472 protein-coding genes, 6 tRNA genes, 11 pseudogenes and 1 riboswitch (2 of these 490 running past the window's edge) are annotated in these 440,460 nt (G+C 69.7%); of the genes and pseudogenes, 287 read left to right on the top strand and 202 right to left on the bottom strand.

Annotation, left to right across the window (positions count from 1 at the left end):
• A protein-coding gene (locus tag ABIE44_RS06580; RefSeq protein WP_209720462.1) for a Na+/H+ antiporter crosses the window boundary here: on the top strand, positions 1–1,549 show its 3' portion. The gene continues 326 nt to the left of window position 1, outside the view; only the last 1,549 of its 1,875 coding nucleotides appear in the window; its start codon lies beyond the left edge, outside the window; its stop codon occupies positions 1,547–1,549.
• A 394-nt stretch (positions 1,550–1,943) separates the two neighbouring features.
• Here ABIE44_RS06580 and ABIE44_RS06575 read toward each other — a convergent pair whose 3' ends face one another.
• From ABIE44_RS06575 to ABIE44_RS06565, 3 genes and pseudogenes are all read right to left on the bottom strand, one after another.
• Entirely contained in the window at positions 1,944–2,555 is a 612-nt protein-coding gene (locus ABIE44_RS06575) for a LysE family transporter (protein ID WP_209720465.1), read from the bottom strand.
• A gap of 43 nt (positions 2,556–2,598) precedes the next feature.
• Positions 2,599–3,708, bottom strand: coding sequence for a flavin-containing monooxygenase (locus tag ABIE44_RS06570; protein WP_354437893.1), 1,110 nt, complete (start codon positions 3,706–3,708; stop codon positions 2,599–2,601).
• A 229-nt stretch (positions 3,709–3,937) separates the two neighbouring features.
• A pseudogene (locus ABIE44_RS06565) lies at positions 3,938–4,057 on the bottom strand (NAD(P)-binding protein); the annotation flags it as partial.
• A gap of 113 nt (positions 4,058–4,170) precedes the next feature.
• Between ABIE44_RS06565 and ABIE44_RS06560 the strand changes: the two are divergent.
• Positions 4,171–4,806: an MBL fold metallo-hydrolase gene (locus ABIE44_RS06560; RefSeq protein WP_209720478.1), complete on the top strand. Its 636-nt coding sequence runs from the start codon at positions 4,171–4,173 to the stop codon at positions 4,804–4,806.
• On the opposite strand, the gene ABIE44_RS06555 is transcribed toward ABIE44_RS06560, so the two are convergent.
• From ABIE44_RS06555 to ABIE44_RS06540, 4 genes are all read right to left on the bottom strand, one after another.
• Positions 4,803–5,633, bottom strand: a complete 831-nt coding sequence (locus ABIE44_RS06555; RefSeq protein WP_209720481.1) for an SDR family oxidoreductase — start codon at positions 5,631–5,633, stop codon at positions 4,803–4,805. The genes ABIE44_RS06560 and ABIE44_RS06555 overlap by 4 nt on opposite strands.
• Before the next feature lie 37 nt (positions 5,634–5,670).
• Positions 5,671–6,498 carry a class I SAM-dependent methyltransferase gene (locus ABIE44_RS06550; RefSeq protein ID WP_209720484.1) on the bottom strand — a complete coding sequence of 276 codons (828 nt, stop codon included), beginning with the start codon at positions 6,496–6,498 and terminating at the stop codon, positions 5,671–5,673.
• 55 nt (positions 6,499–6,553) lie between these two features.
• The gene (locus ABIE44_RS06545) at positions 6,554–7,786 is read right to left on the bottom strand and encodes an isochorismate synthase (RefSeq protein ID WP_209720487.1); all 1,233 of its coding nucleotides are present in this window, start codon (positions 7,784–7,786) and stop codon (positions 6,554–6,556) included.
• A gap of 63 nt (positions 7,787–7,849) precedes the next feature.
• Entirely contained in the window at positions 7,850–8,749 is a 900-nt protein-coding gene (locus ABIE44_RS06540; RefSeq protein WP_354437892.1) for a L,D-transpeptidase family protein, read from the bottom strand.
• 106 nt (positions 8,750–8,855) lie between these two features.
• Between ABIE44_RS06540 and ABIE44_RS06535 the strand changes: the two genes are divergently transcribed.
• The 16 genes and pseudogenes from ABIE44_RS06535 (at position 8,856) to ABIE44_RS06455 (ending at position 26,361) form a co-directional block, all read left to right on the top strand.
• Entirely contained in the window at positions 8,856–9,548 is a 693-nt protein-coding gene (locus ABIE44_RS06535) for a demethylmenaquinone methyltransferase (protein ID WP_209720489.1), read from the top strand.
• Positions 9,549–9,801: 253 nt separating this feature from the next.
• Positions 9,802–10,161: an NADH-quinone oxidoreductase subunit A gene (locus tag ABIE44_RS06530; protein WP_209720492.1), complete on the top strand. Its 360-nt coding sequence runs from the start codon at positions 9,802–9,804 to the stop codon at positions 10,159–10,161.
• 20 nt (positions 10,162–10,181) lie between these two features.
• A complete protein-coding gene (locus ABIE44_RS06525; RefSeq protein WP_209720495.1) occupies positions 10,182–10,736 on the top strand; it encodes a NuoB/complex I 20 kDa subunit family protein in 555 nt (184 codons plus the stop codon).
• Positions 10,733–11,455 (top strand): NADH-quinone oxidoreductase subunit C, encoded by a 723-nt coding sequence (locus ABIE44_RS06520; RefSeq protein ID WP_209720497.1) that lies wholly within the window; start codon positions 10,733–10,735, stop codon positions 11,453–11,455. The genes ABIE44_RS06525 and ABIE44_RS06520 overlap by 4 nt, the downstream gene beginning before the upstream one ends.
• On the top strand, positions 11,455–12,792 hold the full coding sequence (locus ABIE44_RS06515; protein ID WP_209720500.1) for an NADH-quinone oxidoreductase subunit D: 1,338 nt from the start codon (positions 11,455–11,457) through the stop codon (positions 12,790–12,792). Before ABIE44_RS06520 ends, ABIE44_RS06515 begins: the two co-directional genes overlap by 1 nt.
• A complete protein-coding gene (gene nuoE, locus ABIE44_RS06510; RefSeq protein WP_209720503.1) occupies positions 12,789–13,550 on the top strand; it encodes an NADH-quinone oxidoreductase subunit NuoE in 762 nt (253 codons plus the stop codon). Before ABIE44_RS06515 ends, nuoE begins: the two co-directional genes overlap by 4 nt.
• On the top strand, positions 13,543–14,868 hold the full coding sequence (gene nuoF / locus ABIE44_RS06505; RefSeq protein WP_209720506.1) for an NADH-quinone oxidoreductase subunit NuoF: 1,326 nt from the start codon (positions 13,543–13,545) through the stop codon (positions 14,866–14,868). Before nuoE ends, nuoF begins: the two co-directional genes overlap by 8 nt.
• Positions 14,865–17,331: pseudogene (locus tag ABIE44_RS19620) on the top strand (NADH-quinone oxidoreductase subunit G). Before nuoF ends, ABIE44_RS19620 begins: the two are co-directional and overlap by 4 nt.
• The gene (gene nuoH / locus ABIE44_RS06490; protein ID WP_209720511.1) at positions 17,328–18,620 is read left to right on the top strand and encodes an NADH-quinone oxidoreductase subunit NuoH; all 1,293 of its coding nucleotides are present in this window, start codon (positions 17,328–17,330) and stop codon (positions 18,618–18,620) included. Before ABIE44_RS19620 ends, nuoH begins: the two are co-directional and overlap by 4 nt.
• Positions 18,620–19,162 (top strand): NADH-quinone oxidoreductase subunit NuoI, encoded by a 543-nt coding sequence (nuoI, locus tag ABIE44_RS06485; protein ID WP_209720514.1) that lies wholly within the window; start codon positions 18,620–18,622, stop codon positions 19,160–19,162. The genes nuoH and nuoI overlap by 1 nt, the downstream gene beginning before the upstream one ends.
• Before the next feature lie 2 nt (positions 19,163–19,164).
• Positions 19,165–19,914, top strand: a complete 750-nt coding sequence (locus tag ABIE44_RS06480) for an NADH-quinone oxidoreductase subunit J (RefSeq protein ID WP_209720517.1) — start codon at positions 19,165–19,167, stop codon at positions 19,912–19,914.
• Entirely contained in the window at positions 19,911–20,210 is a 300-nt protein-coding gene (nuoK, locus tag ABIE44_RS06475; protein WP_209720520.1) for an NADH-quinone oxidoreductase subunit NuoK, read from the top strand. The genes ABIE44_RS06480 and nuoK overlap by 4 nt, the downstream gene beginning before the upstream one ends.
• A gap of 16 nt (positions 20,211–20,226) precedes the next feature.
• Positions 20,227–22,158 carry an NADH-quinone oxidoreductase subunit L gene (gene nuoL, locus ABIE44_RS06470; protein WP_209720523.1) on the top strand — a complete coding sequence of 644 codons (1,932 nt, stop codon included), beginning with the start codon at positions 20,227–20,229 and terminating at the stop codon, positions 22,156–22,158.
• 52 nt (positions 22,159–22,210) lie between these two features.
• Positions 22,211–23,771, top strand: a pseudogene (locus ABIE44_RS06465) (NADH-quinone oxidoreductase subunit M).
• On the top strand, positions 23,768–25,357 hold the full coding sequence (nuoN, locus tag ABIE44_RS06460) for an NADH-quinone oxidoreductase subunit NuoN (RefSeq protein WP_209720529.1): 1,590 nt from the start codon (positions 23,768–23,770) through the stop codon (positions 25,355–25,357). Before ABIE44_RS06465 ends, nuoN begins: the two are co-directional and overlap by 4 nt.
• Positions 25,358–25,416: 59 nt before the next feature.
• Entirely contained in the window at positions 25,417–26,361 is a 945-nt protein-coding gene (locus ABIE44_RS06455; RefSeq protein WP_209723579.1) for a polyprenyl synthetase family protein, read from the top strand.
• Here ABIE44_RS06455 and ABIE44_RS06450 read toward each other — a convergent pair whose 3' ends face one another.
• From ABIE44_RS06450 to ABIE44_RS06430, 5 genes are all read right to left on the bottom strand, one after another.
• Entirely contained in the window at positions 26,362–26,760 is a 399-nt protein-coding gene (locus tag ABIE44_RS06450) for a helix-turn-helix domain-containing protein (RefSeq protein WP_209720532.1), read from the bottom strand.
• Positions 26,761–26,884: 124 nt separating this feature from the next.
• A complete protein-coding gene (locus ABIE44_RS06445; protein ID WP_209720535.1) occupies positions 26,885–28,420 on the bottom strand; it encodes a sigma-70 family RNA polymerase sigma factor in 1,536 nt (511 codons plus the stop codon).
• A gap of 59 nt (positions 28,421–28,479) precedes the next feature.
• The gene (rarD, locus tag ABIE44_RS06440) at positions 28,480–29,388 is read right to left on the bottom strand and encodes an EamA family transporter RarD (protein WP_209720538.1); all 909 of its coding nucleotides are present in this window, start codon (positions 29,386–29,388) and stop codon (positions 28,480–28,482) included.
• A 51-nt stretch (positions 29,389–29,439) separates the two neighbouring features.
• On the bottom strand, positions 29,440–30,513 hold the full coding sequence (locus ABIE44_RS06435; RefSeq protein WP_209720541.1) for a 2-oxoacid:ferredoxin oxidoreductase subunit beta: 1,074 nt from the start codon (positions 30,511–30,513) through the stop codon (positions 29,440–29,442).
• Positions 30,510–32,456: a 2-oxoacid:acceptor oxidoreductase subunit alpha gene (locus ABIE44_RS06430; protein ID WP_209720544.1), complete on the bottom strand. Its 1,947-nt coding sequence runs from the start codon at positions 32,454–32,456 to the stop codon at positions 30,510–30,512. Before ABIE44_RS06430 ends, ABIE44_RS06435 begins: the two co-directional genes overlap by 4 nt.
• Positions 32,457–32,710: 254 nt before the next feature.
• Between ABIE44_RS06430 and ABIE44_RS06425 the strand changes: the two genes are divergently transcribed.
• The 4 genes from ABIE44_RS06425 to ABIE44_RS06410 are packed head-to-tail and all read left to right on the top strand — an operon-like array spanning position 32,711 to position 36,514.
• On the top strand, positions 32,711–33,820 hold the full coding sequence (locus tag ABIE44_RS06425) for a sulfate ABC transporter substrate-binding protein (RefSeq protein ID WP_209720547.1): 1,110 nt from the start codon (positions 32,711–32,713) through the stop codon (positions 33,818–33,820).
• 30 nt (positions 33,821–33,850) lie between these two features.
• A complete protein-coding gene (cysT, locus tag ABIE44_RS06420) occupies positions 33,851–34,708 on the top strand; it encodes a sulfate ABC transporter permease subunit CysT (protein ID WP_209720550.1) in 858 nt (285 codons plus the stop codon).
• The gene (locus ABIE44_RS06415; protein ID WP_209720552.1) at positions 34,701–35,543 is read left to right on the top strand and encodes a sulfate ABC transporter permease; all 843 of its coding nucleotides are present in this window, start codon (positions 34,701–34,703) and stop codon (positions 35,541–35,543) included. Before cysT ends, ABIE44_RS06415 begins: the two co-directional genes overlap by 8 nt.
• Entirely contained in the window at positions 35,540–36,514 is a 975-nt protein-coding gene (locus tag ABIE44_RS06410; RefSeq protein WP_209720554.1) for a sulfate/molybdate ABC transporter ATP-binding protein, read from the top strand. Before ABIE44_RS06415 ends, ABIE44_RS06410 begins: the two co-directional genes overlap by 4 nt.
• Here the strand turns inward: ABIE44_RS06410 and ABIE44_RS06405 are convergent.
• Positions 36,505–36,969 carry an SRPBCC domain-containing protein gene (locus ABIE44_RS06405; RefSeq protein ID WP_209720556.1) on the bottom strand — a complete coding sequence of 155 codons (465 nt, stop codon included), beginning with the start codon at positions 36,967–36,969 and terminating at the stop codon, positions 36,505–36,507. The two genes, ABIE44_RS06410 and ABIE44_RS06405, sit on opposite strands and share 10 nt — an antisense overlap.
• 44 nt (positions 36,970–37,013) lie before the next feature.
• Here ABIE44_RS06405 and ABIE44_RS06400 point away from each other — a divergent pair, with 44 nt between their 5' ends.
• Positions 37,014–38,042, top strand: coding sequence for an LLM class flavin-dependent oxidoreductase (locus ABIE44_RS06400; RefSeq protein ID WP_354437889.1), 1,029 nt, complete (start codon positions 37,014–37,016; stop codon positions 38,040–38,042).
• Between the two features lie 57 nt (positions 38,043–38,099).
• Here ABIE44_RS06400 and ABIE44_RS06395 read toward each other — a convergent pair whose 3' ends face one another.
• A complete protein-coding gene (locus ABIE44_RS06395; protein WP_209720559.1) occupies positions 38,100–39,590 on the bottom strand; it encodes an MFS transporter in 1,491 nt (496 codons plus the stop codon).
• 139 nt (positions 39,591–39,729) lie between these two features.
• Here ABIE44_RS06395 and ABIE44_RS06390 point away from each other — a divergent pair, with 139 nt between their 5' ends.
• A complete protein-coding gene (locus ABIE44_RS06390) occupies positions 39,730–40,215 on the top strand; it encodes a MarR family winged helix-turn-helix transcriptional regulator (RefSeq protein ID WP_209720562.1) in 486 nt (161 codons plus the stop codon).
• A 10-nt stretch (positions 40,216–40,225) separates the two neighbouring features.
• Here ABIE44_RS06390 and ABIE44_RS06385 read toward each other — a convergent pair whose 3' ends face one another.
• Positions 40,226–40,714 (bottom strand): YajQ family cyclic di-GMP-binding protein, encoded by a 489-nt coding sequence (locus ABIE44_RS06385; RefSeq protein ID WP_209720565.1) that lies wholly within the window; start codon positions 40,712–40,714, stop codon positions 40,226–40,228.
• A gap of 90 nt (positions 40,715–40,804) precedes the next feature.
• Here ABIE44_RS06385 and ABIE44_RS06380 point away from each other — a divergent pair.
• Positions 40,805–40,887 (top strand) — tRNA-Tyr (locus tag ABIE44_RS06380).
• A gap of 46 nt (positions 40,888–40,933) precedes the next feature.
• Here the strand turns inward: ABIE44_RS06380 and ABIE44_RS06375 are convergent.
• The gene (locus tag ABIE44_RS06375) at positions 40,934–42,274 is read right to left on the bottom strand and encodes an NAD-dependent malic enzyme (RefSeq protein WP_209723585.1); all 1,341 of its coding nucleotides are present in this window, start codon (positions 42,272–42,274) and stop codon (positions 40,934–40,936) included.
• Between the two features lie 89 nt (positions 42,275–42,363).
• The gene (locus tag ABIE44_RS06370) at positions 42,364–43,248 is read right to left on the bottom strand and encodes an LLM class flavin-dependent oxidoreductase (RefSeq protein ID WP_209720568.1); all 885 of its coding nucleotides are present in this window, start codon (positions 43,246–43,248) and stop codon (positions 42,364–42,366) included.
• Positions 43,249–43,374: 126 nt separating this feature from the next.
• Here ABIE44_RS06370 and ABIE44_RS06365 point away from each other — a divergent pair, with 126 nt between their 5' ends.
• Positions 43,375–44,094: a class I SAM-dependent methyltransferase gene (locus ABIE44_RS06365; protein WP_209720571.1), complete on the top strand. Its 720-nt coding sequence runs from the start codon at positions 43,375–43,377 to the stop codon at positions 44,092–44,094.
• On the opposite strand, the gene ABIE44_RS06360 is transcribed toward ABIE44_RS06365, so the two are convergent.
• Together ABIE44_RS06360 and ABIE44_RS06355 are read right to left on the bottom strand one after the other, a co-directional pair.
• The gene (locus ABIE44_RS06360) at positions 44,079–44,336 is read right to left on the bottom strand and encodes a hypothetical protein (protein ID WP_209720574.1); all 258 of its coding nucleotides are present in this window, start codon (positions 44,334–44,336) and stop codon (positions 44,079–44,081) included. The two genes, ABIE44_RS06365 and ABIE44_RS06360, sit on opposite strands and share 16 nt — an antisense overlap.
• 23 nt (positions 44,337–44,359) lie before the next feature.
• On the bottom strand, positions 44,360–45,436 hold the full coding sequence (locus ABIE44_RS06355; RefSeq protein WP_209720577.1) for an NAD(P)H-dependent amine dehydrogenase family protein: 1,077 nt from the start codon (positions 45,434–45,436) through the stop codon (positions 44,360–44,362).
• A gap of 89 nt (positions 45,437–45,525) precedes the next feature.
• Here ABIE44_RS06355 and ABIE44_RS06350 point away from each other — a divergent pair, with 89 nt between their 5' ends.
• From ABIE44_RS06350 to ABIE44_RS06330, 5 genes are all read left to right on the top strand, one after another.
• Positions 45,526–46,428, top strand: a complete 903-nt coding sequence (locus tag ABIE44_RS06350; protein ID WP_209720580.1) for an SDR family NAD(P)-dependent oxidoreductase — start codon at positions 45,526–45,528, stop codon at positions 46,426–46,428.
• Between the two features lie 37 nt (positions 46,429–46,465).
• Positions 46,466–48,097 carry an AMP-binding protein gene (locus ABIE44_RS06345; RefSeq protein ID WP_209720583.1) on the top strand — a complete coding sequence of 544 codons (1,632 nt, stop codon included), beginning with the start codon at positions 46,466–46,468 and terminating at the stop codon, positions 48,095–48,097.
• Between the two features lie 166 nt (positions 48,098–48,263).
• The gene (locus tag ABIE44_RS06340) at positions 48,264–49,391 is read left to right on the top strand and encodes a lipid-transfer protein (protein ID WP_354437888.1); all 1,128 of its coding nucleotides are present in this window, start codon (positions 48,264–48,266) and stop codon (positions 49,389–49,391) included.
• A 110-nt stretch (positions 49,392–49,501) separates the two neighbouring features.
• Positions 49,502–50,374 carry an alpha/beta fold hydrolase gene (locus ABIE44_RS06335; RefSeq protein WP_209720589.1) on the top strand — a complete coding sequence of 291 codons (873 nt, stop codon included), beginning with the start codon at positions 49,502–49,504 and terminating at the stop codon, positions 50,372–50,374.
• Positions 50,375–50,400: 26 nt separating this feature from the next.
• Positions 50,401–51,963, top strand: a complete 1,563-nt coding sequence (locus ABIE44_RS06330) for an adenylate/guanylate cyclase domain-containing protein (RefSeq protein WP_209723588.1) — start codon at positions 50,401–50,403, stop codon at positions 51,961–51,963.
• Here ABIE44_RS06330 and ABIE44_RS06325 read toward each other — a convergent pair.
• Both ABIE44_RS06325 and ABIE44_RS06320 read right to left on the bottom strand, forming a co-directional pair.
• Positions 51,960–52,364: a hypothetical protein gene (locus ABIE44_RS06325; RefSeq protein WP_209720592.1), complete on the bottom strand. Its 405-nt coding sequence runs from the start codon at positions 52,362–52,364 to the stop codon at positions 51,960–51,962. The genes ABIE44_RS06330 and ABIE44_RS06325 overlap by 4 nt on opposite strands.
• Positions 52,361–53,104: an SDR family oxidoreductase gene (locus ABIE44_RS06320; protein WP_209720596.1), complete on the bottom strand. Its 744-nt coding sequence runs from the start codon at positions 53,102–53,104 to the stop codon at positions 52,361–52,363. The genes ABIE44_RS06325 and ABIE44_RS06320 overlap by 4 nt, the downstream gene beginning before the upstream one ends.
• Positions 53,105–53,194: 90 nt before the next feature.
• Here ABIE44_RS06320 and imuA' point away from each other — a divergent pair, with 90 nt between their 5' ends.
• From imuA' to ABIE44_RS06300, 4 genes are all read left to right on the top strand, one after another.
• Positions 53,195–53,896, top strand: a complete 702-nt coding sequence (gene imuA' / locus ABIE44_RS06315) for a DnaE2-dependent mutagenesis accessory factor ImuA' (protein ID WP_209720599.1) — start codon at positions 53,195–53,197, stop codon at positions 53,894–53,896.
• Complete coding sequence (locus tag ABIE44_RS06310) at positions 53,893–55,461, top strand: DNA polymerase Y family protein (RefSeq protein ID WP_209720602.1); 1,569 nt, start codon at positions 53,893–53,895, stop codon at positions 55,459–55,461. The genes imuA' and ABIE44_RS06310 overlap by 4 nt, the downstream gene beginning before the upstream one ends.
• Before the next feature lie 79 nt (positions 55,462–55,540).
• Complete coding sequence (locus tag ABIE44_RS06305) at positions 55,541–58,984, top strand: error-prone DNA polymerase (RefSeq protein ID WP_209720605.1); 3,444 nt, start codon at positions 55,541–55,543, stop codon at positions 58,982–58,984.
• A 45-nt stretch (positions 58,985–59,029) separates the two neighbouring features.
• Positions 59,030–59,443 (top strand): hypothetical protein, encoded by a 414-nt coding sequence (locus ABIE44_RS06300; protein WP_209720608.1) that lies wholly within the window; start codon positions 59,030–59,032, stop codon positions 59,441–59,443.
• A gap of 119 nt (positions 59,444–59,562) precedes the next feature.
• Here the strand turns inward: ABIE44_RS06300 and ABIE44_RS06295 are convergent, their stop codons facing one another.
• A complete protein-coding gene (locus ABIE44_RS06295) occupies positions 59,563–60,069 on the bottom strand; it encodes a winged helix-turn-helix transcriptional regulator (protein ID WP_209720611.1) in 507 nt (168 codons plus the stop codon).
• A gap of 60 nt (positions 60,070–60,129) precedes the next feature.
• On the opposite strand from ABIE44_RS06295, the gene ABIE44_RS06290 reads away from it, so the two are divergent.
• Positions 60,130–62,259, top strand: a complete 2,130-nt coding sequence (locus tag ABIE44_RS06290) for an MMPL family transporter (RefSeq protein WP_209720614.1) — start codon at positions 60,130–60,132, stop codon at positions 62,257–62,259.
• On the opposite strand, the gene ABIE44_RS06285 is transcribed toward ABIE44_RS06290, so the two are convergent.
• The 6 genes from ABIE44_RS06285 to ABIE44_RS06260 form a co-directional block, all read right to left on the bottom strand.
• The gene (locus ABIE44_RS06285; protein ID WP_354437887.1) at positions 62,221–63,204 is read right to left on the bottom strand and encodes a zinc-binding metallopeptidase family protein; all 984 of its coding nucleotides are present in this window, start codon (positions 63,202–63,204) and stop codon (positions 62,221–62,223) included. The two genes, ABIE44_RS06290 and ABIE44_RS06285, sit on opposite strands and share 39 nt — an antisense overlap.
• A gap of 38 nt (positions 63,205–63,242) precedes the next feature.
• Positions 63,243–64,121: a transglutaminase family protein gene (locus ABIE44_RS06280; protein ID WP_209720620.1), complete on the bottom strand. Its 879-nt coding sequence runs from the start codon at positions 64,119–64,121 to the stop codon at positions 63,243–63,245.
• A complete protein-coding gene (locus ABIE44_RS06275; protein ID WP_209720623.1) occupies positions 64,118–66,589 on the bottom strand; it encodes a circularly permuted type 2 ATP-grasp protein in 2,472 nt (823 codons plus the stop codon). Before ABIE44_RS06275 ends, ABIE44_RS06280 begins: the two co-directional genes overlap by 4 nt.
• Positions 66,586–69,885: a transglutaminase family protein gene (locus ABIE44_RS06270; RefSeq protein ID WP_209720626.1), complete on the bottom strand. Its 3,300-nt coding sequence runs from the start codon at positions 69,883–69,885 to the stop codon at positions 66,586–66,588. Before ABIE44_RS06270 ends, ABIE44_RS06275 begins: the two co-directional genes overlap by 4 nt.
• A 69-nt stretch (positions 69,886–69,954) precedes the next feature.
• A complete protein-coding gene (locus ABIE44_RS06265) occupies positions 69,955–70,503 on the bottom strand; it encodes a TetR/AcrR family transcriptional regulator (protein ID WP_209720629.1) in 549 nt (182 codons plus the stop codon).
• Positions 70,500–71,822, bottom strand: a complete 1,323-nt coding sequence (locus ABIE44_RS06260; protein ID WP_209720632.1) for a cytochrome P450 — start codon at positions 71,820–71,822, stop codon at positions 70,500–70,502. The genes ABIE44_RS06265 and ABIE44_RS06260 overlap by 4 nt, the downstream gene beginning before the upstream one ends.
• A 73-nt stretch (positions 71,823–71,895) precedes the next feature.
• On the opposite strand from ABIE44_RS06260, the gene ABIE44_RS06255 reads away from it, so the two are divergent.
• Genes ABIE44_RS06255 through ABIE44_RS06245 form a run of 3 tightly spaced genes read left to right on the top strand, consistent with a single transcriptional unit; the run spans position 71,896 to position 75,256 of the window.
• Positions 71,896–72,789, top strand: a complete 894-nt coding sequence (locus tag ABIE44_RS06255; protein ID WP_209720634.1) for an oxygenase MpaB family protein — start codon at positions 71,896–71,898, stop codon at positions 72,787–72,789.
• Positions 72,786–74,435, top strand: coding sequence for a succinic semialdehyde dehydrogenase (locus ABIE44_RS06250; protein ID WP_209720637.1), 1,650 nt, complete (start codon positions 72,786–72,788; stop codon positions 74,433–74,435). The genes ABIE44_RS06255 and ABIE44_RS06250 overlap by 4 nt, the downstream gene beginning before the upstream one ends.
• Positions 74,435–75,256 (top strand): SDR family NAD(P)-dependent oxidoreductase, encoded by an 822-nt coding sequence (locus ABIE44_RS06245; protein WP_209720640.1) that lies wholly within the window; start codon positions 74,435–74,437, stop codon positions 75,254–75,256. The genes ABIE44_RS06250 and ABIE44_RS06245 overlap by 1 nt, the downstream gene beginning before the upstream one ends.
• Positions 75,257–75,526: 270 nt before the next feature.
• Here ABIE44_RS06245 and ABIE44_RS06240 read toward each other — a convergent pair whose 3' ends face one another.
• The gene (locus tag ABIE44_RS06240; RefSeq protein WP_354437886.1) at positions 75,527–76,312 is read right to left on the bottom strand and encodes a putative protein N(5)-glutamine methyltransferase; all 786 of its coding nucleotides are present in this window, start codon (positions 76,310–76,312) and stop codon (positions 75,527–75,529) included.
• 253 nt (positions 76,313–76,565) lie between these two features.
• Here ABIE44_RS06240 and ABIE44_RS06235 point away from each other — a divergent pair, with 253 nt between their 5' ends.
• The 12 genes from ABIE44_RS06235 (at position 76,566) to ABIE44_RS06180 (ending at position 84,786) form a co-directional block, all read left to right on the top strand.
• Positions 76,566–77,999, top strand: coding sequence for a DEAD/DEAH box helicase (locus ABIE44_RS06235; protein ID WP_354437885.1), 1,434 nt, complete (start codon positions 76,566–76,568; stop codon positions 77,997–77,999).
• A 96-nt stretch (positions 78,000–78,095) separates the two neighbouring features.
• Positions 78,096–78,998: a pirin family protein gene (locus ABIE44_RS06230; protein WP_354437884.1), complete on the top strand. Its 903-nt coding sequence runs from the start codon at positions 78,096–78,098 to the stop codon at positions 78,996–78,998.
• Positions 78,995–79,588 (top strand): DNA-3-methyladenine glycosylase I, encoded by a 594-nt coding sequence (locus ABIE44_RS06225; protein WP_209720653.1) that lies wholly within the window; start codon positions 78,995–78,997, stop codon positions 79,586–79,588. The genes ABIE44_RS06230 and ABIE44_RS06225 overlap by 4 nt, the downstream gene beginning before the upstream one ends.
• A 13-nt stretch (positions 79,589–79,601) precedes the next feature.
• On the top strand, positions 79,602–79,973 hold the full coding sequence (locus ABIE44_RS06220) for a CidA/LrgA family protein (protein WP_209720656.1): 372 nt from the start codon (positions 79,602–79,604) through the stop codon (positions 79,971–79,973).
• Positions 79,970–80,683 carry an LrgB family protein gene (locus ABIE44_RS06215; RefSeq protein ID WP_209720659.1) on the top strand — a complete coding sequence of 238 codons (714 nt, stop codon included), beginning with the start codon at positions 79,970–79,972 and terminating at the stop codon, positions 80,681–80,683. Before ABIE44_RS06220 ends, ABIE44_RS06215 begins: the two co-directional genes overlap by 4 nt.
• 66 nt (positions 80,684–80,749) lie before the next feature.
• Complete coding sequence (locus tag ABIE44_RS06210; protein ID WP_209720662.1) at positions 80,750–82,189, top strand: amidase; 1,440 nt, start codon at positions 80,750–80,752, stop codon at positions 82,187–82,189.
• 94 nt (positions 82,190–82,283) lie between these two features.
• A tRNA-Thr gene (locus ABIE44_RS06205) sits at positions 82,284–82,356 on the top strand.
• A 32-nt stretch (positions 82,357–82,388) separates the two neighbouring features.
• A tRNA-Met gene (locus tag ABIE44_RS06200) sits at positions 82,389–82,462 on the top strand.
• A 55-nt stretch (positions 82,463–82,517) separates the two neighbouring features.
• The gene (gene rpmG / locus ABIE44_RS06195; protein WP_183407901.1) at positions 82,518–82,688 is read left to right on the top strand and encodes a 50S ribosomal protein L33; all 171 of its coding nucleotides are present in this window, start codon (positions 82,518–82,520) and stop codon (positions 82,686–82,688) included.
• Between the two features lie 283 nt (positions 82,689–82,971).
• Complete coding sequence (locus ABIE44_RS06190) at positions 82,972–83,385, top strand: FAS1-like dehydratase domain-containing protein (protein WP_209720665.1); 414 nt, start codon at positions 82,972–82,974, stop codon at positions 83,383–83,385.
• Positions 83,385–83,771: a MaoC/PaaZ C-terminal domain-containing protein gene (locus ABIE44_RS06185; protein WP_209720668.1), complete on the top strand. Its 387-nt coding sequence runs from the start codon at positions 83,385–83,387 to the stop codon at positions 83,769–83,771. Before ABIE44_RS06190 ends, ABIE44_RS06185 begins: the two co-directional genes overlap by 1 nt.
• Positions 83,764–84,786, top strand: coding sequence for a UDP-N-acetylmuramate dehydrogenase (locus ABIE44_RS06180; protein ID WP_209720671.1), 1,023 nt, complete (start codon positions 83,764–83,766; stop codon positions 84,784–84,786). The genes ABIE44_RS06185 and ABIE44_RS06180 overlap by 8 nt, the downstream gene beginning before the upstream one ends.
• Positions 84,787–84,789: 3 nt before the next feature.
• Here ABIE44_RS06180 and ABIE44_RS06175 read toward each other — a convergent pair whose 3' ends face one another.
• The 3 genes from ABIE44_RS06175 to ABIE44_RS06165 are packed head-to-tail and all read right to left on the bottom strand — an operon-like array spanning position 84,790 to position 87,630.
• The gene (locus ABIE44_RS06175) at positions 84,790–85,329 is read right to left on the bottom strand and encodes a DUF4190 domain-containing protein (RefSeq protein WP_209720674.1); all 540 of its coding nucleotides are present in this window, start codon (positions 85,327–85,329) and stop codon (positions 84,790–84,792) included.
• On the bottom strand, positions 85,322–86,344 hold the full coding sequence (locus ABIE44_RS06170) for an adenosine deaminase (RefSeq protein WP_209720677.1): 1,023 nt from the start codon (positions 86,342–86,344) through the stop codon (positions 85,322–85,324). Before ABIE44_RS06170 ends, ABIE44_RS06175 begins: the two co-directional genes overlap by 8 nt.
• A gap of 5 nt (positions 86,345–86,349) precedes the next feature.
• A complete protein-coding gene (locus tag ABIE44_RS06165) occupies positions 86,350–87,630 on the bottom strand; it encodes an aspartate aminotransferase type Ic (protein WP_354437883.1) in 1,281 nt (426 codons plus the stop codon).
• A 140-nt stretch (positions 87,631–87,770) separates the two neighbouring features.
• Here ABIE44_RS06165 and ABIE44_RS06160 point away from each other — a divergent pair.
• From ABIE44_RS06160 to ABIE44_RS06060, 22 genes and pseudogenes are all read left to right on the top strand, one after another.
• Positions 87,771–87,843 (top strand) — tRNA-Trp (locus ABIE44_RS06160).
• A gap of 38 nt (positions 87,844–87,881) precedes the next feature.
• Positions 87,882–88,121 (top strand): preprotein translocase subunit SecE, encoded by a 240-nt coding sequence (gene secE / locus ABIE44_RS06155; RefSeq protein WP_209720683.1) that lies wholly within the window; start codon positions 87,882–87,884, stop codon positions 88,119–88,121.
• 366 nt (positions 88,122–88,487) lie between these two features.
• Positions 88,488–88,664: pseudogene (locus tag ABIE44_RS19615) on the top strand (transcription termination/antitermination NusG family protein); the annotation flags it as partial.
• 70 nt (positions 88,665–88,734) lie between these two features.
• Positions 88,735–89,040 carry a transcription termination/antitermination protein NusG gene (gene nusG / locus ABIE44_RS19610; protein ID WP_502912767.1) on the top strand — a complete coding sequence of 102 codons (306 nt, stop codon included), beginning with the start codon at positions 88,735–88,737 and terminating at the stop codon, positions 89,038–89,040.
• A gap of 71 nt (positions 89,041–89,111) precedes the next feature.
• Positions 89,112–89,540: a 50S ribosomal protein L11 gene (gene rplK, locus ABIE44_RS06145; protein WP_209720689.1), complete on the top strand. Its 429-nt coding sequence runs from the start codon at positions 89,112–89,114 to the stop codon at positions 89,538–89,540.
• A gap of 83 nt (positions 89,541–89,623) precedes the next feature.
• The gene (gene rplA, locus ABIE44_RS06140) at positions 89,624–90,337 is read left to right on the top strand and encodes a 50S ribosomal protein L1 (RefSeq protein WP_209720692.1); all 714 of its coding nucleotides are present in this window, start codon (positions 89,624–89,626) and stop codon (positions 90,335–90,337) included.
• Positions 90,338–90,622: 285 nt separating this feature from the next.
• Positions 90,623–91,318: a 50S ribosomal protein L10 gene (rplJ, locus tag ABIE44_RS06135; protein ID WP_209720695.1), complete on the top strand. Its 696-nt coding sequence runs from the start codon at positions 90,623–90,625 to the stop codon at positions 91,316–91,318.
• A 78-nt stretch (positions 91,319–91,396) separates the two neighbouring features.
• Positions 91,397–91,789, top strand: a complete 393-nt coding sequence (gene rplL / locus ABIE44_RS06130) for a 50S ribosomal protein L7/L12 (protein ID WP_209720698.1) — start codon at positions 91,397–91,399, stop codon at positions 91,787–91,789.
• Positions 91,790–92,037: 248 nt separating this feature from the next.
• Positions 92,038–92,992, top strand: a pseudogene (locus tag ABIE44_RS06125) (ABC transporter ATP-binding protein).
• Positions 92,993–92,998: 6 nt separating this feature from the next.
• Positions 92,999–93,784, top strand: a complete 786-nt coding sequence (locus ABIE44_RS06120) for an MlaE family ABC transporter permease (protein WP_209720704.1) — start codon at positions 92,999–93,001, stop codon at positions 93,782–93,784.
• A 4-nt stretch (positions 93,785–93,788) separates the two neighbouring features.
• The gene (locus ABIE44_RS06115; protein ID WP_209720707.1) at positions 93,789–94,616 is read left to right on the top strand and encodes an MlaE family ABC transporter permease; all 828 of its coding nucleotides are present in this window, start codon (positions 93,789–93,791) and stop codon (positions 94,614–94,616) included.
• The gene (locus ABIE44_RS06110) at positions 94,616–95,866 is read left to right on the top strand and encodes an MCE family protein (protein ID WP_209720710.1); all 1,251 of its coding nucleotides are present in this window, start codon (positions 94,616–94,618) and stop codon (positions 95,864–95,866) included. Before ABIE44_RS06115 ends, ABIE44_RS06110 begins: the two co-directional genes overlap by 1 nt.
• Positions 95,863–96,906, top strand: coding sequence for an MCE family protein (locus ABIE44_RS06105; protein ID WP_209720714.1), 1,044 nt, complete (start codon positions 95,863–95,865; stop codon positions 96,904–96,906). The genes ABIE44_RS06110 and ABIE44_RS06105 overlap by 4 nt, the downstream gene beginning before the upstream one ends.
• Positions 96,903–97,877 (top strand): MCE family protein, encoded by a 975-nt coding sequence (locus ABIE44_RS06100; protein ID WP_209720715.1) that lies wholly within the window; start codon positions 96,903–96,905, stop codon positions 97,875–97,877. The genes ABIE44_RS06105 and ABIE44_RS06100 overlap by 4 nt, the downstream gene beginning before the upstream one ends.
• A complete protein-coding gene (locus ABIE44_RS06095; RefSeq protein WP_209720718.1) occupies positions 97,877–99,040 on the top strand; it encodes an MCE family protein in 1,164 nt (387 codons plus the stop codon). The genes ABIE44_RS06100 and ABIE44_RS06095 overlap by 1 nt, the downstream gene beginning before the upstream one ends.
• Complete coding sequence (locus ABIE44_RS06090) at positions 99,037–100,368, top strand: MCE family protein (protein WP_354437882.1); 1,332 nt, start codon at positions 99,037–99,039, stop codon at positions 100,366–100,368. Before ABIE44_RS06095 ends, ABIE44_RS06090 begins: the two co-directional genes overlap by 4 nt.
• A gap of 84 nt (positions 100,369–100,452) precedes the next feature.
• On the top strand, positions 100,453–101,706 hold the full coding sequence (locus ABIE44_RS06085) for an MCE family protein (protein ID WP_209720725.1): 1,254 nt from the start codon (positions 100,453–100,455) through the stop codon (positions 101,704–101,706).
• A 4-nt stretch (positions 101,707–101,710) separates the two neighbouring features.
• On the top strand, positions 101,711–102,232 hold the full coding sequence (locus ABIE44_RS06080; RefSeq protein WP_209720728.1) for a hypothetical protein: 522 nt from the start codon (positions 101,711–101,713) through the stop codon (positions 102,230–102,232).
• Complete coding sequence (locus ABIE44_RS06075) at positions 102,232–103,125, top strand: J domain-containing protein (RefSeq protein WP_209720731.1); 894 nt, start codon at positions 102,232–102,234, stop codon at positions 103,123–103,125. The genes ABIE44_RS06080 and ABIE44_RS06075 overlap by 1 nt, the downstream gene beginning before the upstream one ends.
• 216 nt (positions 103,126–103,341) lie before the next feature.
• Positions 103,342–106,869, top strand: a complete 3,528-nt coding sequence (gene rpoB / locus ABIE44_RS06070) for a DNA-directed RNA polymerase subunit beta (protein ID WP_209720734.1) — start codon at positions 103,342–103,344, stop codon at positions 106,867–106,869.
• 84 nt (positions 106,870–106,953) lie between these two features.
• Positions 106,954–110,839, top strand: a pseudogene (locus ABIE44_RS06065) (DNA-directed RNA polymerase subunit beta').
• Positions 110,840–110,936: 97 nt separating this feature from the next.
• Positions 110,937–111,770, top strand: a complete 834-nt coding sequence (locus tag ABIE44_RS06060; protein ID WP_209720740.1) for a DUF429 domain-containing protein — start codon at positions 110,937–110,939, stop codon at positions 111,768–111,770.
• Here the strand turns inward: ABIE44_RS06060 and ABIE44_RS06055 are convergent.
• Positions 111,767–112,288, bottom strand: a complete 522-nt coding sequence (locus ABIE44_RS06055; protein ID WP_209720744.1) for a hypothetical protein — start codon at positions 112,286–112,288, stop codon at positions 111,767–111,769. The two genes, ABIE44_RS06060 and ABIE44_RS06055, sit on opposite strands and share 4 nt — an antisense overlap.
• Positions 112,289–112,341: 53 nt before the next feature.
• Between ABIE44_RS06055 and ABIE44_RS06050 the strand changes: the two genes are divergently transcribed.
• A complete protein-coding gene (locus ABIE44_RS06050; protein ID WP_209720747.1) occupies positions 112,342–113,613 on the top strand; it encodes a geranylgeranyl reductase family protein in 1,272 nt (423 codons plus the stop codon).
• A 93-nt stretch (positions 113,614–113,706) separates the two neighbouring features.
• Positions 113,707–114,564, top strand: coding sequence for a lysophospholipid acyltransferase family protein (locus ABIE44_RS06045; protein WP_209720750.1), 858 nt, complete (start codon positions 113,707–113,709; stop codon positions 114,562–114,564).
• On the opposite strand, the gene ABIE44_RS06040 is transcribed toward ABIE44_RS06045, so the two are convergent.
• Positions 114,458–115,579, bottom strand: coding sequence for an acyltransferase family protein (locus ABIE44_RS06040; RefSeq protein WP_209720753.1), 1,122 nt, complete (start codon positions 115,577–115,579; stop codon positions 114,458–114,460). The two genes, ABIE44_RS06045 and ABIE44_RS06040, sit on opposite strands and share 107 nt — an antisense overlap.
• Between ABIE44_RS06040 and ABIE44_RS06035 the strand changes: the two genes are divergently transcribed.
• The 3 genes from ABIE44_RS06035 to ABIE44_RS06025 are packed head-to-tail and all read left to right on the top strand — an operon-like array spanning position 115,580 to position 120,614.
• Positions 115,580–116,509, top strand: a complete 930-nt coding sequence (locus ABIE44_RS06035; RefSeq protein ID WP_354437881.1) for an NUDIX domain-containing protein — start codon at positions 115,580–115,582, stop codon at positions 116,507–116,509.
• A complete protein-coding gene (locus tag ABIE44_RS06030; protein ID WP_209720758.1) occupies positions 116,506–117,789 on the top strand; it encodes a hydroxyacid-oxoacid transhydrogenase in 1,284 nt (427 codons plus the stop codon). Before ABIE44_RS06035 ends, ABIE44_RS06030 begins: the two co-directional genes overlap by 4 nt.
• Positions 117,786–120,614 (top strand): FAD-binding and (Fe-S)-binding domain-containing protein, encoded by a 2,829-nt coding sequence (locus ABIE44_RS06025; protein WP_354437880.1) that lies wholly within the window; start codon positions 117,786–117,788, stop codon positions 120,612–120,614. Before ABIE44_RS06030 ends, ABIE44_RS06025 begins: the two co-directional genes overlap by 4 nt.
• Here the strand turns inward: ABIE44_RS06025 and ABIE44_RS06020 are convergent.
• Entirely contained in the window at positions 120,576–121,370 is a 795-nt protein-coding gene (locus ABIE44_RS06020) for an SGNH/GDSL hydrolase family protein (protein ID WP_209720761.1), read from the bottom strand. The genes ABIE44_RS06025 and ABIE44_RS06020 overlap by 39 nt on opposite strands.
• 268 nt (positions 121,371–121,638) lie before the next feature.
• Here ABIE44_RS06020 and rpsL point away from each other — a divergent pair, with 268 nt between their 5' ends.
• The 4 genes from rpsL to tuf all read left to right on the top strand — a co-directional run bounded on the left by rpsL (position 121,639) and on the right by tuf (position 125,941).
• Entirely contained in the window at positions 121,639–122,013 is a 375-nt protein-coding gene (gene rpsL / locus ABIE44_RS06015) for a 30S ribosomal protein S12 (RefSeq protein WP_028636428.1), read from the top strand.
• A complete protein-coding gene (gene rpsG, locus ABIE44_RS06010; protein ID WP_209720764.1) occupies positions 122,013–122,483 on the top strand; it encodes a 30S ribosomal protein S7 in 471 nt (156 codons plus the stop codon). Before rpsL ends, rpsG begins: the two co-directional genes overlap by 1 nt.
• Before the next feature lie 131 nt (positions 122,484–122,614).
• Entirely contained in the window at positions 122,615–124,675 is a 2,061-nt protein-coding gene (gene fusA / locus ABIE44_RS06005; RefSeq protein ID WP_502912753.1) for an elongation factor G, read from the top strand.
• A 72-nt stretch (positions 124,676–124,747) separates the two neighbouring features.
• Positions 124,748–125,941 carry an elongation factor Tu gene (gene tuf / locus ABIE44_RS06000; RefSeq protein ID WP_209720770.1) on the top strand — a complete coding sequence of 398 codons (1,194 nt, stop codon included), beginning with the start codon at positions 124,748–124,750 and terminating at the stop codon, positions 125,939–125,941.
• Positions 125,942–126,283: 342 nt separating this feature from the next.
• Here the strand turns inward: tuf and ABIE44_RS05995 are convergent, their stop codons facing one another.
• Together ABIE44_RS05995 and ABIE44_RS05990 are read right to left on the bottom strand one after the other, a co-directional pair.
• Complete coding sequence (locus ABIE44_RS05995; RefSeq protein WP_209720773.1) at positions 126,284–126,892, bottom strand: hypothetical protein; 609 nt, start codon at positions 126,890–126,892, stop codon at positions 126,284–126,286.
• Between the two features lie 47 nt (positions 126,893–126,939).
• Positions 126,940–127,602, bottom strand: coding sequence for an SGNH/GDSL hydrolase family protein (locus ABIE44_RS05990; RefSeq protein WP_209720776.1), 663 nt, complete (start codon positions 127,600–127,602; stop codon positions 126,940–126,942).
• A gap of 128 nt (positions 127,603–127,730) precedes the next feature.
• Between ABIE44_RS05990 and trmB the strand changes: the two genes are divergently transcribed.
• The gene (gene trmB, locus ABIE44_RS05985) at positions 127,731–128,453 is read left to right on the top strand and encodes a tRNA (guanosine(46)-N7)-methyltransferase TrmB (RefSeq protein ID WP_354437879.1); all 723 of its coding nucleotides are present in this window, start codon (positions 127,731–127,733) and stop codon (positions 128,451–128,453) included.
• A 2-nt stretch (positions 128,454–128,455) separates the two neighbouring features.
• Here the strand turns inward: trmB and ABIE44_RS05980 are convergent, their stop codons facing one another.
• Together ABIE44_RS05980 and ABIE44_RS05975 are read right to left on the bottom strand one after the other, a co-directional pair.
• Complete coding sequence (locus tag ABIE44_RS05980; RefSeq protein WP_209720779.1) at positions 128,456–130,126, bottom strand: TIGR03767 family metallophosphoesterase; 1,671 nt, start codon at positions 130,124–130,126, stop codon at positions 128,456–128,458.
• 99 nt (positions 130,127–130,225) lie between these two features.
• Positions 130,226–131,038 carry an RDD family protein gene (locus ABIE44_RS05975; RefSeq protein ID WP_209720782.1) on the bottom strand — a complete coding sequence of 271 codons (813 nt, stop codon included), beginning with the start codon at positions 131,036–131,038 and terminating at the stop codon, positions 130,226–130,228.
• A 53-nt stretch (positions 131,039–131,091) separates the two neighbouring features.
• Here ABIE44_RS05975 and ABIE44_RS05970 point away from each other — a divergent pair, with 53 nt between their 5' ends.
• Positions 131,092–132,087 (top strand): stage II sporulation protein M, encoded by a 996-nt coding sequence (locus tag ABIE44_RS05970; RefSeq protein WP_209720785.1) that lies wholly within the window; start codon positions 131,092–131,094, stop codon positions 132,085–132,087.
• A 27-nt stretch (positions 132,088–132,114) separates the two neighbouring features.
• Here ABIE44_RS05970 and ABIE44_RS05965 read toward each other — a convergent pair whose 3' ends face one another.
• Genes ABIE44_RS05965 through ABIE44_RS05945 form a run of 5 tightly spaced genes read right to left on the bottom strand, consistent with a single transcriptional unit; the run spans position 132,115 to position 137,361 of the window.
• A complete protein-coding gene (locus ABIE44_RS05965) occupies positions 132,115–133,404 on the bottom strand; it encodes a DUF58 domain-containing protein (RefSeq protein ID WP_209720787.1) in 1,290 nt (429 codons plus the stop codon).
• Between the two features lie 27 nt (positions 133,405–133,431).
• Positions 133,432–134,412, bottom strand: coding sequence for an AAA family ATPase (locus tag ABIE44_RS05960; protein WP_209720790.1), 981 nt, complete (start codon positions 134,410–134,412; stop codon positions 133,432–133,434).
• On the bottom strand, positions 134,409–135,578 hold the full coding sequence (locus ABIE44_RS05955; protein ID WP_209720793.1) for a DUF4350 domain-containing protein: 1,170 nt from the start codon (positions 135,576–135,578) through the stop codon (positions 134,409–134,411). The genes ABIE44_RS05960 and ABIE44_RS05955 overlap by 4 nt, the downstream gene beginning before the upstream one ends.
• Positions 135,575–136,216: a DUF4129 domain-containing protein gene (locus ABIE44_RS05950; protein WP_209720796.1), complete on the bottom strand. Its 642-nt coding sequence runs from the start codon at positions 136,214–136,216 to the stop codon at positions 135,575–135,577. The genes ABIE44_RS05955 and ABIE44_RS05950 overlap by 4 nt, the downstream gene beginning before the upstream one ends.
• Positions 136,213–137,361, bottom strand: a complete 1,149-nt coding sequence (locus ABIE44_RS05945; protein ID WP_209720799.1) for a hypothetical protein — start codon at positions 137,359–137,361, stop codon at positions 136,213–136,215. Before ABIE44_RS05945 ends, ABIE44_RS05950 begins: the two co-directional genes overlap by 4 nt.
• A gap of 393 nt (positions 137,362–137,754) precedes the next feature.
• On the opposite strand from ABIE44_RS05945, the gene rpsJ reads away from it, so the two are divergent.
• The 24 genes and pseudogenes from rpsJ (at position 137,755) to map (ending at position 150,362) form a co-directional block, all read left to right on the top strand.
• Complete coding sequence (gene rpsJ, locus ABIE44_RS05940) at positions 137,755–138,063, top strand: 30S ribosomal protein S10 (protein ID WP_007078637.1); 309 nt, start codon at positions 137,755–137,757, stop codon at positions 138,061–138,063.
• A 10-nt stretch (positions 138,064–138,073) separates the two neighbouring features.
• Positions 138,074–138,733: a 50S ribosomal protein L3 gene (rplC, locus tag ABIE44_RS05935; protein ID WP_209720802.1), complete on the top strand. Its 660-nt coding sequence runs from the start codon at positions 138,074–138,076 to the stop codon at positions 138,731–138,733.
• Between the two features lie 2 nt (positions 138,734–138,735).
• Positions 138,736–139,497: pseudogene (gene rplD / locus ABIE44_RS05930) on the top strand (50S ribosomal protein L4); the annotation flags it as partial.
• Positions 139,498–139,520: 23 nt separating this feature from the next.
• Positions 139,521–139,826: a 50S ribosomal protein L23 gene (gene rplW / locus ABIE44_RS05925; protein WP_209720808.1), complete on the top strand. Its 306-nt coding sequence runs from the start codon at positions 139,521–139,523 to the stop codon at positions 139,824–139,826.
• Positions 139,827–139,858: 32 nt separating this feature from the next.
• Positions 139,859–140,695, top strand: a complete 837-nt coding sequence (gene rplB, locus ABIE44_RS05920) for a 50S ribosomal protein L2 (protein WP_209720811.1) — start codon at positions 139,859–139,861, stop codon at positions 140,693–140,695.
• A gap of 12 nt (positions 140,696–140,707) precedes the next feature.
• Entirely contained in the window at positions 140,708–140,989 is a 282-nt protein-coding gene (gene rpsS / locus ABIE44_RS05915) for a 30S ribosomal protein S19 (RefSeq protein ID WP_209720814.1), read from the top strand.
• A 25-nt stretch (positions 140,990–141,014) separates the two neighbouring features.
• Complete coding sequence (rplV, locus tag ABIE44_RS05910) at positions 141,015–141,419, top strand: 50S ribosomal protein L22 (RefSeq protein ID WP_209720817.1); 405 nt, start codon at positions 141,015–141,017, stop codon at positions 141,417–141,419.
• Entirely contained in the window at positions 141,419–142,267 is an 849-nt protein-coding gene (rpsC, locus tag ABIE44_RS05905; protein ID WP_209720819.1) for a 30S ribosomal protein S3, read from the top strand. Before rplV ends, rpsC begins: the two co-directional genes overlap by 1 nt.
• A gap of 2 nt (positions 142,268–142,269) precedes the next feature.
• Entirely contained in the window at positions 142,270–142,686 is a 417-nt protein-coding gene (gene rplP, locus ABIE44_RS05900) for a 50S ribosomal protein L16 (protein WP_209720822.1), read from the top strand.
• Positions 142,686–142,928 (top strand): 50S ribosomal protein L29, encoded by a 243-nt coding sequence (gene rpmC, locus ABIE44_RS05895; RefSeq protein WP_209720825.1) that lies wholly within the window; start codon positions 142,686–142,688, stop codon positions 142,926–142,928. Before rplP ends, rpmC begins: the two co-directional genes overlap by 1 nt.
• A complete protein-coding gene (gene rpsQ, locus ABIE44_RS05890) occupies positions 142,925–143,197 on the top strand; it encodes a 30S ribosomal protein S17 (RefSeq protein WP_209720828.1) in 273 nt (90 codons plus the stop codon). Before rpmC ends, rpsQ begins: the two co-directional genes overlap by 4 nt.
• A 92-nt stretch (positions 143,198–143,289) precedes the next feature.
• Entirely contained in the window at positions 143,290–143,658 is a 369-nt protein-coding gene (gene rplN, locus ABIE44_RS05885; protein WP_091109706.1) for a 50S ribosomal protein L14, read from the top strand.
• Entirely contained in the window at positions 143,658–144,014 is a 357-nt protein-coding gene (rplX, locus tag ABIE44_RS05880) for a 50S ribosomal protein L24 (protein WP_209720831.1), read from the top strand. Before rplN ends, rplX begins: the two co-directional genes overlap by 1 nt.
• Entirely contained in the window at positions 144,014–144,574 is a 561-nt protein-coding gene (gene rplE / locus ABIE44_RS05875; RefSeq protein ID WP_209720834.1) for a 50S ribosomal protein L5, read from the top strand. The genes rplX and rplE overlap by 1 nt, the downstream gene beginning before the upstream one ends.
• A 1-nt stretch (position 144,575) precedes the next feature.
• Positions 144,576–144,761, top strand: a complete 186-nt coding sequence (locus tag ABIE44_RS05870; protein ID WP_123228881.1) for a type Z 30S ribosomal protein S14 — start codon at positions 144,576–144,578, stop codon at positions 144,759–144,761.
• Positions 144,762–144,838: 77 nt separating this feature from the next.
• On the top strand, positions 144,839–145,258 hold the full coding sequence (gene rpsH, locus ABIE44_RS05865) for a 30S ribosomal protein S8 (protein WP_209720838.1): 420 nt from the start codon (positions 144,839–144,841) through the stop codon (positions 145,256–145,258).
• A 26-nt stretch (positions 145,259–145,284) separates the two neighbouring features.
• Positions 145,285–145,827 carry a 50S ribosomal protein L6 gene (gene rplF, locus ABIE44_RS05860; protein ID WP_209720841.1) on the top strand — a complete coding sequence of 181 codons (543 nt, stop codon included), beginning with the start codon at positions 145,285–145,287 and terminating at the stop codon, positions 145,825–145,827.
• 1 nt (position 145,828) lies between these two features.
• Complete coding sequence (gene rplR / locus ABIE44_RS05855; RefSeq protein WP_209720844.1) at positions 145,829–146,212, top strand: 50S ribosomal protein L18; 384 nt, start codon at positions 145,829–145,831, stop codon at positions 146,210–146,212.
• A gap of 31 nt (positions 146,213–146,243) precedes the next feature.
• Complete coding sequence (gene rpsE / locus ABIE44_RS05850) at positions 146,244–146,876, top strand: 30S ribosomal protein S5 (RefSeq protein WP_209720848.1); 633 nt, start codon at positions 146,244–146,246, stop codon at positions 146,874–146,876.
• Complete coding sequence (rpmD, locus tag ABIE44_RS05845) at positions 146,876–147,058, top strand: 50S ribosomal protein L30 (protein ID WP_209720851.1); 183 nt, start codon at positions 146,876–146,878, stop codon at positions 147,056–147,058. The genes rpsE and rpmD overlap by 1 nt, the downstream gene beginning before the upstream one ends.
• Before the next feature lies 1 nt (position 147,059).
• Complete coding sequence (rplO, locus tag ABIE44_RS05840) at positions 147,060–147,500, top strand: 50S ribosomal protein L15 (RefSeq protein WP_209720854.1); 441 nt, start codon at positions 147,060–147,062, stop codon at positions 147,498–147,500.
• A 166-nt stretch (positions 147,501–147,666) separates the two neighbouring features.
• The gene (gene secY / locus ABIE44_RS05835; RefSeq protein ID WP_209720856.1) at positions 147,667–148,959 is read left to right on the top strand and encodes a preprotein translocase subunit SecY; all 1,293 of its coding nucleotides are present in this window, start codon (positions 147,667–147,669) and stop codon (positions 148,957–148,959) included.
• Positions 148,956–149,531: an adenylate kinase gene (locus ABIE44_RS05830; RefSeq protein ID WP_209720858.1), complete on the top strand. Its 576-nt coding sequence runs from the start codon at positions 148,956–148,958 to the stop codon at positions 149,529–149,531. Before secY ends, ABIE44_RS05830 begins: the two co-directional genes overlap by 4 nt.
• Before the next feature lie 6 nt (positions 149,532–149,537).
• Positions 149,538–150,362 carry a type I methionyl aminopeptidase gene (gene map, locus ABIE44_RS05825; protein WP_209720860.1) on the top strand — a complete coding sequence of 275 codons (825 nt, stop codon included), beginning with the start codon at positions 149,538–149,540 and terminating at the stop codon, positions 150,360–150,362.
• A gap of 21 nt (positions 150,363–150,383) precedes the next feature.
• Here the strand turns inward: map and ABIE44_RS05820 are convergent, their stop codons facing one another.
• The 3 genes from ABIE44_RS05820 to ABIE44_RS05810 form a co-directional block, all read right to left on the bottom strand.
• Positions 150,384–151,628, bottom strand: coding sequence for an FHA domain-containing protein (locus tag ABIE44_RS05820; protein ID WP_209720863.1), 1,245 nt, complete (start codon positions 151,626–151,628; stop codon positions 150,384–150,386).
• Between the two features lie 207 nt (positions 151,629–151,835).
• Entirely contained in the window at positions 151,836–153,680 is a 1,845-nt protein-coding gene (locus ABIE44_RS05815; RefSeq protein ID WP_209720866.1) for a serine/threonine-protein kinase, read from the bottom strand.
• 122 nt (positions 153,681–153,802) lie between these two features.
• On the bottom strand, positions 153,803–154,960 hold the full coding sequence (locus ABIE44_RS05810; RefSeq protein ID WP_209720869.1) for an alkaline phosphatase family protein: 1,158 nt from the start codon (positions 154,958–154,960) through the stop codon (positions 153,803–153,805).
• A gap of 282 nt (positions 154,961–155,242) precedes the next feature.
• Here ABIE44_RS05810 and infA point away from each other — a divergent pair, with 282 nt between their 5' ends.
• The 7 genes from infA (at position 155,243) to rplQ (ending at position 159,055) form a co-directional block, all read left to right on the top strand.
• Entirely contained in the window at positions 155,243–155,464 is a 222-nt protein-coding gene (gene infA / locus ABIE44_RS05805; protein WP_209720872.1) for a translation initiation factor IF-1, read from the top strand.
• Between the two features lie 33 nt (positions 155,465–155,497).
• Positions 155,498–155,611 (top strand): 50S ribosomal protein L36, encoded by a 114-nt coding sequence (rpmJ, locus tag ABIE44_RS05800; RefSeq protein WP_004008316.1) that lies wholly within the window; start codon positions 155,498–155,500, stop codon positions 155,609–155,611.
• A gap of 166 nt (positions 155,612–155,777) precedes the next feature.
• Positions 155,778–156,152 carry a 30S ribosomal protein S13 gene (rpsM, locus tag ABIE44_RS05795; RefSeq protein WP_056599771.1) on the top strand — a complete coding sequence of 125 codons (375 nt, stop codon included), beginning with the start codon at positions 155,778–155,780 and terminating at the stop codon, positions 156,150–156,152.
• 73 nt (positions 156,153–156,225) lie between these two features.
• The gene (rpsK, locus tag ABIE44_RS05790; protein ID WP_209720875.1) at positions 156,226–156,633 is read left to right on the top strand and encodes a 30S ribosomal protein S11; all 408 of its coding nucleotides are present in this window, start codon (positions 156,226–156,228) and stop codon (positions 156,631–156,633) included.
• Between the two features lie 29 nt (positions 156,634–156,662).
• On the top strand, positions 156,663–157,271 hold the full coding sequence (gene rpsD, locus ABIE44_RS05785; protein ID WP_209720878.1) for a 30S ribosomal protein S4: 609 nt from the start codon (positions 156,663–156,665) through the stop codon (positions 157,269–157,271).
• 82 nt (positions 157,272–157,353) lie between these two features.
• Positions 157,354–158,367, top strand: a complete 1,014-nt coding sequence (locus ABIE44_RS05780) for a DNA-directed RNA polymerase subunit alpha (RefSeq protein ID WP_209720881.1) — start codon at positions 157,354–157,356, stop codon at positions 158,365–158,367.
• A gap of 106 nt (positions 158,368–158,473) precedes the next feature.
• A complete protein-coding gene (rplQ, locus tag ABIE44_RS05775; RefSeq protein WP_209720884.1) occupies positions 158,474–159,055 on the top strand; it encodes a 50S ribosomal protein L17 in 582 nt (193 codons plus the stop codon).
• A gap of 58 nt (positions 159,056–159,113) precedes the next feature.
• Here the strand turns inward: rplQ and ABIE44_RS05770 are convergent, their stop codons facing one another.
• Positions 159,114–159,710, bottom strand: coding sequence for a DUF6198 family protein (locus ABIE44_RS05770; protein WP_209720887.1), 597 nt, complete (start codon positions 159,708–159,710; stop codon positions 159,114–159,116).
• Between the two features lie 19 nt (positions 159,711–159,729).
• Entirely contained in the window at positions 159,730–160,572 is an 843-nt protein-coding gene (locus ABIE44_RS05765) for an FkbM family methyltransferase (RefSeq protein WP_209720890.1), read from the bottom strand.
• A 112-nt stretch (positions 160,573–160,684) separates the two neighbouring features.
• Between ABIE44_RS05765 and truA the strand changes: the two genes are divergently transcribed.
• A complete protein-coding gene (gene truA / locus ABIE44_RS05760; RefSeq protein ID WP_209720893.1) occupies positions 160,685–161,515 on the top strand; it encodes a tRNA pseudouridine(38-40) synthase TruA in 831 nt (276 codons plus the stop codon).
• On the opposite strand, the gene ABIE44_RS05755 is transcribed toward truA, so the two are convergent.
• The gene (locus tag ABIE44_RS05755) at positions 161,512–163,167 is read right to left on the bottom strand and encodes an NAD(P)/FAD-dependent oxidoreductase (protein WP_354437878.1); all 1,656 of its coding nucleotides are present in this window, start codon (positions 163,165–163,167) and stop codon (positions 161,512–161,514) included. The genes truA and ABIE44_RS05755 overlap by 4 nt on opposite strands.
• Before the next feature lie 26 nt (positions 163,168–163,193).
• Between ABIE44_RS05755 and ABIE44_RS05750 the strand changes: the two genes are divergently transcribed.
• Complete coding sequence (locus tag ABIE44_RS05750) at positions 163,194–163,799, top strand: class I SAM-dependent methyltransferase (RefSeq protein WP_209720896.1); 606 nt, start codon at positions 163,194–163,196, stop codon at positions 163,797–163,799.
• On the opposite strand, the gene ABIE44_RS05745 is transcribed toward ABIE44_RS05750, so the two are convergent.
• Genes ABIE44_RS05745 through ABIE44_RS05735 form a run of 3 tightly spaced genes read right to left on the bottom strand, consistent with a single transcriptional unit; the run spans position 163,707 to position 165,516 of the window.
• The gene (locus ABIE44_RS05745; RefSeq protein WP_209720899.1) at positions 163,707–164,351 is read right to left on the bottom strand and encodes a ferric reductase-like transmembrane domain-containing protein; all 645 of its coding nucleotides are present in this window, start codon (positions 164,349–164,351) and stop codon (positions 163,707–163,709) included. The two genes, ABIE44_RS05750 and ABIE44_RS05745, sit on opposite strands and share 93 nt — an antisense overlap.
• Positions 164,348–165,259 (bottom strand): FAD:protein FMN transferase, encoded by a 912-nt coding sequence (locus ABIE44_RS05740; RefSeq protein WP_209720902.1) that lies wholly within the window; start codon positions 165,257–165,259, stop codon positions 164,348–164,350. The genes ABIE44_RS05745 and ABIE44_RS05740 overlap by 4 nt, the downstream gene beginning before the upstream one ends.
• Positions 165,256–165,516, bottom strand: coding sequence for a hypothetical protein (locus tag ABIE44_RS05735; protein WP_209720905.1), 261 nt, complete (start codon positions 165,514–165,516; stop codon positions 165,256–165,258). The genes ABIE44_RS05740 and ABIE44_RS05735 overlap by 4 nt, the downstream gene beginning before the upstream one ends.
• 80 nt (positions 165,517–165,596) lie before the next feature.
• Between ABIE44_RS05735 and ABIE44_RS05730 the strand changes: the two genes are divergently transcribed.
• Positions 165,597–166,520, top strand: a complete 924-nt coding sequence (locus tag ABIE44_RS05730; RefSeq protein ID WP_209720908.1) for an SMP-30/gluconolactonase/LRE family protein — start codon at positions 165,597–165,599, stop codon at positions 166,518–166,520.
• Here the strand turns inward: ABIE44_RS05730 and ABIE44_RS05725 are convergent.
• On the bottom strand, positions 166,507–167,070 hold the full coding sequence (locus tag ABIE44_RS05725) for a TetR family transcriptional regulator (RefSeq protein ID WP_209720911.1): 564 nt from the start codon (positions 167,068–167,070) through the stop codon (positions 166,507–166,509). The two genes, ABIE44_RS05730 and ABIE44_RS05725, sit on opposite strands and share 14 nt — an antisense overlap.
• 107 nt (positions 167,071–167,177) lie before the next feature.
• Between ABIE44_RS05725 and ABIE44_RS05720 the strand changes: the two genes are divergently transcribed.
• The 4 genes from ABIE44_RS05720 to ABIE44_RS05705 are packed head-to-tail and all read left to right on the top strand — an operon-like array spanning position 167,178 to position 171,507.
• The gene (locus ABIE44_RS05720) at positions 167,178–167,507 is read left to right on the top strand and encodes a DMT family transporter (RefSeq protein ID WP_354437877.1); all 330 of its coding nucleotides are present in this window, start codon (positions 167,178–167,180) and stop codon (positions 167,505–167,507) included.
• A 20-nt stretch (positions 167,508–167,527) separates the two neighbouring features.
• Entirely contained in the window at positions 167,528–169,225 is a 1,698-nt protein-coding gene (locus ABIE44_RS05715) for an ABC-F family ATP-binding cassette domain-containing protein (RefSeq protein ID WP_209720914.1), read from the top strand.
• A complete protein-coding gene (locus ABIE44_RS05710) occupies positions 169,222–170,457 on the top strand; it encodes an MFS transporter (RefSeq protein ID WP_209720917.1) in 1,236 nt (411 codons plus the stop codon). The genes ABIE44_RS05715 and ABIE44_RS05710 overlap by 4 nt, the downstream gene beginning before the upstream one ends.
• A 60-nt stretch (positions 170,458–170,517) precedes the next feature.
• Entirely contained in the window at positions 170,518–171,507 is a 990-nt protein-coding gene (locus ABIE44_RS05705) for an NAD-dependent epimerase/dehydratase family protein (protein ID WP_209720921.1), read from the top strand.
• Here the strand turns inward: ABIE44_RS05705 and ABIE44_RS05700 are convergent.
• Positions 171,501–171,755: a hypothetical protein gene (locus ABIE44_RS05700; RefSeq protein WP_209720924.1), complete on the bottom strand. Its 255-nt coding sequence runs from the start codon at positions 171,753–171,755 to the stop codon at positions 171,501–171,503. The two genes, ABIE44_RS05705 and ABIE44_RS05700, sit on opposite strands and share 7 nt — an antisense overlap.
• A gap of 54 nt (positions 171,756–171,809) precedes the next feature.
• On the opposite strand from ABIE44_RS05700, the gene ABIE44_RS05695 reads away from it, so the two are divergent.
• Complete coding sequence (locus ABIE44_RS05695) at positions 171,810–172,031, top strand: hypothetical protein (RefSeq protein ID WP_209720926.1); 222 nt, start codon at positions 171,810–171,812, stop codon at positions 172,029–172,031.
• Positions 172,031–173,125 carry a glycosyltransferase gene (locus tag ABIE44_RS05690; protein WP_209720929.1) on the top strand — a complete coding sequence of 365 codons (1,095 nt, stop codon included), beginning with the start codon at positions 172,031–172,033 and terminating at the stop codon, positions 173,123–173,125. Before ABIE44_RS05695 ends, ABIE44_RS05690 begins: the two co-directional genes overlap by 1 nt.
• Here ABIE44_RS05690 and ABIE44_RS05685 read toward each other — a convergent pair.
• A complete protein-coding gene (locus ABIE44_RS05685) occupies positions 173,115–174,566 on the bottom strand; it encodes a glycosyltransferase family protein (protein ID WP_209720931.1) in 1,452 nt (483 codons plus the stop codon). The genes ABIE44_RS05690 and ABIE44_RS05685 overlap by 11 nt on opposite strands.
• Positions 174,563–175,861, bottom strand: a complete 1,299-nt coding sequence (locus tag ABIE44_RS05680; RefSeq protein ID WP_209720934.1) for a citrate synthase — start codon at positions 175,859–175,861, stop codon at positions 174,563–174,565. Before ABIE44_RS05680 ends, ABIE44_RS05685 begins: the two co-directional genes overlap by 4 nt.
• A 289-nt stretch (positions 175,862–176,150) precedes the next feature.
• Here ABIE44_RS05680 and rplM point away from each other — a divergent pair, with 289 nt between their 5' ends.
• From rplM to ABIE44_RS05660, 4 genes are read left to right on the top strand one after another with little or no spacing between them, the layout of a single operon-like run.
• Positions 176,151–176,594: a 50S ribosomal protein L13 gene (gene rplM, locus ABIE44_RS05675; RefSeq protein WP_209720937.1), complete on the top strand. Its 444-nt coding sequence runs from the start codon at positions 176,151–176,153 to the stop codon at positions 176,592–176,594.
• A 39-nt stretch (positions 176,595–176,633) separates the two neighbouring features.
• On the top strand, positions 176,634–177,146 hold the full coding sequence (gene rpsI / locus ABIE44_RS05670) for a 30S ribosomal protein S9 (RefSeq protein WP_209723605.1): 513 nt from the start codon (positions 176,634–176,636) through the stop codon (positions 177,144–177,146).
• 17 nt (positions 177,147–177,163) lie between these two features.
• Positions 177,164–178,513 carry a phosphoglucosamine mutase gene (glmM, locus tag ABIE44_RS05665; RefSeq protein WP_209720940.1) on the top strand — a complete coding sequence of 450 codons (1,350 nt, stop codon included), beginning with the start codon at positions 177,164–177,166 and terminating at the stop codon, positions 178,511–178,513.
• Between the two features lie 52 nt (positions 178,514–178,565).
• Positions 178,566–179,195: a class I SAM-dependent methyltransferase gene (locus tag ABIE44_RS05660; RefSeq protein ID WP_209720943.1), complete on the top strand. Its 630-nt coding sequence runs from the start codon at positions 178,566–178,568 to the stop codon at positions 179,193–179,195.
• Here the strand turns inward: ABIE44_RS05660 and ABIE44_RS05655 are convergent, their stop codons facing one another.
• From ABIE44_RS05655 to ABIE44_RS05635, 5 genes are all read right to left on the bottom strand, one after another.
• Positions 179,196–181,502, bottom strand: a complete 2,307-nt coding sequence (locus ABIE44_RS05655; protein ID WP_209720946.1) for an MMPL family transporter — start codon at positions 181,500–181,502, stop codon at positions 179,196–179,198.
• Between the two features lie 40 nt (positions 181,503–181,542).
• On the bottom strand, positions 181,543–182,127 hold the full coding sequence (locus ABIE44_RS05650) for a TetR/AcrR family transcriptional regulator (protein ID WP_209720949.1): 585 nt from the start codon (positions 182,125–182,127) through the stop codon (positions 181,543–181,545).
• 75 nt (positions 182,128–182,202) lie between these two features.
• Positions 182,203–184,356, bottom strand: coding sequence for an MMPL family transporter (locus ABIE44_RS05645; RefSeq protein WP_209720952.1), 2,154 nt, complete (start codon positions 184,354–184,356; stop codon positions 182,203–182,205).
• A gap of 66 nt (positions 184,357–184,422) precedes the next feature.
• Positions 184,423–184,785, bottom strand: a complete 363-nt coding sequence (locus ABIE44_RS05640; protein WP_209720954.1) for a DUF4345 family protein — start codon at positions 184,783–184,785, stop codon at positions 184,423–184,425.
• A complete protein-coding gene (locus ABIE44_RS05635) occupies positions 184,782–185,642 on the bottom strand; it encodes an alpha/beta fold hydrolase (protein WP_209720957.1) in 861 nt (286 codons plus the stop codon). Before ABIE44_RS05635 ends, ABIE44_RS05640 begins: the two co-directional genes overlap by 4 nt.
• Positions 185,643–185,688: 46 nt before the next feature.
• Between ABIE44_RS05635 and ABIE44_RS05630 the strand changes: the two genes are divergently transcribed.
• Positions 185,689–186,288, top strand: a complete 600-nt coding sequence (locus tag ABIE44_RS05630) for a TetR/AcrR family transcriptional regulator (protein ID WP_354437875.1) — start codon at positions 185,689–185,691, stop codon at positions 186,286–186,288.
• Between the two features lie 86 nt (positions 186,289–186,374).
• Entirely contained in the window at positions 186,375–187,178 is an 804-nt protein-coding gene (locus tag ABIE44_RS05625) for an enoyl-CoA hydratase (protein WP_209720959.1), read from the top strand.
• A 25-nt stretch (positions 187,179–187,203) separates the two neighbouring features.
• On the opposite strand, the gene ABIE44_RS05620 is transcribed toward ABIE44_RS05625, so the two are convergent.
• From ABIE44_RS05620 to coaA, 4 genes are all read right to left on the bottom strand, one after another.
• Entirely contained in the window at positions 187,204–187,491 is a 288-nt protein-coding gene (locus tag ABIE44_RS05620) for a DUF1330 domain-containing protein (protein ID WP_209720961.1), read from the bottom strand.
• Positions 187,492–187,498: 7 nt separating this feature from the next.
• Positions 187,499–188,149 (bottom strand): HAD family hydrolase, encoded by a 651-nt coding sequence (locus ABIE44_RS05615; RefSeq protein WP_209720963.1) that lies wholly within the window; start codon positions 188,147–188,149, stop codon positions 187,499–187,501.
• On the bottom strand, positions 188,149–188,679 hold the full coding sequence (locus tag ABIE44_RS05610; protein WP_354437874.1) for a class I SAM-dependent methyltransferase: 531 nt from the start codon (positions 188,677–188,679) through the stop codon (positions 188,149–188,151). Before ABIE44_RS05610 ends, ABIE44_RS05615 begins: the two co-directional genes overlap by 1 nt.
• A 79-nt stretch (positions 188,680–188,758) precedes the next feature.
• Positions 188,759–189,715, bottom strand: coding sequence for a type I pantothenate kinase (gene coaA, locus ABIE44_RS05605; RefSeq protein WP_209720967.1), 957 nt, complete (start codon positions 189,713–189,715; stop codon positions 188,759–188,761).
• Positions 189,716–189,784: 69 nt separating this feature from the next.
• On the opposite strand from coaA, the gene glmS reads away from it, so the two are divergent.
• Positions 189,785–191,629, top strand: a complete 1,845-nt coding sequence (glmS, locus tag ABIE44_RS05600) for a glutamine--fructose-6-phosphate transaminase (isomerizing) (RefSeq protein ID WP_209720969.1) — start codon at positions 189,785–189,787, stop codon at positions 191,627–191,629.
• A 15-nt stretch (positions 191,630–191,644) separates the two neighbouring features.
• Positions 191,645–191,995, top strand: a complete 351-nt coding sequence (locus ABIE44_RS05595) for a holo-ACP synthase (RefSeq protein WP_209720971.1) — start codon at positions 191,645–191,647, stop codon at positions 191,993–191,995.
• Here the strand turns inward: ABIE44_RS05595 and ABIE44_RS05590 are convergent.
• Entirely contained in the window at positions 191,992–192,930 is a 939-nt protein-coding gene (locus ABIE44_RS05590) for a putative endonuclease domain-containing protein (protein WP_209720973.1), read from the bottom strand. The two genes, ABIE44_RS05595 and ABIE44_RS05590, sit on opposite strands and share 4 nt — an antisense overlap.
• Before the next feature lie 118 nt (positions 192,931–193,048).
• On the opposite strand from ABIE44_RS05590, the gene ABIE44_RS05585 reads away from it, so the two are divergent.
• From ABIE44_RS05585 to tsaD, 6 genes are read left to right on the top strand one after another with little or no spacing between them, the layout of a single operon-like run.
• The gene (locus ABIE44_RS05585; protein ID WP_209720975.1) at positions 193,049–194,425 is read left to right on the top strand and encodes a bifunctional ADP-dependent NAD(P)H-hydrate dehydratase/NAD(P)H-hydrate epimerase; all 1,377 of its coding nucleotides are present in this window, start codon (positions 193,049–193,051) and stop codon (positions 194,423–194,425) included.
• Between the two features lie 31 nt (positions 194,426–194,456).
• Complete coding sequence (alr, locus tag ABIE44_RS05580; protein WP_209720977.1) at positions 194,457–195,632, top strand: alanine racemase; 1,176 nt, start codon at positions 194,457–194,459, stop codon at positions 195,630–195,632.
• A 5-nt stretch (positions 195,633–195,637) separates the two neighbouring features.
• Entirely contained in the window at positions 195,638–196,552 is a 915-nt protein-coding gene (tsaE, locus tag ABIE44_RS05575; RefSeq protein WP_354437873.1) for a tRNA (adenosine(37)-N6)-threonylcarbamoyltransferase complex ATPase subunit type 1 TsaE, read from the top strand.
• A 9-nt stretch (positions 196,553–196,561) separates the two neighbouring features.
• Positions 196,562–197,194 (top strand): tRNA (adenosine(37)-N6)-threonylcarbamoyltransferase complex dimerization subunit type 1 TsaB, encoded by a 633-nt coding sequence (tsaB, locus tag ABIE44_RS05570; protein WP_209720979.1) that lies wholly within the window; start codon positions 196,562–196,564, stop codon positions 197,192–197,194.
• A complete protein-coding gene (locus ABIE44_RS05565; RefSeq protein WP_209720981.1) occupies positions 197,191–197,652 on the top strand; it encodes a GNAT family N-acetyltransferase in 462 nt (153 codons plus the stop codon). Before tsaB ends, ABIE44_RS05565 begins: the two co-directional genes overlap by 4 nt.
• Entirely contained in the window at positions 197,649–198,698 is a 1,050-nt protein-coding gene (tsaD, locus tag ABIE44_RS05560; RefSeq protein ID WP_209720983.1) for a tRNA (adenosine(37)-N6)-threonylcarbamoyltransferase complex transferase subunit TsaD, read from the top strand. The genes ABIE44_RS05565 and tsaD overlap by 4 nt, the downstream gene beginning before the upstream one ends.
• Before the next feature lie 44 nt (positions 198,699–198,742).
• Here the strand turns inward: tsaD and ABIE44_RS05555 are convergent, their stop codons facing one another.
• The gene (locus ABIE44_RS05555; protein ID WP_209720985.1) at positions 198,743–200,011 is read right to left on the bottom strand and encodes a hypothetical protein; all 1,269 of its coding nucleotides are present in this window, start codon (positions 200,009–200,011) and stop codon (positions 198,743–198,745) included.
• The gene (locus ABIE44_RS05550; RefSeq protein ID WP_354437872.1) at positions 200,008–200,565 is read right to left on the bottom strand and encodes a SigE family RNA polymerase sigma factor; all 558 of its coding nucleotides are present in this window, start codon (positions 200,563–200,565) and stop codon (positions 200,008–200,010) included. The genes ABIE44_RS05555 and ABIE44_RS05550 overlap by 4 nt, the downstream gene beginning before the upstream one ends.
• 121 nt (positions 200,566–200,686) lie before the next feature.
• Between ABIE44_RS05550 and ABIE44_RS05545 the strand changes: the two genes are divergently transcribed.
• From ABIE44_RS05545 to ABIE44_RS05520, 6 genes are all read left to right on the top strand, one after another.
• Positions 200,687–201,787 carry an S-(hydroxymethyl)mycothiol dehydrogenase gene (locus tag ABIE44_RS05545; RefSeq protein WP_209720987.1) on the top strand — a complete coding sequence of 367 codons (1,101 nt, stop codon included), beginning with the start codon at positions 200,687–200,689 and terminating at the stop codon, positions 201,785–201,787.
• Positions 201,787–202,407: an MBL fold metallo-hydrolase gene (locus ABIE44_RS05540; protein WP_209720990.1), complete on the top strand. Its 621-nt coding sequence runs from the start codon at positions 201,787–201,789 to the stop codon at positions 202,405–202,407. The genes ABIE44_RS05545 and ABIE44_RS05540 overlap by 1 nt, the downstream gene beginning before the upstream one ends.
• The gene (locus ABIE44_RS05535; protein ID WP_209720993.1) at positions 202,407–203,615 is read left to right on the top strand and encodes a macrolide family glycosyltransferase; all 1,209 of its coding nucleotides are present in this window, start codon (positions 202,407–202,409) and stop codon (positions 203,613–203,615) included. The genes ABIE44_RS05540 and ABIE44_RS05535 overlap by 1 nt, the downstream gene beginning before the upstream one ends.
• Before the next feature lie 59 nt (positions 203,616–203,674).
• On the top strand, positions 203,675–204,034 hold the full coding sequence (locus ABIE44_RS05530) for an ArsR/SmtB family transcription factor (RefSeq protein WP_209720996.1): 360 nt from the start codon (positions 203,675–203,677) through the stop codon (positions 204,032–204,034).
• On the top strand, positions 204,031–204,525 hold the full coding sequence (locus tag ABIE44_RS05525; RefSeq protein WP_209720999.1) for an SRPBCC family protein: 495 nt from the start codon (positions 204,031–204,033) through the stop codon (positions 204,523–204,525). The genes ABIE44_RS05530 and ABIE44_RS05525 overlap by 4 nt, the downstream gene beginning before the upstream one ends.
• A 248-nt stretch (positions 204,526–204,773) precedes the next feature.
• Positions 204,774–205,907, top strand: a complete 1,134-nt coding sequence (locus ABIE44_RS05520) for a glycoside hydrolase family 16 protein (protein WP_209721002.1) — start codon at positions 204,774–204,776, stop codon at positions 205,905–205,907.
• Positions 205,908–205,917: 10 nt separating this feature from the next.
• Here ABIE44_RS05520 and ABIE44_RS05515 read toward each other — a convergent pair whose 3' ends face one another.
• On the bottom strand, positions 205,918–207,075 hold the full coding sequence (locus ABIE44_RS05515) for a class I SAM-dependent methyltransferase (protein WP_209721005.1): 1,158 nt from the start codon (positions 207,073–207,075) through the stop codon (positions 205,918–205,920).
• Positions 207,076–207,312: 237 nt separating this feature from the next.
• Between ABIE44_RS05515 and groES the strand changes: the two genes are divergently transcribed.
• The 3 genes from groES to ABIE44_RS05500 all read left to right on the top strand — a co-directional run bounded on the left by groES (position 207,313) and on the right by ABIE44_RS05500 (position 210,722).
• Positions 207,313–207,606, top strand: coding sequence for a co-chaperone GroES (groES, locus tag ABIE44_RS05510; RefSeq protein ID WP_209723619.1), 294 nt, complete (start codon positions 207,313–207,315; stop codon positions 207,604–207,606).
• Between the two features lie 71 nt (positions 207,607–207,677).
• Positions 207,678–209,294 carry a chaperonin GroEL gene (gene groL, locus ABIE44_RS05505; protein WP_209721007.1) on the top strand — a complete coding sequence of 539 codons (1,617 nt, stop codon included), beginning with the start codon at positions 207,678–207,680 and terminating at the stop codon, positions 209,292–209,294.
• Positions 209,295–209,435: 141 nt separating this feature from the next.
• Positions 209,436–210,722, top strand: coding sequence for a lipopolysaccharide biosynthesis protein (locus tag ABIE44_RS05500; RefSeq protein ID WP_209721010.1), 1,287 nt, complete (start codon positions 209,436–209,438; stop codon positions 210,720–210,722).
• Here ABIE44_RS05500 and ABIE44_RS05495 read toward each other — a convergent pair.
• Positions 210,690–211,361 (bottom strand): TetR/AcrR family transcriptional regulator, encoded by a 672-nt coding sequence (locus ABIE44_RS05495; protein ID WP_354437871.1) that lies wholly within the window; start codon positions 211,359–211,361, stop codon positions 210,690–210,692. The genes ABIE44_RS05500 and ABIE44_RS05495 overlap by 33 nt on opposite strands.
• 72 nt (positions 211,362–211,433) lie before the next feature.
• Between ABIE44_RS05495 and ABIE44_RS05490 the strand changes: the two genes are divergently transcribed.
• Positions 211,434–212,360, top strand: a complete 927-nt coding sequence (locus ABIE44_RS05490; protein ID WP_209721016.1) for a sterol desaturase family protein — start codon at positions 211,434–211,436, stop codon at positions 212,358–212,360.
• A 24-nt stretch (positions 212,361–212,384) separates the two neighbouring features.
• Here ABIE44_RS05490 and ABIE44_RS05485 read toward each other — a convergent pair whose 3' ends face one another.
• The gene (locus ABIE44_RS05485) at positions 212,385–212,684 is read right to left on the bottom strand and encodes a YciI family protein (RefSeq protein WP_209721018.1); all 300 of its coding nucleotides are present in this window, start codon (positions 212,682–212,684) and stop codon (positions 212,385–212,387) included.
• Between the two features lie 108 nt (positions 212,685–212,792).
• Here ABIE44_RS05485 and ABIE44_RS05480 point away from each other — a divergent pair, with 108 nt between their 5' ends.
• The 13 genes from ABIE44_RS05480 (at position 212,793) to ABIE44_RS05420 (ending at position 229,523) form a co-directional block, all read left to right on the top strand.
• Entirely contained in the window at positions 212,793–213,593 is an 801-nt protein-coding gene (locus tag ABIE44_RS05480) for a GNAT family N-acetyltransferase (protein WP_209721021.1), read from the top strand.
• Positions 213,594–213,601: 8 nt separating this feature from the next.
• The gene (gene guaB / locus ABIE44_RS05475) at positions 213,602–215,122 is read left to right on the top strand and encodes an IMP dehydrogenase (RefSeq protein ID WP_209721024.1); all 1,521 of its coding nucleotides are present in this window, start codon (positions 213,602–213,604) and stop codon (positions 215,120–215,122) included.
• Positions 215,123–215,169: 47 nt separating this feature from the next.
• Entirely contained in the window at positions 215,170–216,276 is a 1,107-nt protein-coding gene (locus ABIE44_RS05470; RefSeq protein ID WP_209721027.1) for a GuaB3 family IMP dehydrogenase-related protein, read from the top strand.
• A 35-nt stretch (positions 216,277–216,311) separates the two neighbouring features.
• Positions 216,312–218,021: a glycerol-3-phosphate dehydrogenase/oxidase gene (locus tag ABIE44_RS05465; RefSeq protein WP_209721030.1), complete on the top strand. Its 1,710-nt coding sequence runs from the start codon at positions 216,312–216,314 to the stop codon at positions 218,019–218,021.
• A gap of 8 nt (positions 218,022–218,029) precedes the next feature.
• The gene (locus ABIE44_RS05460) at positions 218,030–218,437 is read left to right on the top strand and encodes a VOC family protein (protein WP_209721034.1); all 408 of its coding nucleotides are present in this window, start codon (positions 218,030–218,032) and stop codon (positions 218,435–218,437) included.
• A 116-nt stretch (positions 218,438–218,553) separates the two neighbouring features.
• Entirely contained in the window at positions 218,554–219,564 is a 1,011-nt protein-coding gene (gene pstC / locus ABIE44_RS05455) for a phosphate ABC transporter permease subunit PstC (RefSeq protein WP_354437870.1), read from the top strand.
• Complete coding sequence (gene pstA, locus ABIE44_RS05450) at positions 219,564–220,724, top strand: phosphate ABC transporter permease PstA (RefSeq protein WP_209721037.1); 1,161 nt, start codon at positions 219,564–219,566, stop codon at positions 220,722–220,724. Before pstC ends, pstA begins: the two co-directional genes overlap by 1 nt.
• Complete coding sequence (locus tag ABIE44_RS05445; protein WP_354437869.1) at positions 220,721–222,346, top strand: phosphate ABC transporter substrate-binding protein PstS; 1,626 nt, start codon at positions 220,721–220,723, stop codon at positions 222,344–222,346. Before pstA ends, ABIE44_RS05445 begins: the two co-directional genes overlap by 4 nt.
• On the top strand, positions 222,346–224,916 hold the full coding sequence (locus ABIE44_RS05440) for a hypothetical protein (protein ID WP_209721039.1): 2,571 nt from the start codon (positions 222,346–222,348) through the stop codon (positions 224,914–224,916). Before ABIE44_RS05445 ends, ABIE44_RS05440 begins: the two co-directional genes overlap by 1 nt.
• An 8-nt stretch (positions 224,917–224,924) precedes the next feature.
• Entirely contained in the window at positions 224,925–225,851 is a 927-nt protein-coding gene (locus ABIE44_RS05435; RefSeq protein WP_209721042.1) for a class E sortase, read from the top strand.
• Between the two features lie 44 nt (positions 225,852–225,895).
• On the top strand, positions 225,896–227,749 hold the full coding sequence (locus ABIE44_RS05430) for an Ig-like domain repeat protein (RefSeq protein WP_209721045.1): 1,854 nt from the start codon (positions 225,896–225,898) through the stop codon (positions 227,747–227,749).
• A 98-nt stretch (positions 227,750–227,847) separates the two neighbouring features.
• The gene (locus ABIE44_RS05425) at positions 227,848–228,756 is read left to right on the top strand and encodes a phosphate ABC transporter ATP-binding protein (protein ID WP_209721048.1); all 909 of its coding nucleotides are present in this window, start codon (positions 227,848–227,850) and stop codon (positions 228,754–228,756) included.
• Positions 228,753–229,523: a lytic transglycosylase domain-containing protein gene (locus tag ABIE44_RS05420; RefSeq protein WP_354437868.1), complete on the top strand. Its 771-nt coding sequence runs from the start codon at positions 228,753–228,755 to the stop codon at positions 229,521–229,523. Before ABIE44_RS05425 ends, ABIE44_RS05420 begins: the two co-directional genes overlap by 4 nt.
• Here the strand turns inward: ABIE44_RS05420 and ABIE44_RS05415 are convergent.
• A complete protein-coding gene (locus ABIE44_RS05415; protein WP_209721052.1) occupies positions 229,513–230,079 on the bottom strand; it encodes a hypothetical protein in 567 nt (188 codons plus the stop codon). The two genes, ABIE44_RS05420 and ABIE44_RS05415, sit on opposite strands and share 11 nt — an antisense overlap.
• Positions 230,080–230,093: 14 nt before the next feature.
• Positions 230,094–230,819 (bottom strand): hypothetical protein, encoded by a 726-nt coding sequence (locus ABIE44_RS05410; protein ID WP_209721055.1) that lies wholly within the window; start codon positions 230,817–230,819, stop codon positions 230,094–230,096.
• Between the two features lie 229 nt (positions 230,820–231,048).
• Between ABIE44_RS05410 and mfd the strand changes: the two genes are divergently transcribed.
• From mfd to ABIE44_RS05365, 9 genes are read left to right on the top strand one after another with little or no spacing between them, the layout of a single operon-like run.
• The gene (mfd, locus tag ABIE44_RS05405; protein WP_209723631.1) at positions 231,049–234,525 is read left to right on the top strand and encodes a transcription-repair coupling factor; all 3,477 of its coding nucleotides are present in this window, start codon (positions 231,049–231,051) and stop codon (positions 234,523–234,525) included.
• A gap of 12 nt (positions 234,526–234,537) precedes the next feature.
• Entirely contained in the window at positions 234,538–235,245 is a 708-nt protein-coding gene (locus ABIE44_RS05400) for a hypothetical protein (RefSeq protein WP_209721058.1), read from the top strand.
• An 8-nt stretch (positions 235,246–235,253) separates the two neighbouring features.
• Entirely contained in the window at positions 235,254–235,871 is a 618-nt protein-coding gene (locus ABIE44_RS05395; RefSeq protein WP_354437867.1) for a nucleoside triphosphate pyrophosphohydrolase, read from the top strand.
• Between the two features lie 48 nt (positions 235,872–235,919).
• The gene (gene eno / locus ABIE44_RS05390) at positions 235,920–237,197 is read left to right on the top strand and encodes a phosphopyruvate hydratase (RefSeq protein ID WP_209721061.1); all 1,278 of its coding nucleotides are present in this window, start codon (positions 235,920–235,922) and stop codon (positions 237,195–237,197) included.
• A 12-nt stretch (positions 237,198–237,209) separates the two neighbouring features.
• Positions 237,210–237,791 carry an FtsB family cell division protein gene (locus ABIE44_RS05385; protein ID WP_209721063.1) on the top strand — a complete coding sequence of 194 codons (582 nt, stop codon included), beginning with the start codon at positions 237,210–237,212 and terminating at the stop codon, positions 237,789–237,791.
• 13 nt (positions 237,792–237,804) lie between these two features.
• Positions 237,805–238,302, top strand: coding sequence for a DUF501 domain-containing protein (locus ABIE44_RS05380; protein ID WP_209721067.1), 498 nt, complete (start codon positions 237,805–237,807; stop codon positions 238,300–238,302).
• A complete protein-coding gene (locus ABIE44_RS05375) occupies positions 238,299–239,228 on the top strand; it encodes a Ppx/GppA phosphatase family protein (protein ID WP_354437866.1) in 930 nt (309 codons plus the stop codon). The genes ABIE44_RS05380 and ABIE44_RS05375 overlap by 4 nt, the downstream gene beginning before the upstream one ends.
• Positions 239,225–240,178: a YihY/virulence factor BrkB family protein gene (locus ABIE44_RS05370; protein WP_209721073.1), complete on the top strand. Its 954-nt coding sequence runs from the start codon at positions 239,225–239,227 to the stop codon at positions 240,176–240,178. Before ABIE44_RS05375 ends, ABIE44_RS05370 begins: the two co-directional genes overlap by 4 nt.
• Positions 240,179–240,182: 4 nt before the next feature.
• Complete coding sequence (locus tag ABIE44_RS05365; RefSeq protein WP_209721076.1) at positions 240,183–241,019, top strand: uracil-DNA glycosylase; 837 nt, start codon at positions 240,183–240,185, stop codon at positions 241,017–241,019.
• On the opposite strand, the gene ABIE44_RS05360 is transcribed toward ABIE44_RS05365, so the two are convergent.
• Complete coding sequence (locus ABIE44_RS05360) at positions 241,016–242,263, bottom strand: HNH endonuclease signature motif containing protein (protein ID WP_209721079.1); 1,248 nt, start codon at positions 242,261–242,263, stop codon at positions 241,016–241,018. The two genes, ABIE44_RS05365 and ABIE44_RS05360, sit on opposite strands and share 4 nt — an antisense overlap.
• A gap of 109 nt (positions 242,264–242,372) precedes the next feature.
• Between ABIE44_RS05360 and ABIE44_RS05355 the strand changes: the two genes are divergently transcribed.
• From ABIE44_RS05355 to ABIE44_RS05340, 4 genes are all read left to right on the top strand, one after another.
• The gene (locus tag ABIE44_RS05355; RefSeq protein ID WP_209721082.1) at positions 242,373–242,888 is read left to right on the top strand and encodes a glycine cleavage system transcriptional repressor; all 516 of its coding nucleotides are present in this window, start codon (positions 242,373–242,375) and stop codon (positions 242,886–242,888) included.
• Positions 242,888–243,397: a peptide deformylase gene (def, locus tag ABIE44_RS05350; protein WP_209721084.1), complete on the top strand. Its 510-nt coding sequence runs from the start codon at positions 242,888–242,890 to the stop codon at positions 243,395–243,397. Before ABIE44_RS05355 ends, def begins: the two co-directional genes overlap by 1 nt.
• A gap of 13 nt (positions 243,398–243,410) precedes the next feature.
• Positions 243,411–243,484, top strand: a tRNA-Leu gene (locus tag ABIE44_RS05345).
• A 159-nt stretch (positions 243,485–243,643) separates the two neighbouring features.
• A riboswitch (cyclic di-AMP (ydaO/yuaA leader) is annotated at positions 243,644–243,818 on the top strand.
• A 3-nt stretch (positions 243,819–243,821) separates the two neighbouring features.
• Positions 243,822–244,397 carry a C40 family peptidase gene (locus ABIE44_RS05340; protein WP_209721086.1) on the top strand — a complete coding sequence of 192 codons (576 nt, stop codon included), beginning with the start codon at positions 243,822–243,824 and terminating at the stop codon, positions 244,395–244,397.
• Here the strand turns inward: ABIE44_RS05340 and ABIE44_RS05335 are convergent.
• The 6 genes from ABIE44_RS05335 to ABIE44_RS05310 form a co-directional block, all read right to left on the bottom strand.
• The gene (locus ABIE44_RS05335) at positions 244,379–245,338 is read right to left on the bottom strand and encodes an SDR family oxidoreductase (protein ID WP_209721088.1); all 960 of its coding nucleotides are present in this window, start codon (positions 245,336–245,338) and stop codon (positions 244,379–244,381) included. The genes ABIE44_RS05340 and ABIE44_RS05335 overlap by 19 nt on opposite strands.
• Positions 245,335–246,276: a bile acid:sodium symporter family protein gene (locus ABIE44_RS05330; RefSeq protein WP_209721090.1), complete on the bottom strand. Its 942-nt coding sequence runs from the start codon at positions 246,274–246,276 to the stop codon at positions 245,335–245,337. Before ABIE44_RS05330 ends, ABIE44_RS05335 begins: the two co-directional genes overlap by 4 nt.
• The gene (locus tag ABIE44_RS05325) at positions 246,273–247,586 is read right to left on the bottom strand and encodes a flavin-containing monooxygenase (RefSeq protein ID WP_209721091.1); all 1,314 of its coding nucleotides are present in this window, start codon (positions 247,584–247,586) and stop codon (positions 246,273–246,275) included. The genes ABIE44_RS05330 and ABIE44_RS05325 overlap by 4 nt, the downstream gene beginning before the upstream one ends.
• Positions 247,583–248,665, bottom strand: a complete 1,083-nt coding sequence (locus ABIE44_RS05320) for a DNA adenine methylase (protein WP_209721093.1) — start codon at positions 248,663–248,665, stop codon at positions 247,583–247,585. The genes ABIE44_RS05325 and ABIE44_RS05320 overlap by 4 nt, the downstream gene beginning before the upstream one ends.
• Positions 248,666–248,685: 20 nt before the next feature.
• Entirely contained in the window at positions 248,686–249,912 is a 1,227-nt protein-coding gene (locus ABIE44_RS05315) for a family 16 glycosylhydrolase (protein WP_209721095.1), read from the bottom strand.
• Between the two features lie 194 nt (positions 249,913–250,106).
• On the bottom strand, positions 250,107–251,369 hold the full coding sequence (locus tag ABIE44_RS05310; RefSeq protein WP_209721098.1) for a glycoside hydrolase family 16 protein: 1,263 nt from the start codon (positions 251,367–251,369) through the stop codon (positions 250,107–250,109).
• A gap of 146 nt (positions 251,370–251,515) precedes the next feature.
• On the opposite strand from ABIE44_RS05310, the gene ABIE44_RS05305 reads away from it, so the two are divergent.
• The 3 genes from ABIE44_RS05305 (at position 251,516) to ABIE44_RS05295 (ending at position 253,151) form a co-directional block, all read left to right on the top strand.
• Positions 251,516–252,361, top strand: coding sequence for a hypothetical protein (locus ABIE44_RS05305; protein ID WP_209721100.1), 846 nt, complete (start codon positions 251,516–251,518; stop codon positions 252,359–252,361).
• A gap of 22 nt (positions 252,362–252,383) precedes the next feature.
• Complete coding sequence (locus tag ABIE44_RS05300; RefSeq protein ID WP_209721103.1) at positions 252,384–252,644, top strand: hypothetical protein; 261 nt, start codon at positions 252,384–252,386, stop codon at positions 252,642–252,644.
• 66 nt (positions 252,645–252,710) lie between these two features.
• The gene (locus ABIE44_RS05295; RefSeq protein WP_209721106.1) at positions 252,711–253,151 is read left to right on the top strand and encodes a hypothetical protein; all 441 of its coding nucleotides are present in this window, start codon (positions 252,711–252,713) and stop codon (positions 253,149–253,151) included.
• On the opposite strand, the gene ABIE44_RS05290 is transcribed toward ABIE44_RS05295, so the two are convergent.
• Entirely contained in the window at positions 253,148–253,759 is a 612-nt protein-coding gene (locus ABIE44_RS05290) for a hypothetical protein (RefSeq protein WP_209721109.1), read from the bottom strand. The genes ABIE44_RS05295 and ABIE44_RS05290 overlap by 4 nt on opposite strands.
• Positions 253,760–253,856: 97 nt before the next feature.
• Between ABIE44_RS05290 and ABIE44_RS05285 the strand changes: the two genes are divergently transcribed.
• Positions 253,857–255,332 carry a cellulase family glycosylhydrolase gene (locus ABIE44_RS05285; protein ID WP_209721112.1) on the top strand — a complete coding sequence of 492 codons (1,476 nt, stop codon included), beginning with the start codon at positions 253,857–253,859 and terminating at the stop codon, positions 255,330–255,332.
• A gap of 130 nt (positions 255,333–255,462) precedes the next feature.
• Positions 255,463–256,311, top strand: a complete 849-nt coding sequence (locus tag ABIE44_RS05280) for a Bax inhibitor-1/YccA family protein (protein ID WP_209721114.1) — start codon at positions 255,463–255,465, stop codon at positions 256,309–256,311.
• 124 nt (positions 256,312–256,435) lie between these two features.
• On the opposite strand, the gene ABIE44_RS05275 is transcribed toward ABIE44_RS05280, so the two are convergent.
• Positions 256,436–257,461 carry an SGNH/GDSL hydrolase family protein gene (locus tag ABIE44_RS05275; RefSeq protein ID WP_209721117.1) on the bottom strand — a complete coding sequence of 342 codons (1,026 nt, stop codon included), beginning with the start codon at positions 257,459–257,461 and terminating at the stop codon, positions 256,436–256,438.
• A 72-nt stretch (positions 257,462–257,533) separates the two neighbouring features.
• Positions 257,534–258,838: a peptidoglycan DD-metalloendopeptidase family protein gene (locus ABIE44_RS05270; protein ID WP_209721120.1), complete on the bottom strand. Its 1,305-nt coding sequence runs from the start codon at positions 258,836–258,838 to the stop codon at positions 257,534–257,536.
• A 277-nt stretch (positions 258,839–259,115) separates the two neighbouring features.
• Here ABIE44_RS05270 and ABIE44_RS05265 point away from each other — a divergent pair, with 277 nt between their 5' ends.
• Both ABIE44_RS05265 and ABIE44_RS05260 read left to right on the top strand, forming a co-directional pair.
• On the top strand, positions 259,116–260,507 hold the full coding sequence (locus ABIE44_RS05265) for a cystathionine beta-synthase (RefSeq protein WP_209721124.1): 1,392 nt from the start codon (positions 259,116–259,118) through the stop codon (positions 260,505–260,507).
• Positions 260,508–260,716: 209 nt separating this feature from the next.
• Complete coding sequence (locus tag ABIE44_RS05260) at positions 260,717–261,346, top strand: IMPACT family protein (RefSeq protein ID WP_209721127.1); 630 nt, start codon at positions 260,717–260,719, stop codon at positions 261,344–261,346.
• On the opposite strand, the gene ABIE44_RS05255 is transcribed toward ABIE44_RS05260, so the two are convergent.
• Genes ABIE44_RS05255 through ABIE44_RS05245 form a run of 3 tightly spaced genes read right to left on the bottom strand, consistent with a single transcriptional unit; the run spans position 261,339 to position 264,624 of the window.
• Complete coding sequence (locus tag ABIE44_RS05255; RefSeq protein ID WP_209721130.1) at positions 261,339–263,108, bottom strand: glycoside hydrolase family 2 protein; 1,770 nt, start codon at positions 263,106–263,108, stop codon at positions 261,339–261,341. The two genes, ABIE44_RS05260 and ABIE44_RS05255, sit on opposite strands and share 8 nt — an antisense overlap.
• A 38-nt stretch (positions 263,109–263,146) precedes the next feature.
• Positions 263,147–264,034: an RNA polymerase sigma-70 factor gene (locus tag ABIE44_RS05250; RefSeq protein WP_209721133.1), complete on the bottom strand. Its 888-nt coding sequence runs from the start codon at positions 264,032–264,034 to the stop codon at positions 263,147–263,149.
• Positions 264,031–264,624, bottom strand: coding sequence for a carboxymuconolactone decarboxylase family protein (locus ABIE44_RS05245; RefSeq protein ID WP_209721136.1), 594 nt, complete (start codon positions 264,622–264,624; stop codon positions 264,031–264,033). Before ABIE44_RS05245 ends, ABIE44_RS05250 begins: the two co-directional genes overlap by 4 nt.
• Positions 264,625–264,745: 121 nt before the next feature.
• Here ABIE44_RS05245 and ABIE44_RS05240 point away from each other — a divergent pair, with 121 nt between their 5' ends.
• From ABIE44_RS05240 to ABIE44_RS05225, 4 genes are all read left to right on the top strand, one after another.
• Entirely contained in the window at positions 264,746–265,357 is a 612-nt protein-coding gene (locus ABIE44_RS05240) for a LysE family translocator (RefSeq protein ID WP_209721138.1), read from the top strand.
• A gap of 47 nt (positions 265,358–265,404) precedes the next feature.
• A complete protein-coding gene (locus ABIE44_RS05235; protein WP_209721141.1) occupies positions 265,405–265,962 on the top strand; it encodes a hypothetical protein in 558 nt (185 codons plus the stop codon).
• An 80-nt stretch (positions 265,963–266,042) separates the two neighbouring features.
• Positions 266,043–266,750, top strand: coding sequence for a YcnI family copper-binding membrane protein (locus tag ABIE44_RS05230; RefSeq protein WP_209721144.1), 708 nt, complete (start codon positions 266,043–266,045; stop codon positions 266,748–266,750).
• Positions 266,751–266,804: 54 nt separating this feature from the next.
• Entirely contained in the window at positions 266,805–268,448 is a 1,644-nt protein-coding gene (locus ABIE44_RS05225; protein WP_209721147.1) for a copper resistance CopC/CopD family protein, read from the top strand.
• Here ABIE44_RS05225 and ABIE44_RS05220 read toward each other — a convergent pair.
• Genes ABIE44_RS05220 through ABIE44_RS05210 form a run of 3 tightly spaced genes read right to left on the bottom strand, consistent with a single transcriptional unit; the run spans position 268,438 to position 270,552 of the window.
• Positions 268,438–269,289 (bottom strand): DUF8832 domain-containing protein, encoded by an 852-nt coding sequence (locus ABIE44_RS05220; RefSeq protein WP_209721150.1) that lies wholly within the window; start codon positions 269,287–269,289, stop codon positions 268,438–268,440. The two genes, ABIE44_RS05225 and ABIE44_RS05220, sit on opposite strands and share 11 nt — an antisense overlap.
• A gap of 34 nt (positions 269,290–269,323) precedes the next feature.
• The gene (locus tag ABIE44_RS05215; RefSeq protein WP_209721153.1) at positions 269,324–269,815 is read right to left on the bottom strand and encodes a pyridoxamine 5'-phosphate oxidase family protein; all 492 of its coding nucleotides are present in this window, start codon (positions 269,813–269,815) and stop codon (positions 269,324–269,326) included.
• Positions 269,816–269,823: 8 nt separating this feature from the next.
• Positions 269,824–270,552 (bottom strand): LolA-like protein, encoded by a 729-nt coding sequence (locus ABIE44_RS05210; RefSeq protein ID WP_209721156.1) that lies wholly within the window; start codon positions 270,550–270,552, stop codon positions 269,824–269,826.
• Positions 270,553–270,670: 118 nt separating this feature from the next.
• Here ABIE44_RS05210 and ABIE44_RS05205 point away from each other — a divergent pair, with 118 nt between their 5' ends.
• Complete coding sequence (locus ABIE44_RS05205) at positions 270,671–271,144, top strand: hypothetical protein (protein ID WP_209721159.1); 474 nt, start codon at positions 270,671–270,673, stop codon at positions 271,142–271,144.
• On the opposite strand, the gene ABIE44_RS05200 is transcribed toward ABIE44_RS05205, so the two are convergent.
• Positions 271,141–271,479, bottom strand: coding sequence for a DUF1801 domain-containing protein (locus tag ABIE44_RS05200; protein ID WP_209721162.1), 339 nt, complete (start codon positions 271,477–271,479; stop codon positions 271,141–271,143). The genes ABIE44_RS05205 and ABIE44_RS05200 overlap by 4 nt on opposite strands.
• 30 nt (positions 271,480–271,509) lie before the next feature.
• Entirely contained in the window at positions 271,510–271,911 is a 402-nt protein-coding gene (locus tag ABIE44_RS05195; RefSeq protein WP_209721165.1) for a hypothetical protein, read from the bottom strand.
• Positions 271,912–272,011: 100 nt separating this feature from the next.
• On the opposite strand from ABIE44_RS05195, the gene ABIE44_RS05190 reads away from it, so the two are divergent.
• Positions 272,012–272,503 carry a hypothetical protein gene (locus ABIE44_RS05190; RefSeq protein ID WP_209721168.1) on the top strand — a complete coding sequence of 164 codons (492 nt, stop codon included), beginning with the start codon at positions 272,012–272,014 and terminating at the stop codon, positions 272,501–272,503.
• Here ABIE44_RS05190 and ABIE44_RS05185 read toward each other — a convergent pair.
• Complete coding sequence (locus tag ABIE44_RS05185; RefSeq protein WP_209721171.1) at positions 272,500–272,856, bottom strand: YciI family protein; 357 nt, start codon at positions 272,854–272,856, stop codon at positions 272,500–272,502. The two genes, ABIE44_RS05190 and ABIE44_RS05185, sit on opposite strands and share 4 nt — an antisense overlap.
• 101 nt (positions 272,857–272,957) lie before the next feature.
• A complete protein-coding gene (locus tag ABIE44_RS05180) occupies positions 272,958–273,230 on the bottom strand; it encodes a hypothetical protein (protein ID WP_209721174.1) in 273 nt (90 codons plus the stop codon).
• A 97-nt stretch (positions 273,231–273,327) separates the two neighbouring features.
• Between ABIE44_RS05180 and ABIE44_RS05175 the strand changes: the two genes are divergently transcribed.
• Both ABIE44_RS05175 and ABIE44_RS05170 read left to right on the top strand, forming a co-directional pair.
• On the top strand, positions 273,328–274,128 hold the full coding sequence (locus tag ABIE44_RS05175; RefSeq protein WP_209721177.1) for a TSUP family transporter: 801 nt from the start codon (positions 273,328–273,330) through the stop codon (positions 274,126–274,128).
• 159 nt (positions 274,129–274,287) lie between these two features.
• Complete coding sequence (locus ABIE44_RS05170) at positions 274,288–274,473, top strand: hypothetical protein (RefSeq protein ID WP_209721180.1); 186 nt, start codon at positions 274,288–274,290, stop codon at positions 274,471–274,473.
• Positions 274,474–274,583: 110 nt separating this feature from the next.
• Here the strand turns inward: ABIE44_RS05170 and ABIE44_RS05165 are convergent, their stop codons facing one another.
• The 6 genes from ABIE44_RS05165 to msrA all read right to left on the bottom strand — a co-directional run bounded on the left by ABIE44_RS05165 (position 274,584) and on the right by msrA (position 277,218).
• Complete coding sequence (locus ABIE44_RS05165; RefSeq protein WP_209721185.1) at positions 274,584–274,907, bottom strand: DUF2019 domain-containing protein; 324 nt, start codon at positions 274,905–274,907, stop codon at positions 274,584–274,586.
• Positions 274,908–274,980: 73 nt separating this feature from the next.
• Entirely contained in the window at positions 274,981–275,328 is a 348-nt protein-coding gene (locus ABIE44_RS05160; RefSeq protein WP_209721188.1) for a DUF2019 domain-containing protein, read from the bottom strand.
• A complete protein-coding gene (locus ABIE44_RS05155; protein ID WP_209721191.1) occupies positions 275,325–275,618 on the bottom strand; it encodes a hypothetical protein in 294 nt (97 codons plus the stop codon). Before ABIE44_RS05155 ends, ABIE44_RS05160 begins: the two co-directional genes overlap by 4 nt.
• Before the next feature lie 10 nt (positions 275,619–275,628).
• Positions 275,629–275,976 (bottom strand): hypothetical protein, encoded by a 348-nt coding sequence (locus ABIE44_RS05150; protein ID WP_209721194.1) that lies wholly within the window; start codon positions 275,974–275,976, stop codon positions 275,629–275,631.
• A gap of 83 nt (positions 275,977–276,059) precedes the next feature.
• A complete protein-coding gene (locus ABIE44_RS05145; protein ID WP_209721197.1) occupies positions 276,060–276,398 on the bottom strand; it encodes a hypothetical protein in 339 nt (112 codons plus the stop codon).
• Between the two features lie 169 nt (positions 276,399–276,567).
• Complete coding sequence (gene msrA / locus ABIE44_RS05140) at positions 276,568–277,218, bottom strand: peptide-methionine (S)-S-oxide reductase MsrA (RefSeq protein WP_209721200.1); 651 nt, start codon at positions 277,216–277,218, stop codon at positions 276,568–276,570.
• A gap of 73 nt (positions 277,219–277,291) precedes the next feature.
• Between msrA and ABIE44_RS05135 the strand changes: the two genes are divergently transcribed.
• From ABIE44_RS05135 to ilvA, 5 genes are read left to right on the top strand one after another with little or no spacing between them, the layout of a single operon-like run.
• On the top strand, positions 277,292–277,693 hold the full coding sequence (locus ABIE44_RS05135) for a DUF3224 domain-containing protein (protein WP_209721204.1): 402 nt from the start codon (positions 277,292–277,294) through the stop codon (positions 277,691–277,693).
• Between the two features lie 16 nt (positions 277,694–277,709).
• The gene (locus tag ABIE44_RS05130; RefSeq protein WP_209721207.1) at positions 277,710–278,882 is read left to right on the top strand and encodes a cystathionine gamma-synthase; all 1,173 of its coding nucleotides are present in this window, start codon (positions 277,710–277,712) and stop codon (positions 278,880–278,882) included.
• Positions 278,875–279,201 (top strand): YidH family protein, encoded by a 327-nt coding sequence (locus ABIE44_RS05125; RefSeq protein ID WP_209721210.1) that lies wholly within the window; start codon positions 278,875–278,877, stop codon positions 279,199–279,201. Before ABIE44_RS05130 ends, ABIE44_RS05125 begins: the two co-directional genes overlap by 8 nt.
• A 1-nt stretch (position 279,202) precedes the next feature.
• Positions 279,203–280,495: an AI-2E family transporter gene (locus ABIE44_RS05120; protein WP_209721213.1), complete on the top strand. Its 1,293-nt coding sequence runs from the start codon at positions 279,203–279,205 to the stop codon at positions 280,493–280,495.
• Entirely contained in the window at positions 280,492–281,706 is a 1,215-nt protein-coding gene (ilvA, locus tag ABIE44_RS05115; protein WP_209721216.1) for a threonine ammonia-lyase, read from the top strand. Before ABIE44_RS05120 ends, ilvA begins: the two co-directional genes overlap by 4 nt.
• Before the next feature lie 78 nt (positions 281,707–281,784).
• Here ilvA and greA read toward each other — a convergent pair whose 3' ends face one another.
• Together greA and ABIE44_RS05105 are read right to left on the bottom strand one after the other, a co-directional pair.
• On the bottom strand, positions 281,785–282,282 hold the full coding sequence (gene greA, locus ABIE44_RS05110; protein ID WP_209721219.1) for a transcription elongation factor GreA: 498 nt from the start codon (positions 282,280–282,282) through the stop codon (positions 281,785–281,787).
• Between the two features lie 85 nt (positions 282,283–282,367).
• Positions 282,368–282,751 (bottom strand): DUF4307 domain-containing protein, encoded by a 384-nt coding sequence (locus ABIE44_RS05105; protein ID WP_209721222.1) that lies wholly within the window; start codon positions 282,749–282,751, stop codon positions 282,368–282,370.
• 23 nt (positions 282,752–282,774) lie between these two features.
• Here ABIE44_RS05105 and mca point away from each other — a divergent pair, with 23 nt between their 5' ends.
• From mca to ABIE44_RS05085, 4 genes are all read left to right on the top strand, one after another.
• Complete coding sequence (gene mca / locus ABIE44_RS05100) at positions 282,775–283,668, top strand: mycothiol conjugate amidase Mca (protein ID WP_209721225.1); 894 nt, start codon at positions 282,775–282,777, stop codon at positions 283,666–283,668.
• Positions 283,665–283,907 carry a hypothetical protein gene (locus ABIE44_RS05095; protein WP_209721228.1) on the top strand — a complete coding sequence of 81 codons (243 nt, stop codon included), beginning with the start codon at positions 283,665–283,667 and terminating at the stop codon, positions 283,905–283,907. Before mca ends, ABIE44_RS05095 begins: the two co-directional genes overlap by 4 nt.
• A gap of 137 nt (positions 283,908–284,044) precedes the next feature.
• Positions 284,045–284,785 carry a hypothetical protein gene (locus ABIE44_RS05090; RefSeq protein WP_209721231.1) on the top strand — a complete coding sequence of 247 codons (741 nt, stop codon included), beginning with the start codon at positions 284,045–284,047 and terminating at the stop codon, positions 284,783–284,785.
• An 8-nt stretch (positions 284,786–284,793) separates the two neighbouring features.
• On the top strand, positions 284,794–285,537 hold the full coding sequence (locus tag ABIE44_RS05085; RefSeq protein ID WP_209721234.1) for a hypothetical protein: 744 nt from the start codon (positions 284,794–284,796) through the stop codon (positions 285,535–285,537).
• A gap of 25 nt (positions 285,538–285,562) precedes the next feature.
• On the opposite strand, the gene ABIE44_RS05080 is transcribed toward ABIE44_RS05085, so the two are convergent.
• Positions 285,563–286,420: an SgcJ/EcaC family oxidoreductase gene (locus ABIE44_RS05080; RefSeq protein ID WP_209721237.1), complete on the bottom strand. Its 858-nt coding sequence runs from the start codon at positions 286,418–286,420 to the stop codon at positions 285,563–285,565.
• A 47-nt stretch (positions 286,421–286,467) separates the two neighbouring features.
• Between ABIE44_RS05080 and soxR the strand changes: the two genes are divergently transcribed.
• Complete coding sequence (gene soxR / locus ABIE44_RS05075; RefSeq protein WP_209721240.1) at positions 286,468–286,923, top strand: redox-sensitive transcriptional activator SoxR; 456 nt, start codon at positions 286,468–286,470, stop codon at positions 286,921–286,923.
• Here the strand turns inward: soxR and ABIE44_RS05070 are convergent.
• Complete coding sequence (locus ABIE44_RS05070; RefSeq protein WP_209721243.1) at positions 286,905–287,414, bottom strand: nuclear transport factor 2 family protein; 510 nt, start codon at positions 287,412–287,414, stop codon at positions 286,905–286,907. The genes soxR and ABIE44_RS05070 overlap by 19 nt on opposite strands.
• Before the next feature lie 94 nt (positions 287,415–287,508).
• On the opposite strand from ABIE44_RS05070, the gene ABIE44_RS05065 reads away from it, so the two are divergent.
• The 12 genes and pseudogenes from ABIE44_RS05065 to ABIE44_RS05010 all read left to right on the top strand — a co-directional run bounded on the left by ABIE44_RS05065 (position 287,509) and on the right by ABIE44_RS05010 (position 293,408).
• Positions 287,509–287,763, top strand: coding sequence for a type B 50S ribosomal protein L31 (locus tag ABIE44_RS05065; RefSeq protein WP_209721246.1), 255 nt, complete (start codon positions 287,509–287,511; stop codon positions 287,761–287,763).
• A complete protein-coding gene (locus tag ABIE44_RS05060) occupies positions 287,760–288,836 on the top strand; it encodes a GTP-binding protein (RefSeq protein WP_209721249.1) in 1,077 nt (358 codons plus the stop codon). Before ABIE44_RS05065 ends, ABIE44_RS05060 begins: the two co-directional genes overlap by 4 nt.
• 26 nt (positions 288,837–288,862) lie before the next feature.
• Positions 288,863–289,045, top strand: coding sequence for a 50S ribosomal protein L32 (gene rpmF / locus ABIE44_RS05055; RefSeq protein ID WP_209721252.1), 183 nt, complete (start codon positions 288,863–288,865; stop codon positions 289,043–289,045).
• A complete protein-coding gene (gene rpsR, locus ABIE44_RS05050; protein WP_209721254.1) occupies positions 289,042–289,242 on the top strand; it encodes a 30S ribosomal protein S18 in 201 nt (66 codons plus the stop codon). The genes rpmF and rpsR overlap by 4 nt, the downstream gene beginning before the upstream one ends.
• Positions 289,239–289,361: a type B 50S ribosomal protein L36 gene (gene ykgO, locus ABIE44_RS05045; RefSeq protein WP_209721257.1), complete on the top strand. Its 123-nt coding sequence runs from the start codon at positions 289,239–289,241 to the stop codon at positions 289,359–289,361. The genes rpsR and ykgO overlap by 4 nt, the downstream gene beginning before the upstream one ends.
• 27 nt (positions 289,362–289,388) lie before the next feature.
• Positions 289,389–289,625, top strand: a complete 237-nt coding sequence (gene rpmB / locus ABIE44_RS05040) for a 50S ribosomal protein L28 (protein WP_209721260.1) — start codon at positions 289,389–289,391, stop codon at positions 289,623–289,625.
• Positions 289,625–289,795, top strand: a complete 171-nt coding sequence (gene rpmG / locus ABIE44_RS05035; RefSeq protein WP_209721263.1) for a 50S ribosomal protein L33 — start codon at positions 289,625–289,627, stop codon at positions 289,793–289,795. Before rpmB ends, rpmG (ABIE44_RS05035) begins: the two co-directional genes overlap by 1 nt.
• Positions 289,795–290,100 carry a 30S ribosomal protein S14 gene (gene rpsN / locus ABIE44_RS05030; RefSeq protein ID WP_209721266.1) on the top strand — a complete coding sequence of 102 codons (306 nt, stop codon included), beginning with the start codon at positions 289,795–289,797 and terminating at the stop codon, positions 290,098–290,100. Before rpmG (ABIE44_RS05035) ends, rpsN begins: the two co-directional genes overlap by 1 nt.
• A gap of 23 nt (positions 290,101–290,123) precedes the next feature.
• Positions 290,124–290,492: a Fur family transcriptional regulator gene (locus tag ABIE44_RS05025; protein WP_209721269.1), complete on the top strand. Its 369-nt coding sequence runs from the start codon at positions 290,124–290,126 to the stop codon at positions 290,490–290,492.
• A 28-nt stretch (positions 290,493–290,520) separates the two neighbouring features.
• Positions 290,521–292,500 carry a thioredoxin domain-containing protein gene (locus ABIE44_RS05020; RefSeq protein ID WP_209721272.1) on the top strand — a complete coding sequence of 660 codons (1,980 nt, stop codon included), beginning with the start codon at positions 290,521–290,523 and terminating at the stop codon, positions 292,498–292,500.
• Positions 292,501–292,522: 22 nt separating this feature from the next.
• Positions 292,523–293,068 (top strand): annotated as a pseudogene (locus ABIE44_RS05015) (alpha/beta hydrolase); the annotation flags it as partial.
• A 208-nt stretch (positions 293,069–293,276) separates the two neighbouring features.
• Positions 293,277–293,408 (top strand): hypothetical protein, encoded by a 132-nt coding sequence (locus ABIE44_RS05010; RefSeq protein ID WP_354437865.1) that lies wholly within the window; start codon positions 293,277–293,279, stop codon positions 293,406–293,408.
• A gap of 2 nt (positions 293,409–293,410) precedes the next feature.
• Here ABIE44_RS05010 and trhA read toward each other — a convergent pair whose 3' ends face one another.
• Positions 293,411–294,145 (bottom strand): PAQR family membrane homeostasis protein TrhA, encoded by a 735-nt coding sequence (gene trhA, locus ABIE44_RS05005; protein WP_209721277.1) that lies wholly within the window; start codon positions 294,143–294,145, stop codon positions 293,411–293,413.
• Between the two features lie 70 nt (positions 294,146–294,215).
• Here trhA and ABIE44_RS05000 point away from each other — a divergent pair, with 70 nt between their 5' ends.
• From ABIE44_RS05000 to ABIE44_RS04990, 3 genes are all read left to right on the top strand, one after another.
• A complete protein-coding gene (locus tag ABIE44_RS05000) occupies positions 294,216–294,992 on the top strand; it encodes an isoprenyl transferase (RefSeq protein WP_209721279.1) in 777 nt (258 codons plus the stop codon).
• Positions 294,993–295,251: 259 nt separating this feature from the next.
• Entirely contained in the window at positions 295,252–296,610 is a 1,359-nt protein-coding gene (gene phoH2, locus ABIE44_RS04995) for an RNA 5'-3' helicase PhoH2 (protein WP_209721283.1), read from the top strand.
• A gap of 213 nt (positions 296,611–296,823) precedes the next feature.
• Entirely contained in the window at positions 296,824–297,462 is a 639-nt protein-coding gene (locus tag ABIE44_RS04990) for an aggregation-promoting factor C-terminal-like domain-containing protein (RefSeq protein ID WP_209721286.1), read from the top strand.
• On the opposite strand, the gene ABIE44_RS04985 is transcribed toward ABIE44_RS04990, so the two are convergent.
• Together ABIE44_RS04985 and ABIE44_RS04980 are read right to left on the bottom strand one after the other, a co-directional pair.
• A complete protein-coding gene (locus ABIE44_RS04985) occupies positions 297,459–298,292 on the bottom strand; it encodes an SDR family NAD(P)-dependent oxidoreductase (protein ID WP_209721289.1) in 834 nt (277 codons plus the stop codon). The two genes, ABIE44_RS04990 and ABIE44_RS04985, sit on opposite strands and share 4 nt — an antisense overlap.
• A 31-nt stretch (positions 298,293–298,323) precedes the next feature.
• Positions 298,324–299,715, bottom strand: coding sequence for a class II fumarate hydratase (locus ABIE44_RS04980; protein ID WP_209721292.1), 1,392 nt, complete (start codon positions 299,713–299,715; stop codon positions 298,324–298,326).
• 41 nt (positions 299,716–299,756) lie between these two features.
• Here ABIE44_RS04980 and ABIE44_RS04975 point away from each other — a divergent pair, with 41 nt between their 5' ends.
• A complete protein-coding gene (locus tag ABIE44_RS04975) occupies positions 299,757–300,467 on the top strand; it encodes a hypothetical protein (protein ID WP_209721295.1) in 711 nt (236 codons plus the stop codon).
• A gap of 16 nt (positions 300,468–300,483) precedes the next feature.
• On the opposite strand, the gene ABIE44_RS04970 is transcribed toward ABIE44_RS04975, so the two are convergent.
• The 9 genes from ABIE44_RS04970 to ABIE44_RS04930 all read right to left on the bottom strand — a co-directional run bounded on the left by ABIE44_RS04970 (position 300,484) and on the right by ABIE44_RS04930 (position 308,902).
• On the bottom strand, positions 300,484–300,972 hold the full coding sequence (locus ABIE44_RS04970; RefSeq protein WP_209721299.1) for a DUF427 domain-containing protein: 489 nt from the start codon (positions 300,970–300,972) through the stop codon (positions 300,484–300,486).
• 2 nt (positions 300,973–300,974) lie between these two features.
• Positions 300,975–301,235: a TFIIB-type zinc ribbon-containing protein gene (locus tag ABIE44_RS04965; protein WP_209721302.1), complete on the bottom strand. Its 261-nt coding sequence runs from the start codon at positions 301,233–301,235 to the stop codon at positions 300,975–300,977.
• Positions 301,236–301,315: 80 nt separating this feature from the next.
• A complete protein-coding gene (locus ABIE44_RS04960) occupies positions 301,316–301,786 on the bottom strand; it encodes a hypothetical protein (protein ID WP_209721305.1) in 471 nt (156 codons plus the stop codon).
• Positions 301,787–301,797: 11 nt separating this feature from the next.
• Positions 301,798–303,510, bottom strand: coding sequence for a fumarate hydratase (locus ABIE44_RS04955; RefSeq protein WP_209721308.1), 1,713 nt, complete (start codon positions 303,508–303,510; stop codon positions 301,798–301,800).
• A gap of 68 nt (positions 303,511–303,578) precedes the next feature.
• Positions 303,579–304,748: an ABC transporter ATP-binding protein gene (locus tag ABIE44_RS04950; RefSeq protein WP_209721311.1), complete on the bottom strand. Its 1,170-nt coding sequence runs from the start codon at positions 304,746–304,748 to the stop codon at positions 303,579–303,581.
• Positions 304,749–304,751: 3 nt separating this feature from the next.
• Entirely contained in the window at positions 304,752–305,579 is an 828-nt protein-coding gene (locus ABIE44_RS04945) for a carbohydrate ABC transporter permease (protein ID WP_209721314.1), read from the bottom strand.
• Positions 305,579–306,541, bottom strand: coding sequence for a carbohydrate ABC transporter permease (locus tag ABIE44_RS04940; RefSeq protein ID WP_209721316.1), 963 nt, complete (start codon positions 306,539–306,541; stop codon positions 305,579–305,581). Before ABIE44_RS04940 ends, ABIE44_RS04945 begins: the two co-directional genes overlap by 1 nt.
• The gene (locus ABIE44_RS04935; protein WP_209721320.1) at positions 306,538–307,881 is read right to left on the bottom strand and encodes an extracellular solute-binding protein; all 1,344 of its coding nucleotides are present in this window, start codon (positions 307,879–307,881) and stop codon (positions 306,538–306,540) included. Before ABIE44_RS04935 ends, ABIE44_RS04940 begins: the two co-directional genes overlap by 4 nt.
• 70 nt (positions 307,882–307,951) lie before the next feature.
• Positions 307,952–308,902 carry an alpha/beta fold hydrolase gene (locus tag ABIE44_RS04930; protein ID WP_209721323.1) on the bottom strand — a complete coding sequence of 317 codons (951 nt, stop codon included), beginning with the start codon at positions 308,900–308,902 and terminating at the stop codon, positions 307,952–307,954.
• Positions 308,903–309,017: 115 nt separating this feature from the next.
• Between ABIE44_RS04930 and ABIE44_RS04925 the strand changes: the two genes are divergently transcribed.
• A complete protein-coding gene (locus ABIE44_RS04925) occupies positions 309,018–309,896 on the top strand; it encodes an esterase/lipase family protein (RefSeq protein ID WP_209721326.1) in 879 nt (292 codons plus the stop codon).
• Here ABIE44_RS04925 and ABIE44_RS04920 read toward each other — a convergent pair.
• From ABIE44_RS04920 to ABIE44_RS04905, 4 genes are all read right to left on the bottom strand, one after another.
• Positions 309,817–310,755: a PfkB family carbohydrate kinase gene (locus ABIE44_RS04920; protein ID WP_209721329.1), complete on the bottom strand. Its 939-nt coding sequence runs from the start codon at positions 310,753–310,755 to the stop codon at positions 309,817–309,819. The two genes, ABIE44_RS04925 and ABIE44_RS04920, sit on opposite strands and share 80 nt — an antisense overlap.
• Before the next feature lie 43 nt (positions 310,756–310,798).
• Positions 310,799–311,824: a class II fructose-bisphosphatase gene (glpX, locus tag ABIE44_RS04915; protein ID WP_209721332.1), complete on the bottom strand. Its 1,026-nt coding sequence runs from the start codon at positions 311,822–311,824 to the stop codon at positions 310,799–310,801.
• 71 nt (positions 311,825–311,895) lie between these two features.
• On the bottom strand, positions 311,896–312,297 hold the full coding sequence (locus tag ABIE44_RS04910) for a TOBE domain-containing protein (protein WP_209721333.1): 402 nt from the start codon (positions 312,295–312,297) through the stop codon (positions 311,896–311,898).
• A gap of 32 nt (positions 312,298–312,329) precedes the next feature.
• Positions 312,330–313,556: an SLC13 family permease gene (locus tag ABIE44_RS04905; RefSeq protein WP_209721336.1), complete on the bottom strand. Its 1,227-nt coding sequence runs from the start codon at positions 313,554–313,556 to the stop codon at positions 312,330–312,332.
• Positions 313,557–313,619: 63 nt separating this feature from the next.
• Here ABIE44_RS04905 and ABIE44_RS04900 point away from each other — a divergent pair, with 63 nt between their 5' ends.
• Positions 313,620–314,186 carry a DUF4245 family protein gene (locus ABIE44_RS04900; RefSeq protein WP_209721340.1) on the top strand — a complete coding sequence of 189 codons (567 nt, stop codon included), beginning with the start codon at positions 313,620–313,622 and terminating at the stop codon, positions 314,184–314,186.
• Between the two features lie 6 nt (positions 314,187–314,192).
• Here the strand turns inward: ABIE44_RS04900 and ABIE44_RS04895 are convergent, their stop codons facing one another.
• Both ABIE44_RS04895 and xseA read right to left on the bottom strand, forming a co-directional pair.
• Positions 314,193–314,402: an exodeoxyribonuclease VII small subunit gene (locus ABIE44_RS04895; RefSeq protein ID WP_209721342.1), complete on the bottom strand. Its 210-nt coding sequence runs from the start codon at positions 314,400–314,402 to the stop codon at positions 314,193–314,195.
• Positions 314,395–315,657, bottom strand: coding sequence for an exodeoxyribonuclease VII large subunit (gene xseA / locus ABIE44_RS04890; RefSeq protein WP_209721345.1), 1,263 nt, complete (start codon positions 315,655–315,657; stop codon positions 314,395–314,397). Before xseA ends, ABIE44_RS04895 begins: the two co-directional genes overlap by 8 nt.
• 37 nt (positions 315,658–315,694) lie before the next feature.
• On the opposite strand from xseA, the gene ABIE44_RS04885 reads away from it, so the two are divergent.
• Together ABIE44_RS04885 and ABIE44_RS04880 are read left to right on the top strand one after the other, a co-directional pair.
• Positions 315,695–316,711: a 4-hydroxy-3-methylbut-2-enyl diphosphate reductase gene (locus ABIE44_RS04885; protein WP_209721347.1), complete on the top strand. Its 1,017-nt coding sequence runs from the start codon at positions 315,695–315,697 to the stop codon at positions 316,709–316,711.
• A 2-nt stretch (positions 316,712–316,713) separates the two neighbouring features.
• Entirely contained in the window at positions 316,714–317,334 is a 621-nt protein-coding gene (locus ABIE44_RS04880) for an L-threonylcarbamoyladenylate synthase (protein WP_209721350.1), read from the top strand.
• A 23-nt stretch (positions 317,335–317,357) separates the two neighbouring features.
• Here the strand turns inward: ABIE44_RS04880 and ABIE44_RS04875 are convergent.
• Both ABIE44_RS04875 and ABIE44_RS04870 read right to left on the bottom strand, forming a co-directional pair.
• Positions 317,358–317,663, bottom strand: a pseudogene (locus ABIE44_RS04875) (DUF6542 domain-containing protein); the annotation flags it as partial.
• Positions 317,664–317,742: 79 nt separating this feature from the next.
• Positions 317,743–318,915 (bottom strand): DNA recombination protein RmuC, encoded by a 1,173-nt coding sequence (locus ABIE44_RS04870; RefSeq protein WP_209721353.1) that lies wholly within the window; start codon positions 318,913–318,915, stop codon positions 317,743–317,745.
• Between the two features lie 79 nt (positions 318,916–318,994).
• Between ABIE44_RS04870 and ABIE44_RS04865 the strand changes: the two genes are divergently transcribed.
• Entirely contained in the window at positions 318,995–319,969 is a 975-nt protein-coding gene (locus tag ABIE44_RS04865) for a hypothetical protein (protein ID WP_354437864.1), read from the top strand.
• Here the strand turns inward: ABIE44_RS04865 and ABIE44_RS04860 are convergent.
• Together ABIE44_RS04860 and ABIE44_RS04855 are read right to left on the bottom strand one after the other, a co-directional pair.
• Complete coding sequence (locus ABIE44_RS04860; protein WP_209721359.1) at positions 319,966–320,232, bottom strand: hypothetical protein; 267 nt, start codon at positions 320,230–320,232, stop codon at positions 319,966–319,968. The genes ABIE44_RS04865 and ABIE44_RS04860 overlap by 4 nt on opposite strands.
• Complete coding sequence (locus ABIE44_RS04855; RefSeq protein ID WP_209721362.1) at positions 320,232–320,501, bottom strand: hypothetical protein; 270 nt, start codon at positions 320,499–320,501, stop codon at positions 320,232–320,234. The genes ABIE44_RS04860 and ABIE44_RS04855 overlap by 1 nt, the downstream gene beginning before the upstream one ends.
• Before the next feature lie 252 nt (positions 320,502–320,753).
• On the opposite strand from ABIE44_RS04855, the gene ABIE44_RS04850 reads away from it, so the two are divergent.
• The 3 genes from ABIE44_RS04850 to ABIE44_RS04840 are packed head-to-tail and all read left to right on the top strand — an operon-like array spanning position 320,754 to position 326,031.
• The gene (locus ABIE44_RS04850) at positions 320,754–321,479 is read left to right on the top strand and encodes an ABC transporter ATP-binding protein (protein WP_209721365.1); all 726 of its coding nucleotides are present in this window, start codon (positions 320,754–320,756) and stop codon (positions 321,477–321,479) included.
• Complete coding sequence (locus tag ABIE44_RS04845; protein WP_209721368.1) at positions 321,479–324,034, top strand: FtsX-like permease family protein; 2,556 nt, start codon at positions 321,479–321,481, stop codon at positions 324,032–324,034. Before ABIE44_RS04850 ends, ABIE44_RS04845 begins: the two co-directional genes overlap by 1 nt.
• Positions 324,034–326,031: a DUF6801 domain-containing protein gene (locus ABIE44_RS04840; RefSeq protein ID WP_209721372.1), complete on the top strand. Its 1,998-nt coding sequence runs from the start codon at positions 324,034–324,036 to the stop codon at positions 326,029–326,031. Before ABIE44_RS04845 ends, ABIE44_RS04840 begins: the two co-directional genes overlap by 1 nt.
• Here ABIE44_RS04840 and ABIE44_RS04835 read toward each other — a convergent pair.
• From ABIE44_RS04835 to ABIE44_RS04825, 3 genes are read right to left on the bottom strand one after another with little or no spacing between them, the layout of a single operon-like run.
• Positions 326,028–326,831, bottom strand: coding sequence for an exodeoxyribonuclease III (locus ABIE44_RS04835; protein WP_209721376.1), 804 nt, complete (start codon positions 326,829–326,831; stop codon positions 326,028–326,030). The genes ABIE44_RS04840 and ABIE44_RS04835 overlap by 4 nt on opposite strands.
• A gap of 35 nt (positions 326,832–326,866) precedes the next feature.
• The gene (locus ABIE44_RS04830) at positions 326,867–327,019 is read right to left on the bottom strand and encodes a hypothetical protein (protein WP_209721378.1); all 153 of its coding nucleotides are present in this window, start codon (positions 327,017–327,019) and stop codon (positions 326,867–326,869) included.
• Positions 327,020–327,028: 9 nt separating this feature from the next.
• Complete coding sequence (locus tag ABIE44_RS04825) at positions 327,029–327,628, bottom strand: TetR/AcrR family transcriptional regulator (protein ID WP_209721381.1); 600 nt, start codon at positions 327,626–327,628, stop codon at positions 327,029–327,031.
• Between the two features lie 48 nt (positions 327,629–327,676).
• Here ABIE44_RS04825 and ABIE44_RS04820 point away from each other — a divergent pair, with 48 nt between their 5' ends.
• Both ABIE44_RS04820 and ABIE44_RS04815 read left to right on the top strand, forming a co-directional pair.
• A complete protein-coding gene (locus tag ABIE44_RS04820; RefSeq protein WP_209721385.1) occupies positions 327,677–328,534 on the top strand; it encodes an oxygenase MpaB family protein in 858 nt (285 codons plus the stop codon).
• A 30-nt stretch (positions 328,535–328,564) separates the two neighbouring features.
• Complete coding sequence (locus ABIE44_RS04815; protein ID WP_209721388.1) at positions 328,565–328,993, top strand: hypothetical protein; 429 nt, start codon at positions 328,565–328,567, stop codon at positions 328,991–328,993.
• Here the strand turns inward: ABIE44_RS04815 and ABIE44_RS04810 are convergent.
• Positions 328,990–330,270 carry an HNH endonuclease signature motif containing protein gene (locus ABIE44_RS04810; RefSeq protein WP_209721391.1) on the bottom strand — a complete coding sequence of 427 codons (1,281 nt, stop codon included), beginning with the start codon at positions 330,268–330,270 and terminating at the stop codon, positions 328,990–328,992. The genes ABIE44_RS04815 and ABIE44_RS04810 overlap by 4 nt on opposite strands.
• A 75-nt stretch (positions 330,271–330,345) precedes the next feature.
• Positions 330,346–330,714 carry a hypothetical protein gene (locus ABIE44_RS04805; protein WP_209721393.1) on the bottom strand — a complete coding sequence of 123 codons (369 nt, stop codon included), beginning with the start codon at positions 330,712–330,714 and terminating at the stop codon, positions 330,346–330,348.
• A 147-nt stretch (positions 330,715–330,861) separates the two neighbouring features.
• Here ABIE44_RS04805 and ychF point away from each other — a divergent pair.
• The 3 genes and pseudogenes from ychF (at position 330,862) to ABIE44_RS04790 (ending at position 334,214) form a co-directional block, all read left to right on the top strand.
• A pseudogene (gene ychF, locus ABIE44_RS04800) lies at positions 330,862–331,939 on the top strand (redox-regulated ATPase YchF).
• A 24-nt stretch (positions 331,940–331,963) separates the two neighbouring features.
• Entirely contained in the window at positions 331,964–332,686 is a 723-nt protein-coding gene (locus ABIE44_RS04795; RefSeq protein WP_209721399.1) for a hypothetical protein, read from the top strand.
• A gap of 94 nt (positions 332,687–332,780) precedes the next feature.
• On the top strand, positions 332,781–334,214 hold the full coding sequence (locus tag ABIE44_RS04790) for a PepSY-associated TM helix domain-containing protein (protein ID WP_354437863.1): 1,434 nt from the start codon (positions 332,781–332,783) through the stop codon (positions 334,212–334,214).
• A gap of 59 nt (positions 334,215–334,273) precedes the next feature.
• Here the strand turns inward: ABIE44_RS04790 and ABIE44_RS04785 are convergent, their stop codons facing one another.
• Genes ABIE44_RS04785 through ABIE44_RS04775 form a run of 3 tightly spaced genes read right to left on the bottom strand, consistent with a single transcriptional unit; the run spans position 334,274 to position 336,557 of the window.
• Positions 334,274–335,533, bottom strand: coding sequence for a cation:proton antiporter domain-containing protein (locus tag ABIE44_RS04785; protein WP_209721405.1), 1,260 nt, complete (start codon positions 335,531–335,533; stop codon positions 334,274–334,276).
• Between the two features lie 31 nt (positions 335,534–335,564).
• Positions 335,565–335,690 carry a hypothetical protein gene (locus ABIE44_RS04780; RefSeq protein ID WP_354437862.1) on the bottom strand — a complete coding sequence of 42 codons (126 nt, stop codon included), beginning with the start codon at positions 335,688–335,690 and terminating at the stop codon, positions 335,565–335,567.
• A 21-nt stretch (positions 335,691–335,711) separates the two neighbouring features.
• Positions 335,712–336,557 carry a DUF72 domain-containing protein gene (locus ABIE44_RS04775; RefSeq protein ID WP_209721408.1) on the bottom strand — a complete coding sequence of 282 codons (846 nt, stop codon included), beginning with the start codon at positions 336,555–336,557 and terminating at the stop codon, positions 335,712–335,714.
• 41 nt (positions 336,558–336,598) lie between these two features.
• Between ABIE44_RS04775 and ABIE44_RS04770 the strand changes: the two genes are divergently transcribed.
• Positions 336,599–337,300, top strand: coding sequence for an alpha/beta hydrolase (locus tag ABIE44_RS04770; RefSeq protein WP_209721411.1), 702 nt, complete (start codon positions 336,599–336,601; stop codon positions 337,298–337,300).
• 6 nt (positions 337,301–337,306) lie between these two features.
• Here ABIE44_RS04770 and ABIE44_RS04765 read toward each other — a convergent pair whose 3' ends face one another.
• The 3 genes from ABIE44_RS04765 to ABIE44_RS04755 are packed head-to-tail and all read right to left on the bottom strand — an operon-like array spanning position 337,307 to position 339,666.
• Complete coding sequence (locus ABIE44_RS04765; protein ID WP_209721415.1) at positions 337,307–337,747, bottom strand: GAF domain-containing protein; 441 nt, start codon at positions 337,745–337,747, stop codon at positions 337,307–337,309.
• Entirely contained in the window at positions 337,744–339,243 is a 1,500-nt protein-coding gene (locus ABIE44_RS04760; RefSeq protein ID WP_209721417.1) for an FAD-dependent oxidoreductase, read from the bottom strand. Before ABIE44_RS04760 ends, ABIE44_RS04765 begins: the two co-directional genes overlap by 4 nt.
• Before the next feature lie 21 nt (positions 339,244–339,264).
• Positions 339,265–339,666 carry an STAS domain-containing protein gene (locus ABIE44_RS04755; protein WP_209721420.1) on the bottom strand — a complete coding sequence of 134 codons (402 nt, stop codon included), beginning with the start codon at positions 339,664–339,666 and terminating at the stop codon, positions 339,265–339,267.
• A gap of 334 nt (positions 339,667–340,000) precedes the next feature.
• Between ABIE44_RS04755 and ABIE44_RS04750 the strand changes: the two genes are divergently transcribed.
• From ABIE44_RS04750 to ABIE44_RS04720, 7 genes are all read left to right on the top strand, one after another.
• The gene (locus ABIE44_RS04750) at positions 340,001–340,699 is read left to right on the top strand and encodes an ANTAR domain-containing protein (protein WP_209721423.1); all 699 of its coding nucleotides are present in this window, start codon (positions 340,001–340,003) and stop codon (positions 340,697–340,699) included.
• Positions 340,700–340,779: 80 nt separating this feature from the next.
• The gene (locus ABIE44_RS04745; RefSeq protein ID WP_209721426.1) at positions 340,780–341,001 is read left to right on the top strand and encodes a DUF7218 family protein; all 222 of its coding nucleotides are present in this window, start codon (positions 340,780–340,782) and stop codon (positions 340,999–341,001) included.
• A gap of 4 nt (positions 341,002–341,005) precedes the next feature.
• Entirely contained in the window at positions 341,006–341,491 is a 486-nt protein-coding gene (locus ABIE44_RS04740) for a CinA family protein (RefSeq protein WP_209721428.1), read from the top strand.
• A 38-nt stretch (positions 341,492–341,529) separates the two neighbouring features.
• Complete coding sequence (locus ABIE44_RS04735; protein ID WP_209721431.1) at positions 341,530–342,711, top strand: zinc-dependent alcohol dehydrogenase; 1,182 nt, start codon at positions 341,530–341,532, stop codon at positions 342,709–342,711.
• A 76-nt stretch (positions 342,712–342,787) separates the two neighbouring features.
• The gene (locus ABIE44_RS04730) at positions 342,788–342,982 is read left to right on the top strand and encodes a hypothetical protein (protein ID WP_209721434.1); all 195 of its coding nucleotides are present in this window, start codon (positions 342,788–342,790) and stop codon (positions 342,980–342,982) included.
• Positions 342,979–343,596 (top strand): VOC family protein, encoded by a 618-nt coding sequence (locus ABIE44_RS04725; protein ID WP_209721438.1) that lies wholly within the window; start codon positions 342,979–342,981, stop codon positions 343,594–343,596. The genes ABIE44_RS04730 and ABIE44_RS04725 overlap by 4 nt, the downstream gene beginning before the upstream one ends.
• On the top strand, positions 343,593–343,967 hold the full coding sequence (locus tag ABIE44_RS04720) for a hypothetical protein (RefSeq protein WP_209721441.1): 375 nt from the start codon (positions 343,593–343,595) through the stop codon (positions 343,965–343,967). Before ABIE44_RS04725 ends, ABIE44_RS04720 begins: the two co-directional genes overlap by 4 nt.
• 79 nt (positions 343,968–344,046) lie before the next feature.
• On the opposite strand, the gene ABIE44_RS04715 is transcribed toward ABIE44_RS04720, so the two are convergent.
• Together ABIE44_RS04715 and ABIE44_RS04710 are read right to left on the bottom strand one after the other, a co-directional pair.
• Complete coding sequence (locus ABIE44_RS04715; protein WP_209721444.1) at positions 344,047–344,319, bottom strand: DUF4242 domain-containing protein; 273 nt, start codon at positions 344,317–344,319, stop codon at positions 344,047–344,049.
• 103 nt (positions 344,320–344,422) lie between these two features.
• The gene (locus ABIE44_RS04710; protein ID WP_209721448.1) at positions 344,423–346,027 is read right to left on the bottom strand and encodes a LuxR C-terminal-related transcriptional regulator; all 1,605 of its coding nucleotides are present in this window, start codon (positions 346,025–346,027) and stop codon (positions 344,423–344,425) included.
• Positions 346,028–346,087: 60 nt separating this feature from the next.
• On the opposite strand from ABIE44_RS04710, the gene rnhA reads away from it, so the two are divergent.
• The 5 genes from rnhA to ABIE44_RS04685 are packed head-to-tail and all read left to right on the top strand — an operon-like array spanning position 346,088 to position 348,641.
• Positions 346,088–346,555: a ribonuclease HI gene (rnhA, locus tag ABIE44_RS04705; protein WP_354437861.1), complete on the top strand. Its 468-nt coding sequence runs from the start codon at positions 346,088–346,090 to the stop codon at positions 346,553–346,555.
• A complete protein-coding gene (locus ABIE44_RS04700; protein WP_209721452.1) occupies positions 346,552–346,959 on the top strand; it encodes a hypothetical protein in 408 nt (135 codons plus the stop codon). Before rnhA ends, ABIE44_RS04700 begins: the two co-directional genes overlap by 4 nt.
• 30 nt (positions 346,960–346,989) lie before the next feature.
• The gene (locus ABIE44_RS04695; RefSeq protein ID WP_209721455.1) at positions 346,990–347,277 is read left to right on the top strand and encodes a DUF1905 domain-containing protein; all 288 of its coding nucleotides are present in this window, start codon (positions 346,990–346,992) and stop codon (positions 347,275–347,277) included.
• Between the two features lie 9 nt (positions 347,278–347,286).
• Positions 347,287–347,619: a TfoX/Sxy family protein gene (locus ABIE44_RS04690; RefSeq protein WP_354437860.1), complete on the top strand. Its 333-nt coding sequence runs from the start codon at positions 347,287–347,289 to the stop codon at positions 347,617–347,619.
• Entirely contained in the window at positions 347,616–348,641 is a 1,026-nt protein-coding gene (locus ABIE44_RS04685) for an NAD(P)H-dependent flavin oxidoreductase (protein ID WP_354437859.1), read from the top strand. The genes ABIE44_RS04690 and ABIE44_RS04685 overlap by 4 nt, the downstream gene beginning before the upstream one ends.
• 1 nt (position 348,642) lies before the next feature.
• Here the strand turns inward: ABIE44_RS04685 and merB are convergent, their stop codons facing one another.
• Positions 348,643–349,299, bottom strand: coding sequence for an organomercurial lyase (gene merB, locus ABIE44_RS04680; protein ID WP_209721457.1), 657 nt, complete (start codon positions 349,297–349,299; stop codon positions 348,643–348,645).
• Positions 349,300–349,315: 16 nt separating this feature from the next.
• Positions 349,316–349,600: a hypothetical protein gene (locus ABIE44_RS04675; RefSeq protein ID WP_209721458.1), complete on the bottom strand. Its 285-nt coding sequence runs from the start codon at positions 349,598–349,600 to the stop codon at positions 349,316–349,318.
• A gap of 33 nt (positions 349,601–349,633) precedes the next feature.
• Between ABIE44_RS04675 and ABIE44_RS04670 the strand changes: the two genes are divergently transcribed.
• Positions 349,634–350,089 carry a VOC family protein gene (locus ABIE44_RS04670; protein WP_209721460.1) on the top strand — a complete coding sequence of 152 codons (456 nt, stop codon included), beginning with the start codon at positions 349,634–349,636 and terminating at the stop codon, positions 350,087–350,089.
• Between the two features lie 6 nt (positions 350,090–350,095).
• Here the strand turns inward: ABIE44_RS04670 and ABIE44_RS04665 are convergent, their stop codons facing one another.
• Positions 350,096–351,130, bottom strand: coding sequence for a threonine aldolase family protein (locus tag ABIE44_RS04665; RefSeq protein ID WP_354437858.1), 1,035 nt, complete (start codon positions 351,128–351,130; stop codon positions 350,096–350,098).
• On the bottom strand, positions 351,127–353,238 hold the full coding sequence (locus ABIE44_RS04660; RefSeq protein WP_209721463.1) for a DUF6421 family protein: 2,112 nt from the start codon (positions 353,236–353,238) through the stop codon (positions 351,127–351,129). The genes ABIE44_RS04665 and ABIE44_RS04660 overlap by 4 nt, the downstream gene beginning before the upstream one ends.
• Positions 353,239–353,311: 73 nt before the next feature.
• Between ABIE44_RS04660 and ABIE44_RS04655 the strand changes: the two genes are divergently transcribed.
• Positions 353,312–353,755 carry an Lrp/AsnC family transcriptional regulator gene (locus ABIE44_RS04655; RefSeq protein WP_354437857.1) on the top strand — a complete coding sequence of 148 codons (444 nt, stop codon included), beginning with the start codon at positions 353,312–353,314 and terminating at the stop codon, positions 353,753–353,755.
• 4 nt (positions 353,756–353,759) lie between these two features.
• On the opposite strand, the gene ABIE44_RS04650 is transcribed toward ABIE44_RS04655, so the two are convergent.
• Positions 353,760–355,721, bottom strand: coding sequence for a GMC family oxidoreductase N-terminal domain-containing protein (locus ABIE44_RS04650; RefSeq protein WP_209721466.1), 1,962 nt, complete (start codon positions 355,719–355,721; stop codon positions 353,760–353,762).
• Between the two features lie 69 nt (positions 355,722–355,790).
• Here ABIE44_RS04650 and ABIE44_RS04645 point away from each other — a divergent pair, with 69 nt between their 5' ends.
• Complete coding sequence (locus tag ABIE44_RS04645; protein WP_209721469.1) at positions 355,791–356,450, top strand: helix-turn-helix domain-containing protein; 660 nt, start codon at positions 355,791–355,793, stop codon at positions 356,448–356,450.
• Between the two features lie 12 nt (positions 356,451–356,462).
• On the opposite strand, the gene ABIE44_RS04640 is transcribed toward ABIE44_RS04645, so the two are convergent.
• Positions 356,463–356,816 carry a hypothetical protein gene (locus ABIE44_RS04640; protein WP_209721472.1) on the bottom strand — a complete coding sequence of 118 codons (354 nt, stop codon included), beginning with the start codon at positions 356,814–356,816 and terminating at the stop codon, positions 356,463–356,465.
• Between the two features lie 128 nt (positions 356,817–356,944).
• On the opposite strand from ABIE44_RS04640, the gene ABIE44_RS04635 reads away from it, so the two are divergent.
• Positions 356,945–357,295, top strand: a complete 351-nt coding sequence (locus ABIE44_RS04635; RefSeq protein ID WP_354437856.1) for a GntR family transcriptional regulator — start codon at positions 356,945–356,947, stop codon at positions 357,293–357,295.
• Positions 357,296–357,394: 99 nt separating this feature from the next.
• Here the strand turns inward: ABIE44_RS04635 and ABIE44_RS04630 are convergent, their stop codons facing one another.
• Complete coding sequence (locus ABIE44_RS04630; RefSeq protein WP_354437855.1) at positions 357,395–358,174, bottom strand: cytochrome P450; 780 nt, start codon at positions 358,172–358,174, stop codon at positions 357,395–357,397.
• A 68-nt stretch (positions 358,175–358,242) separates the two neighbouring features.
• Between ABIE44_RS04630 and ABIE44_RS04625 the strand changes: the two genes are divergently transcribed.
• Together ABIE44_RS04625 and ABIE44_RS04620 are read left to right on the top strand one after the other, a co-directional pair.
• Entirely contained in the window at positions 358,243–358,479 is a 237-nt protein-coding gene (locus ABIE44_RS04625; protein WP_354437854.1) for a hypothetical protein, read from the top strand.
• Between the two features lie 335 nt (positions 358,480–358,814).
• On the top strand, positions 358,815–359,438 hold the full coding sequence (locus ABIE44_RS04620; RefSeq protein WP_354437853.1) for a TetR/AcrR family transcriptional regulator: 624 nt from the start codon (positions 358,815–358,817) through the stop codon (positions 359,436–359,438).
• A gap of 71 nt (positions 359,439–359,509) precedes the next feature.
• Here ABIE44_RS04620 and ABIE44_RS04615 read toward each other — a convergent pair whose 3' ends face one another.
• Positions 359,510–360,376 (bottom strand): TIGR03619 family F420-dependent LLM class oxidoreductase, encoded by an 867-nt coding sequence (locus tag ABIE44_RS04615; RefSeq protein ID WP_209721478.1) that lies wholly within the window; start codon positions 360,374–360,376, stop codon positions 359,510–359,512.
• 164 nt (positions 360,377–360,540) lie between these two features.
• On the opposite strand from ABIE44_RS04615, the gene ABIE44_RS04610 reads away from it, so the two are divergent.
• The gene (locus ABIE44_RS04610) at positions 360,541–362,604 is read left to right on the top strand and encodes an oxidoreductase (RefSeq protein ID WP_209721481.1); all 2,064 of its coding nucleotides are present in this window, start codon (positions 360,541–360,543) and stop codon (positions 362,602–362,604) included.
• A 132-nt stretch (positions 362,605–362,736) separates the two neighbouring features.
• On the opposite strand, the gene ABIE44_RS04605 is transcribed toward ABIE44_RS04610, so the two are convergent.
• Positions 362,737–363,351: a hypothetical protein gene (locus tag ABIE44_RS04605; protein WP_209721484.1), complete on the bottom strand. Its 615-nt coding sequence runs from the start codon at positions 363,349–363,351 to the stop codon at positions 362,737–362,739.
• A gap of 102 nt (positions 363,352–363,453) precedes the next feature.
• Positions 363,454–363,861, bottom strand: a complete 408-nt coding sequence (locus tag ABIE44_RS04600) for a hypothetical protein (protein WP_209721487.1) — start codon at positions 363,859–363,861, stop codon at positions 363,454–363,456.
• A 29-nt stretch (positions 363,862–363,890) separates the two neighbouring features.
• Between ABIE44_RS04600 and ABIE44_RS04595 the strand changes: the two genes are divergently transcribed.
• Positions 363,891–364,448, top strand: a complete 558-nt coding sequence (locus ABIE44_RS04595) for an NADPH-dependent FMN reductase (protein ID WP_209721490.1) — start codon at positions 363,891–363,893, stop codon at positions 364,446–364,448.
• A 9-nt stretch (positions 364,449–364,457) separates the two neighbouring features.
• Here ABIE44_RS04595 and ABIE44_RS04590 read toward each other — a convergent pair whose 3' ends face one another.
• From ABIE44_RS04590 to modA, 3 genes are read right to left on the bottom strand one after another with little or no spacing between them, the layout of a single operon-like run.
• Positions 364,458–365,504, bottom strand: coding sequence for a sulfate/molybdate ABC transporter ATP-binding protein (locus ABIE44_RS04590; protein WP_209721493.1), 1,047 nt, complete (start codon positions 365,502–365,504; stop codon positions 364,458–364,460).
• Positions 365,501–366,289 carry an ABC transporter permease gene (locus ABIE44_RS04585; protein ID WP_209721496.1) on the bottom strand — a complete coding sequence of 263 codons (789 nt, stop codon included), beginning with the start codon at positions 366,287–366,289 and terminating at the stop codon, positions 365,501–365,503. The genes ABIE44_RS04590 and ABIE44_RS04585 overlap by 4 nt, the downstream gene beginning before the upstream one ends.
• 13 nt (positions 366,290–366,302) lie before the next feature.
• The gene (gene modA, locus ABIE44_RS04580; RefSeq protein ID WP_209721501.1) at positions 366,303–367,094 is read right to left on the bottom strand and encodes a molybdate ABC transporter substrate-binding protein; all 792 of its coding nucleotides are present in this window, start codon (positions 367,092–367,094) and stop codon (positions 366,303–366,305) included.
• A 168-nt stretch (positions 367,095–367,262) separates the two neighbouring features.
• Between modA and ABIE44_RS04575 the strand changes: the two genes are divergently transcribed.
• Positions 367,263–367,928: a PaaI family thioesterase gene (locus tag ABIE44_RS04575; protein ID WP_354437851.1), complete on the top strand. Its 666-nt coding sequence runs from the start codon at positions 367,263–367,265 to the stop codon at positions 367,926–367,928.
• A 257-nt stretch (positions 367,929–368,185) separates the two neighbouring features.
• On the opposite strand, the gene ABIE44_RS04570 is transcribed toward ABIE44_RS04575, so the two are convergent.
• Complete coding sequence (locus tag ABIE44_RS04570) at positions 368,186–368,782, bottom strand: TetR/AcrR family transcriptional regulator (protein ID WP_209721504.1); 597 nt, start codon at positions 368,780–368,782, stop codon at positions 368,186–368,188.
• A gap of 62 nt (positions 368,783–368,844) precedes the next feature.
• Between ABIE44_RS04570 and ABIE44_RS04565 the strand changes: the two are divergent.
• From ABIE44_RS04565 to mshB, 5 genes and pseudogenes are all read left to right on the top strand, one after another.
• Positions 368,845–369,117, top strand: a pseudogene (locus ABIE44_RS04565) (oxidoreductase); the annotation flags it as partial.
• A 115-nt stretch (positions 369,118–369,232) separates the two neighbouring features.
• Entirely contained in the window at positions 369,233–370,069 is an 837-nt protein-coding gene (locus ABIE44_RS04560) for an oxidoreductase (protein WP_354437850.1), read from the top strand.
• The gene (locus ABIE44_RS04555) at positions 370,066–370,923 is read left to right on the top strand and encodes a thioesterase family protein (RefSeq protein ID WP_354438364.1); all 858 of its coding nucleotides are present in this window, start codon (positions 370,066–370,068) and stop codon (positions 370,921–370,923) included. The genes ABIE44_RS04560 and ABIE44_RS04555 overlap by 4 nt, the downstream gene beginning before the upstream one ends.
• Positions 370,920–371,354: an NUDIX domain-containing protein gene (locus ABIE44_RS04550; RefSeq protein WP_209721510.1), complete on the top strand. Its 435-nt coding sequence runs from the start codon at positions 370,920–370,922 to the stop codon at positions 371,352–371,354. Before ABIE44_RS04555 ends, ABIE44_RS04550 begins: the two co-directional genes overlap by 4 nt.
• Before the next feature lie 10 nt (positions 371,355–371,364).
• Entirely contained in the window at positions 371,365–372,285 is a 921-nt protein-coding gene (mshB, locus tag ABIE44_RS04545) for an N-acetyl-1-D-myo-inositol-2-amino-2-deoxy-alpha-D-glucopyranoside deacetylase (RefSeq protein WP_209721513.1), read from the top strand.
• 4 nt (positions 372,286–372,289) lie between these two features.
• Here the strand turns inward: mshB and ABIE44_RS04540 are convergent, their stop codons facing one another.
• A complete protein-coding gene (locus ABIE44_RS04540; RefSeq protein WP_209721516.1) occupies positions 372,290–373,279 on the bottom strand; it encodes a GNAT family N-acetyltransferase in 990 nt (329 codons plus the stop codon).
• Between the two features lie 116 nt (positions 373,280–373,395).
• Here ABIE44_RS04540 and fdxA point away from each other — a divergent pair, with 116 nt between their 5' ends.
• Together fdxA and dapC are read left to right on the top strand one after the other, a co-directional pair.
• Entirely contained in the window at positions 373,396–373,722 is a 327-nt protein-coding gene (gene fdxA, locus ABIE44_RS04535) for a ferredoxin (protein ID WP_209721520.1), read from the top strand.
• Positions 373,719–374,843 carry a succinyldiaminopimelate transaminase gene (gene dapC / locus ABIE44_RS04530; RefSeq protein WP_209723663.1) on the top strand — a complete coding sequence of 375 codons (1,125 nt, stop codon included), beginning with the start codon at positions 373,719–373,721 and terminating at the stop codon, positions 374,841–374,843. The genes fdxA and dapC overlap by 4 nt, the downstream gene beginning before the upstream one ends.
• Here dapC and ABIE44_RS04525 read toward each other — a convergent pair.
• Positions 374,840–375,445: a TetR/AcrR family transcriptional regulator gene (locus ABIE44_RS04525; protein ID WP_209721523.1), complete on the bottom strand. Its 606-nt coding sequence runs from the start codon at positions 375,443–375,445 to the stop codon at positions 374,840–374,842. The two genes, dapC and ABIE44_RS04525, sit on opposite strands and share 4 nt — an antisense overlap.
• 119 nt (positions 375,446–375,564) lie before the next feature.
• Between ABIE44_RS04525 and ABIE44_RS04520 the strand changes: the two genes are divergently transcribed.
• Entirely contained in the window at positions 375,565–376,161 is a 597-nt protein-coding gene (locus ABIE44_RS04520; RefSeq protein ID WP_209721526.1) for a hypothetical protein, read from the top strand.
• A gap of 86 nt (positions 376,162–376,247) precedes the next feature.
• Positions 376,248–377,030: a hypothetical protein gene (locus ABIE44_RS04515; RefSeq protein ID WP_209721529.1), complete on the top strand. Its 783-nt coding sequence runs from the start codon at positions 376,248–376,250 to the stop codon at positions 377,028–377,030.
• A gap of 3 nt (positions 377,031–377,033) precedes the next feature.
• On the opposite strand, the gene ABIE44_RS04510 is transcribed toward ABIE44_RS04515, so the two are convergent.
• Complete coding sequence (locus tag ABIE44_RS04510; protein ID WP_209721532.1) at positions 377,034–377,894, bottom strand: VldE C-terminal domain-containing protein; 861 nt, start codon at positions 377,892–377,894, stop codon at positions 377,034–377,036.
• A 10-nt stretch (positions 377,895–377,904) separates the two neighbouring features.
• The gene (dapD, locus tag ABIE44_RS04505) at positions 377,905–378,888 is read right to left on the bottom strand and encodes a 2,3,4,5-tetrahydropyridine-2,6-dicarboxylate N-succinyltransferase (protein ID WP_209721535.1); all 984 of its coding nucleotides are present in this window, start codon (positions 378,886–378,888) and stop codon (positions 377,905–377,907) included.
• Between the two features lie 50 nt (positions 378,889–378,938).
• On the opposite strand from dapD, the gene ABIE44_RS04500 reads away from it, so the two are divergent.
• The 5 genes from ABIE44_RS04500 to ABIE44_RS04480 are packed head-to-tail and all read left to right on the top strand — an operon-like array spanning position 378,939 to position 382,558.
• Positions 378,939–379,712: a VOC family protein gene (locus tag ABIE44_RS04500; RefSeq protein WP_209721539.1), complete on the top strand. Its 774-nt coding sequence runs from the start codon at positions 378,939–378,941 to the stop codon at positions 379,710–379,712.
• 4 nt (positions 379,713–379,716) lie between these two features.
• Entirely contained in the window at positions 379,717–380,775 is a 1,059-nt protein-coding gene (dapE, locus tag ABIE44_RS04495; protein ID WP_209721542.1) for a succinyl-diaminopimelate desuccinylase, read from the top strand.
• Complete coding sequence (locus tag ABIE44_RS04490; RefSeq protein ID WP_209721545.1) at positions 380,775–381,500, top strand: LOG family protein; 726 nt, start codon at positions 380,775–380,777, stop codon at positions 381,498–381,500. The genes dapE and ABIE44_RS04490 overlap by 1 nt, the downstream gene beginning before the upstream one ends.
• Positions 381,497–381,784: a DivIVA domain-containing protein gene (locus ABIE44_RS04485; protein WP_354437849.1), complete on the top strand. Its 288-nt coding sequence runs from the start codon at positions 381,497–381,499 to the stop codon at positions 381,782–381,784. Before ABIE44_RS04490 ends, ABIE44_RS04485 begins: the two co-directional genes overlap by 4 nt.
• Complete coding sequence (locus ABIE44_RS04480) at positions 381,785–382,558, top strand: M14 family zinc carboxypeptidase (protein ID WP_209721550.1); 774 nt, start codon at positions 381,785–381,787, stop codon at positions 382,556–382,558. It begins immediately after the preceding gene.
• 16 nt (positions 382,559–382,574) lie between these two features.
• Here the strand turns inward: ABIE44_RS04480 and ABIE44_RS04475 are convergent, their stop codons facing one another.
• A complete protein-coding gene (locus ABIE44_RS04475; protein ID WP_209721553.1) occupies positions 382,575–383,372 on the bottom strand; it encodes an enoyl-CoA hydratase-related protein in 798 nt (265 codons plus the stop codon).
• 125 nt (positions 383,373–383,497) lie between these two features.
• Between ABIE44_RS04475 and ABIE44_RS04470 the strand changes: the two genes are divergently transcribed.
• From ABIE44_RS04470 to ABIE44_RS04460, 3 genes are all read left to right on the top strand, one after another.
• Positions 383,498–383,665: a DUF3117 domain-containing protein gene (locus tag ABIE44_RS04470; RefSeq protein ID WP_136594384.1), complete on the top strand. Its 168-nt coding sequence runs from the start codon at positions 383,498–383,500 to the stop codon at positions 383,663–383,665.
• A gap of 111 nt (positions 383,666–383,776) precedes the next feature.
• Complete coding sequence (locus ABIE44_RS04465; RefSeq protein WP_354437848.1) at positions 383,777–385,270, top strand: leucyl aminopeptidase family protein; 1,494 nt, start codon at positions 383,777–383,779, stop codon at positions 385,268–385,270.
• Positions 385,267–385,623 carry a hypothetical protein gene (locus ABIE44_RS04460; RefSeq protein WP_209721560.1) on the top strand — a complete coding sequence of 119 codons (357 nt, stop codon included), beginning with the start codon at positions 385,267–385,269 and terminating at the stop codon, positions 385,621–385,623. Before ABIE44_RS04465 ends, ABIE44_RS04460 begins: the two co-directional genes overlap by 4 nt.
• Before the next feature lie 97 nt (positions 385,624–385,720).
• On the opposite strand, the gene ABIE44_RS04455 is transcribed toward ABIE44_RS04460, so the two are convergent.
• From ABIE44_RS04455 to ABIE44_RS04380, 16 genes are all read right to left on the bottom strand, one after another.
• On the bottom strand, positions 385,721–386,164 hold the full coding sequence (locus ABIE44_RS04455; protein WP_209721563.1) for a DUF6941 family protein: 444 nt from the start codon (positions 386,162–386,164) through the stop codon (positions 385,721–385,723).
• A 32-nt stretch (positions 386,165–386,196) separates the two neighbouring features.
• On the bottom strand, positions 386,197–386,460 hold the full coding sequence (locus ABIE44_RS04450) for a hypothetical protein (protein ID WP_209721566.1): 264 nt from the start codon (positions 386,458–386,460) through the stop codon (positions 386,197–386,199).
• Positions 386,461–386,464: 4 nt separating this feature from the next.
• Entirely contained in the window at positions 386,465–388,546 is a 2,082-nt protein-coding gene (flhA, locus tag ABIE44_RS04445; protein WP_209721569.1) for a flagellar biosynthesis protein FlhA, read from the bottom strand.
• Positions 388,547–388,620: 74 nt separating this feature from the next.
• Complete coding sequence (locus ABIE44_RS04440) at positions 388,621–389,805, bottom strand: EscU/YscU/HrcU family type III secretion system export apparatus switch protein (protein ID WP_209721572.1); 1,185 nt, start codon at positions 389,803–389,805, stop codon at positions 388,621–388,623.
• Between the two features lie 4 nt (positions 389,806–389,809).
• On the bottom strand, positions 389,810–390,574 hold the full coding sequence (locus ABIE44_RS04435) for a flagellar biosynthetic protein FliR (RefSeq protein WP_209721575.1): 765 nt from the start codon (positions 390,572–390,574) through the stop codon (positions 389,810–389,812).
• A gap of 6 nt (positions 390,575–390,580) precedes the next feature.
• Positions 390,581–390,850 (bottom strand): flagellar biosynthesis protein FliQ, encoded by a 270-nt coding sequence (gene fliQ, locus ABIE44_RS04430; protein WP_209721578.1) that lies wholly within the window; start codon positions 390,848–390,850, stop codon positions 390,581–390,583.
• Positions 390,847–391,716, bottom strand: coding sequence for a flagellar type III secretion system pore protein FliP (gene fliP, locus ABIE44_RS04425; protein WP_354437847.1), 870 nt, complete (start codon positions 391,714–391,716; stop codon positions 390,847–390,849). The genes fliQ and fliP overlap by 4 nt, the downstream gene beginning before the upstream one ends.
• Positions 391,713–392,204 carry a FliO/MopB family protein gene (locus ABIE44_RS04420; protein WP_209721581.1) on the bottom strand — a complete coding sequence of 164 codons (492 nt, stop codon included), beginning with the start codon at positions 392,202–392,204 and terminating at the stop codon, positions 391,713–391,715. The genes fliP and ABIE44_RS04420 overlap by 4 nt, the downstream gene beginning before the upstream one ends.
• A 7-nt stretch (positions 392,205–392,211) precedes the next feature.
• Positions 392,212–393,066, bottom strand: a complete 855-nt coding sequence (gene fliN, locus ABIE44_RS04415) for a flagellar motor switch protein FliN (protein ID WP_209721583.1) — start codon at positions 393,064–393,066, stop codon at positions 392,212–392,214.
• The gene (locus ABIE44_RS04410; RefSeq protein WP_354437846.1) at positions 393,063–394,031 is read right to left on the bottom strand and encodes a flagellar motor switch protein FliM; all 969 of its coding nucleotides are present in this window, start codon (positions 394,029–394,031) and stop codon (positions 393,063–393,065) included. Before ABIE44_RS04410 ends, fliN begins: the two co-directional genes overlap by 4 nt.
• Before the next feature lie 103 nt (positions 394,032–394,134).
• Positions 394,135–394,578: a flagellar basal body-associated FliL family protein gene (locus ABIE44_RS04405; RefSeq protein WP_209721586.1), complete on the bottom strand. Its 444-nt coding sequence runs from the start codon at positions 394,576–394,578 to the stop codon at positions 394,135–394,137.
• Positions 394,575–395,483: a flagellar motor protein MotB gene (locus tag ABIE44_RS04400; RefSeq protein WP_209721589.1), complete on the bottom strand. Its 909-nt coding sequence runs from the start codon at positions 395,481–395,483 to the stop codon at positions 394,575–394,577. The genes ABIE44_RS04405 and ABIE44_RS04400 overlap by 4 nt, the downstream gene beginning before the upstream one ends.
• Positions 395,484–395,489: 6 nt before the next feature.
• The gene (locus tag ABIE44_RS04395; RefSeq protein WP_209721592.1) at positions 395,490–396,260 is read right to left on the bottom strand and encodes a motility protein A; all 771 of its coding nucleotides are present in this window, start codon (positions 396,258–396,260) and stop codon (positions 395,490–395,492) included.
• A complete protein-coding gene (locus ABIE44_RS04390; protein WP_209721595.1) occupies positions 396,260–396,574 on the bottom strand; it encodes a flagellar FlbD family protein in 315 nt (104 codons plus the stop codon). Before ABIE44_RS04390 ends, ABIE44_RS04395 begins: the two co-directional genes overlap by 1 nt.
• A 133-nt stretch (positions 396,575–396,707) precedes the next feature.
• Positions 396,708–397,247 (bottom strand): GNAT family N-acetyltransferase, encoded by a 540-nt coding sequence (locus ABIE44_RS04385; RefSeq protein ID WP_209721599.1) that lies wholly within the window; start codon positions 397,245–397,247, stop codon positions 396,708–396,710.
• A gap of 83 nt (positions 397,248–397,330) precedes the next feature.
• Complete coding sequence (locus tag ABIE44_RS04380) at positions 397,331–398,623, bottom strand: cytochrome P450 (protein WP_354437845.1); 1,293 nt, start codon at positions 398,621–398,623, stop codon at positions 397,331–397,333.
• A gap of 61 nt (positions 398,624–398,684) precedes the next feature.
• On the opposite strand from ABIE44_RS04380, the gene smpB reads away from it, so the two are divergent.
• Positions 398,685–399,161: an SsrA-binding protein SmpB gene (gene smpB, locus ABIE44_RS04375; RefSeq protein WP_209721605.1), complete on the top strand. Its 477-nt coding sequence runs from the start codon at positions 398,685–398,687 to the stop codon at positions 399,159–399,161.
• A 5-nt stretch (positions 399,162–399,166) separates the two neighbouring features.
• Here smpB and ABIE44_RS04370 read toward each other — a convergent pair whose 3' ends face one another.
• From ABIE44_RS04370 to ABIE44_RS04305, 14 genes are all read right to left on the bottom strand, one after another.
• Entirely contained in the window at positions 399,167–399,301 is a 135-nt protein-coding gene (locus tag ABIE44_RS04370; protein WP_354437844.1) for a hypothetical protein, read from the bottom strand.
• A gap of 95 nt (positions 399,302–399,396) precedes the next feature.
• Positions 399,397–400,251 (bottom strand): flagellar hook-basal body complex protein, encoded by an 855-nt coding sequence (locus ABIE44_RS04365; protein ID WP_209721608.1) that lies wholly within the window; start codon positions 400,249–400,251, stop codon positions 399,397–399,399.
• A 45-nt stretch (positions 400,252–400,296) separates the two neighbouring features.
• On the bottom strand, positions 400,297–400,731 hold the full coding sequence (locus tag ABIE44_RS04360; RefSeq protein ID WP_209721611.1) for a flagellar hook capping FlgD N-terminal domain-containing protein: 435 nt from the start codon (positions 400,729–400,731) through the stop codon (positions 400,297–400,299).
• Between the two features lie 9 nt (positions 400,732–400,740).
• Entirely contained in the window at positions 400,741–402,099 is a 1,359-nt protein-coding gene (locus tag ABIE44_RS04355; RefSeq protein ID WP_209721614.1) for a flagellar hook-length control protein FliK, read from the bottom strand.
• Positions 402,096–403,061: a transglycosylase SLT domain-containing protein gene (locus ABIE44_RS04350; RefSeq protein ID WP_354437843.1), complete on the bottom strand. Its 966-nt coding sequence runs from the start codon at positions 403,059–403,061 to the stop codon at positions 402,096–402,098. The genes ABIE44_RS04355 and ABIE44_RS04350 overlap by 4 nt, the downstream gene beginning before the upstream one ends.
• A complete protein-coding gene (locus tag ABIE44_RS04345; RefSeq protein ID WP_209721617.1) occupies positions 403,058–403,510 on the bottom strand; it encodes a flagellar FliJ family protein in 453 nt (150 codons plus the stop codon). Before ABIE44_RS04345 ends, ABIE44_RS04350 begins: the two co-directional genes overlap by 4 nt.
• Positions 403,510–404,244 carry a hypothetical protein gene (locus ABIE44_RS04340; RefSeq protein ID WP_354437842.1) on the bottom strand — a complete coding sequence of 245 codons (735 nt, stop codon included), beginning with the start codon at positions 404,242–404,244 and terminating at the stop codon, positions 403,510–403,512. The genes ABIE44_RS04345 and ABIE44_RS04340 overlap by 1 nt, the downstream gene beginning before the upstream one ends.
• Entirely contained in the window at positions 404,225–404,824 is a 600-nt protein-coding gene (locus tag ABIE44_RS04335) for a hypothetical protein (protein WP_354437841.1), read from the bottom strand. The genes ABIE44_RS04340 and ABIE44_RS04335 overlap by 20 nt, the downstream gene beginning before the upstream one ends.
• Positions 404,821–405,480 (bottom strand): FliH/SctL family protein, encoded by a 660-nt coding sequence (locus tag ABIE44_RS04330; RefSeq protein WP_209721623.1) that lies wholly within the window; start codon positions 405,478–405,480, stop codon positions 404,821–404,823. The genes ABIE44_RS04335 and ABIE44_RS04330 overlap by 4 nt, the downstream gene beginning before the upstream one ends.
• Positions 405,464–406,480: a flagellar motor switch protein FliG gene (gene fliG, locus ABIE44_RS04325; RefSeq protein ID WP_209721626.1), complete on the bottom strand. Its 1,017-nt coding sequence runs from the start codon at positions 406,478–406,480 to the stop codon at positions 405,464–405,466. The genes ABIE44_RS04330 and fliG overlap by 17 nt, the downstream gene beginning before the upstream one ends.
• A 76-nt stretch (positions 406,481–406,556) precedes the next feature.
• The gene (gene fliF, locus ABIE44_RS04320; RefSeq protein ID WP_209721628.1) at positions 406,557–408,152 is read right to left on the bottom strand and encodes a flagellar basal-body MS-ring/collar protein FliF; all 1,596 of its coding nucleotides are present in this window, start codon (positions 408,150–408,152) and stop codon (positions 406,557–406,559) included.
• Positions 408,152–408,463, bottom strand: coding sequence for a flagellar hook-basal body complex protein FliE (gene fliE, locus ABIE44_RS04315; RefSeq protein WP_209721631.1), 312 nt, complete (start codon positions 408,461–408,463; stop codon positions 408,152–408,154). The genes fliF and fliE overlap by 1 nt, the downstream gene beginning before the upstream one ends.
• Before the next feature lie 81 nt (positions 408,464–408,544).
• Complete coding sequence (locus ABIE44_RS04310) at positions 408,545–408,919, bottom strand: flagellar basal body rod protein FlgC (RefSeq protein ID WP_354437840.1); 375 nt, start codon at positions 408,917–408,919, stop codon at positions 408,545–408,547.
• A gap of 16 nt (positions 408,920–408,935) precedes the next feature.
• Complete coding sequence (locus tag ABIE44_RS04305) at positions 408,936–409,304, bottom strand: flagellar basal body rod protein FlgB (protein ID WP_209721637.1); 369 nt, start codon at positions 409,302–409,304, stop codon at positions 408,936–408,938.
• Positions 409,305–409,582: 278 nt separating this feature from the next.
• On the opposite strand from ABIE44_RS04305, the gene ABIE44_RS04300 reads away from it, so the two are divergent.
• Positions 409,583–409,921, top strand: coding sequence for a GIY-YIG nuclease family protein (locus ABIE44_RS04300; protein ID WP_209721640.1), 339 nt, complete (start codon positions 409,583–409,585; stop codon positions 409,919–409,921).
• Between the two features lie 221 nt (positions 409,922–410,142).
• Here ABIE44_RS04300 and ABIE44_RS04295 read toward each other — a convergent pair whose 3' ends face one another.
• Genes ABIE44_RS04295 through ABIE44_RS04275 form a run of 5 tightly spaced genes read right to left on the bottom strand, consistent with a single transcriptional unit; the run spans position 410,143 to position 412,744 of the window.
• Complete coding sequence (locus tag ABIE44_RS04295) at positions 410,143–410,634, bottom strand: hypothetical protein (RefSeq protein ID WP_209721642.1); 492 nt, start codon at positions 410,632–410,634, stop codon at positions 410,143–410,145.
• Between the two features lie 5 nt (positions 410,635–410,639).
• Complete coding sequence (locus ABIE44_RS04290; RefSeq protein ID WP_209721645.1) at positions 410,640–411,005, bottom strand: response regulator; 366 nt, start codon at positions 411,003–411,005, stop codon at positions 410,640–410,642.
• 39 nt (positions 411,006–411,044) lie between these two features.
• Complete coding sequence (locus ABIE44_RS04285; RefSeq protein WP_209721648.1) at positions 411,045–411,497, bottom strand: chemotaxis protein CheX; 453 nt, start codon at positions 411,495–411,497, stop codon at positions 411,045–411,047.
• The gene (locus ABIE44_RS04280; RefSeq protein WP_209721651.1) at positions 411,494–411,877 is read right to left on the bottom strand and encodes a response regulator; all 384 of its coding nucleotides are present in this window, start codon (positions 411,875–411,877) and stop codon (positions 411,494–411,496) included. The genes ABIE44_RS04285 and ABIE44_RS04280 overlap by 4 nt, the downstream gene beginning before the upstream one ends.
• Positions 411,878–411,880: 3 nt before the next feature.
• The gene (locus ABIE44_RS04275; RefSeq protein ID WP_209721654.1) at positions 411,881–412,744 is read right to left on the bottom strand and encodes a CheR family methyltransferase; all 864 of its coding nucleotides are present in this window, start codon (positions 412,742–412,744) and stop codon (positions 411,881–411,883) included.
• A 116-nt stretch (positions 412,745–412,860) separates the two neighbouring features.
• Here ABIE44_RS04275 and ABIE44_RS04270 point away from each other — a divergent pair, with 116 nt between their 5' ends.
• The 7 genes from ABIE44_RS04270 to ABIE44_RS04240 all read left to right on the top strand — a co-directional run bounded on the left by ABIE44_RS04270 (position 412,861) and on the right by ABIE44_RS04240 (position 419,597).
• Complete coding sequence (locus ABIE44_RS04270) at positions 412,861–413,916, top strand: protein-glutamate methylesterase/protein-glutamine glutaminase (protein ID WP_354437839.1); 1,056 nt, start codon at positions 412,861–412,863, stop codon at positions 413,914–413,916.
• A gap of 48 nt (positions 413,917–413,964) precedes the next feature.
• Positions 413,965–414,156 (top strand): hypothetical protein, encoded by a 192-nt coding sequence (locus ABIE44_RS04265; protein WP_209721657.1) that lies wholly within the window; start codon positions 413,965–413,967, stop codon positions 414,154–414,156.
• 42 nt (positions 414,157–414,198) lie between these two features.
• Positions 414,199–415,317 (top strand): YlbL family protein, encoded by a 1,119-nt coding sequence (locus ABIE44_RS04260; protein WP_209721660.1) that lies wholly within the window; start codon positions 414,199–414,201, stop codon positions 415,315–415,317.
• A complete protein-coding gene (locus ABIE44_RS04255; protein ID WP_209721663.1) occupies positions 415,317–415,898 on the top strand; it encodes a PPA1309 family protein in 582 nt (193 codons plus the stop codon). The genes ABIE44_RS04260 and ABIE44_RS04255 overlap by 1 nt, the downstream gene beginning before the upstream one ends.
• Entirely contained in the window at positions 415,891–418,854 is a 2,964-nt protein-coding gene (locus tag ABIE44_RS04250) for a UPF0182 family membrane protein (protein WP_209721666.1), read from the top strand. The genes ABIE44_RS04255 and ABIE44_RS04250 overlap by 8 nt, the downstream gene beginning before the upstream one ends.
• A 2-nt stretch (positions 418,855–418,856) precedes the next feature.
• A complete protein-coding gene (locus ABIE44_RS04245; protein WP_209721669.1) occupies positions 418,857–419,459 on the top strand; it encodes a TetR/AcrR family transcriptional regulator in 603 nt (200 codons plus the stop codon).
• A gap of 64 nt (positions 419,460–419,523) precedes the next feature.
• Positions 419,524–419,597, top strand: a tRNA-Met gene (locus tag ABIE44_RS04240).
• Positions 419,598–419,670: 73 nt separating this feature from the next.
• Here ABIE44_RS04240 and ABIE44_RS04235 read toward each other — a convergent pair.
• Positions 419,671–420,243, bottom strand: coding sequence for an ArsR/SmtB family transcription factor (locus ABIE44_RS04235; protein WP_354437837.1), 573 nt, complete (start codon positions 420,241–420,243; stop codon positions 419,671–419,673).
• A 64-nt stretch (positions 420,244–420,307) separates the two neighbouring features.
• Here ABIE44_RS04235 and ABIE44_RS04230 point away from each other — a divergent pair, with 64 nt between their 5' ends.
• Complete coding sequence (locus ABIE44_RS04230; RefSeq protein ID WP_209721672.1) at positions 420,308–420,877, top strand: dienelactone hydrolase family protein; 570 nt, start codon at positions 420,308–420,310, stop codon at positions 420,875–420,877.
• Positions 420,878–420,898: 21 nt separating this feature from the next.
• On the opposite strand, the gene ABIE44_RS04225 is transcribed toward ABIE44_RS04230, so the two are convergent.
• Positions 420,899–421,657 (bottom strand): DUF1206 domain-containing protein, encoded by a 759-nt coding sequence (locus ABIE44_RS04225; RefSeq protein WP_209721675.1) that lies wholly within the window; start codon positions 421,655–421,657, stop codon positions 420,899–420,901.
• Between the two features lie 240 nt (positions 421,658–421,897).
• Between ABIE44_RS04225 and ABIE44_RS04220 the strand changes: the two genes are divergently transcribed.
• Both ABIE44_RS04220 and ABIE44_RS04215 read left to right on the top strand, forming a co-directional pair.
• On the top strand, positions 421,898–422,248 hold the full coding sequence (locus ABIE44_RS04220; RefSeq protein ID WP_209721678.1) for a hypothetical protein: 351 nt from the start codon (positions 421,898–421,900) through the stop codon (positions 422,246–422,248).
• A complete protein-coding gene (locus ABIE44_RS04215; protein ID WP_354438362.1) occupies positions 422,146–422,772 on the top strand; it encodes a glycoside hydrolase family 16 protein in 627 nt (208 codons plus the stop codon). The genes ABIE44_RS04220 and ABIE44_RS04215 overlap by 103 nt, the downstream gene beginning before the upstream one ends.
• On the opposite strand, the gene ABIE44_RS04210 is transcribed toward ABIE44_RS04215, so the two are convergent.
• The 3 genes from ABIE44_RS04210 to ABIE44_RS04200 all read right to left on the bottom strand — a co-directional run bounded on the left by ABIE44_RS04210 (position 422,756) and on the right by ABIE44_RS04200 (position 426,483).
• Complete coding sequence (locus ABIE44_RS04210; protein ID WP_209721684.1) at positions 422,756–425,092, bottom strand: SpoIIE family protein phosphatase; 2,337 nt, start codon at positions 425,090–425,092, stop codon at positions 422,756–422,758. The two genes, ABIE44_RS04215 and ABIE44_RS04210, sit on opposite strands and share 17 nt — an antisense overlap.
• Positions 425,085–425,462, bottom strand: a complete 378-nt coding sequence (locus ABIE44_RS04205; RefSeq protein WP_209721687.1) for an STAS domain-containing protein — start codon at positions 425,460–425,462, stop codon at positions 425,085–425,087. The genes ABIE44_RS04210 and ABIE44_RS04205 overlap by 8 nt, the downstream gene beginning before the upstream one ends.
• A gap of 133 nt (positions 425,463–425,595) precedes the next feature.
• Positions 425,596–426,483 carry a hypothetical protein gene (locus ABIE44_RS04200; RefSeq protein ID WP_209721690.1) on the bottom strand — a complete coding sequence of 296 codons (888 nt, stop codon included), beginning with the start codon at positions 426,481–426,483 and terminating at the stop codon, positions 425,596–425,598.
• Between the two features lie 75 nt (positions 426,484–426,558).
• Here ABIE44_RS04200 and ABIE44_RS04195 point away from each other — a divergent pair, with 75 nt between their 5' ends.
• Both ABIE44_RS04195 and ABIE44_RS04190 read left to right on the top strand, forming a co-directional pair.
• Positions 426,559–426,915, top strand: a complete 357-nt coding sequence (locus tag ABIE44_RS04195) for a TraR/DksA family transcriptional regulator (RefSeq protein WP_354437836.1) — start codon at positions 426,559–426,561, stop codon at positions 426,913–426,915.
• Between the two features lie 67 nt (positions 426,916–426,982).
• Positions 426,983–428,293: a cytochrome P450 gene (locus tag ABIE44_RS04190; protein ID WP_354437835.1), complete on the top strand. Its 1,311-nt coding sequence runs from the start codon at positions 426,983–426,985 to the stop codon at positions 428,291–428,293.
• Here ABIE44_RS04190 and ABIE44_RS04185 read toward each other — a convergent pair.
• The 4 genes from ABIE44_RS04185 to ABIE44_RS04170 are packed head-to-tail and all read right to left on the bottom strand — an operon-like array spanning position 428,290 to position 432,393.
• Positions 428,290–430,071, bottom strand: coding sequence for a ribonuclease H-like domain-containing protein (locus ABIE44_RS04185; protein WP_209721696.1), 1,782 nt, complete (start codon positions 430,069–430,071; stop codon positions 428,290–428,292). The two genes, ABIE44_RS04190 and ABIE44_RS04185, sit on opposite strands and share 4 nt — an antisense overlap.
• A 37-nt stretch (positions 430,072–430,108) precedes the next feature.
• Entirely contained in the window at positions 430,109–431,005 is an 897-nt protein-coding gene (locus ABIE44_RS04180) for an NYN domain-containing protein (protein ID WP_209721699.1), read from the bottom strand.
• Positions 431,006–431,014: 9 nt separating this feature from the next.
• The gene (locus tag ABIE44_RS04175; RefSeq protein ID WP_209721702.1) at positions 431,015–432,001 is read right to left on the bottom strand and encodes a hypothetical protein; all 987 of its coding nucleotides are present in this window, start codon (positions 431,999–432,001) and stop codon (positions 431,015–431,017) included.
• Positions 431,998–432,393, bottom strand: a complete 396-nt coding sequence (locus ABIE44_RS04170; RefSeq protein WP_209721705.1) for a nuclear transport factor 2 family protein — start codon at positions 432,391–432,393, stop codon at positions 431,998–432,000. Before ABIE44_RS04170 ends, ABIE44_RS04175 begins: the two co-directional genes overlap by 4 nt.
• Positions 432,394–432,490: 97 nt before the next feature.
• Between ABIE44_RS04170 and ABIE44_RS04165 the strand changes: the two genes are divergently transcribed.
• From ABIE44_RS04165 to ABIE44_RS04140, 6 genes are all read left to right on the top strand, one after another.
• Positions 432,491–434,164: an Ig-like domain repeat protein gene (locus tag ABIE44_RS04165; protein WP_209721708.1), complete on the top strand. Its 1,674-nt coding sequence runs from the start codon at positions 432,491–432,493 to the stop codon at positions 434,162–434,164.
• Positions 434,165–434,264: 100 nt separating this feature from the next.
• Entirely contained in the window at positions 434,265–435,683 is a 1,419-nt protein-coding gene (locus ABIE44_RS04160) for an MFS transporter (protein ID WP_209721711.1), read from the top strand.
• A 67-nt stretch (positions 435,684–435,750) separates the two neighbouring features.
• Positions 435,751–436,086, top strand: coding sequence for a hypothetical protein (locus ABIE44_RS04155; RefSeq protein ID WP_209721714.1), 336 nt, complete (start codon positions 435,751–435,753; stop codon positions 436,084–436,086).
• 74 nt (positions 436,087–436,160) lie between these two features.
• Positions 436,161–437,909, top strand: coding sequence for a hypothetical protein (locus ABIE44_RS04150; protein WP_209721716.1), 1,749 nt, complete (start codon positions 436,161–436,163; stop codon positions 437,907–437,909).
• 32 nt (positions 437,910–437,941) lie between these two features.
• On the top strand, positions 437,942–438,436 hold the full coding sequence (locus tag ABIE44_RS04145; RefSeq protein ID WP_209721718.1) for an SRPBCC family protein: 495 nt from the start codon (positions 437,942–437,944) through the stop codon (positions 438,434–438,436).
• A gap of 183 nt (positions 438,437–438,619) precedes the next feature.
• Positions 438,620–440,460, top strand: the 5' portion of a protein-coding gene (locus ABIE44_RS04140; protein ID WP_209721721.1) for a DEAD/DEAH box helicase. Its footprint extends 322 nt past the window's final position; 1,841 of the gene's 2,163 nt are visible here — the first part of the coding sequence; the start codon lies at positions 438,620–438,622; its stop codon lies off the right edge, out of view.

Here is a 440,460-nt window from a genome sequence, read left to right as displayed (position 1 = left end):
CGGGTGGGCCGCGGCCTTCGCGATCGGTGCCGTCGTCTCGCCGCCGGACGCGATCGCGGCGACGGCGATCGGTCGTCGGATCGGCCTGCCGCGGCGGGTCGTCACGATTCTCGAGGGTGAGTCGCTGTTCAACGACGCCACCGCCCTGGTGGCGTTGAACACCGCGATCGCGGCCCTGACCAGCACCGTCGCCTGGTACATCGTGACGCGCGACTTCGCGCTCGCGGCGGGTGGTGGCGTCCTGATCGGTCTGGCGTTCTTCGTCGTGATCGGCTTCATCCGCAAGCACGTCACCGACCCGGTCTTCGACTCCGGCCTGTCGATCATCACTCCGTTCGCCGCCTACATCGCCGCCGAGGAGATCCACGCCTCCGGCGTGATCAGCGTCGTCGTCGCCGGCCTGCTGCTCGGGCACAAGGCGCCGATCCTCCAGACGGCCCAGTCGAGGATCGCCGAGCGGATGAACTGGCGCAGCATCTCCTTCCTGCTGGAGGGTTCGGTCTTCCTGCTGATCGGTCTGCAGGCGCGCACGATCATCGACGACGCCGGCGAGGACAGCCTGGGTGGCGGGAAGATCGCGCTGGTCTGCGCGCTGACGCTCCTCGCGGTCATCGTGCTGCGGATCGTCTGGGTGTTCCTCGCGCGCTACCTGATCGTGCGGCCGGGCCCCGACGGCGACACCGGTCAGAAGCCCCCGTGGACGTACACGTTCCTGCTCGGCTGGGCCGGCATGCGTGGCGTGGTGACGCTTGCCGCGGCGTTCATCATCCCGGTCGACACCGATCACCGTGAGGTGCTGCTCCTCATCGCCTTCACGGTCACGGCCGGAACACTCTTCCTGCAGGGCATGTCGCTGCCGTGGATCGCTCGCCGACTGAGGGTCCCGTCGCCGGACCCGACAGCAGACGCACTGTCGCGCGCCAACCTGCTGCACCAGGCGTCGCAGGCCGGGCTGGCGAAGCTCGACGTCATGCTCGAGCAGCACGAGGAGGACCCGCACGACATCGCGGGCACGCTGCGCGACCGGGTGCGCCGCCGCGACTACGCCGCCTGGGAGCGCATCGGCGCGACCACGGAGACCATGACGCCGAGCGAGCTGTACTCGAAGAAGCGACGCAAGATGATCGAGGCGGAGCGGACCAGAGTCCTGGAGATCCGGTCGACCGGCCGGGTCGCGCACGAGATCGTGGAAGAGGTGCTGGCGATGCTGGACGTGGAGGAGTCGATGTTGGAGTACAGCGACAACGAGACCGAGCGCGTGCGCGCCGCGCAGAGCCCGCTGGTGTTCGAGGGCGGCTGCGAGGACCTGCAGCAGCCACGGGGACCCGTCGAGCCGGACGCGGTCGCGGAGTGCAGCGACTGCATCCGGGAGGGATCCGCCTGGGTGCACCTGCGCATGTGCCTGGACTGCGGCCACGTCGCCTGCTGCGACTCCTCCCCGAAGATGCACGCGACCGCTCACTTCCACGAGACCGGGCACCCGGTGATGCGCTCGGCCGAACCGGGTGAGACCTGGCGCTGGTGCTTCGTGCACGAGCTCACCGGCTAGAGCGGGAGTACGCGGAGGCGCTGTCCGTCGCGCTCGGCGTTGCGAAGCCAGAGAGTCAGGCAGTGGCCGCAGGCGAGCGAGACCCCGGCCGCGCAGTCGCAGTCCTCGGCTCCGCACACCGAGATCACGCGAGCAGTCGCATCACCGGTACAGCGGCCATCGGGTTCGTAGGAGTGCCGGCACTCGCAGCGCGGCAGTGCGCTTGCCAAGGACGTGAGGGACGAGCGGGCTGAACGGCTGGAGCGGGGTTTGCGGGTGTTCGACATGACAAGCCTTTCGGGATCGGTTGTTCGATCCCGCCACGGTTCGACCGACCACCGACAACCTCGCCGGGGAGAGCTCGCGCCCTGTGGACTCAGAGCCATCCCACCTCGTTGTGGACGCTCGTCGCGCCTCAGAACAGCGGCTTGAGCGCGAGCGCCGCGATCACGAGCGCCGCAACAACCCCGGTCGCCCGGCGACCGCGCGGGCCCGAGATCCAGCGTCCCAGCCCCGTCCCCAGCGATGCCACGAATACCTGCCAGCTCGCGCTCGCCACGAAAGCCGCTGCGATGAAGAGCATTCCTTCTGCGGGCCCATCGATGTCGACGGTCCCACCGAGCACGATCGCCGCGAAGTAGACGACGGTCGCCGGGTTCACCGCGGTGATGCCCATGAAGGTCAGCCACGCGCGCAGCGGCGTCCAGGTGGTGCCCCGGCCGTCGTCGGCGGCCGACGCCGGGCGCAGCGCGTGCGCCAGCGTGAGCACCGCGATGAGCAGCAGCGCGCCGATCGAGACCGCCTGCAGCACGTCGTCGACCGGTTCGAGCGCCGAGGCGACCGCGTGGCCGGCGACGACCGCCACCGCGGCGTACAGACCGTCGACGGTCGCGACCCCGAGGCCTGCAGCAGCTCCGACGGTCCAGGAGGTGCGGGCGCTGAGCGCGATGATCAGCGCGGCCACCGCCCCCACCGGGACGGCGATCGCGTAACCGGTCACCAGGCCGGAGAAGAGGACGTCGAGCACGGACCGGATCCTCCCGGCTCCGGCCCCGGACGAGCAACGAGGTTTAGCCGAAGGTGTAGTCCGCCAGCGGGAACGTCTCGACCGCCTTGCGCGCGCTCCCCGAGGACGTCGGTCGCAGCAGCACCGCGTCGCCCTCGTTCGTGTAGTAGTAGCTGCGCGCCGTGCCGCACGATCCTTGGTTGAAGACGGTGTCGTCCATCCGGTCGAGCATCTGGTCCAGGAACGCCCGGTCGGCCGCAGCGCTGACCTCGAACGTCGCGGCGTCCCGCTCCCCGAGCGCGGCGAAGAGGCGCTCGATGTGCCGCATCTGCACCTCGATGGTCATGAAGTAGCTCAGCCCCGAGTAGGAGTACGGCGAGTTCAGGCTGATGAAGTTCGGGAAGCCCGGGACCGTGACGCCCTCGAACGCGTGGTACCCGTGCTGGCGCCAGGACTTGCCGAGGTCGACGCCTTGCTTGCCGATGATCTCGAACGCCGGGAAGTTCGTGTCCCAGAGGTTGAAGCCGGTGGCGAGGACCAGGACGTCGACGGACGTCTCGCTGCCGTCCGTCGTCACGATCCCCGTGGGTGTGATCCGCGCGATCGGGGTCGTCTCGAGGGTCACGTGCTCGGCGTTGAACGTCGGGTAGTAGTCGTTGGAGAACGTCGGACGCTTGCACCCGAAGCTGTAGTCGGGCGTCAGCTTGGCCCGCGTGGCCGGGTCCTTCACCTGGCGTCGCAGGTGTCCCTTGGCGAGTGCGGCCGCGCCGGCGTTGAGGAACTTGGCCTGCTTGTAGTGCAGCACCGCGGTGACCATCATCCCCTCGAGCCATGCGCTGTTGGCGGCCCGGGCCGCCCGCTGGGTCCACGGCTGGGCGGCGAACAGGGTCTGCAACGGCTTGGGGATCTTGAAGTCGTTCTTCGGCGTCACCCAGATGGGCGTGCGCTGGTAGACCGTGAGTGAGCCGGCCTTCTTGGCGATCTGCGGTATCAGCTGCACGGCGGTCGCCCCGGTGCCGATGACCCCGATCCGCTTGCCCTCGAGGTCGACGGAGTCGTCCCACTTCGCGGTGTGGATCACCGTGCCGGCGAAGTCGTGGACGCCTTCGATGTCGGGGAGCTTCGGCTGCGACAGGAACCCGGTCGCGGTCATCAGGAACCGGGCCGTGCGCACGGTCTGCTTGCCCCGGCCGGGGGCCGCTGACCGGGGTGCTGGTGACGACCCAGTGCTGGGCGTCGTCGTCCCAGCGCGCACCCTCGGCGCTGATCCCGAACTCCATGTGCCGCCGGAGGTCGTACTTGTCGGCGACGTGCTCGGCGTACGCCTTGAGCTCGGGGCCGCGGGCGAACCAGTTCTTCCAGTACGGGTTGGGCTCGAACGAGTACGAGTAGGTGACGCTGGCGATGTCGACGGCGAGCCCGGGGTAGTGGTTCACGTGCCAGGTGCCGCCGAGGTCGTCCTCGCGCTCGATGATGAGCAGGTCGTCGAGGCCCTGCTTCTTGAGCGTGATGGCCGCGCCCATCCCGCCGAAGCCCGCGCCGACGATGATCACGTCGTGGTCGGTCATGACCTGCCTCCTTCTCGAGCCGAGCCCTCTTGAACTCAGTTCAATAGTGAGGACCCTAGTCTGGGGGCATGCGAATCTTCAAGCACGGACATGCCTGCGTGAGACTCGAGAGCGACGGTCAGGTGGTCGTCGTCGACCCCGGGATGTTCACCGCTGCCGATGCCCTCGACGGGGCGACCGCGATCCTGATCACCCACGAGCACCCGGATCACTGGACCCCGGAGCTGCTCGGCGCGAGCGACGCGCCGATCTTCACCATCGAGGCCGTGGCTGCGCAGATCTGGGAGACCGCCCCGGCTGTCGCCGAGCGGGTCACCGTCGTGGCGCCGGGTGAGCAGTTCGATGCAGGGGTTCCCGTCACCGCCGTCGGCGAGAAGCACGCGATCATCCACCCCGAGCTGCCGCACTTCGACAACTCCGGCTACCTGATCGAGATCGAGGGCGCCTCGGTCTTCCACCCGGGCGACGCGCTCACCACGCTCCCGGCCGCGCCGGACCTGCTGCTGCTCCCGGTCAGCGCGCCGTGGCTGAAGGTCTCGGAGTGCATCGACTACGCCCGTGCGGTCGGCGCACCGCGGTCGCTCGCGATCCACGACGCGATCTACAGCGAGGCCGGGCTGAACATCGTCGGTGGTCAGCTCGAGCGGTTGCTCGCACCGACGGACCAGACCTACGTGCGGCTGACGGCGGGTCAGGAGCTCTAGGGGCGCAGTGCGCGCTCGAGTGACCGCGGCCGCCGCCCGGTGACCTTCCGTACGTCGTCGGTCAGCCGGGCGCACTCGCCGTCTCGGATCGCCGTGTAGGTGCTCACCCAGGCGTCGAGCTGCCACTGCTCGGCGCCGTACGCCGCGAGCCGGGAGGCGTAGGCGTCCTCGACGCTCTCGTCCTCGAAGGTCAGCGTGCGCCCCAGGATCGCGCCCGCCCGGGTGGCGATCTCGGCGAGCGTCAGCGACTCCGGGCCGGTCAGCTCGTACGTCGTGCCGGCGTGGTCCTCGGGCGACCGGAGCACCTCGGCAGCGACCTCGGCGACGTCGGCGCGTGCCACGGCCGCGACGCGTCCGTCGCCGGCCGGTCCGCGGATGACGCCGTCCTCGCCCGCGAAGAACGGCAGCAGGTCGAGGTAGAAGTTGTCGCGCAGGATCGTGTGCGCGATGCCCGAGGCGACGATCGCCTGCTCGGCGTCGTGGTGGTCGCGGCCAAGGGTGAAGGTCGCGTCCTCGGCGGCGCCGGAGAACGACGTGTAGACGAGGTGGCTCACGCCGGCCTCGGCAGCGGCGTCGATGAAGGTCCGGTGCTCCTCGCGGCGGGTACGGCTCTCCGACGCCGAGACCATGAAGAGCACGTCGACGCCCAGCAGCGCCTCGATGCTCGCTGCCCGGTCACCGTAGGAGGCCTGCGCGACGGTGGCACCGGGGATGGACGGAGCGCGCGCGGTGTCCCGGACGATGAGGCGCGGGGACAGGTCGGCCAGCGCGTGCGCGACCAGGCCGCCGAGGTGCCCGGTCGAGCCGGTGATCGCGAGAGTGCTCATGGCGTTCGAACTCCCTGGGGGCCCGTGATGTTCCCGCTCAGTCCGAGCCCGATTCGGCGATCACCTCGAACCAGCGGATCGAGCCGTCGATCGGGCCGTCGCCGAAGTGTTCGCGCAGCGCGGCCTCGGCGATCTGTGTCGCCGCGGGCACGGTCAACGTCGGGTGAGCCTCGATCGCGACGCGCAGCGGGGTGCCCTGGCAGAACGCGACGGCGGCCTCGCTGGCCGTGGTCCGCCCGATCCCGTCGACCGCGGAGATCTGGGGTTCGTCGAAACCGGCAGCGTGCAGGTCCGCGACGACCTGGTCGGGCGAGAAGTACCCGTGCGGGGTACGGCTCATGAAACGGATCGGGCTGTCCGGGACGGCGGCTGCGAGCGCCTCCTCGATCACGTGCGTCACGACGTTGTTCTCGATCCGGTCCCAGGTGTTGAACGCGAACACCCCTCCGGGCCGCAGCACCCGGAGGGCCTCGGCGTAACCGGCGACGCGGTCGGGGAAGAACATCACGCCGAACTGGCACGCGACGATGTCGAAGGACGCGTCCGCGAACCCGAGGTCGAGGGCGTCGGCCTGCTGCCAGGTCACCGCCGCTGGATCGGTCCGGGCCGCGCCGGCGCTCAGCATCGGCGGGTTCAGGTCCGTCGCGGTGATCTGCGCACCCGGGCACTCCCGGAGGAGCTCTCGGGTCAGTGCTCCGGTTCCCGCCGCCGTCTCGAGCACGTCGGCGGGAGCTCGCGCTCCGACGAGCCGCGCGAGACCGACGGCTGGCGCGCGGAAGATCATCGGGACCAGGAGGCGCTCGTAGATGTCCGGGATCGCTCCGACGAACTTCGCGTCGTCGATTCCCTCGGTTCCGCTGCCCATCGTCCGAACCTAGGCCGCGTCCGCCCGGCGCACCATGGCCCGTCCGGGTGTATCGCTACTGGGCTCCGAGCGCGTCGCGCACCGGAACGAACTTGGCGCCGGCCTCGGCGAGCTCGGACTCCGGGTCGGACTCGGCGACGATGCCGCAGCCGGCGAAGAGCCGGACCTGGTTGCCGTCGTACTCGGCCGAGCGCAGCGCGATGCCGAACTCGCCGTCGCCCGAGGCGTCCATCCAGCCGACGGGACCGGCGTACCGGCCGCGGTCCATGCCCTCGATCTCGCTGATCAAGGTGACGGCCACGGCGGTCGGGGTGCCCCCGACGGCGGCCGAGGGGTGCAGCGCCGCGGCGAGCTCGAGGACCGTCGAGGAGTCGGTGTCCGGGACCACGCCGGCGACGTCGGTCGCGAGGTGCATGACATTGGGAAGGTGCAGCACGAACGGCGACTCCGGCACGTTCATCGAGGTGCAGTGCGGTGCGAGCGCGTCGGCGACCGAGCGGACGGCGTACTCGTGCTCCTCGAGGTCCTTGGAGGAACGCGCCAGGGTCGCGGCCAGCGCGAGGTCGCGCTCGTCGTCGCCGGTACGCCGGATGGTGCCGGCGAGCACGCGCGAGGTGACCAGGCCGCGCTCGCGACGCACCAGCAGCTCGGGGGTGGCGCCGAACAGGCCGTCGACGTGGAAGGTCCAGCACATCTCGTAGTCGCGCCCGAGCTGCCGCAGCGGCCAGCGGACATCGAGGGTCTCGTCGGTGGTGGCGATCAGGTCGCGCGCGAGGACGACCTTCTCGAGCTCGCCGGCGTTGATCCGCGCGACGGCGCCCGCCACGACCGACTCCCAGGCGGTGCCCGAGAGGTTGCCGTCGGCGAAGGTGACGCCGGTCGGTGCGCGCGGAGCGTCCTGCCGGACCAGGGTCGGGACCGGGGCGGCCTCACCGTCGCCGATGACGGTGAGCCAGGTGCGATCACCGCGTCGGCCGACCACGACCTGCGGCACGACCAGCACGGAGTCGCCGGGCTCGTCCGCGAACGCGAAGCTGCCCAGGCAGACCAGCCCGCTCCCGGGTACGCCGAGATCGTCGCGGACCTCGGCATCGGCGGCGATCTGGTGCCACCAGTCGACGGCGTCCTTGAAGCGACCGGCTCCGTGGGTGCGCAGCCGGGCGGCGACGCCCCAGCCGACGATGCCCTCGCCGCGACGCAGCCACGCGGTCGGGGCGTCAGCGGGAAGCAGCTCGAGCAGGTTCCCCGGATCCGGGACCTCCACGGTGCGTACGACGAGCCTGGTCACGACTCGGAGCCTACGCCGTCACCCCGCGCCGTTCCGCGACGCCCGCCACACTCCGGGTGTGACCTAGGCCCAGTAGACGACGACCTTGTCGCCGACCTGCACCTCGTCGAAGAGCGCCTTGATGCCCTCGTAGTCCTTGACGTTCACGCAGCCGTGGCTGGCGCCGTTGTAGCCGCGGGCGGCGAAGTCAGGGGAGTAGTGCACCGCCTGGCCGCGGCTGAAGAACATCGCGAACGGCATCGGGGTGTCGTAGAGGCTGGAGACGTGGTTCCGCGACTTGGAGTTCACGTGGAACAGGCCCTCCCGCGTCGGGGTGTACGACGACCCGAAGCGGACCGCCATCGTGCGCTGCACCTCGCCGTCGACGACCCAGCGGATCGTCCGGCTGGTCTTGTCGACGCACATCGCCCGGCCGGTCCGGCAGCGCGGGTCCAGCGGGCTGTCGGTCCAGGTGCCGTCGCTGATCTTGTTCGCGAGCTCGTCCTTGGTGGGGAGCCGGGTCATCTCCTTGAGACGGGTCAGGGTGGCCTCGTCGACGTACCCGAGCTCGGGGAGGCCGCGCTTGGCCTGGAAGCCCCTCACGGCCTCGGTCGTTTTGGCGTCGTAGTCGTCGGTGACCTTGCCGGCGTACCAGGCGATCTGGCGCAGCCGCGACTGCAGGCTGCGCACCCGGGGGCCGTTGTCGCCCGGCTCCAGCAGAGCGGGGACGGGCTCCAGCGGCTCGGCCTCGGGAAGCACCTGCTGCGGCGGAGCCTTGGGGCCGGACTGGGAGCTGGGCTGCGCCGTGGGAGCGTTGCTGCTGGGCGCGCTGCTCGGCGCCGGCAGGGCGGCGGGCTCGTTGGCCTGGAGCTGCGCGGTCGCCTCGGCGACGCCGTACCCGAGCGCGCCCACCGCGACCAGCAGGACGACGAACATCGTCATCCCGTTGCGTCTGCTCTTCTGGGGCTTGCTCTTCTCGGCCACCGACCCATGATCCATTCCTGAACTGCTCATACCCGTTCAGACGCACCGAGCGACCGAAAAGTTGTCTGCCGCCGGGCCGGATCTTGCCCGTGCGTACCCTTTCCCCGTGACCCGCGCCGACCTGGACAAGAAGCCCGCAGAAGTACAAGCGATGTTCGACGACGTCGCCGAGCGCTACGACATCACCAACGACGTGCTGTCGATGGGCCAGGACCGGCGCTGGCGCAAGATCGTCCTGGACGCCGTGGACCCGAAACCCGGCGAGGTCGTGCTCGACCTCGCGGCCGGCACCGGTACGTCGAGCCAGCCGTTCCTGGACCGCGGCGCGACCGTGGTGCCGTGCGACTTCTCGGTCGGCATGCTGCAGGTCGGCAAGAAGGCCAAGCCGCACCTGCCGTTCGTCGCCGGCGACGGCACCAAGCTCCCGTTCGCGGACGCCACCTTCGACGCGGTGACCATCTCGTTCGGCCTGCGCAACATCGTCGATCCCGACGCCGGCCTGACCGAGCTGCTCCGGGTCACCAAGCCCGGCGGCCGGATCGTCGTGTGCGAGTTCTCCTCGCCGACGTGGGCCCCGTTCCGCACGGTCTACATCGAGTACCTGATGAAGGCGCTGCCCGCCGTGGCCCGCGCGGTCTCGAGCTCGCCGGACGCCTACGTCTACCTCGCCGAGTCGATCCGGGCCTGGCCCGACCAGGCAGGTCTGGCCGCGCGCCTGCAGGGCGCCGGCTGGAGCAAGGTGAAGTGGCGCAACCTCTCGGGCGGCATCGTCGCCCTGCACCACGGCACCAAGGCCTGACGCCTCGCCTTCGCGCAGGGCTGGGCTGTCCTGATCGGCGTCTGACCTGCGGTGATGCGAGACCCGCGATTCCACGTGATTTAGGGCACGTCGCCATGCGCTAAATCGGCCCCTGACCTGCAGGAATCGTTAAGGGGGAGGGGGGTTCGCGCGATGTGACGTTCGCCTCTATGCTGCCCTTGTCGCGAGTTCGTGAAGATGTTCACAAGCGCACAATCTGACGCTTGGTCGAGGACTTGCTGGAAGGTGAGGGATGGATCTCTACACGCCCGTGCTGGCGCTCCTGGTCCTGGCGAGCGGCTTCGCCATCTTCTCGGTGATCATGAGCGCGGCCACCGGCCCGAAGCGCAACAACCGGGCCAAGCTCGACTCCTACGAGTGCGGCATCGAGCCGACCCCCCAGCCTGTGGGCGGCGGTCGTTTCCCGGTCCGGTACTACATCACCGCGATGCTCTTCATCGTCTTCGACATCGAGATCGTCTTCCTCTACCCGATCGCCGTGGCCTTCGACTCGATGGGCACCTTCGCGCTGATCGAAATGATCCTCTTCATCGTTCCCGTCTTCGTCGCCTACACGTACGTGTGGCGTCGCGGCGGCCTCGACTGGGACTGACAAGGAGCCACTGACAACCCATGGGTCTTGAAGAAAAGCTTCCGTCCGGCGTCCTGCTGACCACCGTCGAGGGCGTCGCCGGCTACATGCGCAAGGCGTCGTTCTGGCCGGCGACCTTCGGTCTGGCCTGCTGCGCGATCGAGATGATGACCAGCGGTGGCCCGAAGTACGACCTCGCCCGCTTCGGCATGGAGGTCTTCCGTGCCAGCCCGCGCCAGGCGGACCTGATGATCGTCGCCGGCCGGGTCAGCCAGAAGATGGCTCCCGTCCTGCGCCAGATCTACGACCAGATGCCCGAGCCCAAGTGGGTGCTCGCGATGGGTGTTTGCGCCAGTTCCGGCGGCATGTTCAACAACTACGCGATCGTCCAGGGTGTCGACCACGTGGTTCCCGTCGACATCTACCTGCCCGGCTGCCCGCCGCGACCCGAGATGCTCATCGACGCGATCCTCAAGCTGCACGACCAGGTCCAGAACACCAAGCTCGGCGTGAACCGCCTGGATGAGATCGAGGCCAACGAGGCGTCCGCTCTGAAGGCGCTGCCGACCAGCCAGATGAAGGGGCTGCTCCGGTGAGTGAGACGCAGGACCCCAGCAAGGACGTCGTCGAGGCCTCGGCAGGCTCGACCACCGATGCCCCCGGCGAGGTCATCTCCCGCCACGAGGGCATGTTCGGTGTCTCCGGAACCGGCGACACCTCTGGCTTCGGCGGCCTGACCCGCAACGTCGAGCTCCCCGGGGCGACCTCAGGTCCCTACGGCGGCTGGATGGACGACGTCGCGACGGCGCTCGCCGAGGGTGCCAAGGCGGCTGGCGTCGAGCAGGCCGTGGAGAAGGTCGTCGTGCACCGCAACGAGATCACCTTCTTCATCCGCCGCGAGGACCTGCTCCCGGTCGTCCAGCTGCTGCGCGACGACGAGAAGCTGCGCTTCGAGTTCTGCGCCGGGGTCAACGGCGTGCACTACCCGGAGGACGCCGGGCGCGAGCTGCACGCGGTCTACCACCTGCTCTCGATGACCCACAACCGCCGGATCCGCCTCGAGGTCACCGCGCCCGACGCCGACCCGCACATCCCCAGCGTGTGCGCGACGTACCCGACGGCGGACTGGCACGAGCGCGAGACGTTCGACTTCTTCGGCCTGATCTTCGACGGCCACCCGGCCCTGACCCGGATCCAGATGCCCGACGACTGGCCCGGTCACCCGCAGCGCAAGGACTACCCGCTCGGCGGCATCCCGGTCGAGTACAAGGGCGGGACCGTGCCCCCGCCGGATCAGCGAAGGAGCTACAACTGATGACCGCAGATCCGTACGCAGCAACCGAGTCCGACACCACCCAGGGCCGCGTGTTCACCGTCACCGGCCAGGACTGGGACTCCATCGTCTCCGGCATCGCCGAGGAGCACGACGACAAGGTCGTCGTGAACATGGGTCCGCAGCACCCCTCGACCCACGGCGTGCTCCGCCTCATCCTCGAGCTCGAGGGCGAGACGGTCACCCAAGCCCGGTGCGGCATCGGCTACCTGCACACCGGCATCGAGAAGAACATGGAGTACCGGACCTGGGTCCAGGGCGTCACGTTCTGCACCCGGATGGACTACCTCTCGCCGTTCTTCAACGAGGCGACGTACGTGCTCGGCGTCGAGCGGCTGCTCGACATCGAGGACGACATCCCCGAGAAGGCCCAGGTCATGCGGGTCCTGCTCATGGAGCTCAACCGTATCTCCAGCCACCTGGTCTGCATCGCCACCGGCGGCATGGAGATCGGCGCGCTGACCGTCATGACGATCGGCTTCCGCGAGCGTGAGCTGGTCCTCGACCTGTTCGAGCTGATCACCGGCCTGCGGATGAACCACGCGTTCATCCGTCCCGGCGGCGTCGCGCAGGACATGCCGGCCGGAGCGCTGGACGAGATCCGCGACTTCATCAAGCTGATGAAGAAGCGTCTCCCCGAGTACGCCGACCTCTGCAACGCCAACCCGATCTTCAAGGCACGTCTGGTCGACGTCGGTCACCTCGACCTCGCCGGCTGCCTGGCGCTCGGCCTGTCCGGCCCGCCGCTGCGTGCGACCGGGTACCCCTGGGACCTGCGCAAGAGCCAGCCCTACAGCGGCTACGAGGACTACGACTTCGAGGTCCAGACCTGGGACACGGCGGACGCCTACGGTCGTTTCCGCGTGCGCCTCAACGAGATGTGGGAATCGCTCAAGATCGTCGAGCAGGCTGTCGAGCGCCTCGCCGGACTCGAGGGTGCCCCGGTCATGGTCGCCGACAAGAAGATCGCCTGGCCGAGCCAGCTCGCGATCGGCAGCGACGGCATGGGCAACAGCCTCGACCACATCAAGCACATCATGGGCGAGTCCATGGAGGGCCTGATCCACCACTTCAAGCTGGTCACCGAGGGCTTCCGGGTGCCGGCCGGTCAGGCGTACGTGCCGATCGAGTCGCCGCGCGGCGAGCTCGGCGCGCACGTGGTCTCCGACGGCGGCACGCGCCCCTTCCGGGCGCACTTCCGGGACCCGTCGTTCACCAACCTGCAGGCGACGTCGGTGATGAGCGAGGGCGGCCAGGTCGCCGACGTCATCGTCGCGATCGCGTCGATCGACCCCGTCATGGGAGGCGTGGACCGGTGACCATCGATCAGAAGACGTACGGCGAGCTCCAGGAGATCGCCGGGCGCTACCCCGAAGCGCGCTCCGGCCTGTTGCCGATGCTGCACCTCGTGCAGAGCGCGTCCGGCCAGGTCACCGCGGAGGGCATCCGTGCCTGCGCCGAGATCCTGGACATCTCCGAGGCCGAGGTCAGCGGCGTCGCGACCTTCTACACGATGTACAAGCGCCGCCCGGTCGGTGACTACCACGTCGGTGTCTGCACCAACACGCTCTGCGCCGTGATGGGTGGGGACCTGATCTTCGAGCGGCTCAAAAGCCACCTCGACGTCGGCAACGACGAGACCACCGAGGACGGGAAGATCACCCTCGAGCACATCGAGTGCAACGCGGCCTGCGACTACGCGCCGGTGATGATGGTCAACTGGGAGTTCATGGACAACCAGACGCCGGAGTCCGCGGTGAGCACCGTCGACGACCTGCGTGCCGGCAAGGAGGTCCACTCCACCCGCGGTCCGAAGCTGGTCACCTGGCGGGAGGCCGAGCGGGTGCTCGCCGGCTTCAACGACGGCCTCGCCGACGAGGGACCTGCTGCGGGTCCGGCGTCGCTGGTCGGCCTGAAGATCGCGCGCGAGAAGAGCTGGACGGCTCCGGTCTCGACAAGCTCGACCACCGGAAGCGAGGGCAGCACCAACGCCGTCGCCGACACCAAGGTCGAGGCCGTCGAGCAGGCAGACACCGCGCGTGCCGAGTCCGAGACGGTGGAGGAGACCAATGACTGACACCCTGACTCCCGTCCTGACCGACGACTGGGACGCGGCACAGAGCTGGAAGCTCTCGACGTACGAGTCCCGCGGCGGGTACGGCGCGCTGAAGAAGGCGCTGGGCATGGCCCAGGACGACATCATCACCGCGGTGAAGGACTCCGGTCTCCGCGGACGTGGCGGCGCAGGCTTCCCGACCGGCATGAAGTGGTCCTTCATCCCGCAGGACAACCCCAAGCCGAAGTACCTCGTGGTCAACGCCGACGAGTCCGAGCCGGGCACCTGCAAGGACATCCCGCTGATGATGGCGACGCCGCACACCCTGGTCGAGGGCGTCGCGATCTCCTCCTACGCGATCCGCGCGAACAAGGCGTTCATCTACATCCGCGGTGAGGTCCTGCACGTCATCCGCCGGGTCCAGGCCGCTGTCGCGGAGGCCTACGAGGCGGGTCACCTGGGCAAGAACATCCACGGTTCCGGCTACGACCTCGACGTCGTCGTGCACGCCGGTGCCGGCGCGTACATCTGCGGCGAGGAGACGGCCCTGCTCGAGGGTCTGGAGGGTCGTCGCGGCCAACCGCGCCTGCGCCCGCCGTTCCCGGCCGTCGCCGGTCTCTACGCCAGCCCGACGGTCATCAACAACGTCGAGTCGATCGCGTCGGTGCCGAGCATCATCGCGAACGGCGCGGACTGGTTCGGATCGATGGGCACGGAGAAGTCGAAGGGCTTCGGCATCTTCTCGCTCTCGGGTCACGTCAAGAACCCCGGGCAGTACGAGGCTCCGCTGGGCATCACCCTGCGCAAGCTGATCGAGCTCGCCGGCGGCATGCGCGGGGCCCCGAACGGCCAGCAGCGGGAGCTGAAGTTCTGGACGCCCGGCGGATCGAGCACCCCGCTGCTCACCGCTGACCACCTCGACGTCCCGCTCGACTTCGAGGGTGTCGGCGAGGCCGGATCCATGCTCGGCACCCGTGCGCTGCAGATCTTCGACGAGACCACCTGCGTGGTGCGCGCCGTGCTGCGCTGGACCGAGTTCTACAAGCACGAGTCGTGCGGCAAGTGCACCCCGTGCCGCGAGGGCACCTGGTGGCTGACCCAGACGCTCGCGCGGCTGGAGAAGGGTCAGGGCACCCCGGAGGACCTGGACCTGCTGCTCGACCAGTGCGAGAACATCCTGGGCCGTTCCTTCTGCGCCCTCGGCGACGGTGCGACCAGCCCGATCAGCTCCTCGATCCAGTACTTCCGCGAGGAGTACCTGGCGCACCTCGAGCACGGCGGATGCCCGTTCGACCCGATCGCCTCCACCGCCTTCGAGGTTGAAGGAGCCCACGCATGACCGCCGAGCTCACCCGCACCGACGAGGTCACCGTCACCATCGACGGCGTCCAGGTCAGCGTCCCGAAGGACACCCTGGTGATCCGCGCCGCGGAGCAGATCGGCGTCCAGATCCCGCGGTTCTGCGACCACCCGCTGCTCGCTCCGGCCGGCGCCTGCCGCCAGTGCCTGGTCGACATCCCGGACGCCGGCAACGGCCGCGGCTTCCCCAAGCCGCAGGCCTCGTGCACGCTGCCGGTCGCCGAGGGCATGGTCGTGAACACCCAGGCCACCAGCCCGGTCGCCGACAAGGCGCAGCAGGGCGTGATGGAGTTCCTGCTCATCAACCACCCGCTCGACTGCCCCGTCTGCGACAAGGGCGGGGAGTGCCCGCTGCAGAACCAGGCGATGAGCAACGGTCGTGGCGAGTCCCGGTTCGCCGAGTCCGGTGGCGTGAAGCGCGTCTTCCCCAAGCCGATCAACCTCGCCCCGCAGGTGCTCCTGGACCGTGAGCGCTGCATCGTGTGCCAGCGTTGCACCCGGTTCGCCGACGAGATCGCGGGTGACCCGTTCATCGCTCTGATCGAGCGTGGCGCGCAGCAGCAGATCGGCATCGCCGAGGGGGCCGACTTCCTCTCCTACTTCTCCGGCAACACCATCCAGATCTGCCCGGTCGGCGCGCTCACCTCAGCGGCGTACCGGTTCCGCTCACGGCCCTTCGACCTGGTCTCCACCCCGTCGATCGCCGAGCACGACGCCTGCGGCTCGGCGATCCGCGTCGACCACCGACGCGGCAAGGTCGTGCGTCGGATGGCCGGCGACGACCCTGCCGTCAACGAGGAGTGGATCACCGACAAGGACCGGTTCGCGTTCCTCTCCGCACGCCAGGACGACCGGCTCGTGCACCCGCAGGTGCGCGACTCCGACACCGGTGAGCTGCGGGTTGCCTCCTGGCCGGAGGCGTTCGCGGTCGCGGCACGCGGTCTGGCCGAGGCGAAGAAGAAGGTCGGCCTGCTGCCCGGCGGCCGGCTGACCGTCGAGGACGCCTACGCGTGGAGCAAGTTCGCGCGGGTGACCGTCCGCACCAACAACATCGACTTCCGCGCCCGCGAGACCGGTGCCGACCACGGGGCGGAGGAGGCAGCGTTCCTGGCCTCGTCCGTCGTCCTCGGTGGCCCCGGCGCCGGTGCGGTGACGTACGCCGACCTGGAGACGGCGCCCACCGTCCTGCTCGCGGGCCTCGAGCCCGAGGACGAGGCCGGCGCGATCTTCCTGCGCCTGCGCAAGTCGTTCCTGGCCGGTGGCACCCGGGTCTTCTCGGTGTCCGCCGTCGGGACCCGCGGTCTGAAGAAGGTCGGCGGCACGTTGCTCCCGACCGTCCCCCGGCGCCGAGGCTTCCGCGCTCGCCGCGGTCGCGGGCAACAGCGACGTCGCCCTCGACGGCAGCGCCCTGATCCTGGTCGGCGAGCGCCTCGCCACCGTGCCCGGAGCGCTCAGCGCCGCGGCCAAGCTTGCTGCCGACACCGGTGCCCGGCTCGCCTGGGTCCCGCGGCGCGCAGGTGACCGCGGTGCGGTCGAGGCCGGCTGCCTGCCCACCCTGCTGCCCGGCGGACGGCCGGTGGCCGACCCGTCCGCGCGCGTGGACCTCGCCGCTGCCTGGGGTGTCGACGCCGTCACCGGCAAGGACGGTCTCAGCGCCGCCGAGATCCTCGAGGAGCTCCGCGAGGGCGACCTCAAGGCGCTGGTCGTCGGTGGTGTCGATCCGGCCGACGCTCTGCCGTCCGGGGGGCTCGACAAGAAGCTGCGCAAGGCGCTGAAGAAGGCGTTCGTGGTCTCCCTCGAGGTTCGTGCGTCGGCGTTCACCGAGCTGGCCGACGTGGTCTTCCCGGTGGCCCCCGCCAGCGACAAGGCCGGCTCGTTCGTGAACTGGGAGGGCCGGGTCCGCTCGTTCGGCAAGGTCCTCGACAACCCGTCGTCGCTGCCGGACGTCCGCGTCCTGGCCGGCATCGCCGAGGAGCGCGGTCGCAGCATCGGCATCCGTACGCCGGAGCAGGCTGCCGCCGAGATGGCGCAAGTCGGTCCGTGGGAGGGAGCCCGTGCCGAACGTCCTGACGTCTCGGCAAGCTCGACGACCGGAGGCAGCTCGACGACCGGAGGCAGCTCGACGACCGGAGGCAGCCTCGTGCTGTCCTCGTGGAAGCAGCTGCTCGACGACGGCCGGATGCAGGACGGCGACGAGCACCTGCGTGCCTCGGTCCGTCCGCCGGTGGCCCTGGTGAACGCCGCAACGCTGGCGAGCCTCGGGCTCACCGCCGGCGCCGAGGTCGTCCTGTCCGGCCCGCTCGGCAGCGTCCGCCTCCCGGTCGCCGTCGGCGAGGTCGCCGACGGGGTCGTCTGGGCCCCGGCGAGTGCGCCGGGCGCCTCGGTGCGGCACCTGGTGGGCGCAGCCGGCTCGGTCGTGACGCTCGAAGGAGGCGCCCGATGAACGCCCTCATCACCTCGCTCGACACCGCGAAGGGGCTGACCAAGTTCGGTGAGGACCCCCTCTGGGTCGTCATCGTCAAGGCCGTGCTCATCTTCGTGCTGCTCGTCCTGCTGACGCTGTTCAACATCTGGTGGGAGCGACGGGTCGTGGCCCGGATGCAGCACCGGATCGGCCCCAACGTGCACGGCCCGTTCGGCCTGCTGCAGTCCCTGGCCGACGGCGTGAAGCTGGCGCTCAAGGAGGACATCCTCCCGAAGGCCGCCGACAAGGCCGTCTACTTCATCGCGCCGGTGATCGCAGTGATCCCCGCGTTCCTCACCTTCTCGGTGATCCCGTTCGGACCCGAGGTGAACTTCTTCGGGCACGAGACCCCGCTGCAGCTGACCGACATGCCGGTCGCCGTGCTGTTCGTGATGGCGATCGCGTCGATCGGCATCTACGGCATCGTGCTCGGCGGGTGGTCCTCGGGCTCGACGTACTCGCTGCTGGGCGGGCTGCGCTCGAGCGCCCAGATGATCTCCTACGAGGTCTCGATGGGCCTCGCCCTGGTCGCGGTCTTCCTGTACGCCGGATCGATGTCCACCTCGGAGATCGTCGCTGCGCAGGACAAGCTCTGGTTCGGCCTGATCCTGGCGCCGTCGTTCGTGATCTACGTGATCTCGATGATCGGCGAGACCAACCGCGCACCGTTCGACCTCCCGGAAGCCGAGGGCGAGCTCGTCGGCGGGTTCCACACCGAGTACAGCTCGCTGAAGTTCGCACTGTTCTTCCTCGCCGAGTACATCAACATGGCGACGGTGTCCGCGCTGGCCACGACCCTCTTCCTCGGCGGCTGGCACGCACCGTTCTGGATCGACGAGTTCTGGGCCGGGGCGAACGAGGGCTACTGGCCGTTCCTCTGGTTCATGGGCAAGGTCCTGTTCTTCATCTTCATCTTCATCTGGCTGCGCGGCTCGCTCCCGCGCCTGCGCTACGACCAGTTCATGCACTTCGGCTGGAAGCGGCTGATCCCGATCTCGCTGGGCTGGATCATCGCGGTCGCCACCATCCGGACGATCAACCTGAACGGCGGCTTCGACCGCACCTACCTGTACGGCGCGATCGGTGTCCTGGCAGCACTGATGATCGTGCTGTTCTTCGTCGGCGAGAGCAGCAGCGACGACGCGGTCGAGGAGACGGAGGCACCGTTCGACGCGTTCGCCGGCGGGTACCCGGTGCCCCCGATGCCGGTTTCGACAAGCTCAACCACCGGAGCAAGGTCTACCAACGAAGACGGAGGGGCGAGCTGATGGCAACCCTCAAGGAACAGTTCTGGGACCCGGTAGCCGGGTTCGGCGTCACCTTCCGGACGATGTTCCGCAAGGTGGTGACTGAGCAGTACCCGTTCGAGAAGCTGCCGACCGCTCCGCGGTTCCACGGCCGTCACCAGCTCAACCGCTGGCCCGACGGTCTGGAGAAGTGCGTCGGATGTGAGCTGTGCGCCTGGGCCTGCCCGGCGGACGCGATCTACGTCGAGGGTGACAACAACACCGACGACGAGCGCTTCAGCCCCGGCGAGCGGTACGGCCGCGTCTACCAGATCAACTACCTGCGCTGCATCCTCTGCGGGCTCTGCATCGAGGCGTGCCCGACCCGCGCGCTGACGATGACCAACGAGTACGAGCTCGCGGACACCTCGCGGGAGAGCCTGATCTACGAGAAGTCCGACCTGCTCGCGCCGCTGCTGCCGGGCATGGAGCAGCCGCCGCACCCGATGCTGCTCGGCGAGGACGAGGGCGACTACTACCGCGGCAACTTGCACCCGCGCAGCACCGAAGGCGAGGGGGAGTAACCGTGGTGGCCTTCTGGGTGCTCGCGCCGATCATGGTGCTCGCCGCTCTCGGCATGTTGTTCGTCCGCAAGGCGGTGCACTCCGCACTGCTGCTCGCGGTCGTGATGATGTCGCTCGCGATCCTCTACCTGGCGCAGGACGCCCCGTTCCTGTTCGCGGTGCAGATCATCGTCTACACCGGCGCCATCCTGATGCTCTTCCTGTTCGTCGTCATGCTGGTGGGTGTCGACGCGTCGGACTCGGTGGTCGAGACCATCCGGGGTCACCGGGCGCTCTCGATCCTCATCGGCCTGGCCTTCGGCCTGACCCTGGTCCTCGGAGTCGGGCAGGTCTCGTTCGGCACCGTGATCGGTCTGGACGACGCGAACAGCGAGGGGAACATCCCGGCGATCGCCCGGATCCTGTTCACCAAGTACGTCTTCGCCTTCGAGGTCACCTCGGCCCTCCTGATCACCGCCGCGCTCGGAGCCATGGTGCTCGCCCACCGGGAGCGTCTGACCCCGAAGCCGACGCAGCGCGACCTCGCCGCCCAGCGGGTGCGCGACTACGCCGAGAAGGGCACGCACCTCGGTCCGCTGCCCCCACCGGGTGTCTTCGCCCGGCACAACTCGGTCGACACCCCGGCTCTGCTGCCGGACGGAACCGCGGCCGAAACCTCGATCTCCCGCGTGCTCGCGGCTCGCGGCACCGTGAAGTCGGCGCCCGAGATCGCCGAGGACATCAACGAGCTGAACCGAGGAGATGACGCATGAGTGTCGAGCCCTTCGTGATCCTCTCCGCGATCCTGTTCACCATCGGTTGCGTGGGCGTCCTCGTCCGTCGCAACGCCCTGGTGGTGTTCATGTGCGTCGAGCTGATGCTCAACGCGAGCAACCTGCTGCTGATCACGTTCTCCCGTGCCAACGGCAACCTCGAGGGCCAGATCGCCGCGTTCTTCGTGATGGTCGTGGCTGCTGCCGAGGTCGTCGTCGGGCTCGCGATCATCATGACCATCTTCCGCACCCGTCGTTCGGCCTCGGTCGACGACGCGAGCCTGCTGAAGTACTGAGGGGACGACGACCGCCATGGTGAACCTCCAAGCCCTGCACGACGTCCCGGTCGTGAGCCTCGTGCCCACCGACGGGGCGTTCTCGCTGCTCTGGCTCGTGATCGCGCTGCCCGCGTTCGGTGCGGCCGTGCTCCTGCTCGGTGGCAAGCGCACCGACAAGTGGGGACACTTCCTCGGCACCGCCACGGTGTCGCTGTCCTTCGTGGTCAGCCTGATCCTGTTCTTCTCGCTGCTCGGCCGTGACGGCGAGGACCGCCAGGTCACCCAGCACCTGTGGAACTGGTTCAGCACCGGGAACTACTCGGTGAACTTCGACCTGCTCTACGACCAGCTCTCCGCGGTCTTCCTGCTGCTGATCACCGGCGTCGGCTCGCTGATCCACGTGTACTCGATCGGTTACATGGAGCACGACGAGCGTCGTCGACGGTTTTTCGGCTACCTGAACCTGTTCGTCGCCGCGATGCTCGTGCTGGTCCTGTCCGCCGACTACGTCGGGGTGTTCCTGGGCTGGGAGGGCGTCGGCCTGGCGTCGTACCTGCTGATCGGCTTCTGGCAGCACAAGCCGTCCGCAGCCGCCGCCGCCAAGAAGGCGTTCGTGATCAACCGGGTCGGCGACATCGGTCTGTCCCTGGGTACCGCGCTGATCTTCATCACCTTCGGTTCGACCTCGTTCGCGGTGGTCTCCGCCGCGTCGAGCCAGGCGAGCGACGGCGCCCTGACCGGCATCGGTCTGCTGCTCCTGCTGGCCGCGTGCGGCAAGTCGGCGCAGTTCCCGCTGCAGACCTGGCTGCTGGACGCGATGGAAGGTCCGACCCCGGTCTCGGCCCTCATCCACGCCGCCACCATGGTGACCGCCGGCGTCTACCTGATCGTCCGCTCGAACTTCATCTTCAGCCTCACCGAGGACGCCCGCACCGCAGTCATCATCATCGGGTGCATCACGCTGCTCATGGGAGCGGTCATCGGGTGCGCGAAGGACGACATCAAGAAGGCGCTCGCCGGCTCCACGATGAGCCAGATCGGGTACATGGTCCTGGCCGCCGGCCTCGGTCCGGCCGGTTACGCGTTCGCGATCTTCCACCTGCTCACCCACGGCTTCTTCAAGGCGAACATGTTCCTCGGGGCCGGCTCGGTGATGCACGGCATGAACGACGACGTGAACATGCGCAACTACGGTGCGCTGCAGAAGGCGATGCCGATCACCTTCGCGACGTTCGCGATCGGCTACCTCGCGATCCTGGGAGTTCCGCCGTTCGCGGGCTTCTGGTCGAAGGACAAGATCATCGAGACCGCGTTCGCCGACAATTTCGTCGTCGGCCTCTGTGCGCTGATCGGCGCCGGGGTCACCGCGTTCTACATGACCCGTCTCATGCTGCTGACCTACGCGGGCCAGAAGCGTTGGGAGAAGGACGTGCACCCGCACGAGTCGCCCAAGGTGATGACCTTCCCGCTGATCGCGCTCGCAGCGCTGTCGGCGCTCGGTGGTCTGTTCACCCTCAACGGCTGGATCTCCGACTGGCTGGAGCCGGTCGTGGGCGAGCACGGGGAGCACCACCTCGGCATCCCGGCGATCGTGATGAGCTTGATCATCCTCGCCGTGGTCGCCGTCGGTGTCGCCGTCGCGGTCCTGCTGGTCGGCAAGCGCGAGGTGCCCAAGGTCGCGCCGGAGAAGGTCTCGATCTTCACCCGGGCAGCTCGCGCCGACCTGTACGGCGACGCGTTCAACGACGAGATCATCATCAAGCCCGGTGTCGCTGGCATCCGGGGCCTGCTGACCTTCGACCGGACCGTCGTCGACGGTGCCGTCGAGGGCACGGCCACGGCCTTCGGCGCGATCTCCAGCCGCTTCCGGCTGCTCCAGAACGGCTTCGTGCGCTCCTACGCGCTGGCACTCCTGGTGGGCGCGACCATCGTGCTCCTCGCCCTGCTGGCGGTGAACTTCGGATGAGGACGAAAGTGATCTCGACTGTGCTCGATCATCCTGAAGCAGAGGTGGCCCGATGAACGACTTCCCGTGGCTCTCCGTCCTGCTCTTCCTGCCGATCGTCGGTGCTCTCGGCCTCGCGCTGCTGCCTACCTCGACGAACACCGTGCTGCCCAAGCAGATCGCCCTGGGCACGTCGCTGGTCACCCTGGCCGTCGCCGTCGTGATGGCGTTCCAGTACGACACCGACTCCTCGGCGACGTACCAGCTCTCCGAGACGCACGAGTGGATCAAGTCCTTCGGAGCGCACTACGCCCTCGGTGTCGACGGGGTCGGGCTGACGCTGGTCATGCTCACCGTCATCCTGACGCCCGTCGTGATCCTGGCGTCCTGGAACGACGGTGACGAGGGTCGCTGGTCGGCCAAGGCCTTCTTCGCCTGGATGCTGGCGCTGGAGGGTCTCGCCGTCGGCGTGTTCGCTGCGACCGACGTCTTCCTGTTCTACGTGTTCTTCGAGGCCACGCTGATCCCGGTCTACTTCCTCATCGGCGGGTACGGCGGCGTCAACCGAGCCCGGGCCGCCGTGAAGTTCCTGGCTCTACTCGCTCGCCGGCGGTCTGATCATGCTGGCCTCGGTCATCGGCCTCTACGTGGAGTCCGCGAAGGAGAAGGGCGGCGCGACCTACCTGGTCAGCGAGCTTGCCCAGATCGACTTCGGGACCGACGTCGGTCGCTGGCTGTTCCTCGGCTTCTTCGTCGCCTTCGCGATCAAGGCGCCGATGTTCCCGGTGCACACCTGGTTGCCCGACACGACCGAGAACGCCACCCCGGGCACCTCGGTGCTGCTGGTCAGCGTGCTCGACAAGATCGGCACCTTCGGGATGCTGCGCTTCTGCCTCGAGCTCTTCCCGGAGGCCTCCCGCTGGGCGACCCCTGCCGTGGTCGTCTTCGCGGTGATCAGCATCGTGTACGGCGCGTTCATGGCGATCGGGTCGAACAACATCCCGCGCCTGATCGCCTACACCTCGGTGTCGCACTTCGGCTTCATCGTGCTCGGCATCTTCGTGATGAACAGCCAGGGACTCTCGGGTGCGAACCTCTACATGTTCAACCACGGGCTCTCCACCGCCGCGCTGTTCCTGGTCACAGGCTTCCTGATCTCGCGCCGCGGGTCTGCGGCGATCAGCGACTTCGGCGGCGTCGAGAAGGTCGCCCCGGTGCTCGCCGGGTTCTTCCTGGTCGCGGGCCTGTCGTCGCTCTCGCTGCCCGGCCTGTCGCCGTTCATCTCGGAGTTCCTGGTGATCGTCGGCACCTTCACCTACAGCCACGTCGCCGCAGCCTTCGCCGTGACCGGCATCGTGCTGGCAGCGATCTACATCCTGTTCATGTACCAGCGGACGATGACCGGTCCGACGGTCGACGCGGTCTCCGGTTTCAAGGACCTCGGCCCCCGCGAGATCGCCTCGCTGGCTCCGGTGCTCCTGCTCATCGTCATCCTCGGGTTCTTCCCGAAGCCGCTGCTCTCCGTGATCAACCCGGCGGTGGACCACACCATGCACCGCGTGGACAAGGCGGACCCCAAGCCTGAAGTCTCCGAAGACTCTGCGGGGACGTCCCAGGAAGGGGCCCACCAGTGAAGTTCACCGCTCCCCACATCGAGTACGACAAGCTGTCGCCGATCCTGATCGTGCTCGGCGTCGCCGTGCTCGGGGTACTCGTCGAGGCGGCCGTCCCCCGGGCCCGCCGGTACGTCGTCCAGGTCGCGCTCGCCGCGGCCGGCATCGTGGCCGCGCTCGTCGCGACTGTGATCGTGTACGCCGACATCGACCCGACCTCGGACAAGCCGAAGTCCGGCCACGTCGTCGGCGAGGGCGCGCTGGCGCTCGACGGCCCCACGCTCTACATCTGGATCCTCGTCCTGGTGCTCGGTCTGCTCGGTGTCGGTCTGTTCGCCGAGCGTCGCCTCGAGGGCGGTGTGACGGCTTTCGCCGGTCAGGCCTCCGCGCTCCCGGGTACCGAGGCCGAGCGTCAGGCCTCGGCGCAGGGCCTCGAGCACACCGAGGTCTTCCCGCTGCTGCTGTTCGCGGTGGCAGGCATGCTGATCTTCCCGGCGGCCAACGACCTGCTCACGCTGTTCGTGGCTCTCGAGGTGCTCTCCCTGCCGCTGTACCTGCTCTGCGGCCTGGCGCGCCGGCGCCGCCTGCTCAGCCAGGAGGCCGCGCTGAAGTACTTCATGCTCGGTGCCTTCAGCTCCGGCTTCTTCGTCTACGGCATCGGTCTGGTCTACGGCTACGCCGGTTCGATGTCCTACGACAAGATCGCCTTCGCGATCCAGAGCGGCAGCGGCGACGACGCCCTCCTGCTCGGCGGCATGGCCATGTTGGCGGTGGGCCTGCTGTTCAAGGTCGGCGCCGCCCCGTTCCACGCCTGGACGCCGGACGTCTACCAGGGAGCTCCCACGGCCGTCACGGCCTTCATGGCGGCTGCCACGAAGGTCGCGGCGTTCGGTGCCCTGCTGCGCCTGTTCTACGTCGCCTTCGGTGGTGCCCGTTGGGACTGGCAGCCGATGTTCTGGGCGATCGCCATCCTGACGATGGTGGTCGGCTCGGTGCTCGCGCTGAGCCAGACCGACGTCAAGCGGCTGCTGGCGTACTCGTCCATCGCGCACGCGGGCTTCCTGCTCACCGGCTTCCTCGGAGCAAGGTCGCTCTCGGAGATCGCCGCGGGTGACATCAACCCGGTCCAGGCGGTGCTGTTCTACGTCACCACCTACGGCCTGAGCACGATCGCGGCCTTCGCGATCGTCAGCATCGTCCGCGACGGTGCCGGTGAGGCGACCCACCTGTCCCGCTGGGCCGGGCTGGGCAAGGAGTCGCCGCTGGTCGCAGGTTCCTTCGCCTTCCTGCTGCTCGGTATGGCCGGCATCCCGCTGACTTCGGGCTTCACCGGCAAGTGGGCCGTGTTCGCGGCCGCCCTGTCGGCGGACGCCTGGCCGGTCGTGATCGTCGCCGTCCTGATGTCGGCGGTCGCCGCGTACTTCTACGTCAAGATCATCGTCGTGATGTTCTTCAACGACCCGGTGGGCGACGGACCGAGCGTGACGGTGCCGAGCATCCTGACCAGCGCGGTCATCGCGGTCGGCGTCGCTGCGACCTTCGTGCTGGGCGTCGTACCGGGTCCGTTGCTGGACCTGATCGGCCGTACTGCACAATTCATCAGGTGACGTCCTCTCTGGCCCTGCCGATCCTCGACGCCGACCTCGAGGCGCGACTGCGTGCCCGGATGGACGAGGTCGAGGAAGCACTGCTGGGCCACGTGGAGAGCGAGGCCCCGTTCGTCACCAAGGCGGCGCGCCACCTGATGGAGGCCGGCGGCAAGCGCTTCCGCCCGCTGCTGTGCTTCCTGGCCGCCCAGACCGGGCAGAGCCCGGACACGCCGGGCGACCAGGCCAACGTCCGGACGGCAGCCTGCGTCGTCGAGCTCACCCACCTCGCATCGCTGTACCACGATGACGTGATGGATGAAGCCGCGCTGCGTCGCGGGGCGGAGTCCGCCAACGCGCGGTGGGACAACCACGTCGCGATCCTCACCGGCGACTTCCTGTTCGCGAAGTCCTCCGAGCTGACTGCGGCGCTCGGGCCGGATGCCGTCCGGATCCAGGCGCAGACGTTCTCGCGGCTCGTCGAGGGACAGATCCTCGAGACGCTGGGCCCTGGCGCCGAGGACGACCCGCTCGAGCACTACCTGCGCGTGGTGGCCGGCAAGACCGGTTCGCTGATCGCGACCTCGGCCCGGTACGGCGCGATGTTCGGCGGCGCCTCCGAGGAGGTCGTCGAGGCGCTGACCGAGTACGGCGAGCGCGTGGGCGTGGCCTTCCAGCTCTCTGACGACATCCTCGACGTCGCCTCGGAGAGCGTCGAGTCGGGCAAGACGCCGGGCACCGACCTCCGTGAGGGGGTGCCCACGCTGCCGGTGCTGTTCGCGCTGCGCTCGACCGACCCGGCCGACGCGCGTCTCCGGGAGCTGCTGTCGGGCGAGCTCACCGACGACGCCCTGCACGCCGAGGCGCTCGGCCTGCTGCGGGCGCACCCCGCGATGGCCGAAGCCCGCGAGTACGTGGTCGGAGAGGCGGCCGCGGCCAAGGAGCTGCTGGCTGCCCTGCCCGAGGGTGCCGTGCGTACCTCGCTCGAGGACTTCGCCGACGTCGTGGCTGACCGCAGCAGCTAGTCAGGGTCGCGCGCGGAGCAGCTGCGCCTCGCGGACGGAGAGGCCGTAGAACCCGCGTACGGCTCGCTCCAGCGTGCGACGCGAACCCAGCCCGGTTGCTTCTGCCGCGTCGTCGAGCGTGATCTGGCCGTGCCGGTCGCCGGCGAGCAGGTCCAGGGCAGCGTCGAGCCGGCGGCGGCGCACGAACGCGGCCACGCCGCCGTAGGTGACGAGCAGGTTGCGGACCTCGTAGGCCGGCCAGCCGAAGTGCTCCGCGATCGACCGGGCGCCGAGTGAGCGATCCGCGAGAGAGGCGTCGACGTGAGCGCTCACCGCGGCAAAACGGGCAGCGGCGCCGTACTCGGTGAAATCCGAGGTACGGCGCCGCGCTCGCGCTCGCTGGTCAATGGCGGCAGGCACGGCGATCCCTCCCAGAAACTCGCGCTGACGCCGCCAGACTTCAGGGCGACGTGAACTAGACGGAGCAGGGCGCCGTTCATCACGCGGAAACAGCAGATAACTTTGAAAAAGTTTCGGGAGGCTTTCAGAGCAGGGGCGGACGCAGCATCGCGGTGCGGGACCGCGGGGTCTGCGACGGTCCGGTGAGCACCGCCGTGAGGCGGGCGCCCGGAGCGACCTGGAAGGCGAAGCTCACGGTGCCTGCGCCGTCCCGGCGGGCTGTGCACACGGTGCGGGACCGGGCAAGCAGACCCCCGGCCAACAGGTGCAGTGCGGGACGTTCGCAGGTCCAGCCGTTGGTCTCGGTCGTGGGCGCGACGGCGCGGACGGTGCGGTCGGTGGTGACCACCAGGACCGCGCCGCGCGGGACGTGGAGCACGGGGAGCGCGATGTGGTCCCAGCGACCGAGAAGAGTGCCCTGCGACGTGGTCACCGGAGTGCCCAGCGCCGACGGCTCGGGTCGTCCTTCGGGGCGCGTGACGCGGACCGCCGGAGCGGTGGCCGCGGTGGTCGGACGACTGCCTCGCGCGGGCGCCGGCAGGGGTGCGGGGTCGGGAGTGCCGGGGACAGGACGGGGGAGCGGTGCCGGCGAGGGAGTGGACGCGGCCCGGGGGTGGGCGGGCGCGGACGCCGCAGGGGAGGAGGCCGTGGGGGGTGTCGACCCGAGCGGGTCGGACGGCGCCGCCTGGGACGCCGGCCGCGGGGTCGAGGAGCCCTGGTGCGCGGCGGTGAGCCCGAGTCCCGCTGCGAGCCCCACGGCGACGACTCCAGCGGCGGTCTGCGGGCCGAGCGCAGCGATCTTGCTGCCGAGAGTCTTGAGGGGGAGAAGGGCGGCGCCGAGGAGGCCGACCGACGGCGCGCTCGAGACCGCGAAGCCCGCCAGAGCCAGGGGTGCGAGCACGGCGCCCAGACTCATCTCGACGTCGGAGAGCTCCAGCGCGGCCGCCGAGCACGGTGCACAGGAGTCGAGGTGCTCACCGATCGCCTGCCGGCGGCGAGGAGCAAGCCGGTCGCGCACGTACGCCGGCAGGTGCTCGACGATGTTGCGGCAGCGCGGGTCGGTGATCTCCAGCAGGTGCTGGGCCAGGTAGGCATCCCGCAGACCTGCCCGGGCGCGGAAGGTCAGGGACGCGACCGCGTTGGGGTTGATCCCGAGATGGGCACTGACCTGGTCGTGGCTGTAGCCCTCGACGGTCGTCAGCCAGAGGGCGGCCTGCCAGCGCTCGGGAAGCTGCTCGAAGGCGCGGCAGATCGCACTGCGGTCGAAGCGCACGCCCGGGTCCTCGATGACCGGGACCATCCGGGCGATCGGCTCGTGGTCCGGGACGAGATCCTCGCGGCCGTGGCTGCGCACGGAGTTCAGATGACTGGTCCGCACGGTCGTCAGCAGGTAGGCCCGGAAGGCGACATCAGGCCCCTTGCCGCGCTGCAGCAGGTCGAGGATCTTCGCGAAGGCCTCGGCGCACAGGTCGTCGGCACGCGCGCTGTCCGCGATCCGGCGTGCGTAGCGCAGGGCGACGTCCCGGTGCCGCAGGAACAGCTCCTCGTACGCCGCGGCGTCGCCGGCACGCACGAGCACGATCAGCTCGGTGTCCGTGGCGGCGCGCAGCTCTTCTGTCATGACAGAAGTAGAGACACCGGTGGGCGTGCCACCTTACGGACGAGATGTAGTGCGCTGCGTCACACGAGTGCTTCGGGCGCCTCCGAAGCGCGGGTGCGCCGGTGGTGGCGCAGCGAGTCGACGGTGAAAAGGACCAGAGCGATCCAGACGAGCAGGAACCCGGCCCAACGCATCGCGGACATGTGCTCGTCGAGGAACGTCACCCCGAGGACGAACTGGATGAACGGCGCGAGGTACTGCAGCAGCCCGAGCGTCGTCATCGGCACCCGGATGGCGGCTACACCGAAGAAGAGCAGCGGCACGGCGGTGACGACGCCGGTGAGGACCATGAGCAGGGCGTGCCCGGTGCCGTCGGTGAGGAAGTGGCTCTCCCCACGGGTCCCGGCCCAGATCAGGTAGCCGACCGCCACCGGCGCCAGCACCAGCGTCTCGAAGGTGAGACTTTCGGTTGCCTCGACTCCCGCCTGCTTCTTGGCCAGCCCGTAGGTGCCGAAGGAGAACGCCAGGATCAGCGCGACCCAGGGCGGCCGTCCGTACTCGACCGTCAGGCCGACCACGGCGACCGCCGCCACCGCCAGGGCGATCCACTGCAGGCGACGCAGCCGCTCGCCGAGGATGAGCACGCCCATCAGCACGGTCACCAGCGGGTTGATGAAGTAGCCGAGCGAGGTCTCCACGACGCGGTGGTGGTTGACGCCCCAGATGTAGGTGCCCCAGTTCACCGCGATCACGACGGCGGCGAGAACCAGCAGAGCGCGGGCCCGGCGGTCGGCGAGGAGGGCGCGGAAGAACGGCACCCGGCTGGTCAGCAGCAGGACCGCCGTCATGGTGATGACCGACCACGCGATCCGGTGGCTGAGGATCTCCAGCGCGCCGGCCGGCTCGAGCAACGGCCAGTACAGCGGGAACAGCCCCCACAACAGGTACGCCGCGGCTCCGGAGAGGAAGCCGCGGCGTTCTGGGGTCATGCTGTGACTCTAGGGCTGGGTGTCGCCCCGCTCACCTCGATTTCGAGGTGCTCAGAGAACTGTCCAGGTGTCCTTGCCGTTGATCAGCGCGGCCAGAGCTGCCGACTGGTCCTCCTGGCCGGCCTTGGCGGTCGCGACCTGCTGGCGGGCACCGTCGTCGTACGTCGGGCGCTCGACCGAGCGGAAGATGCCGATCGGCGCCTGGTGCAGGACGCCGGCGTCGGTGAGCCGGGACAGCGCGAACGCGGTCGTCGGGTCCGGGTTGTGCGCGTCGTGGATTAGGACGTCGGGGCTGTTCCCTGCGACGACCTCGACACCGCCGGAGGAGGAGCGCGCGATGCCCTTGGTGCCCAGGCCGTCCTCGCCGAGGGTTCCGAAGCGGATCGGCTGGCCGTGCTCCAGCGGGATGATCGCGTCGGCCTTGGACTCACCGTCCTTGACCGCGTCGAACGCACCGTCGTTGAAGATCGGGCAGTTCTGGTAGATCTCGACCAGCGAGGTACCCCGGTGCGCAGCGGCGGCCGAGAGCACCGCCGTGAGGTGCTTGCGGTCCGAGTCGATCGTGCGGGCCACGAAGGACGCCTCGGCGCCCAGGGCCAGCGAGACCGGGTTGAACGGGTGGTCGACCGAGCCGACCGGGGTCGACTTGGTGATCTTGCCCGGCTCGGAGGTGGGGGAGTACTGACCCTTGGTCAGGCCGTAGATCCGGTTGTTGAACAGCAGGATCGTCATGTTCACGTTGCGTCGCATCGCGTGGATCAGGTGGTTTCCACCGATCGAGAGCGCGTCGCCGTCACCGGTCACGACCCAGACGTTGATGTCCTCGCGCGCGGTCGCGATGCCGGTGGCGATCGCCGGGGCGCGGCCGTGGATCGAGTGCATCCCGTAGGTGTCGAGGTAGTAGGGGAACCGGCTCGAGCAGCCGATGCCGGAGACGAACACGATGTTCTCGCGGCGCAGGCCGAGGTCGGGCAGGAAGCCCTGGACGGCGGCGAGGATCGCGTAGTCACCGCAGCCGGGGCACCAGCGCACCTCCTGGTCGGCGGTGTACTCCTTGCGGTTCTGCGGCTCGTCCTTGGTCGGGACTCCGGCGAGGCCGGGGAAGGGCAGCTCCTGGGTGGTCACTTGACCGTCTCCCTGTCTGTAGCGCTGTCACCGGCGTCGCTCGCGCGCACCTCGCCGGTGGTGGTGGTGATCAGGTCCGTGATGGCTTCGGCGAGCTCGGCTGCCTTGAGCGGCATGCCGTTGACCTGGTTGTAGCCGACGACGTCGACGAGGTACTTGGCACGGATCAGCAGCGAGAGCTGACCGAGGTTCATCTCCGGGATCATCACGGCGTCGTACCGCTTGAGGACCTCGCCGAGGTCCTTGGGGAACGGGTTCAGGTGGCGCAGGTGCACCTGGGCGACGTCCAGGCCGGCCTTGCGGACCCGGCGCGCGGCTGCACCGATCGGACCGTACGTCGAGCCCCACCCGAGGACGAGGACCTTCGCCTTGCCCGACGGGTCGTCGATCTCCAGCGGCGGCAGCGAGTCGGCGATCCGGTCGACCTTGGCCTGACGGATGCGGACCATGAAGTCGTGGTTGGCGGGGTCGTAGGAGATGTTGCCGTGGCCGTCGCCCTTCTCCAGGCCACCGATCCGGTGCTCCAGCCCCGGGGTGCCGGGAATGGCCCAAGGCCGCGCGAGGGTCTCCTCGTCACGGATGTAGGGCCAGTACTCCTCGGACTCGGTACCGTCCTTGGCCGTCACCGTCTTGTTGGTCTCGGTGGCGAAGTTCGGGTCGATCTTGGCGAGGTCCTCGACGCTCGGGATCGACCACGGCTCGGAGCCGTTGGCCAGGTACCCGTCGGAGAGCAGCATCACCGGCGTGCGGTAGGTGATCGCGATCCGGGCGGCCTCGAGAGCGGCGTTGAAGCAGTCACCGGGCGACTGCGGCGCGACGATCGGGACGGGGGACTCGCCGTTGCGGCCGAACATGGCTTGAAGCAGGTCGGCCTGCTCGGTCTTGGTCGGCAGACCGGTCGACGGGCCACCGCGCTGGATGTCGACGATGACGAGCGGGAGCTCGGTCATCACCGCGAGGCCGATGGTCTCGCCCTTGAGCGCCACACCAGGCCCGGAGGTGGTGGTGACACCGAGCGCTCCGGCGAACGAGGCACCGAGGGCGGCACCGATGCCGGCGATCTCGTCCTCGGCCTGGAACGTGGTGATGCCGAAGCGCTTGTGCTTGCTCAGCTCGTGCAGGATGTCGGTCGCCGGGGTGATCGGGTAGGTGCCGAGGAACAGCGGCAGACCGCTCTGGACGCCCGCCGCGACCAGACCGTAGGCGAGAGCCAGGTTGCCGTTGATGTTCCGGTAGGTGCCGGGCTCCATCTTGGCCGGCTTGATCTCGTACTGGACGACGAACGCCTCGGTGGTCTCGCCGAAGTTCCAGCCGGACTTGAACGCGGTGATGTTGGCGTCACGGATGTCGGGAGCCTTGGCGAACCGGGCGGTGAGGAAGTCGATGGTGGTCTCGGTCGGACGGCCGTACATCCACGACAGCAGGCCGAGGGCGAACATGTTCTTCGCGCGGGCGGCGTCCTTGCGGGACAGCCCGAAGTCCTTGACGGCCTCGACGGTCATGCCGGTGAGGTCGAGGACGGAGAGGTTGTAGTCCTCGGCCAGCGAGCCTGCCCCCTCCTCCTCGAGCGGGTTGCCCTCGTAACCGGCCTTGATCAGGTTGCGGTTCGAGAAGTCGTGGGAGTCGACGATGATCGCCGTGCCGGGCTTCATGTCGTGCAGGTTCGCCTTGAGCGCCGCCGGGTTCATCGCGACGAGCACGTCCGGGGCGTCACCCGCGGTGAGGATGTCGTGGTCGGCGAAGTGCACCTGGAACGACGAGACGCCCGGCAGGGTGCCCTGAGGTGCGCGGATCTCGGCGGGGAAGTTCGGGAAGGTCGCGAGGTCGTTGCCGAACGCCGCGGACTCCTGGGTGAACCGGTCACCGGTGAGTTGCATGCCGTCACCGGAGTCTCCGGCGAAGCGAATGATCACCCGGTCGAGCTGCTGGACCTGCTTGGCCACGAGGGAACGCCTTCTCTTCTGTCGGTAATTCAGCCCATCCTACGCTCAAAATAGAACGTGTTCTAGGCGGACTTTCTCCAACGTCCACGATAGTCCGCCCGTCGGCAGGAGAAAGCCGATCTCAGCACCTGGTGGCGGAGTGATGCGAGTCACGGACTGAGACCGCGGTCCCACGATCTGGGATTGATTGAGCGAAGTGCACTAAGTTGGTTAACAATCTTCAAACGCCAATCTCTCTTGACCAAGGAGTATGCATGACCACGACGCAGTCGCCCCCGTCCAGGTTCCGCCGCCGGAGGTGGATCGCCGCAGGTGCCGTCGCAGCCGCCTCCGCCCTCGCGCTGACTGCTTGTGGTTCCGGCTCCGGTTCCGGCTCGGACGAGACCATCTCGATCGTGGGCTTCGCCGTCCCCGAGGCAGCGAACAAGGCCATCCAGGCCGAGTTCAACAAGACCTCCGAGGGCAAGGGCGTCCGGTTCAAGACGTCGTACGGCGCCTCGGGTGACCAGTCCCGCGCCGTCGAGGCCGGGCTGAAGGCCGACTACGTGCACCTCTCCGTCGCCACCGACGTGGACCGCCTGGTGAAGGCCGGCCTCGTCGACGCCGACTGGAACAAGGGCCCGAACAAGGGCATCGTCTCCACCTCGGTCGTCGTCCTCGGTGTCCGGAAGGGCAACCCGAAGAACATCAAGGGCTGGGACGACCTGATCAAGCCCGGCGTCAAGATCGTCACCGCCAACCCGGCCTCCTCGGGCGCTGCCCGGTGGAACGCGCTGGCCGCCTGGGGCAACATCACGCAGAACGGCGGTACCGAGGCCGAGGCCACCGACTACCTGAACAAGCTGTTCAAGAACGTGGTCGCGCTGGAGAACAGCGGTCGCGACGCCACCACCGCCTTCCTCGGCGGCACCGGCGACGTCATCCTCGCGTACGAGAACGAGGCCATCCTGGCCGCGCAGAACGGCCAGGGCTTCGAGTACGTCATCCCGGACACCACGATGCTGATCGAGAACGCCGGCGCCATCCTGAAGAAGTCGACCCCGGTCGCCAAGAGCTGGCTCGACTTCGTGCTGAGCAAGGAGGGTCAGAAGCAGTTCGCGCTGAAGGGCTTCCGTCCGCTCAACACCGCCAACCCGGGCGTCGCCGACCTCGCGGCCGTCGGCCTCAAGGCCTCCGACATCAAGGGCGCGCCGGACTCCTCCGACCCGTTCCCCACGATCAAGCACCTGCTGACCCTGGACAAGGACTTCGGCGGCGGGGACTGGGCAGCGGTGAAGGACAAGCTCTTCGGGGACGGCAAGGACGGCAACCCCGAGGGCATCGTCACCAAGGCCATCGCCGCTTCCGGCAAAGCCTCCGAGTAACACCTCACGCAAAGGGCCTGACCAACCCAGATGAGTACTACTGAGAAGGTGGGTCGGCCGGCCGGAGTCGAGAGGCTCCGGGCCCGGCCGACCCTCCTCAACCACAACCTGACCAGCACCAGCGGGATCGGCCTGGGCGTCTCGATGCTCTGGTTCAGCCTGCTGGTGCTCATCCCGCTCTCCGCGGTCATCGCCACCTCGGTGGCCGGTGGCTGGGACGAGTTCTGGCGCACTATCACCAACGAGCAGACAGCGGCGGCGATCAAGTTGACGCTGCGCAGCGCCGCGATCGTCACCGTCGTCAACATCTTCGTCGGCACCGCGATCGCCTGGGTGCTGGTCCGGGACCGGTTCTGGGGCAAGGGCCTGCTGGAGCTGGTGATCGACATCCCGTTCGCGCTCCCGACGATCGTCGCCGGCCTGGTGCTGCTCTCGCTCTACGGGCCGGACAGTCCGCTGGGACTGCACCTGGCGAAGACGTCGAACTCGGTGACGCTGGCGTTCCTGTTCGTGACGCTGCCCTTCATCGTCCGGACCGTGCAGCCGGTGCTCGAGGAGCTCGACGAGGACGTCGAGGAGGCGGCCGCGTCCCTGGGGGCGAGCCGGTTCGTCATCTTCCGGCGCATCATCCTGCCGAGCCTGGCACCGGCGATCGCCGCGGGTGCGGCGCTCTCCTTCGCCCGCGCGGTCGGCGAGTACGGCTCGTTGGTGCTGCTCTCGGGCAACCTGCCGTTCGTCTCCGAGGTCACCTCGGTACGGATCCTCAGCGCCATCGAGCACGACAACAACGCGGGGGCGGCCTCGATCGCCACGCTGCTGCTGATCATCTCGCTGCTGGTGATCCTGGCCCTGGACCTCGTCCAGCGACGGGTGGCGCGTCGTGGCTAGCCGTCGTCGGCGCAAGACGCCGTTCACCTACCTGCTGCGCCTCCTGGTCATCGGCTACCTCGCGCTGATCGTGGCCTGGCCGCTCGTGCTGGTCGTGACGCACACCTTCGAGGGGGGCACCTCGGTGCTGACCGGGATCTTCGACGACCCGGACCTCGTGCTCGCCCTGGAGCTCAGTGCCAAGGCTGCCGTCGCGGCGACGCTGATCAACACGGTGTTCGGCGTGGTCGTCTCGATCCTGCTGGTGCGCTACGAGTTCCCCGGCAAGCGGTTGCTCAGCGCGCTGATCGACCTGCCGCTGGCGATCTCGCCGATCGTCGTCGGTCTCGCCCTGACGCTGGTGTACGGCGGCCGCAACGGCTGGTTCGGCCCGACGGTGGAGGGCTGGGGTTTCCAGATCATCTTCGCGACCCCCGGCATCATCATGGCCACGGCGTTCGTCTCGTTGCCTCTGGTGATCCGCGAGGTCGTCCCCGTCCTGCACGAGATCGGCACCGACCAGGAGCAGGCGGCGGCCAGCCTGGGTGCCAACGGCTGGCAGGTCTTCTGGCGGGTCACGCTGCCGAGCATCAAGTGGGCGGTCATCTACGGCGTGGTGCTCACGCTGGCGCGGTCGCTCGGTGAGTTCGGGGCGGTCAAGGTCGTCTCTGGCAACATCCTCGGCGAGACCCGCACCACCACGCTGGCCGTCGAGGAGAACTACCTCAACTTCAACCAGCAGGGCGCCTACGCCCTCTCGTTCCTGCTGGCGAGCGTCTCGGTGCTGGCCATCCTCATCGTCTTCCTCCTGCGCGCGCGGGTCGCGCGCCGGACCTCTTCGGAAGGAGCCTCATGAGCATCGAGGTTCGCAACATCAACAAGACCTTCGGCAAGTTCGTGGCGCTCGACGACGTCTCGGTCTCGCTGCCCACCGGCCAGCTCACCGCTCTGCTCGGTCCCAGCGGTGGCGGCAAGACGACACTCCTCCGGATCATCGCCGGGCTCGACGACGCCGACTCCGGGTCGGTGGAGATCGAGGGCGTCAACGCCACCGACCTGCCGGTGCAGAAGCGCAACGTCGGCTTCGTGTTCCAGCACTACGCGGCCTTCAAGCACCTCTCGGTGGCGCGCAACGTCGCGTTCGGGCTGGAGATCCGCAAGCGTCCCAAGGACGAGATCAAGGCGCGCGTCGACGAGCTGCTCGAGCTCGTGCACCTCTCGCAGTTCGCGCACCGGCTGCCCTCGCAGCTCTCCGGCGGTCAGCGCCAGCGGATGGCGCTGGCACGGGCCCTGGCGGTCGAACCGAGCGTGCTGCTGCTCGACGAGCCGTTCGGCGCGCTCGACGCGAAGGTCCGCAAGGAGCTGCGCGAGTGGCTTCGCCGGCTGCACGACGAGGTCCCGGTGACGACTGTCTTCGTGACCCACGACCAGGAGGAGGCCCTCGAGGTCGCCGACGAGATCGTGGTGATCAACGAGGGCCGGGTCGAGCAGGTCGGCAGCCCCGACGCGCTGTACGACGAGCCGGCCAACGACTTCGTGATGAGCTTCCTCGGGCCGACCACCGTGCTGGGCGGCAAGCTGTTCCGGCCGCACGACATCGAGGTGTTCACCCACCCGATCGAGGGCGGCATGCCGGCGCGGATCGTGCGCCAGCTGCGGGTCGGCTTCGAGGTGCGGCTCACCGTCGAGCTGCTCGATGCGGACCACGAGGAGATCACCGTGACGGTGACCCGGGCGCACCAGCGCTCGTTGGGTCTGACCGACGGCATCGACGTGTGGCTCACGCCGACGCACGCCGCCGCGACGGTGCCTGCCCCTCAGGCCTGAGACTCGGCGCGCCTCTTGAGATCGTTCGCGTGCCGGGTGAAGCCCTCCTCCACCCGGCCGGGTCCGGCCAGCGCGACCAGCGGACCGGAGAACTCCTCGACGGTGTCGTAGACGGTCGGTCCGCCGGGTGACTGGCTGAGCTGCTGGAGGCGGCGTCCCTTGACCAGGCCGAGCTTGGCCGGGAGCCCCTCGTAGACGTAGGCGAGGGTGGCCCGGGTGGTGCCCTGGTCGTCGTACGGCGGTGTGACCTCGCTGATGCGCTCGGGAGAGGACTGCGTCTTCCCGTTCGCCCAGCGGACGTGCAGCTTGATCGGGTCGCCGGCCGCCGGCGGGGACGGGCAGTCTGCGCGGAAGCAGAAGCTGTTCCACTCGCCGTACGCGTCGACGTCCATCATCACCGCCCACACGGTCTCCAGCGGGGCGTTGATCTCGACGGTCGCGCGGGGGTTGCTCACGCTGGCGAGGGTACTGGGAATGCCACGCAGGAAGGGATGTTGTGGTGGGTGTGAAGAAGATCGGTTTCCTCTCGTTCGGCCACTGGAACGACTCGCCGCACTCCGGTGCGCGGTCCGCCTCTGACGTGCTGCTCCAGTCCATCGACCTCGCCGTCGCGGCCGAGGAGCTCGGCGCGGACGGGGCCTACTTCCGGGTGCACCACTTCGCCCGACAGCTGGCCTCGCCGTTTCCCCTGCTCGCGGCGGTCGGGGCGCGCACCAGCCGGATCGAGATCGGCACCGGCGTGATCGACATGCGCTACGAGAACCCGCTCTACATGGCCGAGGACGCAGGCGCTGCCGACCTGATCTCCGGTGGCCGGCTCCAGCTCGGGATCAGCCGCGGGTCACCGGAGCAGGTGATCGACGGCTTCCGCTACTTCGGGTACGCGCCGGCCGAGGACGACCCGGCCGGGGCCGAGATGGCGCGCACCCACACCGACGTGTTCCTGCAGATGCTCGAGGGCGAAGGGTTCGCCCAGCCGAACCCGCGGCCGATGTTCGCCAACCCGCCGGGCCTGCTCCGCCTGGAGCCGTACTCCGAAGGTCTGCGCGAGCGGATCTGGTGGGGCGCGGCCTCCGACGCGACCGCACGGTGGACCGCGGAGCACGGGATGAACCTGATGAGCTCGACGCTCAAGCTCGACGAGAGCGGTGAGCCCTTCCACGTCCAGCAGCGCAAGCAGATCGAGACGTTTCGCACGGCGTGGGCCGAGGCCGGCCACGACCGCGAGCCCCGGGTGTCGGTCAGCCGGAGCATCTTCCCGCTGGTCGACGACCGCGACCGTGCCTACTTCGGCAGCGACTCCGGGTCGAGCGACCAGATCGGCCGGATCGACGACTTCCAGGCGATCTTCGGGCGCAGCTACGCCGCCGAGCCTGACGTGCTGGCCAAGGAGCTCGCCGAGGACGAGGCGATCGCCGCCGCGGACACGCTGCTGCTCACCGTGCCCAACCAGCTCGGCGTCGACTACAACGCGCACGTGCTGGAGAGCCTGCTGACGCACGTGGCGCCGCCGCTGGGCTGGCGCTAGATCGCAGAAGGTCCCCGGCCGCATCGCTGCGACCGGGGACCTTTGCGCTGTGCTCCGTCAGATGAGCGCGAGCTCCTCGGCGTGCTCGAACGCCGTCTCCTCACCCTCGACCTCGGGCGCGGGACGCTGCTTGGTCACGAGGACCGCGGAGAGCACCGAGGCGAGCACCAGGGCGCCGAGGCCCCAGTTGAAGGCGACGGTGTAGCCGTGGACCAGGCCCTCGGCGGCCTTCCCGGCCTGGGCCGAGAGGTAGGACGCCGTCGCCGTGGCGGCGATGGTGTTGAGCAGCGCCGTACCGAGGGAGCCACCCACCTGCTGGGTGGTGTTGACCAGGGCGCTGGCCACGCCCGCGTCGTGCTCCTCGACCCCGACCAGGGCGGTGCTGGACAGGGCGACGAACGCCAGGCCCATGCCGACGCTCATCACGATCTGTGCCGGCAGCACGGTGGAGAGGTAGGCCCCGTCGACCGTGATCTGGGTGAACAGGAGCATGCCGACCGCGGCCATTGCCGTACCGCCGACCATGAGCGGTCGGGGCCCGAAGCGGGGGAGCACCGTGCTGGCGATCCCGGCACCGACGATGACGCCGACGCTGAACGGCAGGAACGCCAGTCCCGACTTCACCGCCGAGTAGTGCAGCGTGCCCTGCATGTAGTAGACGAGGAACAGGAACATCCCGAACAGCGCCAGGCCGAGCAGCAACGAGACCAGGAAAGCGCCGGCCCGGTTCCGCTCGGTGAAGACGCGCGGCGGCAGCAGCGGCTCGGCGGTCTTCCGCTCGATCACCACGAAGGCGGCCAGCAGCACCACGGCAGCGGCGAGCAGCGAGATGGTGCTGGCAGCGGACCAACCGCTCTCGTTGGCCTTGGTGAAGCCGTAGACGAGGGCACCCAGGCCCAGGGTGCTGGTGACCACGCCGGGGATGTCGTACCTCGGCTTGCCCTCGGCCCGGCTCTCGCGCACCAGGACGACCGCCGCAGCGGCGGTGGCGATCGCGATCGGCGTGTTCACCAGCAGGGTCCAGCGCCACGACGCGTACTCGGTCAGGACGCCGCCGAGGATCAGCCCGAGCGCAGCGCCACCTCCGGAGATGCCGCCGTAGACGCCGAACGCCTTGGCGCGCTCCTTCGGCTCGCTGAAGGTGACGGTGATGAGCGACAGCGCTGCCGGCGCCATCAGGGCGGCGAACGCGCCCTGGAGCCCGCGGGCGCCGAAGAGCTCGCCCTGGTTCTGGGCGAGGCCGCCGACGGCGGACGCGACCCCGAAACCGACGAGGCCGATGACGAAGGCCCGCTTCCGGCCGATGAAGTCGGCGATCCGACCGCCCAGCAGGAGGAGCCCGCCGAAGGCGAGGGCGTACGCCGTGATCACCCACTGGCGGTTGGCGTCGGTGATCCCCAGTGCCTCCTGGGCCGACGGCAGGGCGATGTTGACGATGCTGGCGTCGAGAACGACCATCAGCTGGGCGACGGCGATGACGACCAGTGCCAACCATCGGCGGGGGTCGACCCCCGTCTCGGAATCGGGTTCGGTCTGGGTCGTGGACATGGTGTTTCCTCAGGTGCTCGGAGTAGTGGGTGGTGCAGCTCGCATCACCATATGAAATCGGATCGTCCGAAGCCAGACGATCTGAATGTGACTAATCCGACTCTTGACTACTCGAGAGGTCCGCAGTACGGTGCGATCCATGGGCACCCCGCGGGACACCGACGAGCAAGAGCTGGCGCTCTGCGCGTCCTTCCCGACGGACCTGACCATGCTGCTGCACGCCGCCGCCGGCCGGATGACCGACGAGCTGGACCTCGCGGCGGTCCAGATGGGACTCAACGACGTCCGCGACTGGCTGGTGCTGGCCGCGCTCGACGACGGGCGTCAGCGCACCCAGCTCGAGCTGAGCCGGGTGGTGTGCGTGGACAAGACCACGCTGATCAGCGTCCTGGACCGGTTGGAGAAGCAGGACCTGGTGGTGCGCACGGTCGACCCGTCAGACCGCCGGGTGCGGATCCCGCAGATCACGGCAACCGGTCGCAAGGCCTACGCGAAGTTCGCCGTCGCCCGCGACGCCGCCGAGGCCGCCGCGCTCGAGGGGGTCGACGAGGCCGACCGGGCACTGCTGCTCGGTCTCCTGGCCCGCATCGCCAGCCGCCAGGACGCGACCCTGGCGGCGACCTGACCGCTGGAGGTCAGCGGCGGTTGGTGAACTGGACCGCGAAGTCGAGGTCCTGGCTGTTGATCAGCTGCTGAACGGCCTGCAGGTCGTCGCGGCTCTTGCTCGACACGCGGAGCTCGTCGCCCTGGATCTGCGCCTTGACGCTCTTGGGGCCCTCGTCGCGGATCAGCTTGCCGAGCTTCTTCGCGTCCTCTGACGTGATGCCCTCCTTGAGGGTGATCGTGATCTTCGACTCCCGACCCGAAGCGCGCGGTTCGGTGGCGTCGACGATCTTCAGCGACTGGGACCGCTTGATCAGCTTCTCCTTGAAGAGCTCGAGCACGGCGGAGGCGCGGTCGTCGGCGTTCGCAGAGATCTCGATCTGCTCGCCGGACCACTTGATCTCGGCGCCGGTGCCCTTGAAGTCGTAGCGCTGGGCCAGTTCTTTCGCTGCCTGGGAGAGGGCGTTGTCGACTTCCTGCTTGTCGATCTTGCTCACGATGTCGAACGATGAGTCGGCCATGGGGTGGATCCTCCCGGGTCTGATTTCAACTGGTGGAGCAGGTGCGTTATTCTCGTCTGCGCTGCTCACCTTAACGGGTGAGGGAGCACTGGCAGATTGCCCGAGCGGCCAATGGGAGCGGACTGTAAATCCGTCGGCTTATGCCTTCGATGGTTCGAATCCATCATCTGCCACAGCAAGGCCCTCGACCTCTCGCCAGGTCGGGGGCCTTCTGCCTGCTCAGCCCTGCTGCACCGCCGCCGCCACCGCACCCGGGACGTCCGGGTGGAAGACCGACGGGATGATGAAGCTCGGGTTCAGCTCGTCGGGGTGGACGACCCCGGCGATCGCACGCGCCGCTGCGAGCAGCTTCTCGACGCTGACCTCCTGGGCGCGCGCGTCCAGCAGCCCGCGGAAGACGCCGGGAAACGCAAGCACGTTGTTGATCTGGTTCGGGTAGTCCGAGCGACCGCTGGCCACGACCTCGGCGTACCTCGCGGCGTCGATCGGGTCGACCTCGGGGTCCGGGTTGGCCAGCGCGAAGACGATCGCACGAGGGGCCATCTCGGTGATCCACTCAGGGGCCAGGATGCCGGGCGCGCTGACGCCGACGAAGACGTCCGCACCCTGGAGGCCGGTGCGCAGGTCGCCGCTGACCCGGCGCGGGTTGGTGACCTCGGCCAGGGTCTCTTGCGACGCCGAGAGTCCCTCGAGGCCGGGGACCAGGCACCCGACTCGGTCGTAGACGACCACGTCGGTCGCGCCCGCGGCGAGCAGCAGGGTCACGATCGCCGTACCGGCGGCTCCGGCTCCGGAGACGACGATGCGGGCAGCGGCCAGGTCCTTCTCCACGACCCGCAGTGCGTTGAGCAGGGCGGCGAGGACGACGATGGCGGTGCCGTGCTGGTCGTCGTGGAAGACCGGGATGTCGAGGCGTTCGCGGAGACGCTGCTCGATCTCGAAGCAGCGTGGCGCGGCGATGTCCTCGAGGTTGATACCGCCGAAGCCGGGGGCGATGCCGGCGACGATCTCGACGATCTGGTCGGTGTCCTGGGTGGCCAGGCAGATCGGCCAGGCGTCGATGTTCGCGAACCGCTTGAACAGCGCGGCCTTGCCCTCCATCACCGGCAGGGCGGCCTCGGGGCCGATGTTGCCGAGTCCGAGCACGGCCGAGCCGTCGGTGACCACGGCGACGCTGTTGCCCTTGATGGTCAGGCGGGAGACGTCCTCGGGGTTGTCGGCGATCGCCTGGCTCACCCGTCCGACGCCGGGGGTGTAGGCCATCGACAGGTCGTCGCGGGTCTTGAGCGGGACCTTAGAGGAGACCTCGATCTTGCCGCCGAGGTGGAGCAGGAAGGTCCGGTCGCTGACCTTGTACACCTCGACCCCGTCCAAGGCGTCGACCGCGGCCTGCAGCTGCAGCGCGTGGTCGCCGTCCGCGGCCGAGCAGGTGACGTCGAGGCGCAGCCGGGTCGGGCTCGACTCCACGACGTCGATGCCGGTGACCACCCCTCCGGCCTGGGCGATGGCGGTCGCGACCGCGCCCACCTGGCCGTGGTCCGGCGAGGTGTGCAGCCGCATGGTGATCGAGTACGACGAGGTGGTGGCGTTCTTGGGCACCCACCCACCATCGCAAGACCACGTGGTTACGCGCGAGTCAACCTCGTGCCTCAGTGATCGGCCAGCTCCGCCAGACCGGCCTCGAGCACATCCCGTTGTGCCGCAGCGTGCTGCCCTCGCGGCCAGAGCACTGCGATCGTCTCGAAGCCGAGTGCGGCATAACGCCCGATGCAGTCGCGGAACGACTCCAACGAGGCCAGCGGTTGCTCGCCTCCGTAGCCCAGGACGACCAGTCGAGCCACGGTCGTGCCGCGTCCGCTCGCTGCGAGCACCTCGTCGAGGATCACCACCTGGCGGGACACCTCCTCGTACGCGGTCGGAGCACCGACGCGTGGGTCCTGCACGACGTCCTGGGTGATCCACATCGACGCGTGCCGTGCCGCGAGCTCCATGCCCTTGCGGCCCGTGCCCGCGACCGCGACCCCCGGGCAAGCACCCGCTCCGCCGCCGAGGTCGAGGTTACGAGCGGCGAAGAAGCGACCTTCGATGTCCACCCGTTGCTCCTTGAGGAGACGGGAGGTTGTACCGACGAACTCGGCGAACCGCGCGGTCCGGTCGGCCCGGGCAAGGCCCGGTTCTGCGATGGCGTCGGAGTCGACCCCGGCCCCGCCCGCGCCGAGGCCCAGGACGAAGCGACCTGCACTGATCTCGTGCAGAGCCAGTGCGGCCTTCGCTGTGGTGGCCGGGTGACGGAAGTTGGGTGCCGTGACCATCGTGCCCAGACCGATCGTCGAGGTGGCTTCGGCCGCTGCGCTCAGGGAGACGTACGCGTCGTGGAAAGCGGGGCGTCCGGAGAGCGCCAGGTGGTCGTAGAGCCAGCCGCGCTGGATTCCGAGGCGCTCCGCGTCGAGCCACTCCTGGCGCAGCGTCGGCCAGCTCGAGTCGGGCCACATGACGGCGTCGATCCTGACCTGGCTGGCATCGGTGAGAGGCATCGCGTGACCCTAACGATGTGCGCCGCTGTTCGGCACTGTTATTTCTCCCTCTCCGGGGGCGACGCTAGGCACGTCGGCCCGCTCTGCCTCGCGTGCGGGTCACAGCACTCCTGCCACACTGACCCTGTGCCCGCTTCTCGACCGTCCCGTGCCCGCGAGGCTCTGACGATCGCCAAGGCGCTAGTCGTCGGCGGTGAACGCCGCGAGGCGGCGATTGCCCGCATCGTGCGGCCGACGAACCTGTTCCAGCCGTACACGACGACCAGTCCCGACCGGTACCCGGACGAGTTCGAGCAGGTCCGTACGACGCTCGTCGTCGCGGAGCCGCGGATCCTGTCGTTCGGGTGCTCCTCGGGCGACGAGCTGCTGACGCTCCGGCTTTACTTCCCGACCAGCCGGATCGACGGGATCGACGCGAACCCGCTGGCGATCCGCACGGCACGCAAGCGGATCGCCGCGGCCGGTCTGACCGACCGGATCACCGCGACGAAGGGGACCGATGCCTCCGCGGTGCCGCCGGCGTCGTACGACGCGGTGCTGGCTCTCGCCGTCTTCCGGCACGGGGGACTGAGCGACTCGCCGCCGCGCTGCGACCACCTGATCCGGTTCGCCGACTTCGAGCGCACCGTGTCCGACCTTGGGGCCGCGGTGAAGCCGGGCGGGGTGTTCGTGATCCGGCACGCGAACTTCCGGTTCACCGACTGCGCAGTCGCTGCCGGGTTCGAGCTCGTTCAGGGCGGCTACGCCTCAGGCGGGGCCGGGGGACTGCCGTCGCCGGTCTACGGGCGCGACGACGAGCTTCTCGACCTCGACCAGCGCGACGACGGGATCTACCGGCGTACCTGACAGGCAGCTCTCGTCTGCGAGAGGCCCAGGGCCCAGCAGGACACGCACCCACGCCAGGCGATGCCGGCGCCGAGGACGAGCAGCAGCGACACTGGCCCGACGACGCCGATCAGACCGAAGCCGGCGATCGCGAGCACCAAGCCGAGGGCGCCACGGATCCAGTGCTCGCGCAGTGACTTGCTCGCGAACATCAGATCAGGGGCGTCCGGCGCCTCTTTCTGCCGGTCGATGGTCGTGCTCACGTCAGTCCTTCGGAGCCGAGGCGTCAGCGGATGGTGCCGACGCCCGGGATCAGCGGCAGGTCCAGTGCGGTGACCCAGCCGGCCGGCAGGTCGTTGACCGCCGGCACGGCGTTGAGCGCGCGCAGGCCCGTGGCCAGACAACCCGCGACCGCCGGCGCGCGACCGCTGCCGTCGGTGAACCGGAACGCGGTCTCCTGACTGATCGACGGCGAGCCGTCGATGTCCACGCGGTAGACGTCGTCGCCCGAGCCGGACGGCCACTCCGGGGCGGCGTCCAGGCCGATCCGGTTGACGTGCTCGAGCGTGATGACCTCGCGGCCCTGGTAGACGCCGTTGATGGTGAACCGGATGGCGGCGACGTCGCCGGCCTTCACGATGCCCTTGGCGCTCGGGCGGTCGGTGGGGGTGACCCACTTCTCCCAGGTCGTGGTGATGTCGTCGAGCTCGATGCCGGCGGCGTGCGCGATCATCGGGACGGTCGCACCCCAGGCCATGATGAGGATGTCCGGGATCTCGAGCAGGGGTGAGAAGTCGGGGGAGCGGCCGATGCCCATCTCGTCCTCGTAGTCACCCTCGTAGTCGGTGTAGTCGAGCAGCTCGGAGGCGCGGACGCTCTTCACCTCGCCGCACAGGCCCATCAGGGTCAGCGGGAACAGGTCGTTGGCGAACCCGGGGTCGATGCCGGTGGTGAAGCAGGAGGAGTTGCCCTCCTTGCACGCTTCGGTGATCGGGTCGATCCACACGTCGGGGTTCTGCTTCATGCCCGGCCAGACCCAGGGCGTCATCGCCGTGGAGGTGACGTCGATGCCCGCACGCAGGAACGACGTCATCACGCGGATGTTCTCGTCGGCGTACTGAGCGGTGGGGCCGTAGTGCACCAGCGCGTCCGGCTTCAGCGCCACGAGCTCCTCGACCGAGTCGGTCGCGATCACGCCGGTCGCGTCGATGCCGCAGATCTCGCCGGCGTCCTTGCCGACCTTCTCGGGGTTGCTCACCCCGACGCCGACCAGCTCGAAAACGGGGCTCTTCACGATCTCGGCGATGACCATCTTGCCGACGACCCCGGTACCCCAGACGACGACGCGCTTCGGTGTGCTCATGCGAGGAGGGTAGGGGCTCGCAGTGGTGTAAACAAGAACACGTTCTAGTTCTGAAGACGCCTTCAACCCTCGACCCCTATCCTTCGTGCATGGATCTGAGCGGACGCGGTATCGCGAAGGCAGTCGTGCAGCGGGCGAACTCGTTCGGGGCGACGCCGATCAGCTCGCGGTCGGTGCTGAACCGGTCCGTGGGCCGCATCGGTGACAGCAAGGGCGCTTCCGCGCTGCGCAAGGCCGTCGGCGGCAAGGTTGTCCTGATCACCGGCGCCTCCTCCGGCATCGGCCGTGCGGCCGCCGTGCACCTGGCCGCCGCCGGCGCCGAGGTGCTCGTGGTCGCACGCAGCGAGGACCAGCTTGCCGAGGTCGTCGAGGAGATCACTGCCGACGGCGGCACGGCCGTGGCCTACCGCTGCGACCTGGCTGACTTCGACCAGATCGATGCGCTGGTCACCAAGGTCCTCGACCGGCACGGCCACGTCGACGTCCTGGTCAACAACGCGGGCATGTCCATCCGGCGCAAGGTTCGGCACTCCCAGGAGCGCTTCCAGGACTTCGAACGCCCGATGCACCTCAACTACTTCGCCGCCGTCCGGCTGACGATGGGTCTGCTTCCGACGATGGTCGAGCGCGAGTCCGGCCAGGTCATCAACATCTCCAGCTGGGCGGCCCTGCTGCGGCCGTCACGCTTCTCCGGCTACACCGCCTCCAAGGCTGCCCTCGAGGCGTGGTCCGACTGCGTGCAGGGGGAGGTCCTCGGCGACGGGATCGTCTTCACCTCGGTGCGGATGCCGCTGGTGCGCACGCCGATGATCAGTCCCACCAAGCTCTACAACCGGATGCCGGCCCTGACGATGGACCAGGCGGCCGAGGTCGTCTGCGACGCGACGGTCAGCCGCTCGCGCCGCGTGACGCCGCTCGTCGCCAGCTGGGTCAGCTTCGCGGAGTCGATCAGCCCCGCGCTGGGCGACGTGATCCGCAAGAACGCGATCTGACCCCTTCCTCCACCGCCCTCCCGGAGCTTTCTCGGCCATGAAGTTCTCCAGTCTCCCCCGGACGCTCGCCCTCGAGGCGCTGTCGTTCCGCGAAGCCGTGCGCGCCGGTCTGTTCCGGCTCGACCGGCCCACCGTCTTCTACCGCGGCGTCCGCGGCATGCGGACCTACGGGCCGATGGGCGGTGTGCTGGTCTTCTCCGGCGAGCGCTACCCCGACCGCGCCGCAGTGGTCGACGAGCTCGGCACCCTGACGTACGGCGAGCTGCTCGCCCGCGCGACCGCGCTCGCCAACACCTGGCTCGACGACGGGTTCGCCGCCGGCAGCGGGATCGGCATCCTGGCCCGCAACCACCGCGGTTTCGTGGAGGCCTCCTTCGCCGCGGCGATGATCGGCGCCCGGCTGATCTACCTGAACACCGACTTCGGCGGGCCCGCGATCGTGGACGTCTGCGAGCGCGAGGGCATCGACATCCTCGTCGTCGACCAGGGCTACGCGCCGCTGGTCGAGGGTGTGCGCACCCGCGGAGGTACCTACCTCGCCTGGATCGAGGACCCGAGCACGCTTGGCACCACCCCGACACTCGAGTCCGCCATCGCCTCCGGGTCGACCGCGCTGCCGCCGAAGCCCGCGGCGCAGGCGAAGGTGATCATCCTGACCAGCGGCACCACCGGACGGCCGAAGGGCACCGAGCGCCCCAACCCGCGCTCGCTGATCCCGGTCGGCGGTCTGTTCGTGAAGGTGCCCTACCGCAGCGGCGGCGTGCTCGAGGCCTGCCCGCCGTTCTTCCACTCGCTCGGCTACGCCCAGCTGATGCTCGGTATCACGCTCGGTATGACCGTGGTGATGCGCCGGTACTTCGACCCCGCAGCGACGCTGGCCAGCATCGAGCGCAACAAGGTGACCATGCTGGCCGCCGTCCCGGTGATGCTCCAGCGGATCGTCGACCTCGGCCCCGAGGCGCGTGCGGGGCTGGACCTCAGCAGCCTGTCGGTGGTGCTCTCCGGGGGCTCGCAGCTCGGCGCCGACCTGGCCGTCCGGGTGACCGAGGCGTTCGGCCCGGTGCTGCGCAACCTCTACGCCTCGACCGAGGTCGCCTACGTCTCGATCGCGAGTCCCGAGGAGCTCGCGATCCACCCGGGCACCGTCGGCAGCGCCTTCCTCGGGTCGACCGTGAAGATCCTCGACGACACCGGGCGCGAGCTCCCCGTCGGGGAGACCGGGCGGATCTTCGTCGCCAACGGCGTCCAGTTCTCCGGCTACACCGGTGGCGGCGGCAAGGAGATCGTCGGCGGCCTGATGTCGTCGGGCGACGTCGGCCACTTCGACGAGAACGGTCTGCTCTTCGTCGACGGCCGTGACGACGAGATGATCATCTCCGGTGGTGAGAACCTCTTCCCCGGCGAGGTCGAGGAGTGCCTGGCGGCGCACCCCGGTGTGCTGGAGGTGGCGGCGATCGGCGTACCGGACGAGGAGTTCGGTGCCCGCATCAGCGTCTTCATCGTGCGTGGCCCCCAGGGTTCCGACCTCACCGAGGACGACGTCCGGACCTACGTCCGCTCCACGTTGGCCCGGTTCAAGGTCCCGCGCGACGTCACCTTCCTCGAGGAGCTGCCGCGCAACCCGGCCGGCAAGGTCCTCAAACGCGTGCTGGTCGACCTGGACGCATGACCGCGGACGCGAGAGCCGAGCTGTTGCCTTCGGCGCCCGCAGCAGCGAAGGTGCTCTCACCGTCCCCGTAAGCCAGGAGAGCCCGTGAACAAGGTGTACGTCGTCGGCGTCGGCATGACGAAGTTCGAGAAGCCCCGGACGCGAGGACGCGGCCGACTACCCGGTGATGGCCAAGGAGGCCGGGACCAAGGCGCTCGAGGACGCCGGCATCGCGTTCGAGAATGTCGAGCAGGCGCACGTCGGTTTCATGTACGGCGAGTCGACCGCCGGGCAGCGCGCCGTCTACGAGCTCGGCATGACCGGCATCCCGATCACCAACGTGAACAACAACTGCTCCACCGGGTCCACCGCGCTCTACCTGGCTGCGAACGCGATCCGCGGCGGCCTGGCCGACTGCACCCTGGCCCTGGGTTTTGAGAAGATGCAGCCGGGGTCGCTGACCACGGCGTACGAGGACCGCGAGCAGCCGCTGATGAAGCACATCGTCGCGCTGGCCGAGATGCGCGAGTTCGCCTTCCCGGCCGCGCCCTGGATGTTCGGTGCGGCCGGGTTGGAGCACAACGAGAAGTACGGCTCGACCCCGGAGCACTTCGCCAAGATCGCCGAGAAGAACCACCGGCACTCGGCGAACAACCCGTACGCGCAGTTCCGCGACGTGTACGAGCTCGAGGACATCAAGAACGCCAAGATGGTCTACGCCGAGGCCGGCCTGACCCGGTTGATGTGCTCGCCGACCTCCGACGGCTCGGGCGCCGCGGTGCTCGCCAGCGAGCGGTTCGTCGAGGAGAACGGTCTGGCCGAGCAGGCCGTCGAGATCGTCGGGCAGGCGATGGTGACCGACATGCGTTCGACCTTCGACACCGCCTCGGCGATCAACCTGGTCGGCGCCGACATGAGCCGCAAGGCGGCCGAGAAGGTCTACGAACAGGCGCAGATCACGCCGGCCGACGTCGACGTGATCGAGCTGCACGACTGCTTCGCCCCCAACGAGCTGATCACCTACGAGGCGCTCGGACTCGCCGCCGAGGGCGAGGCGCACCACCTCGTCGACGCCGGCGACACGACGTACGGCGGGCGCTGGGTGGTCAACCCGTCGGGCGGCCTGATCTCCAAGGGACACCCGTTGGGCGCGACCGGGCTGGCGCAGTGCGCCGAGATGACCTGGCAGCTGCGCGGGCAGGCGGAAGCGCGCCAGGTCGCGAGCGCCGCGACGAAGGACGGTGTGGCACTGCAGCACAACATCGGCCTCGGGGGTGCTGTCGTCGTCACCGCCTACCGGCCGGCTCAACGGTAGGAGCCCGGGGCTGATCCGCCCCGCTCGCACGAGATCCCGATAACCGGTGTGGCGGCGGTGCTGCTCGCCTAGGTTCTCCTGGTGTGAGCTCAACAAGAGGTGGGGATCTCGTGGGTCGTTCCGGAGTCGTCGTGTCGCGCCCGTTGCTGGCGCGCTGGCAGACCCGAGCGCTGGAGGTCGGCCCGCACTCGGCAGCGCCCGGCCCGGTGCTCGTGCTGCTGCACGGCTTCGGTGACCACGCGGGCACCTGGCTCCCCGTCCTCGAGCAGCTCGACGAAGCCGGGTGTCGCGCTGTCGCGCTGGACATGCCCGGTTACGGCGAGGCAGACCCGCTCGAGCCGGGAGAATCCCTGCCGCAGCTCGATGCGTTCCTCGCCGCCGCCGTGGAGCGCTGGACGATCGACGGCATCCCGCCGGTCGTCGTGGGCAACTCCCTCGGCGGCGTCGTCGCGATCCGCGCCGGCCAGGACCCGCGGTCCGTGGTCAGCGGGATCGTCCCGGTCGCACCCGCCGGCTTCAGCCACTCGTGGATCCTGGACCTGCTCGAGAACAACCCGTGGCTCCAGCCGCTGATGACGGTCCCGGTGCCGACCAGGGTGTTCCGGCTGCTCACGATCGTCGGCTACAACTTCATCGCCGGCGGCACCGCGAAGGTGCTGCCCGGCGTCGCGGCCGCGGTGGCCGACGTGAACTTCCCGTCCCGCGCGCACGTCTCCCGTGTTCTCGGCAACGCCGTCGAGCTGCTCGGCGAGCTGCGGATGATCTCGCGCGACCACGTCGGCGTCCCGGTCCTGGTCCTGTGGGGGCGTCACGACAAGCTCACGCTGGTCGAGGGTGCCGAGGCCGTTCGCGGGCTGGCGCCCGGCGCCGAGGTCGTCGTGCTCGAGGACTGCGGGCACTGCCCGCAAGTAAGTCGTCCCGACCTGGTGGCCGCGCACCTGATCTCGTTCTCGGGCGCGCTGGTCAGCACCGTCGCGGGCTGACGTCGCAGTGCGAGGATGCTGAGGTGATGGCGAGACGGGGGCGGAAGGGGCGCGGTCCGCAGGGGCAGCGTGCCCCCTTCGGATCGATCCTGCTCGGCCCGGCGACCCAGTCGCCCAAGCGACTCCGGGTCCGTCTCCAGCTGCTGCTGACCGCGATGCTCGTCACCACGCACCTGATCGGTGCGTGCGTCGTGTTCGTGATCTCGGTCTTCGTGCTGCCGACGGAGGCGTTGAACCGGGCCAGCGTGATCGGTCTGGCGATCGCCGTGCCGACGTACGTGGGTGTTTCGGTGCTGGTCGGAGGGTTCTGGGGGACCATCAGCAGCCTGCGCCGGTTGCGCTGGGCGCTCGAGGGGCGGACGCCGACCTCGAAGGAGCGCCGGGCGGCCCTGCGGACGCCGATCCGGCTGACCTGGATCCAGGGTGGCCTGTGGGCAGGCGCCGTGGTGGTCTTCACCATCCAGAGCCTCATCCTCCAGCCCGACCGGGCTCTGGGCACCGGCTTCGCGATCGCGATCAGCGGTCTGGTGGTCAGCACGGTCGCCTACCTGCTCACCGAGTTCGCGCTCCGACCGATCGCCGCCCAGGCTCTCACCGGCCAGGCCCGCAGCCGACGCGGCATGACCGGCGTCCAGGCGCGGATGCTCCTCTTCTGGGGCATCGGCACGGCGGCACCGACGGCCGGCATGGTGATCGTCGCGATCGTCGCGCTGACCAGCGACGACATGTCCAAGGACCGGGTCGCGATCATCGCGCTCGCCCTCTCCGGGGTGGTGCTGGTCTTCGGTCTGCTGGTCACGGTGCTGAACGCGCGCTCGGTGGTCGCCCCGATCGCCTCGGTGCGCTACGCGCTGGGACGGGTCCGCGCTGGTGACTTCAACACCGAGGTCACCGTCTTCGACGGCACCGAGCTCGGCCTGCTGCAGGCGGGATTCAACGACATGGCCACCGGGCTGCGCGAGCGCGAGGCGATCCGGGACATGTTCGGCCGCCACGTCGGCAAGGACGTCGCGGCCGCGGCCGCTGAGGGCAACGTCGTGCTCGGCGGCGAGACCCGGGTGGTCTCGGTCCTGTTCATCGACCTGATCGGTTCGACGGCGTACGCGACCGAGCGCTCCCCGATCGAGGTCGTCGAGACGCTCAACAAGTTCCTCGGCGTCGTGGTCGAGGAGGTCGACGCCCAGGGCGGGTTCGTCAACAAGTTCATGGGGGACGCCGCGCTGGCGATCTTCGGGGCACCGGTCGACCAGGAGAAGCACGCGCTCGCTGCTCTGACGGCGGCCCGGCGGATCGCCGGACGCCTGGCCGAGGAGGTCGCCGAGATCGAGGCCGGCATCGGTGTCGCCACCGGCGAAGCAGTAGCGGGCAACATCGGTGTCGAGACCCGTTTCGAGTACACCGTCATCGGCGACTCGGTGAACTCCGCAGCCCGGTTGTGCGACCTGTCCAAGACCGTCCCCGGTCACGTCCTGGTGGCCTGGTCCTCGGTGCAGGAGGCGGGTGCGACGGAGCAACCGCACTGGCAACCGGCCGGTGACCACGTGCTGCGCGGGCGGTCGGTGCCGACGGCGACCGGGCGCCTGCGCTAACCCTCCCGAGCCGGCAGGGCCAGCAGCACCGCCACCACCAGCGTCCCCGCCAGCGAGCCGAGCTCTCCGACTCTGTCCGCGGTGCTCAACCCGTCGAGGTGTCGCACGTGGAAGTACAGGTGCGGGGTGCTGAAGACCGCCCACACCGAACCTGCCAGCCTGCACGTCCGCAGGTCGCCCCACGCCAGAGCGAGGACGGCCGCAGCACTCAGCGCCAGGTACGCGGCGCCGACGTCGGTGACGAAGTGCTCGTTGTAGGGACCGGTCACCGCGGTCCAGTGCAGGCCCAGCCCGGGGAAGTCGTCGTAGAACGACCTCGGCCCGACCAGGGCCCAGGCGCCGACGAGGAGCCCCTGGGCGGCCAGGACGACGAGGCCGACGCGGCGGGTGGTGCTGATCACGACTTCTCCTCGAGCCACGCGTCGAACGTCTGCACCCCGACGACGCCGGGGGAGGCGGGGACGAGCGCACCGCTGCGCATCGACCTCCCGGCAGCGCCCGGAACCCGCAGGCTGAGCACCGGCCGCCGCGAGCCGCGGTGCCGCAGCAGCCGCCGGACGAGGTCGGGCATCAGGTCCGTCGAGGGTCCGCCGATCTCGGCGGCGTACCCCTGGGGTTCTCCACCGACGATCTCGACGAGGGCGGCAGCGACCTCGCGTGCGGACACCGTCGAGGAGCGCATCCCCGGCACGAAGGTCATCCCGGCGAAGCTGCCACGCTCGACCATCTGCTCGGCGAACTCGTGGAACTGGGTGGCGCGCACGATCGTGCTCGGCACGGACGACCCGGCCACCAGCTTCTCCTGGGCGACCTTGCCGACGTAGTAGCCGAACGGGGTCACGTCGATGCCGACGATGGAGAGCAGCACGTGGTGCCGGACGCCCGCCTCGGCACCCGCAGCGAGCAGGTTGCCCGTGGTGGTCGTGAAGAACTCGGTGGCAGCCCTGGCCGAGGTGGTCACCGTGCTGGTCACGTCGATCACGGCGTCGACGCCGTCCAGGCGTTCGACGAGACCGGTCCCGGTCATCAGGTCGACCCCCGTGGCACGGGCGAGGACGACGGGTTCGTGTCCGGCCATCTTGAGCCGGGTGACGGTCACGGACCCGACGACACCGGTCCCGCCGGCGACAGCGATCTTCATGCGCTGAGTCTGCCCGACGGGGAGGACCACAGTGCGGACGGTTGGCCAGCGAGGATTGACTCGTTCGAACAGATGTTCGAACATGAGCAGATGGCCCGCACACTGACGCTCGCAGGGGAGGACGCCCCGGACAACGGTGCTGCGCCCACCCTGGAGCAGCTGCGGACCAGGATCGCGGGCATGCAGGACGGCGTCCCGCGGGTCCCCGTCCCGACGCACCCGGCCATCGCCGATCTGCTGCAGCTGCGGACCGGCGGTGCCTACCAGGTCGACCGGCCGAGCCTCGGGATGGCGTTGCTCGGAGCGGCGTCGCGCGAGGGTGCGTGGTCGGCGGTGGTGGGTGCCGGTGACTTCGGGGTCGAGGCGGCTGCCGAGCTGGGTGTCGACCTGACCCGCACGATCCTCGTCCCCGACCCCGGCGACCAGTGGCTCGAGGCGACAGCAGCGCTGGTCGACGTCGTCAGCGTGGTGCTGCTGCGACCTCCGGCAGGAGTCACCGCAAGGACGGCGGGCAAGATCGCCGCCCGGCTTCGCAAGCGCTCCTCGGTCCTGGTCGTCTGGGGCGAGTGGCCCGGCGTCGAGGCCAGGCTGAGCGTCCTGGAGTCGTCCTGGTCCGGGGCTGAGGAGGGTCACGGTCGTCTGCGTGCCCGCAAGGTCGTTCTCGGCGTCCAGCACGGCACGGCTCCGCAGCGTCGTGCCGAGCTCTGGTTCCCCTCGCCGGATCAGACGATGGTCCGGATCGAGCCCGCTTCAGTCGGCCGCGCCTCCTTCGTCGAGGAGGTGACGGCATGAGCGAGCGTTCCCGGGCTCTGGTCCTCTGGTGCCCCGACTGGCCGGTCGTCGCTGCGCTGGCCGACGGCGAGATCGGGTCCGGCGGCACCGGCTCGCCGGGCAAGCACGCGTGCGCCGTGGTGACCCGGAGCGCGGTCGAGGCGTGCAACGACCTGGCGCGCGACCACGGCGTACGACGGGGGATGCGGAGGCGCGACGCCCAGTCGCGCTGTCCCGAGCTCCGGATCTTCGACGCCAACCCGGACCGGGACGTCCGGGCCTTCGAGCCGGTCCTCGCCGCGGTCGAGGAGCTGCGTCCCGGAGTCGCGCCGCTGCGTCCCGGGCTGCTCGCGATCCGTGCTCCCGGACGTTTCTACGGCGGCGAGGAGAACGCTGCCGCCACGATCGCCGAGAGGCTCGTCGAGCTCGGTGTCTGGGACGTCAGGATCGGCGTCGCCGACGACCTGTTCTCCGCCGAGCAGGCAGCGCGACGAGCAGAGCTCCAGGGGTGGAAGGTGATCGAGGAGGGGGGCTCCTCGGGGTTCCTCAAGCACCTCTCCGTCGACGTTCTCGATGACGCTGAGCTGGTCGGGCTCCTCCAGCGCCTCGGATTGCGCACGCTCGGCGACCTGGCTGCCCTGCCTGCCCGTGACGTGCTGACCCGCTTCGGTGCGTACGGCGCGAAGGTGCACCGCCTCGCTCGCGGCGTCGACCCGGTCCAGCCTGCGACCCGGAAACCACCTCCCGAGCTGGTCGGCCAGGTCGTCTTCGAACCCGCGCTGGTCTCCGTGGAGGCGGTCAGCTTCAGCGTGCGTCGTACCGCCGAGGCGTTCGTCGCGAACCTGGCGAAGCAGGGTCTCGTCTGCACCGCGCTGCGGGTCGAGGCCGAGGCCGACGACGCGAAGCGCACGGTGCTCTCGTCACGCGCCTGGGTGCACTCGCGCTGGTTCGCCGCGGCGGACGTGGTGGATCGCGTGCACTGGCAGCTGCAGGCGACCCCGACCGGAGTGCTTCTCGGGGCACCGGTCGGCCTCGTGCGCTTCATCCCCGAGACCGTCGAGCCGGCGGCCGCCCATGCCGACGGGCTCTGGGGCGGCGGGACCGACGAGCGCGTCGACCGCGGGGTGGCCCGGGTCCAGGCGATGCTCGGCTACGACTCGGTGGTCGTGCCGGTCCGGCAGGGTGGGCGTACTCCCGCGGACCGGCAGCTGCTGGTCCCGTGGGGCGAACGCCCGACAGGAGTGCGCAAGCCCGACCTGCCCTGGCCCGGTTCGATCCCGTCCCCGGCGCCGAGCCGGGTCTTCGCCGAGCCCTGGGCCACCTCGGTGGTCGGGGCGAACGGACAGCCGGTCTCGGTCACCGACCGGGGCGTGCTCACCAGCGTGCCGACCCGCTTCCACAGCGGGAGCGGGTCGGGCTGGCAGGCGATCGACTCCTGGGCGGGACCTTGGCCCGTCGACGAGCAGTGGTGGGAGGCCTCGGGACGCGGCCTGGTGGCGCGCTTCCAGATCGTCGGCGTCGACGGCCGCGCGTGGCTGATGCGTTGCGACGCCTCCGGGTGGTGGACCGAGGCTTCCTATGACTGATCGCCCCGGTCGTCGAGCCTGCGCCCCCGGTTGTCGAGCCTGCCTCCCGGTCGTCGAGCTTGTCGAGACGGTGACCTGAATGGGATGGAGCAACCCGCCCATCCCGTGGTCCGAGCTCGAGCGCCGCCTCTCGCCGACCCCGCGTGCCGCCAATGCCCCGCCCGACGACGGACCGGGTTCGCGCAAACGCAGGAAGTACCAGCCGCGGGACGAGATCCGGCCGCCCTCCGGCCCGGTCACGCCGTACGCCGAGCTGCACAGCCACAGCAACTTCAGCTTCCTCGACGGGGCCAGCGGGCCGGACAGGCTGGTGGAGGAGGCCGTCCGTCTCGGTCTGCACGGACTGGCGCTCACCGACCACGACGGCTTCGCAGGTGCACCGCTGTTCGCGGAGATCGCCCAGAAGCTGGGACACCTCGGGGGGTTGAAGACCGTCTACGGCTCCGAGCTCTCGCTCGGCCTGAGCGGGCCGCAGAACGGCGTACCGGACCCGGAGGGCAACCACCTGCTCGTCCTCGCCGAGGGCGTCGAGGGCTACCACCGGCTGGCTGCCGCCATCACGGAGGCGCAGCTGCGCGGGGACGAGAAGGGGCGTCCGGTCTACGACCTCGAGGAGCTCTCCCAGCGCGGTCGCGGGCACTGGGTCGTGCTGACCGGATGTCGCAAGGGGGCGGTACGAACAGCCCTGGCGTCGAGCGGGTCGAACGCGGCCGCCGACGAGCTCGACCGGCTCTGCTCGCTCTTCGGCCACGACCGGGTGGTGGTGGAGCTGATCGACCACGGCAACCCGCGCGACGACGAGGTCAACGACGCCCTGGCCGGCCTGGCGCAGGTTCACGGCCTTCCTGTCGTGGCCACCAACAACGTCCACTACGCGACTCCTGCCGACCACCGGCTCGCCTCGGCGATGGCCTCGATCCGGGCCCGCCGCTCCTTGGCGGAGATGGACGGGTGGCTGCCCCCGGCAGGATCCGCGTGCCTGCGGTCCGGTGCCGAGATGGCGGCCAGGTTCGCGCGCTACCCGGGGGCTGTTGCGCACTCGGTCGTGCTGGCCGACCGGCTCGGGTTCGACCTGCAGAAGGCCACGCCCCGGTTGCCCAAGCTGGGGATCCCCGAGGGGCACACGCCGAGCAGCTGGCTGCGGGTGCTGACCGAGCAGGGGTTCGAGACCTACTACCGCGGCACCCCGCACGAGCAGCGCGCGCGTGAACGGATCGAGCACGAGCTGCGGGTGATCGAGGAGAAGGACTTCGCCGGCTACTTCGCGATCGTCCACGACATCGTCGCGTTCGCGAAGAGCCAGGGGATCCTCTGCCAGGGCAGGGGGTCGGCAGCCAGCTCCGCGGTCTGCTTCGCACTCGGGATCACCGCCATCGACTCGGTCTACTACCGGCTCCCCTTCGAGCGGTTCATCTCCGCGCACCGTGACGAGGAGCCCGACATCGACGTCGACTTCGACTCCGACCGGCGCGAGGAGGTGATCCAGTGGGTCTACGAGCGCTACGGCCGGCACAACGCCGCGCAGGTCGCGAACGTGATCACCTACCGCCCGAAGATGGCTGTCCGAGACGCCGCGAAGGCGCTCGGCTTCTCGGCCGGTCAGCAGGACGCGTGGTCCAAGCAGATCGACAGCTGGGGCGGGTCCGTCGAGGCCGGCGACATGCCTGCGCCGGTCGCCGACCTCGCCAACCGGCTGATGAAGTCACCGCGGCACCTCGGCATCCACTCCGGCGGGATGATCCTGACCGAACGACCGATCGGCGAGGTCTGCCCGATCGAGCGTGCCCGGATGGACAAGCGCACGATCCTGCAGTGGGACAAGGACGCGTGCGAGTACATGGGGCTGGTCAAGTTCGACCTGCTCGGCCTCGGCATGCTCGGTGCCCTGAACCACATGATGGTGATGATCGCCGACGACATCGGTGAGCACTGGACGTTGCAGAGCATCCCCAAGGAGGAGCCCGGCGTCTACGACATGCTCGACAGGGCTGACTCGATCGGCGTCTTCCAGGTGGAGAGCCGGGCACAGATCGGCACGTTGCCCCGGTTGAGACCGCGCTGCTTCTACGACCTCGCGATCGAGATCGCCCTGATCCGCCCCGGTCCGATCCAGGGCGGAGCGGTGCACCCCTACATCCGGCGGGCCACCGGCAAAGAGCCGGTCACCTACGCGCACCCCGACCTGGAGCCGGTGCTGGAGCGGACGCTGGGGGTGCCGCTGTTCCAGGAGCAGCTGATGGAGATGGCCGTCGCGATCGGCGACTGCTCCCGCGACGACGCCGACCTCCTCCGACGTGCGATGGGGTCCAAGCGCGGGGTGGAGCGGATCGAGTCGATCAAGGAGACGTTGTTCGCGGGCATGGCCAAGCGCGGTCTGTACGGCGAGGACGCCCAGCAGATCTACGTGCAGATCCTCTCGTTCGCGAGCTTCGGGTTCGCCGAGAGCCACTCGCTCAGCTTCGCGCTGCTGGTCTACGCGAGCTCGTGGTTCAAGCTGCACTACCCGGCCGCGTTCCTCGCCGGTCTCCTGCGTTCCCAGCCGATGGGCTTCTACTCCCCGCAGTCACTGACCCAGGACGCCCGCCGGCACGGGGTCACCGTGCTGCGTCCCGACATCGTCAGCTCGCGGGCGCAGGCCTCGCTCGAGCCGCTGGAGGAACGGTCGTCCACGCCCCGGTCGTCGAGCTTGCCGAGACGTGCTGAGCCAACAGGAATGGCAACCTGCGTCGCCTCCCACCACGAACCCACCCCCTACGACGCGAATGCTCCCGACCCGACCCCGACCCACCGACGCGACGGCAACTTCGCCGTACGGCTCGGCCTCGACGAGGTCCGCGGCATCGGCCTCGACGTCGCCCGTCGGATCGTCGCTGCACGCGAGGAGCGACCGTTCCGCGACATGGTCGACCTGTCCCGTCGCGCCGGTCTCGACACCGGTCAGCTCGAGGCGCTCGCCACCGCCGGCGTCTTCGAGTGCTGGGGCCTGTCGCGTCGGGAAGCGATGTGGAACGCGGGGTTCACCGAGCGGGAGGACCAGCTGGAGGGAGCAGGTGCCGTCGTCGAGGCGCCGATGCTCCCCGACCTCGACCCGGTGGGTGAGACCCTGGCGGACATGTGGGCGACCCGGATCTCGCCGGACTCGCACCCGATGGCGCACCTGCGCGGGACCCTCGAGCTGGTCGGCATCCTCTCGGTGAAGGCGTCGACAACGGTCGAGTCCGGTCGCCGGGTCCACGTGGCCGGACTGGTCACGCACCGTCAGCGCCCGAGCACGGCCGGGGGAGTGACCTTCCTCAACCTCGAGGACGAGACCGGGATGCTCAACGTCATCTGCACCGAGGGGGTGTGGAACCGCTACCGCAAGGTCGCCCGGACGGCGGCCGGCATGGTCATCCGCGGCCTGGTCGAGTGCAACGAAGGCGTGACCAACCTGCTCGCCGACAAGATCTCCTCGCTCGACAGCGTCAGCCCGCAAGCCGAGGAGGCCCTGCAGTCCAGGCATCAGCCACGGAACTTCCAGTAACCGAGCCGCGTGACGGGGCACCGGCGGCCGCTGAAGAATGTCGCCATGCCTGCTGATGTGGAAAGCCCGTTCGGATCCCTGAGTTGGGCCGACGTGGGATTGATTGCGGTCGCCGTCCTGGGACTGGGGGTGCTCGTCGTGGGAGTCGTTGTCCTCCGCTCCGGGGCACGATGGCCGCTGTACCTGGTCCTGGTGAGCGCACTTGCCTGTGGGGCCTGGACGGTCCTGTGGCTCTCCAAGGAAGTCACTGTCGTCGACCCGGAGGACCCGCACGTGTACTGCGTGTTCGACGATTGGTCCCTCGAGTACGGCGGGCTCGACAAGGGCTTTGACTGGGACTGGGAATGCGGTCGGGCGTTGCGCAAACGGCTGTGGGTGTCGATCGGCCCGACCGGCCTGGCTATCGCGGCGGTCGCTGGACTGGGTGTTTCGACCGTTGTTCGCCGAAGGTCAGCCTGAATCTCGCAACATGCCATCCGCTCTCGTTAGGAGCTCGCTACGCCGAGCTCGGCGACCAGTGCCTTGGCGACCTCCGGGGAGCCCAGGAACTCCTCGATGTCGGACGGGCGGCTGAGAACCTAGCCGAAGGCGGTGTCGATGCGGTCCAGTGCGGCAGCGACCGTCGGGGCGTCAGCCTCGGAGAAGCCTGGCCCGCGCAACGGCACGGCATCACCAGGTCGCACCTGCTCGCCGCAGTGGTCGCAGCAGGCGACCGGGGTGCTGACCTGCCCGCAGGAGAGGTGTCGCCACTGGATCGGGGGAGCGCCGCCGTACGCCCACTTGTCGCCGAACTGCTGCATCGCCAGCAGCACCATCGCGAGGTCGCTGCCCTTCTCGGTGAGGCGGTAGTCGTAGCGCGGCGGGTTGTCCTGGTACGCGACCCGGACCACGACGTCGTGCTCGACGAGCGCCTCGAGCCGCTGCGTCAGGACCTTGCGGGAGACGCCGAGGTCACCCTGGATCGCGTCGAAGCGCGAGATGCCGATCGCGATGTCGCGCAGGACGAGCGGCGTCCAGCGGTCACCGATGATGTCGAGCGTGCGAGCGACCGAACAGGGCTGGTCCGAGAGGGTGGAGCGTTGCATGGCCCACATCGTACGCCGAGTGGGTTCCCAAAGGGAACTGACTGCGCTAGCGTGCCGCCCATGCTGGAGCGCATCGCCGACCTGACCTGGAACCACCCCCGGAAGATCCTGGGGGCGGCACTGCTGTTCGCCGCGGTCGCCGGCTTCTTCGGTCACGACGTCGAGCATCACCTCAAGGCGGCCGGGTTCACCGACCCGGCCTCGGAGAGCCAGCGCGCCGGGGACGTCCTCGCGGGGGCGCGCGGGTTCTCCGCCGAGCCGGGGCTGGTCGTCGTCGTCCGCGCCAAGGACGGCGGTCGCCTCGACGTGGAGGACCCCGCGGTGCAGGCCGAGGTCGCCCGGCTGACCCAACGCCTCGGCGAGTCCGCGTACGTCGGCCAGGCGGTCAACCCGCTGACCGCAGGCCCGCAGGCCCGGGAGCTCGTCGCGGACGACGGGAAGTCGATCGTGCTGGCGGCCTACCTGGCGACGAACGACCTGGAGGACAAGGGTGGCCTGGCTGACGAGTCGGTCCGGAAGAACGTCCGCTCCGACCTTCTCGACCTCGGGTACGGCGGCTACGCCCCCGGCTTCAACGAGGTCAACGACCAGACGAAGAAGGACCTGACGAACGCCGAGCTGATCGCGTTCCCGCTGCTCGCCATTCTGCTGCTCCTCGTCTTCCGCAGCGCGGTCGCCGCGGCCGTGCCGCTGGTCATCGGCGTGCTCTCCATCGTGGGCACGCTGTTCGTGCTCCGGGTGATGTCGGAGTTCGTCGGCACCTCGGTGTTCGCGCTCAACATCGGCACCGCGCTCAGCCTCGGACTTGCCGTCGACTACGCGCTGCTGCTCGTCTCGCGCCACCGGGAGGAGACGGCCGTCGCCGGCTTCACCCAGGAGGCCCACCGCCGGATGATCTCCACCGCCGGTCGGACGGCGATGTTCTCCGGCCTCACCGTTGCTGCCGCGCTGGCGGCACTGATGGTGATGCCGCAGCGCTTCCTCTACTCGGTCGGTGCTGCCGGTGCCGCTGTCGGCATCCTGTCGACCGTGATGGCCTTGTTCGTCGCGCCGGCGATCCTGGTGGTCCTCGGGCCCCGGATCAACACGTGGTCGATCCGCCGCGGTCCTGCGGTGAGCGACACCTCCACGCGTTGGCTCAAGGTCGCCCGCGGCGTGATGAAGCGCCCCGCGCTGGTGGCGATCGCGACGAGTGCGGTGCTGCTCGGCCTCGCCTCGCCGCTGGTCTCGACCCACCTGACGGGTCCGAGCGCCGAGGTGGTGCCGCCGGGCCAGCAGTCCTACGAGGTCGTGAAGTACCTCGAGGCGCACTACCCGCGGGTCGTCTACGAAGGTGTGTCGGTGACGCTGCGCGGGAAGGCGACCGCGGCGGACGGCCAGGCCCTTGCCGGGCAGATCGCGGCCATCGACGGTGTGGACGAGGTCGCTCCGTTCACGCAGGCCTCCGCCGACGCCTGGTTCACCACGGTCTCGTTGGACGACCCGGCGCTCTCGCCCGCTGCCCAACAGGCCGTCCGTGACATCCGAGCACTCAGCCCGCCGCCCGACACCGACCTGCTGCTGGCCGGCAACACCGCCAGCTTCCTGGACTACAAGAAGAGCCTGGTCAGCAACGCGCCGTTGGCGCTCGGCCTGATCGTGCTGCTCACCGTGGTGCTGCTGTTCCTGCTCACCGGTTCGGTGCTGCTCCCGATCAAGACGTTGCTCATGAACGCGCTCACGCTCGCAGCGACGCTGGGCATTCTCGTGATCGTCTTCGAGAAGAAGTTCCTGGTGGATCTGCTCGACTACCCCGGGCCGTACAAGGTCGAGATGACCAGCATGGTGTTCCTCTTCGCGGTGACGTTCGCGCTGGCCACCGACTACGCGGTCCTGGTGATGGCGCGGATCAAGGAGCTGCGTGACAGCGGAATGAGCAACGAGGACGCCGTGGCGAACGGCGTCGCGCGCACCGGCCGCATCATCAGTGCCGCCGCCGTGATGATCGCGGTCGTCTTCGCAGCCTTCGCGGTCAGCCCGGTGTTCTTCATGAAGCAGATCGCGGTCGGGGTCGCACTCGGGGTGGTGATCGACGCGACCGTCGTCCGCGCACTGCTGGTGCCGTCGCTGATGCGTCTGCTCGGCGAGGCGAACTGGTGGGCGCCCGGTCCGCTACGCCGACTCCACGCCCGGATCGGCGTGCGCCACTAGGGACGCCACGAACTCCAGCTTGTCGAGCACCGGGTCCGGGATCACGAACGGGTAGAGGTCGTTGCGACCCATGCTGCGGTTGATCTGGTTCAGCGCCGCCGACAGGGGCACCCAGACCCCGACCACGAGGTCGCGGAACACCGAGAACGCTGCCGGGTCGACGGTGGTGAGGCCGAAGGCGTTGGCCGTCTCGACCGTGTCGGAGATGTGCAGGTAGTGCGCGAAGGTCTCGGCGAAGTCCTCGAACGGGTGCATGGTCGCGTACGTCGAGATGTAGCTCTCCTCCCATCCGGCGGGAGGACCCTCGGCGTAGTGCCGGTCGATGGCTGCCTGGTAGTCGGCGTTCTCGTCGCCGAACAGCTCGGTGCACCGAGCGATCAGGTCGCCGCGGACCAGCTGCCACTCGTAGTAGTGGCCGACCTCATGCCGGAAATGACCGAGCATGGTGCGGTAGGGCTCGTCCAGCCGGACCCGGACCTTCTCCCGTCGGGCGTCGTCGGCTTCGGCGACGTCGATGGTGATCACGCCCTCGTCGTGCCCGATGGTCACCTTCTCCTCCAGGCCGTTGAGGAGATCGAAGGCGAGCCCATTCTCCGGGTCGGTGTCCTTACCGACGATCGGCAGTCCGAGGACGTCGAGCTCGGCGACCAGGTGCCGCTTGGCCTGCTCCGCGGCGTGGAACGCCGCCAGTCCGGCCAGGTCGTCGTCGGCCGGACGGGTCCGGGTGAGGGTGCAGGAGAAGCAGGCATCTCCCTCGATCTCGGTGAGCCAGGTGCAGCCGGACAGGTTGAGGTTGCGGCACACCCACCAGACCAGGCCGGACTGGTCGACGTACCGGCCGTCGGCGTCGACCGGGACGATCGCCCGCTCGGAGCGCGAGTACCCGAGCCCGGTCCCGCACGAGACGCACAGGGAGTTCTCGAAGTAGAGCGGGCGGTCGCACACGCGACAGGTGTAGGCCTTCAAGCCGGGAACTCGATTCGTCAGGGGAGCGGAGCCACGTCGACCTCGACGGTCAGCGTGGACGTGGTGGCGTCGGAGAAGATGACACCCTTGAGGGGAGGGACGTCCCCGTAGTCGCGTCCCCAGGCTGCAGTGATGTAACGGTCGTTGACCCACTGGTCGTTGGTCGGGTCGACCGCGAGCCAGTTCTCCGTCCCAGGTACCCAGACCGAGACCCAGGCATGCGAGGCGTCAGCGCCGACGATGCGTTCGCGTCCCGGCGGCGGTTCGGTGGCGAGGTACCCGCTGACGTAGCGCGCTGCCAGCCCGTGGGTGCGCAGGCAGGCGATCGTCAGGTGCGCGAAGTCCTGGCACACCCCGGCGCGCTTGTCGAAGACCTCGTCCACCGTCGAGGTCACCGTCGTCGCCCCCACCTCGTAGGCGAAGTCGACGTGGATCCGGTGCACCAGGTCGGTGACCGCCTCGCCGACGGGTCGCCCGGGGGTGAGCGACTGCGCGGCGTACGCCCGGGCACGCTCGGTGTGCGCGACCTGGCTGGACTCCAGCGCGAAGTCGACGGCCCGCCAGGCCTCGGGTGCGTCGCGCCGCCGGGTCGGCACGGCGTCCTCCCACGGCTGGGCGAGTGCGTGGTCGTCGTAGAACGGTGTCAGCGACTCGACCTCGGCGCTGGCGGTGACCCGGAGCTCGGTGTGCGGCTGGGTCACCTGGAAGTAGGTGGTGGAGTTGCCGTAGTAGTCGACCTCGTGGGTCAGGTCGGCCGGCACCGGCTCGATCGTGACGGTGGGCGAGGCGACGTTCTGCCACGGGAGCGCCCGAGGGGTGAGGTGGCCGACGCCGAGGCTGTCGGTGACCGGCTCGTCGTAGGTGTACGTCGTCCGGTGCCAGACACGGAACTTCACGGGGTGCTCACCGCCGGCCCACCCGGGGGTGCCATCGGGCCGAGCGGGCGCATCCGCGGCGCGGTCTCGAAGTGGACGCTCGCGATCGAGTCGGCCAGCCGGACCAGCTGCCGGCTGAGCTGGTCGAGGTGCTTGACCAGGTAAGGGCGGGTCTCGCCGTCGAGGGCGACCATCGAGGTGAGGTCCGCGGTCCGGCACTCCTCGATGAGCTCCTCGAGCAGCCGCTCGGGCCTGGTCGACCCGGTCGACGCCCTCAGCGCGCCGAGGTGACGCCGCAGCTCGGTCAGAGCGAACTCCACCGAGCGCGGGTTCTCGTCGTCGAAGAGCAGCAGGTCGAGCACCGTCCGCGGGCGCACGTAGCCGCGGTACCGGCGCCGGTGGGTGACGGCGCTGTCCGCGGCGAGCAGCGCCTGGTTGAGCACCATCCGGTCGACGTCGAGACCGTTGCGCACGATGACGAGGCGGAGCAGCTGGGCGACCTGCATGGCGCGCTCGAGCCAGCCGCCGATGCGGATCATCCGCCAGCCCTCGTCGCGCACCATGTTGGACGTGACGCCGTGCAGCGCAAGCGTCGCGTTGAGCATCCGGCCGGCGCTCTCGGAGACCTGGTAGCTGTGCTCGTGGCGGACCAGCTCCCACGATGCCCGGTCGAAGGCGCCGAACGCCTTCCAGACGTCGAGCGAGAGCTGGTCGCGGACGCTCTGCGCGCAGTCGCGGAGCGCGGAGAACGACTGGGCCACGGTGCTCGGCCGGCTGGTGTCGAGCAGGATCGTGCGGAGGCGCTGGTCGACCTCGGTGGAGTCCACCGGTACCCCGGCGAGGGCATCGAGCAGCACCCGGCTCGCCCGCCCGCCGGTGGAGGAGGGCCGGGACTTGAAGTCCTCGTTCAGCGAGTGCGCGGCCAGCAGCAACCGCAGGGTGTCCTCGGCGCGAGCGCGGTAGCGGCCGAACCAGTACAGGTCGTCGAGGGCACGGGGAACCACGGCCGGTCGCGCCTGCACCGAGGCGAGGGTGAGCACCTCGGCGTCGGCCTCCTCGGGGTTCGCCTTGAGGATCCAGACGTCCTTGCTGGATGCCCGGAGCCGGTGGACGTCCTGGGTCGAGGCCAGTCCCCCGACCATCGGTCGGTACGCCGACCCGGACCGCAGCGTGAAGGTCCGCAGCGTCAGGGCCTGCGGCTCCAGCGACGCGCCCCCGAACGAGGGCGCCTGCGACATCGTCAGCCGCTGCTGGCCGACGAACCGGTGCGGCTCGGCGACGACCCGTCGACGTACCTCGTCCAGATCGGCGTCCGGTCCGGCCAGGTCGGTGCCCGGGCGGTCGATCGCGCGGATCGCGAGCTCGCCGAGACGGGGCACCACGTGGGCCAGCCCGTCAGCGTCGCCGCACCACCAGGTCGCGACGGTCGGCAACCGCAGCGACTCCCCGAGCAGCGCCTCGCTCGCCGCGGGCAGGTACGGCAGCAGGCCCGGGTTCTCCAGAACCCCGGCGCCGAGGCCGTTGACGATCCGGACGGTGCCCCGGCGGATCGCCTCGGACAGACCCGGTACGCCGAGCTGGGAGTCCGCGCGCAGCTCCAGCGGGTCGCTCCAGGAGGCGTCGACCCGGCGCAGGATCACGTCGACCTGCTCCATCGTGCCGCCGTAGGCGCGCAGGTAGACCCGACCCTGGCGCGCGACCAGGTCGGAGCCGCGGACCAGGGGGAAGCCGAGGCTGGCCGCGACGTTCGCCTGGTCGTAGGACGTCTCGGAGTGGGTGCCGGGGGACAGGACCACGATGCGCGGGTCGACCACGTCGACGTCCGCGGTCTGGATCAGCGCCGACCGGAACGCGTCGAGGAACGGTCGGACCCGGTGCAGGCCGGCTTCGCGGTAGAGCTCGGGGAGGACCTGGGAGATCACGCGCCGGTTCTCCAGCGCGTAGCCGATCCCCGACGGTGCCTGGGCCCGGTCCGACAGCACAGTCCAGGTCCCGTCCTGGGTGCGCCCGAGGTCGGCGGCAGCGATGACCAGGGGGCGCGAGTCGGTCCCGGTGGTGCGCGCCATCGTCCGGACGAACCCGGAGTGGCCGAAGACCACCTCCGCCGGCACCACGCCCTCGCGCAGGAGCGTCTGCTCGCCGTACAGGTCGACCAGGATCGCGTTCAGGAGCTCGGCCCGTTGGGCGAGGCCGACCTCGAGCGGGGCCCACTCGGCGGCACTGATGACCAGCGGCACCGGGTCGAGCTGCCAGGCGTCCGAGACCTGACCGGGCCGCGCGTAGGTGACGCCGTCGTTGTTGAGGAACTGCCTGATCTCGTTGTCCAGCCGTGCCAGGTCACCGGGGGTCAGCCTGACTGCGAGGTCGGCCAGACCCTTCCAGCTCGGGCGCAGCGTGCCGTCGGGGGCGACCACCTCGTCGTAGCGGAGCACCGCCCCGGTCAGCGTCGGCTGCGACAGTGCAGCCGCGTAGTCGCGCAGGACGGTCACGAGCAGCTCCTGGTCGGGACTCGCCTCAGGTCCAGGGTGCGCGGGTACTCCTGGTTCGCGGCGCGCAGCGCGGCGTCCCGCAGGGCTCCGACGTCGATCGTGCCCGGGGTGTGCCCGCGAGCCTCGAACCTGCTGGAACGGCGTGCCTCGGCTGACTGCGCGTTCACCGGCGGTTGCTCGTAGGAACGGCCGCCCGGATGGGTGACGTGGTACGTCGCTCCGCCCAGCGACGTCGCCGACGCCAGGTCCACGACGTCGAAGTGCAAGGGAACGTGCACCTCGATCGAGGGGTGCAGGGCGGACCACGGCTGCCAGGCGCGGTAGCGGACGCCGGCGTAGAACTCGCCCGCCGTCCCCGTCGGGGTCATCGGCACGGGTACACCCTGACACGTGATCAGGTGCCGGCCGGGCTGGAATCCACGAGCAGAGACCTGGAGCCGCTCGAGCGAGGAGTCGACGTAGCGTGCGGTGCCGCCGGAGGTCGCCTCCTCCCCGAGGACCAGCCACGGCTCGATACCGGCGCGCAGCTCGAGCTCGACCCCACCGGCCTGGGCGACACCGATCCGCGGGAAGCGGAACTCGGTGAACGGGTCGAGCCAGGACGTCTCGAACTCGATGCCGTGCGCGTTGAGGTCGGCGACCACGGCCCGGATGTCGGCGGTCGCGCCGTGGGGGAGCAGGAACTCGTCGTGCAGCGCGGTGCCCCAGCGCACGAGCGGATCGGTCTGCGGGCGCTCCCAGAGCATCGCGACCAGGGAGCGCACCAGGAGCACCTGCACCAACGCCATCTGCGGGTGCGGGGGCATCTCGAAACCGCGCAGCTCGAGCAGGCCGAGCCGACCCCGGCTGGAGTCGGGGGAGTACAGCTTGTCGATGCAGAACTCGGAGCGGTGGGTGTTGCCGACCAGGTCGGTCAGCAGGTGGCGCAGCGCCCGGTCGACCATCCACGGGCGGGCGTCGTCCTTGGCGAGGGCCGCGATCTCGCACTGCCGTCTGATCTCGGAGAGAGCGATCTCCATCTCGTAGACGGCCTCGGGACGGCCCTCGTCGAACCGGGGCGCCTGACTGGTCGGGCCCACGAACCGCCCGGAGAACAGGTAGGACAGCGACGGGTGCCGCTGCCAGTAGCCGACCATGCTGGTGAGCAGGTCCGGGCGCCTCAGCAGCGGGGAGTCGATGGGCTGGGCGCCGCCGAGGGTGATGTGGTTTCCGCCCCCGGTGCCGGTGTGGGTGCCGTCGAGGTCGAACTTCTCGGTGCTCAGTCGGGTGCGCCGGGCCAGGTCGTACAACGTGGTGGTGAGCTCGCGCTGCTCGGCCCACGACGACACCGGCTGCACGTTCACCTCGATCACGCCGGGGTCCGGGGTGACGACGAGCTGCACCACGCGCGGGTCCGGAGGCGGCCCGTAGCCCTCGATGACGACCGGTTGGGCGAGTGCCGCCGCGGCCTGCTCGACGACCTCGAGCAGGGCGGTGTAGTCCTCGAGCAGGACGGTGGGCGGCAGGAAGACGTGCACGAACCCCTCGCGGCCCTCGAAGGCGAGGGCGGTGGTCTCCGCGCCCTCGGCCTCGACGACCTCGACCGGGGGAACGCCCGGGGGCGGCGGTCCGCCCGCCCGGAGGTAGGACGGCTCCCCGGGCGGGTCCGGTTCGGTCCAGGCGATGGAGCTCAAAGGCAGCCGGAGCCCGACCGGTGAGGTGCCGGGAAGGAGCACCAACCTGCCGCGACGGAAGCGCCAGCGCGGAGCGGTCCAGCCGTCCTCGCCGGTGGTCAGCGGCAGCACGTGCCCGGTCGGGATCGACGTGTCCGCATCGAGCTCGGCGATCAGGTCCCGGGCCGCCTCGGTGCGCACGGGATCTCGACGGGGCCGCGGTCCCGCGGGCAGCAGCGCCTCCGCGGCGACCACGGCGAACGGGTCCTCGAAGGCGGGCAGCAGCTGGTCGGCGGGCAGCCCGAGGACGCGGGTGACCTCGGCAGCGAGCGCGGCCGCTCGACGCGGGGCGTCCTCGACGGCAGCCGCCGGGTCCCACGGGTCGGCGAGCAGCGTGTGGTCACGCCAGAGCGGCTCCTTGTCGGAGCGCCACTGCAGGGCGATGTTCCAGCGGGGCAGGTCCTCGCCCGGGTACCACTTCCCCTGGCCCCGGTGCACCACGCCGTTGCCGGCGTACGCCGTCCGCAGCGACTCGGCGAGCCGCCCGGCGAGCAGCCGCTTCTGCGGGCCGTCGGCGTCGGTCGCCCACTGCGCCGCCTCGGCCTCGTCGACGGCAGGGTCGAGAGCGACGAACGTGGGTTCCCCGCCCATGGTCAGCCGGACGTCCCCCTCGTGCAGCCGCAGGTCCACCGCCTCGCCCAGGGCGTCGATCCGCACCCACTGCGCGTCGGAGTAGGGCTTGGTGACCCGCGGGTCCTCGTGGATCCGCCGGACGACGTTGGAGAACGCGAACTCCACCTCGACCGGGTCGACGAGTCCCTCGATCGGCGCGGCCGTCGACGGGTGCGGTGTCGCCGACAGGGGAATGTGGCCCTCGCCGGCGAACAGCGCGCTGGTCGGGTCCAGCCCGATCCAGCCTGCCCCCGGCACGTAGACCTCGGTCCAGGCGTGCAGGTCGGTGAAGTCCTCCTCGGGCCCGCTCGGTCCGTCGAGGCTCTTCTCGTCCGCGGCCAGCTGCACGAGGTAGCCGGAGACAAACCGTGCCGCGAGCCCGTACTGCCGCAGCACGGCGACCTGCAGCCACGCGCTGTCGCGGCACGAACCGATCGCGCTGCTCAGCGTGTACGCCGGTTCCTGCACCCCGGGCTCCATCCGCACCGAGTAGCCGACCGCGGCGTTCACCGCGGCGTTGACCGCGACCAGGAAGTCGGTGGTGCTCATGCCCGCGTGCGGCAGGGGGAGGCTCCGGCGCCACGCGTCCACCGCGCCGTCGGGGTCCTCGACGGGTGCGAGGTACGGGGCCAGGTCGGCAGCCAGGCCGGGCTCGTAGTCGAACGGGAAGGTCTCGCAGGCCTCCTCGACGAAGAAGTCGAACGGGTTGACCACCATCAGGTCGGCCACCACGCCGACGTTGATCTCGAGCCGGGAGACCTTCTCGGGGAAGACGATCCGTGCCTGCCAGTTCCCGAACGGGTCCTGCTGCCAGTTGAGGAAGTGGTTCCTCGGCTCGATCTGCAGCGAGTAGGCCTCGATCGGCGTCCGCGAGTGCGGAGCGGGTCGCAACCGGACCACGTGCGGCCCGACGTTCACCGGGCGCGCGAACGTGTACGACGTCCGATGCTCGAGCGAGACCTTGACCGACATGCGCCCACCTTCGCCGACGCACGTTGCGTCCAGGTAACACGGTACGGACCGGCCCCGGCGGGTGACCTCTCAGTGCACGAGGGGTGCGAGGTACCGGCGCGCGTAGTCGCGCACCGCGTCGTCCCGGGTCATGTCGACGGTGCCGTGCGGGTTGAGCATGTAGGTGTAGGCGATCCGGAGCATCAGCTCCGCCACGACGTACAGCTCCTCCTCGGGCATGGTGGCGCCGCTACGTCGCAGGGTCCGGGCGACGCGGTGGGCCGAGCCGAGGACCGCGCTCGTCGGGGTCGCGCCGCCGATGCCGGTGATGATCTCCGGCTCGGTCTCGACGAGCCGGGCCAGCAACGGGATCTCCCGGGTCAGCGCGATACCGGCGGTGAAGCACTCGACGATCGCCTCGCGCGGGGGCAGGTCGGAGGCGACCAGGTCGAGCTGGTCGAAGAACTCGTCGATCTCGCGGTCGAGCACCGCCTGGAGCAGGGCCTCCTTGGTCGGGTAGGCGCGGTAGAGCGTGCTCCGGCTGATACCGGCGGCGCGAGCGACGTCCTCGACGTTGGCGCGGCGGGCGCCGTACTGGGTGAAGACCCGCTCCGCGGCGTCCAGGATGCCTGACGTCACAGCTTCTCCAGCGTCACGGGGAGGCGGTCGCGCGGGAACGGCAGTGCTACCAGGTCGAGCGGCCACTCGTAGCCCGCGGGAACCGACCACCGGTACGTCGTCAGCAGCTCGTGGAAGATCGCGCGCACCTGGACGCCGGCGAAGAACATGCCGATGCACTTGTGCACGCCACCGCCGAACCCGTGGAAGGCCATCCGGTGGCCGTGGTCCTCGCGGCGAGGCTCGGCGAACCGGTCGGGGTCGAAGTGGGTCGGGTTCGGCCAGTACTCCGGGTCGAAGTGGCTGTAGAAGGGGGAGACGGTGACGAACGCGCCCTCAGGGATCCGGTAGCCGTTCACCGCGACCTCGCGGGTGGCCACCCGGGGGAGCGAGGGCACCGGGCTGCACAGGCGCAGCGACTCCTTCATGATCCGGTCCTGCAGCTCGCACGCGGTGATCGAGTCGTAGGAATCGGTGGCGGCGAGCGCCTCCTGGCGGGCCTTCTCCTGCCACTCGGGGAAGCGGGCCAGGTGGTAGGCCATCGAGCTCATCGTGATGGTGGTGGTGTCGTGCGCCGCCATCAGCAGGAAGATCATCTGGTTGACGATGTCGGCGTCGCTGAACACCTCGCCGTCCTCGGACGTCGCGGTGCACAGCTGGGCGAACAGGTCGTCGCCGCCGTCGCGCCGCTTGGCGGGAAGGTTCTTGAAGAAGAAGTCCTCGAGCACCTTGCGGGCCGCCAGGCCCTTGGCCCACGGAGTGCCCGGGACGTTCGCGCGCACGATCGACGTGCCGGCCCGGACCGCGGCGATGAACGCCTTGTTGATCCGGTCCTTCTCGGCGCGGTCGAGCTCCACGCCGACGAAGGTCTCCAGTGCCAGGTCGAGGGTGAGGTCCTTGAACAGCTCGTACATCCGCGGGTTCTCCACGTCCGCCCACGCCTCCAGGCCCGAGCGGATGTGCGGCACCATCACCGCGTGGTAGCGGCGCATCGCGTCGTTGGTGAACGCGGCCTGCATGATCCGGCGGTCGTGCAGGTGCTCCTCGTTGTCCAGCAGCATCAGCCCGCGGTGGAAGAACGGACCGATGAAGTGCGACCACGCCGGGCCGTTGACGAACGCGCGGTCCCGGTTGATCAGGATCTGCTCGGCGGCGTCCATGCCGTAGCAGGCGTAGAGCGTGGTGCCGAAGACGTTGAGCTTGAGGACCTCGCCGTACTTCGCGCGCATCAGGTCGTTGTGACCGATCGGGTCGCGCCGCATCTTCAGCAGGTGCGGGAGGCCGACCCGCGGGCCGCCGACGGTCTTCAGTGCGGTGGTGGGATCGGACGTCGTCGTCACGGGCACTCCAGTTCCGGTCGTCGAGCTTGTCGAGACGCATTGAAACAAATCTGTATCAATGTATCATCGGCTCATGACGCTTGCCCAGACCCCGGACCCGGTCGTCGCGCCTGCCCCGGTCGTCGAGCCTGCCGAGACGAAGGCCCTTCCGCTCGGCCCCGACTCGCTGACCTGGCAGCTCTTCGCCGACAACCGGATGGCCCTGCTCGGACCGCGCGCCGCAGTTCTGCAGAACATGCTTCCGTCGCTCGGTCAGGGCGTCGAGGACCACTCCGTCTGGTTCGCCGAGACGCTGGCCCGCCTGCAGCGCAGCATCCCGCCGATCTTCAACACCGTGTACGGCGTCGACGGCGTCGCGGCCGGCCACGAGGTCCGCGACTTCCACAAGCACATCAAGGGCAAGCTCCCCGACGGCGGCCGCTACAGCGCGCTCAACCCGGACACCTACTACTGGGCGCACGCGACCTTCGTCGAGCACCTGGTCGTCGCCACCGAGACCTTTATCCGTCCGCTCAGCGATGCCGAGAAGGACCAGATCATCGGCGAGCACATCACCTGGTTCCAGCGGTACGGCGTCAGCGCCCGCTCCGTGCCGACCACCTGGGCCGAGTTCGACGCCTACTGGCAGCACGCGCTGGACGAGCGCCTGGTCGCGCACCGCACCGCGGCGTACGGAGTCGGCTACGCGACCAAGGGATGGCCGCGGCCGAAGCGGATCCCGGCGCCGGTGTGGTTCGTGGTCAAGGGCCCGATCAACGCGATCAGCTCGTCCATCACCATCGGCGGCATGCCCGAGCGCGGTCGCGAGATCCTCGGCCTCCCGTGGGACCCGCAGCGCGAGCGGAGGTACCAGCGGTTCGCGAAACTGAGCCGCGCGCTGAACCCGGTCTACGCCAAGCTCCCCGGAAAGTTCCGGATGCACCCCATTGCGCTGCGGGCGTTCAAGCGTGAGGGTCGGGTGGCGTGAGCATCCTCAGCCGGTCCTCGAACCCCCTTCGGTCGTCGATCCCCCGGTCGTCGAGCTTGCCGAGGCGCGCCAACCCCGCCCAGGCCCAGCTCCCGCCGCACCTGACCTCCGCCGACATCGCGCGCTACGCAGCCCAGGTCACCACCTCGGGCGACGACACCGCGCAAGCAGTCGAGCCCTTCACCGGCGCGCTGCTCCCCCCGGTCCCGCAGTCCTCCGCCGCCGACGTGGCCCTCGCTGCGACCCGGGCGCGTGCGGCCCAACCTGCCTGGGCAGCGCGACCGCTGTCCGAGCGGACGAGGATCGCGCTGAAGTTCGGCGAGCTGATGGTCGCGGAGCGCGACAAGCTCACCGACCTCGTGCAGTGGGAGACGGGCAAGTCCCGGATCCACGCGGGCATCGAGACCTTCGGGGTCCCGCTGGTCGCCGCGCACTACGGTGCTGCCAGCGCGGACTACCTCGCACCGCGCTCGGTGCGCTCCGGCGTACCGGGGGTCGTCAGGGCTCGTGTCACCCGCCACCCCAAGGGGCTGGTCGGGGTCATCGCCCCGTGGAACTACCCGCTCTTCCTCGCCGTCGGCGACGTGGTCCCGGCCTTGATCGCTGGCAACGCCGTGCTGTCCAAGGCGGACTCGCAGGCGCCGATGACGCTGCTCGCGGCGCGCGAGCTCGCCGTCCGCGCCGGGGTGCCGGCGGAGATCTGGCAGGTCGTCGCCGGCCCGGGCAGCAAGCTCGGTCAGGCGATCATCGAGAACGTCGACCACCTCGCCTTCACCGGCTCCACCGCCACCGGACGGCGGCTCGCGGCCGCTGCCGGTGAACGCCTGATCGGGACCTCGCTCGAGCTCGGCGGCAAGAACCCGATGGTCGTCCGCGAGGACGCCGACCTCGACGCCGCGGTGACCGGGGCGGTGCAGGCGTGCTTCGCCAGCGCCGGACAGATGTGCATCGGCATCGAGCGGATCTACGTCCACGAGTCGCTCTACCCGACGTTCGTCGAGAAGCTCGTCGCGGAGACCGCCCGGATCAAGATCGGGGCGTCCTACGACCACGACGTCGAGATGGGGTCCCTCACCTCGGCCGAGCAGCTCGGGGTGACCCGCGACCACGTCGAGGACGCCGTCGCCCAGGGTGCGGTCGTCGCCTCGGGTGGACGGCACCGCCCCGACCTCGGTCCGTTCTTCTTCGAGCCGACGGTGATCACCGGCGTACGTCCCGGGATGAAGCTGTACGCCGAGGAGACCTTCGGCCCGGTCGTCTCGGTCTACCCCGTCGTCGACGACGCGGACGCGATCGCCCGCGCCAACGACACCGAGTACGGCCTGTCCGCGAGCGTCTGGGGCAAGGACCTCGCGAAGGCCCAGAAGGTCGCGAACGCGATCCGGGCGGGTGCGGTGAACATCAATGACGGCTACCTCTCGGCCATCTCCTCGTTGTCCGCCCCGATGGGCGGGATGAAGGCGAGCGGGGTCGGTCGCCGGCACGCCGCCGACGGCATCCTGCGGTTCACCGAGTCGCAGACCACCACGACCCAGCGGGTCGCCACCCCCTACCCGTCCCGCACGAAGGCCTACATGGCCGCCATGCGGGTCGTCGTCATCGCCCAGCTCAAGGCAGCTCGCCGCAAGGCGCGGAAGGACATCTGATGGCTCGCTCTGTACGCAACAAGGTCGTCGCGATCACCGGTGGTGCGCGTGGCATCGGTGAAGCCACCGCCAAGGCGCTCGCCGCCGCCGGCGCCCGGGTCGCCGTCGGTGACCTCGACGCCGAGCTGGCGCAGCGATCCGCCCAGGCCTACGGCGGCCTCGGTCTCCCGCTCGACGTCACCTCGCAGGAGTCGTTCGCCGGCTTCCTCGACAAGGTGCAGGCCGAGTACGGCCGGATCGACGGGCTGGTCAACAACGCCGGGATCATGGTCATCGGCAAGCACCTCGACGTGCCGCTCGAAGGTCAGCTCAAGCAGCTCGACATCAACCTGCGCGGCGTCATCCTCGGCGTCCACGAGGTCGCTCCCCGGATGATCGCCGCCGGTGGTGGTCAGATCGTCAACATCGCCTCGCTGGCCGGCAAGATCGCCGCACCCGGTGCGGCCGTGTACTCCGCCACCAAAGCAGGTGTCCTGTCGTTGACCGAGGCGCTCGACGCCGAGCTCTCCGGCCAGGGCGTCCGCGTGGCTGCGGTGCTGCCGTCGTTCACGAGCACCGGTCTCATCGACGGCACCACCCCGCCGAAGCTTAGCCCGCCGATCCAACCCGAGCAGGTCGCCGCCGCCGTGGTCGCCCTGTTGGGCAGGCACCGCCCGATCGCCACGGTTCCGCCGTCCATGGCGATCTCGGCCGCGCAGTGGGGCCTGATGCCGAACCGCGCGAAGCGCTGGATGGGTCGCAAGACCGGCATGGACACGATGTTCACCGACTTCGACCACGGCGCCCGCGCGGCGTACGAGCACCGCACCACCGGCGACTGATACGCCGAGCGGGCCCAGATGTCCCGCCCAGGTACGCCGAGCGGGCCCAGATGTCCCGCCCAGGTACGCCGAGCGGGCCCAGATGTCCCAGCCTGGTGCGCCGAGCGGGCGCAGATGTCCCAGCCGACTGTGCATCTGAGCCCTTTCGGCGCTGTCCTGCGAGACATCTGAGCCCCTTCGGCGTTGTCCCGCGGGACATCCCAGACCTCTCGACGTGGCTGGGTGGGACATCCCAGACCTCTCGGCGACTGGTGACCCGAGCGAGCGCCCCTAGCTCCGCAGGCCCACGATCACCGTCGTCCCGTCCGGGTCGATCAGGCCGGACGTGACCAGTCCCGCCGCCTCGAACGCGACGCGCGCGGCGTCGAACTGGCTCTCGGCGATCTCGATCAGCACGCTGCCCCCGGGGCGCAACCAGGTCGACGCCTCCGAGGCGATCCGGCGCAGCAGTGCCAGGCCGTCGGGCCCGCCGTCCAGGGTGTGCAGCGGTTCGTGGTCGCGGGCCTCGGCCGGCATCAGCGCGACCTGATCGCTCGGCACGTACGGGGTGTTCGCCACCAGGACTGCGACGGTGCCTCGCAGTGCCGGCGGCAGGGGCTCGAACAGGTCGCCGACGACGACGCGTGCCCCGGGCAGGTTGTGCTGCGCGGATGCAACAGCATCCGGGTCGATGTCGGCCGCCCACACGTCGAGGTCGTCGACCCGGTCGACCAGGTACGCCGAGATCGCCCCGCTTCCGCAGCACAGCTCGACGAGGGTGTCCCCGGGGGAGAGGCGCTCCAGCGCGGCCAGCGCGAGCTCGATCGTCCGGCCCCGGGGGACGAAGACCCCGGGGGTGACGGCGACCCGGATGCCCTCGCCGTCCTCGGTGCCGAAGAACGCCCAGCCCACGACCCACTCCAGCGGTTCGCCCGCGACCCGGCGCGCGACCAGTGCGGCGAGGTCGTCGGCAGCGTCGGCGGCAGCGAGCAGGTGCGCCGCCTCGTCCTCGGCGTACACGCACCCCGCCGCGCGCAGCCTGGTCACGATCGCGTCGTAGGAGAGGTCGTCCGGCACCGCACGAGAGTCGCAGGTCACACCCGGATCGGCCAGCACGATTCTTCGAAACGGACCGCGACCCGGTAATCTTGAGTCACAAGGATCGCCCAGTCTTACCTCGGTCCTGATGGCACGTCGCAGCACCGCGAGGGGCTCCGTGCCGGCGAACGACCAACGCGATTCTCCGGAGATCATCCGGGTCGCGGCCGTGGTGAGACACCACATGAGATAGCGATCAACTTTGTCCACCAATGCTTTTGCAGTCCTTGGCGTGCCCGGAGATCTTGTTGCCACGATGGCGCAGCTCGACATCACCGAGCCCACCCCCATCCAGGCAGCGACCCTGCCCGACTCCCTCGCCGGTCGCGACGTCCTCGGACGCGGCCGTACCGGCTCCGGCAAGACCTACGCGTTCCTGCTCCCGCTGGTCGCCCGGCTGATGGAGTCCGGTTCCCGGCGTCAGCCGAAGCGCCCGCGCGCGCTCGTCCTGGCCCCGACCCGCGAGCTCGTCCTGCAGATCGAGGCGTCCCTCGCCCCGCTCGCCGAGGTCGCCGGCCTCAAGACCCGCACCGTCTTCGGTGGCGTGGGGCAGAACCCGCAGGCCCAGGCCCTCAAGGCCGGGGTCGACGTCGTCCTGGCGTGCCCCGGTCGCCTCGAGGACCTGATCCAGCAGGGCCTGTGCGACCTGTCCAACGTCGAGATCACCATCCTCGACGAGGCCGACCACATGGCCGACCTCGGCTTCCTGCCCGCCGTACGCCGACTCCTCGACAAGACCCCGGCCGGTGGCCAGCGGATGCTGTTCTCCGCCACCCTGGACGCGGGCGTGAACGTCCTGGTCAAGCGCTTCCTCGTGGACCCGAAGACGCACGAGGCCGACTCGGCCCAGTCGCCGGTCGCCGCGATGGACCACCACGTGCTGCACATCGAGCACCAGCACCGCGTCCCGGTCCTGGTGGACCTGGCGAGTGCGCCCGGCCGCACGGTCGTCTTCACCCGCACCAAGCACGGTGCGAAGGCGCTGACCCGCCAGCTCAACAGCAAGGGCGTGCCCGCCGTCGAGCTCCACGGCAACCTCGGGCAGAACGCGCGCACCCGGAACATGGACGCGTTCCACTCGGGCAAGGCGACCACGCTGGTCGCGACCGACATCGCCGCCCGCGGCATCCACGTCGACGACGTCGCGCTGGTGATCCACGCCGACCCGCCGGCCGAGCACAAGGCCTACCTGCACCGTTCCGGCCGTACGGCGCGCGCCGGCGCCGCAGGCACGGTGATCACGCTGATGACCGACCAGCAGGTCCGCGACGTGCGCGACCTGACCCGGGCGGCCGGCATCAAGCCGACCACCACGAAGGTCAGCGGCCCCCACCACGAGTTCCTCCGCGAGCTCGCCCCGGGCGAGCGCGTCCTGGTCCCCGGCGGGCTCGGCATCGCGACCGAGGAGAAGCAGCGTTCGGGTGGCGGCCAGCGTCCGCGTCGGTCGGGCGGCGGGTCGCGCAGCGGTGGCGCCAAGAACGGCTCGCGCAGCGGGTCGGCCTCTAGCGGTGGTCGTGGTTCGCGCAACGGTTCCGCAGCCCCGAAGAGCGGTGGCTCGGAGGGCTCGGGCCGCCCCCGTCGCAACCGTTCCGGCGGCGGATCGGGATCGGGGTCGAACGGTGGCGGCCATAGCGCCGCGGCCTTCAGCGGACGTCGCGGTCGCTAGGACACCCGCCCAAATCGGACGCCGTACGACGTCGCAACCCACAATCGGCGGCGTGGATACGGTACCGAGGCGTGCTGCATGGCACCCTTACCTCCCATGGAGTCCCTGAGGCCGCGCGAAGTGCCGCTGGGGGGTCTGCGTGCCATGACGGTGCGCCGGACCCTGCCCCAGCGTCAGCGCACGCTCATCGGCGCCTGGTGCTTCGTGGACCACTACGGCCCGGATGCGGTCGGGCCGCACGGCGGCATGGTCGTGCCGCCGCACCCCCACACCGGTCTGCAGACCGTCTCCTGGTTGTTCAGCGGCGAGATCGAGCACCGCGACTCGGCCGGGTTCAAGGCGCTGGTCCGCCCCGGTGAGGTCAACCTGATGACGGCCGGTCGCGGGATCAGCCACTCCGAGTACTCCAGTCCCGGCACGTCGCTGCTGCACGGCGCCCAGCTCTGGTTGGCCCTGCCCGACGCGCACCGGCACACGGCTCCGAACTTCGAGCACTTCACCCCCCAACCGGTCAACGGCAACGGCTGGCAGGCCCGGGTCTTCCTCGGCTCCTTGCTGGGCACGCGGTCCCCGGTGCGCACGTTCTCACCGCTGGTCGGCGCGGAGCTGCGGATGCGGGCGGGCACCACGCTGCGGATCCCCGTCGACCCCGGTTTCGAGCACGGCATCTTGCTGGACACCGGTGCTGTCACGGTGGACGGCAAGCCGTTGGAGCTCAACGACCTCGGCTACCTGGCGCCGCGCGGGGACGACATCGAGATCGTCGCGCAGGAGGACTCCCTCCTGCTCGTGCTCGGCGGCGAGCCGTTCGGCGAGAAGATCGTCATGTGGTGGAACTTCATCGGGCGTGATCACGACGAGGTGGTGGAGTACCGCGAGCAGTGGCAGAGCCTGGTCGAGAGCGGACGTTCCGACAGGTTCTCGTTGCCTTCCGCCGACCTGATGCCGCCGATCCCGGCGCCCGTGCTGCCGAACGTCCGGATGATGAAACGCGGATGACGAAGGCGGTCCGCAGCGAGGACGACATCGCCCGCTGCCCGTGGGGAAGTGCTCCCGGGGTGCTGCGCGACTACCACGACACCGAGTGGGGCGTGCCGATCCTGGGAGAGTCCGCCATGTTCGAGCGGCTCTCGCTGGAGGGCGCGCAGGCCGGACTGTCCTGGCTGACGATCCTGAACAAGCGCGAGAACTACCGGAGCCGGTTCCTCGGCTTCGACGTCGACCGCGTCGCGGCGATGACCGACGCGGACCTGGCTGAGGCGCTCCTGGACCCCGGCATCGTCCGCAACCGTGGCAAGGTCGCCTCGGTCCGCACGAACGCGCGCGCCGCTGTCGAGCTCCGCGCCGACGGTGGGCTGGAGGCGTTCATCGAGTCGTTCGCCCCGGCGAGGACGCCGAGGCCCGCGGACACCTCCCAGGTGCCGACCACCTCACCGGAATCTCTCGCGCTGTCCAAGGCGCTGAAGAAGCGCGGCTTCGCGTTCGTCGGACCGACGACGATGTACGCCCTGTTCGAGGCCAGCGGCATCGTGGACACCCATCTCACCGGGTGTCACCGGCGCGGGGTCGCTGCCCGCTGGCCGGCCTGAAACACTGACGCCCGTGCCGCACAACACCCCTGTCCTCCAGGGACTCATGGTCCTGCTCGGCTGTCAGCTCGCCGGCGAGGTCGGCGTGCGGCTGACGGGGATCGAGTTCCCCGGTCCCGTGGTCGGGATGGTGCTGTTCCTCGTGCTGCTCCGGATCCGCAGACCCGCCGAGTCCTCGCCGCTGGTCGCGGCCCCCGCCCTGCTGCTGCGCCACCTGAACCTGCTCTTCATCCCGGCCGGAGTCGGCATCGTCGTCTACCTCGGCACCGTCCGGGACAACGCGCTGCCGCTGGCCGCCGGCCTCTGGGTGTCCTGGCTGGTCGGCTTCGTCGTCACCGGCCTGGTCGCCTCGACCTTGCTGCGCCTGGTCAGGGAGCGCCGGTGAACCTCCACGGCGCCGAGACCTGGGACTGGCTGAGCACCTCGCCGCTGCTCGGGGTCACCCTCACGGTGGGTGGTTACGTCCTCGGTCGGTGGCTGCACGCCCGGACGAGCAGCCCGGTCTTCCAGCCGGTCCTGGTCGCGATGGTGGTGATCGTGACGTTCCTCGAGCTCACCGACGTCAGCTACGCCGAGTTCATGGTCGGCGGTTCGTACATCAGCTTCTGGCTCGGTGCCGCCACCGTCGCCCTCGCCCTGCCGCTGCACCAGGAGTGGCACCTCGTACGCCGAGCAGCGCTGCCGGTCCTGCTCGGCGTGGTCGCCGGCACGCTGGTCTCGGTGGTCTGCGCGATCTGGGTCACCGACCTGGCAGGAGGCAGTCGGGAGCTGCAGCTGACGATGGCGCCCAAGGCCGCGACCACCCCGGTCTCGCTGGCGCTCTCGACGCAGATCGGTGGCATCCCGGCGCTCACCGCGGCCCTGACGATCCTGGCCGGCATCACCGGTGCCATCCTCGGTCCGTGGGTGCTCGACCGGATCGGCGTCACCGACCAGCGCGCCCGCGGCATCGCGATGGGCAGCGTCACGCACGGGATCGGCACGGCCCGGGCGCTGCAGGAGAGTCGGACCGAGGGCGCGTTCAGCGCCCTGTGCATGGGCCTGGCCGCGGTGGCCACCAGCGTCGCCGTCCCGCTGCTGATCCTGGTGCTGTAGCGCTGCGCCCGAAACTCCGCCCACGGGAGGATTCCGTCGGCACCCGCGAGCGCATAGGTTCCCTCCATGACGTTGCCTGAACCCCGCAGCCGGGTGCACGCCTTCTCCGACGACGCTCTCGGCAGCTACGACGCCGTCGGCCTGGCCGAGGAGATCCGCGAGGGTCGGATCTCTCCGGTCGAGGCCGTCGACGCTGCGATCGCCCGGATCGAGAAGGTCAACCCCGAGCTGAACGGCCTGGCGTGTGCCGACTTCGACCGTGCCCGGGCCCGGGCCGCCGCGGCTCCGGCTGACGGGCGGGGCAAGGGCTTCTTCGCCGGAGTCCCGACGCTGGTCAAGGACAACTCCGACGTCCAGGGCCTTCCCACCCAGCAGGGCTGCTCGGCGTACGTGGGGGAGCGGGCCGCCGCCGACGGCGACTTCGCCGCGATGTTCTTCGGCCAGGGCCTGATCGGGCTGGGCAAGTCCCAGCTCTCGGAGTTCGGGTTCTCCGCCAGCGCCGAGTTCTACAACGCCGATCCCGTCCGCAACCCGTGGAACACGGCGTACTCCTCGGGAGCCTCCAGCGCCGGGGCGGCGGCGTTCGTCGCCAGCGGCGCGGTCCCGATCGCGCACGCCAACGACGGCGGCGGCTCGATCCGGATCCCGGCAGGCTGCAACGGTCTCGTCGGTCTCAAGCCGACCCGCGGGCGCGTCCCCCAGGACAAGATGAACCGGGAGATGCCGGTTCAGATCGTCGCCGACGGCGTGGTCACCCGGACCGTGCGCGACACCGCCGCGTTCCTGCGCGAGTCGGAGAAGATCCACCGCAACCTCAAGCTTCCGCCGATCGGTGACATCCGCGGTCCCGGCCCCAAGCGCCTGAAGATCGCCGTGGTCATCGACTCCATCGGCGACCTGAAGACCGACCCCGAGGTCGCCGACACCGTGCGGGCCGCGGCGAAGCAGCTCGAGGCGCTCGGCCACCGGGTCGAGGAGATCGCCGTCCCAGCGCCGGACTACTTCCTCGACGACTTCCTGGCGTACTGGGCATTCCTGTCGACCTTCCTGCTCGGCACCGGCAAGCGCACCTTCGGGCCGACCTTCGACCGCAACCTCACCGACAACCTGAGCAAGGGTCTGGCCCGGCACGGCCTGCGCAACGCCTGGAAGCTGCCGCTCACGCTGGCCCGGCTGGGTGCCTCCCAGCAGGTCTCGTCCAGGTTCTTCAAGCAGTACGACGCCGTGCTCACCCCGGTCCTGGCCCTGCCCACTCCGGAGCTGGGCTGGCTGAACCCGAGCCAGTCCTACGAGGTCGTCATCGAGCGGCTGATCCAGCTGGTGAACTTCACCCCGCTCCAGAACGCCACCGGCGACCCGGCCGTCTCCCTGCCGCTGGGGACCGGTCGCAACGGCATGCCGATCGGCGTCCAGCTCGCCACCGGGCGAGGTCACGAGGCTCGCCTGCTCGAGGTCGCCTACGAGCTGGAGGAAGCCGTCGGATTCGCCTCGATCACCGACGCCTGAGACGCCGGTCATACCGATTTCACGAACCGGGTGCGGCCTGTGTATTCTTCACGTCGGCCTCGAAGCCCGAGCAACATCCGGAGCGTCGAGGCAGGCCCCCTTAGCTCAGTCGGCAGAGCGTCTCCATGGTAAGGAGAAGGTCTACGGTTCGATTCCGTAAGGGGGCTCTGGAATGGCTGCGGAGTCGCGGCTGTTACAAGGCGGGGTAGCTCAGCTGGTTAGAGCGCACGACTCATAATCGTGAGGTCGCGGGATCGAGCCCCGCTCCCGCTACACACCAGCAGCACCGCGCACAGCAGCACACTTTCAGCAAGGAAGAAGGCACACCGTGGCCAGCAAGAGCTCCGACGTCCGCCCCAAGATCACCTTGGCGTGCGTGGACTGCAAGGAACGCAACTACATCACCAAGAAGAACCGTCGCAACGACCCCGACCGCATGGAGCTGAAGAAGTTCTGCCCGCGCTGCCGGACGCACACCGACCACCGCGAGACCCGCTGAACCAGCGGATCGCGACCTCGGTCGTCGAGCCTGTCGAGACGAGCGGTGCCCCTAGCGGGGGCGCCGCTCGTCTGCGTTGTGGAGCGTCCCGTAGCGGGACGAGCTCGGCCACTCGATGATCGTCGCTGCGCTCCTCAACGCTCCTCGCTCCGCAGGCACCGGAGCAAGCTCCGTGCCGCTCCGCTCGTTCGCGTAGCCTCGACCCGTGCTCCTCGCTTCGCTCGTCATCGGGTTCTCGGCCACTCGGGCACGAGCAAGCTCGGCCACTCGGTAACCTCGACCCGTGCCTGTAGATCAGTCCCTGGTGGGACGCACCTTCCCGCCGACGCCCCCGTACGACGTCACCGAGAACGCGCTGGCGGCTTTCGCCGCCGCCACCGGGACGACGTACGCGGCCGGAGGGCCTGCCCCGGCCACCTTCCCGATCGTCGTCGCGTTCGGCGCGATGACCGCGCTGATGACCGACGCCGAGGTCGGCATCGAGCTGCACCACGTCGTGCACGGGGAGCAGCGGTTCGCCCACGAGCGCCCGGTCGTCGCGGGTGACCGGCTCGCCGCTGAGCTGACCGTCGAGAGCCTGCGCCAGATCGGCGGGGCCGACATCATCGCCACCAGCAGTGCGATCACCGACGCCTCGGGTGCGCTGGTCTGCACTGCCCGAGCGACCTTGGTGCACCAGCCTGGTGCAGGTGCCTGATGACGACCGAGATCGCACCGAGGACCTTCCGCGTCACCCGCGCCGACCTGGTCGCCTACGCCGCCGCCAGCGGTGACCACAACCCGATCCACACCGACGAGTCCGTGGCCCTGGCCGTGGGCCTGCCCGGCGTGATCGCGCACGGCATGTACACCCTCGCCCTCGCCGCCCGGTACGTCGACGAACACCTCGGCGAGCCCGGTCAGATCGCCGAGCTCGCTGCCAAGTTCACCAAGCCGGTCGTCGTCCCGGCCGGGGAGACCGGCACCGAGGTCACGGTCGCCGGGGTTCTGCGCGAGACCGACGGCGTCCGCACGGTGGCCCTCACCGTGACCTGCGACGGCGAGAAGGTTCTCGGCAACCCGCGGGCGGTGCTGCGTGGCTGAACCGCAGACCCTCGCCGAGCTCACCACCCTGCGGGTGGGCGGGCCCGCCGCCGAGTACGTCGAGGCCGCCACCGAGGCCGAGCTGATCGAGGCCGTCCGCAGCGCCGACGCCGTCGGCCTGCCGGTGCTCCTCGTCGGGGGCGGTAGCAACCTCGTGGTCGCTGACAGCGGCTTCGCCGGTCGGGTCGTCGTCGTACGGACCCGCGGGGTGCACGCCGACGCCGATGCCTGCGGCGGCGCTGTCGTCCGGGTCGCGGCCGGGGAACCGTGGGACGCACTCGCCGAACGTGCGGCGATCGAGGGCTGGATCGGGATCGAGGCGCTCGCCGGCATCCCCGGACTGGTCGGAGCCACGCCGATCCAGAACGTCGGCGCCTACGGCCAGGAGATCGGTCAGTCGATCGCCTCGGTGCGCTGCTGGGACCGGTCCACGGGCGCGGTCAAGACCTTGTTCCACCGCGACCTGCGGCTCGGCTACCGGACCAGCCGGCTCAAGCAGGAACCGGGGCGCTGGGTCGTCCTCGAAGTCGTCTTCCAGCTGCGCCTGGGCGACCTCGGCACCCCGCTCCAGTACGCCGAGCTGGCCGAGCGCCTCGACCGCCAGGTAGGCGACCGTGCGCCGGTCGTCGACGTCCGCGCTGCCGTGCTCGAGCTCCGGCGCGGGAAGGGCATGGTGCTGGACCCGACGGACCACGACACCTGGAGCGCCGGGTCGTTCTTCACCAACCCTGTCGTCCCGCCGTCCGCGGTGCCCGACGGCGCGCCGTCCTGGGAGCAGCCCGACGGTCAGGTCAAGACCAGTGCGGCCTGGCTCATCGAGCACGCCGGCTTCGCCAAGGGCTACGGCAGCGGTGCAGCGACCCTGTCGACGAAGCACACCCTCGCGCTGACCAACCGGGGCGGCGCCGCCACCGAGGACCTGCTCGCGCTGGCACGCGAGATCCGGGACGGGGTGAACGAGCGGTTCGGCATCACCCTGGTCAACGAGCCGGTGCTCGTCGGCTGCGAGCTGTAGGTCCTAGACGAGGCTCAGCGCGTCCGGGTCGGAAGCGGCCACGATGACGAGCACGGTGAAGGTGACCAGGCCGAGCGCGAGGACGGCGGTGCCGATCATGCCGATGACGAACCCGGTGGTGGCCTTGCCGCGACCGCCCCACCGGCCCGGCTCGGCGTCGATCGCCTTGCGCGCCTGGTAGCCGAGGACGAGCGCGACCGGGGCGACCAGGATCGTGAGGAGACAGCTCACGATCGCGCCCGGCCCGGCGATCATGCCGAAGACGAAGGCGAGATCGGCCTTGGGGTGGTCGGGGAGTCCCGGCGCGCCGACGCCGTAGCCGTAGGGGGTCTGCTGCTGCGGCGGGGGAGCCCACGCAGCGTTCGGGGGCGGGGCGGGGACGGAGCCGGGGGCCGCCTGCGGCTCAGCACTGCCGAGCACGGTGCCGGACTGCGGGTTGAACTGGATCTGCGACGGCGGTTCCTGAGGGCCTGACGCGGCCAGCTTCTCCCAGTAGCCGACCTCGTCGGACGGCTCGCCCGCGGGCGGGTTCGGATCACTCATCGGGTGTCTCCATCCAGGCGTCGATGTCGGCCAGGGCCGCGGCCTTCACGTCGTCGTCGGCCCGGGAGGCTCGCAGGGACGAGCGTGCCAGCTCGGCGAGCTGCGCGTCGGTGAGCTCGTGCGCAGCCCGCATCGTCGCGTACTGCGCGTTCAGCCGCGACCCGAACAGGAGCGGGTCGTCGGCGCCGAGTGCGATCTCGGCGCCTGCCGCGATCAGCTGGGGGAGAGGCACGGAGGACAGGTCGGAGAAGACCCCGAGGGCCACGTTGGACACCGGGCAGAGCTCGAGGGCGATCCCGGCCTCGACGACCCGGTCAAGCAGGGCCGGATCCTCGGTCACCCGGACGCCGTGACCCAGGCGACCGGCGTGCAGGTCGTCGACGCAGACCCGCACCGATTCCGGGCCCAGCAGCTCGCCGCCGTGCGGGACCAGCAGCAGCCCGGCGCGCTCGGCGATCGCGAAGGCGCCCGCGAAGTCGGCCGTTCGACCACGTCGCTCGTCGTTGGACAGCCCGAACCCGACGACCCCGCGGCCGGCGTACTGGGCGGCGAGGCGGGCCAGCGTGCGGGCGTCCAGCGGGTGCCGCGTGCGGTTCGCGGCGATCACCACGGCCATGCCGATCCCGACGTCGCGGGAGGCCTCGGCGACGGCGTCGAGGACCAGGTCGGTGAACGCGGTGATCCCGCCGAACTTGGCGGCGTACCCGCTCGGGTCGACCTGGATCTCCAGCCAGCGCCCCCCGTCGGCCTTGTCGTCCTGCGCCGCCTCACGGATCAGACGGCGCACGTCGTCCTCGGTGCGCAGCACCGATCGGGCCACGTCGTAGAGCCGCTGGAAGCGGAACCAGCCCTTCTCGTCGGCCACCGAGAGTCGCGGCGGCCAGTCCTCCTCCAGGGCGTCGGGCAGGCTGATTCCGTCGCGTGCGGCGAGCTCGAGCAGGGTCCCGTGGCGCATCGACCCGGTGAAGTGCAGGTGCAGGTGCGCCTTGGGGAGGTCCGAGAGCGGTCGCGCCATGCGGGTCAGTGTGCCAGCGACTCCGCCGCCGCGAGCAGCACGCAGGTCGCCACGGCTTCCATCGCCTCGGTGACCTCGGCCAGGCCCGGGAACGTCGGCGCGAGCCGGATGTTCCGGTCGCGCGGGTCGTTCCCGCCCGGGAACGAGGCCCCGGCCGGCGTCAGCGCGATGCCCGCCTCCTTGGCCAGCGCCACGACACGGGAGGCGGTGCCGTCCAGGACGTCCAGGCTGACGAAGTAGCCACCGGTCGGCTTGGTCCAGGTCGCGACCTCGAGACCGCCGAGGGTCTCGGTCAGGACCCGGTCGACCTCGTCGAACTTCGGCGCGATGATCGCACGGTGCTTGGCCATGTGGTCCCGCACGCCCTGGGGGGAGCCGAAGAACTCCGCGTGCCGGAGCTGGTTGAGCTTGTCGGGGCCGATCGCACCCTTGCCGAGGTGGGTGGTATACCACTTCACGGTCTCGACCGAGCCGGCCAGGAAGGCCACTCCCGCGCCGGCATAGGTGATCTTCGAGGTCGAGGCGAACATGATCGGGCGGTGCGGGTGCCCGGCGGCCGAGGCCAGCGACAGGATGTCCGCGCTCTTCGCCTCGTCCTCGGTGAGGTGGTGGAACGCGTAGGCGTTATCCCAGAAGATCTTGAAGTCCGGCGCAGCGGTCGGCATCGAGGCGAGCCGCTCGGCGACCTCGAGCGAGCAGATCGAGCCGCTCGGGTTCGCGTACGTCGGCACGATCCAGATGCCCTTGATGCTCGGGTCGTTCGCGACGAGCGCCGCAACGGCCTCGGCGTCCGGGCCGTCGTCGTTCATCGGCACCGTGACGGTGTCGATGCCGAACCAGTCGAGAAGGGTGAAGTGCCGGTCGTAGCCGGGCACCGGGCAGATGAAGGTGACCTTCTCCTCGGCCGACCACGGGCGCTCGCTGTCCACCCCGCCCTTGAGCCACAGGTCGACGAGAACCTCGCGCATCATCACCAGGCTGGAGTTGCCGCCGGCGACGACCTGGTCGGTCTCGACCCAGAGGAGCTCGGCGAACATCTCGCGCAGCTGGGTGATGCCCTCGAGCCCCCCGTAGTTGCGGGTGTCGACCCCGTCGGCGTCCTTGACGCTCGAGGGCAGCGTGAGCAGCGCGTCGGAGAGGTCGAGCTGTGCCGCTGCGGGCTTGCCGCGGGTCAGGTCCAGCTTCAGTCCGCGCGCCTTGAGGTCGGCGTACGCCGCCTGCTGCGTGGCGAGGAAGCTCGCGAGGTCTTCGGCGGACGACTGGGCCAGGGGCTGGGTAGCGCTCACGGGGTCCATCGTTCCAGAGGGCCGGTGGTGACCGCGAGCCGGTAACCGTTCGCGGCACTCGGTTCGACTTGGCTGGCGCCGACCCGTAGACTCTTCGCTTGGTGCTTTCGGGCAATGCTTTGGCATGCCCGGACCACCGAAGGGCACTAGCTCAACTGGCAGAGCATCGGTCTCCAAAACCGAAGGTTGGGGGTTCAAGTCCCTCGTGCCCTGCACTGGAGTCAATCGATACGACAAGGAAGTAGGAACTCGTGGCGGATTCACCGGCGCGCTCGGACAAGTCCGAGCGCACGAGCCCGATCACGTTCTACCGGCAGATCGTCGCTGAGCTGCGCAAGGTCGTGTACCCGAGCCAGCAGCAGCTGATCACCTACTTCATCGTGGTGATGGTGTTCGTGGTCGTCATGATCGGCATCGTGTCGCTCCTCGACCTCGGGTTCGGTAAGGGCGTCTTCTGGCTCTTCGGCAACGAGACGCCGAAGGCCAAGTAGCGCCCAGGAGCCGGCCCACCAGCACCACCGAAGCACAACGAACCAGACGGAGAAGACGTGTCGGAGCAGTACGACGAGCACAACGACGAGCCCACGGGTGACGTCGACCTCGAGGTGACCCCGGGCGACGAGCCCGAGGCCGCCGAGGTCGAGACCGAGGCGGCTGCCGAGGCTCCGGTCGAGGACGCCGCGGACGAGCCGGAGGCGGCTGCGGAGGAGACTCCCGACACTGACGCGGCGGAGGAGCCCGAGCTGACCGCGGACGAGGCCGACGCCGTCGACGCCGAGGTCGACCCGCTCGAGGAGTTCCGTGCCGCGCTGCACGCCAAGGTCGGCGACTGGTTCGTCGTGCACACCTACTCGGGCATGGAGAACCGGGTCAAGGCCAACCTCGAGAACCGGATCACGTCCCTCAACATGGAGGACTACATCCACGAGGTCATCGTGCCGACCGAAGAGGTCGCCGAGATCAAGAACGGCCAGCGCAAGCTGGTCAAGCGCACCGTCCTGCCCGGCTACGTGCTGGTCCGGATGGACCTCAACGACGAGTCCTGGGGCGCCGTGCGCCACACCCCGTCGGTGACGGGCTTCGTCGGCCACAGCCACCAGCGCGGTGCCGCTGAGCCTCGACGAGGTCGAGAACATGCTCGCCCCGGCCGTCCGCGCCGAGGCCGAGGCGGCTGCCGTGGCCGAGGCCGCACAGACCGGTACGCCGGTCCGCACCAACACCCGCCCGCAGGTGACGGTCGCCGACTTCGACGTCTCCGACTCGGTGATGGTCGTCGACGGCCCGTTCGCCACGCTGCACGCGACGATCACCGAGATCAACGCGGAGTCCCAGAGGGTCAAGGCCCTCGTCGAGATCTTCGGCCGGGAGACCCCGGTCGAGCTGAGCTTCTCGCAGATCGAAAAGGTCTGACGAGAGCTCCCGTAACACCAGGTGGCAGGGGCACCAGCCCCGTCATGACCACGAGATAGGAAGAAGAAGCAATGCCTCCGAAGAAGAAGATCGCCGCACTCGTCAAGGTGCAGCTGCAGGCCGGTGCCGCGACGCCGGCCCCGCCGGTCGGTACCGCCCTCGGTCCGCACGGCGTGAACATCATGGACTTCTGCAAGGCGTACAACGCCCAGACTGAAGCCATGCGCGGCAACGTCATCCCCGTCGAGATCACGATCTACGAGGACCGCACGTTCGACTTCATCACGAAGACGCCGCCGGCCGCCGAGCTGATCAAGAAGGCCGCCGGCATCGCCAAGGGCTCCGGTGTCCCGCAGAAGGACAAGGTCGGCAAGCTGACCAAGGACCAGATCCGCGAGATCGCCGAGACCAAGCTCCCGGACCTGAACGCGAACGACATCGACGCCGCCATGAAGATCGTTGAAGGAACCGCCCGCTCCATGGGCGTCCTGACTGACTGAAACCGTGGGAGAGCCGCGCTGGCTCGCTAACCACATCGCCCCGCCGTCCTCCGGGACGCGGACCTAAGAAAGAGGCAACAACCATGCAGCGCAGCAAGACCTACCGCGCAGCGGCTGAGCAGTTCGACAAGGACGAGCTCTACGCCCCGCTGGCCGCGATCAAGATCGCCAAGTCCACCTCGAAGAAGAAGTTCGACGAGACCGTCGACGTCGTCATGCGCCTCGGGGTCGACCCGCGCAAGGCCGACCAGCTGGTCCGTGGCACGGTGAGCCTGCCGAACGGCACCGGCAAGACCGTCCGCGTCCTCGTGTTCGCCAACGCCGAGAAGGCCGAGGCCGCTCGCGAGGCCGGCGCCGACTTCGTCGGTGGCGACGAGCTCATCGAGAAGGTGGCCGGCGGCTGGACCGACTTCGACGCCGCCGTCGCGACGCCGGACCTGATGGGCAAGGTGGGCCGCATCGCCCGCGTGCTCGGTCCCCGTGGCCTCATGCCGAACCCGAAGACGGGCACCGTGACGCCGGACGTGGCCAAGGCCGTGTCCGACATCAAGGGCGGCAAGATCGAGTTCCGCGTCGACCGGCACGCGAACCTGCACTTCATCATCGGCAAGGCCTCCTTCACCGAGGTCCAGCTGGCGGAGAACTACGCCGCCGCGCTCGAGGAGGTGCTGCGGCTCAAGCCGTCCAGCTCCAAGGGCCGCTACGTGAAGAAGGTGACCGTCTCGACGACCATGGGCCCCGGCGTCCAGGTCGACCCGAACCGCGTCCGCAACATCGCGGTCGAGGACGAGGCCTGAGCCTCCCTCCCCGCTCGACGAGGCCCGTTCCCGCAAGGGGGCGGGCCTTCGTCGTACGGCTCCGATTTGGCGCTCGGCCCGTGGTCCGCGTACAGTTCACCGCTGGAACCGAAGACCGCCGGTCCACTCCCCGGAGTGCGAAGGTCCGCGAACGCGGACGACCTGCGCAGGCGCCACAGAGATGAGCGGCCACGCCGCGCCACGCCCTGTGCACCTGCACGGGGCGTCTGTCTTTCCCGGCCGGGTTCGGTTCGCACAACCCGTGCACAGTTGGAAGGAGTCCCCATGGCGCGGCCAGACAAGGCAGCAGCTGTTGCGGAGATCGTTGACCAGTTCAACGACTCTGCCGGTGCTGTGCTGACCGAGTACCGCGGACTCACCGTGAAGCAGCTGCGCGACCTGCGCCGTGCTCTCGGCGAGAACGCCAACTACGCCGTGGTCAAGAACACGCTCACCAAGCTCGCGGCCACCGAAGCCGGCGTCGAAGGATTCGACGACCTGCTCAACGGCCCGACCGCGATCGCCTTCATCAACGGAGACGTTGTCGAGGCGGCCAAGGGTCTGCGTGACTTCGCCAAGGCGAACCCCGCCCTCGTCATCAAGGGCGGCTACATCGACGGTTCCTCGATGGACGCGAAGGAGATCGGCAAGCTCGCCGACCTCGAGTCGCGCGAGGTCCTCATGGGCAAGCTCGCGGGCGCCATGCTCGCCTCGCTCTCCCAGGCCGTCTACCTGCTCAACGCGCCGATCGCCCAGGCCGCCCGTCTCGCGGGTGCGCTGCAGGCCAAGGCCGAGCAGGACCCCTCGATCCTCCAGGGTGGTGCGGGCGAGCCCGCTGCCGCTGTTGCGGAGGAGGCCCCTGCCGCGGAGCCCGAGGCAGCCGATGCTGCCGCGGAGCCCGAGGCCGGGGCTGCTGACGTCGCCCCCGAGGCAGAGGCCGAGGCCGCTGCTCCTGAGGCCACCGACGCTCCCGCCGAGTAACGACCCGGCAACCACCCACCAAGAAAAACCTTGGCTGACGGCCGAACGGTCGCAGCCACCAACGGAAGGAACGCCACCATGGCGAAGCTCAGCACCGACGAGCTGCTCGACGCTTTCAAGGAGATGACCCTCCTGGAGCTCAGCGAGTTCGTGAAGCAGTTCGAAGAGACCTTCGGCGTCACCGCGGCCGCTCCGGTCGCCGTTGCCGCTGCCCCGGCCGCCGGTGGCGCCGCCGCTGCCGGCGACGACGCTGGTGACCAGGACTCGTTCGACGTGATCCTCGACGCCGCCGGCGACAAGAAGATCAACGTCATCAAGGAGGTCCGCGCGCTGACCTCCCTGGGTCTGAAGGAAGCCAAGGACCTGGTCGAGGCCGCCCCGAAGGCGATCCTCGAGGGCGTCAACAAGGAGACCGCGGACAAGGCGAAGGAGGCCCTCGAGGCCGCCGGCGCCACGATCTCGCTCAAGTGATCGCTGCACCTCTCCTGTAACACCCGTTTCACCTGCGAAAGCGGTCGTTCCGACACCGGGACGGCCGCTTTCCACATTTTTTCGGAGTAAGTTACGCGCGGGTACCGAAATTTGAGATGGTGTCGCCGGATAGTGACGGGAGCGCAATCTCCGCGTAACTTAGCCCCCGGTTGCTCGTTGAGTGGCCAGGTGGGAGTGTCGGGAGTCACACCTGCCGCAGGGTCGAAAATCTAGAGGGAGTTGTGTCCATGGGCGTCGAGATCCAGATCGAGCACCTGACCAAGAGCTTCGGGAAGTCGCTCATCTGGAAGGACGTCACGCTCACGGTTCCCGCGGGCGAGATCTGCGTCATGCTCGGCCCGTCCGGTACCGGAAAGTCGGTGCTGCTGAAGACGATCATCGGCCTGCTGAAGCCTGACGAGGGTTCGGTCGTCATCGAGGGCGTCGACATCGCTTCCTGCCCCGAACGCGAGCTGTACGAGATCCGCAAGCTCTTCGGTGTCCTGTTCCAGGACGGCGCCATGTTCGGCTCGATGAACCTCTACGACAACGTCGCCTTCCCGCTGCGCGAGCACACCAAGAAGTCCGAGTCCGAGATCCGCAACATCGTCATGGAGAAGATGGACCTGGTCGGTCTCCTCGGCGCCGAGGACAAGCTCCCGGGCGAGATCTCCGGCGGTATGCGCAAGCGCGCCGGCCTGGCCCGCGCCCTGGTGCTGGACCCGGAGATCGTGCTCTTCGACGAGCCGGACTCCGGTCTGGACCCGGTCCGCACCAGCTTCCTGAACCAGCTGATCATCGACCTGAACGCCCAGATCGACGCGACGTTCCTCATCGTCACCCACGACATCAACACCGCCCGCACGGTCCCGGACAACATCGGCCTGCTCTACCACAAGCACCTGGCCATGTTCGGCCCCCGCGAGATGCTGCTGAGCTCGGAGGGAGCCGGTCGTCCGGCAGTTCCTCAACGCCCAGCGTGTCGGCCCGATCGGCATGTCCGAGGAGAAGGACGCCGACGAGCTCGAGGCCGAGAAGGACCAGGAGCTGCCCCCGCTGCCCCCGATCCCGCTGCAGCAGGAGCCCTCCTCGGGCATCCCGCGCCGCAGCCAGCGTGCGCCCGGTGAGTGGTGCCGGGAGAACGGCGTCACGCCGCCTCCGGGCTCGTTCGCCGAGAACATGTCGATGGCTCCGGGGGCCTGACGACGGATGTCTTCCGCCACTGCGGACCGGATCCTGGCACCGATCGGGACAGCCGGCAAACTATTCGCCTTCGGGCTCGACGTGGGTCGGTCGCTGTTCAAGCGACCTTTCCAGACCCGCGAATTCCTCCAGCAGGCCTGGTTCATCGCCTCGGTGACGATCGTGCCGACCGCTCTGGTCGCCATCCCCTTCGGCGCGGTCATCGCGCTGCAGGTCGGTGGCCTGATCAAGCAGTTCGGCGCCCAGTCGTTCACAGGTTCGGCCTCGGTCCTCGCGGTCGTCCGTGAGGCAGGACCGATCGCGACGTCGCTGCTGATCGCCGGAGCCGGCGGCTCGGCCATCGCGGCCGACCTCGGTGCCCGCAAGATCCGTGAAGAGCTCGACGCGATGATGGTGCTCGGTATCGACCCGATCCAGCGTCTGGTCGTCCCCCGGGTGCTCGCCTGCATGCTCGTGGCCGTGTTCCTCAACGGCCTGGTCAGCGTCGTCGGCGTCTGCGGTGGCTACTTCTTCAACGTCGTCCTGCAGGACGGCACGCCAGGTGCCTATCTCGCCAGCTTCACCGCCCTGGCGCAGCTGCCCGACCTCTACCAAGGCATGGCCAAGGCACTGGTGTTCGGTCTCGTGGCGGCGATCGTGGCGGCGTACAAGGGCATGAACGCCGGCGGCGGCCCGAAGGGCGTCGGTGACGCGGTCAACGAGTCCGTCGTCATCACCTTCATGCTGCTCTTCGTCATCAACTTCGTGATGAGCGCCATCTACTTCCAGCTCGTTCCACCAAAGACGGGTTAGCGCGATGGCGAACCTCAAGGCCGTCTACGAACGGCCCCTCCAGACTCTCGACACGATGGGCGAGCAGCTCGCGTTCTACATCCGCGCGCTCATCGCCACGCCGCGGTCGGTCACCCGCTACCCCAAGGAGATCCTCCGGCTGCTCGCCGAGGTCACCCTGGGCAGTGGTGCGCTGGCCGTCATCGGTGGCACGGTCGGCGTCATCACCGCGATGGCGTTCTTCACCGGCACCGAGGTCGGCTTGCAGGGCTACGCAGCCCTCAACCAGATCGGTACGGCGGCCTTCTCCGGCTTCGTCTCGGCGTACTTCAACACGCGCGAGATCTCGCCCCTGATCGCCGGCATCGCGCTCGCCGCGACCGTCGGCTGCGGCTTCACCGCCCAGCTCGGCGCCATGCGCATCTCCGAGGAGGTCGACGCCCTCGAGGTGATGGCCATCCCGTCGATGCCGTTCCTGGTCACCACCCGGATCATCGCCGGCCTGATCGCGATCACGCCGCTGTACGTCGTCGGCCTGCTCTCGTCGTACTTCGCGACGAGGTTGGTGGTCACGCAATTCTTCGGCCAGAGCGCAGGAACCTACGACCACTACTTCAACCAGTTCCTGCCACCCGGTGACGTGCTCTGGTCCTTCGGCAAGGTCCTGGTCTTCGCCGTCGTGGTCATCCTGATCCACTGCTACCACGGGTACACCGCCAGCGGCGGACCTGCGGGCGTGGGTGTGGCCGTGGGCCGCGCCGTGCGTACGTCGATCGTCGCGATCAACGTCATCGACCTGTTCCTGAGCATGGCGATCTGGGGCTCCACGACCACCGTCAGGTTGGCGGGCTGATGTCGAAGACCCTCACCAACCGTCTGCTCGGCGTCACGCTGATCCTGATCCTGGCCTCCGGGATCTGGGTCGTGAACGCCGTGTTCCAGCAGAAGTTCACGTCCTTCGACGAGGTGAAGCTGAACACCGACACGATCGGTCTGCAGCTGCCGGCCCGCGCGGACGTCAAGATCCGCGGCGTCATCGTCGGGCAGGTCCTCGAGGCCGAGTCCGGCTCCGACGGCGCGGTCCTGACGCTCGGCATCTACCCCGACGAGATCAAGCCGATCCCGAAGAACGTGACCGCCTCGATCCTCCCGAAGACCCTGTTCGGTGAGAAGTACGTCGAGCTGGTCGTCCCGCCGTCCCCGGCAGGCAGGCTGGCCGCGGGCGACACGATCCGCCAGACGAAGCTCCCGATCGAGGTGGAGAAGGTCCTCAACGACCTGTACCCGCTGCTCACCGCCATCCAGCCGGCCGAGCTCAACTACACGTTGAACGCGATCGCGACCGCGCTCGAGGGCCGCGGTGACGACATCGGCAAGAACATCGAGACGTTGAACTCCTACCTCAAGCGCTTCAACCCGCAGGTGCCGGCGCTGGTCGACGACCTCAAGCTGCTCGCCGAGGTCAGCGACACCTACGCCGACGTCGCTCCGCAACTCGCCGCCACCCTGCGCAACACGGTGAAGACCACCAACACCCTGAAGGGACGCCAGGCCAAGCTGAACGCGTTCCTCAAGGACACCGCGTCGTTCTCCGACACCGCCAAGGTCTTCCTCGACAAGAACGGTGACAACATCATCCGGCTCGGCCAGGTCAGCGCCCCGCAGACCAAGCTGCTCAACCGCTACTCGCCCGAGTTCCCGTGCCTGCTCAACGGTCTGGTTGACCAGGCGCCGTTGCTGGCCAAGACCTTCCGAGGCTTCGTGTTCCACATCGACCTGATCACCATCCCGATGCAGCCGCGTGGCTACACTGCGAAGGACAAGCAGGTCTACGGAGCGGACAACGGACCGGCGTGCCTCGGCCTTCCGAGCCCGAAGATTCCGTTCACCGGCATCCCGAACCTCGACGACGGTGTGAATAACATCGGCCGTGGTGACGCTCAGCGCGTCGCGCCGTACTCCGGTACGACCAACGCGGCAGAGGCCGAGTTCTACGGTCGGCTTGCCGGCACCGCCCGCGGTGTCGACTCCGACCAGGTCTCGGACTACTCGACGCTGATGATCGCCCCGCTGGCTGCCGGGACGGAGGTGCGGTTGCGATGAAGATGCTCGACAAGCGCACCCGTGGTGACCTGATCAAGCTGGTCACCTTCATCGTCGTCACCACGCTTGCCACCGGCGTGCTGGTGGTCCTGATCGGCAACCTGAGCTTCGAGAAGACCCGTGAGTACAGGGCGGTCTTCTCCGACGCCACCGGCGTGGTCAAGGGCGACGACGTCCGCGTCGCCGGCGTCAAGGTGGGCAGCGTCAAGAAGGTCGAGATCGTCGACCGGACCAAGGCGCGGATCACCTTCACCGTGCGCGACAAGACCGAGCTGACCGGCGCCTCGACCGCCCGGATCCGGTACCGCAACCTCGTTGGCCAGCGCTACATCTCACTGGCGCAGGGGATCGGCAGCACCACCCGGCTCCCGGAGAACGCCGAGATCCCGCTGAAGCGGACCGAGGCCGCACTCGACCTCACCGTGCTCTTCAACGGCTTCAAGCCGCTGTTCGCCGCGCTCAGCCCGGCCGACGTCAACAAGCTGTCCTACGAGATCATCCAGGTCTTCCAGGGCGAGGGCGGGAACCTCGAGGGGCTGCTGCGCAGCACAGGCTCGATCACCCAGACCCTGGCCGACCGCGACCAGCTGATCGGTGACGTCATCGACAACCTGAACGCCGTCCTCACCACGGTCGGTGACCGGGACGTCGAGCTCTCCAACCTGATCGTCCAGTTCCGGGACTTCATCGGCGGACTGACCAAGGACAAGGACGCGATCCTGAATTCGCTCGACTCGATCTCGGCGCTGACCGACCAGACCGCGGACATCACGACCGGCATCCGGCCGAGCCTGGTGGCCAGCATCAAGGGTCTCCGCGAGGTCGCCACGAACCTGAACAAGGGACGTGGGGAGATCGACCGTGCTCTGCAGATCCTGCCGATCAAGCTCGAGAAGATCGGCCGCACGGCGATCTACGGATCCTTCTTCAACTTCTACCTCTGCGAGTTCAAGGCCAAGGTGATCCTGCCGACCGGCCCGCTCGCGATCCCGTACCAGACGTACCCGGGCGGGAACGGGAGGTGCAACCTCAAGCCATGAGTACCCCCTTCCGTGAACGCAACCCCGTCAAGATCGGCGCAGCCAGCCTGCTCACGATCGTGCTGCTGATCCTGGTGGCCTTCAAGGCGGACTCGCTGCCGATCATCGGCGGCGGCGACACCTACTACGCGAAGTTCAGCGATTCCAGCGGCCTCAAGCCGAACGACGAGGTCCGGATCGCCGGCGTCCGCGTCGGCAAGGTGACCAGTGTCGAGCTCTCCGGGGACGCCGTGAAGGTCGGCTTCAAGATCAAGACCGACTCGGACTTCGGTCGTGAGACCGGCGCCCAGATCAAGGTGAAGACCCTGCTCGGCGCCATGTTCCTCGCGCTCGAGCCCAAGGGCTCGGGTCAGCTGAAGGAGGGTGCGGTCATCCCGCAGTCGCGGACGCGCTCGGCGTACGACGTGGTCGAGGCCTTCTCCGGTCTCGCCGAGCGGGCCGAGAAGATCAACCTCGACCAGCTCACCACGTCGCTCAACACGCTCGCCGAGGCCACCGCGAACACGCCGGAGGAGTTGAAGAGCACCCTGTCGGGCCTCTCGGCGCTGTCGGCCAACGTCGCCGCGCGTGACGACCAGGTCAACCTGCTGCTGACGAACCTGAAGAAGGTCTCCGGCGTGCTCGCCGACCGTAACCAGGACATCGTCACCTTGATGAAGGACGGCGACGTCCTGCTCCGTGCGATCGTCGCCCGTCGGGAGGCCGTGCACACGTTGCTGGTCTCGACGAGCAAGCTCTCCACCGAGCTGACCGCGCTGGTCCGCCAGAGCCGGGGCGACCTCAAGCCCGCGCTCTCCAACCTGACGGGTGTGGTCAACGTCCTGCGCAAGAACCAGACGAACCTGGACGACTCGCTGCGGCTGCTCGCACCGTTCTACCGGGTCTTCACCAACACGCTCGGCTCCGGTCCGTGGTTCGACAACTGGATCTCGAACCTGCCGCCCGCGCCGGCCCTGGGAGCTGGTGGCTGATGAAGAAGATCTTCCTCGACAACCCGGCCGTGTTCGTGGTCGCGATCGTGGTTCTGCTCGTGGGCGCGGTCCTGCTGATCCTGCCCGGGAGCGACACCAAGTCCATCACCGCGGACTTCCCGCGCTCGGTCTCGCTCTACAAAGGCTCCGACGTCAAGATCCTCGGCGTCGCGGTCGGCAAGGTCGACGAGGTGACCCCGCTCGGCACCAAGGTGCGGGTGAAGTTCCACTATGACGCCAAGTACGACCTGCCCAAGGACGTGAAGGCGGCCGTGATCTCGCCGTCGATTGTCGGTGACCGGTTCGTGCAGCTGACTCCCGTCTACCGCGGTGGTGCGAAGCTGGGCGACAACGCCAAGCTCGGCGTCGACCGCACGGCCACGCCGCTCGAGCTCGACGAGATCTTCGGTTCGATCAACAACCTCACCGTGGCCCTCGGCCCCGACGGCGCGAACAAGCCGGACTCCACCGGCACGGGTGCGCTCACCCGCCTGCTCGACTCGACGGCCAAGAACTTCGGTGGTCAGGGCGTGAAGTTCAACCAGACGCTGAAGAACCTCAGCAAGCTGACCAAGACCCTCGCCGACAACAAGGACGAGCTGTTCGGCACGGTGTCCGAGGTGGAGAAGTTCACCCAGGCGCTCGCGGCGAACGACGACACGGTGCGCCGGTTCAACGACTCGCTCGCCTCCGGTGCGGGCCTGCTGGCCGACGAGCGGGGTGACCTGGCGAAGGTGCTGAAGAACCTGTCGGTGGCTATGACGGAGATCCGCAGCTTCGTGGCGGAGAACAAGGCTGCGCTGTCCACGAACATCAAGGGCCTCAACCAGATCAGCAAGGTGTTCGTGAAGAACCGCAAGCAGCTCGAGGAGTCGTTGACCTACGCCCCGGCCGCGCTGAACAACCTGGCGCTCACCTACAACGAGACCGCGGGAACCCTCGACACCCGTGCCAACATCGGCGAGACGGTCAACCAGCTCACGGCCAAACCGAGCGTCGTCCTGTGTGCGCTGGTGCCCGACGCGTGCGGCCCGCTGACCTCGATCCTCAAGCTCCTGGGCCTCGGTCGCCCGTCCGCGTTGACGCCGGAGACGGCCTCGCTGCTGACGGCGCCGAACCTCGGCAACAACACGCTCGCCGACGTCCTGGGGGTGCCGCGATGAGGCTGAACCCGTTCCGAGCGACCCGACGCGGCCGCTTCGCCGCGGTCGCGAGCGCGGTGGTCGGCTCGGTCGTCCTGAGCAGCTGTTCGGTCTACGACCTGCCGCTTCCGGGCGGCGCCGACACAGGGTCGAACCCGATCAAGGTGCACATCCAGTTCCGCGACGTGCTCGACCTGGTGCCACAGTCGACGGTCAAGGTCGACGACGTCACGGTCGGCAAGGTCACTGCGATCGATCTCAAGGGCTACACGGCCGATGTCACCGTGGAGCTGCCCCGCACCATCGACCTGCCGGACAACACCCGCGCGGAGATCCGCCAGACCAGCCTCCTCGGCGAGAAGTTCGTGTCGCTGAGCAAGCCCACCGATCCGGTCGGAAAGCTGACCAGCGGCGACATCATCACGCTCAAGGACTCCGGCCGGAACCACGAGGTAGAAGAGGTCTTCCAGGCGCTCGCCCTGCTGCTCAACGGTGGTGGCGTCGGCCAGCTCAAGTCGATCTCTGAGGAGCTGAACAAGGCCTTCGACGGTCGTGAGGACGAGGTCCGCTCGATCATCACGCAGATCCGCAGCTTCACCGAGCAGCTCGACGAGAACAAGGGCTCGATCATCAAGGCCCTCGAGAACGTCAACAGGCTCTCCGTGCAGCTGCGCCAGCAGGACGGCACCATCAGGCAGACGCTGGAGCAGCTGCCCGCGGCCCTGAAGTCGGTCAACGGCCAGCGGCAAGACCTGGTGAAGATGCTGAAGGCTCTGTCCAACCTGAGCTCGGTCGGCGTCAAGGTCATCCAGGCGTCCAAGGAGTCGACGATCGACGCCCTGAAGAACCTCGCTCCGGTGCTCTCCGCCCTGGCCAAGGCCGGTGACGCGCTGCCGAAGTCGCTGCAGGTCGTGCTGACCTACCCGTTCATCGACGAGGCCGTCGGCCGCGACCCGGAGGTTGCGCGCAACCTGCACATGGGCGACTTCACCAACCTGTCGATCAACCTGTCGCTCGACCTCTTCAACCTGCCGACGATTCCGGGTCTACAGCCCGGCGTCAGCCTGGCCGACCTGCTCGGCAACTGCGGCAAGAAGCCGACCGGCGCCCAGTGCACCGCCGTGAAGAACCTGCTCAACGGCACTCAGTTGCAGCAGGTCTGCAAGCTGATCGCCGTGCTCTGCGCCGGCAGCAAGGCGAACGGTGGCGGCGGGGCTCCCGAACCCGGGCGTCGGTGGCTCGACCGGTGGTGGCGCCAGCAAGCCGCCGGCGACGTCCAACCCGCTGGCCGAGCTGCTGCATGGCCTCGGTCTGGGGCGCCCCGCCCCCGGCGTGGCCGCTGGCGGTGACGTGAAGCAGGATCCGTTCCTGCTCACCGGCACCGGCTACGATTCGGCTCTCGGCACGATGCTCCTCTCGGGGGTGACGGCCGGATGATCACCTCCCGGACCAAGAAGCAGCTGCTGGCGTTCGTCTTCATCACGCTCATCGGCGTCTCGTACGTCGGCGCGCGTTACGCCCGCCTGGATCGTCTCGTCTACGACTCGACGTACCAGGTCAACGCTCAGTTCAAGGAGTCCGGGGGTATCTTCACCGGCGCCGAGGTGACCTACCGCGGTGTCGGGGTCGGCCAGGTCGAGGACATGAAGCTCACCAAGGAGGGCGTCACCGTCGTCCTGGCCATCGACAAGGGCGAGGACAAGATCCCGGCCGACGCGATCGCGCTGGTCGGCAACAAGTCCGCGGTCGGTGAGCAGTACGTCGAGCTCCAGCCGAAGAGCGACGGGGGGCCTTACCTCAAGGACAACTCGGTCATCAAGCAGGTCAGCACCCAGATCCCGGTCTCCACCACGGAGATCCTCACCAACCTGGACGGTCTCGTCCGCTCGGTTCCCGAGGGCAGCCTGCGCACGGTGGTGAGCGAGCTGGGCGACGCGTTCAAGGACACCGGCGACGATCTCGGTCAGATCATCGACACGTCCAACGACTTCATCCAGGCCGCGAACGACAACTTCGACGTGACCACGGCGCTCATCAAGGACGGGAAGACGGTCCTCACGACCCAGGCCCTCAAGGGTTCGGCGATCAAGAGCTTCGCGAAGGACCTCTCGCTGTTCACCGGCGTCCTGGCCGACAACGACGCCTCGCTGCGCGCACTGATCGACAACGGGTCGGCGACGGCGAACGAGCTGCGAACCTTCCTGCAGCAGAACCAGGTCGACCTCGGCAGCCTGATCAACAACCTGGTCACCACCGGCAACATCATCGTCAAGCACCTCCCGGGCATCCGGCAGGTCCTGGTGCTCTACCCCTACATGGTCGCCGGCGGCTTCACGGTCGCGGCGAAGAATTCCGAAGGGGTCAACGCCCGGTTCGGCCTCGTGCTCACCCAGACGCCCGGTCTCTGCGCCAAGGGTTACGACCCGAAGGAGCGGCGTACGCCGCTGCAGACCGAGGACAAGGCGATGGACGAGGACGCAGCCTGCACCGACATGTCCGGCAAGCTCGTGCCGCGCGGTGCGCAGTTCGCCCCGAGGACGGCGACCGGTTTCGACTCACCGGTGGCCACGTACGATCTGGCCAAGGGTACGACGAGCTGGAACGACCAGGCGTCCGCCACCGCTGGTGGCAGCCCGGTCGCGGGGGAGACCGTGTGGAACACCTTGTTGCTGCAGCCGTTGACGTGATCGCTTGAGCCTCGAAGCACCCGGCAGCGCCCGACGTCACCTCGCGCTCGGACTCGTCGTCGCGCTCGTCCTCGCCCTGGCGGCGACGGCGGTGCTGCTCCTCCTGCCCGAGCCCGACGGTGCGAGCGCCGACGAACACGAGCGTCAGCAGGTCATCAACGTCGCCGAGCAGTTCGCGCTGCGGGTCGACGCCGTCGACACAGCTGACCTCAAGGGTTACGTCGCGAGCGTCTCGGAGCTGCTGACCTCGAAGTTCAGGGCTCAGTTCACCGCGGGTGTCGACGGCCAGCTCGGGTCCACCAGCGGCTCGGGCAGCTCGACGAGCAACGCGGCCAAGGGCAAGATCCAGTCCGCCGCGGTGATCGATATCGACAGCGACAGCGCGTCCGTGATGGTCGCCCACGACCAGAACTTCGTCGTCAACGGCAAGGACCTCGGCCAGGGCTTCCGCTGGGTGATCAGCCTGCGCAAGGTCGGCGGCAAGTGGCTGGTCGACAACAGCACCGACATCGACGGGGAAAGCTGATGGCGACGAGCGGGCCGTCCTGGTACGAGATCCTGGGCGTGGCGCCGGACGCGACGCCGGCGGAGATCAAGGCTGCCTGGCGCGATGCCACCGACAAGTTCGAGCCTGGCACCAACGCCGCCCAGTTCCGGATGTTCAACGAGGCCGCCGACGTCCTGCTGGACCCGCAGCGGCGCAACGCCTACGACGCGGAGCAAGCAGGCGAGGAACGGTCCGGGACCGCCGACGCCGCCGCGGTTGCCGAGGTCGTCACCGCCGCTGCCGAGGAGCCGGAGGCGGTCGCGGCTCCGGCTCCTGCTTCGACGGCTCCCGTGCCCGCCGTGGAACCGGAACTGACCGCCTCCGAGCCGCGGAGCGGCGGCCTGGTCGGTGCGCTCGCCGGCAGCACGGTCGCCCTGTTGATCGTCGGTGTCCTGCTGCTGGCCTCCCTGGTGGCGGTCGGGTTCGTCGGCAAGCACGTGCTCGACGAGCGCGAGACCGCGAGCAGCGAGCGCAGGGACGAGAAGAACGGCGCCGAGGCCCGGGCGGTCGCAGCCACGGCGATGACCGCCGCGCTGTCCTACGACTACCGCACGATCGACGCCGACCGGGAGAAGATCTCGGCGTACGTGGCACCCTCCTTCCGCAAGGAGTTCCTGGCGACGTACGACCTGCTCACCAAGGGCGCCAACGGCGCCCCGGGCGGGGCGATCAAGCTCAAGGCGGCGCAGAAGGTCGAGATCGGCGAGACCGGTGTCATCGAGGCCGATGCCAAACGGGCACGGATCCTGGTCTTCCTGAACACCACCACGACGAAGACCGGTACCGAGGCCCAGGAGCGGGCCTGGAGGATCCGGGTCACGATGCTGCACTCGGGCGACAAGTGGCTCGTCGAGGACCTCGACATCTACTGAGCCCGCCCCCGGTGCTTGACGCAGCGCCTTTCGGAGTTCATGCTTGCGCCAACGAACAGCCGGGTCTGTGTTTTCTCCCGGAATTTGGCTGTTGTGTTTCTGCCTGCCCTTCGGTATTCTCCATCTTTGCGTCTGCTCTCAAATGCATCCCGCCTGTCCGGTGGCCGGTTTGTGGTGGGCTGACGCCGTCACACATGTGCCTCGGAAGGACCACTCTTGGCCGCCCCGCGCAGCAAGAACAGCAAATCCCAGAGTCCCCGCCGCATCTCTTTCGCCAAGATCTCCGAACCTCTCGAGGTTCCGCAGCTGCTTGCGCTTCAGACCGACAGCTTCGACTGGCTGATCGGCGACCCGAAGTGGCAGGCGCGCGTCGAAGAGGCGAACGCGAACGGCGAAGAGCTCTCCACGAAGTCGGGACTCCACGAGATCTTCGAGGAGATCTCGCCGATCGAAGACTTCTCCGAGACGATGTCGCTCTCGTTCGAGAACCCCGTCTTCCTCGACCCGAAGTACACCGAGGAGGAGTGCAAGGACAAGGACTTCACCTACTCCCGGCCGCTCTACGTCTCGGCTGAGTTCACCAATGGTGACACCGGTGAGATCAAGGGCCAGACGGTCTTCATGGGCGACTTCCCGATGATGACCCGCAAGGGCACCTTCATCATCAACGGCACCGAGCGCGTCGTCGTCTCGCAGCTCGTCCGGTCCCCGGGCGTCTACTTCGAGCGCACCGCCGACAAGACCTCGGACAAGGACATCTTCACCGCCAAGGTGATCCCGTCCCGCGGTGCCTGGCTCGAGTTCGAGATCGACAAGCGCGACATGGTCGGCGTCCGTCTCGACCGCAAGCGCAAGCAGAACGTCACCGTCCTCCTCAAGGCCTTCCAGGCCCTGGCTGAGGAAGAGGGCTACACCGGGGCGCCGTACGACTACGAGGCCGTCATGGCCGAGTTCCGTCAGTACGAGTCGATCCAGCTGACCGAGGAGAAGGACAACACCACCGGTCCCGACGAGGCGCTGCTCGACATCTACCGCAAGCTCCGTCCCGGCGAGCCGCCGACCCGCGAGGCCGCGCTGACCCTGTTGAAGAACTACTACTTCAACCCGAAGCGCTACGACCTGGCCAAGGTCGGTCGCTACAAGATCAACAAGAAGCTCGGCACCCACGAGGCGTTCGACCAGCAGACGCTGACCATCGACGACATCGTGGCGACGATCCGGTACATCATCGAGCTGCACGCCGGCAAGGAGACCCTGACCGACGCCGCCGGCAAGGAGATCAAGGACAACCACGGCGAGACCATCGTCGTCCGTCCCGATGACATCGACCACTTCGGCAACCGGCGCATGCGCACGGTCGGCGAGCTCATCCAGAACCAGCTCCGCACCGGTCTGGCCCGGATGGAGCGGGTGGTCCGCGAGCGGATGACGACCCAGGACGTCGAGGCGATCACGCCGCAGTCCCTGATCAACATCCGCCCGGTCGTGGCAGCGCTGAAGGAGTTCTTCGGAACCTCGCAGCTCTCGCAGTTCATGGACCAGACCAACCCGATCGCCGGTCTGACCCACAAGCGTCGTCTCTCCGCGCTCGGCCCGGGTGGTATCTCCCGCGACCGCGCCCAGATGGACGTCCGCGACGTGCACTCCTCGCACTACGGCCGGATGTGCCCGATCGAGACGCCGGAAGGCCCGAACATCGGTCTGATCGGTTCGCTCGCGTCGTACGGGCGGATCAACCCGTTCGGCTTCGTCGAGACGCCGTACCGGGTCGTCAAGAAGGGTCGCGTCACCGGGGAGATCCAGTACCTCACCGCTGACGAGGAGGACTCCAAGGTCATCGCGCAGGCGAACGCCCAGCTCGACGACAAGGGCAACTTCGTCAACGACCTGGTGCTCGTCCGCACGCGTGGCGGCGAGACCGTCGACATCGCGCGTGACGAGGTCGACTACATGGACGTGTCGCCGCGGCAGATGGTCTCCATCGCCACCGCGCTGATCCCGTTCCTCGAGCACGACGACGCCAACCGTGCGCTCATGGGCGCCAACATGCAGCGTCAGGCGGTGCCGCTGATCAAGAGCGACGCCCCGCTGGTCGGTACCGGCATGGAGTTCCGTGCCGCGGTCGACGCCGGCGACGTCGTCACCTCCGACGTGGCCGGTGTGGTCAAGGAGGTCTCGGCCGACGAGATCGTGATCATGACCGACGAGGGCGGCAACAAGTCCGTCCGGCTGCAGAAGTTCAAGCGCTCCAACCAGGGCACCTCGATCAACCAGCGCCCGCTGGTCGACGAGGGCGACCGGGTCGAGGTCGGTACGCCGATCGCCGACGGTCCGTGCACCGACGAGGGCGAGATGGCGCTGGGCACCAACCTGCTCGTCGCCTTCATGCCCTGGAACGGCTCGAACTACGAGGACGCGATCATCCTCTCCCAGCGTCTGGTGCAGGAGGACGTCCTCACCTCGATCCACATCGAGGAGCACGAGGTCGACGCCCGCGACACCAAGCTGGGCCCCGAGGAGATCACCCGCGACATCCCGAACGTCGGCGACGAGCTGCTCGCCGACCTGGACGAGCGCGGCATCATCCGTGTCGGCGCGGAGGTCACCACCGGTGACATCCTCGTCGGCAAGGTGACGCCGAAGGGCGAGACCGAGCTGACCCCGGAGGAGCGCCTGCTGCGCGCCATCTTCGGTGAGAAGGCCCGCGAGGTTCGCGACACCTCGATGAAGGTCCCGCACGGTGAGTCCGGCACGGTCATCGGCGTCCGCGAGTTCTCCCGCGAGGACGGCGACGAGCTGCCCCCGGGCGTCAACCAGCTGGTCCGGGTCTACGTCGCCCAGAAGCGCAAGATCTCCGTGGGTGACAAGCTCGCCGGCCGTCACGGCAACAAGGGCGTCATCTCCAAGATCCTGCCGATCGAGGACATGCCGTTCCTCGAGGACGGGACCCCGGTCGACGTCGTGCTCAACCCGCTCGGTGTGCCGGGCCGGATGAACATCGGACAGATCCTCGAGATCCACCTCGGCTGGCTGGCCAAGACCGGCTGGCAGGTCGAGGGCGACGACGAGGACTGGAAGAAGCGCCTGATCAAGATCCACGCGGAGTCGGCAGAGCCGAACACCAACGTCGCCACCCCGGTGTTCGACGGTGCCCGCGAGGACGAGATCGTCGGTCTCCTCGGCTCGACGCTCCCCACGCGTGACGGGGTGCGCCTGGTCAAGGGCAACGGCAAGGCGCGGCTGTTCGACGGCCGCTCCGGCGAGCCGTTCCCGGACCCGATCTCGGTCGGCTACATGTACATCCTCAAGCTCCACCACCTGGTCGACGACAAGATCCACGCGCGCTCGACCGGCCCGTACTCGATGATCACCCAGCAGCCGCTCGGCGGTAAGGCCCAGTTCGGTGGCCAGCGCTTCGGTGAGATGGAGGTCTGGGCGATGGAGGCGTACGGCGCTGCCTACGCGCTCCAGGAGCTGCTGACGATCAAGTCCGACGACGTGCCTGGTCGCGTCAAGGTCTACGAGGCGATCGTGAAGGGTGAGAACATCCCCGACTCGGGCATCCCCGAGTCGTTCAAGGTGCTCATCAAGGAGATGCAGTCGCTCTGCCTCAACGTCGAGGTGCTGTCCCAGGACGGCTCCACGATCGAGATGCGCGACGCGGAGGAGGACGTCTTCCGTGCCGCCGAGGAGCTGGGCATCGACCTGTCCCGCCGCGAGCCGAGCTCCGTCGAAGAAGTCTGAGCCGTCCCGGGCCGGCTCGCGAGGGCCGGCCCGGAACCTCAGTCCATGCTTGATTTCCAGAACTAACGAAGGACAGAAGCCACCGTGCTTGACGTGAACTTCTTCGACCAGCTTCAGATCGGCCTGGCCACTGCGGACGACATCCGCACGTGGAGCCACGGTGAGGTCAAGAAGCCGGAAACCATCAACTACCGCACGCTCAAGCCCGAGCGTGACGGCCTCTTCTGCGAGAAGATCTTCGGTCCCACCCGGGACTGGGAGTGCTACTGCGGCAAGTACAAGCGCGTGCGCTTCAAGGGCATCATCTGCGAGCGCTGCGGCGTCGAGGTGACCCGCTCGAAGGTCCGCCGTGAGCGGATGGGCCACATCGAGCTGGCCGCACCGGTCACGCACATCTGGTACTTCAAGGGTGTGCCGAGCCGGCTGGGCTATCTGCTCGACCTGGCGCCGAAGGACCTGGAGAAGGTCATCTACTTCGCCGCCTACATGATCACCAAGGTCGACGAGGACGCCCGTCACCGGGACCTCGCGGACCTCGAGGGCAAGATCGGCCTGCAGCGCAAGAGCATCGAGAACCGCCGCGACGTAGCCGTCGACGAGCGCGCCAAGAAGCTCGAGGCCGACCTGGCCACGCTCGAGGCCGAGGGTGCCAAGGCCGACGCCCGTCGCAAGGTCAAGGACGGCGCCGAGCGCGAGATGAAGCAGGTCCGCGACCGGGCCCAGCGCGAGCTGGACCGTCTCGAGGAGGTCTGGAGCACGTTCAAGTCCCTCAAGGTCCAGGACCTGATGGGCGACGAGCTCCTCTACCGCGAGATGAAGAACTGGTTCGGCAAGTACTTCGAGGGCTTCATGGGCGCCACGGCGATCCAGGAGCGTCTGAAGTCGTTCGACATCGAGGCCGAGGTCGAGAACCTCCGCGAGACCATCGAGACGGGCAAGGGCCAGCGCAAGGTCCGCGCGCTCAAGCGTCTCAAGGTCGTCGACGCGTTCCGCAAGACCGGCAACAGCCCGATGGGCATGGTCCTGGACGCCGTCCCGGTCATCCCGCCGGACCTGCGCCCGATGGTGCAGCTCGACGGTGGCCGCTTCGCGACCTCCGACCTGAACGACCTGTACCGCCGCGTGATCAACCGGAACAACCGGCTCAAGCGCCTGCTCGACCTGGGTGCTCCCGAGATCATCGTCAACAACGAGAAGCGGATGCTCCAGGAGGCCGTCGACTCGCTGTTCGACAACGGCCGTCGTGGTCGCCCCGTCACCGGCCCGGGCAACCGGCCGCTGAAGTCGCTGTCCGACATGCTCAAGGGCAAGCAGGGTCGCTTCCGTCAGAACCTGCTCGGAAAGCGCGTCGACTACTCGGGCCGTTCGGTCATCGTCGTCGGCCCGCAGCTCAAGCTGCACCAGTGCGGTCTGCCGAAGTACATGGCGATCGAGCTGTTCAAGCCGTTCGTGATGAAGCGTCTCGTCGACCTGTCGCACGCGCAGAACATCAAGTCCGCCAAGCGGATGGTCGAGCGTGCGGTCCGCCCCGAGGTCTGGGACGTGCTCGAAGAGGTCATCGCCGAGCACCCGGTTCTGCTGAACCGTGCGCCCACGCTGCACCGCCTCGGCATTCAGGCCTTCGAGCCGCAGCTGATCGAGGGCAAGGCCATCCAGATCCACCCGCTGGTCTGCTCCGCGTTCAACGCCGACTTCGACGGTGACCAGATGGCGGTGCACCTGCCGCTGTCCGCCGAGGCCCAGGCCGAGGCCCGGATCCTGATGCTCTCGACGAACAACATCCTGAAGCCGTCGGACGGTCGCCCCGTGACCATGCCGACGCAGGACATGATCATCGGCATCTACTTCCTGACCCTGGGTCGGGACGGTGCGCCGGGCGAGGGTCGCGCGTTCGCGTCCTCCGCGGAGGCCGTGATGGCGTTCGACAAGGGTGAGATCACCCTGCAGTCGAAGATCAAGATCCGTCTGTCGGGAGTTGCCGTCCCGCCGGAGGGCACCGTGATCCCCGAGGGCTGGACCGAGGGTGACCCGATCATCCTCGACACCACCCTGGGTCGCGCGCTCTTCAACGAGGCGCTGCCGGGCAACTACGAGTACATCGAGTACCAGGTCGGCAAGAACGAGTTGGGCAAGATCGTCAACGACCTGGCCGAGCGCTACACCAAGGTCGAGGTGGCGAACTCGCTGGACGCCCTCAAGGACACCGGCTTCACCTGGGCGACCCGCTCGGGCGTGACCGTGTCCATCGAGGACGTCGTCTCGCCGAAGGACAAGCTGCAGATCCTCGAGAAGTACGAGGAGAACGCCGCCAAGGTCCAGCAGCAGTTCGAGCGCGGTCTCATCACCGACGACGAGCGCCGCCAGGAGCTCATCGAGATCTGGACCGACGCGTCGAACGTGGTCGCCAAGGCGATGCAGAAGAACTTCGACCAGGACAACCCGATCTTCATGATGGTGAACTCGGGTGCTCGCGGTAACTGGATGCAGGTTCGTCAGATCGCGGCCATGCGTGGTCTGGTGGCCAACCCGAAGGGTGACATCATCCCGCGACCCATCAAGTCGAACTTCCGTGAGGGCCTCTCGGTCCTGGAGTACTTCATCTCCACCCACGGTGCTCGCAAGGGTCTGGCCGACACCGCGCTGCGTACGGCGGACTCGGGTTACCTGACCCGTCGTCTGGTCGACGTCTCGCAGGACGTCATCATCCGTGAGGACGACTGCGGCACCGAGCGCGGCATGCCGAAGGTGATCGGTGTCCGGGGCGAGGACGGCGTGGTCCGCAAGGACCTCAACGCCGAGACCTCGGCGTACGCCCGGAACGCGGCCGTCGACGTGGTCTCCGAGTCCGGTGACGTGCTCGTCGGCGCCGGCGAGGACCTGGGCGACGTCCAGATCGACGCCCTCGTCGAGGCCGGCATCGAGATCGTCAAGGTCCGCTCGGTCCTGACGTGCGACGCCAAGACCGGTACCTGCGCCAAGTGCTACGGCCGTTCGCTGGCCACCGGCAAGCTGGTCGACATCGGTGAGGCGGTCGGCATCATCGCCGCCCAGTCCATCGGTGAGCCCGGCACGCAGCTGACCATGCGTACCTTCCACACCGGTGGTGTGGCTTCGGCGGACGACATCACGCAGGGTCTTCCCCGCGTCGTGGAGCTCTTCGAGGCCCGCCAGCCCAAGGGCAAGGCGCCGATTTCGGAGGCCTCCGGCCGGCTCGAGATCGAGGACACCGACAAGGCCCGCAAGCTGATCGTCACCCCCGACGACGGTTCCGACCCGGTCGAGTACCCGGTCAGCAAGCGGTCCCGCCTCCAGGTCGCCGACGGCGACCACGTCGAGGTCGGTCAGCAGCTGATCCAGGGCACGCCCGGACCCGAAGGAGGTCCTGCGCATCCTGGGTGTCCGCAAGGCACAGGAGCACCTGGTGGCCGAGGTCCAGCAGGTGTACCGCAGCCAGGGTGTGTCGATCCACGACAAGCACATCGAGATCATCGTCCGGCAGATGCTCCGCCGGGTGACCGTGATCGAGAGCGGCGACACCAAGCTGCTCCCGTCCGACCTGGTCGACCGGGTCCGGTACGAGGAGGAGAACCGTCGCGTGGTCACCGAGGGCGGCAAGCCGGCCTCGGGTCGTGCGGAGCTGATGGGTATCACCAAGGCCTCGCTCGCGACCGAGTCGTGGCTCTCGGCGGCCTCCTTCCAGGAGACCACCCGGGTCCTCACCGACGCTGCGATCAACGGCAAGTCCGACTCGCTGCGCGGCCTGAAGGAGAACGTGATCATCGGAAAGCTGATCCCGGCGGGTACCGGCCTCGAGCGGTACCGCAACATCCGGGTGGAGCCGACCGAGGAGGCCCGCGCCGCGGCGTACTCCGTCACCGGGTACGACTCCTACGGCAGCTACGACTTCGGCACGCAGGGCAACCAGACGGTTGCGTTGGACGACTTCGACTTCGGTTCCTACCAGAACTGAGCTCGTAGGCGTCACGCCAGGAGCCACGAAGGCCCGTCCCACCGCGAGGTGCGACGGGGCCTTCGCCGTTCCCGGCCGCGTCGGCCAGGATGGGCCCATGAGCACCGATGGCTGGGAGCGCGACCTGGCGGACCTCGTCGCCCGTGCGGTCGCCCAGTCCGGTACGGCGCGGACCGCCGAGGCGTTGGTCGCCGCTGCAGAAGCGCTCGCCCCGGAGGCGCCTGAGGTGCTCCGGCCCGTCGTCCCGGTGCTCGGCGTCGACGGCTGCCCCGGTGGCTGGGTCGGGGTCGCGCTCGACACCGACGGGACCACCGCGGTGCACGTGGCCGGGGCGATTGCCGCCCTGGTCGAGAGCGTCCGGCAGAACCTCGACGTCCGGGTGGTCGCGGTCGACATGCCGATCGGGCTCGCGGACCGGGACGCCCGTCGTGCCGACGGCCTGGTGCGGGCGGAGCTCGGGCCGAAGTCGAGCTCGGTGTTCACCCCGCCGACCCGTGCGGCCGTCTACGCGTCCTCGTGGGAGGAGGCGAAGGAGATCAACATCGCCGCCACGGCGTCCGGCACGAGCATCGCCGTGCAGACCTGGGGGATCGTCCCGAAGATCCGCGAGGTCGACCAGTGGCTGCGCACCCGCCCGCGGGTCGAGGTGGTCGAGGTGCATCCCGAGCTCGCGTTCGCGCGCCTGGCCGGGACCCCGGTCATCAGCCGCAAGGCGACCCCGGAGGGAGCCGACGAGCGGCGCGCACTGCTGACCGGTGCCGGCCTGACGGCTCCGCACTACTACGCAGGTCAGGGATTCGCCCTCGACGACCTGCTCGACGCGTGCGCCTGCGCCTGGTCCGCCAGCCGGCACGCAGCGGGGGAGAGCGAGTCGTTCCCGCCCGAGCCCGAGGTCTTCAGCGACGGGCTACCGGCCGCGATCCGGGTCTAGCCGCGAGGCGGAGCCGGGGAGTCGAGCGCCTCGCGCAGGTAGGACCGGCCGCCCTCGGCCTCCAGGGCCTCGGTGACCTTCGTGATGATCCGGTCGCTGGGCCAGATGTGCCGGAACAGCAGCAGCTCGGCAACCGCGACCCCGATCAGCACGAGCACGATGCCGCCGTCCTCGGCGACGAAGGCCAGGGCGATCCCGACCATCGCCACCGACTCGGCGAACGCGAAGCGCAGGAGGGTGGTGGTTTGCATCTGGGTGACCGAGCTGCGCCGAGCCTCGTCCTCGGGCGTGCCCGGGGCGATCGGCCGGAACCGGTACCCGAGCTGGGAGATCGCCGCCGTCGCGGCCAGAGCCACCGCAGCCAGCACGGCGAAGGTCCACGGCGGCGCCGGGTCGGATCCCTGCTCGGAGGTGAGGATGAACGTGACGGCCACGAGGATGACCACCAGGGAGGACATCAGGGCCACGCAGAGCACCCGGAGGGTCTGCAGGAAGGTGGAGGGAGTCGGATCGGCCATGGGCACACGCTACCGATTGCCGCCCCTCACCTGCCGGATGGGAAGATGGGCGGGTGACCACCCAGCCGTCCTTCTCCGGGCCCACCCGCACCGACGTGCTCGTCGTCGGCGCCGGCCCCGCAGGCTCCTCGGCGGCGACCTGGGCCGCGCGGGCTGGACGCGACACCGTGATCGTCGATGCCGCCGTCTTCCCGCGCGACAAGACCTGTGGTGACGGGCTCACCCCGCGTGCCATCGCCGAGCTCTCCCGCCTCGGCCTCGAGGACTGGATCACGGCGCACACGGTCAACCACGGACTGCGCGCGCACGGTTTCGGGCAGACGTTGCTGCTCCCGTGGCCCGGTCCGGGCCGGTCCGGGACCGGACTGCCGGCGTACGGGTCGGCGGTCGCGCGTACCGAGCTCGACGACCACCTCCGCACCACCGCGATCAAGGCGGGCGCGACCGCGATCGACGGTGCCCGCGCGGTCGACGTCCGGATGGACGGGGGAAAGGTCGCTGCGGTCGTCTTCGAGCTCGACGGCCGTGACGGGGAGCGGGTCGAGATCGCCTGCAACCGGCTCGTGGTGGCGGACGGTGTCCGCTCCGGGCTCGGCAAGGTCCTCGGACGTGAGTGGCACCGGGACACGGTGTACGGCGTCGCCGGCCGCTCCTACATCGACTCGGCCATGTCGGACGACCCCTGGATCAGCTCGCACCTCGAGCTCCGCGGCGAGCAGGGCGAGATCCTCTCGGGCTACGGGTGGATCTTCCCGCTCGGCGACGGCTCGGTGAACCTGGGTGTGGGCACGCTGGCCACCGCGAAGCGTCCGGCCGAGGTGGCGCTGCGGCCGCTGATGAAGCACTACGCCGAGCAGCGCCGCGAGGACTTCCAGCTCAGCGGGGACATCCGCATGCCCACCTCGGCACTGCTGCCGATGGGGGGCGCGGTCTCGAACGTCGCCGGTCCGAACTGGGCGCTGATCGGCGATGCCGCGGCCTGCGTGAACCCGCTCAACGGCGAGGGCATCGACTACGGCCTGGAGACGGGCCGGTTGGTCGTCGACGTCCTGGACGAGGACCTCGCCACGGTGTGGCCGACGCTGCTCCGCGAGCACTACGGCGAGGCGTTCTCGATCGCCCGTCGTCTGGCCGGGATCGTCACGGTGCCGCGGGCGCTCGCCGCACTGGGACCTGTCGGCATGCGCTCGGACTGGATGATGACGCTGGCGCTGCGCTGGATGGGCAACCTGGTGACCGAGGAGGACCGGGACCGGTCCGCCCGGGTGTGGCGCTGGGCCGGTCGCCGCAGCGTGAAGCTCGACCACCGCCCGCCTTTCAGCTGACCTGGCACCTTTGTGCAGGTGGGGAGGAGCGCAGCGGGGGAGCACCTGCACAAAGGTGCCAGGTCAGCGCATCCGGCGGTCGCCTGGTGTCGAATGACGACCGTGGACCGCACCTACAAAGCCATCAACGCCCTGGGCCGCCTAGCCCTGCGCGCCCTCGACGTCCGGGTGCACCCCCACGGGCTCGAGAACCTGCCCGCCACCGGCCCCGTCGTGCTCGCAGCGAACCACGTCTCCTACCTCGACTTCATCATGATCGAGAAGGCGGCCGTCGACCGCGCACGCTACGTCCGCTTCATGACCCGGTACGACGTGTGGAAGCCCGGCCCGATCGCGTGGGCGATGGACCGGATGGGCCACATCCCCGTCGACCGGACCGTCCCCGTCGCGGCGTACCTGAGGGCCCGGAGGCTGCTGCAGTCCGGCCAGGCGGTGGGCGTCTTCCCCGAGGCCGGGATCAGCTACTCCTTCACGGTCCGCTCGCTGATGCGTGGTGCCGTGGCGCTGGCCCGTGAGACCGGCGCACCGCTGGTCCCCGTCGCCATCTGGGGCTCGCAGCGGATCTTCTCGGTCGGCGTGCCCGAGCCGCCGCCCGACCTGACGCGTGGTCGGCGGGTCGACATCGAGTTCGGGGCGCCGTGGCAGGTGCCACCCGGTGCGGACCTGATCGCGGAGACGCAGCGTCTGGGAGCCACACTCACCGGGATGCTGGAGGGTCTGCAGCGGATGCCGGAGCACGTGCCGCGTCCGGGCGAGCACGCGACCTGGTACCCGGCGCACCTGGGAGGCCACGCCCCGACGCGCGAGGAAGCACGGGCCCTCGACGTCGTACCGACCAGCGCGGTCACCCCGACGTGGTGGCCGCCGGCTCCCGAGGTTCGCTCTCGCGCGGGGTCTGGTGCCGGTCCCGACGCTTCTCCCACCACCCGATCGGGTCGACGAACGCGTTGAGTCGTCGCGCCACCGGAGGGGCGGCGAGGAGCAGTGCCAGCACGACGCCCGCCGCGGTCGCGATCGCGAAGGAGAGGCCGAGGTGGTCAGCAGCCCACTCCGGGTAGCCGTGGTAGCGGGCGAAGAGCAGCACGAAGCCGTGGAACAGGTAGACCACGAGGGTGGCCGACCCGAGCGTGCTGAACCAGCTCCTGCCGCGGGGGACGAGCGCGAACACCGAGGCCGCACCCACCAGCCCGATCGCGAGCACCGCGGCACGGGTCGCCATCGCCAGCACGGCGTCGGGCTGCAGCAGGTCGTAGGTCGTGCGGTAGTAATACCACTCCGTGTCGAGCCAGGCGTCGGTGTAGCGGGCGAGGACCAGCAGCGCCGCCATGCCGACGAGAGCCCACGGAACGGCCTTCGGCGAGCGCAGCCGTGCCCAGTCGCGGTCGCTCACCCGCAGACCGAGGACGAAGAAGGGCAGCATGCCCAGGATGCGCGGGCCGTCGAGGGTCTCCCCGACCCACAGCCCCGAGGTGATGCTGATCGCGACGGCGCCGCCGAGAGCCGCCCACCGCGGGACCGCCAGGAAGAGCGGTGCGCTCAGCCGCCAGAAGAACAGAGCCGCCAGGTACCACATCGGCCAGTGCGGGTCCGCGAACAGGTCGTTGATCCGGACGCCGCCGAGCCACTCGCGGTAGTAGGCGAGCGCGGCCTCGAAGATCAGGTACGGAACCGCCACGGTGGTCACCAGCGAGCGGAGGCGCTCCGGGGTCCAGGAGAACCGGCGGGAGAAGTAGCCGGTGATGATCGCGAACGCCGGCATGTGCCAGGAGTAGAGGAAGTCGTAGGCCCAGTCGTTGGTCGGCGAGCTCGGCACGACTGCCCAGGCGTGGCCGACCACGACCAGGGTGACCAGCACCATCTTGATGTTGTCGAACCAGGGCTCGCGGCGCCGGGGCTGGCGACGCGCAGCGGGAGCCTCGGCGGCGTTCTCGCGCTCGAGGACGGCCTGGCTGCGTAGAGTCGTCATGTGTCTGGAGTACCCGCTGACCCTGTGACTGACTCCTCAGAGGGCCGTGAACTACCTCGCAGACAGCGAGTTGCGGCATATGCGGTGATTGTCCGCGGGGACGACATCCTGCTGTCGCGGTTGGCGCCGTACCTCGGCCCGAACGAGCAGTGGACGCTTCCCGGGGGCGGGATCGACTTCGGGGAGGACCCCCGCGACGCGGTCGTGCGCGAGGTCTACGAGGAGACCGGTCTGAGTGTCGAGGTCGGCGACCGGGCGTGGATCGACTCCGCGCGTCGGTACGCGTCGGTCAGCGACACTGACATGCACTCCGTCCGGATGGTCTTCGAGGGCTGGGCGCCCGTCGACAGCCCGGAGCCGCGGGTCGTGGAGGAGAACGGGTCCACCGTCGACGCCCGCTGGGTGCCGCTCGCCTCCGTCCTCGGCGGCGCCTGGCCGGTGGTCGCCTGGGTCCGCGCCGCGATCGAGGAGCACGAGGCGCACCGGGTCCAGCGCCTGGCCGCCAAGGCGCTCGTACGGCGCCAGGTCGACGGCCGCGAGCAGGTGCTGCTGGCCCGGTTGAGCCGGTACGCCGTCGAGTCCGGTCACTGGACGCTTCCGGGCGGGGGAGTCGACCACGGCGAGAAGCCGGCCGTCGCGCTTGCCCGGGAGATGCTGGAGGAGACCGGACTGGTGGCGCAGGTCGGCGAGCTGCTCGACGTGCACGACCTGCACCTGACCGGGACCGCTCCGAACGGCCGGCACGAGGACTTCCACGCCGTGAACCTGATCTTCGCGGTGACCGTCCCGGATGGCGCCGAGCCGCAGGTTCTGGAGATCGACGGCACCACCGACGACGTCGCGTGGATCGATCGTGCGGCCGTCGAGGCCGGAACGGTCGAGGTGACCGAGGTCGTCCGGCACGCGTTGGCGGTAGGTTCAGCGCCATGAGCGGCGCGGAGACGATCTTCACCTACGGTGCCCCGGGGCTGAAGTTCGGAGTCGGGGCTTCTGAGGAGATCGGCTACGACCTCGGCCAGTACGACGTCCGTCGCGTCCTGGTGCTCACCGACCCCGGCGTCGCCGCCACCGGTCACCCCCAGCGCATCGCCGAGCAGATGGCCGGCTTCGGCATCGAGGCCCGGGTCTTCGACGGCGTGCAGGTCGAGCCGACCGATGCCAGCTTCACCGCGGCCATCGACCACGCCCGGCAGACCGGCCCGTGGGACGCGTTCGTCGCCGTCGGTGGTGGCTCGACGATCGACACCGCGAAGGCCGTGAACCTGCTGACGAGCAACGACGGCGAGCTGATGGACTACGTGAACGCGCCGGTCGGCAAGGCCCGGGCGCCGAAGAACCCGCTGAAGCCGCTGGTCGCCGTACCGACGACGACGGGGACCGGCGCGGAGTCCACCACCATCTGCGTGCTCGACGTGCTCGCGCTCAAGGTCAAGACCGGCATCAGCCACGCCCGGTTGCGCCCGACCCTCGCGGTCGTCGACCCTGCCCTGACGCTGTCGCAGCCGGCCGGCGTCACCGCAGCCGCCGGGATGGACATCCTCTGCCACGCGCTGGAGTCCTACACCGCGCGCTCGTTCACCTCCTACGACTCCAAGTCCCCGGAGCAGCGGGTCCCCTACTGCGGATCGAACCCGATCTCGGACCTCTGGTCCGAGCAGGCGATGACGCTGCTCTCGACCTCCTTCCGCCGCGCGGTCCACCACGGCGACGACGCCGCCGCGCGGGAGCAGATGGCGCTCGCGGCCACGATGGCCGGCCTCGGTTTCGGCAACGCCGGGGTGCACATCCCGCACGCGAACGCCTACCCGATCGCGGGTCGGGTGCACGAGTCCTGCCCCGACTTCCGACCAGCCGGCTACCCGGCGGACGAGGCGATGGTGCCGCACGGCATGGCCGTCTCCCTGACCGCGCCCGAGGCGTTCCGGTGGACGTTCTCCTCGAGCCCCGAGCGTCACCTGCGCGCAGCCGGCCTGCTCGCACCCGGCCACGACCACGGCGCCGACGCGGGGACCCTGCCCGCAGTGCTCGGCGACCTGATGCGCGACATCGGGATCCCCAACGGACTCGGTGAGGTCGGCTACGGCGAGGGTGACATCGACGACCTGGTCACCGGCACCATGCAGCAGCAGCGGCTGCTCTCGACCGCTCCGCGCGAGGTCACCGAGGAGGACGCAGCCGGGATCCTGGGCCGGTCCTTGGGGCTCTGGTGACGCCTGCTCACGCCCTGCGCCAGGCGGGTCTGCAGGTCGACGACTCGACCCTGGCGCGTTCGCTCTACGCCAGTGACGCGTCGTTGTACCGGGTGCCGCCGCAGGCGGTGACGTTCCCGCGGGACAGCGACGACGTGCTCGCCGTGCTCGCGGTGGCCCGGGAGTTCGGGACGAGCGTCACCCTGCGCGGAGCCGGTACGTCGATCGCCGGCAACGCGGTCGGTGCAGGCATCGTGATCGACACCAGCAGGCACCTGAACAAGCTGCTCCGGCTCGATCCGGACGCGCGCACCGCGACCGTCCAGCCCGGGATGGTGCACGCCGCGCTGCAGCGGCAGGCGGCGCGGCACGGGCTGCGCTTCGGACCGGACCCTTCCACGCACACCCGCTGCACCATCGGCGGCATGATCGGCAACAACGCCTGCGGGTCGCGGGCACTGGGCTACGGCCGCACCTCTGACAACGTGCGGGCGCTCAAGATCGCGCTCTCCGACGGCGAGGTGATCAACCCGCGGGGAGCCGCCCGGCACGCGAGGGGGTTCTCGGTGGCCGAGGAGCGCGGGCTGCGCGGGTTCGCCGCGGGCACCGGGTCAGAGCAGTCCGCGTTGATCGCCGGGCTGACCGACCTGGTCGACGCGAACCTGGCGCTGATCCGGACCGAGTTCGGTCGGTTCTCCCGGCAGGTCTCCGGCTACGCGCTGGAGCACCTGCTGCCCGAGAACGACCGCAGCTTCGAGCGCTTCCTCGTCGGCAGTGAGGGCACCCTGGGTGTGGTGCTGGAGGCGACCGTCCGGCTGGTCGAGGACGCGCCGTTCCGCGCCCTGGCCGTGCTCGGCTTCGCCTCGATGGCTGATGCCGCGGACGCAGTGCCTGCGGTGCTGGCGACCGCGGTGGGGCTCGAGGGACAGCTGGTCGCCTGCGAGGGCCTCGACGAGCGCATCACCGGCTTGGTGGCGAACGCACCGCAGCTGCCCGCGGGTGCCGGGTGGCTCTTCGTCGAGGTCACCGCGAGCAGCGCCTCCGGTGCCGAGGAGGCCGCCGCGACCGTTGCCGCCGCGGTCGACGCGCCCAGCCGCATCGTCACCGACCCCGTCGAGCAGGCGGCTCTGTGGCGGATCCGGGAGGACGGGGCAGGCCTGGCTGCCCGGTCGCTCGCCCGTCCGGCGCACTCGGGGTGGGAGGACGCCGCGGTCCCACCGGACCGGCTCGGTGACTACCTCCGGGACTTCGAGTCGCTCCTCGACCAGTTCGGCTACGACACGGTCCCGTACGGGCACTTCGGGGACGGGTGCGTGCACGCCCGGATCGACTTCGAGCTGACGGACCGCTCGGGGCGGGAACGGTTCCGCTCCTTCACCGAGGACGCTGCGACCCTGGTGGCGTCGTACGGCGGCTCGCTCAGCGGGGAGCACGGGGACGGCCGGGCCCGTTCGGAGCTGCTCGGCCGGATGTACTCGCCCGAGGCGCTCGGCCTGATGGCCGCGGTCAAGCACGCGTTGGACCCGCAGAACATCCTCAACGCCGGTGTGCTGGTGGACCCGGCGCCGTTCGACGAGTCGCTGCGGCTCGCGGCGCCGGCGTCGGGCCCGCTCGCCGCGCTCTTCGACGACGCGCACCGGTGCACCGGGGTCGGCAAGTGCGTCGCGGTCGGCGCCTCCGCGACCACGGTGATGTGCCCGTCGTACGCGGCGACCCGGAACGAGAAGGACAGCACCCGCGGTCGGTCCCGGGTGCTGCAGGACGTCGTGGTCGGTGCCGTACCCGTGTCGGACCCGGCCGTCGGCGAGGCCCTCGACCTCTGCCTGTCCTGCAAGGGCTGTGCCAGCGACTGCCCCACGGGGGTGGACATGGCGATGTACAAGTCGCAGGTCCTCGAGGCCCAGTACGCCGGCAAGCGCCGCCCGCGCTCGCACTACGCCCTCGGCCGGCTGCCGAGGTGGGCGGCGATGACACCGCCCCGGGTGGCCAACCTGGCGCTGCGCAGCCGTGCTCTCGCGTCGGTGGTCAAGCGCGTGGCGGGGATCGACGCCCGACGCGGGCTGCCCGCGTTCTCCCCCCAGCGCCTGCGTTCGTACGCCGAGCCGTCCCGGGTGCGCCCGGCGAGCTCGCCGGACGTCTGGATCTGGGCCGACAGCTTCACCGACCACTTCGCCTCGGAGACGGGTCGAGCGGCGCTCGACCTGTTCGCGGCCGCAGGGATCGACGCGAAGGTGATCCCGGAGCGTGCCTGCTGCGCCCTCACCTGGATCACCACCGGCCAGCTCGACCAGGCCCGGTCCATCCTGGACGGCTCACTGAGCACGCTCTACCCGTACGTGGCCAGCGGGGTGCCGATCATCGGGCTGGAACCGAGCTGCCTGGCCAGCATCCGCAGCGATGCGGGGGAGCTGCTCGAGGACCCGCGGGTCGCCGAGGTCGCCGCGGGGATGCTGACCCTCGCCGAGTACCTGACCCGGCTGACCGCCGAGGGTCGTTGGACGATTCCGGACCTGCGCGGCACCGAAGTCCTGGTGCAACCCCACTGTCACCACGCGAGCGTGCTCGGCTTCGACGCCGACCTCGCGCTGCTGGAGGCAGCGGGCGCCTCGGTCACCCGTCTGGGCGGCTGCTGCGGGTTGGCGGGGAACTTCGGGGTGGAGCAGGGCCACTACGAGACCAGCGTCGCCGTTGCCGAGCTGGCGCTGCTGCCCGCGGTCCGGGCCTCCGCCGAGGGCACGGTGTTCCTGGCCGACGGGATGTCCTGCCGGATCCAGCTCGACGACCTCGCCGACGTACCGGCGGTGCACCTAGCCCAGCTGCTCGCGAGCGCTCCGCTTCATCCCTGACGCCGGCTTGATCGGCTCGGGCCACTTCGGCGTGAGCGCACCGCCGAGGGGCGTACGGCGCCAGCGGCGACCGAGCATCGGGATCACCCAGCCCTGCCACCAGTCGATCTCGTCGGTGACCGCCTCGGCCCAGGTCCGCTCGGGGATCCGGCCGAGGTCGCGCAGGGTGATGGTGTGGTCGACCTGCAGCGTGCGCAGAACGGCGGCGGCCAGGTAGCGGTGCCCGTGGCGGGACATGTGCAGGCGGTCCGGCTCCCACATCCGGGGATGCGCGAACGCCCGCATCGCCCAGTGGTCGACCAGCAGGGCGTCGTGGGCGAGCGCCACCTCGCGGACCCGACGGTTGAACTGGTTGTTGCGCAGCCGCAGCGGCTCGAGGAGCGGGGAGAGGCGCAGGTCGTAGCTGGTGAACAGCAGGACCCGGGCGCCGGTGGCCGCCAGCTGGGCGACCGCCTTCTCGTAGCGGGCGAGCACGTCGTCGAGGTCGATCCGGATCTGCAGGATGTCGTTCCCGCCGGCGAAGAACGACACCAGCGTCGGGTCCAGGGCGGCTGCGGCCTCGACCTGGTGCTCGATCACGTCGTCCAGCACCCGGCTGCGCAGGGCGAGGTTGACGTACTCGGTCTCCGGGTCCGCCTTGGAGAGCTGCTTGGCGACCCGGTCGGCCCAGCCGCGGACCCCGTTGGGGAAGCGCTCGTCCCAGTCGCCGACGCCCTCGGTGAAGGAGTCCCCGATCGCCACGAACCGCTCTGCCATGCGGCGAGGATGACGGCAGGGCGAGTCCGGGAGGCGAATCGGAGGTGAACATCGGCTCCCGAGCCCTGGTAGGGCCCGGAACGGGCGTCTGCGCGTTTTGACCGCCGCTACGGCACCCGGTAATCTCAATCCTTGTGTCTGGGCATCCCAGGCGCCTCGGCCATGCCCGGGGCAGCGCCGGTCCCCGGACTCGCTACAGCACTGAGCAACACCATCGTGCGCGGCAGAGCGTCACGCACTGATATCAAACAGGAAAGGGAACCACCCGGTGCCCACTATTAACCAGCTGGTCCGCAAGGGCCGCCAGGACAAGGTGTCGAAGAACAAGACGCCTGCCCTGAAGGGTTCGCCCCAGCGTCGCGGCGTCTGCACCCGCGTCTACACCACCACCCCGAAGAAGCCGAACTCCGCCCTCCGGAAGGTCGCCCGCGTGCGGCTCTCCAGCGGCGTCGAGGTCACCGCTTACATCCCGGGTGTCGGTCACAACCTCCAGGAGCACTCCATCGTGCTCGTCCGCGGCGGCCGGGTGAAGGACCTCCCCGGTGTCCGCTACAAAATCATCCGCGGCACGCTCGACACCCAGGGTGTCAAGAACCGCAAGCAGGCCCGCAGCCGCTACGGCGCCAAGAAGGAGAAGAGCTAATGCCTCGCAAGGGTCCCGCGCCCAAGCGCCCGATCGTCGTCGACCCGGTCTACGGTTCGCAGGTCGTCACCCAGCTCGTCTCCAAGGTGCTCCAGGACGGCAAGAAGCAGACTGCCCAGCGCATCGTCTACAAGGCTCTCGAAGGTGCCCGCGAGAAGACCGGCACCGACCCGGTCGTCACGCTCAAGCGCGCGCTCGACAACGTCAAGCCGGCCATCGAGGTCAAGAGCCGCCGTGTCGGTGGCGCCACCTACCAGGTCCCGATCGAGGTCAAGGGCACGCGTGGCACCACGCTCGCGCTGCGCTGGCTGGTCGGGTACGCCTCGGAGCGTCGTGAGAAGACGATGGCCGAGCGCCTGATGAACGAGATCCTCGACGCGAGCAACGGCCTGGGTGCCGCTGTGAAGAAGCGCGAGGACACCCACAAGATGGCCGAGTCCAACAAGGCCTTCGCCCACTACCGCTGGTGATCGTTGCGGCGGCGCCCCTCGATCGGGGCGCCTGCGCACCACCCACCTGCATCCACCAACATCTGAGGAACTGACTTTCAGTGGCAGTCGACATCACGACGGACCTCAACAAGGTCCGCAACATCGGCATCATGGCGCACATCGACGCCGGCAAGACCACCACCACCGAGCGCATCCTGTTCTACACGGGCATCACCTACAAGATCGGTGAAGTCCACGAGGGCGCGGCCACGATGGACTGGATGGAGCAGGAGCAGGAGCGCGGCATCACGATCACGTCGGCCGCGACGACCTGCTGGTGGAAGAACCACCAGATCAACATCATCGACACCCCGGGTCACGTCGACTTCACCGCCGAGGTGGAGCGTTCGCTCCGCGTCCTCGACGGCGCCGTCGCCGTCTTCGACGGTGTCGCCGGTGTCGAGCCCCAGACCATGACCGTGTGGCGCCAGGCGAACAAGTACTCGGTGCCCCGCATGTGCTTCGTCAACAAGCTGGACCGCACCGGTGCCGACTTCTGGCGCTGCGTCGACATGATGGTCGAGCGCCTGAACTCCACCCCGCTCGTCCTGCAGCTCCCGATCGGCGCCGAGAGCGACTTCCTCGGTGTCGTCGACCTGGTCGGCATGCGTGCCCTGACCTGGCGCGGCGAGACCACGATGGGTGAGGACTACACCGTCGAGGAGATCCCCGCCGAGCTGGCCGAGCAGGCCGCCGAGTGGCGCGAGAAGCTTCTCGAGACCCTGTCGGAGGCCGACGACGAGATCATGGAGAAGTTCCTCGACGAGGGTGAGTTCACCGTCGAGGAGCTCGAGGCCGCGATCCGTCGTGCGACCCTCGCCGACAAGCTGAACCCGGTCCTCTGCGGCACCGCGTTCAAGAACAAGGGCGTGCAGCCCCTGCTCGACGCCGTCGTGAAGTACCTCCCGTCGCCCCTCGACATCGAGGGCATCGTCGGCCACGCGCCGAACGACGAGGAGAAGGAGATCGTGCGTCAGCCGTCCGACTCCGAGCCGTTCTCCGGTCTGGCCTACAAGATCGCCACCGACCCGCACCTCGGCAAGCTGATCTACGTCCGGGTCTACTCGGGCAAGCTCGAGGCGGGCTCGACCGTGGTCAACTCGGTCAACGGCCGCAAGGAGCGGATCGGCAAGGTCTACCAGATGCACGCCAACAAGCGTGAGGAGATCGCGTCGGTCGGCGCCGGCCAGATCGTCGCTGTCATGGGTCTCAAGGACACCAAGACCGGCCACACGCTCTGCGACCCGAACAACCAGGTCGTCCTGGAGTCGATGACCTTCCCGGCCCCGGTGATCGAGGTCGCCATCGAGCCGAAGACGAAGGGCGACCAGGAGAAGCTCGGTACCGCCATCCAGCGGCTCTCCGACGAGGACCCGACCTTCACCGTCAAGGCGGACGAGGAGACCGGTCAGACCATCATCGCCGGTATGGGTGAGCTCCACCTGGAGATCCTCGTCGACCGGATGAAGCGCGAGTTCCGCGTCGAGGCCACCGTCGGCAAGCCGCAGGTCGCCTACCGCGAGACCCTGCGCAAGAAGGTCGAGAAGCACTCCTACACCCACAAGAAGCAGACGGGTGGCTCGGGTCAGTTCGCCAAGGTCATGATCTCGATCGAGCCGAACATCAACCCCGAGACCGGGACCGGTGCGGGCTACGAGTTCGTCAACGCCGTCTCCGGTGGTCGCGTCCCGCGCGAGTACATCCCGTCGGTGGACCAGGGCGCCCAGGAGGCCATGGAGTTCGGTGTTCTCGCCGGCTACCCGATGGTCGACGTCAAGGTGACCCTCGAGGACGGCGCGTACCACGACGTCGACTCCTCGGAGCTCGCGTTCAAGATCGCCGGTCTGCAGGCCTTCAAGGAGGCCGCGCGGATGGCGAAGCCCGTTCTCCTCGAGCCCATGTTCGCGGTCGAGGTCGTGACCCCCGAGAGCTTCCTCGGCACGGTCATCGGCGACATCAACTCACGGCGTGGTCAGATCTCCGCGCAGGAGGAGCGTCACGGCGACATGGTCGTCTCGGCGCTGGTGCCGCTGTCGGAGATGTTCGGGTACGTTGGTGACCTCCGGTCGAAGACCTCAGGTCAGGCGTCGTACTCGATGGAGTTTGACTCGTACGCCGAGGTTCCCTCGAACGTCGCAGACGAGATCATCAAAAAGGTTCGTGGCGAGTAGTTCTCCACGCACCTCGGCAGCAACAAACGTTCTATTTACGAGTCAAGAAAACACAACCAGGAGGAGCCAGAAATGGCTAAGGCCAAGTTCGAGCGGACCAAGCCGCACGTCAACATCGGAACCATCGGTCACATCGACCACGGCAAGACGACGCTGACGGCTGCCATCACGAAGGTCCTGCACGACAAGTACCCGGACCTGAACGAGGCTTCGGCGTTCGACCAGATCGACAAGGCGCCCGAAGAGCGTCAGCGCGGTATCACCATCTCGATCGCGCACGTCGAGTACCAGACCGAGCAGCGCCACTACGCTCACGTCGACTGCCCCGGTCACGCCGACTACATCAAGAACATGATCACCGGTGCGGCCCAGATGGACGGCGCGATCCTCGTGGTCGCCGCCACCGACGGCCCGATGCCGCAGACCCGCGAGCACGTGCTGCTCGCCCGCCAGGTCGGCGTGCCGGCCCTGGTCGTGGCGCTCAACAAGTGCGACATGGTCGACGACGAGGAGCTCATCGAGCTCGTCGAGATGGAGGTGCGCGAGCTCCTCTCCGAGTACGACTACCCGGGCGACGACATCCCGGTCGTGCGCGTTGCGGCCCACCCGGCCCTGACCGGCGACGCCAAGTGGGGCGAGTCGATCCTCGAGCTGATGAACGCGGTCGACGAGGCCATCCCGCAGCCCGAGCGTGACACCGACAAGCCGTTCCTCATGCCGGTCGAGGACGTCTTCACGATCACCGGTCGTGGAACCGTCATCACCGGTCGTATCGAGCGCGGCATCGTCAAGGTCAACGAGGAGGTCGAGATCATCGGCATCCGCGAGACCTCGCAGAAGTCGACCGTCACCGGCGTCGAGATGTTCCGCAAGCTGCTCGACGAGGGCCAGGCGGGCGAGAACGTCGGTCTGCTCCTCCGTGGTACCAAGCGCGAGGACGTCGAGCGCGGCATGGTCGTCATCAAGCCGGGCACCACGACCCCGCACACCGAGTTCGACGCGTCGGTCTACATCCTCTCCAAGGAGGAGGGTGGCCGTCACACGCCGTTCTTCAACAACTACCGTCCGCAGTTCTACTTCCGGACCACCGACGTCACCGGCGTCGTCACCCTCCCCGAGGGTCGCGACATGGTGATGCCGGGCGATAACACCGACATGTCGGTCGTGCTGATCCAGCCGATCGCCATGGAGGACGGCCTGAAGTTCGCCATCCGTGAGGGTGGTCGTACGGTGGGCGCCGGTCGCGTCACCAAGATCACCAAGTGATCTAGTTCTTCTCAGTTCGGCCCCGGGCTTCGGCCCGGGGCCGTTCTGCTTTAGGTGTGGCGGCGCCCGTCCAGCGCTCCTCGGACCGGCTGGCTTGGCGCGTCGCCGCTACAGACGGTGGGGTGCCCGTCACCCGCTTGCGGCGCCGCGCTGCGCTTTTACGCCGGCTCCTCCGGGCCCTGCCCGTGCGCCGCCACGCGACCCTGGTCACTCTGCTGCCGGGTCGCTCGTCGTCGCAGCGCCTTTGGTCTTTGCAGGGTCGTTGCCTCGGTGCGTCGGGTTGGGAATGCAGAACGGCCCCGGGCGTTGCCCGGGGCCGTTCGTTGCTGATGGAGCTGGTGGTCAGCTCTCCTTCTGGATCTGCAGGAAGGCGACCACGCCGAGGCCGATGTAGGCCAGACCGATGATCAGCGTCAGCCAGAGGCCGATCCCGCTGCTCACGTCGACCTTGAAGCCGGGGCGGCCAATGTCCTCGAGGTCGCCGCCCTTGTCGCTGATGTCAGCGAGGTCGATGATCGAGATCAGGGTGATCAGGGCGCCTGCTGCGGCCGCCGCGATGGCGAACGGCTTGGCCAGGATGCCCTTGAGCGCGTAGGCGACACCGAGGCCACCGGCGACCAGGGCGAGCAGGAAGGTCAGCGTTCCGTCGCCGCCGTCTCCGAAGCCGCTGGAGGACTCGCTGAGCGCGCCGGCCTCGACGGAGACCCACGGCAGGATCGCTGCGATCAGGGCCAGGATGGCCAGGGCGCCGGCGACCAGGCCGAGCTTCTGGGTCAGCGTGCCTGTCTTGAAGGTGTTCACGGCGTCGCCGTAGGCGGCCTTGGCGGCGTCGCCGGCGGCGGCGAAGTCCGGACCGCCTGCAGCAGGGGCGGCCGGCGGCGGGGTCGGGGCCGGGGGCGGCGGGGGAGTCGAGTCAGCGGGCTGCTGCGGCTCTTCGGGGGTGTTCGTCATGGGGCGGTTTCCTCTCACCGATAGGGGATTGCGCCGAAGTCTGCCAGTTAACTCGACTTTGCGCTTGTGACGAGTGCCTCAGCGACGGCGCGGCCGAAGGCGCGGTGACCGGCAGGGGTGAGGTGGAGACGGTCCGGAAGGTAGCTGAACCGGTGGTCGAGCATGCTCACGTACCCGACGTCGGAGCGCGCGGCGGCCGCACGCAGGATCTTGTCGATCCGGACCGCTTGGGCCGCGCGGGACGGGGCCTTGGCGGGACCGACGATGAGGACCCGGTGGCCGCGGGCCGCGGCGAGGACACGGCGTACTCCCGCACGGATGCCGGCAGTGGTCTGGAACTCGTCGTTGAGGCCGCCCTCGATGACGACGGTGGCGCCGTTGTCACGCAGTGCCTGCGGAGCCCGTTGGTAGTAGGCGACCTCGCCGCAGGGGCTGGAGCCGTGACTGAACCCGGAGCCGGAGAAGCCGAACACCTGGAGACGACCGGGCAGCTGCTCGGGCCACGCGCGGAGCGGGTCGGTCAGGCCGAGCCCGACCGAGTACGAGTCGCCGATCACGACGACGTCCGAGCCGGTCCCGGTGACGACCTTGGCCCGGGCGCGGGAGTCGTTCGCGAACTTCGCGCAGCGGTCGAGCTCGGTGGACTGGGCCGGTTGGGCAGCGGTGAGCAGGCCCAGCACGCCGATCACCAGACCGGCGGCTGCTGCCATGAGAAGAGGTGTAGGCACCCGAAATCGCCTGCGCACGCGGACATCCTGCGTCCTGGATCCCCTTCTGCGCAGGCGTTTGCGAAGGCCGGGTCCCTCTCGTGACCGAAACGACACGTACCCTTCTCGTCGTGCCTGATGCCCTGCCGCCCGCCCGTCCGCACCGTCGTCTCACCGAGGACGGCCGCCGGATGCGCGAGGTGCTGACCTACTCGCGGCGCGGCAGCCGGTTCACGCCCAGCCAGCAGGAGTCCTGGGACGCCTACCACCGCGACTGGGTGATCCCCGAGTCGGCCGTCGACGAGCCCGGCTTCGACCTCGCGGCACTGTTCGGTCGCGACGCGCCGCTGATCATCGAGATCGGGTCCGGCATCGGCGAGGCGACGGCATCGCTGGCGGCGGCCCGGCCGGAGTACAACGTGCTGGCGCTCGAGGTCTGGATGCCCGGCGTCGCGCACACCCTCGGTCTGCTGGCGGAAGCGGGGGCCGACAACGTCCGGATGCTCGGTGTCGACGCCGTCTGGTTCCTGGAGAACCTGGTCGAGCCCGGCAGCCTGGCGGAGCTCTGGACGTTCTTCCCCGACCCGTGGCCCAAGAAGAAGCACCACAAGCGGCGCCTCGTCGGCCCCGAGTTCGCGGCGCTGGTCGCTACCCGGCTGAAGCCGGGCGGGACGTGGCGGCTCGCGACCGACTGGGGCGAGTACGCCGAGCAGATGATCGCCGTCCTCGACGCCGAGCCCGCACTCGAGGGCGGGCGCGTCGAGCGCTGGGTGGACCGCCCCGTCACCAAGTTCGAGCGCAAGGGCGTCGCGGTCGACCGCGACATCATCGACCTCGCCTACCGGACCCGCTGACCTCAGGCCGGCAGCGGGTCCCGGAGCAGCAGCTCGGTGTTCCGGTCGCGTCGTCTCCCGGCGCGCGCGTGCCACGGCCGGTCGTTGAACGCGAGCTCGCGGTAGTACGACGCCAGGCCCGCCGGCGACAGGTCGTCCGGGTCCGCCACCAGCGGGGCGTCGGCGTCGATCATCGTGGTGAACAGGGAGATCGTGCCGTCGCCGTTCCGGGCGACCTCGATCACCCGGGCCTGCTGCGGGGCGTCGGTGTGCGAGGCGGAGTTGATCTCCCAGAAGGAGCGCTTCGCCTCGTCGTGCCGGTGCGGGGTGATGTCGTTGCGGTGGGTGTGGCCGTTGACCCACGCGACCACCTGCGGGTGGCGGTGCAGCACCCGACGCAGCTCGTCGTCGCCGTGCCGCTGCTCGCCCGGGAAGCGTGGGTCCTCGGCGAGGTTGCGCATCGAGCCGGACGGGTGGTGGCTGAGCACGACGACGTACTGGTCGGTCAGGGTCGTCAGCTGCCGCTCGAGCCAGGCGAGCTGGCCGGAGCCGATCGATCCCTCGGCGCCACCGGCCTGGTTGGTCGTGTCCAGGCTGATCACGGTGACCAGCTCGCTGGCACGGTAGGTGAAGTAGAGGTGGTCCGGATCGGCGTCCTCGGCGTACCCGTGCCCGACCGGACCTGCTCCGACGTACCGGGGGTCGCGGAGCGCTGCGAGGTAGTCGGCGCCGGTGAACGGCGCTCGACGCGGGTCGGCGTGCACGGTCCGGGTCCGGCCCGAGGACACGATCGAGGCGAGCATCTCGCGGGCGTCGTCGCCGGCGCGGACGCCCTTGAGCATGGAGGCGAGCCGGTAGGTGACGTCGCCGTGGGAGGAGAAGATCTTCCGGTCGCCCAGCGACCAGTCCTCGACGTACTGACGGTTGCCGAGCATGCCCCCGGCGACGTCGTCGTGGTTGCCCATCGTCAGGACCCACGGCACGTCGAGCCCGGGCGCGATGAACGGTCGGGTCGCGGCGCCCAGCAGGCCATGCACGACCGGGAACCCGCGGTCCTTGAACGCGTCGCGACGGGTGCTCTCCGGCTGCCAGTACTCCCGGTGGCCGCTGGCCGCGACGCCTTCGTACCCGTCGAGACTGCCGCTGTCGGCACGCACGACACCACCAGCCAGGACCCCGAGCAACCAGTCCAGCTCGTTGCGGGACTGGTTGTCGGTGTTGTCGCCGGTGCTGACCACCGCGTCGATCCTGCGCCCGGTCCAGGGCCCGCCGTCCAGGCCGTTGATCCGGGAGACGAGCGCGTTCGTCCCGTGCAGCCCGAGGAACTCGCCGGGGCGGTGCCCGACCTGGTTGATCCGGTCGAGGTACTCGAACCGCAACGGGTGCTGGGCATCGGTCACGTGCAGGTCGGAGACCTGGACGAGGACGCCGACGCCTTCGCGCCGGTCCTCCCGACCGCGGCGCCCCCGTGCGAGGTCCTCGCGGAGCTCGGCGGCCTCGCCCTCCCGCAGCCGCAGCTGCCGGTACGCCGGACCCGCGCGCATGCCGATGGTCGACTCCAGGGTCGTTCCCGCAGAGAACACCGGGCGACCCTGGAGCCGGGGCCAGTCGAAGAGCAGGGCGGTGGGCCAGATCGCCAGGGCCCCGGAAGTGGCTCCGGCTTGCAGGACTCGTCGGCGCGTGAGCGTGACCACGTGCTCACGATGACGAGGCCGCACCCCCGGGCCGATGACGTCGATGCAGACGTCGGGTGAAGGTTGGTGATCTACCCGGGGTGCTGGTTCACCCGGTGGTCAACCGCGGGACACCAGGCGACGTCGCAGCTCGTTCTCGCGGTGGATCCGGGCCAGGTCGCGCTCACGCCGCGAGACCAGGACGGCCGCGAGGAAGTACTCCGGCGTCGTGCCCGGCGGCGGGGCAGGGGACACGAACGGCTGCACCTGGTCGGCCAGGGTGCGGGCGAGCTGCGCACTGGCCGCGGGACCGATCTGGTTCGCGCGAGCGAGGAACTGGCGGACGCCCAGCGCGACCGCCGTCGGGAGGGGCGCGATGTCGGCGTTGCGCGCCCAGTCGGCGAGGTGCGGCGGCATCGGGGCCGGCAGCGGGAACCGCAGCGGGAACCGCTCGCGAATCACGTAGGTGCCGGCAGCGTGGTCGCCGAGGCGCTTGCCGCGCTCGCTGAGCAGGGAGGAGAAGAAGGCCGGCGCCCCGAAGAAGGTGTAGATCTCGACGAAGCCGATCAGCGAGCGGACGAAGGCGTGCTGGGCGGAGATCGGTCCGGCGTCGTCGCGCACGGTGCGCAGGCCCATCGCCATCTTGCCCAGCGACTTGCCGCGGGTGAGGGTCTCCAGTGTCGTCGGGATCACCAGGAAGACGGTCATCAGGGTCGCGATCAGCGAAGCCCAGAACAGCGCCTCGTCGGTGCCCGAGGACAGCGACGTCATCAGGATGGTCACGAAGAACAACGTCACCAGGGTGGCGACGAGGTCCAGCAGACCCGAGACCACCCGCGACCCGAAGGATGCCGCCGGGAGGTCGAGCGCGACTGCCTCGCCGGTGACCAGGTCGTCGGCGGTGAGGCTGGCGGCTTCGAGGGAAGAGGACATTCCGACCAGCATAGGCACCCGGCCACACGCGTGTCCGGCTTAGGGTTGGGCACATGGACCTCGACGCCTACGTGATCGCGCACGGGCACGAGTGGGACCGCCTCGACGTGCTCACCCGGCGCAGCCGGCTCAGCGGTGCCGAGAGCGACGAGCTGATCGACCGCTACCAGCAGGTGGCCACGCACCTCTCGGTGATCCGCACGGCAGCGCCGGACGCATCGCTGGTCTCCTACCTGTCCTCGATCCTCGCGCGGGCCCGGAACCGATCGGTCGGGACGCGGGTGACGAGCTGGCGCAACGTGGGCCGGTTCTTCACCGAGGTGTTCCCGGCCGCGCTGTACCGGTTGCGCCGGTGGTGGATCGGCTGCCTGCTCGCCAACGTCGTGGTCACCGCAGTGATGATCATCTGGCTGCTCGACCACCCGATGGTGGAGCAGACCCTGATGAGCCCCGGTGAGGTCGACCAGCTGGTCAACCACGACTTCGAGGACTACTACAGCACCTACGCCTCGAGCCACTTCGCCCTGCAGGTCTGGGTGAACAACGCCTGGGTCTCGGCGCTCTGCCTCGCGCTCGGCATCCTGGGCTTCCCGGTGATCTACCTGCTCTTCAACAACATCCTGAACCTGGCGGTGATCGGTTCGGTGATGATCAACCACGGGCACGCGGGTCACTTCTGGGGCTTGATCCTCCCGCACGGGCTGCTCGAGCTCACGGCCGTATTCGTCGCGGGCGGAGTCGGGCTCAAGCTGTTCTGGTCGTGGATAGAACCCGGCGACCGGACCCGGACCCAGTCGGTCGCCCGCGAGGGCCGGACTGCGGCCACGGTCGCGCTCGGCCTGGTGGTCGTGCTGATGATCAGTGGCGCGATCGAGGGGTTCGTCACGCCCTCGGGCCTGCCGACCTGGGCGCGGATCGGGATCGGCATCCTCGCCGAGCTCGCGTTCTTCGCCTACGTCTTCACGCTCGGGCGGACGGCCTACCAGCGCGGCCAGACCGGAGACGTCGACGCCTCGCTCCTGGAGGACCGGGTGGCCACCGCCTCGTGACCCTTGGCCACGTGCCGCGCATGACGCTCAGAGGAAGCCGCGGGCCTTGAGCATGAGGTAGTGATCAGCAAGGGCCGGCGGGAGCTTGTCCGCATCGGCGTCGACCACCTCGACGCCGAGCGCGCCGAGCACCTCCGCCGTACGACGTCGTCGCTGCAGCGTCTGGGTGGCCGCGGCGGCGCCGTAGACCTCGTCGATGTCCTCGTGGCTGGCCACCATCTCGTCCAGGGCCGGGTCCTTGACGGACGCGACGACCACCCGGTGGTGGCGCGCCAGCGTCGGCAGCACCGGCAGCAACCCCTCCTCGATCGCGGAAGGCTCGAGCGGCGTGAGCAGCACGACCAGCGCACGCTGCCGTCCGAGCTGGGTGATCGCGCCGGCCAGCCCCGACCAGTCGGCCTCGGCGATGATCGGGACGAGCCCGCTCATCGCGTCCTGCAACGGCGCGACCACGTCGGTGCCCGAGAGCCGGAGCCGGCTGCGGACCCGTCGGTCGCCGGCCAGGAAGTCCACCCGGTCGCCGGCCCGCGCGGCCAGCGCCGCCAGCAGCAGGGCGGCGTCCATGGCGGAGTCCAGCCGCGGGACGTCGGCGACCCGGCCTGCCGAGGTGCGCGAGGTGTCCAGGACCAGGACGATGCGCCGGTCGCGCTCGGGCTGCCAGGTGCGGACGACCACGTTGCGGTTGCGGGCGCTCGCGCGCCAGTCGATGCTGCGGACGTCGTCGCCGCGCACGTACTCGCGCAGGGAGTCGAACTCGGTGCCCGGAGCGCGGACCCGGACCGCCGAGCGACCGTCGAGGTCGCGCAGCCGGGCGAGCCTGCTGGGCAGGTGCTTGCGGGACCCGAAGGGCGGCAGCGACCGGATCGCGCCGGGGACGTGGCGCGTCCGCTGACGCGCGGCGAGTCCCAGGGGGCCGAGCAGGCGCACCGTGGCGCCGACCGCCTGCAGGTCGCCCCGGCGTACCGGTTGCAGGGGTGTGCGCAGGCGGGTGCGGTCACCGGGGGCCAGCTGCAACCGGTGCCGGTTGCCGGTCGCGCCGGCGGTCGGCTGCCAGGCGTCCCGGAGCACCCCGCGAGCACGACGGCGTCCGGTGTTCGTCACGGTCAGCGTGGTCTCCGCGGGCTCTCCCAGACGGACCCGGGAGTCGCTGGACCGGCTGACCTCCAGCGTGCTCGGCGACGGCGCCAGCGCCCAGTCGGCCACGACGACCAGGAGGACCAGCCCGATCCACATCCAGGCCGTGCCCAGGTGGGGTCGGAGCACGACCGGCAGCACCCCTGCCAGCAGCAGGAGCGGAACCCGACCCGTGATCGACATCAGTACCGTTCCCTCACGGTGTCCTGGTCACCGCGGGACCGGGACCGAGCCGAGCGCGGAGGCGAGCACCTGGTTGACGTCGGTGCCGTCGAGCTCGGCCTCCGGTCGCAGTCCGAGGCGGTGGGCGAGGGTGGCGTGCGCGAGGACCTTGACGTCGTCCGGCGTCACGAAGTCCCGGCCCGACAACCAGGCCCAGGCCCGGGCGGCGTGCAGCAGCGCGGTGCTGCCGCGCGGGCTGACGCCGAGGCTGAGCGACGGCGAGCTCCGGGTCGCCCGGGCGATGTCGACGATGTACCCGGAGACCTCGGGGGAGACCTGGACGGCAGCGACGCCGCGCTGGCCGGCCAGGATGTCCTCGGGCCCCGCGACCGCTCGGACACCGGCGCCGGCGACGTCACGCGGGTCGAAACCTGTCGCGTGCCGTCGCAGGATCTCCAGCTCGGCCTCGCGCTCGGGCAGCGGCAGGATCACCTTGAGCAGGAACCGGTCGAGCTGTGCCTCGGGCAGCGGGTAGGTGCCCTCGTACTCCACCGGGTTCTGCGTGGCCGCGACCAGGAACGGTCGTGGCAGCGTCCGGGAGACGCCGTCGACGGAGACCTGCCCCTCCTCCATCGCCTCGAGCAGCGCGGACTGGGTCTTGGGGGGTGTCCGGTTGATCTCGTCGGCGAGCAGCAGGTTGGTGAACAGGGGGCCCTCGCGGAAGCTCAGCTCGCCGGCCTGGCTGTCGATGACCATCGACCCGGTGATGTCGCCCGGCATCAGGTCCGGGGTGAACTGGACCCGCTTGGTGTCCACCGACAACGCTCCGGCCAGCGTGCGGACCAGCAGGGTCTTGGCCACACCGGGCACGCCCTCCATCAGCACGTGGCCGCGGCACAGCAGGGCGACCAGCAGGCCGGAGACCGCAGCGTCCTGGCCGACGACCACCTTGGCCACCTCGCCGCGGACCGACATCAGCCGCTCCCGCGCCTGGGAGACGTCCTCAGGGGTGTGCACGTTCTCGGTCATGAGCGGTGTACCTCTCTCAGCAGGTCGGCCAGGTCGTTGGCCAGGGTGATCAGGTCTTTGTCGGAGGCGGGGGCGGGCCCGTCGGTGCGGAGCAGCTCGCGGAGCCGGTCGGCCCCGAGCACGGAGTAGCTGCCGAGCACCCGCACCAGCAGCTCGGGGTCGTTCGCGGTGTGCCGCGGCATCAGCAGGTGCGCCGCGATGTCCGTCCGAGCGGCGTGCCGCAGCGCCCCGGCGGCGTACCCGCGGTCGTTGACCTTGCGGTACAGGCGCCCCCGGCTGCGGGTCGTCTCGATGGCCGTGACCGCCACGGGCAGCGGTTCGACCGCGAGCGCGCCCAGCCGCCGCGAGCGCCAGAGGATGAGGGTGACCGCCGCAACGCCGAGCAGCAGCATCGCGGGTCCGAGCCAGCGGGGCAGCAGCGAGGAGAAGGTCACGCCCTCGTCGGCGCTCAGGTCCAACGGGTCCGGCACGTACCAGACCAGGTGCGGGTGGCCGCCGAGCAGGCGCAGCGCGAACGCCGCGTTGTCGGAGCGGGTGATCTGCTCGTTGGCCAGCACGTCACCCGCGCCGAGGAAGTAGGTGCCGTCCGAGGGTTCGGTCAGCAGCGCGCCGCTCCCGGTCGCGAAGCAGGCGGCGGACGAGGAGGCGAAGACGGCCCCCTTGTCGGACTCCAGGGTCAGCCCGTCGAACCGGTCGTCGCGACAGCTCCCGTCGACCTTCCTCGTGCGGGAGTACCCGACGCCGTCCTCCTCGCCGAACATCGACGGCACCGCGAACCGGGGCTCGACCAGGACCAGGGTGGACTCGGACGCCTGGGTGCGCACCTGCCGGGCCGTACGCCGGCCGAGGCCGTCGGTGGAGGTGATGACCACCGTGGTGTCCGCGTCGGTGCGGGCCCTCTCGAGCTCCGCGGCGCTGCGCACGACGTCGACGTCGATGCCCTCGTTCGCCAGGACGCGTGCGACCGCCCGCGCACCCTCGGGACGGGCGTTCGCGGGGTCGAGGGGCTCGGTGAACCGGTCGTCGTCGCCACTCAGCACTGACAGCGCCGTGGCCGCGACCAGGCCGACCAGGACCAGCACGAGGGCCTTGTGGCGGCGCAACCACCCGCGTCGCGGCGAGGTCGCCGAGGCCGGGGCAGGGGGTTCCGCGGTCGTGGTGCTCACCGGACACCGACCAGGTCGTCGTCCAGGGCGAGCACGGACTCGGCCTGCTCGCGCGTAGCCGCCCGGTCGCCGTACAGGACGAGGTCGAAGAGCCCGGCGGCGTCGAAGATCCGGTCCCGGGTCCCGGCGAACTCGTTGCCGAGCTGGACTGCGACCTCGTGCGCGGTGGCGCCCGGCTGCTCGTCGAGTCGTCCGTGCTCGATCTGCCGCAGCGCGAGTGCTCGGAAGCCGTCGGTCACTGCGTCCTCGTACCGGTTCTCGGCCATCGCCGCCACGGCGCGCGAGCGCAGCTCGGCGGCGGTGACCCGCTCCTCGGTCAGCACCGCGCCGCTGGTCGCGACCGCCTGGCTGCTGCGTCGGAAGCGCGACAGGAACCAGCCGAGCAGACCGAGGACGACGAGGAACACGACCAGCGCGCCGGCCGCGCCGATCGGGGAGGTGTTCGAGGCAGCGTCCAGTCCGGAACCGATGCGGTCCTGGAGCCAGCGCAGCACCTGTTGCAGGGGGTTGTCCTGGTGGTACTCGGGACGGAGTAGCTCGCGACGCAGCGACGTGCGGGCCCCGTCGGGCGACGGGTCCAGGGGCGCCCCCCAGGGCACGTACGCCGCGGCGCCCAGAACGTTGTCGACGTGCGTCACGGCGTCGGCACACCCGCCCGGGTGAGGAGCTCGACGTCGTACCCCTCCTTGCGCATGCGCAGGTCGACGTACTGCAGCGTGGTGACCGCACTCGTGAAGGGAGCGACGAAAGCCGCGGACATCACGCTCGACAAAGCGGTGCAGGTCAGGTAGACCAGCAGCCCGACCTCGCCCTCACCGGTGGCCGTACGCGCGATCTCGCCGATGATCCCGAAGGGGATGCCGAGCATGCCGCCGGCGACCTGGGTGACGAGGATGGTCAGCAGTGCGATGCCGAAGGTGCGCCAGAAGGCCCCGGAGGTGAGCTGCCAGGAGCGGCCGAGTGCGCCGAGGACCCCGACCGGTTCCAGGAGCAGCGGCGGGACGGCCAGGTAGTAGATGCGTGCCCACAGGAACACCAGGCCGCACACGAGCGCGATCCCGACCAGGATCCCCGTGACGACCGCCGCCGCTTCGGGCAGTGCGAAAGCGAGCAGCACGACGACGGCCGTGCCGAGGGCCAGGTAGAGGACCGTGCCGAGCAGCAGGACGAGGGTCAGGCCGACCAGCTTGCCGCGCCTTCCCGCTGTTGCGGCCCACGACTCCGACAGGGTGAGCTTGCGCCCCACGGCGGCTGCCGCGGTCACGTGGGCGACCATCCCGGTCACGAAGATCAGCCCGATGCCCTGGAGGATCGCGCCCCCCACGACGGTGCCGCTGCCCGCGAGCAGGCTGGCGACGTCCGCGGTGTCCGGGTCGATGCTGTCGATCGAGGACAGGGACAGGTCGAAGACCGCGGCCAGGAGGCCCGTGATCGCCAGGGGGATCGCCATCGCGACGGCGGTCACCAGAACAGCCGAACCGACGGTGGCGCCCGGGCTGAACCGGATGATCTTGAACGCGCCGTCGTAGATGTCGCCGAGGCCGAGCGGCCGCAGCGGGATCACCCCGGGCTTGTGGGCGGCCGCTGCCACCGGAGGGGCGTAGTACCCGGGCGGAGTCACCGGGTACCCGGGCTGGGCGACCTGTCCGACCTGGGCTGCCGTCTGCGGGCTGACCGGGTTGAACCAGGACTGCTGCGCGGGCGCAGCGGCGGGGGACCCCGGCGGCGGGGGAGGGGGCGGCTCCGGAGACCCCGGAGGGGGGTAGGACCCGAGATCCGACATCGTTGCTCCCTCGCGCTGCTGCGTGCCTGAGTCGCACATCCTGTCACCCGGGCCCCGATTTGGCGCTGGTGCGGATCTCTGCCAAGATAGTCCGGTTGCTCCGGCGGGATTGCCGGGGCGCGGACATTGACTACTGAACAGGTTCTCCTGGCTTCCTGGTGAAGGAAGCGCTGTGGTCGCGTGTCCGTGCCGCACCTGGAGATCCCGTTCAGCCCGACTCCCCGTCGGGCACACCCCTGAGAAACACCGACCGCCAGGTCGAGCTCGTCGTGCGCCTACCAGCCGCGACACGCCCGACCGCGGGGGTCGGGGATCTGAGCGGGGAGAGCAGGGCGGATCGTCTCACCGAGACGAGACGAGACTCATCGTGAGACGAGAAGTAAAGGACGCGTGATGGCGGGACAGAAGATCCGCATCAGGCTCAAGGCCTATGACCACGAGGTGATCGACACCTCGGCTCGGAAGATCGTTGACACGGTTACCCGTACCGGCGCGAAGGTGGCCGGCCCCGTGCCGCTGCCGACGGAGAAGAACGTCTTCTGCGTCATCCGTTCGCCGCACAAGTACAAGGACTCTCGCGAGCACTTCGAGATGCGCACCCACAAGCGCCTCATCGACATCATTGACCCCACGCCGAAGACGGTCGACTCGCTGATGCGCCTCGACCTGCCTGCCGGTGTCGACATCGAGATCAAGCTCTGAGGTAGTAGAGATGACTTTCGAACGCAACGTGAAGGGGCTGCTGGGCACCAAGCTCGGCATGACCCAGCTGTGGGACGAGAACAACAAGATCGTCCCCGTCACCGTGGTCGCCGCGAGCACCAACGTGATCACCCAGGTCCGCACCCCCGAGAAGGACGGCTACAACGCCATCCAGCTCGGCTACGGCGAGATCGAGGGCCGCAAGGTCACGAAGCCGTCCGCCGGACACTTCGACAAGGCCGGTGTGACCCCGCGTCGCCACCTGCACGAGATCCGCACCGCTGACGCCGCGTCGTACGAGGTCGGCCAGGAGATCAGCCCCGAGCTGTTCGCCGCCGGCGACGACGTCGACGTCACCGGCACCAGCAAGGGCAAGGGCTACGCCGGTGTCATGAAGCGCCACGGCTTCGCCGGCGTCGGTGCCTCCCACGGTGCCCACCGCAACCACCGCAAGCCTGGTTCCATCGGCGCCTGCGCGACCCCGGGTCGCGTCTTCAAGGGCACCCGGATGGCCGGCCGCATGGGTACGGACACCATCACCACCCAGAACGTGACCGTGCACGCGGTCGACGTGGAGAAGGGCCTGATCCTGCTCAAGGGCGCCGTTCCCGGCCCCAAGGGCGGCCTGATCGTGATCCGCTCCGCCGCCAAGTCCGGAACGGAGGCCTGAGCATGGCTGAGACTGCCAAGAAGGCTCCGGCGAAGAAGACGACGGCCAAGAAGGCTGCGACCACCGACGCCGCCAAGGTCGTCAAGGTCTCGCTGCCGGCCGAGATCTTCGACGTCGCGACCAACATCCCCCTGATCCACCAAGTCGTCGTCGCGCAGCAGGCTGCCGCGCGCCAGGGCACGCACTCGACCAAGCGTCGTGGCGAGGTCCGTGGTGGCGGTCGCAAGCCGTACAAGCAGAAGGGCACCGGCCGGGCTCGTCAGGGCTCGACCCGTGCGCCGCAGTTCGTCGGCGGCGGCGTCGTCCACGGTCCCAAGCCGCGTGACTACGACCAGCGCACCCCGAAGAAGATGAAGGCTGCCGCTCTCAAGGGCGCCCTGTCCGACCGGGCCCGCGAGGGTCGCATCCACGTCGTCGAGGCGCTCTCGGCCGGTGACAAGCCGTCCACCAAGACCGCTGTCGCCCTGCTGAACAGCCTGTCCGGCGGTCGCCGTCAGCTGATCGTGCTGCAGCGCGACGACGCGCTGACCTGGCTGTCGCTGCGGAACGTGCCGAACGTGCACATCCTCGCCGTCGACCAGCTCAACACCTACGACGTGCTGCTCGCCGACGACGTCGTCTTCACCCAGGGCGCGTACAACGCGTTCGTCGGTGCGGATGCCGAGGTCGAGGAGAAGCCGGCGAAGAAGGCTGCTGCCAAGAAGACCGCTCCGAAGGCCGAGAAGGTCGAGGAGCCGGCCGCCGAGGCCGCCGACGAGGCGCCCGAGGCCGCTGAGGAGGAGACCGCATGAGCACCCTGCACAAGGACCACCGCGACGTCCTGATCGCGCCGGTCGTGAGCGAGAAGAGCTACGGCCTCCTCGACAACAACAAGTACACCTTCATCGTCCGTCCGGACGCCAACAAGACCGAGATCAAGATCGCGGTCGAGAAGGTGTTCAACGTGAAGGTCACCTCGGTCAACACCCTGAACCGTCAGGGCAAGACGCGTCGTACGGCCAGCGGCCTGGGCAAGCGCAAGGACACCAAGCGCGCCATTGTCAGCCTCGCCGAGGGTCACCGCATCGACATCTTCGGGGGACCGGTCTCCTGACCGGCCGAGAAGACAGAGAGCAGAGATAACTCATGGCTATCCGCAAGTACAAGCCGACCACCCCGGGCCGTCGTGGCTCGTCGGTCGCTGACTTCGCCGAGATCACCCGGACCACGCCGGAGAAGTCCCTGGTGCGTCCGCTGCCCAAGAAGGGCGGTCGCAACAACCAGGGCCGGATCACCACGCGTCACCAGGGTGGCGGTCACAAGCGTGCCTACCGGATCATCGACTTCCGTCGCTACGACAAGGACGGGATCCCGGCCAAGGTCGCTCACATCGAGTACGACCCGAACCGCACCGCCCGGATCGCGCTGCTGCACTACGCCGACGGCGAGAAGCGCTACATCATCGCGCCGAACGGCGTCGTCCAGGGCCAGGCCATCGAGGCCGGCGCCCAGGCCGACATCAAGCCCGGCAACAACCTGCCGCTGCGCAACATCCCGGTCGGTACGACGATCCACTGCATCGAGCTCCGTCCCGGTGGCGGCGCGAAGATGGCCCGCTCGGCCGGCAACAAGGCCCAGCTCGTCGCCAAGGAGGGCTCTCGCGCCCAGCTGCGTCTGCCCTCGGGCGAGATGCGGTACGTCGACGTCCGCTGCCGCGCCACGGTCGGCGAGGTCGGCAACGCCGAGCAGTCGAACATCAACTGGGGCAAGGCCGGCCGCATGCGCTGGAAGGGCAAGCGCCCGACCGTCCGTGGTGTCGTCATGAACCCGGTCGACCACCCGCACGGTGGTGGTGAGGGCAAGACGTCCGGTGGACGCCACCCCGTCTCCCCGTGGGGCAAGCCCGAGGGTCGCACGCGCAAGCGCAAGGCCAGCGATGCCCTCATCGTCCGTCGCCGCAAGTCCGGCAAGAACAAGCGCTGATAGGGAACTGAGATGCCTCGCAGTCTGAAGAAGGGCCCGTTCGTCGACGGCCACCTCGAGAAGAAGGTGGACGCGCAGAACGCGGCCGGTACGCACAACGTGATCAAGACCTGGTCGCGTCGGTCGATGATCCTGCCGACGATGATCGGTCACACGCTTGCCGTGCACGACGGCCGCAAGCACGTCCCGGTCTTCGTGACCGACTCGATGGTCGGCCACAAGCTGGGCGAGTTCGCCCCGACCCGCACCTACCGCGGGCACGTCAAGGACGACCGGAAGAGCCGTCGCCGCTGACGCGGGGACGCAAGGAGATACTGAGATGAGTACTACTGAGCGTCGGCGCACCAGCGCCCGCCGTGACTCGCTGCTCGGCGACGAGGCCGGTGCCTTCGCATCGGCTCGCTTCGTGCGGATCACCCCGTTGAAGGCCCGCCGCGTGGTGGACCTGGTTCGCGGTCTTCCCGTCGACGACGCCCTCGTCCTGCTGAAGTTCGCGCCGCAGGCTGCCGCCGAGACCGTCTTCAAGGTCCTCGAGAGCGCCGTCGCGAACGCCGAGACCACCGAGGACCTCGACCGGAACACCCTCGTGGTGAGCAAGGCGACGGTCGACGAGGGCCCGACGATGAAGCGTTGGCGTCCGCGTGCGCAGGGCCGGGCCACCCGGATCAACAAGCGCACCAGCCACATCACGATCGTTGTCCAGCCGGCGGAGGTTGCTAAGTAATGGGACAGAAGATCAACCCGAACGGCTTCCGTCTCGGCATCTCGACCGACCACAAGTCGCGTTGGTACGCCGACAAGCTGTACAAGTCGTACGTCGGCGAGGACGTCGCCATCCGCAAGCTGCTCTCCAAGGGCATGGAGCGGGCCGGCATCTCCAAGGTCGAGATCGAGCGCACCCGTGACCGTGTCCGCGTGGACATCCACACCGCTCGTCCGGGCATCGTCATCGGTCGCCGCGGCGCCGAGGCCGACCGCCTGCGCACCGAGCTGGAGAAGCTCACGGGCAAGCAGGTCCAGCTCAACATCCTCGAGGTCAAGAACCCCGAGATCGACGCCCAGCTCGTCGCCCAGGGAGTTGCCGAGCAGCTCTCCGGTCGCGTGCAGTTCCGTCGTGCGATGAAGAAGGCCATGCAGACCTCGATGCGCTCCGGTGCCAAGGGCATCCGGATCCAGTGCTCGGGCCGTCTCAACGGTGCTGAGATGTCGCGCTCGGAGTTCTACCGCGAGGGTCGCGTCCCGCTGCACACGCTGCGTGCCGACATCGACTACGGCTTCTACGAGGCCCGGACCACCTTCGGCCGCATCGGCGTCAAGGTCTGGATCTACAAGGGCGAGGTCGCCGGCACCCGCGCCGAGCGCGAGGCGCAGGCTGCCTCCCGCGCCGGTGCTCCTGGCCGCGGCCGCGACGCCCGTGGCGGCGCCCGCGGTGGCGAGCGTCCGAGCCGTGGCACGCGGGGCGGCGACCGCCCGACGCGTGCGGACCGTGCCGAGGCCCCGGCCGAGGCCCCTGCCGACAACGCAGCGGCTGTTGACGCTGTTGTCGCGCCTGCAACCACTGAGGAGTCCTGACCATGTTGATGCCTCGTAGGGTCAAGCACCGCAAGCAGCACCACCCCAAGCGGACCGGCGCCGCCAAGGGCGGTACGTCGCTGGCGTTCGGTGACTTCGGCATCCAGGCGGTCGAGGGTCACTACGTGACCAACCGTCAGATCGAGTCCGCTCGTATCGCGATGACCCGTCACATCAAGCGTGGCGGAAAGGTCTGGATCAACATCTACCCGGACCGCCCGCTGACCAAGAAGCCTGCCGAGACCCGCATGGGTTCCGGTAAGGGTTCCCCGGAGTGGTGGATCGCCAACGTCAAGCCCGGCCGCGTCATGTTCGAGCTCTCCGGAGTTCCGGAGGACGTCGCTCGTGAGGCGATGCGCCGTGCGATGCACAAGCTCCCGATGAAGTGCAAGTTCGTCACCCGTGAGGGGCAGATCTGATGGCTGACATCGTCACCGCGACCGAGCTCGACGAGCTCAACGACATCGACCTCGAGGGCAAGCTGCGCGAGGCCAAGGAAGAGCTGTTCAACCTGCGCTTCCAGGCCGCGACCGGCCAGCTCGAGAGCCACGGCCGGCTCCGCTCGGTCAAGAAGGACATTGCCCGGATCTACACCGTGGTGCGCGAGCGCGAGCTCGGCATCCGGACCGCCCCGGGCGCAGCTAAGGATGGTGCCGCATGAGTGAAGTAACCGCAGAGGACCGTACGCGCCGCAAGGTGCGCGAGGGTCTCGTCGTCAGCGACAAGATGGACAAGACCGTCGTCGTCACCGTCGAGGACCGCGTCAAGCACGCGCTGTACGGCAAGGTTCTCCGCCGTACGTCGAAGCTCAAAGCGCACGACGAGCAGAACGAGTGCGGCATCGGTGACCGGGTCCTGATCATGGAGACCCGCCCGCTGTCCGCCACCAAGCGGTGGCGCGTCGTCTCGATCGTCGAGAAGGCCAAGTAGCACCCGTCCCCCCAAGTTTCAGCAAACAAGTTCGGCAAGGCTCAACGACCGCGAGTGGTTGAGAACCGGCACGACAACCAGGAGAAAAACCGATGATCCAGCAGGAGTCGCGACTCAAGGTCGCCGACAACACCGGTGCGAAGGAGATCCTCTGCATCCGTGTCCTCGGCGGCTCGGGTCGGCGCTACGCCGGCATCGGCGACGTCATCGTCGCCACGGTCAAGGACGCGATCCCGGGCGGCAACGTCAAAAAGGGTGATGTCGTCAAGGCCGTGATCGTGCGGACCGTGAAGGAGCGCCGTCGTGCAGACGGTTCCTACATCCGCTTCGACGAGAACGCCGCCGTGATCCTCAAGGCCGATGGCGAGCCGCGAGGCACCCGCATCTTCGGCCCTGTGGGCCGTGAGCTGCGCGAGAAGAAGTTCATGAAGATCATTTCGCTGGCGCCGGAGGTGCTGTGATGGGTGTTTCCATCAAGAAGGGCGACCAGGTCCGCGTCATCGCTGGCAAGGACAAGGGCGCCGAGGGCAAGGTCATCCGCGTCCTGCGCGAGGAGAACCGGGTCATCGTCGAGGGCGTGAACCGGATCAAGAAGCACACCAAGGTCATGAACCAGGGTGGGCGTGCCGGCAACACCGGCGGCATCATCACGACCGAGGCCCCGATCCACGTGTCCAACGTGATGCTGATCGAGGGCAAGGGCGTGACCCGGATCGGGTTCAAGCGGGTCGAGGTCACCAAGACCCGCCCCGACGGCTCGACGTACAAGGCGAACCGGAGCGTCCGCATCTCGCGGAAGACCGGAGATGAGATCTGATGACTGAGACGACCAACATCCCGCGGATGAAGGAGCGCTACCGCTCCGAGATCCTCCCCGCCCTGCGCGAGGAGTTCGGCTACGCGAACGTCATGCAGGTCCCCGGCCTGACCAAGATCGTGGTCAACATGGGTGTCGGCGAGGCTGCTCGCGACTCCAAGCTGATCGAGGGTGCTGTCAAGGACCTCACCGCGATCACCGGCCAGAAGCCGCAGGTCACCAAGGCGCGCAAGTCCATCGCCCAGTTCAAGCTGCGCGAGGGCATGCCGATCGGCGCCCACGTGACGCTGCGCGGCGACCGGATGTGGGAATTCCTCGACCGCCTGCTGGCGCTCGCGCTCCCGCGCATCCGTGACTTCCGTGGCCTCAACGGCAAGCAGTTCGACGGTCGCGGCAACTACACCTTCGGTCTCACCGAGCAGGTCATGTTCCACGAGATCGACCAGGACAAGATCGACCGGTCGCGAGGGATGGACATCACCATCGTGACCACCGCCACCAACGACGACGAGGGTCGGGCGCTGCTCAAGCAGCTCGGCTTCCCGTTCAAGGAGAACTGACATGGCGAAGACTGGACTCAAGGTCAAGGCCGCGAAGACGCCGAAGTTCAAGGTGCGCGGCTACACCCGCTGCCAGCGCTGCGGCCGGCCCAAGGCCGTCTACAGGAAGTTCGGCCTGTGCCGGATCTGCCTGCGCGAGATGGCCCACCGCGGCGAGCTGCCCGGCGTCACCAAGTCGAGCTGGTAACAGCACCCGAACCCACAACGAAACAGGTCGCCCGGTCGTGAACCGCGCGAAACCACTTCGAGAAGGAAACACACACCATGACAATGACTGACCCGATCGCAGACATGCTGACGCGTCTGCGCAACGCCAACCAGGCGTACCACGACTCGGTCTCCATGCCCTACAGCAAGCTGAAGCAGGGCCTCGCGGAGATCCTCCAGCAGGAGGGTTACATCACCTCCTGGAAAGTCGCCGACAACGTGGACGAGAAGGGCGAGCCGGCCGTCGGCAAGACCCTGACCATCGAGCTCAAGTACGGCCGCAGCCGTGAGCGCTCGATCGCCGGCGTCCGCCGCATCAGCAAGCCCGGTCTGCGCGTGTACGCGAAGAGCACCGGCCTGCCCAAGGTCCTCGGTGGCCTCGGCGTGGCGATCATCTCGACCAGCCAGGGGTTGCTCACCGACCGCCAGGCCAACAAGAAGGGCGTGGGTGGGGAAGTCCTCGCCTACGTCTGGTAACCCGGAAACACGAGGAGGAGAAAGCAATGTCGCGCATTGGCAAGCTTCCCGTCCCGGTTCCTTCCGGGGTGGACGTCCAGCTGGACGGCAGCGTCGTGACGGTCAAGGGCCCCAAGGGCACCCTGAGCCACACGGTCGCGGAGCCGATCACGGTCGTGAAGTCGGAGGACGGCACCCTCGAGGTGCAGCGTCCGAACGACGAGCGCCGGAGCAAGGCTCTTCACGGCCTCAGCCGCACGCTGATCAACAACATGGTCGTCGGTGTCACCGACGGCTTCGAGAAGAAGCTCGAGATCGTCGGGGTCGGTTACCGGGTGCTCTCCAAGGGCCCCACGGAGCTGGAGTTCCAGCTCGGCTACTCGCACGTGATCAACTTCAAGGCTCCCGAGGGCATCACCTTCGCCGTCGAGTCCCAGACGAAGCTCGGTGTCGTCGGCATCGACAAGCAGCTGGTCGGCGAGGTTGCGGCGAACATCCGCAAGCTGCGCAAGCCCGAGCCGTACAAGGGCAAGGGCGTGCGCTACGCAGGCGAGCACATCCGCCGCAAGGTCGGAAAGGCCGGTAAGTGACATGGCGATCTCGCTGAAGAACAACAAGCACACTGCTGCTCGTACCGCGTCGCGCCTGCGTCGTCAGGTCCGTGGCCGCAAGAAGCTGCACGGCACCGCCGAGCGTCCGCGCCTGGTGGTCACCCGGTCCTCCAAGCACATCACCGTGCAGGTCGTGGACGACCTGGTCGGCAAGACCCTCGCGTTCGCGTCGACCACCGAGAAGGACCTCCGGGCCTTCGACGGCGACAAGTCCGCCAAGGCCCGCAAGGTGGGTGAGCTCGTCGCCGAGCGCGCCAAGGCCGCGGGCGTGGGCGAGGTCGTCTTCGACCGCGCCGGCAACAAGTACCACGGTCGCATCGCGGCCCTTGCCGACGCTGCTCGCGAGGGCGGCCTGACCTTCTGATGGCAGACATGACATTCAAGGGAGTTATCTGATGAGCGGATCCCAGCAGCGCGGCCAGCGCGCCGGTGGCGGCCGCGGCGGCCGCGACGGTGGTCGCGGCGGTCAGCAGGAGAAGAGCCAGTACATCGAGCGCGTCGTCGCGATCAACCGCGTCGCCAAGGTCGTCAAGGGTGGTCGTCGCTTCAGCTTCACCGCCCTGGTGATCGTCGGTGACGGCGACGGCATGGTCGGCGTCGGCTACGGCAAGGCCAAGGAGGTGCCCGCGGCGATCGCCAAGGGTGTCGAGGAGGCCAAGAAGCACTTCTTCAAGGTCCCGCGCGTCCAGGGCACCATCCCGCACCCGGTCCAGGGCGAGAAGGCCGCCGGCGTCGTGTTCCTGCGCCCCGCGGCCCCCGGTACCGGTGTCATTGCCGGTGGTCCGGTGCGTGCGGTGCTCGAGTGCGCCGGCATCCACGACGTGCTGAGCAAGTCGCTCGGTTCGTCCAACCAGATCAACATCGTGCACGCGACCGTCGAGGCGCTGCGCATGCTCGAGGAGCCCGAGTCCGTGGCCGCTCGCCGTGGCCTCTCGGTCGAGCAGGTGGCCCCGGCGGCTCTGCTGCGGGCACGTGCGGAGGGCATCGCCGACGCGAACGCGGCTGCGGCGGCGGAGGTGACGGCCTGATGGCTCAGCTCCGGATCACGCAGAAGAAGGGCCTCATCGGTCTCAAGCAGAACCAGCGCGACACCTTGCGCTCGCTGGGTCTCAAGCGGATCAACGATGTGGTCGTCAAGGAGGACCGCCCGGAGTTCCGGGGCATGGTCCACACGGTCCGTCACCTGGTGACGGTCGAGGAAGTGAACTGACATGCCGCTCAAGCTGCACCACCTGCGTCCCGCTCCGGGTGCCAAGACCGCCAAGACCCGCGTGGGTCGTGGTGAGGGCTCGAAGGGTAAGACCTCCGGCCGCGGTACCAAGGGCACCAAGGCTCGCTACCAGGTCCCGGTTGCCTTCGAGGGTGGCCAGATGCCGATCCACATGCGTCTGCCCAAGCTCAAGGGCTTCAAGAACCCGTTCCGGGTCGAGTTCCAGGTCGTGAACCTCGACCGGATCAGCGCCCTGTTCCCGAAGGGTGGCGACATCACCGTCGCCGACCTGGTGGCCAAGGGCGCCGTCCGCAAGGGCCAGCTCGTCAAGGTCCTCGGCGACGGCGAGCTGACCGTCAAGGTCCAGATCACCGCTGACAAGTTCTCGGCATCGGCCAAGGAGAAGATCGCGGCCGCCGGCGGTACCGCGACCGAGCTCTGAGAGCTGGAGCAACGCTGAACCGTGTCTATCGGGGCAGAGGCGATCCGCCACCTTCACGGGTGTGCGATCCCTCTGCCCTGTTAGGCTCTCACGGCTCGGTGAGTTCGCGCGCAACGCCGCGGGAACGACCGGCCACAGTCGTTCATCAAAGACCGAAAGAGGAGCAATGCTAGGCGCATTCGCCAACGCATTCCGAACCCCGGACCTGCGCAAGAAGCTGCTGTTCGTCCTGCTCATCGTGGCGGTCTTCCGGCTCGGGTCGCAGATCCCGGCGCCGGGCGTGAACACCACCGCCGTCCAGGCCTGCTTCGACGCGGTCAAGGACGACGGCATCTACAGCCTGATCAACCTGTTCTCCGGTGGAGCGCTCCTCCAGCTGACCATCTTCGCGCTCGGCATCATGCCGTACATCACTGCGAGCATCATCCTCCAGCTGCTCGTCGTGGTCATCCCGCGGCTCGAGACGCTGAAGAAGGAAGGCCAGTCCGGCCAGGCCAAGATCACCCAGTACACCCGGTACGTCACGCTCGCCCTGGCGATCCTGCAGGCGACCGGCATCGTGGCGCTCGCGCGGTCGGGCAACCTGCTGCAGAACTGCGACAACGTCCTCTACAAGAACGACTTCCGGACCGCGGCCATCATGGTCGTCACGATGACCGCGGGTACCGCCGTCATCATGTGGCTCGGTGAGCTCGTCACCGACCGCGGCATCGGCAACGGCATGTCGATCCTCATCTTCACCCAGGTCGTCGCGACCTTCCCGGTCGCCCTCTGGAACGTGCAGAAGGACCAGGGCCCCTGGGTCTTCAGCGGCGTGATCATCGTCGGCATGGTGGTCGTCGCCGGAGTCATCTTCATCGAGCAGGCGCAGCGCCGGATCCCGGTGCAGTACGCCCGTCGGATGGTCGGCCGCAAGATGTTCGGCGGATCCTCGACCTACATCCCGCTCAAGGTGAACCAGGCCGGCGTCATCCCGGTCATCTTCGCCTCCAGCCTGCTCTACCTGCCCGCCATGGCGGTCCAGTTCAACACCGGGTCGACGAACCCGGTCCTCACCTGGATCAGCGCGCACCTGGTCAAGGGCGACCACCCGTACTACATGGCGCTCTACTTCCTGCTGATCATCTTCTTCACCTACTTCTACGTCGCGATCACCTTCAACCCCCAAGAGGTCGCCGACAACATGAAGCAGTACGGAGGCTTCATCCCCGGGATCCGGGCGGGCAAGCCGACTGAGGAGTACCTCAACTACGTCCTTTCCCGCATCACGTTGCCGGGCGCGCTGTACCTGGGTCTCATCGCACTGATCCCGCTCATCGCGCTCGTGCTGGTCAACGCCAACCAGAACTTCCCGTTCGGTGGCACCTCCCTGCTCATCATGGTCGGTGTCGCACTCGACACCGTGAAGCAGATCGAGAGCCAGTTGCAGCAGCGCAACTATGAAGGTTTCCTGCGATGAGACTGATCCTGATGGGCCCGCCGGGAGCCGGCAAGGGCACCCAGGCGCGCTACGTGGCGGACAAGTTCGGCATCCCCGCCATCTCCACCGGTGACATCTTCCGCGCGAACGTGTCGCAGGGCACCGAGCTGGGCGTCGAGGCGAAGCGCTACATGGACGCCGGCGAGTACGTGCCCGACGAGGTCACCAACCTCATGGTCCGCAACCGGATCGACGAGGACGACGCCAAGCCCGGGTTCCTGCTCGACGGCTACCCGCGCACCCTGGCGCAGGTGACCGAGCTGGACGGCATGATCGAGTTCACCGGTCACTCCCTCGACGCGGTCGTCGTGCTGACGGTCAACCCCGACGAGCTCGTCGCGCGGTTGCTCCAGCGGGCCCTCACCGAGGGACGTGCGGACGACACCGAGGACGTCATCCGCCGTCGCCAGGAGGTCTACGCCGAGCAGACCGAGCCGCTCATCGAGGTCTACCGGGAGCGCGGGCTGCTGATCGAGGTCGACGGCCTCGGCGAGGTCGACGAGGTCACCGAGCGCATCTTCGACGCGCTCGCCAGCGTCCACCAGAGCTAGTCCCAGATGGGGTGGCGCGACCGCGGGATCGAGATCAAGACTCCCGAGCAGATCGCGAAGATGCGGGTGGCCGGGCTCCTGGTCGGGGAGACGCTCGAGGTGCTGCGCGCCGCCGTACGGGTCGGGATCAGCACGGCTGAGCTCGACGCGATCGCCGAGGACAACATCCGGTCGGGCGGCGGCATCCCCTCCTTCAAGGGTTACGGGCACCCGCCGTTCCCCGGCAGCATCTGCGCGTCGGTCAACGACGAGGTGGTGCACGGGGTGCCGGGGGAGCGCGTGCTCGCCGCCGGCGACGTCATCTCGATCGACTGCGGCGCGATCGTCGACGGGTGGCACGGCGACGCGGCCATCACGGTCGCGGTCGGGGAGGTCCCTGCCGAGGTGCAGACGCTGATGGAGGTCACCGAGGGATCGATGTGGGCCGGCTTCGCCGCCGCGCGACTCGGGGGACGGGTCTCGGACATCTCCCACGCGGTGGAGGCCCACGTACGCCGCCACGGCGACTACGGGATCCTCGAGGACTACACGGGCCACGGGATCGGCACCGAGATGCACCAGCCGCCCAACGTGCCGAACTACGGCAAGCCCGGCAAGGGACCCAAGCTCGAGCTCGGTCTGGCACTCGCGGTCGAGCCCATGGTCACGCTGGGCAGCAAGCACACCCTGGTGGCCGAGGACGACTGGACGATCGTCACGACCGACGAGTCCTGGGCCGCCCACTTCGAGCACACCTTCACGCTGACCGAGCGCGGTCCGTGGGTCCTGACCGCGATCGACGGCGGTGAGGCCAAGCTGGCTGAGCTGGGTGTCCCCTTCGGGGGCCGCTGAGCCCCCGGGATCCAGCAGACGTCAGCCCGCGGTCCGGTACTCCAACGTGGTGACCTCGGCGATCTCGATCACGCCGTCCGGCGCCAGCGGCACTGCCACGCCGGGCGTGAGTGCGAGCACTTGGCCGTCGTGGGTGCGGATCCGGGTCCCGTTGGCCGAGCCGAGGTCGCGCACGAACACGCTCCAGCCGTGCACGATCACCTCAGCGTGCTGGCGGGAGATGTCACGACCATAGGCGGCGAGGTTCACCAGCTGCGGCTCCTCGTCGGCGTCCCCGGGGACGTGCGGCGCACGACCCAGGATCGCGCTGCGTGCCAGGTCGACCTTCTCGCCGTTGGCCAGCACCAGGGCGCCCAGCGACGGGCGCGGGATGGAACGCGGACTCTGCTCCGGGACATCGTCGCCGCAGACCCGGCACGTCGGCGCGTACGCGCCGGTCGCGTGACCGTTCAGGCAGAAGCCGGCGAGCACGGTGGCGCCGCTCGGGTCCGGGATCGGTACCTCCGGGGAGTGCGGCACAGGCGGCGGGGCGAGGACCGTCGCGGTGTCGGTCAGCGGCTCGTCGTCCTCGGGCAGGTCCTCAGGCAGTTCCTCAGGGGTGTCCTCGGGCTGCGGGTCCGCCTCCAGCGGCGGGACCTCGGCCCAGAGGGCAGGACTCGGCTCATCGACGGGTTCGGTCTCGGCGAAGACTGACGTGGGCTCCGGCTCGGGGTCGGGCTCGGGCTCGGCGAAGATCGACGTGAGCGGCACGGGCACCGGTGCGGGTTCGACGGCGATCGGTGCGGGTTCGACGGCGACCGGTTCAGGTTCGACGCTGACCGGGGCGGCCTCGGGGGCCACGTCGTCGCCGCTGTCGACCTGGACGACGAAGACCGCGCCTGCGGCGACGACACCGCCCTCGATCGGGAGCTGGAGGCCCGAGGCGCCGAAGTCGCCGGCGGCCGTGAGCATCCCGCCCTCGTCGGGGACAGGAACCCTGACCGGGGCGCGTTCGGCCTTGACCGCTCGTCCGTCCAGGGCGGCGGCGACACCGTCCTGGGCGAGGTGCACCGTGCCGCCGTCCACGTGGATCAGGCAGAACCGTCGCTGCGGGAGCTCGTTCTCGACGGTGCTCATCGCGCCTGCCAGGTCGTTACCGGACTCCCAGGAAGCCCAGACCCGGCTCACGGCGGCCTCGGTCGGCACGGCCTCGACCAGCAGGTAGCGGCCGTTCCGCGCCAGGAGGGTCCAGCCGCCCGGCGTGTAGGACACGTAGGTATCTGTCATGACGGACCTCTCGGACTCCCTGTCGCACGGCGACTAGGAAGATACCGCGATCCGCGCCTCACGCGAACCGGCGACCGCACAGCGTCGGCGGGCTGAAGTTCAGCGATCGGCGTGGTTCCGCCTCGAGACATGACAGGGGTGTTTGACCGTCCTGATGTCACAACCGGCGTCGAGCGCGGACCTCAGGGCTGGACGTGGTCCCTGCGATCACTCGACGACGAAGTCCTCGATCGCACGCACCTCGGTGGTGTCGGCGATCTGCTGGGCAGCCTGGCTGCTCGTGGTGGAGATCTGGACGGCGTACGGGTGCCGGTCGGGGTAGGTCAGCGTGACGAGCCACTTGCCTGACGGCATCTGCTGCGGGCCGTACTGGATCAGGCCGCTGGGCAGGGTGCTCGGCGTGGTGTTCTTGTACAGCTCGTCGTTGACCTGGCGTGCGAGCGGGTTCGTCTTGTACGTCGAGTACGTCACGGTCGCCGGGTTCTCGCCCCCGACGACGCAGCGGATCTGCCAGTACTTGTCGGAGTTCAGGCGGGACTCGGTGCAGTCACCCTTGCTGTTGGGGAACACGTACTTCAGGCCAGGGATGCCGTAGGGCTCGCCACAGCGCTCGGTCGCCGGGATCGTGCGTCCTTCCTGGCAGACCTTGGTCTCCCCGGGGGAGGGCGTCCGGGACGGGGTGCTGGAGATCGTGGGCGTGGTGGGTGCGGGGCTGCTCGAAGCGGGATCCTTGCCGTCGTCATCCTTCTGCAGCAAAACGATCCCGGCCACGGCACCGACCACGAGCAGCAGCGCGATGATGCTGGAGACCAGGACCTTGCCGCCGCGCTTGGGCTCGTCCTCGTCGTCCCAGTGCCGCCCGTCGGAGGAGAGCAGGTCGTCAGCGGGGACGTAGAGCGGCTCGGCGATCGGCGCCATCCGGACCTGGGTCTCCTCGTCCTCCTCCGCGCGCGGCTCCCAGATCGGGGGCTCGGGCGTGGGGTCGGGCGTGGGGTCCGGCGTGGGTTCGGGCGTGGGTTCGGGCGTGGGGTCCGCGAAGATCGACGGCGTCGGCTGCTCCGGGGTGGGCTCGGGCTCGGGCTCCGGGGTGGGCTCCGGTTCGGGGGTGGCGATCGGCTCGGGCTCCGGTTCGGGCGTGGCGACCGGCTCGGGCTCCGACTCGGCGACCGGCTCCGGGGTCGGGAACACCGGCGGCACGGGTGCGGCCGCCGGCGCGACCTGCGGGACCTCGCCGAGCACCGCGAGCATCGCCGCCCCGAAGTGGTCCGCGGTCGCGTACCGGTCGGCCGGGTTCTTCGCCATCGAGATCTGGATCAGCTGGTTGAGCTGGGCCAGGAGCGGGGAGGTCTCCTCCCAGTGCGGGATCTCGCTGCTCAGGTGCTGCTGGGCGATCTCCTCGTCGGTGCCGCTGTACGGCGGCGCGCCGGTGATCGCGGCGACGAGCAGGCAGCCGAGGGCGTAGACGTCGCTGGCCGGGCTCGCGGCTCCACCGGTGAGCAGCTCGGGGGCCAGGTAGGCGTAGGTGCCGACGACGACGTTGCGCCGGGTGCCCCCGGCGCCGCCGGGCTGAGCGATGCCGAAGTCGCAGAGGTAGGCGTGCGGCTTGCCGTCGACCTCCCCGAGCAGGACGTTGCTGGGCTTCACGTCGCGGTGGACGACGCCGGCGGCGTGCGCGGCCGACAGGGCCTGGGCGACCTGGGCGCCGAGGGTCAGGGCAGGCTTGAGCGGGACCGGGCCGCGCGCGAGCCGGGTGCCGAGGTCCCCGCCCGTGATCAGGTCGGTGGCGATGAAGAGGTAGCCGTCCTCCTCCCCGACGTCGTGGATCGCGACGACGTGGGGGCTGTTCAGCTCGGCCAGCAGGTCGGCCTCGTGCAGGAACTGGTCGCGGAAACCGGGGAGGGCGGCCAGCTCGGCGGGGATCACCTTGAGCGCGACCTCGCGGCGGGGCATGCTGCGCGTCGCACGGAACACCGTTCCGGTGCCGCCCTGTCCGAGGCGCTCGCCGATCGTGTACCGACCGATCGTCGCTCCAGGCTGCGGGATCTCCCCCATGTGGTGCTCCTCCTGCTACTTCATCGAGACGTCGTGCGGCAGGCACGCGTTCACGGCGCCCACGGTACCGAGCAACGGACCGCCCAGGGTGGAAACGGCCAACGGGCGCCGGGTGGCGCGGGTCACCGCAGCCGCAGCGTCTCAAGACCCCGGGGGAGCGTGCCGGGGAGGGCGGGGAGCCGGAAGAGGCTGAGGACCAGGTCGGCGGCGTCCAGGTTGCGGATCGGCTGCGTGCCGGCGTACGACGTGCGTGCGTCCCCGGGATTGCGCCGGGTCTTCCGGTTCTGCGCGTAGAGGTCGGTCCCGGGGACGGTGCCTCTGCCCCACACGATGAACGGGATCCGGTAGTTGTCCAGGTTGGTCGGGTTCCGGTGCTCCTGGGCCGGGCTGCTGGCTGTCCCTCGGCCGCCGTGGTCGGCGGTGAGCACGACGGTGGTGCGTTGCTCCAACGCCGGGCGTGCTTCCACGAGGGCCAGAATCCGGCCGATCTGCCGGTCCGCGGCCACCACGGCGTCGAGGTACCGGGGGCCCATGAAGCCGTTCACCTTGTCCCCGTGCCCGGCTCCGTCAGCACCGCCGATGTGCAGGAAGGTGAGGTTCGGCGGGTCCGAGCGCAGCCGTCGCAGGAGCACCCGGGTCAGCTTCTGCGGCCCGGCGATCCGAGCGACGTCGAGCTTGTTGCGCCCGTCGTCCTTCCCGGTGACGTCCCTGGCGCCGCCCGCTGCGTTCCAGGAGCGGATCAGGAAGTTGAACTTGTCCTTCTCGGCGAGGAAGGCCGTCGAGAGCCCGGCGTCGTGCACCGGGTCGAAGACGCCGGCGACGTAGCGCCCGTTCAGCGAGGCGAGGTTGCCGGGGCGGTCCTCGTTGAACGTCACCCGGGTGCCGCTCCTGCCGGTGATCGGCCGTCCGGTGAGCATGCCGGTGTGGTTCGGGAGCGTGTTGGTCTGCTCGTGCGCGGTCCGGGCGTTCAGGGTCCACGAGCCCTCGCGGAGGAGCTTGCGGAACGCAGGCACCCGACCCTGACGGTCCAGGCGCCTGATGGCAGAGGGGTTCAAGCCGTCGACGGAGATCAGGATGACGAGCGGCGGGGCGGCGACCCGCCGCTTCGTGGGTGTCGGGGACGGAACCGGCGCGCCGGCGGACGGCGGGACCGGGGGAGGCGCCGAGCCAGGGGTCGATGCCGTCGACTTCGGGGCACGACCGCCTTCGTCGGGTCCTGGGTCGCCCGCGCACCCCGCTCCGACCAGGACGAGCGCGACCACGAGAGCGACCGTCTTCATGACCCGATTCCTACCACGACGTCCCGGTTCGTTCCGGTCCGTGCTGCGGCTCGCTCGCCGGATTGGTATAACCCCGCCGTCTCCCCTAGACTGGTGCGTCGGCCCAACGTGGCTGGGTTTCATGGTGCCTGCACGGCTGCCTGAACACGTCTCGCTCCGGGATTCTCTGGAGCGCGCGTGCGAAGGACTGGGCGCCCTGAGGCTCGTCACGAGGTCCACTCGCTCCGTGCGAGGCGGTTCCCGGGTCAACGGTAGATAAACGATCAACAGATTGTGGAGGACATGCCGAAAAAAGAAGGCGTGATCGAGATGGAGGGCTCCGTGCTGGAGGCCCTTCCGAACGCTTTTTTCCGGGTCGAACTGGCCAACGGACACAAGGTGCTCGCCCACATCAGCGGCAAGATGCGTCAGCACTACATCCGGATCCTCCCCGAGGACCGGGTCGTGGTGGAGCTCTCGCCGTACGACCTCACCCGGGGTCGGATCGTCTACCGCTACAAGTGAGTCCAACAGCCGAACTAGCAAGAAAGGGCTGACATGAAGGTCAACCCGAGCGTCAAGCCGATCTGTGACAAGTGCAAGGTGATCCGTCGCCACGGCCGCGTCATGGTGATCTGCGAGAACCCGCGCCACAAGCAGCGCCAGGGCTGAACGCAGAAGCGCCACAACTGAATACATCCACTACGTGATCGCTTAGCCAGGCCCAGCCTGGTGAATCACCTCCGGAACGGATGGCCGGAGCTGGCCCCGCCGAACAACACGGCCCAGTCCAGACGCGACACGACCAGACCACCGTGAAACATCGAAGGAAATACACATGGCACGCCTTGTTGGTGTTGACCTCCCGCGCGACAAGCGCATCGAGATCGCACTTACCTACATCTACGGCATCGGACGTACCCGCGCCCAGCAGCTGCTCGCCGCCACCGGGGTCGACCCGAACGCGCGCGTCCACACGCTGGGTGACGAAGAGCTGGTCAAGCTCCGTGACGAGATCGAAGCCAACTTCAAGATCGAGGGTGACCTCCGTCGCGAGGTCCAGGCTGACATCCGCCGGAAGATCGAGATCGGCAGCTACCAGGGTCGCCGCCACCGCATGGGCCTCCCGGTCCGCGGTCAGCGCACCAAGACCAACGCTCGTACCCGCAAGGGTCCGAAGCGGACTGTCGCCGGCAAGAAGAAGGCCAAGTGACCCGTTGCCTCCGGCAACCCGTCGCTGACCTCCACACCTCGAACTTCCAGACCAGCTAACACAGGAGAACTGCATGCCTCCCAAGAGCCGCACCGCGGCCGGCGCGAAGAAGATCCGCCGCAAGGAGAAGAAGAACATCGCTCAGGGCGAAGCCCACATCAAGAGCACGTTCAACAACACCATCGTCACGATCACCGACCCCACCGGGGCGGTCATCTCGTGGGCCTCTGCCGGCACCGTCGGCTTCAAGGGCTCGCGCAAGTCCACCCCGTACGCCGCCCAGATGGCTGCCGAGGCAGCCGGTCGTCGTGCGATGGACCACGGCATGAAGAAGATCGACGTCTTCGTCAAGGGCCCGGGTTCCGGTCGCGAGACCGCCATCCGTTCGCTCGGTGCCATCGGCCTCGAGGTCGGCACCATCCAGGACGTCACGCCCACCCCCCACAACGGTTGCCGCCCGCCCAAGCGCCGGCGCGTCTGACCCGAGACCCAGAAGGAGACTGATCAGAAATGGCCCGTTACACCGGACCCATGACCAAGAAGTCGCGCCGTCTCGGTGTCGACCTCGTCGGTGGCGACGCAGCTTTCGAGAAGCGTCCCTACGCTCCCGGCCAGCACGGACGTGCGCGGATCAAGGAGAGCGAGTACCGCAACCAGCTGCAGGAGAAGCAGAAGGCGCGCTTCACCTACGGCGTGATGGAGAAGCAGTTCCACAAGTACTACGAGATCGCTGCCCGTCGTTCCGGCAAGACCGGTGACAACCTGCTGCAGCTCCTCGAGCTCCGCCTGGACAACGTCGTCTACCGTGCCGGCTTCGCCCGCACGCGTCGTCACGCCCGGCAGCTGGTCGTCCACGGCCACTTCCTGGTCAACGGCAAGAAGGTCGACATCCCGTCGTACCAGGTCTCGGCCCACGACGTCATCGACGTCCGGGAGAAGAGCCTGGAGATGACCCCGTTCATCGTGGCTCGCGAGACCCACGGCGAGCGGATCGTCCCGGCCTGGCTCGAGGCGCTCCCGAACCGGATGCGCGTGCTCGTGCACTCTGTCCCGGTCCGTGCGCAGATCGACCTGCCGGTCCAGGAGCAGCTCATCGTCGAGTACTACTCGAAGAAGTAGTCACCCCGCTTCACAGCAACCCACCACCCACAGTGAGTTCGAGCCCTTCAAATAGAGGTGGGGCTCGGAAAGGAAATCACCAGTGCTCATCGCACAGCGCCCGACCCTGTCGGAAGAGGCCGTTGACGAGTTCCGTTCGCGTTTCGTGATCGAACCGCTGGAGCCTGGCTTCGGCTACACGCTCGGCAACTCGCTCCGTCGCACCCTGCTCTCCTCGATCCCGGGGGCCTCGGTCACCAGCATCAAGGTGGACACGGCTCTGCACGAGTTCTCCACCATCGAGGGCGTCAAGGAAGACGTCACCGAGATCATCCTGAACCTCAAGGGTCTGGTCGTCTCCTCGGAGCACGACGAGCCGGTCACCATGTACCTGCGCAAGCAGGGCGCGGGTGCCGTCACCGCCGCTGACATCGCGCCGCCGGCCGGTGTCGAGGTGCACAACCCGGACCTGCAGATCGCGACGCTGAACGACAAGGGCAAGCTCGAGCTCGAGCTCGTCGTCGAGCGCGGCCGCGGCTACGTCAGCTCGGTCCAGAACAAGGGTGCGGACAACGAGATCGGCCGGATCCCGGTCGACTCGATCTACTCGCCCGTGCTCAAGGTGACCTACAAGGTCGAGGCCACCCGAGTCGAGCAGCGCACCGACTTCGACAAGCTCGTCATCGACGTCGAGACCAAGTCCTCGATCCGTCCCCGTGACGCGATCGCGTCGGCCGGCAAGACGCTGGTCGAGCTGTTCGGTCTGGCGCGTGAGCTGAACGTCGAGGCCGAGGGCATCGACATCGGCCCGTCGCCGGTCGACGAGCAGCTGGCCCAGGACCTGGCCATGCCGGTCGAGGACCTGAACCTCACCGTCCGTTCCTACAACTGCCTCAAGCGCGAGGGCATCCACACCGTGGGCGAGCTCGTCGGCCGTTCGGAGCAGGACCTGCTCGACATCCGTAACTTCGGTGCGAAGTCGATCGACGAGGTCAAGGCCAAGCTCGTCGAGATGGGTCTGTCCCTCAAGGACAGCGCGCCCGGTTTCGACCCGGCCACCGCCCTCGCGGCGTACGACGATGACGACGACTCGTTCGTCGAGGACGAGCAGTACTGACATCCCTGGGCGATCGAGCGTGGACGAGATCCCGACCACGCTCGATCGGCCGACAAGCACCATCTATCCGAGTACCTGATACGGCTCGGGAGAAACGAGAGAAGCAATGCCTACTCCCAAGAAGGGTGCCCGCCTCGGCGGTAGCCCGGCCCACCAGCGCCTGATCCTGTCGAACCTGGCCACCGCCCTGTTCGAGCACGGTCGGATCACCACCACCGAGGCGAAGGCGCGCACGCTGCGCCCGCTCGCGGAGAAGCTGATCACCAAGGCCAAGAAGGGCGACCTGCACAACCGTCGCGAGGTCCTCAAGACCGTTCGCGACAAGTCCGTCGTGCACACCCTGTTCGCGGACATCGCCCCGACCTTCGCGGAGCGTCCCGGTGGCTACACCCGCATCACGAAGCTCGGTCCCCGCAAGGGTGACAACGCGCCCATGGCCGTCATCGAGCTCGTGACCGAGGCGTACAGGGCGAACCCGAAGGCCAAGAAGGAGAAGGCTGCTCCGGCCGCTGCTCCGAAGGCCGAGGAGACCCCGGTCGAGGACGTCGTCGAGGAGACCGAGGCCCCCGAGGCTGAGGTTGCCGAGACGGAGGTTGCCGAGACGGAGGTTGCCGAGACGGAGGAGGCCCCGGAGGCCGCCACGGACGAGGCTACTGACGAGGCTGCTGACGAGAAGCCCGAAGCCTGAGCCCACGCTCGGTCGAAGGCCCGTCACCCGCGAGGGTGGCGGGCCTTCGTGCTTCTGCTCAGGTCTTGTCGGCGCTCAGGTCGACGCGCAGCACCCGCGCTGCTGCGTCCACCGTGGGACCGAGGAGCAGGATCACGAGCGCGGTCCCGACGCCCACCGACGCGCCCAGGAGCCACCCCGTGACGGCGCAACCGGCCTGGAGGGCCGAGTAGGACCAACGGAACGGCAGTGGCGGGTCCCACGCCTGGGCGGCACCCTCCGCCGGCCCGGCGCCGAGGTGGGTGCCGAGGTAGACGGCGATGCCGACTGCCAGCACCGGGAGAGCGACAGCCAGGCAGGCGCCACGACCGAGCAGCGACCCCGGGGTCTCCAGCGCGTCCAGGACGACCGAGACCGTCAGCCCGACCACGACGATCTGCACCACGGTGCCGACGTCGGGCAGCACCCGACGTACCGCAGCCGCGGCCAGGAAGACCGCGCTGACCAGGACGTTGGCGACCACGAACTCCCAGTCGCTGACCCGGGCGACCCCGCTGACCAGGGTCGAGTAGCCGTCCGAGCCGAGGTCGGCGGTGAGCAGCAGCCCGACGCCGACCCCGAGCACGACGCAGCCGACCAGGAGCCTGAGGATCTTCCCGAACGGGTAGCGGGACATCAGGCTCCTGGGATCGAGGTCAGGACGGCAGGAAGAGCACGTCGGTGGTCCTGGTCAGGGTAGCGACGTCGATCGGTCGGCCGTCGAGGTCGACGATCCGGTAGCCGATCGCGGTCATCGCGGCGAAGGCGGCCAGCTCGTCGGTCCAGTCGGGGTGCGTGGTGCCCCAGCCGATCTCGCACAGGATGGCCGGGCGGCGCGTCCACGTCCGCAGCGCCGGCAGCAAGCCGGTCAGGACGCGGTGCTCGGCACCCTCGACGTCGATCTTGATGAATGTCGGGACGTCGGTGACGCCGCTGCTCGCCCAGGAGCGCACCTCGATCTCGGTGCGGACCATCCCCGGGGTCGCCTTCGCGGCCACCATCGTGTTCCACCCCAGGTTGCCGTCGGCACTGAGGTACAGGTCCAAGGTGGCGTCGGTGTCGCTGAGGCCGAACGCGTGCACCACCGACTCGTACGGCGCACCGGCCAGCGTCTGTGCGCACAGGCCGACGAGGTGAGGGACGGGCTCGAAGAGGTGCGCCGTCCCGCGGAAGCCGGTCTGCTCCGCGAGGGTCCGGGTGAAGTAGCCGATGTTCGCGCCGACGTCGAAGAAAACGCCCTCCGGGTCGACGTACGGGGCGACCGCGGTCGCGAGTCGCTCGTAGGTGGATCGGCGCTCGTCGAACCAGGCGAGCGCCGCTGCGTGCCCGACGTCGCGGGCTGACGGTGTGGGCGCTGGACGCACCCGGGGCCGCTTCGGTCGCGGCCGCGGCATGACGCCGGGGTAGATCTTGCCTGCTGACCAGAGCCGGGTCCGGCGGACCAGCTCGGCAACGCCTCCCTCGGCCAGTGCTTCCCGTGCTGCATCGATCCTGGGCATGCTGCTCCCTCTCCTCGTGGTGGCGGGAGGGAGGAACCGCAACTAAAGCACATCAAGCGGACATGCGCCGGGCGGGGGTCACCGGCACGGCGCCGCACGGCATGATGTCTGCGTGCGACTGCGCCTGGATCTCGCCTACGACGGCTCCGCCTTCCACGGCTGGGCCCGGCAGCCTGGCCTGCGCACCGTGCAGGGCGAGCTGGAGGCCGCGCTCGACACGGTGCTGCGCACCAGCGGAACGACGCTGACCGTGGCCGGCCGTACCGACACCGGTGTGCACGCCCGGGGTCAGGTGGCACACGTCGACCTCGACGACGACGCGCTCGACCGGATGTCGACCAGGGCCGAGCCCGCCTCGACCGACGCGCTGCTGCGCCGGGTCAACGGCGTCGTCGCCGCTGACGTCCGGTTGCACCGGGTCGCCGAGGCGCCGGCTGGTTTCGACGCCCGGTTCGGAGCGCTCTGGCGCCGCTACGCCTACCGGATCGCCGACGACCCCGCACTGGTCGACCCGCTGTCGCGCAGCCACGTGGTCGCCTGGCCGCGGGCGCTGGACCTGGATGCGATGAACGAGGCCTCCGCCCACCTGCTCGGTCTCCACGACTTCGCGGCCTTCTGCAAGAAGCGTGCCGGGGCCACCACGATCAGGTCGCTGACCGGTCTGGGGTGGGAGCGCGTGGACGGCATCCTGGTGGCGACGGTCCAGGCGGACGCCTTCTGCCACAGCATGGTCCGCTCGCTGGTGGGCGCGCTGACCGTCGTCGGGGAGGGACGGCGCGAAGCGGCCTGGTTGGCCGAGGTGCTGTCCGCGAAGGAGCGCGACTCCGCGATCATCGTCGCGCACGCGCACGGGCTCACGCTGGAAGAGGTCGCCTACCCCGAGGACGCCGATCTGGAAGCCCAGGCGACGGGTGCGCGTCGACGGCGGACCCTGGGGGACTAGACGCCGTTCAGGTAGCTGTGCACGAGCGGGACCACCGACGCGCCCTCGCCGGAGGCGGCCGCGACGCGCTTCATCGAGCCGCCCCGGACGTCGCCGGCGGCGAAGATCCCGGGAACGCACGTCTCGAGGTTGGCCGGGGGTACGCCGTCACGCCACAGGTGCTGCGGGATGTCCCGGCCAGCGAGGACGAAGCCCCGCTCGTCGCGGCAGATGTCGTCCGGCAGCCAGTCGCAGCCGGGGTCCGCGCCCAGCAGCAGGAACAGGCCGGCTACCTCGCGTCGGGTGACCTGCTCGGTGTTCAGGTCGAGGACGTCGATCCACTGCAGCCGCTCGTCGCCTCCGCCGTCGACGACCTGGGCGCACGGCTGCACCGAGATCACGTCGTTGTAGGAGATCTCCCGGATCAGGTAGTCCGACATCGTCTCCGACAGGTCGGGGCGGCGGATCATGATGGTCACCGACCGCGCGAACCGGGCCAGGTGGATGGCTGCCTGTCCGGCCGAGTTGCCTCCACCGACCACGACGACGTCGTACCCGTCGAGCTCGCGGGCGGCGCTCACCGCAGCGCCGTAGTGGACCCCGTGCCCGACCAGCTCGTCGAGTGCGGCGATGCCGAGTCGTCGGTAGTCGACCCCGGTCGAGATCACCACGGCCCGTGCCAGGACGTCCCCGCCCTCGGTGCACACCCGGTGGGGCTGTCCCGGCTCGCCGGGGACGAGGGCGGTCACCGGCCATCCGGTGAAGAACCGGGTGCCGAAGCGGATCGCCTGGTTGCGGGCGCGCTGGGCCAGGCGCATCCCGGAGATGCCGCGGGGGAAGCCGAGGTAGTTCCGGATCATCGAGCTGGTGCCTGCCTGCCCGCCGATCGCCTCGGACTCGATGACCACGGTGGACAGGCCCTCGGAAGACCCGTACACGGCGGCGGCCAGGCCGGCCGGCCCGGCGCCCAGGACGACCAGGTCCACCACGGTGTCGACCTCGATGTCGCCCGGTGTCCCGTAGATCAGCGCGGCGACGTCACGGACCGTCAGGACCGGGGCGAGGGGACGGTTGGCGCGCGAGACGAGCGGGAAGACGTGCTCGCCGTCGTACGTCGCGAGCAGCTCGCGGCCGCGTTCGGACGTCGGGTCGACGACCGCGCTGGGCATGCCCATCCGGTCGAGGAAGTCCCGGATGCCCGCCACGACGTGGTTGCGCGGCGGGCTGAGCACCTCGACCGCGACCACCTCGGGGGCGGCGACCGTCGACCCCCAGTCGGACAGCAGCTCGGTGATCGCGGTGTGGAACTCCTCGTCCCGGGCCCCGCGCGGAGTCAGCAGGAACGCGTCGTACTTGCCGGTGGCCAGCCCCGGGCGGAGCTGGTCGGCGTCCTCCATGAAGTGGTTCCAGTGCGCCGCCACGATCCGGCGGGCGGTCGGCACGATCCCGCGCCAGACGTGCAGGGCCGGGTGCACCTCGCTGTCGGGCAGCCGGGACTCGGTGACCAGCAGGGCTACGGCCTCGCCGTCGGCGCGGGCCCGGGTGAGCAGCTCGGCGGTCTCCTGCGCGGAGGCGGTGGTGCGGATCTCGTAGTCGCGGGAGTAGCGGCTGAACTCGTCGGCGAGGACGTCACGGTTCTCGGGCGCGCACAGCACGATCAGCGGAAGGCTCACGATCGTGAGCCTAGTAGCCTCGACCCGTGGCAGAGGACGAGCACTACTTCACCGCCGACCCCCGGACCCCGTTCAAGCGGGTTCCGGTGCGGACCAACATCTGGGGCCACTGGCTCGAGCTGACCACGGGCTCGGGCGTCTTCGCCCAGGGCCGCTTGGACATCGGTACCGGTGTGCTGCTGCAGGACTCGGCTCCGCCGGAGGACGCACGGACCGTGCTGGACCTCGGCTGCGGCTACGGCGTGATCGGCCTGGCCGTGGCGATCGCTGTTCCCGGCTGCACGGTGACCGCCGTCGACGTGAACGAGCGCGCTGTCCTGCTCGCCAACGAGAACGCCGCCGAGCTCGGCGTCGCCGACCGGTTCACCGCGGCCCTTCCCGAGCAGGTCGACCCGTCGGCGACGTACGACGAGATCTGGTCCAACCCGCCGATCCGGATCGGCAAGGAAGCCCTGCACGAGCTGCTGCTGACCTGGCTGCCGCGGCTCGCGCCGGGCGGTCGCGCTCGTCTGGTCGTCGGCAAGAACCTGGGCGCGGACTCACTGGCGACGTGGCTCACCGACCAGGGGTACCCGACCGTCAAGGTCGGCAGCGCCAAGGGCTTCCGGGTGCTGGAGTCGCGCCGGGGCTGAGGCCCGGGAGGGCTTTCCGAAGTCCGGTCCGATCCGCCACCAGCCGGCCGCGAGCACCGCGACGGCGCAGCAGACCGCGAGGCCGTCCATCCAGAGGGTCCCGGCGTCCGTCCCGGTCCCGAGACTGTGCCCGAGCGCGATCGGCCAGAGCGCGTACGACGTCAGGTGCGCGGCACGGAAGGCTCGTTCGCCGATCCGTTTCCGGAGCAGTCCGGTGACCGCCACCAGCAGGACGAGCTCGAGGGCCAGCGTGCCCAGGCCGAGCCAGAACGGCCGGTAACCGCCGACGAAGGGGACCACCAGGTCGAGCAGCCGCAGTCCCGCCTGCGGGTCGAGGAGCAGGGTGAGCACGTGCGTGGTGACCAGACCGCTGGCGGTGAGCCCGGCGGTCCGGTGGAGGTCGGTCACCCCGAACCGGGGAACGGGTCCGAGAACCTTGCGCGACCTCACGGTGATGCCGAGGACCACGCTGACGGTGAGCAGGACCAGCGCCACGATGCCGGTGCCGCGACCCAGCACCCACAGGGCGGTCTCGAGTTCTTCGGCGTTCATGCGGCGTCCTCACGCGGCCATCCGCCGAACCGGTACACGCTGCCGTTCCTCGCCAGCGCCCGGCTCGGCAGCCCCAGCCGTGCCAACCAGCTGAGGTCGGAGCGGCCGTGCACCAGGGCAGCCGTGGACGCCGTGTTCGCTGCCAGGCAGGTCCGGGCGACGACCGAGACCGACGCCCAGGTGTCGGCTACCGGGCGGGACGTGCGCGGATCGATCACGTGGTGGTGCTGGCAGCCGTCACGGTCCCACGTCCGCCGCTGGGTGCTCGAGGTGCAGATCGCCCAGCCGGAGGGCAGCGTGACCTGGTCCGGGCGGTCCGAGGCGAGGTCCTGGACGCGGACCTGCCAGCCGCCGTCCGGTCCCGCTCCCGCTGTGGCGATGTCGCCCCCGAGGGCCACCAGCACGCCGCACCGGAAGCGTGCAGCGACGGCGCGCGCGCACCGGTCGGCGGCGCTCGCCTTCGCGGTGGCGCCCAGGTCCAGGACGACGCCCACCGGCACCGTGAGGGTGTCGCGGGACAGGCGGACGCAGCGCCAGCCGCGGACCTGTCGGATCTGCGCGACCGCGCTGCCGCCTGACTCCGGCCCGGACTCGAGAAGGGTGATGTCGCGGTCGTAGCCGAGGTCGATCAACGTCGAGCCCACGGTCGGGTCGACGGCCCCGTTGGTGATCTCGGCGGCGCTGAGCGCCTCCGCGACCAGGTCGGCGAGCAGCGGCGAGACCGGGTGAGGCAGACCGTCGTCCGGGAGGACGCTGATCTCGCTACCCGGGTCGAACCGGCTCGCGACGGCACCGATCACGGTGAGGATCCCGACGCAGAGCTCGTGAGCCTCCTCGAGCACCGCCGGTTCCGTGACGACGACGCGAGCAGTCGTGCTCCACACACTCCACTCGAGTGCCGCGGTCATGACCCGCTCGCCGTCGCGTGCGAGTCGCCGGAACCGGGGGAGAGGTCGGGGGAGCCGCCGGTCTGGTCGGCGTACGAGGCGGAGCCCGTGGTCGTGTCCGTTGACGTGGTGTCTGTGGAGGTCCCGTCGGTGGGGCTCGCGGCCTGCGTGGTGAAACCGAGGTACCCGGCGATGCCGAGCGAGCCCACCACCGACGATGCGACGAGACTCCGCCGCAGCTTGCTGATCAGACGCTTCTGGTGCTCCCTGGTGGTCATGGGACGACCGTGCTCCCGCTTCCTGTGGAGCACCTTTGAACCGCCCGAGAGCCAGCCGTCGGTTCGCCTAGGATCTGCGCATGCCCTCTCCCTCCCGGTGGGTGATCGGTGCTGCCACCGCACTGGTCGCGTCCTGCCTCGCCGTCTCCGGCACCGAGTCCTCGGCGTTCGCCGCCGGCTGTCCGCTGTGGACCAAGTCCAAGGTGGCCGGCGGTTACAGCACGCTGGAGAACCTCGCGTTCGACGGCGCCGGCAGGATGCTGCTGTCGGAGACCGGCGCGTTGGGGACGCCCGGCGGCGTCCGGACCCTCACGCCGACGGGCGTCAAGGGCACGGCAGTCCCGAACGTGACCTCGCCGGGCGGCTTGGTCGTCGACGGTCGCACGCTCTACTTCACCAGCGGTAACGGTGTCCTGTCCGGACTGTTCGACATCAAGGACGGCAGGATCAACAAGGTCGACCTCGACACCGGCGTGGTGAGCACGGTGGCGACCGGTCTGGTCATGCCCAACGGCATGACCCGCCTGCCCGGCGGAGACCTCGTGGTCAGCCGGGACCTGGGCAAGGGGTCGATGACGCGGGTCACCCCGTCGACCGGCGGCGCGACTCCGTTCGCCCCGGCCGCGACGTCGACGAACGGCATGGCCGTCGACCCCGTGCGCAACGTCCTGTACGTCGACTCGACCTTCGACGCGAAGACGCTGATCAGCGTGATCGACCTGAACGACCCGACGGCCACGCCGCGGACGATCGAGATCCCCGGCTTCGGCCCCCTCAACTCCGCCGACGACCTGACCCTCGGGGCCGACGGCAACCTGTACGTCGCGCTCAACGTCGCCGGCAAGGTGATCCGGGTGAACCCGGACACCGGCGCGCAGTGCACGGTCGCGCAAGGCATCGCTTTCGTGTCCTCGGTTCGCTTCGGGGCAGGACCGGGGTGGGACCCGGCGTCGCTCTACGCGACCAGCTTCACCGGGACCGTCACCCGGATCACGCCCGGCTAGTCCCGATCGTCTCGGCTGCACGCGCGAGGTCGTCGACTCCACGCGCGAGCTCGTCGGGGTCATCGGTGACCAGGTCCAGGTGGAAGCCGTACAGCGCGGAGTCGACCAGGGTCACGATCCGGGCGACCCGGCGCGGCGGCGCCCCGCAGCGGACCAGGTACTCCCGCAGGGCGGCGACCCAGAGCTCGGCCGTGGCGCGGGCGTCGCTGAGGTACGGCTCGCGTCCGATCAGCCCGGTCGCGGCTGCCTGGCAGTAGACGTCCATGCAGCTCGACAACGGCTCGGTGCGGTAGGCAGCCCAGAGCCGGTTCACCCCGGAACGGATGCTCGGCGCACCTGGGAGCGCGGCGACCGCCGCCATCGCCCGCTCGTTGGAGCGCGCGACCACCGCGGAGATCAGCGCGTCCCGGTTGGTGAAGTGGTAGATGAGCATCCGGTCGCTGGTCCCGATCGCCGCGGCCAGCGGGCGCAAGGAGAGCCCGATCAGACCGTGCTCCAGCACGTAGTCGGTGGCCTGCTCGAGGAGCTCCTCGCGGTGGTGGTCGGCCATGCGGTAAAGATTAGCGTGCTGACTGTAGCGAGTGCTACATTAGATCTGTAGCGAGTGCTACATCGGGCTCGGTCGTCGAGCCTGCACGACGAAGGGCAGTGGTTCCCATGCTGGGCGCGGTAGTGATGTTGTCGGTGGCGATCGGGGTCGAGGTCGGTGCGACGGCACTCCTCCCGAAGGCGGCCGGCTTCACCCACCCCTTCTGGAGCCTCGTCGTCGTCGCCGGTTACGGCGTCTCGATCTGGCTGCTCGCGCTCGTGGTTCGCTCGATCCCGGTGAGCATCGCGTACGCCGTCTGGGCCGGTGTCGGCACCGCGGCGGTGGCCGTGATCGGGTTCGCCTTCCTCGGGGAGTCGATGAGCTGGTTCAAAGCAGCTTCGCTGGCGATGATCGTGCTCGGGGTGTTGGGACTGAACCTGGTGGCCGCGCACGCCTGATCCGGGCACAATCCTTCCTCGTGGGTCATGTCGACGTCGCCGGAGTCCGGTACGAGCTGCCGGACGGCCGCGTCCTGCTGGACGACGTCGCCTTCCGGGTCGGTGAGGGCGCCAAGGCCGCTCTGGTGGGAGCCAACGGTGCCGGCAAGACCACGCTGCTGCGCATCATCACCGGCGAGCTCACGCCGCACGCCGGCGCGGTCACCCGCACAGGGGGACTCGGCGTGATGCGCCAAGCCGTAGGTGCCGGTCTCGGCCCCGACCCGACGGTGGCCGACCTGCTGCTCTCGGTCTCGCCGGCACGGGTGCGGGCCGCGTCGGCGGAGGTCGACCGGCTCGAGATGCTCCTCATGGAGACCGACGACGAGGCCACCCAGATGAAGTACGCCACGGCACTCGCGGAGTTCGCCGATGCCGGCGGGTACGACATCGAGGTCGTCTGGGACACCTGCTGCACCGCCGGGCTCGGGATCGGCTACGACAAGGCGAAGTACCGGGCGCTCTCGACGCTCAGCGGTGGTGAGCAGAAGCGGCTCGTGCTCGAGTACCTGCTGGCCGGGCCCGACGAGGTGCTGATGCTCGACGAGCCGGACAACTACCTCGACGTCCCCGGCAAGATCTGGTTGGAGGAGCGGATCAGCTCCTCACCCAAGACCATCCTGTTCATCAGCCACGACCGGGAGCTGCTCGCCAACACGGCCACCCGCATCATCACCGTCGAGCTGGCCCGAGGCGGTCACGGGGTCGGCAACAGCACGTGGACCCACCCCGGCGGGTTCACCAGCTACTACGAGGCCCGCAAGACCCGGTTCGAGCGGTTCGAGGAGCTTCAGCGGCGCTGGGACGAGGAGCACGCCAAGGTCAAGGCTCTAGTGCTGCGCCTCAAGATCAAGGCCGAGTACAACGACGGCATGTCCTCGCAGTACCGCGCGGCGCAGACCCGGCTCCGCAAGTTCGAGGAGGCCGGCCCACCGCAGGCGATCCCGCGCGAGCAGAAGGTCACGATGCGCCTGGTCGGTGGTCGCACGGGCAAGCGCGCCGTGGTGTGTGAGGGCCTCGAGCTGACGGGGCTCATGAAGCCGTTCGACCTCGAGGTCTGGTACGGCGAGCGCGTCGCCGTCCTGGGGTCCAACGGCTCCGGCAAGTCCCACTTCCTGCGGCTGCTCGCGGCGGGAGGTTCGGACCCCGACGTCGAGCACCGCCCGGTCGGCGAGGCGGAGATCGTGCCCGTGCGGCACGCGGGCCGCGCCAAGCTCGGCGCCCGGGTGCGCCCCGGCTGGTTCGTGCAGACGCACGACCACCCCGAGCTCATCGGACGAACCCTGCTGGAGATCCTGCACCGCGGTGACGCGCACCGGCAGGGGATGGGCCAGGAGCAAGCCGCCCGGGTCCTGGACCGCTACGAGCTCGCGCACGCGTCCGAGCAGAACTTCGAGTCGCTCTCCGGTGGCCAGCAGGCACGGTTCCAGATCCTGCTCCTCGAGCTGTCCGGGGCCACGCTGCTGCTGCTCGACGAACCCACCGACAACCTGGACGTGGAGTCCGCCGAGGCGCTCGAGGAGGGCCTGGGGGCGTTCGAGGGCACCGTCCTCGCTGTCACCCACGACCGGTGGTTCGCCCGCGGCTTCGACCGGTTCCTGGTGTTCGGGTCGGACGGCTCGGTCTACGAGTCCGACGACCCGGTGTGGGACGAGGGTCGCGTCGAGCGGGATCGATGAACGGGACCAGCCCCACCCCGCAGCGCTCCCGAGCGCTGGCGGTGCTCCGGCACCGCAACTTCCGGCTGCTGGCCCTCGGCGCGGGCGTCAGTGCGCTGGGCAACTCGATCACCCCGGTCGCACTCGCGTTCGCCGTCCTCGACCTCGGCGGCTCGGCGACCCAGCTCGGCCTGGTGGTGGCGTCCTTCGCGCTCGCCGAGGTCGTCACGACGCTGTTCGGCGGCGTCCTCGGGGACCGGCTGCCGCGCCAGCTGATGATGCAGGGTTCCGCCGCCGGAGCCGCGCTCACCCAGGCGCTGATCGCGGCGAGCCTGGTCGGCGGCTGGTCCTCGATCACGCTGCTCGGCATCGTCGGAGCGGTCAACGGGATGCTCGGCGCACTGAGCGGACCGTCGTCCTCGGCGCTCACCCCGCAGACGATCCCGCCCGACGAGCTGTCCTCCGCCATCGCCCTGCGCCGGGTGCTCCAGAACGGCGCCAACACGCTGGGCTACGCGCTCGGTGGCGTGCTGGTGGCGTCGGTCGGCTCCGGCTGGGCGATCGCGGTCGACGCCGGGACGTTCGCGGTCGCTGCCGCCTGCTTCCACTTCATCGACGTACCGCGGGTGACCGGGACGGGCGTCCGCGAGCCGATCCTCGCCGAGATGCGAGCCGGGGCCGCCGAGGTGTTCCGGCACACCTGGCTCTGGCTGCTGATCAGCCAGGCCCTGCTCTACCACCTGTTCTACGGGGGTGCGGCGTCGGTGCTCGGCCCGATCGTCGTCAAGGACGCCGTCGGCGAGGCCGCCTGGGGTCTGGCGCTCGGCGCCCTGATGGGTGGGTTCATGGTCGGCAGCCTGATCAACCTGCGCTGGCGTCCCCGGCGCGGCCTGCTGGTCGGCACGTTCTGCCTGTCGCTGACTGCGTGCTTCCCGTTCGCTCTCGCCGTGTCCGACCACCTCGTGGTGATCCTCCTCGGAGCTGCGCTGCACGGGTTCGGTCTGGAGGTGTTCGACCAGAATTGGGAGATCTCGATCGTGCAAAACGTCCCCGAGGACAAGCTCTCCCGGGTGTTCTCCTTCGACGCGGTCGGGTCGTTCGTCGCCCGTCCCCTGGGACTCGCGCTCACCGGCCCGATCGCCGCGGCCGTCGGTTACAGCCAGTGGTTGCTGGTGGTGGGCGGTGTCATGGCGGGCTCGAGCCTGCTGGCGGTCTGCGTGTCCCGCGACATCCGGACGCTCCAGCGGCGCTGAGGTTCTGCCGAGGGCGGATCGCTCTTGCCCCGGACGCCCCCGGCGACCAGAGTCGGCGTCATGCGATTACTGGTCCTCGGAGGTACCCGGCACGTCGGACGTGCGGTCGTGGAGGCGGGCCTTGCCCGCGGCGACGAGGTCACGACGGTGAATCGGGGCAGCACTCCCGCTGCTCGGGGCGTCGACGCCCGTACGGCGGACCGTCGGACTCCCGGAGCACTGGCGGCGGCGCTCGGAGAGGACACCTGGGATGCGGTCGTCGACACCTGGTCGGAGGAGCCCGCGGTCGTCGGTGACTCCGCCCGGCTCCTGAACGGCCGCACGGGCCACCTGTCGTACGTGTCGAGCCGATCGGTCCACCGCTGGCCGATCCCTTCTCGCGCGGACGAGTCGGCGCCGGTGGTCGACGCGGACCCGGCGAGCACCGACGCAGGCGACTACGCCGCGGCGAAGCGGGGTGGCGAGCTCGCTGTCGAGCAGTCCTTCGCCGGGCCGTCGCTGAGCGCACGTGCCGGTCTCGTCCTCGGTCCGTACGAGGTCGTCGGCAGGCTGCCGTGGTGGCTCGGCCGGATCGCGGCCGGCGGCCGCGTGCCGGCGCCCGGACCCGTCGACCGCCCGTTGCAGTACGTCGACGGCCGCGACCTCGCCGCGTGGCTGCTGCTCTGCGCCGAGTCGGGAACCACCGGCACGTTCAACACGGTCAGCAAGCCGGGCCACACCACCATCGGCGAGCTGCTGGAGGAGTGCGTGGCCGTGGCCGGGTCCGCCGCCGAGCTGGTCTGGCGCTCCCCGGAGCAGATCGAGGCGGCCGGGGTCTCGGGGTGGACCGAACTGCCGATCTGGGCCCCGCCGACCGGCGAGCTGGCGCCGCTGCACGACGCCGACGTCTCCGCTGCGCTCGCCGCCGGTCTGAGCACGCGACCGGTAGCCGAGACGGTCCGGGACACCTGGGCCTGGCTGCAGCGGGAGGGTTGGCCGACGACGCCGAGCGGGCGCGCGGGCGTGCTCGGCACCAGCCCCGAGAAGGAAGCGGCGCTGCTGGCTCAGTGATTCAGCTGGCCGAACAGCGTCCAGCAGAAGCACCCCACGACGGTCACCAGCAGGAAGTAGGCGAAGAGCCGGTGAGTCAGCTTGCTGCCGTCGAGTGCGGAGACGACGGCGAGGAACCCGGCTTCGCCGCCGGTGTAGCGGTCGATGCCCATCCGCTGAGCGTCGACCGGGAACGGGCTCGGCGGCAGGAAGTCCTCGGGCGTGATCAGCTCGGGCTCGTCGCCGTCCGGCTCGTCCTTCAGCTGCATGCCTCAGAGTAACCTGGCGACGTCCACGCAGATCAGCACCAGGAGGAGACCCACGTGAGTTCGGGGGAGGCCGACCACCTCCGTCAGGAGGTCGAACGCTTGCAGCGGGAGCTCGCCGCGGTGACACGACGCCTGGAGGACGAGCGCGCGGAATTCGCCGCAGAGCTGGTCCTGGGCGCCCGTGAGCTCGCGGAGCGCGACGAGCGCGTCGCCGAGCTCGTGCGGGAACGTGACGAGCTGTCCAAGGGACTGCTCGGCAGGCTGCGTCGCCGCTGATGGCCAAGCCTGACCCCGGACGCGTCGTCCGGTTCTTCCCGGACTACAGCAACGGCAACCCGTACCAGGCGATGCTGCACGCCGACCTCGGGCGGGTCGGGGCGCGGGCGGTGCCCGTCAAGAACCTGCTGCGCTTCCTGCGTCGTCGTGCCGCGGACAAGGGCGCGCCAGGGATCCTGCACCTGCACTGGACCGTGCCGCTGCTCCAGGGCATCGAGGGCCCGTTCCGGACCCGGTTGGTGCTGGACCGGTTCACCGTCGCCCTGGACGGGTTCCTCGCGGCGGGTGGCCGGCTGGTCTGGACGGTCCACAACGTGCTGCCGCACGACGCCCGGCACCGCTGGGCCGAGATCGAGCTGGCACGGCTCCTCGTCGACCGCGCGCACCAGGTCCAGGTGCTCTCGCCGGCGACCTTCGAGGCGGTGACCGAGTACTACGAGCTCGACCCCGCCCGGACCGAGGTCGTCGAGCACTCCAGCTACCTCGGGGTCTACCCGGACACGATCACCCGGAACGAGGCCCGCGAGCGGCTAGGGCTGGCCGAGGACGACCGCGTCCTGGTCGCCTTGGGCGGCATCCGCCCGTACAAGGGCCTGGACGGGCTGCTGGACGTGTTCGGTGTGCTCGCGGAGCAGGACCCGAAGCTGCGGCTGCTGGTCGCCGGACGACCCCTGCGCGAGGAGGAGGTCGCCGACCTCAGGAAGCGCTGCGAGGACGACCCCCGGGTGGTGTCGGCCTTCGAGCAGGTGCCTGACGACGAGCTGCAGGTCTGGATGAACGCCGCCGACCTCGCCGTGCTGCCGTACCGCGACATCCTCAACTCCGGCGCGTTCCTGCTCGCCCAGACCTTCGGCCTGCCGGTGGTCGCACCGCGTGCCGGCGCGCTCCAGGCCTGGGAGGCCGAGGCGCACGTCTGGCTCTTCGAGCCGCAGGACCCCGCCTCGCTGGCCGACGCGGTGACCACCGCGCTGAGTGCCGTGCTCGAGGAGCCCGAGCGGTACCGCGGGAGCGCGCGCGCCAGTGCGGCCAGGAGATCACCCCAGTCCATGGCCGCCGCGTACGCCGCCGCGATCGAACCGCTGCTCAGTCGCTGACGGCGCTCGGCCCGATCAGCCGCCGCAGCACGGCGAGCGCGCCGTGCGCGTCGCCGAGCTCGCTGCGGTGGGCGATCTCCAGGCCGCTGAGGATGCTGCCCGGCTCGTAGACGCCCCAGATCGGCGTACCGCTGCCGAGGTAGTCCGACACCTTGGAGGGCAGGTAGGGGTTGATGTCGAAGACGTCGGTGGTGACGGCGTCGTTGACCAGGAGGACGTCGAAGAGCGTGGTCAGCGTGAGGAACGGCAGGAATCCGGCGTACCCGCGCACGGAGACGACGTCGCCGAGTCCACGGTCCGCGACCTCCTGGACGACCGCGGCCGGGCTGCCGGTGAAGACGTGCAGCCGGACGCGGCTGCGTTCCTGCGGGTCCAGGCGGGAGATCGCCTCGACGACCTCGGTCAGTCCCCGGGTGCGGAAGAAGTGGCCGAAGTACCCGATGTTCACCACGCCGGGGTCGAGGTCGTAGTCGACCCGGCCGAGCCGGTAGAACGACGGAGGAAGGGTCGGCTGGTGCTCGGACCGGGCGATCGTCGCCGCGCGGTCTGCCAGGGCGCGGTCCTCGCAGTAGCCCAGCATGAACTGCTGCTGGTGGGAGTTGGTGAACAGCACGTCGTCGGCGAGCGCGTAGGCGACCAGCTCGGCCCAGGTGAACAGTCGGCGGGTCGCCGGCACGGAGAAGCCGGCGGCCTCGATCCCGGCGGAGATCTCGGCGACCAGCCAGTCGTCGGCGACGTCGTTGGCGCGGACCTCGCCGTAGGCGTTGAGGTGGAGCGGGTCGGAGAACTCCGCGGTCCAGTGCAGGTCGGGGTTGCGCAGCTTGAGCACCGCGCCGGCGAAGTGCGAGTGCGCGGCCATCGCGCGGGTGTAGAGCGTCCGGTACGGCCCCTTCTCCGCCTCCAGGGCGGACACCTCGGCGAGGACGCCCTCGACGAAGGTGCGCACGTGCTCCCAGCTGCCGTGGTCCGAGGGACCCTCGAGGATCCGGGTCTGGTCGAGGAACTCCCGGGCGATCCGCCGGGAGGACAGGTCGGTCTGCCGGGTGTCGTCGAGCTGCTGGGAGATCACGTCGGTGACCACACCGCGGGTGTGGATGCGTCGCGCGGCCACCAGGGCGCTGGTGTCCTGATAGGGCGTGAAGCAGTAGAGCACCGCCAGGTCGCGGGCGCGCCCCTCGTTCAGGCGCCGCCAGGGGAAGAGCTCGTCCAGGCCGCGCGCCGAGATGTCTGCGCGGACCTTGCCCTCGTCCTCGGGCGCGGCCCGCAGGTGGGCGCGGACGGGACCGAGCTCGGCAGCCGCCTGCTTCCGGCGCCGCTTGGCAGCCGCGCGGTCGTCACCGGGAAGCGCAGCAGCAGAGGCGATCCGGTCCAGGGCCGTGCCGACCTCGCGGTAGCGGCGTCCCGGGCCCCGACCGAACCGATCCCTGAGGCTGCGCGTCACTTCCAGCGTTCGGAGGCCGGAACGAAGGTCAGCTGGCGGTCGCCGGTGTAGATCTGCTTCGGACGCGCGATCTTCTGCTCGGTGTCCTGGGTCAGCTCCAGCCACTGGGCCAGCCAGCCCGGCGTACGGCCGATCGCGAAGAGGACGGTGAACATCTCCGGCGGGAACTGGAACGCCTCGTAGATCAGGCCCGAGTAGAAGTCGACGTTGGGGTACAGCCGTCGCTTGATGAAGTACTCGTCCTCGAGGGCGATCTTCTCGAGCTCCTTGGCGATCTCGAGGAGCGGGTTGACCCCGGTGACCTCGAAGACGTCGTCGCAGGCCTTCTTGATGATCGTGGCGCGCGGGTCGAAGTTCTTGTAGACCCGGTGCCCGAAGCCCATCAGCTTCTCGTTGCCGTTCTTCACACCCTCGATGAAGGCGGGGATGTTCTCCTTCGAGCCGATCCGGCGCAGCATCCGCAGGACGGCCTCGTTGGCGCCACCGTGCAGCGGGCCGAAGAGGGCGCCGACGCCGGCCGCGACGGCCGAGTACGGGTCGACCTGCGAGGAGCCGACCGACCGGACCGCGTTGGTCGAGCAGTTCTGCTCGTGGTCGGCGTGCAGGATGAACAGGACGTCGAGCGCCTTGACCAGGCGCGGGTCGGCCTCGAAGCGCAGCTCGCTCATCTTGAAGAGCATCGAGAGGAAGTTCTCGGTGTAGGACAGCTCGTTGTCGGGATAGACGTACGGCTTGCCCTGCGCGTGCCGGAAGGCCCAGGCGCCGAGGGTCGGCATCTTGGAGATCATCCGGACGATCTGGATGTGCCGGTTCTCCGGGTCGGAGATGTTCTTGGCCTCGGGGTAGAACGTCGACAGCGCGCCGACGGAGGCCATCAGCATGCCCATCGGGTGGGCGTCGTAGCGGAAGCCCTGCATGAAGCCCTTCACGTTCTCGTGCACGAACGTGTGGTACGTGATCTCGTGCACCCAGGACTCGTACTGCTCCTTGGTCGGCAGCTCGCCGTACACGAGGAGGTACGCGACCTCGAGGAAGTTCGACTTCTCCGCCAGTTGCTCGATCGGGTAACCGCGGTACTCGAGGATGCCCTTGTCGCCGTCGATGTAGGTGACAGCGCTCTTGGTGGACGCGGTGTTCACGAACCCGGGGTCGTAGGTCGCCAGGCCGGGCTCGTCGTCCCTGAGCTTGATCTGTCCGAGGTCGGCGGCCTTGATGGTGCCGTCGGCGATCGGGATGTCGTACTCCTTGCCGGTCCGGTTGTCGCGGACGGTCAGGGAGTTGTTGTCGTCGGGCACAAGGGCTCCTTCGCACTCTGTGTCGTGCTCTGCTCTTCGAGCACCAACCTATTCCCTGTGCGGGGACGGTCGCCAACCCGTCTCTCGTTTTGACCCTCCCGCCCGTACGCCGGTACTCTTGCTGGTCGCGACTCCTGCCGCGCCACGCCCCCCGCACGGGGCTGGGTGCAGACCCGGATGCCACGCCACCTTGGGGGCAAGCCGGGCAGTGTTCGTCAGAAGCCGTGGTAGCACCGCTGCAGAGGGGACTTCCCGCTGCGGACACGAACTGAGGTAAAGGCTTAAACACGTGCGTACGTACAGCCCCAAGCCCGCTGACATCCAGCGCGAGTGGCACATCATCGATGCCACCGACGTCCGCCTGGGACGGCTCGCCGTCCAGGTCGCCACGCTGATCCGCGGCAAGCACAAGACCATCTTCGCGCCCCACGTCGACACCGGTGACTTCGTCATCGTCATCAACGCCTCCAAGGTGTCGCTGTCCGGCAGCAAGGCGACCACGAAGATGAACTACCGCCACTCCGGCTACCCGGGCGGTCTGACCCAGACCCCGATCGGCGAGCTGCTGGAGAAGGACGCTCGCAAGGCCATCGAGAGCGCAGTCTGGGGCATGCTGCCCAAGAACCGCCTCGGTCGTCAGATGCTGAAGAAGCTGAAGGTCTACTCCGGTTCGGAGCACCCGCACGCTGCGCAGCAGGCCAAGCCCTTCGAGATCTCCCAGATCTCCCAGTAAGACTTTCCCGAGACCTGAGGAACTGAAGTGACTGAGAACATCAACGAGACCGAGGCCGTCGTCGACGCCGACGTCGAAGAGACCTACGAGGTCAACGAGGACGGCGTCGCGTACTCCTCCGAGAGCGCACCGAGCCTGGAGACCCCGGCCCGGCCGGCGACCATCGCGCCCGCCGGTGCGACCGGCCGCCGCAAGGAAGCCGTCGCCCGCGTCCGGATCGTCCCGGGCACCGGTCAGTGGACGGTCAACGGCCGCACGCTGGAGAGCTACTTCCCGAACAAGCTGCACCAGCAGGTCGTGAACGAGCCGTTCGCCAACCTGCAGCTCGAGGGCCGCTTCGACGTGATCGCCCGCATCCACGGCGGTGGCATCACCGGTCAGGCCGGCGCGCTGCGCCTGGGCGTGGCCCGCTGCCTCAACGAGGTCGACACCGAGGCCAACCGCCCGTCGCTCAAGAAGGCCGGGCTGCTCACGCGTGACGCCCGCGTCATCGAGCGCAAGAAGGCCGGTCTCAAGAAGGCGCGCAAGGCGCCGCAGTTCAGCAAGCGCTGATCCAGGAGTTTCGGGCCTTGGCTCAGAAGCTCTTCGGCACGGACGGGGTCCGGGGCCTGGCGAACGTCGATCTCACGGCGGAGCTGGCCCTGGACCTCTCTGTTTCCGCAGCGCACGTGCTCGCCGAGCGGGGGACCTTCGCCGGCCACCGCCCGGTGGCGGTGGTCGGACGGGACACCCGGATCTCGGGTCAGTTCCTCGAGGCCGCCGTCGTGGCCGGACTCGCGTCCGCAGGCGTCGACGTCCTCCTGGTCGGCGAGCTGCCGACCCCGGGGGTCGCGTACCTGACCAGTGCCCTGGACGCCGACCTCGGCGTGATGCTGTCCGCCTCGCACAACGCGATGCCGGACAACGGCATCAAGTTCTTCGCCCGCGGCGGGATCAAGCTCGACGACGCCATCGAGGACGCGATCGAGGCCCGCCTCGAGGAGCCCTGGGAGCGGCCGATCGGCGCCGCGGTGGGTCGGGTACGTCGGCACCCCACTGCGGTGGAGGAGTATGCCGCCCACCTCGACAGCACGATCGGCAACCGTCTCGACGGCATCAAGGTCGTCCTCGACTGTGCCCACGGCGCGGCGTCCGAGGCCGGCCCGACCGCGCTGCGCGATGCCGGTGCCGAGGTGATCGCGATCTGCGCGGAGCCCGACGGGCTGAACATCAACGACGGGTGCGGCTCGACCCACCTCGAGGTGCTGCAGGCCGCCGTCCGCGAGCACGGCGCCGACGTCGGGTTCGCGCTCGACGGGGACGCCGACCGTTGCCTGGCGGTCGACGCGTCCGGCGAGATCGTCGACGGTGACCAGATCCTGGCGATCCTGGCGCTGTCCCTGCGCGAGCAGGGCAAGCTCCACCAGGACACCGTGGTCGCCACGGTGATGTCCAACCTCGGTTTCGTCCAGGCGCTCACCGGCGAAGGCATCAAGGTCGTCCAGACGGCGGTCGGTGACCGCTACGTGCTCGAGGAGATGAAGGACTCCGGGCACACGCTCGGGGGCGAGCAGTCCGGTCACGTGATCCTTTCGGAGTACTCGACCACCGGCGACGGCATCCTGACCGCGCTGCAGGTCCTCGACCGGATGGCTAGGACCGGGTCATCGATCGCCGAGCTCGCCTCGGTGATGGTGCGGCTGCCGCAGGTCCTGGTGAACGTGCCCGGGGTCGACAAGGCCCGCACCCACGCCGACGAGGTCCTGGCGGCCGCTGTCGGCGAGGCCGAGCGCGAGCTCGGAGACACCGGGCGGATCCTGCTGCGCCCCTCGGGCACCGAACCCCTCGTCCGCGTCATGGTCGAGGCCGGGACCGCCGAGCAGGCCCAGCAGATCGCGGGCCGCCTGGCCGACGTCGTACGCGAGCGCCTCTCCCTCTGAGGGCTGTGGACGGCGTCAGCGGGGCTGCGGTGATCCGGCCTACCCTCCGGGCGTGGTTGTGCAGGAACGTCTCTCACGGGCAGTGCGGACCAGCCCGAGCCTGAAGGCCCGCGTCCTCGGTGTCGCTGATCGACTCGGCTACGACACGCGCTACTGGTGCCGGGCGGTGATGTACGAGTCGACCTTCGCGGACGTCCGTGCCCTGGCTCCGGAGACGCTCGACGTCCTGGAGATCGCGGCCGCGGGCATCTGGCGTTCGGCGTTCGACTTCCGCAGCCACCGCACCCCGGAGTTCCCGGAGTTCGACATCTGCTCGGACGTCCTCGACGAGCAGTTCGACCTCGTGATCGCCGACCAGGTCTTCGAGCACCTCCGGCACCCGGCCGCGGCACTGGCCAACATCCGCGCGATGCTGAAGCCGGGCGGACGGGTGCTGATCCTGACCCCGTTCCTGATCCGGGTGCACCCGTGCCCGCTGGACGTGCACCGGTGGACCGAGGAGGGGCTGCAGTTCCTGCTGGAGGACAACGGGTTCGACCCGGCCTCGATCCGCACCGGTGCGTGGGGCAACAGGAAGGCGGCGCGCGCCAACCTGGACGGCTTCCCCCGGATCGGGTTCGGCAAGGACCTCAGCAACGAGCCGGGCTGCCCGCTCGTCGTGTGGGCCTGGGCCCGCCTCTGATCAGTGGTGCCCGGTGCGCTCGAGGTACTCGTTCGTCTCGAGGTGCTCGGGCTTGTGCGCGGGACGCTCCAGCTTCTCGCCCTCGACGTCCACGTCGGGGAGGATGCGGTCCAACCAGGCCGGGATCCACCAGGCCTTCTCGCCCATCAGGTACATGAGTGCCGGGATCAGCACCATCCTGACGACGAACGCGTCGAGCACGACCGCGGTGGCGAGTGCGAAGCCGAAGGACTTGATGACGGCGTCGTCCTCGAGCATGAAGCCGGCGAACACCGCGGTCATGATCACGGCCGCAGCGGTCACGACCCGGGCCGACCCGCGGAAGCCGTCCACGACGGCCTCGTACGGCGACGCACCGTGGACGTGGGCCTCGCGCATCCGGGTCACCAGGAAGACCTGGTAGTCCATCGCGAGACCGAACACGACGCCGATGATGAAGATCGGGATGAAGCTCACCACCGGCTGCCCCTCCATGAACCCGAAGGTGCCCTTCTGGAAGAACAGCACCGTCGCGCCCAGGGTGGCGAGCACCGAGAACAGGAACCCGATGGTCGCGGTCAGCGGCACGAGGATCGACCGGAAGACGACGATCAGCAGCAGGAACGCGAGGCCGATGACCACGGCCAGGTACGGCGCCAGCGCGCCGTTGAGCCGGTCCGAGACGTCGGTGGTGATGGCGGTCAGGCCGGTGATGCCGATATCGGTCCCGGTGCTCTTCTCGAGGGAGGACTCGTGCTTCCGCAGCTCCAGGAGCAGGTCCTTGGTCCGCGGGTCGTCCGGCCCGTACTCGGGGATCACGATGACGTTGGTGCCGCCGGCGGTCGGGTCGGCTGGTGTCGGTTGCAGCGCGGCGACGTCGGTCGCGGCCAGCACGCCGGGCTGCTTCTCGGCCCAGGCCACGACCTGCTGGTACGCCGCGGGTCGGTCTGCCTGGGCGAGCTCGCGAGCATCGACGACCACGGACAGCGGGGCCTCGCGTCCGGGCCCGAAGCCGTCCCGGATCAGGTCGCTCGCCTGACGCTGGGTGGTGCTCGACGGAGCGGTGGCGTCGGACGGGAAGGCCAGGTAGAGGTCCTTGATCGGGAGCGCCAGAGCACCCAGGGCGACGACGACCAGCAGCACGGCGGCGACGGGGTGGCGGCCGACGAGCCGGGCCCAGCGGACGCCGTTGTTGAGGATCTTGCCGTCGGTCTCCCGGCGCGGGGTGTAGCGGCGGACACGACCGCCGAAGGCCTTGGACTTCAGGAGCCCGAGCATCGCCGGCAGGAACGTCAGCGCCACGAGCACGGCCACGAACACGGTGGCGGACGCGGCGAGTCCCATCGTGGTCAGGAACGGGATCCGGACGACGGCCAGGGCCGAGAGCGCGATGAGCACCGTGAGGCCGGCGAACACGACCGCAGAGCCGGCCGTGCCCACCGCGATGCCCACGGCTTCCTCCCGGTCCTCGGTGTGCTCGAGCTCGGCCCGGTAGCGGGCCAGGATGAACAGCGAGTAGTCGATCCCGACCGCGAGCCCGATCATCCCGGCGAGCGTCGGGGTGGAGGAATCGATGTTGAAGAAGGCGGACGAGCCCAGGATTCCGAGGATCCCGATCGCGAGCCCCACGAGGGCGCCCAGGATCGGCAGGCCGGCGGCCGCCAGCGACCCGAAGGTCAGGATCAGCACGAGCAGCGCGAGCGCGATGCCGATCAGCTCCGCGGTCCCGCTCGGCTGCTCGGTGTTCGCCATGCCCTGGCCGTTGGCCTCGACCTCCAAGCCGGACTTCGCGGCCTTGGCCATCACCTCTTCCAGGTCGTCCTGGGTGGCGGGCTTGACGTCGGTGACCGTCTCGACGTCGAAGTCGAACGTGATCACTCCGATCCGCCCGTCCTTGGTGACCGGGTAGAAGTTGGCCGCGGCCCCGTCAGGAACGCCGGCCTTCAGGGCGTTGATCGGGTTCAGGCCGGCCTTGCCCTCCTTGCTGGCGAGCGCGGCGGGGACCTGCGGCAGCTCGGTGATGTCGTCGACCAGGGTCTCGATCGCCCCGCTGTACCGAGGGTCGTCGATCCGGTCACCCTTCGGCGCGGCCACGACGACGAACACGGTGGCCTGGTCGAACGCGTTCTTGGAGTCCGGGAACAGCTCGGCCTGGATGTCTGCTGCCTCCTCGGACGGGATCCCGGGGATGGTGAACGCGTCGCTGGTCGGCTTGGAGAAGCCGATCGCGAAGCCGACCATCGCAGCGATCAGGACGACCCAGGCCGCGAGGAAGAAGGGCCACCTCCGGTAGGCGGTCTTGCCGAGGCGGTAGAGGTAGGTGGCCATGGGGGTTCTCCTGGTGCTGGAAGTGCGGGGGACGGGGGAGTCAGGCGCCGAGCAGCGCCTGCGCGGTGCGCAGGCTCTCGTCGACGTGGTGCGGGAGCGATCGGTTGCGAGGGTCCTCGACGTAGTTCTCGATCGCGGAGTGGAAGACGGCGGCGAGCAGGGCGATCGCGACCGTGGCGCGGTCCCGGTTGAAGGCCTTGCCCTCGCGGGTGACGATGTGCGCGACGACCTCGGCGCTGATGCTCTCGTGGCGTTGGTGCACCGCGCTGAGCAACCGGGGGTTGGCCAGCAGGATGCGCCTGTTGAGGGCCAGCGTCTCCCGGTCGATGTCGTGGGTGTCGAGCAGACGGACCACGAGGTCGCGCAGGTCGAGGACCAGGTTCCCGGTGGGCCCGCCCTGGCTGAAGGTGGCCACGTCCGTGCGGTGCAGGCCCTCCCACTCACCGAGGACGGCGTCGATCTTGCTCGGGAAGTAGTTGAACAGCGTGCGCCGCGAGACGTCGGCGGCGGCGGCGAGGTCGTCCATGGTGAAGCCGTCGAGCCCGTGCTCGTCGGTCAGCTGCTGAGCCGCGCGGGTGATCCGTCGCGACGTCGCGCGCCGCGCCTCGTTTGCACTCTCACCCATAGAAGTGCAGTCTGCACTTTGGGCAGTAGCAGTGCAAATCCTGACCCTGTGAGAGCGGTCACGCCGAAGGCTTCCTCAGTGCGAGTAGTGCTCTCCCGTGCGGGCGAAGTGCTCCTCGTCGGTCTCGTCGCCGTGACCCGGCCACCAAGCGGCGTGACCGATCAGGGCCGTGATCGCGGGGGTGAAGAACATCGCCATGACGAACGCGGAGACGAAGATGCCGAACGAGAGCGCGAAGCCCATCGAGACGATGAGCGAGTTGCCGCCGAGCATCAGCGAGGCGAAGGTGCCGGACAGGATGATGCCGGCAGCGCCGATCGTCGGACCCGCGTGCTTGATGGCCTCCGCGGCCGCGTCCCGCGAGCTCTTGCCCGCGCGCGCCTCCTCGCGCAGTCGCGCGATCATCAGGATGTTGTAGTCGGTACCGAGGGCGACCACGAACAGGTAGATGTAGATCGGCAGCAGGAAGAACAGGCCCTCGTCGCCCTTGATGTTCTGGAACAGCAGCGCCGAGGCGCCCACCGTCGCGCCGAAGCCGAGGCCGACCGACGCCATCAGGTAGAGCGGCGCGACCAGGCTGCGCAGCAGGAGCGCCAGGATCACCAGGATGATGCCGGCCGCGACCGGGAAGACGACCGAGTAGTCGCGAGCCATCGCCCGGTCCATGTCGACGAACACCGAGGTGTTGCCGCCGATGTACGCGCGGGTGCCCTCAGGTGCAGCAGCGTGCACCGCGTCGCGGATCGGTCCCTTGACGTTCGCGATCGCCGCGTCCGATCCCGGGTCGTCGTCCAGCACGATGGCCAGCGCGCCCGCCTTGCCGCTCTCGGAGACCGCGCCGGGGGTGACCTGGGCGGCACCCTTCGGCGTACCAATGCCCTTCTGCAGCTCGTCGACCTGCGCCTGGGTGACCGTGCCGCCGTCCTTGGCGACGAGCATCACCGTCGCCGGGTCGGTCGAGCCGGACGGGAGGCTCTTCTGCAGGGTCTCCAGGGCCTCGGTCGACTCGGCCCCCTTGGGCAGGCTCGCGGAGAAGTCGAACGTGGGGTTGAAGCTCAGCGCGAAGACGGCCAGGACCGCCAGGACCGCGCCGGAGGCCACGGCGTACCGGCCGGGGTGCTTGCCGAGGCTTGCCCCGACAGCGCCGAAGCGGGCGCCCTCCGGCTCCTTGGCCCAGTTCTTCGAGGGCCAGAACAGGCGGCCGCCGAGCAGGGTGATCAGCGCGGGGATCAGCGTCAGCGCCGCGACCAGCGTCACCGCGACCGCGATCGCGAGTGCCGGACCGATCGAGCGGAAGATGCTGAGCGAGGACAGGATCAGCGCCATGAAGGCGACGATGACGGCGCCGCCGGCGCTGGCGATGGCCTCGCCGGCCCGTTCCATCGAGTCGACCATGGCTGCCTTGCTGTCCAGCCCGCGGCGCAACGCCTCGCGGTAGCGGAACAGCAGGAACAGGATGTAGTCGGTGCCGATGCCGAAGAGCACGACGACCAGGATCTGCTCGACCGAGCTGTCGGCCTTGAGGTCGAAGGCCTCGTTCGCCCACGCGATCAGGCCGGTGGCGACGGGGGAGAGCACCCCGCCCACGGCGACGACCGGCAGCAGGCAGATCAGCACGCTGCGGAAGATGAGTCCGAGCAGGACGACGATCAGGACGACCGTGGCGATGCCGACGATGAGCAGCGCCGTCTCGCCGGAGTCCTGGTTGTCGAGCTGCTGCGGTGCCGTGCCGGTGGTCTGCAGCTCGAGGTCGGTGCCCTCGAGGAGCGCCTTGGCGTCCTTGCGGAGCTCCTTGGCCGCGTCGGCACCGGCCTGGTCGAAGCCGTTCGCGTCCTCGGCCAGGTTGACCACGGCGATCTGGACCTTGCCGTCCGGGGACACCGGCTGGACGAGCTGCTCGCTGAACGTCGTCGAGAACACCTTGGCGTCGAGCTCGGGGACCAGGTCGCCGACGATGTCGGCGACCTTGGTCGAGTCCTCAGCCGTGAGCTTGCCGCCGTCTGCCTTGGTGAAGACCAGGATGGCGCCGGGGTTGCCCTGGGTCGGGAAGTTCTCGTCCTTGATGTCGGCTGCCCGGATGGACTCGTAGTGCTTGGGCAGGAAGGACGCGCTGTCCGAGGTCGACTCGAGCTTTGGGGCGAAGCTGACGACGAGGACGGCGAACACCACCCAGGCTCCGACGACGTACCAGGGGAAGCGGGTTACGAAACGACCGAGGGCAGCAAACATGGTCGAACTCTAGATCTTGGACAACTGTCCAGGCGAACCCGTCAGAGGTGCTCTCGGTCACGCTTCTCAGCGCGCGAGCAGGGTCAGAGCGCCCATGCCGATCTCCACGCCGAGGAAGAAACCGGGCCAGGAGAGCAGGGCCCGTGGCTCGAGGAACGCGCCCACCAGGCGTCCGGCGGCCATGCCGAACAAGGCAACCGCGACCGCGAGCAGGACCCCGTCGCGGACCCCGGCCGTCGCGTCGTCGGAGAGCAGGAGGAGGACGGCGAGAGCGATCCCGAAACCGCCGTACACGGCGCGGACCTCGTTCCGTGCTTCCGGCGTGGTCGGTTCGGCGCCGAACGGTGCCCAGATCAGCGCGGGCCGCACCAGCGCCGCCACGCCCATCCCGGCGAACCCGATCGCGACGACCAGTGCCGCGGCGTTCACCGGGCACCGACCACGGGGTGCGCGGCCACCCAGGTCGCGATCGCGTCAGCGACGGCGTCCGGCTGGTCCAGCGAGACGAAGGTCTTCGCGCCGGGCACGAGGACGAGGGTGCAGTCGGCCAGGTTGCGCTGCAGGCGCTCGGCGTCGCTGACAGGGAACAGGGTGTCGTCCTGGCCCCAGACGAGCAGGGCCGGCACGTCCAGGGAGGGCAGCCTGGCTGCGGCCGCCAGGGTGTCGCGGGTGTCGGTGCCGCCGAAGAACTCCAGGGCGTCCCGGCGTACGTCCTTGTCGTGGATCAGCGGGGCGATGAAGGACCGCAGCAGATCGGTCGGCAGGCGGTTCGCGCTGAGGGCGCCGTACCCGAACGGTGCGCGCAGGAAGGGCTCGAAGCGCATCGACTGTGCCAGCGCGAAGCCGGCGCCGGGCAGCTTGGCCGCCTTGCCCAGCGGCTTGAAGATCCCTGGTGGGAAGTTCTCGAACGAGTCGCAGTTGGTCAGCACCAGACGACCGATCCGGCTCGGGTCCGTCGTCACCAGCATCTGGGTCACCGCGCCGCCGGAGTCGTTGCCGACGATGGTCACGCCCGCGAGGTCGAGGGCTGCGAGGAAGTCGGCGACGAGCCGGGCGGCACCCGGGGGAGTCAGGTCGGTCCCGGGCTTCATCGCCGTCGTGTGCGAGCCGAACGGCCAGGTCGGGACGATGCAGCGAAGGCCGGAGGTGGCAAGCATCTGCGCGACGGGTTCCCAGAGCCGGCGGTCGACGGCGAAACCGTGCACGAACACGACAGGTTCGGCGTCACGATCGCCGTACTCGACGTAGTGGATGGTGCCGGACTGGAGCTCCACGGAAAGTTTCATACGTCATGTATATATGTACAGACTGTATGTATGTCAAGATCAGTGGGTGACCTCACGCATGACCCAGGCCGAGCGGAGGGCTTCCACGAGGGCTGCCCTGCTGGTTGCCGGACGCCGCCTGTTCGCCGAGCGCGGGTACGACGACGTCGCGGCGGAGGAGATCGTCACCGCCGCCGGCGTGAGTCGCGGCGCGCTCTACCACCACTTCGACGGGAAGGCCGGCCTGTTCGAGGCGGTGTTCGTCGAGATCGAGGCCGAGCTCGTCGCGAACTTCCCGCTCGAGGAGCTGGTCGGGGGCGACCCGTTCGCCGCGCTCCGCTCCGGGGTCAGTCGGTTCCTCGACCTGAGCCTGCAGAACGAGGTGCAGCGGATCGCGCTCATCGATGCGCCCGCCGTGCTCGGCTGGACCCGGTGGCACCAGATCGAGGCGGACCACGGACTCGGGCTGATCCGGGCCGGTCTGGATGCTGCGGTCGCCGCTAAGCAGATCAAGGACCTCCCGACCGAGGACCTCGCGAACGCGTTGCTCGGGTCGTTGACCGAGTCGGCCCTGGCTGTCGCCCGTGCCGAGAACCGCGAGGCTGCACATCGGCGGGCCGAGCAGGTGCTGGTCGCACTCCTCGACGGGCTCTCGACGGACCGCTAGGTTCCCGGCATGATCCTCGCTTCGCTCGTCACGCGCTGTCGCCCGCTCGGCCACGAGCAAGCTCGGGCGCTCGCTAGGCTCCGCGCGTGAACTTCGTCCTGGTGGAGCGCCCCGTGCCCGAGGTCGCCGTCGTGACCCTGAACCGTCCCGAACGGATGAACGCGATGGCGTTCGACGTCATGGTGCCGTTCCGCGACGAGCTGGTCGCGCTCAGCCGCGACAACTCCGTCCGGGCAGTCGTCATCACCGGGGCCGGCCGGGGGTTCTGCTCGGGTGCCGACCAGGAGTCGGCGGGTACGCCGCCGTACGTCGACGGTCTGACCCGCCCGACGTACGCGCTGCGCTCGATGGAGATGCTCGAGGACATCACGCTCACGCTGCGCAAGCTGCACCAGCCGGTGATCGCGGCGATCAACGGTGCCGCGATCGGCGGAGGACTGTGCCTCACGCTGGCCTGCGACATCCGGATCGCGGCCCCGGCGGCGTACTTCCGCGCGGCAGGGATCAACAACGGGCTGACCGCCAGCGAGCTCGGGCTGTCCTACCTGCTGCCCCGCGCGATCGGCTCCTCGCGTGCCGCCGAGATCATGCTCACCGGGCGCGACGTCCCGGCCGAGGAGGCCGAGCGGATGGGCCTGGTCAGCGAGGTCGTCGACGACGTCGTGGGCCGAGCGGTCGAGATCGGTCAGCGCATCGCCGGGTTCTCCCAGCCGGGCGTCGAGCTGACCAAGCGCACGCTGATCAACGGACTGGACGCGTCCTCGCTCGAGGGTCACATGGCGGCCGAGGGCCTCGGTCAGCTCTACCTGCGGATCCTCACCGACAACTTCGAGGAGGCCACCCGGGCGCGCAAGGAAGGTCGGCCGCCGCGGTTCTCCGACACCCGCTGAGGGTCAGACGCGGGTCAGACGCGGGTCAAACCCCGGGGACGATCCGGATCTCGCGCACCGCGCCGCCGTCGAGAGCCGCCAGGGCCTCCTGGTACGCCGGGCCGTCGTGGGCGGCACGCGCGGCCTCGACCGAGGCGAACTCGATGATGACGGTCCGGGTGGCCTTGCCGTTCTCGAAGGTCAGCTCGGGAACGGTCCGTGCCAGGAAGGTGCCGCCGGCGTCGATCAGGGCCGGTCCGGCCAGGGCGGCGTACGCGGCGAGCTTCTCCTCGTCGAGGACTTCTTCGTAGATCGAGATCCAGTAGGCGCTCATGGCGCCATCATGCCGGACCGGTGTCCGCGAGCAGGCGACGTCCCAGCGCGTAGGCCTCGCGCAGGTCCCGGCCCCGGTAGACCTCCGCCGCGATCCCGGCCAGAGCAGGCGACGGATTGACCGCGACCGTGTTCTCCAGCACCCGGAACAGCGGCTCGTCCGAGAGGGAGTCGCCGTACGCGACGCAGGAGCGGGTGCCGAGCCCGGCGGCGTCCAGGGCAGCGGTGACCAGGCGGACCTTGTCCTCCGGGACCAGGGTCAGCTCGGGGTCGAAGGCCTCGGTGAACGGCAGGGGCGGGAAGTGCGAGGCGTGCACGGTCCCGACGCCGTGCGCGAGCACCGCCTCGGCGAAGAAGTTCGGCGACATCGTGATCAGCATCGACTGCTCGCCGCGGTCGGCGATGTCGGCGCACACCTCGGCGATGCCGTCGATCCACGGGCTCTGCGCGACGATCTCGGCGACCTCGTCGGCGGTCAGGTCGTGCCAGATCCGGTGCAGCTCGGTGGAGAACTCCTTCGTGCTCATCGTCCCGTCGGCGAACGCCGCCTCCATCGCGAGCAGCACCTCCAGATCGCCGCGGGCCCGGGCGACTTCCAGGTTCGCGGTCGTGCCGTGCAGCAGGGTGCCGTCGAGGTCGAGGACGTGCAGCGCTTTCATCACGCGCGCCGCAGGACCGCGACCACGTAGTCGTCGCTCGGTTCTCCGAGCTCGTAGGTCCCGAACCGGTGCTGCACGACGAGACCGCTGGCCTCGACGTCCGCGGCGAAGTCGGTGAACGCGTAGGCCCTCGCACTGGTGTGTGCCTGGTTCGGGTGGAAGCCGACGAGGATCCGGCCGTCAGGTGCCAGCAGGTCGCGCAGGGTGACCAGCAGACGCTGCTCGGTGTCCGGAGCCAGCAGCACGATCACGTTGCCGACCAGGACGACCAGGTCGAAGCCCGGTTCGACGAGGCTGTCGGCCAGGGCGAGCAGGTCGGACTGCACGACGGGCAGGTCGGGGTAGCGCCGACGACTCTCGGCGACGAGGGACGGGTCCTTCTCGACGGCGGTCACGTCGTGCCCGCCGGCCTGCAGGGCGGCGCCGATACGGCCCATGCCCGAGCCGGCGTCCAGGATGCGTGCGCCACGTCCGACCAGCACGTCGGCCAGCCGGGCCTCGCCGGTGACGTCGTGACCCTCGGCGATCAACCGGGCGAAGCGCTCGGCGTACCCGGACGGGGGCGCGAGGTCCCACCGGGTCGGGCGGCAGTTCAGCGGGCGTCACGGTTCAGAGCTTCCGCAGCCGGACCCAGCGCACCGAGTGGTCGCCACCCTTGCGCAGCACCAGCGTCGCGCGCGAGCGGCTGGGCGCCACGTTCTGGGAGAGGTTCGGTCCGTTGATCTCGTCCCAGATCCGACCGGCCTCGACGACCGACTCGTCGTGCGAGAGCTTCGCGTACTTGGCGAAGTAGGACTGCGGGTCGCGGAACGCCGTCTCGCGCAGACGCAGGAACCGCTCGGTGTACCACTGCTTGATGTCGTTGGTGGCGGCGTCGACGTAGATGGTGAAGTCGAAGAAGTCGCTGACCGCGAGGCCGGTCCGACCGTCAGGGCGGGTCTGCGCGGGCTGCAGCACGTTGAGTCCCTCGACGATGACGATGTCGGGCCGCTGGATGACGACCTTCTCGTCGGTGACGTCGTAGACCAGGTGGGAGTAGACCGGGGCCTCGACCTCGTCGCGCCCGGACTTGATGTCGATGACGAACTTGAGCAGCGCCTTGCGGTCGTAGGACTCCGGGAACCCCTTGCGGTGCAGGATGCCGCGGCGCTCCAGCTCGGCGTTCGGGTAGAGGAAGCCGTCGGTGGTGACCAGCGCGACCTTCGGGTGCACGGGCCAGTGAGCCAGCATCTGCTGGAGGACGCGCGCCGTGGTCGACTTGCCCACGGCGACCGACCCGGCCAGGCCGATCACGAAGGGCGTGCGCGGCGGCGTGGGCCGGTCCAGGAAGTCCTCCTGGGAACGGTGCAGGGCGCCGGCGGACTCGACGTACAGGCTGAGCAGGCGGGAGAGCGGCAGGTACACCTCGGCGACCTCGTCGAGGTCGAGCTGCTCGCCGAGACCGCGGACCCGGTCGATCTCGTCCGCGGACAGGGGCTGGTCGGTGTGTGCTCCCAGCTCGGCCCAGGCTGCGCGGTCGAGCTCGACGTACGGTGTCGCCTCGTTGATGTGTCCGGCTCCTGCCATGGTGAGGATTCTTTCAGTCCCGGCGGCGGAGCGCAGGGGCAGGGGCGGTCAGCACCTAGACTGACCCCCATGTGCGGCATCGTTGGGTACGTCGGCCAGAAGCAGGCCAAGGACGTCGTGATCGAGGGACTCCGGCTCCTGGAGTACCGCGGTTACGACTCCGCGGGCATCGCTCTCGTGCACGACAACGCGCTGGCCACGGACAAGAAGGCCGGCAAGCTGGCCAACCTCGAGAAGGCCATCGCCGAGGCGCCGCTGCCGTCGTCCACGACCGGGATCGGCCACACCCGGTGGGCCACCCACGGCGCCCCGAACGACGTGAACGCGCACCCGCACGCCGGACCGCAGCGTCGCGTCGCGGTGGTGCACAACGGGATCCTGGAGAACTTCGCCCGGTTGCGCGACGAGCTCGAGCGCGCCGGCCACGACCTGCTCTCGGAGACCGACACCGAGGTCGCCGCGCACCTGCTCGAGAACGAGGTCCGCGCAGGTGCCGACCTGACCACGGCGATGCAGAACGTCTGCCGCCGGCTGGAGGGCGCCTTCACCCTGGTCGCCGTCGACGCCGAGGACCCGTCCCGCGTGGTCGCCGCGCGGCGGAACTCGCCGCTGGTCGTCGGGCTCGGCGACGGGGAGAACTTCATCGGGTCCGACGTCGCCGCCTTCATCGAGCACACCCGCGAGGCGCTCGAGCTCGGTCAGGACCAGGTGGTCACGATCACCCGGGAGGGCGTCGAGGTGACGTCGTTCGACGGCAGCCCCGCCGAAGGCCGCCAGTACCACGTGGACTGGGACCTGGCCGCCGCCGAGAAGGACGGCTACGACTGGTTCATGCGCAAGGAGATCTTCGAGCAGCCGCGCGCGATCGCCGACGCGCTGCTCGGACGTCACGACGAGGCCGGCCTGCTGCAGCTCGACGAGGTCCGGATCAGCGACGACGAGCTCCGCGACATCGACAAGATCGTCATCATCGCCTGCGGCACCTCGAACTACGCCGCGATGGTCGCCAAGTACGCGATCGAGCACTGGACCCGGATCCCGTGCGAGATCGAGCTGTCCCACGAGTTCCGCTACCGCGACCCGATCCTGACGCGGAACACGTTGGTCGTCGCGATCAGCCAGTCCGGTGAGACCGCCGACACCCTGATGGCGATCCGGCACGCGGTCAAGCAGAAGGCCAAGGTGCTCGCGATCTGCAATACCAACGGCTCGACGATCCCGCGCGAGTCCGACGCCGTGATCTACACCCACGCCGGCCCGGAGATCGGGGTCGCGTCGACCAAGGGCTTCCTGACCCAGCTGATCGCCTGCTACCTGCTCGGGCTCTACCTCGCCCAGGTCCGCGGTACGAAGTTCGGCGACGAGATCGCCGCGGTGGTCCGCGAGCTCGCGCAGATGGAGGACCGGGTCCAGCAGGTCCTCGACGACGCCGCGCGCACCTACGCGCTCGCCGAGCGGTTCCGTGACGCGAAGTCGGTGCTGTTCCTCGGTCGTCACGCCGGTTTCCCGGTCGCGCTCGAGGGGGCGCTGAAGCTCAAGGAGCTCGCCTACATCCATGCCGAGGGCTTCGCGGCCGGCGAGCTCAAGCACGGACCCATCGCCCTGATCGAGCCGGGCCTGCCCGTCTTCTGCGTCGTGCCGCCGCGTGGTCGTGACCAGCTCCACGACAAGATGATCAGCGCCATCCAGGAGATCCGTGCCCGTGGTGCCCTGACGATCGTGCTGGCCGAGGGCGACGACACCGAGGTGACGCCGTACGCCGACGTGCTGATCCCGCTGCCGACCGTGCCGACGCTGCTGCAGCCGCTGGTCGCGACCGTCCCGCTGCAGCTGTTCGCCTGCGAGCTGGCCACCCTGATGGGTCACGACGTCGACCAGCCGCGCAACCTGGCGAAGTCCGTCACGGTCGAGTGACCGCGTGATCAACCCGTGACCGTCCTGGGTGTGGGCATCGACGTCGTCGACGTCGCGCGCTTCGAGGCGTCGCTGACCCGCACGCCGAGCCTCCGCGACAAGCTGTTCACCGCGAACGAAGCCGTCCTGCCCGTCGAGTCGCTGGCCGCGCGGTTCGCCGCCAAGGAAGCGCTCGCCAAGGCCCTCGGTGCCCCGGGCGACCTGGAGTGGCACGACGCCGAGGTGGTCCGGCTGCCCTCCGGTCAACCCACGATGGAGCTGCGCGGGACCTGCCTGCGCCGGGCCACCGAGCTCGGCGGCACGTCCTGGCACCTCTCGTTGAGCCACGACGGCGGCATCGCGACCGCGATCCTCATCCTCAGCTAGTTGTGTGCCCCAGGACGCGCTATGACGCGTCCTGGGGCACACAACCCGTGGCGTTTGAGGTCCTCGAGCACCGAATGGGGTTTGACGCGAAGCTCTCTCGCAGTGCAGCGCACCAAGATCCGACCTCGTCCGGTGAGGCGTCGTTGGCGCGACAGATCGTCCTCCCAGTGCTCGACGTCCATGTGGAACGCGCCGTCGATCTCGAGGATCAGGGTGGTTCCGTCAGGGAGTGTCCACTCGCAGTCGGTGTACCGCGTGCGCCCGCCAGCGTCGCGTCGGCGGGTCTGACGCTGCGGCTCCGGGAGGCCCGCTCGTCGGCACAGCCGACCCAGGTCTATCTCGGCGAGCGAGTCGGAGCCACCGGCGATGTCGGCGAGCGTGGTCCTCAGCAACCGACCTCTCCGCAGTGGCCGCATTGCTTCCAGCTCTGCGGCCAGTGCGGGAGCGGTCGTCAGACGTTGCTGCACGACCGCAGCCAAGAGACCTTGACCTGTTCGCGCGGATTCCGCGTAACCGGCGAACAGCAGCGCCGCCGGCTCGATGCGGCACATCGGCGGACCAGCACTGCGAGCTCGGAGTACGTCGAGAGGCCGGCGGGTGCGGAAGAACTTGATGCCGGGGACCCTGTCGAAGGAGAGCTCGTCGTCGACAAGGATCGTGACCTCCTCGCGATGCCAGTTCCTGAGCCCACGCCAGGTGAGCGCGGTGATTCCGCCGACCATCGCCGTACCGCCGGCATGGAGAGCTCCGAGCCAGACGCGCTGCTTCCAGGTCGGCGCGCCGGTGAAGGTGCTCAGTACGGTGCTGGTGCGCTCTACCCACCGACCGGCGGCGAGCTGGTTCCGGACCCGATCAGCATCGAACCCGACCTGGTTGAGCTGGCGCCGGGCGATCATGCCCTCCTGTGCTTCGGCTATCCGTTCCCACTCGCTCATGGCGCAGATCGTGAGGGACCGGACCATGTCTCGACGTCAACCCTCCACAGATCTCGGGTCGTGTGCCCCAGGACGCGCTATGGCGCGTTCTCAGGCACACGACCGATAGCGTTGGGGGATGCGACGAGCACACACGGTGGACCAGGTGCGGCGGGCTGAGGACGCGGTGCTCGCGCGGGTGCCCGAGGGTGCCTTGATGCAGCGGGCGGCCCACGGCTTGGCGGTCGCGATCGCGGACCTGCTGGGCGGGGTCTACGGCCGCGACGTGCTGCTGCTGGTCGGTTCCGGTGACAACGGCGGCGACGCCCTGTACGCCGGCGCGGCGCTGGCGCGGCGCGGAGCGCGGGTCCAGGCGGTGCTGCTCTCGGAAACGGTGCACGCCGGCGGGCTGGCGGCGCTGAAGGCCGGGTACGGCGAGGTGGTCGCGGCACCGGACGCTCGACGCCCTGACGTGCTCGTCGACGGCATCGTCGGCATCGGGGGCCGACCCGGGCTGCGCCCCGATGCCGCGGCCGCGCTCGCGCTCTTCGACAGTGTTCCGGTGGTCGCGGTGGACGTGCCCTCGGGGGTCGGGGTCGACACCGGTGAGCTCGACGGGCCGCACGTGCGTGCCGACGTCACGGTCACCTTCGGCACCCACAAGATCTGTCATCTCGTCGATCCGGCCGCGCAGGCGTGCGGCGTCGTCACGCTGGTCGACCTCGAGCTGCCCCTGCCGCCTGCCCCCATCGAGGCGCTGCAGGCGGCCGACGTGGCCGCGCTGCTGCCGCGACCGGAGGCGGCAGCGCACAAGTACACCCGCGGTGTCGTCGGTGTGAGCGCCGGTTCTGACGCCTACCCCGGCGCCGCCGTGCTCTGCACCTCCGGTGCTGCCGGCGGTCTCGCCGGCATGGTCCGGTACGTCGGCGCCGCGGTGGACGCCGTCCGGGCACGACACCCCGGCGTCGTGGTCGGCGAGGGTCGCGTGCAGGCCTGGGTCGTCGGATCCGGCGGGCACGACCAGGCGGAGGCGGCCCTGGCCCGCGCCCTGGAGGACGGCGTGCCGACGGTGGTCGATGCCGACGCGCTCGCCCACCTGCCGCCCGCCGGCACCGGGGATCTCGTGCTGACCCCGCACGCGGGCGAGCTCGCCTCCCTGCTCGGCGTCGACCGCGCCGAGGTCGAGGCCGCCCAGCTCGCTCACGCTCGTGCTGCGGCCGAGCGTTTCGGGGCGGTCGTCCTGCTCAAGGGGCGGCACTCGATCACCGCCCGTCCCGACGGTCGTGCCCGGGTGACCACCAGCGGGCTGCCGTGGTTGGCCGTCGCCGGGGCCGGTGACGTCCTGGCCGGCGTGGTGGGTGCGCTGCTCGCCGCAGGCCTCGACCCGTTCGACGCCGCCTCGGTCGGGTCCTGGCTGCACGGGGCCGCAGCGGTGCAGGCGGGCGGCGGCGGGCCGGTGACCCCTGAGGCCGTCGCCGACGCGATCGGTGCCGTCGTGGGCGACCTCCTGGGCTGACTTTCGGGCCGGGTGGAAGGATGTCGTCACCATGAGCAGCCACGAGGAGTACCGCCGCGCCGAGATCGTCGTCGACCTCAGCGTCATCCAGCGCAACGTCGAGAACCTGTGCGACGCGGTCGCCGCGAGCACCGACGGTCCGGCCGTGATGGTCGTGGTCAAGGCCGACGGCTACGGCCACGGTCTCTTCGGGAGTGCCCGAGCAGCCCGCGCCGGCGGTGCGACCTGGCTCGGGGTGGCCGACCGCGACGAGGCGCTCGACCTGCGCGGTGACGGTGACACCGGTCGCATCCTGGCCTGGCTCGCCATGCCCGGCGAGGACTTCGCACCCCTCATCGAGGCCGACGTCGACGTGGCGGCGTACTCGATCGAGCAGCTCGGGGAGATCGTCGAGGGTGCCAAGGCGGCCGGTCGCCAGGCCCGCGTGCACCTCAAGGTCGACACCGGTCTCTCGCGCGGGGGTGCGCCGCTGCAGGCCTGGCCCGCGCTCATCACCGCCGCCCGGACGGCCGAGGTCGACGGGCACGTCAAGGTCGCCGGCATCTGGTCGCACCTGGCCTGCGCCGACCAGCCCGAGCACGAGGCGAACGACGAGCAGGAGGCGAACTTCGAGGCCGCTCTCGCGGTTGCCGAGAAGGCGGGTCTCGAGCCGGAGGTGCGGCACCTGGCGAATTCGGCCGCAGCGCTGCTACGTCCGAGCGCCTGGTACGACCTGGTCCGGTTCGGCATCGCGGCGTACGGGCTCTCGCCGGCTCCTGCCGTCATCCCGGCCGATGAGCTCGGCATCGTCCCGGCCATGACCGTGCACGCCCGCGCCGCCCTGACCAAGGACCTCGCACCGGGGGACGCGGTCTCCTACGGGCACACCTTCACCGTCGATCAGCCGATGCGGGTCGCGCTGGTCCCGCTCGGCTACGGCGACGGCATCCCCCGGCACGCCTCCTCGACGGCGCAGGTGTTCGCCCGCGGTCGCCGCGGTCGGCTCCTCGGCACCGTGTGCATGGACCAGGTCGTCGTGGAGGTGCCGCGCGGCACCGTCGCGGGCGACGAGGTCGTGATGTTCGGGCCCGGCACGGGCGGTGAGCCGACGGCCCAGGAGTGGGCCGAGTGGTGCGGCACGATCTCCTACGAGATCGTCACCCGGATCGGAGGGAACGCCGGACGGGCCGAGCGTCGCTGGACCGACGACGACGGGTCCCTGGTGTGACTGGTGTGACCGACATCAGGGAGGTCGGTGCCGAACGGGCCGAGGACGTGCTCGCGCTGATCCATGCATCCTTCGCCGACCGCCCGGTCCTGGACCCGCCGGCAACCGCGATGGACGAGACGCTCGGGACCGTGTCCGCCGCGCTCGCTGCCCACGGCGGTCTGATCGCCGTGCACGACGACGAGCCGGTCGGCACGCTCCTCTTCGCCGACGAGGGTCCGCTGCTCGGGCTCCGGCGCGTCGGAGTGGTCGAGTCCGCCCGGGGCGACGGCATCGCCGGCCTGCTGGCCTACCGGGCCGCTCTGGTCGCCGAGGCTCGTGGCAAGGTCGGCCTGCGGCTCGAGGCACGCTCCGAGCTGCCGGCGACGGTGCGCTTCTGGCAGCAGAACGGGTACGTCGAGGCCGCCCGTGACGGCACCCGGCTCGACATGCTCCGTCTCCTCCCTGCTGCCGTCGATCTTCCGGCTCCCGAGGACACGAAGGACGTAGGACGACGGCTCGGCGGGCAGCTCGCGGCCGGGGACCTGCTCATCCTCACCGGCGACCTCGGTGCCGGGAAGACCACCTTCACCCAGGGGCTCGGCGAGGGCCTCGGCGTCCGCGGTCCGGTGACGTCGCCGACCTTCGTGATCGCCCGGGTGCACCCGTCGCTGGGCGACGGTCCCGAGCTGGTGCACGTCGACGCCTACCGGCTGGGTGACTCTGCGGAGCTGGACGACCTCGACCTCGACACCGACCTCGACGAGGCCGTCACCGTCGTGGAGTGGGGGAGCGGCCTGGCCGAGGCTCTCGCGAGCGACCGGCTCGAGCTCCGCCTGGAGCGCGCAGCGGACGACGTACGAACCCTGACCGTGACTCCGGTGGGCCGGCGCTGGATCCCGGTCCTCGCCGCTGGCGACCTCGCTGCGGCCCTTCGATAACCTCGTCAGATGCTCCTCGCCTTCGACACCGCGACGCCGCACGTCACCGTGGCCCTGCACGACGGGGACCGCGTGGTCGCGGAGTACTCCTCCTCGGAGTCGATGAAGCACGGCGAGATGCTGGCGCCCGGGATCGCGGACGTGCTCGCCACCGCCGCTGCCACCAGCCGCGACGTCACCGCCGTGGCCGTGGGTGTCGGCCCGGGTCCGTTCACCGGCCTGCGGGTCGGCCTGGTCACCGCGCGCACGATGGCGATGGCCCTGGGCATCCCGGTGTACGGCGTCTGCTCGCTCGACATCCTCGCCGCCGAGGCGATGGATGCCGGGCACGACGAGTTCCTGATCGCGACCGACGCCCGCCGCAAGGAGGTCTACCTCGCGGCGTACGCGAGCCGGCAGCGCGTCGGCGGACCGGAGGTCGTGAAGCCGGCCGACGTCGCCACCGACCAGCTGGTCATCGGGCGCGGCGCCCTGCTCTACCCCGACGCCTTCCCGAACGCCGCCGGTCCCGAGCACCCCGACGCCGCGGTGCTGGCCGACGTGGTCGTGCGCGAGCGCTTCGAGCTGCTCGACCCCGACCCGCTGTACCTGCGTCGCCCGGACGCGGTCGAGTCGAGCGCCCCCGAGAAGGTGACGACGTGATCCGCCCGGCGAACCCCGCGGACGCGGGCGCGATCGCCGTGCTCGAGGCTGAGTGCCAGGGCGTGGACGCCTGGAGCGCCGCGCTCGTCGAGGACGGCGTCACCGGCGACCTGCCCACCATCCAGTACCTGGTCTCCGAGGACGGCGGCAGCCTCAACGGCTACGCCGTCGCCTCGTACGCCGGCGACATCGCCGAGCTGCAGCGGATCGGGGTGGCCACCGGCGCACGTCGTCAGGGCATCGCCTCGGCGCTGCTCGACGCGGTCGTCGCGCACGCGCCGAGCACCGGCGCGGACCGGATGCTGCTGGAGGTGCGGGCGGACAACCACGGCGCGCTGTCCTTCTACGCGGCCAAGGCCTTCGTCGAGATCGACCGCCGGGCCCGTTACTACAAGGACGGTGTGGATGCCGTCGTGATGCGGCTGCCGTTGGTCGCGGGCTGCGGAGGTCGCTCGTGAGCAAGAACGAACCCCTGGTCCTGGGCATCGAGACCTCGTGCGACGAGACCGGCATCGGCATCGTCCGCGGGCACACCTTGCTGGCGGACGCAGTGGCGTCCTCGGTCGAGGAGCACGCGCGCTTCGGCGGCGTCGTCCCCGAGGTCGCCTCGCGCGCGCACCTCGAGGCGATGGTCCCGACACTGGAACGCGCCTGCGACACCGCGGGCATCGCGCTGGCCGATGTCGACGCGATCGCGGTGACATCGGGACCGGGTCTCGCGGGTGCGCTGCTGGTCGGAGTCGCCGCTGCGAAGGCGCTGGCCATCGCGCTGGAGAAGCCGTTGTACGGCGTCAACCACCTGGCCTCGCACGTCGCGGTCGACCAGCTCGAGCACGGCGCGCTCCCCGACCCGTGCCTGGCACTGCTCGTCTCGGGCGGACACTCATCCCTGCTCCGCGTCGACGACGTCACCCAGTCGGTCACCCCGCTCGGCGCGACCATCGACGACGCCGCGGGGGAGGCCTTCGACAAGGTCGCCCGGCTGCTCGGCCTTCCGTTCCCGGGCGGTCCGCACATCGACCGGGTGGCACGCGAGGGCAACAGCGTCGCCATCGACTTCCCGCGCGGGCTCACCTCACGCAAGGACCTCGAGCGGCACCGCTTCGACTTCTCGTTCTCCGGCCTGAAGACCGCGGTCGCCCGCTGGGTCGAGGCGCGCGAGGCCAGCGGCGAGCCGGTCCCCGTGCCCGACGTCGCCGCGGCGTTCCAGGAGGCCGTCGTCGACGTGCTCGTCCGCAAGGCCATCGACGCGGCCGCGACCGAGGGCATCGAGGACATCCTCATCGGTGGTGGCGTCGCGGCGAACTCGCGGCTGCGCTACGTGGCCGAGGAGCGGGCGACCGCGAAGGGCATCCGCGTGCGGGTGCCGCGGCCGGGCCTGTGCACCGACAACGGCGCGATGGTTGCGGCGCTCGGGTCGGAGATGGTCGCGAGAGGTCGAACGCCGTCGGCGCTCGACCTCCCGGCCGATTCATCGATGCTCGTCAGTCACATCCTCAACTGACGCGTCGGGCTCTGAGCCTCCCCGGGACGAGGCTCAGCGGTGGGTCAGCGCGCCGCTCCGAGGACCGGCAGCTTGAACGCGGAGATGGTCGCGTCCGGCACGGTCACCGGCGGGACGGCGTACTCGCGCGTGCCCTTGACCGAGACCCGCTCGATGCCGGCCCTGCCGGTGTCGAGGAGGTTGACGAGCAGGTGGGTGCTGTCCTCCCAGACGACACCGGGGATCACGGCGTTGTCAGCGGCGTCCAGGTCGAGCACGACCTTGCCGGTGTCGGCCTCCAGGACCGTCAGCGAGCTGTCGCCGTTGCCAGAACCCACCGAGCCTGTGCCGAGCACGTACTTGCCGTCCGGTGAGAACGAGAGCAACCGGTACTGGCACGTGCTCCACAGCTCCTTGCCGATCAGCTGGTCATCCTGGAAGGAATTGTCGTGGACCGCCGAGCAGGTCGACAGGTCGTCCTTGAGCTCGGTGATGCCTGCCGTGTAGCCGGTGTTCGGGTCGGCTGCCACGAGCTTCCGGTAGGGGCCGTCGATCTGCTCTGCCTTGCCGTAGCGCGTCGACAGCCAGACCTTGGGCTCCTCGCCCGAGCTGTTCACGGTCACGGTGCACAGGGCATCCTCGCCGCGGCCGGAGCAGTTGTCCCCGACGACGGCGGCGACGTCCAGCGAGTCGCCGCCGGAAGCGATCTTCGGCAGCTCGTACGAACGCGAGCCCGCGTCCTGCACGACCATCGGGATGCCGTCGGGCGCCATGAACGCACCCACGTTTCCGTCCGCCGAGACCGCGAAGCTGTAGCCGTCCATCGGCCACGTGTTCACGGTCTTGCCGCTCTCGTCGATGAACGAGGCCTTGAGGGGACCGTCGAGGGTCGGGCTCGCCACGAGGAGTCCGCCGTCGAGCACGGCGACCGCGACAGGTGCGTCGTCCGCCGTGCCCAGGGTCAGGTCACCGGCCGGGCCCTTCCAGGCGCCATCGACCACGTAACCCGTCTTGGGCGCCTTGCCGACCTTCAGATCACCCAGCGCGAGCGGGCTCTGGTCCCTCCGCTCCTGTGTGAACGACGGCGGCTTCGAGCCGCTGGGGTCGTTGTTGCTCAACGTCGTGATCCCCACCGGCACCGCCACCGCGAGCACCACAGCCGCCATCACGATCGACGCGCGCATCCGGCGTCCGCGACGGATCTCGCCGGCGCGGGCGATCACCTGCTCGAGCTCGAGCGGGTTACCGCGCTGGGCGAACCGGTCGGCCTGGCGGGCGAGGGTGGTGCTGAGGTCGTCCTCCGGCCGGTGCGGAGTGTTCGGTGCCGGGGTCATGAGGTGGCCTCCCATCCGGCGAGATCGGTGCGCGAGCCGAGCTGGGCTCGCAGCGTGTCCAGCGCGCGGCTGGACTGGGACTTGATGGTGCCGACCGAGACCCCGAGGGCCTCGGCGGCTTCCTTCTCGGAGAGCTGTTCGTAGTAGCGCAGGACGACGACCGCGCGCTGCCGCTCGGGCAGCGACTTCACGCTCTCCCAGAGCGCGGCGCCAACGCCGTCGTACTCCTGGGCGTCGACCGGGACGTCGTACGTCGTGGTGTCGCTGACGGTCTCGCGCTGGCGCCAGAGCCGCCGCCACATCGAGGTGTGCTCGTTGACGAGGATTTTGCGGGCGTAGGCGTCGACGTTCTGTGCCGCGGAGACGCGGTCCCACGCGAGGTAGACCTTGGCGAGCGCCGTCTGCACCAGGTCCTCGGCCTCGTGGACGTTCCCGGTCAGCAGGTACGCCGTGCGCAACAGCTTCTGCTGGCGTGCCTCCATCCACGCAGCGAATTCACCGGGGTCGCGGACGTCGCGCACGGTTGCTGCTTGGGTCATGGTGGGCTCGCTCATGTCTGGGATCCGAGTCTTGGTGAGCATCCTGCACCCCCTCTCGCCCGACCAGACGAGGCGAAACGCGAAAAGGTTGCACCTGGTCTGGAGAAAGATCGGGCGCTTTGAGAGGGTCGTCCCCATGCAGCAGGTCAAGGGCGTCATCGCCCGCTCCTCAGGTGCCCCCGTCGAGCTCGTCACGATCAACGTGCCGGACCCGGGCCCGGGTGAGGCGGTCGTGAAGATCCAGGCCTGCGGGGTCTGCCACACCGACCTGCACTACCGCGAGGGCGGCATCAACGACGAGTTCCCGTTCCTGCTGGGCCACGAGGCGGCCGGCATCGTGGAGGCGGTCGGCCCGGACGTCACCGACGTCGCGCCCGGTGACTTCGTGATCCTCAACTGGCGCGCTGTCTGCGGGAACTGTCGTGCCTGCAACCGAGGCGAGCCCTGGTACTGCTTCGCCACCCACAACGCGAAGCAGAAGATGACGTTGGAGGACGGAACCGAGCTCTCCCCGGCGCTCGGTATCGGCGCCTTCATCGAGAAGACGCTCGTCGCGGCCGGTCAGTGCACCAAGGTCGACCCGGACGCCCGCGCGGCCGCCGTCGGCCTGCTCGGCTGCGGCGTGATGGCCGGACTCGGCGCCGCGATCAACACCGGCAACGTCGGCCGCGGTTCCTCGGTCGCCGTCATCGGCTGCGGCGGCGTGGGTGCCGCGGCGGTCGCCGGCTCGGCGCTCGCGGGCGCCGGCACGATCATCGCCGTCGACCTCGACGACCGGAAGCTCGAGTGGGCGAAGAACCTCGGCGCCACGCACACCGTCAACGCATCAGCGGGAGACGTGGTCGAGGCCATCCAGGGACTCACCGGCGGCAACGGTGCCGACGTGGTCATCGACGCGGTCGGCCGTCCGGAGACCTGGAAGCAGGCGTTCTACGCCCGCGACCTCGCCGGCACCGTCGTCCTGGTCGGTGTCCCGACCCCGGACATGAAGATCCCCGACATCCCGCTCATCGACGTCTTCGGTCGCGGCGGTTCGCTCAAGTCCAGCTGGTACGGCGACTGCCTGCCCTCGCGCGACTTCCCGCTGCTCGTCGATCTGTACCGCCAGGGCAGGCTCGACCTCGATGCCTTCGTCTCCGAGGAGATCGGCATCTCCGACATCGAGGCCGCCTTCGAGAAGATGCACCACGGTGACGTGCTGCGCTCGGTGGTGGTCCTGCCCGATGGTGCCGTCTGATGGGGGCCCGCGTCGACCACGGCACCACCTCGGGCACCTTCAGCCTGGACGGCGAGACCTTCGACGTCGACAACAACGTGTGGGTCGTCGGTGACGACCACGAGTGCATCGTCATCGACGCGCCGCACGACGTCGACGGCATCCTCGCGGTCGTGGGGGACCGGAAGGTGAAGGCGATCGTGTGCACGCACGCGCACGACGACCACGTCCGGGTCGCCCCCGCCCTGCGCGAACGCACGATGGCGCCGATCCTGCTGCACCCGGCCGACAAGGTGCTCTGGGAGCTGACCCACACCGACGAGCTCTGGGACGTCGACCTCTCCGACGGCCTCGACCTCACCGTCGGCGGCACCACCCTGAAGGTGCTGCACACCCCGGGCCATGCGCCCGGCGCCGTGTGCCTGTACGCCGAGGAGCTCGGCTGCGTCTTCACCGGCGACACCTTGTTCCAGGGCGGACCCGGCGCGACCGGGCGCTCGTACAGCGACGCCGGTGTGATCGTCGAGTCGATCCGGGAGCGGTTGTTCGCGCTGCCCGACGAGACGGTCGTGCACACCGGGCACGGGGACGACACGACCATCGGCGCCGAACGGGAGCACCTCGGACCCGGCGGTTCGTGATGGCCAAGATCCTGTACTTCAACCCGCCCGCGCAGGGGCACATCGGGCCCGCACTGCCGGTCGCCGCCGAGCTGGTCCGCCGGGGTCACCAGGTCACCATGTACTGCACCGAGGACTACCGCGCCGCGATCGAGCGCACCGGGTCGACCTACGCCGACTACCCGACCGGCGTCAGCGGTGCGGACCTGACCGCCGCGGCGAGCGACTACGGGCCGCTCGAGCTGATCCTGCTGGAGTACAGCGCGCGTCTCGCACCGTTCTGCGTCGCCGAGATCGAGCGCGAGTCCCCGGACCTGGTCATGTTCGACGCCATGGTGCTCTGGGCCTGGGTCGCCACCCAGGTCACCAGCTCGCCGACCGCGGTCACGGTGGCCACCTTCGCCCCGGGGGGCAAGGCGGAGACCACCCGCCGGGACATGCTGCGGTTCCTGGGGAGCGTGCTCCGCACCTCCAGGGCGCGCAAGAAGGCGAAGAAGCGGCTGCACGACGCCTTCCCCGACGTGCAGCTCCCGGCCGCACCGCTCCCCGCGAAGGGTGACCTCAACATCCGGTTCGTCACACCCGAGTTCCAGCTCCCCGGCGCGGCGCCGGGGGAGGAGTTCGCGCTCGTCGGACCCCCCGTCGTCGTCCCGGAGGCCGCCGGCACGCAGGACTGGCGCCCGGTCAGGTCGGACCAGCCCCTGGTCTACGTCTCGCTGGGCACGATCTACAACACCAACCTCGACTTCTACCGCGAGCTGTTCGCGGCGTTCGACGGCTACCCGGCCCAGTTCCTGCTGTCGGCCGGCCGGAGCACCGACCTGAGCTCGTTGGGGCCGGTTCCGGAGAACTTCGTGGTCCGCGGTTTCGTGCCGCAGCTGGAGGTGCTCGACGCGGCGGACGTGTTCATCACGCACGGCGGGATGAACAGCGTGGGGGAGGGGCAGCACTTCGGGGTGCCCACGGTGGTGGTGCCGCAGACGATGGAGCAGGCGATCAACGGGCGACGGGTCGCCCAGCTAGGAGCCGGTCTCGTCGTCGGCGACCGTTCGCCGTACCGAGGTGTCCCCGCCTCGTCCCTGCGAGCGGCGTTGGACCAGATCCTGGCGGACCCGTCCTTCGAGCGGGCTGCGGCCGGACTCGCCGAGGCGTCCCGCCGAGCGGGCGGGGCGACCACCGCGGCAGACCGCGTCGAGCAGCTGCTGGCCGCCGTTCAACCGCGGGGTTGACAACGGGAGGACCTCGAGCAATCCTTACTAAACCAAAAGGTTGAATAAGGAGAGTGCCCGTGCCTTCAGCGGATGACCAGCTGTCCCGAGTGTTCAGCGCGCTCGCCGACCCCATCCGGCGTGACATCGTCGCCAGGCTCACCGACGGTGATGCGACGGTGAGCGACCTCGGCGCCTCGTACGAGATCTCGCTGCAAGCGGTCTCCAAGCACCTCAAGGTGCTCGAGGACGCCGGCCTGGTCACGCGCACGCGAGACGCGCAACGCCGGCCGGTGCACCTGGAAGCGGAGGTGTTCGACCTGATGACGAAGTGGATCGAGCGTTACCGGCAGCAGGCCGAGGAACGCTACCGACGCCTGGACGACGTCCTGGCCGGGATGAGCGACGCCAACCCCCAGAAGATCGAAGGAGCATCATGACCACCATTGCGAAGCACGAGACCACGATCGACGCCCCGGCCGGTGTGCCGTGGATCGACATCACCCGCGAGTTCGACGCGACGCCCGAGCAGGTCTTCCGTGCGCACGTCGACCCCGAGATGCTCAAGCTCTGGCTGGGCCCGCGCGACCTGGAGATGACCGTGGACCGGTGGGACGCGCGCCGTGGGGGCGAGTGGGCCTACTCCCACCGTCGCGGCGAGGACGTCTTCGAGTTCTACGGCTCGTTCCACGAGATCCGCGAGGGCGAGCGGATCGTCCAGACGTTCACGTACGCCGGCGCCCCGGACAGCGTGGCCCTGGAGATCGCGACCTTCGAGGCGCTGCCCGACGGCCGGACCCGCCTGGTGAACCGCAGCATCGGCAGCAGCGTCGAGGAGCGGGACGCGATGGTCGCCAGCGGGATGGAGCACGGCATCGTCGAGGGTTACGAGAAGCTCGACGCCGTCCTCGCCGGCGAGAGCGGGGACTGAGCAGGCCCGACGTCCGGGACCAGGGTCCTTTCTGGGAGCCTGGTCCCACGACGGTCTAGTCCGATTCAGGCAAAACACGCAAATAGCACAAAACTTTCTAAACTCTCGATAGTGACAAATCGGACATTTCACCCTAATCTGGACTCATCGATTGGGGTGGGCCCGTCGTAGCAGGACCCGTGGATCATGAGGATCGCGGGCTGTTTTTCTCGACCTCCACCCCTGGGAGGGATCGAGAAATGAAGTACATGAAGTATTTCGTAGCTCTGGTGGTGGGACTGACGGGGACCTTGGTCCTCGGAGCGCCGGCGCAGGCCAAGGGACGCGTTCAGCTGAACGCCCCGGCCGCGCACCACGTCGGGTCGACCGTCGTCGTGACCGGAAAGGCCAAGGGATCGGTGCGCGCGGTCCGCATCGAGCAGAGGCGGTCGGGCAGGTGGGTCCTCGTGAAGAAGGCCGCAGTCCGCTCGGGCGCCTACAAGGCCACGGTGAAGGCAGGACCCGTGCTGACTGTCGTCCGCGCCCGCGCGGCCGGGGTCGCGAGCAAGGCGGTCGCGGTCAAGCCCGTCACCGTGAAGCCGCCCGCCGTGACCGCGCCTACCCCGGTCGCGACCGACGCGTGCGGCGCGGTCCTGAAGAAGGCCGACGGGACCGCGTGGTCGTGCACCCTGGCTGAGGACTTCAACGGGACCTCGCTGAACCGATCGGTCTGGATGCCGCAGACGAACTTCGCGATGGGCACCCAGGCGGCGCACGCGTGCCTGGTCGACTCGCCCGACACGATCAACGTCTCCGGCGGCAGCCTGAACCTCTCGGTCAAGAAGGTCGCCACCCCGGTGTCGTGCACCTTCGGCGGCATGAGCGGTCCGACCAACTTCGCGAGCGGCGGCGTGAGCAGCTACCGGTTGTTCTCGCAGCAGTTCGGTCGCTTCGAGGCCCGGATCAAGAACACGGCGACGACCTCCAAGGGTCTGCACGAGGCGTTCTGGCTGTGGCCGGACGACCGGGTCGCGTCCACCACCGTCTGGCCCTACGCCGGCGAGATCGACATCAGCGAGACCTACTCGTCGTACCCGACGCTGTCGATCCCGTTCCTGCACTACAAGGCCGACGTCTACGGCAACCTGCCGGGCATCAACACGGCGTGGAACTGCGCTGCTCAGCGGGGAGTCTTCAACACCTACACCCTGGAGTGGTCGGCGAAGAAGATCCAGATCTTCGTCAACGGCAAGCTCTGCCTCGCCAACACGACCGGCGACTCCGCGTTCGTGAAGCCGTACATCATGGCTCTGACCCAGGGCATGGGTGCAGCCGGCAACGAGTACGACGGCAAGGCGCCGCTCGGCACCATGAACGTGGACTACGTGAAGGTGTGGAAGTAGCCAGTCGCGCCTAGAACGGTTGGACCAGCAGGCACACGCCCTTGTCGGCGACCCGGGTCAGCACGATCGTGCCCTCGGCGTCACCGGCAAGGGCGAGCCGCTTGCGGAGCTCCTCGGGCACGATCGCGACGCCGCGCTTCTTGATCGCCAGTCGCCCGATGCCACGCTCGCGCAGCGCCGCTCGCAGCTGCTTCTCCTTGTACGGGAGCTCCTCGAGCACCCGGTACGAGCGGGCGAACGGTGTGCGGAACGAGTCGTCGGAGGTGGCGTAGGCGATGTGCTCGCTGATCAGTCCGCCGCCGACCCCGGCAGCAACCGCCGTCACCAGACCCGCCCGGATCACGGCACCGTCGGGCTCGTACAGGTAGGCGCCGACCTCGCGGACCTCGGCCGGCGCGTCGTCCTCGTCGGTCAGCGTCGCGAGGCCACCGTCGCCGATCACGGTCGCGCGCCGTCGCGTGGTCGCCAACGCGCCTGACCACAACGCAGCCTCCTTGACCTCGCCGTGGTCGCTGACCCACTCGGCCTCGACGTCCGCGGGCACGAGCTCGTGGCCGATGCCGGGTGCGACCTTCACGCACGCGGTGCGCGCGAACATCGACTGGACGAACGGCCACGGGGGAGTCCAGTCGTCGACCGAGAACGTCCGGCCGCGGGCTGACCTGCGGGCCGGGTCGACGAACGCGACGTCGAACCCGCGGTGGTCGACCTCGGTCGCGTCGGCGATGCTCACGGCACCGCCGAGGCCCAGGGCCGCCAGGTTCGCCCGCGCCACCTCGACGCGGACCGGGTCGAGGTCGATGCCGGCCGCAGTGACGCCCGCAGCGGCAGTGGCGAGCAGGTCGCCGCCGATACCGCAGCCGAGGTCGATCACGGTCCCGACCCGGGCTGCCGTCAGCCGCGCGGCACGGTGGCGAGCGACCGGCGCGCGGGTGGCCTGCTCGAGCCCCTCGGGGGTGAAGTACATCCGCGCGGCGTCTGCCCCGAACTTCGCTGCGCCCCTGCGCCGCAGATCAGCCTGGGTGAGCGCTGCCGCCACGTGCTCGGCGCTCGCCTCGCGCCGCAGGGCCGTGCTGGCGCGGAGCGGGTCCCCGCCGGCGTCGCCCGCCCGGGCGAGGAGACGCTGGCCCGGCTCGGTCAGCAACCAGCGAAACGCGTCGAGGTCCACGCAGCCATCATTCCCGACCCGGGTGCCGTTGGCACTCACTTGGGTCGAGTGCTAAGTTCAGACCTGGCACTCTCCCCGTGAGTGTGCCAGCGTCTGTGATCGACGTACGACCCCCGCGACGGCGTGCGAAGAGGACAGGCGCAGAACTTCAAGCGTGCAGTCCGACGCTGAAAATCCAACGCTGAAAAATCCAACGCTGAGTCATTCCGAACAAGTGTGAAAGTGGAGGTCGACAACGTGTCGGTCAACATCAAGCCCCTCGAGGACCGCATCCTCGTGCAGCCGCTCGAAGCCGAGCAGACCACCGCCTCCGGCCTGGTCATCCCGGACACCGCGAAGGAGAAGCCGCAGGAGGGCGAGGTCGTCGCGACCGGCCCCGGCCGCATCGACGACAACGGCAACCGGGTCCCGCTCGACGTGAGCGTCGGCGACAAGGTCATCTACAGCAAGTACGGCGGCACCGAGGTCAAGTACGCCGGTGGGGAGTACCTCATCCTCAGCGCCCGCGACGTCCTCGCTGTCGTCAACTGATCATCCGGTCGTGTGCCTGAGGAAGCGCTCCGGCGCGTCCTCAGGCACACAACTGCTTTAAGGAGCATGCAGTGCCCAAGATTCTTGCTTTCGACGAGGAAGCCCGCCGCGCTCTCGAGCGTGGCGTCGACGCCCTCGCCAACACCGTCAAGGTGACGCTCGGCCCGAAGGGCCGCTACGTCGTCCTCGACAAGAAGTGGGGCGCCCCCACGATCACGAACGACGGCGTGACCGTCGCGCGTGAGGTCGAGCTCGACGACCCGTTCGAGAACCTCGGTGCCCAGCTCACCAAGGAGGTCGCGACCAAGACCAACGACGTCGCCGGTGACGGCACGACGACCGCGACCGTGCTCGCGCAGGCGATGGTGCACGAGGGTCTTCGGGCCGTCGCCGCCGGCGCCAACCCGATGGGCCTCAAGCGCGGTATGGACGCCGCCGGAGTCGCTCTGTCCGCCGCGCTCTCCGACCTGGCCCGCGAGGTCGACTCGGTCGAGGAGATGGCGTCCGTCGCCACCGTGTCGAGCCGCGACGCCGAGATCGGCGCCCTGCTCGCGCAGGCCTTCGACAAGGTCGGCAAGGACGGTGTCATCACCGTCGAGGAGTCCAACACCATGGGCACCGACCTCGAGTTCACCGAGGGCATGCAGTTCGACAAGGGCTACCTGTCGCCGTACTTCGTGACCGACTCGGAGTCGATGGAGGCCGTCCTCGACGACCCGTACATCCTTCTGCACCAGGGCAAGATCAGCGCGATCGCCGAGCTGCTCCCGGTGCTGGAGAAGGTCATCGCCGCCGGCAAGCCGCTCTTCATCCTCGCCGAGGACGTCGACGGCGAGGCGCTGTCGACCCTGGTCGTCAACAAGATCCGCGGCACCTTCAACGCCGTGGCGGTCAAGGCCCCGGCCTTCGGTGACCGTCGCAAGGCGATGATGCAGGACATCGCGATCCTGACCGGTGGTCAGGTCATCGCTCCCGAGGTCGGGCTCAAGCTCGACCAGGTCGGCCTCGAGGTGCTCGGTACCGCGCGCCGCGTGGTCGTCACCAAGGAGACGACCACGATCGTCGAGGGTGGCGGCGACACCGCTGCCGTCGCCGGCCGGGTCAACCAGATCAAGGCCGAGGTCGAGGCCTCGGACTCCGACTGGGACCGCGAGAAGCTGCAGGAGCGGCTGGCCAAGCTGGCCGGCGGCGTCTGCGTCGTCAAGGTCGGCGCTGCCACCGAGGTGGAGCTCAAGGAGAAGAAGCACCGCATCGAGGACGCCGTCTCCGCGACCCGCGCCGCCATCGAGGAGGGCATCGTCGCCGGTGGTGGATCTGCACTGATCCACGCCTCGGCCGTGCTCGACGACAACCTCGGCCTGACTGGTGACGAGGCGTTCGGCGTCCGGATCGTCCGCAAGGCGATCGACGAGCCGCTGCGCTGGATCGCCGAGAACGGCGGGACCAACGGTTACGTCGTCGTCGCCAAGGTCCGCGAGGGCGGCCCCGGCGTCGGCTACAACGGGGCCACCGAGGAGTACGGCGACCTGGTCGCCCAGGGCGTCCTGGACCCGGTCAAGGTGACCAAGTCCGCGCTGACGAACGCCACCTCGATCGCCGGCATGCTGCTGACGACCGAGACGCTGGTCGTCGACAAGCCGGTCGACGAAGAGCCGGCCCCTGCGGCCGGTCACGGCCACGGCCACTGAGCAACGCACCAGCCTGATCAGCGCGCTGTCGCACCGGGAGACCGGTGCGGCAGCGCGCTGTGCGTCTGAGCGAACGACCTCGGCCGGGTGTGCGCGCTGCTAGGGTCGGCCGGTGCACATCGACGGACCTGACGCCCTCTGATGCGAGCACTCGTCTACAGCGCGCTGGCGCGCGTCCTGGGGTTCATCCCGCAGGGGATAGCGGGACTGGTGGCCAGCCACCTGATCATCACGAACTACGGCAAGGACTCCTTCAGCAGCTACGCGCTCATCGTGTCGGTGCTGCTGCTGATCCCGCTGAACAACCTCGGTGCGGGCGCCACGGTGACGCAGGTGATCGCAGCGCACGGTGTCGACGACGACCTCAGCCTGCGCACCGGCATCACCGCCGTCCGCGTGCTCGCGCTCTCGGCCTTCGTGGTCTGCGTGGTCTCTGCCGGACTGGGTGCCGGTGACCTGTGGCCCCGCCTGCTCGGCGATGCCTCGGGGGGCAACGCGTACGTCGCCGTGGCGATCATTCTCTACGGGCTCAGCTTCGTCCCCGGGCTCGGCCAGAGCGCCTTCCTGGCCACGGGGCGCAACCACCTGACCATCGCGACGCAAGCGTTCAGCACCGTGCTCGCGGCAGTGTTCGTCTGGGTTCTCACCACGACCGACCTCGAGGCCGGCTACCTGATACTGATCCCCTCGCTGGGAATCTTCCTCGTGAACTGGGGGACTTTCGCGCTCAGCCAGCGGGTGACGGGTTTCCGCTGGTCGACCGCGCTCGCCCGCGCACCGTTCCGAGCGCGGTACCCCGGCGCCCGGGTCCGGTCGCTCGCGATCCCGATGCTGATCACCTCCCTCGCCCTCCCGCTCGCCTACTTCGCGGACCGGGTGGTGCTCAGCCATGTCTCGAGCAACGACGAGGTGGCTCGCTACGCACTCGTGCTCCAGCTCTTCGCCCCGGTGACCGGCCTCGTGGTCGCGACCGCCCAGCCGCTGTGGCCCATGTACACCCGCGCACGGGTCGACGGCAAAGCAGGCCCCGCGATGAGGCTGGTGCTGGCGGGCTTCGTCGGCGGCACGCTCGTGGTGAGTGCGCTCATGGTGGTGCTCGCCGATCCGATCGGGAACGTCATCAGCGGCGACGAGATCTCCCTCGGCTACGGGCTCCCGGCGCTGGCCGCCACCGTCACCACGTTGCAGGCCGTGGCGCTGCCGTTGTCGATGAGCCTGGTCGACCCGAAGGGTGCGCGACTGGTGGCAGCGACGTCGCTGCTCACCGTGCCGGCGAACCTCGTCCTGTCCGTGGTCCTGGCCGAGGAGTGGGGCGCTGCAGGCCCGTTGGTGTCGGGTCTGCTCGTCGGGCTGTTCCTCCAGATCGTGCCGTGGCTGACCTTCTCCATCCGTCGCTCACGCTCCGGCGAGGAGATCGCGGTCCTCTAGGCCGTCGTGGAAAGCGGGCAGCACGATCTCACCGAAGACCGTGCTGAACACCCGGATGCAGCGCTGGGTCATCTCCTCCGGCGTGACACCCGGGTTGTCCAGCCACCAGGTGACCAGGGTGCGGAACACGTTCTCCCAGACCGCACGCATCGCCAGCATGTCGTCGCGGTCGTCGTTCCCGGCAAGACGCAGCAGCTCGCCGACGCCCTCCTCGCCGAAGACGAAGATGCGAGCCTCGTGCTCGGCGATGATCTGGCCGATCTCCCCGTCGCGCGGAGCGGAGGGGTCGAAGACCAGGCGCCAGATCCAGGGCTGCGGCGCCAGCGCGCGGAACATGCCGTCCAGCGTGACGACCGCGCGGGCCAGCCCAACGGCGCCGAGCGCGGAGGAGCGCTCGATCTCGGCGGTCAGCGTCCCGGCCGCGTGCCGCAGGCACACGGCGTACAGACCCTCCTTGGAGCCGAAGTAGTTGTAGATGAGCGGCTTGGAGATCCCCGCGGCCCGCGCCACGTCGGCGACCGAGGTGGCCGCGAAGCCCGACGTGCCGAAGAGCCGGCTCGCGACCTCGACGATCTGAGCCTCCCGGTCGGCGCGGGCGACGCCCTTGGTGCCGGCGTTGGAGGTGGGGGAGGACGGCATGAGGTCACCCTAGCGGCAAATATGAACCTGTGGTAACTTACCCGAGAGTCATATCGAGAACAGGACCCAGCGATGAACGACCTCCACGAGCTGCTCGACCCGATGAAGAACCCGGTCACCTATGCGGTGCCGTTCTTCCTGCTCACCATCGCCATCGAGCTCGCCGCCCTGAAGTTCCTCGACGACGACCACGAGGAGGCCGGCAAGAGCCGCACCGGCTACCTCGGACCTGACGCCCGGACGAGCATGGGCATGGGACTGATCAGCCTGGTGTTCTCGCTGGCGCTGAAGGTCGGGTCGTTCCTGGTGTTCATCGCCGTCTTCACCCACCTCACCCCGGACGCGCTCAAGATGCCGACCGACACCTGGTGGTACTGGGTCCTGCTGATCCTCGCGGTCGACCTGTCCTTCTACGCCTCGCACCGGTTCGTGCACCGGGTCAACGTCGGCTGGGCCGCGCACCAGGCGCACCACTCGAGCGAGTACATGAACTTCGCCACCGCCCTGCGACAGAAGTGGAACCCCTGGTTCGAGTTCCTGTTCTGGTTGCCGTTGCCGTTCCTGGGCTTCGACCCGTGGACCATCTACGTGGCCTTCGGGATCAACCTGGTCTGGCAGTTCTTCACGCACACCGAGACGATCGGCAAGCTCCCCCGCCCGATCGAGTTCGTGTTCAACACGCCGTCGCACCACCGCGTGCACCACGGTTCGGACCCGGAGTACCTGGACAAGAACTACGCCGGCATCCTGATCATCTGGGACCGGATGTTCGGCTCCTTCGTCGAGGAGACCAAGCGGCCGACGTACGGGCTCACCAAGCCGGTGAACACCTACAACATGATCAAGCTCCAGTACGGCGACTACGCCCAGATCATGCGCAACGTCCACGCCGCGGCGTCGTGGCGGGACAAGCTCGGCTACCTGTTCGGGCCTCCGGGCTGGGAGCCGCGGAACCACCCGCTCGACCCGGACCTGGAGCCGATCCGGCCTGCGGCCTAGTCGTCGACGCCGCGCAGACTCTGCTCAATCGCGTCCACGCAGGAAGGCCACCCGCATCGGCCGCAGCTCGCCGGTCATCAGACCGGAGGTGATCGCCGGGTCGGAGCTCATGATCGTCGTCGCGGCGTCCTCGTCGTCGGCCTCGATCACTGCGATGCCCGTGTTGATCCGCCCGAACGTCGGGCCGGCCAGGATGAGCACGCCCTGCTGGTGCAGCTCGGCGAGGTGGCCGGCGTGCACCTGCATGATCCCGGCCTCCTCCTCGGTGATCGTCTCGACGAAGTTCTCCCGCGGCGGGTGGATGAAGTAGATCCATTCGCTCATGGGCCGACAGTAGACCCGGTCTTGGCTCCCTCCTCCTGTGAGCGCTTGTTTTCGCGGCTGTAACGAGGACGCAGCCGATGTGCAACACGTGGTGGGCACTGTGGAGCCATGTTCTACCGGGTACGGACCAGGCTCACGGACACCCCTGGCGCGCTCGCACTGCTCGCGCAGCAGTGCGGGGACGCTGGGGTGAACATCCTCGGCCTGCAGATCTACCCGGAGTTGGGCTCGGTGATCGACGACATCGTCGTCGAGACGCCGGACAGTTGGACCGCTGCGGCGGTCGTGGAACTCGTGAGTGGCGCGGGAGGAGACGAGGTGAGCGTCGTCCCCTGTGCCACTCACGACCTCGTTGACCAGCCGACGGCGTGGCTGCGCGCAGCCATGACGGTGCTGGAATCGCCGGACTCGCTCCCGGCAGAGCTGACCGCACTCCTGGGCGCTCGGGTGAGCTGGTCGGCGACCGAGCAGGTCCGCGCCGCCGCGCTGACCGAGCTCGCAGATCGTGCGCGGTCGGCTGTGGGTGTTCCCCCCACGCCTGCAGCCGGCAGCGCCGTGGTCGAGTACGTCGTCGACGACGACAGCGTCCTGGCGAAGATCGGCGTCCACGTCGTCGGGGCCGCACGTCTGCACGCCGTGGTCGACGGCACCGTCGAGGCCAGCCTGGAGGTGGCGCCCGCGTGGCGACGTCTCGGCATCGGTCGTCAGCTGCTGCGCCAGGTCAGCGGCCTGGCCGCCGGTCGCGGGGCGGGCGAGCTGATGATGGTCGCGCCGCCGACCGAGGAGGGTGTCGTCCCGGTGCTCGCCGCGGCCGGGATGCGCGGCCGGATCCGGCTCACCGAACAGGGGTTGAGTGTTCACATCTCGCTCGCCGGGGTACGTCCTGTGACGGAGCTCCTCGCCGGATAGACTTCGGTATGGCCTCCGAAGTTCCCGAAGAAGTGCCCGCGAAGTTTGCCGCTCTGGGCCTCACGTACGACGACGTCCTCCTCCTTCCGGGGTCCTCGGATCTCAATCCCAACGAGATCGACACCACCACGCGGCTGACGCGCGAGATCTCGATCAAGGTGCCGCTGATCAGCGCTGCGATGGACACGGTCACCGAGTCGCGGATGGCGATCGCGATGGCCCGCGAGGGCGGCATCGGCATCCTGCACCGCAACCTCTCCGCCGAGGAGCAGGCCTACCAGGTCGACCTGGTCAAGCGGACCCAGACCGGGATGATCTCCAACCCGATCACCATCGGGCCGGACGCGACGCTCGAGGAGCTCGACAACATCTGCGGCGAGTACCGTGTCTCGGGCCTGCCTGTCGTCGACATCGACAACCGTCTCCTCGGCATCATCACCAACCGCGACCTCCGGTTCACCCCGGTCGCGGAGTGGGCCTCCACCAAGGTCGACGAGGTGATGACTCCGATGCCGCTGATCACCGCGCCGGTCGGCATCTCGCGCGAGGACGCCACCACGCTGCTGCGTCAGCACAAGCGCGAGCGTCTCCCGATCATCGACGCCGACGGGCGTCTAGCCGGGCTGATCACGGTCAAGGACTTCGTCAAGGGCGAGCAGTTCCCGAACGCCTCCCAGGACGCCGACGGACGCCTCATGGTCGGCGCCGCGATCGGCTACTTCGGTGACGCCTGGGAGCGGGCCACCACGCTGATCGAGGCCGGCGTCGACGTGCTCGTCGCCGACACAGCCCACGGCCACGTGAAGCTGCTGCTCGACATGGTCGCCCGCCTCAAGTCCGACCCCGCCACCCGGCACGTCCAGGTGATCGGCGGCAACGTCGCGACCCGCGCCGGAGCCCAGGCCTTCGTCGACGTCGGCGCCGACGCGATCAAGGTCGGCGTCGGACCGGGCTCCATCTGTACGACGCGCGTCGTCACCGGTGTCGGTGCGCCGCAGGTCACGGCTGTCTACGAGGCGTCCCTGGCGGCCGGCCCCGCCGGCATCCCGGTCATCGCCGACGGTGGCCTCAAGCACTCCGGAGAGATCGCGAAGGCGATCGTCGCCGGCGCCGAGTCGGTCATGCTCGGCTCGCTGCTGGCCGGCTGCGAGGAGTCCCCGGGCGACCTCGTCTTCGTCAACGGCAAGCAGTTCAAGTCCTACCGCGGCATGGGTTCGCTCGGCGCGATGTCGAGCCGCGGCAAGAAGTCGTACTCCAAGGACCGCTACTTTCAGGCCGAGGTCACCAGCGACGACAAGATCGTGCCCGAGGGAATCGAGGGCCAGGTCGCCTACCGCGGGCCGCTCTCCGCAGTCGCGCACCAGCTCATCGGCGGCCTCAACCAGTCGATGTTCTACGTCGGAGCGCGCACGATCCCGGAGCTGAAGGAGAAGGGCCAGTTCATCCGGATCACCGCGGCGTCGCTCAAGGAGAGCCACCCGCACGACGTGCAGATGACGGTGGAAGCGCCGAACTACAGCGGCCACTGAGCGACGCCTGCGCCACGCCTGGCGCCGCTCACAAGTAGGATCCACGGGTGACTGAGATCGAGATCGGCCGCGCCAAGCGCGGTCGCCGCGCGTATTCGTTCGACGACATCGCCATCGTGCCGAGCCGGCGTACGCGGGACCCCGAAGAGGTCTCCACGACGTGGCAGATCGACGCGTACCGGTTCGACCTCCCGATCCTGGCCGCGCCGATGGACTCGGTGATGTCGCCGGAGACCGCGATCGCGTTCGGCAAGCACGGCGGTCTCGGCGTGCTGAACCTCGAGGGCCTCTGGACCCGGTACGAGGACCCGGCGCCGCTGCTGGAGGAGATCGCCGGCCTCGACAACGCCGCCGCGGTCGCGCGCATGCAGGAGGTCTACACCGAGCCGATCAAGGCCGAGCTGATCACCGAGCGGTTGCGCGAGGTGCGCGCCTCGGGTGTCACCGTCGCCGGCGCGCTGTCGCCGCAGCGCACCAAGGAGTTCGCCAAGGCGGTCGTCGACGCCGGTGTCGACATGTTCGTCATCCGCGGCACGACCGTGAGCGCCGAGCACGTCTCCGGGCAGGCCGAGCCGCTGAACCTCAAGGAGTTCATCTACGAGCTCGACGTCCCGGTCATCGTCGGTGGCTGCGCGACCCACCAGGCGGCTGTGCACCTGATGCGCACCGGCGCAGCGGGCGTGCTCGTCGGTTTCGGCGGCGGTGCCGCGCACACCACCCGCGCCGTCCTCGGTGTCTCCGTTCCGATGGCCAGCGCCGTCGCCGACGTCGCCGCCGCCCGCCGCGACTACATGGACGAGTCCGGTGGTCGCTACGTGCACGTGATCGCCGACGGTTCGATCGGCCGCAGCGGCGACATCGCCAAGGCGATCGCCTGCGGCGCTGACGCCGTCATGATCGGCTCCCCGCTCGCGCGGGCCACCGACGCTCCGGGCCAGGGCTTCCACTGGGGCGCCGAGGCGCACCACGAGAACCTGCCCCGCGGCGAGCGCGTCGAGATGGGCACGGTCGGCACACTGGAGGAGATCCTCTTCGGGCCTTCTCGCGTGGCCGACGGCACCATGAACCTCGTCGGCGCCCTCAAGCGCGCCATGGCCACCACCGGCTACACCGAGCTCAAGGAGTTCCAGCGCATCGAGGTCGTCGTCCAGTAACCCTGCCTGTCACGTCCTCCTGACAGACTGGCTGCATGGCCCTGACCGCAGACCTCGGACCGCACTCGCGCGCGGCTGCGCTGAAAGGGATGTCGGACCACGAGCTCGACGTCCTCGTCGTCGGCGGGGGAGTCGTCGGTGTCGGCGTCGCGCTGGACGCGGTCACCCGCGGGCTCTCGACGGCGATCGTCGAGCAGCGCGACTTCGCCAGCGGCACCAGCAGCCGCAGCAGCAAGCTCGTCCACGGCGGCCTGCGCTACCTGGAGATGTTCGACTTCGGCCTGGTCCGCGAGGCGCTGGAGGAGCGCGGTCTGCTGCTGACCCGGCTCGCGCCGCACCTGGTCCGGCCGGTGCCGTTCCTCTACCCGCTGCACCACACCTGGGAGCGCCCGTACGTCGGCGCCGGCCTCGCGCTGTACGACGGCATGGCGATGGCCGGCAAGTACGAGATGGGCGTGCCCAAGCACAAGCACCTTTTCCGCCGCCAGATCGCCCGGATGGCGCCGGACCTGCGCACCGAGAACCTCACCGGCGCGATCCGTTACTACGACTGCCAGGTCGACGACGCCCGGCTGGTGATGAACGTCGCGCGCACCGCCGCGGCGTACGGCGCGCACGTGGCCTCGCGCACCCAGGTCACCGGGTTCCTGCGCGAGGGCGAACGGGTCGTCGGGGCGACGATCCGCGACCTCGAGGACGACGTCAGCTACGAGGTCCGCGCCCGCGTCGTCATCAACGCGGCCGGCGTCTGGACTGACGGCATCCAGGAGCTCGTCGGCGGCAAGGGCGCGCTCAAGGTCGAGGCCAGCAAGGGCATCCACCTGGTCGTGCCGAAGGACCGGATCCGCTCCGAGACCGGGTTCATCACCAAGACCGAGAAGTCGGTGCTCTTCGTGATCCCGTGGGGCCGGCACTGGATCATCGGCACCACCGACACCCCGTGGGACCTCGACCTCGCCCACCCGGCCGCCTCACGTGCCGACATCGACTACGTCCTCGGTCACGTGAACACCCTTCTGCGCGACCCGCTCGACCACGACGACGTCGAGGGCGTCTACGCCGGTCTCCGCCCGCTGCTCAAGGGTGAGACCGAGCCGACCTCGAAGATCTCCCGCGAGCACACCGTGGTCGCCCCCGTGCCCGGCCTGGTGATGATCGCCGGCGGCAAGCTGACGACGTACCGGGTGATGGCCAAGGACGCGGTCGACGTGGCCGCGAAGACGCTGGAGGGGGGAGCCCGCCCGAGCATCACCGACCGGGTTCCGCTGCTCGGGGCGCACGGGTTCGAGACCCGTACCAACCAGCGCGCGACGCTGGCCCGTACCTCGGGGCTGCACCTCGCGCGCATCGATCACCTGCTCGGCCGGTACGGCGGCATGGTCGACGAGCTGCTCGACCTGATGATCGAGGACCCCTCGCTCGCCGAGCCGCTCATCCACGCTGAGGACTACCTCGGGGCCGAGGTCGTCTACGCGGTCACCCACGAAGGAGCTCGCCACCTCGACGACGTGCTTGCCCGCCGTACGCGGATCTCGATCGAGACCTTCGACCGCGGCACGCTCGCGGCTCAGCAGGTCGCCGAGCTGATGGGCGGCGTCCTCGGGTGGGACCGGTCCCGGCTCGAGGAGGAGGTCGATCACTGGTTGCGCCGCGTCGAGGCCGAGCGGCAGAGTCAGGAGAAGCTCACCGACCAGGAAGCCGACGAGGCCCGGGTCCAGGCGCCGGAAGGTCCCTGGGCAGGCTAGGAGAAGCAGTGACGTCGTTCATCTCGCACACCACCATCGACTGCAGGAACGCCTACGAGCTCTCCGAGTGGTGGAAGCAGCTGCTCGGGTACGTCGACATCGAGGGCGACCCCAACCTTCCCGGGCACGAGGAGTGCATGATCCAGCGGCCGGACGGCGGTCACCAGGTGCTGTTCATCGAGACACCGGACAGCAAGCAGACCAAGAACCGGATGCACTTCGACCTGCGTCCGGTCGAGCGCACCCGTGACGAGGAGGTCGCCTGGGCAGTGTCGCTCGGCGCCACGATCGTCGACGACCAGGGCGACCACCACGCACCGGGCATCGGCTGGATCGTGCTGGCGGACCCGGAGGGCAACGAGTTCTGCATCCTGCGCAGCCTGGAGCAGATCGCCCAGGGTGCCCCTGCCCCCTAGGTCTCACACCGTTCGTCCGCCACTGTTCGCCCGTCGTTCACCTTGTTCCCCCTGATTGGCCGCTCTCGTTCCGGACATTGATCCCGACCAGTAGGTGACCGACAGGGGTAGAACGAGTGACGATCCTCGCCAGCGAGGAACCGCAGACTGAGCCTGCGGTCCCGCGCACCCTGGCTTCGACCAACACGGGGTCGGACCGAATCTTCGCCTACGTCGCCCGGTCCACCGGTGCGACAGTCCTCCTGATCACCGGAGGCATCGGCCTCTTCCTGGCGCTGCAGTCGGTGCCGACCCTCAAGCACTACGGGCTGTCCTTCTTCACCGAGACCCAGTGGTCCCCGGACACCGACGTGCTCGGCATCGGAGCTGTCCTGGTGGGCACGTTCTCGGTCGCCATGGTCGCGCTGATCGTCGCCTTCCCCCTGGCCCTGGCCACGGCCCTCTACATCAGCGAGTTCGCCCCGGCCCGGCTGAAGTCGACGCTGGTCGCGCTCGTCGACCTGATGGCCGCCGTGCCCAGCATCGTCTACGGCCTCTGGGGGTTCTTCCTCCTGCAGCCGCACGCGAGCGAGGTCGCGCTCTTCCTGCAGAAGCACTTCGGCTGGATCCCGTTCTTCGACGTCGACGCCAACCCCGACGCCGCCATCTGGGACCGCTCGCGCTACACCGCCTCGGCGTTCTGCGCCGGCCTGGCCGTCGCGATGATGGTGCTCCCGATGGCCTGCGCCGTGATGCGCCAGGTCTTCTCGCAGACGCCTCCGGGGGAGAAGGAGGCGGCGCTCGCGCTCGGCTCCACCCGCTGGGGCATGATCCAGACGGTCGTCATCCCGTTCGGTCGGGGCGGCATCATCGGCGGCACCATGCTCGCGCTGGGCCGCGCGCTCGGTGAGACCATCGCGGTCCTGCTGATCATCTCGCCCTCCTTCGAGGTGAAGCCGCGGGTGCTCGAGATCGGCACCAGCACGATCTCCGCCCTCATCGCCGGCCGCTTCGGCGAGGCCAGCGACTCGCAGCTCTCGGCCCTGCTCACGGCCGGCTTCGTGCTCTTCGTGATCACCCTGATCATCAACACCCTGGCCGCGATCGTGGTCCAACGCAGCCGCTCGGGCGCCGGGACGGACGCCTGATGACCTCCATGATCGACCCGGCGATGCCGCTGGGGGCGACGTCGCTCCCCGTGCCGAACGACGACGCCCCGCCGCCGGTGCCGCGCAGCGGTCTGCGTGCCGCCAACCCCGAGGACCGCTTCACCCAGATCGGGTCGTGGGCGGGAGGGTTCGCCCTCTCCTGGGTGATCACCCAGCGACTGCTGCCCGCGGGCGGGCTGACCTGGTTCCTCATCGTCGGCTTCGTCATGGGCGTCGTGATCACCGGCATCACCGCCGCGATGACGGGCTCGGCGATCGAGGTCCGCGACCGGGTCGCCACCGCTTTCGTCACGGCCGGCACGCTGATCGTCGGCTTCGCGCTCGCCTCGACGCTGATCTACGTGTTCAAGCAGGGCTACAAGCCGCTGCTGCACTGGAACTTCTTCTTCGAGGACTCCGCCGGTGTCGGTCCACGCGACCCCTTCACCAAGGGTGGCATCCTGCACGCCATCGTCGGCTCGCTGATCCAGGTCGGCATCGCGACCGTCATCACGATCCCGCTCGGCATCGGCACCGCGGTGTTCATGACCGAGATCGGCGGCAAGTTCGCCAAGGTCGTGCGCACCGTCGTCGAGGCCATGACCGCACTGCCCTCGATCGTCGCCGGCCTCTTCATCTACACGGTGATGATCATCGGTCTCGGCTTTCCGCGTTCCGGCATCTGCGCCGCCTTCGCGCTCGGCGTGATGATGCTCCCGATCATCGCCCGCGCCGCCGACGTGGTCCTCCGCGTCGTGCCGGGCGGCCTGCGCGAGGCCAGCCTCGCGCTCGGTGCCTCTCGCTGGAAGACCGTCTGGCACGTCGTCCTGCCGACCGCCCGACCGGGACTGGCCACCGCGCTGATCCTCGGCATCGCCCGCGGCATCGGGGAGACCTCTCCGGTGCTGCTCACTTCGGGTGCCGCCAGCTTCCTGGTGACCAACCCGACCGACGGTGTCATGAACTCGCTGCCGCTCTACATCTACTCCACCGTGCGCAGCGGTGAGCCGATCGCCATCGAGCGCGCCTTCGGGGCGGCCTCGGTGCTGCTGATCCTCGTCCTCGTCCTCTTCGTGATCGCTCGGGCGCTGGCACGCCAGCGGACCACGAAGCCGAGCCGGGTCTCCGGCCTCGTCCAACGAATGAGAGATTCCCAGTGAAGCGCCCCTCGTCCTCCAACGCGGTCAAGCTCGGCTTCGCCGGCATGATCCTGACCCTGGTCGCGTCCATCGGTGGCGCAGCTCCGGCCAACGCCGCGAGCTACGCGCAGATCGAGGGCTCCGGCTCGACCTGGTCGCAGGTGATCCTCACCCAGTGGATCTCCGACGTCGACGCGTCGGGCATCAAGGTGACCTACAACGGTGGCGGTTCGTCGCAGGGTCGCAAGGACTTCGCGAACAGCGTCACCGACTTCGCCGTCTCCGAGATCCCCTACCAGGGCAAGGACGAGCAGGGGCAGGCCGACTCCAGCAACGGTCGCGACTACGCCTACCTGCCGATCGTCGCCGGTGGTACCGCGTTCACCTACCAGGTCAAGGTCGGCGGCAAGCCGGTCAAGACGCTGCGTCTCTCGGGAGAGACGATCGCGAAGATCTTCACCAACAAGATCACGAACTGGAACGACAAGGCGATCACCGCCGACAACAACGGCAAGCCGCTGCCGTCGCTGCCGATCACCCCGGTCATCCGCTCGGACGGATCCGGTACCACGGCCCAGTTCACCAAGTACCTCGACTCGATGTACCCCAGCATCTGGCGCCCGTACTTCGGCAAGAGCGGCCTCACGTCGTACTTCCCGAAGAAGGGGCGGATGATCGCGGCCGCGGGTTCGGACCAGGTGATGAACACGATCTCCGGCGCGGCCGGCAACGGCACCATCGGGTACGTCGAGTACTCCTACCCGCTCAACGCGCACTACCCGGTGGTCAAGGTCCTCAACAAGGGCGGGTACTACGTCGAGCCGACGCAGTACAACGTCGCCGTCGCGCTGACCAAGGCGAAGATCAACCAGAACAAGAGCTCACCGGACTACCTGACCCAGATCCTCGACGGCGTCTACAAGGCCAGCGACCCGCGGGCGTACCCGCTCTCGTCGTACTCCTACATGATCATCCCGACGTCGAAGTCGGACCGACGGATGACGACCGCGAAGCGCCAGTCGCTCGCCGACTTCATGTACTACTCGCTGTGCACCGGTCAGACGAAGGCCGGCGGCTACGGCTACTCGCCGCTGCCGCTCAACCTGGTGCAGGCCGGGTTCCAGCAGATCGCCAGGCTGAAGGCGGCCGACCCCAAGGTCGACCTCACCAACCGCTCGGTGACCGCGTGCAACAACCCGACCTTCGTGAAGGGCAACCTCTCGCGCAACCACCTCGCCGAGATCGCCCCGAAGCCGGCCGCCTGCGACAAGTCGGGGGCAGGCCCGTGCGGCACCGCGACCGGCACGGGCGCTCCGTCGACGGACACCGGAAGCGGCACGGGAACCGGTACCGGGACGGGCACGGGAACAGGCACCGGCGCGACCACCGGAACCGGTACGGGCCCCGGGACCGGGACGGGAACAGGTACCGGAGCAGCCACCGGGAACGGTGTCGTCGATCCCAACATCGCGACCGCGAACGCCGACCTGATCGGTACGCCGGCCGAGCTGGTGCCGACCCGTGACGGCGACAACAAGGCGTTCGGCTTCGTCGCCATCCTGCTCCTGCTCGCGCTCGTGCTGCTGCCCGGCATGTACGTCGCCTACAGCCGCCGCGCCGCGACGTCGAAGGCGCAGCCGTGATGACTCCTGGGAAGCGCCCGCTGATCCGCCTCGGCCTCGCCGGCGGTGCGGTGCTGCTCGCCGCCGCGATGATCCCGGTCGTCCCCGCGACCGCGACCGGCCTGGTCGCGACGGCGACGTCGACCGGCGACGGCTACAGCAAGACGAAGACGATCAAGCGGGAGTTCTCCGACGACGGCGTCGTTCGCGAGATCGACTCCCGGGACGTCAACGTCAAGATCGACACCACGAAGAACCTTCAGGGCCGCGAGCGCGTGCACATCTCCTGGTCCGGTGCCCACCCCAGCGGCGGACGGGCATCCAACCCCTTCGGCGAGGCCGGACTCAACCAGGAGTACCCGGTCGTGATCCTGCAGTGTCGCGGCACCGACGACGCCGACCTGCCGAAGGCCAAGCGGCTGTCGCCGGAGACCTGCTGGACCTCGACCAAGATCCAGCGGTCGCAGGTCCAGGACCCGGGCGCCGCGATCTGGACCCGCGACCTGTTCGCCGACGAGGCCACCCGTCAGCCCAAGAGCGGCCTGCTGCCGTACCCGGGCGAGGCGTGCAACGACACCTCGGAGACGTCCTTCGCCCACGTCACGCCCTTCGTCACCGCCAAGGGGGAGACGTTCAAGGGCTGCACGTCCGCGACGATGCCGCCCGAGGCCGCCGTCGGTTCGTCCTTCCCGCCGGCCGAGCAGTCGGCGTTCACCAGCACCGACGGCACCGGGAGCACCGAGTTCGAGGTCCGCAGCGCGGTGGAGAACGAGTCCCTGGGCTGCTCGGACAAGGTCGCCTGCTCGATCGTGGTGATCCCGATCATGGGCCTCAGCTGCGTCGACAAGAACCCGGACCTGGCCGCGGCCGACCGCAACTGCCGTCGCGCCGGCCAGTTCCTGCCGGGCACCAGCAACTTCGCGAACCTCGGCGTCGACGCGTCGGTCTCACCGCTGTACTGGTGGGCCGAGTCGAACTGGAAGAACCGGTTCAGCGCGCCGATCACCTTCGGCCTGCCGCCGAGCGCCTGCGACATCCTCGACTCGCGCGCGCCGACCCCGTTCTACGGCTCCGAGCTGCTCTCCCAGGCTGCGACGCAGTGGGCGCCGGCGTACTGCCTGCGCAAGGACCGGTTCAAGTGGCAGCAGAACTCGATGCCCGACGACGCCGCCTTCTCGCAGATGGAGAACGGGGCGGCGGTCGCTGCCGAGGTGTCCGGCCCGCGGGTTGCCGAGACGACCAACCCGATCGGCTACGCGCCGACGGCGATCACCGGGTTCGCGATCAGCTACGTCGTCGACAAGCCGGACAACGCCGGCGAGCTCACCGACCTCAAGCTCACCCCGCGCCTGATCGCCAAGCTGCTGACGCAGTCGTACGCCGCCTCGCAGCTCGGCACCGGCCACCCGGGGATGGGCTCCAACCCGCTGTCGATCAACAACGACCCGGAGTTCAAGAAGCTCAACCCCGGCCTGAGCAACATCTCCCAGGAGGCGGGTGCCACCCTGATGTCGCTGTCGACCTCCTCGGACGTGATCACCGCGCTGACCGGCTACATCGCCCGTGACAGGAGCGCGATGGCTTTCGTCAACGGCGCAGCGGACCCGTGGGGCATGAAGGTCAACCCCTTCTACAAGAAGATCACGCTGCCGCGCGCGGAGTGGCCGCTGCTCGACACCTACGTTCCGAAGAGCGACCTGGAGTGCCTCAAGGCCAACCCGGCGCCGTACCTGCCGCAGGTCGCTGCCCCGGTGAGCAGCCTGCGCCAGATCGCCTCCGCGGTGCTCGACTCCTGGCCGCTGGTGCAGACCAAGTGCGACCGGCCCAACCCCGGTGACCCGTTCAAGCTCGGCCGCATCGACCGCCAGGGTGTCGGCAGCCGGCTCCTGTTCGGCGTCACCACCCTGGGCGACGCAGAGCGGTTCGGCCTGCGGACCGCCAGCCTCGCCGTGGCCGGGGGCAGGTACGTCGGCCCGACCCAGGCAGGCATGCGCGCCGCTGTGGCGCTGGCCAAGGAGGGCAAGAAGTACGCGCCGTTCGAGATCCCGAGCTCGCGCCTGGCAAGGAGCTCGACGGCGTACCCGGGCACGATGATCGTCTACACCGCAGCCCGGCTCTCGGGCGTCCCGAAGGCGGACGCGGCCAAGGTCGCGCAGTTCATCAAGGTCTCCAGCACCGAGGGCCAGCGGCCGGGCCGAGCCAACGGCCAGCTGCCCGAGGGCTACCTGCCGATCGTGGCCTCCGGTCCGACCAAGCCGTTCTACGACAGCGCCCAGGTGGTCGCCAAAGCCGTCAAGGCGCAGAAGACCGCGGCTGCTCCCGCGGTGACCCCGCCGTCCGCCTCCGGCCCGGTCGGCGGCAGCGCCGTGGTCCCGGGGGTCGGTACGCCGGTGGCGGGTGCCCCGCAAGGTGCTGGTCCCGACGGTGCGGTTCCGGTCGTCTCGGGTGCGCCGCTGGCCGTCGCCAGGACCACGAAGGCGTCCTCGGACCTGACCAGCTGGTTGCTCCCGACGCTCCTGCTGATCGCGATCGTCGGCGGAGTCGTCAGCGGTTTCTCCCGGCTCGCGCTGCAGCAGCGGTGGGTCAAGTGACGGCCACGATGACGCCTCCGACGAGCCCGCCGACGCCGCCGTCGTCCCCCAAGGGCGGCGCCCGGGTGAAGACGGCAGGTCCGGTCGAGATCCGCCCCGGCGAGGCGACCGAGGTCGTCGCGATGGTGTCCTCGGTCTGCACGATGCTGGCCCTGATCAGCGTCTGGTTCCTCCTGCAGGTGCTGGTGCTCAGCGGCTTCAGCCAGGCCCGCGACCAGCACATCCTCTACGGTCAGTTCCGCACCCAGGTCGCCGAGGCGACAGCGCCGCTCGGACCGGTCATCACACCGGGCAAGCCGGTCGCCGTGCTGACCATCCCGAAGCTCGACGTCCAGCAGGTCGTCGTGGAGGGCACCGCGTCCGGCGACATGCAGGCAGGTCCCGGCCACCGCCGCGACTCGGTCATCCCTGGTCAGGTCGGCACGTCCTACGTGTACGGCCGTTCGGCCACCTACGGCAAGCCGTTCGCGGACCTGGACACGCTGAAGGTCGGCGACAAGATCGTCACCCAGACCGGCCAGGCCAAGACCACGTTCGTGGTCGAGGGCATCCGCCGCGCCGGCGACCAGGTCACCGCGCCCGAGGCCGGCGCCGCTCGGCTCACGCTGGTCACCGCAGAGGGCACGGGCTTCCTGCACCAGCTGCGCCCGAGCGACGCGGTCTACGTCGACGCCGTCTCCGAGACCGGACAGCAGGTGCCTTCGGGCCGCCCCGTCGGCGTACCGAAGTCCGAGCTGGCGATGGAGGGCACCCCGGGTGCGCTCCCGATGCTCGCGTTGGGCCTCGCGCTGCTCACCGGCCTCACCATCGCCGTCATCGCTGCCCGCCAGCGCTGGTCGGCACCCCTTGTGTGGGTGATCGCCTCACCACTCGCGATCGCCCTGTCCTGGTTCACCACGGACCAGGTCGTCCGGCTTCTGCCGAACCTGATGTGACACCCCGACAACAACGCACCACCCAACCTAAGGATCACGTAGAGATGAACGTACGCAAGTACAGCGCCGGCATCGCCGCGAGCGCCCTGCTCGCTTCCGGCCTCGCTCTGACGGCCATGGCGCCCGCCACGGCCGACCCCGTTGGTGACCCGTCCGCGACCGACATCGTCGGTGTCGGCTCGGACACGATCGAGTTCGTCGTCGGTGACCTCGCGAACGCGTGGAACACCAGCCACCCGAACCAGAAGATCGCAAGCTTCGACGCGACCCCGCAGCCCTCGACCATCGTGCTGCGCAGCGGACACACCGCGGTCGCCCGCCCGAACGGCTCGGGCCAGGGCAAGGCCACGCTGTTCGGCGCCGGCAACAACGTGGACGTCAACTTCGCCCGGTCCTCCTCGACGCTGAGCACCGCGGAGCAGGCCGAGCTGACCCAGTACCCGTTCGCCGTCGACGGCCTCAAGATGGCCGTGTCCGGAAACACCCCGTCCAACGCCCCGGCGAGCCTGACGATCGCCCAGATCGTCGACATCTACAAGGGCACCTACAAGAAGTGGAGCGACATCAACCCGTCGTTCTCCGGCTCGTTCATCAACCCGAAGATCCCGCAGTCGGGCTCGGGCACGCGCAGCTTCTTCGAGGCCGAGCTCAAGGCCGCCAACGGCGGTGTCGCGGTCGTCTACCCGGCAGCGGGCGGCGGCTACAGCGGCGTCACCGAGGTCCAGGAGCACAACGCCGACCAGATCCAGGGTGACCCGAACGCGATCGCCCCGTTCTCGACGGCCCGGGCCCAGACGCTGACCAACCCGTCCGTGATCAAGTTCGAGCCCGGCTACTCGGCCAAGCGCGCGGTCTACAACGTCGTCCGCAATGCTGACACCGGTTCCCAGTGGGTGACCGACATCTTCGGCACGGGTGGCTTCTTCTGCTCGACCGCCGGCAAGGCGATCATCGAGGCCCGCGGCTTCGCGCAGCTGGCCACCGTCGCCAACGGTGGCGTCTGCGGCCAGGGCACCACGACCGCGGTCAGCAACTTCACCACCAACACGGTGACCACCTCCACCTCGATCGTCGCCAGCGCCCCCGCCCCGGGTCGCAAGGTCACGCTCACCGCGACGGTGGCCGCTGACGGCCAGAACGCCGACGGCGACCTGGACTTCTTCGAGGGTGGCAACAAGGTCGGTTCCGGTGTCCTCACCGGTGGCCAGGCCACGCTGAACCTGTCGAACGTGACCCCCGGCTCCCACATCTACACCGCGAAGTTCACCTCCGGTAACCCGGCGGCGTTCACCGACTCGGTCTCCGGCGAGGCCAACGTCACGGTCAAGGAGGTCGCCGTCGTGGGGGCCGTCGCCAACGGGATCACCTACGGCAAGGCCGGCGTCGCGTCGGTCACGATCACCTCGCCGGCCGGCGTCCCGACCGGCAACGTGACCGCGAAGCTCGGCTCGGTCGTCCTGGGCACCAAGGCCCTCGACGGCACCGGCAAGGCCGCCTTCACGGTCCCGGCGTCGGCAGCCCTGACGGCTGGCACCAAGGTCCTGAACGTGACCTACGCCGGTGACACCGCCAACGGCGCGGGCACGCTGAACAAGAACGTCGTCGTCGCGAAGGCCTCCAACCTGACCGTCGCCGAGACGTTCCCGGCCAAGGTCGCCAAGGGCAAGAAGGGCAAGGGCACCGTCACCGTGGCGATCGCCGGCTCGACGCTCAAGGCGGCCGGCTCGATCGTGATCAAGCAGGGCTCCAAGGTCGTCGGCAAGGGCACCCTGGTCAACGGCAAGGTCACCATCACGCTGGCCAAGCTGAAGAAGGGCAAGAAGACCCTGACGATCGTCTACGGCGGCTCGGCCAACACGGTGGCGAAGGTCAAGACCTTCACCATCACCCAGAAGTAGGCACCACCCAGCACCACCCGTGAGGTGGCGGGTCGGCCCGCGGAGCGCACTGCGTCCAGCGCCCGACCCGCCACTTCCTCAGGAGAGACGAGACAGAGATGACCTTCGAAGACCCGACCGCTGTGTTCCCCGCCGCCGGCGCTCCCGCGCCGATCCCGAGCCAGCCGCTGGCTCCGATCGGGGACCTCGCCGAGGTCCGCGATCCCTTCGTGCCGGAAGGCCCGGTCGCGCCGCTGGCCGAGCTCCGCGCGAACAACATCTCTGCCTGGTTCGGGGACCGCCTGGTTCTCGACCGCGTCTCGCTGACCATGCCGGCCGGTGGCATCACCGCGCTGATCGGGCCGTCGGGCTGTGGCAAGTCGACGTTCCTCCGCATCCTCAACCGGATGCACGAGCTCGTCCCGTCGGCCCAGCTGGCCGGCGAGGTGCTGCTCGACGGCGAGGACATCTACAGTCCGGACCGCAAGCTCACCGACGCCCGCCGCTCGATCGGCATGGTCTTCCAGAAGCCGAACCCCTTCCCGGCGATGTCGATCTCCGAGAACGTGCTGGCCGGCCTCAAGCTGACCGGGACCAAGGCCTCGAAGGACGAGCGTGACGCGCTGGTCGAGTCCTGCTTGACCAAGGCCGGCCTGTGGGTCGAGGTCCGCGACCGGCTGGACGCCCCGGGTGGCGGTCTGTCCGGTGGACAGCAGCAGCGTCTCTGCATCGCCCGCTCGCTGGCGATCAAGCCGCGGGTCCTGCTCATGGACGAGCCGTGCTCGGCCCTGGACCCCACCTCGACGCGAGTTATCGAGGAAACCATGCTCGAGCTTGCCCGAGAGGTCACAATCGTCATCGTGACGCACAACATGCAGCAGGCAGCGCGGGTCTCCGACCAGTGCGCCTTCTTCCTCGCCTCGCACGGGACGCCCGGTGTGATCGTGGAGCACGGTGACACCCGTGCCATGTTCGGCAGCCCCCAGGACCAGCGCACCAGCGACTACGTCAACGGACGCTTCGGGTGATCGGAAGCCATCCCCGGCTGGGGTTCGCGGTGTTCGGTGCCGTGCTCGTCGTTCTCGTCGGGCTCGGCATCTTCATCGTCACAGCCGGTGGTGGCGCCACGGTCCCTGACGACCTCACCTACGAGCCTGCCCCGCAGGCCGCCCCGGTGGTGCCGCCCGCGAACAACGTCAGCCGCAGCTCGGAGCGGAAGGCTCTCCCCGCTGGCGTCGACCCCGCCTGGGCCGCGAGCACCGGCGCCCAGGTGGGCATCCCGGCCCGCGCGATGCTCGCCTACGGCAGCGCCGAGCTCCGGATCGACAAGGAGCAGAAGGGCTGCCACCTGTCCTGGAACACCCTCGCCGGCATCGGTTGGGTCGAGTCGCACCACGGCACCATCGACGACCGCACGGTCACCGAGGACGGCCGGACCTCGACGCCGATCATCGGACCTGCCCTGGACGGCAAGCAGTTCGCTGCGATCCGGTCGACACCGCAGTCCGCGCAGTGGCACGGTGACACGACCTGGGAGCACGCCGTCGGCCCGCTCCAGTTCATCGCGTCGACCTGGGACCGCTGGGGAGCCGACGGTGACCGCGACGGCGTCGCCGACCCGCTGGACCTCGACGACGCGGCGTACACGGCCGCGCGTTACCTCTGCGCTGATGATCACGACCTCCGTACGCCGACCGGATGGAGCGGCGCGGTGCACTCCTACAACCACGACAACCAGTACGTGCTGAACGTGCTGGCCGCGGCGAACAGCTACGCGGAGCGGGCTACGGGGTAGGCAGCTCGAGGTCGTTCGCGAGCGCGAGGAGCTCCTTGATTGGTACGTCTGCTTCCGCGATCAACGTGACAGCGAGATCGCCAACGATGAACTCGACAGAGTTCAGTTCGCCAGGACTGTCGGCGTCACCCAGGTAGGCAGTCCGACCCGCAACGGTGGTCACGCGCTCGTCTGCGGTCTCTGCCAGTTCCCGCCAGTAGCGGTCACCGTCGGTCTTGGCCCAGCCGTCCTCGTAGGTGACGGTGATGTCCCCGTAGCCAACTACCGGCTTGGTTCCGCAGACAGCTGTCATCGTGGGTTTGAACGCCTTCGTCTGAAGTGCTCGCCCGTCTTGAACCAGGTCGTCCAGAGAGGGAGCCTGACGGGACTCAGGGCACGGATTCTTTCGGTCAACCTCCATGGCGGCGTAGTCGCTGCTGGACGTGGCAGGCCGAACGGTGGGTGATGACGACGGGGATGAAGTTGCTGAGGCATTGATCAAGATGCCCATGCCGACCGTTACTGAGGCGATTCCGAGTACTGCGACACGTCCTGGCGTTGCGAGGTGGGTCTTCATGTCTGTTCCGTTCTCTAGTCGTGGACCGACGACGCGCTGAAGCTGTTCGTGCTGTGAAAGTGGTAGGTGGGATCGTGGTCGTAGTTGAGCTGGACCCGGTCCCAAGCGCTCCAGTGATCACCCGGTGACCCATCGTGAAACTCCTGAAGGTCGTTCCAAACGGCTGAGCCAGGGTCCTGGGACGACCCACGTTCGGTACCGGTCAGCGAATACCCCTTGCTGAAGCCGAGGCCAGCGCCATTCGGAAGCAGCGAAGTGCCGTTCGTGTAAACGCCCCAGTAGTTGTTCGCGTTGGTGTTGGAGACCTCGAACGTGTCGTACGTCGTCGGGTGGCGCGTGTGGAAGACGTTGCACGACAACTTCGCGCCGTTTCGCTGCGCCCAGTAGAACAAAGTCGGCACGGAGTAGGTCTGGCCGTCACACTGGCTGTAGCCGACGACCCATCCGAATTCCATGCCGCTTTCGCTGATCGGATCCTGGACGTAGACCGACGAGACTCTTTGGCAGAACGTCGAGACCGACGAGACGTACATGTCCGAGCGGGTACCCCGGGAATCATCGTTGGCGGGTCCGTTCACGTCTTCGACGGTGACCATCGCACCGTAGTCGCCGTTTGCGATGCAGGCGGGTACTGCTGCTCCGGCTCGCGCTGGGTAAACGGACATGAGCAGGACCAGGGTGGCTAGAACCACACCGGTCGTCAGCGGAGGAACGGCTCCGCGGTGAGTTGTGGATTTCATGGCGGTCTCCGCGGGTCGGCCTGTTTCTGCCTAGAGGGCGCGCGGTCTGGCTCCATTACGCGACATTCAGAATCTGGCTGTCGGTGCGCCGCCGTAGACTCGACACCGCACCCCCACTCGAGTCCGAGTGGGGGCACAACTGCTGTCCCCGTACCTGTTCCAGGAGCTTTCCTTGCGTCTCGCCGGCCTTGCCGATGCCGTCCTCTCCGAGCCCGTCCTCGCCACCGCGATGGGTCAGGCCGGGGCGCCCGACGTACCCTCGCTGGACCTGACCGGCCCGCCCGCGCTCCGTCCGTTCGTGATCGCGGGTCTGGCTCGCACGGGTCGGACGGTCCTGGTCGTGACGGCGACCGTGCGCGAGGCCGAGGACCTGGTCACCGAGCTCGGTGACGTCGTACCGGCCGACACCCTGGCGCTGTTCCCGGCCTGGGAGACGCTCCCGCACGAGCGGCTCAGCCCACGCAGCGACACCGTCGGTCGGCGGCTGGCCGTGCTGCGACGGCTGGTCCACCCGGTCTCGGCAAGCTCGACCACCGGTCCGGCGAACGGTCCCGTCCAGGTGGTCGTCGCGCCGGTGCGCTCCCTGCTCCAGCCCCAGGTCAAGGGTCTCGCCGACCTCGTGCCCGTCGAGCTCGTCGGTGGCCAGGAGGTCGACCTCGACGACCTGGTCGCCCGGCTCGTCGGGGCGGCGTACTCGCGCGTCGACCTGGTGGAGAAGCGCGGCGAGTTCGCCGTCCGCGGTGGCATCGTCGACGTCTTCCCGCCGACCGAGGAGCACCCCGTCCGGGTGGAGTTCTTCGGTGACGAGGTGGACGAGATCCGCACCTTCGCGGTCGCCGACCAGCGCACCGTGGAGAAGATCGACCGGCTGTGGGCCCCGCCGTGCCGCGAGCTGCTGCTGACCGACGAGGTCCGCGAGCGCGCGGCCGCTCTGGGGGCAGCCCACCCCGAGCTGCGCGAGATCACCGACAAGCTCGCCGAGGGCATCGCGGTCGAGGGCATGGAGTCGCTTACTCCCGCCCTCGTCGACGAGATGGAGCTGCTGGTCGACCTGCTGCCCGAGCAGACCAGCGTGCTGCTCCTCGACCCCGAGCGGATCCGTTCGCGCGCGCACGACCTCGTTGCCACCAGCGAGGAGTTCCTCGGCGCCTCCTGGGCGGCGGCAGCCTCCGGCGGCCAGGCGCCGATCGACCTCGGAGCCGCGTCCCTACGGTCGCTGGCCGACGTCCGCGAGGCAGTCCTCTCCAGCGGACGCTCCTGGTGGGGCGTCAGCCCGTTCGGCCTGGACGGCGAGGGTGACGACGACTCCCGCGTCGTCGGGGCGGTGCCGGTCGAGGCGTATCGCGGCGACATCGAGGCTGCGGTCAAGGACATCGCCGGGCACCTGGAGCTGGGTCGCCGGGTGATCGTCGTGCAGCCTGCGCTCGGCTCGGCCCAGCGCACTGTCGAGGTCCTCGGGGAGCACGACATCGCTGCGCGGCTGGGTGACGTCTCGGCAAGCTCGACGACCGAGGACGACCGGGTCGTCGTGGTCACGCAGGGATGTCTCGCCCACGGCCTGGTGCTGACGGACCCTGGGTTGGTCGTCCTGACCGGCGAGGACCTGTCCGGTCAGAAGGCCTCCACCCGCGACATGCGCTCGATGCCGACCCGGCGCAAGAAGCAGATCGACCCGCTCGAGCTCGCGCCCGGCGACTTCGTCGTCCACGAGCAGCACGGCGTCGGTCGCTTCCTGGAGATGAAGCAGCGCGAGGTGCACGGCTCGATGCGCGAGTACCTGGTGCTCGAGTACGGCTCCAGCAAGCGCGGGCAACCGGCCGACAAGCTCTTCGTGCCGGCCGACGCGCTCGACCAGGTCACCCGGTACGTCGGCGGCGAGCAGCCCAGCCTGGACCGCCTCGGCGGTGCCGACTGGACCAAGCGGAAGAGCCGCGCTCGCAAGGCCGTCCGCCAGATCGCGGCCGAGCTCATCAAGCTGTACGCCGCCCGGCAGGCCACCAAGGGCCACGCCTTCGGCGAGGACACCCCGTGGCAGCGCGAGCTCGAGGACGCCTTCCCGTTCCACGAGACCCCCGACCAGCTGACCACCGTCGACGAGGTCAAGGCCGACATGCGCCGTACGGTGCCGATGGACCGGCTCGTCTGCGGCGACGTCGGCTACGGCAAGACCGAGATCGCCGTCCGGGCTGCCTTCAAGGCCGTCCAGGACGGGAAACAGGTGGCCGTGCTGGTGCCGACCACGCTGCTTGTCACCCAGCACCACTCGACCTTCGCCGAGCGGATGAGCGGCTTCCCGGTCGTGCTCAAGCAGCTGAGCCGGTTCCAGTCCGACAAGGAGGCCAAGGAGGTCGTCGACGGCCTCTCCGACGGGTCGGTGGACATCGTCATCGGCACGCACCGGCTGCTCAACCCGGACATCAAGATCAAGGACCTCGGCCTGATCATCGTCGACGAGGAGCAGCGGTTCGGCGTCGAGCACAAGGAGCTCATGAAGCGGATGCGGACCAGCGTCGACGTGCTCGCGATGAGCGCGACGCCGATCCCGCGGACCCTGGAGATGGCGATCACCGGTATCCGGGAGATGTCGACGATCACCACGCCTCCCGAGGAGCGGCACCCGGTACTGACCTACGTCGGTGCCTACGAGGACCGGCAGGTGATCGCGGCGATCCGGCGCGAGCTGCTCCGTGAGGGCCAGGTCTTCTACATCCACAACCGGGTGCAGTCGATCGACAAGGCCGCCGCCAAGATCCGCGAGCTCGTGCCCGAGGCCCGGGTCGCGATCGCGCACGGTCAGATGAACGAACGCCAGCTCGAGCAGGTGATGCTCGACTTCTGGGAGAAGCGCTTCGACGTGCTGGTGTGCACCACGCTCGTCGAGTCCGGTCTCGACGTCTCCAACGCCAACACGATGATCATCGAGCGGTCCGACACCCTCGGCCTCTCCCAGCTGCACCAGCTGCGGGGTCGCGTCGGTCGCTCGCGCGAGCGGGCCTACGCCTACTTCCTGTACCCGACGGACAAGCCGCTGACCGAGACCGCGCACGAGCGGCTCGCGACGCTCGCCCAGCACTCCGACCTCGGTGGCGGCATGGCGATCGCGATGAAGGACCTCGAGATCCGAGGCGCCGGCAACCTGCTCGGCGGCGAGCAGTCCGGCCACATCGCCGACGTCGGGTTCGACCTCTACGTGCGGCTCGTCGGTGAGGCGGTCAGCGAGTTCCGCCAGGACGGCAACGCGCCCGAGGAGCTGGGCGAGGTCCGGATCGAGATCCCGGTGGACGCGCACCTGCCGCACGACTACGTGACCAGCGAGCGGCTGCGGCTGGAGATGTACAAGCGCCTCTCCGAGGTCCGTGCCGAGGAGGACGTCGCGACGCTGCGCGAGGAGATGGTCGACCGGTACGGCGCCCCGCCGGCCCCGGTGGACCGGCTCTTCGAGGTGGCTCGCTTCCGGGCCCGCTGCCGGGCCGCGGGGATCAGCGAGGTCACCCTGGCCGGCAAGCACCTGCGGTTCGCCCCGGTCGAGCTGCCCGACTCCCGCGTCGTCCGCCTGAACCGGATCTACCCCGGCAGCCTGGTCAAGAGCGCTGTGCGTACGATGCTGGTGCCGCGTCCGCACGGTGCTCGGGACGAGGAATTGCTAGCGTGGGCGGTACGGGTGATCGACGCGATCATCGACCCACCCGCCGTGGTCGAGAACTAGGGAGAAGTGTTCGTGAAGCCGTCTCGTCTGACCGGGCTCGCCGTCACCGGTGTGGCTCTCCTCTCCTTCTCCGGGTGCGCCCAGACGGGTGACGTCGCGATCAAGGTCGACGACACGACGTACTCGGCCAAGGACGTCGACCTGTTCACCGACTTCCAGTGCGACTACTTCGAGGACGCCGGCAAGAATCCCGAGGCCGCCGGACAGCTGCCCAGGCTCTCCCGTGCCCAAGCGCGCTCGCAGGTGGCGACCTTCCTGGTCAGCACCGCGCTGGACGCCCGGATCGCGGAGAAGGCCGACGCGAAGGCCGACCAGGACCAGGTCAAGCAGACGATGGACAGCCTCGCGCCGGTCATCAAGAAGTCGGCCAGGGGCGAGGACCGCGAGCGGCTGACCACCCTGATCTCGGAGTACCTGGACGCCCAGCTCGCCATCCAGGCTGCGATCGTCGCCCAGATCGGCGAGGCGACGCTCCAGCAGCTCGGCCAGGAGCAGGCCAACCAGGTCCTCACCGATGCGCTGAACACCGCTCAGGCAGCAGCGGCCAAGGCGGCCGACATCGACGTCGACCCGGTCTACGGCCTGTCCGACGACGGCCTCCAGGTCGCGGGCGACCCGTCCCTGTCGGTCCGCGTCTCGAAGTTCGCGAAGGACACCGGCAAGGCGCAGCCCACAGAGACCTTCCTCGGCGACCTGCCGACGCGCCAGCGCTGCGGCTGAGCCCGGTCGTGGCCGACCGCCAGGAGTCGCGGCTCGTCGAGCTGACGGCCGTGATGGCGCAGCTGCGGCGGGAGTGCGCCTGGAAGTCCGGCCAGACCCACGAGTCGCTGGTCCGCTACCTGCTCGAGGAGACCTACGAGGTCGTCGAGGCGATCGAGCAGGGGACTGACGACGACCTCCGCGAGGAGCTGGGCGACCTCCTGCTCCAGGTCTTCTTCCACGCGGCCATCGCCGCGGAGGACGGCAGCTACGACATCGAGGACGTCGCCGGCGACCTGATCGCCAAGCTGCGCCGCCGCAACCCGCACGTCTTCGACCCGGGCAGCACGACGGTCCCGGCCGACGACGCGGTGGCGGTCAACGAGCAGTGGGAGCAGATCAAGGCCCTCGAGAAGTCGCGCGAGGGGCTGATGGACGGCGTCCCCGAGGATCTTCCCGCGCTCCTGCGTGCGGTCAAGGCTCTCGAGCGTCTCGAACGCACCGGGCGCGTGGTCGAGGTCTCGAGCGACTCCGAGGACGTCGGCGACCGCCTGCTCGCCCTGGTGATCGAGTCCCACCGGGCGGGGGTCGACCCGGAGCAGGCTCTGCGCGGGGCGGTACGTCGGATCGGATCTGCTCCCGGATAGTCTTGCCGGGTCGTTCTCAGACCCAGCACCACGATCCAGGAGCACCCCTTGGCAGCCATCGAAGACGTCATCGCCCGCGAGATCCTCGACTCGCGCGGCAACCCCACCGTCGAGGTCGAGGTCATCCTCGAGGACGACAGTTTCGGCCGCGCGGCCGTGCCGTCCGGTGCCTCCACGGGCGCCTTCGAGGCGGTGGAGCTCCGCGACGGTGGTGACCGGTACCTGGGCAAGGGGACCGAGAAGGCGGTCAGCGCCGTCGAGTCTCAGATCGCCCAGCGGATCATCGGCCTGGACGCCAGCGACCAGCGTCTCGTCGACCAGGAGATGCTCGACCTGGACGGCACCCCGAACAAGGCCAACCTCGGCGCGAACGCGATCCTCGGCGTCTCGCTCGCCGTCGCGAACGCGGCCGCCCAGAGCGCCGACCTGCCGCTGTACCGCTACGTCGGCGGCCCGAACGCGCACGTCCTGCCCGTCCCGATGATGAACATCCTCAACGGTGGCGCTCACGCCGACACGAACGTGGACATCCAGGAGTTCATGATCGCCCCGATCGGTGCTCCGACCTTCCGCGAGGCCTTGCGCACCGGCGCCGAGGTCTACCACGCGCTGAAGTCCGTGCTGAAGAAGCAGGGCCTGGCCACCGGGGTCGGCGACGAGGGAGGTTTCGCTCCCGACCTGAGCAGCAACCGCGCCGCGCTCGACCTGATCGCCGAGGCGATCGGCCTGGCCGGCCTGAAGCTCGGAACGGACGTCGTCCTGGCCCTCGACGTCGCCGCCAGCGAGTTCTGCGAGAACGGCAGCTACACCTTCGAAGGCGCTCAGAAGTCGGCCGCCGAGATGACCGCCTACTACGCCGACCTGGTCGCGAGCTACCCGATCGTCTCGATCGAGGACCCGCTGGACGAGGACGACTGGGACGGCTGGAAGACCATCACCGACCAGCTCGGCAGCAAGACCCAGCTCGTCGGCGACGACCTGTTCGTCACCAACGTCGAGCGCCTGCAGCGCGGGATCACCGGCGGCCAGGCCAACGCCCTGCTGGTGAAGGTCAACCAGATCGGTTCGCTCACCGAGACCCTGGACTCGGTCGCCCTCGCGACCCGCAGCGGCTACGCCTCCATGATGAGCCACCGCTCCGGCGAGACCGAGGACACCACGATCGCCGACCTGGCTGTGGCCACGAACTGCGGCCAGATCAAGACCGGCGCCCCGGCCCGGTCCGAGCGCGTCGCCAAGTACAACCAGCTCCTGCGCATCGAGGGTGACCTCGGCGACGCCGCCCGGTACGCCGGTCGCGGCGCCTTCCCGCGCTACCAGGGCTGATCCGGAGACCCGTTGCCACCGGAGCGTCGCAAGCCGCAGCGCGGAGGTCGTCCTCCGCGCAACACCCGTCCCGCCCAGCGCGGTGGGGCGGGCCGGCCGCCGCGGCCTCCGTCCCGGACGACGGGTCCCGGTCCGGCCGAGCGACCCAAGTTCACCAACCGGGCCGCGATCCTGCTGGTGGTCTTCGCGCTGCTGGTGATCTCCTACGCGTCCTCGATGCGGGCCTACCTGCACCAGCGCTCGCACATCGCCGAACTGAACGCGGAGATCGCCGGGTACAACCGCGAGATCCGGTCGGCGCAGGCCGAGCTGGACCGGTGGAACGATCCGAGCTACGTCGAGCAGCAGGCTCGCGAGCGGTTCGGCTGGGTGCTCCCGGGCGAGACGGCGTACCAGGTGCTCGACAGCAACGGCGAGCCGCTGACCGGCAAGGACAAGCTCGCGGACCCGAGCACCATCGCGAACCCGAAGAAGAAGCCGGAGGCGTGGTGGACCAAGATCGGCGAGTCCGCCAAGGCGGCGGACCAGCCCAAGAAGCTGGTGCCCAAGCCCACCCCGGCGGACAAGATCAACAAGGACGGCAAGCCGCAGTGATGAGGACCCGGCGATGACCATCGACGACGCCGACGTCGCAGCGGTGAACGCTCAGCTCGGCCGCGTACCGCGCTCGATCCACGAGATCGGCCACCGGTGCCCCTGCGGCAACCCCGACGTGGTCACCACCGAGCCGCGGCTGGACAACGGGACGCCGTTCCCGACGACGTACTACCTGACCTGCCCCCGGGCCGCCGGCATGATCGGCACCCTGGAGGCCACCGGGGTCATGAAGGAGATGTCGGCCCGGCTCGCGGAGGACGAGCAGCTCGCCGCCGCCTACCGGGCCGCTCACGAGGCGTACCTCGCCGCACGCGAGGCGATCCGCATCGAGAAGGGCCAGGACGTCCCGGAGATCGAGGGGATCTCGGCCGGCGGCATGCCCGACCGGGTGAAGTGCCTGCACGTGCTGGCCGGACAGTCACTGGCCCAGGGCAGGGGAGTGAACCCGCTGGGCGACGAGGTCTTGGACCTGCTCGGGGACTGGTGGGCGAAGGGTCCGTGCGTGTGACCCGCGTCGCCGCCTTCGACTGCGGCACCAACTCCCTGCGCCTGCTGATCGCCGACCTGGACCCGGCCACCGGGAGTGCCGTCGAGCACGTCCGGGAGATGCGTATCGTCCGGCTCGGCCAGGGCGTCGACGAGACCGGACGGATCTCCGCGGAGTCGATGCAGCGCGCCTTCGTCGCGCTCGACGAGTACGCCGCCCTGGTCGCCGAGCACGCGCCCGAGGTGATCCGCTTCTGCGCCACCTCGGCTGCGCGCGATGCCGAGAACGCCGATGAGTTCACGGCTGCGGTCCGGGAGCGGATCGGCGTCGAGGTGGAGGTGATCGCCGGAGACGTCGAGGCGCGGGCGTCGTACGACGGCGCGACCCGGGTGCTCGGGATCAACGGCGCCCCAGCTGCACCCGTCCTCGTGCTCGACATCGGCGGCGGGTCCACCGAGCTCGTCCTCGGCACCGCTGATGGTCAGGTCACCACCGCCCATTCCCTCGACATCGGGTCGGTCCGGCTGACCGAGCGCCACCTCCGCACCGATCCTCCGACCGCCGACGAGATCGCCGCCGTGCGTGCCGACATCGACGCGGTGCTCGACACCTGCCGGGTCGATCCCGCGCTCGCGCGGACCGTCGTCGGGGTGGCGGGAACCGCCACCACCGTCGCCGCCGGCGTGCTGGACCTCCCGGCGTACGACCGCAGCCGGGTGCACCTCGCGGTGCTCGATCTCGACGAGGTCCGCCGCACCATCGACGCCCTGCTGGCGATGACCGTCACCGAGCGGCGGGCGCTCGGTTACATGCATCCTGGCCGGGCGGACGTGATCGGCGCCGGCGCGCTGATCCTCGAGCGCATCCTGGCGCGCACCGGAGTCGGTACGGTGACGGTGTCCGAGTCCGACATCGTCGACGGCATCGCTTGGAGCTGCGTGTCATGAAGGACCCCCGCAAGAGCCTGGTGGTGACGGCCGCGAAGAACTTCGCGCGCCACGATGCCACCGACCTCGCCGCCGGTCTGACCTACTACGCGGTGCTGGCGATCTTCCCGGCGGCGCTGGCGCTGCTGTCGCTGCTCGCGGTCGTCGGCAACCCGGACGACACGATCAGGACCGTCCTCGACATCCTGGCGCCGCTGATGTCGGCCGAGCGGCTCGACGACCTCGAGCCGACGCTACGCAGGCTGTCGAACACCTCGGGGGCGAGCTGGACGCTCGCAGCGGGTATCGCCGGGGCGTTGTACTCCTCCTCGGCGTACGTCGGAGCGTTCTCCCGGGCCATGAACAAGGTGCGCGAGGTCGAGGAGACCCGTCCGTTCTGGCGGCTCCGGCCCCTCATGCTGCTCATCACGCTGGTCGCCGTGGTGTTCAACGCGGTCGGTCTGGTGATCATCACGCTGACCGGCCCGATCGCCGACTCCGTCGGCAGCGAGATCGGGATCGGCCAGCAGGCGCTCGACATCTGGGAGATCGCCAAGTGGCCGGCGCTCGCCCTCCTCGTGGTCGTCGTGGTCGCCCTGCTGTTCCACGCCACCCCGAACGTGAAGGTGGGTCGGGTCCGGCTGCTCTCCCCGGGTGCGTTCGTGGCGCTGCTGGTCTGGGCCGTGATCTCGACCGGGTTCGCGTTCTACGTCGCGAACTTCTCCTCCTACGACAAGACCTACGGCTCGTTGGCCGGTGTGATCATCGGTCTGCTGTGGCTCTGGCTCACCAACCTCGCACTGCTGTTCGGTGCCGAGCTCGACGCCGCCCGCGACGCGGCGATCGCCGCGGCCCCGCCCAAGGTGCCGGTCGCGGTCGCGCCGCGGGTGGACGTGACCGGCATGTTCGAGGGCAAGCCGGGCTCGCCGGTCTACGGTCCGCAACCCCAGCCGGTACCCGACGAGGACTGACGTCGTGTCCGGGCTCCTGCCGCACCCGCTGACCGGGGAGCTGTTCGCGAGCCCGGTGCCGCCCGGGACCGGCTGGCCCGAGGACCCCGCCGCGTCGGACACCCCGGTTGCCCAGACCGCTCACCGCGTCGCGAAGCTCGCCGCGGGCGCCGACCTGGCAGAGATCGAGGCGCGGGTCTCCGTGTGCGCGGCGTGCGACCGGTTGGTGAGGTGGCGCGAGGACGTGGCGACGGTCAAACGGGCCTCGTTCGCCGACCAGCCCTACTGGGGCCGTCCGATCGCCGGCTGGGGTGACCCCGAACCGCGGATCCTCATCGTCGGACTGGCCCCGGCAGCGAACGGCGGCAACCGCACCGGGCGGGTGTTCACCGGAGACTCCTCGGGCGACTGGTTGTTCGCCTCGCTGCACCGCGTCGGGCTCGCCACGCAGGCGACCTCGGTCCATGCCGGCGACGGGCAGGCGCTGGTGGGTGCGCGGATGGTCGCCGCGGTCCGGTGCGCGCCGCCGGAGAACAAGCCGACTCCCGTCGAGCGGGACACCTGCGCCCCCTGGATCCTCCGCGAGGTCCAGCTGGTGGCGCCCTTGCTGAAGGTCGTCGTCACCCTGGGTGCCTTCGGGTGGGCGGCCGCGCTGAGGTCGCTGAAGGAAGCAGGTTTCGCCGTGCCGCGGCCGCTCCCAAAGTTCGGGCACGCCACCGAGGTCGAGCTCGAGGGTCTGAACGGCACCGTGACGCTATTGGGGAGCTATCACCCGTCGCAGCACAACACCTTCACCGGACGACTCACGACGGACATGCTCGACGCGGTGTTCACCCGCGCCCGGGAACTGGCTGACTCCTAGTCGCCGGGCGGGTCCACCGGCCGTGGTGTCACGATCTCCGTACCGTGACGATCCCGAAGGAACTGGTAGCCGTGGGGCGATCGCCACAGATACGTCCCTGGCTCGAGCTCGGTGTAGTACCAGCCCGAGTGCGTCTTGAGCCGGTGGTGGAACCGGCACAGCGAGCCGAGGTTCCTCGTGTCGGTCTCACCGCCCTCGTCGTACGGGACCGTGTGGTCAGCATCGCAGCTGCGTGCCGGGCGGGTGCAGTGCGGGAAGATGCACGTGCCGTCACGGAGGGTGATGTGCTCCCGGATGGCATCGGTGCACTCGTAAGCCTCGGTGCTGATCGGCTTGTTGAGGTCGATCACCGGCTTCACGACCACGCGGGTCTCGGGGATCCGCGCCCAGGCGGCGATCTGCTCGCAGGTGAGCGGACGCGGTCCGGCGTTCTCGATGCGGCCGAGTCCGTCGGCGCCGAGGTGCACGTAGAGGACCAGGTCGCGCGTGGCCGGCCCCGCCTCGGGGCGGATCGTGAGCTGGCCGCGGGCGAGGTTGCCCAGCGCCTGCGCCCGGCGGATGTCGAGCGGAAGGTCGGATCCCAGGTCCTTGAGCGCTTCGGCCTCCGCGGCGATGACCTGGTCGAGCTCGAGGGCGTCGACCAGGTCGATCTCACCCCAGAAGCGCGACGTGCCGGCAAAGGACACCTGCTGGTGGTCGAAGGTGACGTGGCGCTGCTCCGCGGAGTCGTCGAGCCGCTTCTTGGCGAAGGCGGGCATGAACCGGGCGATCGCCTCGTCGACGAGGCGCTGGGTCTGAGCCAGGTTGGTCTTGTGGGCGAACGGTGCGACCTGCTGGTCGACGAAGGCTGCCGCTTCTTGCGAGAGCGACAACGTCTCCTCCGCGATCCGGCGACCACGCCACGACGGCAGCGAGCCACGCTGGATCCGGTCCCACACCTTCGGCAGTCGGTAGGCGAGCTCGAGCGCCTGTCCGATTAGGTTCCGCCCCGACGCGCTGGAGAGTCCGACGACGGCCGCGAACTCGGAGATGGCGTCGTAGCGGATGTAGGGCGCCCCCTCGCCCGCGATGAGCACCGGGGTGTCGCCGAAGGTGGCAGCGAAGTCGACGTCCTCGGTCTCGTGCACCCGGGCCCACGCGACGGCGGCTGCCAGGATCTGCGCCTCGGCCTCGTCGGCCTGCACCCGCGCCCGTCGTGCCGTCGCGAGGATCGCGCCGGTCTCGAGAGCAGTTGCCGTGGTCATGCATCGAACCTAGTGACCGGTACCGACAGTTTTGCCCTGAAAACAGGGGTTCTGCACGAGCAGGTGAGAACGTTTTCCAGGGCGTTCTGCTGGGTGGAAGACTCAGCACATGCCGCTCCTCGCCATCACCGTCCTCGGCCACGACCGTCCCGGGATCATCGCGGAGACCACGGGTGTCCTCGCCGGACTGGGCCTGAACATCGAGGACTCGACGATGACGCTGCTGCGCGGTCACTTCGCGATGACGCTGATCACCGACGGCTCCGCCTCGCCCGGAGAGGTCGAGGAGGGGCTCGGCGGGCTCACCGCGGACGGCTCCCTCTCGGTGTCCGTGCGCGCGGTCCCCGCGGAGACTCCCGTCAGCCGCGGCTCGTCGTACCTGCTCAGCGTGCACGGGGGCGACCGTCCGGGGATCGTCTCCAACGTGGTCGCCGAAGTCGCAGCGGTGGGCGGCAACATCACCGACCTGACCACGCGCCTGGCGGGCGAGCTCTACGTGCTCATCGCTGAGGTCGACCTGCCCGCGTCCGTCTCCGCCGATGAGCTGAGCGCCTCGCTGAGCGCGGCAGCCACGGCGCTCGGTGTCGACGTCTCCCTGCGCGCCCTGGACAGCGACGACCTCTGATGGAAGGCCGCGTCCTCCCGGTCGTCCGGGCCCCTGACCCCGTCCTGTCGCGCCCCGGCGCGGTGGTCGACCCGACCGATCCCGAGATCGTGCAGCTCGCGGCGGACCTGATCGCCACCATGCGGGTCTCGCCCGGGTGCGTCGGCCTGGCCGCGCCTCAGGTCGGGGTGAGTGCGAAGGTGTTCTGCGTGGACGTCTCCGAGCACCCCAAGACCCGCGGCCACCACGGCACGTTCGTGCTCTGCAACGCGGAGATCGTCAGCGCGACCCGCAACGAGAAGGCGCGCGAGGGCTGCATGAGCGTGCCCGACCTGACCGGTGACGTGAAGCGCGCCTCCCGGCTCGTCGTCCGGGGGCAGGAGCCGGGCACCGGCGCCGAGGTCATCATCGAGGCCGAGGCCTTCGAGGCCCGGGCGCTGCAGCACGAGATCGACCACTGCGAGGGGCTGCTGTTCCTCGACCGGGTGGCGGGCGCGCACGCGCTGCACCCGCGCAAGACCTACTTATGATCGGTTCCTCCTGGCCCCGGTATCCCAACCGGCAGAGGAAGCGGTCTTAAAAACCGTTCAGTGTGGGTTCGACCCCCACCCGGGGCACCGTGCTCGACCGCGTGTGTGATCTTCCTCAACCACGTGCGCTGACTCACATTTCCCGCGTAACTGGTCAGGAACCGGTCCTCGATGCCGATTCACTGGATGCGCCCCCAAGTTCTTGGGGTGCTGTCCGTTGCTCACGCTGAGGCCCGTCATGAGCCGGACAACACGACGCGAAAGCGAGTGGGGATGACGGGCGCGGAGGAACCAGCACGACGTCTCACGCAGTGTCCACACGAGCTGTCCGGTGGGACTTGGGGTGAAGCCACACGAGTGGCCGGGCAACGGTAGCCCGAATCCGACAGGTCAACCCTCGTAAGCGTGACCGCACAGGTTTCACATGTCCACGACGACTGGTCGTACTCATCTGCGCGCGCTCGGACTCCTCTGCGCGCCTTTCGTTGCCCTTGCTGTCCTGGTCGCTCCGGCGCCGGCGCAGGCTGACCTCGCCTCGGTGTCGGGCACCCCGACCACCCAGGCTCCCGCTGCCCCGGCGGCTGCTCCGGCTCCCACCGCGGCACAGATCAGGGCCCAGAAGAAGGCTCAGAGGCTGAAGCGCGCCAAGGCGTTCGGTCGCAAGGCCGTCCGCGTGGCCGCGACCCGCAAGGGGTCGAGCTACTCCTACGGTGCCGCCGGCCCGCGTCGCTTCGACTGCTCGGGTCTGACGATGTGGACCTTCAAGCGGCTCGGCAAGAAGCTTCCGCACTCCTCGGCTGCCCAGTACGGCCGGGTGAAGCACCTGCGCGCCAAGGACCGCCGCGCCGGGGACCTGGTGTTCTTCCACGACGGTGGCGGGATCTACCACGTCGCGATCTACGCCGGGAAGAACCAGATCTGGCACGCGCCGTACTCGGGCACCCGGGTCCGCAAGGAGCGCATCTGGACCCGCTCGGTCTACTACGGCCGGGTGCGCTGAGCGCGCGCTGCCAGCCAGGCGTCGAAGGCCTCTGAGGAGGTCTTGCTCGGCACGTACCCGAAGGTGGTGCGCAGCCGGTCGTTGGCGAGCACGGGTCGGAACTGCAGGAACCTCGTCTGTTCCGGCCCGTACGCCGACAGCCCCAGCGGCTTCAGCACGCCGAGCACACCCTGCAGGGCGATCGTCGGCACCGACACGGCCCGCTTGCCGAGCCGTTGCGCGATGTCGTCCATCGTGAGGGTGCCGTCGCCGGCGACGTTGGTGACCCCGACGACCGCGTCCGCCGGACCGGTCGCGCCGCGCTCGATGATGGCGGCGACGTCGGTGTCCCAGATGAAGACGAACGGAGAATCGGCGCCGCCGACCTTGAGCAGGAACGGCCAGTCGAACAGTGCCGTGATCTGGTTGTCGACGGACTCGCCGAGGATCGTGCCGATCCGCAGCACGACCTGCTCGAGCGCCGGGGTGCTCGTTCGCAGCTCGGCAAGCATCTCCTCCACCAACCGCTTGTGGTGGGAGTAGGCGAACTCCTCGTTGCCGCGCACCTGGTCGATCTCGGTCAACCAGGCGGGGTTGTCCGCGTGGTACCCGTACGCCGCTCCGCTGGAGGACACGACGATCCGGCGTACGCCGTGCGCCAAGCACGCGTCCAGGACGTTGCGGGTGCCGTCGACGTCGACGGCGTACTCGAGCTCGCGGTTCGACTTCTTGCCGGGTGTGACGATCGAGGCCAGGTGCACGACGACCTCGGGCTGCACGGCCCCGATCACCGCGCCGACGAGGTCGGCGTCGGTGACGTCGAAGCGCGCGAAGGTCACACCGTCGGGGAGGGTCTCCGGCTCTCGCAGGTCCGCAACCACGGCGTCGTGGCCGGCGGCGCTGAGGCGTCGTACGACGGCACTGCCGAGGAAGCCGCTGCCGCCGGTGACCAGGATCTTCATGCGGTGACTGCTTTCTTCTCAGACGAGCGGGAGGACCACCACTGGGCGAGGGCCAGTCCGGCGACGATGTCCCAGATTCCCCACCAGGCGGCGACGAGCGCCATCCCGCCGAGGCCGTCGAAGTAGGAGAACACCAGCAGCAGGCCGAGGCCCGCGTTGCGGATGCCGACCTCGAAGGTCATCGCCTTCACGCTGCGGTCGGGCAGCCGGGTGGCCCTGCCGATGCACCAACCCAGCGCGAGCGCGAGCGCGTCGTGCAGGAAGACCGCCAGCAGGACGATGCTGATGTAGTCGAGGAACAGGTCCCAGTTCTTGGTGACGCCGAGGACGATGACGACGCCCAGGGCGAGGAACGAGACCGGCCCGACGACCTTGTGGGCGCGCTCCGCGACGGCCGGCCAGAGCCGGGCGATCGAGATGCCGAGGACGAACGGCACCCCGATGACCAGGCCGACCTCGACGAGCATGTCGACGGCCGACAGGTCGATGTCCTCGAGCAGCTTCTCGCCGGTCGGGTGCAGCCCGCCCCAGAACGCCATGTTCAGCGGCATCAGGAAGATCGCCAGCAGGTTGCTCACCGCGGTCATCGAGACCGACAGCGCGACGTCACCGCCGGCGCGGTGGGTGAGCACGTTCGAGACGTTGCCCGGCGGACAGCAGGCAACCAGGATCATTCCGAGCGCGACCGAACCGCGGACGTCGAGCAGCAGTGTGAGCAGGAACGTCAGCGCCGGCAGCGCGATGAACTGGGCGAGCACGCCGATCGTGATCACCCACGGGCGGCGCAGCGCGGCGGTGAAGTCGGAGACCTTGGTGTCGAGCGCGATGCCGAACAGGATCGTGCCGATGACGATCTTGAGGACCGTCAGCGAGCTCTCGTTGAACGCGATCCGGATGTCGTCGACGTCGGTCGCGAGGCTGAGTACCTGGGCGATCACGGCCCGAACTCCTCGGCCTCACGGCGTACCGCGTTCCGGTAGGCGTCCTTGTTGACGTAGTACGCCATCCGCTCGAGGCCCAGGTACTTGTAGCCGCCGGACAGGTCCGGGTGCGCGTCGTCGATGCGCTTCTCGAACGCCGTGACGTCCGAACCCGCCGTCTGTGCGGCCAGATAGCCCGCGACCAGGTCGGCCTGCTCGTAGCGGCCCTGCCAGCCGATCCCCGAGGCCTCGATCATGCCGAGCACGAAGAGACCGCGTGCGTCGGCGCCACGAGCAAAGACGTTGAGGTAGAGGTCCGGAGCACTGCCCGAGCCCGGGCCGCTCCAACCGAGCAGGCCCGCGTCCACGAACGGGTAGTGCAGCGCGTAGCCGGTCGCCAGCACGACCAGGTCGTACGCCGTCCGGGAGCCGTCGGCGAAGACGACCTCGTCCCCGTCGAACCGGTCGATGTCCGGACGCACCCGCAGGTCGCCGTGGCCGAGGTGGTGCAGGATCAGCGAGTTCACGATCGGGTGCGACTCGTAGATCGCGTGGTCCGGCTCGGGGAAGCCGAACTTCACCGGGTCACCGGTGAACAGCTTGAGCACGCGGGAGTCGATGAACTGCTTGATCCTCGGGGGCAGCGGCTTGCCCTGGTTGAGGGTGTCGGCAGGTTTGCCGAGGACGTACTTCGGCACGAAGTGGTACCCGCGACGGACCGACATGTCGATCGCGGCGGCGTGGTGCACCGCGTCGACCGCGATGTCGCAGCCGGAGTTGCCCGCGCCGATGATGAGCACGCGCTTGCCGGCGAACTGCTCGCCGCGCTTGTAGGAGCTGGTGTGCAGGATCTCGCCGGTGAAGGTGTCCTGACCGGCGAAGGTCGGCACGTTGGGCTCCGAGAGCGTGCCGTTGGCGAGCAGCACCCCGGCGTGCCGGTGGGTGTGCTCCCCGGAAGCGTCGCGGACGGTGACCGCCCAGGCGTCGCCGTCGCGGCGTACGGCGGTGACCTCGGTGTCGAAGTGGAAGCCCGACCGCAGGTCGAACTCGTCGGCGAAGGCGTTGAAGTACGCGGCCAGCTCGCGGTGCGAGGGGTAGTCGGCCACGCCCTCGGCCATCGGGAACTCGGTGAACTGCGTCGTCGTGCGCGAGGAGATCAGGTGTGCGGACTCGTAGACCGTGGACCGCGGGGAGTCGATGTCCCAGAGGCCACCGACACCGCTGCCGAGCTCGTAGCCGACCCAGGGGAGGCCACGGCGCTGGAGGTTGCGGGCGGCAGCGAGCCCGGACGGTCCGGCGCCGATCACGGCGAAAGTCGAGTCGGTCACCCGAGAATCAAACCAGAAGACCCCGCCACGGAGAGATCGATGTCGGTGGCCGCCTCCACCCGGTCGGTCGGGCCCGCCACGAAGACGTACTCGACGTTGCGCAGCCGTTTGACCTCGCCGACGCGCTGGCCGAGGTTGTTGTGGATGCCGATCTGCGCGCCGACGTACCGCTTGGAGTCGAAGGCGAGCATCCGCACGTCCTCGTGTCCGGCGTCGCGCAGCGCCCGGGTCATCTCCTCCGCGGTGATCCACGACTCGTCGTTGTACGACACGACCAGGACGTCGGCGCGTGCCCGGCGGACGAGGTCGGCGAAGGCCGGAGCCATCTCGCGCTTGAGGTTGAAGACGCTCTTGGTCTCCTCGTCGCGGGCGTCGACGCGCTTGCGCGCGATGCCGTACGACTCGGGCTCGTCCCAGCGGACCAGGGTCTCCCAGACGTGGTAGTTCGTGAAGTACCGGTGCTGGTTGTAGGGCGGGTCCAGGTACATCAGGTCGACCCGGGGGAGGAGGTCGATGGTCCGGGTCGCATCCCCGCGCAGGGTGTGGCCGGTCCCGGGGATCAGCTCAGGTGCCCGCAGGTCGAGGTCGTGGTAGGCCCGCGGTGCCCACTGCTTGAGGTAGGCCATCTGGACGCCGGTGGTGGAGTCGACCCGGTCGGCGGCGAGCATCAGGCTGGTGAGCAGGACCGGGAAGAGCGGTGAGTCCCGGTACTCGCTCTCGAGGAGGTCGCGGATCGCGTCGACCCGAGCGCCGTTGTGCGGCTGGAAGAAGCGGGACTGGATGCAGAACGTCTCGGTGAAGTAGCCGGCGCGGCCCGGGAGCGCGGCCAGGCGGGCCAGCGCGTCGTCGAGCTCGGCGCGGTCGACCGCGTCAGCATCTGTGCTGATGTAGCAGTTGCCCAGCACCTCGCTGTACGTGGCCACGTCGTGGGCGGTGACCTCGAGACCGCGCTTCTTGAACTCCTGGGCCACGCGGGTCGTCCCGGTGAACAGGTCGACGGCGGTGGTGGCGCCGACCCGGGTCGCGATCTCCCCGAGCACCCCGACCAGAGCGCGCTTGGAGCCCAGGTACTTGATCACCCCCGCAGGCTACGTGGACTTCACTTCCAGATGCGGACGTAGTCGATCTGCGTGGTGAGCCGGTCGGGCACCTGGTCATCCACGTACTCGTTGCCGATCGCGCCCATCGCCTGGTTCAGCGCCAGGTAGAAGGGGTGGTCGAAGGGGGAGGTCTCGCCGTAGAAACCGGCGAGCGCCGAGGAGTACTCGTTGATCATGCAGACCTTGCCGTTGAGCAGGATCGTGAGCTTGCCCGGCTCCCAGACGAGTCCGTAGGTGTTGAACTGACCGACCTTGATGGGGCACCGCGTGTGGGTGACGTTCTTGTTGGTGCCGTCGGTCGACTCGCCCGGGGTGTAGTGGATGAACGGCTTCACGATGCCGGGGTCGTTGCTGTACATCTCCGCGAAGTCGATCTCCCCCGACAGCGGCCACGGGCCGTAGGTGTCCTTCTCCGGCCACAGCCAGAACGACTGCTGCGAGCCCGGAACCCGAAGGTCGGGGATCTTGGCCCGGACCTCGTAGCGCCCGTAGGTCTGGGCGAACGTCTGGTGGTGCATGACCTGGCCGTACGCGTACTTCGACGACTTGTCCTTGCCGCAGTCGCGCGACTCCGTGCGCTCGACCAGGGACAACTCGAGGTTGCCGCCGCGGACGCCGATGGTTTCCGGGCTGTCGAACGCGCACGCGTACTTGATCTTGTTACCGGTCGTGAAACCGCTGTTCTCGGTGCGCTGCGCGACCCAGTAGCGGCGGTCGAGGGCCTTGCCCTCGAAGTCGTCGGCGAACGTGCAGACCCACGGGCTGCCGTCCGCCTTTCTCGGAGCGCCGCTACCGCAGTTCGGGTTCACCGGAGGCGGCGGGGAGACGATGTCGATCGTGAACCGCTCGCTGGAGCGCTCCGGGTTGACCGACGTGGCCGGGGTGCTCGCCCAGTAGTCGTAGGAACCGAGGTACTCGCGACCGGGCACCTTCAGGGTCGCCATCAGGTGGTCGTCGAGGACCGTCTCACTGACCCGGACGAACCCGGTGTTGTAGGAACCCGCGGTGTTGAGGATGATCCGGTCGCCGGGGTGGGCGTCGCCGGTGACCTGGACCGTGACCGTGCCCGACTCCTCCAGGACCAGCTCGCCGGGAGCAGAGGTCACCAGGACGTTGGGCGTGGTGGGCTCGGCGGCGAGCACGAAGCCCGCGGAGCTGCTTCCGCCTAGCGCCGCTACGACGATCAGGGCGGTGCCGGCCGTGGCCAGGGCTGGGATCCGGAACATTCAGGCTCTCCTTGGCGTCCCCGGTGCGGGAGGACGTGAGGACACACAGGTGTTGCGTTCCGAGATGTGCGTCGTGCGGGTGGCCGGCCGGTCGTGGCCGTCGTGAAGCGATGCTAGGCGGGATCTCCCGTGTTGCGCCGGTCCGGCTCGTCGTCGCGCTCACTGGTCTGGTCAACCGCGGGAGCCGGCGTAACTCATTTCCAGATACGCACGTAGTCGATCTCGGTCGTCACGGTGTCCGGAACGACAGCAGGGTCGTACTCGTTGCCGAGGGCGCCCATGGCCTGGTTCATCGCCAGGTAGAAAGGCTTGTCGAACGGCGAGCTCCGGCCCTGGACCCCGGCCAGCGCGGACTTGTACTCGTTGACGAAGCAGACGACCCCGTTGACGAGCACGGTGATCTTCTGCGGCTGCCACTCCACCCCGTAGGTGTTGAACTCGCCCACGTCGATCGAGCAGTAGTCGTGGGTGCGGTTCTGGCTGGTGCCCTTGCGGCCCTCGCCGGGGAGGTAGTGGATGAACGGCTTGTTGATGCCGACGGCGTTGCTGTACATCTCGGCGAAGTCGATCTCGCCCGAAGCCGGCCACCCGCCGTAGGTGTTCTTCACCGGCCACAACCAGAAGGACTGCTGGACGCCGGGCACCTGGACGTCGGGGATCCGCGCCCGGATCTCGTACTTGCCGTAGGTCTGCGAGAACGTCTGGTGGTGCATCACCTGGCCGAAGGCGAACTTCGACGACTTCTTCCCGCACTTCTGCACGGCGGGCAGCTCGACCAGGGAGAGCCGCAGCGCGCCGCCCGCGACGCTGATGGTGTCGGGGCTGTCCACGCCGCACGCGTAGCGGGTCCGGGTGCCGGTCGTGAAGCCGCTCGTCCTCGTCTCCTGCGGGACCCAGTACTTGCGGTTCAGCTCGTTCCCGTCGAACTCGTCGTCGAACGTGCACACCCACGGGGTGCCGTCCTCCTTGACCGGGTTGTCTCCCGAGCACACCGGGGCGGCGGGCGGAGGCGGTGTACCGATGGTCACCTCGAAGGTCGCGCTCTGGCCTTCCTGGTAGCGACCGGTCGCCGGAACCTTGACCCAGTACTTGTAGGTCCCCAGGTAGGCGCGCCCGGTCAGGATCAGGGTCGCGCGCAGGTTCTCGTCGAGGTAACCGGTGCTGACCTTCACGAACCCGAGGCCGTACGTGCCGGCGGTCTCGAGACGCACCCGGTCGCCCGGCGCGGCCGGGGCCTGGGCCTGGACGTGCACCTGGGTGGACTCGCGCAGGCTGAGGGAGGACGGCGGCTCGAGCACCAGCACCACGGGTCGCGAGAACGCGCCCAGGGTGTTGTCCTGGCTCTTGTTGGCAGCCAGCTCGCTGCCGGGGCCGGAGCCGTCGAACGCGTCGACGTAGTAGCCGGCGGCCAACAGCGCAACGGAGGCGGTGACGACCAGCAGGAATGCACGAAACATGGGGAAGGGGCCTGACTGGGAGGGGAAGTGACTACTGGGGCAGGTGAGGCCCGAGTTGCCTGGCCTGAGCGTACGAGTTCCGATGCCCTCCCCAGGCGTTCTGCGCCCGGTTTGCGACCGCGTGTCGCTTTGCCTAGGTTGGCGGGATGTCTTCACGCCCCCACAAGCTCCGTCTGATCGCGCTCCTGGCGCTCGGCGCCCTGGCGACCTCGCTCGCCGTGGTGCTGCCGGCCCAGGCCAAGCCCGGCTCCTGCGGCCGCCCATCTGGCTGCACCGCGTTCGAGCTGCAGCACGCCGGGTCCACGTTCGGGTGGTACCCGGTGGTGAGCCGCCACGAGTTCAAGGGCGGGGTCCCGAGCTCCTGGAAGAAGAAGGGGCGCGGCGGCTACGGCACCAACAACGGCATGCTCGAGCTGTACGCGAACAAGGACGCCCGGCTGAGCACCACCTGGACGCTCTCGAAGGCGACCGGACGGTGGGAGACCCGTTTCCGCACCGACCGGATGCGCAGCGCCACCAGGAAGGGCCTGGACTACACGATCCGGATCCAGCTGATCCCGACGAAGAAGTCGGCCCAGCACTGCGGCGCCCAGGGCGTCACGATGCTCAACTACCGGCGCGCGAAGCCGCACACCGCCGCGTTCGAGATCCACACGCTGCCGAACAACGTCTTCAAGAAGGTCATCGGCCACAAGCGGAACATCGGCCACGACGAGTGGCACACGATCGCCGTGGAGATCACCAGGAAGCGGATCTCCTGGTACGTCGACGCGAAGGTCGTCGCCAAGGAGGTTCGGCCCGCCGCCCTCCTGAACGTGCCGATGAAGATGAAGTTCTCCCTCATCCCGCCGAAGAAGAACGTGCACATGCGGGACGCCAAGATCCAGATCGACTGGGGTCGGTACTGGAACCTGAAGAAGAAGGGCAAGAACCAGAGCAAGGTCGCCAAGGCCCCGCGCACGAAGAGGCACACCGCCAAGCACGTCTGCTGAGCGGCTGACTATCGTGGACGTCATGGAGACCCCCGAGAGCGACCGGATCGAGCTGATCAAGGGAGCGATCCCGTCCCTGGTCATCAACCTCGGGTTCCTGCTGATCGCCAAGGGCGACCAGCGGATCCTGCTGCTGCTCTTCGCCTCGACCCTGGTCGGCATCGTGCTGCTGCTGACCCCGCGCGGTGCACTGGGCTTCGGAATCCTGCTCGGTGCCATCGCCGCGGTCGTGATCGCCCTCGCGCTCGCCGGGTTCGCGCACTGGAGCCCGCTCGGCGCCTGAAACCGTGTCACGAACGGCCCCTGCGGCCGTCTCCTCTGCAGAACGTGGGGAACCGTGGGGGTTGGCATGAAACACACCTTGGTCTCGTGGGCGCTCGGGGCGGCTGCGCTGACGTACGCCGTCCAGGCGGTGCTGTGCGCCGTCGTGTGGGAGCGCTTCGGACAGCTGGACACGTTGGAGCCGGGGGAGCGCATCACCCTGGCCCCGTTCCCGGGCGGTTACGACACCTTGCGGGTGCTGTGGTTCGTCGGCCTGGGGCTGGCCGGGCTGAGCCTGGTGCTCGTGTCGTTCTCGTTCCGGTTCCTGCTCGCCGTGCTGTCCGTCGCCTCGGGCGCGGCGGCGGCCGGGGCGCTGTGGTTCACGGTGGCGAGGCCGGGACTCGGGGTGCACGAGGTGAACGTCTTCGGCACCAGCGGAGGGTTCCCCTACGCCACGATCCTGTACGTCGTCGCGGTCGGCCTCGCCGGCCTCGGGGTGCTGCTGTCGCGCTCCGAGCCCGCGTTCTAGGCCGTCTCGGGCGTACGGCGGTCCTCGGGGCCGTTCGGCATGAACTGGGCCGCGATGTGCTCCCAGGCGTTGTCGATGAGCGTGACCAGGTCGATCTTCATCGCCTTGCGCACGTGGGGCTTCTCGAGCTCCCGGTCGACGAACCGGACGATGAAGCGGCGCAGCTCGCCGTCCAGGCCGGTGACCTTCTGCAGCACCGTGGCACGCCGGGTGTCCGCAGCGATCTCCATCACCACGTCCTCGGGGTCGGGCGGGCTGATGTGCCACAGGATCGTCAGCGGCTCGACCAGCTCCATGGTCAGGCGCAGCGGCAGCACCACCTTGGCGTTGAACCGCAGCATGTCGACGCCCAGGTCGAGGTGGAAGGCGACGTCGACCGGCAGGTTGACCTCGTAGCCCACGACGTCGGTGAGGGCCTCGCCGTACGCCTTGCCGAAGGTGCCGTTCGCGGTGGCCTTCGCGACCTTGCGGCCGGGCCCGGCGCCGATTGGGCCCAGCTGGAACTCCTCGCCGAGCACCCGGTTGATCGACTCCATGACCCGGTCGCGGTGGAGGACCAGGTCCATGAACCGCATCCCGAACTCGTCGTAGCCCAATGCCTGCGTCACCGCTCGATCATGGGGCATAACGGACTCCGACGGCGAACCGGGGGTAGCCCGGGAGTGGCGCTGGGTAACCCTGGGCGCTAGAACTCGTTGCAGAAGTATGAAGAAGGCTGCGCTCACCACGCTTCTGGCTGCCCTGCTCACGTTGCTGCTCACGGGCACCCTGGCGGGTGTGACCAGCCCGACGGCGAACGCCGACCCGGCTCCCGTGCCGCAGCTGCAGCGCGAAGGGCGCTACCTGGTCGACGAGCACGGCCGCCTCGTGATCGTGCACGGCCTCAACTTCGTCTGGAAGAAGGCGCCCTACGTGCCGCCGAACACCCCCGGCGGCTTCACCGCGACCGACGCCGACTGGCTGTACGAGCACGGCTTCAACGGTGCTCGTCTCGGCATCCTGTGGCCCGGCGTGAACCCGACGGCTCCCGGCGTCGTCGACCCGACGTACTTCCAGAATTGGGACCGGATCGTCGACCTGATGGCCGACAAGGGCATCTGGATGCAGTTCGACATGCACCAGGACATGTGGCACGAGACCTACGGCGGCGAGGGCGTCCCGAGCTGGGCGGTGAAGCGTCCGGCGCCGTGGTCGTTGCTGCCGTACCCGAAGGTGCCGTTCCCGTTCGGCTACTGGACCCCTGAGGTCTCGACGGTCTTCGACAACTTCTGGGCCAACAAGAACAACCTGCTCGACCACTGGGTCACCTTCTGGAAGCAGGTCGCGACGCACTACAAGGACCAGCCCTACTCGATGGGGTACGACCTGATCAACGAGCCCTGGGTCGGTTCGGAGTGGCCGACCTGCCCCCTGGGCGGATGCGCGCTGAGCTACTACAAGGAGCTCCAGCCGGCCCAGGACAAGGCGCTCGCCGGGATCCGGACCGTCGACCCGAAGAACATCGTCTGGTACGAACCGCAGCAGCTCTCCAGCGGCCTGCTGCTGCAGACCTACCTGAAGTCGGTGCCCGGCGAGGACAACCTCGGCCTGTCCTGGCACAACTACTGCAGCGCCACCTTCGTCGAGTCCACCGGCCTGCCGCTGAACGCGACCGAGTCCTGCACGGGGTTCACCCGCAACCGCCAGGACCACGCGGTCGACCAGTCCGCACGGATGAACGCCGTGCCCCTGATGTCGGAGTGGGGCGCCAGCGACAACGTGCGCGCGATCCAGATCGACGCCGAGGGCGCGGACGCCAACACCATGGGCTGGCTGTACTGGGCCTACAAGTACTGGAACGACCCGACCACGGCCGACACCAAGCAGGGCCTCTTCTTCGACGACGCCGACCTGTCGACCACCAAGCCGAAGCTCAAGGAGCTCGTGCGGACCTACCCGCAGGCGACCGCCGGCAGGGACCTGACCTACCGGTACGACTCGGCGACCGGGAAGTTCACGATGTCGTACGCCGCGGACCCGACGATCGACGCGCCCACGCGCATCTTCGTCAGCCCGCTGACCGCGCCGAACGGGTACACGGTGACGACGAACGTCGGCACGGTCACCAAGAACGGCTCGTACGTCGACCTCGACGTCGACTCCGCGACCACGGTGAACGTCACGATCACGCCCGTTCCGTAGCCGGTCGTCGAGCCCGTCGGGACGGGAACACCGACTCGCCGCCGCTCGTTGAACCGGTGACGGCTCGGTAGGGTGGAGCCGTCATCTGGCGCCACAGTGGTGAGCCAGTCAGGCCTCCAAGGAGGAGACCATGCAGAGCAGCAACCCCGTCTTCGCGCGGTCCGAGGGCTTCAACGGCAAGGGCGGGACCGGTTACGCCGGTTTCGACACGCCGACCTACGGCGACGCGCCGTCCACCCACACGGGTTCGGGCACCGGCCGGATGACGATCGACTCGGTCGTCCAGAAGAGCGCGATCACCCTCGGTGTCGTCGTGCTCGTCGCCGCCGCGACCTGGATCGCGACCGGCGACGTCCTGATCGAGAACGAGTTCACCAACGCCGTCGAGATGGACCCCGACAAGCTGAGCATGCTCTACACCCTGAGCCTGGTCGGCGCCCTCGGCGGCTTCGTGCTGGCGATGGTCAACTCGTTCAAGAAGGTCGTGAGCCCGGCTCTCGTGATCGCGTACGCCGCGCTCGAGGGTCTCTTCATCGGCGCGATGAGCAAGACCTTCCAGCTCGCCTTCGGCGGCGGTGTGGTGACGGGTGCGGTGCTCGGCACCGTGGCCGCGGTCGCCGGCACCCTGGCGGCGTACAAGTTCTTCAACATCCAGGTCGGTGCGCGCTTCCGCAAGTTCGTCATCGCGGCGATGTTCGGCTTCGTCGCCGTCACGCTGCTGGACGTCCTGCTCGGGGTGTTCGGTGGCAACGAGATCGGCTTCAACGGCTTCGGCGGCCTCGGCCTGGTGATGAGCGTCGTGGGCCTGTGCCTCGGTGTGTTCATGCTGATCCTCGACTTCGACTTCGTCGAGAAGGGGGTCGCGGCGGGTCTCCCGGAGCGCGAGTCGTGGCGGGCCGCGTTCGGCCTGACCGTGACGATCATCTGGATCTACATCGAGCTCCTGCGGATTCTTGCCATCCTCCGCGGCAACGACTGATCAGCGCTGTCCCACGCGGCACCTCGCGGCGTTGTCGTCTCTTGACGTCCGCTCCGCTGCGCTCCGCAGGAGGACGCCTGCGTTCCTCCGCCTTGCGATGCACCACGTGGGACGACGCTGATAGCTAGACAGTCTCCGGAGCGCCCGAGTCCTCGCTGGACTCGGGCGCTTCGACGTCTCCGGGACTGAGCCAGCGGCGACGCATCTGCAGCACCCAACGTCCTCCGGGTCCGCGGGCCGACCCGCCGACCTCGGTGCCGTCGATCTCGGTACCGGGGTTCCGGGTGGCGTGCACCGCCGCCTTGCCGATCGGTCGCAGGCCCTCCCCGCGACGGGTCTGCGGGTGCTCCTCGTCGTCCGGGCCGAGCCCCAGGGACGCGAGCACCGACGGCAGCAGCACGCCGACGAGCGAGGAGTAGCCGGCGGCGGAGGGGTGGAACCGGTCAGGACCGAAGAACACGGTCGGGTCGGCGTCGAACTCAGGCCCCAGGATCGACCCCAACGACACCGTGCGCCCGCCGGCCTCGACGACCGCGATCGTCTGGGCAGCAGCGAGGCGGCGCGACCACTGACGGGCGACCTGGCGCAGCGGCTGGGGGATCGGGCGAACGGTGCCGAGATCGGGACAGGTTCCGACGACGACCTGCACGCCCGCGTCCTGGAGGCGGCGCACGGCCTCGGAGAGGAAGCGCACCGACTCCGAGGGCAGCATCCGGTGGGTGACGTCGTTGGCCCCGATGAGGATCACCGCGACGTCGGGCGCCGTGGGGAGCGCGGCCTTGATCTGGCCGACCAGGTCGCTCGACTTGGCGCCGGAGACGCAGAACGCACCGAGGTGGACGCGTCGGTTCGCGCGGGCGGCCATGCCTGAGCCGAGGAACGCGCCGGGCGTCTCCTCCACCGTGCTCACGCCGTACCCGGCCGCGCTGGAGTCGCCGAGGAGCGCGACCTTGATCGCGGGCCCGGGGCGGCCGCGGCCGTACCAACCGGTCGGGTCGGGGACCCGCGCCTCGATGCGCCCGATCGCCTTGCGGGCCACCTTCGCCTCGGCGCGGAGGAGGCCGTAGAGCGACGCCCCCAGCAGGGAGAGCCCACCTCCGCCGTACGCCGCCGCTGAAGCCAGCTTGCGTGCCGCTGCTGCTCGTCCCATCGCGACCATCCTAGGCAGGACGGGCGAAACGGGCCGACGCGCCCCCAGCGCGCCGACCCGTTCCGAGTCTCGTCAGGACAGGTGTGCCCGGCTCACGATGATCGGGTGGTCGGTCAGCCGCTTGTCCTTGCCCGACCAGTCCTGCAGGTAGCTGCTGAAGCGAGCACCGGAGACCAGGACCCAGTCGATGCTGGCCTTCTTGGGCATCTTGCAGGCGCCGGTCGACGGCGTCGTGTTCGCGGAGTACATGAGTCCACCGGCCGACAGCGGGCAGTACGCGCGCTCCCGGTCGTTGAGGTCACCGGTGAGGAACACGGCCTTGCCGGTCTTGCGGAGCTCGATGACCTTGGCGCGCTCGATCGCGATCGCCTTGTCGCGCCACTTGCCCTGCTTGCCGTAGGCCTTGATCGAGGCCGGGTTGTGCACGTTGATGAAGTACGCCGAGATGCCGGTCGACTTCTGGCGGAGCTCGATCACCGGCATCTTGCGGGGATGACCGTCGAAGTACGGCACGTTGATCGTCGAGGCCGAGACCAGCTCCATGGTGGAGTTGCGCCAGATGATCGAGTTCTCGGTGTCGGCCTTGGGGTCGGACGGGTAGATCCCGTACGTCGTGCCGGCGGCCTTGAGGAACGCGGTCCGGTTCTTCTTCTGGAATTCCTGGAGTCCGATGACGTCGAGCCCGTATCCCGCCAGGAAGGTCACCTGCCGGGGCGTGCGCCAGGCGTAGCCCGGGTACCTGCCGCCCTTCTTGGTGGTGTGGCTGGCGCCGAGGACGTTGAACGCGGCGACGACGAAGCCCGGGTCGAGCTCGGGCGGCGTGGTCGGGGTGGTCGGGGTGCTGGTCGGGAGCGCCTTGCCGACGTAGGTGTCGAGCCAGCGCGTCGGGTCGGTCTTGGTCGCGTTCGTGGTGAGCGCGAAGTACAACGAGCAGAAGCGGGCGATGCCCTGGTTGCCGACGGTGCCGAGCTTCTGCCCGGACTTCACCTTCTGGCCGGTCTTCACCGAGTGCGACCGCATGAAGCCGTAGTAGCCGATGATCTTGCTCTTCTTGCTGGTCACCATCACCAGGTGCTTGCCGCTGGTCTTGGACTTGCTGACGGTGGCGACGCCGGCGAAGGCGGAGCGTACGGTCGAACCGCAGGGCGCCTTGATCTCGGTGCCGGGCTTGGAGCCGTAGGTCTTGAGGTCCTTCGCCTTCTTGCTCGCCACCGGGAACATCACGTTCGGGGGAGAAGCCTTGCGCTGGGCGGCCGGGACGCTCTTGGTGCCGGCCAGCGAGATCCCGCCGGAATTCGCGACGACCAGCGCCGGGGCAATCAGCGCGCCGAGCACGGCGGTACCGATCAGGGTCCTCGAGACACGGGCGACAGACATGGGCTCTCCTGCTTGGTCAGTGGTGGGGGAAGCACCGAGCGCTCCGAGTATGGCCCGAAAACTGAGAAAATTGGGGCTTGAGTGAAAAAAAGTTACTCATGATGCGTGTCGGTGCTTGCAAACTACAACGATGTAATACTCAGGGCGCCGGTTTTGACCCGTTCTAGGAGTCGGCAGGAGGACGACTATCTTGAGTCCTATGTTCCTCACTTCGTTCGTCAGTGAGTTCTCGGCCACTCGGCCACGAGCAAGCTCGAGCACTCGCTAGCCTCGACTCATGGACTACGCGAACTCGCTCCTCGACCTGATCGGCAACACCCCGCTGGTCAAGCTCGGGAAGACACTGGACCGCGCTGAAGGCACCGGGGGACCCCTGGTGCTGGCGAAGGTCGAGTACCTCAACCCGGGCGGTTCGGTGAAGGACCGCATCGCCCGGCGGATGATCGACGCGGCCGAGGCGTCCGGTGAGCTCAAGCCCGGCGGCACCATCGTCGAGCCGACCTCCGGGAACACCGGGGTGGGCCTCGCGCTGGTCGCCCAGCAGCGCGGCTACCGGTGCGTGTTCGTGTGTCCGGACAAGGTCAGCGAGGACAAGCGCAACGTGCTCAAGGCGTACGGCGCCGAGGTGGTCGTCTGCCCGACAGCCGTCGCGCCGGAGCACCCGGACTCCTACTACAACGTCTCCGACCGGCTGGCCTCCCAGCCGGGCGCGTGGAAGCCGGACCAGTACTCCAACCCGAACAACCCGCGGTCGCACTACGAGGACACCGGACCGGAGATCTGGCGGCAGACCGACGGGAAGATCACCCACTTCGTCTGCGGGATGGGCACCGGCGGCACCATCTCGGGCGTCGGTCGCTACCTCAAGGAGCAGAACCCCGCTATCCAGGTGATCGGCGCGGACCCGGCCGGCTCGGTGTACTCCGGCGGCACGGGGCGCCCGTACCTGGTCGAGGGTGTAGGTGAGGACTTCTGGCCCGACACCTACGACCGCACGGTCGCCGACCGGGTCATCGAGGTCTCCGACGCCGATTCGTTCGCCTTCACCCGCAGGCTCGCGCGCGAGGAGGGCCTCCTGGTCGGGGGCTCGTCCGGCATGGCTGCGTTCGCTGCCGCGCAGCTGGCTGCCGAGATCACAGCGACATCCGCGGGCCCCGACGCGGTCATCGTGGTGCTGCTGCCCGACTCCGGTCGCGGCTACCTGACCAAGGTCTTCAACGACGACTGGCTCGCGCAGTACGGCTTCCTGGCGGCCCAGGACGACCAGACCGTCGGCGAGGTGCTCCGCGGCAAGTCCGGCGAGCTGCCCTCGATGGTGCACACGCACCCGACCGAGACCGTCGCCGAGGCCATCCACATCCTCAAGGAGTACGGCGTCTCGCAGATGCCGGTGGTCCGGGCCGAGCCGCCCGTGATGGCTGCCGAGGTCGCCGGATCGGTCTCCGAGCGGGCCCTGCTGGAGGCGCTGTTCGCCGGTCAGGCCAAGCTCGCCGACCAGGTCGAGGCCCACATGAGCCCAGCCCTGCCCACGATCGGTGCCTCGGCGGGCGTCGCCGAGGCGATCACTGCCCTGGGGGACGCAGATGCGTTGCTGGTGCAGGAGGACGGCCGTCCCGTCGGCGTCCTGACCCGGGCCGACCTGCTCACCTTCCTCGCCGCCTTCCGGTAGTCGGCGGTTCCGTTAGTTCCCTGACCAGCCATGTTCTAAAGTGGACGTGCGGTCGCGATCTCCGTACCCCACACGGACGCGACCGGGATCCGTTGGGGTGCAGCGCCGCCCTCGAGGCAGGCGCACAACGGATCAGGTGGCGGGGTGATCCTGGGAGGGGTACCCCGCCACCACCTCAACGCCACGTCGGCCGGCCCCAGGAGCACACGGTGAGCTACCTCACGATCGCCCGGGACGCCCGGGCCGAGATCGAGGTCAGCCGGTCGCGGTTCCTCTGCGCACTGGTCAGGGTCGAGGACGAGCTGTCGGCCCGTAGCGTGGTCGAGCAGGCGCGCAAGGAGCACTGGGACGCCCGCCACCACTGCTCCGCGTTCGTGCTGGGCCCCGAGCGTGCGCTGGAGCGTGCCCACGACGACGGCGAGCCTCCGGGCACTGGCGGCGCCCCGATGCTGGACGTGCTCCGGGGCCGGGAGGTCAGCGACGTCGTCGCCGTCGTGACGCGGTGGTTCGGTGGCACCCTGCTCGGCACCGGCGGCCTGGGCCGCGCGTACGGCGACGCGGTCCGGGCGGCGTTCGAGACCGCGGCTCTGGTGCGGCGCGTCGAGCAGGAGCTCTGCGACGTCACCGTCGATCTGGCGGCGGCCGGACGCCTCGAGCACGAGCTGCGGGCACGCGGGACGAAGGTGCTCCGGATCGACTACACGGACATGGCGACGCTCGAGCTCGCCGTCCCGTTGATCGCGGTGCCGGTCGCCGAGGAGATCGTCGCCGAGCTGACCGGCGGAGCGGCGGGTTTGTTCCGCCGCGGTCGCCGTTGGGTGGACGCGCCGGTCAGCTGATCGCGCGCGTGACCGACCGGACCACCTCGGCGTCGATCTTGAGCGTCTCGCGGTCCCACGTCATCAGGCCGTTGCGCTCGGTCTCGACGTCGGTCAGCTGGGTGTAGATCGTGGCGGCCAGGCCCCGGCGTACGGCGGGGGTGATCCAGCGGGTGTGCAGCCGCGTGAACGCGGTCGCCAGAGCGTCGGCGTCCTCGCAGTGGCCGTAGTCGAACACCTCGTCGCTCTCGCCGCCGAGCCCGAGGCCGCCGTACTCGGACAACGCATGTGTGCGCCTCTCGCGCCGGCGCGGGCGGAACCGGAACGGTCGCAGGTACCGGTGGTAGCTCTTGACGTCCCCGCCGCCCTGGTCGATCCACCCGCTGGCGTGGCAGACCGACCGGGACGGGTCCAGCTCCTTGACCTCGGCGGCGATCTCGGCGGCGTCGAACTGCCCCCAGCCCTCGTTGAAGGGGACCCAGACCGCGACCGACGCGGTGTTGCGGAGCAGGGCCACCGTTGCTCGGACCTCCTCGCGGAACTCCGCACGGGCGGCGGCGTCACTGCGGAAGAAGAAGTCGTACCTGCTGTCGGAGAGCCGGATCGGCCATCTCGCCGGCAGGTTCGCGACCAGCTCGCGGTAGCGACCCCCGCCGTTGACCACGTCCTGCCAGACGAGCAGGCCGAGCCGGTCGCAGTGGTGGTACCAGCGCAGCGGCTCGACCTTGACGTGCTTGCGGACGACCGTGAAGCCGAGGGCCTTGACCGTCTCGAGGTCGTGCACGATCGCCGCGTCGCTCGGCGCTGTCATCAGGCCGTCGGGCCAGTAGCCCTGGTCGAGCACACCGACGTGCTGGATCGGCTCGCCGTTGAGCAGGAAGCGCTGATGTCCGTCGGCGTCCGGGCCGGTGCCGAAGGTGCGCAGGGCGGCGTACGAGGTGACGAGGTCGGCGCCGCAGGTGATCTCCAGGTCGTAGAGGTGCGGGTCGGCGGGAGACCAGAGGTGCGGGTCGGGAACGTCGAGGCGCAGGGGAGTGTTGGCCGGGCCGGTGACCTCGGCGACGAGGGTGCCCCCGTCGAGGACGCGGACGGTCGCGCCTGGCGTCTGGTCCGGTCCTCGAGCCTGCCGAGACGTAGTGACCGTGACGGCCAGCCCTGTCAGGTCCGGCACGATCGTCAGCCGCTCGACGTACGTCTCCGGCACGGCCTCGAGCCACACCGTCTGCCAGATCCCGGACTGTGCCGTGTACCAGATCCGACCGGCATCCAGGCGTTGCTTGCCGCGCGCGTGCGGTCCGGCCTCGGAGAGGTCCCGCACCCGTACGACGATCGTCTGGTCCTCGGCGACCAACGCGTCGGTGACGTCGAACGAGAACGGCAGGTACCCGCCGGTGTGGCTGCCGACCTCGACGTCGTTCACCCACACCGTGCAGACCTGGTCGACCGCACCGAAGTGCAGCAGCATGCGGGCCCCGGCGCTCCCGGTCGTTGCGGCCAGCCCGGTCAGCGAGCTTGTCGAGATGCGTAGCCGGTACCAGAGGAACTCCTCCGGCTGCAGCTGTCGACCGACGCCGGAGAGCTCCGTCTCGGGGGAGAACGGCACCACGATCTCGCCGTCCCAGGTGGTCGGATGCTCCGGCCCGCCGAAGGCGTACTCCCAGCGGCCGTTGAGGTTGATCCAGCTGTCCCCGCCGCGGGCCAGCTGAGGACGCGGATGCTCCGGCAGCGGGTGGTCGACGTCGAGGTCTCGGCCCCAGCGGGTGAGGGAGGGCTCGACGGTCACGGGTCGAGGCTACGTGGATGTGCAGGGCGTTGCGACGCTCAGCGGCGTACCTCCCGGATGACCTCGACCCCGGTCAGCTTCTCGGGGTTGCGGACCAGGTAGATCTCCTTGACGAGTCCGTTCTCGGCGACCACCGTCCCGACCGCGTCCAGCTCGTCGTCGAGGTAGAGGAACAGGGCGGCGGCGCCGTTCACGGTGCCCCAGCTGACGTCGACCTTGCTGTCGGTAGGGACGACGGCGGCCAGGAAGCGGGCCACCTTGGTCGCGCCGTGGATCGGCCTGAGTGCCGCCTTCTTGAAGCCGCCGCCGTCGGTGTGCAGCACGACCTCGGGTGCGAGCAGCCCGATCAGCGGCTCGACCTCGCCGGTCGAGGCTGCCAGGAAGAACTGCGCGACGATCTCCTGGGAGTTCTGCGGGACCTCGACCCGGGGCCGCCGGGCCTCGACGTGCTTGCGGGCGCGCGAGGCCAGCTGCCGAACCGCGGCCGGCTCCTTCTCGGTCGCCGCGGCGATCTCGTCGTACCCGAAGCCGAAGACCTCGCGGAGCACGAAGACCGCGCGCTCCAGCGGGCTCAGGGTCTCGAGCACGACGAGCATCGCGAACGACACCGAGTCGGCCAGCTCGACGTCCTCGGCGACGTCGGCGGTGGTGACGAGCGGCTCGGGGAGCCAGGTGCCGACGTACGTCTCGCGCTGGCGCTGCAGGGTCCGCAGCCGGTTCAGGCTCTGCCGGGTGACGACCCGGACGAGGTACGCCAAGGGGTCGCGCACCTCGTCAGTGAGACTGTGCTTGTCGAGGCGGGCGCTCCACCGCAGCCAGGAGTCCTGGACCACGTCCTCGGCGTCGGCGGCGCTGCCGAGCATCTCGTAGGCGACCGTGAAGAGCAGCCCGCGGTGCTCGGCGAAGACCTCAGCGGCGTCCGTCACCTCGGGCTCAGCTCGCAGCTGTCCTTGAAGCCCTGGCTGGTCAGCCCCAGCGCGCTGTTGAACCGCGAGCGCTCGTTCTCGACGGCGATCATCATGGTCAGCTCCACAAAGCCATCTTCGCCGAGCTCGGCCCGGAGCGCCTCGGTCATCTCGTCGGTGACCTCCAGCGGCGTCACGCTCATCGCCTCGGAGTACTCGAGCACCTGGCGCTCGAGCTTGGTGAAGACGGTCGACTCGCGCCACAACGGGACCTCGCTGAGCTTGCTGGTGTCCAGGCCCTGGGCGTGGGTGGCGTAGTACCCGAAGTCCATGCACCAGCTGCAGCCGATCACCGAGGCGCTGCCGAGCTGGGCGAGCGCCTTCAGGTCGGGGTCGAGCTTGTCCCACTTGGCGACCTTGCCCTCGAACTTCAGCACGGCCCACAGGACCGGCTTGTTGTGCAGCATCGCGAGGCCGTTGTCGAGGACGTCGCCGTACGTGCGGCGCGAGTACCAGCCCATGAACCTGCTCAGCAGACCCTGGCCCTCGACGAGCGGGACGCGGGCGGCGGCGCGACGGGCTTCGGTGGTGGGGTGGGTGTCGGTGCTCATCGGTCTCTCCTGTGCTTCGGCCCCCGGGTGGGGCGTCCGGACATGAAGACACCGGCCGGCCTGGATCTGTGACATCCGAATCTCCGTGGACGTGCTTCCGGGCCGCTGGCACGCTGACCCCATGAGCCCGACCTTCCTGATCACCGCGCTGGTGATCGTGGCCACGCCCGGGACCGGTGCGCTGTTCGCGATCGCGGCCGGCCTGACCCGCGGCACCCGCGCTGCTCTGCTCGCCGCGTTCGCGAGCACCCTCGGGACGGTGCCGCACCTGGTCGCGGCGATCACCGGACTGGCCGCGCTGCTGCACGCCAGCGGGATCGCGTTCCAGACGATCAAGTACCTCGGTGTGGCCTACCTGCTCTGGATGGCGTGGAACACCTGGCGCGACCGCGGTGCGCTGACCGCCGAGCCCGCGCAAACGCCGCGGTCGCTGTGGTCCGTTCTCGGCACCGGCATCACCATCAACCTGCTCAACCCGAAGCTGACGATCTTCTTCGTCGCGTTCCTGCCGCAGTTCGTGCCGACCGGGACGCCGCACGCCACCCTGCACATGCTGGCCCTCAGCGGCGTGTTCATGGCGCTCACCTTCGTGGTCTTCGCGGCCTACGGCGCCTGTGCGGCGGGGTTGCGTGACCGGGTGCTGGCGCGCCCGGCGGTGCTGGACCGGATCCGCAAGGTCTTCGCCGCGTCGTTCGCGGCGCTCGGCCTGCGGTTGGGGCTCGAAGGTCGCTGACCAGGGCCGTCTCCCGCGACCGGCTGCCGTTTGGGAGGATGTTGGCTGTGATCTCCTCCTCCGTCGCGCAGCGCAGCCTGCTGGCGACCCTCGAGATCACCGTCGCGGCATCAGCCGCCCACGCCGTCGCCGGTGGTCACCTGCCGGGAGCCGGCTTCCTCTTCGCTTTCGCCGGGATCGTCTTCGGCTGCTGCTTGGTGAGCATCGGCCGCGTCGTGCGTCCGGGTGTCGTCGTGCCTTTCGTGCTGGTGGCGCAGGTCGGTCTGCACGCTGCTCTCGGCGCGGGACCGCACCAGCACGGTGCCCCGCACGGTGCGCGGGTTCCCGCGCCCGGCTCCGAGGGCTTCTTCGGCGTCCTGCACCTCACCCCGGTGATGTTCTGGGCGCACCTCGTGACCGCCCTCGTCACCGCGATCCTGCTCCTCCTCCAGGAACGCGTGCTCGCCGCCGTCGTCGCACGGTGGCACCGTGCCCTGACGCCGGTGGTCCTGCCCCGGCTGCGGCGCCTCGCTCTGCTGGACGTCGTCCCGGCTCTGCCGGGTGACGCGTTGTTCCGGCTCGCGCCGAGACGAGGACCGCCGTACGCGGTCGTCGCGACGCACTGACTGACTCCCTGCTCCTGAGCCGGGTCTCGGTGTGTCGCGGTACGCCCGCCACCTCACACCTTTGATCCAGGAGTACTCGCATGTCTGTTCGTCGTACCGCCGCGCGCCTCGTCGCGCTCCCTGCCGCCGTCGTGGGCTTCGGTGCCCTCGCTGCCGCACCTGCCCTCGCCCACGTCACGATCACGCCGGACTCCGGTGCCGCCGAGAGCTACACGGTGCTGACCGTGAGCGTCCCGCACGGCTGCGAGGGGTCGCCGACCACCAAGATCGCGATCAGCATCCCGGAGGAGATCAACGCCGTCACCCCGACCCGGAACGCTCTGTGGGACGTCGAGAAGAAGCTCGTCACGCTCGCGGAGCCCGTCAAGGATGCTCACGGCAACGAGATCACCGAGCGGGTCGGCCAGGTCGTCTACACCGCGAAGGCCCCGCTGCCCGACGGCTACCGGGATGCCTTCGAGCTGTCGCTCCAGGTGCCGGACGCGGTCGGCAAGACGCTCGCCTTCCCGGTCATCCAGACCTGCGTCAAGGGCGAGACCAAGTGGAACGAGACGGCGGCCGAGGGTGCGCCGGAGCCGGAGCACCCGGCGCCGACGCTGACGGTGACCGAGAGCACCGGCGACGGCCACCACGGCAGCGCCTCGGGTGAGGCCGAGGAGTCCTCGCACGGCGAGAAGTCCTCCGACGACGAGGGCGCCTCGAAGGGCCTTGCCTACACCGGCCTGGGTGTCGGTGTGCTGGGTCTGCTCGCCGGCGCTGCGGCGCTTGCCAAGAGCCGCAAGGCCTGAGCTGTGCGGTCCTCAGGACGGGCACCGCTGCGAGCCGTACGTCGGCTCGTGCTGGTGCCTGTCCTGACGGCCCTGCTCGCGCTGATCGGTGCCGTGCTCACCGCTGGACCGGCCAGCGCGCACGCCACGCTGATCGGCACCGACCCGACCGAGGGTCAGGTGCTCGCCTCGGCGCCGCCCTCGGTCACGTTCAGTTTCGACGAGCCGGTGCGCTCGAGCGACGGCGGTGTGCGCCTCTTCGACGCGGCCGGCAAGGAGCTGGACGCCGACGCGAGCACCACGGACACGAAGCTGAAGGTCGAGCTGCCCGGCGCGCTGGCCGACGGTACCTACGTCGTCGCCTGGCGGGTGGTGTCCTCCGACGGGCACCCGATCGCCGGTGCGTTGACCTTCTCGATCGGTGCGCCGAGCGAGAAGGTGGCGGCGACCACCGCCGTCCCGCAGGCGTCGCCGACGAGCGTGCGCGCGGCGCTCGGCACCGCCCAAGGGCTCACCTACCTCGGCATCTTCGGCGCGGGTGGTCTCGTCGTGTTCGCCCTCCTGCTGCTGCCGCGCGACAACGGCATCGACCAGATCCGCGAGCGACTGCTGCGCGTCGCGCGCTGGTTCGCGTGGTTGGTCGTCGCCGCGGGATTCTCGGCGGTCGTGGTCACGACGCTCTACCAACGGGCCGAGGGCTTCTCGGCGCTGTTCAGCGACAGTCCGGTCGACATCCCGACCGGAGCCGAGCTGGTCAGCTGGGCGGTCGCGGCCGCGGGAGTCTGGGTCGGGGTGCTCGCCGGTCGGCGTACGGGGGACGGGGCTCGCGTGGTCGCGCTGGTCGGAGTCGTCGCGGCGCTCGGCGCGCTGGGCCTGGTCGGTCACACCCGCGCGTTCCCTCCGCTGTGGCTGATGCTCAGCACCGACCTGGTGCACGTGGCTGCCGGCGCCGTCTGGTTCGGCGGACTTCTCGGGCTGGTGATCAGCCTGCGCCGTCTCGCCGACCGCCCTCGGTTGGCCGCCCAGGCGCTGGGACGCTTCTCGGCGCTGGCGGGATGGTTGCTGCTGGGTGTCGCGGTCACCGGCACGTTGCTCGGCTGGCGGATCCTGCGGGACTGGGACAACGTGCTGACCACGAACTTCGGCCGGGTGCTCCTCGTCAAGATAGGCGTCGTGGCGGTGGTCGCGGCGATCGCGGGCTGGAACCGGTACCGGCTGATGCCGGCGGTACTCGCGGACAGCGGTTTCGCCGCCCGCGGCGCAGCGGCGGCTCGGATGCGGCGTACGGTCCGGGTCGAGGCGGTGCTTCTGGTCGGCGTCCTCGGCCTGACCGGCTTCCTGGTCGACCGCTCTCCGGTGCAGGACTCCGGCTCGGTCGCACTGCCCGGGGGTCTGGACTCCTCGACGTACACCGGCCAGTTCGGCAAGGTGAAGGTCGTCGCCGTGATCGAGCCGGCCAAGGTGGGCAAGAACACCGTGCTGCTCCAGCTGCAGGACCTGAGCGGCAACCCGCTCGAGCCGTTGGGGACACCTGCTCTCTCGGTGACCGACGGCGCGCTCGCGCTGGGGGACCAGGCGGTGACGAACGTCGACTCCGGGACCTACCGTGCGACGGTGCTCATCCCGAAGGCGGCTACCTGGACCATCCAGGTGAGCGTGCCGCTGTCGGAGTTCGACTCCCCGGTCGTCTCGGTGGAGGTCCCGGTGCTCAGCCGCTGACGGCGACGGTGATCGGGATGGTGCGGACGACCCCGGAGACGCGGGTCTGGACGAACATCCGGTAGTCGCCGGGAGCCTCGAAGTTGATGTGGAAGTTCAGCACCGACTTCTTGCCCTCCGTGACCGGCGAGCTCAGCGGGTGCATGTGCACGAGCGCCCCGGTCTTCACGTTGAACGCGGAGACGTGCGCGTAGACGCCGAGGTAGGTGCCCAGCGAGGCGGGCTTCCCGTCACGGCTGAAGCCGAGCTCCATCTGCTTCTCGAACCCGGTGGTCGGTCTCCTCACCACCGAGACAGTGGTGCCGTCGTCGGTCGCCGAGGTGCTGACCGCGGGCACGGCGACGGTCTTTCCCGGCCTGCCGATGGTGCGCTCCTCGCCGAGAACCAGCTGGTCGCCGTTGCCGCCCTCGTCGCGCGCGGTGAACTCGGTGATCACCCGGTAGGTACCGTCGGTGGGCACGGTCAGGTTGCCCGTCCAGGTGCCGTCCTCGGCCATCTCCGGGTGCACGTGCCGGAAGACGGAGAGGTCCTTGCTGACGACGTACACGTGCATGTCCTTGGTCAACTCGGTGATGTAGTCGAGCAGCGGCTTCCCGCGGAACGTCTCGATCTGGAAGCTGAGCTTCCCGGGTACGCCGGCCTTCTCCGGCACGGTCAGGTTCTTGATCGTGTAGCCGACGTACGACGACTTGAGGCCGTCGCCGGCGGGCAGCCCCGTGTGCGAGTGGGGGACCTCCTCACCCGACGGCTTGTCGGTGTCGCCACCGCAACCGGCAGCGCCCAGGGCGAGTACGCCGACGAGGGCGGCTGCGGCGGTGCGCGCGAGGGCGATGGGCTTCACCCCACGATTCTGTCAGGGGCGTGTTCGAGGTGGCTCAGGGCGCCGTCGTGCCGCCGAGCGGGATCGGGTCGAGACCGAGCTTGCGGTGGTCCCAGGAGCGGGTGCGCTCGACGTCGAACCGCACCGCGACGCGCTTGAGGAGCATGAACTCCACCAGCGGCTTGACCTCCTCGGAGTACGGCCCGTTGTAGCGCTCCCAGACGCTGACGCCGACCTTCCAGAGCGCGTCCGGGTCGTGGACGATGTGCGCGTTCCCCTCGAGCGAGACGCCGCGCAGGGTGTCGTAGGTGAGGCCGTCCTCGACGAGGACGGTGGCGCGGGAGTCGCGGCCGATGTTGATCGCCTTCTGCGCCTTGGCCTTGGTCTCGAACCAGATCACGCCGTCGATCAGACCGAACCACATCGCGACGGCGTGCGGGTGGCCGGTCGCTCCGAGGGTGATCAGGTTGGCGGTGCGCTTGCCCGCCAGGAACGATTGGATCTCCTCCTCGGTCATCTCCACCTGCGACCGCTGGTTGATCCCCATGCTTGCTCCTAGCTCGAGACGAGGTCCGCGCCCGAGGGCACCTTGATCGTGACCGGCTTGCTCCAGTCGTTCAACGCGACAGTAGTGGTCTCGCCGTTGATCTTGACGGCGATCTTGCGCAGCAGCTGTCCGCTGTCGACGTAGAAGTCGAAGGTGACGCTCTGCGAGACCCCGCTGGTGCCGGCGAGCACCTTGAACGCGCCGGAAGCCAGGGTCGGGTCGACGGTGACGAGGTAGTGGTCGCACGCCGTCCCCTCGACCGTGTCGGTGCCGTCGGCGACCACGTCGCTGATGCCCTCGGCGAGACCGGCCACCGAGTCCTCGGGGCTGATCGCGGAGTACGTCGAGATCAGCTTCCCGTAGCTCGGGTCGGTGTCGTCCATCTTCAGGAACTTGCCCCCGACCTCCTGCTGGATGAAGACCATGCCGTCGGCGATGACGAACATCCCGGGTCCCCGTTGCGGGTCCTCGGCGTCGACCAGGGTCCGGGTGCCGTCCTCGCCGTACGCGACGTCGACCTCGGCGGAACCCATGCTGGCGGCGTCCACGGAGAGGTGGACCGTGGTCTCGTCGTCGATCGCGGCGAGCAGACCGGCGACGAATGCCTTCTGGTCCACGGGGCCGGAGAGGGCGTTGCTGGACTTCGTGCTCGTCGGCGCGTCGTCACCGCTGCACGCAGCGGGCAGGACGAGCAGGCCGGCCGCGACGATCGCGGCGAGGCGTCGGGAGGGGCGCATCGGTTGGTACTCCGGTCCTGGGGGAAACGCGGTGGTCGAAGCCTAGAGCGCGTGTTTGCGTCCGGGAAGGTCGGGCACGGGGCGGGGACCCGAGTTTCCCCCGACAGAAGGACAGATGATGAGGAAACCTGCTGTGGTCGACAAGGGCGCACGCACCGCTCTCCATGCGGCCACCCACCCGTTGTCGAGCATCGCGTACGTCGTCGGAATCGCCCGAGGTGCGGCGTCCGCCGTCGTGGAGGTGGCACGCCCGAGCGCCTCCGAGCCCGAGCCGGTCGCGCGCCCGACAGTGTCCGTGGTCCCGGTCCCGCCGGCTCCCCAACGTGCTCCCGCGCCGCAGGGTGAGTCGTTCGCGCACGAGCCTCAGCCGGTCGCTCCGCACGGTCGTTCAAGCCGACGTGCCGAGGCCGAGGTGGACGACTGGCGCGGGGACGCCGAGCTCGACCTCCGGCCCGACGAGGAGCCGGCTGCGGAGTCGGTGGTCGAGGCGCTCGCGCGCAACGACCGACCCGGGGAGGACCAGGTCGACCACGACGCCATCGCCGCGGCGCTGAGCGAGAGCGACGTGCTGCGGCAGCAGCCCCGGCGCTAGCCGCGGTTGAGGGCGACGGCTTCGCGGACCAGCTCCACCAGGGCGTCACCGTCGAGGTCGCCGCCCTCGGGCACGTCGATGGCCCGGCGGGTGCCGGCGTCCATGCTCGCGTTGAAGAGGCCGCTCGGGTCGTCGAGCGAGGCGCCCTTGGCGAAGGTGAGCTTCACCTTGTCCTTGTAGGTCTCGACCGTGCAGATCAGCCCGTCGCACGAGAACGTCGGGACGCCATCGGGGTTGGACGCCTTGCGCCACTTCACTTCCTCGACGATGTCCGGGTCGGCACTGCTGATCAGCGAGCGCACGCGGTCCACGAGGTCTTCTCTCCAGTCAGCCATGCCCGCACTGTACTGATCCCGGGCTGCGCTTCACCCGATCTCCCGACGGCAGGCGGCGACGTCATCCTCGCCGACGTGGGGCGGGGAACCGACGGGGATCGAGAAGGTGATCGTGCGGTGCACGGCGCCCTCGATCTCGACCTGCTGCGTGCGCGAGCCGACGGCTTCGGAGGTGTTCTCGTCGGCGTACGCGGTCACGGTCAGGGTGAGCTCGCGCGCCCTGACGTGCGACCCGTCGAGCTCCAGCCTGGCGGTCACCGTCCCGGACGCCGCGTCGTACGTGCAACCGGGGTGGCCCTCGGTACCCACCCAATCGATGCGCAGCCTCTCGGTGGCCGGCTCGTCGTCCTGGCTGCGGAAGAGAACCGACCCGACCGCGGCGAGTACGAGCAGCACGACGAGACCGACAACGGTGCGGGCCGAGGTGGACACCGTTCGAGCGTAGGGGAACCGACGTGCCGGGCGGTGCGTCCGAGTCGGTGTGAACCTGCCTCGTCGGTACCGCCAAGGTCTCGGAACCATCGTCGTCCTGATGGCGGTGCTCGCCGCCATGCTGGTGCTGGCAGGTCAGAGCAGGTCGGACGACGAGGTCACCCCGACCACCGTCCCGACGACGACCCCCTTGCTGTCGCCGCCCGCCGCCCCGGGGGCGAGGCCGGTCCGGAACCCCAGCTCGATCCTGGTCATGAACGTCACCGGAGGCATCGGCGGGACCGATGAGCTGGTCGTCGTCCGGCCGAGCGGGATCTACCTCGTCGACAACGGCCGCGACCCGGTCGCCCGGGGGGTGCTGACCAGCCGCGACCTCGCCGACCTGGTCCGGGCGGTCCGCGAGGCTGATCTCGGTCGGGACGACGGGATCCACCAGGACCCGTGCTGCGACCGGGTGATCTACACCTTCACGTACGGCGGCGCGGCGTACAGGACCGTGCAGGGGATGGTGCCGCAGCGACTCGAGAAGCTGCGCCTGCTGGTGCTCGGGATCGCGGCGCGCAGCGGCAACGGGCTGGTCGTCGGCTCCTAGCGCAGGTGCGGCGCGGTCATGATGCGGTGCACCTCCTGCGGCCATCCGCACGCGACGGCCATCCTTCCGGCCCAGTAGTGCGCCGACGCGTCGTCCGGTACGTCGACGACGCAGAAGCCGCCCAGGTGTTCCTTCGTCTCGGTGTACGGGCCGTCGCGCAGCACGGACCTGCCGTCGACCAGGTCCGCGGAGCCGACGAGGGAGTCGTCGTCGAGCCCGGCGCCGAACACCCAGACGCCGGCCTCCTTCATCTCGGCGGTCAGCGCGCTCGAGGTCCGGGACGCCGCCATGATGTCGTCGTCGGTCAGCTCGGGGACCCACTCGGCGTTGAAAGCGATCAGGTACGTAGGCATGTCATCTCCTCGGTCGGTGGCCGCTCTGACCACTCTCTCCTTCACCACGAACGGAGGTAGGTGGATACGACACTTCGGATCAGCCGCGTCAGAAGCTGTAGCTACTCTGCGGCGGCCTGGTTTTCGAGGTGGTCCGCGAACTGCTCGAGGATGCCGCGGGCCCGCAGGGCCGCGTCCGATCCGCCAGCGTCCGAGCCTGCGACGTTGATCTTGCCGGCCACGGCGCGCAGGTCTTCCGGCGTGATCAGGCCCAGGCGTGCCAGGTAGCCGCCGGCGGCCTGCAGGATCTCGCCGTCGGAATGCCCCATCTCGGCCGCCCCGACGGCGACGATGGCGACACCTTCCAGGGCTGTGTCGAGGTCGCGTTCGCTCACGCCGGAACCCTAGCTCCTGCAAGTTCTGTCGGGCCCGGTGTCCCTGAACGCTGCGCTCGTGGGCAAGAATCCAGGCCTACGAGGGTCAGGAGGCAGCGTGGAGCACGAGGTGGTCGCGCTGCTCGCAGGGTTCCTCCTCGCCGCCGTGGCGGCTCCGGTCGGGGTGTCGGGGGCGGTCTTCCTCCTGCCCGTTCAGCTCAGTGTCCTGAGCGTCCCGAACCCGCAGGTGACCCCGACCAATCTTCTCTACAACGTCGTCGCCGGTCCTGGCGCGATCACCAGGTACCGGAGGCAACGCCAGCTCGACACCGCCCTGACGTGGGCACTCGTGCTCGGCTCCGTTCCCGGTGTGGTCCTCGGGGCCGTGCTGCGGGTCTTCGTCGCCGATGACCCGACCGTGTTCCGGCTGATCGCCGCTTCCGTACTTCTGCCCACGGGCCTTGTCGTCCTGTGCGGAAGCGGCCGCCTGTTCGGAGCGTCCGAGGATCCGGGCGGACGGGCCGGCGCTGTGCCGAGACGTGTGGGCCCGACCATCGGCGCGGGGGCGTTCGTGATCGGGATGGTCGGCGGCATCTACGGGATCGGCGGGGGGTCGATCCTCGGGCCGCTCCTGGTCGGTGCCGGATTCGCGGTGACGCGGGTCGCGCCGGCGGCGCTCGCCTCCACCTGGGTCACCTCGATCACCGGCGTCCTCACCTACGCCGTGCTGGCTCTCCACACTCCGGGAACAATCGCTCCTGACTGGGGTCTCGGCATCGCGGCCGGCGTCGGGGGACTCGCCGGGGGCTACGTCGGAGCACGCCTGCAGCCGCGGTTGCCCGAACGCGCGCTCCGGGCGCTGCTCGGTCTGCTCGCGTTCGCCGTCGGCGTGCTCTACGTGGTCCAGGCTGTCGCCTGAGCCTCCGTCTCCGAACGGAGAGCTGCCGCGCCGCTCGCCCGGGCTCAGCTGCGGGCGGAGCTGCCCGTGCCCAGGGCGAGTTCGAGGACCGCTCTCGTTTCTTCGGGATCGGTGGGATGGGCCAAGAATCCTTCGACCGCGAACGTGATCAACCGTGCCGTGGCATCTCGCTGCGGCTACACTCCGCGGCGCGTCGCCGAACAGGCCGCCGGCCTGATGTCCCGCGCCACCGTCCGCACCTACGCCGGTGGTCACTTCGACCCGTACGTCGAACCGCTGTTCTCGGCGGTCGTTGCCGACCAGCTCGACTTCGTGGCCGAGCACGTCCCGACCGGCCGCGCGTAGAACTGCTCCTCGACGTGGCGTCCTGTTCAGTGAAGGTCAGGTGCTGGGCACCTTGATGCGGGTCGCCGAGTGGCACCGGTCACGGCGGCAGGCTCGGCAAGCGCTGCCCGTCACCAGTCCAGGTCGAAAGTTCCGTCGCGGAACATTTTCAGCGCGTACTTCGCCTCCAGGGAGTGAAAGTCGGCGAGACGTTCGATCGCTTCAAGCACTGGCACAGCTGATCCAGGATCGAAGGAGAGGCATTCGGTCGCGGTGAACATGCGCACTCCGGGGACAGCGTGATCCAACAGAGTCAGTAGCGCAGCGCGGCCCTCGTCGGTCCGTCGAAGGTTCTTGGCCAGTTCATGCGCAGCGTCGAACAGGCGGTTCGCCTTGCGGGTCTGATCGGTGGTGAGGGGTGCCCAGGCCTCTGCCGTCTCGCGGTACTTGGCCAAGGTGCGTTCTACGTCCGAGTTCACATCGTGCCTCCGAGTGTCGGGCAGGTGTCGTGCGGTGCTGGCGTTCTGTTCACCAGTCCATGTTCAAGGTCCCGTTCCGGTACCCGATCAGGGTGTACTTGGCTGAGAGCGACTCGAAAACGCCGAGTTGCTCGATGGCTTCGATGACGGGAACGGCTGCGTCCGGGGCGAAGGGCAGGCATTCGGCGGCGGCATTCATCCGTACTCCGGGTAGGGGGTGGTCCAGCATCGTCAGTAGGGCCGCTCGGCCTTCTTCGGTTGAACGGAGTTCCTTCGCGAGTTGGTGCATCGCTTTGAACAGACGGTTCGCTTTTCGGACATGGTCTGTGGTCAACGGGGCGTGAGCCTCTGCCTTGTCGCGGTACCTGGCCAAGGTGCGTTCTACGTCCGCGTTCATGCCTCACCTGCGAGCGGCTCGTAGGCGTCGTGCAACGCGTAGTGAACGATCGCCGCACAGCGCTGCTCCGGGGTCGGTGTCCGTCCGGCCCTCCACGCGGACCAGACCTCCACGACCTCCGCGCAGACGTCGATCTCGAGCAGGTACGAGAACGGACCCCTGTCCTGCGTGTCATCGACGTCCTCCATGACGACCATCGAGGAAGAGTCGAAGTTCCATGGTCGCTCCGCGAAGATCGTGGCGTCCGACGGCAGCTGGTCGAGGCCGTCCAAGAGATCGCCCAGCCTCACGACGCCACCATCACCCAGCACGAAGCATGTCCGCGATCTGCTCTTCGGCCAATTCGCTCAGCTCGATCAGCAGCTCATAGCTCTCGTCGGCAAGCACCAGGTTCGGTGGGCCGCTGGCGGCGAGATGCGCTGCGATCGCCGCTGTGCGTTCAGGGTCTGCATCGACCCACGCCACCTCGCAGTCCTCTGGGACCCATACCTCGCAGTTGTCCGGCCACCGCCATCCGTGTGCTCGCTGCGCACCCTCACCGGGCAACGCAAGGACATCTGGCCATCGTTCGACGAGCCAGTCCCGGAGGTCGTCGATCGCGACGCTCCATCCCACGTCCTCGGTCGGCGAGATCAACATCGAAACCATGACGCGACGTTACTTGCTCGCAGCACTCGCCGCCCGGCTGACGCCGGTCGCCGAGTGGCACCGGTGGCCGAACGGGTTCTTGCTCAGGCACTGCTGGTGGCGGTCCTCGTCAGATCGCAACATTTCAGTCGGCCCCTGCGCCAGCACTCGAACGTGGCGTCGGCGGTCGAGGCCATCGATTCGATCAACACCTCGTTGCTGAATCCGGGCAGTGCTTGGAGCCGCACCAAGAGCTCGTCCGGGGCGGTGGATGAAGGCACCACCACGCCGGTGCCAGATCGACCGTGCAACATCCAGAACATGTCCTCGGCGAACGGTTCGTCACTGGTCGTTCGGATCTCGACGAGGGCAAGGTCGAACCAGGTCACGCTTTCGGTTGAGCTGCCGAGCTGCCGGGTGACGCCGAGTTCGTCGACCGTCACCGGGGAGCCCTTCCTGCGCTTGAAGATTCCCAGGTCTCACGGTCTGCCTCACCACGGCGTACTGCCAGGACTCGAGTCGTACATCACTGCGCACGGCTGAACATGCACAACAGCCCCAGGCGGCCCTTGCGAGCCGGCTGGGGCCGGTTGTGCCTGTCGAGCGAAACGCTCAGCCCCGGGGGACCTTGATCCCCGTGGCGCTGTGGCACCGGTACCCGAACGGGTTCTTGATCAGGTACTGCTGGTGGTGATCCTCCGCGTAGAAGTACGGCGTCCCCGAGGCCGGCTTGATCTCCGTCGTGATCAGCGGGTAGCCGCGCTTGGTCAGCTCCGGCTGGTAGCGCTCGGTGACCTCCTTGGCGATCTGTGCCTGCTCCTCGGAGTAGGTGTAGATCGCCGAGCGGTACTGCGTGCCGACGTCGTTGCCCTGGCGCATGCCCTGGGTCGGGTCGTGCACCTCGTAGAAGGCGGCGACGAGATCGGCGTACGACACCTTGGCGGGGTCGAAGACGACCCGCACGGCCTCGGTGTGGCCGGTCTTGCCGGAGCAGACCTCCTCGTACGTCGGGTTCGGCGTGGTCCCGCCGGCGTACCCGACCGAGGTCGACCAGACACCGTCGATCTGCCAGAAGATCTCCTCGGCTCCCCAGAAGCAGCCGAGGCCGAACAGTGCTACCTCGAGACCGTCGGGCACCTCGTCGGTGACCACGGGCGCGTCGAGGACACGGTGCTTCTCGGCAATGGCGAAGGGGCGGTCGGGGCGACCCACGAGGGCGTTCTCCGGCGCGACGATCTCGTTCTTGTACTTGTTGAACAACATGGGCGACTCCTTGGTCGAAGGGGCACCTCGTACAACCGTCGCGCTGTCGGTGCTGTTCCCTAGTCTGACGGGTGTGCAGACGACTTCAACCTTCACCGTCACCTCGTTCGAGCCCACCGAGCTGACCGGCGTGATCGAGACCGGGGCGCCGGTCACGGTTGCGCGGATGGTCAAGGAGTTCAGCGGACGCATCCAAGGCATCTCGACGACCCTGTTCACCGCGGCGTTCGACCAGGTCGCCGAGATCGGCACCTACGTCGCGATGGAGTCCTTCGAGGGCTCGATCGACGGCCGCAGGGGCACGCTGAACATCGCGCACACCGCCACCACGTACGGCGGCAACGAGCGCCAGCACGAGGTCGTCGTCATCGTTCCGGGCACCGGCACGGGCGACCTCGAGGGGTTGACGGGCACCGGAGCCCTGCGGGTCGAGGCGGACGGGTCGCACCACCTGGACCTGGACTACGAAGGCTGAGTACTAGGCTCGGTCCGTGAGCCAAGAGCACTCCCAGAAGTCCGGGTTCGAGACGCGTGCGATCCACGCCGGCTACGACCCCGACCCGACGACCGGGGCGGTCATCCCGCCCATCTACGCGACCAGCACCTACAAGCAGGACGGGGTCGGCGGGCTGCGCGGCGGCTACGAGTACAGCCGCTCCGGCAACCCGACGCGGACCGCGCTCGAGGGCAACCTCGCGGCCCTGGAGGAGGGAGACCGCGCGTTCGCCTTCGCCTCCGGCCTGGCTGCCGAGGACACGCTGCTGCGGTCGTTGACCCGGCCCGGCGACCACCTGGTGATCCCCGACGACGCGTACGGCGGAACGTTCCGCCTGATCGACAAGGTCGGCGGTCCGTGGGGGCTCGAGCACAGCCCGGCGGCGGTCTCCGACCTGGACGCCGTACGAGCGGCGATCCGGCCCGGGAAGACCAAGCTGGTGTGGATCGAGACGCCGACCAACCCGCTGCTCAACATCGGCGACATCGAGGCGCTGGCCGCGATCGCGCACCAGGCGGGCGCCCTGCTGGTCGTCGACAACACGTTCGCGTCGCCGTACCTGCAACAGCCACTGACGCTCGGAGCCGACGTCGTCGTGCACTCGACCACCAAGTACTGCGGCGGCCACTCCGACGTCGTCGGGGGAGCACTCGTCGTGCGCGGCCTCGAGGTCGCCGACAAGGTCGGCTTCCACCAGAACGCGATGGGCGCGGTCCCGGGCCCGTTCGACGCATTCCTGACCCACCGCGGTCTCAAGACGCTCGCCGTCCGGATGGACCGGCACTGCGACAACGCCGAGAAGGTGGTCGACTTCCTCGTCGGGCACCCGCAAGTCGCCGAGGTCATCTACCCGGGCCTGGAGAGCCACCCCGGTCACGAGGTGGCCAGCCGGCAGATGAAGCGGTACGGCGGGATCGTCTCGTTCCGCGTCACCGGTGGCGAGGAGCACGCGCTCGACGTGTGCGACCGGACCGAGGTGTTCACGCTCGGGGAGTCGCTCGGCGGCGTCGAGTCGCTGATCGAGCACCCCGGTCGGATGACCCACGCCAGCGTCGCCGGCACCGACCTCGAGGTGCCGCCGGACCTGATCCGGCTCAGCGTCGGGATCGAGACCGCCGAGGACCTGGTCGCCGACCTGGAGCGAGCACTGGAGCCCGGCCGTGGATGAGGACCACGACCCGAGATTCGCGCTCGCCAGCGAACGCACCCTGCTCGCCTACCAGCGCACGGCGATCGCCCTGGTCGTGGCGGCCGTCGGTTTCGCGCACTTCCTCGACAACGGCGTCCTCCTGCTGGTCCTCTGTCTCGTCCTGGTCGCCGCCGGTGCGGTCGCTGCCGTCGGTGGGCACCTGCGCTACCGGGGTGTGAACAAGGCGATCGACAGCGGCGAACGCATCCCGACGTCGCTGGTCCCGCTGATCCTGACGGGCACGCTCGCGGGAGCTGTGGCACTGTCGGTGGTCATGGTCGTCACCAAGGCAGGGTGAGATGAGCGAGGAATCCCGCACCGAACGCATCCGGCACCGTCTGGCGCAGCAGCGCGCCGCGCTCCGCCGTCGCGAGGAGGAGCCCGTCCCGGTCATCACGACCGGCACCTCCAACTTCAGCCACGCCGAGGTCCCGTGGGCCTACGACCTGGCCGCCGCGTGGTCGTGGCGCTTCCTGGTCATCGTCGGTGCCCTGGGGGTCATCCTCTACACCCTGAGCTTCCTCGCGGTGATCGTCTTCCCGGTGATCATCGCGCTGCTGCTCGCAGCCCTGGCCGCCCCGCTGGTCAGTCTGCTCGAACGGATCGGCATCCGGCGCAAGCTCGCTGCGCTGATCGTCGTCGTCACCGGCATCGCGGCCGTCGCGCTGCTCCTCGCCTTCGTCGGCCAGCAGGTCGCCAGCTCCGTCGACCAGCTCGGCGACAAGGTGGTGGGGGGTCTGGACGAGGTCGAGCAGTGGCTGCGCACGGGCCCGCTGCACGCCAGCGACTCGCAGATCAACGAGTGGATCGGCAAGGCCCAGGACTTCATCTCCGAGCAGGGCAACGACGTCGTCGGTCGGGTCACCGAGCTCGGCGTCGCCGTCGGGCACGTCATCGCCGCGTTCTTCATCATCCTGTTCTCCACCTACTTCTTCCTCGCCGACGGCTCGCTGATCTGGGCGTGGGTCGTCCGGCTCTTCCCGCGCGCCGCCCGTGCGAGGGCCGACTCCTCGGGCAGGGTCGCCTGGCACTCGCTGACGCAGTTCGTGCGCGCGACGGTCATCGTCGCGGCGACCGACGCCATCGGCATCATGCTGATCGCCTGGATCCTCGGGGTCCCGCTGGTCAGCGCGATCGGCGTCCTGGTGTTCCTCGGTGCTTTCGTGCCCATGATCGGCGCCTTCCTGTCCGGCACCGTCGCGGTCCTGGTGGCACTGGTCGCCCACGGCCCCGTGGTCGCACTCCTGATGCTCGCGGGCGTCGTGCTGGTCCAGCAGATCGAGGCGCACGTGTTGCAGCCGTTCCTGATGGGGCGCTGGGTCTCGGTGCACCCGCTCGGCGTGATCCTGGCGATCGGCGTCGGCGTCGTCGTTGCGGGCATCGCGGGCGCCCTGATCGCCGTACCGCTGGTGGCGGCGCTGAACGCGGTGGCCCAGCACCTGGCCTCGTACACCGACATCGGCGACGACGCCGAGCAGTCGGCGGTCGAGGACCCCGACCCGGACCCCGAGCTCGCTGCGGCAGCGGCGGCCGACCTGGCCGAGCGCGACCCCGAGGAGCCTGACGACGGGCGCGTCGGGGACGAGGGATGACCGAGCCGATCGGCCTCGAGGAGATCGAAGCCGCCGCGACGTTGCTGGCCGACGTCGCGGTGGTCACGCCGATGCAGGAGTCCCGCTGGCTCTCCGAGATCGTCGGCGGCCCGGTGCTCCTGAAGTGCGAGAACCTCCAGCGCACCGGCTCGTTCAAGATCCGCGGTGCCTACCTGCGGATGGCGAACCTCAGTGACGCCGAGCGCGCCCACGGTGTCGTCGCGGCGTCCGCGGGCAACCACGCGCAGGGGGTCGCGCTCGCCGCCCGGATGCTCGGCCTGCCGGCGACCGTCTTCATGCCCGAGGGTGCGCCGATCCCCAAGCTCAACGCGACCCGCGGGTACGGCGCCGAGGTCGTCTTCCACGGATCCTCGGTCGACGAGGCACTGGTCGCCGCAGGGGAGTACGCCGCGTCGACGGGTGCGGTGCTGATCCACCCCTTCGACCATTGCGACATCGTCACCGGTCAGGCGACCTGCGGCCTGGAGATCCTCGACCAGGCTCCGGAGGCCGCGACGGTCCTGGTCCCTACCGGCGGCGGTGGTCTGATCGCCGGCATCGCGACCGCGATCAAGCTGCGTCGCCCCGACGTCCGGGTCGTCGGAGTCCAGGCCGAGGGTGCCGCGGCGTACCCGGCCTCGCTGGCGGCCGGCAACCCGATCGCGCTGACGACGATGACGACCATGGCCGACGGCATCGCGGTGGCGCGGCCCGGAGCAGTGCCGTTCGCTGCGATCGACCAGTACGTCGACCAGGTCGTCACGGTCTCCGAGGAGTCCATCTCACGCGCGCTGGTGCTCCTGCTCGAGCGCGCCAAGCTGGTCGTCGAGCCGGCCGGCGCGGTCGCGGTGGCAGCGCTGCTCGACCAGCCCGCGGCCTTCGACGGCCCGGTCGTCGCGGTGCTCTCGGGCGGCAACGTCGACCCGCTGCTGCTGGCCAAGCTGATCCAGCACGGTCTGGCCGCGGCCGGGCGCTACCTCAACGTCGCCGTACGGATCCCGGACCGCCCCGGCGGGCTGGCGACTCTGCTGGGGCAGCTGGCCGATCAGGGCGCCAACGTCCTCGAGGTCGCCCACGAGCGCACGTCCGGGAACCTGGGCGTCGACGAGGTCGAGGTGCACGTGCAGCTCGAGACGCGCGGCCCCAAGCACGCAGAAGCCGTGCTCGCACAGCTGCGCGAGCACGGCTACCGGGTGACTGCGGTCAGCTGAGTCTGCGGGTCGGTCGAGGCGTCTCGGCAAGCTCGACGACCGGAGGCGAGCTCGACGACCGGAGCTGCGCGTCTCAGATCACCCGTCGTAGGGGACGGCTTCGACGATCTCGATCTGGAGTTCCTTGCCGTTGGGCGCGGTGTAGGTGACCGTCTCGCCCTTCTTGTGACCGTTGATGGCCTCGCCCATCGGCGACTGCGGCGAGTAGACCTGCACGCCCTCGCCGGCCATCTCGCGGGCGCCGAGCAGGAACTCCTCGGTGTCGGAGTCGCCGACGAAGCGGATCGTCACGAGCATCCCCGGCTCGACGACACCGTCGTCGGCCGGCTTCTCGCCGACCCGTGCGTTCTTGAGCATCTCCACGAGCTGAGCGATCCTGCCGTCGAGCTTGCCGAGCTCCTCGCGGGCGGCGTGGTAGCCGCCGTTCTCCTTGAGGTCGCCCTCGTCGCGGGCCTGGCTCACCTTCTCGACGACGGCGGTCCGACCGGGGCCGCGCAGCTCCTCGAGCTCCGCGGTCAGCTCGTCGAACTTGGACTGCGTCAGCCAGACGCCGTCGCGCTCATCAGCCTGAGTCATGGGTGCTGCTCCTCCGAAGATGGATCTGGGGAAGCGACAAGCCTAGCAACCGGACCTGACCCGCGCTTCTCCGTGCGGGAGGCGGTCAGTGCTCGGTGCAGCTGACGCGCTCGACCGTGGTGGCCCGGTCGAAGGTCTTCACCGGGATCCAGCCGTTCCCAGCGGCTCGGAGCTCGGCCACCGAGAGGTTGATGTCGCCGACGATCGTGTGGTCGCGCGCGGTCGCCCGGAACAAGCAGCTGCCGGTGACCGAGTCGTCGCGGAACTTCGACTCGACCCGGATCCGGACCTCGTGCGCGTCGACGACCTCGTAGGAGACCAGCTCGGCCTCGATGGCGGGGTCGCTGCGGAACGCGATCACCCAGGTCAACCAGCCGAGGAATAACGCAGCCAGCGCCGTCGATACAACGAGGAGCGTCGTTCGCCGGGACTTGCTCGGCGTTCCGTACCGCTGCTGAAGGTCGCTCACGGCACCACTTTAGGATGGAACCCATGTCTGACCTTGCCGGCCTCCGGCTGATGCACGTGCACGCCCACCCTGACGACGAGTCCAGCAAGGGCGCCGCGAGCACCGCGATGTACGTCGACCGGGGTGTCGACGTGCACGTCGTGACCTGCACCGGCGGTGAGCGCGGATCGGTGCTGAACCCCAACATGGACCGCCCGGACGTGCTCGAGAACATTGCGGAGATCCGCCGCGCCGAGATGGACGCTGCCCGCGAGATCCTCGGCGTCTCGCAGGACTGGCTGGGCTTCGTCGACTCCGGGTGGCCCGAGGGAGACCCGAAGCCGCCGCTGCCGGAGGGTTGCTTCGGACTGGTCCCGCTCGAGGAAGCCACCGAACCGCTGGTCCGCCTGATTAGGTCCTTCCGGCCGCACGTGATGACCACGTACGACGAGAAGGGCGGCTACCCGCACCCCGACCACATCAAGTGCCACGAGATCTCGGTGGCCGCGTTCGAGGCCGCCGCGGACCCGACGCGTTACCCGGACGCGGGCGAGCCCTGGCAGGTGCTCAAGCTGTACTACTCGCACGGGTTCAACCGCCCCAAGGCGGTCGCGCTGCACGAGGCCGCCGAAGCCGCCGGCATCGAGTCCTTCTTCGGTGAGCGGCTCAAGGAGTGGGCACCGGACCCGGAGTGGGACGCCCGGGTCACCACGAAGGTGCCGTGCGCGGACTACTTCCCGGTCCGGGACCGCGCGTTGATCGCGCACGCGACCCAGATCGACCCCGACGGCTTCTTCTTCCAGATCCCGATGGAGATCCAGCAGAAGGTCTGGCCGACCGAGGACTTCGAGCTCGTGACCAGCCACGTGGAGACATCGCTGCCCGAGGACGACCTCTTTGCCGGGATCCGCCCGACGCCTGAGACACTGGGGTCATGAACAGCCTGCTCATCACCCTCGTCGGCTTCGTCCCGCTGGCGGACCCGGCCCCTGCCGCGGACGACGTCAAGGCCGGCTGGGGCGCGTTCGCGATCTTCATCGCTCTCGCGATCGCGGTGGCCTTCCTGGGCTGGAGCCTCACCAAGCACCTGAAGAAGGCGAAGCTCAACGCCGACGCCGGAGCTTTCGGTGACGTTCCCGCCGAGAACGCCACGGCGGAGACCAGCACCCGCGATTAGGTCATAGACGCGACCTCCCGCGAAAAGGTTGCACCTCCGGTGAACTGACTGGACCGGGCTCCTCCCCGTCTGGTGCTCGAACAGCGCCGACCGGTTCACTGACGGCTGCACACCACACCGCCCTGGAGGATCAACCCATGCGTTCCCCCCGCTTCCAACGCGCCGCCGTGTCCTCGGCAGCAGCTCTCGTCCTCGCGGCCGCCCTCGCCGGCTGCGGATCGGACTCCGACTCGAAGGACAAGGGTGAGTCGAAGGACTCCGCGCCGAAGGTCACCGCGCTGACCAAGGCCGAGGCCACCACCGCGCTGATGACCGTCGACAACCTCGGCGGTCAGTTCGAGGAGAACCCGAACGCCGACCACACCACGAAGAGCCCGGGCTGCTTGTCCGCCCTGGACCCGTTCACCGACGACACCGAGGCGCCGACCGATGCCGTCCGTGACTTCGCGACCTCGTCGAACGAGTCCGTCGCGATCACCAGCCAGGTCCAGTCCTACGATTCCGTCGAGGACGCCGAGGAGGTCGTCGAGACCTTCCGCACGGCCATGAAGGACTGCACCGCGATCGACGAGACCGATGCCGGTGGCGTGAGCTACCAGCTCACCGTCGACACCGACGACAAGGTGACCGACGACGACGTGGACGAGCAGATCAACGTGATCGGCTACGGATCGGGAGCCGACGCCAGCGGCGAGGTGCCGTTCGGGTTCCAGCTCGCTGCGGTCCGCGTGGGCAACAGCATCTCGATCGTCACCCTGGCTGCGCAGACCGAGGAGCCCCCGGGCGACTTCACCGAGCTGATCCAGGTCGTCGCCGACCGCCTCGAGGCCGTCGCCGAGGGCGAGAAGCCCGACGAGTCCGTCGTCGCGGGGGAGTGAGCACGACGATGACCACGACCCTGACCAGGCTCTCCGCGAGCGCCGCAGCGGCTCTCGTCCTCGGCGCCGTGCTGACCGGCTGCGGCTCGGACTCGAAGTCCGACGACAAGTCCGACAAGGCCGACAAGGCCCCGAAGGTGACGGCGCTGAGCACGGCCGACGCCGAGAAGGCACTCCTCACGCTGGGCAACCTCGGCGACAACGGCTTCACGCTGGACGAGGACGCCGACCACACCTCGGGTGCGCCCGGCTGCCTGGACGGCTTCGACGCGATCACCGACGCCTCGGACGCTCCGACCCACGTCGTCCGCGACTTCACCGCAGGGTCGGAGACCGGCTTCCCGCTGATCTCCAGCTCCGTCGACTCCTACGACTCGGTCGAGGACGCGAAGGAGGCGCTGGAGGACTTCCGGGACGCCATGGCCGACTGCACCACGGTCGACGACACCGACTCCGACGGGGTGGCCACCAAGCTCGCGGTCACCACGAGCGACGACAAGACCGACGACTCCACCGACGACCAGGTCAACCTGACCGCCGTCGGCACGATAGCGGCGACGGACGGCTCCTACCCGCTCGGCCTGTGGGCCGCTGCCGTTCGGATCGACAACCACGTCCACGTGATCACCGTCGGTGACCTCGACGATGCCGCACCCGGCGACATCGAGGAGCTGGTCCAGGTGGTCAACGACCGCCTCATCGCCGTCGCGAAGGGTGACGAGCCGGACGACGACGCCGTCGCCGGGGACTGACCCGGTACGACGACGGCCTGCGCCGTCAGACGCTGCCCGACGAGGGCACCAGGGTGTTCTGGCGGCGCAGGATCCACCAACGTCCGTCCCGCTTGACCAGGACGTAGAGCGCGTTCATCTCGGGCGGCTCGCCGGCGTCCGCCGCAGCCGCGTCGGACCACGCGTCCTTGTGGAGCACGGCGACTCCGGGAGCGACCAGCTCGATGTCGGAGACGCGGTAGTGCGCGGTCGCGTCGCGCAGGTAGGCGTCGGCGAGGCCTTCTCGGGTGGCCTCGTCGATGGCCTCGCGACCGCGCAGCACCGCGCCCCTGGCGTTGACCACGTGCGCGTCGGCGGCGACGTCGAGCAGCAGCAGGTCAGCGTCGTTCTGGTTGAAGCCGAGCTCGACGGTGGAGATCACCTCGCGCAGGGACGCCTCGTCGGCTTCCGACAGCAGGAGGGGCCCGGCCTCCTCGACGACGCCGGTGTTCTGGCCGTTCACGATCAGCCACTCGCCGCCGCGCCGGCGCCAGGTGTACGTCGGCATTCCGCGTTGCCGGGGGCTCAGGCGCGCACCGTCCGCGGACAGGTACTCCTGGTCGACACTGGTGACGGCGATGTCAGGAGTGAGGAAGCGGACTCCGCGGACGATGTACCGGACCGAGAGGTCGGCCATGGCACCTGGCAGCACCATCCGGGTGAACGCGGCGATCTCGTCGATGCCGACCAGTCGCCGACCACCGCCGGTGACCCAGACGGCCTCGGGGTCGAAGAGTGCGAGGAAGGCCTCGGGGTCCTCGGTCAGCTGCGAGCGCTCGAGGGCCGCGACCAGCTGGACCAGGCGGTCGTGGTCGGAGGTCGGGGCGGGGTGGGGGCTGGCACCGGGGTGCGTGATGGCTGTCATGGCCTAGAGTCGACTTCATCAAGTGCACTTGATGTCAAGGAGGACCGGTGAGCGCGTGGTTGAAGCCGGGCGAGGTCGCCCGTCGCGCGGGTGTCGCGGTGTCCACGCTGCACTACTACGAGCAGTACGGACTGATCTCGAGCCGGCGTACGGCGGGCGACCGCCGCGAGTACCGCCGTGACACGCTGCGGGTGGTGGCTTTCGTGCGTGCCTCGCAGAAGCTCGGCATCCCGCTGGCACGGATTAAGGACGCCCTGGACGGCCTCCCGCACGACCGGCCGCCGAACAAGCGGGAGTGGGCCCGGCTGGCACGGACCTGGCGCGACGACCTCGACGAGCGCATCGCGGAGCTCACCGCGCTGCGCGACAACCTCGCCGACTGCATCGGGTGCGGCTGCCTGTCGCTGAGCACCTGCCCGTACACGAATCCTGGCGACGTGCTGGCCGCGGAGGGTCCGGGGGCACGACGTCTGGTCCCGCAGGGTCAGCCCAGGACCCGCTGACGCAGGAGCTCGAAGGGGTCGTCAGCGTCACGTCGCCCGCGGAGTCCGTTCTCGGGGCCGTCACCAGTCGGGGCGGTGATCCGACCGGCGTCGTTGCGCGTCCACTCCCGGACGGCGAAGCGCTCCCGGATCCGCCAGCCGGCCGGCGTACGGACGAAGTGGTCGACGTAGCGGAAGCCGGAGGTGAAGTTGATCGCGGGCAGGTCCGCCGGGGTCCCCCAGTGCACTGCTGTCCCGTAGGTCTCCGCAACCGCCTGGTCGCCGTCGACCTCGCTGAGGTGGTTGCCGACCAGGTGCATGGTGCCGTCGAGGTGGGGAAGCCCCTTCTCCAACCACGCGACGAATTCGTCAGCAGTGCCGCTGAACCCGGTGTGGTGGTCGACGCCGTCGTCGGCGTACACGGCGCGGATGCCGGCGTAGTCGAGCCGGTCCACCGCGCGGCAGTAGCGCAGCACGGTCTCGTGGATCTCGCGCTTGTCGGCGTCGCTCATCAGGTCTCCTCGGGGGTTCGGCTGATCCTAGGCCGCGGTTGACAGCCGGGCCTCCGCAGTTAGAATGAGAATCATTCTCATTTCAGGAGGTCAGATGCAGCACGGGATCCACCCCCAGTACGACGAGGTCGTCTTCCGTGACCGGTCGACCGGCGACCTGATCGTCACCCGGTCCACCCTGGCGTCCCGGTCGGACCTGGCCACCGTCCAGGTCGGCGGACGCTCGCTGCCCGTGGTCGACGTCGACGTCACGAGCCACAGCCACGGGTTCTGGACCGGCACGACGCGCACGCTGGACAGCGAAGGCCGGGTTCAGCGGTTCGAGCGGCGCTACGGGGGCCGCTCGTGAGGACCCCGCTGGTCGTCGTCACCGGCGTCGACCCCGCAGCGATCGACGCGGCGATGATCGGACCGTCCTGGGACCTTCCCGATGCCGTCGCGGTGCGCCACCGGATCGATCCGGAGTCGCAGGTGCTCACCCGGATCGTCAGCCACGCGGGCGGCATCGTCGAGCACGTCGACATCCCGCTGGAACACGCGTGCGTCACCTGCGCCCTGCGGGAGGACATCCTGCCGACACTCGAGCGGTTGGGGCGGGACAAGCGGTGGCGCAGCGTCCTGGCTGCGCTGCCAGCCGCCGCCGAGGCGAACCAGCTCGGCAACGTGATGGCCAGGAACGCGACCCTCAACCGGTTCCTGCGCCTCGCCGGCGTCGTCGCTGCGGTGTCCTCGGACGACCTGGTGCACGACCTGCTCGCGGACGATCTGCTGCACGAGCGTGGGTGGCACTCCAACCCGTTCGACGAGCGTGGTGTGGGGGAGACGGCGTGCGCACTGATCGAGTACGCCGACCTCGTCGTCCTCGACGATGATCCGGGCGCAGAGGCGGCTGACCTGGTCCGGGCTCTCGCGCGGCCCGACGCACGGGTGCTGAGCGGCTTCCACCAGGTCGACTCCGGTGCGCTGCTCCAGGGGCTCCACTCCCACCGGGAGACGACGGCCTGGTCGGCAACGGTGCGGACGGCGGCACTTCCCCCGCTTGAGGAATCCGGTGCCTGGCGGATGGGCTTCACCTCGATGCGACCGTTCCACCCCGAACGGCTCCTGGAGCAGATCGAACGCCTGGGCGCCGGTCGGCACCGGTCCCGGGGCAGCTTCTGGGTCCCCACCCGCCCGGACGCGGTCCTGGAGTGGTCGGGCGCCGGCGACCAGCTGAGCATCGGCAGTCATGACACCTGGGGGCGCCGGATGCCCGAGACCAGGCTGCTCTTCACCGGCGTCGGCACGCCGCCGAGCGATCTCGCCGTCGCCTTCGACGAGTTCCTGCTCACCGCCACCGAAGCGAGCCGCTCCCACGCGTCCTGGAACGTGCTGGAGGACGGACTGGAGCCGTGGCTCGGTGACATCCGCGACGTGGCCTGAACCCACCACCACCCGAGAGGAACATCGTGGCAGTACCCAAGCGTCGTACGTCGCGCAGCAACACACGTCACCGTCGATCCCGCTGGAAAGCGGAGGCGGCCGACCTGGTCCCCATCGTCGTCGCCGGGGTTCCGCACCGGGTCCCGCGGCGGCTCGTCCGGGCTGTCGCTCGGGGTCTGGTCGACCCGGCGACGGGGCGGCCGGCATGAGCACCGAACACGTCGACTACAAGGACACGGCGCTTCTGCGGACCTACCTCTCCGACCGCGGGCGGATCCGGTCCCGACGTCTCACCGGACTCAGCCCTCAGCAGCAACGTCTGGTCGCACGCGCCATCAAGAACGCCCGGGAGATGGCGCTGATCCCGTACGCGAGCCACCGATCGCCGAGAAGGAGCCTGTCGTGAAGGTCCGAAACTCCCTGCGCTCGCTGAAGAAGCAGCCGGGCGCCCAAGTGGTCCGCCGGCGCGGGCGCACGTTCGTGATCAACAAGCTGAACCCGCGGCTCAAGGCCCGTCAGGGCTGAGCCGTCCACCGCTGGAAAGGAAATGTCATGGCACGCACCTGCCAGGTCACCGGGCGCCGCCCCGGTTTCGGCCACCACGTCTCGCACTCGCACCGCCGTACGAACCGGCGCTTCGAGGTGAACGTGCAGACCAAGCACTACTGGGTCCCGAGCCTCGGCCGGACCGTGAAGCTCCGGGTCAGCGCCCGCGGCATCAAGGTGATCGATGTCCGCGGCATCGAGGTCGTCGTCGCCGACCTGCGACGCAGCGGGGTGCGGCTCTGATGGCGAAGCGAGGAAACGACCTGCGCCCGGTCGTGAAGCTGCGCTCGACCGCCGGCACCGGCGTCACCTACGTGACCCGGAAGAACCGGCGCAACGATCCCGACCGGCTCGAGCTGCGCAAGTACGACCCGAAGGTGCGTCGGCACGTCGTGTTCCGGGAGGAGCGCTGATGGCCAAGAAGTCCAAGATCGCCGCGAACGACCGGCGCAGGGCGACGGTCGCCCGGTACGCCGAACGGCGTGCCGACCTGAAGGAGACCCTGCGTACCTCGGCGCCCGGGAGCGCCGAGCTCGCCGCGGCCGTCGCGGCGCTCAGCCGGCTGCCCCGGGACGCGTCACCGGTCCGGGTCCGGAACCGGGACCAGGTCGACGGACGCCCTCGCGGCTACCTGCGGCAGGCGGGCGTCTCCCGGATCCGGTTCCGGGCGATGGCGCACGCCGGCGAGCTGCCCGGCATCACCACGTCCAGCTGGTAGGTGGGGCGGTAGCGTTCGGCCTCATGAAGCGGGACATGGTGCTCGGGGTGCTGGAGGGGAGTCCGGAGTTTCTCAGCGCCCAGGACATCCATGCCGCGCTGCGGGCCAGCGGCCAGAAGGTCGGCCTCGCCACGGTCTACCGGGTCGTCCAGGCGCTCCAGGAGTCCGGCGCGATCGATGCGCTGCGCAACGAGAACGGCGAGCTCACGTACCGCAGCTGCGAGTCCACCGGCCACCATCACCACCTGGTCTGCCGCGCGTGTGGTCGGACCGTCGAGGTGCAAGGCCCTGCCGTCGAGAGGTGGGCGGACTCGGTCGCCGCCGAGCACGGGTTCGCCGAGGTCTCCCACACCGTCGAGGTGTTCGGGATCTGCGGGGACCACCGCTCCTAGGCATCTTGTCGGGTGGCAGGCTGGGTGCATGGGGAACCGACTCGCGTCCGCCACCAGCCCGTACCTCCTCCAGCACGCCGACAACCCGGTCGACTGGTGGGAGTGGGGTCCAGAGGCCTTCGCCGAGGCCAGGCGCCGCGACGTCCCGGTCCTGCTGAGCGTCGGGTACGCCGCCTGCCACTGGTGCCACGTGATGGCGCACGAGTCGTTCGAGGACCAGGCCACCGCGGACTACCTGAACGCGCACTACGTCAGCGTCAAGGTCGACCGCGAGGAGCGGCCCGACGTCGACGCGGTCTACATGCAGGCGACCGTGGCGACGACCGGGCACGGCGGCTGGCCGATGACCTGCGTGCTCGACCACGACGGCCGGCCGTTCTTCGCCGGAACCTACTTCCCGGACCAGCCGCGGCACGGGCAGCCGAGCTTCACCCAGCTGCTGCAGGCGATCACCGACGCGTGGAACGACCGGCGCGAGGACGTCGGGACGACGGCTGAGAACATCGCCGCGCACATCGCCTCGAACGCCGTGCTGGAGGGTTCGGCCCCGCTCGACCGCGAGGTGCTCGACGCCGCCGCCGGCAAGGTCTCCCGCGAGTTCGACGACGTCAACGCGGGCTTCGGTGGTTCGCCGAAGTTCCCACCGTCCATGCTGGTCGAGTTCCAGCTGCGGCACGGGGGAGCGACCGACCTCGCGCAGGCGGTCGCGACGCTCGAGCGGATGGCCCGCGGCGGGATCTACGACCAGCTCGGCGGCGGGTTCGCGCGCTACTCGGTCGACGCCCGCTGGGTGGTGCCGCACTTCGAGAAGATGCTCTACGACAACGCGCTGCTGCTGTCGGCGTACACGTCCTGGTTCGCCGTCACCGGGGACCCGCTCGCCCGTCGGATCGCGGAGGAGACCGGCGCGTTCCTGGTCGACGAGCTCGGTACCCCGCAGGGCGGGTTCTCCTCGGCGCTGGATGCCGACTCCGAAGGAGCCGAGGGGACCTACTACGTCTGGACCCCCGCTCAACTCGTCGAGGTGCTCGGCGCCGACGACGGTGCCTGGGCCGCTTCGCTGCTCACGGTGACCGAGCAGGGCACCTTCGAGCACGGTTCTTCCGTGCTCCAGCTGCTCGCCGATCCCGACGACACCGACCGGTGGGCCTCGGTGCGCCAGCGTCTGCTCGCGGCGCGGGCGCGGCGCGAGCGGCCCGCCGAGGACGACAAGGTGGTCGCGGCCTGGAACGGCCTGGCCGTCTCCGGCCTGGCACGGGCAGCCGGCGTGCTCGAGAAGCCGGAGCTGCTCGGCGCCGCCGTCCGGGCGGGGACGCTGCTGTGGGACCTGCACCTGGCTGACGGGCGCCTGCGCCGCGTATCCCGGGACGGCGTCGTCGGCAAGCACGCCGGTGTTCTCGAGGACTACGGCTGCGTCGCCGACGGATTCCTCGCACTCGTCGAGGCCACGGGAGACGACGTCTGGCTCGAGCGTTCGGGCGTGCTGCTCGAGGTCGCGCTGACCCAGTTCGCCGACGGCGACGGTGGGTTCCACGACACCGCGGACGACGCCGAGACATTGATCGCCCGCCCCCGCGACCCGTCCGACAACGCCAGCCCGTCGGGGCACTCGGCCGTCACCCACGCCCTGCTCCGGTACGCCGCGCTGACCGGTTCCGGACGCCACCGCGACGCGGCCGAGGCAGCGCTCGCGACCGTGCGTCCTCTGGCCGAACGAGCGCCGCGCTTCGCCGGGTGGTCGTTGGCAGCCGCGGAGTCCGCCGTCGACGGACCGCTGGAGGTCGTCGTCGTCACCGAGCCGGGCGACCCGGACGGAGCGGCTCTCGCCGCTCGTGCGCGGCGCCGACTGGGTGCCGTGGTCCTGGTCGTCAGCCCCGAGCAGGCCCGCACCTCGCAGATCCCGCTGCTGCACGGCCGCGACCTGGTCGAGGGCCGGGCGGCGGCGTACGTCTGCCGCGGGATGGTGTGCGAGCGGCCGGTCACCGACGTGGGGTCGCTGTTCGTCTGACCTCGGGCGCTAGTCTCGCGGCATGGCTGAGATCTCCCGGCGCGCGGTCGTCCTCGGCGGCGCCGGCATCGCCGCGGCCACGGTGGCGACCGGAGGCCTGCTGGTCAACGAGGGCGTCCTCCCCGGTCGGGTGCGGGCGTACTCGCTGCTCGGCCTGAACGGGGAGAAGGCACCGATCCCGGACGTCCGGCCCGGGCGGCGCTTCGACGGTTCGTTCGACTCCCAAGCCCGCGGCGGCGTACGGACGGCCTGGTCGCTGTCACTGCCGCCGGACCTCGAACCGATCGACCTGCCGCTCGTGGTTGCCCTGCACGGTGCTCGTGCCGATCACACGGCGGCCTTCGACAAGATGGGTGTCGACCGGTTCCTCGCCCAGGCCGTCGCCGACGGTGTCCCGCCGTTCGCGATCGCGTCGGTCGACGGCGGCCGCGAGTCGTACTGGCACCCCCGGGCGGACGGTACCGACAGCGCCGCGATGGTCATCGACGAGCTGGTGCCGATGCTCACCGAGCGGTTCAAGCTGGGCAACGAGCTCGGTCTCTACGGCTGGTCGATGGGTGGGTACGGCGCACTGCGGCTCGCGATGCGTGGCGCACCCGTCAAGGCTGTCGTCGCATGTAGCCCAGCCCTGTTCGAGTCGTACGGCGACACCTCGCACGACGCGTTCGACGACAAGGCCGACTTCGCGAAGGAGGGTCTGCGCGACGCGGGCAGCGAGTTCCCCGACCTGCCCGGTCCGGATCGACTGCGGCAACGGCGACCCGTTCTACTTCGCCGTGCGGGAGTTCATCCAGGACCTCCCCGAGGCGCCGGCGGGCGGGTTCGAGGACGGCGCGCACACCTACGGCTACATGCGCAGGGTGCTGCCCAACCAGCTCAGGTTCCTGGGCGCGAACCTGACTGCCTGACCTCAGCGCAGCTTGTACGTCGCTATCGACGCCGCGATGTAGTGGCACACGAACGCGGCGATCGTGAACAGGTGGAAGATCTCGTGGAAGCCGAACCACGTCGGGAACGGGTCGGGCCGCTTCAGCGCGTAGACCAGTCCGCCGAGGGTGTAGAGCCCGCCGCCGACCACGACCAGGGTGATCACTGCCGAGCCACCGCCGGCGAAGTCGTCGGCGTAGAAGATCGCCGCCCAGCCGAGCGCGATGTAGATCGGCGCCGAGAGCCAGCGCGGTGCGTTGGTCCAGAACAACTTGAAGCCGACGCCGAGAACCGCACCGGTCCAGACGATGACGAGCATGCCGACGCGGGCGCCACCGTCGAGCAGTGTGATCGCGAACGGCGTGTAGGAGCCGGCGATCAGGAAGAAGATGTTGGCGTGGTCGAAGCGCTTCCAGAACGCCCAGACCTTCGGCGACCAGTTGCCGCGGTGGTAGATCCCGCTCACGGTGAACAGCAGGATCGCTGTGCCGGCGAACAGTGCCGAGGACACCTTCGTCGCGGCAGTGGGGGACAGGCAGATCAGGACGACGCCGGCCGCGATCGTCAGCGGCGAGGTCGCGGCGTGCAGCCAGCCGCGGAGCTTTGGCTTGGCCGCCATCATCGCCCGGTGCAGCTGCAGGGCGGAGTCGGCGGCGACGTCGGCCGCCTTGTCGACGACCTCTTCGGCCTTCTCGGAGACGGGGACCTTGGCGTTCATGCATCAAGGTTACGGCACCGTAGGTTGAGACTCGCCAGTATCGAAATGTCCGTTCCGGTAGCCTGAACGGGTGGCTGATTGGAAGCGTGGGCTCCGTCGGGTTCTGTACCCCGCGTACGAGGCCCGTCTCGCACGCCGCCTCCCGGCCGACCGGATCCCGCAGCACGTGGGAGTCATGCTCGACGGCAACCGACGCTGGGCCAAGGCCGTCGGCGCGGACACCGCTGGTGGCTACCAGGCCGGCGCCGCCAACATCGAACCGCTGCTCGGCTGGTGCGAGGAGGTCGGCGTCAAGGTCGTCACCCTCTGGCTGCTGTCCACCGACAACCTGAACCGTCCGCCCGAGCAGCTCGAGGGGCTCCTGCGCATCATCGAGGGCGCGGTCGAGTCCCTGGCGGTCCAGCGCCGCTGGCGACTTCACCCGGTGGGCGCGCTCGACCTGCTTCCGGCCAAGACCGCCGAGCGGCTCAAGGCGGCCGAGGAGTCGACCCGCGACGCCGACGGCATCCTGGTCAACATCGCCGTCGGGTACGGCGGTCGTCGCGAGATCGCCGACGCGGTCCGCTCGCTCCTGCACGCCGAGGCCGCCAAGGGCAAGACCATCGAGGACCTCGCCGAGGTGATCGACGTCGAGCACATCGCCGAGCACCTCTACACCAAGGGCCAGCCCGATCCGGACCTCGTCATCCGCACCTCGGGGGAGCAGCGCCTCGGGGGTTTCCTGCTGTGGCAGAGCGCGCACAGCGAGTTCTACTTCTGCGAGGCCTACTGGCCCGACTTCCGTCGCGTCGACTTCCTGCGTGCGGTGCGTGCCTACGCGGTCCGCGACCGTCGTCTCGGTCGCTGAGGCGACCGAGAGCCACGTAACAAAACGTTCATCTGCGCCGCGCCCTGCGTTCGGGCGTGTCGGCCGAGCTCGGCCCGATTTGCGGCGTACTTTCGAACGCAGCGGATCGCATCCGAGGCGGTCCGCACCTGGAGGCGAGTGCGTGAGAAATCACGACCTATGGGGTCAGCACTCTGGCCCTTGCCCGTCCTGGTCCAAGCACAACTGCTGACGACCTGGACGCCGGGTGCGGCGTGCTGGTCTGCGAAGGGGAACATCCGTGGCCACTCCGAAGCGCTCAGCGTCCGGCACTGCCAGCAAGACCCCCACCAAGGCGAGCTCCCAGCGCCGGACCTACGTCCTGGACACCTCCGTGCTCCTGGCGGATCCCGGGGCCCTGAAGAGGTTCGACGAGCACGAGGTCGTGCTGCCCGTCGTGGTGATCACCGAGCTGGAGGGCAAACGGCACCACTCCGAGCTCGGCTACTTCGCCCGGACGGCGCTGCGGATGCTCGACGAGCTCCGCGTCGAGAACGGCCGTCTGGACAGCCCGGTCCCGATCGGCGAGCACGGCGGCACCATCCGGGTGGAGCTGAACCACACCGACGCCGAGTCGCTGCCCTCGGGGTTCCGGCTGGGGGACAACGACACCCGGATCCTCGCCGTTGCGAACAACCTGGCCAACGAGGGCTTCGCGGTCACGCTGGTGTCCAAGGACCTGCCGCTGCGGATCAAGGCCTCGGCCGTCGGCCTGGACGCCGAGGAGTACCTCGGTGAGCAGATCCACGAGTCGGACGCCGGGTGGACCGGGGTGGCCGAGATGGACGTCCTGTCCAGCGACCTCGACGAGCTGTACGAGGACAGCGTCATCGATCTCGACGACGCGCGGGATCTCCCGTGCCACACGGGTCTCGTGCTGATGTCGGACCGCGGCAGCGCGCTGGGTCGGGTCGGGGCCGACAAGCGGGTGCACCTGGTCAAGGGCGACCGCGAGGCCTTCGGGCTGCACGGTCGCTCCGCCGAGCAGCGGGTCGCGCTCGACCTGCTCCTGGACCCGGAGATCGGGATCGTGTCGTTGGGAGGGCGAGCGGGGACGGGGAAGTCGGCGCTCGCTCTCTGCGCCGGCCTCGAGACCGTCATGGAGCGTCGCCAGCACAAGAAGGTGGTCGTCTTCCGTCCGTTGTTCGCGGTCGGTGGTCAGGAGCTCGGCTACCTGCCCGGCAGCGAGTCGGAGAAGATGTCGCCGTGGGGCCAGGCCGTCTTCGACACCCTGGGTGCGATCACCACGCCTGAGGTGATCGACGAGATCCTCGACCGCGGGATGCTCGAGGTGCTGCCCCTGACGCACATCCGGGGCCGGTCGCTGCACGACGCGTTCGTCATCGTCGACGAGGCGCAGTCGCTGGAGCGCAACGTGCTCCTGACGGTGCTCTCGCGGATGGGCGCGAACTCCAAGGTGGTCCTGACCCACGACGTCGCTCAGCGCGACAACCTGCGGGTCGGTCGGCACGACGGCGTCGTGGCCGTGGTGGACAAGCTCAAGGGCCACCCGCTGTTCGCCCACGTGACCTTGACCCGGTCCGAGCGGTCGCCGATCGCGGCCCTGGTCACCGAGATGCTCGAGCACGTCTCCATGTAGCCGCGGGTCCTCCGGGCTGCCCGCAGGAGGGCAGATCGGGGGACACCCCGGAGCACCACGCGTCACACCTGTCACAACTTCTGGACCAGTTCCACCATCCGGCACGGTCAACTTGATTCCCGCCGCCGTTCTTGTGAAGGTGGTCACTCCTCTGCAGCACCCCGGCGCAGCGCCGCGTCAGCCGACGTCCACAGTCGACCGAGAGTTTCTTCCTTGCCTCAGAAGTACGTTCCGACGCACCGGAGCGCACCCCCGAAGCGCGTACGTGCGGGCGCGAAGAACGCTGTCTACTACTCCGGCGTCGCGATGTTCGCGACGACGCTTTCGGTCGGGGCCGGTGTCGCCTCGGGAGACAAGACCGACAGCCAGCTGCCGTCGCTCGCCGCGGACAAGTCCGAGATCTCCGCGGCAGACCTGAGCCGTCGCGAGCAGTCCGTCTCCCGCTCGAGCGACCGGACCGCCGCGCGCGTCAGCACCGCCACGTCGTTGAAGGCCGCTGAGCTCAGTACCGGCAACGGTGTGGCCGTGACCCGCACCGAGGACCTGGCGCTGACCGACCCGAAGGCCCTGACCCGGGCTCTGATGCCCCGCTACGGACTCGCCTCGGCCGACTTCGACTGCATCGACCGGATCTGGACCCAGGAATCGAACTGGAACGTCCACGCCGACAACCCGCACTCCTCGGCGTACGGGATCCCGCAGGCGCTGCCCGGCAGCAAGATGGCCTCGGCGGGCGCCGACTGGCGCAACAACCCCGAGACGCAGATCCGTTGGGGCCTGGGCTACATCGCGAAGCGCTACGGCACGGCCTGCTCGGCGTGGTCGTTCAAGCGCAGCCACGGCTGGTACTAGACCGCCACCATCTCCCGGCTGACGGCGACGAGCCGTCGACCGAGCTCCTCGTCGAGTGCGAGCTCCGCCGGCTCCGTGAGCCTGTTCTTCTCGTAGTAGCCGCCGGAAAGACCCGCGACCTCCTCGTTGGTGGCCAGGTAGGTCAGCGTCGCGCCGCCCTCGGCCGGCGTGATCATGAGCAGACGCTTGGCGATGGACAGCGCCGGCCGTGCGAACGCCGGCGCGCCGGCCCAGATGTTGGTGGCCACGGCTCCGGGGTGCAGGCAGTTCGCGGTGACGCCGGTTCCGCCCAGCCTGGCCGCCAGGTTGCGGGTGTACAGCACGTTGGCGAGCTTGGAGCGGCTGTAGGCGCGCATGATCTGGTAGCCGCGCTCGAACCCGAGGTCGTCGAGGTCCATCGTGCCGCGGTAGTGCCCGCCGGAGGCGGTGTTCACGATCCGTGCCGTGCCGCTGGCGACCAGACGGTCCAGGAGCAGCTCGGTGAGCAGGAACCCGGCGAGGTGGTTGACCGCGAAGGTCGCCTCGTAGCCGTCGACGGTCAGCTCGCGCTTGTCGTAGACGGTGCCGGCGTTGTTCACCAGGACGTCGATCCGCGGGTACGCCGCGAGCAGCTCACCGGCCAGCCGGCGTACGTCGGCCAAGGAGGCGAAGTCGGCGGTGAAGCTGTCGACCTTCACCTGCGGCGACTCGGTCGCGATCCGCTGGACGGCGGCCGCGAGCTTGGTCGGGCTGCGGCCCACCAGCACGAGGTGGTGGCCCTGCGCGGCGAGCTGGCTCGCGGACTCCAGACCGATGCCGTCACTGGCGCCGGTGATGACGATGGTCTTCATCTCGCGGTCCACCGGTGTGTGCTGGTCGGGATCACGGGTGCGTCATGCCTTCCACGTCGAGAGCGGCATCGAGCTGCTCGAGGGTGAGCACGCCGCGCTCGACGTACCCCAGGGCCAGGACCTGCTCCCGGACGGTCCGTCCTGCCCGCAGCGATTCTTTCGCAACCTTCGCCGCTTCCTCGTAACCGAGGTACTTGTTCAGCGGTGTCACGACCGAGGGTGACGACTCGGCGTACCGCCGCATCCGGTCGGCGTCCGCGGTGATGCCGTCGATGCACCGGGTCGCGAGCAGACGGCTCGAGGTCGACAGGATCCGGATGGACTCGAGAAGGTTGCGGGCGATCACGGGCAGCATCACGTTGAGCTCGAAGTTCCCGGCGGCGCCGGCGGTCGTGATCGCGGCATCGTTGCCGATCACCTGCGCGCAGACCATCAGGGTCGCCTCGGGAAGGACCGGGTTCACCTTGCCGGGCATGATGCTCGAGCCGGGCTGCAGGTCGGGCAGGTGGATCTCGGCCAGGCCGGTGGTCGGGCCCGAGGACATCCAGCGCAGGTCGTTGCAGATCTTCGTCAGGCCGACCGCGATCGTGCGCAGCACACCGCTCAGCTCGACCAGCGAGTCGCGTGTGCCCTGGCCCTCGAAGTGGTTGCGGGTCTCGGTGAAACCCTGGCCGGTGAGCCCGGAGAGCTCCTCGATGACAGTGGCCGAGAAGCCCGGCGAGGTGTTGATGCCGGTGCCGACGGCGGTGCCGCCGAGGGGCAGCTCGCGGACGCGGGGGAGGACCGACTCGAGGCGTTCGACCGCCAGCCGCGCGGTCGCGGCGTACCCGCCGAACTCCTGACCGAGCATCACCGGCGTCGCGTCCATCAGGTGCGTGCGCCCGGACTTCACCAGGCCGGAGAATTCCTCGGCCTTCGCCTCCAGCGAGGCGCGGAGGACCTCGAGTGCCGGCTGCAGCTCCTCGACGACGGCCAGCGTGGCCGCGACGTGGATCGAGGTCGGGAAGACGTCGTTGCTCGACTGGCTCGCGTTCACGTGGTCGTTGGGGTGGACCGGGACGTCCTCGGTGCCGGCGAGCCGGGAGACGACCTCGTTCATGTTCATGTTGGAGCTGGTGCCGGACCCGGTCTGGAAGACGTCGAGGGGGAACTGGTCGGGGTGTTCGCCGTCGGCGACGGACCGCGCCGCCTCCTCGATCGCCGTTGCGCGCTCGGGACTGATCACCTCGAGGCGACCGTTGACCCGGGCGGCAGCGAGCTTGATCAGGGCGAGTGCCCGGACGTGCTGACCCTCCAGCGGCTGGCCGCTGATCGGGAAGTTCTCGATCGCCCGCTGGGTCTGCGCGCCCCAGAGGGCGTCGCGCGGGACGAGAACCTCGCCCAGGGAGTCGTGCTCGGTCCGGAAATCAGCGTCGGAGGCCATACCGGTCAGGCTACTGCGGAGCCGGATGGGAAACTTCTCCCATGTTCTCCCGCGCGCTCACCTTCCTCAGCGTCCTCTTCCTGGTCGCCGGCATCGGTCTCCTCGTGGCCGTCAGCACCGACCTCGTCGACGAGGACGAGCCGGAGTCGACGCACGCGGCGGCGAAGCACTCTGAGGAACCGACGGCAGAGCCGACGGCCACCCGGCAGCCGACGCTCACGCCGACGACAGCAGCGCCCGTCGACTGCGGCGAGGTCTTTTCCCGCGCCGAGGCCGAGGCACTCGCGGACGGTGACCTCGGCGCGGGCAAGCCCGAGGCTTTCTCCGGTCTGACCGCCTGCGCCTGGACCTCCACCACGACCGGTGCGCGGGTCGGTGTCCTGGCCGTCCCCTCCTCGGAGTGGGCGAAGGTTCTGCCGGCCGCGGTGGGCACGCTGCTCGAGTCGGACGTCGACTTCGCCGGGCGCGAGCTGCTCGACGACGCCCTCGAGCTGATCGAGGAGGGCGGGACGCTGGACGACACCAAGGCGTGCGAGGTGTTCAGCACGATGGCCTCGCTGCAGGGGCAGCCGAAGGGCACCACCCAGGTGTTCAACTACGTGCCGGACGACCAGGCGCCGCAGGGGATCAACGGTCAGGCGTGCGTCAACGGCCGCTACTACTCCGTGCAGCTGGTGGCCCCCGGGATCAAGAAGGGCCCGAAGATCGAGGCGCGGATCCGCGCAGCCCTCGCCTCCGCGCTCGCGCGCTGAACCTCACGAGCCCGCGCTACCAACCCAGCGTGCCGGGGGCGCCCTTGAACGGACCGACCACCCGCGAGGTGATCCAGCCCCCGTAGAAGCCGCCGGGCTGGGGTTCGACGCGCTCGTCGTCGACGAAGCAGGCGTCCACTGCTGCGGGGTAGAGCGCAACGTGGTCGGTGATGACGGCGAACCCGGGCGTCGGGTCGGCGTACGTCCAGGCGGAGCGCTGGGCGACGGCACCGCCGCCCAGCAGGTCGAGGTAGGACGCGTCGCCCTTCCACTCGCAGAACGACGTACCGGGTGCCCCTCGCAGCGAGCCGTCGAGGAAGGCGTTCCGCGGCAGGTAGTACGTCGGCGGGTGGCTGGTCTCCAGGACGCACCACGCGTCGGTGGTCTCGGCGATCACGACCCCGCCGAGCACCACCCGGACGCGCTCATGACGCTGCTCGAGACGCGGCGGCCGCGGGTAGTCCCAGACGGACTCCTGGCCCGGCCCCGGGACCTCGCGCTGCACGGTCAGTCGAAGATCTCGGAGAGCCAGCTCTCCTTGCGCTTCTGCTTGTACGGCCGCTGGTAGTGCTGGTTCTGCTGGTACTGCGGCTGCTGGTACTGCTGCGGCGGGGCCGCCTGCGGCGCCGGCTGCGCGACGGAGCGCTCGATGATCTTGTCGAGCTCACCGCGGTCCAGCCACACGCCGCGACAGGTCGGGCAGTAGTCGATCTCGATGCCGCTGCGGTCGCTCATGACGAGGACGGCGCCGTCGGTGGGGCACTGCATGGGGTTCTACCTTCCTTCGGGACCGACGAGTGGTTGTCGTCGTACTCGGCCAACGTCCGGCGTACGGCGAGGGTTCCCGTTCAAGCGCCGTTCTGCTCGGCCCGGACCGCCTGCAGCGCCGGTTTCCCCCGCCCCGCGAGCCAGATCCAAGCCAGACCGGAGCCCAGCACGATCGAGACGATCGGCCACCACAGGTAGTAGTTGCTGGTCGTCTCGCCGCCCAGGGTCCCGTTGTCGGTGACCTGGGTCCTCACCCGCGTGCCGACCGGGGGTGCCTGGTCGCACTTCACCAGGGCACCGGTGCGCTCGCGGCCGCCGTCGGTATAGGTGACCTTCCAGTCCCAGCCGGGGCTCTTGTACTTCGACCCGCAGCCGAACTCGTTGCGCTGCTGCCCGACGACGGTGACCTCCACGGTCTGCACGTCGCCGGTCAGTCGGTCGCGCCAGTCGGCGTCGACGACGGCCAGGATCCAGCCGAAGGCCGCGATCACCAGCAGGGTGCCCAGCACGTTGACCGCCCAGATGCGGGCGACGTGCAGCGCGACCTGCATGGCGGCAGCGGCTACTTCTCGGCGGAGCGGACGCGCAGCCCGCCGGCGTCACCGAGAGCGGTGAGCGGTACGCTGACCGCACCGCTGGGGTCGGTGAAGAAGTCGTTGCCCTTGTCGTCGACGACGATGAACGCCGGGAAGTCCTCGACCTCGATCTTCCAGACCGCTTCCATGCCGAGCTCGGGGTACTCGATGACCTCCTGGCTCTTGATGCAGTCGAGCGCGAGCCGGGCAGCAGGCCCGCCGATCGAGCCGAGGTAGAAACCCCCGAACTCGTTGCACGCCTCGGTGACCTGCTTGGAGCGGTTTCCCTTGGCGAGCATCACCATGGATCCGCCGGCGGCCTGGAACGACTTCACGTAGGAGTCCATCCGGCCCGCGGTGGTCGGACCGAACGAACCCGACGCCATCCCCTCGGGTGTCTTGGCCGGGCCGGCGTAGTAGACCGGGTGGTTCTTCAGGTACTCCGGCATCTCGCCGCCGTTGTCGAGCAGCTCCTGGATCTTGGCGTGCGCGATGTCGCGGGCGACGACCAGGGGTCCGGTCAGCGAGAGCCGCGTCTTGACGGGGTGCTTGCGCAGCTCGGCCAGGATGTCGGCCATCGGCTGGTTGAGGTCGATCGGGACGACCTCGCCACCGGCGATGTCCTCGGCCACCCCGGCGTCGGGCATGTACTGCGCCGGGTCCATCTCGAGCTGCTCGAGGAAGACGCCCTCGGCGGTGATCTTGCCGAGCGCCTGTCGATCGGCCGAGCAGGAGACGGCGATCGCGACCGGGCAGGACGCGCCGTGCCGGGGGAGCCGGACGACGCGGACGTCGTGGCAGAAGTACTTGCCGCCGAACTGCGCACCGATGCCGAAGGACTGGGTCAGCTTGAAGACCTCCTCCTCGAGCTCGAGGTCGCGGAACCCGTGGGCGCTCATCGAGCCCTCGGTCGGCAGGTCGTCGAGGTAGTGCGCGCTGGCGTACTTCGCCGTCTTCAGGGCGAACTCCGCGCTGGTTCCGCCGATCACCACAGCGAGGTGGTACGGCGGGCACGCCGCGGTTCCGAGCGACCGGATCTTCTCGTCAAGGAACTCCAGCAGGCGCTTCGGGTTCAGGACGGCCTTGGTCTCCTGGAAGAGGAACGACTTGTTGGCCGAGCCGCCGCCCTTGGCCATGAACAGGAACTTGTACTCGGGGTTGCCGTCCTTGTCCGGGGTCGAGTACAGCTCGATCTGGGCCGGCAGGTTGGTGCCGGTGTTCTTCTCCTCGTACGTCGTCAGCGGTGCGAGCTGCGAGTAGCGCAGGTTCAGCTTCGTGTACGCGTCGTACACGCCGCGACTGATCGCCTCACCGTCGTCGGCGCCGGTAAGCACGCCCTCGGACTTCTTGCCCATGACGATCGCGGTGCCGGTGTCCTGGCACATCGGCAGCACGCCGCCGGCGGAGATGTTCACGTTCTTGAGCAGGTCGAGTGCCACGAACCGGTCGTTGCCCGATGCCTCGGGGTCGTCGATGATCTTGCGGAGCTGGGCGAGGTGAGCTGGGCGCAGGAAGTGCGAGATGTCGTGCATCGCCTCAGCGGTCAGCGTCTGGATCGCCTCGGGCGAAACCCGGAGGAAGGTCTGCCCGTCGGCTTCGAAGGTCGAGACGCCCTCGGTCGTGACGAGCCGGTACGGCGTCGTGTCCTTCCCGGTCGGAAGGAGGTCGGAGTAGCGGAATTCAGGTCCAGGTGTGCTCACGGAGGAAGGTTAGTCCCCTGTCGCTCCTGCTCGAGCACGGCCAGGGACTCAGAGCCTCGCCGCGTCCGTCACGTCGAGGTGCGGGTGAGGTTCTCGCCGCTCTCAGGATCGAAGAGGTGGATCTGCTCGGGGTCGAGCCAGATCTCCGCGTCCTCGCCCTTGGCGATCGTGCTGTTCGCGTCGAGCGCGACGACCAGCTGGGTGCGCAGCGACTCGCCGTCGAGATCGCGCTCCAGGTCGGCGAGGTGCCCGGCCACCTCGGGCTTCACCTCGAACGGGATGTAGGCGTAGGCCTCGTGACCGAGCCACTCCACCACGTCGACGGTGGCGGTGAAGGTCGAGCCGCGCTCGCGCACCTTCGCGTCGACGACCTGGGCGTCCTCGAAGTGCTCGGGCCGGATGCCCGCGATCAGGTCGCCGCGGTCACGGGCACGCTCCGCCTTGGCGGCGGGCAGCTCGAAGGTGCCGATCGGCAGCTCGATCCGGGTGCCCTCGACGGTCGCCGGGAGGAAGTTCATCGGCGGTGACCCGATGAAGCCGGCGACGAACAGGTTCACCGGCTCGTTGTAGAGCTCGCGCGGGGTCGCCAGCTGCTGGAGCTCGCCACGACGGAGGACCGCCACCCGGTCACCGAGGGTCATCGCCTCGGTCTGGTCGTGGGTGACGTACACGGTCGTGATGCCGAGGCGCTTCTGCAGGCGCGCGATCTCGGTGCGCATCTGGCCGCGGAGCTTGGCGTCGAGGTTCGAGAGCGGCTCGTCGAACAGGAACGCCTCGGCATCCCGGACGATCGCCCGGCCCATCGCCACCCGTTGGCGCTGGCCGCCGGAGAGGTTGCCGGGCTTGCGCTGCAGGTGCTCGTCGAGCTCGAGCGTCTTGCTGGCCTCGCGCACCTTCGCGTCGATCTCGGACTCCGGGATGCTGCCCTTGAGCCGCAGGGGGAACGCGATGTTCTCGTAGACGCTGAGGTGCGGGTAGAGCGCGTAGTTCTGGAAGACCATCGACAGGTTGCGGTCCCGCGGGGCGAGGTCGTTGACCCGCTTGCCGCCGATCACCATGTCGCCGGAGGTGATGTCCTCCAGGCCGACGATCATGCGCAGCAGGGTCGACTTCCCGCAGCCGGAGGGACCGACCAGGATCATGAACTCGCCGTCCTGGACGTCGATGCTGACGTCGTTCACGGCGGGGAACCCGTCGCCGTACTTCTTGACGATGTTGACCATCTCGATCGCGGCCATCGGTCACCCCTTCACTGCGCCGGAGGTGAGGCCGGCGACGATCTTGCGCTGGAACAGCAGGACGATGATCACGACAGGGACGGTCACCACGACCGAGGCTGTCGCCAGTTGCGAGTACGGCGGGTTGAACGGGTCCGCGCCGACGAAGTACGACATCTGCGCCGGGACCGTCCGGGACGCGGTCGTCGAGGTCAGCGAGATCGCCAGGACGAACTCGTTCCACGCGAAGAAGAACGTGAGGATGGCGGCGGTGAAGACGCCGGGCGCCGCCAGCGGGACGATGACCTTGCGGAACGCCTGCCACGCCGTGGCCCCGTCGACCTGCGCGGCCTGCTCCATCTCCCAGGGGATCTCCCGGAAGAAGGCGGACAGCGTCCAGATGGAGAGCGGCAGCGTGAAGGACATGTACGGCACCACCAGCCCGGGCCAGGTGTTGAACAACCCGAAGGTGCGCCACATGTCGAACAGCGGCCCGACCAGGGAGACGACCGGGAACATCGCGATCGCCAGCGCGAGCGAGAGCACCGCCCGCTTGCCTCGGAACTCGAGCCGAGCGATCGCGTACGCCGCCAACGTCGCCAGCACCACCGACAGCACGGTGGCCGTGAGCGCGATGCCGGCCGAGTTCAGAAGTGCCCGGGTGAAGTCAGGGTTGTCGAGGATGTCCTTGTAGTTCTGGATCGTCCACTCGTTGGGGAAGAACTGCGGGCTGCCCGCCGTGGTCTCGTCGGCGGACTTGAACGACAGCGAGACGATGAACGCCACCGGCAGCAGGCACCAGACCATGATCAGGACGAAGCCGGACCAGGTGCCGAGGACGTTCCTGCGCATCAGACCTCACCCCGCGCCTGGGCCAGGTCCACCTTGAACGCCTTGACGATCAGGTAGGCGAGCAGCAGCACCGTGAGGAAGAGCAGCACCGAGAGGGCAGAGCCCATGCCGAGCTGCATCTGCTCGATCACCTGGCGGTAGGTGAGGAACGAGGACGACTCGGTGTTCTGGGCGCCGCGGGTCATCACGAAGATGTTGTCGAAGATCCGGAACGCGTCGAGCGCGCGGAACAGGACGGCCACCATGATCGCGGCCCGCATGTTCGGCAGGATCACCTTCCAGAGGCGTTGCCACCAGGTGGCGCCGTCGACCTTGGCCGCCTCGAGCATGTCCTCGGAGACCTGGGAGAGGCCGGCGAGCAGGAGCAGCGACATGAACGGGGTGGTCTTCCAGATCTCCGAGACCATGATCGCCGTCATCGCGTGCCAGTGGTCGCCGAACCAGTTGGTGTCCGGGTCGATGAACGGCAGCCAGTCGAACCAGCTGTTGATGTAGCCGTTGTTGATCGAGAACGTGAACTGCCACGCGAACGCTGAGACGACCGTGATGATGCCGTAGGGGATGAGGATCGAGGTCCGCATCAGGCCGCGGGCGAAGATGATTCGGTGCATCACCATCGCGAAGGCGAACCCGACCACGAGCTCGACGCCGACGGTCACCACCATGATCAGCACGGTGTTCCAGGTGTCCCTCCAGAACAGCGGGTCGGACAGGATCGTGCCGTAGTTGCCGAGGAAGACGAACGAGCGGTCGTCCGGCGTCGTCAAGCGGTAGCGGAACAGCGAGAGGTAGAGCGCGCGGAGCATCGGCCAGGCGGTGACCAGCAGCATGATGGCCACCGCAGGCAGCACGAGCCGTCGACCGAGCCGTTCCTCGGCGGCGCCGCGCTCGGTGGCCGGACCGGAGCGCTGGCCGGTCTTCGGTGCGGTCTTCCGGACTTCCTCCCGGGCAGTCGCGCTCACAGCAGTCTCCGTCCCTTGAGAACGTCCACGATGAACCTCCCGGACTCTGCCGGGGTGTCCTGGTCGACCGCGCGGGGTGAGTGCCAGACCGCCTGGATCGCTCCGGAGATGTCGCTCCAGTACGGCGAGGCCGGGCGCGGGGACGCCGCCTCCAGGCCGGCCTGCAGCATCTCGAGCAGGTCGGCGGGGTAGGTCTTGCGCAGCGCCGGGTAGTCGTAGCCGGCCGCGCTCGCCGGCATGTTGCCGGTCAGGTCGGCGTTGACGCCCTGGTTGTCGGGTTCGACGATGCAGGCGGCCGCTTCCATCGCCTCGTCGGGATGAGCGGAGTACTGGCTGACGCCGATGTTGATGCCGCCGTACGGGGGAGCGGCGTCCTTCCCGGCGACGGTCTGCGGGTACGGGGCCCACCCGAGGTTGGCGAAGTCCTGCTTGGAGATCCCGCCGGAGCTGACGCTCTTGCCGACCAGGCCCTTGAAGTTGGAGTACACGAAGGTCCAGTCGACCAGGAAGCCGCCGACGTCCGGGAGCACGGCCTTGCGGTCGTGCGGATAGAGGAAGGGCAGCACGGTGCCCTCGTTGGAGACCGAGAGGTCCGGCTCGGCAGCGGTGGAGCCGGCGAGCTGCTCGACGACCTTCGCCGCCGCGCGGCCGGGGTCGGAGTCGATGTCGATCGTCGCGTCGGTGCCCTTCTCGGCGTTGCGGAGGATGGAGCCGCCGGCGCCGGCGATCAGTGCGTTGATCCAGACGACGTAACCCTCGTACTTGTTGGCCTGGACGCCGACGTGGGTGGTCCTCGCGCGGTTCTCGGAGTTCAGCCTGGTGGCGGCGTCGATCACCTGCTCCCAGGTGACGGGACGGGTCATGTCGAGCCCGGCTGCCTTCGCCGCGTCCTTGCGGTACCAGAGCAGCTGGGTGTTCGACCAGAACGGGAGCGCGACCAGCTCGTCGTCCCAGGTGGCCGCGTCGACCGCACCGGTGAACGACTGCTTCTCGAGCTGCTGCTGGAGTGCGTCCGGGATCTTCGCCAGGAACCCGGCGTTGGCGAACTCGGCGTTGAACACCGGGTCCAGGCTCATCAGGTCGATGCCGGGATCCTTGGCGGCGAGGCGGCGGGCGAGCTGGATCCGCTGCTGACCGGCGTCCTGGGGCAGCACCTGGATCTCGACCTCGACCTTGTCCGTCGAGCACTTCTTCGCGACGGCCGCCTGACCGCCCTGGTCGGGATTGGCGTACCAGGTGATCCGCACCCGGCCGTCGTCGCTGCCGCAGGACGTCAGGAGGCCGGTGGTCAGCCCGAGGGCCAGCAGTACGGCGGCAGTGCGTGGTGGTGAGCCCGGCACGTGTTCCTCCCGAGAACGTCGTGCTGCTCCTCATGCCCGGCGCTGGCCGGTTCGAAACTCGGGCCCGGGGTCAGGCCGTGCCGGCAGCCCTGTCCGCCGTCCGACGGATCACCTCGGCGAAGGTCTCGTGCAGCTCGACCGGGAGGTCGTGGCCCATGCCCGGGATCAGCAGCAGGTGAGCGCCGGGGATCGCCTGCGCGGTCGCCCTGCCGCCGGACGGGTGCACGAGCCGGTCGTCCATGCCGTGGATGACGGCAGCGGGCATCCGGAGCGCGTGCAGCGCCTTGCCGCGGTCGGGCTGGGTGAGCACGGCGAGCATCTGCCGGGCCACTCCCTCAGGGTTCAGGCCGCGGTCGAAGGTCTCCTCGGCGCGAGCGCGGGAGGACTCCTCGGACTCCGGGTAGCCGGGGGAGCCGATGAGCTGCCCGACCTTGCGCGAGGCGAGCACGTAGGACTCGCGGTCGGCCCCGCGCGAGGCGAGCATCACCGGCACGAGGCGGGGGTCCTGCCAGCCGACCGTGCGACGACCGGTGGTGGACATGATCGAGACCAGGCTGCGCACCCGGGACGGTTGGGCGATCGCCATGGTCTGCGCGATCATGCCGCCCATCGACACCCCGGTGACGTGCGCCGAGCAGATGCCGAGGTGGTCCAGCAGCCCGAACGCGTCAGCTGCGAGATCGGTCAGTGCGTAGGGCGCCTTCACCTTCCGGCCGAGCCCGGCCTGGATGATCATCGGCTTGGTGACGCGTCCGGGTACCCGGGTGGACTTGCCCGTGTCGCGGTTGTCGTACCGGATCACGTAGAAGCCCTGACGGGCCAGCAGCGTGCACAGCTCCGGGTCCCACCAGGTCATCGGACCGCCCAGGCCCATCACCAGCAGCAGCGGCTCGTCGGCCGGGTCGCCGTAGGTCTGGTAGCAGAGCTCGATCCGGGCGCTCACGGGTGCCGACATCGTGCGGCTGACGACGATCTCGGCGGGCGCTGTCTCAGCGGCTCGGCGGGAGCGGATGCGCGGCATGGGCTGCCTTTCGGGGTGATGGGTCCGAGTACCTGTCTACAACTGTCGCCGACACGCGTCACGAATTTCGTTGAGTCTCGTTAGTAGAACTGTGGTTTCCGTTACTTTCGGCTCTGTGAACTCACCGATGGGCGACTTCCTGAAGCCCGCAGGTTTTGTCGGACCCCAGGGTCTCAGGGCGCTCTCCCGCGAGGGGAGCGTGGTCGGCGAAGCGGCCCGGTACGTCGTGCGGGCGCGCGCGGACCGCAAGGTGCGCGCCCGACTCCCGTACGCCGGGCACCACCGTCCCGGCGGGTCCGAACCGGTCCTGCTGATCCCCGGGTTCATGGCCGGTGACTACACCCTGGCGCCGATGGCCTCGATGCTGCGCGGTGCGGGGTACCGGACCTACCGCTCCCACATCCACGTGAACATGGGCTGCACCCGCGAGGCCGCGGACAAGATGGAGCGCCGGATCGAGTCGATCGCCACCCGTCGCGGTCGCAAGGTCAGCATCGTGGGCCACAGCCTGGGCGGCATGCTCGCCCGCGGGCTGGCTGCTCGGCGCCCCGACCTGATCAACGGCATCGTCTCGATGGGCAGCCCCGTGCTGGCCCCCGCGGCCGTGCACGAGATCCTCGAGAGGGACGCCGAGCTGCTCACCCGGCTCACCCGTGCCGGGGTCGGTGGCCTGATGAGCGAGGACTGCATCGCCGGTGCCTGCGCCCGCGCGAGCTTCGAGGAGACCCACGCGCCGTTGGACCCCCAGGTCGGGTTCACCGCGATCTACTCCCAGCGTGACGGCATCGTCGACTGGCGCGCCTGCATCGACCCGGCCGCGATCCCGGTCGAGGTGACCGCCAGCCACGTCGGGATGGCGCTGGACCCGCTCGTGTTCGACCAGGTCCGGCAGGCTCTCGAGGGCCAGCTCGCCGCTAGGACGGCACTGATCCAGGCCACCCTGAGCGCAGCTCCGAGCGCGACGGCGCGGCTGCGCCCGGTCGCGCACAGCTGAGCCCGGCCACCTCCACCGCTGCGGTCAGCAGCTGCTCCAAGCGTCCGGGGTCGGTCGGCATGCCCGGGCCGAAGTTGCCGAGCGAGTCCGACTCCAGCAGCACCGTGAGCACCGCCGCCATGAAGGCGTCGCCCGCGCCGATCGTGTCGACGACCTCGACGTCGGTGCCCGGGACGCTGACCTCGACGCCCCCTCCCGCGCCGCCTCCCGCACCGGCGGCGTACGCCGTGGCGCCGGCGGCCCCGCGGGTGAGGATCACCAGCTCGGTGCGGTCGCCGGTGAGCAGCGAGCGGGCGATCTGGTCGGGGTCGGCACCCGGGTGCAGGAACTCGATGTCCTGCTCGCTCAGCTTGACCAGCTGGGACCGGTCGGCCAGTGACTCGATGTCGCCCCAGGCCTGGTCATGGTCGTGCTCGGTGAGGTGGCCGGCACGCACGTTCGGGTCGTAGGAGACGAACACGTCGCGGGCCCAGGCCTGCTCGACGAGGTCCAGCACGCTCATCCGGCCGGGTTCGAGGACGGTGCCCAGCGAGCCGACGTGCAGGGCGTCGCACTCGGGAAGCTCGGTGTGCGGGAGGTGCCAGGACAGGTCGAGCTCGTAGAGGGGCTCGTCCTCGTCGAAGTGCACCGTCGCGGTGGCCGTGCGCCCGTCGACGGACGGTGAGGAGAGGAGCTCGGTCCCGGTCGCGGCCAGGTGCTCGCGCACCAGCGCCGCGCGTTCGTCGGTGCCGATCTCGGTGATCAGCACGACGGGGACGTCGAGGCGGCCGAGTGCCACCGCGACGTTCAGCGGCGAGCCGCCGACCGTCTCGCTGCCGTCGGCCACGTCGACCAGGGCCTCCCCGGCGACGACGATCACGCGGCGGTCGCCCCGGCCATCCCGGCCATCCCGGACAGCGCCGTCAGCGGTCGAAGTCGACGTTGGCGTACGCGCGCAGCTTGCTGAGCTTGTGGTCGCTGATGATCTCGCGGATCGTGCCGCTGCGGCTGCGCATCACGAGCGAGTGCGTCGACGCCCCGCCGGCGCGGTAGCGGACGCCCTTCATCAGCTCGCCGTCGGTGATGCCGGTCGCGACGAAGAAGCAGTCGTCGCCGGAGACCAGGTCGTCGGTGTAGAGGATCCGGTCGAGCTCGAGGCCCGCCGCGGCCGCGCGCTCGCGCTCCTCGTCGCTGGTCGGCCAGAGCTTGCCCTGGATGACCCCGTCCAGGCACTTCATCGCGCAGGCGGTGATGATGCCCTCCGGCGTACCGCCGATGCCGAGCAGCAGATCCACGCCGGTGTCGGCCCGGGCCGCCATGATCGCACCGGCCACGTCACCGTCGGTGATGAACTTGATCCGGGCGCCGGTCTCCCGGATCTCCTGGGCGAGCTTCTCGTGCCGCGGGCGGTCGAGCAGGACCACGGTGACGTCCTCGGGCTTGCCGCCCTTGGCCTTGGCGACGAGGTGGATGTTCTCGGCGACCGGGTAGCGGATGTCCACGACGTCGGCAGCCTCCGGGCCGGCGACGAGCTTCTCCATGTAGAAGACGGCGGAAGGGTCGTACATCGAGCCCCGGGGCGCCACGGCGAGCACGGAGACCGCGTTGGCCATGCCTTTGGCGGTCAGCGTCGTCCCGTCGATCGGGTCGACCGCGACGTCGCACTCGGGGCCGTCGCCGTCGCCGACCTCCTCGCCGTTGTAGAGCATCGGGGCGTTGTCCTTCTCGCCCTCGCCGATCACGACGGTGCCGCGCATGCCGACCGTGGAGATCAGGGTGCGCATCGCGTTGACCGCGACGCCGTCCGCTCCGTTCTTGTCGCCCTTCCCGACCCAGCGACCAGCGGCCATGGCGGCGGCCTCGGTCACCCGGACGAGCTCGAGGGCGAGGTTGCGGTCGGGTGACGCCGGGGCCACGGCGAGCGCTTCGGGCAGGTGGGAGTCGGACATAGGGCGCATGTTATCGGTCGCGGGTGCACGCCGGCGCGCCGAACACGGCGGCGGACGGTGTGAACCCTGGCTCAGCCCCGCTCGACGACCACGTTCGTCGACTTGATCGAGGCCACCGCCCGGGCGCCCGGGACCAGCCCCAGCTCCTCGGCAGCATCCGCGGACATCAGCGAGACGACCCTGTTCGCCCCGCAGATCATCTCGACCTGCGCCATCACGGTGTCCTTCTTCACGGCGACGACGATGCCGGGGAGCCGGTTGCGGGCCGAGGACGTGCGCCGGCCGTCGGCATCGGGGGAGTCGGCCAGCGACTCGGCGAGGACGGCCAGGTCCGGTCCGGCGATCGTGGACCGGCCGTTGACCTGCTCGGCGGTGAGCCGACCCTGGTCCACCCAGCGGCGCACGGTGTCGTCGCTGACTCCCAGGACCTCGGCCGCCTCGGAGATCCGGTACCGGCTCGGTTCGTGGCTCATGGGGTCACTCTGCCGCACCCCGGGGTGCCCTCCTAGACCCAGCCCGACCAGCCGTGGAGGACGAGGACGCCGCCGACCACGGCCAGCGGGGTCGCCAGGAGACCGACGAGGTGGAAGTCGCGCGTCGAGACCGTGCCGCCGCTGTGCTGGACCGTGCGTCGCCAGAGCAGGTTCGCCAGCGACCCCGACCAGGTCATCGAGGAGCCCAGGTTGACGCCGATGAGCGTCGCCAGCACGGGAACCGCGCCGAGCGGGGCCACCAGCGGCACCAGCAACAGGGTCGCGGGAAGGTTGTTCACCAGATTCGCCAGCACGGCGCCGATCAGCGCGACCGCGAGCAGCGCCGGCAGGCCGCCACCGTCGGGGACCAGGTCCGCGATCCGGTCCCCGAGCGGTCCCTCGCCGAGGGCGGCGACCACCAGGCCCAGGGAGAGGACGAAGAGCGCGAACGGCAGGTGCGCACTGCGGACCAGCGGCGTGACGGTCAGCTCGCCGCGCAGGAGTGCCCGGACGGCGAGGACCAGGGCGGCGGCGCCCGCGCTCCAGGCCGGGTCGAGGACCGAGCTCGCGGCGAACCCGGCGAGCATCGCCGCGACGACGAGGACCGGCACCACCGGCAGGGGGAGGGGTGGCGCAGCGGCGGGCGTCGCGGGAGCGCTCAGCTCGGCCCGGAACCAGAGCCGCTGGACGGCGTACTCGACCACCAGGGCGAGCACCCAGACCGGCGCCATCAGCAGTGCGAACCGGCCGAAGGAGAGATCGAGGTCGGGGACGGCGAGCAGGTTGGTGAGGTTGGAGACCGGCAGCAGCAACGAGGCGATGTTGGCGAGCCGGACGCAGACCAGCTGGAGCGGCCGTGCCGAGAGGCCGGCACCCGCGGCCGCGGCGATCGCGACCGGGGTCAGCAGCACCACGGTCGCGTCCAGGCTGAGCACGACGGTGACCGCAGCAGCGACCACGAAGGTGAGCGCGAAGATCCGCTGCGGACTGCCGCTGGCGGCGAGCCGGGACCCGATCGCGGTGAACAGCCCGGCAGCCCGGCAGCACTCGGCGACCACGAGCACAGCCACCAGGAACAGCACCACCGGGACCAGGTGGTCCCGCTCGCGCTGGAGGTCGGCCGTCCCGAGGGTGCCGGTCGCCAGGACCGCGGTGCCGGCGACCACGGCCACCGCCGCCTCGACCAGGGGGCGCGGGTGCAGGTACGCCGTCGCCAGCAGGGCGAGCAGCGCCGCCACGGGCACCAGGTCAACGAGCACGCGAAACCACCACGCCGCGACCCTAGACCCGCGATGTTCAGGGCCGCCTGGGAGGATGGCCGCATGGTCACCGAAGCCGAGGCACGCCGCCTGCGCCCGTTCATGAGCGGGATCGTGGCGCTGGTCGTGGCGGTCGCAGCGACCATGGTCTGGTACTTCATGGGGCGCCCGGACGAGACCCCGGTCCCGGTGCGGACCGTCGACTGGTCGGCCTGGGTGAAGGCGGGCCGCGCCGACCACCGGCTCGCCCTGTTCGCCCCGGACGCGCTGCCGAAGGGCTGGCGGGCGACCTCGGCGTCGTACGTCGGCGGCAACGACCCGCGGTTCGAGATCGGGATGCTCACCGAGGACGGCAAGTACGTCGGCATCGTGGAGTCCGAGTCCTCGGTCCGCACGCTGGTGCGGCAGAACATCGACGACAAGGCCGAGCGGGGTGAGGACGTCACCCTCAACGACACGACCTCCGCGTGGCAGGTGTGGACCGACTCCGGCGGTGACTACGGGGTCGCGCTGGACGTCGAGAACCCCGACGGAACCAGCGAGACCGTGCTGGTCTTCGGCTCCGCACCGGACGACGAGATCCGCGACTTCGCCGCGACGTTGCGGCCCGGGACGGTCCCGCTCTCGTAGTGCGGGTCAGTCCTCGTCGTCGCCGAGCACGGCGTCGAGCCGGGCCCGCGCACCGTCGAGAGCGTCCTGGCAGGTCTTCGCGAGCTCCTCGCCGCGCTCCCACAGCGCCAGCGACTCCGCCAGCGAGGTGCCGCCCTGCTCGAGGGTCCGCACCACCTCGATGAGCTGGTCGCGCGCCTCCTCGTAGCTCAGCGTGGTGCCGTCGGGCTCAGTCATGGTGGTCCTCCGCAGGCTCGTCCTGGACTGGTAGGGGGAGTGGTTCGACGTCGGAGACGGCTGCGCTGATCCGCCCGTCGGCGACCCGGATCGTGACGGCCGCGCCGGGGGCGATGCCCTCGACGCTGGAGAACAGGTTTCCTTCAGCGTCCGACAGCACGGCGTAGCCGCGGCGCAGCGTCGCCAGCGGGGAGAGCGCGCGGACCCGGGCCAGGCTGTGGTCGAGGTCGTCGTACGCCCGGTCGAGCACGTGGCCGAGCACGCGTCGGGCGCGGTCGGCGTACGCGGTGATCTCCTGGTTCCGGGCGACCAGGTCGTTGCGCGGGTCGGACATGCTCGGTCGGCCGCGGATCGCGTCGATCTGTTGCTGCTCCCGGGCGACGGCCGAGGTGATGGTGCGCCGCAACCGGTCGCGCACCTGGACCACGCGGGCGAACTCCTCAGCCACGTCCGGCACGATGCGCTTGGCGGCATCGGTGGGGGTGGAGGCGCGCAGGTCGGCGACGAGGTCGAGCAGCGGGGAGTCGGGCTCGTGGCCGATGGCGGAGACGACCGGCGTGGTGGCGGCGTGCACCGCGCGCACCAGCGCCTCGTCGGAGAACGGGAGCAGGTCCTCGACCGAGCCGCCGCCGCGAGCGATCACGATCACGTCGACGTCCGGGTCGCGGTCCAGGGCGCCGAGCGCTGCGATCACCTGCTCGGCGGCGTTCACGCCCTGCATCGCCGCGTACCGGACGTCGAAGGTGACGCCGGGCCAGCGGCGGCGGGTGTTCTCCAGGACGTCCTTCTCCGCGGCCGAGTCCTTGGCGGTGACCAAGCCGATCCGCTGGGGCAGGAACGGCAGCGCGCGTTTCCGGTCGAGGGCGAAGAGCCCCTCGGCGGCCAGCAGCTGGCGACGGCGCTCGAGCCGGGCGAGCAGCTCGCCCTCGCCGACCAGCCGCAGCTCGCGGACCTGGAGGGAGAGCGAGCCCCTGTTCGGGTAGATGCTCGGCTTCGCGTAGGCGACCACCTGGGCGCCGTTGACCAGGGGAGTGGGCAGCGAGTCGATCACCGAGCGCGGACAGGTCAGCTGGACCGAGACGTCGGCGAGCTTGTCGCGCAGGGTGAGGAAGTCGGTGTTCGAGCCGTTGGGCCGGTTCAGCTGGACGACCTGGCCCTCGACCCAGACCGCGCCGAGCCGGTCGACCCAGCCTCCGATCATGCTGACGACCTGGCGGACCGGGACCGGGGTCTCCGGGGAGGTCGTCAGCGCCATGCGAGCAGGCTAGTCGCAGGCCACTACGATGGTGGGCATGGACACCGACCTGGCGATGCCGCGCCTCATCCCCGAGGCCGAGCGTGCCGTTCTGCTCGCCGCCCCGCGCGGCTACTGCGCCGGCGTCGACCGCGCCGTGATCACCGTGGAGAAGGCGCTCGACCTGTACGGCGCCCCGGTCTACGTCCGCAAGCAGATCGTGCACAACAAGCACGTGGTCGCCAACCTCGAGTCCCGCGGCGCGATCTTCGTCGAGGAGCTCGACGAGGTCCCTGCCGGCGAGACCGTCGTGTTCTCCGCCCACGGGGTCTCCCCGGCGGTGCACGCCGAGGCCGCCGAGCGCGAGCTCAAGACCATCGACGCCACCTGCCCGCTGGTGACCAAGGTCCACCACGAGGCGAAGCGCTTCGCCGCCGACGACTACGACATCCTGCTGATCGGCCACGAGGGGCACGAGGAGGTCGAGGGCACCGCGGGCGAGGCGCCGGACCACATCCAGCTGGTGCAGAGCCCGGCCGACGTGCCGAACATCGTCGTCCGCGACCCCGCGAAGGTCGCCTGGCTGTCGCAGACCACCCTGTCGGTCGACGAGACCCTGGAGACCGTTGCCGCGATCCGCGAGCGGTTCCCGCTGCTGCTCGACCCGCCGAGCGACGACATCTGCTACGCCACCCAGAACCGGCAGCTGGCGATCAAGGAGATCAGCAGCGACGCCGACCTGGTCATCGTGGTCGGCTCCGCGAACTCCTCGAACACGGTCCGGCTGGCCGACGTCGCGCTCGAGGTCGGCGCCAAGGCGGCGTACCGGGTGGACGACGCGAGCGAGATCGACGAGGCCTGGCTCGAGGGCGTGGACAAGGTGAGTGTGACGTCCGGTGCCTCGGTGCCCGAGGACCTGGTCGACGGCGTGCTCAGCTTCCTGGCCGAGCGCGGCTACCCGGACGCCAAGGCGGTCCACACGGCTGAGGAGTCGCTGATCTTCGCGCTGCCGCCCGAGCTGCGCAAGGACATCCGGGCCGCGGAGAAGGCTGCCGCCGCCGGTGACCGAGCGTAGCCGTGGCGCGCTACCTGGACGTCCACCCCGACGACCCGCAGCCCCGGCTGATCGGCCAGGCGGTCGCGACGCTGCGTGACGACGGCCTCCTGGCCTACCCGACCGACTCCGGTTACGCGCTGGGCATCCAGCTCGGCAACCGCGACGGTCTGGACCGGATCCGCACGATCCGCCGGCTCGACGACAAGCACCACTTCACGCTGGTCTGCCGCGACTTCGCCCAGCTCGGTCAGCTGGTGCACATCGACAACGCCGCCTTCCGAGCGATCAAGGCGGCGACGCCGGGGCCGTACACCTTCATCCTGCCGGCGACCGCCGAGGTCCCGAAACGGCTGATGCACCCGAAGAAGAAGACCGTCGGCGTCCGGATCCCCGACCACGTCGTGGTCCGCGCGCTGCTCGAGGAGCTCGGCGAGCCGCTGCTCTCCAGCACGCTGATCCTTCCCGGCGAGACCGAGCCGATGACCGAGGGCTGGCTGGTGAAGGACGACCTGGATCAGGTGCTCGACGTGGTCATCGACTCCGGCGAGTGCGGTTCGTTGCCCACGACCGTCGTGGACCTCACCTCGGGTGCCGCCGAGGTCATCCGGTACGGCGCCGGGGACGCGTCGCGCTTCGAGTGAGCACCGTCGGCGCGGCGTAGCACGCGTGACCTGATCGCGAGCACACCCAGGCACAGGACGTACCCGCCGAGCAGGGCGCCGGAGTGGTGGGCCAGCCCGGAGATCACGGCCTGGATGAGACCGTCGTCGGACGCCGCGATCCAGCTGCGGTGCAGCACCGCGAGGACCGAGCAGAGGCCGAGGAGCAGCATCGGGGGCAGGACGCCGACGGTGAAGAACTCCGAGGGGCGGATCGCCAGCGCGATCGCGATGCACAGCACCACGAACCCGACGTCGAAGATCCGGTCGAGACCGCCCCCGGGGACCAGGTCGGCGATGACGAGGAGCACGCACGCAAAGATCGAGAACCGCGTGACCCGGCTCCCGGACCAGCGTCCTTCTTCCCACACGGTGGGTGCGCTCACCCCACTAACGTAGGTCTGCGCGCCTCTGCTCGGGGTGAGCCACGCCGTGGCCGCGGCTGTGATCCGGATCAACCAGATCCACCAGCTGGGGACGTTCCTCCGCGACCGCGTCGAGGAGCTCGATCGCGGTCAGCGGCCGCGGTGCCTCCGTGACGGGCTGGGGGGAGTCGAGGGGTTCGTCGATCTCGGCCACGTCGGAGAAGTGCCGTGCGGTGACCAGAACCCGGCTCTCGAGCGAGCCGACCGCGCTGTTGTACGACTCGACGCTGCTCTTCAGCGACCTACCCAGCTTGTCGAGGTGGCGGCCGACCGTGCCGAGCCGGGCGTAGAGGTCGCGGCCGAGCTGGTGGATCTCCCGGGTGCGCTCGGCCAGTGTCTCGGTGGTCCACCCGTGGGCGACCGTGCGCAGCAGGGCGATCAGCGTGGTCGGGGTCGCCAGCACGACGTTGCGCCCGGCGGCGTACTCCAGCAGTCGGGGATCGGCGTCGAGCGCGGCGGACAGGAACGACTCGGCGGGGAGGAACAGCACGACGAACTCCGGCGAGGGGACACCGTGCTGCTGCAGCGCACGCCAGTAGCCCTTGGTCGAGAGCTGGTCGATGTGGGTGCGCACGTGCCGCGCGTGCTGAGCCAGGTACGCCGCCTGCTCGTCGAGATCCTCGGTGGTCAGGGCGTCCAGGTACGCCGCGAGCGGCGCCTTGGCGTCCACCACCAGGCTCTTGCCGCCGGCCAGACGGACGACCACGTCGGGTCGCAGACCGGTCTGCCCCGGTTGGCCGTCGTCGCCGGCGAGGTGCACCTGCTGTTCGAAGTCGCAGTGCTCGACCATCCCGGCGAGCTCGATCGTCCGGCGCAGGTGCAGCTCCCCCCACTGGCCGCGCACGTGCGGCTTGCGCAGGGCGGTCGACAGCGCGGAGGTCTCCCGCCGCAGCGAGTCGGTGGAGTGTCGGACCTCGTCGACCTGCTGGTGCAGCGTGCTCTGCCAGGAGACGCGTTGGTGCTCCAGGTCGCGCATCCGGTCGTGCAAGCGGTCCAGGCCGTCCTTGATCACTGCGTTCTCGGCGGCACCGAGCACACCAGGGCCGTCCGCGGAAGGCGTACGCCGCAGAGCCAGCACGCCGAGGGCGCCCAGGGCGATGCCGAGGAGCAGGGTCATCAGGGGAAGCAGAATCTCCATGCTCCGACCGTGCCAGGTGGGTCCGACACATACGATGGTGGTTCTCGGACGCCTTGTGGGAGGGGTGAGCAGGTTGCACGTGCGCGCGCTGGTCGGTGGAGTGGTGGCCGTGGTCGCTGCCGCCCTCCTCGTCGCCGTACCGGGTGGGGCCGGGGCGGTGGGCACCGGTGACCCGGTCATCGAGTCGCCCCTGCCTGCGGCGAAGCACTACGCCGGGTTCAACGGCCCGTTCGTGGTGAACCTCGAGAACGCGCCGATCGGCACCTACGACTACTGGGTCGAGCGGGGCGGCAACGTCGTCGGGAGCACGAAGCAGCACGTCTTCAACGGCAGCTTCCCCAAGCCCCAGCTCAGAGTCGGTGCGCTCCCGCCGGCAACGGGTTACACGTTCCACATCACGACCACCGACGCCGATCTGGTGGTCCACCAGGACTCGCTCGCCTTCACCGTCACGGCCGGGTCGCCGCCGACCTGCTCCCTCGTGCTGCCCAGCCAGATCCGGATGAAGGCCCGCTCGAAGCTGGTCAAGGCCACGCTCAGCCCGCGGTGCACCAGCCTGCAGACGATCTACGCGTCCTGGCTGGCGCGCGACCGCAGGGGTTTCTTCGCCGAGCGGTTCACCTTCGACCACACCGCCCGTGACTACTGGCGGATCTACGACGACGAGCGCACCGGGCTCTACACGGTCCGACCGACCGGCGCCAAGGACGTGGACAACGACGACGTCCCGCAGAACATCGCGCGCACCACGATGAAGATGGACGCGAAGGTCTCGCTGACGGCGTCCCGCGCGGGGAAGACCGTCACGCTGCGCACGAAGCTGACGCGGTACTCGCCGGTCGCGAACCGCTACCAGCCCTGGGCGCACCGGAAGGTCGTGCTGTCCTACCGGACGTGCGCGTCGTGCCCGTGGAAGCGGCTGAAGACCCGGACGACCGACGGAGCCGGCAAGAACGTCTACCGGGTCCGTGCGACCGGGTCGCGCAAGTACCGGGCCACGGTGTCGGGGACAGCGACGGTCTGGTCGCCGCACCCGAACTACGCGAAGCGCTAGTCCGAGCCCTGGTCCGGGCCCTGGTCCGGGCTTTGGCCCTTGCCGCGGACCTTGCCCGCGACGACCGAGACCAGCACGGTCACGATGATCAGCAGGACCACCAGCAGGCCGGCGCGCAGGGCCCCGAGTCCGATGATGTGCACCTTCTTCTGATCGATCACCAGCGCGTTCGCGAGCAGCACGACGAGCCCGCCGACCACCAGTCCGCCGGCCGCCTTGGTCAGCGCGCCGACGACGCGCTCGAGGCGGGTCTGGTCGGCCATCAGAGGAGGTCCTCGCCCGGGGTCTCGTCGACGGTCGTGTCAGGAACGCCCGCGCCGGCGTCCGCGAAGATCGCCGCAGCCATCGAGGTGAGTCCGAGCCCGACGAACGCGATCACCAGGGCGCGCTGCACCGACAGCGTCTCGCCGCAGCCGTCGTCCGGGCTGAACACCGAGCCGCAGTCGCCGACACCGATGAGCCCGAGAACCGCCCCGATCGCGAGGAACCCGACGGTGAAGGTCACCAGGATGCGGAGGATCGACTTTTCCATGGCGAGAGCATCCCACGGGTCAGCGCCCGGAGAGCCGGGGCGTACGTCGCCCCTCGCACTGTCGAACCGCGCGTGCACAAGATCTGGACTCGACTCCGCGTGAGACCTGGAACGACTAATGTCTACAAGCAACGTCGACTTTCGGAACTGAAGCGGCGTCCTCCGAACCCCATTCCTCCCGTGGGGCCGGTCGTGGTGGCCTACCCACCGTGCCCCGCCCCTGCTGCACCGATCCGAAGGAGTACCGGCGACATGACTGAAGCCGTCGCACGTGATCTCGACCCGGCAGACGGTGCGGAAGGTAGCGCGCCCGTCGTCGCCCGCGGGCTGGTGAAGTCGTTCCTCGCGCCCGACGGGAGCTCGGTGGCCGCGGTCAACGGCATCGACTTCGTCGCGCCCCAGGGCAAGATCTCCGCGATCGTCGGTCCGTCGGGTTCGGGCAAGACCACGCTGCTGCAGCTGCTCGCGGGGCTGGACCGGCCCGACGAGGGCAGCATCCAGCTCGCCGGGGTCGAGATCTCGCGGGCCGACGACGCGACCGTGACGCGGCTGCGGCGCCGCGAGGTCGGTTTCGTCTTCCAGTCCTTCAACCTGGTCCCGGGTCTGCCTGCCCGAGACAACATCGTGCTCCCGGTACGCCTGGACCGCCGCCCGGTCGACCAGGAGCGTCTCGTCGACCTCGCCGACCGGCTCGGGATCGCCGACCGGCTGGACCACACCCCCGAGCAGCTCTCCGGCGGTCAGAAGCAGCGGGTCGCCGTCGCCCGCGCCCTGTACGCCGAGCCGGCGATCGTCTTCGCCGACGAGCCGACCGGTGCGCTGGACGCCGACAGCGCCCAGCGGCTGCTCGACATCATCGTCGAGACCGTCGCCGCGCTGAGCCAGACCGTCGTGCTCGTGACCCACGACCTCGCCGTCGCCGACCTCGCCGACTCCGTCCACGTCCTGCGGGCCGGGAAGCTGGACCGGCAACGCTGATGGCCGATTCCGTCCTCCTCGACCTGCTGCGCTCGCAGCTGCGCAGGAACCCGGGTCGAGCCCTCACACTGGCGATCACGGTTGCCCTGGCTGTGTCGCTGCTGACGTCCGCCTTCGTGCTCGCGTCCTCGTTGCGCTCGGCCATCGACCAGGGGCTCGAGGTCACCTGGCGCGGCAGCGACGTCGTCGTACGGACGGAGCTCGGCACGTCCGACTCCTCGCTGTCCGCTGGGGGAGGGTCGGGTGCGCTGTCGTTCGACCGGGCCCAGCTCGGCAAGCTCGAGGCGCTCGAGGGTGTGCAGGCCTCGACCTCGTACGCCCGCGCCAACGCGGTCGCCCGGACGGGGAAGACGGTGCTGGGCATCCAGCTGGAGTCGCTGGCCGGCGACCCGTCCTTCCGCTGGCAGAGGTGGGCCGAGGGTCGTGCTCCGGTCGCCGATCGTCCTGAGATCGGACTGACCCAGCACTCCCTCGACCAGCTGCGGATCCGGCTCGGTGACCTGGTCTCGCTCGGCAGCCCGGCCCTGGGCGCGGCGAACTTCCGGGTGGTCGGCGTCGTCGACGTCCGAGGCTCGCTGGAGTACTCGAACGCGATCTACGGCATCGTGCCGGACGCGACCGCCCGCCTGTTCGCCGGTGTCCCCGGCGACAACGTGGTGCTGCTCCGGGCCACGGACGGAACCACGCAGAAGGACCTGGTCACCCGGGTCAACGCCGCGGGGCAGGGCGGCTTCGCCCAAGGCACCGATGAGCTGGTCCAGGGCGCGGGCTCGGCCGAGCAGACCCGTCTCAAGGCGATCAAGGCCGTTCTCCTCAGCTTCTCGCCGCTCGCGCTCGTCGTTGCAGCGATCGTCCTCGGCACGGCGATCCTGGTCTCGCTGGGCTCACGACGCCGTTACCTCGCGCTGCTGCGCAGCGTCGGCACGACCCGCCGCCAGACGTTCGGCCTGGTGCTCGTAGAGGTGCTCGCACTCGGGCTCGCGGGCACGATCGTCGGGCTCGTCGGCGGCGTCCTGCTGGCACGTGCCGGGCTGCCCTTGACGGGCCTCATCCCGGGTCTCCCGACGGTCACCGGGGACGCGTTCACCGTGCCGCTCGGCGGGCTCACCCTTGCCTTCGGTGCCGGCGTCCTGCTCTCGCTCGTGGCCGGGTTGATCCCCGCGTGGGCGGCCAGCCGCATCCCGCCGGCAGCCGTGCTGTCGAGCACGGTCAGCGCTCCCGGGCGGCGTCGTACGGCGGCCGCGACCGGCGGGGTGCTGCTCGTCGCGGGCCTCGCGGCGCTCCTCCTGGTCGATTCCGGCCACCGCACCTGGGTCCTGCTCGGCCTCGGTGCCGTCGTGATCGGCGGGCTCCTGTCGTTCGGGTTCTCCCTGGGCCTGGTCGCGCTGCAGATCAGCCGGCGCCTGCGCGACCGACCGCGGCGCACGGTCACCCAGCTCGCAGCCAACGGCGTCTCCCGCGACCCCGGCCGCGCGGCCGCCGAGGGCGTCGCCGTCCTGCTCGCGACCGTCCTGATGGCCGGGACCTGGGTGCTGCTGTCGTCCCTGCACGCCTCGGGCAGTCAGCGCCTCGACGACCTGCCGGTCGCCGACCTGACCGTCGGAGCTCCCGTCGGTTCGGTGCCGTTGACGTCTGACTCCCTGGAGCGCTTCCGCGACGTCGACGGAGTGGCGCGACTGGTCCGACTGCCCCAGGGCGTGGACGTCACGCTCGAGGGACCGGGCGAGCGCGGCAAGGTCACGCTGTCGACGGGCGTCATCGGGCAGGACCTGTCCCAGCTGGAGAAGGCGCTGCCCTCGACGTGGGGGATCACGACGATCGCAGCGAAGACGGTTTACCTGCCGAACGACTACTTCAAGGCGTTCAAGCCAGGTGCGCGCGTCTCGCTGGTCGGGCCCGAGAGGACCGTGACCGGTCTGAAGGTCGTCTACCTCGACGACTTCGACCTGCCGGCGCTGGTCGCTCCCGACCTGCTCGACCAGGTCAGCGCGAAGACCGAGGTCCGGACGGCCTGGCTGCGGCTGGCCGACGGTGCCGACCGCGCCGAGGTGCTCTCCGAGGTCAGCGGTGAGGCGGTGCTCGCCGGCCAGGTGCCCGTCGGTGGTCCCGCCCTGCTGGACCTGAAGCTGTCCCGCGCGATCGCCGTCACGACGGCGGCCAGCACGGCCTTCCTCATGGTGGCACTCCTGGTCGCGGTGATCGGCGCGGTGCTGGTGACGGTGATCGCGGTGGCTGAGCGAGGCCACGAGCACGCGGTGCTGCGCGCACTGGGCCTCGAGCAGTCCGGTCTGCGCAGCCTGCTGCTCACCAGGACCCAGGCCGTCGCGCTGGCGGCTGCCGTGGTCGGCGTCCTGCTCGGTCTGGCGGTCGGCCTGACCGGGTCGTCGCTGATCGCGACCGCGCTCGGGATCCCGTCGGTCCACCGGGTACCCCTCATCCCGATCCTGGTCCTGAGTGCCTTCGTGGTGCTCGTCGTACGGTCCGCCGCACTGCTTCCGCTGGCACGGGCAGCGCAGGTCAGCCCCGCCAGCGCACTGAGTCAAGGAGCCAACTGATGCGTCTCTTCACCGTCCCCCGTGGCCTGCTCGGCCTGGCGGCTGTCGCCTTCCTGGTCTCGCCGGCACCGGCTGCCGGCGGTGCCACGCCGGCCACCGACGACCTGAGCGCCGAGGCGTCCTACCAGTGCCAGTACGCCGGCCTCGAGTCGGAGATCCGTACGCCGGCCGGCCTCGGCCTCGGCCTGCCCTCCCTGGGCTTCGACCTGCCCTCGCTCGGCGGCAGTGACAAGGTCGCGGTCAAGGTGCACGTGAAGGCGCCGCCCTTGGTCGCCCCCGGCGAGCCGGTGAAGCTCACGGGTAAAGCGACCTTCACCTTCGGTGCCGCCGCGACGGCGACCAACCTGTCCACCGCGTTCACGTTCCTCAGCGACGACTTCGGTGTCAACGTCGCGGTCGGTAGCAGCCAGCGGTTGCTCCGGATCTCCGACCTGAAGACCACCAGGTCGGCCCTGGGTACCCCGGTGGTCACGACGACCTGGACGCTGCCCGAGTTCCTGGTGCCGAGCTCGGCGACCGGCGACCTGAAGCTCTCGCTGCCCTCGGAGGAGATCGTCACCAACCCGGTGACCACCAAGCCCAAGGCGGTGGCGTTCACCGGTTCGCTGCAGAGCGACAGCCTGCTGCAGCCGAAGCGCGCGGTCGCCTGCGCGCTCAAGGCCGACCAGGACACCGCGCTCGGCTCGGTCAAGGTCGCGGCGGCCGCGCTCGCCGAGCCGACCGACGCCCCGAGCGTGTCCCCGGCCGCTCCGCCGCTCGGTGGCCCGGCTGTCGGCGCGCCGGTCGCGGCCCCGCCGCTGGGTGCGGCGCCACCGGGCAGCCCCGCGGTCGTGACGCCGACCGTGACCGGTCCGCTCTCGGCCGAGGCGATCCCGCCACCGACGGTGCCGGACGGCCTGCGTCTGCCTGCCTGGGCCCTGCTGCTGATCGGTGCGTTCGTCGCGAGCGGGGTCTTCCTGGCGGTGTCCTCGCACCGGCGGCTCCGCCTGGTCGCCGCGGTCGCCGTGCTGATCGCGCTGCTCGTCGGCCCGACGCCGCTGAACCCGTCACCGCCGGCCGAGGCCGCTACGTCGCGCGCGCAGGTCACGCTCATCTGCGTCTACAACGACACCAACGCGGACAAGGACGCCCGCGCCCGCGACCAACCCACGGGTCTGTCGATCTCGCTCGACGTTCCCGCGTCGGTCCGCCCGGGCGAGGTCATCAACCTTGCCGGGACGGCGACGGTGCAGGCGCCCGAGGACATCCGCAGCCAGGCAGCTGGTCTCGGCTTCAACCAGCTCGACGCCATCTCCGACACCTTGTCGGTCGGGGTGACCGTCGGCTCGGCCAAGCGGCAGGTCTTCACCGCCGACCGGTGGCAGACCGGCAAGACTGCATTCGGCAACCCGCTGGTGGTCTCGGCGCCGCTGTACTTCCCGTCGTTCAAGGTGCCGGACAACGCGAGCGGCTCGATCAAGCTCGACCTGCCCCGCAACGAGGTGCTCGACCGTCGACCGCCCCCGCACTCCAACCCCCGGACGCCGCCGCGCACCGCGCTCGAGTTCGTCGCGAGCGTGAGCGGCAACGGCGCCAAGGCGACCTACCTCGTCGACTGCTGGCGCTCGGACAAGGGCACCGGCCGGATCGCGACCATCCCGGTCTCGAAGGCGAACGCGCCGGCGGCGAACCCGGGCTCCGGCAGCGGACAGCCCGGCGCTCGGCCCGGGACGAACCCGGCCGCCATCCCAACTGCGGGGGTGACCCCGGGCGTGACCCCGACCGGTGTCCCGACCGCGGGCTCCACGGCGGTGCCGTCCGGTGCGGCGACGGCGCCTGCCGTGGCTGGCGGAGCACCGCTGCTCCAGGGCGTCCCCGCCGGTGCCAAGCAGACGTCGTACGCCGACGAGGTCACCGTCCCGACCTGGCTGCTCGTCGTGCTCGGGGTGCTGGCGGTGGTCGGCTACGGGTACGCGTTGCGGAACTACCGCAAGGTGCGGGCGGCGAAGACGGCTTAGTCGGCCAGGTCGACGACCACGGGGGCGTGGTCGCTCGGACTGCCCGTGCCCTGCGCGGGGTCGCGCTCGTCGGTGTCGATGAACGCGCCCGTCACCCGCTCGGCGAACGGCTGCGACCCCAGCACGAAGTCGATCCGCAGGCCGCGGTTCCGCTCGAAGCGCTGCCGGTAGTAGTCCCAGTAGGTGTAGACGTCCGGTCCGGGCGTGTGGGCGCGGGTGACCTCGGCGTATCCGCTGTCCAGGAACGCCTGGAAGGCGGCCCGCTCCGGGGGAGTGACGTGGGTCGAGGTCGCGAACTGCGCGACGTCGAAGACGTCCTCGTCGGTCGGGGCGATGTTCCAGTCGCCGACGAGCGCGGTGGGGGTGTCGGTCCAGGTCGCGGCGGCGGTGCGCAGCCTGGCCAACCAGTCGAGCTTGTAGACGTAGTGCGGGTCGCCGATCTTGCGACCGTTGGGGACGTACAGCGACCAGATCTTCACGCCGCCGCCCCCGGTGTCACCGCCGACCCGGGCTCCGATGGCGCGGGCTTCTGCAGCGCCGTCGAACAGCGGCATGTCCGGGAACCCGACCTCGATGTCCTCGAGCCCGACGCGGGAGATCAGCGCCACGCCGTTCCACTGGCTGAAGCCAGCAGCAGCGATCTCGTAACCGCGTGCCTGCAGCCCCATCAGCGGGAGCTGCTCCTCCTTCGCCTTGGTCTCCTGGACCGCCAGGACGTCGATCTCGTGGCGGTCGAGAAAGGCCTCGACGCGATCGATGCGGGAGCGGAGGGAGTTGACGTTCCAGGTTGCGATGCGCACGGGGTCGAGGTTATCGGGGCCCGACTGAACGACCGTCAGCTGCGGTGCTTCTGGAGCCTGTTGCGCAGGTCGTTGAGCTCCTCGAGCAGGGCGGGGTTGTCGGCGGACCGGCCGCGGGCCAGTGCAGCGACGAGGTCGTGGACGATGTCGGCCAGCTCGGCCGTCGACTCGCGCTCGGGTTCGTTCATGGGCGAACGCTAGCGACCGAGGATCATCGGCGCGATCACCCTGCGGGCGTATGTCCGCATCCGTTCCTTGCTGTCCAGCCGCGGTGGAGCATCGGGAGTCAGCAGCAGTGACTGCGTCAGTCGCGCGAGCGTCCCGGCGAGGTCGTCGATGTCGTCCACATCGGTGTTCCCGACGTACGCACGCAGGCTCCGGATCCGGTCGGCGACCAGCATCGAGGACAGCGTCAGCGTCTCGCCCGCGTTGAGCGTCAGGCCGAGCAGCGTCTCGTCGCGGTCGATCTCGAGGAGCTGCTGCAGCAGCGGGTTGTCGCGAACCTGGGTGATCGTGACGGTGAGGAAGCGCTCGACGTACGCGACCGGATCGAAGCCGGTCTCACCGGGTGGGGGAACCGGCCCGGTCGCCTTCTCGATGACGGCGAGGACCCGCTGGGTCTCGTGCAGGTAGGTCTGGCGCACGATCTCGTCCTTGGTGCCGACGCGGCGGTACAGCGTCGCCCGGTTGACCCCGGCACTGCGCGCGATGTCGTCCCCGCTGGTCCGCCGTACGCCGGTGCGCAGGAACTGCGCGCGAGCCGCATCCAGGATGCTGTCGACGGAGGTCTCGGTCACGAGGACAACCCTACACAGTGCGACAGATCTTGTTGTACTGTCGCACCCATGACCCTCCTCGAGGATGAGCCGACACCGGCGCCTGCCGCACCCGTCGCGCGGGCCGCCGTGCCCGACACGTCGCAGGCCGACTTCGGTCTGGCCGACTACATCGGCGAAGCGGCGCTGCTCCTCGGCGCCGGTTCCACGGTGATGAACCAGCTCGCCCTGTACGGCGTCGGCAAGGGCGTGGCAGTGCACTCCAACACCCTGGACCGGCCGCTCGACCGGCTGCGCACCACGCTGACCTACGTCTACGTGATGACGTTGGGCACCGAGGAGGAGCGATCGGCCGTTGCCCGGATGGTGAACCGGGCGCATCGCGGTGTGCGCGGCGAGGGCTACAGCGCGCACGACCCGCAGCTGCAGCTCTGGGTCGCCGCGACGCTCGCGCAGAACGGCGAGTTCATCTACGAGAAGACATTCGGCCCGATGAGCGAGGCCACCCGCGAGCGGTCCTACGCCGAGGCCCAGATCTTCGGCAACGCCCTCCAGGTCGCGCCCGAGATGTGGCCGGCGACGCGGGCCGACTTCACGACGTACTGGCAGGACATGCAGGGCGAGTTCAGCTCGGACCCGGAGATCCGGTCCTACGTGAAGGCGCTGCTGAGCACCCGAGGTGCGCCGCTGGTGATGAGGCCCGGCATCGTGCTGCAGAACCTGCTGACCCGGGGCAACCTCGAGCCACACGTGCGCGAGGTGCTCGGGATGTCCTGGTCGCGGCTCGACCAGCGCCTGTACGACGCGTTCTGGGTCTTCTTCCGCGCCGTCTACCCGCGGGTGCCGAAGGTCCTGCGCACCCTGCACGCGCGGCTGGTGGTGCGCGGCATGCGCAAGCGCCTGAAGGAAGGCCGCCGGGTCATCTGACGATGCCCGCTCCTCGGGCATGATCGAGGCATGAACAAGCGCCCCATCCAGGCCATGCTGGTCGTGGCGATCCTGCTCGACATCGTCTACTGGACGCTCTGGTTCGCCGAGCGCGACTGGATCGCGAGCGAGAAGAACCAGGCGTACTACGAGTTCGAGAACGCCTTCCCGCTCGCGGACTTCTGGCTGGGACTCGCCTGCTTGCTCGCGCTCATCACGCTGCAGAGGAACCGGCCGAGTGCGCTGCTCTGGCTGCTGTGCGCGGGCAGCGCAGGGCTGTACCTGTTCGGCATGGACTTCCTCTACGACGTCGAGAACGGCATCTTCACCAAGGGCGGCGGCGGAGCGTTCGAGGCCGTGATCGTCGCGCTGACGCTGTTCTTCTCCGTGACGATCCTGACCTGGGCGTGGCGGCACCGCGGCGAGCTGCTCAGCGGGGATGCGTCGAGCCCGGTCTAGGTCTGCCTGACGATCCGGTACTTGCCGCCGAAGCGCGGCTCCAGGACGAAGCGGTCGTCATGGGCGAACCGGTGGTGGCGCGGGCAGATCATCACGCCGTCCTCGACCGTCGTCGGACCGCCGCTGGCCCAGGACCTCAGGTGGTGGATGTGCGACATCTCGGCTGTCGCATCGCAGCCCTCGACGACGCAGCCCCCGTCCCGGACGCCGATCGCGATCCGCTGCGCGGTGCTGTGGAACCGTCGGCTCCGGCCCAGGTCGAGCGGCTCCGACCGGCCGCCGAGGACCAGCGGGATGATGCCGGCCTCGCACGCCAGTCGGCGGGCCTCCCCGGCGGAGATGCGCTCGCCGTTGTCCAGGGTGGCTGCGCGGGCGCCTCCGAGCAGCGACTCGAGCGTCATCGTGACCACGGCGACAGCCGGAACACCACCTGCGCGCGGCATGCCGGCAGCGGAACGGGTCTCGAGGTACTCCACGAACGCGGCTCCGAGGCGCATCGATCGATCGAGCCGTTCTCCGGTCTCGGGGTCGGTCGGAACGGCACCGTGCACGGCGACCTGGTGCTTCGGTGCGGCGATCGCCGTGAGGTGCTTGGCGAGGATGGACCCGGCGAGCATCGGGATCTTGAAGCGTCCGACCATCGACCCGTTGCCGTCCGAGTGCATCCGGAAGTAAGCCTTCGAAGCAGCCTCGCGCTCTTCGGCCTCCAGGGCTCGGCGTTCGGCCTCTTCGGCGATCTCGGGAGCGATCACGTCGAGGATCCGACGGCCGAGGATCCCGAGCTCCCTGGGGTTGTGGTGCTCGGCGAGGGCGACGAGGTCTTTCTCCGCCCGCGCGCGGGTCTCGGGGTCGACGAGGTCGCGCGGAAGGGCCTCGACCTTCCGCAGGACGGCAGCCGCTTGCTCGACGGAGACCTCGCCGCGCTCGAGTGCATCTCTGGTCGCTGCGTGGACGTCGTCGTCGAGGGTCCGGGCCAGTGCCACGGACCGGTGAGCGGCGGGCTTGTCGGCGCGAGTCACGTTCGCGAACCAGGCTCCCGTGTTGGCGGCCCCGACGCTGTCCCCGATCTGGTGGCGATCGGCCTCCGCGAGCATCGCGAGCCGGACGGCCGCGAGCCTGTTCTCCGCGACCACGAGTCGGGGCAGCAGGTCAGCGAGCTGGCTCGACGTGAGAGTCCATGCGGGAGCGCCGTGGGAGGTGGCCGTCAGCTCCTCGAGACCAAGGACCAGCGACTCCAGCGGGTGCGCCGCGTTGTCGCCGATCAGTCTCGAGGTCATGCATCGAACCTAGGGACACCCACCGACACTTTTGCCCTCAAAACAAGGGGATTGCGTCGATTGCCAGAAAATACTTCAGCCGTCGGTCACGGGCCTGAATCCGGAGCACAGCACCCGTAGGTAGCTGATCCGATCATCGCCACGGTAGTAAGCCTGCTGCTCCGCGGTGTGTGCGCCGTCCGGCGTACTCAGTGCGAACCGGTAGCTGACGTGCCCGGTGTCCTCGACGGGGGCGCCGGCGACCACCTGGGCCTCGGTGATGACGTCCTGCGGTTCGAACCAGCAACCCAGCAGGACATCGATGACCCCGGCGGAAGAGTCCGCCTCCCAGATCCGTTTCGGGGTCAACCCCTTGAAGTCGACGTCGTCGGCCAGCAGCTCCGTCAACGTCGTGGTGTCCTTCGCCGCCAGCGCGTGGGCGAACTGCTCTCCGAGGTCGGTCACGAGCTCGACCCGTCCGTGCTGATCGTTGCCATGACCGCACGCTACTCGCGGCGGGCGATTCTGTAGAGGGCCCGCAGCGCTCGTCGCCCGTCGTCGTCGACTCGGCCTCGTCTCGCACGCTCGACGGCCGCTCGGTAGGCTCCCCGGGTGGCTCTCACTATCGGCATCGTCGGGCTCCCCAACGCGGGCAAGTCCACGCTCTTCAACGCCCTCACCAAGAACAACGTGCTCGCCGCGAACTACCCGTTCGCGACGATCGAGCCGAACGTCGGTGTGGTCGCGGTTCCCGACCCGCGGCTGGACAAGCTCGCCGAGATCTTCGGGTCGGCCAAGGTGCTTCCGGCCACCGTCGAGTTCGTCGACATCGCAGGCATCGTCGCGGGAGCGTCGCAGGGCGAGGGTCTGGGCAACAAGTTCCTCTCCCACATCCGCGAGGCCTCGGCGATCTGCCAGGTGACCCGGGTGTTCCGCGACGAGGACGTCACCCACGTCGACGGCGAGGTCAACCCGGCCCTCGGACATCACCACGATCCAGACCGAGATGATCCTGGCCGACCTGCAGACCGTCGAGAAGGCGATCCCGCGGCTGGAGAAGGAAGCTCGCGGCAAGAAGGAGCTGACTGCGAACCTCGAGGCCGCCAAGGAGGCCCAGGCGCTGCTCGAGGCCGGTACGCCGATCATCTCCTCGAAGCTCGACCTCGACCTGGTCCGCGAGCTGTCGTTGCTCACCGCCAAGCCGTACATCTACGTCTTCAACTGCGACGCCGACGAGCTCGGCGACGACTCCCTGAAGAACGAGATGCGTGCACTCGTCGCGCCGGCCGAGGCGATCTTCCTGGACGCGAAGTTCGAGTCCGAGCTGGTCGAGCTCGGCGACGACGACGAGGCCCGCGAGATGCTCGCCGAGATGGGCATCACCGAGCCGGGCCTCGAGGTGCTGGCCCGGGTCGGCTTTGACACCCTCGGACTGCAGACCTACCTGACCGCCGGCCCCAAGGAGTCTCGCGCCTGGACGGTCAAGAAGGGTGCGACCGCTCCCGAGGCCGCGGGCGTCATCCACACCGACTTCCAGAAGGGCTTCATCAAGGCCGAGATCGTCTCCTTCGACGACCTGGTCGCGACGGGCTCCATGAACGAGGCCAAGTCCGCCGGCAAGGTCCGGATGGAAGGCAAGGACTACGTGATGGCGGACGGCGACGTGGTGGAGTTCAGGTTCAACGTCTGAGCCACCGACCGTCATACTGAGCAGGTGACCATGCGGGCCTCGTCGACGGTGCGCTGGTCCCGCGCGTCCCTGCTCGCTGCGGTCGTCCTCGCCGCCGGTGTCGTTGCGCACTCCTCGGCCGGAGGTCTGCTGCCGGGCGCCGTGCCGATGGTGTTGCTCTACGGCGGTGTCCTGCTCGGGTGTGCTGCGCTGCTCGGGCACGAGGCCTCCGCGCTGCGGCTGGTCGCGATCATGGTCGCCGGGCAGGGCCTAGTCCACACCGCGCTCGCCGCGACGGCCGGCCATCGGGGCGAGGGCAGCGGCATGACCATGCCGAGCACCCCGACCGCACCGGTCGCACCCTGGGACCCGCGTTCCGGGGAGTCCTACGACCAGTGGGCGAGCCACGCGTACGGCGGGCAACAGGGCCAGGGTCTGGCGATCCCGTCGTGGTTGACGCACGCGCTCTCCGACATGGTCGCGCACCCGGGCATGGCGATCGCCCACGTCGCCGCGGCGGGTGTCGTCGGGCTCTGGCTGGCGCTCGGGGAACGTGCCCTCTGGCTCCTGCTCCGGATCGCGCGCAACGGCGTCCAGGAGCTCGCCGCGCGGGCGGGCGACCGGTTCGCCGAGCTCCCGGTCCTCACCCTCGCGACCCTCCGACCGCAGCCGCGACGCGAGTCCTTCCTCGAACAGCTTCCCGCGCTCCCGGTCTGGTCGCGCGGCCCCGTCCGTCGCGGGCCACCCCTGCTTTTCCTCGCTCGCTGAGCCGCCGCGTCCGCGGCCCCTCCGTCGAGCACACGCACACCACCGCACCGGCGACCCGTCGATGCGGCATACCTACGTGCACGAGGAGAACTCCGTGACCACGACATCACTCGACCCTGCAAACCCCGAGGTGCCCGCCCCGCCGGGCACCAAGCAACGACGACCCGCTCCGGCCGGTCTGTTCCGCGCCTTCTGGCGCTGGCACTTCTACGCCTCCTTCCTGGTCATCCCGGTCTTCGCGCTGCTGGCGGCGACCGGGCTGATCTACCTGTTCCGCTTCCAGATCGAGCCGCTGCTGCACGCCGACGTCATGCGGGTCTCCGTACCGGCCGACCAGCGCTACCAGTCGATGTCGACGATGCTGACCGCCGTCGAGGCGAGGTACCCGGACGCAGAGATCGGCCTGGTCCGGGAAGGCCGCGACCCCGACGACGCGTACGCCTTCGCGATCACCCGACCCGACGGATCGACCACCGACGTCTTCGTCGACCCGTGGCGCGCCGAGGTGCTGGGCTCGCTGAACCCCGACACCACCCTGTCCGGATATGCCATCAGGCTGCACGGCGACCTGATGGCCGGTCGGTGGGGTGACGGCCTGATCGAGGTGGCCGCCTGCTGGGCCATCGTGATGGCCCTGACCGGCTACTACCTGTTCGTGTCGGGTCGCAAGGCGCGGCTGAGACGCAAGGCCAAGAAGGTGGCCGGTGCAGCGCTGCGCCACCGGCACGGTCTGATCGGGGCCGTGGCCGGAGTCGGGCTCCTGTTCATGGTGCTCACCGGGCTTCCGTGGACCGGCTTCTGGGGTGCGAAGGTGCAGTCCTTCGCGACCGACCACGGGAGCTCGATGTGGAGCCTCGATCCCGGAGCGCAGTCGAAGCCCGGGTCCGCGCTGGACGAGTCGCTGCCGCACAGCCACGCCGTGGAGGTGCCGTGGGCCCAGGGCGACACGAAGATCCCCGGGTCTGCGCCGGCGGAGGAGGGCGCGTCGGTCGCCACGGTCGACACCGCCGTGGTCGTCGCCGAGAAGGAGGGGCTGAAGCACCCGATGTCGATCGTCCTGCCGACCGGCGACTCCGGGGTCTTCTCGGTGATGGGAGACGCCTTCAGCCATCCGAGTGACGAGCGCACGGTGCACGTCGACCGGTTCTCGGGGAAGGTCCGCGCCGACTACGGCTTCGAGGACTACCCCTTGCTGGCCAAGGCCGTGTCGCAGGGGATCGGCCTGCACGAGGGCCGCAGCCTCGGGCTGGTCAGCTTCTGGGGCGCCGCACTCTTCTGCCTCGCAGTGCTGACGCTCTGCGTCACCGGTCCGCTGATGTGGTGGCGCCGTCGACCGAAGGGGGCGGGCTCGGTGGGAGCGCCTCGGGGCCGGATGCCGCTGAGGTCGACCTGGTGGCTGGTCGGCGGTCTCGTCGTGCTCGGCGTCCTGCTGCCGCTGTTCGGGGTCACGCTGGTCGCGGTGCTCCTGCTCGACCAGCTCGTCCTGCGCCGGGTCCCGGCGTTGCGGGCGGCGTTCGACTCCGCGTGAGAGAGCTTCGGGGCCGGCTCGTCAGGCCGGCCCCGGAGATCCCGGCAGACGCGTGCTTCTCAGGGCTCCAGGGCTCCCACGCGGCGCAGGAGCGGTACGGCGAGTACTCCGTGGACGGCGACCGAGACGATGATCGTGAAGGCCACCGTGGACCACATCCAGTCCGAGCCGAGCCGGGGAGCCTCCCCGGCGGCGTACGCCAGGTAGTAGATCGACCCGATGCCGCGTACGCCGAAGAAGGCCACCGCCCAGCGCTGGCCCCGGTCCAGGCGGGGGTCGCGGCGGAGGGCGAGGACGCCGGCCAGCGGTCGGATGACCAGGATCAGGGAGAGACCGATCGCGACCCCCCGCCAGTCGAGGTGCTCCAGCAGGCCGCGGCTCACCGCGATGCCCAGGACCAGCAGGAGGAAGAGCGTCAGCAGTCGTTCCAGTCGCTCGGTCACCTCGTGCATCGCCGCGTGGTAGTCGTGGGTCCTCTCCGCGGACCGGAAGGTCATGGCGCAGGCGAAGACGGCGAGGAACCCGTAGCCCTGGGCGACCTCGGCGACGCCGTAGGCGAGGACCAGGGCTGCCAGCGCCGTCAGCGACTCGCCGCGCTCCGCGACCCGGAGGGAACGACTGGCCGACCGGAAGGCGATGGTCGCGAGCAGCTTGCCGGTGGCGACGCCGACGGCGACACCGAGAACGACCTTGCCGACCGCGTAGAACCCGACCCACTCGAACCACGCGGACGGCGAGGTCGTGCCCAGAGCGATGAAGACGGCCGCGTAGACGAAGGGGAAGGCAAGGCCGTCGTTCAGCCCGGCTTCGCTGGTCAGCGCGAACCTCAGCTCATCGGTCTCCTCGACCTCGCGGTCGTCCTCCGTCTGCGGTCCGGCGACCTGGACGTCGGAGGCCAGGACCGGGTCCGTGGGTGCCAGGACGGAGCCGAGGAGCAGAGCCGCCGCGGCTCCCAGTCCGAGTGCCGTGCCCAGGGCGAAGACCGCGCCGATCGTGAGCGGCATCGCGATGGCGAGCAGCCTCCACGTCGAGCCCCAGCTGCGCCAGGAACCGCGGTTCAGGCCCAGCGGGCGGTCCAGTGCCAGTCCCACCCCCATCAGGGACACGATGACGGTGAGCTCGGTGACGTGCTCGATCGCGGATCGGTTGGCCGTCGGGTCCAACGGCAACCCGTCGGGGAGCGGGCTGAGACCGAGCGTCATCCCGACGACGATCAGCACCATCGGCGCTGACAGGGCCCACCGGTGCAGGAGGGTCGGCAGCACGATCGTCAGCAGCAAGCCGACGCCGGCAACGACGTAGACGAGATCGGCGTTCACGGGGGTGCGCCGATCCCGGGGACCAGGGTGCTCAGTCGGGAAGTTCCTCGCCGGCACCCGGGGTGTCGCTGGGGCCGGGGTCCTCCGGGTCCCCGCCTGGGATCGGGTCGTCGGTCCCGGCGACCTCGTCCGGGTCGATTCCTGGGGCGGTGCTCATCCGGTTCTCCTTCGATCGTGTTCAGTCCGGGTACCCAGCAGCCAGCACACCAAGCGCGTCCGCGAGGCGCATCGCGTCGTGCGGCGCGTGGCCGTGCGCGTCGTTGTCGAAGTACACGTACACGTCGCGGCCGGCGGAGGCGGCGGACCGACAGCGGTCTGCCCACTGCTCGAGCGTCCGGTCGGCGTACCGGCTCGTGTAGAGCTCGGTGTGGCCGTGCAGGCGGACGTACTCGAACGGCGCGGTGACGACGTCGAGCGCGGGCCAGCGACCAGCGCTGTCGGCGAGCACGCAGCTGACGCCGCGGGCGTGCAGGAGGTCGTAGAACCCGGGGGTCTTGAAGCTCGGGTGCCGGACCTCCACCGCGTGCCGGACCGGCATCGAGGGGTCCGCAGGCTCGAAGAACGGGTCGGCGACCTTGGCGTCGTGCCGTGCCGCCAGCGCCGCCACCCCGCCTGCCGTCGACGGCAGCTGTGCCAGGAACGCGTCGAGCACGTCGGCGTCGTACGTGACCCGCTCGGGGAGCTGCCACAGGAACGGTCCGAGCTTGCGACCCAGGTGCAGGACACCCGAGGCGAAGAAGTTCGCGAGCGCCGTCTCGACATCCCTCAGCCGCTTCAGGTGCGTCACGTAGCGCCCGCCCTTGACGGCGAAGACGAAGTCCTCGGGCGTGGCGTCGTGCCAGCGCCGGTACGACGAAGCCCGCTGGAGGGAGTAGAACGAGCCGTTGAGCTCCACGCTGCTGAAGCGCTCGGCGGCGTAGGTGAGCTCGCGGACATGGGGGAGGCCGACGGGGTAGAAGTCACCCCGCCACCGCGGGTACTGCCACCCCGAGATGCCGATCCGGATCCTGCCCTGGTTGCTCACCCTTCCCGTGTGCCCGCAGGCGTCCGGGGTATCCCTCGGGAGTGAGCACAGCGAAGCTGGTCCCGGTGAAGAAGCCGAGCAAGCAACCGGTCAACCCCGACGGCATCGTGATCGTCGTGCACGGCGGCGCGAGTCGGCGTGGGCAGATGATGGTCAGCCCGACGCAGCTGTCGGTCCTGCGGATGATCCCCCTCGCGCGGCGTCTCGCCCGCGCGGGCAAGGGTCGGTTGGCGGTGTACCGGCTGCTGAACTCCTACCGCGGGTGGGACACCCACCACACGCCGGTCCACGACATCGAGTGGGCGATCTCGCGGGTGGCCGAGCTCCACGGCGTGGATGTCCCGGTCGCGCTGGTCGGGCACTCGCTGGGTGGCAGGGCCGCGATCCTGGCGGCCCGGCTCCCGGCCGTGCGCAGCGTCGTCGCCCTGGCCGCGTTCGTCTACCCGGCGGACGCCGACGGTCTCGGTCTGCGCGACCGATGGATCCTCTTCGTGCACGGCGTGCGTGACCGGATCGCCCCGGTGCAGCGCGCCGAGGCGCTGGCGCAGCGGCTCGCGCGCACGAACGAGGTCGGGTTCCTCGCGATCCGCCGGGGCAAGCACGCCATGCTCGCCGAGCACGGCACCTTCGAGCGGGCAGCGTCCGACTTCGTCACGAGCACCCTGCTGGGCACTTCTCCCGGCACCCGTTCGGGGTCGCTGGTCGCAAGGATCCTCGGTGGGGAGTCCTACGTCCGGACGTGACCGACCTCAGCCGTCGGACAGCGCGGTGATCCGCTGGAAGTTGCGCCCGCCCCGGCCGAAGGCGCGGTGCACCGCTGCCGGGACCTGCTTGCCCGTTACCTGCGTCCAGGTGCACGGGCGCACGTGCACCAGGTCCACTTCGTACGCCGCGGGGTCGGCGTCGTAGGACCACGGCCCCTCGAGGATCCCGCGGTAGGTCCGCTGGTCCTCGGCCCGGGTCCACACCACAGCACCCTCGGGCACGCGGATGAAGCGCCCGAGCAGCTGCGCCTGGTGCTCGCCGTACTGGTGCTCGGTCGCGAGGACCGCGGCGCCGACTTCTGGTGGCACGACCTCGAGGCGGCCGCCGACGCCGCAGAGCCCCAGCGCCAGACCGCGCTCCACGCCGGCGTACCGGTCGACGTCGTCGCGGCGGGACCGCATCGGTGCGCGGAAGTGCGGCGTCATCGTGCCGCCAGCGGGGTGGTGGCGGGGCCCTCCAGGACTGACCCGTCGGGGGAGAACCGTGAACCGTGCAGGGGGCAGTCCCACGACTGCTCGGCGTCGTTCCACTTCAGGACACCGCCCAGGTGGGTGCAGAGCCCGGAGACCGAGCAGGTCCTGCCGTCCACGGTCGAGGTCGCGACCGGGACCGGATTGAGCCCCGACCGACCGACGGCACCCTCTCCTTCCGCGGGTGCCCGCGGCGTCGACCGCGACTCTGCCGAGACCAGACCGGCGGCGAGGGCCAGACCCACCTTGAGGTTGGTCGAGACGATCGTCGCCGCTGCTCGGGGCCGGGTGATCCGTCGGGCCATCGGTGTGGCCCAGGAGGGCTGGTCGCCCAGGATCTCCCCGGTGATCCGGAGTGCCGCCGCGACACCGTTCGTGAGGCCCCACTTGTCGTAGCCGGTCGCGAGGTGGATCCTCCCGAGCCCGCGCGGCAGCGCCCCGACGTAGGGAATGCCGTCGTGGGAGGAGTAGTCCTGCGCGGACCACGCGTGCGTCTCGACCCCTCCCGGGTACCGCGACGTCGCCCACGCGCGCAGCCCGTCGAGGTGACGACGTTCGGACCTGGTCCGTCCCACCGTGTGCCCGTTGCCGCCCACCATGAGCAGCGCCTTCCTAACGGAGTCCGGCCCGTCCGCGCCCGGGACGTCGCGTACCGAGAACGACGGATCGCCGGCGGACAGGAGCATCCCCGGCGGGAGGTCGGTCCCGTCGTACATCAGCACGTACGAGCGACGCGGCTCCAGCTTGGCGAAGTACAGGCCCCGGTCGAGCACCGGGGTGCCGGTGGCGAGGACGACGTCGTCGGCCCGCACCTCGATGCCGTCCGCGGTGCGGACGACGGGGCGTCCGACCTTGGAGACCGACACGACCCGGTCGTTCTCGCGCACGACCCCGCCGTGCCGCGTCAGCTCGGCCAGCAGGGCGGCGAGGACCGGGGCGGGGTCGATCTGGTACTGGTCACGCAGCACCGTCGCGCCGTACGACGGGATGCCGAGGTCGGGCGAGGGGTGCCAGCGCGTGTCGATGCCCAGGCGCTGGCACGCCTGGTGCTCCGCCTCCGCGGCGGACCGCTCCTCCTCGGTCGCGGCGAAGGTGACCGCGTCCCGCTCCTCCAGCGGGACGTCGTGGTCGACGCAGAACCGGGCCAGCCAGTCGCGCCCCTCGGTGGTGCCCTCGACGTACGCGCGAGTCACGTGCTCGGAGGTGGTGCGCAGCATCCGGGAGAGCTTGGTCCCTTGGAGCAGCGAGACCTTGCCGGTCGTCCGCCCGGTCGTGACGTCGCCGATCCGGCGGGCTTCGAGCAGGACGACGCTCCTCCCCGCGCGGGCGAGGAGCAGCGCCGTCGTCAGCCCGGTGAGGCCGCCGCCGAGGACGACGGCGTCAGCCTCCTCGGGAAGGGGGTCGTGCCGGGGAACGGTCGAGGGTGCTGCGTGCTGCCAGTACGAGTCCATACGGTCGTGTACCCAGGTAGGTCACGCCGAAGCAGTGCTCTTCTCCTGCGATGCGGCATCCGCGCGCACCTGGGAGGTGACCTGGTGCGTCAGCGCCTGGTCGACGGTGTCGTAGAGCGCGAACACCTTGTCGAGCCCGGTCAGCCGGAGCACCTTGCGGACGTTCGGGCGCGGCGCGACGACGCGGACCCAACCGCCCCAGGCGGTCACCCGCCGGGAGACGCCGAGCATGGTGCCCAGGGCCATCGAGTCGAGGAACGTGGTGCCGGAGAGGTCGAGCACGACCTGGTTGGTGGTCTCGCTGGTGGCCTCGACGAAGGTCGCGCGGAGCATGTCGACGCTGGAGATGTCGAACTCGCCGACGGGCGCCAGGACGACGCGGCCCTCGAGCTCGGTCCGGATGATGTGCGGGGGGTGGTTCATGAGAAGTCCTTGCGGGGTGGTGCCGCTCCCAGCACCTGATTTGACCGGGAGGTGGCTGGAATCCGAGGAGCGGGAGTCTGAGCCGCGGCGTTCCGGATTCGCTAGCCCCTACGCACCTGATTCCACAGACCACGATGGCGGGAACGCGAGGACCATGCTGCTTGCTACTCCTCCAACGTACACCGGTGCTGCCGACAGAGGTAGCCCGGTGCGCGCCAGCCGGTTCCGGATAGTAGGGTTCGAGCAACGCAGCGGGTCAATCAGTGTGCTCGCGTCACCGTCGGTGGTCCGTTCGCGGCGGCCGGCAGGCATCCCGTCACGGAGCACGCACTCCATGCTCGACCCCTCCATCACGCACGCCCTGGACACCATCGCCCAGGACCTCAAGCGCTCCCGTGACGTCTCCGAGGTGCTCACCTCGATCGTCGCCTCCGCGCGGGAATCCATGTCGGACATCGACCACGTCGGCATCTCCCTCAGCCACCGCGACGGGCACGTCGAGACACTGGCCCGGACCGACGACCTCGTCCTGGAGCTCGACCAGCTGCAGCAGGAGGTCGGTGAAGGACCGCACCGCGATGCCGTTGCGGGCAGCGTCCCGGCGCAGCACGTCCGCGTCGACAACGCCCGGCACGAGCAGCGCTGGCCTCGGTACATCCCTCGAGCCGTCCAGCTGGGTCTGCGGTCGCAGCTCGGCTTCGGACTGGTGGTCGGGCAGGACACCACGGGCAGCCTCAACCTGTACTCGACGAGCGTGGACCGGATCAGCGAGGAGAGCGGCGCCCTGGCCCAGCTGTTCGCCACCCACGCGGCGCTCGCCCTGGGTTGGGTGCGCACCGAGCAGAGCCTCACCGCCGCCCTGGAGACCCGCTCCCTGATCGGCCAGGCCACCGGGATCATGATGGAGCGCTACGACCTCGGTACCGATCATGCCTTCGACTACCTCGTCCGGGTCTCGCAGACGAGCAACACCAAGATGCGCGAGCTCGCGGCTCAGCTCGTGGCGGAGTTCGACACCCGCAAGGCGGAGTGATCCGGCGCGTCGCGCGTCCCAGGCTGGGTAACGAACCGGGAGGGCCGCTGTGGCCCGCGGCGAACCGGAGGTGGTGCACGATGCCGAGCAAGAACGCCAACGTGAAGAACGAGAAGCAGTACGAGGCCCTCAAGGACAAGGGCATGTCCAAGCAGCGCGCGGCCAGGATCGCGAACTCGCCGGACGCGTCGTCGAACGGCGGGAAGAAGAGCCACTCGGGCTCGGGCAACAGCTCGCAGGGTGGCACGCACGCCCAGAAGGTCGAAGCCGGCCGCAAGGGCGGCAAGGCCGCGTCGCACTGAGCCGATGAGTGATCGGGAGGGGCGGCAGGCGGGCGAGGTCGCCGAACTCGCCCTGAGCCGGGAGCTGACCCTCGGGGTCGCGGAGTCGTTGACCGGAGGACGGCTCGCCGCGGCCCTGGCGTCGGCGGAGGACGCCGCGACCTGGTTCCGCGGCGGCGTCGTCGCGTACGTGCCCGCGGTGAAGTTCGAGGTCCTCGGCGTCGAGCCCGGCCCGGTCAACACGGCCTCCTGCGCGCAGCAGATGGCTCGCGGGTGCCTCGACGTGCTCGGCTGCGACCTCTCCCTCGCGGTCACGGGCGTCGGCGGACCGGGCCCTGACGAAGGGGTCCCCGCCGGCACCGTGTTCCTCGCGGTCGCTGGCAGGGACGCCGGCGTCGAGGTCGTCGAGCGCCACTTCGAGGGCGAACCGGCCGACGTGGTCGAGCAAACGGTGAGCGCGGGACTCGAGCTCCTCGTCCGACGGTTGGGGCCGAGGGCCCCGGGTACCTGAGGACGACGGAGGATCCGCAACTCGGGAGGGAAGAGCCCATGAAGGCAGTGACCTGGCAAGGTGTGCGCGACATGAGGGTCGAGGAGGTCCCCGACCCGGGCATCGTCGAACCGACCGACGCCGTCATCCGCGTCACCACCACGGGGCTCTGCGGGTCCGACCTGCACCTCTACGAACCCCTGGCCCCCTTCATGACGCCGGGTGACATCGTCGGCTACGAGCCGATGGGGATCGTCGAGGAGGTGGGCACCGGCGTCCGCGACCTCAAGGTGGGCGACAGGGTCGTCGTTCCGTTCAACGTCAGCTGCGGCAGCTGCTGGACCTGCGACCAGGGCCTGCACAGCCAGTGCGAGACGACCCAGAACCGCGACCAGGGGACGGGTGCCAGCCTGCTGGGCTACAGCAAGCTCTACGGCGCGGTGCCCGGCGGACAGGCGGAGTACCTGCGGGTGCAGTTCGCCGACTTCCTCCCGATCAAGGTCCCCGACGGCCCCTCCGACGACCGGTTCGTCTACCTCTCCGACGTGCTGCCGACCGCCTACCAGGCCGTCCGGTACGCCGAGCTGCCGCAGGACGGGGTCCTGCTGGTGATGGGCGCCGGCCCGATCGGTGACATGGCGGCGCGGATCGCCCTGCACGAGGGACACCGGGTGATCGTCGCCGACCTCGTGCCCGAGCGGCTCGAGCGGGTGCGGGCGCGGGGAGCCGAGACGATCGACATCACCGAGGTCGACGACCTCGGCGAGGAGGTCCGGTCCCGGACCTCGGGACGCGGCGCCGACTCCGTCATCGACGCGGTGGGCATGGAGGCCCACGGCAACCCGGTGGCCGAGAAGGCGATCAAGGCGGTCGGTCTGCTGCCCGACGCAGCCGCGCGCAAGCTGATGACCACGGCGGGCATCGACCGGCTGGCCGCTCTGCACGACTCCATCGACGCCGTACGCCGCGGAGGCACCGTGTCGTTGGTGGGTGTCTACGGAGGCGCCACCGATCCGATGCCGATGCTGCAGCTGTTCGACAAGCAGATCCAGCTGCGGATGGGCCAGGCGAACGTCCGGCGCTGGAGCGACGACCTGCTGCCGCTGGTGACCGACGACGCCGACCCGCTGGGGACCGAGACGTTCGCGACCCACCGGTTGCCGCTCGCGGACGCGCCCGAGGCCTACGCGAAGTTCCGGGCCAAGGAGGACGGCATGGTGAAGGTGGTCTTCACCCCCTGACGGACCGGACGTCCTCCGGTCCCTCCGCCGCCCTCGCCGGTACGCTGGGGCCTCCACGGAGGAGGGGAGCGGGACCATGCACGGTGACGACGAGAGTCCGGTCGCGGCCGACGACTTCCCGGAGTTCGCCTCCCCGCCGCGGCACAAGCCGCACCCCTCCCACGAGCGGAAGCCCCGGGACGCCGAGCGGCCCGTGGGCAACAAGCAGGACGAGGCCGACGACGTGATCGCCCGGATCAAGCGGGAGCGTGCCGAGCGCGAGGGTCGATGACCGTCACCGTCGACGAGCTGCTCGTCGCGGACGCTCCTGAGGCCTGGTCGGTCGCCGGTTTCACCGTCGACGGCGACCTGTGCCGTGTCGGGACCGTGCGGATCCGGCTCGTCGGCCGGGAGCGCGGGCTGGGTCTGGTCGGCTGGTCGCTGCGCGGGGTGCCCGAGGGGACCGCCGACCTGGACGGCGTACCGACCACGGCGTCGTCGCACCCGCCCTCGGTTGCCGAGGAGCACGCGAACGGCGTCACCCAGATCGACCACGTGGTGCTGCTCTCGCCCGACCTGCCGCGCACGGTCGCCGTGCTCGAAGGGCTCGGCGTCCGCGCCCGCCGCGAGCGCGACGGCGAGCTCGGCGGCACGGCGATCCGCCAGGTGTTCTTCCGGCTCGGCGAGGTGATCCTCGAGGTCATCGGTGCTCCGGACTCGGCCGCCACCGGACCGGCCAGCCTGTGGGGCGTGACCTACGTCGTCGCCGACCTCGACGCCACCGTCGAGCTCCTCGGGAAGTCGACCTCGCGGGTCAAGGATGCCGTTCAGCCCGGCCGCCGGATCACCACGCTGCGCCACCGGGACTTCGATATGTCGGTGCGTACCGCTTTGATCACCCCATGAGCCGGGCGACGACGGGGTGGGACTTCGCGGACGCCTGGGTCTTCGCCTCGATCGCCGGCCACCACCGGCCGTGCACGCTGACCGAGCTGATCGGAGCTGCCGACTGGATGAACCACGCCATCCTCCTGGAGGCCGAGCTCGAGGGTGCGCTGGGGAAGCTGGCCGGCGCCGGCCTGGTGCGGGTCTTCGAGGACTGGACCTTCGAGCTGACCGACGACGGGATCAGCCTGTGGACCTCGGGCACCCGCGACATGGCCAAGCAGCTCGAGCTGGTGCAGACCCAGCTCGCCGACCTCGAGCCGGTTCACGTCGAGGTCCGGCTGCCGCGGGGCGTTTTCGCCCGCGCCGTCATCGAGTACCAGGACCGGTAGCGGGGGAGGCCGTTCGGCGAGCTCGTGGGGAGGAGTCCCGAGAAGAGCCCGGGCGCCGACGGCCCCACCCGCCCGGTACTCACTCTCCGGTCGTCGGGTCGATCGTTCCCGCGACCTGGCTCACGACGTTGGCGGGAAAGCCACCGACGCGGGCGTGCTCGCGGACCGCGTCGGCGTCGTCGCCGACGTAGACGCAGTAGATCTTGTCGTCGGTGACGAAGCTCTGCAGCCACTGGGCGCGGCCGCCCATGTCGGCGAGGACAGAGTTCGACTTGACGGCGATGGCGTGCAGCTCGTCCTGGGACAGCTGGCCGGCACCGGGCAGTTCACGTTCGATCACGAACTTCGGCATTGCGGTTTCTCCTTGGTCGGTGGTTCCGGTCGGAACCGATGCCAAGAAGCTAGGACTGCGGGGCGGGTGCCCTCATCGGACGGGAGACCCAACCTGGTGGGGATCAGCTGTGGGTAGAACGACCCACGAGCCCGTGGTCGTAGGCGAACGCCGTCGCGGCCGAGCGGGTGGCGCTGCCGGTCTTCACAAAGATGTTCGAGAGGTGCCGGGCGACCGTCTTGGGGCTGAGGAAGAGCGCCTCGGCGATCTCCTTGTTGCTCATCCCACCGGCGAGCAGCCGGATGACTTCGACCTCGCGTGCGGTCAGACCGGCAGGTGCGGCGTCGTCGCAGGTCGGAGCGACCACGCCGAGCGCGTCGAAGCACGCCTGCGCCGCGGCGGCCTCGCGCTCGGCGGCGTCGTTGTCACCGAGCGCACGGTAGGCCTCGGCGAGGTGCAGCCGGGTGCGGCCCGTCTCGTAGGGGACCTCGAGCTGCTTCCACTCGTTGAAGGCCATCCGCAGCGGCGCGAGCGCCTCGACCGCCCGGCCGCGCGCGAGCAGGAGGGCCCCGTGGCAGCGGTGACCCTCGGCGCGCAAGCCGTCGCTGTCGAACATCTCCGCGACCTCGAGGACCTCGGCCGCCGAGGCCTCCGCGAGGTCGAGGTCGTCGGCGGCCAGCGCGATGTCGACCTGGGCGACATGGCGCGGTGCCTGGTCCAGGCGGCTGCCGTTGCCGGGTGTCAGCGAGATCTTGATCGAGCTCGACGCGTCGTCGACTCGACCCTGCGCAAGACGGAGCAGCGCCATCCCCGGCTGCGGGTCGCGGCCGTAGTCGTGGGCCTGGTGGTAGGCCTGCTCGGCACCCGCGTGGTCCCCCCGCATCCGGCGGACCTCACCGACCTCGTAGTACGCGTCGGCCACCGCGAAGACGTCGATGCCGACCATGTCGACGCAGGCCCCGAGGGCTTCCTCCTCGGCCTTGTCCCAGTCGCCGCGGCTCTGCAGCACCTGCGCGCGGTGCACCCGGCAGATGCCCGGGTACACCGAGGCCAGCGGCAGCGGGTGCGACCAGCGACGGGTGGCCTCGGTCCACTCCGACGCACGGCGCAGGTCACGCAGCTCGTTGCACGCGTCCATCAGGCCGCAGTAGATCGCTCCGGTCCACAGCGGTCCGGGGCCGTCGGACAGCGCCGCGACCATGGCCTCGTCGAGCAGCGCGAGACCCTCGGCGACGCGGGCCTGCTTGATCCGGACGCGACCCTCGAAGTAGACGCCGAGAGCGACGAGGGTGGGGTCGCCGTGGGTGCCGCCGATCTCCTGCATCCGGCGTGCCGACTCCCACGCGGCGTCCAGGTCGGTGCCGGTCAGGCCGGCTGTGTCCAGGTACATGGCGTAGCCGTGGCACGGGCCCTCGGGCTCCTCGGCGAGCAGCCGGTGCGCGGTGCCGACCCAGCCGGCGCTCTGCGCGGCCTCGCCGACCAGGCGGGTGTGGATCGAGAGGTGCACGGCCGTACGGGCGGCGTGCTGGCGCTCCCCGGACTCGAGGTACCCGCGGTAGGCGTCCTGGTAGAGCCGGATCGACTCGTCCATCCGCCCCAGCCACCACGCCGCCTCGGCCTGGTGCTCGACGACCGATGCCGTGCGCTCCTCGAGGTCGCGGTAGGCGTCGTACACCGCGGGCCAGTCTCGGGCGCGGCGGAGTGCCTCGGCTTCGATGCGGGTGGGCAACACGAACCTCCTGAGGGGGATTGTGCACGCGTTTGCTCGTCGATGAGACAGGATTATCCGGTGAGTGACGACGTGGTGACCATCCACACCGACGGCGGATGTACGCCGAACCCAGGCCCCGGAGGCTGGGGGGCCGTGCTGCGCCAGGGCGAGCACGTGCTCGAGCTCTGCGGGGGCGAACCGGGCGAGACCACCAACAACCGGATGGAGCTGACCGCGCCGATCATGGCGCTCGAGGCGCTCAAGCGGCCGGTCGTCGTCCACCTCTACACCGACAGCACCTACGTCCGGAACGGGATCACCACGTGGGTGACCGGCTGGGCGAGGAACGGCTGGAAGACCTCGGGCAAGCAGCCGGTCAAGAACGTCGATCTCTGGCAGCGGCTGCTGGCTGCGTGCGAGGCCCACCAGGTCGAGTGGTTCTGGGTGAAGGGCCACGCCGGCGTCCCGGACAACGAGCTCGCCGACGAGCTGGCCACCCGCGGCATGGCCGAGGCGATGAGCAGTGCTGCGGGCGGAGCGCGGTGAGCGTGGTCCCCAACGAGCTGCTGGCGCGTCTGGTCGGCGCCCGGCTCTACTCCGTCGAGCTCGGTGTCGACCACGTGCAGCTGCGGTTCGAGAACGACGAGAGCTTCCACATGCCGTTCCTCAGCCTGGACTGCATGCCGGTGGTGAGCCGTGACGGGACGGCGTACTGGTCGGCCGACACCGGGTACGCCGACGCGCTGCGGGCTCTGCTCGGCGACGAGGTCACCGCCACGGCGGAGGAGCCCGGACGCGGTTTGCGCGTCGAGCTGGGTGGTGGCTGGATCGGTGTCGACCCTTCGGCGGACGAGCTGGTCGGCGACGAGATCGCGACGCTTGCAGGGTTCGACGACGGGTCGACCCGGGTCTGGCGTCCTGGCGAGGACACGTTCGCCGGACTCTCCTGACTGTCGGTGGGTGCTGTCTAGGGTGGCGGTGTGGACGTCGAGTTCAGCGGTGAGGTCTTCGAGTGGCGGGGTCCGGCTCCCCACCACTTCGTCGCCGTGCCCGACGAGGAGTCCGCGGCGGTCGAGGCGACGGCGGGTGCGGTCAGCTACGGCTGGGGGATGATCCCGGTGACGGTCCGGATCGGCGGCACCTCCTGGACCACGTCGTTGTGGCCGCGCGAGGGCCGGTACGTCGTGCCCCTCAAGCTGGCTGTGCGCAAGGCCGAGGGGATCGATCTCGACGATGTCGTCGAGGTCCGGCTCACGATCGACATCTAGGAGGTAGCGGTGGCCTACGACGAAGAGCTCGCCGACCGGATCCGCGAGGTCAGCCAGGGGGAGCCCGGGCTGAGCGAGAAGCGGATGTTCGGGGGGTTGGCGTTCCTGGTCGACGGGAACATGGCGGTCGCGCCCAGCAGCAAGCGCGACCTGATGGTGCGCATCGACCCGGCCCGGGGCGAGGAGCTGCTCGCGCGCGACCACGTCGAACCGATGGAGATGGGCGGCAAGGAGATGGGCGGCTGGCTCCGGGTCGGCACCCCGGCGCTGACGACCGATGACGCACTCGCGGAGTGGGTCGAGGTCGGCTTCGACTACGCGCGCACGCTGCCACCGAAGTGAGTGTGCTGTCCGATCTCGGCGCCACGGTCCCGGTGGTCGCCGCCCCGATGGCCGGTGGGCCGAGCACCCCTGCCCTGGTGCTCGCGGCAGCAGAGGCCGGCGGGCTCGGGTTCCTGGCGGGCGGTTACAAGACCGCCGCAGTCCTCGGCGAGCAGATCGAGGCCGTCCGGATCGCCGGTGTGCCCTTCGGCGTGAACCTGTTCGTGCCCAGGCCCGTCCCCGTCGACCCGACCTCTTACGACGAGTACGCCGCGCGCCTGGCGCCCGTCGCTGCTCCGCTCGGGGTCGACCTGAGGACCGTGGCGCTGCGCGAGGACGACGACGAGTGGGAGGCGAAGATCGCGCTGCTCCTCGCGCACCCGGTGCCGGTGGTGAGCTTCGCCTTCGGGATCCCGGACGCCGACGTGGTCGCCGCGTTGCGCGCCGTCGGCACCCGAACCTTCCAGACCGTGACGTCGCTGCCGGAGGGCGCGCAGGCCGAGCAGGCCGGGGTCGACGGGCTGATCGTCCAGTCCGCGTTCGCCGGTGGGCACTCGGGGACGACGACTCCGGAGACCCTCCCGTCCGAGCAACCGCTGGAGAGCCTCCTCGGGGTGTTCCGATCGAGGACGGACCTGCCGCTCTGGGCGGCCGGTGGCATCAGCACGTCCGTGCAGGTGCAGGGTGCGCTGGCGGCCGGAGCGGAGGCTGTCGTCGTCGGGACCGTCCTGCTGCGGTCGCCCGAGAGCGGCGCGTCCGCGACGTACAAGGCGGCGCTCGCTGACCCGACGCGAACGGAGACCGTCGTCACGCGCGCGTTCTCGGGTCGTCCGGCCCGAGCGCTGCGCAACGGCTTCGCCGATCGGTTCACCGAGCGTGCCCCTGCCGGCTACCCGGCGATCCACCACCTGACGACGCCACTGCGACGGGCCGCGCACGAGGCCGGCGACCCCGAGAACATCAATCTCTGGGCCGGGACGGGGTTCGCGGACGCGACTGACGAGCCGGCTGCGGTGATCCTGCGGCGCCTCGGCGGCGTGTGACTCAGGCGCCCCAGAACGCGCCGGTCAGCCCGACGCTGCGCAGGTACTGCGCAGACTCGGCAGGCTCGCGCCGTCGGTAGCCGCGCTCGAGGCGGCCGTCGTACCAGTGCTGCGCCAGGTTCCACAGGGTGGTCAGGTCGAGCACGGCTCCCTTCGGACGTCCGGTGAGTGCGAGCCAGTCGTCGACGCACGCCTCGGAGCAGAAGATCCGCTGGTGGCTGCACGTGTGCAGCACGTTCACCCACATCCGTTCGACCGGCACGAGGAAGTGGGCGACCTGGTCGCCGTCGGGAGGTGCGAGGTTCGAGACGTTCCAGCTGTGCGGGCGCTCGCACGCCGGGCAACGGGTCGCGACCAGCATCGGTCCGCGGCCGGGCAGCAGGTGCGGTAGCGCGAACGAGTCCCACGCGCAGCCGCCCCACCAGAGCTCCTCGCGGGCCATCACCGAGAAGCCCATCGGGACCGCGGAGAACGGGTGTGCCATGGCTATCTCGCCGTCGGCGCCGAGGACCACGTGCCGGTTGTTGGCCAGGGAGAACAGACCGCCGCGGACGTCGTCCTTCATCGTGCCGAGATCCTCGGCGAGGCTGGCGATGGTCGGCACCTTCCCCCTGGCGAAGGTGCCGTAGACCGCGAGCCGGAGCGCTTCGATGTCCATGCGCCGAGCCTAGATGTCAGCCGAAGAGGTGGACCAGGGTGAACGTCCCGACGACGAGACCGAGTACGCGGCGGAAGGGCGCCGATCCGCGCAGCACCTCGTCGGCCGCCCACGCGAGCAGGGCGCCGCGACCCAGCGTGGTGAGAAGTCGTTGGTCGGCGTCGTTCAGCAGGTCGCTCCACCCGAGGACGACGGTCGCCATCCAGACTCCGATCGCCGGGTTCGGGACCTGGGCGACGACGAGGTGACCCTCGTCGTCGCGAAGCCACCAGTCGAGGGAGAACCTGCGCGAAGTCGCCATCCACCGACCTTAGGCCGCTGTAGGTTGACCGCCATGATCCAGGGCTTCTCCCACATCGGCATCGGCGTCTCCGACCTCGAGCGCTCCGTGCGCTTCTACTCCGAGGTCTTCGGGTTCGCGCAGCTCTACCAGCTCGACTTCGAGAACAACGAGGTGGCCGCGACGATGGAGCAGGAGGGCACCTTCAAGTCCGCGATGCTGATCCGTGACGACGTCCGGATCGAGCTGCTGCAGTGGGTCGACGTGCCGACCAGCGGCGGCGGCAAGAGCCCGATGACCCGGCTCGGTTTCACGCACCTGTCGTTCCGGGTCGAGGAGATCGACGACCTGACCGAAGCGGTCGTGGCCCACGGGGGCGCTGTGCACCCGCAGACACTGTCGTACGTCGGCCCCGAGGGTTCGCCGCAGACGGGGCTGCTCTACTACACCGACCCGGACGGCACCCGGATCGAGGTCATGACGAACGTGCCGGACCTTTCCGCCCTGTAGCCGCCGTCAGGCGGTTGCGTGCTTGGTGACCGCCGCGACGAACGCGTCGACGTCGGACTCGGTCGTGTCCCACGAGCACATCCAGCGGACCTCGCCGGTGTGCTCGTCCCAGACGTAGAAGACGAAGCCCTCGGCGTACAGGGCCTCGCGGATCTCGGCCGGCAGCATCACGAAGACGCCGTTGGACTGCACCTCCTGGGTGACCTTGATGCGCGGCAGGTCGCGGACGCCGTCGGCAAGCCGCTGCGCCATCGCGTTCGCGTGCGACGCGTTGCGCAGCCACAGGTCGTCGGTGAGCAGCGCGCCGATCTGGGCGGCGACGTACCGGTGCTTGGAGGCCAGCTGCATCGCGGACTTCCGTCGCCAGGCGAAGCCCTCGGCGAAGCGGTCCTCCCAGAGGACGACGGCTTCGGCGCCGAGCGCGCCGTTCTTGGTCCCGCCGAAGGAGAGTGCGTCGATGCCGAGGTCGCGGGTGGCCTCGCGCAGGCTGATGCCCTGGGCCGCGGTCGCGTTCATGATCCGGGCGCCGTCGAGGTGCAGCAGCATGCCGCGTTCGTGGGCGAAGTCGGCCAGGGCCCGGATCTCCTCGGGCTCGTAGCGGGTGCCCAGCTCGGTCGACTGGGTGATCGAGACGACCGCGGGCTGCACGGCGTGCTCGTCGCCGAACCGGATCGCCCGGGTCGCGACGAGCTCGGGGGTGAGCTTGCCGTTGTCGGTCGGCACCGGCAGCAGCTTGCGGTGCAGCAACCGCTCGGGGGCACCGCCCTCGTCGACGTAGATGTGCGCGCTCTCGGCGCAGATGATCGCCTGGTGGGCAGCCGGAGCCAACGACTCCAGGCAGAGCACGTTCGCCGCGGTCCCACCCCAGACGAAGAACACGTGCGCCTCGGGGCCGAGGTGGTCGCGGACCTTGGCGACCGCGTCGGCGGTGGCCGGGTCGCCGCCGTACGCGACGACGTGGCCGAGCTGGTCGGCAGCGCCGATCGCTGCGAGGACCTCGGGGTGGACGCCGGCGTAGTTGTCGCTCGCGAACGCGGTCACGCGGCGACCGCCTTCGTCGCCGACCCGGTCAGCACGTCGGCCAGCTTGGGCTGGAGCTGGGAGTAGAAGACGCTGAGCGGGAACTCGTCGTCGGCCACCGCGTCGATCCAGGCCTTCGGCTCGGGCTCGGTGCGCAGCGCGGTGGCGCCGTCGGCCCAGCGCGAGGTGATCGCGGGGGAGACGTAGGTACTGACGAAATCGTGGGCAGACATCCAGTAACGCACCTTCGGTAGATCGATGCCGGAACGGTAGAGCGACTCCACCTTCTCAAGAAGGTCCAGCACCGCGTCGGCGACTCCCTTCCAGTCGATGGTCAGGTGGTTGTCGGTCCACCGGATCGTGCCGCGCTCGTGCAGGAAGCCGAACAGCAGCTGACCGCCGAGACCGTCGTAGTTGCGGACCCGGGAACCGGTCACCGGGAACCGGAACAGCCGGTCGAAGAGGATGGCGGTCTGGACGTGCCGGGCGAGTGCGAAGCCCGCGGCCTCGAGCTTGACGGCTTCGCCGAACGCGGTCAGGTCGCAGCGCAGCTCCTCCAGCGAGTACATCCAGTACGGCATCCGCTGCCGGATCATGAACGGGTCGAACGGGAGGTCACCCCGGCTGTGCGCGCGGTCGTGCACGAGGTCCCAGAGCACGAAGGCCTCCTGGGAGACCCGCGGCGAGGCCAGCAGCGCCTCGGCGTCGGCAGGCAGGTTCACGCCGAGGACCTCGGTGGCCGCACCGCACACGCGGCGGAAGCGCTCGGCCTCGCGGTCGCAGAAGATGCCCCCGAAGTTGTTCTCCGGCTTGCCGGCGACGGCGAAGGTCTCCGGGAACAGCACCGCGCACTCGCTGTCGTACCCGGCGGTGCGGTCGACGAACGTGACCGGGACGAACTTCGGGTTGTCGTAGCGGGTGCCCTCCAGCTCGGCCAACCAGGCCGGCCACGGCACCCGGACGACCAGCGCCTCGAAGCGGGTGTCCCGCGAGCCGTTCTGGGTGTACATCGGGAACAGCACCAGGTGCTCGGCGTCGTCGCGGCGGTCGAGCTCGGGGCGGAACTCGTGCAGCGAGGCACTGAAGTCGGGCTTGCAGAAGCCGGATGCTGCCCACGCCTCGACGTCGGCGACCACGGCGGTCAGGTAGGCGCGTTGGTGCTCGAAACGGGGCGCCAGCTGCACGACCGCGGCGGCGATCTGCACGACGTGCTCCGTCGGGATCGCGGGGTCGTGAACGGTGAGGTCGATGCTGCCGTCGGGCTCCTGTAGCAGGCGGAGCGCGTCGACCTCGGACTTGAGGCGCCGCCAGGCCGGGTCGTCCACGACAGCGGCCGGGCGGACCTCGCCCCCCGCCCGTGCGAACGCGCTGTGCGCCGCCCACGTGATCGTGTCGACCCAGAGGTCGCGGTGGTCGAGGTCGTCGAGGCAGTCGTCGCCGAACAGGTCGGAGTCGGCCAGGACGACGACGCGACCCCTCCCGGCCTCGGTCGTCGCCATCACCGGTACGCCGGCCGGGTCTGCGGTGGCCGAGGTGCGCAGGACCGCGCGAACCCCCTCGCCGAGCTCGAGTGCACCGGAGCGGTAGAAGGCAGCGCGCTCGACCCGGGCCAACAGGTCGGTTCCGGTGCCGGACGGCTCGCGCTCGCCGAGGATCCAGGCCGGGTTGTCGCCGTGCTGGTGGGTGTAGTCGTAGACGGTGGTGTTGGTGAACGCGATCCCGAAGCGGGACACCAGGTCACCGAGGTTGGTGCCGTACTTGTCCTGCTCGGTCTCCCCGAGGACCACGAGCCCACCTCCGGCGCGGACCCACGCCTCGATCGCGTCCAGCTCGTCGGCCCCGAAGACGGGGGAGCGACCGTCGGTCTTCTCCCAACGGGACTCCGAGGGGTGGGCGATCACCAGGACGTCGACGCCGGCGAGCGTCGTGGCATCCAGAACCCCGGCGCGGTGCGCGTCGACGCCGAGCCCGTGAGACGTCAGCGCCCGGGCGGCTGCGGCGTACGACGAGTCGGCAGGATGGGCCGGCTGCAAAGCGGCGGCACGTTCGGGCGAGATGGTCCAGGCCTCGCCGTGGGACTCGTCGAAGAGGACCCGCGCGACAGGGGCAGGGGAGGTCAGGGGAGTCATACGTCGAGAGTATTTGGCGCTGCGGACGGCGTTCAATGCCGGAATCCTGTCCAGATGCGGCAGAATCCTGCGCATGGATGACCTGGACCGGCAGATTCTTGCACTCCTGACCGAGGACGGCCGTCGGAGCTTCGACGACATCGCCCGGCAGGTCGCCCTGTCGGCTCCGGCCGTCAAGCGCCGCATCGACCGGCTGCGCAGGGACGGGTCCCTGCTCGGCTTCACCGCGGTGGTCGACCCGGAGGCGCTGGGCTACGGAACCGAGGCGCTCGTCGAGCTGTTCTACGCGCCGGGCGTACCCCTCGACTCGGTCGCGGCGAGCCTGCGTCGGGTGCCCGAGGTGGTCGAGGCGTGGAGCGTCAGCGGGGAGCCCGACGCCGTCGCCCACGTGCGCACCCGGGACAACGCCGACCTGGAGCGACTGATCCGCCAGCTCCAGGCCGACGGTGCCGTCGTACGGACGCGGTCCCAGATCGTCCTGTCGCGTTTGGTGCACCGCCGCGGCGAGGGCGACTGAGGGGTCAGGCGAGCCGCGCGGCCAGCCGCTTCGCGTTCATGTAGGCGATCGACTCGATCGAGATCATCGGGTTCACCCCGGAGGCGGTCGGGAAGCAGGACGCGTCCGCGACGACGAGGTTCTTGCAGTCCCAGGTCTCGCCGTCCGGGTTGAGCGCCGAGATCTCCGGGCTGCCACCCATCCGCGCGCTGCCCATGATGTGCAGCGCGGCGAGCGCGAGCTTGGCGGGCGCGGCTCCCTCCTTGCGGACCTGCGCCATGAACGTGTTGATGTCGCCGCGCTTGCCCGGCTCGTAGCTCATCGTCCGGTGGTGGGTGGTGTAGATCTTCGTCGCGCCCGCCGCCTCGGCGATCCGGGCGCCACCCTCGAAGCCCTGCATGAGCAGGTCGGTGTCGTGCGGGGACAGCACGTAGCTCGCGACCGGCTCGCCGTCCTTACCGATCTTCACCGTGCCGCCCGGTCCCTTGTCGCGCACGATGATCGCGACGCCGAGCATGTGCTTGAGCTCCTGCATCCGTTCGAGGTGCTGGGCGCCGCTGCGCCAGTTCACGAATCCCGACCCGAACGCCGGCGTCAGCGGGGCGGTCTCGAACAGCACGCCGTACCCGTCCCCGGCGCGGTCGGTCCACTCGTTGACGTAGCGGGCCTGCAGCGCCCCCTCCCACGGGTTGACCAGGTCGGGCACCAGGCCCCAGACCGCGGTGGCCGGGTGCAGGCGCAGGTGCTTGCCGATGTTGGCGTTCGTCAGCCCCGAGCGCTGGAGCAGGGCCGGGGTCTGGATCGCTCCGGCGGCGACGACGACCGCGCGCGACTTCACCGTGAGCACGTCGCCCTTCGGTGAGATCGCCGTGACGCCGACGGCCTTGCCGTTCTGGATCGTCACGGTCCGCGCGTGCGCGCCGACGTAGATCCGGGCGCCCTGGTCGGCCGCGTCCTGCAACCAGGTCTTGGTCACCGACTGCTTGGCGCCGATGCGGCACCCCATGCCGCAGCGGCCGCACTCGATGCCCTGGTCGCAACCCAGGACGTTGCGCGGCATCGCGTCGACGTTCCAGCCGAGCGCCTTCGCGCCGCGTTCGAGGACCTGGTCGCGCACGCCCGCCCCCGGGTGGTCCTTGTTGACGCCGAGGCGGGCGTTGACCGCAGCCATCGCGTCGTCGTACTCCGACGTCGTGAACTGGGGCGTGCCGAGGCCGGCCCACTCGGCACGCACGTGGTCCGGCGTCGGGAACGAGGTCGTGTAGTTGACCACGGTGCCGCCGCCGAGTCCCCGGCCGGCGACGAGCTGGACCTGGCCCTCGGAGGTGACGCCGGGAGACCCGGCGTACAGCTGGCTGAAGCCGGTGCGCTCGCTGCCGTCGAAGTCGCGGTCGTCGTGGTACTCGCCGGCCTCGAGGATGACGACGTCGAGACCGGCGGCCGCCAGCACGCCCGCGGCGGTGCCGCCGCCGGCACCGGAGCCGACGATGACGACGTCGCAGACAATCGTCTCGTCCTGGGTGACGTGCTCCGGCTTCAGCGTCGGGTCGGGGGCGTCCGGGTTCGGGCCCGGGGGTCCGGGGTAGCCGATGCTGTCCCAGAGCACCGTCCCCCCGGTGATGTAGTACGGCGCCAGGCAGGCGCCCTTGAGGGCGGCGAAGAGCGCACGCTTAGCGGCCAGCCGTGAGTCCGACAGCGACAGCAGCACCGCTTCGCGCTGGGTCTGGGTGAGCGAGGAGAACTTCCGCGGCCTCCCGGTGAGCAGGAACCCGAGCAAACGGGTGTCCCAGAGCTTCAGGAGGGTCTTGAGCTGCTTGAGCTCGGCCTCGCGCGGGTTGGTCCCGGCGAGCTCGAGGGCGAACTCGGGAGCACCGACCGCGCTCGCGGGCGGGATCGCCGCGCCGTCACCCGGCGCGAAGGTGTCGCTGATCAGGCGAAGGGCGGCGAGGTGCTGCGGGGTGAACCCGGGGTCTGCGGAAGACGTCATGCCGGGACGCTACTGCCGACGAAGCGTGTTCGGAAGGATCACGGCCCGGCGGCCACTAAGGTGTGCCGGGTGAGTAGCGCAGCGAGCGAGAGCCAGCGTCGGCGAGGCCCCCGGGTCGACCTCGACGTTCCTGTCGTGCTGCTCGATGCCGCGGAGGTCCTGTTCGGTGCCGACGGCGTCGACAACGTGTCAATGCGCTCGGTCGCGCGTGAGGCGGGCGTCGCCCCGGCGGCGCTGACCCACCACTTCCCGAACAAGCGCGCGCTGGTCGAGGCCGTGGTCATGCGCCGCGGCAGCGCGGTCGGCAACGCTGTCCGGGTGCGTCTCACGGCGCTCCAGGACAAGGACGCCGTCTCGACGCGCGACCTGGTCGACTCGGTGCTGATGCCGTTCGTCGAGGAGATCAACACCGACCCGGAGAACGGCGTGCGGTGGCTCAAGATCGTGATGACGCTGGCGCTCCAGGGCGACGACGTGATCGCGTTCGCCATCTCCGACCAGGGTGAGGGCGACATCGCCACGCTGTTCCTCACCGCCGCGGTCAAGGTCCCGGCGCTCAACGAACCGAGCGTCGAGCTGCGCTCGCCGATCGCGATGTTCTCCATGCTGACCGCCCTGGCGGCTGCCGACCTCGGCGGTTACGGACGTCCGATCGGGCCGACCGGCCTGGACCCGGAGTTCGTCGAGCAGCTGGCCGTGTTCACCAGCAGCGGCCTGCAGGCCGGCTGAGCCGCTCCCGTCTCAGACGAGGACCGCGCGCAACCGCGAGCGGATCATCTCGCGGGTGTAGGTGATCACGTCGTACGCCGCCTCGTTGGCCTCGCCGCCGACGCTGAGCGTCTCGAACTGGGTGAGCAGCGCGACGACGTCGCGCACCTCGACGTCGGTGACGGCGGCCCACTCGTGCATCACCGGGAGCAGGGTCAGCTGCTCGCCGAGACGCGTGTCGTGCTCACCGCCGGTGTAGTAGCGGAGCCGCCCCTCGATGGTTCGCAACGTGGCGGAGACGGCTGACCAGAGGCCGGCGAGCTGCGCGGTCGTCGCCGGGACAGCCGGAGGCCCGGCATGACGGCCCCCCGGTCGCTCGTGCTGCATTGATCCCCTCCACGGGAGCCCCCCTCCTGTGTGCGTGCAGGCCCTAGTGTGCCGCACCGGTGGGCATGGTTCGAACCAGTTGTCTGGACGGCTGGGTAGAAGGTGCCGTTCCGTAGCACCATGGCGCCGTGATCACGATCGACGCGGACTCCGCCCTGGCGCCGTACGAGCAGGTGCGGGCCCAGTACGACGAGCAGATCCGGTCGGGCGCGCTCGTCGCCGGCACCCGGTTGCCGACGGTACGGCGGCTCGCCGAGGATCTCGGGCTCGCCGCCAACACGGTGGCGCGGGCGTACCGCGAGCTCGAGCAGTCCGGCCTCATCGAGACCCGGGGGAGGGCGGGCAGCTTCGTCGCGGGTGCCGGAGCCGAACGCGAGGCGCGCGAGGCTGCGGCGGCGTACGTCGCGCGGCTGCACGAGCTCGGACGGGTCGACGACGCGGTGTCGTTGGTCGAGGGACTCGTTCGTCCCGCCGGCTGAGGTCCGACGAGCGTGCCTCCGGACCTGACCCGGGCTCTCCCGCTCCTGACAGCAAAGAAGCCCGACCGCCACCGGGCGGTCGGGCTCCCTCGGGTCAGGTCAGCTGAGCCGGACGCGCATCTCCTTGATGCCGTTGATCCAGCTGTGCCGCAGGCGGACCGGCTCGCCGAGACGCTCGATCTTGGTGACCTGGTCGGCCAGCTCGTTGAAGATCAGGTTCATCTCGACCCGGGCCAGGTTGGCCCCGATGCAGTAGTGCGCCCCGTGGCCGCCGAACGCCAGGTGCGGGTTCGGGTCGCGGGTGATGTCGAAGGTGTGCGGGTCGGTGAACACCTCTTCGTCGTGGTTGCCCGACGCGTAGAAGAGGCCGACGCGCTGGCCGGCCTTGATGAGCTGGCCGCCGACCTCGACGTCGTTCACGGCGGTGCGCTGGAAGACGTTCACCGGGGTCGCCCAGCGGGTGATCTCGTCGACCATCGTGGACGGCCGGTCCTTGACCCAGCGGTCCCACTGGTCGGGGTGGTTGAGGAACGCGTCCATGCCGTGGGTGATGGCGTTGCGGGTGGTCTCGTTGCCGGCCACCGTCAGGATCACCACGAAGTAGCCGAACTCGTCGTCGGTCAGGCCGCGACCGTCCTTGTCGGCGGTGATCAGCTTGGTGACGATGTCGTCGCGCGGGTTCTCCTTGCGGTCCGCGGCCATGCCCATCGCGTACGCCAGGATCTCGGCGGCGGCGACTTCGTTCTGGCCCTCGAACTCCGGGTCCTCGCCGGCGAGCATCATGTTCGACCAGTCGAAGAGCTTCTTGCGGTCCTCCTGCGGGACGCCGAGCAGGTTGGCGATCGCCTGCAGGGGGAGCTCGGCGGCGACCTCGGTCACGAAGTCGATCCCGTCCTCGGCCCGGGACTTGGCGATGGCGTCGGCGACGATCTCTGTGGGCGCGGTCCTTGAGGCCCTCCTCCAGCGCCATGATCGAGCGCGGGGTGAAGCCGCGGCTGATGATCTTGCGGGTGGCGTCGTGCTCGGCGCCGTCCTGGTTGAGCAGCATCACGCGCTGGAACTCGATCATCTCGCGCAGCATCCCCTCGGGGAACCGGATGATCGCGGAGTTCTCGGCGCTGGAGAAGTTCTTGGAGTCCTTGGAGACCTTCGAGACGTCCTCGTGGCGGGAGAGCGCCCAGTAGCCAGTGCCGCCCTCCATGCCGTCGCGCGAGGACTGCGGCTGCTCGACCCAGTGGATCGGGGAGGTCTGGCGTGCGAGCGCGTGCTCGTTGTGCGGGATCCCCTTGAGGATGGTGTCGGGATCGGTGAAGTCGAATCCCTCGGGGAGCTCGGTGATCGTCATCTGCAGAAATCCTTGTCTCGACGCTGAGGCGGGGGCGCGAACGGGCATTTGGACAGGCGAACAAATAGCCGCTGAAAAATCTAACACGTGTGACCCACGCCACGACATCGTTTCGAGACTGTTCGGGACCGTCCCGCGGCTCCTCGGTGCCGCCGGATGGCTATGCTCCGGCGGGTGACCACGTCTGCTGCCGGTTCCGCGGGGCACCGCCCCAACCGCCGCGGCAGCGAGACCCGGCAGAAGGTCCTCTCCGCCGCGCTGGACGCGCTCGCCACCGGTGACCCGACGGCGGTCTCGGCCAACCACATCGCCAAGCAGGTCGGTGTCACCTGGGGAGCGGTGAAGTACCAGTTCGGCGACGTGGACGACTTCTGGGCGGCCGTGCTCGGGTACATGGCCGAGCGCCGGGGCCAGCTCGAGCTCCGCCCCGATCCCGAGGCCGGGCTCGAGGCCCGCGTCGGGCAGATCGTCGACCTGCTCTGGCTCGGGCTGGACACCCCCGACGTACGGGCGATGAACACGCTGCGTGGAGCCTTGCCGCGCGAGCGCGACGAGCTGGAGCGTGCGTTCCCGAAGACCGCCGCAGAGCTGGCGGCCTGGCAGTCCGGCTGGATCGAGTCGTGCCAGCAGGCGTTCGCCGACCTGGACGTCGACCCGGTCCGGGTGCGCGAGATGGCCGCGATGATCCCCGGCGCCATGCAGGGGCTGACCGACGAGCGGCACCTGGGCACCTACTCGGACATGGACGACGCGAAGCGCGGTCTGCGCAACGCGATCGCGGCGTACCTGAGCGCCTGAGCTCGAGCGCTGTGGTCGCCGCGTCTCGGCAAGCTCGACGACCGGGAGATCGCTCGACGTCAGGGAGACCGTCAGCCGTTGAGCGGCTTGATGACGTCGTTCGCGAACCGCTCCATGCCGTCCAGCTTCTGGTCGAGCGTGGCCTTGTAGCCGTGGTAGAAGAGCCACGGCATCGTCATCGCGTCGGTGACGCCGCCGGCCTCGGCAGCGGCGAATTGCTCCGGCGTCAGGGCGTCGTTCAGGGCGGCGATGACGGTCGCCTTCTCGGTGATGCCGATCTCGGCGCGGTACCCGCGCAGCCTGGTCGCGTACCCGATCGCGTCCTCGGTCGAGGAGATGTCACCGATCCACCCGTCGTACCGGGCGGCCCGGCGCAGAGCGACCTCGGACATCCCGCCGATGAGGATCGGCACCTTGCCTTGCGGACGCGGACTCATCGTCAGGTTCGGCGTCGGGTAGAGCGGTCCGTCGGTGGAGACCCACTCCTCGGTCCAGAGCCGGCGGACCAGGTCGAGGCCCTCGTCGGTGCGCTTGCCGCGGGTCGCGAAGTCCTCCTCGAGGAGGTCGAACTCCTCCCGGCACCAGCCGACGCCGACGCCCAGCCGGACCCGGCCGCCGGACATCACCGCGGCGGTGCCGACGGACTTCGCGACCTGGTACGGGCTGCGCATCGCCGCGACGTAGATCGAGGTGAAGAACGAGATCCGGGTGGTGACGGCCGACAGTGCGCCGACCAGCACCCACGGGTCGGGCCACTCGCAGGTGCTGTCCCACCGGCGGGAGCCGTCGTCCTCGTAGGGGTACGGCGTGGCCAGCTTCTCCAGGTCGACGACGTGGTCGGCGATCGCGAAGCCGGCGTAGCCGAGCTCGTCCGCCGCCACGGCGATCGGCCGGAGCTGGTCGGTGGGCAGCATGGCGCCCACGATCGCGAAGTCCACGAGCCGACGCTACCGAGCGCCCGAGCTTGCTCGAGGTCGAGTGGCGGAGGGCTCGTTGACGAACGACGTGAGGGTCACAGGGAGACCTTAGTGGTCCCATGAGTTTCATCAAGCCCTTTACGAAAACTCTGGACGCCCCGTCCCGGGTGTGCGAGCCTCAGCGCGTGACGTCGTCGGCCAACCCCTACCCGCACCTCCTCGCCCCTGGTCGGATCGGCAGCATGGAGCTGCGGAACCGGATCGTGATGTCGCCGATGGAGACCATGTACGGCACCCCGGACGGTCTACCGTCCGAGCGCACGGTGGCGTACTTCGCGGCACGCGCAGCGGGCGGGGTCGGGCTCATCACCGTCGGCGCGACCGGCATCGACCACCAGCACCCCGAGACCCCGGGCGGCCTCCACCTCGGCACCGACGCGAGCGTCGAGGCGCACCGCCGTCTGGTGGAGGCCGTGCACGCCCACGGGGCAAAGATCCAGCCGCAGATCGTGCACGCCGGCCCCGACGGCCTCGGTCCGGAGATGCACGGCGTGACCTCGCTGGGACCCTCGGTGATCCCGTCGTACCTCACGGGGCGGCCCTCGGAGGAGATCAGCCTGCTGCAGATCGGCGCGCTGATGGATCTCTACAAGGCCGCTGTACGTCGGGCTCGCGAAGCGGGGTACGACGGCATCGAGCTGCACGCCGCGCACGGCTACATGATGCTCGGCTCCTTCCTCGCGCCGCAGCGGAACCGACGCACCGACGACTACCGCGGCGACCGGGTCGCGGGGCGCCTGAAGATCGTGCTCGACGCGCTCACGGCGATCCGTTCGGAGGTCGGGAAGGACTTCCCGATCACCTTGCGCATCTCCGGGTTCGAACGGGTCGCCGGCGGGCGCCCGATGTACGAGACCGCCCAGGTCGCGCCCGCCCTCGTCGAGGCGGGGGTGAACGCGTTCCACGTCAGCGGCGGGGTCATCGACCGGTTGGTCAGCAAGATGGTCAACGGGTCCGACGACGGGGACGGGCTCAACGTCGGCGCGGCCGCCGCGGTCCGCCAGGCCGTCGACGTCCCGGTGATCGCCGTCGGCCGGTTGCACGACCCCGCGCTCGCCGAGGAGGTGCTCGCCTCCGGCCGCGCGGACTTCGTCGCGCTGGGGCGCCCCCTGCTCGCGGACCCGGACCTGCCGACCAAGCTGGCTGCCGGCGGCAACGTGCGGCAGTGCATCTCGTGCGAGAACTGCATCGACGCGCTGGAGATGCGTTTCTCGGTCGACTGCGCGGTGAACCCGCGCACCGGCAAGGAGGCCGACCTCGCGCTGCTCCCGACCCGGGAGCGCAAGCACGTGGTGGTGATCGGTGCCGGTCCGGGAGGGATGGAGGCGGCCCGGAGCGCGTCGGCCACCGGGCACCGGGTCACGCTGCTCGATGCCAACCGGCAGCTCGGCGGCGCGCTGCTCTGGGCCTCGATCGTCCACGAGGAGAACGAGCCGTTCCTGACCTACCTGCGACACGAGATCGAGGCGAGCGCCGTCGACGTACGGCTCGGGGTGAGGGTCGGTGCGGCCGACGTCGCCGCACTGGCGCCGGACGCCGTGGTCGTGGCGACCGGTGCGCGGATCGTCGTCCCGTCCATCCCTGGCGACGACCTCCCGCACGTGCTCCACGGTCCTGCGTTGCGCGAGCTGCTCGCGGGTCGGTCGACCGCGGACCAACCGTTGCTGCACCGCGCGGGTGCGCGCCTGGTCGCCGGCCGCGGGCAGCGCCTGGTCACCCCGGCAGCCGTACGCCGCGCGACGCGCGCCTGGATGCCGGTCGGCAAGCAGGTCGTCATCGTCGGGGGAGACCTGGTCGCCATCGAGTTCGCCGAGTTCCTCGCGACGCGGGGCAGAACCGTCACCGTGCTCGAGGCCGGCCGCGACATCGCTCCTGAGATCGGATGGAAGCGGAAGACCGAGCACATGCACCGGCTCGACCGGCTCGGCGTGACGGTGCACGTCCGCGCCGAGGTGGTGCGGATCGTGCCGAGCGGTGTGGAGTTCGTGCCGTCCGGCGGCACCGCCCGGGTGCTGCCCGCCGACTCGGTGATCCTGGCGGGCGCGGCCGAGGCCGAGCTGAGGCTGCGCGACGAATTGACCGATCGCCTCCCCGGCGTACCGGTGGAGGCGATCGGTGATGCGACGGGTCTCGGTCTGATCCAGAAGGCGACCGAGGACGCGGCGCGGGTGGTGGCGGCGATCGGCTAGGAAGGCGTGTCCGTCACCGCATCTCGGCGAGCTCGATGACCGCATCTCGACACGCTCGGTCGCCGAGCTCGTACCTCGCCTCGGCGCTCGCTGCTCGATGACTATCGACCAAGGCCGCTGACGCGTCCTTGGTCAGCAACCGCTGCGCATCATCTCCGGCTTGGCACCGGTGGTGAGCTCGATGAAGCTGACCTGCTCGTCGTCGTGCAGGTCGGAGACCGGGGTGTTGAACAGGTAGCCAGTCCAGCCGTCGGTGGTCTCGTCGTGCTCGAAGATCGCGCTCTGGCCGAAGCCGGTCTCGACGACCTTCGCGTCCTTCACGGCGGCGCGCACGTCGGCGACGGTGCTGCCGATGCCGAGGCCGGACCTGGTGGTGGGGCCGGCGCCGCGGACGCCGATCGAGGTGATGTCGCCGGCGCGCGTGGTCAGGACGTCGAGGCCCTTGAACGGTGCCTTCCAGACCAGCGGGAACGGCTCGCAGCCGTCCACGGTGGACGGCACGTCGGCGTCGAACAGACCGGTCGCGATCGCCTCGGCCTTGGTCATCCCGGCCTTGACCGGACCAGCGGCACCCGGGAGGAGGACGACGTCGGCGGCCTGGGTGGGCGTCGCGTCGACGGTCTTCGTGTGGCTCGGCTTCTTGGCCGCCGATGCCGGGTCGTTGCTGGTCAGAACGTTGGCGAGAACGCCGACGCTGCCTGCCAGGATGACGGCGACGGCCGCGGCGATGATCTGCTTCTTGCTCATGGTGGTCGTGTTCCTGTTCTTCGGTGTGGGGGTTTCACACACCTAGATGCAGGGAGCACCGGAAAGGTTGCAGACCGTCGTCAGATCACTGTGTGGCGCCGGTCACCGGACGTAGCAGAAGACGTCCGCCACGGTCTCCGCGTCACCCGCCACCTTCGTCGACCGGGCCTTCGCCGCGCACTGGGCGACACCGCCGTCGGGCTGCGGGCTGGTGCCGGTGACCGCGTAGTCGCCGGGAGCCACGGAGATCGCGTAGCGACCGGTGGCGTCGATCTCGGTGCTCAGCGTCGCTCCCCGGGTGCCCGTGAGGATGACGCTGCCCGCGACCGGCTTCGGGTTCTTGCCGTCCGCGTCGACCTGGTAGAGCGTGCCGCGCACCAGGCCGGTCGGCTCCTGGTCCAGGAAGCCGGTGGACATGATGTCGCCCGGGGTGGGCGTGTCCCCGTCGCCGCCGCACCCGCTCAGGGCGAGCACGGCCAGGACGCTGGCGGCTGCTACCACGATCTTCACGCTGCAAGCATGCCGCATAGGGTTGCGGGATGAAGATCGCGATCCTTGTCGGAAGTACCCGCCCCGGTCGGAAGGGCACGCACGTCGCGCAGTGGGTGCTCGAGCGCGCCCGCCAGCGGGGCGACGCCGAGTTCGAGATCGTCGAGCTGGCCGACTTCGACCTGCCGCTGCTCTGCGAGCCGGTGATCCCCGGCGCTGCGAACCGCGAGTACGAGATCCCGCAGACCCGCGCGTGGAGCGCAAAGATCGACGAGTTCGACGGCTTCGTCTGGGTGACGCCGGAGTACAACCACGGTGTCCCCGCGGCGATGAAGAACGCCCTCGACGTGCTCTACCCCGAGTGGGCCCACAAGGCCGTCGGCTTCGTCTCGTACGGCGCCAACGAGGGCGTCCGCGCTGTGGAGCACTGGCGCACGATCGTGGCCAACGTGATGATGGTCGCGACCCGGGCCCAGCTCACGTTCTCCACGTTCAGCGAGTGGCCGGACGGTGAGTTCACGCCGAGCGACCGCCGCGAGGGTGAGCTGAAGAACCTGCTGAACCAGCTCGTGAAGCTGACGGCTGCTGTGGGGACGCTGCGCGCCTGAGGGTCCGCCTCAGCGTCCGTAGACCGCGACCTCGGTCGCCTTCACGCTCAGGGTCACCTGCAGACCTGGGACCAGGCCGAGCTCGGCGGCGGCCCGCAGCGTCACGTCCGCGCTGATCGCCCCGCAGCGCACCCGGACGACGTCGCCGAGCGGCTCGAGCTCCTCGACCGTCGCGACGAACGAGTTGCGGGGGCTGCCGGCAACGGGTTCGCGGAACACCGCGACCGAGGCGGGGCGGAAGGTCGCGACCACGTCGCCGCCGGCGGTCGGTGCCGGGCCGGCGGTCATCCCGTGCAGCAGCGTGCCTCCGGGGAGCACGACGTTCACACCGTCCCAGCTCCCGGCCATCAGGTTCAGCCCGGCGATCCTGGCGGCGAACGCGCTGCGCGGCCGGGAGAGCACCTCGGAGGTGCTGCCGTCCTCGACGACCCGTCCCTCGTCGAGGACCACGACGCGGTCTGCCAGCAGGAGGGCGTCCAGGACGTCGTGGGTGACGACGACCGCGGTGCGGTCGGCGAGGGCCGAGCGCAGGGTCTGCCGGAGTCCCGGAGCCAGGGCGACGTCGAGCGAGGACATCGGCTCGTCGAGGAGCAGCAGCTCCGGATCTGCGGCCAGGGCCCGGGCCAGGGCGATCCGCTGGGCCTGGCCGCCGGAGACCGCGGACGCGCGCCGGTCGGCGAGGTCGGTCGCTCCGACCTCCTCGAGCCAGTGGTCGGCGATCCGGGCCGCTTCGCTGCGCGACCGGCCCGAGCTCCGCGGCCCGAACGCCACGTTGTCGCGGACCCGCAGGTGCGGGAACAGCAGCGGGTCCTGGGTCATCAGGGCAACCCGGCGTCGGTGCGGCGGCAGGTCGGTTCCGCCGGCGGTGTCGAGCACGGTCGTCCCGCCGATCACCACCCGACCCTCGTCGGGTCGCACCAGCCCGGCCAGGACGCCGAGGGTCGTCGACTTCCCGGAACCGTTCGCACCGAGCAGCGCGACGGTCTCACCGGCAGCGATGCTGAACCGGACGTCGTACCGGCGCTCGGCGAGGGAGGCGGCGAGCTCGATGCTCATGTCCGCATCCGATCCGGCCGGGCGACGGCGATCACGACGACCGCGACGACGACCAGCACCAGGGCGAGCGCGACCGCCGCGTCGGGGTCGCTCTCGCGCTGCAGGTAGATCTCGAGCGGGAGGGTCCGGGTGACCCCCTGCAGACTCCCCGCGAAGGTGATCGTCGCGCCGAACTCACCCATGGCCCGGGCGAACGAGAGCACCGCGCCGGCCAGCAGGCCGGGCAGGACCATGGGCAGCGTCACCCGTCGGAACACCGTCCCGGGGCCGGCGCCGAGCGACGCGGCCACTGCCTCGTACCGGGTGCCCGCGCTGCGCAGCGTGCCCTCCAGGCTGACCACGAGGAACGGCAGTGCGACGAAGGTCTGGGCCAGCACGACCGCGATCGTCGAGAACGCGATCCGCACGTCCATCACCTCGAGTGCGTGGCCGAGCAGCCCCCGTCGGCCGAACGTGTAGAGGAGCGCAAGACCGCCGACGACCGGTGGCAGGACCAGCGGCAGCAGGACGACCGAGCGGGCCAGGTTCTGCCCGGGGAAGTCGGTGCGCGCCAGCACCACGGCCATCGGGACGCCGAGCAGCACGCAGAGCACGGTGCTCGCCGCGGAGGTCTGGAGACTGAGCCACAACGCGTCGCGCGAGGACTCCGAGGTGATCAGGTCGAAGAAGTTGCTCCAGTCGACCCGCAGCACGATCGCGACCAGGGGGAGCAGGACGAACGCCGCGCCGACCAGGGCCGGAGCAAGGAGCCAGCGCGGCAGTCCGACCGCTCGGGAGGTCGCCATCAGGGCCGGGTCATCAGGGCTTGCCGAACCCGGCGTCCGCGAGGACGGCCTGGCCGGCCGTGCTGAGCACGAACTCGACGAATTCCTCGGCGAGGGCGGCCTGCTTGCTGTCCTTGACCGTGGTGATCGGGTAGGTGTTCACGGCCGAGGAGCTCTCCGGGAACGTGATGCCCTTGACCGCGTCGCCGGCTGCGATCACGTCGGTCACGTAGACCAGACCGGCGTCGGCCTCACCCGAGGTGACCTTGGCGAGCACGTCCTTGACCGACTGCTCCTCGCTGACCGGCTTGAGCTTCAGGTTCGCGGCGGTGGCGACCGTCTGGGCGGCACTGCCGCACGGGACTTCGGGAGCGCACAGCACCAGGTCGACGCCCTTGCCAGCGAGGTCGTCGAGCGAGTCGATCTTGGCCGGGTTGTCCGGCGGCGTGACGATCTCGAGGGTGTTGGAGGCGAAGTTGATCGGCAGCTGGCCCTCCAGCTCGTCGTCGGTCAGCTTGGTCATGTTCTTGACGTCGGCCGAGGCGAAGACGTCGGCGGGCGCGCCCTCCTGGATCTGGGTGACCAGGTCGGAGGAGCCGCCGAAGGAGAACTCCACGCTCGCGCCGGGGTGCTCCTTCTCGAACTGCTTGCCGAGCTCGGTGAAGGTGCCGGTCAGGGACGCTGCGGCGTACACGGTGATCGTCCGCTCCGGGGTGCTGCTCGACGGGTCGTCGGAGTCGTCCGAGCCGCAGGCGGCGACGGTCAGGGCGAGGGACACGGCAGCGACAGCGGTGAGGACGCGGGTGCGGGTGCGGAAGAAACGCATGGAGATATCAGACCGCATTTGCTGGGCAATATCCATGAGTTGAACGCAGACAAGGAACACGCCCGGTCAAGCAATCCGAAGATGCGGTTGTAACGAATGCGGGACCTCGCTCCCGGTATCCTTCCCTCCACGAGACGCATCGTCTCGTCGGTACGGAGGATGGTCCCGATGGAAATGACCGCGTTCAAGCTCGTCGACGTGACCGACGCGGAGGTCGACGAGGTCGAGGAGCGGTACGGACCGCTGGCCGCCGCCGTGCGCGAGCTGGTCGACGCGACCATCCGCAGCAACGTCGGAGACGACGTCGTCGGGCCGGCGACCGAGCAGATCCGGGCGATCACCGAGAAGCTGCGCGCCGACCAGGTCGACGGTCCCGCGGGGGTCAACTACAACGCCACCGGGCGCGCCTGGAACTGGGGCAACGCAGCGATCGGCCTGCGCAACGGCGCGGCGCCGCCGATGGAGGTCGTCCACGACCCCGACGGCAGGATGCATGCCGACGTCCACCTCGGTGCGGCGTACGAAGGCCCTCCGGGCTGCGCGCACGGAGGGGTCAGCGCGCTGCTGCTCGACCACATCATGGGCGTCACGGCCAGTGGCATGAACCGGGTGACGCTGACCGGCACGTTGACCCTGCGCTACGTGAACCCGCTGCCGCTCGGCGACGTCCGGCTGGACGCCTGGATCTCCGGCGAGGAGGGGCGCAAGGTGTTCGTCGACGCGACCATCAAGGGGTCGGCCGGCGTGGCGCTGGAGGCCCACGGAGTCTTCATCATCCCGCGGTGGTCGGGCGACTTCGAGGCTGTCGTCGCGAGCGACGCGGGCCCGTCCTAGCAAGGCCGGTGTGCCACCCGAGGGCACCAGGGGGATGCCCGTCGGGTGGCCTGGGCCCGGTTCGCGGCTGTGATCGTTGAGCAGGCCCACGTCGCGCCGTCCGGAGCATGTCTGGGTGCTCCGGCAGGAGTCGGCGGACTCCTTCTCAACGAGTGCTCTGCGGGACGGTCTCGGCGCGTTCGCCGGGATGTGAACTCCGCTCTAGACCGCGGGGAACGTCAGCCATCCGCGACCGTCCGCGCGACGAATCCTTGCCTTCAGTCGGTGCGCAGGCCGCGCAGGACCGTGCGTGCCATCTCGGTGGCGCCGCGACGGGTGAGGTCCTGGTGGGCCTGCACCCGGAAGACCATGAACCCGATGATCGCGTCGACCGCATTGCGGCGCTGCGCCGGCGTCGTCGGCAGCTCGGGAGCCGCAGCCAGCCGCGCGGTGGCCAGCTCCTGGAGCGGGCCGCTGAACTTCTCGTGCAGCCGGCGCGAGGTCTCCGGGTCCTCGATGGCCGCCGCGGTGAGCATCCGCAACGTCGCTGCGCCGCGGGGAGAACCCAGGGATGCTGCCAGGTCGCCGGCCCACTTGCTCAGGTCCGCCTGGGCGTCGCCGGTGTCGGCCGGAGGGACCGGGTCCACGTTGTCCCGGTCGAGCAGGGCGTCGGCGACCAGGATCGCCCGGTGCGGCCACCAGCGGTAGATGGTCTGCTTGCCCACGCCGGCCCGCGCGGCGACCGCCTCGATCGAGAACTGGTCGAGGCCGTTCTCGTGCAGCAGGTCGTTGGTGGCCTGCAGGATCGCGACCCGGGCGCGCTCGCTGCGCCGACGAGGACGGGCCTCGGCTGCGTCCGTGGGGGTGGTGCTCACGGAGCACAGACTAGGACACCGTGAGACGAGACGCACCGTCTCGTTTGGTGTACCGTCGTCGCATGGCCTCCTCACCCGCCCGGGACGTCTTCGCTCCGGCCACCCTCGGTCCCGTCCAGCTGCGCAACCGGACCGTCAAGGCGGCGACCTTCGAGGGCCGGACCCCGCACGGCCTGGTCACCGACGAGCTGATCGACTACCACCTTGCTCCCGCGCGCGGCGGCGTCGGTCTGACCACCGTCGCGTACCTCGCGGTCGCGCCGGAGGGGCGGACCCACCGGGAGGTCATCGTCGTCAACGACGCCGCGGCGCCGGGTCTGGCGAGGATCGCCGAGGCGATCCACGAGACCGGCGCCAAGATCGCCGGCCAGCTCGGTCACGCCGGCCCGGTCGCCAACGGTCGGTCCAACGGCGTGCCCGCGCTGTCGTCGTCGCGGATGCCCTCACCCGATGAGCATGCAGATGATCCGGTCCTGCACGGAGGCCGACATCGCCCGGATCACCCGCGACTACGTGCGCACGGCGCGGATCATGACGGACTCCGGGTTCGACGTGCTCGAGATCCACATGGCGCACGGGTACCTGCTCAGCTCGTTCCTGGCCAAGCAGCAGAACCGCCGCAAGGACTCGTGGAACGGATCCTTGGAGAACAGGGCGCGGTTCGCCCGGCAGGTCGCACGGGCGGTCCGCGAGGAGGTCGGCGACGCCGTCGCGGTGACCGCCAAGATCGGTCTGACCGACGGGTCGCGCGCCGGGTTCTCGATGCCGGAGACGCTCGAGTTCGCGCAGCTGCTCGAGTCCGACGGGACCCTCGACGCGCTCGAGCTCAGTGGCGGCAGCTCGCTGCTCAACCCGATGTACCTGTTCCGCGGCGCGGTCCCGATCAAGGAGTTCGCGGCGACGATGCCGCCCGCTCTGCGGCTCGGCCTCAAGTCCCCGATCGGCAAGCAGTTCTTCAAGTCCTACCCGTTCGAGGAGGCGTACTTCGAGGAGAAGGCGCTGGTCTTCCGCGAAGCGCTCTCGATGCCCCTGATCATGCTCGGCGGCATCAACACCAAGGAGACGATGGACCGCGCGATGGCCGAGGGCTTCGACTTCGTCGCCATGGGTCGGGCGCTGCTCCGCGAGCCGGACCTGGTCAACAAGATGATGGCGGGCGAGGTCACCAGCGGGGTCTGCTCGCACTGCAACCTCTGCATGACCCGGGCTGCTGCGACCTCGGACAAGATCGACAACCGCACCCGCTGCGTCGAGATCGCCCCGTTCGTGCCAGCATCCTCGGTGTGACCTACGAGTTCGACCGCGACACCGGGATCCAGGCCTTCGGCGACGGCCGGTACGGCGCCGTGCTGGCACCGGGCTGGGTCGTGGGGGGAGGGGTCAACGGCGGCTACCTGCTCGCGATCATCGGCAAGGCCATCGCAGCCGAGCTCGCCGAGCGGTTCCCGACCAAGGGCCACGTCGATCCGTTCTCGGTCAGCTCGCACTTCCTCAGCGCCTCGACCCCCGGTCCGGCGTACGTCGTGACCGAGGTGGTGCGGTCCGGCGGTCGGTTCTCGACCGTGTCGGCGACGCTGGTGCAGGACGTCGAGGGCGAGCCGGTGCCCCGGATCGCCGCGACCGGAACCTACGGAGACCTCGACCGGGCCCACGACCCCGCCTCGGACGCAGCCGCCGCAGCCCTCGGCCTCGCCCTGCCGGCGCCGCTGCTGCCGCCGCTGGAGCAGTGCGTGGAGTCGCGGGACGCTCCGCCGGAGGTGAAGGCGATCGCGCCGCTGCTCGACCGTTTCGGCACCCGCTTCGACCCGGCCACCGCCATGTGGGCGCTGGGTCAGCCCAGCAAGCAGGGCGTCATCCAGGGCTGGTTCAAGCTCGCCGACGACCGACCGCTGGACCCGATCGCCCTGCTCATGGTGCTCGACGCCCTGCCGCCGACGACCTTCGACCTCGGCATGCCGGGGTGGGCGCCGACGCTCGAGCTGACTGCCCACGTGCGCGCCAAGCCGGCGCCGGGCTGGGCGATCGTGCGGCACGCCACCCGGACCATGGCCGGAGGCCTGTTCGAGGAGGACTGCGAGGTCTGGGACTCCACGGGCACGCTGGTGGCGCAGTCCCGCCAGCTGGCACTGCAGCCGCGATGAGCTCGGCCGTCGAGCCTGACGAGACGCAGCTCGTCGTCGGCGCCGCGATCCTGCGTGACGGCAGGATCCTGGCGGCGCGACGTGCTGCCGGTGACGGGGCCGGTAACGGGGCCGGTGGGTGGGAGTTCCCCGGCGGCAAGGTCGAGCCGGGGGAGGACCCGGCGGCAGCGGTCGTGCGCGAGGTCCGCGAGGAGCTCGGGTGCGCGGTCGAGGTCGTGGGGTGGCTGGACGCCGAGGTGGAGATCCGGGCCGACCTGACCCTGCGCGTCGCGCTGACCGACCTCTCCGCGGGCGAGCCGGTCCCCAGCCCCGGTGACCACGACGCCGTGCGCTGGCTCGCCCCCGCGGACCTGGGTTCGCTGGACTGGCTCGAGGCCGACCGGCCGTTCGTGGCCGAGATCATGGAGCGTCTTGTCGTCGACGACGACTAGGGTTTCGGGCATGACCAAGAAGCACCTGCTGCTCGTGCACGCTCACCCCGACGACGAGAGCATCGGCCAGGGCGCCACGATGGCCAAGTACGTCGCCGAGGGCATCGGCGTCACCCTGGTGACCTGCACCGGCGGCGAGATGGGCGAGATCCTGGTGCCCGAGATGGCGCACATGGCGGCCGACCAGGACGACACCCTGGGGGAGCAGCGCAAGATCGAGCTGGCCAACGCGATGGCGGCTCTCGGCGTCACCGACTTCCGCTACCTCGGTGGTTTCGGGAAGTACCGCGACTCCGGCATGCAGTGGGCACCCGAGGGTCACCCGCACGCGGGGGCGGCGATCCCCGCCGACACGATCCACGAGAACTCCTTTTGGGCCGCCGACCTGACCGAAGCGGCGAACGACCTGGTCGCCGTGATCCGCGAGGTCCGGCCGCAGGTGCTGGTCACCTATGACGAGTTCGGTGGCTACGGCCACCCCGACCACATCCAGGCGCACCGGGTCGCGACCTACGCCGCCTCGCTGGCGGCGGTGCCGTCGTACCGGCCGGACCTGGGTGAGGCGCACGACATCGCGAAGATCTACTGGGGCGCGATGTCGGCCAGCCGGATGCGCGAAGGTCTGCGCAAGCTCCGCGAGGCCGGCGACACCGAGTCGTTCGAGGGCATGGACCCCGACAACCTGCCGCCGTTCGTGACCGAGGACGAGAACCTCGGCGCGGTCGTCGACGGCAACGACTACTTCGACAAGAAGATGGACGCGCTGCGCGCGCACGCCACCCAGATCACGGCGGACAGCCCGTTCTTCGCCTTCGGCGGCGAGTCCGAGAGCGCCTTCTGGGGCCAGGAGTTCTACCGGATCGCGAAGGGCGAGAAGGCCGGCCCGTTCGACGAGAACGGTCTCGAGACGGACCTGTTCAACGGGATCTGACGCGTCAGCTCGGCGGGACGAGGTAGCGGTACGCGTGGTGCCGCTCGAAGCCGAGCTCGGCGTACAGGCGTTGCGCGGGCTCGTTGTCGCCGACGACCTGGAGTGCCATCACGCTGGCCCCGCGCTCGGCTGCCCAGTCGACGGCGTCGGCCATGATGATCCGCGCCAGGCCTCGGCGACGGGCGTGCGGCTGCACGGTGAGGTCGGCGAAGAACACCCAGTCGCCGATCCGGTTCGTACGTCCGCGCGCGACCTGGACCCCGTCCTCGGTGATGCTCGCGAACACCGCGTCCTGCAACCGGAGCGAGGCCTCGACCGCCTCGTAGTTGTCCTGGGCGCTGGTGTTGCCGACCAGCCATTCCTTCGTCAGGGCGTCGGCGTGCTCGACCGAGTCGGTCGACACGTCGCGGAGCTGACGGGCCAGCCGGGCGACGCCGGCGAGCAGGACCTCGGTGTCGGCCTCGTCGGGCCGCAGCCTGTCCCAGCCGGCCTCCTCGAAAACCTGCTGCGCGGGGGAGCCGACGACGACCTGGGCGACCGGTCGCCGGTCGTGGGCGGCGTAGAAGGCGAGCACCCGCTCCAGCGCCTCGCTCGCGGGGACGCCGGGGTCACCGATCGGCAGCACCGAGTTGGGACGCCCGTTCGCACCGCCGGAGTAGCGCAGCACCCAGTCGCCCACCTGCTCGACGGCGCGCGGGGTGAAGAACGCGGTGCAGCGCGCCTCGACCTCGTCGGCGCTCAGCCGACTGAACCGCGACACGCGCGGGGGGACAGGCTTTCCGGACACGATGTCGGCCAGTGCGATCTGGGTCGTGGTGCCGTCCTCGCCAGCGATCACGGCGTGCGACGGGCCCCAGGAGAGGCACGTCCCGAGCAGGTCGGTGAAGGCCGGACCTCCCGTCGGGCCGGTCTCTCCGCGGACGATGCGGCGTACGACGACGCGCTGGCCGACCACGTGCGGACCCAGGGTGTGACCGGTGCGCTCGGGCTCCATCAGGTCACGCCTCCAATTTGATCACGTGTCAAAACGCGGGTCTGCCACCAGGACCTGCGTTCGGGATACTAGGCTTGGCCCAGTCCGCTCGGACCACGTACCTCAGGAGGATCCCGGTGACCTACGTCATCTCACAGCCGTGTGTCGATGTGAAGGACCGTGCTTGCGTCGACGAGTGCCCGGTCGACTGCATCTACGAAGGCAAGCGGATGCTGTACATCCACCCGGACGAGTGCGTCGACTGCGGCGCGTGCGAGCCGGTGTGCCCCGTCGAGGCGATCTACTACGAGGACGACGTGCCGGCGGAGTCCAAGGAGTACTACGACGCCAACGTGCACTTCTTCGACGACCTGGGCTCGCCCGGCGGCGCGGCGAAGACGGACTTCACCGACAAGGACCACCCGATGGTGGCTGCGCTCCCGCCGCAGAACCAGGACCACTGAGCCCTGACCCCGTCGCAGGGAAGTCGGGAGGCGTCTCGGGGCGGCTTCCGGACTTCCCCTGGGACCATCTGACGCCGTACGGCGACCGGGCCCGCGCCCACCCCGACGGCATCGTCGACCTGTCGGTGGGCACTCCCGTCGACCCGACCCCCGAGCTCGTCCAGCGTGCGCTGGTCGAGGCCGCGGACTCGCCGGGCTACCCGCTGACCATCGGCCTGCCCGAGACCCGGCAGGCGTGCGTGGACTGGCTGGCGCGCCGCTTCGGTGTCACCGGCCTGGGTGTCGACGGTGTCCTGCCGGTGATCGGCTCCAAGGAGCTGATCGCCTCGCTGCCCGCACACCTGGGCCTCGGTCCCGGTGACCTGATCGTCCAGCCGGAGCTGGCCTACCCGACGTACGAGGTCAGCGCGGCGCTGGTCGGTGCCGACATCCTCGCGACCGACTCGCTCACCGCGATCGGGCCGCGTACGCCGAAGATCCTCTGGATCAACTCTCCGTCCAACCCGACCGGCAAGGTGCTCCCGCCCGCGCACCTGCGCAAGGTCGTGGCGTGGTGCCGTGAGCGCGGGGTGCTGCTGATCTCCGACGAGTGCTACCTCGAGCTCACCTGGACGGGTGAACGTGCCGTGTCGGTCCTGCACCCCGACATCTGTGGTGGCAGCACCAAGGGCATCCTCGCGGTGCACTCGCTGTCGAAGCGCTCGAACCTGGCCGGCTACCGGTGCGCCTTCGTCGCCGGCGACCCGACGGTGATCGCCGAGCTGCTCGCGGTCCGCAAGAACCTCGGCCTGCAGATGCCCGGACCGCAGCAGCGTGCGATGGTCGCCGCGTTGAACGACGACGCCCACGTCGACGAGCAGCACGCCCGGTACGCGGCACGGCGTACCCGGTTGAAGGCGGCGCTGGAGGCGGCCGGTTTCCGGATCGACCACTCCGAGGGCTCGCTCTACCTGTGGAGCACCCGGTCCGAGGACTGCTGGGAGACCGTGTCCTGGTTCGCCGACCGCGGCATCCTCGTTGCACCGGGCGCGTTCTACGGCGCTGCCGGGAAGCAGCACGTCCGCGTCGCGCTCACCGCGACCGACGAGCGCATCGACGCCGCGATCGCGCGCCTGGCCTAACCCGCGGTCGCGAGGAGCTCCTCGACGCCTGCCTGGAACGTGGCTCCCACCGTGCGCGGGTCCCCCAGGCACCCGCTGGTCATCGCGCCGTCGCGCAGCATCACGAAGAGTGCGGCGAGGCGGTCCGGAGACGTGCCGCCGTCCGGTGTCGCCCGTCCGACGGCCTCGAAGAGGTCCAGTACCAGCGCAGCGAACCAGGCGCGGTGCTCGAGCACCGCGCCGTGCACCGGGTGCTCGGCATCGGGGAACTCGGCGGCGGCGTTGAGGAACGCGCATCCCCGGTACGCCGGGTTGGACAGCTGGGCGACCACCGACCGGGCGACGGCCCGGACGGCGTCGGCGGGGGTGAGGTCGGGGGCGAGTGCTTCGGCCACGGCCTGGCGCTCGTACTCGCTGGCAGCCTGCAGGTAGCCGACGACGAGGTCGTCCTTGCTCGGGAAGTGCCGGTACAGCGTCGAGCGGGTGATCTCGGCCGCGGCGACGATCTCCTCGATCCCCACCGCGTGGATGCCCTTGGCGTAGAAGACCTGCGTCGCGGTGGCCAGGAGTCGGTTGCGCGGTTCGGACCGGCGGCGGGGGCGCGTCTCGGGGGTGGCCGTCATGGGACCGATCATAGCGCAGAAGAGACCGAACGGTCTGTTTGACTTTTACTGCACGGACGCTCAAGATCAGACCGATCGGTCGCTCTCTTTAGTGGCCGCCAGCCCGTCAAGGAGAAGACATGACCCTCAGCCAGAAACCCGCCCTCGTCGCCGGAGCGACGGCCGCCGACTCGACCTCGGCCGTCGTCCCGCTGCGGCGGCTCTACCTGCTGCGCTTCGGTTTCGCCCTGGTGTGGGCAGGCCTCTTCGCCTGGGCGTTCTCGCCGTACGAGACGCTCGGACTGGTGCTGGCTGTCGCGTACCCGACCTTCGACGTCGTCGCCGCGCTGGTCGACCACCGCGCGTCGTCCGAGGACCCTGTCGTCCGCTCCCGCCTCGCACTCGGTGCGAACGTCGCGATCAGCGCTGCCGCCGCCGTGGGTCTGCTCCTGGTCGGCTCGGGTGATCTCGGAGGCGCGCTCCGGGTGTGGGGAGCCTGGGCCATCGCCGCCGGTGTCGTCCAGCTGGCGGTCGGTCTGCGGCGCCGGAGCGTGGACGGCCACGTCCCGATGATCCTGAGCGGAGGCATCTCGGTGCTCGCCGGCGCATCGTTCCTGGCCACTGCCGGCGACGCGAGCTCGCTCGGGATGTTGGCCGGGTACGCCACCCTGGGCGGCATCTTCTTCCTGGTCTCCGCGGTGCGCCTCGGGCGGAGCCGGTCCGCGCACGCCGGCTGATCCGCGACGGCAGTTGGCCATTCCCCGGACGCGTCCGGCGAGAGGCGGCTAGGTTCGGTGCAAATCGGACAATCTCAGGAGCTCTCGTGCACCGTCGCGCCGTCGCCGCCCTCGGCATCCTCGTCATCACCGCCAGTGTATTCATCGCCGATCCTGCCTCGGCCGCCGGGAAGTACGGCGTGACCCTGACCTCGAGCCGCACCGTCGCCGACGTCGGCCAGGTCACCGTGCTCAGCGGCAAGGTCACCGGCACGGGAGCCGGCAAGAAGAAGGTCGCCGTCGACGTGAAGATCGGGGCCGGGGCGTGGAAGCGCGTCGGCACGACGAGGACCACGAAGAAGGGCAAGTACTCCTTCAAGGCCCGGGTCTCCAGCGCCGGGACCGTGTCCTACCGGGTCGTGGCGCCGAAGCGGAAGAAGGTCGCCGCCGGTACGAGCCCGGCGGTGTCGCTGCAGGCCTGGCGTTGGCTCGACCTGTACGACGAGTCGTACCTGAGCGGGGGCGGTGTGATCAGTCGCGGCGTCCAGGACAGCGTGCGCATCGGCGGCAAGAAGCCCGCCGCGCACTCGTTCGCGATGGGCGGGAGCTCCTACCTCTACTGGAACCTGGCCCAGCAGTGCGACCGCATCGTGGCCCAGGTGGGTCTGACCGACGGTGACGGCGGCGAGACGCGCGGTGTCCGGTTCCAGCAGGACGGTGTCAACACCGACATCGACGTCACCGGGGGTGAGGCCCTGAAGGGCTTCGCCAACCTGTCGGCCTCCTCGGTGAGCAGCCTCGTGGTCGCGCGTCCCGACAACCTGTACACCTACCTGGTCCTGCCGCGCGCGCACTGCAAGGTCAACGCACTGCCGATCGCGATCGACTGAGCCTCACCCCAGCGAGACCTTGACCTGATCGGCGTCCGCAGACGGCGAGGGCGTCCAGCCCTTCTCGGAGTCCCGGCCGGTCTGCCAGATCCGGCCGTCGAAGGCGACCGAACGGATCTTCAGCGGCCCGGCCCAAGCGACCAGGTACTGCGCGACGCTCCAGCCCTCGCGGTTGCCGGCCTTGTCGGTGGCCACGTCGACGAGCACGTCCTGGCGGGTGCCCCGGCGCACGTCGAGGTCGTCGCCGAAGGCGTCGGTCAACGAGGTCTCCACGTCGGCCGCGGTGCCGCGCGACTCGGTGCTCTCGACGACGCAGCTGAACGCATCGCCGCCGCTGTACCCGGTCAGGGCGGAGGCGAGGACGCGCGCGTCGGCCTCGTGGTCGGCGTACGCCTCGGGGAATCCGGAGCGCTGCACCTTCTGCGCAGCTTCGGTGACCCGCAGGCTCTGGTAGTCGCCGATCTTCTCCAGCGCCTCGTAGAACTTGTTGATCGCGTAGTGCTCGTCGCGGATCTGCTCGACGGTGCCCCAGCCCTGGGACGGCCGCTGCTGGAAGATGCCGATCGAGTCGCGGTCGCCGTGGGCGATGTTGCGGATCTTGCTCTCCTGGTACGCCGTCGCCAGCGCGATGGTGACCGCCCGGGCGGGGAGTCCGCGCTGCTGGGCGATCGCCGCGATGAGTGCCGAGTTCTGGCCCTGCTCCGGATCGACGGCGACCTCCCGTCCGTCGACCTCGGCGTAGCAGGCCTCGGGGTCGGGCAGCGGGCCCGTGCCGCGCCAGACGGCGACGGCCACACCGCCGATCACCGCCAGCACGGCCAGGAAGAAGAGGACGACTCCTCCGCCGGCCCGCTTGCGTGCCATCGCCGGTCAGTCAGTTCGCATGCAGGTCGGCGTTGAGGGTGATGCCCTCGGCACGCCACGGCACGGCCTCGATGGTGCCGGTGACCGAGTTGCGGCGGAACAGGATGTTGCTGCTCCCGGAGAGCTCCAGCGCCTTGATGGTCCGGGTCGCCTCCGCGGAGCCCTCGCCCTCGCGCACGGTGATCTTGGTGCCTGCGGTCACGTACAGGCCGGCCTCGACGACGCAGTCGTCGCCCAAGGAGATGCCGATCCCGGAGTTGGCGCCGAGCAGGCAGCGCTGGCCGATCGAGATGACCTGGCTGCCGCCGCCGGACAGGGTGCCCATGATCGAGGCACCGCCGCCGACATCCGAGCCGTCGCCGACCACGACGCCGGCCGAGATCCGGCCCTCGACCATCGACGTTCCGGTCGTGCCGGCGTTGAAGTTCACGAAGCCCTCGTGCATCACGGTGGTGCCCTCGGCCAGGTGCGCGCCGAGACGGACCCGGTCGGCGTCGGCGATCCGGACCCCGGTGGGCAGCACGTAGTCGGTCATCCGCGGGAACTTGTCGACACCGAAGACCTCGACCGGGCCGGTCGCCTTCAGGCCGGCCCGGACCTCCTCGAAGCCGACCGGCGAGCACGGGCCCCTGCTGGTCCACACGACGTTGGCGAGCAGGCCGAACTGCCCGTCCAGGCTCTGGCCGTGCGGCGCGACCAGACGGTGGCTGAGCAGGTGGAGGCGCAGGTAGACGTCACTGGCGTCGACCGGGGCGTCGGCCAGCACGATCGAGCGCAGCACCACCTCGGTGTGCACCCGGCGCACCTCGTCCTTGCCGACCAGGGCCGTCAGGTACGCCGGAGCAGCGGCGTCGGCCGGTGCCTCGCCGAGCGCGGGAGCCGGGTACCAGGTGTCGAGCGTGGTCCCGTCGGAGGCGATGGTGGCGAGGCCGAAACCCCAGGCGTGCCCAGGGGTGTGCCCAGGGGTGTGCGCAGAAGTGGCGACGTCAGACATGCGGCTCAGGTTACCGGGCAGGGCGAACGGGACCGTGGCAGGCTGCAGGCATGGGCACCGAGAGCACGGCCGTCGCAAGGTTCAAGGAGCTCTGCCTCGACACGCACCCGACGGGTGCCGTCGGGATCACCGACCTGAGCCGGTTCTGGGCGGCGGCGACCGGGTGCGAGCAGAAGTTCTTCGTCGGTCAGCCCGAGGGTGGCGACCGGCCGAGCGACCCGACCGACCCCGGGGACGTCGTCGGCGTCGAGGAGGGAATGAACATCGCCATCTGCCCGGTCCCCGAACCGCGGACGGTGAAGCACCGGGTGCACCTGGACGTGCACACCGACTCCGTCGACTCGCTGGTCGCGCTGGGCGCGACGGTGCTGCGGCCGCAGGACGCTCCGTCGGTTCCGGGTGGGATCCGCTGGACGATCATGGCCGACCCCGAGGGCGGTGACTTCTGCGCGTTCGTCCGGAGCCCCGAGAAGCTGAAGCCGTACCGGACCTACGAGATGGTCGTCGACTCGGTGGACTCGGTCGCGATCGCCACCTGGTGGGCGGGGATCTTCGGTGTCGAGGTGCGCAGCCAGGAGGGCGCGGACTGGGTCTGGCTGGAGGACGTCCCCGGGATGTCCTTCGAGGCCTGGGTCTTCGGCGACGTCCCCGAACCGAAGACCGTCAAGAACCGCTGGCACTGGGACCTGTACGGCGAGGTCCCCGACTTCCTCGAGCGCGGCGCGACCTTGCTGTGGGACATGCCGCGCTGGACCGTGCTGGCCGACCCGGAGGGCAACGAGTTCTGCGTGTTCCCGCCGCCGGGGAAGGACCTGACAAGATGAGGGCATGGCTCTCGACCTGACCGCTGACGTCGTCACGCTCACCGAACAGCTGGTCAATTTCGAGTCGGTCAGCCGCCACGAGCAGGGCATCGCCGATGCGGTCGAAGCGGGGCTCGCCGACCTCGCGCACCTCACCGTCACCCGGATCGGGAACTCCCTGGTCGCGCGCACCGAGCTCGGTCGCGGGCAACGGGTCGTCATCGCTGGCCACCTCGACACGGTCCCGCTCAACGACAACCTGCCGGCCCGCAACGACGGCACGCTGCTGCACGGTCTCGGCAGCTGCGACATGAAGGGCGGCGTCGCGGTCGGTCTCAAGCTCGCCGCCGAGCTCACCGAGCCGAGCCGCGACGTCACCTACGTCTTCTACGAGGGCGAGGAGATCGCCTCGGAGTTCAACGGCCTGCGGATCATCGCTGAGCAGCAGCCCGACCTGATCGCGTGCGACTTCGCGATCCTGATGGAGCCCTCCAACGCGGGGGTCGAGGCCGGGTGCCAGGGCACCCTGCGGGTCGAGGTCACCAGCCGCGGCGAGCGGGCGCACTCGGCGCGGTCCTGGCGCGGGGTGAACGCGATCCACGGGGTCGCCGACCTGCTCAACCGGCTCGCGGCGTACGAGGCACGCACGCCGGTGATCGACGGCCTGGAGTACCACGAGGGTCTCAACGCGGTGCTGATCACCGGGGGAGTGGCGACCAACGTCATCCCCGACGAGTGCGTGGTGACCGTCAACTACCGCTTCGCCCCGGACCGCACCGAGGCGGAGGCGCTGGCCTTCGTCACCGACTTCTTCGCCGGCTACGAGATCGCCGTCACCGATTCGGCTCCCGGCGCCCGGCCGGGCCTGGACCGCCCCGCCGCGAAGGCCTTCGTGGAGGCCGTGGGGGGAGAGGTGAACCCGAAGTTCGGGTGGACCGACGTCGCCCGCTTCACCGCCCTGGGCATCCCCGCCGTCAACTACGGTCCGGGTGACCCGACGCTGGCCCACAAGCAGGAGGAGTACGTGCCGCTCGAGGAGATCCGCCACTGCGAACGAGCGCTGCGCGCCTGGTTGGGGGCCTGATGACCACGCGAAAGACCAAGCGGAAAGGGCCCACCTTCCTGCGCGACGACCAGGTCGACCTGTCCACGACCGACCAGCGGCTCCTCGACACCCGTGGCGACTCCGACTGGGTGCACACCGACCCGTGGCGGGTGCTGCGGATCCAGGCCGAGTTCGTCGAGGGGTTCGGCGCGCTGGCCGAGCTCGGCCCGGCGATCGCGGTCTTCGGCTCGGCCCGCACCCGGCGCGATGACCCGTACTACGCCAAGGGCACCGAGATCGGCTCCCGCCTGGTCGAGGCCGGCTACGCGGTGATCACGGGTGGCGGCCCCGGTGCGATGGAAGCGGCCAACAAGGGAGCTGCCGAGGCCGGAGGGGTCAGCGTCGGTCTCGGCATCGAGCTGCCCTTCGAGGACGGCGTGAACGAGTACGTGAACGTAGGGGTCAACTTCCGGTACTTCTTCGCCCGCAAGACGATGTTCGTGAAGTACTCGCAAGGCTTCATCGTCCTGCCCGGAGGCCTCGGCACCTTCGACGAGCTCTTCGAGGCGCTCACCCTGGCCCAGACGCAGAAGGTGACGTCCTTCCCGGTCGTGCTCGTGGGGGTGGAGTACTGGAGCGGACTGCTGTCCTGGCTCCGCGACACCGTCCTGGCCGATGGCAAGATCTCCGAAGCCGACCTCGACGCGCTCAAGGTGACCGATGACGTCGCCGAGGCCGTCGCCCTGATGGGAGCAGCCCGATGATGTGGCTCTTCGCCGTCCTGATCGTCCTGGTGATCGGGGGTGTCGCCGTGGTCGCCGCGGGGTACGGCGATTCGCTCTCGGTCGAGTTCGACGACCGACCGGACGTCGTCGTACCGGCCGAGGGGCCGCTCACCGCCGAGGACCTCGGCAGCATTCGTTTCACCACCGTGGTCCGCGGGTATCGCGCCAGCGAGGTGGACGCTCTGCTGGACCGGCTGGCGGCCCAGCTGGCCGAGGCCCGGGCAGACACCAGCCCGCGCGACCCCGACGACGACGGAGACTAGATGCGATTCATCTCGGGAGCAGGCCTCGCCTCGCTGGCGTTGCTGCTCGGTGTGCTCGCGACGCCGGCCGAAGCCGAGGAACCCACGGCCCAGGTCGCGCCCACCGCTCAGCGCGCACAGGTCCGGGCCGTGCACGAGATCAAGGTCTTCGGCAGGTCGGTCAAGGGGCGCGAGATGCGCGCCTACCGGATCGGCGACCCGACCTCGACACGCAAGGCGGTGCTGATCGGCACCATCCACGGCAACGAGGCCGGTCCCGCCAAGATCCTGCTCAACCTGATGGACGGCCCACCGGTCACCGGCGCCGACATCTGGGTGATCCCCTACCTGAACCGCGACGGCTACGCGAAGAACAGGCGCACCAACGCCCGCGGGGTCGACCTGAACCGCAACTTCCCGGTGAGCTGGGTCAAGCAGGGCGGCAGGTACTACTCCGGCAAGAAGGCCGCCTCGGAGCCGGAGACGAAGGCGCTGATGAAGTTCCTGACCGCGGTGCGGCCGGCGTACGTCGTCAGCCTGCACCAGCCGCTCAACGGCGTGGACTCCTCCTACGGCAAGGCTCGCTGGCTCGCGCAGCGGCTGGTCGCCGGGCTCAAGCTCCCGAAGAAGGTGTTCCACTGCCGCAGCAGGTGCCACGGCACCATGACGCAGTGGTTCAACAAGAAGCTGCCCGGTGCCGCCCTCACCGTCGAGTACGGCGGCAAGGTCAGCAAGCGCCAGGCGACCGTCACCGGACCGAAGGGCCTCCTGTCCGCTGTCTTCGCGTCCCGCTGACCGGCCCTGACTCGACTCAGGTGCCGGTGAAGGTCGGCTTCTCCTTGGCGATGAACGCGTCGACCGCCACCCGGTGGTCGTTGCTCGCGCCCGTCAGCGTCATCTTCGAGCCCTCGAACTCCAGCGACTCGGTGAAGGTGTGTCCGGCGGAGTAGTTCACGGACTGCCGGATGGAGGCGTAGGACAGCGTCGGCCCGGCGGCCAGCTTCGTCGCGAGGGCGGTCACCTCGGTCTCGAGGTCGGCGTCCGCGACGACCTTGGTGGCCAGACCGAGGGTGAGCGCCTCGGCGGAGGCGATCGTGCTCGGGAAGTAGAGCAGCTCCATCGCCTTGGCCTGACCGACCAGGCGGGGGAGCGTCCAGGACGCCCCTGTGTCGCAGGACAACGCGACGCCGGGGAAGGCCAGGTTGAAGCCGGCCGACTCGGCGACGATCCGCAGGTCGCAGGCGAACGCCAGGCTCGCGCCGGCGCCGGCGGCGACGCCGTTGACCGCGGCGATCACCGGCTTCGGCATCGTCGCGATCGCGGTGACGATCGGGTTGTAGTGCTTCTCGACGGTGGAGAAGAGCTCGTCGGAGCTGCCGGCGTCCAGCAGTGCGACGTGCTCCTTGAGGTCCTGTCCGACGCAGAACGCCCGGCCGCTGCCGGTGAGCACGACGCAGCGCACCGAGGTGTCGTCGGCCGCGCGGGTGACCGCGTCGAGTAGCGCTTCCTTGGTCGCGATGGTCAGGCCGTTCATGCCCTCGGGGCGGTTCAGGGTGATCGTCGCGACGCCGGCTTCGACGGCGTAGGTGACCGGATTTTCGTCAGACATGGGCCCGAGTCTGCCGTACGGGTTCTCACCGGATTGTCCGAGGCCACCACTCATAGGGAATAATGAGTGCGAACAGCGTCACATCTGCTCGGCGCTTTGATTCAGTCTGAGGAAGAGGTGTGCGCATGGCGGCGATGAAGCCGCGGACCGGCGACGGGCCGCTGGAGGTCACCAAGGAAGGTCGTGGCATCGTCATGAGGGTTCCCCTCGAAGGCGGTGGACGCCTGGTGGTCGAGCTCAACGCGGAGGAAGCCGGCGCTCTCGGCGAAGCACTGAAGAACGTGGTCGGCTGAGGTCGGCCACCCCAGACCTACGCTCCGACCGCGGAGCGGACAAGGCCCCGGCGCCCGGGAACGGGCGGCCGGGGCCTTCGGTATTCTCGCGGGGTGTCCGGGACCCGAGCAGTGACTTCCGCCAGCATCACGCCGACGTTCAGCCTCACCGCCGACGGCCCGAGCAGGGAAGCCGGACTCGTCGCGCTGGCGCTGCTGAGCCAGGACGAGGACCTGGTCCTCGGGCCAGGCTCCGCGGACCTGCTCGACGCCGCCGGTGACCTCGACGTCCTGGGCCTGCTGGAGCAGGCCGGGGCCAGCGCCGCAGCCGGGTCGCTGACCCGGCTCGAGCTGCCCGGTCGGACCCTGCTCGCGGTCGGGGTCGGCGACGCCGGGACCGATGCCCTGCGCGCCGCCGGCGCCGCGGTGGCGCGTGCTGCAGCCGGACGCGACGAGGTCGTCTCCGCCGTCCAGGCCGTGGCCGGTCCGGACGGGCTCACCGCCTTCGTCGCCGGTGCCGTGCTGTCGTCCTTCCGGTTCAGCCTGCGCGCCGAGGAGACCGTCCCTGCACCCGTCGGTCAGATCGTGCTGGCCTCGACCGGGCCCGAGAACCAGGACGCGCTGGACCGCGCCACCGCCATCGCGCACGCGAGCTGGCAGGCCCGCCGGCTCGCGACCACGCCGTCGAACATCAAGTCGCCGAAGTGGCTGGTCGAGCAGGTCTCCGACCTCGCCGCCGTCTCAGGCCTGAAGGTGAAGGTCTGGGACCGCGCCGCGCTGGAGAAGGAGGGTTTCGGCGGCATCGTCGCCGTCGGCCGGGCCTCCGCCAACCCGCCGTACCTGGTGCAGCTGGACTACACGCCCGCCAAGGGCGGCCGCCGCGCCCCGCACGTCGTGCTCGTCGGCAAGGGCATCACCTTCGACACCGGCGGTCTGTCGATCAAGCCGGGCGAGGCGATGCTCAACATGAAGCGCGACATGACCGGCTCCGCCGTCGTCGCCGCGACGCTCAGCGCGCTCGCCGCCGTCGACTGCCCGGTTCGGGTCACCGGCCTGCTCCCGATCGCCGAGAACTCCATCGGCGGCGACGCCCTGCGTCCCGGTGACGTCATCACGCACTGGGGCGGGAGGACCACCGAGGTCACCAACACCGATGCGGAGGGTCGCCTGGTCCTGGCCGACGCGCTGCAGTACGCCGCCAGCAAGCTGAAGCCCGACCTCATGGTCGACGTCGCGACGCTGACCGGCGGCATCAAGGTCGCCCTGGGACTGAACATCGGCGGCTACTTCGCCACCGACGACGCTGCTGCCGGCCACCTGGAGGACGCGAGTGCGGAGTCGGGCGAGCGCCTGTGGCGGATGCCGCTGTCCGAGGAGTACGAGTCGTTCCTGGCCTCCAAGGTCGCCGACGCCGACAACGCCCCCGGACGGGCCCCGGCGATCACCGCAGCCTTGTTCCTCCAGCACTTCACCGGCGGTCTGCCGTGGGCGCACCTCGACATCGCCTCGGTCGGTGACTCGGCCCGCGACGCCGGCGAGTGGACACCCGGTCCTACCGGTTTCGGCGTACGGCTGCTGCTGCACTGGCTGGGTTCGCAGGCACCCCTGGACGGGGTCGGGTCGTGAGCGACACCCACGCCGGCCTGACCGTGCGCTGGTCGTTGGCGGGTGCCGCGGACGGCGTCGAGGAGGCTCTTGCCGACTACGTCGCCGGTACGTCGCACGCCCGGTTCTCCACGATGGAGGACCTGCGGTTCAAGACCTGGCGGATGCGTCGCGGCGAGTGGTTCGAGGGCTGCTACGTCTTCGCCGACGACGCGGCGCGCGACGCGTTCCAGACCGAGTTCACCGCCATCGCGCCGGAGTCGGCGGGCTCGCAGATCATCGGGTCCTCGCCGATCCTCATCGAGGCGTGCACGATCGTGTCGGTGGCCGAGGGTGCCGCCGGGTTCGTGGCCGAGGCGAGGTTCTCCGGATGATGAACACGCGTGTGGTCGCGCTCGTGCTGGTGGTCGCGATGGTGCTGACCGGCGCCGCGACGATCATCTCGGTGGTGCTGGGGGAGTAGGTGGGGGACTACCCCGACGCCTCGACCGCGAAGCTCAACCGCCGCGCCTCCACGCCATCGAGGGTGAACACGAGCACGTAGCGGCCCACCGTCATCAGCGGGATGCCGGCGAAGTTGAAGACGAACGGGACGTTCTGGGACTCTCCGGCGGCGAGCTGGGGCGGGCGGCCGAGGTTGAACTCCATCTGTCCGCCGATGACGTTCTCACCGGGCTTCTCCTCGCCGAGCAGCGGCGGGTTCTGGCCGTCCTCGGTGACCATCTGGAACGCGAGGGTGTGCTCGGCATTGGTGGCTGCCCACGGGACGCTGACCAGACCGGCGGCGCTCAGGTTCACGACGTACGGGGCGGGGCTCCCGGCGGGGAAGACCATCCGGTCGATGTTCGCCCCGCTGATGAACAGCTTCTCGCCCGACACCTGCGCGTGGTCGCACAGCATCACGTCCAGTTCCATGCCTCGACCCTAGGGCTCGCGGCCAACAGGATTCAGGCGGCCTCGGCGGGATCCGCGTCCGGGACCGGGCCGTCCGCCGCGGCCTCGGGAGCCGTGTCCCCGGGCTTGACCGCACCCGGCGCGGGAAAGGCGAGCTCGGCGACGAGGCTGATCAGCAGCCAGGAGACCGGGAACGCGATCAGCAGGCGGGTCAGGCCGACGTCCATCGGCATGGTGCCGTCGACGAACGTGGACCAGAGGGCGGGGGAGGCAACGACCGTTGCGGCACCCAGGACCCAGCCGGAGAGTGGACTCATGCTGTCACCTCATCTCTGCGAGCTCGACGACCGAGCGGTTCACGACGCCCACGGAACGGACCTGGTCCGCACCGACGAGCTCGGAGTAGGAGAGCACCGGGAGCTGGTGCAGGGACGGACGCACGAGCCGGCGTACGGCGGCGCGGAGCTGGGGTGAGCAGACCAGCACCGGGCGCAGGTTGCGGTTCTCGGCCTCGGTGGTGATCGAGGAGAGCTGCATCAGCACGGACTGGCCGAGCTCGGGGCTCAACGCGATGACGAGGCCCTGCTCGGTGGGTCGGCTGTCTTCGAGCATCTGCTGCTCGAGCTGCGGCTCCAGGCTGATCACGTGCACCGTGCGGTCGCTCTGTGCGTCGCTGACGGCGTACGGCGCGACGATGGCCGGGCCGAGTGCCTGCCGCGCCGACTCCACCAGCTGGTCGAGGTCCTTGGTCGCTGCCGCCTTGAGCGACAGCGCCTCGTAGATGCGGACCAGGTCGCGCACCGAGACGCCCTCGTCGAGCAGGGTCTGCAGCACGCGCTGCACCTCACCGAGCGTGAGCTGGGCGGGAGTCAGCTCGTCGACGACGACCGGGTGGCTGCGCTTGACGACGTCGGTGAGCAGCTTGACGTCCTCGCGGCCGAGCAGCCGGGCCGCGTGGGTGGTGACGACCTCGGCGAGGTGCGTCGTGATCACCGAGGCGCGGTCGACCACGGTCGCGCCGGAGAGCTCCGCCTGGTTGCGCAGCTCCAGCGGGATCCACTTGGCGTCCAGGCCGAAGACGGGCTCGCGGGTGGGCTCGCCGGGCAGGTTGCCCAGGCCCCCGCTACCTTCTGGCAGGCCGATCGCCAGCACCGTGCCCGACGGGGACTCGCCGCGCGCGACCTCGATGCCGAACAGCTTGATCGCGTAGGTGCGCATCGGCAGGTCCATGTTGTCCCGGGTGCGGACCGGCGGCACCACGATGCCGATGTCCGAGGCGACCTTCCGGCGCAGTGCCTTGACCCGCTCCAGCAGGTCCCCGCCGGCGCTCGGGTCGACGAGGTCGATGATGTCGGCGGACAGCTCGAGCCCGAGCGGATCCACCTGGATCTCCGAGGCGAGCACCTCCGGTGAGTCCGGCGACGGCAGCGCCGCGAGTGCCTCTGCCTCCGGTGACGTCCCGGGATCCGCGGCGTCGTCGGGCACCCGCGAGCTGGCCAGCAGCATCACGCCTCCCGCGATGATGAACGGGATCTTCGGCAGACCCGGGATCAGGCACAGCGACAGCGCTGCGAAACCGGCGACCCGCAGCGGCGTACGACGCGCGGTCAGCTGCTCGAGGATGTCCGATCCCATGTCGGCGTCGCCCACCGAGCGGGTGACGATGAGACCGGTGGCGACCGAGAGCAGCAGCGCCGGGATCTGGGAGACCAGGCCGTCGCCGATGGAGAGCAGGCTGTAGGTGGTGATCGCGTCGCCGAGGGGCATCCCCTTCTGGCCGACGCCGACGCCGAAGCCGCCGATCAGGTTCACCAGGGTGATCACGATCGCGGCGATCGCGTCGCCCTTCACGAACTTCGAGGCACCGTCCATCGCCCCGTAGAAGTCGGCCTCGGCGTGCACCTCGAGGCGACGGCGGCGCGCCTGCTCCTCGTCGATGAGGCCGGAGTTGAGGTCGGCGTCGATGGCCATCTGCTTGCCGGGCATCGCATCGAGCGTGAACCGGGCGCCGACCTCGGCGACGCGGCCGGCACCGTTGGTGATGACCACGAACTGGATGACCAGCAGGATGGAGAAGACGATCAGGCCGACGATCAGCGAGCCGCCGACCACGAAGTGCCCGAACGTGTCGATGACCTTGCCGGCGTACCCGTCGAGCAGGACGAGCCGCGTGGCGCTGACGTTGAGGGCCAGCCGGAACAGGGTCATCACCAGGATGACGGCCGGGAACGCGGCGAAGTCCAGCGGTTTGGAGATGAACATCGCGGTCAGCAGGATGAGCAGTGCTCCGGTGATGTTCAGCGCGATCAGCAGGTCGAGGACGATCGCCGGGAGCGGGACGACCAGCATGACGACGATGAAGACGATGCCGACGGGGACACCGAGCTGCATCAGACGCTTCATGGACTTCACTCCGCACAGAACCGGGAGCACCGTCCGTGGTGCGCAAGGGGGACGTCGTCCTGACGTCTGAGTCCCTATCGGCCGAGAGCGAGCTTGGCTGAGTGCTTCTTGGGACCGGTCTGGGAACCCGGCACGTGTCGCCGGCGCCGCCCGGCGTCCGGTACGACGGGCAGGTCGCCCTCGGGGCGCGGCGAGCGGTGCTGCCCGCCCCGTTGGCCGCGGCTGCGGCGGCTGATCACGAACGCGAGCACCTGGGCGACCGCGGCGAAGAGCTCGGCAGGGATCTCCTGGCCGACCTTGGTCGAGCGGTAGAGGGCACGGGCGAGGGGGACGTCGCGCACCAGCGGTACCGACTCCTCGGTCGCCAGCTCGCGGATCTTGGCGGCGATGGCGCCGGCACCGCGCGCGACCACCCGCGGAGCCCCCTTCTGGGCGTCGTACCGCAGCGCGACGGCGACGTGCGTCGGGTTGACCAGCACCACGTCCGCGGTGGCCACGTCGGCCATCATCCGGTTGCGGGCCGCCGCGAGCTGGCGCGACCGGATGGCGCTCTTGATCATCGGGTCACCCTCGGTCTGCTTGTGCTCCTGCTTGATCTCCTCCTTCGACATCCGGGTCTGCTTCCCGGTACGCCGTCGGGCGATCGCGTAGTCGGCGCCGGCCATGCCCAGGCCGACCAGACCGATGTTGCGGATCATGCCGAGCGCCTTGCCGGAGACCGTGTCGATGACGACCGGGATCGGCACCAGGCCGCCGATCAGGGGCATCATCGCCTTGATCCCGAAGTAGACGAGCAGGGAGACGAAGGCGCTCTTCAGCAGCATCTTCGCGCCCTCCCACAGGGCCTGGGGGCCGAAGATCCGCTTGGCGCCCTTGATCGGGTCGAGCTTGGACCACTTCGGCTTCAGGCTCTTGGTGGCCAGGTAGAAACCGCCCTGGGCCACGGTGGCGGTGACGCTGATCAGCATGATGCCGCTGCCGAGGACCACGAGGCTGAGGAACACGTGCTTCGCGGCGTCACCGAGCAGGTTGAGCGCGAGTGCCGTGGTCGCCTCGTCACCGACGGTGAGGCTGGTGGTCATGATCGTGCGGATCTTGCCGAGCTCGTGACCGAGCAGCATCGGGAACGCCATCGCGACGACGAGCAGGGACGACCAGCCACCGAGCTCCTGGGTGCGCGCGACCTGGCCCTCCTTGCGGTTCTCCTTGCGCCGCTTGGGTGTGGCCTTCTCGGTCTTCTCGCCGGCACTGCCGCTCACGCGATCACCCCGCTCCGGCGATCGCTGCCATGGCCTCGTTCGCGAGGTCCACGAGGCGCTCGGTGGCCAGCGGCAGCACCGGGAAGGACAGGCCGAGGAGGAGCAGCGTCAGGGCGATCTTGGCCGGGAACATCACGTTGATCGCGTTGAGCTGCGGTGCGACCTTGGTCAGCAGCGCCAGGCCCAGGTCGGCGATGAACAGCACGGCGATCATCGGCAGCGCGATCTGCACGGCCGTGGTGAAGAACATGCCCATGGCCGTCACCAGGATGTCGGTGGGTTCGTCGACGTCCGGGTTCGTGCCGACCGGCAGGAAGTGAAAGGTGCGCAGGAGCCCGCCGATGATCAGCAGGTGCGCGCCGGTGGCGAAGAGCAGCATGGTGGCGAGCATCTGGTGGAACTTGCCGAAGACGGTGTTCATCGTCAGTCCGAGCGGGTCGAAACCCTGGGCCAGGGCGAAGCCGCCGAACATGTCGATCAGGCTGCCCGCGGTCGCGATCGCCTGGAAGAGCAGGTAGGTCACAAAACCCATTCCGGCTCCGATGAGCACCTGGGTGACGATGTTGACCGCCAGCGCCCAGAAGCTCACCGGGATGTCGCCGGACATCCCCGGGGTCACGGCGAAGGCGAGCCCGAGGGACAGCACGACCTTGGCCATCGCCGGGACGGCGCGCGAGGAGAACGGCGGCACGATCGCCAGCCAGGCCACGATCCGGACCGAGGCCAGCAGGTAGGCGATCAGCGGCTCCCCGGCGATGGTGATGGTCATGCGAGGTCAGCTCAGCAACCCGGGGAGCTTCTCGAACAGGTCGTTGGTGAAGTCCACCAACGTGTGCAGCATCCAGTTGCCGCAGACCAGCAGTGCGACCCCGACGCCGATCAGCTTCGGGACGAAGGAGAGCGTGAACTCCTGGATCTGGGTCATCGACTGGAACAGCGAGACCGTGAAACCGATCACCAGCGAGGTGACCAGGATCGGGGCGGACAGCTTCAGCGCGACCAGCATGGTCTGGAGCGCGAGCGAGATGATGGCCGTGTCGGTCATTCGTTGTAGCTCGCTACCAGAGACTTGATCACGAGGCCCCAGCCGTCGACGAGGACGAACAGCAGGAGCTTGAACGGGAGCGAGACCATCACCGGCGGCATCATCATCATGCCGAGCGCCATCAGGGCCCCGCTGACGACGATGTCGATCACCAGGAACGGGATGAAGACGATGAACCCGATGATGAACGCCTGCTTGAGCTCGCTGAGCACGAACGCCGGCACCAGGGTCGCCATCGAGACGTCGTCGCGGTCCTTGGGCAGGTCCCGCTTCGCGACGTTCGTGAGCAGCTCGAGCTCGTCGTCGTCGGTGTGGTCGAGCATGAACGACTTCAGCGGCTTCACGCCGTCGGCGTACGCCTGCGAGGACGTCTTGTCGCCCTTGAGGTAGGGCTGGACGCCCTCGTCGTTGATGTCGCCGAGGACCGGTCCCATGATGAACAGGCTCAGGAACAGGGCCAGGCCGGCGAGGACCTGGTTCGGCGGCGTCTGCTGGAGGCCGAGCGCGTTGCGGGTCAGGCCGAGGACCACCAGGATCTTGGTGAACGACGTGCAGGTCAGCAGGATCGCCGGCAGCAGCGAGAGCAGCGTCATCGCGATGATCACGGTGACCGACGTGCTCGGCTTCTTGGTCAGACCGTCGAGGTCGACAGTGACCGAGGTGCCGTCGACCTCGGTGCTCGGTCCGGTCGGTCCGGTCGGTCCGACGGGGTCGGGCATCGGAGCGAGTGTCGAGACGGTGCTGCTGGTCGCCGTGGTTGCTGCCGTGGTTGCCGCCGAGGCCGTGCCGGCGCCGAGGACGAGCAGCCCGGCCACGGCGACCGCCGCGACCAGGAGCCGTCCGAGGAGCTGGCCGGCGGAGCTCACGAGGCTCGCCGTGCCGCGTTGAACGCCTGCTTCCAGGTCTGCGCGGAGAGGATCGATCCGGCGAGCGCACCCCCGTTGGTCGAGCTCGCCGAGACCTTTGCCGCCTTCGCGGCCGGAGCAGCCCGGTGCGAGCCCGGTGCGCGCACCGGCGCCGGAGCGGTGATCGCCTGCAGGGCGACGGGGACCTGGAGATCGTCCTCGACGACGGTGAGCCCGTCGAGCTCGATGACCTCAGCACCCTCGATCTCGTCAGGGTCGAGCTCGGCGAGCACGCTGATCTGCTGCTCGGTGGTGCCGAGCACCAGGACGCGCGTGCCGACGGTGACCACGGCGACCGCGGACGTGCGGCTCAGCGGCTGCCGGTGCACGACGTGCACCAGGGCCTCGGAGCCACCCCGGAACTTGCGCGCGCCCACGCGCGCCAGCACGAGGAGGAGTCCGACGACGATCGCCAGGGAGACGACCAGCCGGATGGTGAGCTCCAGCATGACGTCCTCAGCCGGCCGAGCTGTCGTCGATGATCTCGGTGACCCGCAGGCCGAAGTCCTCGTCGACCACGACGACCTCGCCGCGGGCGATCAGCCGACCGTTGACGAGCAGGTCGGCGGGACTGCCGGCCGCACGGTCCAGCTCGAGCACGGCGCCCGGGGTCATCGCGAGCAGGTCGCGCACGGTCATCCGGGTGCGACCCAGCTCGACGGTCACCTCCATGTCGACGCCGTGCAGCATCTCGATGCCGCGGCGGGGAAGCGGCGTGACGACCGCGTCGGTGCCCCCGGTCATCGAGCTTGCCGAGATGTCCGGGGTCTCGGCAAGCTCGACCACCGAAGGCCGCTCGACCACCGAAGGCTGCTCGACGACCGGAGTCACGGGTGCGGGGGCTTCGACAGGCGCAACCAACGGACCGCCGCCCTCGAGCAGGTGGTCCTGGATGAGCACCGACGCAGCGATCCCGGCACCGATGAGCGGGACGACGGTGAAGTCGTCGCCCAGGTCGGAGATGACCAGGTCGAGCTCGACGGTGCGCGCCGCCTTCGCGGCCCCGCCGAGCACCGCAGCCGCGGCGTCCAGCGCGGGCTGGGTCGCGGCAGCGAGGTCGAGGCCCTCGATCGGGCTGGACGCGAGCGCCCCGGTGAGCTCGTCCCCGACGAGAACGGCGATCCGTCCCGAGAGACCACCGTCGAGCTCGGCGATCGCGGCACCGGAGAAGGCGGCGGTGACGTGCTCGTTGCCCGGCTGCGCCCCGGCGGCGACAAGCGGGTCGACCGAGGGCAGCACGGCGGCGGCCGCGCTGGCGGCGGCCAGGGCGAGGTCGGCGCCGACGGGGTTGGACGTGGGGGACGTGGTCATCGGATCTCCTTACGGGTGCCGACGATCAGGGCAGCGAGCCGCTGTCCCTGGGCGCCGGCGGTGGCGTGCGCGAAGGTGGTGTCGTCGACCGTGACGTCGAGCGGCGCTGAAGCGGGGTGGGCCAGCCGGACGACGTCGCCGGGCTGGAGCTCGGCCAGGGCGTCGGGGGCGAGCCGGGTCGAGCGGAACCGCACGGCCACATCCATCGGCACCTGGGCGAACTGGGCCTGGAGCAGCTCGGCGGCCTGGGCCCGCTTGGCGCGCTCGCGGTCCGAGGCCGGAGCCGGCGCGGCTGCGGTGGCCAGGTGGGGGAGCAGGCCGCTGAACGGAAGGCAGACCGTCATCTTGTGCGCGGTCTCGTCGACGCGGAGGTCGAAGGTCGCGACCACCATGACGTCCGCGGCGCCGGCGACCTGGGCGAACTGGGGGCTGTACTCGATCCCGGTGACGGTCGGCTCCAGCGGGACGATGCCCGCCAGCGAGTAGCGCATCTCCGAGAGCAGCCGCTCGATCAAGCCGCCGATGACGCCGCCCTCGATCTCGGTCAGCGGCCGCTGCGGCTGGTCGGCGTTGCCGGGCCCGCCGAGCATGTGGTCGACGCACGCCATCGTGGCCGGCAGCGGAATTTCCAGCACGCCCAACCCCGGCATCGGGTCGGCGGCGAAGAGGGTCAGGTACGTCGAGGCGTCCAGCGAGTCGACGTACTCGGCGTAGCTGCGCTGCTCGATCGAGGAGAGGGCCACCCCGCACACGGTGCGCAGCGAGGAGGTGAACACCGTGGTCGCCTGGCGCGCGAAGCCGTCGTACCCGAGCTGCAGGATGCGGGAGTGCTCACGGGAGAGCTGGATCGGGCGCCGGAAGTCGTAGGCGACCGGTTCAGCGCCCGAACGACGGCGCGTGCGGGCGCCCGCAGACCCGGATCGGGGTGCGGACAGCTGCCCGGGGGCGGACGCAAGGAAGCTCACGCCAGCACGTATCGGCCCCGGGGAGGTTCATATGAGTGGTTTTTCCGGTCGTCGAGCTTGCCGAGACGTCTGGGACCGTGTCGGCAAGCTCGACGACCGGGTCCTACTGGGTGACGAACTCGGTGAAGTACACCCCCATCACCTCGTCGTGGTACAGGTGCTCGAGCTCCTCCTCCAGGTGCTCCTTGAGCTCGGCGCGCTTCTTCGGGTTGTTCACCTCGGCCATCGGCTGGCCGGAGAACAGCGCGATGGTCGCGTCCAAGGCCTGGGACCCGTCGGCCTCGTGCGCCTTGGTGGTCAGCTGCAGCGCGATCCCGATCCGCAGGTAGTGGTTGGCGGCCAGGTTGATCTGGATCGGCTCGAGCTTCACGACCTCGCCGGGCTGGGGCGGACCCTCCTTCTTCGGCATCATGAACTGGTAGTAGCCACCACCGCCGATCGCGAGCACCGCGACGAGGATGATGATCAGCTTCTTCTTGCTCTTCTTCTCGACCGGAGCGGCCTCGGTGGTGCCCGTGGCGGTCGGCGGCATGGCGGTGACGGTCATGGGTGCGGCCCTCCTTGGGCGGTGCTCTTGCTCTTCTGGTCGGCGATGACGTCCTTGATGAGCTCACGGGTCTCGCTGGGCAGGCTGGACAGGACGACGATGTCCACCCGCTTGTTCAGCGCCTGGGAGCCAGGCTTGCCGGGGTCGATCAGCGGCTTGGTGTGACCGAACGCCGAGGCGGTCAACCGGGCGGTCGGTACGCCGTCGACCTCGTTGAGGCGCCGCAGCACCGTGACGGCGCGGGCCGAGGACAGCTCCCAGTCGGTCGGGTAGTACTTCGGCTTCACCTTGACCTGGTTGGTGTGGCCGTCGATCTGGAGGGGGTCGGGGATGTCGCGCAGCACCGGCGCGATCGTGTCGACCAGCAGCCGGCCGCGCTCCGAGAGGGTGGCCAGGTTGGCGTCGAAGACGACGTGCTTGGAGACCAGGCTGAGCACCAAGCCACGGTTGTCGATCGCGGCCTGCACGTCGTCCTCGAGGTGGTGCTTCTCCAACGCCGTCTGCAGGCGGGCGAGCAGCTCGTTGAGCCGCTTGACCTCCTCCTGGGCGTCGTCGTACTTGCGCTGGTGCTCGGCGTCCTCGTGGTCGGCGATGGCCTTGGACTCCGCCGAGGTCTTCACCTGCTTCACGTCGACGGCGAACTTGTTCGGAGCGATCGGCTGGGCGACCGTCTGTCCCGGTTGGTTGAGGATCGAGCTCGAGCCGTCCTGGATCGAGGTCGACTGGCCGAAACCGGCCGCGAGGCCGTCACGCAGGGCGTTGAACTTCTTCTGGTCGACCTGGCTCATCGCGAACATGACGATGAACAGCACCATGAGCAGGGTGACCATGTCGGCGTAGGTGACCAGCCACCGCTCGTGGTTCTCGTGCTCCTCGTGCTCCTCGTGACGCTTGCGCCTGCTCATGACCGATCACGCAGCCTCGGCGTCGGGCTGCTGGCCGGCAGGCAGCAGGGAGCGCAGCTTCTGCGCGATGATCCGCGGGTTCGAGCCGGCCTGGATGGCGGCGATGCCTTCGATGGCCAGCTCCATGCGCGCGCACTCGAGCTCGCCGAGGCGCTTCAGCCGGCTGGCCAGGGGCAGGAAGATGACGTTGGCGGAGGTGACGCCCCACAGGGTCGCGACGAAGGCGCCGGCGATCAGGTGCCCGAGCTCCTCGGGAGCGGCGAGGTTCTCCAGCACGTGCACCAGACCCATGACGGTGCCGATGATGCCCACGGTCGGGGCGTAGGCGCCGGCGTCCGCGAAGAACTTGGCGCGCTGCTTGTCCTCCTTCTTCTTGGCGAAGACCTCCGCCTCGAGGATGTCGCGGACCTCCTCGGGGTCGGTGCCGTCGATCGCCATCGTGACGCCCTTGACCAGGAACGGGTCGTCGATGGTGGTCAGCGACTCCTCGAGCGAGAGCAGGCCCTCGCGACGGGCGCGCTCGGCCAGGCCGACGACCTCGGGGATCATGTCGCCCGGCGGCTCCACCTTGCCGGTGAACGCCGTCTTCAGCGAGCTGACGATGTTCTTGGCGTCCATCATCGTGCCGCCGGCGATGCTGATCAGGATCGTCGTGCCGAACACGAGCATCAGGGGCGGGCCGAGGAGCAGACTCATCGGGTTGCCGCCCTCGAGCACGTTGGCTGCCACGACGACGACGAAGCCTCCGCCGATGCCGATCGCGGGTGCGGGATCCATCAGGCTTCACCGTGCCCGAGAGAGGTGCCGACGGAGGGCAGCTGCGAGACGGCGGCGAGCGGCCGCTCGTGCTCGACCGGCTTGCCGTAGGAGATCGGGTCGGGGATCGGGACGTCAGCGAGGTGCGCGCTGACCGCGATCACCTCGGCCCGGTACGTGCGGACCTCGTCGATGATCTGGTCGAGCGTCTCGGCGACGACGTACTTCTTGCCGTCCACCAGCGTCACCACGGAGTCCGGGGTCGCGTCGATGCGCTCGATCAGGTCGGCGTTCAGGACGAACACCGACCCCGAGAGTCGCGTAAGCGTGATCATGGCGCACCTTCCTTGTGCGATCTCCAGGGCCGTCCTTGGCCCTTCGCACCTGGTGATCGGCCCCGCGGGGGAGCACCTGAGGTACTCGGGGGTCCCGATTGTCCGAAGGTCCCGAAACCGACAGGGGCCGGACTCAGCAGGCCGGGTCGAGCACCAGGCGGTACTCGGCCGCCCCGGACTCGCTGCCGACGCGGCCGAGCCGGCCGGGGACCCGTCGCATCAGGCTGGTGGCGCCGAGGTTGCCGTGCGCGACGTACGCCGAGAACTGCAGCACCTCCAGGGCGTACGCGCGGAGCACCAGCGCGGCGGTGAGCGCACTTCCGACGCCGCGCCAGTGCCACGCGTCGACCACCTCGACCGCGATCTCCGCGACCTCGGGGTGGACACCGTAGCCGCGGATGAACCGGGCGACGCCGATCGGGTGGACGCCGCGCTCGTCGAACGCGATCACCGCTTCGTGGGTGCAGTGGTCCACCGAGAGGAGCTGGCGCAGGTCGGCCGAGGTCAGGTGGGTCTTGGGGGCCAGGAAGCGTTGGTAGCGCGAGGTCGGGCTGAGGTGCTCGAAGATCTCGCGGACCGCCAGAGCGTCCGTGGGCTCGAGCGGACGCAGGGTGATGCGGGCTCCGTCGGGCAGGGTGTGTGCGACCAGATCGCCGTTGATCTCCTCGTTCATGTCGGTGCGGCTTTCTCCGGGGGAGGCAGGGGCGCCTCCTCTTCCGGTGTACGGCACGCAGGGCTGGAACGGCGCCTCTTTATTCAGCCCTCACGCGGGGACAGTGACGCAGGTAACGTCTCGAAGCCCCGCAGGATCCGCGTCGTACGCCGCTCCGCTCCCGGCAGCACCCGGAGGTCGGGGTAGCGGTCGTAGAGCACCTTCAGCCCCACCTCGCCCTCCATCCGGGCGAGCGAGGCGCCGAGGCAGTAGTGCCGTCCGGCGGAGAACGCCATGTGCTCGCCGGCGTTGGCCCGGGACACGTCGAACGTGTTCGGGTCGGTGAAGACCTCGGGGTCGCGGTTGGCGCCGGCGAGCAGGGTCGAGACGACGGCGCCCTCCGGGACGCGCATGCCTGCCACGGTGGTGTCGCGCACGGCCATCCGGCCGGTGAGCAGGACGGGCGGGTCGATACGGAGCACCTCGTCGACCGCGTTCGGCCAGAGGTCCGGCTCGGAGCAGAGCCGGTCGAGCTGGTCGGGGTGCTTGTCGAAGAGGACGATGGCGTTGCCCAGCAGGTTGACCGTCGTCTCGAAACCGGCAGCCAGGACGAGCCCGGCGGTGGCCTTGAGCTCGGCGTCGTTGAGCCCGACGCCGTCCTCCTCGGCTGCCACCAGCTTGCTCATCAGGTTGTCTCCGGGGTTCGCGCGCAGGTGCTCCAGGTGCGCGGCCAGCCAGTCGGCGAAGTCGGTCAGCGCAGCCTCGACGTCGCGGAACGACTGCCAGGACAGACCGAGGTCGAGGCTGGGAGCCGCGGCGGTGCCGAAGGTGAGCACCCGCTCCTGGTCCTCCGGCTCGACGCCCAGGATCTCGGTGATCACGGTGAGCGGCAGCCGGGCGCAGTAGGCCTCGACCAGGTCGACCGGCGAGCTCGGGTCCAGCTGGTCGAGCAGGTCGTTCGCGATCTGCTCGGTGCGGCCGCGGAGCTGCTCGACGGCACGGACCGTGAAGACCCGGGTGACGAGCTTGCGGTAGCGGGTGTGGTCCGGCGGCTCGGTGACCAGCAGGGACGGCGGGGTCAGCGGGCCGAGCATGTCCACGTCGGCCCACGCGCGGATCTTCTCGAACGGACCACCGGCGCGGACGATGCCGGTGCGGAAGTCCGGGCTGGTGAGGATCTCCTTCACCGTCGACTGGGACGCGGTGGTGAACGAGAACGAGCCCTGGTGGATCGGCCCGGACGCGCGGGCCGCGTCGAACAGGTCGACGAGGTCGGCGGTCTCCCGGACGCCGGACTCCACGATGAGGCGACCCGGCAGGTCGCCCTTCCTGGCGGCGTACGACATGACGGTGCGGGGGAGTGCGTGGTCCAGAGCCCAGCGAACACGTTGCTTCACGGATCCATCCTGCCCCGTGGGTCCAGCGGTTCGCGTCCTACTGAGGGATGATCCTCCGGTGATGAAGTTCTCGACCGACGGCGTGGTCGCGCGCAACCGCAAGGCTGCCCACGACTTCGACCTCGGCGAGTCCTGGGAGGCAGGCATCGTGCTGCAGGGCAGCGAGGTGAAGGCGCTGCGTCAGGGACGCGCGTCGCTCTCGGGCGGATTCGTGGACGTCGAGGGCCACGAGGTGTGGCTGCACAACGTGCACATCCCGCAGTACGCGCAGGCGCACTGGGTCGAGGCGGGGTCACGTCGGCGCCGCAAGCTGCTGCTGCACCGCGCCGAGATCGACAAGATCGAGCGGAAGGTCAACGAGAGCGGCCTGACAGTCGTACCCGTTGCGCTCTACTTCAAGGACGGCCGAGCCAAGGTCGAGATCGCACTGGCCCGCGGCAAGAAGACCTGGGACAAGCGGCAGGCGCTGGCCAAGCGCGAGGCAGCCCGGGAGACCGAGCGAGCGGTCAGCCGGAGGATGAAGGGCCGGAAAGACTAGAGCGGTCAGCGGACCCGGATCAGGCCGGTGTCGCTCCCGGGGCCGTTCGCGGTGCCCTTGCCCGTGGCCGTCCAGGCGATCAGCACGCCGGCGACCACGACGGCCGCTGCCGCCACCGCGATACCGATTCGTCGTCGCACGTGGCGCTGACGTGCGCACGGCGTGCCGCCTTACGCAGCACGACGGCCCGTCCCCACCAGGGGACGGGCCGTCGCCTTCTCGGGGTGGGAGTAGATCAGCGCTTGATGTTGACCAGGTCCTCGAGGACCTGGTCGGAGGTGGTGATGACGCGCGAGCTCGCCTGGAAGCCGCGCTGGGCCAGGATCAGGTTGGTGAACTCGGCGGCGAGGTCGACGTTCGACATCTCCAGCGAGCCGCCGACCAGGGTGCCGCGACGGCCGGCGCCGGCGACGTCGAGCTGGACGGCGCCCGAGTTGGCCGACTCCCGGTAGGAGGTCTCGCCGACCTTCTCCAGGCCCATCGGGTTGTTGAAGTCGGCGATCGCGATCTGCGCCATGTCGCGCTGGATGCCGTCGTCGAAGATGCCGCGCAGCTTGCCGTCGCTGCCGATGTTGTACGACGTCAGCTCGACACCCACCGGCACAGCCGGGGTCAGTGCCGAGGTGTCCAGGGTGACGTCGATCAGGCCACCGGTCGGCAGGCCGGCGGCGTCGAGCGCGTAGCCCTGCACCCGGTTGCCGGTCGGGCCGACGAGCGTTCCGGTGTTGTCGAAGGTGAACGCCCCGGCGCGGGTGTAGAGCTGCTCGTTGCCCTTCTTCACGACGAAGAAGCCGTCGCCCTGGATCATCAGGTCGGTCGGACGACCGGTGGTCTGGGTCGAGCCCTGGGTGAAGTTGGCGTTGGTCGCGGCGAGCTGCACGCCGAGGCCGACCTGGATCGGGTTGGTGCCGCCGCGGTTCGGGTTGGCGGCAGCGGCGCCGGTGAGCATCTGGCTCAGGGTGTCCTGGAAGACCACCGAGCTGGACTTGAAGCCGGTGGTGTTGGCGTTGGCGATGTTGTTGCCGGTGACGTCGAGCATGGTCTGGTTGACGCGGAGGCCGGAGATGCCGGCGAAGAGTGAACGAAGCATGGTGATTCCCCTCCCAGGGCTTGTGGTGCTGCGGACGAGCTGAGGTCAGGCCGAGGTGGCCGCGGTGCTGTTCTTGACGGAGACGACGTCGGCGATCGGGACTTCCTTGCCGTCGATGTCGAGCACGGGGCCCTTGACCCCGAAGGTGACGCCGGAGACCGAGCCGGTCTGGTTGTTGCCGTCGGCATCGGTCCACGTGACCTGCTTGCCGATCAGCCCGCTGGCGCCGAACGCCATCTGTGCGGAGAACAGGGCGGCCGTCTGGTCGGCGACGTCCTGCATCTTCTCCAGGGCGGTGAACTGCGCCGACTGCGCCAGGAACTGGCTGGAGTCGGTCGGGTTCATCGGGTCCTGGTAGCGCATCTGCGCGACCAGGAGCTGCAGGAACATCTCCTTGTCAGCGGTGCCGGTCTTGGTCGTCGACGTTCCCGCCGTCCCGAACATGCCCGACGTCACTGCTTCTGTCGCAGGGATCGACACTGTGTCTCCTCACATGGTCAGGTCGACGCCCGCGACGCGGGTGCCGATGACCGGCTCGATCGACCGCGGGGTGATCCCCGTTGCGGTCGTTCCTGAGGTCCGGGTGGACCTCGAGGTCTGGTCGGAGCCGTCCTTGGCCGTGTGCTGGTCGGCACGCGTCCCTGCGTGCTGATCGGGGGACCGGTCACCGCCGAGCGCGGGGTCGCCCGCGTTCAGGGTGCTGGTCGGAGTGCTGGTCGTGCTGGTGCTGTTCGCGAGGCCGGCCGGGAGGTCGTGTACGACGACCCGGGCCTCGCTCGCGCCGGCGTGCTCGAGGAGCCGCGCCAGCTCGGGGGAGCCGTCGAGCAGGGAGGCCTTCGCCTCGTGGCCCGCTGCGAGGCGGACGTGCACGTTCCCGTCGCGCATCGTCATGATCACGCGGACCTCGCCCAGCTGCTCGGGGTTCAGGGTCAGCGCGATCCGGTGGGTGCCGTTGCCGCGGCTGACCAGCTGGGTGACCTCCGGGAAGACCTGTGCGGCCACCTGGTCGAGCTGGGTCGTGCCCGCGACCGGAGCCGGCGTCGCGGCAGCGGCCACGGGTGCTGGGGACGCGATCGCGGGGGTCGCCTGCAGAGCGGAGTGGTGCTGGGCTGCGCTCGGTGCAGCAGTCTGGAGCGCGGTGGCGGGCACAGGGGCCGTCGGCGTACCGGCATCGGCGGGGACAGAAGCCGGTTCCGTCGTCGGAGGAGTCGTACCCGCCACCGCGGAATCGTGGGCTGCCCCGCGCGCGGGTGCGTGCGGTGCAGCGATGGGCCTATCGGCGGCGGAGTGCGCAGCCTGAGGAAGTTCGGGTGTTGAGCCTGCCGAGACGTGCTCGGTGGCGGAGCTCGCGGCGGTGGTCGACCTCGCGTTGGTCGACCCCGCCCCGGTGGTCGAGCCCTCTCCGGTGGTCGAGCCGTCTCCGGTGGTCGAGCTTGTCGAGACCCGGTGAGCCACCGGTACCGCGACGCTCACCACGAACGGCACCTGGGCGATGACGGCCGCCAGCGCGGGGTCGATCGGGAGGTCCCCCGTTGGTTGAGGGAGCTGGAGGCCAGCCTCCTCAACCAACGGAGGGGTTCCGTCGGTCGGGGTGGGCCCGTCGACGGAGTTGCCGTCTGGCGGGGTGGGCCCGTCGACGGAGTTCTGGGTGGGGTGGGGACGGGTCGGGAGATCGGGTGCGGACGTCTCGGCAAGCTCGACGACCGGAGGCTGCTCGACGACCGGTGCCGCCTGCGACATCGCAGCCTGGATGACGGCCAGGAAGTCTCCCGGGAGCGCAGCAGTGTCCCCGGCGCCCGCGGCGGGAGCGACCGCCGGCACCGCGGTGGCGAGCGGAGTGATGCTCATGAGGCCGCCTTCATCATCGACAGCACGTTGCGGACGTAGCGCTGGGTCTCCGGGTACGGCGGGATGCCGTCGTACTTGATCACCGCACCGGGCCCGGCGTTGTACGCCGCGAGCGCCAGGCTGGTGCTGCCGAACCGGTTGGTCAGGTCCCGAAGCATCCGAGCCGCGCCGTCAACGGCCTGGTTGGGGTCGAACGAGTCGGTCACGCCGAGGCCCTTCGCGGTGCCGGGCATCAGCTGCATCAGGCCCTGGGCTCCAGCCGGGCTGACTGCCTTCGGGTTGTACCCCGACTCCTGCTTCGCGACCGCGGAGAGCAGCGCCGCCGGGACGCCGTACTTCTCCGATGCGGCCGTGAACAGGTTCGCGTACGGCGTGCTCGCAGAAACCCTGGCGCCGCCTGCGGCGCCGACCGCTCCGACGCCGTCCGCGGGGACGATCCGGCGGATGTAGTCCGGGGTCGAAGGGACGTCCACGATCCGCACGTTCAGGCCGGTGCGCGGCGCCTCGATCATCTTGCCGTCGCCGATGTAGATCGCGATGTGGTCCGCGCCGTTGTTGCGGCTGGAGTTGTCCCAGGCGATCAGGTCCCCGGGCTGGGCCTCGGCCATGCTGGCGACCTTGGTGCCCGCCTTGGCCTGGTCAGCGGAGAGCCGGGGAAGGTCGATGCCGAGGTTCTTGTAGACGAGCTGGACCAGGCCGGAGCAGTCCAGACCCTTGTCCGGGTCGGTGCCGCCCCAGACGTAGGGGAGGCCGAGGTACTTGCGGGCCTCCGTGACCACGGCCTTGCCGCTCGGCAGGATGTCGCCGGTCGTGCCGGTGCCGGTGGTCCCCGTGCTGTCGGTGACCCCGTCCAGGGCGGCCGCGAAGTCGGTGGCCGAGCTGCTGCTCGTGCCGGCCGGAGCGAGCATGGCCAGCTGGGACTGGATCTGCTGGATGCGTGCGGTGACGTCGGTGACGCTCACGAGGCTACACCTCCCTCGGCGTCGCGGTCGCGCAGCCAGCGCTGCACGGCGACGTCGTCGAGCTGACGGGCCTCGGCCCGGTCCATCTCGGCGCGGCGCTCGGTGGCGCGGCGGTCCAGCAGCATCTCGACCGCGGCCAACCGGGTGCGGTCGTACTGCCAGCGCGCGTAGGCGCTCTGGCTGATCACCTGGGCGGCGTCGCGGGCATCCTCGGCGGCGATCAGCGCGTCGCCGAGCATGGCGACCGTTTGCCGCAGGGCCTGGAACTCGGGTGCCGAGCCGGTGACGAAGTCGTCGGCGCGGGCGAGCTGCGCCCGCAGCTCGTCGACCTTGGTCTGCGCCGCGCGGTACTCGTCCCACGCCGTCCGGAGGCCTTGGCGGCTGTCGGACTCGCGCACGCCGCGCACCCGGGCCACGGCCATCAGGCCGGCATCAGGAATCCGTGCCATCACGCACCACCTCCGACGAGAGCAGCCAGCTGGTTCCAGCTCGTCGCGGCGGGAATCTCCTCGCCGAGCGGCTGGGTCAGGAACGCGTTGATCTGCGGGAGCAGCGCCAGCGCGGTGTCGGCGTCGACGTCCCCGCCGGGGACGTAGGCCCCGATCTCGACGAGCTCGCGGATGTTGCGGTGCGCTGCCATCAGGCGGCGCAGCGTGGTCGCGTCGGTCTGCTGCGCGGGACCGGTCACCGCTCCGGTGACCCGGGAGATCGACTCCAGGACGTCGATGCTGGGGAAGTGGCCGCTGGTCGCCAGGGCCCGGGACAGCACGACGTGACCGTCGAGGATCGAGCGTGCGGTGTCGCCGATCGGGTCCTGCAGGTCGTCGCCCTCCACGAGGACGGTGTAGAGCCCGGTGATGCTGCCGTTCGGCGAAGTGCCGGCGCGCTCGAGAAGCCGGGGGAGCAGCGCGAAGACGCTGGGCGGGTAGCCGCGAGTAGCGGGCGGCTCACCGGCCGACAGACCGACCTCGCGCTGGGCCATCGCCACCCGGGTGAGGCTGTCCATCATCAGCACGACGTGCTTGCCGGCGTCGCGGAACGACTCCGCGATCCGCGTCGCGACGAACGCCGCGCGGAGGCGCTCGACCGGAGGAGCGTCGCTGGTGGCCACGACGACCACCGAGCGCGCCAGTCCCTCCGGGCCGAGGTCGTTGTCGATGAACTCACCGTACCTCGCGACCACGCTCGCCGACCAGGGCGATCACGGAGACCTCCGCCTCGGTGCCGCGGGCGATCATCGAGAGCAGCGTCGACTTGCCGACGCCGGAGCCGGCCATGATGCCGATCCGCTGCCCGCGACCGCACGGCACCAACGTGTCCAGGGCCCGGACGCCGAGGCTGAGCTGCGTCTGGATCCGCGGGCGGCTCAATGCACCCGGGGGAGTGTTGTCGACCGGGACCCGGGGCAGCAGGTCGAGCGGAGGTCCACCGTCGATCGGGCGACCGAGGCCGTCCAGCACACGACCCCGCAGGGCGTCGCCGACGGGGACCAGCAACGGGCCACCGGTGTGGCGGACCAGGGCGCCCACCTGGAGGCCGTGGGTGTGGCCGAGCGGGAGGCAGATCAATCCCTGCGGGCCGCCCGCCGCGACCTCGGCCAGGGAGAGACCGTGCGGCCCCTCGACCTCGACGAGGTCGCCGACCGCGGCGTCGAGGCCGGTGACGAGCATGTGCAGCCCGACCAGCTCGGCCACGCGACCGAGCCGGAGCGGGGCGGCAGCACGCGCCGCGCGCAGGCGGCGGTCCAGGGTGAGCGCACTCATCGGAGCACCTCGCGGACGCGCTCGAGGGCTTGGTCGAGACGCAGGTCGAGCACGTGCTCGTCGGCCTCGACCAGGGCGTCGCCGCGCTGGAGCGACGGGTCGCCGACGACGACCGCCCCGCTGTCGCGCAGCGCCGTGGCAGCGTCGCCGGCCGCGACGAGGTCGTCGGGGTGCAGCCGGACCCGGGTGATCGGGGCGGTCGGGTCCAGGGCGAGCACGCGGCGTACGACGTCGATGCCGGGTCCCGCCAGCTCGTGCCCGACCAGCTCGCGGGTGAGCTCCCACGCCAGCTCGCTGGCCTGGTCCTCGACCCGCGCGCAGACCTCGGTGACGGCGGCCCGGAGCTGGGCGGCGGCGTCCTCGAGGGCGGCGACCGCGGCCGCGTGCTCGGCGGAGCGACGCGCTTCTGCCCGGTCGTGCGCCTCGCGGGTCAGCGCTGCCTCGTCGGCCGCGGCACTGCGTGCCGCCCGCTGACCCTCTGCCCAGCCGACGGAGTAGCCCTGCGCGCTCGCGGCCAGCCGGGTGCTCTCGGCGAGCGAGGTCAGCGTGGCCTCGGTGATCGCGTCGCCCAGGACCGCGCCGCTGCCGAGGCGCGTCCACTCGCCCGTGCGGAGCTCGGGGAGCGGGACCACGGCGGCCTCACTCGACGAATTCATCGTCGCTCCCTCGCCGGACCATGATCTCGCCGCGCTCCTCGAGCTGACGGATCGTGCGGATGATGGACTGCTGTGCTTCCTCGACCTGGGTCAGCCGGACGGCACCGAGCAGCTCGACCTCCTCGACGAGGTTCTCCGCGGCGCGGGTCGAGAGGTTGGTGGTGATCTTGTCGCGCACCGGGTCGGCGACGCCCTTGAGCGCCAGCGCGAGCTCGTTGCCCTCCACCGAGCGCAGCACCAGCTGCACCGAGCGGTCGTCGAGGTTGACGATGTCCTCGAACATGAACATCCGGCTCTTCACCTCGTCGGCGAGCGCGGCGTCCAGAGCCTCGAGGCCGTCGACGATCTGGCGCTCGGTCGAGCGGTCGGAGCGGTTGATGATGTTGACCAGCGGGTCGACACCGCCGACGCGCGACATCTCGGCCGGCTGAAGCATCGAGGAGAGCTTGCGCTCCAGGGTGCTCTCGACGGCGCGGATGATCTCCGGGGAGGTCCGGTCCATCACGGCGATCCGGTGGGCGACCTTGGCCTGCTGGTCGGGCGCGAGCCCGGAGAGCAGCAGCGATGCCTTGTCCGGGGTCATGTGCGCGAGCACGAGCGCGATCACCTGCGGGTGCTCGTCGACGATGAACGAGCGCAGCTGGGCGGGGTCCGCGCGGTGGAGGAACTGGAACGGCATCTGCACGGCCGCGGCCTTGACCCGGTCCATGATCTCGGCGGCGCGCTCGGGCCCGAGCGACTGCTCGAGCAGCTGCTGAGCGAAGGAGATGCCACCCTGGGCGATGTGCGCCCGCGCGGTCATCATGTCCTTGAACTCGCCGATGACCTGCTGGGTCTCGGCGCTGCTGATCGACTCGAGCCGCGCGATCTCGGCGGAGATGGCCTCGACCTCGCCGTCGGAGAGGTGCGCCATCACCGACGACGCGCGGTCGCGGCCCATCTGGATCAGCAGGATCGCTGCCTTGCGGACACCGAGGCCCGCCAGCGTTGCGGCACTCATCGACGTCCTCGCTTCGCTCCGGGGGCCGACGAGGCACGAGGGACGCGGCGTTGGACGATTCGTTCGCTTCGCTCACTCATGGCCGCTCCACCAGCCAACCGCGGAGCAGCGAGGCGACGTCCTCGGGCTGGCGCTCGACCAGCGCGGCGAGCTCGTCGAGCATCTCCTCGGTCTCGGACTGCTCGGTCGACTCCAGGGCGAGCATGGCCGGTGACGGCTCGACCGCAGCGGCCGCGGCACGTTCGAGCTGCTCGGCACGGAGCTGCTCGACGACGTACGAGGTGGCCTCGGCGCGGGCCTTGGCACGCTTGCGGCCCTTGAGCCAGGCGAGCAGCACGATCAGCAGCACCAGGACGACGAGTCCGCTGTTGCGGATCAGGTCCATCTGGTTGGCGCTGGCGTCGGCCTTCTTGGCGGCGGCGAGCTCCGCGGCGGCGGCCTTCTCGGCGGTCCGGTCGAAGGGGAGCGTGGAGACCTGGATGGTGTCGCCGCGGTTCGCGTCGATGCCCACGGCGCTGGCGATCAGGCCCTGGATCGTGGCGCCGCTGATGTTGCGCGCCTTGGCGGCGTCCATCACGGCGCTCACGTGCAGGTTCCGGACCGCCCCGGGGGCGTTCTCGCGGCGCTCGACCGTGGTGTCGACCGCGTTGTCGGAGGTCTTCGACGTCTTCTCGTACGCCGACCCGTCCCCGGTCCCGGTCGTCGTGGAGGAGTCCATCTGGCCGTCCGGGCCGACGACCCCGGTCACCCCGGAACCGGCACCCTGGCCGGAGTACTTCTCGGTGTTCTCGGTCTGCGAGAGCGGCACGTTGTTCTTGTCGTAGCTGTACTTCTTGGTCTCGGTGACCGACTTGTCGAAGTCCAGGTTGGCGGTGACGGTGACGGTCGAGTTGCCGGCCCCGAGGACGCGGTCGAGCATCGCCTGGATGCGGTTCTTGGTCTGGTCCTGGTAGTCCGAGATCTCCTGGGCCCGCGTGCTCGCGGCCCCGCCGGCGCCGCTCTCGTCGGTGGAGGAGAGCACCTTGCCCGAGGAGTCCGCGACGGTGACCTTGTCGGTGTCCAGGCCGTCGACGCTGGACGCGACCAGGTGCACGATCGCCTGGACCTGTTCGGCCCCGAGGGTGGCTCCCGGCTTGGTCGCGACCAGCACCGAGGCGGTGGCCGGCTCCTGCTTGTCGGCGAAGACCTGCTTCTGCGGCAGCGCCAGGTGCACCACCGCGGTCTGGACGCCGTCGATCGCCTCGACGGTGTTGGAGAGCTCGCCCTCCATCGCCCGCTTGAAGTTCGTCTGCTCCTGGGCCTGGGAGGTCGAGAGGCTCTGCTTGTCGAGCAGCGAGTAACCGCCCTCGGACCCGCTCGGCAGGCCCTCCCCGGACAGGGCGATCCGCGAGCTGTAGACCTTGTCCTTCGGCACCATCACGGTCGACCCGCCGTCGGTGAGCTCGTACGGCGTACCCTCCGCGTCCAGCTTGTCGACGACTGCCGAGGCGTCCTTGGCCGAGAGGTTCGAGAACAGCGGCGAGTAGCTCGGTGCCGACGCCCAGCGGAACACCAGGAAGCCGGCGAGCAGCAGGGCCCCGGTGCCGAGGACGGCGACGAGCTTCTGGCCGGTGGTGAAAGCCAGGAACGTGCGCTGGTACCGCGCCAACGCGCGGTTGAGGGAGTCCTTCATCAGACCTGCATCCGCATGATCTCGTTGAACGCCTCAACGGCCTTGTTGCGCACGGCGACGGTCAGCTGCGTGGTGACGCTCGCCTCGGTCGAGGCGATCGTGTAGTCGTGGATCGCGTTGAGGTCGCCGGTCGCGGCCTTCACCGACAGCTGGTCGGTCTTGTCCTGGACCTGTTCGAGGCGGTCCAGACCGTCGAGCACCAGGCTGCCGAACTCGCTGCCCGATCCGGTGACCTTGGCCGACCCGTTCGTGCTGACGGAGGCCGGCACGTACGGCGTGAAGCCGACGCTCTCGATGCCACTGACGCTCATCGACGTCCTCGCTTCGCTCCGGGCGCCGATGAGGCACGGTCGACGCTGTTCTGGTTGGTTCGCTCGCTGCGCTCGTTCACGTCATCGTCCGATCTGGAGGGCTGCGGTGTAGGTGTCCTGCGCGGTCTTGGTGGTCTGCACCGAGGCCTGGAAGCCGCGCTGCGCCATCACCAGCTGGCTCATCTGGCTGGCCAGGTCGAGGTCGGGGAGGCGGATGTTCCCGTCGGCGTCGGCCAGGGCGCTGGTCGGGTCGTTGACGACGCGACCGGTCGGGTCGGAGTAGGCGATGCCGGCGACGTCGACGCCACCGTCGGAACGCGCGCCCGCGATCACCATCTGGCCCTGGAAGGCGTTCTCGCTGGTGCGGGTCGCGGTGTTGACGTTGGCGATGTTGTTGGCCAGCGCGTCCAGCCAGGTCTGGTGCATCCCGAGCGAGGAGTTGGCAATGCGGAGCATGTCGAAGGCACCCACGTCACTGGCCCGTCGCCGCGGTCTTCACCAGGTTGAAGCGGTCGGAGACCGCCCGGGTGAGGATCTGGTACTGGAACTGGCTCTGCAGCGCGGCCATCGTCTCCTTGCGGAGGTCGACGTTGTTGCCGTTCGCGCCGACCGGGGTGTCGGTGGGGGTGGTGGTCACGCCGACCTCGACCGGGAGCCCGCTCGCGAACTCGCCACCCCCGATCGCGGCCTTGAGCTGCGTCTCGAAGTCGACGCTGGTCGCCCGGAAGTTCGGGGTGTCGACGTTGGCGATGTTGTCGGCGGTCACCTGCTGCCGCAGGGAGACACCGTCGAGCGCGGAAGCCAGGACCTGGCTGACGGCGTCGGACACGGCGAACGGCACGGGAGCCTCCGGTTGCGCGGGAGCGGTGCCAGTCCGTGGCGTGGGGTGAGCGATCCGTGCTCGGGTGACTCTTCGGTCCCTCGAGGAGGGGGTTGAGCGATTGCTACCGATTCAGGACGTTGGTCCCGTCCGGTCGTCGATCCTGCCGAGACGTGGTGGCGCTCCGGTCGTCGAGCTTGCCGAGACGTGGTGACCACAGCGGCGAACTGTCATGGGGAGTCCACAGTCCCGGTCGTCGAGCCCGCCGAGACGTGGTGACCTGGGCGCATCCTCGACCGATGGGCTACCTCTACATCCTCGAGTGCGTCGACGGTTCCTACTACGTCGGAAGCACGACGAACCTCGAAGCACGGGTCCAGGAGCACAACCTCGGCAAGGGCACCGCGTACACCCGCAAGCGCCGGCCGGTTGTCCTCAAGTGGTCGCAGCAGTTCGACCGGATCGAGGAGGCGTACGCGCGGGAGAAGCAGGTCCAGGGCTGGAGCAGGGCCAAGCGTGAGGCGTTGATGGAGGGCCGTCTGGAGGACCTGCCCGAGCTGTCCCGGAGCATGGCCGATCGCAGTGCGGGTTCCGACGTCTCGGCAAGCTCGACGACCGGGGGCTCGGTGCTCCAGTGACCTCGCCACGTCTCGGCAAGCTCGACGACCGGGGGCTCGGTGCTCCAGTGACCTCGCCACGTCTCGGCAAGCTCGACGACCGGGGGCTCGGTGCTCCAGTGACCTCGCCACGTCTCGGCAAGCTCGACGACCGGGGGCTCGGTGCTCCAGTGACCTCGCCACGTCTCGGCAGGCTCGACGACCGGGTTTGGTTCAGACGTCTCGGCAAGCTCGACGACCGACTACGCGACGAGGACGACCGACAGCCGTCCGGCGCCGTAGCCTCCGACCTCGACGGCCAGGTCCTCGCGGCGGCCCAGCGTCAGGGCGCGGGCCATCACGTCACCGGGGAGCGGAGCTCCGACGTGGTGGGCGTCGTACAGGCGCACGTGGGTGGCGCCGTCGTGGTTGAACAGCGAGGCGGCGATGTTCAGCACCTCGTAGACGTTCTCCTGCAGCGTCTGGTTCAGGACGCGCTCCTCGATCGCGGTCTCCGCGCCGGCGGCGGGCACCAGCCCGATGGCGGCGCCGGCGTACGCCGACAGCGGGAGGTCGAACGCGATCACCGAGGTCACCTGGAGGGTGTCGTCGACGTACACCGCGACCGTGCACGGGTTGTTCGGGGTCGGCGCCAGCGGGGGTGTCGGACTCACCTGGATGTCCCGGTCGAGGAGGTCGGTCAGGAGGTCGCGGATCTCCTTGACCTGCGGCAGGTAGGAGGTCTGGACGTACACGGAGCTCAGCCCTTGAGGACGGGTGCGAGCACCTCGTCGAAGGCTTCCGGGGTGAACGGCTTGGCGATCAGGAACAGCGCACCGCCCGCCGAGGCGCGGGCGCGCATGTCTGCCGAGCCCTCGGAGGTGACGAAGCCGAACGGGACGGTCGAACCGCTGGAGCGCAGCGCGTCGAGCAGGTCGATGCCGGTCATCTCCGGCATGTTCCAGTCCGAGAGCACGAGGTCGGGGGCCTCGCTGCGAACCAGGTCGAGCGCCTCCTTTCCGTTCTCGGCCTCGACGACGTCGTGGCCGGCGTACCCGGCCTGGCGCAGGGTCCTGATCACGATCTGCCGCATCACGCGGCTGTCGTCGGCGACGAGGATCTTCATGGGGTGCTCCTGGTGGTGGTCGGTGGTTCAGTCGGTGGTTCAGTGGTGGGAGTTCTGGACGTGGACGCTGACGACGAGCGGCGCGCCCGCCCAGGTGGCGTCGAAACGGCAGACCTCGACGACGTCGGAGGGCCGGGCGACGCGGCCGGCGGCGACCACGGGCAGCGACAGCGCGCTCGGACCGGGCATCAGGCTCTTCACGCCGCCGCCGATCATGTTGACCAGCTCTCCGACGGCGTCCGCGACGTCCTCGTCCGGGGTGGCGTCGACCATCAGCATCCGCCGGGTGATCTCCTCCGCGGTGCCGGTCGGCAGCTCGACGCTGATCATCCCGTGCCACTCGCCGGAGACGGTGACCGCGGAGGACCACCCGACGTCCAGGGTCGCGGGCGGTCCGATCAGCAGCGGGTCGGAGTCGCCGAGGAAGGAGGACCACACCTCGGTGACCACCATCTCGACGTCGGTCATCGACGGCTCGAGCATCGTCGTCATGCCGGCACCGCCTTCGCGACCAGACCCAGCAGCTCGAGCTTGTCCGCGATCGCGTCCGGGGTGAACGGCTTGATCACGTACTCGTGGGCGCCGGCGGCGAGCGCCCGCACGATCTGGCCGTGCTCGCTCTCCGTGGTCACCATCATCAGCGTGATGTCTCGCCACTCGGGGTTGGCGCGGACGTTGGTGATGAACGTGTAGCCGTCCATCACCGGCATGTTCCAGTCGATCAGGCACAGCGTCGGGATCCGCCCGGCGTTCAGGTGGTCCAGGGCCTCCTGGCCGTCGGCCGCCTCGAGGGTCTCGAAGCCGAGGTCGGTGACGATCCGGCGCAGGATGCTCCGCATCGCCCGTGAGTCGTCGATGATCAGCGCGTACATGGGTCAGGCTCCCGTCATGGCAGTGGGGTGGAGCGGGGCGGCCGTCGTGCTGGGCTGGTAGCCCGCCGGCCGGTGGATCTGGACGCGACCGTGGGCCTCGCGGCCCCAGTGGTCGTCCATGTCCAAGGTGGTCTCGGACGAACCGAGCAGCATGAAGCCGTCGGAGGCGACGACCTGGTGGACGCGGCGCAGGATGTCGCGCTTCATGTCCAGGTCGAAGTAGATGAGCACGTTGCGGATGAAGACGATGTCGAACGTCGGCAGCAGCGGGAAGCTGGTCGAGAGGTTCAGGTGCTGGGTGCGCACCATCTTCTTGAGGTCCTCGGAGACCTCCCACTCGCTGCCGGCCCGGGTGAAGTACTTCACCAGCGAGGTGGCCGGCAGTCCGCGGTTCATCTCCACCTGGCTGTAGCGCCCGGCGTTGACCCGCTCCAGCATCTTGGGGGAGACGTCGGTGGCGAGGATCTGCGCGGTCCAGCCGGGCGGCAGGTGCTGGTCCAGCAGCATGGCGAGGCTGTAGGCCTCCTGCCCGCTGCTGCACGCGGCGGACCAGATCGAGATGTGCCGCACGTGCGCCCTCGACTGGATCAGCGACGGCAGCATCACGTCGGTGAAGGCCTGGTACGGCGCGTTGTCCCGGAACCAGGAGGTCTCGTTGATCGTGAGCGCGTCGAGGACCTTGGCGCGTTCGCCGAGGTCGGTCTGCAGCTTCACGACGTAGGCGTCGACGTCCGCGCACCCGGCCTCGCGGGCCAGGGGCAGGAGTCGTGCCTCGACGAGGTACTCCTTGCCGGGGTCATAGAGCATGGCCGTCTCCCGGCGTACCAGGTCGGAGACGAACGTGAAGCTCGACGGGGAAATGGTCACGGCGGACTCATCGGTCCTGCCCCGGGGTTCCTGAGCAGTCGTACGGAAACCCGGACCAAGGTCACTCGGGACCCCGGGGGGCTCAGGACACCGGCCCGGGCGCCGATAGGGCCTGCGTGATTCGTGTCCTGGTTGTCGACGACTCCGCCCTGGTGCGGCGGCTGATCACCACCTCTCTCGGGCTCGACCCGGAGATCGAGGTCGTCGGGACGGCGACCAACGGCCGCGAGGCGATCGAGTACGTCGACCGGCTCAAGCCGGACGCGGTGACCCTCGACATCGAGATGCCGATCCTCGACGGCATCGGCGCGCTCGACGCGATCCGGCGCAAGCACGCCCGGTTGCCGATCATCATGTTCTCGACGCTCACCGAGAAGGGGGCGACGAAGACCCTGGAGGCCCTGTCGCTGGGTGCCTCGGACTTCGTCACCAAGCCGTCGAACACCACCTCGATGGCCGAGTCGATGGCGAGCGTGCGCGAACAGCTGATCCCCAAGCTCAAGGCGCTGGTCGGGGCGCGGCGGATCATCGGCGAGGGGCGGGAGCGTCCCCGGCCGGTCGTGGCCGCCGCACCCGTCCGCACCAGCGCGCCGACGGCCGTGCGCCCCGAGGTGCTGCTGATCGGCTGCTCCACCGGTGGTCCGGACGCGCTGTCCACCGTGCTGGAGGAGCTGCCCGGGAATCTGCGGGTGCCCGTGCTCGTGGTCCAGCACATGCCTCCACTCTTCACCACGATGTTCGCCGACCGGCTCGACCGCGCCTCGGCGCTCGCGGTGCGCGAGGCCGCCGAGGGCGACGAGGTGAGGCCCGGTGAGGTCCTGGTCGCGCCCGGCGGGTTCCACCTGCGGGTCCGGCGCACGGCGGGGGTCGTGCGCGCCCATCTCGACGAGGGACCGCAGGAGAACTTCGTGCGGCCGGCCGTCGACGCCCTGTTCCGATCCGCGGCTGAGGTGTACGGGGGTGCAGCGGCCGCACTCATCCTCACAGGGATGGGGTCGGACGGGCTCGTCGGCTGCCGGGTACTCGGCGAGCTGGGCGCGCGCGTCGTCGTCCAGGACGAGGCCTCGTCGGTGGTGTGGGGGATGCCCGGCGCCGTGGCGACCGCAGGCCTGGCGCACGAGGTGCTGCCGCTGGAGGACATCGCCGGCAAGCTCACCGCCCTCCTCGCCTGAGCGGCGCGCCTCGGCGATCGAGCCGGTTCGCCGAGGCACTATCGGAGTGTGGAGATTCTGCTCTGGCTCGTGCCCGCCGCCGTCACGACGGGGCTTGCCACGCTCTACGTGAGCTGGATCGGCCGCGAGCGCACCGAGCGCGAACCCACCGAGGCCGACCACGAGCGCTTCGCGGCGGCGATCACGAAGCCGCTGCCGCCGAGGGTGCAGCGCACCGAGCAGACCCGTCGCGCTTCCTAGGCCGCTCACTCTTTTGTTGCCCGCGTTTGAGAGGGTGGCTCCATGAGTCGCCGGACCGTTGCTGGTCTTCTCGCCCTCGGCCTGGCCGCCGCACTGCTGGTCGTGGCTGTCGTCATGCCCGTCCCGTACGTCACCTTCCGCCCCGGTCCGACGATCAACGTGCTGGCGCCGTACGACGGCAAGGACATCATCCAGATCACCGGGCGCAAGGTGTACAAGGACGACGGCGCACTCCGGATGGTCACCGTCTACCCGACCGGCCCGAAGGAGAAGCTCAGCTTCGCGACCGTCCTGGCCGGCTGGTTCTCCACGAGCACGGCGGTCCTGCCGCGTGGGGCGGTCTACCAGAAGCAGGACACCGCCAAGTCGGTGCAGCAGGAGTCCGCGCTGCAGATGACGACGTCGCAGGACAACGCGACCGTGGCGGCGCTGGACGCGGCCGGCATCACCTACAAGACGTCGGTGCTCGTCGGTCAGGTCGACCCGAAGGGTGCCTCGGCCGGCGTGCTCGAGGTGGGCGACGAGCTGCTGAGGATCAACGGCACCACGATCACCAGTCCCGAGCTGGTGCAGAAGACGATCCGGCCGCTGCCGGACAGGTCGAAGGTCACCTTCGACCTGCTGCGCAAGGGCAAGAAGCTGACCGTCTCGGTGCGGACCCGCGCCAGCGAGATCGAGCTGCCGGCGCCGACGAAGAAGCAGGAGACCTGCCCCGACGGCAGCCTCGTGCAGACCGCGAGCAAGAAGGTCTCGCTGATCGGCATCACGCCGGCGCCGCGCTACACGTACCCCTTCGACGTGAAGGTGAACCTGAGCGACAACATCGGCGGTCCGTCCGCAGGGATGATGTTCGCGCTGTCGATCTACGACCTGCTCACCCCGGGCTCCCTGACCGGCGGAAAGATCATCGCCGGCAGCGGTGAGATCAGCGAGGACGGCGTCGTCGGTGCGATCGGCGGCATCGGGCAGAAGCTCGTCGGCGCGCAGCGCGACGGCGCACACCTGTTCCTGGTTGCCGCCGAGAACTGGCAGGAAGCGATCCACTCCGACTACGACAGGTCGAAGCTCAAGCTGGTGAAGGTGCACACGATCGACGACGCCCTGAAGGCGATCAAGGCCTACCGCGAGAACCCCGACGCGGCCCCGAAGGGATGTTCCTGATGAGCCAAGGACCCACCGAACGACCGGCCGAGATGCAGCACCACGTCGGCCCGTTGTACGACGTCGCGCGCGAGCTCGAGGCGCATGCCAGCCAGGCCGGCTGGGACCAGCCGGACAAGCTGTTCGCGATCGCCCGCACCGCCGATCTCGTCGAGCGCGAGCCCGCGCTGGCCTCGGCCCTCGGCCTCGACGGTGAGGTCAGCGACGAGGACCTGACGCCGATCGAGCAGGAGGCGACCGCGCCGGGGCTGAGCCTGGAGGACGTGCTCGCGCAGATCGAGTGGCCCGAGGAGGTCGCCGGCGTCGCCGCGATCGCCGAGAGGTTGGTGCTCCCACCCGGTACCGACGACCAGATCCCCTCCGACCCGGTCGCGGCCAAGGAGTTCGCCGCCAACCACCCGGAACGGCAGGAGGTGCGGCTGGTCGCAGCCGTGCTCCGCACCGGCGAGACTGCTTGCGCGTTGCGGCTAAAGTCACATGACGCCGACGACCTCGTCCTGACCGGGCCGGACCTGGTCCCGGGCCTGCTCGTCCAGTTGAAAGCCACGCTCTACCCAGAGGAGACAGCGGCCGATGAGTGACTTCTTCGCCGACGACGCCGACCCCACCCGCCCGGGTCCGCCGCGGCCGGGAGCAGGCGGTCGCGGTGACTCGCGCCGTCCGCGCCCGCTGGTCCTCACCCTGATCGTGATGGCCGCACTGCTGATCGGCTTCTCGCTGTTCGCCTCGGTCTGGACCGACAAGCTCTGGTTCCGTTCCATCGGCTACTCCGAGGTCTTCAACAAGCTGCTGTGGACCAAGGTCGGCATGTTCCTCGTCTTCGGCCTGGTGATGGCGCTCGTCGTGGGCGTCAACCTGTTCATCGCCTACCGGATCCGTCCGCTCTTCCGGCCGAACTCGGCGGAGCAGGCGAACCTCGAGCGCTACCGCGAGGTGATCACCCCGATCCGCAAGGTGCTGCTCGTCGCGGCAAGCCTCGTCTTCGCGATCTTCGCCGGCGCCTCGGCGACCGGTCAATGGCGCACCTACCTGCTGTGGCAGAACCGCCAGTCCTTCGGCCAGGAGGACGCGTACTTCAAGAAGGACCTGGGCTACTACGTCTTCACGCTGCCGTGGCAGCACTGGCTGGTCGACTTCGCGATGACCGCGATCGTCATCGGCCTCATCGCCGCGGTCTTCGTGCACTACATCTACGGCGGCATCCGTCTCCAGGCGCGCTCGGGCAAGGTCTCCGGTGCGGCCCAGGCACAGCTCTCGGTCCTCCTCGGTCTGCTGGTCCTGCTGAAGGCGGTCGACTACTACCTCGACCGCTTCGACCTGACCTCGCAGGGCGGCAGCCTGATCGACGGCATGACCTACTCCCGCGAGCACGCGGTGCTACCGAGCAAGAACATCCTGATCGCGATCGCCGTGATCTGCGCGGTGCTTTTCTTCGCCAACGTGTGGCGGCGGACCTGGATGCTCCCCGGCATGGGTCTGGCCCTGTTCGCGCTCGCCGCGATCCTGCTCGGAGCCGTCTGGCCGGCGACGGTCCAGCGCTTCCAGGTGAAGCCGGACGAGCCGGACAAGGAGTCGTCGTACATCGAGAACAACATCAAGGCGACCCGGAAAGCGTTCCAGCTGACCGACACCAAGGTGACCACCTACGACTCCAAGACCACGGTCTCGAACCAGCAGCTCAACACCGACGCCGCCTCGCTCCCGGGCATCCGCCTGCTCGACCCGAGCGTCGTCGGCCCTGCGTTCGACCAGCTGCAGCAGCCCCGCCGCTACTACGGCGTGCCGTCGGTGCTCGACGTCGACCGGTACGTCGTCAACGGCAAGGAGCGCGACATGGTCGTCGCTGCGCGGGAGATGGACCTCTCGGGTCTGCCCGACGCGCAGAAGAAGTGGGCCAACGAGCACACCGTGTACACCCACGGGTACGGGATGATCGCGGCGTTCGGCAACCAGCAGGACGCCGACGGCAAGCCGGTCGCCGCCTCGGCGGGCAGCGACCCGGCCTGGGCGGAGGAGAAGCTGCCGCCCGAAGGTGCCCTGACCGATCTGAGTCCAGGTGGTTACGAGGGCCGGATCTACTTCGGCGAGAACAGTCCCGAGTACTCCATCGTCGGGCGCGAGAAGGGCGCGAAGGCCGTCGAGCTCGACTACCCCGAAGGTGGCGGAACGTCCGGCAACGCGAAGACCACGACGTACGACGGCAAGGGCGGCGTGCCGGTCGGCGGGCTGTTCAACAAGCTGCTGTACGCCGTGAAGTTCGGCGACCCGAACATGGTCCTGTCCTCGCGCGTCGGCTCCGAGTCCAAGGTCCTCTACGACCGGTCCCCGCGCGAGCGGGTGCAGAAGGTCGCGCCCTGGCTGACCGTCGACGGTGACGCTCTCCCTGCGGTGGTCGACGGCCGGATCGTCTGGATCCTCGACGGCTACACCGTCACCGACAAGTACCCGTTGTCGGAGAAGCGGTCCCTGACCGACATGACCTCGGACGCGCTCAACCCGCGCTCGGCGTACGCGACCTTGCCGACCGACGAGATCAACTACATGCGCAACGCGGTCAAGGCGACCGTGGACGCCTACGACGGCACCGTGACGCTCTACGAGTGGGACGGCGACGACCCGATCCTCAAGGCGTGGGAGGGCGCGTTCCCCGGTGTGGTGAAGTCGAAGAAGAGCATCCCGGCCGACCTGCTCGACCACTTCCGCTACCCGGGCGACATGTTCAAGGTGCAGCGCAACCTGCTCGCCGAGTACCACGTCGAGGACGCCAAGGTCTTCTACGAGGGCAGCGACAAGTGGGAGGTCCCCGAGGACCCCGAGAAGACCAGCAACAAGCAGCCGCCGTACCGGCTCTCGGTCGCGACCAAGACGGGGGAGGAGCCGGTCTTCTCGCTCACCTCGGTCTACGTGCCGTCGAAGAAGCAGAACCTGGCCTCGTTCATCTCGGTGGGCGCAGACGCCTCTGACCCCAGCACCTACGGCAAGTTCCAGGTGCTCCGGCTCCCGGACACCTCCCAGGTGCCGGGCCCCTCGCAGATCGCGAACCAGTTCAACTCCGACACGACCGTGGCCGGGCGCCTGCTCGACTTCAAGCGCGGCGGTACGACGGTGAAGTCCGGCAACCTGCTGACCTTGCCGGTCGGCGGCGGCCTCCTCTACGTGCAGCCGATCTACACGCTGCGCGAGGGCGGTTCGGGCAACTACCCGGTGCTCCGGTTCGTGGTGGCCTCGCTCGGCAAGAAGGTCGGGATCGGCTCGACGCTGCAGGAGGCCCTGAACGGTGTGCTGGGGACCGACTCGGAGGCACCCTCCACCCCGGACACCCCGGACACGCCTGATGCTCCCGACACGCCGGACACCCCGACGAAGCCGGACCTGAACGCCACGGCGATCCAGCTGCTCAAGGACGCGAACGAGGAGTTCCGGCTCGCGGACGAGGCGCTCAAGGCCAAGAACCTCGCGGAGTACGCCGACCACATCGACAAGGCCGAGGACCTGGTGGTCCGAGCGCTGGCGGCGGAGTCCAAGGGCACGGGCTAGCCGTGCCCCGCGTCACCGACACACGTCCGCCGGCCGAGCCCAGCTCGGAGGGGCAGAAGGCGCGCTACCAGCGGATCATCGAGGTGGCCTCGGAGCTCGGGTCCCAGCACGACTTCGACAGCCTGCAGATGCAGGACGTGGCGACCGGGGCCGAGGTCGCGATCGCCACGCTCTACCGGTACTTCCCGTCCAAGGTGCACCTGCTGGTGGCGGTGATGCGCGCTCAGGTGGACCGGGTCGACCGGGCCCGGGTGTCGCCGAAGGAAGGTCAGTCGCCGGCCGAGGCCGCCAGCGAGCTGCTGATCGGGCTGACCGTGCACATGCACAGCCAGCGGCGGCTCTCGCTGTCGGGCATCCAGGCGATGATCTTCGCGGAGAGCCTCGAGAACCCCGACCGGGAGCGGATCAAGGTCGCGTTCTCCGACATCATCCTGCGGCTCGCGAACTGGAACACCGATCCGACCGACGACCAGCGTCGTCGCGCGTGGCTGCTGACCCAGTGCTGGTTCGGTGTCCTGATGCAGGTGCTCAACGGCAGTCGCTCGCGCCCCATGGCCGACGCCGACATCCGCCGAGCCTGCGAGCTGCTGCTCTCCGGTGGTTGAGCTCGTCGAAACCCACCCCGATTTGGGGACCCAGGCACCCACCCGGTAAAGTTCTGCTCACCGACGCGGGGTGGAGCAGCTCGGTAGCTCGCTGGGCTCATAACCCAGAGGTCGCAGGTTCAAATCCTGCCCCCGCTACAAAGAACAGGGCCTGATCTGCAGTGATGCAGATCAGGTCCTGTCGCTTTGCTGCGGTGCCCAGCGGACTTCATCACTCGTCCGCCAGCTCTCTCGGCGCCAGGGTCGGGTGATCGGTGGGGTAGATGCCGACGGCGAACCCGTAGGTGGTGGACCCGGACCGCGGCAGCTGGTCGAACCGCTCGACGAGCGCGGCCATCTCGCTCCAGAACTGCGAGGCCTGGTCCTTGGTGAGACGGGCGTGCCGGATGAACGCCCAGAGCTTCTTGTCCTCAAAGGCAGGAGCCGACTCGCGCGCGGCCAGCTCGAAGTCGTTGAAGTCCCCGGGCAGCTCCTCGCCGGCGGGGGAGTAGTCCGACGCGATGTAGAACATGCGCGCGACGCGGCCGTAGGTACGTTCCTCGATCGCACGCACCTTCCGGGTGCTGACCACCTGGAGGAGGCCGTTGTCGGTCAGCACGCCCACGTGGTGGGCGACGGTGCTCTTGGGGCGTTCGACCGCCGTAGCGATCTCGGTGACCGTGGCGGCGCGCTCGTGGAGAAGCTGGAGGATCGTGGTGCGAAGAGGGTGCGAGATCGCGCGGACCTGCGCAGGTGTGGTCAGCGCCATCCGGGCGACCTGCTCGAGCGGACTGTTGTCAGGCACGAAAAATCATTCTAGTCTCAACGAATGTTCGAAGTAAGTCGATCATTCTCGGAAAGGCACCTCCATGGCTGACGTCCTGCTCTTCCACCACGTGCAAGGCCTGACCGACGGGGTCCGTGCCTTCGCGGCCGACCTGGAGGCAGCCGGTCACGTCGTCCACACGCCTGACCTGTTCGAGGGGCGGACCTTCGACACGATCGGGGAGGGCCTGGACCACGTGCGCAGCGAGGGTTTCGACGTGATCGGGCAGCGCGGGGTAGCCGTAGCCGACGCGTTGCCCGCCGACCTCGTGTACGCCGGGTTCTCCTACGGCGTCACCTTGGCTCAGCGGCTCGCGCAGACCCGTCCTGGCGCCCGTGGTGCCCTGTTCTTCTGCTCGTGCCTGCCGGTCTCCGAGTTCGGCGACCGGTGGCCGGCCGGTCTTCCGGTCCAGATCCACGGGAAGGAGGGTGACGAGTTCTTCGACGAGGACCTGCTGGCCGCGCAAGAGCTCGCCGACGCCGTCGACGTCGCCGAGCTCTACCTGTACCCCGGCGAGGAGCACCTCTTCGCGGACTCGTCGCTCGCGGCGTACGACGCGGCTGCCGCAGAGCTGATGACGAGCCGGGTACTCACCTTCCTGTCCGCGACCTGAGTCGGACCGTTCCCCGGATGATTACGTCGACAGGTGCCGGGCGCGGGCGAAGCAGAAGAGCCCGTACGCCGCGAACCCGACCGAGATCGCGCCGAGCAGGTAGGGCCCGAAGGGCTGCTGCAGGACCGTGCGCAGCGCCTGGTCCAGCCCTCCGGACTTCGTCGGGTCGTGGCTGAGGGCCGAGTAAAGAAACAGGCTTCCCACGGCAGCGATGGACAGTCCCTTCGCCGTGTAGCCCGCTTTGCCCAGAGCCAGGTACACGGCGCCCGTCTCGCCGGTCCGGCCTTCGCCGGTGAGGTGCTCGGCGAACTTCTCGGTCAGCCCGCGGACGACGTGCCGCGCCCCGTAGCCGATGATGGCGACACCGACCAGCCCCACGAGCAGGGTGCCCGCGGGAAGGTCCATCAGCCTGGCTGTCGTCGAGCGTCCGCGTGAGCTCGATCCGGCACCCGCCGCGACCTTCAGTGCACTGAGGCCGACGCCTGCGTACACCACCGCCTTGCCGAGCGAGACGGCCCGCGACCGCCAGCGCTCCTTCCCGTCGAGCTCCCGGTGGCCGGCCGAGGCCTCCAGGAGTCGCCAGACGACGAGGATGCCCATCCCGATCGCGACGGCCCAGGTCAGCGCTTCGCCGAACGGCTGCTCTGCAAGCTGACGCATCGCGCCCGCACTGTCGGCGTTCCCCTCGTTGTCGCCGAGCGCGAGCTGGAGCCCGAGCCACGCGATCAGCAGGTGCACGACGCCGTAGGCGACCAGGCCCAGGCGAATCCCCGCGTCCAACCCAGCACTGTCCGCGATGCTTCGCGCTGTCGATCGAGAGTTCCCCACCAGGCGAAACTAGCCCCGCTCGGTCGCATCACGAACCGCGCCCCTCGGTAGCACAGCGTTTTACCAGAAAAAGGAAATAAGCGATTTAACGGACATTCCGGTCTAGTCCCCCTACGCTCGAGTCCTTGACAGGTACTCGAACCCGCCTCCGCACCCGGTGACGGTTCAGCACCGCGAGCGGGGGAGAAAGACATGAAGGTTCGCTACGTATCGGCACTGGCGGTCAGCGTCACGTTCGTCCTGGCCGGACTGGCCCAGACCACGACAGAGCCGGCGGCGGCCGCTGAAGCGACCTCGGACGCCTGCGGGACGAAGATCGTCAAGTCGACCGGTGGCACCTGGGAATGCACGCTCGCCGACAACTTCGACGGCACCAGCCTGAACCGCAACGTCTGGATGCCGCAGACCGATTTCGCCATGGGCACCCAGGCCGCACACGCCTGCTTCGTCGACGACCCGGCGTACGTCGGGGTCTCCGGCGGTTCGCTCAACCTGACGCTGCGCAAGGTCATACGTCGGTCAGCTGCAGCTTCGGGGGACTGACCGGGCCGACGAAGTTCGTCTCCGGCGGCGTCATGAGCTACCGGCTCTTCAGCCAGCAGTTCGGGCGGTTCGAGGCGCGGATCAAGAACACCGCGACGACCGCGAAGGGCCTCCAGGAGGCGTTCTGGCTGTGGCCCGACGACCGGGTGAAATCCACGGCCGTCTGGCCGGCTGCCGGCGAGATCGACATCAGCGAGACCTACTCGTCCTACCCGAAGCTCTCGATCCCGTTCCTGCACTACAGCGCCGACATCTTCGGATCGAGGTACGGCGTCAACACGGCCATCAACTGCGCGGCTGACCGCGGGGTGTGGAACACCTACACGTTGGAGTGGTCCGCCTCGAAGATCCAGATCTTCGTCAACAACAAGCTCTGCCTGACCAACACCTCGGGCGACAAGGCGTTCCTCAAGCCGTACATCATCGCGCTCACCCAGGGGATGGGCGCTAAGGGCAACGAGTACAACACCGCGACGCCGGTCCCGGCCACGATGAACGTCGACTACGTCAAGGTGTGGAAGTAGGCGCTACCCGGAAGGCGAGCATCGTGACGTCGTCGTCGGTGCTCGTCCGGGCCCGGTCCCGCACCCGCCCGAGCCAGGTGGGCAGGTCGTCGCTCCCGACAGCCAGGTCGGGGTGCCTCAGATCGCGCAGCGAGTCGTCCAGCACGACGCCGCGGCGCTCGACGAGGCCGTCGGTGTAGAGCAGGAAGCTGGCACCGTCCGGGATCGGTTCGGTCCGCAGCCCGTCGTGGATACCGGCGATCCCGACTCCGAGGACAGGTCGGTGGGCGACGGTGACCGGCCCCGGCCCGGACCCGGTGTCGACCAGGATCGGCGGGTGTCCCGCGGTCGCCCCGGTGTAGGTGCCGGCCGCCTGGTCCACGACGACCATGGCCGCGGTGGCCAGCTGGCCGGGCATCATCCGGGCGACGAACGCGTCCAGCTTCTCCAGGCAGGTCATCGGGTCGTGACCCTCGAGGAGGTAGGCGCGCAGGCTGGTGCGCATCTGGACCATGGTCGACGCGGCGGCGAACCCGTGGCCGGCCACGTCGCCGACGATGAAGGCGGCCCGACCGTCCCTGGTGTCGACCACGTCCCACCAGTCGCCGGCCAGCTGGTACTGCGAGGACGGCAGGTACAGCGCTGCGATGTCGAAGCCGGAGACCTCGGGTTCGCGGTCGAGCTCGACGCTCTCCTTGAGCGACTCGGCCACGGCGACCTGCTCGCGGGACCGGCTGAGCACCACTCCCTGCAGGTCGATCCCGAACGCTTCAGCCGCCTCCAGCTGAGCAGCCGTCCAGGGTTCGCTGCGTCCGTGCACGACCTGGCGCCACTTCTCGAACGACTTGCGCGGGCTCAACCGGACGCCGGGTGGCTCCTGCTCGGCGAGCAGCTTGTTCGTGGGGTCGCCGCCCCAATCCACCTGCTGGACCTGCTCGGGTCGCAGCCACAGCATGTAGCGGTCGGAAGCCGAACCTATCCGGAGGGCGCCGGCGGCGATGTCGGACAGGGACGCGAACGTCGGGTCGAGCACGGCCAGGTGGTCGGTCGAGGTGGCGTAGTCGCCAGGCCGTTCGAGCAGGTCGGCGATCCGGTCCAGGTCCTGCAGAGGAGGCACGGTGCCGACGCTCAGGACCTGGTCCCCGTTGCGCACCGCGACCGCAGTGGCGCCCAGGAAGGCTGCCAGGTCCGGGTGGGCGATCATGCCCTCCAGTGGATCGCCGATCGCCTCACGTGCCGAGCCGATGATCGCTGCCTGCCGTCGACGCAGTGTCAGGCCGGCTCCGCGGATCTCTGCCTGCTCGCGGTCGACGAACATCTGCGAGGCGACCTGGCCGAGCAGCTCCGCTGCTGCGCGTGCGTCCTGGGACGGGCGGTGCGGACCGCTGTAGTGGTGACAGGCGACCAGGCCCCAGAGCTTGCCCTCGGCCACGATCGAGACCGACAGCGACGCGGTGACCCCCATGTTGGCGAGGTACTCCAGGTGCACCGGGGACACGCTGCGCAGCGTGGAGAAGGACAGGTCGAGCGGGGCGTTCGTCGCGGGATCGAGGACCGGCTCCAGAGGAACGGGGCGGTAACCGATGTCGGCGATCAGTCTGATCCAGTTGACGGTGTACAGCCTGCGCGCCTGGGCGGGGATGTCGCTGGCGGGGTAGTGCAGGCCCAGGAACGGGTTGAGGTCCGGGTGCTTCGCATCGGCGATGACCTCTCCGTTCCACTCGGCGTCGAACCGGTAGACCATGGCGCGGTCGAAGCCGAGCAGGTCGCGGATCTCGGTCGAGAGCTGGTCGGCGAGGTCGATGACGTCGGTCGTCGCCGCGAGCCGACCGATCGCACGGCGTGCGGACCTCAGCGAGAGGCCCGAGACCGCGTGCTCCTCGACGGCCTCGATCTCGACCACCAGACGGTCCCCGCTGTGGTGCGTCCGGACGTCGGTGAGGCGTCCGGCCAGCGACCCGGCCAGCGTCCGCGGAAGGCGCGCGGGGAACAGGTCCGTCTCCCCGGGCGAGGTCGCGCCCGCGCGGACCAGTGCGGCGACCTCGCTCCCGACGAGATCGTCCAGGTCGGCACCGAGAGCGCGCTCGACCTCGGTCCCGAGCAGCTCATCGGTGTTCGCCGAGACCGAGACCACCCGACCGGTCCGGTCGACGGCGATCAGGACGCCGTGGGGCTGGATGGCGCCGGGGATGTGGATCGGTTCGGCGTCGCAGTTGCTGAGGTCCGTCGCGACGTACGCCGGCGTGTGCTGCTGGGGAACGGCCGGGAGGACGGTCGGCGCGTAGAGCCGGTCGGCCGCTTCGTTCCCGGTCCGGGGAGCGGTCCCCCCGGGGTCAGACAAGCTCGGTGGCGCCGTCGACGTCGGAGACCTCGTGGGCGATCGCCTGGTCCACGGTGTCGTAGAGCCCGAAGACCTTGTCGAGCCCGGTCAGCGCGAGCACCTTGCGGACCGGAGGCGTCGGGGCGACCAGACGGACCCAGCCGCCCCACTCGTTGGCCCGCCGCCCCACACCCAGCATGGTGCCGATGGCGAGGGAGTCGACGAACTCCGTCCGGGCGAGGTCGAGCACCATCCGGTTCGTCGTCGGGGTCACCACGTCCACGAAGATCTCACGGAGCATGTCGACGGTCGAGATGTCGAACTCGCCGACCGGCGCGACGACAGCGACGCCGTCCTGTTCGGAGCTCTGGATGTACGGAAGTGCGGTCATGGGAGGTCCCTTCGGAGCGTGTCGGGAACCCGCCGGCTGTGTGACTGGTTCCACGGCGCGCACCTGACCCGGGAGGCCTCCCGCATCAGCTGCTCCCCCTGACGCTACACCCCGACCTCGCGGAGAGCGACGATCAGGCCTGGTTCTCGGCCTTCGCCACGCCCAGGCGGCTGTGCGGGCTGTCGTACGCCGCGGGCCACTCCAGGATGGCGGGCTCGTGGCGCCGGATGATCTCGGCCAGCAGATCGGCCGGGTCCGGGAAGTCCGAGGGTTCGATGGCGTCGTGCACCCGCCCGTAGGGCAGCCCGTCGGCCCCCTTGTGCGAGGAGATGATGACGACGGGAACGTTCGTCTGGACCGCGAGGCGTGCCATGCCGAAGGAGCCCAGCATGTCGCGACCGAGGAACTTGATCGGCGTGCGGCCGGCGACGTCGAAGGCGATCGCGAGAACGCCACCGTTCTCGAGGATCTCGATCATGGGCCCGGTGCCGTCGGTGGCGGACATGAGCTTGATGTTCGGTCCGTAGGCGCAGACCTTGAAGTGCTGACGCAGGGCGAGGGGTGCCTTCTTGTCGAACGCCTCGGGGGAGACGACACCGTTGACGATGAAACCAGGGCGCTCGGACTTGGGTACGCCCGCCAGGTCGTCGGCGACACGGGCCATCGAGGACACCACCCCGTTGTACTGACCGTGGTGGACGAAGCTGATGATGACGCCTCGGCCGCGTGAGCGGGCCTCGAGGAACTTCTCGACGTCCTCGACAGGCTGGCGGCTCAGGTGCTTGGGGTGCCAACGACGGTAGTTGCGCAGCACGTCGAACTCGGCGTACTCGCGGGCGATCTGCGGGACCTCGTGAACGCGGTCGGTGTACTCGAGGAGGAAGTGCATGTTCTCCTCCTGCACGGCACGGAACTGGTCGTTCCCCCAGAAGCCGTCGACTCGCCGCCGGGCGATGCCTTGAAGACTGCGCCACGGGAGGAAGCGGGGGAGCTGCTTTGCGGTGTCACCGAGGAATCCCATGGCCGAAACCCTAGGGGTTGGGACGCCACGTCGCGCCGATACTGCCGGGTAATGTCAGCCGGCCCGAATTTGTCGGTGACCCCCGTCATCATCGAGCACGTGGACGAGACCCTTGCGCGCCTGACCGCCGATCGCGCCCGTGCCAGCGGGCGACTGGCTGAGGTGTCCGAGAGCTTCCAAGGTGTCGTGGTCGCGTCGCGCGACAGCAACGCGGACGACGAGCACGACCCCGAGGGTGCGACCATCGCGTTCGAGCGGTCACAGATCAGTGCCGTCGCTGCGCAGCTTCTTCAGCACCTCGCCGAGATCGACGGTGCCGTACGTCGCTGGGAGTCCGGCACGTACGGCATCTGCGAGCGGTGCGGAGGTCAGATCGCCCCGGGCAGGCTGGAAGCGAGACCGGTGGCGCGGACCTGCGTCGCCTGCGTGTGAGGGAGATCAGCGTCGAAAGTAGAGAAATGTGCTGGTCAAAGGCTCCTTTCTTTCCCAGACTCGAGGCATGCCCACCGCCATGTTCTCCCGGGTAGTCAGTCCGCTGCGCCGCGCCGCCATGCGTTGGGCGATGCGCCGGAACTCGACCGGACTCCCGGACATCACCACCCTGCGCAAGGTTCCTGAGCACCTGACCTTCCCGCTGCTGCGCAACGGTGTCGACCCGGTCGAGCAGCTGGCCGCGCAGCGTGCCGAGGACCCGGTGACGATGCTGGGCAGCGTCCTCGGACTGGAGATCTGGTTGGTCACCGGGCAGGAGCTCGTCAAGCAAGTGCTCGCGGATGGGGCGTCGTACTCCAACGACATGCGGCACCTCCTCGGCACCCGCAAGCGCAGCGACGCCGAGACCATCGGCGGCCTCGGCATGACCGACGCTCCGGACCACACCCGGCTGCGGGGCCTGATCACGCCCGAGTTCACGATGCGACGGCTGCGGCGGCTGCAGGAGTCGATCGGCACCATCGTCGAGGAGACGCTGGACGCGATGGAGGCGAGCGGTCCGGTCGTCGACCTGGTGGACCAATTCGGCTTCGAGATCCCGTTCCGGGTGATCTGCGACCTGCTCGGCATGCCCGAGGACGTTCGCGAGGAGTTCCACAAGCTGGGAGTCGCCCGCTTCGACATGAGCGAGGGCGGAGCCGGCTCCTTCGGCGCCGCGACCGAGACGCGGACCTTCCTCATCGAGACCGTACGCCGGCAGCGGGAGAACCCCGGTGAAGGCCTGATCGGCGAGATCATCCGCACCCACGGCCACGAGTACGACGACGTCGAGCTCGGCGGCCTGGCTGACGGTGTGTTCCTCGGCGGTTACGAGACCTCGGCCGCGATGCTGTCGATGGGCGGCTACGTGCTGTCGCGCAACGCCGACGCCTACGAGCTGCTGCGCAGCGGCACGCCGGAGCAGGTCGACGAGGTCGTCGAGGAGCTGCTCCGCTACCTGTGCCCCGTCCAGGTCGCCTTCCCGCGGTTCGCGCGCGAGGACCACGACCTCGGCGGACACCGGATCAGCAAGGGCTCGGTCGTCATCGTCTCGCTGACCGGCGCCAACCGGGACCCCGCCCACGTGCCGCACCCGGAGCAGTTCGACCTGCGCAACGCCGGCACCCAGCACCTCGCGTTCGGTCACGGACTGCACCGCTGCGTCGGTGCCGAGCTCGCGCGGATGGAGCTGCGTGCCGCCCTGACCGGGCTGGCGCGCAGGTTCCCGGACCTGGTCCTCGAGACCGACGACCCGGCAGATCTGGGCTTCCGCGACCTCTCCGTCGTCTACGGGATCGACCGGTTGCCGGTCCGGATCGGTGCCGGCGTCCCGGGCTAGGGGGCGGTCACGACCTCGGGCAGGTCGCGCAGGTAGTCGCGGATCTTGGCCTGGGCGCGGCAGTCGGCCGAGTTGTACCGCAGCAGCCACTCCTCGGCGGCAGCCTTGTCGGCGGGAGTTGCCGGGAAGCGGAACTGGTCGATCATCACCATCGACATGTCCCCGCCGGCGCCGGGCAGGTTCCAGTCGAAGCGGCAGGCCGGTGCGACCTTCTTGAGTGAGTACCCGTCGCGGGAGAAGTAGCTGCTCTCCACCCACTGCTTGAGGTCGAGGACGCGAGCCTCCCCGTACCGCTCGGTCAGGCGCTCGCCCAGGAACTTGGCCGTCTGCCACTGCTCGGGGGAGGTCCAGTGGAACAGGCCCACGGTCAGGCCGTCGGACTCGGCCTGCTCCACGACCCGGTCGAGGTTGTCGAAGAACTCGACCGCCAGGGCTTCGGCCTCGGGTCGCGTCATCGTCTCGAACCGGTAGCGGGACTCGGCGTCGTAGGACTCGGTCGTGTTGTCCTGACCCGTGCGCACCGACGCGCCCCACTGGTAGACGATGCCCGCGGAGTCCCACTCGATGTCGAAGTCGATCTCGAGGTCGAAGGTGGGCACCGGGACCGCAGGCGTGCCGGGGTGCCGGCGCAGCAGCTCGTCGTCGCGGTGCATCCGGGCCCGCTCGACGACCTCGCGCAGAGCCACGGCCTTACCGCCCCCGCTCCGCGCTGCAGCCTCGTAGTCGTCGTTGTGCCGGAGGACGTCCAGGGACGCGAGGCCGTGCGGCGTCGCAGCGCCGTGGCCGTACAGGTAGTCCCAGGCCGCACCGTTGGGGCGTCCGACGGTGAACAGGAACGACACGTCGTCCGGGCCCGCGTCGGCCCGGCACACGGTCTGGCGCGAGCAGCCCGAGCACTCGGCCTTGCCGAACCTCCCGCTGCGCACGCCCTCGACCGAGCCGGACTCGTACCGCGTCTGGCCGACCGCGGCCCGCACCGCGTCCACCCGGGCGGAGAACTCACGGTCGTAGCGGCCGAGGACCGAATCGCCGCGCACCGTCTCGTCGAGGTCGAGCCAGCTCACCGTGAGGTCGTCGAGCGGCGCGTCTGCGCCGATGACGCCACCGAGTCGCTGGTCGGGACCCGGGTGGCGACCAAGGGTCTCGAGCACGCGCGTGTAGTGGGCGAGCTGGAGACCGTCCTTGACCCGGTAGGACGGGTCCCAGCCCAGGTCGGTCGCCTCGCCGGCGCCGGCCGTGCCGGTGTGAAGCGAGGAGACCGGGCTCGTCCGCGCGAACGGACCACGCTTGCGATCCTTCAGGGTCTTGTGGTTCTTCACGTCGACCGGGAGGTAGGTGGCTGCGGGCCCGTCGGTCTGGCGGACCAGGACGTCCGGGTCGCCGGTGCGCAGCAGGTCGAGCGTGTCGACACCGTCGAGCGCGAACGACTGGGGCAGCACGTCGTCGAGGGCCCCGCCGCAGATGATCGCCGTACCGTCGTCCATGGCCTGAAGGGTGCGCTCCCGGCGCACGGCGCGCTGGGCGGTGTAGGAGAGCCGGAGCTCGTCCTCGGTGAGGGTGACGACGACGCAGTCGCTCCCGTGGACGGACTGCAGCTTCTCGAAGACAGCAGCCTCGAAGGTCCTGCCCTGCTCGGCGCGGCCGGCAGTCATCAGGTCCCGGGCGTCGCGCGGCAGGTCGCGCGAGAACGGCGCGTTGTCCAGGTAGACCTGGAAGCCGCACGTCTTCGCGGCGTACGCGCTCAGCGTCGCCGAGCGCGTCGCGGAAGTGGTGGTCATGGCGCGGACGCTACCTGCAACCCCCGTCGGACGACCCTCAGACCAGACGCACCATCTGCTGGGTCCCCTCGACCCGCGACTCGACCTGGTCGCTGCGCGACTCGACGAACTTCCGGAAGGTCGAGAACCCCAGCGCCTTCTCCTTGAAGGCCGGGTCGATCCGCTGCATCTGCGACTTCACGTCCGAGGCCTGGATCCACTCCTCGTCACTCTTCTGGAGCCGGAGCCGGATCGCACGGACCAGCAGCGCGGTCGCGTCCCGCTGCTGCGGGTCCGGCTGCGGATCTACTTTCTGGGCGGCCTTCTTCGCGGTCGCCTTCTTCGCGGCGGCCTTCTTGGCCGGAGCCTTCTTCGGCGGGTGCGCGGCAGGCGCAGGAGGCTGGACGCCCGGGAGGCCGGCGTAGTCGACGTACTCGTCGCACGCGGACTTCAGGGCTCGGCTGGTTGACCCGGCGACGCCGATGCCGACCACGTACTTGCCGAGCCGTTTGCAGCTCTGCGCGAGCGGGACGTAGTCGGAGTCACCCGCCACGAAGACGACGTGGGTGATCTCGGGGTGCCGGACCAGGTCCTCCACGGCGTCGACCGCCAACCGGATGTCGGCCCCGTTCTTCGTCCCCGACACCGAGAACAGCTGCACCAGGCTGATCGAGCGGTCCACCAGAGGTTTGCGGTACGCCGCGTTGGCCGGCACCGACCAGTCGGCGTACGCGCGGCTCAGCGAGACCGCGCCGAAGGAGGCCGCGTAGTCGATGATCGCTCCGAGGTCGACCTCGGCCGCGGCGAGGCGGACGTCGATCGGGTCCTCCGACGCCGGCGACCAACGGTGGTCGCGGGCGTTGTCGCTGCGCCAGGCGCCGTCACCGTGCAGGTTGTCGTAGCGGGAGATCACCACGTTGTCGAAGTCGATGTACACAGCAACGCGATCGCTCATCCTGCGACCCTAGCGCCGCCGCGGGTCCCATCGACGGCTCCCGCGGTTCACTCCGTTCCACACCCACCGCTCGTACGCCGGCACGAGCTTCCCGCGAGCGGCGACGTCCGCAGCGGGCACCTGGGAGAGCAACGCCTGCGCCGTCAGGCCGGCGAGCCGCCGCTGCGAGGGCTCGCGGAGCTCGTGCGGGACACCGCCCGGTGCGAGCATCGGGTTGGTGTTGATCTCCCAGATCTGCGCCCGCCCGTCGGCGTAGCCCCAGTCGATCCGGCCGAACTCGATCCCGGCGAGGTCGAAGACCCGACGCACCAGGTCGAGGTCCTGAGGCTCGGCGAGGAAGGCCTCCTCCTCCGCGACCGTCGCGGGCGTCACCACCGAGGGGTACTTGGTGACCCAGTTGCCGCTCACCTCGACGTGCCGCGGAACGAACTCGCTCCCGATCCGCGCGATCGAGTACTTGCGGAACAGGCCGTCGGGGGAGCGGGCGTCGACCTTCTCCACGACCAGGAGCTGGTCGCGGATCCAGCGCCAGCGCCGGTGGTGGTCGCGCGCGATCCTGGCCAGCCGCGCCTCCAGCTCGGTCTGGTCGAGCACCGGCTCGCCGAGGCTGCCGTCGTGCGCGTTGGCCCAGCGCAGGAAGACCGGGAACCGGACGTGCGGACCGAGCTCGTCGACGGTGTACGCGCGGAAGTCGTTGATGCCCTCGGCGTGCAGCCGCTCCAGCAGGGCGTGGCGCCCGAGCCAACGACCCGGGTCGCCGATCACGCGACGACCGGCCCCCTGCAACCGCCGGTGGAGCCGGCGTACGAAGGCGCGCTCGGGCGGGAGCAACCGCTCGAAATCGGTCAGCACGTGCAGCCCGGGCGCAGGGGGCGACGCCAGGTCGATCTCGCTGTAGCCCACGACGCGCGACTGCTCGGCCAGCTCAGGTGCCCAGCTGTCGACGAACTTGCGGAACGTGTACCCGTGCGGTGAGGTCGCGTAGTACGTGATCACGCCGGGGTGCCCGGGCTCATCGAGAAGTGCGAGTGCAAGGCGAGCACGGCAGCGCCCTGCCGTCGGAGCACCAGCGTCACCCGGCCCGTCCGCGTGCGTCGGCCACCGCCGTCGGTGCCGACCGAGCGCCAGGCCGCGGCGACGACGGCCTGATCACCGTCGATCCAGCGCTGGTCGCCGTCGAGGAACGTGAACTCCTCGGTGCGCTCCCACACCTCCGACCACTGCGAGGCCACCAGGTCGTCGAGCCCCTCGTAGCGCTCGGTCACGGTGCCGAACCCGACCGCCTCGGAGGCGAAGAGCTCGCGTCCGCCGTCGAGGTCGCGCGCCCGCACGCAGGCCGAGAACGCGGCCAACCAGGCGTCGACGTCGGGGTCGCTGAGGGGGCTCACGGCGAGAACTCTAGCGAGGCGCGCAGCCGTGACAGATCGGTGACAGCCGCTGGGTCGAGGCTCGCTCCCGAACCGTGCCAGACCGAGGAGGAGAGAGATGAAGAGGCTGTTCTACGTCGCGCTCGCGACGGTGTTCCTGGTGTTCGGGATCGAGGTGCTGCCGACCCAGGCGGCGACGACGGGCGGGCCGTTCGGGCCGCGCGTGAGCCTGGTCGGATCGGTGATACCGCTGTTCGACAAGAACGACGGAGCGCCGTCGGCCGGCCTCGGAGGTCGTCTGTTCTTCGCGGGCAGGGACGCCCGTGGTCTCGGCAGTGAGCTCTGGGCCACCGACGCGACCGGCACAGGCACCCGGCTGGTCAAGGACATCAGGCCGGGGGCGGAGGGGTCGGGGCCCGGGAACTTCATCCGCTTCAAGAACCGGGTGTACTTCACGGCCTACGACGGGGCCGAGGCCGAGTGGTGGGTCACCGACGGCACCACGGCCGGTACGAGGCGCTTCGTGGACTTCTCGCCCGGCACCTCGTCGAACCCGGGCCGACCGGTGGTCGCCGGCAACCAGATGTTCTTCGCTGCCACCACGGCGGCCTCGGGACGCGAGCTCTGGGTCACCGACGGCACCGCAGCCGGGACCCGGCTGGTCAAGGAGCTCGGCGCCGGGGACGTCGGGGTGGGCATCTACGGTCTCACCGCTTTCGGGACCAAGGTCGTCTTCGGCGGCTACCAGGCCGGTGTGGCCAAGGCCTTCGTCAGTGACGGGACCGTTGCGGGCACCGGGCGCCTGGACACCACTGGCCCCGGGGTCCAGGTCGGTGCCCTGGGCTTCACCGTGCTCGGCGACCAGGTGCTGTTCAGCGCGGAGGGCTCGGCCGCCGGCGACGAGCTCTGGAGCAGCCGCGGGGTGGTCGGGGACGCGCAGCTGTTCAAGGAGTTCGTGCCGGGTACGAGCGGCGGCGCCCCGCGGTCCCTGGTGAGGCTCGGCTCCTCAGTCATCTTCACCGTGACCACCCCGGGCATCGGGCGGGAGCTCTGGTCCACCGACGGCACTGTCGGTGGCACGGTCCCGCTCCGCGACATCTGGCCAGGCAGCGACGGCGGGGACCCGTCCAACCTGGTCCGCAGCGGAAGCTCGGTGTACTTCTCGGCACGCACCTCGTCCGACGACCACGAGCTGTGGACCACCGACGGGTCCACGGCCGGCACGCGCCGCGTCGCCGACATCCGCGTCGGGGCCAGCGGTTCGTACCCGTTCGTCGTGGCTGCTGGTGGCACCAGGGTCCTGCTCAGCGCGAACGACAAGATCACCGGCGGCGAACCGTGGGTCAGCGACGGCACCGCCGCCGGGACCAAGCGGCTGGGGGACTTCTGGCCCGGTGAGCTCGGCTCGGATCCGATCCTGGTCGGGATGCTCGGCGGCACCGCTCTGTTCCGGGTCAACACGGCGGAGGAGAGCTACCGGCTCGCGGCGTACACGCTGCCGGTGGCGCGCCTGAAGGCGTCGCCGAAGAAGTCCTACGCGCGCAGTGACGCGGCCCGCAAGAAGATCCGGATCAGGGTCACGGTCGCGGGTGCCGGCGGCGTCCCGACCGGCCGGGTCGCGCTCTACAAGGGCAGCAAGCGGGTCGGCAGCGCCACCTTGAGCGGTGGCGCCGCGAAGGTCCGGATCACCACCAAGCTCCGTCGGGGGAAGCACACCCTCGTGGTCCGGTACGGCGGATCGCTCTGGGCTCAGAGCAACTCCTCGGTCCCGTTCCGGATCCGGGTGCGCTGATCGACGGCGGCCCACCGACCTGTCAGGTCATCCGCACCTGACAGGTCGGTGACAGGCCGTCCCGAGAACCTCTCGCCACACCTTCTGACCGAGGAGCACCATGACCGTCCACCCGACGACCGCGCCCCTGGGCGCGGACGCACCGACCCTGCCGAAGCTCGCGATCCCGCTGATCTGCATCGCCCAGCTGATGGCGACGCTCGACGTCACCATCGTGAACCTGGCCCTGCCGGCCATCCAGCAGGACCTGGACCTGTCGAACGCCGGGCTCGCGTGGGTGATCGACGCCTACACGCTCGCCTACGCCGGACTGCTGCTGGTCGGCGGCCGCGGGGGTGACCTGTTCGGCCACCGGCGCACGCTGATGGTCGGCATCGCGATGTTCACCGCGTCCTCGCTCCTGGCCGGACTGGCCACCGAGGCGGGCCCGCTGCTCGCGGCGCGGGCGGGGCAGGGCCTCGGTGCTGCGCTGGCGACCCCGACGACGCTGTCCCTGATCACCACGCTGGTGCCGGCCGGACCGCGGCGAACCCGCGCGATGGTCGCGTACGGCGCGATGGCCGGCCTCGGGATCACCCTCGGCCTGGTCCTCGGGGGCGTCCTCACCGAGGCCGCGTCGTGGCGCTGGGTGTTCCTGGTCAACGTGCCGATCGGCCTGGTCCTGCTGGTCAGTGCGCCGCGCGTCCTCCCGGAGACCCGCGGGGTCGCCCGCCGCGTGGACCTGCTCGGCGCGCTGACCGGTACCGCCGCCCTGACCACGCTCGTCTACGGCGTGATCCGCGCCGGCACCCACCACTGGGGTGAGCAGCAGTCGGTGATCGCGCTGACCGCCTCGCTCGTGCTGCTGGTCGCCTTCGTCCTCGTGGAGATGCGGGTGACCGAACCGACGTTGCCGCTGTGGCTGCTGCGGCACCGGGTCCGTCTCGGCGCCTACCTGGTCGCCGCGCTGCTGTTCGGCTGCCTCTACCCGTCGTTCTTCCTGCTGTCGCGCGCCCTCCAGGACGTTCTCGACCTCGGGCCGATCGGGGCCGGACTGCGGTTCCTCCCGATCGGTGTCGGAGTCCTGGTGTTCGCGATCGCGGCCCGGAAGGTCATGCTCCGCACGGGAGCACGGGTGCTCGTCCTCGGCGGGACCCTGGCGACGACGGCCGGTGCCGGCGCGACGATCTTCCTCGAGCGCGACACCGGCTACGCGACCTTCCTACTGCCCGCGCTGATCGGGCTCGGCGCGGGCGTCGGCACGACCTTCGTGGCGAACTCGGCACTCGCCATGACCGACGTGCCCGACCGGGACACCGGCATCGCATCGGGCCTGCTGAGCACCTTCTCGGCGATCGGCGGCACCATCGGCGTCGCGGCGCTGGCGTCCGTCGCGGCGGCCCGGACCGAGAACGGGTGCGCGTCCTTCCGTACCCGCCCGCCCCGAACGCCGCCCTCGACGCCCTGCTCGACGGCATCGGGGTCGGACTGGCCATCGCGACCGCGCTGGCCGCGGCCGCCGTGCTCGTGGTCCTGGTGACCTCGCTCGGCAGCCGCACCCCTACCCCTGTCACCACCACCCCTGTCACCACCACCAAGGAGAACCAGTGAAGACCAGCCCCACCCGCGGCGCCGCCGCCCTCGCCTCGCTCGTCGCCGCCGTGCTGATCGCCGGCTGCGGCGGCCCGGACGGGTCCTCGGCTCCGAAGGACGCGAGCGTCAAGGACTTCTGCAAGGTCGTCAACGACCTGGACACCTCCGACGCGAAGGGGTTCGCCGAGGACCTCGCCGAGGTCGGCACTCCGAAGGACATCCCGGCCGAGGCGCGCGACGGCTTCGAGATCATGGTCGACAACGCGGCCGAGAAGTCGATCAGCGACAGCAAGCAGAAGAAGGTCAGCACCTTCGTCGCCTACTTCACGACCACCTGTTCCGGCGCGTGACGGTCACCGGGATCAGCGTCTACCTCGAGGGCGTCAAGCAGTAGGCCTCACCGCCGCTGCGGCATCATCGAGGCATGGCCCGGCTCCGCGCGTACCTGAGCAGACATCTGCCCCGGTACCTGCGTTGGCGCACCCTGGGCGTGGTGACCGGTTACGTCCTCGCGGTCGCCGTGGTCGTGTCGCCGATCGCGGCCGAGCAGGCCGTCGAGAACGTCCGGTTCTCCGACCGCCTCGGCACGGTGCCGGTCGACGTGACGTTGTGCCACAACGGCTACTCCAGCCTGCAGACGGGTCTGCTCGGCGACGTGTACTGGAAGCGGACCGGCCTGCTCGGTTTCGGCGCCTGCGTGCGGGTCACCCAGCCTCCGGAAGCCGGCGACACCCTGTCGTCGTACGTCGACCAGCGGTTCGTGCAGACCAATGTCGAGCTGGTCAGCGAGCCCGGCGAGCTGGCGGCGGCGTACGGCCACCAGGTCGCCGTGTCCTTCCGCAGCGAGTTCCTCAAGGCCGAGGCCCTGCTGGTGGCCATCGGCCTGCTGGTCGTCCTGGCGGTACGGCGCCCGGTTGCTCTCGACGACCCCGACCGGATGCCCTGGTGGGGTCACCGTCTGGCGCGCCGACTCACGCCGTGGCCCCGGGTCCGCCTGGTGCTCTGGCCGACGCTCCTGGTCACGGTCGGCCTGACCGCTTCGACCGCGTACGCCGCGCACGCCTTCAGCGAGTGGCCGGGCACCCGCAGCGTGGGCACCACCTACGGGATCACCGAGCTGCCGGAGCTGACCTTCAGCAGCCCTCAGGCGCGCGAGATCGCCTCGCAGGTGCAGCCGTTCATCGAGAAGAACACCGACCGGTTGCGCGAGCGCGCCCGGGCCTACGAGGACAAGGCGGCCGACACCCTCGAGACGGCGGTGGCGGCTCGCCGGATGGAGCTCGCACCGCGGGAGGGCGAGAAGATCGTGATCGCGGAGGCGGACCCGCAGGGCAGCGCCGTCGGAACCGCCGTCCGCAAGCGGCTCTACCCGATCCTGTTCGACGCCCTGGGCCGGGACTCGTTCGCGCTGCGCACGATCGCCGGAGACATCACCTCCAACGGCACCGTCGCCGAGAACGGGTTCGTCCGGAACGAGGCCCGTGCCTCTGGCGACCTGCCAACGGTCGCGGCCAAGGGTGACCACGACTCCGCGCGCACCGTGGAGCAGATGGAGGAGCACGGGATCCTGGTCCCGGACCGGGACACCCAGGACGTCGACGGCTTCCGGGTCACCGTGGGCAACGACCCCGAGTTCAAGACGCTCTTCGGTGGCTCGGTCACGAACCCCTCTGGTGTGACCGAGCAGGAGCTCGGCGAGAAGGTCCGGAAGGCGGTGGACCCGGAGAAGGCCGGGATCGTGGTCCTGCACCAGGCCTCCGCGGCCGCGGCGTACCTGGGGATCGGCAACCTCAACGAGCTCAAGGAGCTGCCCGGGAGCATGACCGAGCCGTACGACGACGGCATCGCCGACGTGCCGGCCGGCACCGTCGACGTCGGGCACAGCCATACCCCGTTCGGCCCGTACGTCCTCTGGAACACAGACACCGGTACGACGACCTGGACGGTCGTGGACCGGCTCGGCACTTCCGGTGGCGCCGAGAACAGCCCGACCTTCAACCGGTTCTCGACGCCGACCTCGGTGCCGCTGAAGCCGATCGACGTCCGGCTGCAATTCTTCGACACCGAGACCGGTCTGCAGACCGGGTACGCCTCGCTGCGGATCGACCTCACCGGTACGGCGACCCTGAGCGTCCGCACGGACGTCGGCCTGCCGATCGACCAGGTGCGCTGACCCGCCTGGGCGCGATCTGCCAGACTCCCCGCATGGGACGACCGATGACCGTGAGCGACTCCGTCGAGGTGGCAGCCACGCCCGAGCAGATCTGGGCGGAGGTCGCGGACCCCTCCCAGATGCCCCGGTGGAGCCCGGAGAACACCGGCGCCCCGGTCGGAGCCGGGCGGCCGCTGAGCGTCGGCGACGTCTTCCACGGGACCAACAAGCGCGGCCCGGCCCGCTGGACCACCCGCTGCACCGTGACGGCATCGGAGCCCGGCAAGGTCTTCGCGTTCGACGTCCTGGCGATCGGCGTGAGGACGCCGCGGCTGCGGGGCCGGATCGCGAGCTGGTCCTACACCTTCGAGCCCGTCGGAAGCGGCACCCGGGTGACCGAGACCTGGACCGACCTGCGCAAGGGCTGGCCGGACCGGGTGGCGGCGGTGTTCGACAAGGTCGCGACCCGGGGGAGCCTGTTCTCGGACTTCCAGCGCCGCAACATCGCCCGGACCCTGGCGAACCTGAAGGCCGAGTTCGAGGCCTGATCCACTGCTACAGTGGTCCTGCTCGCACGTCCTGCTGCGAGTTCGCAGGTTGTTCTTCCTGCCTAGCTACGAACACCAGAGCGTGATCCGCTCGGCTCTCGCGCTGGTCGTCGTCGCCGTTCGTACCCGCCGGTCTTGACCGGCCGGGCACTGTCGTCCGGCGACGTTGGAGAGGTGCAGATCTTGGCTGAAACCCGTCGCCGACGTTCCGGCGCACGTCGTCCTGCCCAGTCGGCGCCGGCGCGCAACGGCAACCGCGCCCGGCGCGACGACGTCGGGCTCATCCCGCAGCTCGCCCGCGCCGTGCGCGAGGTGGAGGCGGCAGTCGGCCGCCGGTCGGTCGACCCGTTCGTGCGCACCAAGTTCCAGGTCGTCGCCCTGCTCGCCCGTGAGGAGCGGCTGCGGATCAAGACGGACACCGAGCTGAGCGAGTCCAAGCGCGGCGAGGAGCTCAAGCGCCTCGACGGCATCGCCACCATCCTGGCGCAGACGGCCGCCCGAGACTCCCGGCTCTTCGAGCTGCTGGACGAGAACGCGATGATCACCGACGCCGCGAAGGCCCTGATCCGCGAGCTCAAGACCAAGGGTGGCCTGGAGGTCGCCGAGGAGGACGAGGTCGTCGAGGAGGACGACGAGACGCCTCCCGCTCCGGTCGAGCGTCGGGTCGTCCCGCAAGCCGTGATCTCGCGCCAGCTGGCCAACCCGTTCCTGGTCCCCGACTTCGCCGCCGCGGCCCGGAACAAGAGTCGGCACAGCGAGCTCGCCCGCTGGGAGCTGCTCGGACCCCTGTTCCGCTCCTTCGAGGAAGCCAACGACGGCGGCATCGCCTGCATGCCGCTCCCCGCCCCGATCCCGATCAAGGTTCCCGAGGGGCTGGAGCTGATGCTGCACCAGGCGGGCACCATCTCCGCCGCCGCAGCCGGGCACCGCAGCTTCCTGCTCGCCGACGAGCCAGGTCTGGGCAAGACCGCCCAGGCACTGCTCGCCGCGCAGGCCGCGAACGCCTACCCGCTGCTCGTCGTGGTCCCGAACGTCGTGAAGACGAACTGGGCCCGTGAGGCCGAGCGCTGGACGCCTCGGCACCCGGCGACCGTGATCCACGGCGACGGCGACACCATCGACGGCTGGGCCGACATCATCATCGTCAACTACGAGGTGCTCGACCGGCACGTCGGCTGGCTCCAGGACCTCGGGTTCAAGGGAATGGTCGTCGACGAGGCGCACTTCATCAAGAACAAGACCTCGCAGCGCTCCCAGCACGTGCTCGAGATCGCCGCCAGCATCCGCGCGCGGATGTCGCGGCCGCTGCTGATGGCGCTGACCGGGACGCCGCTGATCAACGACATCGACGACTTCCGGGCGATCTGGCAGTTCCTCGGCTGGATCGACGACCGCAAGCCGCTCGGCGCCCTGATGGATGCGCTCGAGGAGAACGGCCTGACGCCCCTGGACCCGGGCTTCTTCCCCTCGGCGCGGCGTGCGGTCATCGACCAGGGCATCGTCCGGCGTCGCAAGATCGACGTCGCCCAGGACATCCCCGAGCGTCGGATCGCCGACATGCCGATCGAGCTGGACGGGGAGGCCGGTCGCTCGATCCGGGCCGCCGAGGCCGAGCTGACCGCCCGCCTGGTCCACCGCTACGACAGCGCGCTGGCCACCCGTCGCTCCGGCCCGGAGCTGCTCGAGGGTGGCATCGACCACGAGCTCGTCCACCGCGTCGCCGTCTGGGAACGCGAGGACACCGACGAGTCGACCGGGGAGAACGTCTTCGGCCTGATGCGCCGGATCGGCCAGGCCAAGGCCGAGCTCGCCGCCGACTACACCGCGCAGCTGGCCCGCAACGTCGGCAAGGTGGTGTTCTTCGCCAAGCACGTCGACGTGATGGACACCGCCGAGGAGCTCTTCGCCAAGCGGGGCATCAAGTACTCCTCCATCCGCGGCGACCAGACCCCCAAGGTGCGCGAGAAGAACATCGAGGCGTTCCTCAAGGACCCCGACGTCGCCGTGATCGTCTGCTCGCTGAC

Source organism: Marmoricola sp. OAE513 (genome assembly GCF_040546585.1).
Classification (GTDB): Bacteria; Actinomycetota; Actinomycetes; order Propionibacteriales; family Nocardioidaceae; genus Marmoricola.
This window is presented reverse-complemented; position numbering and strand designations above follow the sequence as displayed.

Coding starts and splice junctions, on each gene's coding strand:
- rpsR (WP_209721254.1), top strand. CDS start 289,042: ATGAGCACCGAACACGTCGACTACAAGGACACGGCGCTTCTGCGGACC.
- nuoL (WP_209720523.1), top strand. CDS start 20,227: ATGGTGAACCTCCAAGCCCTGCACGACGTCCCGGTCGTGAGCCTCGTG.
- rarD (WP_209720538.1), bottom strand. CDS start 29,388: ATGACCCCAGAACGCCGCGGCTTCCTCTCCGGAGCCGCGGCGTACCTG.
- ABIE44_RS06300 (WP_209720608.1), top strand. CDS start 59,030: ATGCCTGCTGATGTGGAAAGCCCGTTCGGATCCCTGAGTTGGGCCGAC.
- ABIE44_RS06170 (WP_209720677.1), bottom strand. CDS start 86,344: ATGGCGCGACCGCTCTCGGACCTCCCCAAGGCGCACCTGCACCTGCAC.
- tsaB (WP_209720979.1), top strand. CDS start 196,562: ATGCTCCTCGCCTTCGACACCGCGACGCCGCACGTCACCGTGGCCCTG.
- ABIE44_RS06425 (WP_209720547.1), top strand. CDS start 32,711: ATGACCACGACGCAGTCGCCCCCGTCCAGGTTCCGCCGCCGGAGGTGG.
- ABIE44_RS06355 (WP_209720577.1), bottom strand. CDS start 45,436: ATGAGCACACCGAAGCGCGTCGTCGTCTGGGGTACCGGGGTCGTCGGC.
- ABIE44_RS05765 (WP_209720890.1), bottom strand. CDS start 160,572: ATGCCCAGGATCGATGCAGCACGGGAAGCACTGGCCGAGGGAGGCGTT.
- ABIE44_RS05815 (WP_209720866.1), bottom strand. CDS start 153,680: ATGGGGGAGATCCCGCAGCCTGGAGCGACGATCGGTCGGTACACGATC.
- ABIE44_RS04930 (WP_209721323.1), bottom strand. CDS start 308,902: ATGCCGCGCATCCGCTCCCGCCGAGCCGCTGAGACAGCGCCCGCCGAG.
- ilvA (WP_209721216.1), top strand. CDS start 280,492: ATGACCGAGCCGATCGGCCTCGAGGAGATCGAAGCCGCCGCGACGTTG.
- ABIE44_RS04260 (WP_209721660.1), top strand. CDS start 414,199: ATGAGTCGCCGGACCGTTGCTGGTCTTCTCGCCCTCGGCCTGGCCGCC.
- ABIE44_RS06310 (WP_209720602.1), top strand. CDS start 53,893: ATGAGCGAGCGTTCCCGGGCTCTGGTCCTCTGGTGCCCCGACTGGCCG.
- ABIE44_RS05295 (WP_209721106.1), top strand. CDS start 252,711: ATGAAACACACCTTGGTCTCGTGGGCGCTCGGGGCGGCTGCGCTGACG.
- ABIE44_RS06210 (WP_209720662.1), top strand. CDS start 80,750: ATGACGTTGCCTGAACCCCGCAGCCGGGTGCACGCCTTCTCCGACGAC.
- ABIE44_RS04740 (WP_209721428.1), top strand. CDS start 341,006: ATGAGTGATCGGGAGGGGCGGCAGGCGGGCGAGGTCGCCGAACTCGCC.
- ABIE44_RS06085 (WP_209720725.1), top strand. CDS start 100,453: ATGATCACCTCCCGGACCAAGAAGCAGCTGCTGGCGTTCGTCTTCATC.
- ABIE44_RS04490 (WP_209721545.1), top strand. CDS start 380,775: ATGACCACGCGAAAGACCAAGCGGAAAGGGCCCACCTTCCTGCGCGAC.
- nuoK (WP_209720520.1), top strand. CDS start 19,911: ATGAGTGTCGAGCCCTTCGTGATCCTCTCCGCGATCCTGTTCACCATC.
- ABIE44_RS06295 (WP_209720611.1), bottom strand. CDS start 60,069: ATGCAACGCTCCACCCTCTCGGACCAGCCCTGTTCGGTCGCTCGCACG.
- ABIE44_RS06530 (WP_209720492.1), top strand. CDS start 9,802: ATGGATCTCTACACGCCCGTGCTGGCGCTCCTGGTCCTGGCGAGCGGC.
- ABIE44_RS05280 (WP_209721114.1), top strand. CDS start 255,463: ATGCAGAGCAGCAACCCCGTCTTCGCGCGGTCCGAGGGCTTCAACGGC.
- fusA (WP_502912753.1), top strand. CDS start 122,615: ATGGCGCACATCGACGCCGGCAAGACCACCACCACCGAGCGCATCCTG.
- ABIE44_RS05995 (WP_209720773.1), bottom strand. CDS start 126,892: ATGACGAACACCCCCGAAGAGCCGCAGCAGCCCGCTGACTCGACTCCC.
- ABIE44_RS06105 (WP_209720714.1), top strand. CDS start 95,863: ATGAAGATGCTCGACAAGCGCACCCGTGGTGACCTGATCAAGCTGGTC.
- ABIE44_RS05185 (WP_209721171.1), bottom strand. CDS start 272,856: ATGCCTACGTACCTGATCGCTTTCAACGCCGAGTGGGTCCCCGAGCTG.
- ABIE44_RS05240 (WP_209721138.1), top strand. CDS start 264,746: ATGAGCCCGACCTTCCTGATCACCGCGCTGGTGATCGTGGCCACGCCC.
- ABIE44_RS04765 (WP_209721415.1), bottom strand. CDS start 337,747: ATGACGCCGCACTTCCGCGCACCGATGCGGTCCCGCCGCGACGACGTC.
- ABIE44_RS06550 (WP_209720484.1), bottom strand. CDS start 6,498: ATGGGCAGCGGAACCGAGGGAATCGACGACGCGAAGTTCGTCGGAGCG.
- ABIE44_RS05430 (WP_209721045.1), top strand. CDS start 225,896: ATGAACGTACGCAAGTACAGCGCCGGCATCGCCGCGAGCGCCCTGCTC.
- ABIE44_RS05615 (WP_209720963.1), bottom strand. CDS start 188,149: ATGAAAGCGCTGCACGTCCTCGACCTCGACGGCACCCTGCTGCACGGC.
- ABIE44_RS05725 (WP_209720911.1), bottom strand. CDS start 167,070: ATGGCCGACCACCACCGCGAGGAGCTCCTCGAGCAGGCCACCGACTAC.
- ABIE44_RS04385 (WP_209721599.1), bottom strand. CDS start 397,247: ATGAACGAGGAGATCAACGGCGATCTGGTCGCACACACCCTGCCCGAC.
- pstA (WP_209721037.1), top strand. CDS start 219,564: ATGACCTCCATGATCGACCCGGCGATGCCGCTGGGGGCGACGTCGCTC.
- ABIE44_RS06345 (WP_209720583.1), top strand. CDS start 46,466: ATGAAGTTCTCCAGTCTCCCCCGGACGCTCGCCCTCGAGGCGCTGTCG.
- ABIE44_RS04885 (WP_209721347.1), top strand. CDS start 315,695: ATGGACACCGACCTGGCGATGCCGCGCCTCATCCCCGAGGCCGAGCGT.
- rpsE (WP_209720848.1), top strand. CDS start 146,244: ATGAGCGGATCCCAGCAGCGCGGCCAGCGCGCCGGTGGCGGCCGCGGC.
- ABIE44_RS04150 (WP_209721716.1), top strand. CDS start 436,161: ATGGCCCGGCTCCGCGCGTACCTGAGCAGACATCTGCCCCGGTACCTG.
- ABIE44_RS04345 (WP_209721617.1), bottom strand. CDS start 403,510: ATGGCACGGATTCCTGATGCCGGCCTGATGGCCGTGGCCCGGGTGCGC.
- ABIE44_RS05200 (WP_209721162.1), bottom strand. CDS start 271,479: ATGGCTGACTGGAGAGAAGACCTCGTGGACCGCGTGCGCTCGCTGATC.
- ABIE44_RS05810 (WP_209720869.1), bottom strand. CDS start 154,960: ATGAAGACGGTCGCTCTCGTGGTCGCGCTCGTCCTGGTCGGAGCGGGG.
- rplR (WP_209720844.1), top strand. CDS start 145,829: ATGGCGATCTCGCTGAAGAACAACAAGCACACTGCTGCTCGTACCGCG.
- ABIE44_RS06375 (WP_209723585.1), bottom strand. CDS start 42,274: ATGCGGCTGCACACCTCGCCGGACCACGGCCAGGTGGGCGCGGTCGCG.
- ABIE44_RS04715 (WP_209721444.1), bottom strand. CDS start 344,319: ATGCCGAAGTTCGTGATCGAACGTGAACTGCCCGGTGCCGGCCAGCTG.
- ABIE44_RS04180 (WP_209721699.1), bottom strand. CDS start 431,005: ATGAGCGATCGCGTTGCTGTGTACATCGACTTCGACAACGTGGTGATC.
- ABIE44_RS05550 (WP_354437872.1), bottom strand. CDS start 200,565: ATGAGCGAGCCCACCATGACCCAAGCAGCAACCGTGCGCGACGTCCGC.
- ABIE44_RS04975 (WP_209721295.1), top strand. CDS start 299,757: ATGTTCTCCCGCGCGCTCACCTTCCTCAGCGTCCTCTTCCTGGTCGCC.
- ABIE44_RS06410 (WP_209720554.1), top strand. CDS start 35,540: ATGAGCATCGAGGTTCGCAACATCAACAAGACCTTCGGCAAGTTCGTG.
- ABIE44_RS05485 (WP_209721018.1), bottom strand. CDS start 212,684: ATGAGCGAATGGATCTACTTCATCCACCCGCCGCGGGAGAACTTCGTC.
- ABIE44_RS06555 (WP_209720481.1), bottom strand. CDS start 5,633: ATGAGCACTCTCGCGATCACCGGCTCGACCGGGCACCTCGGCGGCCTG.
- ABIE44_RS06115 (WP_209720707.1), top strand. CDS start 93,789: ATGGCGAACCTCAAGGCCGTCTACGAACGGCCCCTCCAGACTCTCGAC.
- ABIE44_RS04595 (WP_209721490.1), top strand. CDS start 363,891: ATGAAGATCGCGATCCTTGTCGGAAGTACCCGCCCCGGTCGGAAGGGC.
- rplB (WP_209720811.1), top strand. CDS start 139,859: ATGGCTATCCGCAAGTACAAGCCGACCACCCCGGGCCGTCGTGGCTCG.
- ABIE44_RS04500 (WP_209721539.1), top strand. CDS start 378,939: ATGGGCACCGAGAGCACGGCCGTCGCAAGGTTCAAGGAGCTCTGCCTC.
- ABIE44_RS05870 (WP_123228881.1), top strand. CDS start 144,576: ATGGCGAAGACTGGACTCAAGGTCAAGGCCGCGAAGACGCCGAAGTTC.
- ABIE44_RS05360 (WP_209721079.1), bottom strand. CDS start 242,263: ATGACCACGGCAACTGCTCTCGAGACCGGCGCGATCCTCGCGACGGCA.
- ABIE44_RS04815 (WP_209721388.1), top strand. CDS start 328,565: ATGAACAAGCGCCCCATCCAGGCCATGCTGGTCGTGGCGATCCTGCTC.
- rpmC (WP_209720825.1), top strand. CDS start 142,686: ATGGCTGACATCGTCACCGCGACCGAGCTCGACGAGCTCAACGACATC.
- ABIE44_RS05370 (WP_209721073.1), top strand. CDS start 239,225: ATGAAGGACCCCCGCAAGAGCCTGGTGGTGACGGCCGCGAAGAACTTC.
- ABIE44_RS04960 (WP_209721305.1), bottom strand. CDS start 301,786: ATGCAGGTCGCGCTGCACGTCGCCCGCATCTGGGCGGTCAACGTGCTG.
- rpsS (WP_209720814.1), top strand. CDS start 140,708: ATGCCTCGCAGTCTGAAGAAGGGCCCGTTCGTCGACGGCCACCTCGAG.
- rpsM (WP_056599771.1), top strand. CDS start 155,778: ATGGCACGCCTTGTTGGTGTTGACCTCCCGCGCGACAAGCGCATCGAG.
- ABIE44_RS04550 (WP_209721510.1), top strand. CDS start 370,920: ATGAGCTCGGCCGTCGAGCCTGACGAGACGCAGCTCGTCGTCGGCGCC.
- ABIE44_RS04675 (WP_209721458.1), bottom strand. CDS start 349,600: ATGGCGACTTCGCGCAGGTTCTCCCTCGACTGGTGGCTTCGCGACGAC.
- rplV (WP_209720817.1), top strand. CDS start 141,015: ATGAGTACTACTGAGCGTCGGCGCACCAGCGCCCGCCGTGACTCGCTG.
- ABIE44_RS05525 (WP_209720999.1), top strand. CDS start 204,031: ATGACCACCATTGCGAAGCACGAGACCACGATCGACGCCCCGGCCGGT.
- ABIE44_RS05340 (WP_209721086.1), top strand. CDS start 243,822: ATGTCCACGACGACTGGTCGTACTCATCTGCGCGCGCTCGGACTCCTC.
- trhA (WP_209721277.1), bottom strand. CDS start 294,145: ATGAACGCCAAGGTCCCCGTCTCCGAGAAGGCCGAAGAGGTCGTCGAC.
- cysT (WP_209720550.1), top strand. CDS start 33,851: ATGAGTACTACTGAGAAGGTGGGTCGGCCGGCCGGAGTCGAGAGGCTC.
- ABIE44_RS05620 (WP_209720961.1), bottom strand. CDS start 187,491: ATGAGCGCCTACTGGATCTCGATCTACGAAGAAGTCCTCGACGAGGAG.
- ABIE44_RS04590 (WP_209721493.1), bottom strand. CDS start 365,504: ATGAGCATCGAGCTCGCCGCCTCCCTCGCCGAGCGCCGGTACGACGTC.
- ABIE44_RS05960 (WP_209720790.1), bottom strand. CDS start 134,412: ATGACCGAGAACGTGCACACCCCTGAGGACGTCTCCCAGGCGCGGGAG.
- ABIE44_RS05480 (WP_209721021.1), top strand. CDS start 212,793: ATGTTCTACCGGGTACGGACCAGGCTCACGGACACCCCTGGCGCGCTC.
- ABIE44_RS04330 (WP_209721623.1), bottom strand. CDS start 405,480: ATGAATTCGTCGAGTGAGGCCGCCGTGGTCCCGCTCCCCGAGCTCCGC.
- ABIE44_RS04250 (WP_209721666.1), top strand. CDS start 415,891: ATGAGTGACTTCTTCGCCGACGACGCCGACCCCACCCGCCCGGGTCCG.
- ABIE44_RS05315 (WP_209721095.1), bottom strand. CDS start 249,912: ATGTTCCGGATCCCAGCCCTGGCCACGGCCGGCACCGCCCTGATCGTC.
- ABIE44_RS04725 (WP_209721438.1), top strand. CDS start 342,979: ATGACCGTCACCGTCGACGAGCTGCTCGTCGCGGACGCTCCTGAGGCC.
- ABIE44_RS05520 (WP_209721002.1), top strand. CDS start 204,774: ATGAAGTATTTCGTAGCTCTGGTGGTGGGACTGACGGGGACCTTGGTC.
- ABIE44_RS04335 (WP_354437841.1), bottom strand. CDS start 404,824: ATGAGTGCGCTCACCCTGGACCGCCGCCTGCGCGCGGCGCGTGCTGCC.
- ABIE44_RS05740 (WP_209720902.1), bottom strand. CDS start 165,259: ATGACCGCGGCACTCGAGTGGAGTGTGTGGAGCACGACTGCTCGCGTC.
- ABIE44_RS06225 (WP_209720653.1), top strand. CDS start 78,995: ATGACGAAGGCGGTCCGCAGCGAGGACGACATCGCCCGCTGCCCGTGG.
- rplX (WP_209720831.1), top strand. CDS start 143,658: ATGGGTGTTTCCATCAAGAAGGGCGACCAGGTCCGCGTCATCGCTGGC.
- ABIE44_RS05160 (WP_209721188.1), bottom strand. CDS start 275,328: ATGAACGCGGACGTAGAACGCACCTTGGCCAGGTACCGCGACAAGGCA.
- ABIE44_RS04980 (WP_209721292.1), bottom strand. CDS start 299,715: ATGGCCTCCGACGCTGATTTCCGGACCGAGCACGACTCCCTGGGCGAG.
- ABIE44_RS06320 (WP_209720596.1), bottom strand. CDS start 53,104: ATGAAGATCGCTGTCGCCGGCGGGACCGGTGTCGTCGGGTCCGTGACC.
- imuA' (WP_209720599.1), top strand. CDS start 53,195: ATGGCCCGCACACTGACGCTCGCAGGGGAGGACGCCCCGGACAACGGT.
- ABIE44_RS04280 (WP_209721651.1), bottom strand. CDS start 411,877: ATGTACGCGCTGATCATCGACGACTCACGGGCGATGCGGAGCATCCTG.
- ABIE44_RS04190 (WP_354437835.1), top strand. CDS start 426,983: ATGCCCACCGCCATGTTCTCCCGGGTAGTCAGTCCGCTGCGCCGCGCC.
- rpmD (WP_209720851.1), top strand. CDS start 146,876: ATGGCTCAGCTCCGGATCACGCAGAAGAAGGGCCTCATCGGTCTCAAG.
- infA (WP_209720872.1), top strand. CDS start 155,243: ATGCCGAAAAAAGAAGGCGTGATCGAGATGGAGGGCTCCGTGCTGGAG.
- ABIE44_RS06090 (WP_354437882.1), top strand. CDS start 99,037: ATGAGGCTGAACCCGTTCCGAGCGACCCGACGCGGCCGCTTCGCCGCG.
- ABIE44_RS04300 (WP_209721640.1), top strand. CDS start 409,583: ATGGGCTACCTCTACATCCTCGAGTGCGTCGACGGTTCCTACTACGTC.
- ABIE44_RS05535 (WP_209720993.1), top strand. CDS start 202,407: ATGGCCAAGATCCTGTACTTCAACCCGCCCGCGCAGGGGCACATCGGG.
- ABIE44_RS04200 (WP_209721690.1), bottom strand. CDS start 426,483: ATGGGATTCCTCGGTGACACCGCAAAGCAGCTCCCCCGCTTCCTCCCG.
- ABIE44_RS06340 (WP_354437888.1), top strand. CDS start 48,264: ATGGCCAAGGAGGCCGGGACCAAGGCGCTCGAGGACGCCGGCATCGCG.
- mshB (WP_209721513.1), top strand. CDS start 371,365: ATGACCAAGAAGCACCTGCTGCTCGTGCACGCTCACCCCGACGACGAG.
- ABIE44_RS05230 (WP_209721144.1), top strand. CDS start 266,043: ATGTCTGTTCGTCGTACCGCCGCGCGCCTCGTCGCGCTCCCTGCCGCC.
- ABIE44_RS06245 (WP_209720640.1), top strand. CDS start 74,435: ATGGCTCGCTCTGTACGCAACAAGGTCGTCGCGATCACCGGTGGTGCG.
- ABIE44_RS05415 (WP_209721052.1), bottom strand. CDS start 230,079: ATGAAGACCCACCTCGCAACGCCAGGACGTGTCGCAGTACTCGGAATC.
- ABIE44_RS05975 (WP_209720782.1), bottom strand. CDS start 131,038: ATGTCCTCTTCCCTCGAAGCCGCCAGCCTCACCGCCGACGACCTGGTC.
- fliQ (WP_209721578.1), bottom strand. CDS start 390,850: ATGACCGACACGGCCATCATCTCGCTCGCGCTCCAGACCATGCTGGTC.
- ABIE44_RS04855 (WP_209721362.1), bottom strand. CDS start 320,501: ATGGAAAAGTCGATCCTCCGCATCCTGGTGACCTTCACCGTCGGGTTC.
- ABIE44_RS05710 (WP_209720917.1), top strand. CDS start 169,222: ATGAACGGGACCAGCCCCACCCCGCAGCGCTCCCGAGCGCTGGCGGTG.
- ABIE44_RS06395 (WP_209720559.1), bottom strand. CDS start 39,590: ATGTCCACGACCCAGACCGAACCCGATTCCGAGACGGGGGTCGACCCC.
- ABIE44_RS04870 (WP_209721353.1), bottom strand. CDS start 318,915: ATGGAGATTCTGCTTCCCCTGATGACCCTGCTCCTCGGCATCGCCCTG.
- rpsH (WP_209720838.1), top strand. CDS start 144,839: ATGACAATGACTGACCCGATCGCAGACATGCTGACGCGTCTGCGCAAC.
- ABIE44_RS05275 (WP_209721117.1), bottom strand. CDS start 257,461: ATGGGACGAGCAGCAGCGGCACGCAAGCTGGCTTCAGCGGCGGCGTAC.
- ABIE44_RS05465 (WP_209721030.1), top strand. CDS start 216,312: ATGGCCCTGACCGCAGACCTCGGACCGCACTCGCGCGCGGCTGCGCTG.
- ABIE44_RS04760 (WP_209721417.1), bottom strand. CDS start 339,243: ATGGACTCGTACTGGCAGCACGCAGCACCCTCGACCGTTCCCCGGCAC.
- ABIE44_RS04450 (WP_209721566.1), bottom strand. CDS start 386,460: ATGAGTCCACTCTCCGGCTGGGTCCTGGGTGCCGCAACGGTCGTTGCC.
- ABIE44_RS04780 (WP_354437862.1), bottom strand. CDS start 335,690: ATGAGCACCGCCCCAGGAATCGACCCGGACGAGGTCGCCGGGACCGAC.
- ABIE44_RS05770 (WP_209720887.1), bottom strand. CDS start 159,710: ATGTCCCGCTACCCGTTCGGGAAGATCCTCAGGCTCCTGGTCGGCTGC.
- ABIE44_RS04585 (WP_209721496.1), bottom strand. CDS start 366,289: ATGGCGACCTCCCGAGCGGTCGGACTGCCGCGCTGGCTCCTTGCTCCG.
- ABIE44_RS04845 (WP_209721368.1), top strand. CDS start 321,479: ATGGCCGATTCCGTCCTCCTCGACCTGCTGCGCTCGCAGCTGCGCAGG.
- ABIE44_RS04205 (WP_209721687.1), bottom strand. CDS start 425,462: ATGACCGCACTTCCGTACATCCAGAGCTCCGAACAGGACGGCGTCGCT.
- rpsK (WP_209720875.1), top strand. CDS start 156,226: ATGCCTCCCAAGAGCCGCACCGCGGCCGGCGCGAAGAAGATCCGCCGC.
- ABIE44_RS06390 (WP_209720562.1), top strand. CDS start 39,730: ATGGGCACCCCGCGGGACACCGACGAGCAAGAGCTGGCGCTCTGCGCG.
- ABIE44_RS04910 (WP_209721333.1), bottom strand. CDS start 312,297: ATGAGCCACGAACCGAGCCGGTACCGGATCTCCGAGGCGGCCGAGGTC.
- ABIE44_RS04720 (WP_209721441.1), top strand. CDS start 343,593: ATGAGCCGGGCGACGACGGGGTGGGACTTCGCGGACGCCTGGGTCTTC.
- ABIE44_RS05335 (WP_209721088.1), bottom strand. CDS start 245,338: ATGAAGATCCTGGTCACCGGCGGCAGCGGCTTCCTCGGCAGTGCCGTC.
- rpmG (WP_209721263.1), top strand. CDS start 289,625: ATGGCGAAGCGAGGAAACGACCTGCGCCCGGTCGTGAAGCTGCGCTCG.
- alr (WP_209720977.1), top strand. CDS start 194,457: ATGAGCAGCCACGAGGAGTACCGCCGCGCCGAGATCGTCGTCGACCTC.
- ABIE44_RS06515 (WP_209720500.1), top strand. CDS start 11,455: ATGACCGCAGATCCGTACGCAGCAACCGAGTCCGACACCACCCAGGGC.
- ABIE44_RS05705 (WP_209720921.1), top strand. CDS start 170,518: ATGCGATTACTGGTCCTCGGAGGTACCCGGCACGTCGGACGTGCGGTC.
- ABIE44_RS04485 (WP_354437849.1), top strand. CDS start 381,497: ATGATGTGGCTCTTCGCCGTCCTGATCGTCCTGGTGATCGGGGGTGTC.
- tuf (WP_209720770.1), top strand. CDS start 124,748: ATGGCTAAGGCCAAGTTCGAGCGGACCAAGCCGCACGTCAACATCGGA.
- smpB (WP_209721605.1), top strand. CDS start 398,685: ATGAAGTTCTCGACCGACGGCGTGGTCGCGCGCAACCGCAAGGCTGCC.
- ABIE44_RS04365 (WP_209721608.1), bottom strand. CDS start 400,251: ATGCTTCGTTCACTCTTCGCCGGCATCTCCGGCCTCCGCGTCAACCAG.
- ABIE44_RS05965 (WP_209720787.1), bottom strand. CDS start 133,404: ATGTCGATCACGGGTCGGGTTCCGCTCCTGCTGCTGGCAGGGGTGCTG.
- def (WP_209721084.1), top strand. CDS start 242,888: ATGGAAGGCCGCGTCCTCCCGGTCGTCCGGGCCCCTGACCCCGTCCTG.
- ABIE44_RS06230 (WP_354437884.1), top strand. CDS start 78,096: ATGGAGTCCCTGAGGCCGCGCGAAGTGCCGCTGGGGGGTCTGCGTGCC.
- secY (WP_209720856.1), top strand. CDS start 147,667: ATGCTAGGCGCATTCGCCAACGCATTCCGAACCCCGGACCTGCGCAAG.
- ABIE44_RS04895 (WP_209721342.1), bottom strand. CDS start 314,402: ATGACTGAGCCCGACGGCACCACGCTGAGCTACGAGGAGGCGCGCGAC.
- rpsQ (WP_209720828.1), top strand. CDS start 142,925: ATGAGTGAAGTAACCGCAGAGGACCGTACGCGCCGCAAGGTGCGCGAG.
- ABIE44_RS05305 (WP_209721100.1), top strand. CDS start 251,516: ATGTCTTCACGCCCCCACAAGCTCCGTCTGATCGCGCTCCTGGCGCTC.
- ABIE44_RS04510 (WP_209721532.1), bottom strand. CDS start 377,894: ATGGCACGCAAGCGGGCCGGCGGAGGAGTCGTCCTCTTCTTCCTGGCC.
- ABIE44_RS06445 (WP_209720535.1), bottom strand. CDS start 28,420: ATGACAGAAGAGCTGCGCGCCGCCACGGACACCGAGCTGATCGTGCTC.
- ABIE44_RS06270 (WP_209720626.1), bottom strand. CDS start 69,885: ATGTCGGTCAAGGTCTCGCTCGAGCATCGGACGTCGTACACGTTCGCG.
- rplQ (WP_209720884.1), top strand. CDS start 158,474: ATGCCTACTCCCAAGAAGGGTGCCCGCCTCGGCGGTAGCCCGGCCCAC.
- ABIE44_RS06095 (WP_209720718.1), top strand. CDS start 97,877: ATGAAGAAGATCTTCCTCGACAACCCGGCCGTGTTCGTGGTCGCGATC.
- ABIE44_RS04220 (WP_209721678.1), top strand. CDS start 421,898: ATGAAGGTTCGCTACGTATCGGCACTGGCGGTCAGCGTCACGTTCGTC.
- ABIE44_RS04525 (WP_209721523.1), bottom strand. CDS start 375,445: ATGACGGCCACCCCCGAGACGCGCCCCCGCCGCCGGTCCGAACCGCGC.
- coaA (WP_209720967.1), bottom strand. CDS start 189,715: ATGGCAGGAGCCGGACACATCAACGAGGCGACACCGTACGTCGAGCTC.
- ABIE44_RS06385 (WP_209720565.1), bottom strand. CDS start 40,714: ATGGCCGACTCATCGTTCGACATCGTGAGCAAGATCGACAAGCAGGAA.
- ABIE44_RS05650 (WP_209720949.1), bottom strand. CDS start 182,127: ATGGGTGAGAGTGCAAACGAGGCGCGGCGCGCGACGTCGCGACGGATC.
- rpsC (WP_209720819.1), top strand. CDS start 141,419: ATGGGACAGAAGATCAACCCGAACGGCTTCCGTCTCGGCATCTCGACC.
- ABIE44_RS05635 (WP_209720957.1), bottom strand. CDS start 185,642: ATGAAACTTTCCGTGGAGCTCCAGTCCGGCACCATCCACTACGTCGAG.
- rplF (WP_209720841.1), top strand. CDS start 145,285: ATGTCGCGCATTGGCAAGCTTCCCGTCCCGGTTCCTTCCGGGGTGGAC.
- xseA (WP_209721345.1), bottom strand. CDS start 315,657: ATGGCGCTGACGACCTCCCCGGAGACCCCGGTCCCGGTCCGCCAGGTC.
- ABIE44_RS04160 (WP_209721711.1), top strand. CDS start 434,265: ATGACCGTCCACCCGACGACCGCGCCCCTGGGCGCGGACGCACCGACC.
- ABIE44_RS05025 (WP_209721269.1), top strand. CDS start 290,124: ATGAAGCGGGACATGGTGCTCGGGGTGCTGGAGGGGAGTCCGGAGTTT.
- ABIE44_RS05070 (WP_209721243.1), bottom strand. CDS start 287,414: ATGAGCGACGCCGACAAGCGCGAGATCCACGAGACCGTGCTGCGCTAC.
- ABIE44_RS05120 (WP_209721213.1), top strand. CDS start 279,203: ATGAGCGAGGAATCCCGCACCGAACGCATCCGGCACCGTCTGGCGCAG.
- nuoI (WP_209720514.1), top strand. CDS start 18,620: ATGGCAACCCTCAAGGAACAGTTCTGGGACCCGGTAGCCGGGTTCGGC.
- ABIE44_RS04735 (WP_209721431.1), top strand. CDS start 341,530: ATGAAGGCAGTGACCTGGCAAGGTGTGCGCGACATGAGGGTCGAGGAG.
- ABIE44_RS04285 (WP_209721648.1), bottom strand. CDS start 411,497: ATGACGACGATGCTCGAGCCGTCGATGACCGACGTCGAGATGGTGGTC.
- ABIE44_RS04730 (WP_209721434.1), top strand. CDS start 342,788: ATGCACGGTGACGACGAGAGTCCGGTCGCGGCCGACGACTTCCCGGAG.
- fliF (WP_209721628.1), bottom strand. CDS start 408,152: ATGAAGGACTCCCTCAACCGCGCGTTGGCGCGGTACCAGCGCACGTTC.
- ABIE44_RS04900 (WP_209721340.1), top strand. CDS start 313,620: ATGGTCACCGAAGCCGAGGCACGCCGCCTGCGCCCGTTCATGAGCGGG.
- ABIE44_RS04860 (WP_209721359.1), bottom strand. CDS start 320,232: ATGGCCGACCAGACCCGCCTCGAGCGCGTCGTCGGCGCGCTGACCAAG.
- ABIE44_RS04230 (WP_209721672.1), top strand. CDS start 420,308: ATGGCTGACGTCCTGCTCTTCCACCACGTGCAAGGCCTGACCGACGGG.
- ABIE44_RS06330 (WP_209723588.1), top strand. CDS start 50,401: ATGGCGAGACGGGGGCGGAAGGGGCGCGGTCCGCAGGGGCAGCGTGCC.
- ABIE44_RS05355 (WP_209721082.1), top strand. CDS start 242,373: ATGCCGCTCCTCGCCATCACCGTCCTCGGCCACGACCGTCCCGGGATC.
- merB (WP_209721457.1), bottom strand. CDS start 349,299: ATGGACATCGAAGCGCTCCGGCTCGCGGTCTACGGCACCTTCGCCAGG.
- modA (WP_209721501.1), bottom strand. CDS start 367,094: ATGCGTTTCTTCCGCACCCGCACCCGCGTCCTCACCGCTGTCGCTGCC.
- ABIE44_RS05270 (WP_209721120.1), bottom strand. CDS start 258,838: ATGTCTGTCGCCCGTGTCTCGAGGACCCTGATCGGTACCGCCGTGCTC.
- ABIE44_RS06560 (WP_209720478.1), top strand. CDS start 4,171: ATGCGAATCTTCAAGCACGGACATGCCTGCGTGAGACTCGAGAGCGAC.
- ABIE44_RS05085 (WP_209721234.1), top strand. CDS start 284,794: ATGACCACGACCCTGACCAGGCTCTCCGCGAGCGCCGCAGCGGCTCTC.
- guaB (WP_209721024.1), top strand. CDS start 213,602: ATGGCCTCCGAAGTTCCCGAAGAAGTGCCCGCGAAGTTTGCCGCTCTG.
- ABIE44_RS05065 (WP_209721246.1), top strand. CDS start 287,509: ATGCAGCACGGGATCCACCCCCAGTACGACGAGGTCGTCTTCCGTGAC.
- ABIE44_RS06525 (WP_209720495.1), top strand. CDS start 10,182: ATGGGTCTTGAAGAAAAGCTTCCGTCCGGCGTCCTGCTGACCACCGTC.
- ABIE44_RS05540 (WP_209720990.1), top strand. CDS start 201,787: ATGGGGGCCCGCGTCGACCACGGCACCACCTCGGGCACCTTCAGCCTG.
- rplJ (WP_209720695.1), top strand. CDS start 90,623: ATGGCGCGGCCAGACAAGGCAGCAGCTGTTGCGGAGATCGTTGACCAG.
- ABIE44_RS05435 (WP_209721042.1), top strand. CDS start 224,925: ATGACGCCTCCGACGAGCCCGCCGACGCCGCCGTCGTCCCCCAAGGGC.
- ABIE44_RS05425 (WP_209721048.1), top strand. CDS start 227,848: ATGACCTTCGAAGACCCGACCGCTGTGTTCCCCGCCGCCGGCGCTCCC.
- ABIE44_RS06110 (WP_209720710.1), top strand. CDS start 94,616: ATGTCGAAGACCCTCACCAACCGTCTGCTCGGCGTCACGCTGATCCTG.
- ABIE44_RS05150 (WP_209721194.1), bottom strand. CDS start 275,976: ATGGTTTCGATGTTGATCTCGCCGACCGAGGACGTGGGATGGAGCGTC.
- ABIE44_RS05210 (WP_209721156.1), bottom strand. CDS start 270,552: ATGCGCCCCTCCCGACGCCTCGCCGCGATCGTCGCGGCCGGCCTGCTC.
- ABIE44_RS04575 (WP_354437851.1), top strand. CDS start 367,263: ATGGAAATGACCGCGTTCAAGCTCGTCGACGTGACCGACGCGGAGGTC.
- ABIE44_RS06370 (WP_209720568.1), bottom strand. CDS start 43,248: ATGCCTCTCACCGATGCCAGCCAGGTCAGGATCGACGCCGTCATGTGG.
- ABIE44_RS04455 (WP_209721563.1), bottom strand. CDS start 386,164: ATGGAACTGGACGTGATGCTGTGCGACCACGCGCAGGTGTCGGGCGAG.
- ABIE44_RS04945 (WP_209721314.1), bottom strand. CDS start 305,579: ATGCGCAGGAACGTCCTCGGCACCTGGTCCGGCTTCGTCCTGATCATG.
- ABIE44_RS06175 (WP_209720674.1), bottom strand. CDS start 85,329: ATGAGTGATCCGAACCCGCCCGCGGGCGAGCCGTCCGACGAGGTCGGC.
- rplE (WP_209720834.1), top strand. CDS start 144,014: ATGACTGAGACGACCAACATCCCGCGGATGAAGGAGCGCTACCGCTCC.
- ABIE44_RS04165 (WP_209721708.1), top strand. CDS start 432,491: ATGAAGAGGCTGTTCTACGTCGCGCTCGCGACGGTGTTCCTGGTGTTC.
- ABIE44_RS05655 (WP_209720946.1), bottom strand. CDS start 181,502: ATGGCCACCTACCTCTACCGCCTCGGCAAGACCGCCTACCGGAGGTGG.
- ABIE44_RS05020 (WP_209721272.1), top strand. CDS start 290,521: ATGGGGAACCGACTCGCGTCCGCCACCAGCCCGTACCTCCTCCAGCAC.
- rplA (WP_209720692.1), top strand. CDS start 89,624: ATGCAGCGCAGCAAGACCTACCGCGCAGCGGCTGAGCAGTTCGACAAG.
- ABIE44_RS06030 (WP_209720758.1), top strand. CDS start 116,506: ATGAGCGGCGCGGAGACGATCTTCACCTACGGTGCCCCGGGGCTGAAG.
- ABIE44_RS05095 (WP_209721228.1), top strand. CDS start 283,665: ATGAACAGCCTGCTCATCACCCTCGTCGGCTTCGTCCCGCTGGCGGAC.
- ABIE44_RS06060 (WP_209720740.1), top strand. CDS start 110,937: ATGAGCACCGATGGCTGGGAGCGCGACCTGGCGGACCTCGTCGCCCGT.
- ABIE44_RS06040 (WP_209720753.1), bottom strand. CDS start 115,579: ATGACGACTCTACGCAGCCAGGCCGTCCTCGAGCGCGAGAACGCCGCC.
- ABIE44_RS04745 (WP_209721426.1), top strand. CDS start 340,780: ATGCCGAGCAAGAACGCCAACGTGAAGAACGAGAAGCAGTACGAGGCC.
- ABIE44_RS05310 (WP_209721098.1), bottom strand. CDS start 251,369: ATGTTTCGTGCATTCCTGCTGGTCGTCACCGCCTCCGTTGCGCTGTTG.
- ABIE44_RS05690 (WP_209720929.1), top strand. CDS start 172,031: ATGGCCAAGCCTGACCCCGGACGCGTCGTCCGGTTCTTCCCGGACTAC.
- ABIE44_RS05745 (WP_209720899.1), bottom strand. CDS start 164,351: ATGAACGCCGAAGAACTCGAGACCGCCCTGTGGGTGCTGGGTCGCGGC.
- ABIE44_RS04950 (WP_209721311.1), bottom strand. CDS start 304,748: ATGGCCGCGATCGAGATGGTCAACATCGTCAAGAAGTACGGCGACGGG.
- ABIE44_RS04290 (WP_209721645.1), bottom strand. CDS start 411,005: ATGAAGATCCTCGTCGCCGACGACAGCCGCGTGATGCGGCAGATCGTG.
- glmS (WP_209720969.1), top strand. CDS start 189,785: ATGTGCGGCATCGTTGGGTACGTCGGCCAGAAGCAGGCCAAGGACGTC.
- ABIE44_RS04810 (WP_209721391.1), bottom strand. CDS start 330,270: ATGACCTCGAGACTGATCGGCGACAACGCGGCGCACCCGCTGGAGTCG.
- ABIE44_RS06305 (WP_209720605.1), top strand. CDS start 55,541: ATGGGATGGAGCAACCCGCCCATCCCGTGGTCCGAGCTCGAGCGCCGC.
- rpsN (WP_209721266.1), top strand. CDS start 289,795: ATGGCCAAGAAGTCCAAGATCGCCGCGAACGACCGGCGCAGGGCGACG.
- ABIE44_RS06045 (WP_209720750.1), top strand. CDS start 113,707: ATGACGACCGTGGACCGCACCTACAAAGCCATCAACGCCCTGGGCCGC.
- ABIE44_RS04435 (WP_209721575.1), bottom strand. CDS start 390,574: ATGACCATCACCATCGCCGGGGAGCCGCTGATCGCCTACCTGCTGGCC.
- ABIE44_RS04605 (WP_209721484.1), bottom strand. CDS start 363,351: ATGAGCAAGAAGCAGATCATCGCCGCGGCCGTCGCCGTCATCCTGGCA.
- rplO (WP_209720854.1), top strand. CDS start 147,060: ATGCCGCTCAAGCTGCACCACCTGCGTCCCGCTCCGGGTGCCAAGACC.
- rplN (WP_091109706.1), top strand. CDS start 143,290: ATGATCCAGCAGGAGTCGCGACTCAAGGTCGCCGACAACACCGGTGCG.
- rplL (WP_209720698.1), top strand. CDS start 91,397: ATGGCGAAGCTCAGCACCGACGAGCTGCTCGACGCTTTCAAGGAGATG.
- msrA (WP_209721200.1), bottom strand. CDS start 277,218: ATGTTGTTCAACAAGTACAAGAACGAGATCGTCGCGCCGGAGAACGCC.
- ABIE44_RS04750 (WP_209721423.1), top strand. CDS start 340,001: ATGCTCGACCCCTCCATCACGCACGCCCTGGACACCATCGCCCAGGAC.
- rpsD (WP_209720878.1), top strand. CDS start 156,663: ATGGCCCGTTACACCGGACCCATGACCAAGAAGTCGCGCCGTCTCGGT.
- ABIE44_RS05970 (WP_209720785.1), top strand. CDS start 131,092: ATGGACCTCGACGCCTACGTGATCGCGCACGGGCACGAGTGGGACCGC.
- ABIE44_RS06255 (WP_209720634.1), top strand. CDS start 71,896: ATGACGCTTGCCCAGACCCCGGACCCGGTCGTCGCGCCTGCCCCGGTC.
- ABIE44_RS05490 (WP_209721016.1), top strand. CDS start 211,434: ATGAACGACCTCCACGAGCTGCTCGACCCGATGAAGAACCCGGTCACC.
- ABIE44_RS05820 (WP_209720863.1), bottom strand. CDS start 151,628: ATGACAGATACCTACGTGTCCTACACGCCGGGCGGCTGGACCCTCCTG.
- rpsJ (WP_007078637.1), top strand. CDS start 137,755: ATGGCGGGACAGAAGATCCGCATCAGGCTCAAGGCCTATGACCACGAG.
- ABIE44_RS04520 (WP_209721526.1), top strand. CDS start 375,565: ATGACCCTCAGCCAGAAACCCGCCCTCGTCGCCGGAGCGACGGCCGCC.
- ABIE44_RS04670 (WP_209721460.1), top strand. CDS start 349,634: ATGATCCAGGGCTTCTCCCACATCGGCATCGGCGTCTCCGACCTCGAG.
- ABIE44_RS04850 (WP_209721365.1), top strand. CDS start 320,754: ATGACTGAAGCCGTCGCACGTGATCTCGACCCGGCAGACGGTGCGGAA.
- ABIE44_RS04390 (WP_209721595.1), bottom strand. CDS start 396,574: ATGATCACGCTTACGCGACTCTCGGGGTCGGTGTTCGTCCTGAACGCC.
- ABIE44_RS05245 (WP_209721136.1), bottom strand. CDS start 264,624: ATGAGCACCGACACCCACCCCACCACCGAAGCCCGTCGCGCCGCCGCC.
- ABIE44_RS04145 (WP_209721718.1), top strand. CDS start 437,942: ATGGGACGACCGATGACCGTGAGCGACTCCGTCGAGGTGGCAGCCACG.
- map (WP_209720860.1), top strand. CDS start 149,538: ATGGGGTGGCGCGACCGCGGGATCGAGATCAAGACTCCCGAGCAGATC.
- ABIE44_RS04400 (WP_209721589.1), bottom strand. CDS start 395,483: ATGAGCAGGCGCAAGCGTCACGAGGAGCACGAGGAGCACGAGAACCAC.
- ABIE44_RS06185 (WP_209720668.1), top strand. CDS start 83,385: ATGACGACCGAGATCGCACCGAGGACCTTCCGCGTCACCCGCGCCGAC.
- ABIE44_RS05990 (WP_209720776.1), bottom strand. CDS start 127,602: ATGGCAGCAGCCGCCGGTCTGGTGATCGGCGTGCTGGGCCTGCTCACC.
- ABIE44_RS04755 (WP_209721420.1), bottom strand. CDS start 339,666: ATGAACCACCCCCCGCACATCATCCGGACCGAGCTCGAGGGCCGCGTC.
- ABIE44_RS04470 (WP_136594384.1), top strand. CDS start 383,498: ATGGCGGCGATGAAGCCGCGGACCGGCGACGGGCCGCTGGAGGTCACC.
- fliG (WP_209721626.1), bottom strand. CDS start 406,480: ATGAGTGCCGCAACGCTGGCGGGCCTCGGTGTCCGCAAGGCAGCGATC.
- ABIE44_RS04255 (WP_209721663.1), top strand. CDS start 415,317: ATGAGCCAAGGACCCACCGAACGACCGGCCGAGATGCAGCACCACGTC.
- ABIE44_RS05090 (WP_209721231.1), top strand. CDS start 284,045: ATGCGTTCCCCCCGCTTCCAACGCGCCGCCGTGTCCTCGGCAGCAGCT.
- rplP (WP_209720822.1), top strand. CDS start 142,270: ATGTTGATGCCTCGTAGGGTCAAGCACCGCAAGCAGCACCACCCCAAG.
- ABIE44_RS05265 (WP_209721124.1), top strand. CDS start 259,116: ATGGACTACGCGAACTCGCTCCTCGACCTGATCGGCAACACCCCGCTG.
- dapE (WP_209721542.1), top strand. CDS start 379,717: ATGGCTCTCGACCTGACCGCTGACGTCGTCACGCTCACCGAACAGCTG.
- ABIE44_RS06020 (WP_209720761.1), bottom strand. CDS start 121,370: ATGGCAGAGCGGTTCGTGGCGATCGGGGACTCCTTCACCGAGGGCGTC.
- ABIE44_RS05190 (WP_209721168.1), top strand. CDS start 272,012: ATGGCGGTGCTCGCCGCCATGCTGGTGCTGGCAGGTCAGAGCAGGTCG.
- ABIE44_RS05410 (WP_209721055.1), bottom strand. CDS start 230,819: ATGAAATCCACAACTCACCGCGGAGCCGTTCCTCCGCTGACGACCGGT.
- mfd (WP_209723631.1), top strand. CDS start 231,049: ATGGGTCAGGCCGGGGCGCCCGACGTACCCTCGCTGGACCTGACCGGC.
- ABIE44_RS05720 (WP_354437877.1), top strand. CDS start 167,178: ATGCTGGGCGCGGTAGTGATGTTGTCGGTGGCGATCGGGGTCGAGGTC.
- ABIE44_RS04420 (WP_209721581.1), bottom strand. CDS start 392,204: ATGCTGGAGCTCACCATCCGGCTGGTCGTCTCCCTGGCGATCGTCGTC.
- ABIE44_RS05215 (WP_209721153.1), bottom strand. CDS start 269,815: ATGGGGATCAACCAGCGGTCGCAGGTGGAGATGACCGAGGAGGAGATC.
- ABIE44_RS05440 (WP_209721039.1), top strand. CDS start 222,346: ATGACTCCTGGGAAGCGCCCGCTGATCCGCCTCGGCCTCGCCGGCGGT.
- ABIE44_RS05645 (WP_209720952.1), bottom strand. CDS start 184,356: ATGTTTGCTGCCCTCGGTCGTTTCGTAACCCGCTTCCCCTGGTACGTC.
- ABIE44_RS05585 (WP_209720975.1), top strand. CDS start 193,049: ATGCGACGAGCACACACGGTGGACCAGGTGCGGCGGGCTGAGGACGCG.
- ABIE44_RS04395 (WP_209721592.1), bottom strand. CDS start 396,260: ATGGATCCCGCACCCGCGATCGGCATCGGCGGAGGCTTCGTCGTCGTC.
- fliE (WP_209721631.1), bottom strand. CDS start 408,463: ATGAGCGTCAGTGGCATCGAGAGCGTCGGCTTCACGCCGTACGTGCCG.
- ABIE44_RS05300 (WP_209721103.1), top strand. CDS start 252,384: ATGGAGACCCCCGAGAGCGACCGGATCGAGCTGATCAAGGGAGCGATC.
- greA (WP_209721219.1), bottom strand. CDS start 282,282: ATGACTCAGGCTGATGAGCGCGACGGCGTCTGGCTGACGCAGTCCAAG.
- ABIE44_RS04660 (WP_209721463.1), bottom strand. CDS start 353,238: ATGACTCCCCTGACCTCCCCTGCCCCTGTCGCGCGGGTCCTCTTCGAC.
- ABIE44_RS06290 (WP_209720614.1), top strand. CDS start 60,130: ATGCTGGAGCGCATCGCCGACCTGACCTGGAACCACCCCCGGAAGATC.
- ABIE44_RS06455 (WP_209723579.1), top strand. CDS start 25,417: ATGGACGAGGTCGAGGAAGCACTGCTGGGCCACGTGGAGAGCGAGGCC.
- ABIE44_RS05495 (WP_354437871.1), bottom strand. CDS start 211,361: ATGCCGTCCTCCCCCACCTCCAACGCCGGCACCAAGGGCGTCGCCCGC.
- ABIE44_RS05730 (WP_209720908.1), top strand. CDS start 165,597: ATGCCCTCTCCCTCCCGGTGGGTGATCGGTGCTGCCACCGCACTGGTC.
- ABIE44_RS05735 (WP_209720905.1), bottom strand. CDS start 165,516: ATGACCACCAGGGAGCACCAGAAGCGTCTGATCAGCAAGCTGCGGCGG.
- ABIE44_RS06075 (WP_209720731.1), top strand. CDS start 102,232: ATGGCGACGAGCGGGCCGTCCTGGTACGAGATCCTGGGCGTGGCGCCG.
- rpmJ (WP_004008316.1), top strand. CDS start 155,498: ATGAAGGTCAACCCGAGCGTCAAGCCGATCTGTGACAAGTGCAAGGTG.
- ABIE44_RS04965 (WP_209721302.1), bottom strand. CDS start 301,235: ATGCAGTGCCCCACCGACGGCGCCGTCCTCGTCATGAGCGACCGCAGC.
- ABIE44_RS04475 (WP_209721553.1), bottom strand. CDS start 383,372: ATGTCTGACGAAAATCCGGTCACCTACGCCGTCGAAGCCGGCGTCGCG.
- ABIE44_RS04640 (WP_209721472.1), bottom strand. CDS start 356,816: ATGCAGCACGAGCGACCGGGGGGCCGTCATGCCGGGCCTCCGGCTGTC.
- rplC (WP_209720802.1), top strand. CDS start 138,074: ATGACTTTCGAACGCAACGTGAAGGGGCTGCTGGGCACCAAGCTCGGC.
- ABIE44_RS05830 (WP_209720858.1), top strand. CDS start 148,956: ATGAGACTGATCCTGATGGGCCCGCCGGGAGCCGGCAAGGGCACCCAG.
- glpX (WP_209721332.1), bottom strand. CDS start 311,824: ATGTCCGACTCCCACCTGCCCGAAGCGCTCGCCGTGGCCCCGGCGTCA.
- nuoH (WP_209720511.1), top strand. CDS start 17,328: ATGAACGCCCTCATCACCTCGCTCGACACCGCGAAGGGGCTGACCAAG.
- ABIE44_RS04655 (WP_354437857.1), top strand. CDS start 353,312: ATGGATGACCTGGACCGGCAGATTCTTGCACTCCTGACCGAGGACGGC.
- rplK (WP_209720689.1), top strand. CDS start 89,112: ATGCCTCCGAAGAAGAAGATCGCCGCACTCGTCAAGGTGCAGCTGCAG.
- ABIE44_RS04650 (WP_209721466.1), bottom strand. CDS start 355,721: ATGACGTCTTCCGCAGACCCCGGGTTCACCCCGCAGCACCTCGCCGCC.
- ABIE44_RS04830 (WP_209721378.1), bottom strand. CDS start 327,019: ATGAACGAACCCGAGCGCGAGTCGACGGCCGAGCTGGCCGACATCGTC.
- rpsG (WP_209720764.1), top strand. CDS start 122,013: ATGCCTCGCAAGGGTCCCGCGCCCAAGCGCCCGATCGTCGTCGACCCG.
- nuoF (WP_209720506.1), top strand. CDS start 13,543: ATGACTGACACCCTGACTCCCGTCCTGACCGACGACTGGGACGCGGCA.
- ABIE44_RS04405 (WP_209721586.1), bottom strand. CDS start 394,578: ATGACCGTCACCGCCATGCCGCCGACCGCCACGGGCACCACCGAGGCC.
- ABIE44_RS05205 (WP_209721159.1), top strand. CDS start 270,671: ATGAGGAAACCTGCTGTGGTCGACAAGGGCGCACGCACCGCTCTCCAT.
- ABIE44_RS05380 (WP_209721067.1), top strand. CDS start 237,805: ATGACCATCGACGACGCCGACGTCGCAGCGGTGAACGCTCAGCTCGGC.
- ABIE44_RS05700 (WP_209720924.1), bottom strand. CDS start 171,755: ATGCAGCTGAAGGACGAGCCGGACGGCGACGAGCCCGAGCTGATCACG.
- ABIE44_RS04840 (WP_209721372.1), top strand. CDS start 324,034: ATGCGTCTCTTCACCGTCCCCCGTGGCCTGCTCGGCCTGGCGGCTGTC.
- ABIE44_RS04560 (WP_354437850.1), top strand. CDS start 369,233: ATGAGCATGCAGATGATCCGGTCCTGCACGGAGGCCGACATCGCCCGG.
- ABIE44_RS05285 (WP_209721112.1), top strand. CDS start 253,857: ATGAAGAAGGCTGCGCTCACCACGCTTCTGGCTGCCCTGCTCACGTTG.
- ABIE44_RS04480 (WP_209721550.1), top strand. CDS start 381,785: ATGCGATTCATCTCGGGAGCAGGCCTCGCCTCGCTGGCGTTGCTGCTC.
- ABIE44_RS04185 (WP_209721696.1), bottom strand. CDS start 430,071: ATGACCACCACTTCCGCGACGCGCTCGGCGACGCTGAGCGCGTACGCC.
- rpmB (WP_209721260.1), top strand. CDS start 289,389: ATGGCACGCACCTGCCAGGTCACCGGGCGCCGCCCCGGTTTCGGCCAC.
- fliN (WP_209721583.1), bottom strand. CDS start 393,066: ATGACCACGTCCCCCACGTCCAACCCCGTCGGCGCCGACCTCGCCCTG.
- ABIE44_RS05555 (WP_209720985.1), bottom strand. CDS start 200,011: ATGACCCCGGCACCGAACACTCCGCACCGGCCGGAGGACGACCTCAGC.
- flhA (WP_209721569.1), bottom strand. CDS start 388,546: ATGAAGCGTCTGATGCAGCTCGGTGTCCCCGTCGGCATCGTCTTCATC.
- rplW (WP_209720808.1), top strand. CDS start 139,521: ATGAGCACCCTGCACAAGGACCACCGCGACGTCCTGATCGCGCCGGTC.
- ABIE44_RS04820 (WP_209721385.1), top strand. CDS start 327,677: ATGACCCTCCTCGAGGATGAGCCGACACCGGCGCCTGCCGCACCCGTC.
- ABIE44_RS06055 (WP_209720744.1), bottom strand. CDS start 112,288: ATGGCCGATCCGACTCCCTCCACCTTCCTGCAGACCCTCCGGGTGCTC.
- ABIE44_RS06350 (WP_209720580.1), top strand. CDS start 45,526: ATGGATCTGAGCGGACGCGGTATCGCGAAGGCAGTCGTGCAGCGGGCG.
- ABIE44_RS05545 (WP_209720987.1), top strand. CDS start 200,687: ATGCAGCAGGTCAAGGGCGTCATCGCCCGCTCCTCAGGTGCCCCCGTC.
- dapD (WP_209721535.1), bottom strand. CDS start 378,888: ATGTCTGACGTCGCCACTTCTGCGCACACCCCTGGGCACACCCCTGGG.
- ABIE44_RS06120 (WP_209720704.1), top strand. CDS start 92,999: ATGTCTTCCGCCACTGCGGACCGGATCCTGGCACCGATCGGGACAGCC.
- ABIE44_RS04310 (WP_354437840.1), bottom strand. CDS start 408,919: ATGCTCCGCATTGCCAACTCCTCGCTCGGGATGCACCAGACCTGGCTG.
- ABIE44_RS04355 (WP_209721614.1), bottom strand. CDS start 402,099: ATGAGCATCACTCCGCTCGCCACCGCGGTGCCGGCGGTCGCTCCCGCC.
- ABIE44_RS05945 (WP_209720799.1), bottom strand. CDS start 137,361: ATGTCGGATCTCGGGTCCTACCCCCCTCCGGGGTCTCCGGAGCCGCCC.
- ABIE44_RS05590 (WP_209720973.1), bottom strand. CDS start 192,930: ATGAGCGAGTGGGAACGGATAGCCGAAGCACAGGAGGGCATGATCGCC.
- ABIE44_RS05080 (WP_209721237.1), bottom strand. CDS start 286,420: ATGACAGCCATCACGCACCCCGGTGCCAGCCCCCACCCCGCCCCGACC.
- mca (WP_209721225.1), top strand. CDS start 282,775: ATGTCTGACCTTGCCGGCCTCCGGCTGATGCACGTGCACGCCCACCCT.
- ABIE44_RS06100 (WP_209720715.1), top strand. CDS start 96,903: ATGAGTACCCCCTTCCGTGAACGCAACCCCGTCAAGATCGGCGCAGCC.
- ABIE44_RS05500 (WP_209721010.1), top strand. CDS start 209,436: ATGCGAGCACTCGTCTACAGCGCGCTGGCGCGCGTCCTGGGGTTCATC.
- ABIE44_RS04985 (WP_209721289.1), bottom strand. CDS start 298,292: ATGAAGACCATCGTCATCACCGGCGCCAGTGACGGCATCGGTCTGGAG.
- ABIE44_RS04540 (WP_209721516.1), bottom strand. CDS start 373,279: ATGGAGCCCGAGCGCACCGGTCACACCCTGGGTCCGCACGTGGTCGGC.